This window comes from uncultured Aquimarina sp. (assembly GCF_947492405.1).
Classification (GTDB): Bacteria; Bacteroidota; Bacteroidia; order Flavobacteriales; family Flavobacteriaceae; genus Aquimarina.
On record NZ_CANLMP010000003.1, the window covers coordinates 1 to 461373 of the forward strand.

At 33.6% G+C, this 461373-nt stretch carries 396 protein-coding genes, 4 tRNA genes, 1 other RNA gene and 1 pseudogene (1 of these 402 only partly in view); 196 read left to right on the forward strand and 206 right to left on the reverse strand.

The features are described 5' to 3' along the window. Positions 1-300: 300 nt before the first annotated feature. On the reverse strand, positions 301-1443 hold the full coding sequence (locus tag Q0829_RS11550) for an acyl-CoA dehydrogenase (protein WP_298542848.1): 1143 nt from the start codon (positions 1441-1443) through the stop codon (positions 301-303). A 443-nt stretch (positions 1444-1886) separates the two neighbouring features. Between Q0829_RS11550 and Q0829_RS11555 the strand changes: the two genes are divergently transcribed. From Q0829_RS11555 to Q0829_RS11595, 9 genes are all read left to right on the forward strand, one after another. Next, positions 1887-3113 carry a Glu/Leu/Phe/Val dehydrogenase dimerization domain-containing protein gene (locus tag Q0829_RS11555; protein WP_298542851.1) on the forward strand — a complete coding sequence of 409 codons (1227 nt, stop codon included), beginning with the start codon at positions 1887-1889 and terminating at the stop codon, positions 3111-3113. 26 nt (positions 3114-3139) lie between these two features. After that, entirely contained in the window at positions 3140-4612 is a 1473-nt protein-coding gene (gene nhaB, locus Q0829_RS11560) for a sodium/proton antiporter NhaB (RefSeq protein ID WP_298542853.1), read from the forward strand. Between the two features lie 86 nt (positions 4613-4698). Continuing rightward, positions 4699-5385, forward strand: a complete 687-nt coding sequence (locus Q0829_RS11565) for a MotA/TolQ/ExbB proton channel family protein (protein WP_298544372.1) — start codon at positions 4699-4701, stop codon at positions 5383-5385. Between the two features lies 1 nt (position 5386). Then, the gene (locus tag Q0829_RS11570) at positions 5387-5779 is read left to right on the forward strand and encodes a biopolymer transporter ExbD (protein ID WP_118460732.1); all 393 of its coding nucleotides are present in this window, start codon (positions 5387-5389) and stop codon (positions 5777-5779) included. Between the two features lie 3 nt (positions 5780-5782). Continuing rightward, on the forward strand, positions 5783-6682 hold the full coding sequence (locus tag Q0829_RS11575) for an energy transducer TonB (RefSeq protein ID WP_298542856.1): 900 nt from the start codon (positions 5783-5785) through the stop codon (positions 6680-6682). A 142-nt stretch (positions 6683-6824) separates the two neighbouring features. Further along, positions 6825-8042, forward strand: coding sequence for a folylpolyglutamate synthase/dihydrofolate synthase family protein (locus tag Q0829_RS11580; RefSeq protein ID WP_298544375.1), 1218 nt, complete (start codon positions 6825-6827; stop codon positions 8040-8042). A gap of 86 nt (positions 8043-8128) precedes the next feature. Next, positions 8129-8203: transfer RNA gene (locus Q0829_RS11585), tRNA-Val, on the forward strand. Between the two features lie 175 nt (positions 8204-8378). Beyond that, the gene (locus Q0829_RS11590) at positions 8379-9212 is read left to right on the forward strand and encodes a mechanosensitive ion channel domain-containing protein (RefSeq protein ID WP_298542859.1); all 834 of its coding nucleotides are present in this window, start codon (positions 8379-8381) and stop codon (positions 9210-9212) included. Between the two features lie 135 nt (positions 9213-9347). Then, a complete protein-coding gene (locus Q0829_RS11595) occupies positions 9348-10430 on the forward strand; it encodes a DUF2652 domain-containing protein (RefSeq protein ID WP_298542862.1) in 1083 nt (360 codons plus the stop codon). Between the two features lie 17 nt (positions 10431-10447). Here Q0829_RS11595 and murF read toward each other — a convergent pair whose 3' ends face one another. Beyond that, entirely contained in the window at positions 10448-11725 is a 1278-nt protein-coding gene (gene murF, locus Q0829_RS11600; RefSeq protein ID WP_298542864.1) for a UDP-N-acetylmuramoyl-tripeptide--D-alanyl-D-alanine ligase, read from the reverse strand. A gap of 79 nt (positions 11726-11804) precedes the next feature. Continuing rightward, the gene (gene gldJ, locus Q0829_RS11605) at positions 11805-13478 is read right to left on the reverse strand and encodes a gliding motility lipoprotein GldJ (protein WP_298542865.1); all 1674 of its coding nucleotides are present in this window, start codon (positions 13476-13478) and stop codon (positions 11805-11807) included. Between the two features lie 213 nt (positions 13479-13691). Here gldJ and porU point away from each other — a divergent pair, with 213 nt between their 5' ends. The 8 genes from porU (at position 13692) to Q0829_RS11645 (ending at position 24583) form a co-directional block, all read left to right on the forward strand. Continuing rightward, on the forward strand, positions 13692-17528 hold the full coding sequence (gene porU, locus Q0829_RS11610; protein WP_298542868.1) for a type IX secretion system sortase PorU: 3837 nt from the start codon (positions 13692-13694) through the stop codon (positions 17526-17528). Between the two features lie 40 nt (positions 17529-17568). Next, complete coding sequence (porV, locus tag Q0829_RS11615; RefSeq protein WP_298542870.1) at positions 17569-18726, forward strand: type IX secretion system outer membrane channel protein PorV; 1158 nt, start codon at positions 17569-17571, stop codon at positions 18724-18726. A 199-nt stretch (positions 18727-18925) separates the two neighbouring features. After that, positions 18926-19408, forward strand: coding sequence for a cytidine deaminase (locus tag Q0829_RS11620; protein WP_298542872.1), 483 nt, complete (start codon positions 18926-18928; stop codon positions 19406-19408). A 157-nt stretch (positions 19409-19565) separates the two neighbouring features. Next, the gene (gene pdhA / locus Q0829_RS11625) at positions 19566-20567 is read left to right on the forward strand and encodes a pyruvate dehydrogenase (acetyl-transferring) E1 component subunit alpha (protein ID WP_298542874.1); all 1002 of its coding nucleotides are present in this window, start codon (positions 19566-19568) and stop codon (positions 20565-20567) included. Between the two features lie 3 nt (positions 20568-20570). Beyond that, a complete protein-coding gene (locus tag Q0829_RS11630) occupies positions 20571-22175 on the forward strand; it encodes a pyruvate dehydrogenase complex dihydrolipoamide acetyltransferase (protein ID WP_298542876.1) in 1605 nt (534 codons plus the stop codon). A 70-nt stretch (positions 22176-22245) separates the two neighbouring features. Then, positions 22246-22833, forward strand: coding sequence for an NUDIX domain-containing protein (locus Q0829_RS11635; protein WP_298542879.1), 588 nt, complete (start codon positions 22246-22248; stop codon positions 22831-22833). Between the two features lie 72 nt (positions 22834-22905). Further along, complete coding sequence (locus Q0829_RS11640; protein ID WP_298542881.1) at positions 22906-23850, forward strand: M28 family peptidase; 945 nt, start codon at positions 22906-22908, stop codon at positions 23848-23850. Between the two features lie 52 nt (positions 23851-23902). Continuing rightward, positions 23903-24583 carry an SDR family oxidoreductase gene (locus tag Q0829_RS11645; RefSeq protein ID WP_298542883.1) on the forward strand — a complete coding sequence of 227 codons (681 nt, stop codon included), beginning with the start codon at positions 23903-23905 and terminating at the stop codon, positions 24581-24583. A 13-nt stretch (positions 24584-24596) separates the two neighbouring features. Here the strand turns inward: Q0829_RS11645 and Q0829_RS11650 are convergent, their stop codons facing one another. The 3 genes from Q0829_RS11650 to Q0829_RS11660 form a co-directional block, all read right to left on the reverse strand. Next, positions 24597-24986 carry a hypothetical protein gene (locus tag Q0829_RS11650; protein WP_298542885.1) on the reverse strand — a complete coding sequence of 130 codons (390 nt, stop codon included), beginning with the start codon at positions 24984-24986 and terminating at the stop codon, positions 24597-24599. Positions 24987-25184: 198 nt separating this feature from the next. Continuing rightward, positions 25185-25658 (reverse strand): hypothetical protein, encoded by a 474-nt coding sequence (locus Q0829_RS11655; RefSeq protein WP_298542887.1) that lies wholly within the window; start codon positions 25656-25658, stop codon positions 25185-25187. Further along, entirely contained in the window at positions 25655-26329 is a 675-nt protein-coding gene (locus Q0829_RS11660; protein WP_298542889.1) for a hypothetical protein, read from the reverse strand. The genes Q0829_RS11655 and Q0829_RS11660 overlap by 4 nt, the downstream gene beginning before the upstream one ends. A 365-nt stretch (positions 26330-26694) precedes the next feature. Here Q0829_RS11660 and Q0829_RS11665 point away from each other — a divergent pair, with 365 nt between their 5' ends. The 6 genes from Q0829_RS11665 (at position 26695) to Q0829_RS11690 (ending at position 32757) form a co-directional block, all read left to right on the forward strand. After that, positions 26695-28281, forward strand: a complete 1587-nt coding sequence (locus tag Q0829_RS11665; RefSeq protein WP_298542892.1) for a VWA domain-containing protein — start codon at positions 26695-26697, stop codon at positions 28279-28281. A 67-nt stretch (positions 28282-28348) separates the two neighbouring features. Further along, a complete protein-coding gene (locus tag Q0829_RS11670; RefSeq protein WP_298544377.1) occupies positions 28349-28945 on the forward strand; it encodes a SprT-like domain-containing protein in 597 nt (198 codons plus the stop codon). Between the two features lie 2 nt (positions 28946-28947). After that, positions 28948-30024 (forward strand): mannose-1-phosphate guanylyltransferase, encoded by a 1077-nt coding sequence (locus Q0829_RS11675; protein WP_298542894.1) that lies wholly within the window; start codon positions 28948-28950, stop codon positions 30022-30024. A 5-nt stretch (positions 30025-30029) separates the two neighbouring features. Continuing rightward, on the forward strand, positions 30030-31478 hold the full coding sequence (locus tag Q0829_RS11680; RefSeq protein WP_298542896.1) for a DUF389 domain-containing protein: 1449 nt from the start codon (positions 30030-30032) through the stop codon (positions 31476-31478). Between the two features lie 73 nt (positions 31479-31551). After that, positions 31552-32268, forward strand: a complete 717-nt coding sequence (locus tag Q0829_RS11685) for a hypothetical protein (RefSeq protein WP_298542897.1) — start codon at positions 31552-31554, stop codon at positions 32266-32268. A gap of 132 nt (positions 32269-32400) precedes the next feature. Further along, complete coding sequence (locus Q0829_RS11690) at positions 32401-32757, forward strand: DoxX family protein (protein ID WP_298542899.1); 357 nt, start codon at positions 32401-32403, stop codon at positions 32755-32757. 93 nt (positions 32758-32850) lie between these two features. Here Q0829_RS11690 and Q0829_RS11695 read toward each other — a convergent pair whose 3' ends face one another. From Q0829_RS11695 to Q0829_RS11705, 3 genes are all read right to left on the reverse strand, one after another. Continuing rightward, positions 32851-33048 carry a hypothetical protein gene (locus Q0829_RS11695; protein ID WP_298542901.1) on the reverse strand — a complete coding sequence of 66 codons (198 nt, stop codon included), beginning with the start codon at positions 33046-33048 and terminating at the stop codon, positions 32851-32853. Positions 33049-33268: 220 nt separating this feature from the next. Then, the gene (locus tag Q0829_RS11700) at positions 33269-34033 is read right to left on the reverse strand and encodes an ATP-binding cassette domain-containing protein (RefSeq protein ID WP_298542903.1); all 765 of its coding nucleotides are present in this window, start codon (positions 34031-34033) and stop codon (positions 33269-33271) included. Continuing rightward, positions 34033-34770 (reverse strand): ABC transporter permease, encoded by a 738-nt coding sequence (locus Q0829_RS11705; protein WP_298542905.1) that lies wholly within the window; start codon positions 34768-34770, stop codon positions 34033-34035. The genes Q0829_RS11700 and Q0829_RS11705 overlap by 1 nt, the downstream gene beginning before the upstream one ends. A 115-nt stretch (positions 34771-34885) precedes the next feature. Between Q0829_RS11705 and pafA the strand changes: the two genes are divergently transcribed. After that, positions 34886-36562 (forward strand): alkaline phosphatase PafA, encoded by a 1677-nt coding sequence (gene pafA / locus Q0829_RS11710; protein WP_298542909.1) that lies wholly within the window; start codon positions 34886-34888, stop codon positions 36560-36562. A gap of 6 nt (positions 36563-36568) precedes the next feature. Here the strand turns inward: pafA and Q0829_RS11715 are convergent, their stop codons facing one another. The 12 genes from Q0829_RS11715 to Q0829_RS11770 all read right to left on the reverse strand — a co-directional run bounded on the left by Q0829_RS11715 (position 36569) and on the right by Q0829_RS11770 (position 46507). Further along, complete coding sequence (locus Q0829_RS11715) at positions 36569-37618, reverse strand: NAD(P)/FAD-dependent oxidoreductase (RefSeq protein WP_298542912.1); 1050 nt, start codon at positions 37616-37618, stop codon at positions 36569-36571. 62 nt (positions 37619-37680) lie between these two features. Then, positions 37681-37977, reverse strand: coding sequence for a carboxymuconolactone decarboxylase family protein (locus Q0829_RS11720; RefSeq protein WP_298542914.1), 297 nt, complete (start codon positions 37975-37977; stop codon positions 37681-37683). A 27-nt stretch (positions 37978-38004) separates the two neighbouring features. After that, a complete protein-coding gene (locus tag Q0829_RS11725) occupies positions 38005-38751 on the reverse strand; it encodes an SDR family oxidoreductase (RefSeq protein WP_298542915.1) in 747 nt (248 codons plus the stop codon). Between the two features lie 67 nt (positions 38752-38818). Further along, positions 38819-39382 carry a TetR/AcrR family transcriptional regulator gene (locus Q0829_RS11730; protein WP_298542917.1) on the reverse strand — a complete coding sequence of 188 codons (564 nt, stop codon included), beginning with the start codon at positions 39380-39382 and terminating at the stop codon, positions 38819-38821. A gap of 117 nt (positions 39383-39499) precedes the next feature. Then, entirely contained in the window at positions 39500-41803 is a 2304-nt protein-coding gene (locus Q0829_RS11735; protein WP_298542919.1) for a chondroitinase-B domain-containing protein, read from the reverse strand. A gap of 214 nt (positions 41804-42017) precedes the next feature. Then, on the reverse strand, positions 42018-42191 hold the full coding sequence (locus Q0829_RS11740; protein ID WP_298542921.1) for a hypothetical protein: 174 nt from the start codon (positions 42189-42191) through the stop codon (positions 42018-42020). Between the two features lie 72 nt (positions 42192-42263). Then, positions 42264-43118, reverse strand: a complete 855-nt coding sequence (locus tag Q0829_RS11745) for a glycosyltransferase family 2 protein (RefSeq protein ID WP_298542922.1) — start codon at positions 43116-43118, stop codon at positions 42264-42266. A gap of 22 nt (positions 43119-43140) precedes the next feature. Next, positions 43141-43662: a methyltransferase gene (locus Q0829_RS11750; protein ID WP_298542924.1), complete on the reverse strand. Its 522-nt coding sequence runs from the start codon at positions 43660-43662 to the stop codon at positions 43141-43143. A gap of 97 nt (positions 43663-43759) precedes the next feature. Next, positions 43760-44476, reverse strand: a complete 717-nt coding sequence (locus tag Q0829_RS11755) for a hypothetical protein (protein WP_298542925.1) — start codon at positions 44474-44476, stop codon at positions 43760-43762. 126 nt (positions 44477-44602) lie between these two features. Next, positions 44603-45661: a 3-oxoacyl-ACP synthase III family protein gene (locus Q0829_RS11760; RefSeq protein ID WP_298542926.1), complete on the reverse strand. Its 1059-nt coding sequence runs from the start codon at positions 45659-45661 to the stop codon at positions 44603-44605. A gap of 121 nt (positions 45662-45782) precedes the next feature. Next, positions 45783-46169: a group III truncated hemoglobin gene (locus Q0829_RS11765; protein WP_298542927.1), complete on the reverse strand. Its 387-nt coding sequence runs from the start codon at positions 46167-46169 to the stop codon at positions 45783-45785. Positions 46170-46240: 71 nt separating this feature from the next. Further along, complete coding sequence (locus tag Q0829_RS11770) at positions 46241-46507, reverse strand: hypothetical protein (RefSeq protein ID WP_298542928.1); 267 nt, start codon at positions 46505-46507, stop codon at positions 46241-46243. A 111-nt stretch (positions 46508-46618) separates the two neighbouring features. Here Q0829_RS11770 and Q0829_RS11775 point away from each other — a divergent pair, with 111 nt between their 5' ends. Beyond that, positions 46619-46987, forward strand: coding sequence for a hypothetical protein (locus Q0829_RS11775; RefSeq protein WP_298542930.1), 369 nt, complete (start codon positions 46619-46621; stop codon positions 46985-46987). Between the two features lie 26 nt (positions 46988-47013). On the opposite strand, the gene Q0829_RS11780 is transcribed toward Q0829_RS11775, so the two are convergent. Next, positions 47014-47367, reverse strand: a complete 354-nt coding sequence (locus Q0829_RS11780) for a hypothetical protein (protein WP_298542932.1) — start codon at positions 47365-47367, stop codon at positions 47014-47016. A 148-nt stretch (positions 47368-47515) separates the two neighbouring features. Here Q0829_RS11780 and Q0829_RS11785 point away from each other — a divergent pair, with 148 nt between their 5' ends. From Q0829_RS11785 to Q0829_RS11840, 12 genes and pseudogenes are all read left to right on the forward strand, one after another. Beyond that, positions 47516-48202, forward strand: coding sequence for a TetR/AcrR family transcriptional regulator (locus Q0829_RS11785; RefSeq protein WP_298542933.1), 687 nt, complete (start codon positions 47516-47518; stop codon positions 48200-48202). Beyond that, complete coding sequence (locus Q0829_RS11790) at positions 48195-49862, forward strand: ATP-binding cassette domain-containing protein (protein ID WP_298542935.1); 1668 nt, start codon at positions 48195-48197, stop codon at positions 49860-49862. Before Q0829_RS11785 ends, Q0829_RS11790 begins: the two co-directional genes overlap by 8 nt. 6 nt (positions 49863-49868) lie before the next feature. Continuing rightward, the gene (locus Q0829_RS11795; RefSeq protein WP_298542937.1) at positions 49869-51224 is read left to right on the forward strand and encodes a biotin/lipoyl-binding protein; all 1356 of its coding nucleotides are present in this window, start codon (positions 49869-49871) and stop codon (positions 51222-51224) included. Positions 51225-51227: 3 nt separating this feature from the next. Beyond that, the gene (locus tag Q0829_RS11800) at positions 51228-52631 is read left to right on the forward strand and encodes a TolC family protein (RefSeq protein ID WP_298542939.1); all 1404 of its coding nucleotides are present in this window, start codon (positions 51228-51230) and stop codon (positions 52629-52631) included. Between the two features lie 326 nt (positions 52632-52957). Continuing rightward, positions 52958-53359 (forward strand): hypothetical protein, encoded by a 402-nt coding sequence (locus Q0829_RS11805; protein WP_298542941.1) that lies wholly within the window; start codon positions 52958-52960, stop codon positions 53357-53359. A 371-nt stretch (positions 53360-53730) separates the two neighbouring features. Then, complete coding sequence (locus Q0829_RS11810) at positions 53731-54369, forward strand: hypothetical protein (protein WP_298542943.1); 639 nt, start codon at positions 53731-53733, stop codon at positions 54367-54369. A 137-nt stretch (positions 54370-54506) separates the two neighbouring features. Then, positions 54507-55331, forward strand: coding sequence for a LytTR family DNA-binding domain-containing protein (locus Q0829_RS11815; protein ID WP_298542945.1), 825 nt, complete (start codon positions 54507-54509; stop codon positions 55329-55331). A 123-nt stretch (positions 55332-55454) separates the two neighbouring features. Then, positions 55455-56114, forward strand: a complete 660-nt coding sequence (locus Q0829_RS11820; protein WP_298542946.1) for a CPBP family intramembrane glutamic endopeptidase — start codon at positions 55455-55457, stop codon at positions 56112-56114. A gap of 162 nt (positions 56115-56276) precedes the next feature. Then, positions 56277-56807 (forward strand): SRPBCC family protein, encoded by a 531-nt coding sequence (locus tag Q0829_RS11825; protein WP_298542948.1) that lies wholly within the window; start codon positions 56277-56279, stop codon positions 56805-56807. 25 nt (positions 56808-56832) lie between these two features. Then, a complete protein-coding gene (locus Q0829_RS11830; protein WP_298542949.1) occupies positions 56833-57957 on the forward strand; it encodes an SRPBCC family protein in 1125 nt (374 codons plus the stop codon). A gap of 6 nt (positions 57958-57963) precedes the next feature. Then, entirely contained in the window at positions 57964-58836 is an 873-nt protein-coding gene (locus Q0829_RS11835) for an AraC family transcriptional regulator (protein ID WP_298542951.1), read from the forward strand. 56 nt (positions 58837-58892) lie between these two features. Continuing rightward, positions 58893-59099, forward strand: a pseudogene (locus Q0829_RS11840) (MGMT family protein); the annotation flags it as partial. 38 nt (positions 59100-59137) lie between these two features. Here the strand turns inward: Q0829_RS11840 and Q0829_RS11845 are convergent. Next, positions 59138-62374: a chondroitinase-B domain-containing protein gene (locus Q0829_RS11845; RefSeq protein ID WP_298542954.1), complete on the reverse strand. Its 3237-nt coding sequence runs from the start codon at positions 62372-62374 to the stop codon at positions 59138-59140. Positions 62375-62709: 335 nt separating this feature from the next. Here Q0829_RS11845 and Q0829_RS11850 point away from each other — a divergent pair, with 335 nt between their 5' ends. From Q0829_RS11850 to Q0829_RS11870, 5 genes are all read left to right on the forward strand, one after another. After that, the gene (locus Q0829_RS11850) at positions 62710-63522 is read left to right on the forward strand and encodes a hypothetical protein (protein WP_298542957.1); all 813 of its coding nucleotides are present in this window, start codon (positions 62710-62712) and stop codon (positions 63520-63522) included. A 399-nt stretch (positions 63523-63921) separates the two neighbouring features. After that, a complete protein-coding gene (locus tag Q0829_RS11855) occupies positions 63922-64374 on the forward strand; it encodes an FKBP-type peptidyl-prolyl cis-trans isomerase (protein WP_298542959.1) in 453 nt (150 codons plus the stop codon). 29 nt (positions 64375-64403) lie between these two features. Further along, on the forward strand, positions 64404-64817 hold the full coding sequence (locus Q0829_RS11860) for a DUF3010 family protein (protein WP_298542961.1): 414 nt from the start codon (positions 64404-64406) through the stop codon (positions 64815-64817). 176 nt (positions 64818-64993) lie between these two features. Beyond that, positions 64994-66373: an exonuclease domain-containing protein gene (locus tag Q0829_RS11865; RefSeq protein ID WP_298542964.1), complete on the forward strand. Its 1380-nt coding sequence runs from the start codon at positions 64994-64996 to the stop codon at positions 66371-66373. 109 nt (positions 66374-66482) lie between these two features. Next, positions 66483-67205 carry an alpha/beta fold hydrolase gene (locus tag Q0829_RS11870; RefSeq protein WP_298542967.1) on the forward strand — a complete coding sequence of 241 codons (723 nt, stop codon included), beginning with the start codon at positions 66483-66485 and terminating at the stop codon, positions 67203-67205. 68 nt (positions 67206-67273) lie between these two features. Here the strand turns inward: Q0829_RS11870 and gcvP are convergent, their stop codons facing one another. Beyond that, positions 67274-70126 carry an aminomethyl-transferring glycine dehydrogenase gene (gcvP, locus tag Q0829_RS11875; RefSeq protein ID WP_298542969.1) on the reverse strand — a complete coding sequence of 951 codons (2853 nt, stop codon included), beginning with the start codon at positions 70124-70126 and terminating at the stop codon, positions 67274-67276. Positions 70127-70261: 135 nt separating this feature from the next. On the opposite strand from gcvP, the gene Q0829_RS11880 reads away from it, so the two are divergent. Continuing rightward, positions 70262-71089 (forward strand): hypothetical protein, encoded by an 828-nt coding sequence (locus Q0829_RS11880; RefSeq protein ID WP_298542971.1) that lies wholly within the window; start codon positions 70262-70264, stop codon positions 71087-71089. On the opposite strand, the gene Q0829_RS11885 is transcribed toward Q0829_RS11880, so the two are convergent. The 14 genes from Q0829_RS11885 to Q0829_RS11950 form a co-directional block, all read right to left on the reverse strand. After that, positions 71078-71332 carry a hypothetical protein gene (locus Q0829_RS11885; RefSeq protein WP_298542973.1) on the reverse strand — a complete coding sequence of 85 codons (255 nt, stop codon included), beginning with the start codon at positions 71330-71332 and terminating at the stop codon, positions 71078-71080. The two genes, Q0829_RS11880 and Q0829_RS11885, sit on opposite strands and share 12 nt — an antisense overlap. 40 nt (positions 71333-71372) lie before the next feature. After that, complete coding sequence (locus Q0829_RS11890; RefSeq protein ID WP_298320313.1) at positions 71373-71633, reverse strand: hypothetical protein; 261 nt, start codon at positions 71631-71633, stop codon at positions 71373-71375. A gap of 5 nt (positions 71634-71638) precedes the next feature. Then, positions 71639-72193 (reverse strand): sigma-70 family RNA polymerase sigma factor, encoded by a 555-nt coding sequence (locus Q0829_RS11895; protein ID WP_298542976.1) that lies wholly within the window; start codon positions 72191-72193, stop codon positions 71639-71641. Between the two features lie 194 nt (positions 72194-72387). Further along, positions 72388-72849 carry an SRPBCC family protein gene (locus Q0829_RS11900; protein ID WP_298542978.1) on the reverse strand — a complete coding sequence of 154 codons (462 nt, stop codon included), beginning with the start codon at positions 72847-72849 and terminating at the stop codon, positions 72388-72390. Between the two features lie 2 nt (positions 72850-72851). After that, positions 72852-73763, reverse strand: coding sequence for a TIGR01777 family oxidoreductase (locus Q0829_RS11905; protein WP_298542981.1), 912 nt, complete (start codon positions 73761-73763; stop codon positions 72852-72854). A gap of 11 nt (positions 73764-73774) precedes the next feature. Next, positions 73775-74215, reverse strand: a complete 441-nt coding sequence (locus tag Q0829_RS11910) for a hypothetical protein (RefSeq protein WP_298542984.1) — start codon at positions 74213-74215, stop codon at positions 73775-73777. A gap of 4 nt (positions 74216-74219) precedes the next feature. Then, the gene (locus Q0829_RS11915; protein ID WP_298542986.1) at positions 74220-75101 is read right to left on the reverse strand and encodes a methyltransferase domain-containing protein; all 882 of its coding nucleotides are present in this window, start codon (positions 75099-75101) and stop codon (positions 74220-74222) included. A 39-nt stretch (positions 75102-75140) separates the two neighbouring features. Next, the gene (locus Q0829_RS11920) at positions 75141-75551 is read right to left on the reverse strand and encodes a hypothetical protein (protein ID WP_298542989.1); all 411 of its coding nucleotides are present in this window, start codon (positions 75549-75551) and stop codon (positions 75141-75143) included. 17 nt (positions 75552-75568) lie between these two features. Then, a complete protein-coding gene (locus Q0829_RS11925; RefSeq protein WP_298542991.1) occupies positions 75569-75913 on the reverse strand; it encodes a hypothetical protein in 345 nt (114 codons plus the stop codon). Continuing rightward, a complete protein-coding gene (locus Q0829_RS11930; protein WP_298542993.1) occupies positions 75888-76241 on the reverse strand; it encodes a hypothetical protein in 354 nt (117 codons plus the stop codon). Before Q0829_RS11930 ends, Q0829_RS11925 begins: the two co-directional genes overlap by 26 nt. Before the next feature lie 97 nt (positions 76242-76338). Next, the gene (locus tag Q0829_RS11935) at positions 76339-76842 is read right to left on the reverse strand and encodes a MarR family transcriptional regulator (RefSeq protein WP_298542995.1); all 504 of its coding nucleotides are present in this window, start codon (positions 76840-76842) and stop codon (positions 76339-76341) included. Positions 76843-77254: 412 nt separating this feature from the next. Beyond that, positions 77255-79279 (reverse strand): M3 family metallopeptidase, encoded by a 2025-nt coding sequence (locus Q0829_RS11940; protein ID WP_298542998.1) that lies wholly within the window; start codon positions 79277-79279, stop codon positions 77255-77257. Positions 79280-79869: 590 nt separating this feature from the next. After that, a complete protein-coding gene (purE, locus tag Q0829_RS11945) occupies positions 79870-80355 on the reverse strand; it encodes a 5-(carboxyamino)imidazole ribonucleotide mutase (protein WP_298543000.1) in 486 nt (161 codons plus the stop codon). Between the two features lie 77 nt (positions 80356-80432). After that, entirely contained in the window at positions 80433-81590 is a 1158-nt protein-coding gene (locus tag Q0829_RS11950; RefSeq protein WP_298543003.1) for a 5-(carboxyamino)imidazole ribonucleotide synthase, read from the reverse strand. Between the two features lie 167 nt (positions 81591-81757). Here Q0829_RS11950 and Q0829_RS11955 point away from each other — a divergent pair, with 167 nt between their 5' ends. Beyond that, positions 81758-82864, forward strand: coding sequence for an adenylate kinase (locus Q0829_RS11955; protein WP_298543005.1), 1107 nt, complete (start codon positions 81758-81760; stop codon positions 82862-82864). 93 nt (positions 82865-82957) lie between these two features. Further along, positions 82958-83956 (forward strand): GTPase ObgE, encoded by a 999-nt coding sequence (obgE, locus tag Q0829_RS11960; RefSeq protein WP_298543008.1) that lies wholly within the window; start codon positions 82958-82960, stop codon positions 83954-83956. A gap of 2 nt (positions 83957-83958) precedes the next feature. On the opposite strand, the gene Q0829_RS11965 is transcribed toward obgE, so the two are convergent. The 6 genes from Q0829_RS11965 to Q0829_RS11990 all read right to left on the reverse strand — a co-directional run bounded on the left by Q0829_RS11965 (position 83959) and on the right by Q0829_RS11990 (position 88492). Beyond that, positions 83959-84285, reverse strand: coding sequence for a GNAT family N-acetyltransferase (locus Q0829_RS11965; protein ID WP_298543011.1), 327 nt, complete (start codon positions 84283-84285; stop codon positions 83959-83961). An 82-nt stretch (positions 84286-84367) separates the two neighbouring features. After that, complete coding sequence (locus Q0829_RS11970; protein WP_298543014.1) at positions 84368-84802, reverse strand: DoxX family protein; 435 nt, start codon at positions 84800-84802, stop codon at positions 84368-84370. A gap of 19 nt (positions 84803-84821) precedes the next feature. Continuing rightward, positions 84822-85274 (reverse strand): carboxymuconolactone decarboxylase family protein, encoded by a 453-nt coding sequence (locus Q0829_RS11975; RefSeq protein WP_298543017.1) that lies wholly within the window; start codon positions 85272-85274, stop codon positions 84822-84824. Between the two features lie 77 nt (positions 85275-85351). Beyond that, the gene (locus tag Q0829_RS11980; protein ID WP_298543020.1) at positions 85352-85927 is read right to left on the reverse strand and encodes a Crp/Fnr family transcriptional regulator; all 576 of its coding nucleotides are present in this window, start codon (positions 85925-85927) and stop codon (positions 85352-85354) included. 48 nt (positions 85928-85975) lie between these two features. Continuing rightward, a complete protein-coding gene (locus Q0829_RS11985; protein WP_298543024.1) occupies positions 85976-87028 on the reverse strand; it encodes an SMP-30/gluconolactonase/LRE family protein in 1053 nt (350 codons plus the stop codon). A gap of 12 nt (positions 87029-87040) precedes the next feature. Continuing rightward, entirely contained in the window at positions 87041-88492 is a 1452-nt protein-coding gene (locus Q0829_RS11990) for an amidohydrolase (protein ID WP_298543026.1), read from the reverse strand. Between the two features lie 294 nt (positions 88493-88786). On the opposite strand from Q0829_RS11990, the gene Q0829_RS11995 reads away from it, so the two are divergent. Beyond that, positions 88787-89386, forward strand: coding sequence for a fasciclin domain-containing protein (locus Q0829_RS11995; protein ID WP_298543028.1), 600 nt, complete (start codon positions 88787-88789; stop codon positions 89384-89386). 70 nt (positions 89387-89456) lie between these two features. On the opposite strand, the gene Q0829_RS12000 is transcribed toward Q0829_RS11995, so the two are convergent. The 35 genes from Q0829_RS12000 to Q0829_RS12170 all read right to left on the reverse strand — a co-directional run bounded on the left by Q0829_RS12000 (position 89457) and on the right by Q0829_RS12170 (position 124540). Continuing rightward, complete coding sequence (locus Q0829_RS12000) at positions 89457-90167, reverse strand: phytanoyl-CoA dioxygenase family protein (RefSeq protein WP_298543029.1); 711 nt, start codon at positions 90165-90167, stop codon at positions 89457-89459. Between the two features lie 109 nt (positions 90168-90276). Continuing rightward, complete coding sequence (locus tag Q0829_RS12005; RefSeq protein ID WP_298543030.1) at positions 90277-90693, reverse strand: hypothetical protein; 417 nt, start codon at positions 90691-90693, stop codon at positions 90277-90279. Between the two features lie 60 nt (positions 90694-90753). Beyond that, positions 90754-91374: a DUF2459 domain-containing protein gene (locus Q0829_RS12010; RefSeq protein WP_298543032.1), complete on the reverse strand. Its 621-nt coding sequence runs from the start codon at positions 91372-91374 to the stop codon at positions 90754-90756. Between the two features lie 67 nt (positions 91375-91441). After that, the gene (locus tag Q0829_RS12015; protein WP_298543033.1) at positions 91442-91807 is read right to left on the reverse strand and encodes a DUF2200 domain-containing protein; all 366 of its coding nucleotides are present in this window, start codon (positions 91805-91807) and stop codon (positions 91442-91444) included. A 119-nt stretch (positions 91808-91926) separates the two neighbouring features. Then, positions 91927-92937 (reverse strand): transglutaminase domain-containing protein, encoded by a 1011-nt coding sequence (locus Q0829_RS12020; protein WP_298543034.1) that lies wholly within the window; start codon positions 92935-92937, stop codon positions 91927-91929. Between the two features lie 15 nt (positions 92938-92952). Next, complete coding sequence (locus Q0829_RS12025) at positions 92953-93633, reverse strand: carboxypeptidase-like regulatory domain-containing protein (protein WP_298543035.1); 681 nt, start codon at positions 93631-93633, stop codon at positions 92953-92955. A 203-nt stretch (positions 93634-93836) separates the two neighbouring features. Then, positions 93837-94364 (reverse strand): DUF4269 domain-containing protein, encoded by a 528-nt coding sequence (locus tag Q0829_RS12030; RefSeq protein WP_298543037.1) that lies wholly within the window; start codon positions 94362-94364, stop codon positions 93837-93839. Between the two features lie 120 nt (positions 94365-94484). After that, positions 94485-95711 (reverse strand): carboxypeptidase-like regulatory domain-containing protein, encoded by a 1227-nt coding sequence (locus Q0829_RS12035; protein WP_298543039.1) that lies wholly within the window; start codon positions 95709-95711, stop codon positions 94485-94487. A 153-nt stretch (positions 95712-95864) separates the two neighbouring features. Further along, entirely contained in the window at positions 95865-96392 is a 528-nt protein-coding gene (locus Q0829_RS12040) for a GNAT family N-acetyltransferase (protein ID WP_298543042.1), read from the reverse strand. Between the two features lie 189 nt (positions 96393-96581). Continuing rightward, complete coding sequence (locus Q0829_RS12045) at positions 96582-97268, reverse strand: DUF4253 domain-containing protein (protein ID WP_298543045.1); 687 nt, start codon at positions 97266-97268, stop codon at positions 96582-96584. Next, on the reverse strand, positions 97240-98049 hold the full coding sequence (locus tag Q0829_RS12050; protein ID WP_298543047.1) for a CPBP family intramembrane glutamic endopeptidase: 810 nt from the start codon (positions 98047-98049) through the stop codon (positions 97240-97242). The genes Q0829_RS12045 and Q0829_RS12050 overlap by 29 nt, the downstream gene beginning before the upstream one ends. Positions 98050-98304: 255 nt before the next feature. Further along, positions 98305-100524, reverse strand: coding sequence for a T9SS type A sorting domain-containing protein (locus tag Q0829_RS12055; protein WP_298543050.1), 2220 nt, complete (start codon positions 100522-100524; stop codon positions 98305-98307). 250 nt (positions 100525-100774) lie between these two features. Beyond that, a complete protein-coding gene (locus Q0829_RS12060) occupies positions 100775-101677 on the reverse strand; it encodes a hypothetical protein (RefSeq protein ID WP_298543052.1) in 903 nt (300 codons plus the stop codon). Between the two features lie 136 nt (positions 101678-101813). After that, positions 101814-102587 (reverse strand): GDSL-type esterase/lipase family protein, encoded by a 774-nt coding sequence (locus Q0829_RS12065; RefSeq protein ID WP_298543054.1) that lies wholly within the window; start codon positions 102585-102587, stop codon positions 101814-101816. 109 nt (positions 102588-102696) lie between these two features. After that, positions 102697-103827 (reverse strand): helix-turn-helix domain-containing protein, encoded by a 1131-nt coding sequence (locus Q0829_RS12070; RefSeq protein WP_298543057.1) that lies wholly within the window; start codon positions 103825-103827, stop codon positions 102697-102699. 356 nt (positions 103828-104183) lie between these two features. Further along, entirely contained in the window at positions 104184-105026 is an 843-nt protein-coding gene (locus tag Q0829_RS12075; RefSeq protein WP_298543060.1) for a hypothetical protein, read from the reverse strand. A 197-nt stretch (positions 105027-105223) separates the two neighbouring features. After that, positions 105224-105628, reverse strand: a complete 405-nt coding sequence (locus tag Q0829_RS12080) for a hypothetical protein (RefSeq protein WP_298543062.1) — start codon at positions 105626-105628, stop codon at positions 105224-105226. A 250-nt stretch (positions 105629-105878) separates the two neighbouring features. Then, a complete protein-coding gene (locus tag Q0829_RS12085; RefSeq protein ID WP_298543065.1) occupies positions 105879-106508 on the reverse strand; it encodes a GyrI-like domain-containing protein in 630 nt (209 codons plus the stop codon). Between the two features lie 61 nt (positions 106509-106569). Continuing rightward, positions 106570-107256 (reverse strand): YafY family protein, encoded by a 687-nt coding sequence (locus Q0829_RS12090; protein ID WP_298543068.1) that lies wholly within the window; start codon positions 107254-107256, stop codon positions 106570-106572. 209 nt (positions 107257-107465) lie between these two features. Continuing rightward, positions 107466-107972, reverse strand: coding sequence for an SRPBCC family protein (locus Q0829_RS12095; protein WP_298543071.1), 507 nt, complete (start codon positions 107970-107972; stop codon positions 107466-107468). 28 nt (positions 107973-108000) lie between these two features. After that, a complete protein-coding gene (locus Q0829_RS12100) occupies positions 108001-108429 on the reverse strand; it encodes an ester cyclase (protein ID WP_298543074.1) in 429 nt (142 codons plus the stop codon). A gap of 99 nt (positions 108430-108528) precedes the next feature. Further along, entirely contained in the window at positions 108529-109431 is a 903-nt protein-coding gene (locus Q0829_RS12105) for an AraC family transcriptional regulator (RefSeq protein ID WP_298543077.1), read from the reverse strand. A gap of 448 nt (positions 109432-109879) precedes the next feature. Next, positions 109880-110083 carry a hypothetical protein gene (locus Q0829_RS12110; RefSeq protein ID WP_298543079.1) on the reverse strand — a complete coding sequence of 68 codons (204 nt, stop codon included), beginning with the start codon at positions 110081-110083 and terminating at the stop codon, positions 109880-109882. Between the two features lie 59 nt (positions 110084-110142). Continuing rightward, the gene (locus tag Q0829_RS12115; RefSeq protein WP_298543081.1) at positions 110143-110817 is read right to left on the reverse strand and encodes a ZIP family metal transporter; all 675 of its coding nucleotides are present in this window, start codon (positions 110815-110817) and stop codon (positions 110143-110145) included. Between the two features lie 46 nt (positions 110818-110863). After that, positions 110864-111286 (reverse strand): nuclear transport factor 2 family protein, encoded by a 423-nt coding sequence (locus tag Q0829_RS12120; protein ID WP_298543084.1) that lies wholly within the window; start codon positions 111284-111286, stop codon positions 110864-110866. Positions 111287-111322: 36 nt separating this feature from the next. Further along, on the reverse strand, positions 111323-112402 hold the full coding sequence (locus tag Q0829_RS12125) for an alcohol dehydrogenase catalytic domain-containing protein (protein WP_298543087.1): 1080 nt from the start codon (positions 112400-112402) through the stop codon (positions 111323-111325). 213 nt (positions 112403-112615) lie between these two features. Next, positions 112616-113191, reverse strand: a complete 576-nt coding sequence (locus Q0829_RS12130; RefSeq protein WP_298543090.1) for a Crp/Fnr family transcriptional regulator — start codon at positions 113189-113191, stop codon at positions 112616-112618. A 330-nt stretch (positions 113192-113521) separates the two neighbouring features. After that, positions 113522-114010, reverse strand: a complete 489-nt coding sequence (locus Q0829_RS12135) for an SgcJ/EcaC family oxidoreductase (protein ID WP_298543093.1) — start codon at positions 114008-114010, stop codon at positions 113522-113524. 188 nt (positions 114011-114198) lie between these two features. Next, complete coding sequence (locus tag Q0829_RS12140) at positions 114199-114711, reverse strand: Clp protease N-terminal domain-containing protein (protein WP_298543095.1); 513 nt, start codon at positions 114709-114711, stop codon at positions 114199-114201. Between the two features lie 154 nt (positions 114712-114865). After that, on the reverse strand, positions 114866-115633 hold the full coding sequence (locus Q0829_RS12145) for a class I SAM-dependent methyltransferase (RefSeq protein ID WP_298543098.1): 768 nt from the start codon (positions 115631-115633) through the stop codon (positions 114866-114868). Between the two features lie 107 nt (positions 115634-115740). Beyond that, a complete protein-coding gene (locus Q0829_RS12150) occupies positions 115741-116262 on the reverse strand; it encodes a dihydrofolate reductase family protein (RefSeq protein WP_366893162.1) in 522 nt (173 codons plus the stop codon). Between the two features lie 159 nt (positions 116263-116421). After that, the gene (locus tag Q0829_RS12155; RefSeq protein WP_298543102.1) at positions 116422-117168 is read right to left on the reverse strand and encodes a hypothetical protein; all 747 of its coding nucleotides are present in this window, start codon (positions 117166-117168) and stop codon (positions 116422-116424) included. 89 nt (positions 117169-117257) lie between these two features. Then, positions 117258-117581 (reverse strand): hypothetical protein, encoded by a 324-nt coding sequence (locus Q0829_RS12160; RefSeq protein WP_298543104.1) that lies wholly within the window; start codon positions 117579-117581, stop codon positions 117258-117260. Then, a complete protein-coding gene (locus tag Q0829_RS12165; protein WP_298543106.1) occupies positions 117581-118207 on the reverse strand; it encodes a hypothetical protein in 627 nt (208 codons plus the stop codon). The genes Q0829_RS12160 and Q0829_RS12165 overlap by 1 nt, the downstream gene beginning before the upstream one ends. A gap of 237 nt (positions 118208-118444) precedes the next feature. Further along, positions 118445-124540 carry an MG2 domain-containing protein gene (locus Q0829_RS12170; protein WP_298543108.1) on the reverse strand — a complete coding sequence of 2032 codons (6096 nt, stop codon included), beginning with the start codon at positions 124538-124540 and terminating at the stop codon, positions 118445-118447. Between the two features lie 333 nt (positions 124541-124873). Between Q0829_RS12170 and Q0829_RS12175 the strand changes: the two genes are divergently transcribed. Next, positions 124874-126226 carry a Mur ligase family protein gene (locus Q0829_RS12175; protein WP_298543110.1) on the forward strand — a complete coding sequence of 451 codons (1353 nt, stop codon included), beginning with the start codon at positions 124874-124876 and terminating at the stop codon, positions 126224-126226. A gap of 2 nt (positions 126227-126228) precedes the next feature. On the opposite strand, the gene Q0829_RS12180 is transcribed toward Q0829_RS12175, so the two are convergent. From Q0829_RS12180 to Q0829_RS12190, 3 genes are all read right to left on the reverse strand, one after another. Beyond that, positions 126229-126828: an FMN-binding negative transcriptional regulator gene (locus tag Q0829_RS12180; RefSeq protein WP_298543112.1), complete on the reverse strand. Its 600-nt coding sequence runs from the start codon at positions 126826-126828 to the stop codon at positions 126229-126231. 3 nt (positions 126829-126831) lie between these two features. Further along, complete coding sequence (locus tag Q0829_RS12185; RefSeq protein WP_298543113.1) at positions 126832-127275, reverse strand: DUF1569 domain-containing protein; 444 nt, start codon at positions 127273-127275, stop codon at positions 126832-126834. A gap of 125 nt (positions 127276-127400) precedes the next feature. Next, entirely contained in the window at positions 127401-127853 is a 453-nt protein-coding gene (locus Q0829_RS12190) for a hypothetical protein (RefSeq protein WP_298543118.1), read from the reverse strand. A gap of 228 nt (positions 127854-128081) precedes the next feature. On the opposite strand from Q0829_RS12190, the gene radC reads away from it, so the two are divergent. Genes radC through Q0829_RS12220 form a run of 6 tightly spaced genes read left to right on the forward strand, consistent with a single transcriptional unit; the run spans position 128082 to position 133649 of the window. Continuing rightward, positions 128082-128780: a DNA repair protein RadC gene (gene radC, locus Q0829_RS12195; RefSeq protein ID WP_298543121.1), complete on the forward strand. Its 699-nt coding sequence runs from the start codon at positions 128082-128084 to the stop codon at positions 128778-128780. An 8-nt stretch (positions 128781-128788) separates the two neighbouring features. Then, positions 128789-130099 (forward strand): polysaccharide deacetylase family protein, encoded by a 1311-nt coding sequence (locus tag Q0829_RS12200; protein WP_298543123.1) that lies wholly within the window; start codon positions 128789-128791, stop codon positions 130097-130099. Then, positions 130080-130769 carry a YjjG family noncanonical pyrimidine nucleotidase gene (locus Q0829_RS12205; RefSeq protein ID WP_298543125.1) on the forward strand — a complete coding sequence of 230 codons (690 nt, stop codon included), beginning with the start codon at positions 130080-130082 and terminating at the stop codon, positions 130767-130769. The genes Q0829_RS12200 and Q0829_RS12205 overlap by 20 nt, the downstream gene beginning before the upstream one ends. Before the next feature lie 47 nt (positions 130770-130816). Further along, on the forward strand, positions 130817-131416 hold the full coding sequence (locus Q0829_RS12210) for a hypothetical protein (protein WP_298543126.1): 600 nt from the start codon (positions 130817-130819) through the stop codon (positions 131414-131416). Next, on the forward strand, positions 131413-132801 hold the full coding sequence (locus tag Q0829_RS12215) for a DUF5723 family protein (protein WP_298543129.1): 1389 nt from the start codon (positions 131413-131415) through the stop codon (positions 132799-132801). The genes Q0829_RS12210 and Q0829_RS12215 overlap by 4 nt, the downstream gene beginning before the upstream one ends. Beyond that, a complete protein-coding gene (locus tag Q0829_RS12220; protein WP_298543131.1) occupies positions 132801-133649 on the forward strand; it encodes a hypothetical protein in 849 nt (282 codons plus the stop codon). Before Q0829_RS12215 ends, Q0829_RS12220 begins: the two co-directional genes overlap by 1 nt. A gap of 2 nt (positions 133650-133651) precedes the next feature. Here the strand turns inward: Q0829_RS12220 and Q0829_RS12225 are convergent, their stop codons facing one another. Next, positions 133652-134929: a replication-associated recombination protein A gene (locus Q0829_RS12225; RefSeq protein WP_298543133.1), complete on the reverse strand. Its 1278-nt coding sequence runs from the start codon at positions 134927-134929 to the stop codon at positions 133652-133654. A gap of 164 nt (positions 134930-135093) precedes the next feature. Between Q0829_RS12225 and Q0829_RS12230 the strand changes: the two genes are divergently transcribed. Next, complete coding sequence (locus Q0829_RS12230; RefSeq protein WP_298543135.1) at positions 135094-135834, forward strand: rhomboid family intramembrane serine protease; 741 nt, start codon at positions 135094-135096, stop codon at positions 135832-135834. 13 nt (positions 135835-135847) lie between these two features. Here Q0829_RS12230 and rlmB read toward each other — a convergent pair whose 3' ends face one another. The 9 genes from rlmB to Q0829_RS12275 form a co-directional block, all read right to left on the reverse strand. Further along, positions 135848-136588, reverse strand: coding sequence for a 23S rRNA (guanosine(2251)-2'-O)-methyltransferase RlmB (gene rlmB / locus Q0829_RS12235; protein ID WP_298543137.1), 741 nt, complete (start codon positions 136586-136588; stop codon positions 135848-135850). Between the two features lie 93 nt (positions 136589-136681). Next, entirely contained in the window at positions 136682-137575 is an 894-nt protein-coding gene (locus Q0829_RS12240; protein WP_298543139.1) for a hypothetical protein, read from the reverse strand. A 7-nt stretch (positions 137576-137582) separates the two neighbouring features. Then, a complete protein-coding gene (locus tag Q0829_RS12245; protein ID WP_298543141.1) occupies positions 137583-138515 on the reverse strand; it encodes a hypothetical protein in 933 nt (310 codons plus the stop codon). 17 nt (positions 138516-138532) lie between these two features. Beyond that, positions 138533-140149, reverse strand: a complete 1617-nt coding sequence (locus Q0829_RS12250) for a SusD/RagB family nutrient-binding outer membrane lipoprotein (protein ID WP_298543143.1) — start codon at positions 140147-140149, stop codon at positions 138533-138535. Positions 140150-140167: 18 nt separating this feature from the next. Continuing rightward, positions 140168-143398 (reverse strand): SusC/RagA family TonB-linked outer membrane protein, encoded by a 3231-nt coding sequence (locus Q0829_RS12255; protein WP_298543144.1) that lies wholly within the window; start codon positions 143396-143398, stop codon positions 140168-140170. 279 nt (positions 143399-143677) lie between these two features. Continuing rightward, complete coding sequence (locus Q0829_RS12260; RefSeq protein WP_298543146.1) at positions 143678-146956, reverse strand: VCBS repeat-containing protein; 3279 nt, start codon at positions 146954-146956, stop codon at positions 143678-143680. A gap of 71 nt (positions 146957-147027) precedes the next feature. Then, on the reverse strand, positions 147028-148611 hold the full coding sequence (locus tag Q0829_RS12265) for a RagB/SusD family nutrient uptake outer membrane protein (protein ID WP_298543148.1): 1584 nt from the start codon (positions 148609-148611) through the stop codon (positions 147028-147030). A 12-nt stretch (positions 148612-148623) separates the two neighbouring features. Beyond that, positions 148624-151803, reverse strand: coding sequence for a SusC/RagA family TonB-linked outer membrane protein (locus tag Q0829_RS12270; protein ID WP_298543151.1), 3180 nt, complete (start codon positions 151801-151803; stop codon positions 148624-148626). A gap of 369 nt (positions 151804-152172) precedes the next feature. Next, positions 152173-153867 carry a ShlB/FhaC/HecB family hemolysin secretion/activation protein gene (locus Q0829_RS12275; protein WP_298543153.1) on the reverse strand — a complete coding sequence of 565 codons (1695 nt, stop codon included), beginning with the start codon at positions 153865-153867 and terminating at the stop codon, positions 152173-152175. A 184-nt stretch (positions 153868-154051) separates the two neighbouring features. Here Q0829_RS12275 and rpsL point away from each other — a divergent pair, with 184 nt between their 5' ends. From rpsL to Q0829_RS12465, 38 genes are all read left to right on the forward strand, one after another. Further along, on the forward strand, positions 154052-154426 hold the full coding sequence (gene rpsL / locus Q0829_RS12280; RefSeq protein WP_024770883.1) for a 30S ribosomal protein S12: 375 nt from the start codon (positions 154052-154054) through the stop codon (positions 154424-154426). Between the two features lie 23 nt (positions 154427-154449). Further along, entirely contained in the window at positions 154450-154926 is a 477-nt protein-coding gene (gene rpsG / locus Q0829_RS12285; RefSeq protein WP_027392555.1) for a 30S ribosomal protein S7, read from the forward strand. A gap of 12 nt (positions 154927-154938) precedes the next feature. After that, complete coding sequence (gene fusA, locus Q0829_RS12290; RefSeq protein ID WP_298543156.1) at positions 154939-157065, forward strand: elongation factor G; 2127 nt, start codon at positions 154939-154941, stop codon at positions 157063-157065. A 10-nt stretch (positions 157066-157075) separates the two neighbouring features. Next, entirely contained in the window at positions 157076-157381 is a 306-nt protein-coding gene (gene rpsJ, locus Q0829_RS12295) for a 30S ribosomal protein S10 (protein WP_010181931.1), read from the forward strand. A gap of 149 nt (positions 157382-157530) precedes the next feature. Continuing rightward, positions 157531-158148, forward strand: coding sequence for a 50S ribosomal protein L3 (rplC, locus tag Q0829_RS12300; protein ID WP_298543158.1), 618 nt, complete (start codon positions 157531-157533; stop codon positions 158146-158148). Next, complete coding sequence (rplD, locus tag Q0829_RS12305) at positions 158148-158777, forward strand: 50S ribosomal protein L4 (protein WP_298543160.1); 630 nt, start codon at positions 158148-158150, stop codon at positions 158775-158777. The genes rplC and rplD overlap by 1 nt, the downstream gene beginning before the upstream one ends. Before the next feature lie 5 nt (positions 158778-158782). After that, positions 158783-159073 (forward strand): 50S ribosomal protein L23, encoded by a 291-nt coding sequence (rplW, locus tag Q0829_RS12310; RefSeq protein ID WP_298543163.1) that lies wholly within the window; start codon positions 158783-158785, stop codon positions 159071-159073. Between the two features lie 9 nt (positions 159074-159082). Next, positions 159083-159907: a 50S ribosomal protein L2 gene (gene rplB / locus Q0829_RS12315; protein ID WP_118461077.1), complete on the forward strand. Its 825-nt coding sequence runs from the start codon at positions 159083-159085 to the stop codon at positions 159905-159907. A 6-nt stretch (positions 159908-159913) separates the two neighbouring features. Then, positions 159914-160192 (forward strand): 30S ribosomal protein S19, encoded by a 279-nt coding sequence (gene rpsS, locus Q0829_RS12320; protein ID WP_027392549.1) that lies wholly within the window; start codon positions 159914-159916, stop codon positions 160190-160192. 8 nt (positions 160193-160200) lie between these two features. Beyond that, positions 160201-160608 (forward strand): 50S ribosomal protein L22, encoded by a 408-nt coding sequence (gene rplV, locus Q0829_RS12325; RefSeq protein ID WP_118461079.1) that lies wholly within the window; start codon positions 160201-160203, stop codon positions 160606-160608. A 10-nt stretch (positions 160609-160618) separates the two neighbouring features. Continuing rightward, positions 160619-161347 carry a 30S ribosomal protein S3 gene (gene rpsC / locus Q0829_RS12330; RefSeq protein WP_219009326.1) on the forward strand — a complete coding sequence of 243 codons (729 nt, stop codon included), beginning with the start codon at positions 160619-160621 and terminating at the stop codon, positions 161345-161347. A gap of 20 nt (positions 161348-161367) precedes the next feature. Next, entirely contained in the window at positions 161368-161787 is a 420-nt protein-coding gene (gene rplP / locus Q0829_RS12335; RefSeq protein ID WP_027392546.1) for a 50S ribosomal protein L16, read from the forward strand. 15 nt (positions 161788-161802) lie between these two features. Beyond that, positions 161803-161997: a 50S ribosomal protein L29 gene (gene rpmC, locus Q0829_RS12340; protein WP_027392545.1), complete on the forward strand. Its 195-nt coding sequence runs from the start codon at positions 161803-161805 to the stop codon at positions 161995-161997. Positions 161998-162009: 12 nt separating this feature from the next. Beyond that, positions 162010-162267, forward strand: a complete 258-nt coding sequence (rpsQ, locus tag Q0829_RS12345) for a 30S ribosomal protein S17 (protein ID WP_027392544.1) — start codon at positions 162010-162012, stop codon at positions 162265-162267. Positions 162268-162269: 2 nt separating this feature from the next. After that, positions 162270-162638: a 50S ribosomal protein L14 gene (rplN, locus tag Q0829_RS12350; protein WP_027392543.1), complete on the forward strand. Its 369-nt coding sequence runs from the start codon at positions 162270-162272 to the stop codon at positions 162636-162638. Between the two features lie 13 nt (positions 162639-162651). Continuing rightward, the gene (gene rplX, locus Q0829_RS12355) at positions 162652-162963 is read left to right on the forward strand and encodes a 50S ribosomal protein L24 (protein ID WP_118387124.1); all 312 of its coding nucleotides are present in this window, start codon (positions 162652-162654) and stop codon (positions 162961-162963) included. A gap of 2 nt (positions 162964-162965) precedes the next feature. After that, the gene (gene rplE / locus Q0829_RS12360; protein WP_118461082.1) at positions 162966-163517 is read left to right on the forward strand and encodes a 50S ribosomal protein L5; all 552 of its coding nucleotides are present in this window, start codon (positions 162966-162968) and stop codon (positions 163515-163517) included. A gap of 2 nt (positions 163518-163519) precedes the next feature. After that, a complete protein-coding gene (rpsN, locus tag Q0829_RS12365) occupies positions 163520-163789 on the forward strand; it encodes a 30S ribosomal protein S14 (protein ID WP_010181917.1) in 270 nt (89 codons plus the stop codon). 68 nt (positions 163790-163857) lie between these two features. Beyond that, positions 163858-164256, forward strand: a complete 399-nt coding sequence (rpsH, locus tag Q0829_RS12370; protein ID WP_298543177.1) for a 30S ribosomal protein S8 — start codon at positions 163858-163860, stop codon at positions 164254-164256. 20 nt (positions 164257-164276) lie between these two features. Then, positions 164277-164819, forward strand: a complete 543-nt coding sequence (rplF, locus tag Q0829_RS12375; protein ID WP_298543180.1) for a 50S ribosomal protein L6 — start codon at positions 164277-164279, stop codon at positions 164817-164819. Positions 164820-164829: 10 nt separating this feature from the next. Beyond that, the gene (gene rplR, locus Q0829_RS12380; RefSeq protein WP_298543185.1) at positions 164830-165186 is read left to right on the forward strand and encodes a 50S ribosomal protein L18; all 357 of its coding nucleotides are present in this window, start codon (positions 164830-164832) and stop codon (positions 165184-165186) included. A gap of 6 nt (positions 165187-165192) precedes the next feature. Then, on the forward strand, positions 165193-165717 hold the full coding sequence (gene rpsE, locus Q0829_RS12385; RefSeq protein WP_298543188.1) for a 30S ribosomal protein S5: 525 nt from the start codon (positions 165193-165195) through the stop codon (positions 165715-165717). A gap of 12 nt (positions 165718-165729) precedes the next feature. Next, on the forward strand, positions 165730-165909 hold the full coding sequence (rpmD, locus tag Q0829_RS12390) for a 50S ribosomal protein L30 (RefSeq protein WP_149624746.1): 180 nt from the start codon (positions 165730-165732) through the stop codon (positions 165907-165909). Positions 165910-165918: 9 nt separating this feature from the next. Continuing rightward, positions 165919-166371: a 50S ribosomal protein L15 gene (gene rplO, locus Q0829_RS12395; RefSeq protein WP_118461094.1), complete on the forward strand. Its 453-nt coding sequence runs from the start codon at positions 165919-165921 to the stop codon at positions 166369-166371. 10 nt (positions 166372-166381) lie between these two features. After that, positions 166382-167722, forward strand: a complete 1341-nt coding sequence (gene secY, locus Q0829_RS12400) for a preprotein translocase subunit SecY (RefSeq protein ID WP_027392534.1) — start codon at positions 166382-166384, stop codon at positions 167720-167722. After that, complete coding sequence (gene infA, locus Q0829_RS12405; RefSeq protein WP_010181908.1) at positions 167722-167937, forward strand: translation initiation factor IF-1; 216 nt, start codon at positions 167722-167724, stop codon at positions 167935-167937. Before secY ends, infA begins: the two co-directional genes overlap by 1 nt. 117 nt (positions 167938-168054) lie before the next feature. Next, the gene (gene ykgO, locus Q0829_RS12410; protein ID WP_013621733.1) at positions 168055-168171 is read left to right on the forward strand and encodes a type B 50S ribosomal protein L36; all 117 of its coding nucleotides are present in this window, start codon (positions 168055-168057) and stop codon (positions 168169-168171) included. A 2-nt stretch (positions 168172-168173) separates the two neighbouring features. Next, positions 168174-168548 carry a 30S ribosomal protein S13 gene (gene rpsM / locus Q0829_RS12415; RefSeq protein WP_298543194.1) on the forward strand — a complete coding sequence of 125 codons (375 nt, stop codon included), beginning with the start codon at positions 168174-168176 and terminating at the stop codon, positions 168546-168548. Between the two features lie 112 nt (positions 168549-168660). After that, entirely contained in the window at positions 168661-169044 is a 384-nt protein-coding gene (gene rpsK / locus Q0829_RS12420; protein WP_091411316.1) for a 30S ribosomal protein S11, read from the forward strand. Between the two features lie 140 nt (positions 169045-169184). Beyond that, on the forward strand, positions 169185-169790 hold the full coding sequence (gene rpsD / locus Q0829_RS12425; RefSeq protein ID WP_298543197.1) for a 30S ribosomal protein S4: 606 nt from the start codon (positions 169185-169187) through the stop codon (positions 169788-169790). Positions 169791-169813: 23 nt separating this feature from the next. Next, positions 169814-170806, forward strand: a complete 993-nt coding sequence (locus Q0829_RS12430) for a DNA-directed RNA polymerase subunit alpha (RefSeq protein ID WP_027392530.1) — start codon at positions 169814-169816, stop codon at positions 170804-170806. Between the two features lie 64 nt (positions 170807-170870). Next, positions 170871-171338 (forward strand): 50S ribosomal protein L17, encoded by a 468-nt coding sequence (gene rplQ / locus Q0829_RS12435; RefSeq protein WP_091411313.1) that lies wholly within the window; start codon positions 170871-170873, stop codon positions 171336-171338. Between the two features lie 126 nt (positions 171339-171464). Further along, positions 171465-172580, forward strand: coding sequence for a glutamine-hydrolyzing carbamoyl-phosphate synthase small subunit (gene carA, locus Q0829_RS12440; RefSeq protein WP_298543202.1), 1116 nt, complete (start codon positions 171465-171467; stop codon positions 172578-172580). Between the two features lie 183 nt (positions 172581-172763). Next, positions 172764-174056: a phosphopyruvate hydratase gene (gene eno / locus Q0829_RS12445; protein ID WP_298318619.1), complete on the forward strand. Its 1293-nt coding sequence runs from the start codon at positions 172764-172766 to the stop codon at positions 174054-174056. Between the two features lie 277 nt (positions 174057-174333). Continuing rightward, entirely contained in the window at positions 174334-175620 is a 1287-nt protein-coding gene (locus tag Q0829_RS12450; protein ID WP_298543208.1) for a citrate synthase, read from the forward strand. Between the two features lie 214 nt (positions 175621-175834). Next, positions 175835-176749, forward strand: coding sequence for an amidinotransferase (locus Q0829_RS12455; RefSeq protein WP_298543211.1), 915 nt, complete (start codon positions 175835-175837; stop codon positions 176747-176749). Positions 176750-176752: 3 nt separating this feature from the next. Continuing rightward, positions 176753-177685: a citrulline utilization hydrolase CtlX gene (ctlX, locus tag Q0829_RS12460; protein ID WP_298543213.1), complete on the forward strand. Its 933-nt coding sequence runs from the start codon at positions 176753-176755 to the stop codon at positions 177683-177685. Positions 177686-177768: 83 nt separating this feature from the next. After that, positions 177769-178179, forward strand: a complete 411-nt coding sequence (locus Q0829_RS12465) for an Rrf2 family transcriptional regulator (protein WP_298543216.1) — start codon at positions 177769-177771, stop codon at positions 178177-178179. Between the two features lie 4 nt (positions 178180-178183). Here the strand turns inward: Q0829_RS12465 and Q0829_RS12470 are convergent, their stop codons facing one another. The 4 genes from Q0829_RS12470 to Q0829_RS12485 all read right to left on the reverse strand — a co-directional run bounded on the left by Q0829_RS12470 (position 178184) and on the right by Q0829_RS12485 (position 181894). Next, entirely contained in the window at positions 178184-178810 is a 627-nt protein-coding gene (locus Q0829_RS12470; protein ID WP_298543218.1) for a chromophore lyase CpcT/CpeT, read from the reverse strand. A gap of 75 nt (positions 178811-178885) precedes the next feature. Continuing rightward, positions 178886-180319, reverse strand: a complete 1434-nt coding sequence (locus Q0829_RS12475) for an SDR family oxidoreductase (RefSeq protein ID WP_298543220.1) — start codon at positions 180317-180319, stop codon at positions 178886-178888. A 25-nt stretch (positions 180320-180344) separates the two neighbouring features. Further along, complete coding sequence (locus tag Q0829_RS12480; RefSeq protein WP_298543223.1) at positions 180345-181466, reverse strand: glycosyl hydrolase 53 family protein; 1122 nt, start codon at positions 181464-181466, stop codon at positions 180345-180347. Next, positions 181463-181894 carry a hypothetical protein gene (locus Q0829_RS12485; RefSeq protein WP_298543226.1) on the reverse strand — a complete coding sequence of 144 codons (432 nt, stop codon included), beginning with the start codon at positions 181892-181894 and terminating at the stop codon, positions 181463-181465. Before Q0829_RS12485 ends, Q0829_RS12480 begins: the two co-directional genes overlap by 4 nt. 105 nt (positions 181895-181999) lie before the next feature. On the opposite strand from Q0829_RS12485, the gene argS reads away from it, so the two are divergent. Then, the gene (gene argS, locus Q0829_RS12490) at positions 182000-183778 is read left to right on the forward strand and encodes an arginine--tRNA ligase (RefSeq protein ID WP_298543230.1); all 1779 of its coding nucleotides are present in this window, start codon (positions 182000-182002) and stop codon (positions 183776-183778) included. Positions 183779-183784: 6 nt separating this feature from the next. Here argS and Q0829_RS12495 read toward each other — a convergent pair whose 3' ends face one another. Then, on the reverse strand, positions 183785-185773 hold the full coding sequence (locus tag Q0829_RS12495) for a tetratricopeptide repeat-containing sensor histidine kinase (RefSeq protein ID WP_298543232.1): 1989 nt from the start codon (positions 185771-185773) through the stop codon (positions 183785-183787). A 151-nt stretch (positions 185774-185924) separates the two neighbouring features. Between Q0829_RS12495 and Q0829_RS12500 the strand changes: the two genes are divergently transcribed. Next, the gene (locus tag Q0829_RS12500) at positions 185925-186392 is read left to right on the forward strand and encodes a GNAT family N-acetyltransferase (RefSeq protein ID WP_298543235.1); all 468 of its coding nucleotides are present in this window, start codon (positions 185925-185927) and stop codon (positions 186390-186392) included. On the opposite strand, the gene Q0829_RS12505 is transcribed toward Q0829_RS12500, so the two are convergent. The 3 genes from Q0829_RS12505 to Q0829_RS12515 form a co-directional block, all read right to left on the reverse strand. After that, complete coding sequence (locus Q0829_RS12505; RefSeq protein ID WP_298543238.1) at positions 186389-188884, reverse strand: TonB-dependent receptor; 2496 nt, start codon at positions 188882-188884, stop codon at positions 186389-186391. The two genes, Q0829_RS12500 and Q0829_RS12505, sit on opposite strands and share 4 nt — an antisense overlap. Next, a complete protein-coding gene (locus Q0829_RS12510) occupies positions 188881-189786 on the reverse strand; it encodes a FecR family protein (RefSeq protein ID WP_298543243.1) in 906 nt (301 codons plus the stop codon). Before Q0829_RS12510 ends, Q0829_RS12505 begins: the two co-directional genes overlap by 4 nt. 63 nt (positions 189787-189849) lie before the next feature. Next, positions 189850-190365, reverse strand: coding sequence for a sigma-70 family RNA polymerase sigma factor (locus Q0829_RS12515; protein ID WP_298543246.1), 516 nt, complete (start codon positions 190363-190365; stop codon positions 189850-189852). Between the two features lie 94 nt (positions 190366-190459). On the opposite strand from Q0829_RS12515, the gene Q0829_RS12520 reads away from it, so the two are divergent. The 5 genes from Q0829_RS12520 to Q0829_RS12540 all read left to right on the forward strand — a co-directional run bounded on the left by Q0829_RS12520 (position 190460) and on the right by Q0829_RS12540 (position 197438). Then, complete coding sequence (locus Q0829_RS12520) at positions 190460-191140, forward strand: hypothetical protein (RefSeq protein ID WP_298543249.1); 681 nt, start codon at positions 190460-190462, stop codon at positions 191138-191140. Positions 191141-191270: 130 nt separating this feature from the next. Then, positions 191271-192662, forward strand: coding sequence for a fasciclin domain-containing protein (locus Q0829_RS12525; RefSeq protein ID WP_298543251.1), 1392 nt, complete (start codon positions 191271-191273; stop codon positions 192660-192662). A gap of 117 nt (positions 192663-192779) precedes the next feature. After that, positions 192780-194960: a fasciclin domain-containing protein gene (locus tag Q0829_RS12530; RefSeq protein ID WP_298543254.1), complete on the forward strand. Its 2181-nt coding sequence runs from the start codon at positions 192780-192782 to the stop codon at positions 194958-194960. 216 nt (positions 194961-195176) lie between these two features. Beyond that, complete coding sequence (gene ffh / locus Q0829_RS12535) at positions 195177-196505, forward strand: signal recognition particle protein (protein WP_298543259.1); 1329 nt, start codon at positions 195177-195179, stop codon at positions 196503-196505. A 48-nt stretch (positions 196506-196553) separates the two neighbouring features. Next, positions 196554-197438: a bifunctional 5,10-methylenetetrahydrofolate dehydrogenase/5,10-methenyltetrahydrofolate cyclohydrolase gene (locus tag Q0829_RS12540; RefSeq protein WP_118461141.1), complete on the forward strand. Its 885-nt coding sequence runs from the start codon at positions 196554-196556 to the stop codon at positions 197436-197438. 324 nt (positions 197439-197762) lie between these two features. On the opposite strand, the gene Q0829_RS12545 is transcribed toward Q0829_RS12540, so the two are convergent. The 3 genes from Q0829_RS12545 to rho form a co-directional block, all read right to left on the reverse strand. Then, positions 197763-198929: an SH3 domain-containing protein gene (locus Q0829_RS12545; protein WP_298543261.1), complete on the reverse strand. Its 1167-nt coding sequence runs from the start codon at positions 198927-198929 to the stop codon at positions 197763-197765. 914 nt (positions 198930-199843) lie between these two features. Then, positions 199844-200509: a peptide-methionine (S)-S-oxide reductase MsrA gene (msrA, locus tag Q0829_RS12550; protein ID WP_298543264.1), complete on the reverse strand. Its 666-nt coding sequence runs from the start codon at positions 200507-200509 to the stop codon at positions 199844-199846. Between the two features lie 174 nt (positions 200510-200683). Then, positions 200684-202363 (reverse strand): transcription termination factor Rho, encoded by a 1680-nt coding sequence (gene rho / locus Q0829_RS12555; protein ID WP_298543266.1) that lies wholly within the window; start codon positions 202361-202363, stop codon positions 200684-200686. Positions 202364-202565: 202 nt separating this feature from the next. On the opposite strand from rho, the gene Q0829_RS12560 reads away from it, so the two are divergent. Then, positions 202566-202976 carry a DUF4293 domain-containing protein gene (locus Q0829_RS12560; RefSeq protein WP_298543268.1) on the forward strand — a complete coding sequence of 137 codons (411 nt, stop codon included), beginning with the start codon at positions 202566-202568 and terminating at the stop codon, positions 202974-202976. Positions 202977-203033: 57 nt separating this feature from the next. Here the strand turns inward: Q0829_RS12560 and Q0829_RS12565 are convergent, their stop codons facing one another. Next, complete coding sequence (locus Q0829_RS12565) at positions 203034-203528, reverse strand: metallophosphoesterase family protein (RefSeq protein WP_298543271.1); 495 nt, start codon at positions 203526-203528, stop codon at positions 203034-203036. A gap of 116 nt (positions 203529-203644) precedes the next feature. On the opposite strand from Q0829_RS12565, the gene truA reads away from it, so the two are divergent. Beyond that, positions 203645-204391 (forward strand): tRNA pseudouridine(38-40) synthase TruA, encoded by a 747-nt coding sequence (truA, locus tag Q0829_RS12570; protein ID WP_298543274.1) that lies wholly within the window; start codon positions 203645-203647, stop codon positions 204389-204391. 2 nt (positions 204392-204393) lie between these two features. Continuing rightward, positions 204394-206160, forward strand: a complete 1767-nt coding sequence (locus Q0829_RS12575) for an ABC transporter ATP-binding protein (protein WP_298543280.1) — start codon at positions 204394-204396, stop codon at positions 206158-206160. Here Q0829_RS12575 and Q0829_RS12580 read toward each other — a convergent pair. The 4 genes from Q0829_RS12580 to folP form a co-directional block, all read right to left on the reverse strand. Next, positions 206157-206933: a DUF3667 domain-containing protein gene (locus Q0829_RS12580; protein WP_298543284.1), complete on the reverse strand. Its 777-nt coding sequence runs from the start codon at positions 206931-206933 to the stop codon at positions 206157-206159. The genes Q0829_RS12575 and Q0829_RS12580 overlap by 4 nt on opposite strands. A gap of 62 nt (positions 206934-206995) precedes the next feature. Further along, positions 206996-207790: a DUF3667 domain-containing protein gene (locus tag Q0829_RS12585; protein WP_298543287.1), complete on the reverse strand. Its 795-nt coding sequence runs from the start codon at positions 207788-207790 to the stop codon at positions 206996-206998. Beyond that, entirely contained in the window at positions 207790-208566 is a 777-nt protein-coding gene (locus Q0829_RS12590; protein WP_298543289.1) for a diadenylate cyclase, read from the reverse strand. The genes Q0829_RS12585 and Q0829_RS12590 overlap by 1 nt, the downstream gene beginning before the upstream one ends. Before the next feature lie 81 nt (positions 208567-208647). Beyond that, positions 208648-209481: a dihydropteroate synthase gene (gene folP / locus Q0829_RS12595; RefSeq protein WP_298543291.1), complete on the reverse strand. Its 834-nt coding sequence runs from the start codon at positions 209479-209481 to the stop codon at positions 208648-208650. An 83-nt stretch (positions 209482-209564) separates the two neighbouring features. Between folP and Q0829_RS12600 the strand changes: the two genes are divergently transcribed. The 8 genes from Q0829_RS12600 to Q0829_RS12635 all read left to right on the forward strand — a co-directional run bounded on the left by Q0829_RS12600 (position 209565) and on the right by Q0829_RS12635 (position 217188). After that, on the forward strand, positions 209565-210107 hold the full coding sequence (locus Q0829_RS12600) for a DUF1599 domain-containing protein (RefSeq protein WP_298543293.1): 543 nt from the start codon (positions 209565-209567) through the stop codon (positions 210105-210107). Positions 210108-210200: 93 nt separating this feature from the next. Further along, positions 210201-211397, forward strand: coding sequence for a BT_3928 family protein (locus Q0829_RS12605; RefSeq protein WP_298543296.1), 1197 nt, complete (start codon positions 210201-210203; stop codon positions 211395-211397). Between the two features lie 2 nt (positions 211398-211399). After that, positions 211400-212470: an ABC transporter permease gene (locus tag Q0829_RS12610; protein ID WP_298543298.1), complete on the forward strand. Its 1071-nt coding sequence runs from the start codon at positions 211400-211402 to the stop codon at positions 212468-212470. A gap of 54 nt (positions 212471-212524) precedes the next feature. Beyond that, complete coding sequence (gene tpiA / locus Q0829_RS12615) at positions 212525-213277, forward strand: triose-phosphate isomerase (protein WP_298543300.1); 753 nt, start codon at positions 212525-212527, stop codon at positions 213275-213277. A gap of 99 nt (positions 213278-213376) precedes the next feature. Further along, positions 213377-214216: a 50S ribosomal protein L11 methyltransferase gene (gene prmA, locus Q0829_RS12620; protein ID WP_298544380.1), complete on the forward strand. Its 840-nt coding sequence runs from the start codon at positions 213377-213379 to the stop codon at positions 214214-214216. A 57-nt stretch (positions 214217-214273) separates the two neighbouring features. Then, positions 214274-214549 (forward strand): ATP-dependent Clp protease adaptor ClpS, encoded by a 276-nt coding sequence (locus Q0829_RS12625; RefSeq protein ID WP_027392496.1) that lies wholly within the window; start codon positions 214274-214276, stop codon positions 214547-214549. Between the two features lie 355 nt (positions 214550-214904). Then, the gene (locus tag Q0829_RS12630; protein ID WP_298543306.1) at positions 214905-215753 is read left to right on the forward strand and encodes a M57 family metalloprotease; all 849 of its coding nucleotides are present in this window, start codon (positions 214905-214907) and stop codon (positions 215751-215753) included. 577 nt (positions 215754-216330) lie between these two features. Then, a complete protein-coding gene (locus tag Q0829_RS12635) occupies positions 216331-217188 on the forward strand; it encodes a M57 family metalloprotease (protein ID WP_298543309.1) in 858 nt (285 codons plus the stop codon). Positions 217189-217419: 231 nt separating this feature from the next. On the opposite strand, the gene Q0829_RS12640 is transcribed toward Q0829_RS12635, so the two are convergent. The 3 genes from Q0829_RS12640 to Q0829_RS12650 all read right to left on the reverse strand — a co-directional run bounded on the left by Q0829_RS12640 (position 217420) and on the right by Q0829_RS12650 (position 221506). After that, complete coding sequence (locus Q0829_RS12640; protein WP_298543312.1) at positions 217420-220014, reverse strand: TonB-dependent receptor; 2595 nt, start codon at positions 220012-220014, stop codon at positions 217420-217422. Continuing rightward, complete coding sequence (locus tag Q0829_RS12645) at positions 220015-220923, reverse strand: FecR family protein (protein ID WP_298543320.1); 909 nt, start codon at positions 220921-220923, stop codon at positions 220015-220017. Positions 220924-220996: 73 nt separating this feature from the next. Continuing rightward, complete coding sequence (locus Q0829_RS12650) at positions 220997-221506, reverse strand: RNA polymerase sigma factor (protein WP_298543322.1); 510 nt, start codon at positions 221504-221506, stop codon at positions 220997-220999. 261 nt (positions 221507-221767) lie between these two features. Between Q0829_RS12650 and Q0829_RS12655 the strand changes: the two genes are divergently transcribed. After that, positions 221768-225151: a T9SS type A sorting domain-containing protein gene (locus tag Q0829_RS12655; protein ID WP_298543325.1), complete on the forward strand. Its 3384-nt coding sequence runs from the start codon at positions 221768-221770 to the stop codon at positions 225149-225151. Positions 225152-225426: 275 nt separating this feature from the next. On the opposite strand, the gene Q0829_RS12660 is transcribed toward Q0829_RS12655, so the two are convergent. The 3 genes from Q0829_RS12660 to Q0829_RS12670 form a co-directional block, all read right to left on the reverse strand. Then, complete coding sequence (locus Q0829_RS12660) at positions 225427-228102, reverse strand: carboxypeptidase-like regulatory domain-containing protein (RefSeq protein ID WP_298543328.1); 2676 nt, start codon at positions 228100-228102, stop codon at positions 225427-225429. A 117-nt stretch (positions 228103-228219) separates the two neighbouring features. Beyond that, positions 228220-229125, reverse strand: coding sequence for a FecR family protein (locus Q0829_RS12665; protein ID WP_298543330.1), 906 nt, complete (start codon positions 229123-229125; stop codon positions 228220-228222). A 71-nt stretch (positions 229126-229196) separates the two neighbouring features. Further along, positions 229197-229718 (reverse strand): sigma-70 family RNA polymerase sigma factor, encoded by a 522-nt coding sequence (locus Q0829_RS12670; RefSeq protein ID WP_298543333.1) that lies wholly within the window; start codon positions 229716-229718, stop codon positions 229197-229199. 235 nt (positions 229719-229953) lie between these two features. On the opposite strand from Q0829_RS12670, the gene Q0829_RS12675 reads away from it, so the two are divergent. From Q0829_RS12675 to Q0829_RS12735, 13 genes are all read left to right on the forward strand, one after another. Further along, entirely contained in the window at positions 229954-231585 is a 1632-nt protein-coding gene (locus Q0829_RS12675; RefSeq protein ID WP_298543335.1) for a tetratricopeptide repeat protein, read from the forward strand. 565 nt (positions 231586-232150) lie between these two features. Further along, the gene (locus tag Q0829_RS12680) at positions 232151-236728 is read left to right on the forward strand and encodes an immunoglobulin-like domain-containing protein (protein WP_298543337.1); all 4578 of its coding nucleotides are present in this window, start codon (positions 232151-232153) and stop codon (positions 236726-236728) included. 65 nt (positions 236729-236793) lie between these two features. Continuing rightward, positions 236794-237489: a fibronectin type III domain-containing protein gene (locus Q0829_RS12685; protein ID WP_298543341.1), complete on the forward strand. Its 696-nt coding sequence runs from the start codon at positions 236794-236796 to the stop codon at positions 237487-237489. Positions 237490-238553: 1064 nt separating this feature from the next. After that, positions 238554-242963, forward strand: coding sequence for a LamG domain-containing protein (locus tag Q0829_RS12690; RefSeq protein WP_298543342.1), 4410 nt, complete (start codon positions 238554-238556; stop codon positions 242961-242963). 131 nt (positions 242964-243094) lie between these two features. Then, positions 243095-247486, forward strand: a complete 4392-nt coding sequence (locus Q0829_RS12695; RefSeq protein ID WP_298543344.1) for an immunoglobulin-like domain-containing protein — start codon at positions 243095-243097, stop codon at positions 247484-247486. A gap of 365 nt (positions 247487-247851) precedes the next feature. Further along, positions 247852-250317, forward strand: a complete 2466-nt coding sequence (locus Q0829_RS12700; RefSeq protein WP_298543347.1) for a tail fiber domain-containing protein — start codon at positions 247852-247854, stop codon at positions 250315-250317. 2 nt (positions 250318-250319) lie between these two features. Continuing rightward, positions 250320-251195 carry a hemagglutinin protein gene (locus Q0829_RS12705; RefSeq protein WP_298543351.1) on the forward strand — a complete coding sequence of 292 codons (876 nt, stop codon included), beginning with the start codon at positions 250320-250322 and terminating at the stop codon, positions 251193-251195. A 117-nt stretch (positions 251196-251312) separates the two neighbouring features. Further along, positions 251313-255149, forward strand: coding sequence for a glycosyl hydrolase (locus Q0829_RS12710; RefSeq protein ID WP_298543354.1), 3837 nt, complete (start codon positions 251313-251315; stop codon positions 255147-255149). 46 nt (positions 255150-255195) lie between these two features. Next, positions 255196-257565, forward strand: coding sequence for a hypothetical protein (locus Q0829_RS12715; protein ID WP_298543361.1), 2370 nt, complete (start codon positions 255196-255198; stop codon positions 257563-257565). 102 nt (positions 257566-257667) lie between these two features. Beyond that, on the forward strand, positions 257668-261822 hold the full coding sequence (locus tag Q0829_RS12720; RefSeq protein ID WP_298543369.1) for an immunoglobulin-like domain-containing protein: 4155 nt from the start codon (positions 257668-257670) through the stop codon (positions 261820-261822). 762 nt (positions 261823-262584) lie between these two features. Continuing rightward, positions 262585-265344, forward strand: coding sequence for a VCBS repeat-containing protein (locus Q0829_RS12725; protein WP_298543374.1), 2760 nt, complete (start codon positions 262585-262587; stop codon positions 265342-265344). Positions 265345-265530: 186 nt separating this feature from the next. Next, entirely contained in the window at positions 265531-271239 is a 5709-nt protein-coding gene (locus Q0829_RS12730) for an FG-GAP-like repeat-containing protein (RefSeq protein WP_298543377.1), read from the forward strand. Between the two features lie 228 nt (positions 271240-271467). Then, positions 271468-274734 (forward strand): hypothetical protein, encoded by a 3267-nt coding sequence (locus Q0829_RS12735; protein ID WP_298543380.1) that lies wholly within the window; start codon positions 271468-271470, stop codon positions 274732-274734. A gap of 239 nt (positions 274735-274973) precedes the next feature. Here the strand turns inward: Q0829_RS12735 and Q0829_RS12740 are convergent, their stop codons facing one another. The 12 genes from Q0829_RS12740 to Q0829_RS12795 all read right to left on the reverse strand — a co-directional run bounded on the left by Q0829_RS12740 (position 274974) and on the right by Q0829_RS12795 (position 291844). Continuing rightward, positions 274974-275831, reverse strand: a complete 858-nt coding sequence (locus tag Q0829_RS12740) for a nuclear transport factor 2 family protein (RefSeq protein ID WP_298543382.1) — start codon at positions 275829-275831, stop codon at positions 274974-274976. A gap of 28 nt (positions 275832-275859) precedes the next feature. Then, positions 275860-276735 carry an NmrA family NAD(P)-binding protein gene (locus tag Q0829_RS12745; protein WP_298543384.1) on the reverse strand — a complete coding sequence of 292 codons (876 nt, stop codon included), beginning with the start codon at positions 276733-276735 and terminating at the stop codon, positions 275860-275862. A 311-nt stretch (positions 276736-277046) separates the two neighbouring features. Then, positions 277047-277466, reverse strand: coding sequence for an Ohr family peroxiredoxin (locus Q0829_RS12750; protein ID WP_298543386.1), 420 nt, complete (start codon positions 277464-277466; stop codon positions 277047-277049). A 28-nt stretch (positions 277467-277494) separates the two neighbouring features. Next, positions 277495-277860: a hypothetical protein gene (locus Q0829_RS12755; protein WP_298543388.1), complete on the reverse strand. Its 366-nt coding sequence runs from the start codon at positions 277858-277860 to the stop codon at positions 277495-277497. Positions 277861-277897: 37 nt separating this feature from the next. After that, positions 277898-278839, reverse strand: coding sequence for an alpha/beta hydrolase (locus Q0829_RS12760; protein ID WP_298543391.1), 942 nt, complete (start codon positions 278837-278839; stop codon positions 277898-277900). 422 nt (positions 278840-279261) lie between these two features. Continuing rightward, positions 279262-280068 carry an SDR family oxidoreductase gene (locus tag Q0829_RS12765; protein ID WP_298543394.1) on the reverse strand — a complete coding sequence of 269 codons (807 nt, stop codon included), beginning with the start codon at positions 280066-280068 and terminating at the stop codon, positions 279262-279264. A gap of 24 nt (positions 280069-280092) precedes the next feature. Beyond that, entirely contained in the window at positions 280093-281535 is a 1443-nt protein-coding gene (locus tag Q0829_RS12770; RefSeq protein WP_298543397.1) for an efflux transporter outer membrane subunit, read from the reverse strand. Between the two features lie 43 nt (positions 281536-281578). Continuing rightward, the gene (locus Q0829_RS12775) at positions 281579-284785 is read right to left on the reverse strand and encodes a multidrug efflux RND transporter permease subunit (protein WP_298543400.1); all 3207 of its coding nucleotides are present in this window, start codon (positions 284783-284785) and stop codon (positions 281579-281581) included. Positions 284786-284794: 9 nt separating this feature from the next. Next, a complete protein-coding gene (locus tag Q0829_RS12780) occupies positions 284795-285967 on the reverse strand; it encodes an efflux RND transporter periplasmic adaptor subunit (RefSeq protein WP_298543403.1) in 1173 nt (390 codons plus the stop codon). A gap of 283 nt (positions 285968-286250) precedes the next feature. Beyond that, the gene (locus tag Q0829_RS12785; protein WP_298543405.1) at positions 286251-286856 is read right to left on the reverse strand and encodes an NAD(P)-binding domain-containing protein; all 606 of its coding nucleotides are present in this window, start codon (positions 286854-286856) and stop codon (positions 286251-286253) included. Between the two features lie 40 nt (positions 286857-286896). Further along, positions 286897-287301, reverse strand: a complete 405-nt coding sequence (locus Q0829_RS12790; protein WP_298543406.1) for a hypothetical protein — start codon at positions 287299-287301, stop codon at positions 286897-286899. Positions 287302-287533: 232 nt separating this feature from the next. Beyond that, positions 287534-291844, reverse strand: a complete 4311-nt coding sequence (locus Q0829_RS12795) for a sigma 54-interacting transcriptional regulator (RefSeq protein ID WP_298543409.1) — start codon at positions 291842-291844, stop codon at positions 287534-287536. Between the two features lie 199 nt (positions 291845-292043). On the opposite strand from Q0829_RS12795, the gene Q0829_RS12800 reads away from it, so the two are divergent. Together Q0829_RS12800 and Q0829_RS12805 are read left to right on the forward strand one after the other, a co-directional pair. Continuing rightward, entirely contained in the window at positions 292044-293012 is a 969-nt protein-coding gene (locus Q0829_RS12800; protein WP_298543412.1) for an AraC family transcriptional regulator, read from the forward strand. A gap of 51 nt (positions 293013-293063) precedes the next feature. After that, positions 293064-293204: a hypothetical protein gene (locus tag Q0829_RS12805; protein ID WP_298543415.1), complete on the forward strand. Its 141-nt coding sequence runs from the start codon at positions 293064-293066 to the stop codon at positions 293202-293204. 68 nt (positions 293205-293272) lie between these two features. Here the strand turns inward: Q0829_RS12805 and Q0829_RS12810 are convergent. From Q0829_RS12810 to Q0829_RS12820, 3 genes are all read right to left on the reverse strand, one after another. Next, positions 293273-293346 (reverse strand) — tRNA-Arg (locus Q0829_RS12810). Between the two features lie 44 nt (positions 293347-293390). After that, positions 293391-293618 carry a DUF2007 domain-containing protein gene (locus Q0829_RS12815; RefSeq protein ID WP_298543418.1) on the reverse strand — a complete coding sequence of 76 codons (228 nt, stop codon included), beginning with the start codon at positions 293616-293618 and terminating at the stop codon, positions 293391-293393. 100 nt (positions 293619-293718) lie between these two features. Continuing rightward, positions 293719-295059, reverse strand: a complete 1341-nt coding sequence (locus Q0829_RS12820) for an SPFH domain-containing protein (RefSeq protein ID WP_298543420.1) — start codon at positions 295057-295059, stop codon at positions 293719-293721. Between the two features lie 377 nt (positions 295060-295436). Between Q0829_RS12820 and Q0829_RS12825 the strand changes: the two genes are divergently transcribed. Beyond that, positions 295437-295949 (forward strand): adenine phosphoribosyltransferase, encoded by a 513-nt coding sequence (locus tag Q0829_RS12825; RefSeq protein ID WP_298543423.1) that lies wholly within the window; start codon positions 295437-295439, stop codon positions 295947-295949. A gap of 135 nt (positions 295950-296084) precedes the next feature. On the opposite strand, the gene Q0829_RS12830 is transcribed toward Q0829_RS12825, so the two are convergent. After that, positions 296085-296903 (reverse strand): hypothetical protein, encoded by an 819-nt coding sequence (locus Q0829_RS12830; protein WP_298543426.1) that lies wholly within the window; start codon positions 296901-296903, stop codon positions 296085-296087. 264 nt (positions 296904-297167) lie between these two features. Here Q0829_RS12830 and Q0829_RS12835 point away from each other — a divergent pair, with 264 nt between their 5' ends. Further along, positions 297168-298022 carry a M57 family metalloprotease gene (locus tag Q0829_RS12835; RefSeq protein ID WP_298543428.1) on the forward strand — a complete coding sequence of 285 codons (855 nt, stop codon included), beginning with the start codon at positions 297168-297170 and terminating at the stop codon, positions 298020-298022. Between the two features lie 298 nt (positions 298023-298320). On the opposite strand, the gene Q0829_RS12845 is transcribed toward Q0829_RS12835, so the two are convergent. Together Q0829_RS12845 and Q0829_RS12850 are read right to left on the reverse strand one after the other, a co-directional pair. Beyond that, complete coding sequence (locus Q0829_RS12845; RefSeq protein ID WP_298543433.1) at positions 298321-300387, reverse strand: M56 family metallopeptidase; 2067 nt, start codon at positions 300385-300387, stop codon at positions 298321-298323. 4 nt (positions 300388-300391) lie between these two features. After that, positions 300392-300748, reverse strand: coding sequence for a BlaI/MecI/CopY family transcriptional regulator (locus tag Q0829_RS12850; protein ID WP_298543436.1), 357 nt, complete (start codon positions 300746-300748; stop codon positions 300392-300394). 185 nt (positions 300749-300933) lie between these two features. Between Q0829_RS12850 and Q0829_RS12855 the strand changes: the two genes are divergently transcribed. Continuing rightward, positions 300934-301887, forward strand: coding sequence for a calcium/sodium antiporter (locus Q0829_RS12855; protein WP_298543438.1), 954 nt, complete (start codon positions 300934-300936; stop codon positions 301885-301887). A 425-nt stretch (positions 301888-302312) separates the two neighbouring features. Here Q0829_RS12855 and Q0829_RS12860 read toward each other — a convergent pair whose 3' ends face one another. Then, positions 302313-303335: a glutamine synthetase beta-grasp domain-containing protein gene (locus Q0829_RS12860; RefSeq protein WP_298543440.1), complete on the reverse strand. Its 1023-nt coding sequence runs from the start codon at positions 303333-303335 to the stop codon at positions 302313-302315. A 218-nt stretch (positions 303336-303553) separates the two neighbouring features. On the opposite strand from Q0829_RS12860, the gene Q0829_RS12865 reads away from it, so the two are divergent. The 8 genes from Q0829_RS12865 to Q0829_RS12900 all read left to right on the forward strand — a co-directional run bounded on the left by Q0829_RS12865 (position 303554) and on the right by Q0829_RS12900 (position 313536). Continuing rightward, positions 303554-305740 carry a glutamine synthetase III gene (locus tag Q0829_RS12865; RefSeq protein WP_298543442.1) on the forward strand — a complete coding sequence of 729 codons (2187 nt, stop codon included), beginning with the start codon at positions 303554-303556 and terminating at the stop codon, positions 305738-305740. A gap of 328 nt (positions 305741-306068) precedes the next feature. Next, positions 306069-307511: a hypothetical protein gene (locus Q0829_RS12870; protein WP_298543445.1), complete on the forward strand. Its 1443-nt coding sequence runs from the start codon at positions 306069-306071 to the stop codon at positions 307509-307511. Positions 307512-307593: 82 nt separating this feature from the next. Then, a complete protein-coding gene (locus Q0829_RS12875) occupies positions 307594-308115 on the forward strand; it encodes a hypothetical protein (RefSeq protein WP_298543448.1) in 522 nt (173 codons plus the stop codon). Between the two features lie 21 nt (positions 308116-308136). Next, on the forward strand, positions 308137-308865 hold the full coding sequence (locus Q0829_RS12880) for a CsgE family curli-type amyloid fiber assembly protein (RefSeq protein WP_298543450.1): 729 nt from the start codon (positions 308137-308139) through the stop codon (positions 308863-308865). A gap of 18 nt (positions 308866-308883) precedes the next feature. After that, positions 308884-309291: a curli production assembly/transport component CsgF gene (locus Q0829_RS12885; protein WP_298543453.1), complete on the forward strand. Its 408-nt coding sequence runs from the start codon at positions 308884-308886 to the stop codon at positions 309289-309291. A 6-nt stretch (positions 309292-309297) separates the two neighbouring features. Then, positions 309298-310773 (forward strand): CsgG/HfaB family protein, encoded by a 1476-nt coding sequence (locus tag Q0829_RS12890; RefSeq protein WP_298543455.1) that lies wholly within the window; start codon positions 309298-309300, stop codon positions 310771-310773. A 13-nt stretch (positions 310774-310786) separates the two neighbouring features. Further along, the gene (locus Q0829_RS12895; protein WP_298543458.1) at positions 310787-312277 is read left to right on the forward strand and encodes a carboxypeptidase regulatory-like domain-containing protein; all 1491 of its coding nucleotides are present in this window, start codon (positions 310787-310789) and stop codon (positions 312275-312277) included. 77 nt (positions 312278-312354) lie between these two features. Next, on the forward strand, positions 312355-313536 hold the full coding sequence (locus Q0829_RS12900) for an AIR synthase related protein (RefSeq protein ID WP_298543460.1): 1182 nt from the start codon (positions 312355-312357) through the stop codon (positions 313534-313536). Here Q0829_RS12900 and Q0829_RS12905 read toward each other — a convergent pair. The 4 genes from Q0829_RS12905 to Q0829_RS12920 all read right to left on the reverse strand — a co-directional run bounded on the left by Q0829_RS12905 (position 313533) and on the right by Q0829_RS12920 (position 318181). Beyond that, positions 313533-314021, reverse strand: coding sequence for a peptide-methionine (S)-S-oxide reductase (locus Q0829_RS12905; protein ID WP_298543461.1), 489 nt, complete (start codon positions 314019-314021; stop codon positions 313533-313535). The two genes, Q0829_RS12900 and Q0829_RS12905, sit on opposite strands and share 4 nt — an antisense overlap. Before the next feature lie 297 nt (positions 314022-314318). Continuing rightward, positions 314319-317294: a M16 family metallopeptidase gene (locus Q0829_RS12910; RefSeq protein WP_298543464.1), complete on the reverse strand. Its 2976-nt coding sequence runs from the start codon at positions 317292-317294 to the stop codon at positions 314319-314321. A 233-nt stretch (positions 317295-317527) separates the two neighbouring features. After that, positions 317528-317722: a hypothetical protein gene (locus Q0829_RS12915; protein ID WP_298543466.1), complete on the reverse strand. Its 195-nt coding sequence runs from the start codon at positions 317720-317722 to the stop codon at positions 317528-317530. Between the two features lie 87 nt (positions 317723-317809). Further along, the gene (locus Q0829_RS12920) at positions 317810-318181 is read right to left on the reverse strand and encodes a hypothetical protein (protein ID WP_298543469.1); all 372 of its coding nucleotides are present in this window, start codon (positions 318179-318181) and stop codon (positions 317810-317812) included. 122 nt (positions 318182-318303) lie between these two features. On the opposite strand from Q0829_RS12920, the gene prfA reads away from it, so the two are divergent. Next, complete coding sequence (prfA, locus tag Q0829_RS12925) at positions 318304-319380, forward strand: peptide chain release factor 1 (RefSeq protein WP_298544383.1); 1077 nt, start codon at positions 318304-318306, stop codon at positions 319378-319380. Positions 319381-319435: 55 nt separating this feature from the next. On the opposite strand, the gene Q0829_RS12930 is transcribed toward prfA, so the two are convergent. From Q0829_RS12930 to folE, 5 genes are all read right to left on the reverse strand, one after another. After that, positions 319436-321232 carry a T9SS type A sorting domain-containing protein gene (locus Q0829_RS12930; RefSeq protein ID WP_298543471.1) on the reverse strand — a complete coding sequence of 599 codons (1797 nt, stop codon included), beginning with the start codon at positions 321230-321232 and terminating at the stop codon, positions 319436-319438. 305 nt (positions 321233-321537) lie between these two features. Beyond that, positions 321538-322488 (reverse strand): prolipoprotein diacylglyceryl transferase, encoded by a 951-nt coding sequence (gene lgt, locus Q0829_RS12935; RefSeq protein WP_298543474.1) that lies wholly within the window; start codon positions 322486-322488, stop codon positions 321538-321540. A gap of 81 nt (positions 322489-322569) precedes the next feature. After that, positions 322570-322809: a membrane protein insertion efficiency factor YidD gene (gene yidD, locus Q0829_RS12940; RefSeq protein ID WP_298543475.1), complete on the reverse strand. Its 240-nt coding sequence runs from the start codon at positions 322807-322809 to the stop codon at positions 322570-322572. 45 nt (positions 322810-322854) lie between these two features. Next, entirely contained in the window at positions 322855-324351 is a 1497-nt protein-coding gene (gene cysS / locus Q0829_RS12945) for a cysteine--tRNA ligase (RefSeq protein ID WP_298543476.1), read from the reverse strand. Between the two features lie 40 nt (positions 324352-324391). Then, positions 324392-325069: a GTP cyclohydrolase I FolE gene (gene folE / locus Q0829_RS12950; RefSeq protein WP_298543478.1), complete on the reverse strand. Its 678-nt coding sequence runs from the start codon at positions 325067-325069 to the stop codon at positions 324392-324394. A gap of 366 nt (positions 325070-325435) precedes the next feature. Here folE and Q0829_RS12955 point away from each other — a divergent pair, with 366 nt between their 5' ends. Beyond that, on the forward strand, positions 325436-326968 hold the full coding sequence (locus tag Q0829_RS12955; protein ID WP_298543481.1) for a T9SS type B sorting domain-containing protein: 1533 nt from the start codon (positions 325436-325438) through the stop codon (positions 326966-326968). 249 nt (positions 326969-327217) lie between these two features. After that, positions 327218-330943, forward strand: coding sequence for a T9SS type B sorting domain-containing protein (locus tag Q0829_RS12960; protein WP_298543484.1), 3726 nt, complete (start codon positions 327218-327220; stop codon positions 330941-330943). Between the two features lie 52 nt (positions 330944-330995). Here the strand turns inward: Q0829_RS12960 and Q0829_RS12965 are convergent, their stop codons facing one another. Both Q0829_RS12965 and Q0829_RS12970 read right to left on the reverse strand, forming a co-directional pair. After that, positions 330996-332528, reverse strand: a complete 1533-nt coding sequence (locus tag Q0829_RS12965; RefSeq protein ID WP_298543487.1) for an outer membrane protein transport protein — start codon at positions 332526-332528, stop codon at positions 330996-330998. Positions 332529-332788: 260 nt separating this feature from the next. After that, entirely contained in the window at positions 332789-333841 is a 1053-nt protein-coding gene (locus tag Q0829_RS12970; RefSeq protein ID WP_298543490.1) for a hypothetical protein, read from the reverse strand. A 99-nt stretch (positions 333842-333940) separates the two neighbouring features. Here Q0829_RS12970 and proS point away from each other — a divergent pair, with 99 nt between their 5' ends. The 5 genes from proS to Q0829_RS12995 all read left to right on the forward strand — a co-directional run bounded on the left by proS (position 333941) and on the right by Q0829_RS12995 (position 337044). Continuing rightward, positions 333941-335419: a proline--tRNA ligase gene (gene proS, locus Q0829_RS12975; protein ID WP_298543492.1), complete on the forward strand. Its 1479-nt coding sequence runs from the start codon at positions 333941-333943 to the stop codon at positions 335417-335419. Positions 335420-335499: 80 nt separating this feature from the next. After that, positions 335500-335571: transfer RNA gene (locus tag Q0829_RS12980), tRNA-Glu, on the forward strand. A 69-nt stretch (positions 335572-335640) separates the two neighbouring features. Next, positions 335641-335712: transfer RNA gene (locus Q0829_RS12985), tRNA-Glu, on the forward strand. A 35-nt stretch (positions 335713-335747) separates the two neighbouring features. After that, entirely contained in the window at positions 335748-335996 is a 249-nt protein-coding gene (gene rpsT / locus Q0829_RS12990) for a 30S ribosomal protein S20 (RefSeq protein ID WP_027392409.1), read from the forward strand. Positions 335997-336393: 397 nt separating this feature from the next. Continuing rightward, positions 336394-337044, forward strand: a complete 651-nt coding sequence (locus Q0829_RS12995; RefSeq protein WP_298543498.1) for a hypothetical protein — start codon at positions 336394-336396, stop codon at positions 337042-337044. 192 nt (positions 337045-337236) lie between these two features. Here the strand turns inward: Q0829_RS12995 and Q0829_RS13000 are convergent, their stop codons facing one another. The 3 genes from Q0829_RS13000 to Q0829_RS13010 form a co-directional block, all read right to left on the reverse strand. Continuing rightward, complete coding sequence (locus Q0829_RS13000) at positions 337237-338472, reverse strand: glycosyltransferase (protein WP_298543500.1); 1236 nt, start codon at positions 338470-338472, stop codon at positions 337237-337239. Positions 338473-338543: 71 nt separating this feature from the next. Next, a complete protein-coding gene (locus Q0829_RS13005) occupies positions 338544-339323 on the reverse strand; it encodes a C4-type zinc ribbon domain-containing protein (RefSeq protein ID WP_298543503.1) in 780 nt (259 codons plus the stop codon). Positions 339324-339326: 3 nt separating this feature from the next. Continuing rightward, positions 339327-340421: a Nif3-like dinuclear metal center hexameric protein gene (locus Q0829_RS13010; RefSeq protein WP_298543506.1), complete on the reverse strand. Its 1095-nt coding sequence runs from the start codon at positions 340419-340421 to the stop codon at positions 339327-339329. 109 nt (positions 340422-340530) lie between these two features. Here Q0829_RS13010 and lpxK point away from each other — a divergent pair, with 109 nt between their 5' ends. Further along, on the forward strand, positions 340531-341538 hold the full coding sequence (lpxK, locus tag Q0829_RS13015) for a tetraacyldisaccharide 4'-kinase (RefSeq protein WP_298543509.1): 1008 nt from the start codon (positions 340531-340533) through the stop codon (positions 341536-341538). A 114-nt stretch (positions 341539-341652) separates the two neighbouring features. Here the strand turns inward: lpxK and Q0829_RS13020 are convergent, their stop codons facing one another. From Q0829_RS13020 to lipA, 3 genes are read right to left on the reverse strand one after another with little or no spacing between them, the layout of a single operon-like run. Next, positions 341653-343875, reverse strand: a complete 2223-nt coding sequence (locus Q0829_RS13020) for a response regulator (RefSeq protein ID WP_298543512.1) — start codon at positions 343873-343875, stop codon at positions 341653-341655. A gap of 28 nt (positions 343876-343903) precedes the next feature. Next, on the reverse strand, positions 343904-344908 hold the full coding sequence (gene gap / locus Q0829_RS13025; protein WP_298543514.1) for a type I glyceraldehyde-3-phosphate dehydrogenase: 1005 nt from the start codon (positions 344906-344908) through the stop codon (positions 343904-343906). Between the two features lie 21 nt (positions 344909-344929). Beyond that, complete coding sequence (gene lipA, locus Q0829_RS13030; RefSeq protein WP_298318282.1) at positions 344930-345802, reverse strand: lipoyl synthase; 873 nt, start codon at positions 345800-345802, stop codon at positions 344930-344932. A 527-nt stretch (positions 345803-346329) separates the two neighbouring features. Here lipA and Q0829_RS13035 point away from each other — a divergent pair. After that, positions 346330-346563, forward strand: coding sequence for a hypothetical protein (locus Q0829_RS13035; RefSeq protein ID WP_118461375.1), 234 nt, complete (start codon positions 346330-346332; stop codon positions 346561-346563). Between the two features lie 57 nt (positions 346564-346620). On the opposite strand, the gene Q0829_RS13040 is transcribed toward Q0829_RS13035, so the two are convergent. The 4 genes from Q0829_RS13040 to Q0829_RS13055 all read right to left on the reverse strand — a co-directional run bounded on the left by Q0829_RS13040 (position 346621) and on the right by Q0829_RS13055 (position 349856). Next, positions 346621-347193 (reverse strand): sigma-70 family RNA polymerase sigma factor, encoded by a 573-nt coding sequence (locus tag Q0829_RS13040; protein ID WP_298543516.1) that lies wholly within the window; start codon positions 347191-347193, stop codon positions 346621-346623. A gap of 32 nt (positions 347194-347225) precedes the next feature. Then, positions 347226-347432 (reverse strand): membrane or secreted protein, encoded by a 207-nt coding sequence (locus Q0829_RS13045; protein WP_298543519.1) that lies wholly within the window; start codon positions 347430-347432, stop codon positions 347226-347228. A gap of 108 nt (positions 347433-347540) precedes the next feature. Continuing rightward, complete coding sequence (gene murB, locus Q0829_RS13050) at positions 347541-348554, reverse strand: UDP-N-acetylmuramate dehydrogenase (RefSeq protein ID WP_298543521.1); 1014 nt, start codon at positions 348552-348554, stop codon at positions 347541-347543. A gap of 72 nt (positions 348555-348626) precedes the next feature. Continuing rightward, positions 348627-349856, reverse strand: coding sequence for a pyridoxal phosphate-dependent aminotransferase (locus tag Q0829_RS13055; RefSeq protein ID WP_298543523.1), 1230 nt, complete (start codon positions 349854-349856; stop codon positions 348627-348629). A 105-nt stretch (positions 349857-349961) separates the two neighbouring features. On the opposite strand from Q0829_RS13055, the gene Q0829_RS13060 reads away from it, so the two are divergent. Beyond that, on the forward strand, positions 349962-351344 hold the full coding sequence (locus Q0829_RS13060; RefSeq protein WP_298543525.1) for an aspartyl protease family protein: 1383 nt from the start codon (positions 349962-349964) through the stop codon (positions 351342-351344). A 52-nt stretch (positions 351345-351396) separates the two neighbouring features. Here Q0829_RS13060 and Q0829_RS13065 read toward each other — a convergent pair whose 3' ends face one another. Then, positions 351397-351801 (reverse strand): DUF1573 domain-containing protein, encoded by a 405-nt coding sequence (locus tag Q0829_RS13065; protein ID WP_298543528.1) that lies wholly within the window; start codon positions 351799-351801, stop codon positions 351397-351399. A gap of 126 nt (positions 351802-351927) precedes the next feature. Between Q0829_RS13065 and Q0829_RS13070 the strand changes: the two genes are divergently transcribed. Beyond that, entirely contained in the window at positions 351928-354561 is a 2634-nt protein-coding gene (locus Q0829_RS13070; RefSeq protein ID WP_298543530.1) for a valine--tRNA ligase, read from the forward strand. A gap of 59 nt (positions 354562-354620) precedes the next feature. Here the strand turns inward: Q0829_RS13070 and Q0829_RS13075 are convergent, their stop codons facing one another. From Q0829_RS13075 to rsfS, 6 genes are all read right to left on the reverse strand, one after another. Then, positions 354621-354890 (reverse strand): acyl-CoA-binding protein, encoded by a 270-nt coding sequence (locus tag Q0829_RS13075; RefSeq protein WP_118461391.1) that lies wholly within the window; start codon positions 354888-354890, stop codon positions 354621-354623. Positions 354891-354892: 2 nt separating this feature from the next. Then, positions 354893-355540 carry a phosphatidylserine decarboxylase family protein gene (locus Q0829_RS13080; protein ID WP_298543532.1) on the reverse strand — a complete coding sequence of 216 codons (648 nt, stop codon included), beginning with the start codon at positions 355538-355540 and terminating at the stop codon, positions 354893-354895. After that, on the reverse strand, positions 355530-356339 hold the full coding sequence (locus Q0829_RS13085; protein ID WP_298543535.1) for a phosphatidate cytidylyltransferase: 810 nt from the start codon (positions 356337-356339) through the stop codon (positions 355530-355532). The genes Q0829_RS13080 and Q0829_RS13085 overlap by 11 nt, the downstream gene beginning before the upstream one ends. Before the next feature lies 1 nt (position 356340). Beyond that, positions 356341-356952, reverse strand: coding sequence for an LUD domain-containing protein (locus Q0829_RS13090; RefSeq protein WP_298543538.1), 612 nt, complete (start codon positions 356950-356952; stop codon positions 356341-356343). Positions 356953-357072: 120 nt separating this feature from the next. Beyond that, the gene (ftsH, locus tag Q0829_RS13095) at positions 357073-359019 is read right to left on the reverse strand and encodes an ATP-dependent zinc metalloprotease FtsH (RefSeq protein ID WP_298543541.1); all 1947 of its coding nucleotides are present in this window, start codon (positions 359017-359019) and stop codon (positions 357073-357075) included. Between the two features lie 12 nt (positions 359020-359031). After that, on the reverse strand, positions 359032-359403 hold the full coding sequence (rsfS, locus tag Q0829_RS13100; RefSeq protein ID WP_298543544.1) for a ribosome silencing factor: 372 nt from the start codon (positions 359401-359403) through the stop codon (positions 359032-359034). A 90-nt stretch (positions 359404-359493) separates the two neighbouring features. Here rsfS and Q0829_RS13105 point away from each other — a divergent pair, with 90 nt between their 5' ends. Then, on the forward strand, positions 359494-360225 hold the full coding sequence (locus Q0829_RS13105) for a biotin--[acetyl-CoA-carboxylase] ligase (RefSeq protein ID WP_298543548.1): 732 nt from the start codon (positions 359494-359496) through the stop codon (positions 360223-360225). A 94-nt stretch (positions 360226-360319) separates the two neighbouring features. Here the strand turns inward: Q0829_RS13105 and Q0829_RS13110 are convergent, their stop codons facing one another. Both Q0829_RS13110 and pyrE read right to left on the reverse strand, forming a co-directional pair. Next, positions 360320-360712 carry an SRPBCC family protein gene (locus Q0829_RS13110; protein WP_298543550.1) on the reverse strand — a complete coding sequence of 131 codons (393 nt, stop codon included), beginning with the start codon at positions 360710-360712 and terminating at the stop codon, positions 360320-360322. Positions 360713-360725: 13 nt separating this feature from the next. Then, positions 360726-361367 carry an orotate phosphoribosyltransferase gene (gene pyrE / locus Q0829_RS13115; protein WP_298543553.1) on the reverse strand — a complete coding sequence of 214 codons (642 nt, stop codon included), beginning with the start codon at positions 361365-361367 and terminating at the stop codon, positions 360726-360728. Between the two features lie 8 nt (positions 361368-361375). On the opposite strand from pyrE, the gene Q0829_RS13120 reads away from it, so the two are divergent. From Q0829_RS13120 to Q0829_RS13135, 4 genes are all read left to right on the forward strand, one after another. Then, positions 361376-361984: an NUDIX domain-containing protein gene (locus Q0829_RS13120; protein ID WP_298543555.1), complete on the forward strand. Its 609-nt coding sequence runs from the start codon at positions 361376-361378 to the stop codon at positions 361982-361984. A 21-nt stretch (positions 361985-362005) separates the two neighbouring features. Beyond that, positions 362006-362584 carry a hypothetical protein gene (locus tag Q0829_RS13125; protein WP_298543559.1) on the forward strand — a complete coding sequence of 193 codons (579 nt, stop codon included), beginning with the start codon at positions 362006-362008 and terminating at the stop codon, positions 362582-362584. Positions 362585-362735: 151 nt separating this feature from the next. Next, positions 362736-363653, forward strand: coding sequence for a hypothetical protein (locus Q0829_RS13130; RefSeq protein WP_298543561.1), 918 nt, complete (start codon positions 362736-362738; stop codon positions 363651-363653). After that, complete coding sequence (locus Q0829_RS13135; protein WP_298543564.1) at positions 363650-364330, forward strand: ABC transporter ATP-binding protein; 681 nt, start codon at positions 363650-363652, stop codon at positions 364328-364330. The genes Q0829_RS13130 and Q0829_RS13135 overlap by 4 nt, the downstream gene beginning before the upstream one ends. Positions 364331-364338: 8 nt before the next feature. Here the strand turns inward: Q0829_RS13135 and Q0829_RS13140 are convergent, their stop codons facing one another. Beyond that, a complete protein-coding gene (locus Q0829_RS13140; protein WP_298543567.1) occupies positions 364339-366084 on the reverse strand; it encodes a M14 family metallopeptidase in 1746 nt (581 codons plus the stop codon). A 151-nt stretch (positions 366085-366235) separates the two neighbouring features. Between Q0829_RS13140 and Q0829_RS13145 the strand changes: the two genes are divergently transcribed. Genes Q0829_RS13145 through Q0829_RS13160 form a run of 4 tightly spaced genes read left to right on the forward strand, consistent with a single transcriptional unit; the run spans position 366236 to position 370219 of the window. Next, positions 366236-367834 (forward strand): SulP family inorganic anion transporter, encoded by a 1599-nt coding sequence (locus Q0829_RS13145; protein ID WP_298543569.1) that lies wholly within the window; start codon positions 366236-366238, stop codon positions 367832-367834. 42 nt (positions 367835-367876) lie between these two features. Then, positions 367877-368620: a prolipoprotein diacylglyceryl transferase family protein gene (locus Q0829_RS13150; RefSeq protein WP_298543572.1), complete on the forward strand. Its 744-nt coding sequence runs from the start codon at positions 367877-367879 to the stop codon at positions 368618-368620. Then, on the forward strand, positions 368610-370004 hold the full coding sequence (locus tag Q0829_RS13155; protein ID WP_298543574.1) for a radical SAM protein: 1395 nt from the start codon (positions 368610-368612) through the stop codon (positions 370002-370004). The genes Q0829_RS13150 and Q0829_RS13155 overlap by 11 nt, the downstream gene beginning before the upstream one ends. Next, positions 370001-370219, forward strand: a complete 219-nt coding sequence (locus tag Q0829_RS13160; RefSeq protein ID WP_298543576.1) for a hypothetical protein — start codon at positions 370001-370003, stop codon at positions 370217-370219. The genes Q0829_RS13155 and Q0829_RS13160 overlap by 4 nt, the downstream gene beginning before the upstream one ends. Here Q0829_RS13160 and Q0829_RS13165 read toward each other — a convergent pair. The 8 genes from Q0829_RS13165 to Q0829_RS13200 form a co-directional block, all read right to left on the reverse strand. Further along, positions 370216-370980, reverse strand: coding sequence for a class I SAM-dependent methyltransferase (locus Q0829_RS13165; RefSeq protein WP_298543578.1), 765 nt, complete (start codon positions 370978-370980; stop codon positions 370216-370218). The two genes, Q0829_RS13160 and Q0829_RS13165, sit on opposite strands and share 4 nt — an antisense overlap. A 202-nt stretch (positions 370981-371182) precedes the next feature. Then, positions 371183-371524, reverse strand: a complete 342-nt coding sequence (locus Q0829_RS13170; protein ID WP_298543581.1) for a hypothetical protein — start codon at positions 371522-371524, stop codon at positions 371183-371185. Positions 371525-371865: 341 nt separating this feature from the next. Next, positions 371866-373059: a DUF1501 domain-containing protein gene (locus Q0829_RS13175; RefSeq protein WP_298543583.1), complete on the reverse strand. Its 1194-nt coding sequence runs from the start codon at positions 373057-373059 to the stop codon at positions 371866-371868. 12 nt (positions 373060-373071) lie between these two features. Beyond that, on the reverse strand, positions 373072-374469 hold the full coding sequence (locus tag Q0829_RS13180) for a DUF1800 domain-containing protein (RefSeq protein ID WP_298543585.1): 1398 nt from the start codon (positions 374467-374469) through the stop codon (positions 373072-373074). 54 nt (positions 374470-374523) lie between these two features. Further along, entirely contained in the window at positions 374524-374916 is a 393-nt protein-coding gene (locus tag Q0829_RS13185) for a VOC family protein (protein ID WP_298543587.1), read from the reverse strand. Between the two features lie 2 nt (positions 374917-374918). Further along, on the reverse strand, positions 374919-375656 hold the full coding sequence (locus Q0829_RS13190) for a hypothetical protein (RefSeq protein ID WP_298543590.1): 738 nt from the start codon (positions 375654-375656) through the stop codon (positions 374919-374921). A gap of 32 nt (positions 375657-375688) precedes the next feature. Beyond that, positions 375689-376150: a pantetheine-phosphate adenylyltransferase gene (gene coaD / locus Q0829_RS13195; RefSeq protein WP_298543592.1), complete on the reverse strand. Its 462-nt coding sequence runs from the start codon at positions 376148-376150 to the stop codon at positions 375689-375691. 81 nt (positions 376151-376231) lie between these two features. Continuing rightward, positions 376232-377215, reverse strand: a complete 984-nt coding sequence (locus tag Q0829_RS13200; RefSeq protein WP_298543594.1) for a D-alanine--D-alanine ligase — start codon at positions 377213-377215, stop codon at positions 376232-376234. A gap of 94 nt (positions 377216-377309) precedes the next feature. Between Q0829_RS13200 and Q0829_RS13205 the strand changes: the two genes are divergently transcribed. From Q0829_RS13205 to Q0829_RS13260, 12 genes are all read left to right on the forward strand, one after another. Further along, positions 377310-377888 carry a PASTA domain-containing protein gene (locus Q0829_RS13205; protein ID WP_298543597.1) on the forward strand — a complete coding sequence of 193 codons (579 nt, stop codon included), beginning with the start codon at positions 377310-377312 and terminating at the stop codon, positions 377886-377888. A 24-nt stretch (positions 377889-377912) separates the two neighbouring features. Continuing rightward, the gene (locus Q0829_RS13210) at positions 377913-378959 is read left to right on the forward strand and encodes an RluA family pseudouridine synthase (RefSeq protein WP_298543600.1); all 1047 of its coding nucleotides are present in this window, start codon (positions 377913-377915) and stop codon (positions 378957-378959) included. 23 nt (positions 378960-378982) lie between these two features. Then, entirely contained in the window at positions 378983-380077 is a 1095-nt protein-coding gene (locus Q0829_RS13215; RefSeq protein ID WP_298543602.1) for a helix-turn-helix domain-containing protein, read from the forward strand. A gap of 203 nt (positions 380078-380280) precedes the next feature. Further along, on the forward strand, positions 380281-381492 hold the full coding sequence (locus tag Q0829_RS13220) for an amidohydrolase family protein (RefSeq protein WP_298543604.1): 1212 nt from the start codon (positions 380281-380283) through the stop codon (positions 381490-381492). A 130-nt stretch (positions 381493-381622) separates the two neighbouring features. After that, complete coding sequence (locus Q0829_RS13225; protein WP_027392365.1) at positions 381623-381814, forward strand: cold-shock protein; 192 nt, start codon at positions 381623-381625, stop codon at positions 381812-381814. Positions 381815-381964: 150 nt separating this feature from the next. Beyond that, entirely contained in the window at positions 381965-382960 is a 996-nt protein-coding gene (locus Q0829_RS13230) for an NAD-dependent epimerase/dehydratase family protein (protein ID WP_298543607.1), read from the forward strand. 278 nt (positions 382961-383238) lie between these two features. Then, positions 383239-384000, forward strand: a complete 762-nt coding sequence (gene yaaA / locus Q0829_RS13235) for a peroxide stress protein YaaA (protein ID WP_298543609.1) — start codon at positions 383239-383241, stop codon at positions 383998-384000. A 35-nt stretch (positions 384001-384035) separates the two neighbouring features. After that, on the forward strand, positions 384036-384602 hold the full coding sequence (locus Q0829_RS13240; RefSeq protein WP_298543612.1) for a hypothetical protein: 567 nt from the start codon (positions 384036-384038) through the stop codon (positions 384600-384602). Between the two features lie 163 nt (positions 384603-384765). Beyond that, complete coding sequence (locus Q0829_RS13245; protein WP_298543614.1) at positions 384766-385269, forward strand: TRAP transporter small permease subunit; 504 nt, start codon at positions 384766-384768, stop codon at positions 385267-385269. After that, positions 385269-386615, forward strand: a complete 1347-nt coding sequence (locus Q0829_RS13250; RefSeq protein WP_298543615.1) for a TRAP transporter large permease subunit — start codon at positions 385269-385271, stop codon at positions 386613-386615. The genes Q0829_RS13245 and Q0829_RS13250 overlap by 1 nt, the downstream gene beginning before the upstream one ends. 582 nt (positions 386616-387197) lie before the next feature. Beyond that, positions 387198-388340, forward strand: a complete 1143-nt coding sequence (locus Q0829_RS13255) for a TRAP transporter substrate-binding protein (RefSeq protein WP_298543617.1) — start codon at positions 387198-387200, stop codon at positions 388338-388340. A gap of 184 nt (positions 388341-388524) precedes the next feature. Then, entirely contained in the window at positions 388525-391977 is a 3453-nt protein-coding gene (locus tag Q0829_RS13260) for a pyruvate carboxylase (RefSeq protein ID WP_298543620.1), read from the forward strand. A gap of 64 nt (positions 391978-392041) precedes the next feature. On the opposite strand, the gene Q0829_RS13265 is transcribed toward Q0829_RS13260, so the two are convergent. Continuing rightward, positions 392042-394732 carry a T9SS type A sorting domain-containing protein gene (locus Q0829_RS13265; protein WP_298543622.1) on the reverse strand — a complete coding sequence of 897 codons (2691 nt, stop codon included), beginning with the start codon at positions 394730-394732 and terminating at the stop codon, positions 392042-392044. A gap of 319 nt (positions 394733-395051) precedes the next feature. On the opposite strand from Q0829_RS13265, the gene Q0829_RS13270 reads away from it, so the two are divergent. From Q0829_RS13270 to Q0829_RS13290, 5 genes are all read left to right on the forward strand, one after another. Further along, positions 395052-395774, forward strand: a complete 723-nt coding sequence (locus Q0829_RS13270; protein WP_298543625.1) for a hypothetical protein — start codon at positions 395052-395054, stop codon at positions 395772-395774. A 182-nt stretch (positions 395775-395956) separates the two neighbouring features. Then, positions 395957-396220 (forward strand): hypothetical protein, encoded by a 264-nt coding sequence (locus Q0829_RS13275; protein WP_298543628.1) that lies wholly within the window; start codon positions 395957-395959, stop codon positions 396218-396220. Positions 396221-396412: 192 nt separating this feature from the next. Beyond that, complete coding sequence (locus Q0829_RS13280) at positions 396413-397900, forward strand: lipase (protein WP_298543630.1); 1488 nt, start codon at positions 396413-396415, stop codon at positions 397898-397900. Beyond that, positions 397890-399167: a GDSL-type esterase/lipase family protein gene (locus Q0829_RS13285; protein ID WP_298543632.1), complete on the forward strand. Its 1278-nt coding sequence runs from the start codon at positions 397890-397892 to the stop codon at positions 399165-399167. The genes Q0829_RS13280 and Q0829_RS13285 overlap by 11 nt, the downstream gene beginning before the upstream one ends. Continuing rightward, positions 399160-400818, forward strand: a complete 1659-nt coding sequence (locus tag Q0829_RS13290) for an MBOAT family O-acyltransferase (RefSeq protein WP_298543635.1) — start codon at positions 399160-399162, stop codon at positions 400816-400818. Before Q0829_RS13285 ends, Q0829_RS13290 begins: the two co-directional genes overlap by 8 nt. Before the next feature lie 664 nt (positions 400819-401482). Here Q0829_RS13290 and Q0829_RS13295 read toward each other — a convergent pair. From Q0829_RS13295 to Q0829_RS13315, 5 genes are all read right to left on the reverse strand, one after another. Continuing rightward, complete coding sequence (locus Q0829_RS13295) at positions 401483-401935, reverse strand: hypothetical protein (protein WP_298543637.1); 453 nt, start codon at positions 401933-401935, stop codon at positions 401483-401485. A gap of 187 nt (positions 401936-402122) precedes the next feature. Beyond that, positions 402123-402521: a (deoxy)nucleoside triphosphate pyrophosphohydrolase gene (locus Q0829_RS13300; protein WP_298543638.1), complete on the reverse strand. Its 399-nt coding sequence runs from the start codon at positions 402519-402521 to the stop codon at positions 402123-402125. Then, positions 402514-403398, reverse strand: coding sequence for a YDG/SRA domain-containing protein (locus Q0829_RS13305; RefSeq protein WP_298543640.1), 885 nt, complete (start codon positions 403396-403398; stop codon positions 402514-402516). The genes Q0829_RS13300 and Q0829_RS13305 overlap by 8 nt, the downstream gene beginning before the upstream one ends. Before the next feature lie 9 nt (positions 403399-403407). Then, a complete protein-coding gene (locus tag Q0829_RS13310; RefSeq protein WP_298543642.1) occupies positions 403408-403833 on the reverse strand; it encodes a hypothetical protein in 426 nt (141 codons plus the stop codon). Between the two features lie 186 nt (positions 403834-404019). Beyond that, positions 404020-404784: a DUF4145 domain-containing protein gene (locus tag Q0829_RS13315; RefSeq protein ID WP_298543644.1), complete on the reverse strand. Its 765-nt coding sequence runs from the start codon at positions 404782-404784 to the stop codon at positions 404020-404022. 529 nt (positions 404785-405313) lie between these two features. On the opposite strand from Q0829_RS13315, the gene Q0829_RS13320 reads away from it, so the two are divergent. From Q0829_RS13320 to Q0829_RS13345, 6 genes are all read left to right on the forward strand, one after another. After that, the gene (locus Q0829_RS13320) at positions 405314-406006 is read left to right on the forward strand and encodes a uracil-DNA glycosylase family protein (RefSeq protein WP_298543646.1); all 693 of its coding nucleotides are present in this window, start codon (positions 405314-405316) and stop codon (positions 406004-406006) included. A 135-nt stretch (positions 406007-406141) separates the two neighbouring features. Next, positions 406142-407887, forward strand: a complete 1746-nt coding sequence (locus Q0829_RS13325) for an FAD-dependent oxidoreductase (protein ID WP_298543650.1) — start codon at positions 406142-406144, stop codon at positions 407885-407887. Between the two features lie 12 nt (positions 407888-407899). Next, complete coding sequence (locus Q0829_RS13330; RefSeq protein WP_298543652.1) at positions 407900-409651, forward strand: thiamine pyrophosphate-dependent enzyme; 1752 nt, start codon at positions 407900-407902, stop codon at positions 409649-409651. A gap of 27 nt (positions 409652-409678) precedes the next feature. Continuing rightward, entirely contained in the window at positions 409679-410815 is a 1137-nt protein-coding gene (locus Q0829_RS13335; protein WP_298543654.1) for a nucleoside hydrolase, read from the forward strand. Positions 410816-410872: 57 nt separating this feature from the next. Then, entirely contained in the window at positions 410873-412783 is a 1911-nt protein-coding gene (locus Q0829_RS13340; RefSeq protein ID WP_298543657.1) for a LodA/GoxA family CTQ-dependent oxidase, read from the forward strand. Continuing rightward, entirely contained in the window at positions 412770-413882 is a 1113-nt protein-coding gene (locus Q0829_RS13345) for an NAD(P)/FAD-dependent oxidoreductase (protein ID WP_298543660.1), read from the forward strand. The genes Q0829_RS13340 and Q0829_RS13345 overlap by 14 nt, the downstream gene beginning before the upstream one ends. A gap of 46 nt (positions 413883-413928) precedes the next feature. On the opposite strand, the gene Q0829_RS13350 is transcribed toward Q0829_RS13345, so the two are convergent. Next, a complete protein-coding gene (locus Q0829_RS13350) occupies positions 413929-414510 on the reverse strand; it encodes a DUF1287 domain-containing protein (protein WP_298543664.1) in 582 nt (193 codons plus the stop codon). A 211-nt stretch (positions 414511-414721) separates the two neighbouring features. Between Q0829_RS13350 and Q0829_RS13355 the strand changes: the two genes are divergently transcribed. Then, a complete protein-coding gene (locus Q0829_RS13355; RefSeq protein WP_298543667.1) occupies positions 414722-415984 on the forward strand; it encodes a hypothetical protein in 1263 nt (420 codons plus the stop codon). Positions 415985-416197: 213 nt separating this feature from the next. Here Q0829_RS13355 and Q0829_RS13360 read toward each other — a convergent pair whose 3' ends face one another. The 4 genes from Q0829_RS13360 to Q0829_RS13375 all read right to left on the reverse strand — a co-directional run bounded on the left by Q0829_RS13360 (position 416198) and on the right by Q0829_RS13375 (position 419302). Then, positions 416198-416476: a DUF6576 domain-containing protein gene (locus tag Q0829_RS13360; RefSeq protein WP_298543670.1), complete on the reverse strand. Its 279-nt coding sequence runs from the start codon at positions 416474-416476 to the stop codon at positions 416198-416200. Positions 416477-416567: 91 nt separating this feature from the next. Further along, entirely contained in the window at positions 416568-417221 is a 654-nt protein-coding gene (locus tag Q0829_RS13365) for a response regulator transcription factor (protein ID WP_298543672.1), read from the reverse strand. Next, positions 417211-417963: an ATP-binding protein gene (locus tag Q0829_RS13370; protein WP_298543675.1), complete on the reverse strand. Its 753-nt coding sequence runs from the start codon at positions 417961-417963 to the stop codon at positions 417211-417213. The genes Q0829_RS13365 and Q0829_RS13370 overlap by 11 nt, the downstream gene beginning before the upstream one ends. 670 nt (positions 417964-418633) lie before the next feature. Beyond that, positions 418634-419302, reverse strand: coding sequence for a hypothetical protein (locus Q0829_RS13375; protein ID WP_298543678.1), 669 nt, complete (start codon positions 419300-419302; stop codon positions 418634-418636). 269 nt (positions 419303-419571) lie between these two features. Between Q0829_RS13375 and Q0829_RS13380 the strand changes: the two genes are divergently transcribed. Both Q0829_RS13380 and Q0829_RS13385 read left to right on the forward strand, forming a co-directional pair. Then, a complete protein-coding gene (locus Q0829_RS13380) occupies positions 419572-420342 on the forward strand; it encodes a hypothetical protein (protein WP_298543680.1) in 771 nt (256 codons plus the stop codon). 50 nt (positions 420343-420392) lie between these two features. Then, on the forward strand, positions 420393-421232 hold the full coding sequence (locus Q0829_RS13385) for a hypothetical protein (protein ID WP_298543682.1): 840 nt from the start codon (positions 420393-420395) through the stop codon (positions 421230-421232). Positions 421233-421301: 69 nt separating this feature from the next. On the opposite strand, the gene trpA is transcribed toward Q0829_RS13385, so the two are convergent. The 11 genes from trpA to Q0829_RS13440 all read right to left on the reverse strand — a co-directional run bounded on the left by trpA (position 421302) and on the right by Q0829_RS13440 (position 429958). Beyond that, positions 421302-422063 carry a tryptophan synthase subunit alpha gene (gene trpA / locus Q0829_RS13390; protein WP_298543685.1) on the reverse strand — a complete coding sequence of 254 codons (762 nt, stop codon included), beginning with the start codon at positions 422061-422063 and terminating at the stop codon, positions 421302-421304. Positions 422064-422110: 47 nt separating this feature from the next. Then, positions 422111-422410 carry a GIY-YIG nuclease family protein gene (locus Q0829_RS13395; protein WP_298543688.1) on the reverse strand — a complete coding sequence of 100 codons (300 nt, stop codon included), beginning with the start codon at positions 422408-422410 and terminating at the stop codon, positions 422111-422113. A gap of 56 nt (positions 422411-422466) precedes the next feature. Next, complete coding sequence (gene trpB, locus Q0829_RS13400) at positions 422467-423648, reverse strand: tryptophan synthase subunit beta (RefSeq protein WP_298543691.1); 1182 nt, start codon at positions 423646-423648, stop codon at positions 422467-422469. Between the two features lie 54 nt (positions 423649-423702). After that, a complete protein-coding gene (locus Q0829_RS13405) occupies positions 423703-424377 on the reverse strand; it encodes a phosphoribosylanthranilate isomerase (protein ID WP_298543694.1) in 675 nt (224 codons plus the stop codon). Further along, complete coding sequence (trpC, locus tag Q0829_RS13410; RefSeq protein WP_298543696.1) at positions 424374-425159, reverse strand: indole-3-glycerol phosphate synthase TrpC; 786 nt, start codon at positions 425157-425159, stop codon at positions 424374-424376. Before trpC ends, Q0829_RS13405 begins: the two co-directional genes overlap by 4 nt. Positions 425160-425180: 21 nt before the next feature. Beyond that, a complete protein-coding gene (locus Q0829_RS13415; RefSeq protein WP_298543697.1) occupies positions 425181-425558 on the reverse strand; it encodes a four helix bundle protein in 378 nt (125 codons plus the stop codon). Between the two features lie 29 nt (positions 425559-425587). After that, complete coding sequence (gene trpD, locus Q0829_RS13420) at positions 425588-426583, reverse strand: anthranilate phosphoribosyltransferase (protein ID WP_298543699.1); 996 nt, start codon at positions 426581-426583, stop codon at positions 425588-425590. Between the two features lie 92 nt (positions 426584-426675). Further along, the gene (locus Q0829_RS13425; RefSeq protein ID WP_298543701.1) at positions 426676-427245 is read right to left on the reverse strand and encodes an aminodeoxychorismate/anthranilate synthase component II; all 570 of its coding nucleotides are present in this window, start codon (positions 427243-427245) and stop codon (positions 426676-426678) included. A gap of 27 nt (positions 427246-427272) precedes the next feature. Further along, complete coding sequence (locus tag Q0829_RS13430) at positions 427273-428670, reverse strand: anthranilate synthase component I family protein (protein WP_298543702.1); 1398 nt, start codon at positions 428668-428670, stop codon at positions 427273-427275. Positions 428671-428898: 228 nt separating this feature from the next. Next, positions 428899-429465, reverse strand: a complete 567-nt coding sequence (locus Q0829_RS13435) for a YceI family protein (protein ID WP_298543705.1) — start codon at positions 429463-429465, stop codon at positions 428899-428901. A 40-nt stretch (positions 429466-429505) separates the two neighbouring features. Further along, positions 429506-429958, reverse strand: a complete 453-nt coding sequence (locus Q0829_RS13440) for a MarR family transcriptional regulator (RefSeq protein ID WP_298543707.1) — start codon at positions 429956-429958, stop codon at positions 429506-429508. Positions 429959-430177: 219 nt separating this feature from the next. Here Q0829_RS13440 and Q0829_RS13445 point away from each other — a divergent pair, with 219 nt between their 5' ends. The 4 genes from Q0829_RS13445 to Q0829_RS13460 all read left to right on the forward strand — a co-directional run bounded on the left by Q0829_RS13445 (position 430178) and on the right by Q0829_RS13460 (position 432224). Next, positions 430178-430696 (forward strand): TlpA family protein disulfide reductase, encoded by a 519-nt coding sequence (locus tag Q0829_RS13445; RefSeq protein ID WP_298543708.1) that lies wholly within the window; start codon positions 430178-430180, stop codon positions 430694-430696. Positions 430697-430747: 51 nt separating this feature from the next. Beyond that, the gene (locus Q0829_RS13450; RefSeq protein WP_298543710.1) at positions 430748-431374 is read left to right on the forward strand and encodes a thioredoxin family protein; all 627 of its coding nucleotides are present in this window, start codon (positions 430748-430750) and stop codon (positions 431372-431374) included. 119 nt (positions 431375-431493) lie between these two features. After that, a complete protein-coding gene (locus Q0829_RS13455) occupies positions 431494-431808 on the forward strand; it encodes a rhodanese-like domain-containing protein (protein ID WP_298543712.1) in 315 nt (104 codons plus the stop codon). A 17-nt stretch (positions 431809-431825) separates the two neighbouring features. After that, the gene (locus Q0829_RS13460; protein WP_298543714.1) at positions 431826-432224 is read left to right on the forward strand and encodes a rhodanese-like domain-containing protein; all 399 of its coding nucleotides are present in this window, start codon (positions 431826-431828) and stop codon (positions 432222-432224) included. 86 nt (positions 432225-432310) lie between these two features. On the opposite strand, the gene Q0829_RS13465 is transcribed toward Q0829_RS13460, so the two are convergent. The 4 genes from Q0829_RS13465 to Q0829_RS13480 all read right to left on the reverse strand — a co-directional run bounded on the left by Q0829_RS13465 (position 432311) and on the right by Q0829_RS13480 (position 438355). Beyond that, on the reverse strand, positions 432311-434122 hold the full coding sequence (locus tag Q0829_RS13465) for an N-acetylmuramoyl-L-alanine amidase (protein ID WP_298543717.1): 1812 nt from the start codon (positions 434120-434122) through the stop codon (positions 432311-432313). A 4-nt stretch (positions 434123-434126) separates the two neighbouring features. Then, a complete protein-coding gene (locus tag Q0829_RS13470) occupies positions 434127-435002 on the reverse strand; it encodes a hypothetical protein (protein WP_298543718.1) in 876 nt (291 codons plus the stop codon). A 125-nt stretch (positions 435003-435127) separates the two neighbouring features. After that, positions 435128-437551: a peptidoglycan DD-metalloendopeptidase family protein gene (locus Q0829_RS13475; RefSeq protein WP_298543720.1), complete on the reverse strand. Its 2424-nt coding sequence runs from the start codon at positions 437549-437551 to the stop codon at positions 435128-435130. Between the two features lie 144 nt (positions 437552-437695). Beyond that, the gene (locus Q0829_RS13480; protein ID WP_298543722.1) at positions 437696-438355 is read right to left on the reverse strand and encodes a response regulator transcription factor; all 660 of its coding nucleotides are present in this window, start codon (positions 438353-438355) and stop codon (positions 437696-437698) included. A gap of 752 nt (positions 438356-439107) precedes the next feature. Between Q0829_RS13480 and Q0829_RS13485 the strand changes: the two genes are divergently transcribed. Beyond that, on the forward strand, positions 439108-439464 hold the full coding sequence (locus Q0829_RS13485; protein ID WP_298543724.1) for a T9SS type A sorting domain-containing protein: 357 nt from the start codon (positions 439108-439110) through the stop codon (positions 439462-439464). 120 nt (positions 439465-439584) lie between these two features. On the opposite strand, the gene Q0829_RS13490 is transcribed toward Q0829_RS13485, so the two are convergent. After that, positions 439585-442986, reverse strand: coding sequence for a T9SS type A sorting domain-containing protein (locus tag Q0829_RS13490; protein WP_298543727.1), 3402 nt, complete (start codon positions 442984-442986; stop codon positions 439585-439587). A 381-nt stretch (positions 442987-443367) separates the two neighbouring features. On the opposite strand from Q0829_RS13490, the gene Q0829_RS13495 reads away from it, so the two are divergent. Continuing rightward, positions 443368-443901 (forward strand): OmpH family outer membrane protein, encoded by a 534-nt coding sequence (locus Q0829_RS13495; protein ID WP_298543729.1) that lies wholly within the window; start codon positions 443368-443370, stop codon positions 443899-443901. Positions 443902-444099: 198 nt separating this feature from the next. Here Q0829_RS13495 and ssrA read toward each other — a convergent pair. Continuing rightward, positions 444100-444497, reverse strand: a transfer-messenger RNA (tmRNA) gene (gene ssrA / locus Q0829_RS13500). A 188-nt stretch (positions 444498-444685) separates the two neighbouring features. On the opposite strand from ssrA, the gene Q0829_RS13505 reads away from it, so the two are divergent. The 4 genes from Q0829_RS13505 to Q0829_RS13520 all read left to right on the forward strand — a co-directional run bounded on the left by Q0829_RS13505 (position 444686) and on the right by Q0829_RS13520 (position 448756). Next, positions 444686-445894 carry an NAD(P)-dependent oxidoreductase gene (locus Q0829_RS13505; protein WP_298543731.1) on the forward strand — a complete coding sequence of 403 codons (1209 nt, stop codon included), beginning with the start codon at positions 444686-444688 and terminating at the stop codon, positions 445892-445894. Between the two features lie 28 nt (positions 445895-445922). Continuing rightward, positions 445923-446744: an orotidine-5'-phosphate decarboxylase gene (gene pyrF / locus Q0829_RS13510; RefSeq protein ID WP_298543734.1), complete on the forward strand. Its 822-nt coding sequence runs from the start codon at positions 445923-445925 to the stop codon at positions 446742-446744. Between the two features lie 352 nt (positions 446745-447096). Then, entirely contained in the window at positions 447097-447888 is a 792-nt protein-coding gene (locus tag Q0829_RS13515; protein ID WP_298543736.1) for an ABC transporter substrate-binding protein, read from the forward strand. 82 nt (positions 447889-447970) lie between these two features. After that, positions 447971-448756, forward strand: a complete 786-nt coding sequence (locus tag Q0829_RS13520) for an alpha/beta hydrolase (RefSeq protein WP_298543739.1) — start codon at positions 447971-447973, stop codon at positions 448754-448756. A gap of 6 nt (positions 448757-448762) precedes the next feature. Here the strand turns inward: Q0829_RS13520 and Q0829_RS13525 are convergent, their stop codons facing one another. The 4 genes from Q0829_RS13525 to Q0829_RS13540 form a co-directional block, all read right to left on the reverse strand. Next, positions 448763-448936: a Lacal_2735 family protein gene (locus Q0829_RS13525; protein ID WP_298543741.1), complete on the reverse strand. Its 174-nt coding sequence runs from the start codon at positions 448934-448936 to the stop codon at positions 448763-448765. A 148-nt stretch (positions 448937-449084) separates the two neighbouring features. After that, the gene (locus Q0829_RS13530; protein ID WP_298543744.1) at positions 449085-450449 is read right to left on the reverse strand and encodes a RagB/SusD family nutrient uptake outer membrane protein; all 1365 of its coding nucleotides are present in this window, start codon (positions 450447-450449) and stop codon (positions 449085-449087) included. Between the two features lie 47 nt (positions 450450-450496). Beyond that, complete coding sequence (locus tag Q0829_RS13535) at positions 450497-453511, reverse strand: TonB-dependent receptor (protein WP_298543747.1); 3015 nt, start codon at positions 453509-453511, stop codon at positions 450497-450499. Between the two features lie 275 nt (positions 453512-453786). Continuing rightward, entirely contained in the window at positions 453787-454506 is a 720-nt protein-coding gene (locus tag Q0829_RS13540) for a DUF4197 domain-containing protein (RefSeq protein ID WP_298543749.1), read from the reverse strand. 36 nt (positions 454507-454542) lie between these two features. On the opposite strand from Q0829_RS13540, the gene Q0829_RS13545 reads away from it, so the two are divergent. After that, positions 454543-455499, forward strand: coding sequence for an MBL fold metallo-hydrolase (locus tag Q0829_RS13545; RefSeq protein WP_298543752.1), 957 nt, complete (start codon positions 454543-454545; stop codon positions 455497-455499). On the opposite strand, the gene purU is transcribed toward Q0829_RS13545, so the two are convergent. Both purU and Q0829_RS13555 read right to left on the reverse strand, forming a co-directional pair. Next, positions 455494-456348 (reverse strand): formyltetrahydrofolate deformylase, encoded by an 855-nt coding sequence (gene purU, locus Q0829_RS13550; RefSeq protein WP_298543754.1) that lies wholly within the window; start codon positions 456346-456348, stop codon positions 455494-455496. The genes Q0829_RS13545 and purU overlap by 6 nt on opposite strands. A 207-nt stretch (positions 456349-456555) precedes the next feature. Beyond that, a complete protein-coding gene (locus Q0829_RS13555) occupies positions 456556-459168 on the reverse strand; it encodes a zinc-dependent metalloprotease (RefSeq protein WP_298543756.1) in 2613 nt (870 codons plus the stop codon). Between the two features lie 275 nt (positions 459169-459443). Between Q0829_RS13555 and Q0829_RS13560 the strand changes: the two genes are divergently transcribed. Then, positions 459444-461373: the 5' portion of a methylmalonyl-CoA mutase family protein gene (locus Q0829_RS13560; protein ID WP_298543759.1), read on the forward strand. It continues 1505 nt past the right edge of the window; only the first 1930 of its 3435 coding nucleotides appear in the window; the start codon lies at positions 459444-459446; its stop codon lies beyond the right edge, outside the window.

Below are 461373 nucleotides of genomic sequence, written 5' to 3' on the forward strand. Positions count from 1 at the left end.
TTTAAAATAATTATACAAAAAATTATAGTGATTTAGATAAAGAGATATGTGCTTACGAATATCTAGGATCTTGAATAATTTCAGATGATTTTTATGAATGTATGCCAGCTTAATGGTTTACATATAATTAAATAGATGTTAGATAAAACCAATCAAATAGATAATTATATAGGTTTCTTCAGACAGTGTACGAGATAGGCTTGTTGGCTTATGCATTCTTAAATAAGATATTTAGTAAAAATACAAACCCCCAAATCGTATTAACGATTTGGGGGTTTTAAATAGAGAATATTTAACTAATTAATCTCTAAGAATACTTCTGGAAATTACAATTTTCTGTATTTCACTTGTACCTTCATATATCTGAGTGATTTTGGCATCTCTCATTAATCGTTCTACATGATATTCTTTTACAAAACCGTTTCCACCATGAACTTGTACTGCTTCTACCGTTACATCCATAGCAGCCTGTGACGCAGCTAATTTGGCCATAGCGCCAGATAAATCATAATTTTCGTGATTATCTTTGTCCATTGCTGCTTTATATACTAACATTCTTGCAGATTCAATTTGTACATGCATATCAGCAAGCTTAAATGCAATAGCTTGATGATTCATAATTTCTGTTCCAAAAGCTTTACGTACTTTAGAATATTCTTTTGCTAGTTCATACGCTCCCTGAGCGATACCTAATGCTTGAGCAGCGATACCAATACGACCTCCAGCTAATGTTTTCATTGCAAATTTGAATCCGAAACCATCTTCTCCAATTCGATTTTCTTTTGGAACTTTTACGTCATTAAAAATAAGAGAATGAGTATCACTTCCTCTAATTCCTAATTTATCTTCTTTTGGACCAATCTCAAAACCTTCCCATCCTTTTTCTACAATGAATGCATTGATTCCACGATGTTTCTTTTCTTTGTCTGTTTGCGCAATAACCAAGTAATAATCTGAAGTTCCTCCGTTAGTAATCCAGTTTTTGGTTCCATTAAGGATATAGTGATCACCTTTGTCTATTGCAGTAGTTCTTTGTGAAGTTGCATCACTACCAGCTTCAGGTTCAGATAAGCAAAATGCTCCAATAGATTCTCCAGTAGTTAATTTGGAGAGATATTTTTCTTTTTGTTCAGGAGTTCCATAAGTGTCAAGTCCCCAACATACCAAAGAATTATTAACTGATACAATTACGGAACAAGAAGCATCTATTTTAGATAATTCTTCCATAACCAGTACATATGAAAGAGTATCCATACCTCCACCTCCATACTCTGGCGAAGCCATCATTCCTAAAAATCCCAGTTCACCCATTTTTTTGACCTGTTCTGTAGGAAATTCTTGCTTGTTATCTCTTTCGATTACTCCTGGCAATAATTCAGCTTTTGCAAAATCACGAGCAGCATCGCGTATCATTAATTGTTCTTCGGATAGTTTAAAGTCCATATTTGATCCTAATTTACTGTGCGTGCATAACACGCGAATTCAACTTTTTGATGAAAATAAGTCGAGATAAACTCGATATTTTTATTAATTCTACAAATATAAGTTATAATAGAATAGTTTTGATGTTTTTTTCGTTTTTTGATTTGTTCTTTTATAAGGCCAATTTTTATAGGTTTTAGAATTTTGTATGACCCGGTTTTTGATATTCATTCTTTGTTTAAAAAAAGGAAATAATTTTTGAATTATTATTTTTTTAATTTGAGCTTTCACCCTATTTAGTTTTTTATATTTGTGAAGTCCCTTATTGGACATTATTTTCAATTTATTAAAGAACATTTTTTTATGAGACAGCACTAACTCCGTAATGGAGGTATATTTAATTAGAAATTTAGATAAAATAGTGTCTTACGACAAAAGCGGGTACATAAATTGAAATTTTAAAAATGAAAGAATTATTAAAGAAATACGAAAATAAAACCCCAGAAATAGTTTTTAACTGGAAGGATTCTGAAACTGAAGCAGAAGGTTGGGCGGTTATCAATTCATTAAGAGGAGGAGCTGCTGGTGGTGGTACAAGAATGCGTCTAGGGTTGGATATGAATGAAGTCCTTTCTTTAGCAAAAACCATGGAAGTGAAGTTCACGGTTTCAGGACCTAATATCGGTGGGGCAAAGTCAGGAATTAATTTTGATCCTAATGACCCAAGAAAAAAGGGGGTGCTAGAAAGATGGTACAAAGCAGTTTCACCATTGCTGAAAAGCTATTACGGAACAGGTGGAGATTTAAATGTTGATGAAATTCATGAAGTAATTCCAATAACAGAAAACTGTGGGGTTTGGCATCCTCAAGAAGGTGTTTTTAATGGTCATTTTCAGCCTACAGAAGCAGACAAGATAAACAGAATAGGACAGTTGCGTCAGGGAGTGATAAAAGTTTTAGAAAATACTACATTTTCGCCTGATGTATCAAGAAAGTATACTGTTGCCGATATGATTACCGGATATGGAGTTGCAGAGGCGGTTAGACATTATTATGATATTTATGGTGGAACTGTAAAAGGTAAAAAGGCAATAGTTCAAGGGTTTGGTAATGTTGGATCTGCTGCTGCCTATTATCTTTCCGAAATGGGAGCAAAAGTTGTAGGTATTATAGATCACGCTGGTGGATTGATAAATGAGGATGGGTTTACATTTGAAGAAATTAAAGAGCTTTACCTTAATAAAAAAGGAAATAAGTTATACAGTGAAACTTTGATTCCGTTTGAAGAACTAAATGATAAAATTTGGTCACTTCAGACAGAAATATTTACACCTTGTGCGGCGTCTAGATTAATAACAAAAAATCAGATTACGCAGATGATAAACTCAGGGTTGGAAGTTATCTCTTGCGGAGCTAATGTTCCTTTTGCAGATAAAGAAATATTTTTCGGAACCATTATGGAATATACAGATGAGCAAGTCAGTTTAATTCCTGATTTTATTTCTAATTGTGGAATGGCCAGAGTATTTGCATATTTTATGGAGAGAAGAGTTTTGATGACTGACGAAGCAATTTTTAATGATACCTCACAAACCATTAAAGATGCAATGCAGAGGATTTTTGATACGAATAATTCTAAAACTAATATAAGTAGAACCGCGTTTGAATTAGCATTCAAGCAGTTGGTATAATTGTAACACAAATAATAGCGTATACTATGTTAAAATATTTTCTGGGCAACAGCCCAAAATGGTTTAAAACCATCATGATAGGATTTCTCATTTTTAATGTGTTTTCTTATTTTGTGCTAGGTCCAACAGTCACTGCATGGTTGTTTATCGGAGAGTTTATTTTTACACTTGCCATGGCTTTAAAATGCTATCCCCTGCAATCTGGTGGTTTATTAGCAATAGAAATTTTAGCGTTAAACCTTACTACACCTAAGAATGCCTATCACGAAGTAGATCAAAACCTAGAAGTAGTTCTGCTATTGGTGTTTATGGTGGCTGGTATTTATTTTATGAAACCTTTGTTAATGTACATCTTTAGTAAAGTGTTTACTAAGATTAAATCAAAGATGATATTGTCCATGCTCTTCGTTTTTCTGTCAGCTGTACTTTCTGCTTTTCTGGATGCCTTAACAGTAACAGCGGTTTTAATTAGTGTAGCTGTTGGTTTCTATGGGGTGTATCATAAGATTCATTCTATGCCAGCTTCAGATTTTGATCATGATGGTACATTAGACAGAAAAGAATTAAGTGGTGAAACATTAGAGCAATTTAGAAGTTTTTTAAGAAGCTTAGTGATGCATGGTGTTGTAGGTACCGCGCTAGGAGGAGTTTGTACGTTGGTTGGTGAGCCTCAAAATTTGCTTATTGGAGAGCGAATGGGGTGGGATTTTATAGAATTTTTTATTAAAATGGCTCCAATAACGTTACCTGTTTTAGCAGCAGGATTATTGACAACCGTTGTTTTAGAACTGACTGGTTGGTTTGGTTTTGGAGCAAAACTACCTGAAGTTGCTAGACGAATTATCGAAAATTACACAGATCAAGAAGATGCGAATCGATCTGATAAATCTAAATACGGATTGATAGTGCAGGCCATATCAGCAATATTGTTAATTCTTGGTTTAGCGTTACATATAGCTCCTGTAGGGTTTATAGGCTTGGCATTGATTATTGTGCAAACTGCTTTTATGGGTATAACAGAAGAACACCAATTAGGGAAAGCTTTTGAAGAAGCCTTGCCGTTTACGGCTTTATTAGTTGTTTTCTTTGTAATAGTGGCAATGATTCATGATCAACACCTTTTTACACCAATCATTGATTGGGCACTAACTCTAGATCCAAGCAAACAACCTTCTATGTTTTATGTGGCTAATGGATTGTTATCTATGATCAGTGATAATGTATTTGTTGCAACTGTATATATTGGAGAAGTAAAACAAGCATTTGATAACGGAGCAATAACAAGAGAACAGTTTGAGAAATTGGCAATAGCAATAAATACAGGTACAAATTTACCGAGTGTTGCAACACCTAATGGTCAGGCGGCGTTCTTATTTTTATTAACCTCTTCTTTAGCCCCGTTGATAGGATTATCATACGGAAGAATGGTAAAAATGGCATTACCATATACTATTATACTTGGAGGAGTAGGTCTTTTAGGAATAATTTATGTATTATAACAGTAATTAAGAATATACTTAACCTATAGAAATAACGTTAGTATACTAACACTAAATTAACAAGAGCATATATGACCCATTTATTAATGTTTGGTATGTTGGCCCAAAATACCAAAGAAATTGATCCGGAAGTAGAAGAGAAAACATTGTCAATTATTGACTTATTACTCAGTGGTGGAGCTGCTGGGGTGACTATTATTGCAATACTTTTTGTGTTGTTATTTGTTGCGGTTTATATTTATTTCGAAAGAATTTTTGCCATAAAAGCTGCATCAAAAATTGATAAAAGTTTTATGGACCAAATTAGAGATAATGTAGCAAGTGGTAAAATTGAAGCCGCTAAAATCTTATGTGCACAAACTAATAATCCTGTTTCTAGATTGACTGAGAAAGGAATTTCTAGAATAGGTAATGCTTTGGAAGATATTAATAAAGCTATAGAAAATGCAGGTCGATTAGAAGTATATAAACTAGAAAAAAATGTAAGCATCCTTGCTACAGTAGCTGGTGCTGCACCTATGATTGGTTTTTTAGGTACTGTAATTGGTATGATTTTAGCATTCCATAATCTAGCTTCAAGTTCGGGAAGTGCTGATATGGGAACTTTGGCAGAAGGTATTTATACCGCAATGACTACTACAGTTGCAGGACTTGTTGTGGGTATTATAGCGTATATTGGATATAATCATTTGGTAGTTAGGACAGATAAAGTAATACACCAGATGGAGGCTACGGCAGTAGATTTCCTTGACTTGTTAAACGAACCTGCTTAATATGAATTTAAGAGGAAGAAATAAAGTAAGTCCAGAATTTAGTATGTCTTCTATGACAGACATTGTGTTTCTGTTGCTAGTGTTCTTTTTATTAACATCACCAACAATAACTCCAGAAGCATTAGACTTGATATTGCCTAAAGCAAAAGGAAAAAGTTCTAACGTACAGAACATATCGGTTAGTATTACCAATAAGTTACAGTACTATGTGGATAATGAGAGAATAAGTCAAAGTAGGTTAGAGTCTACCTTGAAATCTAAATTATCAGGTCAAAATGAGCCTACTATTATTCTTAGAGCAGAAGAAGGAGTGCCAATAGAAAAGGCTGTAGGGGTTATGGATATAGCTAATAGAAATAGATTTAAAGTAATCCTGGCAGTAAAACCAGAATAATTAATGCTGAAGTTAGATACTAAACATAAAAAGAAGTCTTTTATAATCACGACAATATTACACGTGGCTATTATTTTTCTATTGTTTTATTTAGGGTTAGGCGCTTTGGATCCTACCCCAGAAGGAGGTATTGCAGTTAATTTTGGAACTACGCTTACTGGATCAGGAGATATACAGCCTAAAGAAGCTATTAAATCATCTCCAAAACAAACTACTCCAGAACCAACTCCGGTTACACCAGAACCTGAGCCAGAAACTCCAGAGATTACCGAAGAGGTGGTTACACAAGACTTAGAAGACGCTCCGGTAGTAGAAGAAAAACCAAAAAAAGAACCTAAAAAAAAGGTCGAAAAACCGAAAGAAAAACCAAAAGATAAACCAGTAGAACAAAAGCCGGTTGAGAAACCTATAGAAAAACCAGTAGAGAAAGTTGAAGAGAAGAAACCAGATCCTAAACCTGATAAATCAACTCTAGATATATTGGATAGTTTTTCTAATGGCCCTAAAAGCGATGGAAAAGCAAAAGGAGGAGAAGGTGATGATGGTAAACCGGGTGATAAAGGAAATCCAAACGGTAACCCGTATGCAACTAGTTACTATGGTCAACCTGGTCCTGGAGGGACAGGAGGAGTTGGTTATGGTCTTAATGGAAGAGGACGTCCTACTAATTCTGCAGTGGAACAGAAATGTAACGAAGCAGGTAGAGTCGTTGTTAAAATTGTAGTGAATAGAGAAGGTAAGGTTATTCAAGCAACCCCAGGTGTTAAGGGGACTACTAATAGTGCAAAATGTCTTCTGGATCCTGCAAGAAAAACAGCACTTACCTTCAGATGGAAAGCAGATCAGAAAGCTCCAGTTAAACAAATAGGATTTGTAGAAGTAACTTTCGGCCTAGGAGAATAATCACGAATAATCAAGACGATAATTACACTGCTAAGAATTTTTCTTAAATAAGAATTAGTACCTTTATTCGATTTTTAAACAGTAGAAAAATAACTCTCTATATTATAGGTTTAGTTGCATTTTTCAAGTTAAATAAACAGTTATCGACTATCAAGAAACTTTAGGTTGGATGTTCGCACAGTTGCCGATGTATCAGCGTCAGGGTGCAAGTGCTTATAAAATTGATTTAACTAATACGGTTAAACTTGCTTCATATCTTGATAATCCTGAATCCAAGTTTAAAAGTATTCATGTTGCAGGAACAAATGGTAAAGGGTCTACTAGCCATATGCTTGCATCAATTTTGCAAGAATCAGGATATAAAGTTGGTTTGTATACATCTCCTCATCTTAAAGATTTTAGGGAGCGAATTCGGATTAATGGCGAGGTAGTTAGTGAAGAGTATGTGGTTAGTTTTATTGCTTCTCATAAACAATATTTTGAAGTAAATCAGCTTTCTTTTTTCGAGATGACTGTGGGATTAGCATTTCAATATTTTGCCGACTCACAAGTAGATGTTGTATTAGTCGAAGTAGGCTTAGGAGGAAGATTAGATTCTACCAATATTATAACACCAGAAATATCTGTTATCACCAATATTGGATTAGATCACACACAGTTTTTAGGAAATACATTGTCAGAAATAGCATCGGAAAAAGCTGGAATTATCAAAAAGAATGTTCCAGTGGTAGTTGGGCGAACTACAATTGAAACGAAGAAAGTTTTCATTAATAAAGCGTTGTCGCTTCAAAGTGATATTTTCTTTGCGTCAGATTATCAAGGAGATATATTTGATACAGATCTAAAGGGGGCTTACCAAAAGGAGAATGTAAAAACGGTATTACAGACGGTTTCTGTTTTACAAGAACAAGGTTGGGGTATCGATCAACAGCATATCTATAAGGGTTTTAGAAACGTAGTGAATAATACAGGTTTACTGGGGAGATGGCAAATCCTACAAGAAAATCCTAAAGTGATATGCGATACAGCTCATAATGAAGATGGTTTGCAATTGGTTATGGAGCAGTTGTCAAATGAAAAATTTGCTAAACTTCATATTGTTATTGGGGTTGTTAATGATAAAGATTTGAAGAGTATATTGCCTCTGTTTCCAAATCATGCAACATACTATTTTGCAAAACCAGAAATAACAAGAGGGTTAGATGAAGAGATATTAAAAAAAGAAGCGTTAAAATTTAATTTAAAAGGAGAAAGCTATACTTCGGTAAAATTAGCTTACAAGACTGCAATACAGATGGCTAGCAAGGATGATTTAGTGTATGTAGGTGGTAGTACATTTGTTGTAGCAGAAATAATTTAATTTTTCTTTAAAAATCTTTTGGTAGACTGTAAAACTGTCTTATATTTGCATCCGCAATCAGGAATAAGGGTTGCACAAAACATAGAGGGCAATTAGCTCAGTTGGTTCAGAGCACCTCGTTTACACCGAGGGGGTCGGGGGTTCGAATCCCTCATTGCCCACTTAAATTTTAAAAACCATTCATTTATTTGAATGGTTTTTTGTTGTTAATGGTCTGTCCTTTTTAAAATAGAATCAATATCTGTTAAAGAGAGGGATAGGAATTTATGAGAGTTGTAAAGTGGACTTTAATTGAGAACAATTATTTTTGAATATTAAAATAAATTTTTGAATAAAATGGATAAGCTAGGATTTACAAAAGAGAACTGGGATCTATTCGTGACTTGGGTTTGGGACTTTTTGCCTGGATTGATTTCGGCGATAATCATATTTTTTGTTGGTATATGGATTATCAATGTTTTCAGTAGAGCACTTCGTAGGTTTTTTCAAAAGAAAGACTATGATGAAACATTAGAGAGATTTTTATATGATCTAATAAATATTGGGCTTAAGATTTTACTTATTGTATTAGTTGTTACTCAATTAGGAGTTCAGACCTCTTCTCTTGTTGCGATCTTAGGTGCGGCAGGATTGGCGATAGGATTGGCGTTACAAGGGTCTCTTTCTAACTTTGCAGGAGGAGTGTTAATTTTATTTTTTAAGCCTTTTAAGATTGGTGATTTTATAGAGGCTCAAGGTGTTTCAGGTACAGTAAAAGAGATTTCTATATTCACTACTAAGTTAAATACTTCGGGAAATCAGTTAGCCGTTATTCCAAACGGTAAAATATCTAATGGTAACATTATTAATTATTCATCAGAGGATAAGAGAAAAGATAAAATCGAAATTGGAATTTCTTATGATAGTAATATCAAAGAAGCTAAGGAAATTATACTGGATTTGATTAACGCTCAGGAAAAAGTTATTAAAGATCCAGCTCCAGAAATATATGTTTCAGAGCTTGGGGATAGTGCAGTAACATTATCATTACGTTTTTGGGCACTTAATGAAGATTTCTGGGCAGTTCATTTTTATACATTAGAAGAGATGAAAAAACGCCTCAAATCTAAAGGTATTTCGATACCTTTTCCACAAAGCGATGTGCATCTTTATGCTAAAGAATCAAAATGATTCATATGATTTTTTGATTTTAAATGAAATAGAGCGTTTTATTAACGCTTTAATTCCTAAATATTATATAAAAGCATCTGGTCTTTAATAGAAATCATTAGATTTATTCTATATCACTATTAATACTTTTGCGTAATGTCTAATTCTTTACTTTTTATTCCTGATATATCGGGGTATACACAGTTTGTTCAAACTACAGAAGTAGCGCATAGTCAACATGTGATAGCAGAATTGCTAGAAATTTTGATTAAAGCGAATACTCAAAAAATGAGATTAGCGGAAGTGGAAGGCGATGCATTGTTTTTTTATAAAGATGGAGAGGTTCCTTCTCAAGAAAAATTGTTAGCACAAATAGAGACGATGTTTACGGCTTTTTATAGTCATCTTAAGTTGTTAGAAAAGAATCGTGTTTGTCCTTGTAATGCTTGTGCAACGGCGCCTAATCTTCAGTTGAAAATTATAGCACATTGTGGGGAGTTACAATTCATAACGGTTCAAAATAAAAGTAAGCCATTTGGACAAGTAGTTATAGAGGCACATAGGTTGCTTAAGAATTCAATTTCTAGTAATAATTATGTGTTGCTAAGTGATAATCTGTCTGATGTTATAGGTATTCCTTCTCATTATAAAAGTCAGTTATTTGATTTTTCTACCAATCAAGATACGTATGATGGTAAGAATATTGGGTATTTATTTTCTGAAATTGATAAAGAAAAGTTGAAGCTTACCTCTTATGAAACTCCTTATGAAGTTCAATTTACGAGTTCGCCAGGGTTGGTGATAGAAAAAGATTATAAGATTCCTGCACAAGAATTGTTAGAGTATATTACTAATTATAGTTACCGTCATCATTGGGTTAATGGAGTTGATGAATTTGAGTATAATCCAGATGAAGTAACTCGCTTAGGAACTGAACATGTTTGTGTTATAGATGGAAAACGATTAAATTTTACCACAGTGACTAAAACTGTTCAGTCGGGGCGTCTTGTATATGGAGAGTATACGACAGATGTTCCCGTTATTGATTCGGTTCATCAGTTTTATATAATTATTCCAACTTCTGAAAATTCGTGTAGTTTAGTAATGGAATTATATCCAAAAGCAAAATCGATTTTTAAAAAAATTATGTTGCATTTAGTTATGAAAAGAGCTTTTAGGAAGTCTATAAATACTTCTCTTAATAATCTGGAAAATTATATAGGTAATAAGAGAGTGTAGGCTTGATTTAGTATTGCTTAAATCAAATCTAAAATACGTTCGAGTTTCATCCCCCTTGATCCTTTAATAAGAATAGCTCCCTGTATTTGTTCCAAGGATTCATGTTCTTTAAGATCTTCAAAGGACCTGTATTTTCTAATACGAGTATCTTCTGTTGAGGTGTCAAAAAAGTTTTTGCCAATCAGGTAAATGGCGTTACAAGATGTTTGGATAAGTAGATCTGCTATTTTTTGATGTTCTTCTAAAGACATATGACCAAGTTCAAACATGTCACCAAGAAAAACTGTTTTGTAGTCGTATGCTAATTCTTGGAAGTTGCTTATCGCAGCACTCATGCTAGATGGATTGGCGTTATAAGCATCTAGTATGATGGTAGATTTGTTTTTTTCTATAATCTGAGAACGGTTGTTAGACGGAATATAAGACTCGATAGCAGTTTTAATCTGTTCAGGGCTAATTTTAAAATAATGACCAATGCTTATAGCTGCCGCGATATTTGTAAAATTATAAGAGCCTATAAGGTTGCTGTTTATAGTGTTGTTTTTATATTGTACACTTACCATTGGATTAACTGCTTGTAGCTTAACGTTTACATTACTGTCCGAAGTTTGGGAAAATGTAAATGTATCAATCCCTTCTGAAGCTCTAGAGAGCTTGAGGTCTTCTGCATTTAGAAAAACAAGATTGTTTTGTTTTTTTAGATATTGATAAAGCTCGGTTTTCCCTTGTAAAACGCCTTCTAGACTTCCAAATCCTTCTATATGAGCTTTTCCTATATTTGTTATATAACCAAAATCTGGATGAGTAATATTACATAAGAATTCTATTTCTTTTATATGATTGGCTCCCATTTCTACAATCCCAATTTCGGTGCTTTTATTCATTGATAAAAGAGTAAGAGGAACCCCTATATGATTGTTTAGGTTACCGGTAGTGGCTGTCGTATTGTACGTTGATGAAAGAACGCAATTGATTAATTCTTTTGTTGTGGTCTTGCCATTACTTCCTGTAAGTGCTATTATGGGGATGTTTAGATGTTTTCTATGATACGTTGCTAGATCTTGTAGCGTTTTTAGAACATCATCGGCAAGAATGTATTTTTCAGAAGCTAAAAATTTTTCATCATCAATTATAGCATAAGAAGCACCACTTTTAATTGCTTGTTCCGCATATCTATTGCCATTAAAATTATCTCCTTTTAAGGCAAAAAAAAGGTTGTTGCTTTTGATTTTTCTAGTGTCAGTGCAAACACCACTGCTTTCTAAGAATAATTTATGTATTCCGGCCGTATCCATTTATTATAATTGTATTAAAAAGCCCTGTACATAAATGTCAGGGCTTTGTATTTATTAACGAACAAATAAAATTTATTTTTTATCTAGGCGCTCTATGCTTAGGTGTTTTTTTGTTTTTAGCTTTTTCACCTACACGAGACATTGCATTTCTAAATCCAATGTAATCAGTAGACATATCCTGAGGGAAGAATCTTCTCTGTGCAGGATCTAACCAATATGCTCTATCTTTCCAAGAACCTCCTTTGTATACTCTTACTTCTTCACTTACAATAGTAGTTCTTTTGCTAGATTCATCATATCTTCTATCTAACTTAGTGCTATCTTCTGCGCTAGGTTCTACACTATGAATAGGAGAGTTGTACATTCTTCTGTTAGGAATGTTCTCATCCTGGAACCCTTCGTAATATCTTGATGAGCTTTTATCACCATCTCTAAAATTACGATTATCACTTTGAGTAAAGTTAGTTCTTAGGTATGTTTCGTTTTCGTCTACAGGAGTTTGTAGGATACCTCCTGGTAATACTCTTGCTACAATCTTACCGTTACTTAAGGTATCATAGATAATAGAATCTGTTGTTACGATCTTTACAGTTCCATCAGGGTTAATTGCATTTTTAGTATATACATTCCCTCTGTAGTAGTTAAAGTCATTATACTCATCATCTACAATTGGTCTGTATACATCTGCTACCCATTCTGCAACATTACCAGCCATATCATAAAGACCATAATCATTAGGGTCATAAGATGCTACTGGAGCCGTAATATCAGCACCATCATCACTCCATCCAGCAATACCACCGTAGTCACCATCACCTTGCTTAAAGTTAGCCAATTGATCTCCACGAGTTCTTCTTTTTCCTGAACGTGTATATTGTCCATCCCAAGGATATTTTTTTCTACCTCTGTAAATATTATAACTTCTTAACTCTACTAATCCTAAAGCAGCATATTCCCATTCAGCTTCAGTTGGTAGTCTGTATTTTGGTAAAAGTAATCCATCCTTACGTTGGATATATAGTCCTGTAGAATCATTTCTTTTTTCGTAATTTTCTGATTCTTTACCTCCTCTGGTTGCTTCGTCATTACCTCCATAAGTTTGAGAAGGAGCATTTAAATAAGTATCAGTATTAAAAGTACTTTCTGCAGACACATCTTCAAAAGGAGCATTTTTTTTGATGACTCTTTCTTCTTCTAGGATTCTTTCATTTACACGGTCTGTTCTCCATTTACTAAATTCTACAGCCTGAATCCAGTTAACACCAACTACTGGGTAGTTAGCATATGCTGGGTGACGTAGGTAATTATTGGTCATCATTTCATTGAAACCTAAACGGTTTCTCCATACCAATGTATCAGGTAATGCACCGTGATATATGTTTTTGTACTTTGGTTCTGTAGGTGGATATACGCCTTTTAACCAATCAAGATATTCCAGATACATTACGTTAGTAACTTCCGTTTCGTCCATATAAAAGGACTGAACGTGCTGCTGAGTAGGGGTGTTGTTCCAGTCATGCATTACATCATCCTGTACTCGTCCCATGGTGAAGGTTCCTCCCTCAACAAAAACTAGACCTGGTCCTGTTTCTTGTTCTTTGTAATTAGTGTTTACTTGGAATCCACCATCTTTGGAGTTGTATTTCCATCCAGTGGCTCTAGAACTGTTGCCGTAATCTGTCTTGTTACAGCTAAACAGTAAGATACTAATGGCAAGAACCATTAGCGACTTAAAAACTAACGCGTTTTTCATAATTTTAAGTTCGTTAAAGTAGAAATTAGGGCTCGCAATATAATAATTAACGTTAAATTTACCCTAATATTTTTAAAATAATATCAAATCGTGGAAAAATTATGTTTTTACGATTGACTTTGGTTTAACGCAATATTTCTATGTTTATTATTATTTTTGAATAAAAACCATAATTTACGGAACACTAAAACTGTGTTAAACCCGTTATACGCTATGATGAAGAAAATTACATTTTTATATGCGCTACTGATTTCTGCTTTCATTTCTGCCCAGCAAACAGTACATATTGATATTGACTGGAAAGATGTAGAAATTAGTACATCCGATAATATTTCGTTTACTGTTCCAGGGTTTAACGAGGAAAACTTTGAATATCGGGATGATATTGGAGTACAATTCACTACAAAATGGAAAGAATCAGGAGAAATTAATGAAGCAACTGCTAGGTTAGATAACATTGTTTATAAGAACATTTCGAAAACAGAATTAAAGGATTTAGATTTAAACTTAATCCCAAAAAAACTTACTTATAAGATACGCTCCATTAATTCCAGAAATAAAAAAGCTGGTTTTGCAAGTTTATCACCTATTATAAGAAATGGGAATACTGTTAAAAAAATAGTATCATTTGATGTTGTTTATCAGAAAGGTGCTCGTAAAGTAAATACTAAGAGATTTCCGATAAGTAATTCGGTCCTGGCTTCTGGAGATTGGTTTCGTTTTTATGTGGATAAGACAGGAGTTTTTAAAATAACACCAGGGTTTTTAAGTAGCTTAGGAATGGATGTATCTTCAATAAATCCAAGTACAATAAAGATTTATGGTAATGGAGGGCAAATGATGCCCTTGACTAATCAAGAAAATACAGAATTTGATTTAAGAGAAAATGCAATTCAGGTTATAGGTGGCGAAGATGGTAATTTTTCGGGAAATGATTATATCCTTTTTTATGGAGAAGACACTACAGGATATAGCGAGGAAAACATAACGAATATTAATTTATATGCTGATAAATCCTATTATTATGTAACTGCAGGAGGCACAAATGGAAGAAGGGTGTCTAATTATACCGAACCAGCAGGAGCAGCCGATACTCAGATTGATTCATTTACAGATTATCAATTTTATGAAGTAGATGAATATAACATTGCTAAAATTGGAAGGCGTTGGTTTGGGGATCGTTTTGATATACAGGCTAGTAGGAGTTATAATTTTGACATTCCTAATTTAATAACATCAGAACCAATTGAATTAAGAGTTCTTGCTGCTGCCACTTCGACTTCTTCATCAAGCTTAAATATTACAGCAAACGGAGTGCAAGCTGGTGTCTTAAATTTTTCTCAAATTTCAGGGTCCTCATTGGTTTCTCCTAGAGAGACTATTCAAAATGTTTCTTCTAGTTCTAACCAGGTTGTGGTTAATTTAAATTACAATAATAATGGAAACCCTTCTGCAATTGGTTATCTTGATTTTATAAGCTTAAAGTCAAAAAGAGCGTTAATCGGAACAAATTCTCAAATGCCATTTTTCTATGAAGAAGCTGCTGCATTAACTGGAATAGGGCAATACAATATATCAAATAGTGGTACTGTATCTCAGGTATGGGATGTGACGAATCCTCAAACTATAACTAGTATTGCTAATAATAATGCGTCGTCTACTTTGAGCTTTAAGGCTACTTTAGGAGAGTCTCGTCAGTATGTAGCTGTAGTATCAACAGATTACTTTGATCCATTGGTAGATCAGACGGCAAGAGTAGATAATCAAGATATTAAAGGAACTATTTTTCTAAATAATCAAGGACAATTCGAAGATATAGATTATTTAATTATTGTTAATAATTCATTAGTGCAATCTGCAAATAGACTTGCAGATCATCATAGAACATTGAATAATTATAATGTAAAAGTAGTAACACTTGATCAAATCTATCACGAATTCGGAAGTGGAAAACAAGATATCGTAGCAATTAGAAACTTAGTTAGATATGTATATGAAAATGCATCAAGCCCTAGTGAGCAACTAAAATATGTATGTCTTTTTGGGGATGGTTCAGTTGATTATAAGCGTTTGTTGTTAAAAGAAAATTGTTCCGATAGTAATATTGTGCCTACTTTTCAGAGTTTAAATAGTTTTTCATTAGTTAGTTCATTCGCAACTGATGATTTCTTTGGTTCTATGGATCCGACAGAAGGACAAATGGGAGCCAGTGATCAATTGGATATTGCTGTAGGGAGAATATTGGCAGATACTCCTCAATTAGCAAATACTATGGTTAGTAAAATTATAGATTATTCTGGAGAACAATCTTTTGGAAGATGGAGAAATTCTGTTTTACTAATAGCAGATGATGTGGATGAAGATTGGGAGGAGCAAATTCAGAGAATTCTGGATGAATTAGGTGATGAATTAGTTGAGAGAAAGCCATATCTTAATTTAACTAAAATATATGCAGATGCTTTTGAGCAGGAATCTTCAGCATCTGGGAGTAGATACCCAAAGGTAAATGAGGCGATTTCTAGTGCTATTGAGACAGGAGCCGTGGTTGTTGATTATTTTGGGCATGGAGGAGAAGATGGTTTAGCAAAAGAATTTATTTATAATAAATCTGATGTTACTGCATTGGCTAATACCAATAGACTTCCGGTTTTTATAACTGTTACTTGTGAGTTTGCAAAATTTGATAATCCCTGTAGAGAAACAGCAGGAGAACTTATGTTTAAAAATCCGCAGGGAGGCGCTATATCTCTTATTAGTACCACTAGAGATGTATTTGTAGGTGATGGGATTCTAATAAATAATAGATTGTCTGAGTTTTTGTTCCCAGATGGTTCTAATTTTCCAACAGTTGCAGAAGCTGTTAGGTTAATGAAGAATTCGCTATCCGGTACTAGAAAAAGAGTAGTTTTCTTCTTTGGAGATCCAGCTATGAAAATGGCTATTCCTAAACCCAATATTCGTTTGACCAGTATCAATGATACACCTATTACACAAGCTGTTGATACACTTAAGGCTTTAAGTAGAATTAAAATTTCGGGAGAAGTAGTTAATGAATCAGGAACTTTGTTATCCGATTATAATGGTGTTTTATCAGCGACCATCTATGATAAAGAAATCGACAGGAAGACCCTTGCTAATGATAATACTTTTGATTCAGGAGAACTTGTAATACTGGATTTTAAAACTTTAGGTGTAATTATTTTTAGAGGAAAAGCATCAGTAACAAATGGTATTTTTAATTTCGAGTTTATTGTGCCAAGGGATATTGGTATTCCGGTTGATACAGGAAGAATAAGTTTTTATTCTGCAAGAAATGGTGTGTTAGAAAATCAAACAGGTGCTGACCAGACAATTTTGGTAGGAGGATTAAATGAAAATGCGCCAGAGGATAATGTGGGGCCGCAAATCCAGTTATTTATGAATGATGAGAGTTTTGTTTCTGGAGGAGTAACTAATGATTCTCCGATACTAATTGCAAAACTTGAAGATGAAAACGGTATCAATACAGCTAGTGGTATAGGTCATGATATTTCTGCGATACTTGATGGAGATGAGTCTAATCCATTTATTCTTAACGACTTTTACGAGACAGAGGTAGATGATTTTACCAAAGGACTTGTTAATTTTAAGTTTAAAGATTTAGAGCCTGGTTTACACACGCTTACGTTTAAGGGGTGGGATGTTTATAATAATTCTTCTACTCAAGAAATTCAATTCGTGGTAGCAGAATCCACTGGTTTTACATTAAATAACGTATTAAACTATCCAAATCCATTCGTGAGTCATACCGAGTTTTGGTTTGAGCATTCTGGTGCGATCAGTGATGTTTTAGAAGTTCAGGTTCAGGTTTTTACTGTTTCGGGAAAAGTAATTTGGACAAATAATCAAACACTGTCGGGAAAAACAAGCTACAGAGAAGATATTCAATGGAATGGACGAGATGATTTTGGGGATAAATTAGGAAAAGGTGTTTATGTATATAAGATATCTGTAAAATCAACGTTAACAAATCAGCGGGTTGAGAAATTTGAAAAACTCGTTATACTATAAATAACTAAATAACTATATATTTGTCAAAATCAATTTTCACATGAAGAAGATCTTTATAATCAGCTTGGCGTTTATTTCGCTTTTGAACTTTCAAACGAATGCACAAGATGAAAGAAGTCAAACGGCAATTACAACAGCCGTTCCATTTTTACTAATTGCAGCAGATGCAAGAGCTGCAGGTTTAGCTGATCAGGGGGTAGCTACAACTCCTGATGCATTTTCACAACAATGGAATCCATCTAAATATGCTTTTATATCCAAGCAACAAGGAGTTGGTGTAAACTATACTCCATATTTAAGTAGTCTAGTAAACGATATAGGATTGGGAAACCTAACGTATTACAATAGATTTAGTGAGCGTAGTGCGGTTGCAGCTAGTTTTAAATACTTTAGTCTTGGTGAAATAGAATTTAGACAAAACGCTAATGACCTTGGATTGATTCAAAAACCAAACGAATTAACCTTTGATGTGTCTTATGTAACGCAGTTAAGTCCAACCTTTTCTATGGGGGTTACAGGACGTTATTTGAGATCTGATCTAAAATTAGACCAAGTGTCTGAAGCAGAAGCAGCAAGTAGTTTTGGAGTAGATGTATCCGCATATTATCAAAGTGAAGAAGTTGCATATAACTCTTTTAATGGTAGATGGAGAGCAGGATTAAATATATCTAATATTGGTCCTAAGTTAAAATATGATGATGCTGGGCAAGAAGATTTTATCCCAACTACTTTCAGATTAGGAGCTGGTTTTGATTTCCTTTTAGATGAGTATAACAGAATTACTCCGTCTATAGAGTTTGCTAAGTTATTGGTGCCAAGTCCTCAGGATTTTGATGGCGATGGTGATATCGATGCTTCGGATAATGCAGAATATCAAGAAATAAGTTCATTTGGCGCTATCTTTTCATCTTGGGGCGATGCAGATGGAGGTTTTAGTGAGGAATTAAAAGAATTTACCTGGTCGCTAGGTGGAGAATATGTTTATCGCGATGTATTCGCTTTTAGAGCAGGTTACTTTAATGAAGCAGAAGAAAAAGGAGCGCGTAAATTTGTGTCTCTTGGAGCAGGATTTAAATATACTATTGTTAATATAGATATTTCCTATTTGTTCTCTACATCTGCGGTAAGAAGTCCATTAGAAGGAACGCTTCGTTTCGGTCTTTCGTTTAATTTTGGAGAGGATTACTACGATAGATAGACAAAACGATCTAAATAATAATAAAAAGTATCAAGCGCTAATGTTTGATACTTTTTTTGTTTATAGTACATTGTGGATTCTTATACCAGGTACACTTTGAATTTAATTTAAAAGCATAAATGGTATTAATTATAAAATGGTACTAGCTACTAATACATAACCTAATTTGTTAGTAATACAATTATAAAAATTTGAATGCGTGAAAGAAATAGAAATCAAATCTACTCTGCAAGTATATGATTCATTAGAGGAGTTGCCACAAGATATTCAGGATTTAATGCAACAATCTTTTGATGTTAGAGATAAAGCCTATGCTCCATATTCTGAATTTTTAGTTGGAGCTGCATTGCTATTAGAGAATCAAGAAATTGTTCTGGGTAATAATCAAGAGAATGCTTGCTACCCTTCTGGCTTATGTGCAGAACGTGTAGCTATATTTGCAGCAGGCGCAAATTTTCCGGGTGTTCCAATCGTAAGAATGGCACTATCTGCAAAATCTTTAAAGCATCAGTTGATAACACCAACTCCACCTTGTGGAGCTTGTAGACAATCAATTGCAGAATATGAGCTAAATCAGGAGAAACCGATCGAGATTTATTTTATGGGAGAAACAGGAAAAGTAGTAAAATCTTATTCTTTAGCTAATTTATTGCCCCTTATTTTTGATAATTCGTATTTATAACGTTTTCGTACATTTTTATCCTTAACTCCTTTCTCCTTAATAACTAATATATTATTTTTGTTTTTCGCTTAATTGAAAAATAAGCATTCAAACCGGTAGTTGTTAGAGGGTGTTGGCAATAAAGCTGACTTAATTTTGAAATATCATTACATTTTAGATGAAAAAAGTAACTAAGGAAGTTTACCTGAAGTGGTACGAGGATATGCTTTTCTGGAGAAAGTTTGAAGACAAGCTTGCTCAAGTATATATCCAACAAAAAGTAAGAGGATTTTTACATTTATATAACGGTCAGGAGGCTATCTTAGCTGGTGCTTTGCACGCAATGGATCTTACCAAAGATAAGATGATTACAGCATACCGTAATCATGTGCAGCCTATCGGAATGGGTGTAGACCCTAAACGAGTAATGGCCGAATTGTATGGAAAAGGTACAGGTACTTCTCAAGGAATGGGAGGATCTATGCATATCTTTTCTAAAGAACATAGATTCTATGGAGGACACGGTATTGTTGGAGGACAGATTCCTTTGGGCGCTGGTTTAGCTTTTGGAGATAAATATCACAAAAGAGATGCTGTAACTTTAACCTTTATGGGTGATGGGGCTACACGTCAAGGATCGCTTCATGAAACTTTTAATTTAGCGATGTTATGGAATTTACCTGTAGTGTTTTGTGTAGAGAATAACGGATATGCTATGGGTACGTCTGTAGAAAGAACTGCTAATCATACTGATATATGGAAACTTGGACTCGGATATGAGATGCCTTGTGGCCCTGTAGATGCTATGAACCCCGTGAAAGTTGCAGAAGCGATGGATGAAGCAATTACCAGAGCTAGAACGGGTGGAGGTCCTACTTTTCTTGAATTGAAAACATATCGTTACAGAGGGCATTCTATGAGTGATGCGCAGAAATATCGTACCAAGGAAGAAGTAGCAGAATACCAGAAAATTGATCCAATTACGCAAGTTTTGGATATAATTAAGGATAAAAAATATGCAACTGATGATGAAATTGCTACTATTGACAAAAGAGTCAAAGATAAGGTTGCAGAATGTCAAAAATTTGCAGAAGAATCTCCATTCCCGGAGAAAAACTTGATGTATGACGTTGTATACGAACAAGAAGATTATCCATTTTTACCACACAAACCACAATAGATTATGGCTACAGTAATTAATATGCCGCGATTGAGCGATACCATGGAAGAAGGAGTTGTCGCGAAGTGGCTTGTTAAGAAAGGTGACACAATTAGTGAAGGAGATATCCTTGCAGAAATTGAAACCGACAAAGCAACAATGGAATTCGAATCTTTTTATGAAGGAGTATTGCTTCATATTGGGATTGAAGAAGGTGAAACAGCGCCAGTTGATCAGCTTTTGGCGATCATAGGTGAAGAAGGAGAAGATATTTCTGGTCTGTTAAATGGAAACGCAGCAGCACAAGTAGAAGCTCCAAAAGAAGAAAAAGTTGAAGAATCAGCTTCAAGTTCAGCAACTACAACAACTATTCCAGAAGGAGTAGAAGTGATTACAATGCCACGCCTTAGTGATACTATGGAAGAAGGTACTGTAGCAACCTGGTTGAAAAAAGTTGGTGATACTGTCGAAGAAGGTGATATTCTTGCTGAGATAGAAACAGATAAAGCTACAATGGAGTTTGAGTCTTTTTATAACGGTACACTATTGTATATCGGTATAGAAGAAGGTCAAACGGCTCCGGTAGATGTATTGTTGGCTATTATTGGTCCAGCAGGAACAGATGTTTCGGGTCTTAAGGATGGTGTGCCTGCTGCTAGCGCTCCAACTGCAAAGGAATCAGCACCGGCTAAAGAAGAGAAAGTAGAAACTGTAGCAGTAAGTTCAGGAAGTAGTTCTTCTGCTGGAGGAAGAATATTTGCTTCTCCGTTGGCGAAAAAAATAGCAGCAGATAAAGGAATAGATTTATCTCAGGTAAAAGGAACAGGAGAAAATGGACGAATTGTAAAGAAGGACGTAGAAACATTTACACCCTCAGCAGCAACTCCGTCATCACCTAAGACAGCAACTGCTACTCCGGCAATTCAGACTTTTACTCCGGCAGGAGAAGAAGGTTTCGAAGAAGTGAAAAACTCGCAGATGCGTAAAGCAATTGCAAGAGGTCTTTCAGCATCTAAATTTACAGCACCTCACTATTATTTGACTATTGAGGTGGATATGGATAATGCTATATCATCTCGTAAGCTTATTAATGAGTTACCGGATACTAAGGTCTCTTTTAATGATATGGTTGTTAAAGCGTGTGCAATGGCGCTTAGAAAACACCCACAGGTAAATACGACTTGGAAAGACGATGTAACGGTTTATAATAAACATATTAGTGTTGGTGTGGCTGTAGCTGTGCCAGATGGATTAGTAGTACCAGTACTGCCATTCACTGATCGTATGAATATTATGGAAATAGATACTGCAGTTCGTGATTTGGCGACCAGAGCGAGAGATAAAAAATTAACTCCACAAGAAATGAGTGGAAGTACTTTTACAGTATCTAATTTAGGTATGTTTGGTATTCAGGAATTTACTTCGATTATTAACCAGCCTAATTCTGCTATTTTATCAGTTGGAGCAATTGTTAAAAAACCAGTTGTTAAAAATGATCAGGTGGTTGTAGGCAATACTATGAAGGTAACGTTGGCTTGTGATCATAGAACCGTTGATGGGGCTACAGGAGCACAATTTTTACAAACGTTAAAACAATATTTAGAGAACCCTGTAACTATGTTAGCATAGTTTTATAAAGGAAATATATAATGTTTAAGATCCCACTTTTTTTGAAGTGGGATTTTTTTATATTTAAAAAATGAAAAAGAGAATTGAAAACCTACAATCAAATATACTATCGGATAAAACATTTTTATTAAAGGAATATACCTTCGAATATACACATACAGCTGTTCATACTTCAGAAAAACATCTTCGGGAAGTGTATGATCACGGTGACGGAGCTTCTGTTTTGTTATATAATCCTACCAAAAAAACTGTTGTATTAACACAACAATTCAGATTGCCTACCTTTTTAAATGGAAATACATCAGGAATGAGTATTGAAGTTTGTGCAGGATCCCTTGATGGAGATACTCCAGAGGTATGTGTAAAAAAAGAAGCATTAGAAGAAACAGGTTATGAGATTAATTCCGTGGAAAAAGCATTTTCTGTGTATGCATCTCCTGCTACAATGACAGAAATAGCACATTTATTTATTGCCGAATATACAGATGAGATGAAGGTTCAGAAAGGAGGAGGGCTTGATCATGAAGAGGAATATATCGATGTTTTAGAAATAGATTTTGAAAGAGCATATGATATGATACAAACAGCGGAAATAAGAGATGCCAGAACTGTGATGTTGCTACAGTTTCTTAAAATAAAAGATATAATGGTATCTTAATTGAATGGCTAAGAGTACACTTTTTAAGTATCTTTATCAAAAATTATTCATCTATATCAGAAAATAAAAACCATGAAGCAAATAGGACTTATTATTATCACACTTTTATTTATAACCTGTAAAGAAGTAACAACTGCACAATCTCCAATGTCTAACATTACGGCCTCTGATGTAGAAACTATCATGAATTTTTTGGCAAGTGATGCATTAGGAGGAAGAGATACCGGAAGTGAAGGACTGGAAAAAGCAGCAAAATTTATAGAACAGGAATTTAAGAAGTCTGGAATAGCGCCTTATTTTGAATCATATCTTAATACTTTTGATGCCAAAGGAACAGAAACCTACAATGTAGTTGGTTATCTTGAAGGTACAGATCCTAACTTGGCTAATGAGTTCATAGTATTAGGAGCACATTTTGATCATATAGGAAATGGAAAAGATGTAAATGGTGATACAATCGCTAATGGTGCTAACGACAATGCAGCAGGAAGTACAGCGGTAATTTCATTAGCAAAACATTTTGCGAAAGTAAAAAGTAATAAACGTAGTGTATTGTTCGTGTTATTTGGAGCAGAAGAAAAAGGACTGCTAGGTTCTGATCATTTGGCAAAAGTTTTAAAAGAGAAAAACCTTGACTTATATGCAATGGTAAATTTCGAAATGATAGGAGTACCACTAAATGATAAAACATATAAAGCCTATATTACGGGATATGAGATTTCAAATATGGCGGAAAAAATCAATGAATATTCAGGGAAAGAATTAATAGGTTTTCTGCCAAAAGCAAAAGAATTTCAGTTGTTTAGAAGAAGTGATAATTATCCTTTTTATTCTGCGTTTAATGTGCCTTGTCAGACGATTTCTACTTTTGATTTCACCAATTATGACTATTATCACCATGTAGATGATGAGGTTTCTGAGATGAATTTTGAGTTTATGGCAGAACTCATCAATGATTGCGTGCCGGTAATTACTAATATGCTAAATACTTCAACAAAAGAAATTAAATTAAATTAAACTTTCATTTCCTTTTAGCTTCTAAAATCTGAAAGGTCTTTTTTATAAAAACATGAAAAATATTATAATTACTGGAGCAAGTAGAGGGATAGGATATGAGATGGCTAAATTGTTTGCCGACGAAGGACATCAAGTCTTAGCTTTATCAAGAAATGATAAACCGATCGCAGCTCTTAATAATAAAAATATTCATACATTTTCTTGTGATCTATGTAATCCTTCTGATATGGTAAAAGCGACTGATTATATAGCCAAAACATGGAAGAGAGTAGATATTTTAATTAATAATGCGGGCAAATTATTAAATAAACCTTTTGCAGAAATTTCTACACAAGAGTTTGAAGAAGTATATAAAGTGAATGTTTTTGGTGTAGCAGAAATTACACGCCTGGTTTTACCTTTTATGAAGAATGGCAGCCATGTAGTTACTGTAAGCAGTATGGGAGGTATTCAGGGAAGTATGAAGTTTCCTGGATTAGCAGCTTATAGTTCTAGTAAAGGAGCCGTTATAACATTAAGTGAGCTCTTAGCAGAAGAATATAAAGAAAGTGGTATTGCTTTTAATGTATTAGCACTAGGCGCGGTACAAACAGAAATGTTAGAAGAAGCATTTCCGGGATATCAAGCTCCGTTAACCGCCATAGAAATGGCTACATATATTAAAGATTTCTCGTTAACTGCTAATAAGTTTTATAATGGTAAAGTACTTCAGGTATCTAGTAGTACCCCCTAATAATTATCTCTTTTTAAATGTTTTTTAGTTTAAGATACTTGTAGAATTGATGTACTGTAAGTACTTTTTTAAGCTCTTCGTTCTGAAAATAAACAATATTGCTTAAGTCTTTTGTTTTTTCGTTAGCAGAGGCATTAGACTGAATTATTTTATTTGCCTTTATGGAATATTTTATAATTACCTTTTTAATACGATCACTAGCATAATTACTAAGATTTAATTCTTGCTGTAATAGAATTGCTCTTTGCTCTGCAAGATTTGCGAATCGTTTTTTTTCTTCCTCCAGTTGCTCTTCAGTTAACTCTGTAATCACTTCTTGATCCTGATTTTGATCTTCGATTTGCTCTTGCGCAATACTGGTTGTACAAACAAAAAATAATAGTAAAATTATAAAAGCTCTCATGACGTCTCACCTTTAAGTTTTTCTTTACGAAATGTTAAAAATAGGAAGTCAAAAATATTAATAATTGATTAACAACAAGTTAAAAACGCAAAATACTCGACAAATGCCAATTTTTTTTCGTCGAAAAACCTAAAATACAATGGTTTTAGAATCATTGTAAGACGGAAAAACCGTAAAAATTGTGTTAAAAAATATAATTTAATCGATTTTTGTTGGTGATTTCATCCTTTCAAAAGTAGCTTTTGATGTTTTAAATTTAACTCCATCGATCAAGGTGGTAGAGGTTTTTATATAAGAAACAATTGTGTCCGTTTCGGTATTACCAAAATGAACTTGAGTGATTATTTTAGTAATCGAGTCAGAGAGTACTTTAGCTTGTCCAATAAATTTAATTTGCTGTATTTCTTTTACATCTTTTGAACTGAATAATTTTATATCCTCTTCTTTGTCTTTAAATTCCGGGTGCTGTTTTACAAGTATTTGTTTGTCTAGATGATCTTGTAACTTTTCAGTAATCAAAACAGAGTAAGCATCTTCTAGCGAAGCAAAGGGTATCTCTTCTTCCGTAGAAATATCCTCGACAGCTACGCTTTCGACTTCCATCATTTTATATGAGTTGTTTGCACAACCTATAATCAGTAATACTACGATGAGATACGCAAATTGTTTCATGATTTCACTCTGAATTTTAGTTTAACAATTTGTCCCTTGAATCTTTTGGATTCTATAATTTCAATATTTTTTAAACTCTTAATAGGCGTAGTGAGCTTATTGATGAACTCACTTTTAGAATATATTTCGATACCTAATCCCGATGGTAGTACCTGAAAAATAGTTGCATCATCTGCAATCATTCTAGATAATTCATTTTTTCTGTTTTTCCAATCTTCAAGTTTACCATTTGCATAATAATGTAACATTAAAGCATAATCATCTGTACTAACCTGGATGTTTTCATTAGCAATGGATGAAACAGTTCTAAAAATAGTATCGGTTTTATGATATGGAGATTTGATTACAAAATGAATATAGTCATCTTTTGTCCTCCATTTAAAACATCCTAAACTATCACTTTTTACATAAAAGGGAGATTGCTTATCATTTAGGACTATAACATCAATGGGAGTTTTAGTAATAGGTAGATTTCTGTCCTGATCAATAAAACAAAAGCTAAAGGTATGCGCTTTTGGAATTAAAAAATATGCAGAGGTGAGAAATACAATTCCAATTAATAAAAAAGCAATTAATTTAGAAAATACACGATTTTTCTTCTGAATTTTCTTTTGAGAATTCACTGCTTTAAAATCTGCCCAATTTTTAGCACCGCTGTATTCTGATAACATATTAAGAATGTCTACGCGAGGTAGTTTTTCACTACTATTTTTAAAATAGCTGTAGAAAGATTTTTCACTAATACTGCCTTTTACTTGTTTTCGTAAATCTTCTTGAAACAATATAATATCCTGACCCTTCCACTGAGTTATGTCATTGCTCGAGGCAGTATTCTCCTTTAAAAACTGTTTAGTAACGGCTTTTTTAAGAAGAGAAAATGCTATGTGTTCTTCAGGATTTATGATTGTATTGATTTGATTATTAGGTGAATATATTTTGTAAAATGGTTTACAATAGTTTTACAAAGGCTATACAAGAGTACAGGTTTTTATGATACTATGTTTGTTTTCAGTTTAACAAGGTAAAAACAATAAATATGAAAACAAAGACTATTAAAAAAATCGGATTTATACTGCTTGGATTATTCTTTTTAGGAATAAGCTCTTGCAATCAATATGCTAACAGAAAGTACACCGTTCACGAAAGTATTGTTTTAGATGATAGAACGGATTTTAAACAAGATTTTGAAATTCCCAACGACATTGATGAAAATGATGAAGCATATAAAGAAATTATAGAGAACGCTTTTAAAAGAGTGAGTTTGGCACCGTTGTCTACTTTTTCTATAGATGTAGATAAAGCTTCGTATAGTAATATTCGTAGAATGATTAATAACGGTCAAGAGATTCCAGAAGATGCGGTTAAGATAGAAGAAATGATCAACTATTTTAAATATGATTATAAGCAACCATTAGATAAGCATCCCTTTGCAATTCATACAGAATCTGGATCTACTCCTTGGAATGAGGAAACACAATTGGTTAAAATAGGTATAAAAGGTAAAGAAATACCTGCAGAAAGTTTTCCAGCATCCAATCTGGTATTTTTAATAGATGTTTCAGGATCTATGAATGACACCAACAAATTGCCACTACTAAAAAAGGCTTTCAAACTGTTGGTGGCGCAGTTAAGGACAGAAGACAAGGTGTCTATTGTGGTGTATGCAGGTGCCGCTGGAGTGGTACTCAAACCAACAAGTGGGAAAAACAAAGAAAAGATACTAGAAGCATTGGATAATCTACAAGCTGGAGGATCCACGGCCGGAGGAGAAGGTATTGAGCTAGCGTATAAAATTGCTGAAGAACATTTCATCAAAAACGGAAATAACAGAGTGATTCTGGCGACTGATGGTGATTTTAATGTAGGAGTTAGTAGTGATACCGGTATGAAAAAATTAATTGAAGAAAAAAGAGCTTCAGGAGTATTCTTAACCTGTTTAGGTTTTGGAATGGGTAATTATAAAGATAGCAAACTAGAAACGTTAGCAGATACTGGTAATGGTAATCATGCTTATATCGACAATATGCAAGAAGCGCAGAGAGTATTAGGAACAGAGTTTGGAGGAACATTATATACCATTGCAAAAGATGTAAAAATCCAGGTAGAATTTAATCCAGCCAAAGTACAGGCATATCGTTTGATTGGTTATGAAAACCGACTGCTTAATGATGAAGATTTTATAGACGATACTAAAGATGCAGGAGAACTTGGCAGTGGACATACAGTTACTGCATTGTATGAAGTGATACCAACCGGAGTGAAGAGTAAATACCTTAAGGAGGTTTCAGATTTAAAATACGCTAAAAAAAATAAAAAAGTTGAGAGAGCTGAATATGGAAACGAGTTGCTTACGGTAAAATTCAGGTATAAAAAGCCAAAAGAAGACCAAAGTATTGAGATGGTTTATATACATAAAATGGATGCCGAAAAACAAGTCTCAACAGACTTTCGATTCGCTGCTTCTGTAGCTTGGTATGGGATGAAGTTACGAAACTCAAAATATATACAAAATCACGACATCGAAGATATTATCACGTTGGCAAAAAATAACAAAGGGATTGATGAACAAGGGTATCGAGCAGAGTTTATACGATTAATGAATAGTAATGAAGGAACACACTAATTATTTCCGATAATAAATCTTTTATAAGCGCATCGAACCGATGCGCTTATTTTTGTATTTTGCGGTAATGAAGGAAATCCTGGCAAGATACATCCCGGAGCGTGCTTTAGAACCAGCATTTGATTTGATAGTGAAATGTAATGTTCATCTAAAAATTGTTAATGAGCGTGTTACTCGCCATGGGGATTATCGTAAAATGCCGGATGGTAGACACCAGATCACAGTTAATGCATCTTTGAATACCTATCGTTTTTTGATAACATTAATTCATGAAATTGCTCATCTTGTAGCTTTCGAAAAATATGGACGCTATATCAAACCCCACGGAATAGAGTGGAAAAGAACGTTTCAGCAATTGATGTTACCGTACATCAATCCAGATGTTTTTCCGTCTAGATTATTACCTGTGATTGCCAATCATTTTAAGAATCCAAGAGCAAGTAGCGATACAGATACGAAGCTATCATTAGCGCTAAAACAATATGACCCGGAGAATGATAAAAATTATATCTTTGAGGTGCCTTTGGGAAGCAAGTTTAGGTTGTATAACGGAAAGATTTTCCAAAAAGGAAACAAGCGCGTAAAGCGTTATGAATGTGTCGAAATTAGCACAGGCAGAGTGTATCTGTTTAACCCCAATGCTGAAGTCGAATTACTAAATTAATTATGAACAAAAATTATTACGCCATTTTGATGGCTGGAGGAGTAGGATCCCGATTTTGGCCTGTAAGTACAACTGAGTTTCCGAAACAGTTCCACGATATGTTAGGAACCGGAGAAACATTGATACAACGTACCTTTAATAGGTTGGCAAAAATTATCCCAACCGAGAATATATTTATTCTGACCAATGAGCGATATAACGATTTGGTGTTAGAACAACTGCCAGAGGCAGAACAGCGACAAGTGGTTACAGAACCAGCGATGCGGAATACAGCTCCTTGCATCTTGTATGCTGCACTGAAAATTCAAAAAGAAAATTCTGATGCAGTTATGGTTGTGGCACCAAGTGATCATTGGATTGAAGATGAAGAAGCATTTGTAGGGAATTTAAAACAAAGCTTTGATGCTTGTTCAGAAAAAGATATCTTAATGACTTTGGGTATCCAACCTGCGTTTCCAAATACAGGTTATGGATATATACAATACAATAAAGAAACTAATGCTATAAAAAAAGTAGCTCAGTTCACAGAAAAACCAGATTATGAAACTGCAAAGGAGTTTCTAAATCAAGGGAACTATCTCTGGAATGCGGGAATCTTCATTTGGAGTGTAAAAAGTATTGTTGAAGCCTTCGCTAAGTTCCAAAAAGAGATGACTGCCCTATTCGAAAAAGGGTCACTTATCTATAATACAGAGCAGGAGAACGATTTTATTGCTAAAAATTATCCGCTAGCAGAAAATATATCTATAGATTATGCTATTTTAGAGAAAGCAGAAAATGTTTATGTACTTCCAGCTACTTTTGATTGGAATGATCTTGGTACTTGGGGGTCATTATATGATAAACTTGATAAAACTGATGCTAATAATGCGGTGGTGAATGCCAGAGTTTTAGCAGAAGATGCATCAGGTAATATGATTAGAACCGCTACAGATAAAATTGTTGTTGTAGATGGTCTAGAAGATTATATTATTGTGGATAAAGAAGAAGTCTTGTTAATTTACCCCAAAAAGAAAGAACAGGATATAAAACAAGTACTTAAAAAAGTAAAAGACGCCTACGGAGAAAAATACGGATAATACGAATGGAAGAAAATACAAAACAGCCTGTTAATTCAGAACATGAAGAAATTAAGGAATCTGTAAAAAGAGATGCTAAAGGCCTTTTTGAAAGTGTTAAACTGTTTCTTTCCGGCTTGTTAGATATACGATCAGATACGGATAGAGATCAGACGATAGAAGATGTCAAAAATGATATTCCATTTAAAGGCCATACTGCTTGGATTCTTATATTTTCTGTATTTGTAGCGTCTATTGGACTAAATGTCAGCTCTACAGCAGTTGTGATCGGTGCGATGTTAATTTCTCCATTAATGGGACCGATTGTAGGTGTCGGCCTATCTATTGCAATTAATGATATTGATACACTTAAGCGGTCTTTGGTTAATTTAGGAGTGATGGTTGGTCTCAGTGTTTTAACTGCCACGTTATATTTTGCAGTTTCACCTTTAACAGAGCTTACACCAGAATTAGAATCCAGAACGGCTCCGACGATTCTGGATGTTTTTGTGGCAATTTCGGGTGGTTTAGCCCTGATTATTGCGAAATCAAAAAAAGGAACGATGCCCAATGCTATAGCAGGAGTTGCAATTGCTACAGCTTTAATGCCTCCTTTATGTACGGTTGGATATGGTATAGCAGAATTAAACCCGGAATATGCAATAGGTGCGATATACCTTTTTAGTATCAATGCTATTTTTATAGCGTTATCTACTTTTATTGTAGCCAAGTTACTACGTTTTCCAATGCTTCGTTATGCAAATTCCGCTAAGAGAAAGCGTGTTGCGAGATTAGCTTCTGCCTTGGCAATTATAGCAGTTATTCCAGCAATTTGGACCTTTTATAATACTTTAAGTATGAGTAACGCAGATAGGGATTATAAAAGTTTTTTGGCTAATGAAATTGACGCAAACCCTAATTTATATCTGCGTAAACAATTTTATGAGTATGATGATAAGTCTATCAAATTGTATTTTGATGGTGAAATCGCTGAAGCAACTGTGAGCGATTTACAAAATGAGCTTAAGAATTACGAAAGCATTAGGGATTTTACATTAAAAATTAGCGGTAATAAGGCAAGAGGGATCGAGCAAATTTCAAAAGCGAACGATAGATATATTGTAGAGCTGAATCGTTTAGAAACTGAGAATGAGGCATTATTGGATAAAGTAGAGGATCTAAAGATACGATTGGCTTTAATGGAAACTCAATTAGCCGAAGCGCAGAAAGTAATTCCTGTAGAAGTATTGCCCTATAATAATATTGCCAAAGACGCAAAAATCCGGTTCCCGGATTTATCTGAGCTTGGATACGGAGAAGTACTACAATCTAATTTTCTAAAAGTAGATACCGTAAAAGTTATCTTCCCACAATGGAAATTCCAAGTATCAGATAGCTTAAACGATGTTAGAAATAAAGATCTCCGAGAGTGGATTACTGGTGAGCTGAAGGCTGATACGTTATTGGTGAAATAATTTTTTTTGATTTTTAGGATAACATTTTTAGTTATTACTGCACATACATATAGTAACTAAACAGAATGGAATAATGAAAAATTCGAAATTTATAGTATTATTAGTTTTTATAGGTTTATTGTTTTTTATAGACCCTATATATGCTGGACCAGGTGGGGTGATAGCAAAAGGTTTATTTAAGACTTGGTGGGGTAAAATCTTGATGCTATTACTATTTGTTATTTTGCTACCGTTTATTATTTATATAAAATCTGTAGAGTTTTTTAAAGTGAAAAAAACAAAAAAGCAGTTAGGACAGATAGGTTTAAAGAATAAGGATTTTTCTTGGTTAAATCTTGAAAAGAACTTTTCAAATATTATTACACGTGTCTACTCAGCTTGGAACGACGAAGATATGAGCGAAGTTAAAGAATATGTAAACCATTGGTATTGGCAAAATCAACAATCAGTGCACCTTGATAAATGGAAGTCTAATAACTTAAAAAATATCTGCAATCTTCAGAAGATAAATAAAATCAGACCATTATATCTGGAATTAACAAATAATGAGAATTACGATGGGTCAAAAATCGTGATTAGCATCTCTGGTAGTATTGAAGATTATTTGATAGATAAAGAAACTCGAAGAATTGTAGAAGGGAGAATGGGTTTTCAGGATGAAAGTCATATATGGGTAATGGAATATGTCGAAGGTAAATGGTTGTTAGATGATATAAAAAATGATGATTTAAGTTTAGCTTTTGCTAAGATGAAAAATGTAATTCCGGAAAATATTTTAATAGTAAAATAGAAGATTATTACTCTGGCTATAATCTGAAATTTATAGTTAATAAAGAAAAATGTACTATAAGGTTTGGGTGTATCTTTGATCTGATAATAATTTATATTAAGAATACGGAACCAATAAAATAGAAACTAGTTTATGAAAATAATCTACTGGACATCAACCGCCTTGATTTCCCTGATGTTATTATGGAGCTCCTATAGCTATTTTTTTAGCAAAGCAGCTATTGAAGGTGTAAAGTCTTTAGGGTTTCCTGATTTTTTTAGGATTCAATTGGGAGTTCTAAAGATAGTTGCCATCTTTATTTTGTTGATACCTCAAGTACCAATTCAGGTAAAAGAGTGGGGGTATGCAGGAGTTGGATTGTTTTTTGTAACCGCTATTATAGCGCATATTGCACATAAAGATTCAATTTTTATATCCTTGATCAATGTTTTCTTTATAGGATTACTTATCATTTCAAATATCTATATGTATAAGCTAAAAAATATATAGATAGTAGAGCATTCAGAAATAAACGGATCATTACTTAAAAAGAAAACTGCTGATCTATTTTAATTTATCAGCAGTTTCAAATAAGTTTACATATTAGATGCAAAAAGGAACCGGAAAAGAGTTTGGATTCCCTGGAAGGAATTGACAATTAGAACCATTGTAATTTGGATTAGGTACACAACAAGAAAGTGCTGGATTACAACATCTGGATGGACGTAATCCTCCTCCATTGATTTCTTTTTGCTGATTTTTACTTAGTTTAATTCCGAATTTTGAAACATTCTTTAACATGGTGTAATAAGGTTTTAAGATTTATGAAGTTAAAGGTAAATAAACTCGGGAAAATCTATTTACGGCAATGCCATAATTGTTGTTAAAGTTTTAATAATCAAAATCTTAACTAATTCTTAAAAATGTTGGATAGATTTTACAAAAGTTAGCTAGCAAGAAGTCTAACTCTTCTATTAAAAATAAATTACTAAGGAATTAAGAGTTTTAAAGTCAAAATTGTCTAGAGTCCTTTTAACTGAGCATCTCTTACTTTTTTAAATAAGTTAGAAGAGTATACGAATTCTGTAACTGCTTCATTGTCGGTTTTAAAAATTTGAGATTTATCACCTTCCCACTCTAGATTACCATATTTTAAGAAAACAATCTTTTCTCCAATTTCCATTACAGAGTTCATATCATGGGTATTGATAATGGTAGTGATATCGTTCTCTTCGGTAATCTCTTTGATAAGATTATCAATAACAATTGCGGTTCTTGGATCTAATCCAGAGTTAGGTTCATCACAAAATAGATATTTGGGTCTAGTTACAATTGCCCTGGCAATCGCTACTCGTTTTTGCATACCACCACTTATTTCTGATGGAAGTTTATTGTTTGCGTTTTCTAGATTTACACGAGCTAATACTTCATTTACTCGTTCGCGCATTTCTTCTTTTTTTTGTTTGGTAAACATCATCAACGGAAACATTACATTTTCTTCTACTGTCATAGAGTCAAATAATGCGCTTCCTTGGAATACCATCCCCATTTGCTCTCTAAGATTTCTTTGTTCTTCTGTAGAAAGATCAGAATAAGTTGCTCCATCATAACAAATAGAACCTTCTTCTGGTGTAAACAAGCCAAGCATGCACTTTAGGAAAACAGTTTTACCACTACCACTGGTTCCAATAATTAGATTGGTTTTACCACGTTCGAAAGTTGTAGTAATTCCTTTAAGAATCTGTTCCCCATTAAAACTTTTATGAATATCCTTTACTTCTATCATTAGCTTAACAATAATTGAGTTAGTATATAATTAGAAGTTACAATAACCACTGTTGTCCAAACAAACGCAGAAGTACTCGCTTTACCAACTCCCAATGCTCCACCTGTCATATAATATCCGTGAAAAGACGGAATAGTTGCTAACAGAAAGGCGAAAATAAAAGTCTTAATAAATGCATAGACTAAGTGATATGGGATGAACTCCTCACGCAGCCCGGTTAAAAACTCAGAACCAGAAACAAACCCTCCATAAACACCTGCTATATAAGCTCCAAATACACCGACAAACATTGCAATTGCAATGATAAAAGGATACATAAGCATAGCAATGATTTTTGGAAAAACTAAATAGTTTAGTGAGTTAATTCCCATTACTTCTAGTGCATCTATTTGCTCTGTAACTCTCATGGTTCCGATACTAGATGTTATAAAAGAACCTACTTTACCAGCCATAATTACCGAAAGAAATGTAGGTGCAAATTCTAAAATCATCGACTGTCTGGATGCAAAACCAATTAATTGTTTTGGAATTAGTGGATTGGTAAGGTTTAAGGCAGTTTGTATTGCAATTACAGCACCAATAAAAAAAGCAAGAAATACAGTAATTCCTAATGAACCAATGATAAGATCTTCTATTTCTTTGAAAATCAAGTTTCTAAGCACTGAGCCCTTAGTCATACGACTGAAAACTTTTTTTAACATTAAAAAATAACGACCAATATCGTCCAGATAAAACATATGCGCTACATTAGAAGGGCTAAAATAGAAAAAAAATTAGGTACAGCATGTAACCTTCTATTAAAGTTTTACATTTGCATAAGAGGTATTTTGACCATCTAAATTTTGAAAAGTAATGATAAAGAAAGTATTCCTAATTATTGGAGCAGTACTGTTTTCTATACAATGTAAGTCGCAACAAGTACAACCAGATCCAAATTCTAATGAATTTTCTACAGAAAAAACTATAAATGTTACACCAAAACTAGTAGTTGGGATGGTGGTAGATCAAATGCGATATGATTATCTAACACGCTTTTATAATCGTTTTGGAGAAGGTGGTTTTAAGAGAATGATTAGAGAAGGATTTAATTGTAAAAACAATCATTTTAACTATGTTCCGACCTATACTGGTCCGGGACATGCATCAATATTTACAGGTACAACTCCACAAAATCACGGGATTATCTCGAATTATTGGTATGATAAGTTTAGTAAAAAAGGAGTGTATTGTGCTAGTGATCCATCCGTTAGAGCAGTTGGTTTGGATAGTGAGTTGGAGAGAATGTCTCCGCATCGTATGAAAACTACGACCGTTGCCGACCAGAATCGATTGCATACACAATTAAAAGGGAAAACTATTGGGATTGCAATAAAAGACCGAGGAGCAATTTTACCAGCAGGACATACAGCCAATGGGGCGTATTGGTTTAGAGGAAAAGATGAAGGAAAATGGATTACCAGTACGTATTATAGAAACGATTTACCAAATTGGGTGCAACAGTTTAATGACTCTGATAAGGCCGAATCCTATTTAAAAGTATGGAATACCTTATATGATATTGATTCGTATGTAGAAAGTGGATCAGACCAAAATAATTTTGAGGCAGGATTTAAAGGAAAAGAAACTTCCACATTTCCCTATGACTTAGCTGATCTAAAGGATCAAAATGAAGGTTATGATATTATTAAGGGATCTGCTTACGGTAATAGTTTAACCGCAGATTTTGCCATTGCAGCTATAGATGGTGAGGCTTTAGGTAAAGATGAGGTAACTGATTTTCTAACAGTGAGTTTTTCTAGTACGGATTATGTAGGGCATAATTTTGGAGTAAACTCTAAAGAAATTGAAGATACATATTTGAGATTGGATAAAGATTTGGAACGTTTCTTTAATGCATTAGACACGAAAGTTGGAAAAGGAAATTATACGGTTTTTTTAACGGCGGATCATGGAGCTGTTCATGTGCCCTCATATTTGAAGACAGTAAAGATACCATCTGGTTATTTTAAAATGGATACTTTGCGGACCAAGGTTACTGATTTTGTAAAAGAAAGATTTAAAGTGGATGGGTTGATAGAGAAAGTAGATAATGATCAAGTCTTTTTTGCATATGATGTTCTACATGAAAATAATATAAATGCTCAGGATTTACAGAAAACTATTGCGCATTATATCTTACAATATGATCAAATTGATAAAGTATTTACCAGAGAACAATTATTAACGGGTACATATACTGAAGGAATTGCTGCTTTAGTCCAAAAAGGATATAATCAGAAAAGAAGTGGAGATGTTGTTTTTGTATTAAACCCTGCGACAATTATGTATTCTCGTACAGGATCTACACACGGAAGTGGTTTAAATTATGATACACACGCTCCTTTATTGTTTATGGGTAAAGGTATTAAGCAAGGAAGCACTGTAGATAAAACAACCATTCCTGATATTGCTGCAACTATTTCTGCGTTATTAGGAATAACATTTCCTAATGGTGCAACAGGCGATGTATTACCTTTTGTATTAAAATAAGAGTGTTTAAATAAGTTTTTGATATATGAATTGTGCGCTCTGTATTGCACCTTCCATATATCCTGCATGTTTTGTAGCGGTTTCTGATCCACCAATAAAAAAGCTGTTATCATAAAAACTGTTTTGATAACAATCATGCCCATTATTCTGATGTGGAAATATAAATTTTTCTGAACTAATAGAAGTATTTGGTTCTAGTTTCCAAACCATTTCTTCGTATGCCAGATATTCCAAAGCTTGGTCTCCAAATAATTTCTGAAGTTGATTTAATACCTTAAATCTCCTTTCATCTTTGGTGTGCATATATATGCCATTCTGCAGAAAACCTTTTAATGCGAAACGGGTGTTTTCTACATTAGCGTGGTCGTATAGTTCTGTTATTGGTCCTACATTACTAAAAACTGTTCCAGAATAGTTGTTTTCTTTCCAAAAAGCTTGTTTATAAGAGATGCCAAATTTAATAGAATCACCCATCCAGGTATGAGTTTTATTGGCAATATCAATAACGTTTTTAGGTAATAATGGATTGAATTGTATAGAATTTACTAAAAGCATAGGAGGAATGGTAGAAACTACTTTATCTGCATAATGTGTTGTAGATTTCGAATGAACTTCAAAACGATTCTTCAGATAATTAATATGTGTTACTTTTTCATTTAGGATTAATTCTTCCTTATCAAGGGATTCGGCAAGTTTAGTAATTAGAGAAATCGTTCCGTTTTGTATTCTATAACTAGGTTGTTGATTAATTGGTAATTGTATTTGTTGTGGTGGAGCAGTGGATAATGGTTCAAAAAGTGCAATTCCTTCCATGAATTGTTCAAAAACAGGAATCTCTAATTCTTCTAATAGCGCAAATAGTTTATGATGCTGGGTACTCAACCAAGTCGCTCCCATTTCGATTAGAGTTTCGTTTTTGGACCGTAGCGTGTATATTCTTCCTCCGATTCTATTTCTAGCATCAATAACCTTTACAGTTATTCCATTTTTTTTTAATCTGTAAGCGAGTAATAAACCGGTTAATCCAGCGCCGATAATGAGTACTTCTGATTTCATATAGTATATAAATATATAAAGTAAAACTCCTAAATGAAGGAGTCTTACTTTATAATATAAATTTATTCATTCATAAGATGTGTTCCGTGCACAACAGCTGCTCCAGCACGAAGCGCGGCAGATACAAATGTTACTTCTGCTAGTTCTTCTTTAGTAGCGCCTGCTTTTATTGCGTTTTTCTTATGAATTTCTATACAATAAGGACACTGTGTCGTTAATGCTACAGCAACGGCCATTAGTTCTTTATATTTTACAGGAATAACTCCTTCTTGTAATGCGATGCTATCAAAAGCTTGAAAAGCTTTCATGGCTTCAGGCGCATTTTTACTAAGCGTACCTAATTTTTTTAGGTGACTCATATCATACATAGTCCGATGTTTTTTTAATTAATTTCTTCCTGCAATTACACCACCATCAGTATCCCAAATAGCACCAGTTACCCATGAAGCTTGATCTGATAATAAAAATGTAATACTATTGGCTACATCTTGTGCAGTTCCATTTCTTCCTATTGGGTGAAAATTATTAAAACCAACCAACGCTTTTTTAGCCTCTTCGGCTCCTCCGAAAACGCCATCATACACAGGTGTTTCTACCACTGCTGGAGATACTGCATTTACTCTAATCCCATGATCTGCTAACTCCATCGCTAAATGCTGTGTTAACGAATGCAATCCAGCTTTTTGCATAGAATAGGCAGAAGAAGGAGTAGCTTTTACAGCTTGTTTTGCCCACATAGAACCTACATTGACAATAGATCCACTATTACTTTCTTTCATTTTTTTGGCGGCTGCTTGTGTAATGAAAAAGAACCCTCTATTTAGATCTTGATAAGAATCGTAGTCTTCTATAGTGTGATCTAAAAATGCTTTTGGACCAAAAATTCCGGATGCATTTACCAGGTAATCTAAGCTATCTAGGTTCGCAATAGTTTTGTTAAGTTGATCAACACTATTTTTGTTGGTAATATCTACCTGATGTTTAATGATATTATCTCCATCAGGAATTTTAGATATATTTCTACCTACTACGTGTACGATTGCTCCTCCTTCTATTAAGGAATCCACGGTAGCTTTACCGATTCCGCTGGTTCCACCAATTACTAGAGCTGTTTTGTTTTTAAATTGTGTCATAATATATATATATTTAAAATAATTAAAAAATGAACAGACAAGTCTGTCTTTGTAAGTGTAAATTTTTTTATTCAATGATTTTCTTGCATAAAGATAATGAAGCTTCTATTGGCCAAGTATTTTGATGTAATTTGCTTTCTGAAATTGCTCCTTCATATAATAAATAAATTTTTTTAGCAAGCATTTCATTAGCTTGATCAGAGTTTTGATTACGATTTTCGACAACTAAACTTTTGATAAAACCAATAAAATCATTCTTCTGTTGTTGAATTTCAATACGCACCGTTTCATTTTCTTTTGGCATTTCGGAGTACGTATTTAAACACCAACATCCATTAAAATCTTTTTGATCAAAGAAAAGTGTAAGAAAATCAAATAACGCATATATTCTACCCTTCCCTGAAGGAGCTTTATATACAAACTCTCTTATGTCCTTAGTAAAAGTATTGTTCTTAAATTGAAGGTACGCAATACATATGTCTTCTTTAGAAGGAAAATGATTGTATAAAGTTGCTTTAGCAATTCCAGCTTCTTTAATAATTTCATTAATTCCAGTTAGGTTATAACCTTTTTTGTAAAATAAAGTAGAAGCAGTTGCTACAATATGATCTCTTACCTTGGAATGTTTCATATGGCAAATATATATAAAAAACCAAAACCAGACAAGTCTGTCTGGTTTTGAATGGTTTTTAACAGAAATAGAACTGTTATTTGACGATTGATTAGGTTATTGGGATAGGGTTTTGTTTTAATTTACGCTTTTATACCCTTTATGTTTTGCAAGATATTTTAATGGTTTTTCAGTTTTTATAATTTCTATATTAGTGCCCGTACGTTTTCCAAAGGATTCTATTCGACCAGAATTAATTAGGCTGATATGGTCAATTGTACTAATGGCCCATCCTGGATCTTCATATTTTATGGCTCTTCCTCCTTTTCCGGAGTTAACGAATAATAAATTATCTATATCTAATTTCTGAACTCCCCAAAGTAGAACGACACTCCCTAAATCTTTATTATTGACATCTATGAACGTAGAGTTTTTTAATTCTAAGTATGGTCCCGTAGTACTTTCATCATTCCCCATTCTTAATAGCGAGATCGCATTACCCATTACTTTACTAAAATGGCAGTTATCAATTTTCACATATTCTGCATTGTAACGTCCTCTATTTTCGTTTTCTCCGTCTAAACTGATAGCATTTCCAGAAATATTATGGAAAGTAGAATTCTTGAAAATCAATGTATCTGCATAGGTGTTTTTATAAGCTCTAAAAGCAGTTTTACGACTCGCATTAAAATTCTTAAACTCACAAGAAATTACTTTTAATTTATAGTGTTCTATCATCGGTTTTGATGAGGTTGCAATAGCAGATTGCGCAATGCCATTTTCAGAAGCACCGTCAAAGATGACTCCTTTAATAGAGAGACTTCCTCCATTTTCTATAATAACTAATGGTTTTTGCGATTCGTTTTGATCATATGTAAAAATCGTGGGGCTATCACTTTCATCGGTTCTGATTGTTAGAGTTTTGTCTATGATCAAAGGTTTTGTAAAAGTATAGGTTCCTGATTTTAATTGAATGGTGTCTCCCGATGATGCACTTTTTACCATGTCGAATAATGTGTCATTTTCATTACCAGATACTTGTGCCGCATTCGAGTTTTTGTTAGTAATCTCAAAATATTTCTGTTGCGGTGTATACCAATTTGGCCCTACTTCGTTTTTAGTAAAAGGAAGTTTAGGTTGATAGGTTTGGTTTTTTAGTAAACCATCCTCTGGATCTTTTGAGAATGTAATTTCTACTTGTTTAAATCCTTTGTGATCGAATTTTGAATCTGCAGATATTACTTCATTTCCTGAAAAAGAAAAAGTGCTATAATCAGAAATCGCTTCAAAGACTTGTTTTCTTTCTGGATGGTAGAAAATATTGTTGGTAAACCTAATATCTTGTGGAGGATCAGTTCTTTCGTTATCAGCACCAACGCCAAACTGAATATGATCACATTTCAAAAATTTATTTCCAGTTATATCTGTGTTTTCTGCTCTGTGATATCTGTTAATTAATGAATTAGGAACTCCATTCATTACTGGTAGTGCTCCAAAGAAACGTTTTCCTTTAAGTTCCTGAAAATGATTATTTCTAATTGTATGGCCTTCGTTAATAACTCGGACTCCTCCTGTGCCTGGTTTGTTATTTCCAATAAAGAAGTTATTTTCTATTAAGTTTCGATTTCCGTGTCTTAATGCTAATACACCTGCGGATTCATAGAAAATATTATTACGTACAATATTGTCACTCGATTTAAGAGAAACGATTTCTACTTCGCCATCACATTGTTCAAAATAATTGTTCTCAATCAATGTTCTAGATGGACTTAATGAATATGTAGAAACTCCAACTCGTAGTGTCTCCCCTCCATTAGATCCTAAGTTGGGTCGGTATCCAAAATGATTATGATCAATCCTATGGTGATTCTCTAAACTATTTTTGTTATTTAATCTAACAACCAAGGTGACACCAGCATTTAGTTTTCCTCCAAAATAATTGTGATCTACTCGATTGTTTTTTCCGTGAAGATGAATCCATTCGGATTTATCAAATCTATTAGTCGGATTAAAATGATCAATCGCTATTTCGGTAAGTCTGCAATTTTCCGCTAACTTTCCATCATCGGTTTTAAAGATAATCAGAGCATCTTCTTCTGTATAACCATTCTTAAAAACCAACTCTTTTATGATCAAATGTTTTCCTCCAATTTTTAGAGAAGTATTGCCAGATAGAATAACTTTTCCTTTTTCCTGCGCTTTAATTACAATCGGTTTTTCTACTGTACCGTTTGCAGTAATAACAAATTGAGCATCATTCCAGATGCCGTTGCTTAGGGTAATTTCGTCTCCGGGTTGAGCTTTGGATATAGTTTTATTAAATTCTTGGACGGTAGTAACAAGGTTGGTTCCATCTGTTTGTTTTGTAGTACTAGTTTGGGTGCAAGAACTTACAGTTAATAAAATAGCTAGTAGATAGCTATAGAGCCTACTTTTTTTCATTTGTTTATTTTGAAATATTTGTATTAAACATTCCCATTAAACTTCAAAAACAGTTTAATGCTTCGTTAAAAGTAGATACTTGTAAGTTGTGTGTGGAGCAATTTAGGTCTATTTTTTATAATAACCAAAAGAATAGAAACATAGGAGTAATTCTAAAAAAAAGTTTCGATAGATCTAGATCTATCGAAACTTTTAATGTGTCATAGAATTTAAATTATGTATCACAATTACAGTTAGGTTTGAAAATTAGAGTATCCCAAATTGCACAGATAGACAAACTACATTGACCTCCACCTCTGGGATCTATATAAGATCCACCTTTTACCTTTTGTTGAGCTTCCTTTTTAATAATTTTAGCTCCTTCTAAATTTAAAATTTTGTGTAACATATTCAGGTTTTTTAATTAATAATACCTGAATCTATGAAAAGGAATAAGTAGAACGTAGAAAAGAAGTGTTTTTTAGGATTTAAATAACTTTTGGAGGATTTTTCCCCAACGTAATTTTCTAACAAATTCACCCTCAGACTTTGTGATCAGAAATGATTGTCGTTCTTTTTTAGCCTTAAAAAAACCAGCGATGTAATCATTTATTAGTCGAGGTCGCTTTTTTAATAAAGCTAGTTTTATGGATGCAATTAGTGTAATACTAAAACCATATCGCATTTTATAAAAAGCCTCACCTTGCTTGTATTTTGCTTTTGGATTATAAGTATTACCTGTTGGTTTAAGGTGTTTTACTTTTAGAGATTCATCCGTTTTAATTTCCCAATTGTGGTATTGTGATAATAGTTCATCTACTGTATCCCAACCCATTGCAGGTTTGAGCCCTCCAATATCCTGAAAACAAGATTTTCTATACGCTTTTAATGCTCCTCGAATATGATCTTTGTTTGTTAAGTTTTCCAGAATCCAATCATCATCCTTTTGGATATAGCAGAAACCACCGACCATTCCAGTTTTTTGATTTTTTTCAAAATGTTTTATTAATGTCTCCAGATAATTTTCCGGAAAAATAAGATCTGCATCAAACTTACAGATCACATCATATGCATTATCTAGTGTTTTATATCCTTGATAGAAGGCGTTGATAACTTTGCTACCCGGCATATGATCTTCAGAAGAACTCGTATTTACCAAAGAAATATAATTGTATCTACCAATATATTCTTTGACTCTAGCTTCGGTATCATCTGTAGAGTTATCATTAACTACTACTATTTTTTTAGGGAGTATCGTCTGAGTAACTAATGAGTCTAAAGTTTTGGCAATTAATAGTTCTTCATTATGTGCGGGTATGACAATGTAAATGTTCAAGACAGTAGTATTTTGATCTAAACTATTTTTTTTCTGCGTATATGATATAATATCTTGGAGTAAAATACCTTAGCAAAGGTCTGAAACCAATTTTTTTGATTGGGTGTGTCCACTTTTTTCTAGCTTTTATTTCCCAACCAGCTTTTTCTAATAACCAATCAAACTGCCAATCTTCGAACTCATGATAATGGCGATCCCAAGGATCTGTTTTACTTCTATACGCTGGAGAAAACCATAGTTTTAAAGGAATAGAAGCGACTATTTTGTTTGCTTTAATATCACGTAAGACATTAAAAGGAGCAATCAGATGTTCAAAAATTTCGAAAGCCGTTACAATTTCTGCTTCGCTTGTTTTTACAGCTTTGGTTTCTAAATCAAGATCTTCTCCAGAAGTATTACTTACAGTGTATCCTTCTTTTTCCATAAACTCCACAAAAGGATTGGGGACACCAAGATCGAGTATAGTTGCAGGAGCCGAAACATGCGCTCTTAAGAATTCTAGTGTTTCTTTATATCGTTTGTGAGGAAACGTTCCTTCGTACATATTAATTTTAACTTTTCTTAATTGAAGACAAAATTACTCTAAACAAAAAAGGATACCATAAATATAGTATCCTTTTTACTTATTTTTTTAAAGAAGATTAATTGCATTCATTTGTATATTCATAAATATGCTTAGCAAATTCTGACCATTTGATTTCATCTCCGTACTTTTCAATCATAGCAGGACAATCTCCAAAGAATTCTTTAAATTCTTCTTCATAATTTTTTTTCTTAAGACGAATAGCAACTGCTTCTCCATCCTTTTTTACATAATAAGATTTAGCAATACCACCAGCTTTTAGAGGGCCAATACCAATACTGGCTGTTTCTCCTGCAAATGGATCTTGATAAACTTTTATTTTATTACTAAAATCAGGATTAACCAGCTGTACCATTAAGGTCTGTGTCTTTTTCTTAATTTGTACTTCAGATTTTTCGAAAAAAGTATATCCTTCTTTAAATAAATTCTGATCTAGATTTTTGTTTTTCCACTGTTGGGCATCGGTAATAAATTTACCAAAATTACCTAGTTTGGCAAGGTTACTTGGTGGTAAATACATATATACAATATCTTTTGGTTCAATTTTCACCTTGTTCTCACTTGCATCTTTAATATAAATAGCTTTTATAAGACCTTTTTTATAGTTAAATCCTTTTAGGTTTCCTTCGGTTGTTGTTCCATCTTCTAGATGAACATAAGTGGTTTTCTTTCTAGAAAACCCATTGAATCCAGGAAGGAAGTTCTGAGCCTGTATTGATTCGGTTACTCCTAAAAAAAGGATCATAGTTAAGACTAAGTAATTTTTAGTATTCATAGATTTTAGATTTTGAGGTTTTTTTAATCCGCCCAAATATAGAACTTCTTTTTTAAATACTAAATAAATGTTAATTTTAAAAGATAAATATTTTGTTTTCAGAAGTTTAGTTTTTTTGTAGCTTGTTTAATATTGATATAGAAAAGCATTAATATTCATACCCGCACCAACACTGGCAAATAATAATATGTCTCCTCGATGAATAGATTGATTTGCTATTTTTCCTTTTAGAATTAAATCAAAAAGCGTTGGAATGGTAGCTACACTGCTGTTTCCTAGTTTTTGTATACTCATAGGCATAATACCATCAGGAACTTCTTGCTCATACAGTTCATAGAATCGTTTTACGATGGCTTCGTCCATTTTTTCATTGGCTTGATGGATAAGAATTTTTTTAACCTGAGAAATATCTACATTAGCTTGATCAAGACATCTTTTCATTGCCTTGGGAACATTGGTTAAAGCGAATTCATATATTTTACGACCATACATTTTAATATATTTTGTAGTATCGTTAGATGTGGTGTCATAGGTGTTTCCGAAGTATAAAAAATTAGCTTCTTCATAAGTATGAGATGCACTTGCAGAGGATATAATTCCTCCAGTGTTTTCTGTGATTTCTATGATAGAAGCTCCTGATCCATCCGAATAAATCATAGAATCTCGATCATGCTTATCAATTACACGTGACAAGGTTTCTGCGCCAATTATAAGGCACTTTTTTGCCATACCACTTTTTATAAAAGATACCGCCTGTATAATCCCCTCTATCCATCCGGGACAACCAAACAGTACGTCATACGCCACACAATATGGATTCTTTATTTTTAAAAGATGCTTCACTCTGGCAGCAAGACTAGGTACGGTATCGGCTTGTGACGAATTTTTTGTAACATCTCCGAAGTTATGAGCCACAATAATATAATCTATGGTTTCTGCGTCAATACCTGAATCAGCAATAGCTTTTTGGGCAGAAAGAAAAGCAATGTCCGAAGTATTTAATGCTGAAGAGGCATATCTACGCTCTTCAATACCTGTAATTTTTTGAAATTTATCTATAACAACAGGAGAAGGATGTCTGATTAGACTACCATCAGTGTTAAGGAATTGATGATTTTCAAAATCTTCGTTTTGAATAATTTCTGTAGGAATATAGCTCCCTGTACCGGTTATTTTGATATTCATTTCCCTTTTCTTTTTTTGTATAAGAGAAGGTAGTTATTAAAATTCATTTTATTATGCTTGCATAATAAATTTTACGATGGCTAAGCTTTTATAATTACTTATATGAAGAAGTAAGAGTAGATTAATTTTCTCTGGTTTTTAATTGTATTACTGTAGCGATGGACAATGCTCGTGTTTTCATTAATTCTGCCTTAGTCCCCTTAAAGTTATTGTCTATTGTTGTGGTAAATAATGCCAACCAGGTATCAAAATGATTTTTTTCCATTACTTTTTTATGATGCAGATTCTGGTGAATCTGTAATACATTTTTTTTGTAGTTGCCTGTATAAAATAGTTGTTGCTCCCAAAAATCGGTAATATGTGGAATATGATCCTTCAGATTGATTTGAGCTATTTCGGTAAAGAATAAACCAATGACGGGATTTTTCAATGCCTTTTTATAGAATGCCCACATCAAATATTCAATATCCTTGCGGCTGGTGATGTCTTTTAAATTATCCTTGTCCAAAAATACCTTGGTTTACGTTAGTATATATATACAAAATTACAAGGTATTCGGACAAGTACTTTGGTTTTGGGCTATAATTTTTGCTTAGAAACAATAAGATCTCTTAGTTCTTGCTGTTTCTCTTTTTCAATCATTTTTTGGTGGGCATAGGCAAAAATGGCATTCTCTACGACCTCATTTTCTCTTTCTCCTGATAGAATATAGGATATACTTGTTTTGGAATATGGTTTTTTGTTTGTACTAAAAATCTTGTTCTGGTTTAAGTAAGCTTGTATTTTTTTTACGTGCTTACTTCCGATGACCTTTAAAATCGCAGAACGTTCTTCAGGTGTGATCATAAATTAGTTGGCTAATGTTATTGGTATAAGTATCTTTGTGAATGTAATGTTATAGTTTTGTTATACAATATTATATAAAATATTGCATATACACAAATAATAGTCAATATTTTGGATAAAAAAGATAAAATTTTAGATAGAGTTATTGTTTTTGCTGCTCATTTAGGGATTAGTCTAAGGAGTTTCAGCCTTTCTATAGGGGCAAGTGCTGGATATTTACATAGATTACAATCCGCAAATAGTAATATTGGAGGTGACTTTATAGAAAAGATTATACAATTGTATACAGAGATTAATCCTACCTGGTTGGTTACAGGAGAAGGAAATATGCTTAAAAAAGGCCATCGCGTAGAAGAATCTGAGGTAACATATGGCAAAAATGACCACTTTAAACAAGCATTACTTAGATATTTGGATGATCAGGACATCCGAGATAAACTTGAAGAAATAAAAAAGAAAGATGAGCTTGATGTAGATTAACTATATCCCGCTCATCCTTGTAGAATTTATTGTATTTCTTTAGCGGCCACGGCTGCTTCCACATGTACCTTTACCAAAGGAATACTATTCAGAAATTGTTTTCCGTCTTTTCTTTGAATAGTAATATTGGTTTTTCCATTTTTCACTTCTTTATCGGTGACAACTACTTTTGTCCCCTGTAATTTTTGGAAATTAGTAGTTCCTCCTTTTTTAATAATAAAATTAGTACGAGGAAATAAGATGTGCTGGTATGTTTGACCAGAAGGTGCTCCTATAGTAACAATATCTCCAATTGCTATGGTACTAGAAGATAAATTTTTGGGTTCCTGAGCATTCATCGATACGATCGATAAAAATGCGATAAAAAATAAATTTTTCATGCGAGTGTGTATTGTGTTTATATATTGATGTGTCCTATAAAGTTACTATTATTTGATTAAGAGTAAAACATAAATTTTGGTTAAATAATAGTTAATATGTTAAGTATTAATAGTAATACTATTATTTTTGAGCTAAATAGTTTTAATTATGAAATACATACTTCAAGACTTAAAGGTTAATATCAACAATAATATATATCTTAAGGATCCGGAATCTTCAACTTTAGGGAAAAAAATTGTAGAGTTTAGTATTCTACTAATCGATGAGATTGGCTTTGATAGTTTTACTTTTAAAAAGCTAGGAGTGAAAATAGGGTCAAATGAGAGTTCCATTTACAGATATTTTGAGAATAAACATAAACTACTCCTATATCTTACTTCTTGGTATTGGGGATGGCTAGAATATCAATTGGTCTTTACAACTAATAGTATTTCTGATGCAAAAGAAAAACTAACGAAGGCTATTGAAATTATCACTCGGACGACAAAGGAAGATTCTTCGTTTTCTCATATTAATGAAATTCTATTGAACAAGATTGTCATTAATGAATATTCTAAATCATATTTAACTAAAGAAGTTGATAGTGAAAATAAAGATGGATATTTTTCTATATATAAAAGATTGGTAAACCGAATCAAGGATATGATTAAAGAAGTAGATGGTGATTATAAGTATCCTACCAGTTTGGCCAGTACCGTGACCGAAGGAGCTTTGCATCAGCATTTCCTAAAGGATCATTTTTCTTCATTAACCGATTGTGATGAGAAAATCACGCCCACAACATACTTTATTAACCTAGTATTTAATTCTTTAAATAACCAAAAGAATGACTAAAAACATATTGACTGCTTGGCAGCGTCTGATAGGACTCTTAAGGCTTGATAAAAGAGATATCCTCCAAATATTTTATTATGCAATTTTTGCGGGATTAGTAAGTTTGTCACTTCCCTTGGGGATACAAGCTATTATCAATTTACTTCAAGGAGCTCAAGTGAGTACTTCTTGGATAATTCTGGTGATTTTAGTTACCGCAGGTGTACTATTTGTTGGGATACTTCAGTTTATGCAAATCAGAATTATTGAAAATGTACAACAGAAGATTTTTACCAGAGCTTCTTTTGAGTTTACTTATCGATTTCCAAAAATTAAAATGAGCGAATTGCGTAATTATTATCCGCCTGAGCTTGCTAATCGTTTTTTTGACACATTAACTATCCAAAAGGGATTGTCTAAGATATTAGTTGATTTTCCAACTGCTTTAGTTCAAATCATTTTTGGACTCTTACTATTATCTTTTTATCATCCATTTTTTATCATTTATGGTTTATTGTTGTTGGTTTTAATCTATATCGTATTTAAATACACCGCAACCAAAGGATTAGAAACAAGCTTGAGTGAATCAAAAAGTAAATACAAAGTAGCTCATTGGATTCAGGAAGTTGCACGATCTATTGTAAGTTTTAAACTATCAGGTAGAACTAGTCTGTCACTAACTAAGAATGATGCACTGGTAGCCGATTATCTGGATTCTAGAGAGAGTCATTTTAGAATATTGGTAATACAATTTATTCAGATGATTGGTTTTAAGGTATTGGTCACAGCAGGACTTTTACTAATAGGTGGAGTACTAGTTTTGAATCAGCAAATGAATATCGGTCAGTTTGTAGCGGCAGAAATCATCATCTTATTAGTGATCAGTTCTGTAGAAAAACTAATCGTGGGATTAGAGTCTTTTTATGATGTACTAACTTCTTTAGAAAAAATAGGACAGGTTGTCGATAAAGAACTAGAACCACAAGAAGGAGAAAAACCCTTTAAGGAAGATGAAGGATTTGTGATAGAACTAGATCAAGTTTCTTATGCCGTTCCGGATCGAGACAAAAAAATCATAGACAATATATCTCTTAATATCTCAGAGACTTGTACTATATTAATACAAGGATCTAATGGTTCTGGTAAGACAACACTTTTACGATTGATTGCAGGTTTGATAGAGCCCGATAGCGGCAGTATTTATATTAATGATATTTCGTTAAAAGGAGTCAACCTCAATTACTACAGAGGGTATTTAGGACAATCGCTTACAGAAGAATCTCCTTTTGAAGGGACTATTTTAGAGAATATTACCTTCGGAGATCAAAGTATTACCAGTGAGCAGGTGTATTGGGCACTAGAGAAAGTAGGATTACTTCAATTTGTTAAGGAACAACCAAAAGGATTACTAACAATGTTATATCCAGAAGGAAGGCAAATCCCATATACAATTTCTAAAAAGATCGTATTAGCTCGTGGAATTGTCAGAAAACCAAAATTACTGATTCTTAAAGACCCATTAGATCAATTTAATGGAGCAGAAGCTACCAGGATTATGGATTTTCTAGCCGATCCCGAAACCCCTTGGGCATTAGTTGTAGTTAGTGAGAATAATAAATGGTCATCACGCTGTGGTAGAGTGATTACAGTGGATAATGGAAAAATAGTAAGTGAAAAATAAAAAGATATGCTAAATATTTCAAATAACAAACTAAATAAAACTGTGGATATTTTAGGGTATAAAGCATCACAGAAGGTATTTGGTAAAGAGCATTATAAATATTTTAATCGTTTTTTATTGGCATTTACCATCATCGTTTTCATCATTTTGTTTTTTCCCTGGACACAGAACATTTCGGGTAATGGTTTTGTAACTACATTAACTCCGGATCAGCGACCTCAGACGATTCAATCCCCAATACCTGGTAGAATAGAGCAGTGGTATGTACGCGAAGGAGATTATGTAAAAAAAGGAGATACGATTCTACGAATTTCTGAAGTTAAAAATGAATATTTTGATCCTAATTTAGTAGAAAGAACAGGACAGCAGATTAAAGCTAAATCTATGGCTGTAACATCCTATGAAGAAAAGGTGAAAGCGCTGGGTAATCAGGCAAATGCACTTATACAAGAACGAGCTTTAAAATTAAAACAAGCGAATAATAAGCTATTGCAATCTGGGTTTAAAGTAAAAAGTGATAGTATTGATCTCGAGGCGGCAAAGACGAATATCGCTATTGCAGAGCGCCAATACAATCGTATTGTACAGTTAGAAAAAGAAGGACTCAAATCACTAACGGATGTAGAAACAAAACGATTAAAATTACAGGAAACGCAAGCAAAATTAATTTCGCAAGAAAATAAATTATTGGCCAGTAAGAATGAGGTGATTAATGCACAGATAGAATTGGGTCGTATCCAAGCAGCATATGCAGAAAAAATATCCAAATCCCAGAGTGACCGGTTTACCGCACAATCCAGTCAATTTGATGCAGAAGCCCAAGTGACTAAATTAGAGAATCAGTATACCAACTATGAGATACGAAATGATTTGTATTACATCAAGGCACCACAAAACGGATATATCAATAAAGCAATCCAATCCGGTTTAGGAGAAACTTTTAAAGAAGGAGATCAACTAGTAGGAATTATGCCATCAGAGTATGACATGGCGGTAGAAACCTTTGTGAAACCGATAGATTTACCTTTGGTACATATTGGAGAAGAAGTAAGAGTACAATTTGATGGATGGCCGGCTATTATTTTTAGTGGTTGGCCTAATGCTTCTTATGGAACTTATGGAGGAAAAGTAGTTGCAATAGAAACATTTATTAGTGCTAACGGAAAGTATAGAGTATTGATATCTCCAGATCCTAATGACCACGACTGGCCCGATGGAGTACGTGTAGGATCAGGAGCTAATACAATTGCCTTGTTGGAAGATGTACCAATTTGGTTCGAATTATGGAGGCAGTTAAACGGTTTTCCGCCTAATTATTATCAACCAGAAGATAAAGTGGCAACAACCAAAAAGAAAAAATAATCTATGAACAAATTTTTGTTATACAGTTTTCTTTTTTTGACAACCGTGTTGTATGCACAAGAAGAAGATACCATTACACTTAACTTTAAAGAGTATTTGGGTTTTGTAAAGAAACATCACCCGGTAGCCAAACAAGCAGAGTTAAATATAAGTGTTGGAGAGGCAAATCTATTAAAATCCAGAGGAGGTTTTGATCCTAAAATTGAAGTAGATTATGATCGAAAAAAGTTTAAAGGAGACGAGTATTATGATTTGCTGAATGCCACTTTTAAGGTGCCCACCTGGTATGGAATAGAGTTAAAAGCTAATTTTGAGCAGAATGAAGGGATTTTTCTCAATGAAGAAAGAACAGTTCCAGACGAAGGATTATATAGTGCCGGAGTATCAATACCTATTGCACAGGGGTTATTGATCAATGATCGTATGGCATCGCTTAAAAAAGCAAGATTATTTAGAGAGCAAACCAAGGCAGATCGCGATCTATTAGTTAATGAAATTCTATATGATGCATCCTTAGCCTATTTTGATTGGTTAGAAGCATTTAATGAGAAGGAAATCTATCAGAATTTTTTAACCAATGCGAGAGTACGTTTCGAAGGAGTAAAAAAGAGCGCTTTAGCCGGAGATAAAGCAATCATTGATACCGTAGAGGCTAAAATCACAGTACAGAATCGTCAGTTAAGTTTAGAGCAGGCAAAAGTTAAATTGATGAAATCTGCTTTAGATCTTTCTAATTATCTATGGATCGGAAATAACATTCCAGTAGAGTTACAGCCTAATGTAATTCCGGATAATGAAGTAGATGAGGTTATTGATCAGACATTACAGATACAGCAGGCGCTATTTACAGATGTAGACTTGGTAAACCATCCTAAACTAAGATCATTAAATTATAAAATTGAAGGATTAGAAATAGATCGCAGACTCAAAGCGAATAAGTTACTACCTAAAATTAATCTGGAATACAATTTCCTGACACCTTCACCAGAAGTGGCTAGTTCCTTTAATACCGCAGACTATAAAGGAGGCGTCACCTTTCAGTTCCCATTATTTTTGCGGAAAGAGCGCGGAGCTGTAAAACTAGCTAAATATAAAATCCAGGATAGTCAATATGAATTAGCAAGCGTACAACTACAGATAGAAAATAAGGTAAATGCTATTTATAACGAGTTAGAATCCTTTAAAACTCAGAATAGTTTAATCGCCAATATTGTAAATGATTATACCACCTTATTAAAAGCAGAAGAACGTAAATTTAGTTTTGGAGAGAGTTCCTTGTTTTTGATCAATTCTCGAGAAAGCAAATTGATTGATGCAGAACTAAAAAACAATAAATTACAGAACAAATATTTTGGTACCAAAGCCAAGCTATTTAAGAATCTGGCTGTCAATCCAGAGAACTTATAGCGGTTTGGGACGAGAGACTTCGAGAACCTCAGTCTCGTGATATTAGAAACTTCGAGCCGTGAGCGTAGTCGAAGGGCTCACCACATGCCTGTCCTGAGCTTCCTCAATAGGCCAGATATGTGTAAGTACGGCCTAAGTAATTCTGAACTATTATAATACTCTGTTAATCAATAAAATAGCAAATCTCTTCTTAAATCCATGTAAATAATAAGGGAAAATTCCCTATTATTGTGTACTGTAAAAACAGGTAGAATCCCCCATTTTTTATAAAAGTGGACATCTATACTTTTAGCACAGTAAATTAAAGCAATATAGTAATTCCCGATATGTCAACCACGTTTTCTGTGATGATACAACAAATTGTAAGTGAAAGCAGTACGGATGCAATTCCTGATCCTGCTCGATCTGGATATTTATGTAAACCTACTGATTTTTTATCAGAATTGATCCGATTTGTATCTATGATGCAAGTGATAAAGATCGGTGTTGGTAGCGAAATCGCAACCATAAAAAACGATTTAGAAATAGCCAATCAATCGCCATTTATTAGACAATCAGATGATCGGTTGTATAAACTAATGGTAGGAGCTATCGGACATATAATTAGCATCTGTACTACAGAAGGAGAACATGCAGAAACAGCAGGAGAGCAAAAGTTAACAGAAACCTATGCCTGGTGCATCGCAGGATGTCGATTATTTTTAGAGTATTCTGAGTCTATAGAGTAACTATCACTAAAAAAAGCGTCAATTCGAGTGTTTTGTTTTCTGTCCTCTCGACTCCGCTCGAGGTGACAGAAAACAAAATAGCCTGCTCGCCTCTGGAGAGTATCGAGAATAGCTTTTTTGATTTGAAAATTTTGTAACATTGAGTGCACTGAACCCTTCAACTTCGCTCAGCAGAGCTATCGAGAATAGGATTTTAAACAACGCAATCATGAAATAAACAACAACAGTTAATTTATTTTATATATTTAAAAACCCCAGCTCCCACTAGTCTATGACTAGTGGCGTTACAGATGTGTCGTCCTAAAAAAAGCTTACATATTTTATGATTTCACGAGATATATTTATAGACTTGGTGATTATATCAAAAAACAATGAATAAAACATTATTTTTCTTTGCTCTATTAATTTCAGCAATTACATATTCACAAGTTCAAAAAGTATTCTATGTTGAAGATGTAAAACTAATCGATTATGTTACAGTAAATTTTTGCGTAAATGATGAAGCTTGGATTAGTGAGGTAACGGTTCTTCCTGAGAAGACTACATATCAAAACAAAGAAGTTATTGAAAAACTAATTCAATATCTTAAGGGCATTCAGTATTATTCTGATAGTACATTAAGAAATAACTGTTATGATTCTACTTTTGAGTTTGTAAATAAAAAATACGAAGAAGGGAAACTTGATGAGTGGGAGTACTCTAAATGTCAAGAATTCAGAAAAGGAGAATTTAGATACACGGATGTAAGATACCTTGAAACTCGTATTAAAAGAGGTAAGAAAAAACAAAGAGAGAGAGGTAAAGATTTTAAGGAAAAGTATAGGATTACTTGGACATCTGATTATCAATATGAACTGAAGTACATAACAGTGAATGATAAAAAGAATAAACACCTTATTGGAGAATTGATTAAAACCGAGATTATAGGAATAACAGAAAATGGTTATGTGTATAGGTCTAAATTATTGAATCAAAAAGAAGTAATAAGAGTTATTGAAAAGATGAAATAGTGAGTTCGATTAACCCCGCTCTGCGAAGTTTGCAACTTCGTAACATCAAAGATTAGATAACAGCATAATCATGATAGCGCATTCTATAGAGAAATTATTCTTTACTTTTGGATCTGACAAAAAAGGGTTTCTAATTGATGAGTACTACACAACCAACCAAAAATATACTAAAAACAGTATGGCATACTGCTACCTGGCGTTGGTTTCAGAAAGCAATTGTCTTAATAATTTTCTCTTTGGTAGTAAATCATTTAGCTGCGAGTGATAATTTTCTGGATAGTGGATCGTATAGATTCCCTATAGAAGGTTTTCTGTCGACTATTGTTTTATCTATTCTCGTTGGAATTATAGCGGATCTTAATTTTAAATTTTACAAGAAAAAATATTTCTCTAAAAAGGTAGAAATCGTCACTATCGTAAGGTTTATGCTTTCTACGCTGGGATATATTACCATCATGTATATTCCTGTAAATATTATAGTAGATAAAGTAGCAGGTGGACAGACAATATTCTATTATTTATTAATTGGTTTACTAATTACCTTGTTATTGTGTTTTATTCTCATAGGTTTATTGTATGCTCAAGACCTTTACAATTTATATAAGTTATCTATAAAAGATGCTGAAATTACTATTGACAGCGGTACGAAAATGAAGAAGCTTACCTATGAAAATATTGCGTGCTTTTACAGCGAAAACAAAATTGTGTATACTGTTCAAAATGATGGCACCACAATGAACACCGATTTTACATTAAATGAGCTCGAAGAAAAGATAAATGATCAATTATTTTTTAGAGCCAATCGACAAATTATCATTCACAAAGATACTGTAGACCTAATTGAAAAGATTGAAAATGGCAAGTTGCGTATTCAGTTAAAAGCTTTCATTGAGAACGATAGTATTGCCGAAATCAATATCAGCCGTTACAAACGAAAAGAGTTTATAGATTGGTATCAATAAAAGATGCCAAAGACTATCGACTATTCAGTTATAAATTACGACCATTCAGTAAAAATATAAGTATTTAAAGGGGTTTTCAGAGATTTTGTTCATTATTTCGTTTAGAATTTAAAATCAAAAAACATGAACAAAATCACCTTACGACAAGTATTAATTCCATTAATAACCATTGCAATCATCTGCTTTTTATGGTTTGGACCATTCCGTATAACCATAGAAAATATTATTATTTCTATAGTAATCATTATAGCCAATTATATAGAATATAAAGGAAAACCATTTTCGGCACTTGGATTTCAACGTGAAAAATTCACATTCAAAAACATTTTCGTACTTGCTCCATTGGTGGCAGTAGGACTCTTTGTTTTTTATGCCTTTGTATTGGTTCCCGGGATTACAAAACTCACAGGAGTTCCCATAGATTATTCAGGTTTTGATCAAATAAAGGGAAATTTCCCTTATTTTTTAATTTTTTTACTATTATTGTGGGCTACTGCGGGATTTGGAGAAGAAATAATCTTTCGCGGTTATTTTATGCGACAATTTGTAAAATTCTTTGGAGAAAGTAAAGTCAGTATTGTGCTTAATATTGTTTTAATTACTGGTTTTTTTGGCTTTATGCATAGTTCTCAGGGAATTACTGGGCAACTTGTTACTTGGATTGTCGGAGCGCTCATAGCTTTGATATTCTACTTGCGTAAATACGACTTGTGGTTTGTCATTGCCGTACACGGTTTTTTTAACACCATAGCTTTATCTTGTATATACTTTGATTTGGTGTAACGATACTAAGTAGTAACATATAGTTACTAATAAAATTAATCCACTTTACTAAAATTTCGTGGTTTGGTCTTTTTTTCCAATGGATTGACCCAATAATCATATCTGTCCGATATTCATACAATTACTTTTGGAATATCTAATTAAAAGATAAATCCATTAGATATGAATGATAAAAAACCAAATGTAAATGCATCTTCAGGCATCATTATCAAGGTTCCTATCGAAAAGATCTGGCAGATCTTAGCAGTAGAATTTGGAGACATTGATCACTGGGCTTCTGGAGTGAATGCCTCTGAAGGTTCTGGCGCTCCGATTAACGGAAGTAACTGTTCTGAACGTGCATGTAAAATTAGTGCAACTGGATTTAGCGATACCAAAGAAAGAATCACGGTATATGATAAAGAAGGCTATATCCTTAAATACACATTATTCCACGGATTACCTGGCTTTGTAAAAGATGCTTATAATACCTGGCAATTACTTCCTAAAGATAAATCTCTAACACTAGTCAAAGCAACTACCGAAATGAGAGCTACAGGTATTATGGGGGCTATGATGAAAGGCTTTATGACTAGAAGTACTCAAAAAGTGCTTAAAACAATGTGTAAAGAATTAAAATATTACGCAGAGAATGACGAACCCCATCCAACAAAGAAAAAAGCGATGGAAAAGTATACTCGAAAAAAGAAATAAATCTACAATCCCCTAAAAAAAGACGATGAAAAATACAGTAAAAAACGGAGTTATTCTACTTCTTATAGTAGTGCACTCCACTTTCGCTAGAGCCGAAGTGATTAAAGAAAAAGAACCAAATGTTATCGCAACAGCAGAGACCATTATTAATGCTCCAATTAAAGATGTATGGTCTATTTTGGCAGAAGATTGGGCTGGAATAGGAAAATGGTCATCAGGTGTATCACATTCTCAAGGTTTTGGTCAACCTATCGGTGGTTCGGACTATACGATTCGCGCCTGCGAAATTACAGCTGCTGGTTTTGATGATACGAAAGAACAAATTTTAGAATATGATGATCAAAATTATTTGCTTAAATACGAGCTTGCAGATGGTCTTCCAGGTTTCGTAAAAGATGCTATAAATATTTGGACTTTAGAAGAAACTGCCAATGGTACACTCATTAAAGGTAAAACTACTATGAGAGCAACTGGTATTATGGGTGTTATGATGAAAGGTATAATGAAAGGCGCAACAAGAAAAGCCCTGGAAAGTATGACTAGAGAATTAAAACATTATGTAGAAACTGGAGAGCTACACCCTGACAAACTTGCTTCCAATAAAAAAGTGGCTAAGAAAGAAGCGAAGATGCGCAAGAAAGTTGCTTTTGTAGACGTACAACAAGAGATAGATGCACCTGCTGAACGTGTTTGGGAAATCATAGGAACCAATTTTGCAAACATTGCAGATAGCAATCCTGATTGTCCATACTCAGAATGGGCAGACGGATATCATAAAGCAGAGGTAGGGGCTAAGCGTATTATGTATATGACCGATAGTCGTGATAAGAAGTATTTTGTTGATGAAATCGCAAAATATGATCCGGCAAATTATCATATAACTATAGAGATTACCAATAAAAAAGGATTTGGAACATTAAACATTAATTACACTTGGGTCAATATGGATGTCGAGAAAATTTCAGAGAATAAGACCCTTTTGAAAATACGTTTTCATTATCTTACTAAACCAAAGTTTCTCAAAGGGTTAGCAAAAGGAAGTATGCGTAAGGGTTTCCAGAAGTATGCATATGGTATAGATTATCACGCTGAAACTGGAGAGTTGGTTACAGAGAAAAAATGGAAGGCAATCAAACATTTATATAAGTAAAAAGCTGTGATTTTAACACAACGACATTTAGAATTAGGTGGAAAAGCTGTTATCAGTCATTTCACTTTTTCTCCGCCGCTTATAGCTGCAGCCGATTTGGATAATACTGCTTGTTTCATATTTCCTATTCATACAAAAGGTAATATATATCGGGCTGATGGAAAAACAGAGATTTCAAATACACAGGGCGTTTTAATGAAATGCGGCACCTATGTAAATAAATGGTACAATACAGATGAAGGAACAATATCTGAAGTTGTTATTCTTAGACTTCATCCTGAAGTAATGCAAAAAGTGTTATCAACGACCGAAGTAAGCTCATTCGAAAAAAAAGAGACAAGCAGTCCTTTAAATGCTGTTCTAGAATTGGATGAACTATTGACCAAATTTCTGGATAGTCTATTTTTCTATTTTGATAATAAAGAACTTGCAACAGAAGAGTTGGTTGCACTCAAGATAAAGGAACTGACTTTACTTTTAATAAACAGTCGAAATCCTAATCCAATAATCGAATTACTATCATCTCTTTTTCGCAGAGATAAATATACCTTAGTAGAAATCGTCGATGCAAATATATTCGAGGATATTTCGCTTAATGAAATGGCCGCTATTGCTAATATGAGTCCTTCTACTTTTAAAAGAAAATTCAAGGCAGAATTTCAAACAACGTACTCTCGTTATGTAATGACCAAGCGACTCGAAAGAGCAAGCAACTTACTGATTAAAAAATCTAAATCTACTATCTCAGAAATAGCATATGATTGTGGTTTTAATGACCCCGCCTACTTTACAAAGTCTTTTAAAAAACAGTATCAAATGTCGCCTACTGCGTATAGGGAAGAGAAATTAAAGCAAACTATTTTAAGTTGGAAAAGTTGAAGATTGCATTGAGGTTTTATTCGAATTAACTGCTTTAATCACATTAAAATAATGTACTTAGAACGGTAGCTTCTGCAAATGGTTGTAATAGGATTTCGATTATAATTCCATGTCACAGAGTCATAGGAAAAAATGGAAGTATGACCGGTTACAGTGGTGGTGTCGAACGAAAACAATGGTTGTTAACGCACGAAGGTGAGAATCTCTTATTCTTAAAATCATTTGATACAAAATCAAGGTTGAATTTTTCAGTTTCATCTTAGAATTCAACCTCAATTTATAAAATGTATAAAATCACGATTTAGTAGGAACCGCTAATTACTTTTTCTGTTTTAATTACTTTATTGGTTGAGCTCAATAACCTTAGGAAATAAACACCTTTTGGTAAGTTTGTAGAAAAACGAATACTGTTAGAGGAGTTACTTATAGGCTCGTTAGAAACTTCTCTACCGAATATGTCTATAAGTTGTACTCTGGTGATTTCGATATTGTTTTTTGATAATTGAACTGTTAGACTTGTTGTAAAAGGGTTTGGATAGATCGAAATATTAGAACCCTCTTGATATCCAATTCTATTAGATAAACTTTGACTACTACCAGCACAAATTATTTTAAATTCATTTATAGATGACCAACTACCTGAATACCCTGATGCTCCTGTAATGGTTAGTTTTACATACCTAACAGCTTGTGTAGAAAAACTTCTGTTAATGACAGAGCCACCAGATGTATTATTAGACCCATCGGTTAATACAGAGAATCCGGAAGTTGCAGAAACACTAGAACCTTCTACAATAAACTGATATGCTCTATTATTGTATGGATATAATTCTATCTCGTTGATAGTATATGCTTCTCCTAGATCTATTATTGCGTTTTGAGGAAATCCTTGTGCCGACCATCTGGTATTGGTATTGTCATCGATGATATTGATTGCTGGATTTTCAGTTTGTTGATCACTATAAGAAGTAAGATTTGCATTTAATGATAGATTACTTCCTGCATTACAATTAGGAATATCAATGGTGTTGCCAAAAACTCTAAATTCAAGGACGCTAATCCAAGGTCCGGAATAACCAGATGCACCAGATACGGTTACTCTAACATAACGAGCAGTTATAGAAGAGAAAGAATCCGTAACCGGAGTCGAAACTGTTCCCGGTGTCGAATTATTGCTTCTATCAACTATTTCGGTATAGACTCCATTAAGATTAGTAGCAGTTTCGATACTATATTGATACGCTCTATCTTGGTAAAAAACCATTTCTGTTTTGTTAATACTGAAACTATCTCCAAGGTCTACAGTAAATGACTGAGGGAAACCATTGACAGACCAGCGAGAATTAGTAGATCCATCGACCAGATTAGAAGCAACATTGTTACCATCAGGAGTTCCTGTAGCTGTTACTGATTTGTTTAGCGCAAGATTGTCACCGGTAGTAGTAGAAATTACAGTTATGGTTGAGGTGTCAGTGAATCCTCCATCTTCTGTAGTTACGGTAATAACAGCTTCACCAGTACTTATAGCGTTAAGTAATCCATTAGAATCGATAGTTACTACAGAAGTGTTACTACTGTTGTATGTAACGTTTTGATTGGTTGCATCGTCGGGCGTTATAGCTGTTGTTAGTTGTTGCGTGTTTCCGATTTCTATAATAGAACTACTCGGAGAAATAACTACCCCGGTTACAGATACTGTTCCTGCAACACCTAACTGAGTTATGGTAATTGTTCTGGTTAAATTTCCACCGCTAACCGTTACAGTACCCGTTCTGGTACTATTTTCTGAATTGGTAGTGACTGATATAGTAGCATTACCATTATTCACTCCGGATGTAGGACTTACAGTGATCCAAGAACTATCATCGGATATTGTCCAATTTACATTGGATGTTATCGTAAGTGCTTGACTTCCGGCAGTAGCTACAAAATCATTGATTGCAGATAGTGTTAGTACATCTGTTGGAGGAGTATTACTACAAGAATTCAAAGAATTTCCAGTAGAGTTAACAAAACAAGCGCCAACGCTTACCGCTACATCGCTATCGGAATAAGGAGATTGAGATATATTTGATCCTCCATTAGTACCAGAAATATTGAAAATTTCGCCATTACTACTAGCCGATAAATTTGCTGAAGAAAATCCGCTTACTGATGCTCCTAGATTTGTACTACTATATACATTTCCTGAATATGATAATGAAGAGCCAATATCTGAAAAATCTCCAGGGTCATCTTCTGTAATAACATCCGTAGTATTCGATGAATTACTTGAAAAGTAAATCACATTATTAGAAATAGTACCGGTATTGCCACTAGTACCTTTGTCTCCATTAAAAAATAAAGGAGCATTGGTATTTACTATAGTGTTGTTAGAAACAGTAATATCTTCCGATTTTTGATACCCATTAGATACGCTTGTAGCATTACAATTATCCTGAGAGTTGGTGGAACCTCCCATAAATGTAATTCCATTATTCCATTTTGCTTGATCAATCACAGTGATACAATCTTGAATATAATTGTTAGTAATTATATGGTCACTATCTACGATTCTAATACCACCTGTGCCATCCACATTTTCTCCTAAAAAGTAATTATCACTTACTACAGCTCCAGAACCGTGGCGTAGGGTTAATGATCCTCTACATCTTCTAAAAGTATTATTCTGGTATATGTTATTATCACTTTTATTGGTAATGATTTCATTTTCACCATCAGCCTCCACAAAATAGTTATTGCTTACTGTTGTTCTGCAATCTACATTCTGGAATTCACTAGTTCCTACACGAATGGTTTCACTATCACCAGCGTTTGATAAGGAGGGATCCATTTTTTCGTATTTATAAAAATAATTATTGCTTATTGTATGACCAACAATGTCACAGCGATTCACTTCTGCATTGTATTCTAACTCTACTAATACCAGGGCTCCTGCAGTAGATTTATTCAAAAAAGAACAATTTAATACATTGTTATTGTTTCCGTATAATACAATCCATCGATGCTTAACAATTGCTCCATCTTGTTCAGCTTCTGCCGCATCACCAGGTTCTACACCTAAACCATCAATTACACAATTTCGAATTGTAGAATTTTGTGCATATGTAGTTCCATTTCTGAATTGGATAAAATTACTAGCTCCATACCCTCCTTTCCAATGAAATCCTTCGACGATAAGATAGTTTCCGGCAATATTCATTTGTAGTCCATTATTAAAAATAACGCCACCAGGTGTTTCGGCTTTTAAGGTAATAGGGTTGGATGCGGTTCCATTAGCACTAAATACAAGTCTTTCATCACTACTATACGTTCCATTTTCCCAGATGACCACATCTCCTGGTGATAAGTTCAAATTGTTAAATTCATTTATCGAATTAACCGTGTATTCAGTAGCAAAAAGGTGAGTGGAAAAGAGAAAAATAATCATAAATAACTCTTTTAAGCCTCTTTTTTTTGGTAGTTTTTTTAATAATAAATCATCGGGATCGTATTGTTTTTGTTTTTTTAAAGACCAAAATGTGTGAAGATTTTTCATATGAAATGTGTTAAATAGTTTAGTTACAAAATGAGCTAGCCTTCGCGTTTTGGTTTGATTCTTATATGTAGGTTTTAAAAGCTAGTATTAGTCTTATTGAATTAGTAATATGTTAGTTCTTAATCATGATAAATCAAATTGGTCAACCAATTTAATGTTTTTTGTTGATATATAAATATTTTGCGCTTATAAATATTATAGTTACATCAATTTTGTTAATTAATTAAGGAAGTATCAATTGCGTGATTGTTGATATATCGGATTGAAGTATTCCAAGATTTTATATAATTCTCTATAGATCTTAATAATCTGTATTTTAGCGTAAATTTTAGTCAATGACACATTTGAAACATCTTACCTTATTAATTACTTTACTTGTAATTCAATCAATTGTGGGACAAGCCTATGATGAACGATACACGTTTTCGGTAGGTGATGAGGTACATATGTTTGGGGATAATGTAAAACTTAGAGATGCTCCAAATACAGATTCACAAACCTTGGCATTACTTCCTATAGACTCTAAAGCGATCGTTCTTGCAGTTGAAGATAGCCTGCATGAATATAAAGGAATTAGTATGCCTTGGTATAAAGTGGAATGTGGGGATAAAATAGGATATGTTGTAGGCGGTTTGTTTTCTTTTACTAGGTATAATAGTAAAACTGGTAATGATACTTATTTTATTTATGGGTTAGAAAAAGATGCAGAGGGATCGACATATGCTACTATCAGAGCAGTGAGGGATCAGAAAATGCAAAGCGAGCAGAAAGTAAGAATCTTTGGGAATGGAGCTTTCGAGGTTAAACATTATGACAATAAAGGAGTAGAACAAATGGATGATATTATTGTTATTGATAATTATAGTGAAGCTTGTGGTATTGATGGAGGAAAATCCTATGTTGTTTATAGCGGAGGTCAACTTATTCATATGGCTAATACTTCAGAAATAGGAGATGGAGGATTATATCATTATCATTCGGATTTTATATTCCCTTCAGATCCTCAAGGAATGCCTAATATAATTATCTACAAGCAGGAAAATGGGGAAATGAAAGATGAAGAAACTGATTGGTATGTTACTACTTCTCAACAACGAAATCTTACTTGGGATGGAGAAAAGCTACAACCTGAGGATTATAAAAATTGATCTTTAAAAACATATTCATGAAAATAATCGGAATCGAGATAGATAAAAAAAGAGCCATCTCTGTAGTGTTGTCTAAGGATGAAAATGGGAACTATATAAAACTTACTGGTAAGACGAAGTATATCTAAATTAAAGATGATTAGAGTAATCAAGATGTTCAAACTTTTCTAAAAGAGATTCATGCTTTTTTGATTTTATAGAGCCACTGCATGTTGTTATTATTGGTAGACAAACCAAAAGAAAGTTTGCAGCAGTAGCTGTTTCCTTTAAATTAAATTTTTTTTTAAAAAAAAGGTATCACTAATTCTATGATAATGTTACATAAAATAATATCATTAACTATTGAATTAGAAAGTGTATAACATTAGATTTGTAGCTAATAAAAAAATAATAGTATAGATGAAATATGCCATATTCACTTTTATAATCGTTCTTTTTGTTTCTTGTAATGCAGGTCAAATAAAAGCGGATCTTAAGGCAGAGAACGAGGAAGAGATCATAAAATATATAGAGGATAATGGTCTGATAGCAGGAAAAAGTGATACAGGTTTGTATTTTGTTGTTCATGCGCCAGGAACCGGCATCAGGCCCAGAAGATCAGATATGGTTACTGTGGCGTATAAAGGATATTTTACAAACGGTGCGGTGTTCGATAAAAGTGATGCAAACGGTATTTCTTTTGGTTTACAAGAGGTAATAAAAGGCTGGAGAGAAGGGATTAGATATTTGAAAGAAGGTGGTAGCTGTACACTATTGATACCTTCACATTTGGGATATGGTCGTAGGTCGGTAGGGCCAATTCCGGCAGGTTCTGTATTACTATTTGATATTACATTGATTTCGGTGAATTAAGAATCTTTAAATAGAACTAATATTAAATAATGAAAGTAATCGGAATAGAAATAGATAAAAAAAGAGCAATCTGCATGGTATTATCCAAAGATCTGCAAGGTGAATATACCAACCTTACTGGTAAGACCAAGTATATCGAAATTAAAGATGATCAGAGTAATCAGGATATACAGAACTTTCAGAAAGAGATTCATGAGTTTTTTGATACTATACAGCCAGATCATATCGCTATTATTAGTAGACAAACCAAAGGAAAATTTGCTGCAGCATCTGTTTCTTTTAAATTAGAAGCATTGATACAATGTTATTCAAATGCAGAAATGAGTTTTGTTTCTAAACAAACCTTGACTGCTTATTATAAAAAGAATCCACTTCCGGTAGCGTTTGATAACGCTTATCAAGAAAATGCTACAAGATTGGCGGCTTATTTATTAAGAGAATAGGTTGTTTTCATTTTATAAAAAAACTATTCTCGATATAGTTTTCTATCAAAAACCACTCGAATTGACGCTTTATTAAAAAACTCAAAAAATAAACTTCAATAGGAAAAATTCCATTATAAAAGGAAAAATTCCAAATATCAATTATTTCTTTTAAATTTGTACCTCAAAAAAAAGTAATGTCAGAAAAATTATATGCCGTTATTGATGTAGAAACCACAGGTAAGGGTATTAATGGTAATCGCATTACAGAAATTTGCATTGTATTGTTACAAGGCAATACGATTATAGATAAATTCACTTCTTTAGTAAATCCCGAATGCCATATTCCTCCTTTTATTACTGGTCTTACAGGTATAGATAATGATATGGTTCGGAATGCACCCAGATTTCACGAAATAGCAGAACGTATTGTGCAGATGACCACTGGGGCCATCTTTGTGGCGCATAATGTGACTTTTGATTATAATGTGATTAGAGGGGAATTTAAAAACCTTGGATATTCATTTGTACGAAAGAAACTATGTACCGTTCGTTTATCCAGAAAACTAATTCCGGGTATGTTTTCTTACAGCTTAGGTAAGCTATGCTCTTCTCTTAATATTCCTTTAGAGGATCGACATAGAGCAGAAGGCGATACTGATGCTACTGTGATTCTTTTTCAACGAATTTTGAGCCTTGATCCTGAATTTTTAGTCATTAATAAATTTTTAAATGCACGTTCTAAGGAAGCTACATTGCCGCCACACCTAAAAGCGGAGAACATAGATGCCCTTCCAGAAGAAACAGGAATTTATTTATTTAAAGATCAAAAAGGAAAAGTAATATATGCAGGTAAAGCCAAAAATATTAAACAACGGGTAATCAGTCATTTTTATGATAAAAAGAATAAAGAATATGAACTGTGTCAAGCGACATATACTATAGATTATGAAGTAACGGGTAATGAATTGGTTGCTTTACTATTAGAATCAGAAAAAATCCAAAAACACTATCCAAAATTTAATAGAGCACAAAAAAGACCAGTAGCTCCTTACTGTATTATGTATTATACAAATAGAAAAGGAGTGGTTCAATTAGCAATAGATAGATCGCATTCTATAGATCATTCGGTAGAAATATTTTATAGTAGAGCAGAGGCAGTAGAAAAACTAGAACAGCTTTGTGAAGACTATCAGTTATGTCCTCGATATTGTAGTTTACAAAGTACAACAGAAAGATGTTCTCATTATAAAATTAAGAATTGCAAAGGTATTTGTATAGGAGAAGAATCTGTTGCATTGTATAATATGAGAGTCCAAAAAGCTTTATCCTCTTTGCGAAGAGATCAAAAGAGTTATTTTATTAAAGAAAAAGGCAGAACATTTAAGGAGCAAAGTTTTGTAATGATTCAGGATGGTGTTTATAAAGGGTTTGGATATATACAGGAAGATGAACAAATTGCTAAGATAGAAGACTTCGATAATTTCTTAAATCTTCAGAAACATACATATCATACTACCAAAATAATTAAAAGCTACTTACGCAAAAATGGAGATAGGAATATCGTTCCGATATAACTACTCTTTATACCTTTTTGGAAATTATAACAAAATAATAATATATAGCTATTATGTAAATTAGTACTTTGAGGGACTTAATCTTATTTGTATTAATCATTTGTTATCTATGAAAAACGTAATTACCTCAGTAATTGTATTCCTGACCGTTTCCATCTATGGTCAAAAAACTATTAATTTTCCTTCTAAAGATGGATTGATGATGACGGCAGATGTGTATGAAACTAATGACAGTAATCAGTTTGTCCTTCTTTTTCATCAAGCAGGATGGAGCCGTGGAGAATATCTGGAGATTGCACCAAAATTGAATAGTTTGGGGTATAGTTGCATTGCTATGGATCAACGTTCTGGAGGAACTGTAAATGGGGTGGAAAATCAAACGAAAGCTTTAGCCGAAAAAGAAGGAAAGCAAACGGAATTTACCGACGCTTTTCAGGATATAGAAGCTGCAGTGGGATATGTAAAAAAAACATATAATCCTGAGAAGATTATTATTTGGGGGAGTTCTTATTCTTCAGCACTTGTATTAAAATATGCAGGAGACAACCCTGATGCTGTAAATGCAGTTTTATCTTTTGCTCCAGGTGAGTATTTTGGTAAAAAGAACTTTATTACTTCTAGTGCTTCTAATATTAAAGTTCCTGTGTTTATTACTTCTGCTAAAAATGAAAAGAAGAATTGGTCAGGAATTTATGATGCTATTCCGTCTGGTAAAAAGCAATTTTTTCTTCCAGAAACAAAAGGAAATCACGGGTCAAGAGCACTTTGGGATAAGTTTTCTGATAGCCAAGACTATTGGAAAGCGGTAAAAGAGTTTTTGAAAACTATATAGTGATATAACTAAATTGCCTGATACTCAACAATAAAGTATCAGACAATTTTTATTTATAATATAGAGATTTATACCTCCTCCATATACTCTTCTATAGGAGCACAGGTGCAAATAAGATTTCTATCACCATAAGCATCATCTACACGTCTTACTGTTGGCCAGAATTTATTATCGGCTACATATGATAATGGATATGCTGCTTGCTCTCTGCTATAAGGGAATTCCCAAGAGTCTGCTGTTAACATAGCCAGTGTATGAGGTGCATTTTTCATTACGTTATTAGGGTTGTCGGCACTTGCTTCTTCAATTTCCTGACGGATACTGATCATAGCATCACAAAAACGATCTAATTCTGCTTTACTTTCACTTTCTGTTGGTTCAATCATAATTGTTCCTGCAACAGGGAAAGAAACCGTAGGTGCGTGGAATCCATAGTCCATTAATCGTTTAGCAATATCTGTTACTTCGATTCCGTGTGCCTTAAATGGGCGACAATCTATAATCATTTCGTGAGCAGCGCGACCACGTTCTCCAGAATATAATGTACTATAATGTCCATCTAATCGCTCCTTGATATAATTAGCATTCAGAATAGCATATATTGTAGATTCTTTAAGACCTTCTTCTCCTAACATGGTGATATATCCATAAGAAATCAAACAGGCTAGAGCTGATCCCCAAGGTGCTGCAGAAATAGCAGTAATTGCCTGATCTCCTCCTGTAGTAATAACAGGATTACCAGGTAAAAATGGTACCAATTGTTTTGCTACACAGATTGGTCCAACTCCTGGTCCTCCACCTCCATGAGGAATAGCAAATGTTTTGTGCAGGTTTAGGTGACATACATCTGCGCCAATGGCTCCTGGATGTGTTAATCCTACTTGGGCATTCATATTAGCGCCATCCATATATACCTGTCCACCATTATCGTGGATAATTTTAGTAATCTCTTTAATTGCAGATTCGTATACTCCGTGAGTAGAAGGATACGTTACCATCAATGCAGAAAGATTGTCTTTATATTTTTCAGCTTTTTCTTTTAAATCTTCTACATCTATATTTCCTTCTTCGGTTGCTTTGGTTACTACTACTTTCATTCCAGCCATCACTGCAGATGCAGGATTGGTACCATGAGCAGAAGAAGGAATCAAACAGATATTTCTGTGATGATCTCCTCTGGATTCATGATATGCACGAATGACCATTAAACCAGCAAACTCTCCTTGCGCTCCTGAATTAGGTTGCAAAGAAGTTCCAGCAAAGCCTGTGATTTCTGTAAGCTGATCTTCTAGTTTTTTTAGTACTTCCTGATATCCTTGTGCTTGTTCTATTGGAACTAATGGATGAATGTTACCCCATTGTGGATTACTTAATGGTAGCATCTCGGACGCAGCATTTAGCTTCATAGTACAAGAACCTAACGGAATCATAGAATGATTTAAAGAAAGGTCTTTACGCTCTAGCTTTTTGATATAACGCATCAATTCCGTTTCAGAATGATAGGTGTTAAATACTTCATTTGTTAAGAATTCGGTATTTCGTTTTATACTGGAATCAATAATATTTGTTCTACCTATTTCTTTAATTTCAATGGATTGTTTAGCAGCAACTTTCGCAAAAATCGATACAATAGTATTTAAGTCTTTAATTGTTGTAGCTTCGTTTAAAGAAATAGATACTGTTTCAGCATCTGGATAGTAGAAATTTACCTGTTGCGCTTCAGCTATTTCTTTAATTTTGCTTGCATCAGCTTTAATTCGAATCGTGTCAAAGAATACCGTATTCAATTGCTGGTATCCTAATGATTCGATAGTATTGGCAAGTTCAGTAGCTGAAGTGTTTACTTTATTAGCAATATATTGCAACCCATCTTTACCATGATATACGGCATACATTCCTGCCATTACGGCAAGCAATACCTGAGCTGTACAGATATTAGATGTAGCTTTATCACGTTTGATATGTTGTTCGCGGGTTTGTAATGCCATTCGTAAGGCACGATTCCCATTCAAATCTTGTGTAACTCCAATAATTCTACCAGGAATGTTTCTTTTATATTCCTCTCTGGTTGCAAAATATGCCGCGTGAGGTCCTCCATATCCTAATGGAATTCCGAATCGCTGTGTAGTACCTACTACTACATCTGCATCAAAACTACCTGGAGATTTAAGCGTTACAAGACTAAGAATATCGGCAGCTACTGCTACTTTAATTTCAGACTGATGGGCATTTTCTACAAAAGCTGCATAGTCAAATACTTGACCTGATACACCTGGATATTGTAAAATAGCACCATAAAAGTCCGTTGAATAATCAAATTTTGTATGATCTCCTATTACCAATTCAATACCTAAAGGAATTGCTCTTGTTTTTAATAAAGAAAGTGTTTGTGGTAGTATTTCTTCCGAAACAAAAAACTTATGAATGTTTTCTTTTTTCTGCGCTCTTGATCTCACTGCAAACAGCATAGTCATTGCTTCTGCAGCCGCAGTACTTTCATCAAGTAAAGATGCATTTGCTAATTCCATTCCGGTAAGATCACAAACCATAGTTTGATAATTTAGCAATGCTTCTAATCTACCTTGAGCAATTTCTGCCTGATATGGTGTATACGCAGTATACCATCCTGGATTTTCTAAGATGTTGCGTTGTATTACTGCTGGCAAACTTGCTTCGTGGTATCCTAAACCTATATAGGTTTTAAATACTTTGTTTTTAGCGGCTAATCGCTGTATATGAGCAGAATATTCTTGTTCGCTCATAGCCTCGTCAAGTTTTAGCGGGGCTTTTAGTAAAATGTCATCAGGGACAGTTTCATGGATGAGTTGATCTATAGAATCAGCCTTGATTGTGTTCAGCATATTATCAATATCCTTTTCTGAAGGACCGATATGACGCAGTTTAAATGAGTCAGTTTTCATAGCAAAAAAACAGTTGAGATTGAAAGCGCAAAAGTACATATTTAATCCCTAAAAATTTCACAATAAATTAACCTAACCCTAGCAAGTTTTTAACCAATTTACACTGTTATTAACAGATTCCCCTAAATTCGCAGTGTGAAAACCCTAAAAAGTATATTTAGTTTTTATGTAAACAGTAGTATTCACGTAGCATTAGCTGTGGCAGCCTTGGTTAAACTTACTTTTTTAAAGTTCGAAATTTTAGGTGGAGACGCGTACATATATTTCAGTTTTTTAGGCTCTATTGTAGCGTATAATTTTGTAAAGTATGCTAATATCTCGGAATTGTATCACAGAAGATTGACAAAATCAATGACTGGCATCAAGATATTAACAACTGTTTGTGCTATAATTTTCGTGTATTTTGGATATCAGTTGTCAATAGACACGTTGCTTTGGATGTTGCCTTTTGTGCTATTAACAATACTTTATGCTGTTCCTATTTTTCCAAATAAAAAAAACTTGAGAAGTGTAGCGGGGATTAAGATTTTTATTATTGGTGTTACTTGGACTGGAATTACGGTATTGATACCTGTTATTTATGCAGAAGGGGCATTAGAGTTTAATATGATCATAGAAATCATACAACGGTTTTTGTTTGTGGTAGTGATCATGCTACCTTTTGAAATTAGAGACTTGCAATATGATGGAAAAGAATTAGAAACAATCCCTCAGAAAATAGGCATTACAAGGACTAAGGTGTTTGGGAGTATTTTATTGGTAATTTTTTTGTTAGCTACTGTATTTAAAGCCGAACTTTTTTCTACAGAAATTCTAAGTACAGTATCTATTACGATTATCAGCTTGTTGTTTTTGTGGGGAACGGATAAAAAACAATCGGAATACTTTTGTTCCTTTTGGGTCGAAAGTATTCCGATTATGTGGTTGTTTATATGGGTTTTAATGCAAAATTTATTTGGATAATTCTTGCCGTAATTGTTCCTTCATCTGTTCTTTTTTAGAAGGTTCAATAATTTGTAAATTAGACTTTTTAATTGCTTTAGTAAGCTTATTATTTCTTTTAGAATAAGCTCTTGTTACTGTACAATACATTAATCTGATATTCAATTTGATGATTTCCATAATGGATGCTTCACCATATTGATTTTTATCACAGATAAACTTTGCTTCCTCGCAGGAAACTAATAAACTATTACTTGTTTTCATTACAATTTTAAAATACTATTATTTGGGGTTACTAACTTATTTATTCTTGTTCAGCCATTTTTTTCTTTAATTGTTCTTTCATTGCATCCTTAGCCGATTGGTTGATACTTATGACTTTAGGATCTTTGACTAAATTAGTTAGTTTCGTATTCTTAGACGAATATTTTCTACAAGCCTTACAATAAATTAAATGAATATTTAATTTTACCTTTTCCCAAAAAGAGGCTTCCTTATATTGATTTTTATCGCAAATGTGATTGGCATTATCACAGCTTACAAATATTTTGTTTTCTTTACTCATGTGTATTAAAACCAGTTTTTTTCCAAGCATCCTGCCATCGCTGTACGTGCTCGATGGATGATTACCCAAAGGTTAGACGCAGTAATATCGAATTCATTACAGATTGCTTCTGTATCAAATCCTTGAATCGTTTTCATAGAGAAAATACGAGCTTGCTTCTCAGGTAATTTATCAAGGCAATCATGAATGGCGATTCCTAATTCTTTATTCTCAATTTTACCTTCGGCATTTTGGTCAAAGGGATCTGCTACTCTTTCTTCTAGCCAATCTCCTTCAGTTTCACCATCATTAGTGTAATTGATACGTACTTCTGCTTTACCTTTATTACTATTTATTTTTCTATAGTGATCAATGATTTTTCTTTTAAGAATCGAAATAAGCCAAGTACGTTCACTTGCTTCTCCTTTAAAGTTTTTCATTGATTTAAGACCTGCAAAAAAGGTCTCTTGCACTAAATCTTGTGCAATTTCCCTGTCATCAACCCGCACTATGGTATAGTTAAACAGGTAGTCACTGTATTTATCTATCCACGAATTGGGGTCTATTGTGTTTGTCGACATAGTGTATTAGCTCTTTTCCTCAAAAATAGGATAAAAAGTTGAATCTTAAATAAGTTTAATCCATTGAATTGTAGAAGAATTTGTAAAAGAAACCTCGTAGTAGATCAGGAACAATGTTTTTTTTGAATATGCTTGTGACTTATGATTACTGTTGTGATTCAATAAAAACAGCCTGAGACAATAGTTAAAGATAATTATATTATTGTTGATCGTTCTGTTTCAGTTTTTATAAATTGGTTTCTTGTAGAAAGAAATTTGGTTAAATGTTTCTTTAAAAATAATTGGTCAAAAAACCTTCCTAAAAAACCATAAGGAGTTCTATATTCTAAGAAATCAATCATTTCAGTTCCGGTTACTGTTTCTTTGAAAATATGTTGATGTTTAAAACTTTTAAAATGACCGCGAACCATTTCATCTATAAAATAGGTTGGATATCTTAAAGATGTTATTTTACTTTTGTGAGTTAGATACAGGCCAAAATGTTTTCCTCTCCAGGTAACTGTTTCATATAATGCTATCAATCCAGAAGTTCTTCCGCCAATAGCTTTCTCATTTGTTTTCTTTGCAGAATTCATATGAAGATCAATATTTCTGGCGGCATCGAAAACAATTTCAATAGATGCATCAATATTGGTACTCAATTGAATTTTGGTCATAATTATGATGTTAAATCTATTAATGCATTAGTAAGATCAGGATGCTTGAATTTAAAACCTGCATCTTGCAGTTTTTCTGGAATAACATTTCTGCTTTTTAGAATTAATTCAGTTTCTGTTTTAATAATCCGAGCTCCGATCTCTAAAAGAGGTTTGGGTAATGGAATTCCGAAAGGAATTTTGGTAACATTTCGTAGTGTTTTCATTAATCCGGTATTATCTGTTGGTTTAGGAGCAACAATATTCACAGGACCTTGAATTGTAGAATTTTTAATAATAAACTCCAGACTTCTTGCAAAATCGATTTCATGAATCCAACTAAATTTTTGGTTTCCTTTACCTTGTTTTCCACCAAAACCGATTTTCACTAAGTTAAGAATAGGTTGCAAAGCTCCTCCGTTTTTTCCTAAAACTATAGAAGTTCTTAATGCTACTTTTCTGGTTTTCGGAGTCTGATGAGAGAAGAACATACTTTCCCAATTGGTGGCTACATTTACAGAAAAACCGGTTCCGATCTCTCCATCGGTTTCATCCATTTCTTTATCCAAAGAATGTCTGTAAATGGTAGCGGTAGAAGAGTTTAACCAGACTTTAGGTGGAGTTTCACAAGCTAGAATAGCTTTGCCTAATATAGCAGTAGAGTCAACTCTAGAAGAAAGGATAAGATCCTTATTTTTCTGATGATATCGGCAATCAACGGATTTTCCTGTCATATTGATAAGAACATCTGTATCCTCTAGTTCTTGTTTCCATGCTCCTAGAGTTTTAGCATCCCAATGCACATAATTGATATTCGCTATGGATTTGTTTTCACCACGAGTAAGAATTACAATAGTTTCTGCTTTGTTTTTAAAGTATTCAACTAAAACGTTTCCTAAGAAACCTGTTCCTGCAGCTATAATTAGTTTTTTCATATTCTTTAAAATTAAAATAATAATATGGGTAACCACAGGATTCTGTAAGTTATCCAGGTTAAGGTTAAATAAGATGGTAATGCAAGTTTTTTTACTCTTCTTGCGTGTTCAATAATCATTAGTAAAACAACCAGTAAGAATAAAAGAATTCTGATTTCTATTGATATTGACTCTTTTTGAAATAAAAATATCATTGGAATTAAGGCTAGTGATCCTAATAAAGATACTGTAATCATATTATATAAATAGATGTGAAGTTTTCTCTTTATAAAAATCAAAATAATACTTCCCTGCCATAAAAGTTGACCAGAACACATAATCATTTCCTTGGTTAAATTATCATTAGGAATCAACTCCGGAAGTTCTTTTGTGTAATAAAACAATACGACTGTCGATATTGTGGTAGCGATGATGATATACATCCATTGATATGTTCTTAAACCAATATTCATTAGGTTATTTTTCTGCTGTTATGATATAATATCCAAAACTGTTCATATGCAACCCTGATAGTAATGCAAAGAGAGATCCTTTAAGGTTTTTCCAACTTTGGAGTTTCAGTGTTTCTTTCTTGAATAGTTTTTTTAAAATAAAACCGGTGATTGCAAAAGGCACATGCAATACAGAAGGAGCTACTCTAAAAGAAACATCTTCTACCATTACATTTTTGAAACCAATTTCTTCTAAAGATTTCTTAACCCGTTGTATACTACCTAACCCTTCCAGGCTCCATCCCTTACATAGTTGATCATAACAGTAATGACTTCCTTGACATAATTGATCTTCATCTTTTTTTAGAAAAGCATCTGCTATCACCAGTTTTCCACCAGGTTTAACTATTCTATAAGCTTCTTTTAGTGCCAGTTCACTATGACCAGAATGACAGAAACTTTCGATAGCATACGCACTGCCTACACTGTTAGAAGTAAAAGATGTGTTACAATAATTCTCTTCCAGAATCAATCCATTCATATTTCGAAGTCTTTTATTACCTTCCTGAACCTGAAAACGAGAGAGTGTAACTCCAATAATACTAAGACGTGGATATTTACGTAAACCATATCTCATAGTGCCGCCAATTCCACAACCCAAATCTGCAATCAGTCCATTCTTTTTGTTGAAATGTAGTCGATTAAATACCTGATTATTCATTTCGTTAAGCATGGTGTCTCTTTTAAAAAGTGTTGTTTTAAAAGGGATATAGTACCCAAAATGCATATTAAAATCTTTACTCCAGAATTCATAATCTTCTGTAGCTTCATTATAGAGTTCTATAAGGTTTTCTTTATTAGATTTTTGAAATCTGATTTTACGTAGGAGTGGGAGTGTAGTATTCATAACTAGAAATTTTATTTATGATTAAAAAACACAATAGATTTATTGAATTTGTGGTCCTTTTGGTTTTATTATTTGAGTAACAACTGGCGGTCTTTGTTTAGATTTTTTTCTTCCTCTAAAAAATAAATACATGTTAAGGAATAACATCAATCCTAAATACATTGAAAACCCTCCGATTTTAAAGCTTAATATTTCTACTAAATTTTGATAAGTATTATTAAAATTATAGTTATCAATTTTTAGAATCAATAATGCCCAGCCAATATTGAGTAAGTAAAAACCAACCTCAAAAAGGCGATTCGTTGCGATTGCAATATCATCTTTGCCTTTAAAAATATCGATCATAAAGGTTTTTCCATTTTTAAAAAGTGTTTTAGAGACAAAATAGGTAAGAGCAATTGCTATGGGTAAATAGATAATGTAGCCTATAAAAATTTTAGAAGTTTCCATAAAGTTCGTATTTATAATTATTTAATGTTTTTAATAAATTTTGTAATCCAGAACAGATTGAAATAATGTAAAATTGCTAGTATACAGATTATGATTGCTGTATGTTTAGACAAGCTTTCGACCATTTGAGAAATAGAATAGATCGTAGTCCATTCGGATAATGTTATTACTGTGTATCCAATATTGATAAGATAATATCCTATCAAAAGCATATTGTTTATTCGTAAACAGAAATCTTTGTCATCAGGAACAAGATGGGCCACAAATATGTTTCCGTTTTTATAACAAATCAATCCCACTTTGATAATAATGAATACAGTGATTAGTATATAGATACTATATGTAATCAAGTTTAAATTCATGGGTGCTTTTTTTAATTTGATACGTGATATACACAAAATAGGATGCGATGCTCATCGGAATTATCGAATAAAAAATAAACCACAGATCATTCAGACTATTTCCCATAATAGCAAAGGCCAACCAATAGGAAATAAAAAGCGACCAGTATGTTAAAATCAATTTTTTAGATAATGAATTCAGTTGTTTCCAATGACCTAAAATCGATAGAGCAAGAACAAACTGAATGAATCCTAGCGGAATCTGAGCTAACAATCCAAGATATATTGTTAAGTAAAGTAGTAAAGTGATAATAAGACTCCATTTGTTAATGTTATGTATTGTTTTCATAATTCTAATAATTTTAAAGTTTCAATAATTTTTGAAACATAATATTAAAAAGAAAAGGAATTTCTTCCTTATATCTTATTGATTATGTTTTAAGTTATTATTTAATAAGTTTCATTAGCGTTTTTGTAATCCAATTAGATTCTTGATTTACGATTTTATTCATCATTGTATCCGCATTATCCGCTAATTCATACAAAGCTTTAGTTTGCTTAATCAATTCTTCTGTCTTTTTTGTTCCGTCACCTTCGATTCCGGATACTTCTCTTAATACTTTTATAACAGGCTTGATTTCTCTTCTACTTCTTTCTTTGGCTACTTGTCTTGCTAACTCTTGTACATCTTTTTCGGAAGCAAAATACTCTTTACGCTCTCCTGGTTTACTTTCTTTAAAAACAATCCCCCAATCCATTAATTGACGAAGATTCATACTCGTATTCCCTCTGGAAATATGTAATTCCTCCATAATGTCTTCCATAGAAAGTGGTTCTGGTGAGATCCATAACAATGCGTGGATTTGTGCCATTGCCTTATTAATGCCCCACAAAGTACCTAAGGCCCCCCAAGTGGATATAAACTTTTCTTTTGCTTCTGTATAATTCATAGGACAAATATACAATAAATTTTAAACTTTCAGTAATTTTTGAAACTTTAATTTATTTAATTATGTTAAGACCATATACTAACAGGTGTTAATACAGTTGTTTTTTTGCGGATTATCCACTTTGGTAATAGTTTGATTTTGTGTAAGTTATTAGTCTAATACAAACTCATTTTTAACATGAGAAAATTCGACCAAAATTCAATTAAATTCTGAAGCTAATACTATTTCTGTTAGAAATCTTTCTTTAAGATTATGAATATATCTGATACGAATAGAAAGTGAAGGAGAAAAATTAGTAGTACGTAAATTAATAATTCAATAATCCCAAAATAAATCGAAACAATAACTTAAAACCGTAATCTAAAAAGGTGCTTCAAAACTGAAGCACCTTTTTTATTTATTTCAAAGGAAATTACTCCTTTATCAATCCAGCACGTTTTAATAGTGCTTCTGGTTTTGGTTCTTGGCCTCTGAATCGTTTATACAATGTCATAGGGTTTTCTGTTCCTCCTTTAGATAGTACATAGTCTTTAAATTTAGTGGCTACCTCTTTATTAAAGATTCCATTTTCTTTAAAATACTCAAAAGCGTCTGCATCTAACACTTCTGCCCATTTATAGGAGTAATATCCGGCAGAATAACCTCCTTGAAAAATATGAGAAAAAGCAGTGCTCATACAATTCTCAGCAACGTCAGGATATAAAGAAGTACCAGCAAATGCGTTCTTTTCGTGCGTTTTTACATCCTTAATATCAATAGGGTTTTGCGAATGCCAAGACATATCCAGTAATCCAAAACTTAATTGACGCATGGTGGACATTCCTTCCATAAAGGTAGATGATTCTTTTATCTTTTGTACCAATTCCATAGGAATCACTTCGCCAGTTTCGTAGTGTTTAGCGAATAACTCTAGCGCCTCTTTCTCATAACACCAGTTCTCTAAGACTTGACTAGGTAGTTCTACAAAATCCCAATATACACTAGTTCCTGATAATCCTGGATACGTAGTATTAGCTAACATACCATGCAAGGCATGACCAAACTCATGAAACAATGTCGTTACCTCATTAAAAGTAAGTAACGAAGGTTTGCTTGGTGTAGGTTTGGTGAAATTACAGACTATAGAGATGTGCGGTCTTATATTTTTATCATCCTTTCTCATTTGAGGTTTATAAGATGTCATCCAAGCACCATTTCGTTTTCCTGGTCTTGGATGAAAATCAGCATAAAAGACTGAAATAAAGTTACCTTGAGAATCTGTAACATTAAACGTTTTTACTTCTTCATGATATGTATCTACCTGATCCGTTTCTTCAAACTGTAATCCAAATAAATTAGTAGCTACCTGAAAAACGCCATCAATAACATTCTCTAACTTAAAATAGGGTTTCAATTTCTCATCATCGAGATCAAAAAGCTTTTGCTTTAATTTTTCTGAATAATATGCTCCATCCCATTTTTGGAGTTGATCGATTCCGTCTAATTCTTTAGCGAAATTTTCTAATTGTTTAAACTCTCTTTCTGCAGCAGGTTTTGCTTTTTCCAGTATTTCATTTAGAAATGAAAATACTTTTTCCGGAGTTTCTGCCATACGTTCCTCTAGTACATAATCGGCGTGTGATTTGTATCCTAATACTTTAGCGCGTTCATATCGTAAATTAGCTATTTTAAGTACAATATCCTGATTGTCTAGCTCATCCTTATGAAAACCCTTTGATCCAAAAGCGAGGGCTAATTTTTTACGTAATTCTCTATTATTGGCATAGGTCATAAAAGGAATATAACTAGGGTAATCTAAAGTAATTAACCAGCCTTTTTTTTCTTTAGATTCTGCAAGTGCTTTTGCTGCTTCTTTAGCTCCGTCAGGCAAGCCAGCAAGATCAGTTTCATCAGTTAATAACATTTCGAACTTATTGGTCTCGGCTAGTACGTTTTCGCCAAACTTAAGACTCAATTGAGAAAGTTCCTTATCAATTTCTCTAAGTTGTTCTTTTTTATCTGCTGGAAGATTCGCTCCATTTCTGGAAAATGATTTGTATCTCTTTTCTAATAAAGTAGACTGTTCTGGAGAAAGATCTAGCGAATTCTTATGTGTATAAACAGTTTCTATTTTTTTGAATAGATCCGAGTTTAAAGCAATATCGTTACTAAATTCTGATAGTAATGGAGAAGCTTCCTGTGCAATCTTTTGGATTTCTTCGTTGGTTTCGGCGCTGTTAAGATTAAAAAATACACTAGTAACTCTATCGAGCAATTCTCCGCTATATTCTAGTTTTTCTATAGTATTCGAAAAAGAAGGGTTTTCTGTATTCGTTACAATAGCATCTACTTCTTGTTTCGCAATAGTAATTGCGTTTTTGATAGCTGGTAAAAAATGCTCCGATTGTATTTTAGAAAAGGGAGCGAGGTCAAATAATTCTAATAATGGGTTTTTCATTATTTAATGATGTTTTCTTTATGTTTTATATGTTCACTTGTCGAAAAAGTGTGTTTTTTATCGATGATTGCTCTTTTTGTGATATTATATTTTGATTAAACCACAGGCGATACACATACATTTGTCTAGGTTTATTAGTAATGATCTAAACAAAGAACCTAATTACATTATTGCTGTAGGGGTATGGCAACAATAAGTAATCTTTGCAAAGATCAAATATATTGAAAGAGCTACAATTATTGTAGCTCTTTTCTTTTCTATTTTGATTATTAATCTAGAGTTTTGATATAGAAATATGTAAAATGGATGTTTTTCTATGGGAAAAAATTGAAATAAAAGCAGTTTTATGTGGTTTTATCGAAGAAAATCGCATTTTATCGAAAATGTTAATAAGTTTTGACAGATAATTATTGCGTAATTAAAGTAAGGGATTACCTTTGTACCAGGTTTTAAGAGTATGGTCTTACGATGAATTTTTTGTGTAATATATTTAAGTTGGTTAATAAATATTGTTATATTCTATTGTAAGACCTGATATTGGAAAGAGTCGCTGAGGAGCGACTCTTTTTTTTTACAATGATTTTTCGGGCTTATTTTTTTATCTGTTTAGCACCTTCGATCACCTTTTGTTTTAACCCTTCTTTGTATACAAGGATTTTGTCTAATACGCATTTGTCTGATGCGCCAATGATTTGTGCAGCAAGAATTCCAGCGTTCATTGCACCATCTAGTGCTACAGTTGCTACAGGAACACCGCCAGGCATTTGTAATATAGAAAGAACTGAATCCCAACCATCAATTGAGTTTCTTGATTTGACAGGTACTCCTATAACCGGCAAAGGGGATAAAGAAGCTACCATCCCTGGAAGGTGAGCAGCTCCACCAGCTCCGGCAATAACTACCGATATTCCTCTAGTATGAGCGTTCTTTCCGTAATCGAATAATTTTTCTGGTGTACGATGTGCGGATACGATATCCACTTCAACTTCTATGTCAAAGCCTTTTAGTATTTCAATTGCTTTCTCCATAACGGGCATATCGCTTGTACTACCCATGATAATTCCTACTTTACTCATTTGTGCGCTATTTCTTATTGTTAAAGCTAGTTGTATATTTTGATCTGAGATACCATAATACTAGATTTCATTAATTGCTACCCAGTGATCACTTGGATAGTTTTCTTTACTTCTTCAGCAATTTTTCTTGCTTCAGCAATATCTTCATGAACAATAGTTACGTGTCCCATTTTTCTGAAAGGTCGAGTTTGCTTCTTTCCATAGATATGCGGAGTAACTCCTTTCAGTTTCATGATGGTTTCGATGTTTTCATAAACAACATTTCCTGTATGTCCTTCGGCTCCTACAAGATTCACCATAATTCCTGCAACTTTACTTTCAGTAGCACCAAGTGGTAAATCTAGTATAGCTCTTATGTGCTGTTCGAATTGATTGGTGTAACTAGCTTCAATACTATAATGACCACTATTATGGGGTCTTGGAGCTACTTCATTTACCAGAATATTATCATCTTTGGTTTGGAACATCTCTACAGCCAATATACCTACATGTGAGAAAGCTTTTGATACTTTTTCGGCAATCTTTCTTGCCTTTTCTGCGATTTTATCATCAATTCTAGCCGGACAAATCACATACTCTACTTGATTAGCTTCTGGATGAAATTCCATTTCTACAACAGGATAGGTTTTTATTTCATTCGAAGGATTACGAACAACGATTACCGCAAGTTCATTTTTGAAATCAACTAAGGTTTCCGCTATACATTCTGTATCAGGAAGTTTCGCGATATCCGCTCCGGTTCGTATAATAGAAACTCCTTTACCATCATATCCACCTTGTGTGCTTTTCCAAACAAAAGGAAGTTTTACCTTACCACTAGTGATACCTTCTGCCAGATGTGCTTTATTAGAAAACTGCATAAAATCAGCTGTCGGTATTTCTTGTTCTTTGTAGAAAAGTTTCTGTCTTCCTTTATTTTGAATTTTTTCCAAAGTTTTAGAATCAGGATATACTTTTTTCCCCTCACGTTCTAATCGTGCAAGAGCTTTTATGTTAACAGTCTCAATTTCGAAAGTGAGTATGTCTACTTTTTTTCCGAAGTTGTAGACAGTTTCGTAATCCATAAGATCACCTTGTTGAAAGTGATCACAGGCTATTCTGCAAGGGGCATCGGGGTTGGGGTCCAGAACATAGGTTTGGATATCATATTTTCGGGTTTCGTAGAGCATCATTTTACCTAATTGACCACCACCCAGGATACCTAACTTAAAGTCTGACGAAAAATAGTTTGTCATTTTTTGGAGTATCTAATTTGCCTTAGGCAACAAAAATAAATTTTTAATAAGTAAAAACCGCAATATTAGACAGTAAATGCAGTAGAGATCTGTTATAAGTCTTGTTTGTAATCACTATCTTTGCCGCTTTAAAAACAAAACGGATACTGTGATAATCTCATAATACAATGATTACACTACACGACTTACAATTTGCACCCTTTATTGCTGAAGAAAAAATATCCAAAGCAATAGATAAATTGACTGATAAACTTAATGAGGATTTATCAAGTAAAAAACCTCTTTTTATTGGAGTATTAAACGGTGCTTTTATGTTTGCATCCGAGGTGTTAAAACGATTTGATCACGATTGCGAGGTGAGTTTTGTGAAACTAGCTTCTTACCAAGGAACAGAAACAACTGATAATGTCCAAGAACTTATAGGGTTAAAAGAAGATATATCGGGTAGAACTGTGGTTGTTCTTGAAGACATCGTGGATACCGGTAATACAATTGTAGAGTTGACAAAAAAGCTTCAGGATAAAGGATGTAAGGAAGTAAGAATTGCAACCTTGTTTTTTAAACCAGAAGCGTATACTAAAGAAATTACTATAGATTATATCGGGATTGAGATCCCAAATCGATTTATTGTAGGATATGGACTGGACTATGATGGTTTAGGACGTAATCTTACAGAAGTTTACCAATTAAAACAAAACAACATGACAAATTTAGTGTTATTCGGACCTCCAGGAGCAGGAAAAGGAACACAAGCAGAAGTTTTAAAGCAAAAATATGATCTTGTACATATTTCTACAGGAGATGTATTTAGATATAACATAAAAAATGCTACTGAATTAGGGACATTAGCTAAATCATATATTGACAAAGGGCAGTTAGTGCCTGATGAGGTAACTATTAATATGCTAAATGCTGAGGTAGATAAAAATGCGGATGCTAAAGGTTTTATTTTTGATGGTTTCCCAAGAACTGAAGCGCAAGCGGCATCATTAGCAGAACTGTTGTCTTCTAAGGGATCAGAAGTAAGCGCTATGGTGGCTCTAGAGGTAGATGATGAGGTATTAGTAGGACGCTTATTAGAGAGAGGAAAAACCTCAGGACGTCCTGATGATGCAGATGAAGGTGTAATCCGTAACCGCATTAAAGTGTATTATGATGAAACAGCAATCCTAAAAAACTATTATCAAAAACAAGATAAGTATTTTGGAGTTGATGGAGTAGGTGATATCGCTGAGATTACAGAACGTTTAAGTGATGTAATAGATAAATTATAAGTGCTATTAGGGTGATACAAAACTTCACTTGATAGCGTAAAAGGATTAAATTGAAAAGATTCTGACCTAGGCCAGAATAAGATGTAAAGTATTATGACAGAAGGGAATTTTGTAGATTATGTGAAGTTACACGTTACCTCAGGAAATGGAGGTAAAGGATCTGTACATTTACATAGGGAAAAATATATTACCAAAGGAGGTCCTGATGGAGGTGATGGAGGACGTGGAGGTCATGTTATTATTAAGGCCAATCCTAATATGTGGACATTGTATCATCTTAAATTTAAGCGTCATTTTAGAGCAGAACATGGAGGCCACGGAAGCAAAAATAGGAGTAGTGGTGCTGATGGAGGAGATGTATATGTAGATGTTCCTCTTGGAACTGTGATACGTGATACTGAGACTCAAGATATTCTTATTGAGATTACCGAAGAAGGGCAGGAGTTTATCATTGCAGAAGGAGGAATGGGTGGTCGAGGAAACTGGCATTTTAAAAATTCAGTGAATCAAACTCCTCGATACGCACAGCCAGGTGTTGAAGGCCAGCAATATGACATTACACTGGAGTTAAAAATATTGGCAGATGTAGGTTTGGTAGGTTTTCCTAATGCAGGAAAGTCTACTTTACTGTCTGTAATTACTTCTGCAAAACCAAAAATTGCAGATTATGAGTTTACAACCCTTAAGCCTAATTTGGGGATTGTGGAGTATAGAGATTTTCAGACGTTTGTAATGGCAGACATTCCCGGGATTATTGAGGGTGCTGCAGAAGGCAAAGGTATTGGTCATCGTTTCCTGAGACATATAGAACGTAATTCTACATTACTCTTTTTAGTTCCAGCAGATGCTCCAGATATTAAGGAACAATATGAAATATTACTGGACGAATTAAGAAGATATAATCCTGATTTATTGGATAAAGAGCGCTTGATAGCTATTTCTAAATGTGATATGCTAGATGATGAATTAAAATCAGAATTAAAGTCAGAGTTGGATACACAACTAAATGCACCTTATTTATTCATCTCATCTGTCGCACAACAAGGGTTACAAGAGCTTAAAGATAAGCTCTGGCAGATGCTTAATGATTAGAGCTATCCTTTTACAGAATACCCTTCTTTTAGTATTCCATCTGCTGCTTCGGGATGTCTTTTTAGATAGACAGCTACAAAAGGACAAAGCGGTACCATTTTATATCCTTTTTCCTGGATATATTTTAATACTTTTTTGACAATAGTACTACCTAATCCTTTTCCTTCCATAGATTTTGGAACCTCTGTATGCGTTAGATATATGGAACTATCCTTAGTAAGAATGTATTCAATGAAAATGATTTCATTTTCCAAGTGAAGTTCAAATCTCTTTTTAGGGCGATCAGTATTATTTATCAATTCCAGTTGTGACCAATCATTCTTTTGCATGGGAAGGTTTTTATGGTTAAATTCAAAATTATGATATAAATAATAATCAATGACTTAACGAATGGTTAAAAGTAGGATCATTTTATGTCGCATCACTTTTACTTAACAATTGGTCAATCTCCAGATATTGTTCTCCGATTAAGCTTAAACCAAATGCAGCAGCAGAGGTAGCGAATACAGAATAATCCAAAGGAGCTTTAATACCTAAGACAGTTACCATTGCAATTCCAAAAATCAATAATAGAATTCCACTTGCTTGTGCGGATAATGAGGTTTTAAAACCAAGGAGTAAAAAAACGGCTAGCAGTATTTCTAGTAATGTAGCTGCTATTCCAAGACTATTGATCATAAACTCTGGTGCCCAAGGATTCAGTAACTCTGTATATTCTAAAAAACTATCCCACGTACCCCAGGCTGCTTTTTCTTTTGGCCAAAAGCCAAGTCTGTCTGCAACTGCTGATATAAATCCGACAGCGATACTAACTCTTAAGAAGAGTTTGATATAGATGATTTTCATAATAAAATAGCTTCTAAATTTATTCTTGTGAAGGTGTAGGTACAAGTAAAGTTGCTATTCCAATTCTGTTCCAGGAATTGATTCCACAAATAGCCATAATAATATCTGCTACTTTTCTTTCTCCGAATGTTTCAATAGCTTTTTGATATACATTCTCTGATAAACCATAATCCGAAATATTAGTGATTTCTTCTGTCATTGCTAAAATGATCTGTTCTTCTATCGTAAAAAAAGGAGAATCTTTCCATACAGGCAGTGCATGGATTCGGTATTGTTTTTCGCCTTTTTCAATAGCATCTTTGATATGCATCTGTATACAATATGCGCAACCATTGATTTGCGAAGCTCTAATTTCTATCAGTAAAAATTCTAGGTCGGTTAGTGTGCTTTTTTTGCAATTATTGTATAAATCAAATAATGGTTGATAAGCATTTGGATTTACTTTATTAATGTTTATTCTCTCGGTTTTCATATATTATTAGATTATTTGTTCAAGACAAAATTCAGCATATGAAATGAAGAAAAACTTAATCTAGATTAAGAAATAAATTACAAGTGTTTTTTTGCTCTTATTTTACTGAGAAATTCAGGTGTGAAACCAAGATAAGATGCTAACATATATTGTGGGATTCGTTGTACAAATTCTGGGTTATATTCGTAAAAGGTGTTATAAAGTTCTTCTCCCGAAAGATTGAACATATACTGGATTCTTCTTTGGTCGGCTATCCTTACGCGCTCTAAAATAATCCTGAAGTATTTATTGATCTCCAGAGAGTTTTGTAAAATAGTGTCTAGTTTTGTTTTACTAACTTTTAGTACGATAGCATCCTCGGTAGCTTGTATATTAAGTTGTGTTTGTGTTCGATTCATGAAACTATCAAAATCCGTAAGCCACCAATCTTCAATACCGAAATTGATAGTTTTTTCAATACCTTTTTTATTGATAAAAAATGATCTGAAACAACCTTTTACAATGAAATGATTGTAATTACAGTAGTGTCCTTCTTTTAATATATAATGTTTGGCAGGAATATTTTCTAACTCAATAATGTTCAGGAAATCTTCTATCTCTTTTTTAGAAGGATTTACGAATCTTAGGATATGATTTTTTAAGGACTCTATCATTGTTAGGTAACCATCAAAATTATTTAGTTATTCAGATCATCTGATCTATCAATTTTTTGTTTTCAGAATTAAAAAATGATCATCCATTACGTTCCCAGTTATGATGAGATCTTCAAAAGGAGTTGCAACGGTTGATCCTGACATGATTGTTCCATCATTGGTATATATTTGTTCAATATCGTAATCATTTTTTTCTCGATAAGTCACTTTAATAATTTCTGAAGGAGAAGTTTCTTTCTTGCCTTTGGCATAAGATCCAAATCGTAATAAATTAGGATGCGCACCAATCCAGAGGTTTCCCTTAGTGTCGATTTCAATATTATCCACGCCTGTACCACAAGGTATATCTTCTACAAATTCTAAAGAACCATCCAGATTTTTTGAATACACTTTAACCAAAAAACCTCTTGGAGATGCTACATAAACTAAATTTCGTTTTGCATCAAGATTAATTCCATTAGCATAAGCAATTCCATCTGCAACTTCAGTATAGTTTTCACCATCATAATACAAGACATTAGATATTGAAAGTCCAAGGTATTCTTCTAGTATTTTACCGAACCCCTCTGTATACTTATGGTCATTGGTTACATAAAAACGATTTTCATCAATTAGCACAAGATCATTAGGACTAATTAAGGAAGGATGTTTTAGTGTTTTTTCGTGAACCAGATTTTTATTTTGTAATGTAAAAACCTCTATAGCGTGTTGTCCATCTGGAGTGTGGTTAATTGCCATTACTCTGTAGGTACTATCTTTTTTAATCATCGAAATTCCGTGAGGAGCAAATGGTTTATCAAAACTAGTGGTAAGATGGGTAAGACTAAAACCACCGTCTTCTAGATCCATAAAATATAATCCACCTTTTTCTTCCTTTACAGGAGGATAGATTTCTCTGTCTGTAGATGAGATTAGCGCAAAACCATCTAGTGGGCTTACAGTAATATCCTCTGCACCAGGAATGAATATTTTTTTTATAATTTCTCCTTCAAATTTATTTTCAACAGTTCTGAAAAAACCTGTAGATATTAAAACATGAGCCACAAAAGCAATAATTGCTAACGAAAGAACAAGAGCAATTCTCAGTATAATACGTTTCATAAATGATCGTTCTTATTGTTTTTTAGAATTATCAGGAATTGGTGGTGGTCCTTCCGGTACGATTGCCTCGTATACTTCATCTCCTTTACGTTCTTTATACTCAGCTTTTACTTTTTGTAAAGCTTCTGGATTTTCATAAAGGTCTGTCATTGTCATTGCCATTGCTTTGGATGCATATAACATTCCTTTATGACCAATACTCATTCCACCGCAAGCTACTACAGCCCACGAATGCCAAGGAGTATCTTTTGGTGCAGTGGTGACACCTAAATTAATGTTCGGAACGTTCCAGCTTACATCTCCCACATCTGTGGAACCGCCACCAGGATGTTCTTTGGTTTCTTCGAGCGGATTAATAGCACTATCCATGCCTACTTGTTCTTTTTTAGTGACTTCTTGAATTTTCTTACCAAAAGCAATTTCTTCATCAGTATATGTAATAGGGCCTAGAAGTTCCAGATTATTCTGCATAAGTTTCCCTCCTTCACGGTTTACGAGTACTTCATAAATTCCAGAGATTAATGAAATTTTGTAATCTACATTGGCCATAATAGCAGCTCCTTCTGCCATTTTCTGTACACGTTCATATACTGGCATCATACCTGATCTTTTTGTGTCCCGCACTCGCATCCATAATCTAGCATAGTCCGGAACTACATTGACTACTTGTCCACCATCCTGAATGTGATAATGCATGCGAACAGTAGGTTTTACGTGTTCTCGATAATAATTAATTCCGGTTGTGTATAATTCTAATGCGTCAGAGGCACTTCTGCCATTCCACGGGTCTGCAGATGCATGCGCTGCTTGTCCAAAAAACTCAACTTTAAAATCTACCAGTGCTAGAGAACTTTGTACATCTGCTTTTGTAGATGCTGATGGATGCCAGCTGATATTAGCATCTACATCATTCCATAAACCTTCTCTAACCATCCATATTTTACCAAAATATTTTTCTTCACTTGGTGTACCAAAAAACTTAACAGTTCCTTTGATTTTACCACTTTGGATAAGTTCTTTTACGGCAATAGCAGCACCTAAACTTCCAGCTCCAAAAAGATTATGTCCACAGCCGTGCCCACCAGCACCTTCGTTAAGCGGAGATTTTGTTGGTTGTGCTTTTTGTGAGATTCCTGGTAGTGCATCAAACTCTCCTAAGATACTGATCACGGGTTTCCCTGATCCATAGGTAGCTACAAAAGCTGTTGGCATACCAGCAACGCCTCTTTCTACAGTAAACCCTTGTTTCTCTGCGTAATCCGCTAATAATTTTGAAGATTGATTTTCTTCGAAAGCGGTTTCAGCTAGTGCCCAAATTTTATCACTGATATTAATCAGTTCTTGTTGATGCTTTTCTATTGATTTTATGATTGCTTTTTTACTTTCAGATGGTTCTTTTTGACCATAGATCGGAACAATCAACACGGAGCACAGGAGTAAGTATACAAAGTTATTTGATTTCATAATAGCCCGGTTTTTAATGAGTTTAATTAAGATGATTACGTTAAAAATAATGTTTTTTGCGGATAATGACATTTTAAAACAATCTTATGTACGCTTACTTTTTAGTTTTTATTTGTCTTTTACGGCACAACCACATGGGTTAGAAAACGTTTACTAATTGAATTCTTACGAATACTCATTTGTTAACATTTGTTAACGTTAATTACAATAGTTTTAACCCGTATTCAAGTAATACATTGATTATATAACTGTTATAAATAACATAAGAATTACTCCATAAAAATCAATTTTAAAATGAAGATGAATAGTTTATTTAACGTTTTTGCATTTATTCTGATTATTACATTTGTTTCTTGCCAGGATCTTGTTGTTAAGAAAGAAGATCGAACTTTAGAAAATGATAAGTTGATAGCGCAAGCTAATGTTACTTCTAAAGAAACGAATGTTTCTACAATTAATGAGTTGATATCTTACGATATTGCATTTACGGAGTTGAATAAAATTGTTCAATCTTCAGAATATGCCGAAAAATTTAGTGGTCAAAAATCATATACTGTATTTGCTCCGTTAAATGGCGCATTTAAGAAATTACCTAAAGAAACTATTGATAAATTGATGTCCTCAGAAAACAAAGATGATATGACTTCTATTATGAATTATCATATTATTCCGGGAACTATCAATGAACAAGATATTATTAAAGCTATTAATGAAGGAGGAGGAAGTGTAAAGCTAAGAACCTTGGGCGGCACTAAATTAATAGCTAGTAGGAAAAGAGGTAAGATTTATTTAATCGATAAGAATGGTAATTCTGGTCGTTTGATGAAAACAGATATCGAAGCTACTAATGGAATGATTCATACACTAGAAACAGTAATGATGCCTAGAAAATAGTAAGACATAATTTAATGTGTTTGTTTAAAACCGGAGAACCTCACAATTAGATAGAGTTGTGAGGTTTTTTTTATGAGGTAAAATCAATTTTTTCTGCCCAATCTAGATTTTTAGCTAGGTTTTTATTGCTGAATTCTAAATGGACAACCCTTCTTCTTTGATGGTTTATGGTACGACTAGAACTATGTAGTAATAAAGGTTTCATAAGCATAATTCCTCCTTTTGGCACGTGGCAAATCACTTCTTTTTCAATAGTCCAATCGATATTTTCAGGTCTATAGATTCCTTTGGTATGAGATTTTGGGATTACTTTTAAGGCACCGTTATTTTCGTCAGTATCATCGAGGTGAATTCTAATAGTAAATATGTTTTCTAAGATTTCTAAAGTAGGTTGTACTCCAAATTGATCTTTCTTTATTGTCCAATTCGTATATCCTGATACCATTTCTTTTTTGTTTACCGAAATCGACAAATCTTGATGATAGGATACAAACCAATTAGAAGCGGGTGGTTTATCGAAGTATATTGACTTTACCAGGAAGTAATCTTTTCCAAAATGTTCTTCAACTAATTGCTTGAGTCTATCGTTAAAAATCAAACCTTTAATCTCAGGAACTTCCTTTAAGAATTGTCTGATAGCAAATAAATCTTTAGTTTTTCTAAAATTAGAATTTTCAGTGTCTAAAGATTCTAAAACCCTGATCAATTCATTGATTTCCTGATTCGAATAGATATTCGAAATGATCTCAAAACCTTGTTTATGGAACTTTGTTTTGTTCATAATAACATATGATAAATCAACACAAAGTTATCTTAAATACGTTCAATAAATTCTTTAATTAACTGTTTTCTTTTTTCTTGATTGTTTAGTAATATCCGTATATAGTTTATCATTTATTTTTTGGAGCGCTTGCAATCATAAATTCTATAGTCACTATTAAGAATATGATAAGGATTTCTATACAAAAGTAGAGTAATCCTAAATTGGTCAAGCTTTCATAGAAGTAATACATATATGCAGCTGTTAATAGGCAATAAATTAGATTGGCAAAGGCTATAATCTTAAGGAATATTTTCCAATTGGTCGGATTAAGGAGATAACAAGAGAGGGAATAAATCGCGAATACTAGAACTATAAGAGATAAAAAGTAAAGGATTTTTTTTGGCATCCCTATATACTCTTGAAAAGTAGTTAGTACTACAGCTAGAAAAAAAATAGTAAGCAATGCGCCTAATCCATCGACAAGAAAAAGTAGTCTTGGTTTTTTTCTGAAAGTATCAATTAATGGCTGAATTTTATGATCCATACTTCAAAAAGCTTTTATTTAATCTCTATAAATATATAATAATCCAAAATCAAAAGGAGTTCAGAGACATGCTTTTAGATCACTTCGTTTAAAACCTGTGTTTACCCAAGTATTGCAGGTGTTTAGACAATTATAATTTCCATTAGCTTCATAAAAACTATCCATATTACCATAACTTGTATCGGGTATAATGGATTTATTGTTTTCGGTATTGGTTTTGAATGATCCATTAATATAGGTCTGTAGTTTTATAAACTGAGAAGTTGTTAATTTGATTTCTATCCAATGATTTTGTGTGGTTTCATATCTTGTCACATGTATCAAAGAAGCAGAATTTAGAAGTGCTGCTTGAAATCTATTGATATTGGTAAAATCCATTGATTTTGCAGCCTTCGTGTAATATGTTTTGTCTCCCCATCCAAAGGATAAGAATTGTGTTTGCTCGCTAAGTGATAATCCGTTAAGAAGTACAGAATCTATTTCAGTTTTTGGGAGGATGATTTCTAAATGAATTCCGTTAGTGGTTAAATAAATGCTGTTGTTTTGTTCCACACTACTTGTTTCTGGAACGACTGGAATATAAGAACAAAGCAAAGCAACGATGAAATATGTACCTGGAATTAGAAGTACTACTCCCAGGTATTTTAGTGTCTTTTTTATCAATTGCATATTGCTAGTCATAAAAATCAATGCACCTTTTTAAGAATAAGTCTGCCGCCTTCTAGCCAAGAAATTTATATTACAAGGTTTATGTGGTTCTCAGAATTTTCTCCATCTTACGTCCTTTTGCGAGCTCATCCACCAATTTGTCTAAATACCTAACTTGTTGTGTCAATGGGTTTTCAATTTCTTCTACCCGATACCCACAGATAACACCTGTAATAAGTTGTGCATTAGGATTTAACGACGCATTTTTGAAAAAGGTTTCAAAAGTTACTTTTTCTTCAATAAAAGCTTGCAATTTCTTTTCATTATAACCAGTTAACCAACATATTACTTGATGTAGTTCTGCTATGGTTCTACCTTTCTTCTCGACCTTAGTTACATAATGAGGATATACGGATGTAAATGTCATGTTTGCAATTCGCTCATCCTGGTTGTATGCCTTTTTCATGTGTATCTATTTTTTAAATACCTTGTCGCCCCGAATTTTTAGAGGGTCAGACTATGATTAAGTTTTATATTATAAAAGATACTAAATTTTGGTGTAATATAATGTAGCGTTTTTATATGTTAACTTTTAGTAACCTTGATTGTATAGGTAGCTACGATATCACCGTTGATTTTTAGATGCGTGTCATAGAAACCTTTTCTAGTAAAAGTGTGAGTAAAGGATATGATATCATCAACATTTTCGGTATTGTAAATCTTTAAATTTTTTTCTTTAGAACCAACGTAATATACTAAAGCAATATTTTTATCCAAAACAGTGTTAGCCGATCTAAAACTAAATGTAATCTCATCATTCTTATTGACTGAAATATCCATGTTTTGGGGATACATAGGAGTGATGTTGTTTTCAAAAGTTTCCGCATATACTAACGGAGCCCTAACAAAATCTACAGATGTTATATTGTCATTAAGCAACCATTTTTGTTCTAAAGGGAAGTGGTTTTTTCCGAATAAAACAGGATCTGTTAAAAAATACCCGTCATTATAGGCTGTTACAAAAGTATTATATTCATTTAAATATCCACTTGCCCAAGTAGCATCGCATAAGTACCATTTACCGTTTAATTGTACAGCATTCCAGGAATGATTAGCCATTTCTAGTTCTTTGATGTTGGATTCTACGGATCTTCCGTATCCATCTATGATCTCACACGGGATGTTTGCTAGAAAACATAATTCCTTAATTAGATAAGCATAACCAGTACACATTGTTTTTTTATGTTTTAATAACTTTTTAAAAACAACTTTCTTGTATTCATGATTCCATTTCATAAACGAAATGGAATCATGTCGAAGTTTTTCTCGTTTCTTGTTTACTGTAGTAAATTGTTTATTGTCTCCTTTAATGTTTTGACAAACCCAGCTGTAGATAGCTCTAAACTTTTCTACATCGTTAGGTAATTTGCTCGTTAGTTGATGTGCCAAAACAGGAAGGTTTTCTAAAGAAACTCCTTTATTCAATTGGGCAATGTTATCAGCTCTTGTGAAATCTATGGATGCAAAATCAGAGATTTGAGCATATAGACAATTGGTGAAAACGACAAGAAAAAAAATATAAAGACTAGTTCTCATAACGATGCTTATTGATTAGTTCTTTTTTGAGCTATATACTTTTTTTACAGCTACTTTTCCCATTAATACGCAACCAGATGTTTTTAGGTTTACATTTAAGGCGATAGCATTGACAGAATTTCTGTCTTTTATCACTATTTTTTTAGAAGTGAAACCTATATAACTGAATATTAAAACGTCACCTTCTTTAAGCTGTACTGGAAATTCAAAATTACCATCAAAATCCGTAGATGTTCCTACTGTCGTACCTTCTAAAATTATATTAGCACCCGGCAACGGAATACCATTTTCAGAAACCATACCTTTTACAGTGATGTCATTTTCATTAACAATGTTCTGAAATTTTGAAGGGTTCTTATCCGTAGTTCTTATTTGACTTTTTATGTTTTGTGCCTGTGTTTTGGTAAAAGAAAATAAGGTTATAAATGCAAAGGCAATTCCACTAATAAAACTAATGCTCTTTCTTTTTGGCGCAGTATGTGTATAGGTTGTTAATTGATTACTGCTAAATCTTCCGCAGGTATTTTTAATAGTATTTGTTTCGAAATAATGTACAATCTCTTGCGAATTCATTGTAGAGAAATCGATCACTTCTTTTGTACAAGAATTACAAAAACCGCCTTTTTCTGTTGGCGAAAAGTTTTTGAAATTCTCATTGCAAGGACTTTTGATGTTTAAGCTAAATTGATTATTCATAGTATTATTCTTTATAGTTAATACTTCAAACCTACACTTACCATAGGTTCTATGAAATGTAGAATTAGTGAACACCTCTTTTTGATACGTAAAGTGTTCTTTTTGGTGAGTAAGAAAACATCAGAACAATAAAATAGTGACTTATACTGAGATAATGAAAAGTCTTTATCTGCTTCTTAAAGTAACAAGATTAAACTTGTTTATTATATTTTATATTTTAAAAGTTCTTCATATGGATCCCCAATTAAACCTAATAGCTTAGCAAAAGCAGGTTCTGTTTTTAGTCCTTGTTTTTTTAGTTTTAGTATTTCTTCTTTGAATTTTGATCCTTTTGCATTTAGAATTTCATACTCTTTGATCATATGTCTATATGCATACTGTTTTTGAGTCGGCCGATCTTGCCCAAAAATTTCTATCATATACTTTTCTGATTGAAATTTAGCAATAACAGATATGAGACCGTTCCAAAAACCGGTTCTAATCTCAAAATTATTTTGGTCAGAATATAACTTGATTAAAGTAGTATAGAATTCTTGATGATTAGGACAATGACAGATAATATCCAAATCACTTTTTGGTATATCAATCTCAATTGGTATCGTTCCGGTAAGTATAGGTGTATATGTTTTTAGCGTATCAAAAATTTCGAGTTCAGACAATTGTATATAGGCTAGTCGCTGTCTTTTGTTTCCAGTTTTCAGGTATTCGATATTAGTGAAATCCTTGATCAATGGTTATTAATTTTTGATGATATTGCTCACAGTTAATATTCAAAATGTTATATGTAAAAAAGCTTATTTTATTTATTAAATATGAGAGTTTTTTTGCCAGCTATGTGTTTATTAGTTTAGTCAATCAACATTTTCTTTTAAGTATTGTTCTATTTTACTCATCACTTTCGTTTTTTCAGGTGCATTGTAATTTGACCAAAATAAAGAATTATAAGGTTTTGCTTGATTTTCAATACTTACTCCAATTTGCATATTTTCTTCAAAAGGATAATGTTCAATGTCCTCAGATACTATTTTGTTAATGAAAAGTTCTTTTTTGGGATTCTTAGTAAATAAAAGCTTAGAAGGTTTTTTAGTATCATATATTTCCCAAGTATCTTCTTCTTTTTGATACTTCAAATACATTTTTCCATTAAATTCTTGATATTCAAAAACAACATTATAATATACTATCTGCTGTCCGTTTGATAATCGTCTTTTCCAAGATTTTCCTTTATTTGTTGATCTAGTAAGCTCCATTTTTACGAAAGCAAAAGATGCTGTATCTATAAATAATATCGCCCTTTGAAAAGGTGGATCAGTTGCGATAATTTTATAAACGTATTTGTTATTGTAAAGTAATACATCTTCTAATTCATATTTCCATCCTTTTTTACTTTTAATAGGTCCATAATCAAATCTAATAAAGTCATCTTCTATTAAATCAATAATTGAGTTTTTTCTATCCCATTTTTCATTCCAGGGATTTTTTTTAGCAATGTAATTACTCTTTACTTCAATTAGTTCTACTTTAGGTTCTTTATCAATGTTGTATGCTTCATTATAAAACCTTGCTGCACACTCTAGATATTCTACATATTTGTCATCTTCATTTTGTATATCTCGAATAAAGCCTTCGGATATATATGGTTTTGTAGGGTAGTTATTTTCAATCTCTAGATATGCTTTTTTGACAATTTCCTTTGCTGTTAGTTTCTTTTTTTTGGTTGCTATGATTGTAACTTCACTTAATTCATCAATTTTAGAACTAAGAAATATTTTCTGGTTAGGAGCAAAATTATCAACATCGATTTGGACTGATTCATACCCTATACTCGATATTACTAGGGTGTTTGTGCCTTCAATTGATGTGAAGTGAAAGGTGAAATTTCCTTCTTCATTTGAGGTTGTTCCGATTGTTTGCCCTTTAAGATAGATTGAGGCGAATACTATAGGCGCTTTGGTTTCTTTATCTAGTAATTGACCCGAAATTCGTTTATTATTGTTTTGCGCAGTGATTGCTAGAGAAAAAAACAATAAGATAAAAGTATATATATAGGTTCTGTGCATATCTTCTAGACGAATCAATTATAATTTTGATACAATTTTAAAAATAATTCTAATATTGCGTTGAATAATAAGGTTTTCTTATCGTTTGAATTTCTATAATGTTAGCTAGTGGTTTGTGTATGAAACATTGCTTGTAAAAAGACACAATTTTTTTGGTCAATATATATAGTTTTATTTTTTGCTATAATTTTTTCTTTCTAATTTATACCAAATTGCCTCTTGTATCACTTCGTCATAAGGAGCTTGCTTATCATATATCATTCCTACTTTTTCCATTACTCTAATTGAGGCTTTGTTTTCTGGCAATGCAATCGCTATTATTAAATCAAGATTAAGTACGCTAAATCCGTGATCAATAATCGCTTTAGAAGCCTCGGTTGCAAAGCCCATACTCCAGTATTTTTTTTTGAACCTATACCCAAGATCCACTTTATCAAACTCTGGTAAATATGTTAGTCCTGCCCAGCCTACGAACTCATTTGTTGTTTTTTGGATTACTGCTAACCTTCCAAATCCATACTTTTTATAGTCATTAAGTCTTACCTCTATCGCTTGTTCTATTGTTTTCATTGATTCAACAATGGGTTCTCCTGTCCATTTTTGCACGATTGGATCCGAGTGTAATTGAAACAATTCTTCTTTATCATCAAGAGTAATTTCTCTTAATACTAATCTTTTGGTTTCGATTAAGGTTTTCATTTTAATGTATAGTTATGCGAAGTACTAGAATAAAAAATCACTAGTTTTCTGATTACCACTCAGCCAAAGTTTATATTTTATTTTTACATAGTAAACTTAATACTTTGACGATAAACCAAATATATAATACTCTTTAGGTTAAACCTAAAACTCGTATTATGTAATAAGTATTTTTTTTGTGTTTGTTTTTTAATCCCACCACAAAAATAATCGTTTTTCTTCTTTAAGTATTCTCTCAAGTTCACTTATTTCTCCAACCCCTTGGTCCACAGCATCTGGGCAAAAATCATAGACTTCTTTAGCGAATAAAGAAATATCCTTAATGTCTTTATTAAAAGTTAGGTCAACCCAATCGTAGTCTGCGCCTAATATTTCAATTCCATAAATTTTATCCCAATCTTTAAGTTTTTTTATAACATCTTCATTTTCTATATCAAAATTGATTCCGTCCGTTTTCTGAATTTTAAGAATGTCAAATTTATCAGTTGATTTAATAATCGAAATTGTTGAAGGAGTTTTATAACCACTTTCTGATAAAAAAATTAGATATCCTTTTTCTTTTAATTTATTCTTGTTTTTTAATATTATTCCATTCGATTCGTTTTCCATCACTTTAAATGAAATTCCATTTACCTTTTCTATTCCAGTTTTTTGTTGTTCTCCATTTTTGTCAATGATGTAGCCCGGCTCGGATACTTCTAATTGAGTAATCTCCTCATTTATTGTTTTTTTTATGTCTGATAAAACTTCTTTGTCAAACCCAATACTTTTAAATAGTAGCAATTCGGATTCTGAGAAATTTGGGGTGCTCTGTCTACAACTAACTAAAAATAGTAATAATAGGATGCTATTTATTTGTTGATTCATCTTTTTCATTGCCAGATTTTTGAGGTAAAAGTGTCTGCTTGTTTACCTTCAGTTTTATTCCTTTTCTTTTTTTATAGAGTATTGTTAGTATAATTACCAATGCTACAGTTAAAAACCGAAATATATTTGAATAAATTCCGCCAAGTGCATTGTCACTAACGGAAAACAATTCCCAAGCTAAGTTCATCAACATATGCAGGAATACAGGTACCCAAATATTGAAATTCCATTCTGCATATACCCAAGCAAATAGGATACCACCCAGAAAGGTAATCAAGAATATTCCCAGTAATTCATTGAGTTCAGTACTTTGATATAAATGTAACGAACCAAAGTAAAGTGCTCCTATTAAAACGGAAAGTATAAACCCGAGTTGTGTCTTTTTAAATGGTAATCCGAATAAAAACCCTCTGAAATATAGTTCTTCAAAAAAACCAGCAGAAATTACTCCAATCAAAATTGTATTTGTAGAAATGTCTACGTTAAAATCGAAGACTATACTAAAACCAATGTACATTGGTAAGGTGCAAATTATAGCAAACAAAAGCCCTTTGAAGATTGACTTGTCAAGTCCTAGATTTTGAAAAAAAGCAGATTTACTCCCTATTAATAAAGCCCCTATAAATAAAGGAGTTCCAGTAATCGAATATGCTATTATATGACTAATTCCAAGTTGACTAGTCTGTTCGAGGAACCAATTTCTAATAGCTTTGAAAAACAGATCATCGAGAACAAAATATAGCCCGAATGATATTGCGATAATTAGGATGGCTTTGGTTGATTTACTCATTAATAAAATAAAATTGCGTTACTATATTAATAGACGCATTTTTTTAAGACATGGTTGCCTAAGGACTTGCTCGATGTTTTTTTACATTACACACGAGGTTAAGTGTATGGTGTTGTAGCTGCGTAAAATGATACCTTGCTATCTAAGTTTTCTGCGCAGATTTCATAACTTTTTTATTATAAAATCTTAGCGTCATAATAAATTTACAAGAACCTTTGGGTTATCTCTTAACCGCTATGACATTGTTAGATACAGTTATTTCTTTATAATCTTTTTTGTTATCCTCTTTTCATCCAAAAGAATACTTAGGAAGTATATTCCATTAGTGAAATTATCGAATTCTATTATTGGTTCAAAGCTTTTAAATTGTTTTATGGTTTGGCCTACTACATTCATTATCGACATAGTAACATTTTCTTTATTTATTGAACCTATATCAATGTGTAAAGTATTATCTATTGGATTTGGATATACATTTAAATTTTGATTTAAAGTATGTTCTTCTATGGATAATATTGGTTGCGTAAAATTTAAATCACTTGTATTTACCAATAAAACAAAACCATCAAATGAACCAAAGCTATTACCTGTCATATATCCCTCGGTCATTCCTCCTAAAAACAAATAATCTCCTAGTATTGATGTAAAAGCTCTGTCTTCATGTGGTGTCCCAAACTGTATTCCTGTTAATGGATTAAGATCAGTGTCAAATTTTTGAACAAAAATGTCCCCGCTTTCTTGATTAGTATCTGCATTTGTTCCTATATAATTACCATAGGTATAACCAACAGCGTATAAAACGTCATCTTTGATTTCTAATTTTCTAATGAGGTCTGATTTTGGAGTTCCAAATTGTTTATAAATTGGGTTTGTTAATTGTGGTGAAAATTTTATAAGATATGCGTCCCCCTCGCCATTTGGTGCTGAACCCAAATTACCAGTCGTGAAACCTGCTACATAAATATTACCGTTATTATCAACTACATTATCTAAAACCCAATCCGCTCTCGCACCTTGTGAAGATATTGTTACAGAGTGTGGACGGCTTGGGTTACTTGTATTTAAATTTTCATAAACGGAAACAAATGCATCTGCACCCATGTTAGAAAAATACCAACCACCAGCGATCAGTCTTCCATTGCCAGGTGTTGTTCCAGGAACATAAGTCAATCCACCCCAAGCTTCTGCCGATGAAATAAAATTTGTGGTATTGGGCGGGTTAAGTTCTCTCCAAATATTAGATAAATTTGCCTTACTATGCTTTGCTACTAAATACACATCGTCAAAACCTGCTGGTCCATCCGGTGAACCTTGTGCTGAAACAAAAATATTTCCATCGTCGTCCTGTGTTATATTTCCATAACCATCAATTCCCGCATTACCCCATTGGTCCATTGCTACAATTTGTCCAGAATTTAAATCCAACTTTAACAATATTCCGTCCCATCTACCAGCATTCGTGAACCCTGGTAAATTGCCAAGTGTTCTACCACAAACGTATAGAAATTGACCATCTGTAATTCCATCTTTTAACATAGATCCTTCGGATAAGGGCAATTCTGTAACCCATTGTTGCACTCCATTACTATTTATTTTTACAATGAATATTTCATTTTCTACATCTGTATCTTCGTCTAAATTCCCATCAGTTGAACCAAACAAATATGAATTGCTAAGTTCATCGACCGTAAATCCGCCAATAACTTCTTTACCATCAGAACCGAACTGTGCAATGCCATTTGGTACAGCAAATGTAGTTTCTATAGGTTGGGCATAGGCAAATTGTATTGGATCTGTTAAACTTAAAATATTGTTCGAATTACAGAGTGGATTGAGATTGTTTGGTGGATTTCCGCTCAAAGGAGATTCAATGGCATCACAAGGAAAAATAAATGCTATAAGATCAATATTATTATCTTTTGTATAAAATAAATACCAACCTTCTGTTTGGCAACCTTCAGCTACGGTACAATAGATTAAGTTGTAGTCTGTAGCTACTCCTTTTAGTTGAATTGCACCAGCCTCAAAATCAAGATGCTGAATTACCAAATAATCATTATCAATTCCATCACTTCCTTTCATGAAAAAAGGAACTTCTATTTCGTGAGTTCCAAGAATAATTCTATCTCTGTTTGCGCTATTGTAAACTTCATTTAGATCAGTATTTGTTACACATCTTATATATTTTACTTTATTAGAACCAGGAAAAGTGTCTGATGGATCCACGGGCATAAAAACATCACCACCACTATTTTCTCCATCCATATAGTCAGTATCTAAAATTGTGAAATCAAGGTCATTGAAAGGTGCTCCAGATGCAAATGTTGGTTGACCTTGAACGAATGGTATTAAATCTTCCGTAGCTCTAGGCATTGGCGGAAACAGTTTGGCAGTATCTTTTAATTCTTGTGTAGTTTGGCTATAACTAAATGTAGTGATGCTAATTGTAAACAGAAATAAGATTAGTTTTTTCATAATTGAAGAGTTTAAAAAACTCTTGGACTAAACTTTACGAAAAAGGTTTAATCTATCGTATTTATATTACGTATTAGTAACAAAACTTAGGAAGATTAATAATGATAGGGTATAGTATTGATTTTTTATAGTCGTTAGTTTACTCCGAAGTACTTAAGTTAATATAATTATCCCATAAGGAATGAATGAACTAAGGGATTTAGGTTAGGGGAGGGGAATTAATGAAAATTGATGATTTCTTTTATGAATTTTATAACCAAGCTGCATCAATACCTATATCTTTTAGTTCGGCTACGATATTTTTTTTAGCATAACACAGTGTTGCTTTTTTAAGGTTCGGGAAGTTTTTAACATCTTCAATACTTTCTATATCCCAATATTCTTCCCAACCTTCTGCAAAACGTAGTAAATTTAAGTATATCTCATTTCCACCATCCTGATATATTTCAGTTATTTCTGGAGCAAGTCTTTTAGGGATAGGTAAATCTCTAAAATATTGTGTTACTTCTTCTATGGGTTCGTAACCTTCTTCTTCAAGATCAATTTCTCTTTTGGAATACCAAATAACGAACTCAAACAAATCAAATTTTGGGGTGATCAACTTTTTATTATACATTAATTCCTGAATGATTGATAGCTTGAATCCGAAATCTGTAAATATGATTTCCTCTTCATTCAATTCTTTAATGATATAGGTGTCTTTTGGAATTTCTTTTATTGTAGAACCTTGATAAGCTTTTATTTCTATTGCATCAATTTCATTTTTATTAGCATCAAACCAAACACTAATATCATTTAATATTAAAGCTCCAGAAGCGTCTCCATCATAGAGTTGTACTCTTTTGTCTCTATTTGTTTTGTAATAAGTGGTAATCTCTTCATTATTGAAATAGAATGTTCCATTAAAAGCTTGTTTAGAGCTAAAATCAAAATTTTCTAGTTTCAATTCTAAGCATATACTTTCTATCACCTTACCATCTTTTGAATACCCCAATATTCCTAACTCATCCCAGGTATAAATGGTGTTATACTTTTTCTTATGAACCCTGTTGGGAACTATTAGTATGTTCTTTAAACTTTCTATAGTAATAGGAAAACTTAATGATACATTGTTAATTCGAAAGTCATTCTGGGATAAATGTATTGTGATCATTTTTCTTTAGCTCAATGAATTATAGGTTATGCTTTATTTTTAGCGGGATGTTATTTTGAAGGTCTTTTCAATAAACCTATTTCTTATCATTTTTAATTGTTTTGTTGTTTTTATAATTGATTACAACGTATTATTCTTATCGCTCCAGTATGCTCTCAAGTAAATTATAATATCTGTTTGCTATGAATATGGCTCCTGCTTCATTATAGTGTACATCATCTGCTAAATGAATATCAGAAAATCCACTAAACATGTCTATTGCAATAACCTGTGATGTAACTGTTGATTGTTCATTTGCAATCGTCAAAACATCTTGTTGAATTTGATTAAAAGCATTTGTGAATTCCGTAGTCATAAAGTTCGAATTACCAGGAGCTGGTTGCTCAATAACAATTGTTACATTTGGATTGTTTGCCTGTAATGTATTAATTATTTCCACAATATTTAATATCATTTGATTATAATCTAAACTTTCTAAGATATCATTTCCACCTGGTGAACTAAACAGAACTATATCGGGTGAACCAGTTTGACTAAGCCAATTATTTAATCCACTTAAAATTTGCCCCGAAGTCCAACCACCTCTACCTTCATGGTCAATATCAAAACCTTCATTATTGAATGTAGGGTAAGATGCTTGATCAGATTGAGTACCTATAAAATCAAAAGTCCAACTATTCTCCTTTAAGTCTTTCCAGAGTTCGTACCTAAAGCTTTCGAATTCTGGTCGCGCTCCCTCAACTCTTGATGCTCCCAAAGGCATTATTTTATTTATAGATAAGCTTGGTGGTTTGGTTTCAGAATCATCATCACTACTACAACTTATTAAAAGAAAGGTTATGAATGTAATTCGTGCTAGCGTACGAATGATATTTAGAACTATTAATTTTTGGGATTTAATTACTGTCATTTTAACGTATTTATTATTTGTTTTTATCGATACAAATAACGTTTTATTATGATTCTAAATTCTATTTCCTAACCATCTATAGGTATAGAATTGTCAGCATTATGACATTTCAGGACGTTTTTAATAGTTTTCGGTAGATGCCTGGTGATTTTTTAGTCACTTTCCTAAATGATTTATAAAACACACTTTTAGATTTAAATCCAGCTTCATAACCTATAGCTTCCAGTGTAAAAATGTCAAAACTTTTATCGTGAAACATTTTAATTATTTGATTCACTCTGTATCCATTAACAAAATCATTGAAATTTGTGTTTAAGTCGGCTTTTAGAATTTCACTTAAGTACCCATCGCTTATTCCTAATTCTTTTGCTACTATACTACGTGTAATGTTAGAGTCCAAGTAATACTTTTCTTTCTCCATAAGCGAAATAAGAGTATCTGTCTTTTTGTTTATTTTGTGAAAAAGACTAGTGTCTTCTTGTTGAGGTTTTAGTTGGGTAGTATTTATTGTGTTATTTTCAGTATCGTTAGATATCGTCAATTTTGAAATTTGCTGTCTTTGTTCGGAAACATTAAGATGATGAACGCCGAAGTAAGTAATTAGAATTAAAAAAATACCAAGAATGGCAAGTAGGTATTCCCAAATTGGGAAATCAAATACGCTGTCAATTACTTCACTAAAAACCCAAACTAGAAGAAAAGATAAGAGAAATAAACTATTTAGCTTTAGCCATTTTTTTTCTTTTCTATATAAAGTATTTGTATTCCTGATTTTAAAATAAGAAAAGCCGATAAGTACAATTGAAAAACATAAGAAAAACATGACTTTAACTTCAATGAGGTACAATAAACTATCTTGATTGTATCCTGATAACCAATCATACATATCAAAATTGAAAAAAAAGTCTATAATTTGAAATGAGCTAAATAAAATAAAAGGTAATCCCAGAAACCATATTTTCTTATTCGAACTTAAAGGGTGTCTTATAGCTTTTAAAGAAAACATTAAAAAAGCAAAAGGAAATAAAAACTCCCAACTTATTAATTCTAAAATTCCATTAGCAGGTACTACGTCTTCAAATTGAGTAATAATTAAAAAAAAGTTAAGTGCTATAATTGCTATTGCAAAATAGTTGTTGACATCTCTTCTAAAAGATTTTGAAATGAATATTAAAACTACCAAGAAGAAGCTTAATGCTAATCCAAGTGCGATTAAAATATCCAAAAATGTCAAATCCATTGTTTTATTTTTGAAATTAAAAAGAAGATTTAATAAGCCTGTGGTAGTTTGATTTGCATATTGATCTGGAGTAGCTATGACCTATATTCATTTTTATAAGTTTTTTAGTTATTCATCCATGTATAATTGCTGAGTTTTTTAAACTAGAATTCTTTTGGAATAAAGAGACGATCACTAATTTTTTCCAATTTCGGCTAGAATATATGATATTATTATAACAAACCAAGATAGCAAGTGTTTTTTTAAGCTTTATTTCTGTTCACAAGTCTTTCGGTTTTGCACTTACCTTTGTTCTATGTTTATATTTTGTTTTATTAGTTAAACCACTATTAATTATAAACTGTGTTGTGTGTTTTTTATTCAAAAATTTCTTTATATCGCTCATAATTAACCCCATTTTTTCCCTTCCAACCACCAAAAGGTAAAACAATATCAGAACGATGAGAGGTTGTTAAATTTTCACTTGCTTTCCAGATTTCTTTCCTTGTTGAGAATTTGTCATACGTTGGTAATATAAAGTCATTCGGTAAAATTCCACATTCTGATAATGTTAATAAAATCCCATATCTTTTGTATTTGTCTGTTTTTGGTAACACCTTGTTTTTTGCTATTCTTTTCTCAAGTTTACCTGGCGTCTCGTTTGGATCAGATTGAGAAATTAAAGCTAATAATTCAATGAGTTTGTCTTTATCTTCTGCCGTAACCTTTGGTTCTTCATACTTCAAAATTTCCTCAAGCTCAATTAAATTATGTATTGGAATTTCATTCCAAGAATGTCCTAAATAATAAGTATAAAGTTGATGAGTTTTGTCTATAGTTCTGTTTTTAGGAAGCCCAGAGATTTCGCAGTTTTCCTTTCCTTCAAATTTATGTTCATATAAATTCTTAATATAAATGAAGCTCATCAACGTTTGCCTTCCTCTTGGAAATTCTCCTGTTAACCCCTTTAAAAACATTGCTTTTGCAAAATCCAATGTCAATTTGGGATTTTCTTTTAGTTTTAGAAGTCTTTGTAAGGAGCTACTATGCTCAAATGTCTCAAAATTATTAGGTGTAAGACCGTTTTCAACTAGTAGTTTTAAATCTTCTTTGGTAACAGAATCAGGAATTTTATGTTCATGTCTGTCTAATTCTGAGTTATAAAATCCATTTTCGTGGTAATAAACCTTTTTTAAGATTCCGATTATTTTCTTATTCATGTCGCTCTAATTAATTGCACATAACGTTTGATACATTTGTCTTAGTAGTACAAAGTGCTATCTTGCTTTTCGATTTTTACGAACATTGATTGCTAACTTTTACTTTTTTTGCAAGTATTATGTACTTATAAATATACAAATACCATTTGATTAAGATGAAACGACTATGGTCACAAAGGATATACTGTTGTGTGTAGTTATTTTTTAATAAGTAATAATACTTTTTTCTTTCCAAATGTAGAATAATAGAGGCTAACTAATAAAAATGGAATTAATAAGTATATAAAGAGAGGTTCATCAATTTTTAGTATAAACTTTGTGATAATATTTATTAATACAAATAATCCCATCCCGTAAGTTGCAATCAAAAAATAGATGTTGAATTTAATTTCAAATTTTTCCAGAATGTCAGATTCTATTAACTGAATCGTTACTTCATATTTTTTGATTTTGGCAATCATTTCTTTTGATTTTTGAGGGGCTTTTAATTCTTTTGTTTTGCCGTTATCAATTTTATAAACTAATTTTTTATCAATAATAAGGTCAAGTTTTTTGGCTCCTAGTAAAAGATTCCATTGTCTACTAATTAATATTTTTTTCATAATTGTTTTAAAACCCTAAAACTAATTAGGTATAAATTTTCTGAATTACAGATAATGTTTATGCACATGGAAAGTAGCTGATTTGGATGAACTAACTTTTTATTTTTTAAATGAGTATAAATTTATAAATTTCATTTCGAGAAAGTCCTAAAGCCGCCATTTTTTATATGAGTTGTTGTGCGTTCGTACTTTTTGTGTTGACCTAAAATTAGGAAGGGTTTAATACTTATCTTTTTTTGTCTTTGTTTATTTAATGTTCTAATTGAAAGCGTAAAACCGTCTTTAATTTGTTCTCAGGTACTTTTCTGAAATCAGTTAAATAAATTTCTCGATGAATTTTAGATTGACGGATCAAATTTTGATTTTTTGCATAACCTTCCATTATTCCGAAAGTTTCAGGTTCATTATCATAACTTCCAATGTGCATCATCTGAATACACTTCCCTTCTGTTATTTTCTCAAATCTCATATTTTCTAGAAGTCTATGTGGTTTTTTCTTTTTGGTAAATTCAAGCATTTCATAGAAAAAGGTGTCGTTTATAAAATTCGGTTGTCTAATCATTAAATCAAAAACTAAATCGTCCTTATTAACTTTTCCATTAAAATTTTCTTTGGCTTTTTCTGTAATGTCCCAAACACCTTCCAATGGATAAACTGTCCAATCATTATAATTTATAGGTTTATCTTTTAGTGTTTTGATGTTCATTTTTATAGCATAGGCTACACTATATAATACACCTATACATTCGGCAAAAAAATCGCTATTTGGGTTTCCTTCCCCGCTCAATGTTATAAAATGATATTCAGGAATATCTATTAGTTCAGGTTTCTCTTTTGGTAGATAAGTTGTTTTTTCTTTTTTTCTCCATTCATGTTTCATAATGTTCAATGTTTAAATTATTAAACAAATTTAAATTGGAAGACTGACAGCCCTATGTCAACTATGATTGATATTTTTTTTGGAAATATTGAGTTAAGTCAAAATCTGTTTGATTTGAAACCAAATCCTCTATTAATTTTTTGGTTATAATTCTATCTAATCTAAACTCTCTTACATCATTTCTTAATGAACAAAATGCAATAACTACCCAAGCATTACTTGTAAAATATGTTGCTAAAGGTTTTATTTTCCGAGTAGTTATATTCTCTTGATTTACTGCACGATAAGAAATTTCTAATGTTTGATTATTTAAAATAGCTTTTTGAATTATTGAAAGAGAATTACTTTTTAAAGGTTCTTTTAAATAAGATGGTGATATTCTTTTTTCTAATAATTCAATATTATCTTTTTGCGATGTTCGAAGTATTGCTTTAATTTTAAAAAGTAAAGAAGAAAAATCTTTTTTTAGGGAAGAATCTCCTTGGTTTTCTATAAATTTTTCTGAAATGATTAACGCATTCGCTTCTTCTTCAGTAATCATAATTGGTGGTAAAGAAAACCCTTCTACCAAAAAATATCCTTTTCCATTTTCTGAACCAATTGGTATTCCGGCATCTTGAAGTGTTTTAATATCTCTGTAAACCGTTCGTACACTTATTTCAAATCGTTCGGCAATATCTTTAGCAATAATTACTTTTTTTGATTGTAATTGAATTAAAATTGATGTTATTCTGGTTAATCTATTCACTGTTTTTAATTGAATGACGTTGTTTCTGGGTATGACGCACAATGTCTAATATATGAAAAGTAGCGGATTTTGAAACGTTTAGTATTTGGATTCACACAGAATTTAAATATTGAATAGCGATTTCAATTTAGCACTGAAACCGCTATTATTTTTATACACTGTTAGCTGCTGTTCTTCATTTTGAAATTCCATCAAAGATATTTCTTCAGCTATCTTGCAAAAACATCCTTATCCAGAGCCTCTTTGGTGTCATTCAAATAAGACTTCATCCAAGCAACCCAAACGTTTTCCACAAAATCTTGCAATTGAGGCAATACTCCTTCAGATTTAGCTCTGAAATTATAATACCACTTTATTTCAGTTCTAGGTCCAACAGGTCTGAACAAAAATTGAGCTACAGCCAAGTCTACCATATCTTTTAATTCAGCGGTAAAATCTGTAAGCTGATAGTCAAAAAGATATGGACGTTGAATAAAATTAATTTCTTCTCTCGCTTTGTCCTCGCCAAAATGCACCCAGCGATACGCTCCTTTTTGACCCCAAGGCCCTTGCTGAATTTCATAACCTGTTACTTCTGGTACTCCTTTCAAGAACTTAGTGATTACATCTTCTGCTACTGTGAAATCAAATACGGTTTCTACATTATTTTCAACTGTTGCACTTACTGCTGCGGTTACCAACAAGTTTGTTCCTTTTTCTACTAATAAATGGCTCATAAGATTCTTTTTATAATTGTTTTTTCTTCTATTCTTTGATAACTCCTAATTGTTTCATTAATCCTAAATCATCAGTTAAACCCCAACGCTCAATCAGCTTTCCATCTTTGATTCTATAAAGGTGGAACACCTCAAAGGCAACTTCTTTTCCGGTAGGTGGATTTCCCATTATCTCGCCATTATTTGTTCCTGAAATGGTATCTCTTGCCATAACATAATCTGCCTCAGCAATAACGTGATGATAGTCTGCTCTTACGTTAGGGAAAATCTCGAAAAATTTTCCGTATAATTCTCTGAATACATCTGGTCCTTTTCTCGCTTCAAGCGGAAATACCTCTTGATGGTTTACAAAATCTGGATGCAGCACTTCCTCAAGAATATCTAGATTTCTTTTGTTGAAAGCTTCATCAATTAATCGCTTTAAAATTTGCTTGTTGTTTTCTACTGTAGTTTCCATCTGTACTTGTTTTTAATTATTGTTAAATGATTACAGTACAAATGTAAAATGGAAGCTTGCCCAATTTTTGGGCGGTATCTAAGGATGATTGTGCAATTTCTAAGTATTTCTGAATTGCGAGGGGGAAACGCCTGTTTCGTTCTTAAAAAAACGGCTAAAACTATTAATATCAGAGAACCCTAAACTATATGCTATTTCTGTTATAGATGCATTGGACTTGAGTAGATTTGCTTTAGCTTCAGTAATAATTTTAGTATTTATCCATTGTTTAACAGTCTTGCCGGTTTCGTTTTTGATGATACTGCTAAAGTAATTGGGATGAATATGAAGTCTATCTGCAAATTCCTGAACGTTCCAGATATGGATTTCCTTTTTGTTGAGGATATCTAGAAAATGAGTATTAAGCAAACTGGTAAACTCTTGAACGATTTCTGCTGGTCGATTTTTAAGTTCTACTCTTGCCTTATGGGTTCTAAGCAGTGATTTGGTTTTATAAAGAATTGTTATTAATTGACTCGCTAAAATTTCTTTTTTGAGAGCGTTCGTTCTCTTGTAATCTAAAAGTAAAATTTCAAAAATGTTTTTTAACTCTTTAAAGAAGTCTTTAGGAAGGTACATTACAGGTATACTTTCCTTTAGCAAAAATAAAAACTCTTCTGCCACCGGTTTGGAAACATAAGGTTTTAGAAAATCCAATGTAAATGTTGTAATGTACCCTTGCCACTTTTTGTCTATTGCGAACGACTTTAAGTGTCCCGGATTTGTGAAATAAAAGGAATTCTCTCTGATAGGAAACCAGTTGTCATCGATGGTATAATAACCAGCACCTTCTTCAATGAGTAAAAATGCAAAGTAATTGGTTCTGAAGAGCGGTGACTTTTGTAAAATTTCGTTTTGTAAAATTTCCAGAGAATGAACTGTAAAATCTATTTCTTGAGATATGTTTATCCCAAAATGCTCAAAGTATTCAGAAATGGAATTATATGTGACAATTTCGTTCAATAGATTTTTTTTTCAGAATTGCAGCTAACATCTAATATATGAAAAGTAGGAGATTTTGGAGCACAAAACTTTCGGTTAAACACAAAGTTTGATACGAACCCGAACGCTTGAACATAGTATTTTTTCGCCTATTTTTTATATACATTGTTGTGCATTCGTTTTTTTATACTGGAGGTTAACGTTTTTTTATTTCTGCCTTAACTTTAGTATATCTTTTTATTAGCGATTCATATTTTGCTTTTTTAGCTTTGTTAATTAGTATGTCCAATTCCTTGAGCTGAGCTACTTTTAACGTTTCATCACTTTTCGCTTTAATATGTGGTTTTACACCAACTCCTTCCCAGTCAGTCTTAGTTATAGGGTTAAAACATCTTATAGTTGGAAGCGGAATAAGATAATTATCATTAACTTCTATGAAATCAATTGCGTGAGCCGCTCCAGCAGAAACTTATCCAACTATTTTTGCCTTATTGAAATGCTTCATAGCATATGAAAATTGTTCAGCAAGGAAGAAAGTGTTCTCACTTTTTAAGATGAATACGGGCTTATTTGGATAACGCTCTCCTCCAATTTCTTTAAAAGTAAACTTCGATTCTGTCTCATCAGTTGGTCTATTATAGCTTGATTTCCACAATGTAGATTTAGCATCCATTTCCTTGGAATTGATTTTCAATACTAATTACAAAACTATAAATCTTATTTTGATAATTTTTAGATCAAATTAGCAATGAAAACACCGAAACATATCACTACCAACTTGGATAAATTAAACTTATGATCTTCACCAGTTTCAAACAAAATAGTTGTAGCAATATGTAAAAAAATACCGATCACTATAGCATTAACAAAATCTATATATTCTGTTGCCAAGACCATATTATTAGATATATAGGTACCTAAAGGCGTCATTGTCATAAATATGACCAAGAAACTAATAATTTGTACTTTATTATAACTGGATTGTAATAAAAAGGTAGTTATTAGTGTTGCTATTGGAATTTTATGAATTAATACACCGTATACCATATCATTGTGATGGTGAATGGGAAATCCTTCTAAAAAACTATGAATACAAAGACTTATAAATAGTACCCAGGGAAATTTTTTATCTTCTTTATGTGTTTGTGCATGGCCATGCTCTATACCTTTAGATAAAAATTCTAAAATAATTTGCAATAAGATACCGCACATTATAAAAAGTCCGGTTTGTTTGGCACCTAAATCATGATACACTTCGGGTAATAAATCAAAAAGTGTTAATGCTAATAGAAATGCGCCACTAAATGATAATAAGAGTTTAGTGCCTATTGATTTTTGGTTTTTAGTTACAAAAGCAATAATAACACCAATAACAATGGCAAAAACTGGAAGTAAATACGTATTCATAATTATATTTGTAAAAATTACACCTGGGTCTATTCTTATTTTTCTATTACTTAGTACTCTTCGTTCTTGTAGAATACGTCTTACTAACAATTTTCCACTTCCCATCAATTTTTAGCAGATGCATAAAATCAATATAAGAAAAGGTATCATACTCCAGTTCTAACTGAGCATTGGCTGCATCTCCTGCTATACTTATAGCCATAATACTGGTTTTCGTTTTTACGGGATCATTTGCGTTTACATATTCGCTTAGCGCTTCAATAGCATTCACATCCTCATATTTTTTCTCTATCCATTTCATGGTGGCATTTGGATGGAATGCTTTTTCAAAAGACGTTGAATTGTGCGTAGTCATTCCATCGAGGTAATAATTGATCGTTTTTTCAATCAATTGTAGATCGTTATCTTGAGCTTGTACTTGTGTCATAAAAACTGTGATTAAGATGAATCCGAAAAATATTTTTTTCATGATAAATTATTTATTTTAAATTTCCGATTGGAAATGTTAAGGGCGTAATGCTACTTTAAGCGTTCCTGAAGTACGATCACGCATCAAATCATATCCTTTTTCTGCCTCCGATAGTGGTAAAATATCAGTAAAAATTTTACTAGGATCGATAACACCTCTTTCTACTATAGGAAGTAATTTTTCCATATATGCGGCTACATTTACTACACCGGTATGAATTGTAATATTTCTAAACAAAGCCGATGAATAAGGTTGCTCAACGGGTTCATAAAGATGCCCAAATCCTAGAACACTTATCGATGCTCCAGCCTGAGTCATTTCCATACCTTGTGCAATGGCTGTTTTATTCCCCACAGAATCGATCACAGAATTTGCTCCTCTTCCGTCTGTAAATGATTTCACAAATTCAACAGGATCTATATTTTTAGAATTTACGACATGTGTTGCCCCAATGGTTTTTGCTAGTTCTAGTCGACTATCATGACGTCCTACAAGAATAATTGTAGAAGGACCAAATAATGTAGCAGCCATTACTGCACTAAGACCAACTGCACCATCTCCGATAACCACTACAGTTTCTCCTGTTTTGATATTCGCATTTAGCGCACCGTGATAACCGGTAGCAAAATTATCTCCTAATGGAAGAACTTTTGTGTCGTGCTCATCTCCGGTTAACCCTTCTGGAAGTTTGAATAGTGAAGAATTACCATAGGGAACGCGAATAAATTCGGCTTGACCTCCCTGAATATCATCACCTCCGTGTTGAGCAAATAGGGGAGTCCCGAATAAACCTCCATGGTCACATGCAGAAGGTAAATCTCGTTTACAATAGTAACAATCTCCGTCTACAAACATGGCTGAAGCTATTACGCGATCTCCAACCTTTAAAGAATGTATACCTTTTCCAACTTGGTCTACTATGCCCACAAATTCATGACCTATTCGCATACCTTCATATAAACCCATTTCAGGTCCGTTTTGGGTAAACTCTAAATCTGCACCGCAAACACCTGCAAGTGTAATGCGTACAATAACATCATCATCTTTTAATAATTGTGGTTTTGGTATATCTACGACCTCAATTTTTGCTCGTTCCTTATATACTACTGCTTTCATAATAAATCTTTTAACTTGTTCTTTACTTTGTCTTATTTTAAAAAAAGATTGGGGTTTAGTTTTACAGAATTTATGGTCTCATAAAACTTAAACCAAATCTGTCAATTATTGACATGACAAAGTTGCGTCGTATGTTAAAAAATTAATATGACGTTTGGTAAGAAAAATGCTTGACTTTTATCAAGGAATAAAATTGATATAAATCAATTTTATTTATGAGCGTGAACGAATTCTACTTAATGACTCTGGTGAAATCCCTAAATATGAAGCTAAAACATACTGAGGTACTCTGTTAGCAATTTGGGGATATTTATTAACGTATTCCCAATATCGCTCTTCAGAGGTTTTACTAATATTAGAAATGGTTCTTTTGTAAGAATAGGCCATGGACCTTTCCGTAAATAATCTAAAATATTGGCATAATGGATGTATTCTATTACAAAGTTCTTCAACATCCTCATATTTCATTTGTAAGATAAGAGAGTCTTCAAGAGCTTCAGCATAATATTCCGCAGGAGTTCTATGTATATAACTGTAAAAATCTGTGAAAAACCAATCTTCGATTGCAATAATTACAGTATGTTCTTTTCCTAAGTCATCTAAATAAAAAACTCTAACGGCACCTTCTACAATATAGTTTCGATATTCAGATACAAACCCTGGTTGGACAATAAATTGTCTTTTCTTTACCCTAGTGGTTTTCAATATAGAAGTAAACTCTTCTATTTCACTGTCTGATAATTCAACATATCTGGCTATATGATCCAATATCCCCTTATATTTACTCATTGATTTAGGTTTATTTTGACTCTTGTCAATACTATGTTTTTGTTAAATTTGTTGCGTGTTACAGCAACTAATTTAGCAAATACAAACTTAATATAAAGTCCTTGAAGATTTTCATTTGTAGTTAGAACTAAGAATTGATTTTATAAGTTGGTTCAACTAAATTTTTATAACAAAAGAATAATATCCATAAAATTAAAATCAGGCCAAGTTTTTTATTTCAGTTCTGATTGTTTTTAAATATCCTACAACGGTCTCGGCTATGATTTATAAATTAAACATTGATTTAGTCTTTTGCTATAATGAATTATAGCCATTTTTGGTGAGTCGTTTTTATTTTTTTTCCTGTGATTGACTAATCATATGGTCAGTTATTTTCCATTCATTATTTATTTTTTGATAAACTCGTAAGTGGTGAATGTATCGATCATTCATAAGAGTACCATCACTCCATTTCTGGCCTGTTCTTATATTTGTTGAGCGCAATAAAGCAATGTCATCGGTTAGAAATTGTACATCGTCATTTTGATAATTGTCAGTGCCCTCCATAACGAAGTCCATTGCAAAAATTTCTTTAAGTAATTCTCTTAACTCGGACTTCGATTTCATTCTATCGCCAAAGGCATTGGTCCAATCTGTATCTTCAGAGTAGTCCGAAATCGCTAGTTCAACATCTTTTTTATCCCATCCTTCATTCCAGTTATCAATCGTACGAATTATTCTTTCTGATTCTATACCTTTATCTATTTTCACTTCTTCTTTGTTCGAATTACATCCTAGTGCAAATCCGATTAATAAGACTATCAAAATTTGTTTTTTCATATCAAAGGGTTTAAATGCTCGCGAACGCCAAATATATGAATCGGAGCAAGGCAAGGAAGCCTATACCAATTGATCTATCTGCCTGCGCATTTTTATTTCTTGTTAATTTATAAAAATCTAGCGCCATTGCAAAAAGGAAATGACCTTTCGTGCTAGCACTAAACTTTGCTCTGATTTTATATATGATTTTAGGCAACGTTCTTTATAAAGCTATTAATCAATTTTGGGATTCCAATTTTCACAGTCAGTGATTTTTTTCCAAAATACTCAAATATTTTTTTCGCCTTCAGTTTTTTGATTTTTTCACATTCGAATTTAAATTCAGAGTAATCCATTCCAACTGAAATTAAATATTTGCCGGCATCACTATTTTTATCAGGTAACATAGCAAAAATTATATGTTCAGGTTTAACTTCTGATTCTCCATATGTCCAAGAATAATATTTAGCATTTTTAAGAGTAGTTTCCAATTCTTTGGTCAAATAATATTTTTCTGCTACTTCATCATTTTTCTCTTTAATAATAGAGCCCGAAAGATGTTTAAATTTCCATTCTTTATTTTTGAAAATGCTATGAGGTAAATTCTCCGATTTCAGCATTGCTAGTAGAAAGTGATATGAAGAAATATAATTCCATCCAGATTCAATAGCTATTTTTCTGCTATTCTTTACTATTTCATCTAATTCCTTATTGAATTTCATTATTTTCACAATGTTGCTAAAGGTTTTGTATATAGCTCGTCACTGGGAGATCGGCTATGATTTTCCGCCGTAACCGAAAGATAGCAAATTGCAATGAATTCCGATTAAAGAATTTATTATCAATGAGCTATAAACGGTGTTGTTGGGAGTTACTTTATTTCTTACAGACAAATATTTGTTTTTCCGAACTATTATTGAATTCCTCTTCTTTAAAATCACCGAACTTATGAATAATTGTAAAACCATTCCGTTCCAAATATGAGTCTAATTCTTGAGGAAAATACAATCTCATATCTAACTTTTGAATTGAATCAAACTTGTCATTTATATAGTAATGCCATTCAATACGATTAATTTGGCTTTTGTTTTCATAGCGCATTTTCTGCTTTATTGAAACTTTTCTTCCATCTTTGGTTACATATTCAGCAATTTCTTTTTGTTCTTTTTCTCCATCTACGATGTATTGAATACTTGGATTATAGCAATCCAATAAAAACAATCCATTTTCTTTAAGATGATTCTTTACAACATTAAAAGCTCGGAATATATCTTCGTTTTTATATAAATGATGAATTGAGTTGAACGGAATAAAAATCAAATCATATTTTTCAGGTAAATCTAAAGTTCTAATATCCGCTTGAATAAAATCAATTTCTAAACCAGTTTCTAAGGCTTTTGCTTTTGCTTGTTTCAGCATTGAAGATGTGATATCAACTCCGCTAATGTTATATCCTTCCTTTGCAATTGGAATTGTAAGTCTGCCAGTTCCGCAACAAAGTTCAAGTATGCGAGCATCTTTGTTTTTTGGTAACCACTTCAGGTAAAACTCCAAATCGGTTAGGTCAGTATTCATCCCGTCGTAAACATTCGCGTCATAAATCAAATCGCCTACTTTATATTCACTTTGTATTTTGTTCTTCAATTTCAATGAGATTTATCTTGCTCTAATTACCTGCAATGTTCCTTGTATGTTACGTTTGTCTCCCGAAGGGAGCAAATGAACTATACACCTTTGTTGGGTACAGTTTTTTATTCTTTATTTATTTCGTAAACCATTTCCACCATTCCGTCCTTAAAGGCTGTTACATTTTTTAAATGCAACGGAATTTCCTTTCCAATGTAGTCAAAGAAGAGCGTTCCATTGCCCAAAAGTGTCGGGATTATTGTTATATTTATTTCATCCGCTAATCCAAAACGTAGAAATTCTTTTGTGAGCATAGTCCCACCAACCATCCAGATGTTTCTGAATTGGTTTTTTAGTTTGTCATTTACTATTTTGCTTAAGTCACCTGAAATGAACTGTACACTTTTTTTGTCAGATTCAAGTTCTCTTTCGGTCAGGACAAAAACAGGAATTTCTCCATAAGGCCAACCCAATTCAACAGCATGTTCATAAGTCCGAGAACCCATAACGTAACAGTCAATCGATTTAAGGAATTCCGAAATATATTCCTTGGTCAGTTCAACTCCTTTTTCGTAATTATCTTTTGAGTGCATCCACGAAATGCTTCCATCTTTTTTGGCTATAAAACCATCAAGACTTGAAACCATATGAATTGTAATTTTTGAATTTTTAGTGTGCATTTCTCAAATTGTGGCTAACGTTCTGTGTATGGCTTGTTGCGGAATTTTCCGAAGGAAAGATTCCGATGAATCACTAAGGTAGCAAAATTGCAATGAATTCCGTTTAAGGAATTCAGCCGCAATGAGCTATACACCTTGTTGTACACAGTTGTTTAATTTATTTTCAATTATTTCTATTTGATATTCCAAATTGTCAAATTCTTCAGCATAGGTTTTAATTATTTTCAATTCAGCTTTTGTTTTTCCGCACTCACCTTTACCAGCTAAACAAAATGATTTATGTATTCTGGCACCAACTTCTTGATATTTGTTTTTAGTATTTTTTAGCACGAAATTAGCTATTTCAATACCCTTTTGATATTCTCCAATATTATAATATTCCAAGCTTAAATTTGTGCCAGCAGATAAATAAGTTGAATCTGATACTGATAGAGATTGTTGAAAATAAGAAATAGATTTCTTGGGATTTTTCAAGTGACCATTAACTAATCCTAAGTTATTTAATATTGTAGGATTATCAGGCTCAATTTTAAGTGCTTCTAATAGCAATTCATTAGCTTTTTTGCTGTAGCCTTTTTTTCCATAATCTACTCCTTTTTCATTTAAGGCACTTGCTTTTTCTGATTTAAATTCATCATCAACAATAACAATTTGTTGAGTGTCATTCAGGTTAGTTCTTTCTTTACAAGACAAAATTAGAATTAATGTAAAAAAGTAAAATAGATTGCGATTCATAGCGGAAATCTTTAAGAGTAGAGAATTGTGGCTAACGTTTAATATATGCGTAGTAGCAGGGCAAAATGTTACCTTGCTTTTCGGTTTTTCTGCGAATTGATTGCTAACTTTTCCTTTCTGCAAGCATTGCGCCATCATAAATATACGACAACCATTCGATTGATCACCTAACTGCTATGATCATATATATAGTGTTGTAGGTAGTTCTATTTTTTTATTCATTCAATTTAGTGATCGACTTCACCTTCTTCTATTTCACCAACTTTAAATCCAAGAATTTCCGTTGCGATTTTTTTGAATTCAGTTTTCCATTCCGTCCACTCATTTAATTCCATATTAGCCGAAAATTGAAGCCCACTAGGTTCAACAGAGGCTAAAATAGATTTTTCTTCTTCGTTATAGCTAAACCAATATGGGATTCCGTTTTCTCCATTTCCATCTTTTCCAAATCCAATCCAGCCATTCATTTTTTCATAGATCAAGGGTATCTTATCCCAAATCTCTTTAGGTAAGTCATATCTTATATTCAAATTACATTCTTGATATTCCATTATTTTTTACCTTTTAAATTCCTAGATGATTTTTTTAAAGAGTCCTTTAAGAAATTCAATTCATTTGTAGTTTTATCTAAAATACTATCTAATCTCTTGGTAGATAAGTTTGAAATACTATCAGATATAATTAATACTTGTTCTTTTGTGATTAATTCAAGTTGATCGTTATGTTTTTCATCATCTTTAAAATAAGGGATTATTGCAAGAATAAAAGAAATAATCGCGATTAAAGTAGGAATCCAGAAGGATGGATTTTTAAGTTTATTATCCTTTTTAGTTAATTCTCGAGTATTTTGTTTATGTTCTTGCTCAGCTTGAATTTCTTTTTTTAGTGATTTGAAGTGTTCTTTGAAGGCTCCCTTAGATATAAACTTTTCGCACGCCACTTTTTCAAAGTTTACGATAGTCTTAATACCTGTTTTATATTCTTTAACTTTAATTAGTTGAAGTTTACTGCCATATTCACATAAAAAGTTATATAAATATTCAAAGTTAACTTCATCAATATTATATTCTTTTAGGTACCAGGAATCTTGATATTTAGTACCTTGATTCTCATATTTATGATGAAATATTTTATCAATTATTTTAATTTCATCTTCAGTCAAATCTTCTATCTCCATTGTCAAAATATTATTGAATATGCATTACCTACAGCATGTTTGTATAGTTATAAAAGGTAACCATAGATCTATTATATCTTTATTTTTAACCGTAGAATTAAACGTTTAATTCTACGACTAATTTTTATTTTATATTATGAAAGAACTATAAAATTCTTAACAAAACTACTAATCCACTCTTATGCTCAACATCTGCCTGTTTATATTGGTTAACCGACAGGCATTGAATACTGTTTGTTATTCCACCTTTACTCTAACTCCTTCAGAATGGCTGCTAAATTCTGGAGCATACATGCTTTGAATCGTAGTGATGCCGTTAGAGAAATCTCCTTTGTTGTTGACACGTAAGTCGTATTCAAAAACATATACTCCTTTTGGTAAATAATCAAAGAAGAAATTAGTAGAAGCATCTTTAGTACTTTCATAATATCCTAAACCATCTTGATACTTATATTGAGAGATCACATTGATAGGTTCTAATCCAGATGCTCGCATATCCTTCATATGCACAAATTCCATTGTTCGATCTGATCTTAATTCTATGCGAACTCTAACCAAATCCCCTAATTGTAATTTTGTTTTATTAGTTATTTCAGTAATCTCCTCACCAGTATCTGTATTCTTTTTTAGGAATAATTTTTTCTTTAGCTTTAATGGAGTTTCTGCAGATGTTATCTTATCCAAGTTTTCGAAATATTGCCAATACAATGCGCCCCAGGCAATCCCTTTTCCTTTTTTGGTGATTTTGGCTGTAGCCATATCTTCTTTTATTTCATTACCGTTCCAGGAAGTTTTAAAATATCCTGTTCCGGCTTCTACTTTTACATCACCCATCTGGTTTGGATCAATTTTTTTATCACCCAATACAATCTCCACCATGTCGGTTACAGATAACCAATCACTGCCTTGTAATAGTAAGGCATATACAGCTTCTGTAGTAGCTTTTGTGGTTTTCCAACGATTGGTCTGTTTATTTTTTAACAACCAAACCTTAAGATTATCTACAATCTCTGTTTTTTTAGGTTCTTGTTCAATTTCTGTAAAAACTTCAATCATCAACGCCTGGGTTTCTATCGGTGCTTGATACCAGTACCAACTTGCAGTATTCGATTTCCAATACATGCCTAGTTCTTCACTAGTGATACTTTTTTCATCTAATGATCTAATGATTTTGGTAGCTGTAGTAGTATCATTATTTCTATGTAATATTAGAGCGAGCATCCCTTGTGAGTATAAGCTTCTGTTTAGCCAATACTTTTTGGACTGTCCCATATAATACTCCCAAGCCTCGTTAGTATTTTTAGCTCTTTTGATATCAGAAAAGAAACTACGCATATACAAATAGTGAGTCTGTGTATAACTAAGATGGTCTTTATTGATGTCAATTTTATTTCGTTCACAATATTTCTTAAGTTCTTTATATTCTTTTACAAATTCCTGATCCAGATAGCGCACCGCTTTTTGAACCATATGCTGAGTCTTGCTTTCGAATTTAGTAACTTCTAGTTTTTTTAAGTGTCCAAAACCAGCCGCGATATGTTGTGTGATATAACGATTCTCTCGTCCTCCCTTAAACCAGGGAAATGCTCCTGAATTAAACTGTACTTGCTGTAATTTATTTAATGCACTCTGCAATTCGTTATTCATCTTATTAAGATCAAAAAGCAGTGCGATTCGTTTCTTTTGTTCGGTTTCGCTCTGCGCATCTCGTAACCAAGGAGTTTCTTGAATAATCAAAGACTTTAATTCCTGATTTTTTTCCAGATTACTTAAAAGAGCATCGGTGTTTTTCCATTGATTAAATACTTCCTGGATTCTTGGATTAGAATTGGCGATATGACTGGCCAACGAATTGGCATAATACCTAGAGAATGTTTGTTCTGCACATTCATACGGATATTCCATTAAGTAGGGTAGTGCTTGTACAGCATACCACGCAGGATTAGAAGTCATTTCTAATGTAAGCTTGTGGTTTTTTAGTGTCGTAGAGCTATTATCCTTTAACTTATCTAGCGTAAATGTTTTAGTTTGATTAGAACGTATCCACATCGGTAAGGTCTCTGTCACCATCATTCTGTTAGATAATACAGGTAATACATTCTGCTCGCCATCAGAGAAATCTCCCGCTTTAGCTATAATTTTATATTGAACCGTTTGTACATTGTCTGGAATCTGCAGTTCCCAAGATACATTGGTGTTTCCTGCGGCTTTTACAGAAAAATCTTGACGAATATTCGTGTTCTGTAAATCCGAATCAATAGACTTTCCTGTTAAGGCATCAATCAGTTGCAGTTCTATAATACCTATAAGGTCTTTGGTAGAAATATTAGAAACCTTGGAGCTAAGCGTAATCTTATCTCCTTCTCTTAAAAATCTTGGAGGATTTGGTAAGATCATTAATTCTTTCTGGGTAACTGTTTCTAATACTTGTGTGCCAGCATTCAATTCCTTGGTGTGAGCAAGTAGTTGTAATTTCCATTTAGTCAAAGCTTCTGGAGCTGTGAAATTGAAGCTTACATTACCTTCTGCATCAGTGGTCAACTTCGGAAAGAAAAAAGCCGTTTCCTGCAGGTTCTTGCGTATTTTGACACCTTCTAGTGATGGTTCTTCCTTTTTATCTTTTGTATTACTCTTATTTTCGGCACGATCTAATGAATCTGCTTTATTTTCTTCTTTCATAGCGCTTCCAGCTATAGCAACTTCTTCCATTTCTGCATCCTCTGCAACCATTTCCATAGAAGCCATTGGAGCAGGAGCTGATTTGCTCATTCTCATTCTCTTTTGAGATCCAAAACTATTGTAACGATAGCTTTGTCCGAAATACAATCCAAACCAGTTTAATTGATCATATCCTTGATAATAGAAGCCAGTATTGCGGGTATACCCGTTATGAATATTGAAATTTCCTTGCGTAAAACTTCTGGCAGCTTTTCGCTGCGAATATGAATAATAAATAGGTCTATTGATCGGATTGAAATACCATTGATGTGGTCTAAACTGATCTAAAGAAACATCATACATACTTGCTAACAATTCTGCAGTTACTTTGTCTCCTTTTGGACCTTTGACCGTAAAACTCCATGTTTCTTTTTGTCCTGGCTGTAGTTTATCTCTAAATGTTTTTGTTTCTATGGTAAGTTCTGTAGGTTCATAAGGAACTGCAATAGGCAATGTACCGCTTTGATATGCATTATAATTTGCAAAACTATAAGTAACCGCAAACCCACCTAAGTCTTCCTTGTTTACAGGAATTTTTATAGTTTTACTATTGTTCGATAGCTTAATAAGTTTAGTTTCGATAACCTTTTGATTCTTTTCTATATCAACTGTTATTGTGATATCTTCTGAACCAGAACTTAGTTTTAGTATCACTTCATCTCCTATACTATACGTACTCTTGTTTGTTGTAATTTCAAACAATTTGTTATCCGAAATCGTATTGTCAGATTGATCAAATACAGTAATATATTTGATGTCTTTCACTTTTTGCCCGAATTTGTCTTTAGTATCGAGCTCTACAATATAACTACCTGTTTCCCACTTTTTAATGTTCTCTAGTGATAGCTCTTGTGTGCCTTTTTCAGTGCCGTTAGAAGCAGTGGTATTGTAGTTCTTGTTAAAAACAATATTTCCCTTTTCCCAGCTTCTGAAATCATCTTCATTGCTATATGCATCATGAGGGAATAACTTCTTAAATTCTTCCTTTGTAAAGCTGTTATAATCCGGTGCTTTCCATGGGCGAGTACGCAATGGACAATCTGGAGCCTGTAACTTATGTATTTTTATAGTTCCACTATTTGCTATGAATTCATTGTTTAAATTTTGGGTAATGATGCTTAACGTATTATCCTTTTTATTTTTATCAATTTTGGGAATGATATTTATGGACGCGGTTAAGGCATGATATCCAACATTAACATAGGTAGTAGTGCTTCTTGTTTCTCCATTAATATCTGTTACATCTGCAGTTACTTTATAGGTAAAAATCGGTTGATTATCTTTTGAAACGCTTTTATCTGGTAGCGCAGCGAATGTGATATTATATTCACCAGTATCATTAGTCTTGGTTTCTCCGTGTGTGATTTCTTGTTCTTCAGTTCTGTTTCTTGGAAACCAATAACACCAGCGTGGATATTGCACTTGTCTATATACGCGATATACTACTTTAGCATCAGTAATATTACTTCCTGCATAAGCGGTGGCGGTTCCTGTTACTTTTATACTGTCATTAATTTTATATGTTTCAGTAACCGGGTTAAATTTTGTTTCGAATTTAGGACGTTTATACTCTTCTACAGAGAATGAAATACTGTTATAATTATTTGTTTGGATGCTATAGTTACCAGTTAAGCCTGAGGATGGTAAAATAAATTCACCCGTAAAGGAACCGTATTCATTGGTAGTAAAATTCAATAACTTCACTTCCTGTCCGTTTACATCAATCAGTTTTGCATATGTTGGACTGTTAGCTACTACTTTGGGATCTTCTTTTCCTACAGATTCCATCATGATTCCTTTAAAATAGACCGTTTGTCCTGGTCTATATATACTTCGGTCTGTAAAGAGAAAAGACGTTTGTCTGATACTGATATCAGGTCGATTGCTACCGGTATACTGATTAAGATATAATCCACTAAAATAAGCTTTGTCAGTTTCTTTACTTACTGTTGCTAAAACATTATAATAATAACCTTCTTTAGAAAAAGAAGCTTCTCCTTTTTCGTCAGTAGTCAAGGTTTGATTTAAACTATTTCTTCCGTTTTTAGAAACCAATTTTATAATGGCTTTAGGAATCGGATCACCATTATTTCTATCAATTATCTGAAATTTTGTTTCGCTTGCTGTTTTATTTTCGACTAGGGTGATGTTGGTGACCTGAAGATTTCCAAAAGAAAAAGTATGTTCTTCACTTAGGTCTTTTTTGGTTGAACCAACGATAATATAACTTCCTTGTTCTAATTCGGGAACTGCTATTTCAGTAGTATGGTTTTGATAATCTTTTTCGTCACGAATTGTGGAACTCCAAGAATTGACTACAGATAGTTTATTCAAAAAAGCAATTTTCTCCTTATCCTTATAAATTTCCTGAAATGATTTTAATTGACTTTGTTTTACTTTTAAAACTTTAAAATATAATAACTCTAGATTTCTATAATTTACCAGAATTTTTGATGGTTTGTTAATTGGGATATAGTTTTCCAGTTTTATAGAATTTAACTGTTTCTGAAGAATTTGATCTTTTAAATAGGCACAATTGTTAGCTCCTCTGGATTTTGGATACTTCGCAATTGCCTTTTCACAAACCTTCAGGGCTTTCTGGAGCGTCCATCGATGTGTCTCATTTTCGGTTGGGATATATGTTGCAGCTTGTGTTTGATAAAGCGCAGCAATTTCATAATCATAAAGGGTAGAAGAAGCATTATTTTGATGCTTTTCTTTTTCTGAAATAAAAGCAGCTAGTAATAGATCTTGTTTGTCATTGAATACAGCATTGTCATGGATAAACTTTAGACGTTCTATATTTACTTCAATTAAGGCATCAGGTTGCTTATCTCTTTTATGAAAGTTAATGAGGTTTTGATATATTTTTAATGCGTGAAATTGTAATGATAATGAATCTTTAGTTGTGATATTCAGTCTAGAAAATTCCTCGTAACTCTTTAAATAATCAGGAGAATTTATCTCAAATGCATATGCCGGTTTAGTAATATTGGTTTCTGAAGTTTTATAAAACGCTAGCCCATTGTGTGATAAAAAATCAAAAAGCGTAGGTCTATAGATTTTTGAATCATTTGATAGAGAAAGGATATCATTGAATTCTGCAAGATCTGTTTGTTGAGCTAGTAGACCATTGTCCAATGATTTCTGATAATAGAGATGGATTTCTTCAAATAAAGTTTCTAAATCCCAAGTCCTAAAATCTTCGGCATCTACTTTTTCAGAAGTTTTAGTCCTGTTATAGAATTGCCATCGATGTTCCTGAAAATATTGCCAATATAGATTAGCTAAAATGCTTTCTAAAATATTTCTTCTAGGAAATTCGCTATTCTCGATTTCACTTTTAAATTCCTTGATGATATTTAATTGTGCATTTTCTTCTAGTACCAAATTATATTTAGCCTTGTAGAGTAATGCTTTAGTAATTTGATTCGTATTATTAGCTTTTTTAGCATTTGTGTGAATCATTTCTACAACTTCTAAAGAAGATTTAGGAAGCCCTTGTTGGTCAAAATCTTTTACTTTTTTCCAATCGTTTTGATAGTTGTCTTGAGCCATCATATAATTTAGGTTTGTAATAAAGAGTATGAAAACAAGAATGATATATTTTTTCATCTGTTTGATTTTTTGTGTTTGTTAAAACAATAATACAAGTCCTATACCAATATTTATTGAATAAAAAACTTGAATAAAGTAAATAACTATATAAAGCTACATAATTGCAACGATAAATTAGGGAAAACCTTATTTTGTTTAGTGAAATAGGTTAGTTTTTGAGTGTGAGAATTCTTGGTTGGACAAGACGATATTAGTGAGAGATGGCTTTACAAGATTGGTTGATTGAAAAAAATAAATTTCGAAAATTAATAAGCTTTTGTTTTATCGTAAATCATAATTCTTACTTCACAATTAATTTTATCTTTACTCTTTCTAATCAAGAATATAATTATGCGTGTACATTTTATTGCTATAGGAGGTAGTGCTATGCACAATCTTGCTATGGCGTTGCATCAAAAGGGAGATCAGGTAACCGGAAGTGATGATGTGATTTTCGAACCTTCAAAATCAAGATTAGATCGATATGGATTATTACCCGAAGTATTTGGTTGGGATCCCAAAAAGATTACAGAAGATATTGATGCTATTATTCTTGGAATGCATGCCAAGGAGGATAATCCAGAATTAAATAAAGCACAGGAATTAGGGTTGAAAATATACTCGTATCCAGAATTTTTGTATGAACAATCTAAGAATAAAACGCGAGTAGTAATTGGTGGTTCTCATGGTAAAACTACCATAACTTCTATGATCTTACATGTATTGCATTATCACGAAAAGGAAGTGGATTATATGGTGGGTGCTCAATTGGAAGGTTTTGATACTATGGTACACCTAACAGAAGATAATGATTTTATGGTTCTAGAAGGTGATGAATATCTTTCTTCTCCTATAGACAGAAGACCTAAATTTCACCTATATCAACCCAATATTGCATTGATAAGTGGTATCGCCTGGGATCATATTAATGTATTTCCAACATTTGATAATTATGTAGAACAGTTTCAGGTTTTTGTGGACAGTATTGTTCGTGGAGGAAGTATAAACTATAATGCAGAAGATCCTGAAGTAGTTAAAGTGGTTGAAAACTCAGAAAATCAGATCCGTAAAATACCATATACTACACCAGAATATAGAGTAGATAATGGAGAAACTTTATTGCATACTCCAGAAGGGGAGATGCCTATTGAGGTTTTTGGAGCGCATAATTTAAGTAATTTGGCTGGTGCTAAATGGATTTGCCAGCATATGGGAATTGATGAAGATGAGTTTTATGAGGCTATTGCATCTTTTACTGGAGCTTCTAAAAGGTTGGAGAAAATTGCAGAGAGTTCTAATGCTGTTGCTTATAAGGATTTTGCACATAGTCCGTCAAAAGTAAGTGCAACAACCAATGCGGTTAAGGAGCAATATAAAGATAGACAAGTAGTTGCTTGTCTTGAGTTACATACATATAGTAGCCTTAATGCGGAGTTTTTAAAGGAATATGAGGGGGCACTAAATGCTGCTGATGAGGCTGTAGTGTTTTACTCACCACATGCTGTGAAAATTAAACAGTTAGAAGAGGTTTCTGTAGATCAGATAGAACAAGCTTTTAAGAGAGATGATCTTATCATTTATACCAATCCAGATGAATTTAAATCGTATTTAAAACAAAAGGATTTTACCGATTCTGCCTTGTTACTTATGAGTAGTGGTAATTATGGAGGATTAGATTTTGATGAGGTGAAAGAAATGATTTAGATTTAAAAATGCTTCTCAAACAATTCATTCACAAAATTAGCAATGTCCTTCTGATTGTTTTTAATTAGTTCTTGTTTAGCATTTTCAATATCTGCGGGTATTTTATCTTGACTAAGTTTAAATTTTCCTTCCCATTGCTGTACGTTAATCTCAAAACAATGTATATAAGGAACTAAACGATCCATACGTGGGTCTTCTATTGATAATTTAAAATTTTGATCAGGAGTCTCTAGAAACTCCGTCATTGTGACCATAGATTTTTTTATAGATTCAGGATCTGTAATTTCTTTTACAATCCCCGTTGCATGTGCGATGATATAATTCCAGGTGGGTAATTGTTTTGTGGTATAAATAGATGGTGAAATATAAGTTTGAGGTCCTTGAAAAACGGTAGTGATCGGGTAGTCTTCTTTTAATAATTTTACGTGCGGATTATTAGCATCAATATGCCCCACAAGTTTATCTTCATGAAATATAAGAGGAGCATGAGTGATAAAAGGTTTTGTTCCTTGTGCAGAAATTATGGTAGCAAATGGATATGCAACTGCTACACTTTTAATATTCTCTACATCATAATCTTGGTGATATTTTGGTGGATACACAAACTATATATTAAACTGTTGTAAATGATGATCCAGATGCTTGTATTGCATTTTACCCCATTGATCTTTTGTGAATTTTCCGAACATAGGATGTGGATCCCACTCAGAAACAGTTCTTTTTTCTGAGAATTCGTTTACCAGTTTTAATAAAGCCTGTTTTTCTTCTTCAAAAACCTTTGGATCTACTACTTTAAGTTTTGGATGTGTTGGTAGACTTTTTTTCCAAGGTTTGTCATTGTACATTGCTTTTTTAAAGAACAATTTAGCTAATAAACTAGGTTTCATTGGTGGATGCTCTTTTTTCAAAGCGATTTTAAGCGGAAATTGACAGTGATAGAACATCTGAGAAATATCCATCTTACCCCATGTTGGAGCACTGTTGTTAGACAACTTATGAATACGATCTTCTATTTCGTTTTTTACAGCTTTATCAAAGAGGGATTTCATATCTAAATATTGTTTAATATCCAATACCCAAAAATAACGGAATTATTTTAAAAATTGGATATAGAAACCCTAAGCTATTATTAAATAACTTTCTAACGAAACTAAAAAAGCAAATGGATTTTGCTCTAACCTACTTTTTCAAAGACAAGTTTTAGAATACCCTCCAAATCGCCATTAGCCGAAATGTCTGCAGGTGTTCCTAAATTAATCATAAGGGACTGATCTTTGATTTTTCCCTGCAAAAAGTATTGAAAAGTACTTCCAAATTTAAACTTAAATCCTTTTAACTCACTACCAAATGAGGTGAAAGTAACTTCGCTTTGCTCATCATTACTTTTTCCTTCAGCAAAAGCACTAATAGTAGCGTAAAAAACATCTTTAAGCATATCATCACTGTAATAATCCCACTTAATTGATGTTCCATTACAAGCTTGTAACTCGAACTCTGATTGGGCTTGACATCCTCTTGGTACTTGTATGTGATTTCCTACTAGGTTTAAAAAGCTAATACGTTTCTTGTCTTGTCCATAGAAACTAATAGTCGCGAATAATAATACGAAAGTAAAAATGTTCTTCATAAATAGGTTAATTTGAAGTTGTTAAATTCAATGTTTTTAGATTATGGGTGGTCAAATATAGTAAAACTTTCATTTTCAAACAAATATATGTTTGGTCAATGTGTAAATATAAACATGCTAAACAATATTTGTTGGTATATTTTGGACAATAATATCTTGTATTTGAGATAAATAGTTTATACTTATGTCATAAAGTGTTTAGGGAATAAAACTGTGTTAAAAAAAATTATGAGTGAGTATAATTCTTCATTTTCTATCAGGGAATGGAATGAAAATGATCGTCCAAGAGAGAAATTAATGGTTAAAGGGAAGAATGCACTTAGTGATTCTGAATTGATTGCTATTTTAATAGGTTCGGGAAATCGCGATGAGAGCGCCGTAGCATTAAGTAAGAGGATTTTAGCTAGTGTAGATCATCAAATTAATTCATTAGGAAAACTATCGGTAAAGCAGTTGATGAGTTTTAAAGGTATAGGAGAAGCAAAAGCAATTACTATTGTAGCAGGACTGGAATTGGGTAGAAGGAGGAAGGAAGAAGGCGATCCTGTGATGTCTAAAATCACAAGTAGTAAAGACGCGTATAGTATTCTCAATCCTTTTATAGGAGATTTAGATCATGAGGAGTTTTGGGTACTTTATTTGAATAACTCAAATAAAGTATTGCGAAAAAAGCAGATCAGTATTGGGGGTAAGACAGGGACATTAGTAGACCCAAGAATTGTATACAGATATGCCTTAGAGTTTGGTGCAACTTCTATAATCTTAGCTCATAATCATCCTAGTGGATCGTTAATTCCCAGTGCATCAGATAAAACATTAACTCAAAAGTTGAAGCAAGCTGGAGTAAGTTTGGATATAAAATTATTAGATCACTTGATAATAACAGAAAAGGAGTATTTTAGCTTTGCAGATGAAGTAATACTATAATCACAAGTATGCTATTAGTTTATGTTCAAAAAATAACTCCCAGAGTATCTTATACGTTTCGGCATATCTGTAAACGAATTTTAGGCTTGGAGGTAGATTTTACCTCTAAAATAGAGTCATTCATTGCACATGATGGACCTAAACTGTCATATGGTAAACAGCCGTTGGGAAAAGAGCTTTATTTTCAGAGTGTTGATTTGCTGTTTGAACATGGATTTAATGAGGTGGATGTTCAAGTTTTTCCTTGGGAAGATACTCAGTGTTTTTTTCAGGTAAAACATGCCAATGCGGTATTACCATTCGATATTTTTGCAGCTACATTTTATCTTTTAACCAGATATGAGGAATATCTTCCGCATGTAAAAGATGAACTTGGGAGGTTTACTGCTACAGAAAGTATAGCTTACGCGAACGGGTTTTTGGAAGAACCGGTTGTCGATATATGGGCATATAGATTCAAAAATGTTTTAAAAGAGAAATATCCGAATATAGGATTTAAAGAAAAGCAATTTAGTGTTCTTCCTATTTTATATGTAAACCAAACCTTTGCTTATTGGCAAAAAGGAATTTTAAGATCAATAGGTGGAGGAATAAGGGATCTTTGGCAATTAAAAATCAATGAAGTAACTGATAGAATCAAGGTGATGTTAGGATTGAAAAAAGATCCTTACAATACTTTTGATTTTATTATTGATTTACAAAAAAAGAACGTCAGGAAGTGCATTATGTTTTTCGGTCTGGGTGATTATACAAATTATGAGAAAAATATCAATCATAATAATCCTGAACATAGAGGGATCATTAAACATGTTTCAGATTATATAGATATTGGTCTTAAGGTGTCTTATGAAGCTATTTCTGATTTAGGAGTACTAAAAAAAGAGAAAATGAGAATTGAGAATATTGTAAATAGACAGTTGCAATATTCATTATGTGCTTTTTATAAAATAAAATTACCTGAAGCTTACAGAAACTTTATTGAATTAGAAGTCAAAGAAGACTATTCTATGGGGTATCCGGGATACTCTGGTTTTAGAGCAGGCACTTGTACCCCTTTTATGTTTTACGATCTTGATTATGAGGTGCAAACACCTCTAGTGATACATTCTTTTTGTTGTACACCCAAAAGTTTTGAAAATGCCGAAAATGAATACGCTGTAAAGCAAGAGCTAAATGCTTACATAGAAAAAATTAAAAAGGTAAACGGATTGTTCATTCCGGTTTTTAGTAATGGTTTGTTTAGTGAGCTCAATGAACAAACCTATTGGAAATCAATATTGGAATTTATTTGGAATAAAGATGAAAATAGAAAAACTTGATCACATATTTTTTGATTTGGATCATACACTTTGGGATTTTGATAAAAATTCGGCTTTGGCATTTCAACTAATGTTCGATAAATTCGAAATTAAGATTCCTATCGATGAATTTTTATTGATATACCAGCCAATAAATTTACGGTACTGGAAATTATATAGGGAGGAACAAGTAACCAAAACAGAACTTCGTAGAGGACGCCTTATAGAGTCATTTGCTGGTTTAGGCAAACAATTGTCATTAGAGGTTATAGATGCTTTATCTGATGATTATATTAATTTTTTACCGCTTAACAATTATTTGATTGATGGCGCAAAAGAATTGTTAGAATATTTAATGCCAAAATATCAATTGCATATCATTACTAATGGTTTTAAAGAGGTGCAGCACACAAAACTTTCTAATGCTAAAATCAGCCATTATTTTAAGACCATAACCAATAGTGAAGAGGTTGGTGTTAAAAAACCTAATCCGATTATTTTTGAACATGCTCTAAAGGTTTCCGGTGCTGATATTGATAAGAGTTTGATGATTGGAGACAATTATGAAGCAGACATTGTAGGTGCAGAAACTATGGGAATCAGAACAATATGTTTTAACTATCATCAAGAACAATTACCAGCAAAAGCTATACAAGTTTCATCATTAAATCAGATAAAAACTTACATTTAGTAATAAATATTTGTATATTTTCGTTATTACTAAACAACTCCCCCCAGATGAAAACAAAAAAAACCTATGCATTGCTGCTATTTATTGGCGCAATTTTGATAACAACTTCTTGTGTTAAGGAGTTAGATTTTGAGCAACTTGATGAAGTTGTTCTTACTCCTGTGTTTGAAGCAGATTTTATTTATTCAGAATTTGATGTAGAAGATTATATTCCTCAAGGGACTCCTTCAAATACTGAATTTACAATTCCTCCAGAAGTTTTACGGGATACTATAAACTACGATTTAGTAGGTACGGATTTTGCCATAGATAATTTAGATAGGGTAGAGTTAACCATGGAGGTTCGTAATACGATACAAAGAGCATTTACGCTTCAGTTTCAGTTTTTAACGCAAACAGGTCAGCCGATTGGACAACTATATAGTATTGAAGTACGAGCAGGATTAGGAGAAGGAACAGAACCGGTTGTTTCTCCTCAGCCAGGTGATCCTAATAATCCAATAGTTTTAGATAATGCTACCTTAAATCAATTAGCTTCTGCTCAAAAAATAGCAACGGAGATTATTGTTCCAACTTTAAATTCTGATCTAAGGGGAGCTTTGCAGATAAGATCAAAGGCTAGTTACTATGTAAATTATCAATTATGAGAATCCTACTATGCCTTTATATAGGTTTATTGGGATGCTCATTATATTCTCAGAATAAAGAAACCTTATACGATTTTACAGATTTGCCCCAATCATTAATGCTTAATCCGGGTGCAGATATAAACTTCAAGTATCACGCTGGAGTGCCTTTTCTGTCTCAGATACATGTTAATGTTGGGTTTAAAGGAGCTTCGATTTACGATGTTTTTGCTGATGATGGTAGAGATATAAATGATAAGATAGAAAATACAATAAACACGTTGGGGAGTAATGATTTTTTTACACTAACACAGCAATTGGAGATCATTAATTTTGGTTGGAGAAGTAAAAAAGATACTAATTTATACTATTCTGGAGGGATATATCAGGAGCTTGATCTGATTGTTTATTTTCCAAAAGATTTTGCGGTATTAGCTTATCAGGGAAATCAGGATTTTATTAATGTTCCGTTTCGATTTTCGAATATTAGCGCTACAGGAGAATTCTTGACAGTTTACCATTTTGGCTATAATAAAAAAGTAAATAAGAAGCTTACATTTGGAGCCAGAGCAAAGCTCTATTCTAGTATTTTTAATTTTAGAAGCACAAAAAACAGAGGAACCTTTACTACTATAGAAACTCCTCAGGGAAATAACATATATCAACATATCATTAGTAATGCGGATGCTAGTTTACAAACAGCTGGATATGCTTCTTTACGGGATATTGAATCTGAAGATAATGCTGATGGGGCAAAACAAGTGCTTAATAAGTTTTTGGGTAGAGCATTTCTAGGAGGAAATTTAGGTGTTGGTGTGGATATTGGATTTAGTTATAAATTAGAAGATCAATGGACTATTACGGGTAGTATGACTGATTTAGGTATGATTTTTTATACAAAAGATGTTGAAACTTATAGAGCAAGAGGAAGTTTTGTTTTTGAAGGATTAGAGACTCCAATTACAGATGATAATGGTCAGGATATTTTAGACGAATTAGAAGAGGCAATACCTATTGATACTTTAAATACCAGTTATACGGCCTTACGTCCTCTTAAACTAAACGGTTCTATTAAGTATTCTTTTAATAGGTATGTAGGTGATGGTTGTGATTGTCAAGATTCACCGTATCAAGATGCCTTTGGATTTCAGTTGTTTACCCAGTTTAGACCTAAAAGGCCTCAGTACGCGGCATCATTATTTTATTATAAGAGATTATCTAATTTTCTGAAAGGAAAAGTTACATACACCGTTGATGATTATTCCTATAAGAACATTGGTTTGCTACTATCTACCCATATTAACAAAATTAATTTCTATATTTCGGCAAATAATCTTTTAGAATATTCTAATCTTGCAGACGCCAGGGGAGCATCTGTTCAATTAGGATTTAATGTAATAATGTAATGAATATAACACGTATTTTATTTTTTGGGCTTGCATTTTTCTTTACTATCAACTTTTCTGCTCAGCAGAGTGTGAATGATTATAAATATATCATTGTCCCAGAAGGGTATGTGTTTTTAAAGGAAAATGATGGATATCAGTTAAACTCATTGACAAAATTTTTATTTAAAAAATATGGCTTTACTGCTTTCATGCGAGGAGATGAATTGCCTGATGATCTAAAAAGAAATGGATGTAAGAGTTTAAGAGCTAACGTTAAAAAGAAACCAGGATTATTAAAGACAAAACTTATTGTTGATTTGATTGATTGTAATGGTGAAATCATTTTTAGTTCTAAAGAGGGGATCAGTAGAGAAAAAGATTTTAAGAAATCCTATCATGAGGCTCTTAGAGATGCGTTTAAAGATGTAGAGTACTTAAATTACAAGTATAATGGCAAACAGGAGAATTCTTTGGAGAATGAAAATAATTCAGTTCAGCAGCCAAAGGTTTCGGCTCAACCAGCCGTGCAAGAAGAAGCTCCGATAAGTAAAAGTGATAAGGTAGAGAAAATAAATGAAGATATATCATCAAAAAAAATACCAGTAACAAAAGCAGTTTCTTTCACATATAATGAAGAAACATTTTTCTTTGAAAGTGAAGTGTACGGCTTTGAGTTAATGCAAAAGAAAGATTCGAAATCTACTTCTATTGGAAAAGTGTTTAAGTCAAGTAGGAAGAATAATTATATTATACAAGCAGGTGATCTAAGTGGAATCGGATATTTTGATGCATATGGGAATTTTGTCCTGGAACGAATTAACCCAGTAACTAATAAGTTGATTACTGATATTTTTGCTCGTCAGTAATTCTAGTAATTGTATTTATCACCCCATCTTGATTTTAGAAAAGCTCTTAGTGCATTTTCACGCTGATTATTGCCAGGTTCATAAAGTTTTGTATTTTCTATAGATTCAGGAAGAAATTCTTGATGAATAAAATTATTGTTATGATCGTGGGCGTATTTGTAATCCTCACCATAACCTAATTCTTTCATTAATTTAGTTGGCGCGTTTCTTATGTGTAAAGGAACAGACAAATCCCCGGTTTGTCTCACCAACTGTTGAGCTTTATTAATAGCCATATATGACGCATTGCTTTTTGGCGAAGTTGCCAGATACACAGCACATTGACTTAATACGATTCTGGCTTCGGGATAACCGATAGTAGTAACTGCCTGAAAAGTATTATTAGCCATGATCAATGCTGTAGGGTTGGCATTGCCAATATCTTCGGATGCTAATATAAGCATTCTGCGAGCTAAGAACTTTAGATCTTCTCCTCCTTCTATCATGCGAGCTAACCAGTAGATCGCTGCATTTGGATCACTTCCTCTAACAGATTTTATAAATGCTGAAATGATGTCATAATGTTGCTCTCCTGTTTTGTCGTACCTAACCGTGTTCTGTTGTACAAGTTTTAAAACAAGATCGTTAGTAATTATAATCTCATCCTGATCTTGACTGGAGACTATTAATTCGAAAATATTTAATAATTTTCTGGCGTCTCCACCACTTAATCTAAGTAATGCTTCGGTTTCCTTAAGTTTTATCTTCTTTGATAGTAAATATTCATCTTGTTGCATTGCCCTATTAAGCAAAGCCTCCAATTCTTTTTTCCCAAAAGGATTAAGAACATATACCTGACAACGGGATAGTAAAGCAGGAATTACTTCGAAGCTTGGATTCTCTGTAGTGGCTCCTATTAATGTGATCCAACCTTTTTCTACAGCTCCTAATAAAGAATCTTGTTGAGACTTACTAAAACGATGAATCTCATCAATAAATAAGATTGGGTTTTTGGAGGTAAATAAACCACCACTTTGCTTTGCTTTATCAATTACTTCACGTACTTCTTTTACGCCACTGTTAATAGCGCTTAGAGTGTAGAAGGGCCTATCCGACTCGTTCGCAATGATATTAGCTAGGGTAGTCTTACCTACACCAGGAGGCCCCCAAAGAATTAAAGAAGGAATAATTCCTTTTTTAATCTGTTTAGTTAGCGAACCATCATCACCAATTAAATGTTCTTGGCTTAGATATTCTTCTAAAGATTTAGGACGTATTCTTTCTGCTAGTGGTTTATTCATAATCACAAAGGTACTAAAGTGAGTTAAGCAGATATGTGATAATTAGTAACTTTATTATTTGTATGATTAGGTTATGACAACTTTATACGATTTTAATATTCGAATTACTGACAAATTAGCGGAGTTTGGTTTTTGGATGGTTTTTTGATTTGTATCCAATACTTATGGAAAGAAGTAATCATTTTAAATTTAGTACAGGAGTTATTGGATATCCATTATTATTTGTATTGGTCATCTGGATTACTTTTTGGTTCGAAATTCGTTTTGGCTTTGATTTTAATCATTTTGGAGTATATCCTAGAACTCTAATTGGGTTGCGCGGGGTGCTTTTTTCTCCTTTTATTCATGGAGATTTATCACATCTATGGCATAATACTTTACCATTATTAATTTTATCGATGGCGCTTTTTTTCTTCTATCCAAAAAATTCTTGGAAGGTGTTATTCTTAGGGTTTTTGTTTACCGGTATTATGACTTGGTTTTTAGGGCGACCAGCAAATCATATCGGAGCCAGTGGAGTTATTTATATGCTTTTTGGTTTTCTGTTTTTTAAAGGAATAATAGCAAAACATTTTAGATTAATAGCATTGTCGTTTATAGTAGTCTTTATTTATGGAAGCATGATTTGGTATACACTACCTGTTGATCCAAAAATCTCCTGGGAAGGGCATTTATCGGGTTTAATAATTGGTGTTTTATTAGCTTTTTTGATAAAAAAAGGAATCGCTACGCCAAAAACTTACTATTGGGAATCTTCAGATTATAACCCAGATGATGATGAGTTTTTAAAACATTTTGATGAAGATGGTAATTTTATAGAAAAATTACCTGAAGATGAAGTAGAAGATAACATGGAGATCATATATGAATATAAGCCTAAAGATGATTCCTCTAAAGAGAATTAATAGTGTTGATTAGTTAGTTCTTCATTCTTTGTCTAATAGATTCGTATAAGAAGACACCACAGGCAACAGAAACGTTTAAAGAGGCTATTTCTCCATACATAGGTAATTTAGCCATGTGATCGGCGATCTTTAATACAGAATTAGATATTCCTTTTCCTTCACTACCCATTACTATTGCAGTAGGAGTGGTTAAATCCACATCATAAATAGGGGAAGACGCTTTTTCTGTTGCAGCAACTATTTGAATGCCTGATGCTTGTAAATAAAACATAGCATCTTTTATGTGATCGACTTTACAAATAGGGATTTTGAATATGGCACCTGCGGAAGTCTTTACAGTATCTGCGCTTACAGGAGCTCCACCTTTTTTCTGAATAATTATTCCGTGTACTCCAGTACATTCGGCAGTTCTAATGATTGCTCCAAAATTACGAACATCAGATAATTGATCAAGAATCAAAAATAGAGGAGCTTTACCAGATTCGAAAACCTTTAGTACTAAGCTTTCTAAATCTTGAAATTCAATGGGTGCTATATGCGCGACAACTCCTTGATGATTTTTACGAGTTAGTCGATTAAGCTTTTCTATAGGTACAGAAGAAAAGCTAAGATTTTCTTTTTTAAGCAGACTCATCAACTCTTTGGCCAGTTCTCCTTGTAAACCTTTCTGAATAAAAAGTTTATCAATGGTTTTACCAGAGTTGATTGCTTCGATAACCGCTCTTATTCCAAAGATTTGTGATTCGTTTTTCATGAATATGAATAAGATATTATTTTTAAATAGTAAAGGTTGTCTATAATTAGACAACCTTTACTGTTTTGGTAATGTTACTTCTTTTTTGGTATATTAAAGAGAAGTAACGGTATAAGTAGTTCCATCTTTTATAACACTTGCTATAGCTATTGATGCAGATGCAAAATCTCCATCTGAACCATCCCAAGTTTCAGATCCAGCGGGTAAAGTGCCAGTCAAGAAAGCTACAGTTCCGTCAGGTAGCGAATAGAATAGAGTATATTCTATAGCCTCCGTCGTTTGCGTGTCTACTGTGTTAAAAACCTGTACTGAAAAAACAAATTCTCCATCTGGAAAATTCGATGCTATTGCTAGTCTTTCATATCTACTTCCTGTTTGAGAAGGTGTTAGTGAACCAAGTCCAATAAGTTCTCCACTAAAATCAAGATCATTAGAAGGTGCTCCACTCCAGTCTACTAATAAATTCATATTACCATCTGCTGATACTGGAGGTAATTCATTATAAATAGTAATGTTTATTGGTTCAGAACTTAAAGCTGTATTATCGTTAGCTATAGGAGTAATTATGTCATCGTCCTCATCGTCCACATCTTCACCTTCATCTATAGTTACTAACCTCACTCCAGAAGCAGCAAGTGTAACTGTTTGAGGGATATATCCAACTCCACCATTTACATCTAGAGCAGTAATTGAACCTGAACCTGTTGTCGCGTTATCTTCTAGTCGTACTTGAGTAGTAGTAATAACAGCAGGAGATTTTGAATCAACCTGAATGATGGCATCACTAGAAAAGGATTGAGGAACGGTGATGTCAAAATTTAAATCACTCCCTACAGTAGTAATAGTACTTGCTGGAGTAAGAGTAGCTGTTACATTAACAGATGGTGCGTCTGGTAAAACGACATTATTTAGTTCATTATCCTCATCGCAAGAAGTAAATCCAGCTAAAATGATAGACAATGATAATATATATTTATAGTTTTTCATGATCATATTATTGTTTAGTTAAAACTAGAGTCCATACTCCTCCACAACAAGTTAATGTAACTGGCATAGTTAAGGTAGTGTCAGCAGTACAGTTAAGTGCTAAACCAGCTGGTGATGCAGCAAAAGCCCCATAGTCAGAATCAAAACCAATACCTCCTGCTCCAACAGGAAATGCAAGTCCTTCAGCTCCTAAGGACAATGCACCAGTTGAAGTGTCAACATTAACAACTAGGTCATCACCTCCTACAAATCCAAGAGAACCACCTACTACTGTAATTTGATTAGCACCTGGCCCTAAAACAACTTCTCTAGTTGGATCTGGATCACTTAATCCAAGTCCACCAACTAGTAAGTTAGTAGTTACATCATAATTACCAACTAATTCAGATATTTCAAACTGAGGGCATGCAAAGGTGAAATTAAATGCCATTGCATTTCTGTATACTCCAGTTAATAGATTGGCAGAAGTGTTACCTCCAGAAAGGATACCAGTATCGCCATCAAAAACAGGAATTTGTCCAGTAAATGCAACACCGTCATTTCTAACTGCTTCAGCTTGGAAAGCAAAGTTGTCACCAAAGCCTAATGAATTTAAAGGTACTCCTAAGGCATCAGCAATCATTTGAGCGCTAATGGTTAATGTAGCAGGAAAACTGTCAATTGTAATAAAATCTTCTACAGTGGCAATATTACCACCAACAGTAGCAATTAGGTCCAATGTATAGCTAGAAGTGTTTCCATTGACATCTTCTATTGGTAAGGAAAAGCTAGCTTCTGCAGGAACTGCGAAACTCACAGTAGGAGGAGCTACTTCATCCACAAAGCGTATAAACGCACCTTGCGAAGCTTCAAAATCTGGTAAAGGATTTTTACTATCATCGGTACATGAAATAATCATGGCAAATGACAATAAGACTAATATTTTATGTAAGTTTTTCATGTCTTTTGAAAATTAAATTAATCGATGAAGCCTGCAGGATTGTTATCCCAGAAAACTTGATCAGTAAGTAGATTAAAATTAAAATTAGGATTCACATTTACCTCATCTCCTGGTACTATAAATGATCTTGGAAATGGAGAAACATCAATTGGATCCTCAAGTTCAGGAAGTCCTGTTCTTCTGTAGAAGTTATACGCTTCTATACCATTACCATAGGTAGTAATGTAATACTGCTCTATAATAATAGTCTGTCTTTCTGCATCGGTAGTAGCAGCATCGTAGTCACTTAATACACCATTAACAAAACTATCTACATCAGTTGCACTTGGTGTAAATGCAGCTTCAGCATCTGCAGCTCCAAAAGCCATTACTTTAGCGATGTGATTTCTTACTCCTTGCTCTAAAAGAGTTCTAGGATCACCTGTAGTTCCTAAAGTTATAGCTGCTTCTGCCTGGATGAATTTTGCATAACTAGATAAAAGCATTGGATTGATTCCAGCTCCATTTAATCCTTGATTTAAAGTTCCTGGTGTATTATTATCATTGTCAAATGCTCCACCACCTGGATACACTCCGTAAATAGTTCTAGCTAAGTTGTCAGCTGGAATTCCTTGTGCATTAGCATGTTCTCTTCCCCAATAAAAGCCACCAATGTAACATTGAGCTAAAGTAGTTGTACACGGCAAATCATCACCAGTTGGATCAGTTAAAGATTGTCTATAGAAATAGTATCGTAACCTAGGGTCATCACTATTTCTCATTGTTCTCATTAAGTCATTACTCATATAGATGGCTGCACCTCCAGGAAGATAATTTTCCGTAAAATATGGGTGTCTACTTTCTGCAGGAGCACTGTCAGTTGTGTAATTAAATTGGAAATCATCACTTGCAGTTTCCATTAAATTACCACCTGCAATTAAGCTATTAATTCCAGTTGTTGCTCTAGTGGCATCTATATTACTAATTTGATTATACATTTTTAATTTTAATGTATTTCCGAATTTAATCCAATTCGTCAAATCTCCATTAGGAAAATACAAGTCGTTAGATATTACTCTACTAGTTTCTCCTTGCAATCCACTAATACTTTCATCAATCAATAAAAACATCTCATCATAAATCGCAACCTGATCATCAGGTGAAGGATTAAGAATTAATGGATCGTTTGCTTCGCTAAATGGAATATCTCCAAAAATATCTACAAACATAGTAAATGTATAGGCTGTTAGCAATCCTCCTATTGCTCTTTGTTGTACTAAATCTGGATTAGATTCAGCCAAAGATTCTAATAGCAATCTGTTTCCATTTATACGATAAGCTCTTGTCCAAACATTATCATCGGCAGGAGGAGCAAAAGCATTAAATGTAGTGTTTTCTATATTACTCTGATATGCGCCAAACATGTTAGCCAATCTCATAACAGTCGTGGCTTCATCTCTAACTCCCTCAAACAATCGATTTAAATCAATTTGCATTTGGTTTAAGATGAAGTTTGGATCGGCACTTTCAGGAGAAAGCGTATTTGGCGAAACTGTAAGGTCTAACTCTGTTGTATCACAAGATCCTAATAGAATGGCAACAGATGTAGCAAGCCCTACAAAGTATCTACTTATATTATTTTTAATTTTTTTCATTTTCAATTTAATTTGTTATTAAAAAGTAGCTTTTATGCTAAAAGAAAATCTTTTAGATGTAGGAGCAGTTTGGAAGTCTAATCCTTGACCATTACCAACACCTGTACTTAATACTTCTGGATCAAAATTAAGATATTCCGGGAAGTTGTAAGCTTTAAACCATATGTTTTGACCTGATAATGCGAATGAAATACTTCCGAAAGGAGTTTTTGCTAGCATTTCTTCTGATAATTTATATGCTAAGGTTACATCTCTTAATCTTAGTGTTGAACCATCAAAAACTTGACCTTCATTAGCTCTGAATACATTCTGGAAATAGATGTCATTTGCTCCAATTTGAACGGTGTTCTGTATTGGTTGTCCATTGGCATCTAAAACAGGAAGTCCTGTTGAAGGATCTCCGACAACACCTGGTAATATTGTTGTAGATTCTCTGTCTTCTGTATCTCTAGTAACTCCTCTTGTTAACAGGTTAGAGGCAGTGTTCGAAAGAATGTCACCACCGTGAGTATACTCTAACTGTGCAGATAGAGAAAGTCCTTTATAGCTAAACGTGTTAATAGTAGTCATTTTCCAGTCTGGATTTGGATCTCCAATAACAGCTAAATTGTCCTCAACAGGAACATCGTTACTCGTTAAATATCTTCCTTCTGTTGTTGAATTAGCTGCGTCTACTAGAATATTTCCATTTTCATCTCTTATATAATAAGTTCCTACAATCACACCTAGTGGTAAACCTTCTATAGCATAGTTACCTAATCCTCCGAATCCTGAAGTTAAAATTCTTTCTTCAGGAATCTCTACAACTTCTGTTTCAAAAGCAGTGAAGTTATTTTGTATGTTCCAAGAAAAAGAATCTGTTTTTATAGGTGTTAAACCTAAGGCAATTTCTATACCTTCTCCATCAATTTGACCAGCATTAAAAAACTGTGCTGAAAATCCTGTAGATGGAGCTAAATTTCGTTGTAAGATTTGATCTTTTGATACTCTGGAATAAACACTAGCATCTAATGTTATTCTGCTGTTAAAGAAGTTTGCTTCAATACCCAATTCTATTTCTCTATGTAATTCCGGCTTTAAGTCCGGATTAGCTAAAAATCCAGAATTTGTATTGGTAGTTGTTGGATTATTAGCACTACCAAAAGCATTAGCTGTAGAATTTAATTGTTGAGCTGTTCTAAAGAGTGTTGGGAAACCTGCTGATGTTGCATAACCTCCACGTAATTTTAGAAAATTAAGAACATCACCTCTTAAACCTTCAAATGCTGAAGTCGGTATGAAAGATAAAGATGCACTTGGATAGAATATTGATCTATTTTCTGGTTGAACATTTGATACCCAGTCATTTCTTCCTGATACCGTAGCATATAAGAAATCGTTGTAATCTACCTTAACTTCTCCAAAGAAACCTACTACGTTTCTCTCGTCATTAAATTGTAAATCTACACCAGTTACAGGGTCAAGACTATTATGATTAATATAGTTATCATGATTTTGTCGTCCAAAAACTACTTGATTTGTACTCGCGATTCCGTCTCTTGAAAATTCATCTCTTCTACTTTCAAATCCAACAAGTGCTCCAAATCTAAAACCACCTGAACGATAGTCATCAAAATTTAAGATTGCTCTATGATTTAAAATCTCGTTCGTAGATGTAGTAGTTCTTAAATAACCTACTTGATATTCTGCTCTTGCAACTGCTCCTTTGTTTACAGAAAAACGTTGTAAGTCTGAATATGTATCAATACCAAAAGTATATTGTAAGTTGATATGGTCATTAAAAGTATACCCAGCATTAAAAGAACCAAATGTTCTTCTAGTATCTGATGAAGTACCTGCATTATCAAGTAACCAATATGGATTCTCAATATCTGGTCTGTAGTAAACACTAGAACCATCAACTGGATTTTGGAATGGTAAATTTGTTAAATCTATATTTCTAGGAATAAATAATAATCTTTGAAAAATAGTAAGTGCTCCAATACCATTACTTGCACTAATAGGAGGAGTACTAAGTGTTGTGTTAACATAGTTAAGAGTACCACCTACATTAAAATTGTTTGATAATTTTAGGTTACCACCAATACTAAAGCTGTTTTTTCTTAGATTATTGCTTTCAATATATCCATCCTCGTCAGTATTGTTATAATTGATACTCAAGTTTCCTTTTTCATTAGCACTTGTTACACCAACCGAAGTAGATCTACCAATACCAGTTCTAAAGAAATCTTTAACATTGTTTTCAGCAGCTTGGTAAGGAATTTCTATTCCAAAAAACTGAGGGAATAATTGGTCAAACCCTGGGTTTCTTCCATTAGCATATGGATGAATTACAGTATCTATGTCAGAAAATGCAGCACCCCAGTTACCTACGAATCCTGGATTAAAAGCTTGATCAGCTCCTTGTCCATAAGTGTTTTGAAATTCAGGTAAATTAGATATTTGAGTTATATAAGTTGTGTTAGAAAAATTAACCTCAAATTTTTTGTTACTTTTCTGAGTAGAACCTGCTTTTGTAGTAATTAAGATAACTCCGTTTCTACCACGAGATCCATATAAATTGGCTGCACTTAAACCTTTAAGAACACTGATGTTTTCAATGTTATCCGGGTTTAAGTCAAGAGTACGGTTACTTGTATTTGTAGTACCAGATGTAAAACCACCTGTTGTATTAGGAGCAGATTCAAAAGGTACACCATCTACTATATATAGTGGTTGGTTACTACCAGTAATGGATACACTAGTTCTAATGAATACATTTGTTGCACTACCTGTAGCACCACCAGCTCCTGTAATTTGCACACCAGGTATTTTACCGTTTAATGCTCTATTAATATCAGATTCAGGTTTTTGCTCAATTTCATCACTTTGTACTACAGTAACGGCATATCCTAAAGATTTTTTCTCTCTTCGGATACCTTGTGCAGTAACTACTACTTCTTCTAAGGTAGCAGCATCTTCAGAAAGTTGAACGTTGATGGTTTCTCCATCTCCAACGACAACTTCTTTTGTTGTAAAACCTAGATAACTAAATGCAAGAACAGCTCCTCTGTTTACTTCAATAGTATAATTACCATCAAAATCAGATTGCGTACCCTTACTAGTACCTTTTACAACGATATTTACCCCTGGTAATGGTAGACCACTATTGTCGGTCACATTACCTGAGATCGTTTTTTCTTGTGCAAACGTTAGTTGCACTACAAACGCCAGCAATAGCGTTAGAATTCCTCTAAACTTTGTTCTCATTTTATAATTTATTTGAATTAGCCAATGCCAAAAATCACAATAAAATCTTTATAAAACAACTTTTTAATCCTAAATTTTAAAATATTGTTAAAGAGATGTGTTAAAATAGGAAACCCTCCTATAACGTTGTAGTAGAAGGGTTTTGATGATTTTGTTCATATGTTTGATGAACTTTTTTATATGTTTTAGTATTTTTTGAATGGTTTTTTATTTAATCTCTTTCTTTCGGAAAACCTTAGTTTTAAAATGGTTATGTTTCTTTGTGACGTAATTTAAGTGTTATTTGGTTTTAAGGTTGATTTTATACATTAATAAGCTGTCATCATTAGCAAGAGAGATTAGGTATTCTTTATCCTTATGTTTAATTAATCTTAATTTTTCAATCTGTTTTTTTAATGAATTTATACTCATTTCCGGTAAAGGTTGGTATTTTATACTGGAAACTTCTTTGTTTTGGTGGATTAAAAAGTTAGTATCAGCGTTAAGAACTCCATGGTATGTATTGAGGCCATTAAAATTACCAGCAGTTAATAATTGATTGCTACCTGTTTTATAGAAATCATATTTTAGAAAACAATTTATTGGCGATAATTGGAGTGTAGGATGGAATTCTTTGAAGTCATTAAAGTTATTTCCGTTGTTTATGATATAGCCGCTAGCCAATGTGTTTATTTTGTATATGATTATAGGAGAAGAAATATTAAGCTTTTTTATGATGTCTTCAATTGTTTCGTTAGCATAGCTTTTGTAATCTCTGTATAATTTATTGATAATAGGTAATTGTGATGCTAATTCATCTTTAGAGTTTATTGGGTAATATTTCTGGTTAATTGGATAGGCTAGAATTGTTTCTTTTTTACCGTTTTGATCAAAATCGGCATAGTACATTCTAATAGGAGCTTCAGGTGTTGCTTTAAATTTAGTGTTCAAACCCCAGTTGCCCAGCATAATGTCTTGGTCCCCATCATTATCGATGTCATAAGATGTTATAGATTGCCATAATCCTTTTAGGGTTTTTAATTCTTTGATTTCTCTTAATTTTCCTAATTGATTTATGTATACTCTTGGGTAATCCCATTCCGAGGCTATTAATAAATCTTTTATGCTGTCATTATTGATGTCTCTCCAAGTGGCATCTGTAATCATAGTTTTGACAATGAAATCAGTGTCTTTTTCAAATATACCGTTACCTTTATTTTTAAGTATGTAAGATGTTGTCTTTGCGCCAAAACTTTTTGGATTTGATTTGTTTCCTATAAAAATGTCGATATCTCCATCTTGGTCATAATCATAAGGTTTTAAAGTAGCTGTGTTTGATAAGTTTATAGGTAGGTTGTTGCCTTTTTTGAAAACACCACTTCCATTATTAATGTATATTCTATCATTTTGATATATAGAATCTTTTTTCGCAATAATACCTGATGCTATTAACAAGTCTTTGTCATTATCATTGTCGATGTCTATAAAGATTGCATCAACATCTTCGCTTATAGAGTCTTTTTCGATCTCTGGGATGGCTGTTTCTTTGTAACCTCTAGAAGAGCTGATAAACAACTTAGATTTTTTATAAGAAGCACTTCCAATAAAAATATCATCTATTCCATCGTTGTTGATGTCGCTTATTGCGATAGCCGGACCTTGAGTGGAAACTTTATAAGGAATCAGTTTGTCAATGTCAAAATCGTTATACTGATCTTCTTGATGTTTATATGTAATTAAATTTTCTTTTGTAAATAAAGAAGGTTTGTTTTTTGTTTTGCCAGATAAGGGTTTAGCACTATTATTATAATTAATAACGATATTATTGGAAGAAGTTTCGGGAATAAGTTTTTGTTTTGTTCGGTTAGGCCATACAATCACAATGGAGTCTGTTTTATCATTATTAACTAAACCAAAATGAAGTTTTGGTTCCACGGAAGAAATAAATCCTCTTGAAGAAAAGAGTTGCTTGTATTGATTGGTTTTTTTGGTGTATAAGTATGCTTTAGAACCAATGCCTAATTTGTTAAGTTTTGTGTAGTTAAGTTTTATAGATAGGCCAGAGTTGTTATTTGTGAAATTGGAATTGTTTTCATAGACGCTAACGTTATTATTGAGGTTATTAGTGATAATGTCTAGATCTCCGTCCAGATCTAGGTCAGCATATACGGCACCATTTGATAGAGAAGGAGTGTTTGTAATCCAATTTCCTGTTCTGTTTACAAAGATTTTAGAATTTCCTTCAAATATTTGATTTGGAGCTTCTCCAGTTGGCATAACAGCTAATGATTTAATCAGCCAATCATTATTACTCTTATTCTTAGATTTTGTTTTAAATGAATTAGAGAGATATCGCATAAAGTCTAGATTGTTTGGTCTTTTGGAGACTCCATTTGTTACGAATAAATCTTGATGGCCATCATTGTTGAAGTCGGCAAAAAGTGGAGACCAACTCCAATCGGTAGCGGCTACGTTATTATATAGTCCTGTCTCGGTGAAATGAGTTCCATTATTGTTTAATTGGAGCATATTTCTTGCATACTGCTTTTGGTACCCTTGTTTAGTAAGGAAATCCTGGGTGTTGTATGAAATGTCTCCTTCTGATTCCTTTAATACTTTTTCATCATTTGGAAGCATGTCCAATGTAATCAGGTCTTGATATCCATCGTTATTTATATCTGCTACATCGCTACCCATAGAAAATCTGCTGGTATAGGCGAAATTTTTAGATAGCTCATTCCTAAAAGTTCCATCTCCATTGTTTATGTAATAATAGTCATCTTCATGAAAATCATTACAAACATATATATCATCCCACCCGTCATTATTAAAATCTGCAATTGCCGCACTTAGTCCATATCCATTTGCTCCTCCGTAAATCTTAGCTTCGAGACTTACGTCTTTAAAAAAGGAATTGTCATTTCTTAATAATCGATCTCCTATAAAGTCAACTCTTTTTTTTCTGATATAGGAAGGGCCATGGGAGGTTTTGGTGTGTAATGCGTGGTTTACTATATACACATCTAGATCATCGTCTTTATCGTAATCAAAAAAATATGCTTGTGTTGCGTATCCTTTAAGGTTTAATCCATATTTTTCTGATTCTTCGGTAAAGGTTCCATCTCCATTGTTAATGAATAATTCATTATTGCCATTAAATCCTAGTATTTTGGTAACTGCACAAACATAGATGTCAAGCAAGCCATCTCCGTTAATATCGACCATTGTAGAGCCAGTATTCCAATCAGAGTTTCCGCCGGCACCTGATTTTTCAGTAATATCTTTAAATTTTAAATCACCTTGATTTAGATAAAGTCTGTTTTTACCTCTATTGGAAGTAAAGTAAAGGTCAGGTAACCCATCGTTATTAATGTCTCCAACAGATACTCCGCCTCCATTATAATAATATAGGTAATTCACGATGTTGTATCTGCTGTCTTCTAAGATGTTGTTCTGAAAGTTTATTCCTGTAGATTCGTGATCCAGTTTTGAAAATAACAAGGAAGGTTGTAAAGTTTCTTTTTCAGTGCACGAAGCTAAGAAAAGGATCCATATCAGAATTTTAAAGATATTTTTCATTACTTAAAAGTAAAAAAGAGGCTGTTTATAAACAACCTCTTTTATTGTGTAAAAAAGTTTAACTTATTTTATTATTCCAAAGATGAAGGAATATTATTAAAATCTGATTCGAATGCAGGTACAGGCCAATATTCCAGATATCCATAATTAATGGTAGCATTTGTGTTTAATACAGCATTTTGATCCAGTACACGTGCTCCTGTTCTGGAACCGGATGCTATACCATAACGACGGGCGTCATAAAAGGAAACAGCTCTAAAAATTAGTGCTAAACGACGTTCTTTCCTAATTTCCTCTAAAGCTAGATCCTGAGTTAAACCTGTTCCAACTGTTGCAGCTAATCCTGATTCTTGAAGGGTTCTTACAGCATCTAAATGAACAAGACCGCCTTCGATATCATTGGTTCTTACTTTGGCTTCTGCTAAAAATAATTGATTTTCTTCAAAACTACCTGCATAATACATTGCTATTTCTTCATCTTCATTCGATTGAATTGGCGATTCTTCCTGCCAAAAATAAGAGGCTCCATATTGTATTCCTCTACCCCTTTGGTTAGGGAAAGGAAATCCATCATCTGGGTCTTGAATAAAGTACTCGTCGAACCTCTCATCTCCAGGATTTATATCTTGTATTAAACGGTCACTCGGAAAGTACCAAAAACCTAACACCGCAGAAGGTAACCAACCATTCGCAATAAACGAGGATTCTGATCTCATGACAAAAGCATTGTCATTTAAGGAAACACCATTGCTAGCTAAGGTAATCACTTCATTCCAATCAGCAGCACTCATATCAGCAACCTTTGTGTTGTATACTAGATTTCGAACTCTTAAGGTGTTTATGTTCTCGAGTAAACCAGCTTTACCTAAGCTTCCTATATGACTAAGGAAGAAGGATGTAAAAGTGCTATTAAAATCGCTATCGTTTGTAACACTGTTTAAAAGAGATTCTAATTCGTCTAATAAAGAGTTTGATTTTGTAATTATTGCAGTATTTGTAACAAATGCTGTACTTGGGATAGAAGTGGGGTTTGTTATTAATCCACTATCATTGATTACACCAAGTTCGTATAGTGATCCTAACCTGCTGTAAGCATATGCTCTCCACCATAAAGACCAGGCAAGAAAAGCGTCTTTGGTAACATCGTCAGCGGGAAGTTCTGGTAATGCTTCCGCAATAGTATTACTTTGTACTATAACGCTATACATGTCTCTCCATTCATATTGTAAGGCATTATCACTACCAGCATCTCGGGTGTTTCTGATTGCGATCTCGCCAGGTTGAGGCCCTCCTGCAGGAGGAGTAACAACAGTTCCATCGTCTAAAACAACAGATTCTGTTTGATTTATCCATCTTCCACCAAAATTACCCCAAGGCATGGTAAGTACATCTCCCATGGTTTCATGATATCCATAGGTAAACCATAGCATAGGACTTTCTTTTTCTGGTCCTACACTCTCGAAAACATCTTCAGAAGAAATAAAATCATAAATTCCTTTAGAAAAAGTAGTTAATCCATCAACATTTCTTAATGAAGCGACAGTCGGTAGATTGTTATCTACTGGGTCAATGTCCGTGTCAAGGATATTATCCTGACATCCTGTTAAACAGGTTAGTATTAATATAAATACTATTGAGTTAAATAAACTTTTCATAGTTTTTATTTTTTAGAATGTAAGATTTAATCCAAAATTATAGCTCTTTACGTTTGGGTGCGTAAATTCATCAAATCCTCTTTGGAAGGTGTTTCCAAAGCCTCTTGCTGCTTCAGGATCTAAACCTTTGTAATCTGTTATAGTTATAAGATTTCTTCCTGAAACAGTCAAGTTTATTTGATCGAAGGTGTCTGTCTTAAGTAACTTGTTAATTTTAAATCTAAGGCTAATATCTCTGAACCGTATAAATGATCCATCTTCTACGAATTCTGAAGTAGGTACATTTGTGTTATAAAGAGATGTGTAATAACTTACGAAAGCACCTGTTTGAACCGCCCCGGTAGGATCTTCAATAGAAACAGGTACAGCGGTGTCAGCATGCAATCCATTGTTGTATAACCATTGTCTTGCTCTATTGTATACATCTAAACCTTCGAACCAGTCAATTTGGAATGATAACCCTACAATATCGTTAAATAAGGAAATGTCATTTAAGAAAGTTAAAACAAAATCTGGTTGTGTACTACCTCTTACTTCTTTGTCTGGGCCAATAACTACGTTACCAGTATTCTTATTTACAACGTAACCTGAGCTTGCTATGGTAAAATCATCTACATCAGCTGCTGGGATAATTCTATTTCCGCTATTATCTACGGCATCAAGGCTGGTAATAACAGGGAAAACCGAAAATGTACCAATCTCTTCACCTTCTTGTAAAACAAAGTTATCATTAACCACTACAGGAAGTCCATTTTCTATTCTGTCTAATGTGGCTGTAGATTTTGTGAAACGTACCCCGAAATCCCATTTGGTTTTTTGAGAATTATACATGCTAACATCAATAGAGGCTTCAATACCATCACTACTAATGTCATAAGAGTTATCGAAAACTGCAGATCCACCAGTACTTGTAGGGATTCCTAAATCAAAAATAGCTCCTTCCGTTTTACGGTCAAAATAATTAATAGAACCATCAACTCTATTAAACCAAGTGCCTTCACTAGGGATAAAGGTATAGTCAAAACCAACTTCAGTTTCCTGAGATGTTTCAACTTCAAGATCTGGATTAGCAACTGTAGAAGGAATACTAGATAAAGCTTCACTACCTACTGTTGTTAAAGCAAACGTAAAGATGTTTTGGCTAAATAGCGGTTGTATACCTGCTTCACCATAAGCAGCTCGTAACTTTAATGAGTTCACAACGCTAGAATCAAAAAGTTCTGCAATATTGAAATACGCATCAGCACGTGGGAATGTAAAGTCTAAGCCATTCCCGAATCTATTCGAGAAATCTCTTCTAAAACCACCTGAGAACCCAAATAATGATTGGTAATCAAATTTTTGGTTGATTAAAAATCCATAGGTTCTAAAAGGAGATTCAAGAAAACCATTGAAGGTTTTCACAACAGCTTGGTTTATATTAAAAGAGCCAAAAGGTCCTGCAGGAAGGTTTGTACCCGTTACAAGAGTTTGTCTCAATTCTTGATCTCTCCAGTCAAAATTAAAAGTCGTAGTAGATGTGATTGGCACATTCAGTTTTAAGTCTTCCTCGAAATCTAGTGTTAGATTTGCTGATAACAATAAGTTTTGAAAATACTCTTGAGTATCTACCTGGTTTATGATTCCTGTAATGTTTGTAGGGATCGAACCTGATTGTAAATGGCTACTTTGGTTTTCTTGAAAGAAAGTAAAGTTCTGTGTGTAGGTATCATATCCATATTTCATGTTTAATGAAAGCACCTTCAAAGGTTTGTATATCAAGTCAAAATTAGCAAGATAACGGGTGATGTTATCTTGTCTTGTTTGAGTTTCTCTAAAGAAAAAAGGATTAATAGAATTTGGATCAGTTGCATCAGGAGAAACCGTTAAGTCACCGTCAGAATTTCTATTAAAGAAATTTACGTGAGGTAAATTCTGAAATACATTATTGATTAGGTTACTTGCATTTGCATTGTCTGTATTAGTTCCTGTGTCATTGGTGCTATTAATAACATCAAATCGGGTGTTTATTTTTATTTTTTTGCCCAAATCAAACCCTAAGTTTAATCGCGCATCATATTTTATGTATTTGCCTTCAACGAGAACACTTTCCTGCTCTGATCGATTACCTGAAACTAAGTATGTGATATTTTCGGATCCTCCAGAAACTGTTATTCCTGTAGTAGTATTAAATGCGTCGTTAAATAAAATATCGGATGCCAAAAAGATTGGTTCTGCGAATGGTGTGTCATTAATACCTTGTGCTCCAAGCATGGTTCCATTTACATCTCTTTCGTTTGGATCAACTGCCAGATATTGAGCGTTCCCATTGAGATTCGTAACAGGAGTTCCGTTTAGGTCGATTAAGAAACCATCTGAATTGGTCGAATAATGATGTAAAGTTGCTCTATTTGCGTCGTCATTTGTAATTGCAGAGGCGATACTAACGTTAGATCTAATGGATACTTTTGGAGCTCCAGCTTTACCTTTTTTAGTAATAATATTAATAACACCATTAGCACCCTGAGCACCATAGATGGTACCAGCCGCAGCACCTGAGATTGTTTCTACTCTTTCTACGTTAGTGAAGTCAATATCTGCCAAACGAGAACTCTGATTGGAGGCACCACCGACACTAGTTTGAGAGGTGGAAACTTGAATTCCATCAATTAATATCATTGGTTGAGAAGAGTTCAAGCTATTGATTGACCGGAGTATTATATTTTGTTGTTGTCCGGGTTGACCTGTTGTAGACTGGATAATGGTACCAGCAATTTTACCTTGTAAGGCCTGATCAACTGATTGGGCGCCTTGAACCTGTAAATCTTCAGCCTTAACTGAATTTACTGAAACACCTAATTTGCGTTTGCTTGTTCCCGAGGCAACACCAGTTACTACTACTTCTTCAAGAGCTGCCGCATCTTCCGAAAGTTGAACATTAATTTCATTGTTACTTCCAACGGTAACTTCTTTAGTAGCAAAACCAAGATAACTAAAAGTTAAGACTGCTCCAGAGCTAACATTTATAGTGTATTGACCGTCAAAATCTGACTGAGTTCCACTATTTGTTCCTTTTACCACTATGTTTACTCCGGGTAGAGGTATGCCAGTGTCGTCTGTAACTTTACCCGTTATAGTGCTTTCTTGCGCAAACGAGATTTGTGTGACCAATGCTAGAAAAAGCATCAGAATTCGATTTGTTTGTGATTTCATTATTGTTTTAATTATTAGAATTAGCCTGTTCCAAAATTCTTAATAATATCTTAATAAAACAACTTTTATTTGGTTTGAAATCAAATTATTACCCTTATTGGGTTAAAATAATGCGAAATCTTGATTAAGTTTTAGTGTTCGGTGTTTTTGTGCTAATTTTTTAACCTTTGTTTCTGGAGTGTTGTCGGTATTGGATTTTCTTGTTGTTTTCGTTGTTGTGTCTTAATGGGAATCAGTTTGTTTTTTATGTATTTAGATGGGTTAAGTGTTGATAGGTAGTCTTGTTATTTTATTGAATTTCAGATTTAGTGTTTATTTGTAATGTTGTTGTTGATTTTTTAATTCTAATGAGGTTGCTAATTGTTTTTTTTAGAAGGTTGCGTTAAGGCTAATATGAACTTTTGTGTTGGAGAATTTGAAGTTTGAATCACTGTTTTTTCCATTTGCAAATATTATTCTAAATAACCCTGTTTGGGTATTTAGTCCCAGACCAAATCCAAAGCTTGTGAGGTTGTCAGATATTTTGGAACTTTCATCTTCGAAATAGGAATAGTCTATAATAGAATGAATGTATAAGTTTGGTGATAGTATGTATTGATATTCTGTGTTTAATACATTAAATAAAGATGCATTGATACTATTTTCTTCAAAACCCCGTATCGAATTGATCCCTCCAAATCTGAATAGTTCATTTGTAAAAAGGTTGTCCGAAAAAATTGCAGAAGCAGTGTTTTTTAATAAAATAGAGTTTCTTTGGTTTAGCTCAAAAGTATAGCTAATATCAATGCTTCCTTTTATTTGATCGAGACTTTCTGTGTTCGTTTTTCTGTTGCCAAACTCTCCTGTAATAGCGTATTTGTTTTTGATAGGGAATAAGCTGTTGTTTTGCCTTCTGGTGTGGTTAAAACCAGCTGTGAAGAATGACGATGAATAGTCTGTAATGTTTAAAGATGGTTGAGGGATGTCGAGAAGATTGTTTGAGGAGATAGCCTTGTATCCTATAAAAACACTCTTCTTGTCATTAACAAGGTAGTTAAGGTTTGCTTTCTGTTCTGTAATTAAAAAACTAGAATCTTTTTTAAATATATCTAGACCAGCTTCAATTCCAATAGGTGTTTTTAAAATGTAAGGTAATGAAATGTTAGCCTGAAACCTTTGCTGTTCATTCCCATCACTTTTGTAGATAAGGTTAAGTCGTTCTCCAAAGTTTAGATTGTTGATTAAGTCTAAATTTAAATATCCATTTAATTCCAGATTGCCGGATTCAGTATCAGAGGAAAACCCAAGAAAGCCATCAAAAGTATTGGCGGATTTTTTTTCAAGATATAGGTATACTTTGGTGGAGTCCTTTTCAAATAAAACTTCAGGGGGTTTAATGTTTTTTGCAAAACCTAAATTGTCAATTTTCTTAGATTTTTCGATTACGCTGTTTTTTTTGAAAACAGTTCCTTTTCGTATCCTGCTGTTATATTTTAAATACGAATATGGGAATTTACTGTATCCTTTGATGATAATATCGTCAATTGTTCTGGTATTGCTTTTTGAGCTTATGAGTTGTGCGAATATCTCGTTGTTGGTTTTTTTGATCTTTGAAAGAGATAGGTTGCTAAAGGTATTTCCTTGGTTAACAAGATAGTTTGTTAAAAACTGAAGTGTTTCTTCTGTTTTTTCAAATGGAATAGAGAATTGATTCTCTGTTAAAGTAGGTGATATTTCGTTTAGAATTTCTTTTGGGATTAATTCTTTATCATAATAAATAGTTAGTTTACTGTATTTTTTATTCAATTCGAAACGAGCAGTAAAGGAAGAGTCTGATGTTTTTTTTAGGTCGAGGAATTTAGCGTCAAGATGTCCTGATTTTAATATTTTTTTTTGAGTAACCTCGACCTCGTTTTTTAAATCTATAAAATTCTTAAAGTGTTTTGTGTATTGAGTGCTATCTATTTTTAATGTTTCTATAGAATCTTTTCCTTTGATAGAAAGATGTAAAGTAGGGTTTTGTGCACTACAAAATGAATGTATACATATATTAAGGAGAAGAAGATAGAATAAAGATGTTTTCAATTTGCTTTTTAATAGTGCTAAAATAACGGAAAATAGAGGGATTTGTTACGGTTTAATAATATCATTTTAAATCTATTTGAAAATTAATGCATTAGGATTTGAATTGCTCAAAAATATTTCTACCTTTGCAGCCCTCATAAAAGAGGTATTTTAAAAATATTTTAATAATAGTGTAAAGCAAATTATGCCAACAATTTCACAATTAGTAAGAAAAGGTAGAGCCAAAATAACTAAGAAGAGTAAATCGGCTGCTTTGGATTCGTGCCCGCAACGCCGCGGTGTTTGTACGCGTGTTTATACTACTACACCAAAAAAACCAAATTCAGCTATGCGTAAAGTAGCGCGTGTTAGGTTAACAAATGGTAAAGAAGTAAACGCATACATCGGAGGAGAAGGTCACAATCTACAAGAGCACTCGATAGTATTAGTTAGAGGTGGAAGGGTAAAAGATTTACCAGGAGTTAGGTATCACATTGTTCGTGGAGCTTTAGACACCGCAGGTGTTGAAGGAAGAACGCAACGTAGATCTAAGTATGGTGCAAAACGCCCTAAGAAGTAATTAAAAAACTTTAAGAAGAAGACATGAGAAAAAGAAAGGCTAAAAAAAGACCTATTTTGCCGGATCCACGTTTTAACGATCAATTAGTGACTCGTTTTGTAAACATGATGATGTGGGACGGAAAAAAATCGGTTGCTTTCAAAATTTTCTATGATGCTATTGATATCGTAGAAGAGAAAAAACAAAACGAAGAAAAAACTGCTTTGGAAATGTGGAAAGATGCGTTGTCTAACGTAATGCCACACGTAGAAGTAAGAAGCCGTCGTGTTGGAGGGGCTACCTTCCAGATTCCTAACCCAATTAGACCTGATAGAAAGATATCTACCGCTATGAAGTGGTTGATTCAGTTTTCTCGTAAGAGAAATGAAAAGTCTATGGCTCAAAAACTTGCTGCAGAGATTATTGCTGCAGAAAAAGAAGAAGGAGCTGCGGTTAAGAAAAGAGTAGATACTCATAAGATGGCTGAAGCAAATAAAGCATTCTCACACTTTAGATTTTAATCACGAACAGAAATGGCTAGAGATTTAAAATATACAAGAAATATAGGTATTGCTGCGCATATTGACGCAGGAAAAACTACGACAACTGAGCGTATTTTATACTATACGGGAGTTAGTCACAAGATTGGTGAGGTGCACGATGGTGCTGCTACAATGGACTGGATGGAGCAAGAGCAGGAAAGAGGTATTACTATTACTTCTGCTGCAACAACTTGTGAGTGGAAATTCCCAACAGAGAATGGTCAGGCAATAGCAGATACTAAAGGATATCATTTTAATATTATTGATACTCCGGGTCACGTTGATTTTACGGTAGAAGTAAACCGTTCTTTACGTGTACTTGATGGGTTGGTATTCTTGTTTAGTGCTGTTGATGGTGTTGAGCCACAATCAGAAACTAACTGGAGACTTGCTGATAATTATAAAGTGCCACGAATTGGATTTGTAAACAAAATGGACCGTCAAGGATCTAACTTTATGGCTGTATGTCAGCAGGTTAAGGATATGCTAGGTTCTAATGCAGTTCCAATCGTAATGAATATTGGTGACGAAGCAGATTTTAAAGGAATTGTAGATTTAGTGAAAAACCGTGCAATTGTTTGGCACGATGAAACACAAGGTTCTACATTTGATATTATTGATATTCCTGAAGAATTAAAAGAAGAAGCAGCTGAATTAAGAGGTAAGCTTATTGAAGAAGTTGCTGCTTATGATGAGAATCTTCTTGAGAAATTTATGGAAGATGAAGATTCTATTACAGAAGACGAAGTGCATGCTGCATTAAGAGCTGCTGTAATGGATATGTCTATCATTCCTATGATTTGTGGATCTGCATTTAAAAATAAGGGAGTACAATTCCTTTTAGATGCAGTATGTCGTTACTTGCCTTCTCCAACGGATAAAGAAGGTATTGTAGGGATTAATCCTAATACAGATCAAGAAGAAATGCGTAAACCTGATGTAAAGGAGCCATTTGCTGCTTTGGCATTTAAGATTGCTACGGATCCTTTTGTAGGGCGTTTAGCATTCTTCCGTGCGTATTCGGGTCGTTTAGATGCAGGTTCTTATATATTGAATAACCGTTCTGGGAAGAAGGAGCGTATTTCACGTATTTATCAAATGCACTCTAATAAGCAAAATGCGATTGAGTATATAGAAGCTGGAGATATTGGAGCAGCAGTAGGTTTTAAGGATATCAAGACTGGTGATACTATGTCTGATGAGAAAAATCCTATTGTACTGGAATCAATGGATTTCCCGGATCCGGTAATTGGTATAGCTGTAGAGCCTAAAACGAAGGCAGATGTTGATAAGTTAGGTATGTCTTTAGCAAAATTAGCTGAAGAAGATCCAACTTTTACAGTGAGAACAGATGAAGCTTCAGGACAGACTATTATTTCTGGAATGGGAGAACTTCACTTGGATATCATTGTGGATCGTTTGAAGCGTGAGTTTAAAGTAGAGGTTAACCAAGGTCAGCCACAAGTAGAGTACAAAGAAGCTATTACTCAGGCCGCGGATCACAGAGAGGTATATAAAAAGCAATCTGGTGGTCGTGGTAAATTTGCTGATATTGTATTTACTATCGAGCCTGCAGAAGAAGGTCAAGTAGGTCTGCAATTTGAGTCTACAATTAAAGGTGGTAATGTTCCTAAAGAATTTATACCTTCAATTGAAAAAGGATTCAAAATGGCAATGGTTAATGGTCCTTTAGCAGGTTATGAAGTGGATGCTATGAAAGTGACGTTAAAAGATGGTTCTTATCACGATGTGGATTCTGATCAGTTATCATTCGAATTGGCTGCTAAGTTAGGGTTTAAGAACTCTGCAAAAGCTGCGAAAGCGGTTATTATGGAGCCTATTATGAAATTAGAAGTTATTACTCCAGAAGAAAATATGGGTGATATCGTGGGTGATCTTAATAGACGTAGAGGACAAGTAAGTGATATGGGTGATAGAGCTGGTGCAAAAACTGTAAAAGCTACTGTGCCACTTTCAGAGATGTTCGGATATGTTACGACATTAAGAACATTGTCATCTGGTAGAGCAACATCTACTATGGAATTTTCTCACTATGCTGAAACTCCTTCTAATATTTCAGAAGAAGTAATTGCAGCAGCAAAAGGAGTTAACGCTTAATTTTACAGAAATGAGTCAAAAAATTAGAATAAAACTAAAATCTTACGATCACAACTTAGTAGATAAATCTGCAGAGAAGATTGTTAAGACCGTTAAGAGTACTGGAGCTGTGGTTACAGGCCCAATTCCATTGCCAACACATAAAAAGATTTTCACAGTATTACGTTCTCCGCACGTTAATAAAAAATCTAGAGAGCAGTTTCAATTAAGTTCTTATAAAAGACTTTTGGATATTTATAGCTCTTCTTCAAAAACAATTGATGCGTTGATGAAGCTGGAATTACCAAGTGGAGTAGAAGTTGAAATCAAGGTTTGATAAAACTTTCTAAGTAAGAAAATCTTACGATAAATGTCCCAAGCTGCGTGCAAGGGAAAAACGGCAAAAAAATACATTCAGGGTTGAAGTATTTTGACCCTGTTTTTTTGCAAAATAATAAGTAGAATACTAATTAATAATTAATAAATATGTCTGGGTTAATAGGAAAAAAGATCGGCATGACTAGCATCTTCGACGAAAATGGAAAGAATATTCCATGTACGGTAATAGAAGCTGGACCATGTGTGGTTACCCAAGTCAGAACTGAGGAAGTTGATGGTTATGAAGCTATTCAGCTAGGTTTCGATGACAAAGCAGACAAAAATGCTACTAAAGCGGCTTTAGGTCACTTTAAGAAAGCAGGAACTGTTGCTAAACGTAAAGTTGTCGAATTTCAAGGTTTTGATGAGGAGTACAAGTTAGGAGATACAGTAACTGTTGAGCATTTTGCTGAAGGAGAGTTTGTTGATGTTTCAGCAACTTCTAAAGGAAAAGGTTTTCAGGGAGTTGTTAAAAGACACGGCTTTGGTGGTGTTGGACAAGCGACTCACGGTCAGCACAACCGTTTAAGAGCTCCAGGTTCGATAGGTGCAGCATCATATCCTGCTAGAGTGTTCAAAGGAATGCGAATGGCTGGAAGAATGGGTGGAGATCAAGTAAAAATTCAAAACTTAAGAGTGTTAAAAGTAGTTGCTGAAAAGAACTTACTTGTTGTGAAAGGATGTGTTCCTGGTCATAAAAACGCTTATGTAACTATTCAGAAGTAATGAAGGTAGCAGTAATTGATATTAACGGAAAAGAAACAGGAAGAAAGGTAGACCTTTCTGACGCTGTTTTCGGTATAGAACCAAACGATCATGCTGTCTACTTAGATGTGAAGCAGTATTTGGCAAATCAACGTCAAGGAACTCACAAAGCTAAGGAGCGTGCTGAGATTGTAGGAAGTACAAGAAAGATAAAGAAACAAAAAGGAACTGGTACAGCCAGAGCAGGTAGTATAAAATCTCCTATCTTCAAAGGTGGAGGTAGAATTTTTGGTCCAAGACCGCGTAATTATTCTTTTAAATTGAATAAAAATTTAAAAAGATTAGCACGTAAATCTGCGCTAAGTATTAAAGCAAATGACAAGGCAATTACAGTTGTAGAAGACTTCGCTTTTGACACAATTAAAACTAAGAATTTTACTGCTGTTTTAAAGTCTTTAGGGCTTGAAGGTAAAAAATCTTTATTTGTGTTGGGGGAGTCAAATAAAAATGTATATTTGTCGTCACGCAATTTAAAAAGCTCTGAAGTTATAACTTCCTCAGAATTAAGTACTTACAAAATACTTAATGCTAAGAATGTTGTGCTTTTAGAAGGTTCTTTGAAAGGAATTGAAACGAATTTAAGTAAATAGAAGCCATGAGTATCTTAATAAAACCTATTATTACGGAAAAGGCTACTGCTGATAGTGAGGTGTTTAACCGCTACGGTTTTGTAGTTGATAAAAAAGCGAATAAGGTAGAGATCAAGAAAGCAGTAGAGTCTGCTTATGGAGTATCTGTTACTAAGGTTCGTACGATTAATGTCCGTCCAGACCGTAAAACTCGTTATACAAAAACGGGAATGGTCACTGGTAAAACAAAAGCTGTTAAAAAAGCTATTGTACAGGTGGCGGAAGGTGATGTAATTGATTTATATAGTAATCTTTAAGACTAAAAAATGTCAGTAAGAAAATTGAAACCAATTACCCCAGGTCAGCGTTTTAGAGTAGTTAATGGGTATGATGCCCTTACTACTGATAAGCCGGAGAAGAGTTTATTAGCTCCGAAAAAAAGATCTGGAGGTAGAAACAATCAAGGAAAAATGACCATGCGCTACAAAGGTGGTGGTCATAAAAAAAGGTATCGTATTATTGATTTTAAACGTGATAAGCAAGGGATTCCTGCTACCGTTGCGACAATAGAATACGATCCAAACAGAACTGCTTTTATAGCACTTTTAAACTATCAAGATGGTGAAAAGCGTTATGTTATAGCTCAAAATGGTCTACAAGTTGGTCAGAACATTGTTTCTGGAAGTAATGTTGCTCCGGAAATAGGAAATGCGATGCCACTTAGTGATATCCCTTTAGGTACAATCATTTCATGTATAGAATTACGTCCTGGTCAAGGTGCTGTTATGGCTCGTAGTGCAGGATCGTTTGCTCAGCTTATGGCACGTGATGGTAAATTTGCTACGGTAAAATTACCTTCAGGAGAAGTAAGATTGGTGTTAATGAGTTGTATGGCGACTATAGGTGCGGTTTCTAATAGTGATCACCAATTATTAGTTGGTGGTAAAGCAGGTAGAAGTCGTTGGTTAGGTCGTCGTCCACGTACACGTCCAGTGGTTATGAACCCAGTCGATCACCCAATGGGTGGTGGTGAAGGTAAATCTTCAGGTGGTCATCCACGTTCTAGAAAAGGTCTTCCTGCAAAAGGATATAGAACCCGTTCTAAGACGAAAGCGAGTAATAAGTATATTGTAGAACGTAGAAAGAAATAATAAGATATGGCACGTTCATTAAAAAAAGGACCTTACATTCACTATAAATTAGAGAAGAAAGTAGCTGCGAATGTAGAGGCTAATAAAAAGACTGTGATAAAAACTTGGTCAAGAGCATCAATGATATCACCTGATTTTGTTGGTCAGACAATTGCAGTGCATAATGGTCGCCAATTTGTTCCTGTATATATTACGGAGAACATGGTAGGTCATAAATTAGGAGAGTTTTCGCCAACACGTTCTTTTAGAGGGCACGCTGGTGCTAAAAATAAAGGTAAAAAATAATTTAAGCTATGGGAGTTCGTAAAAGAGAAATGGCAGAAAGAATTAAGGAAGAGAAAAAGCAAATCGCTTTTGCTAAGCTTAATAACTGTCCTACTTCACCTCGCAAGATGCGCTTAGTAGCGGATTTGGTTCGTGGTGAAAAAGTTGAAAGAGCACTTCATATTCTTAGATTTAACCCTAAAGAAGCATCACGTCGTTTAGAAAAGTTATTGCTTTCTGCAATAGCAAACTGGCAGGCGAAAAATGAAGACGCTAGCATCGAAGATGCAGATCTTTTTGTAAAAGAGATCCGTGTAGATGGAGGTAGTATGTTGAAAAGACTACGTCCAGCTCCACAAGGTCGTGCACACAGAATAAGAAAACGCTCTAATCACGTAACAATCGTGGTTGCAGCAAAAAATAATACACAAAGCTAATATAAATAGTATGGGACAGAAGACAAATCCAATCGGAAATCGCCTTGGTATCATTAGAGGATGGGAATCCAACTGGTACGGAGGTAATGACTACGGTGATAAACTTGCCGAAGACGATAAGATTAGAAAGTACGTACACGCACGTTTATCTAAAGCTAGTGTATCTAGAGTAATTATTGAGCGTACGCTTAAGCTTGTAACCGTTACTATCACTACTGCTAGACCTGGTATTATTATCGGAAAAGGTGGTCAAGAGGTAGACAAGCTAAAAGAAGAGCTTAAGAAAATTACTGATAAAGAAGTTCAGATCAATATTTTTGAAATCAAAAGACCAGAACTTGATGCATTTTTAGTTGGATCTAGTGTTGCAAGACAAATAGAGAGTCGTATCTCTTATCGTCGTGCAATCAAGATGGCTATTGCGGCTGCAATGAGAATGAATGCGGAAGGTATCAAAATCCAGATTTCAGGACGTTTGAATGGTGCTGAGATGGCACGTTCAGAGTCATATAAAGATGGTCGTATTCCTTTATCAACATTTAGAGCTGACATAGATTATGCTTTGGTTGAGGCACATACTACTTATGGTAGATTAGGTGTTAAAGTATGGATTATGAAAGGCGAAGTATATGGTAAGAGAGAGCTTTCTCCTTTAGTTGGTCTTTCTAAGAAGCAAGGAAAAGGGGGCGATAGAGGATCCGGACGAGGTGGAAATAATAAATCACGTCGTAGAAAGTAATTTTTTAAAGTAAATTAACAATGTTACAGCCTAAAAGAACAAAATTCCGTAAACAACAAAAAGGACGTATGAAAGGTCTTTCTCAAAGAGGACATACACTTTCTAACGGAACCTTCGGAATTAAATCATTAGATTCAAGTTTTGTTACTGCTAGACAAATAGAAGCAGCACGTATTTCTGCTACACGTTATATGAAAAGAGAAGGTTCTCTGTGGATTAAAATTTTCCCGGACAAGCCAATAACTAAGAAACCTCTTGAAGTACGTATGGGTAAAGGAAAAGGAGCTGTGGAATATTGGGCGGCAGTTGTAAAACCAGGAAGAATCTTATTTGAGATCAGTGGTGTGCCATATGATGTAGCAAAAGAAGCATTGCGCTTAGCTGCTCAGAAGCTACCAGTAAAAACTAAGTTTATTGTGTCAAGAACCTATCAAGGTTAAAATTCAAAAGAGACTATGAAACAATCACAAGTAAAAGAATCGTCTACAGCTGAATTGCAAGAAGAACTTGGTAAATCTCGTAAAGAGTATTCAGATTTAAAAATGGCTCACGCTATGTCTCCATTAGAGAATCCTTTACAATTACGTAAAGTGAGAAGATCTATTGCAAGAATGGCTACTGAGTTAACTAAAAGAGAATTAAACGGTTAATTCTGCTGAAAGATGGAAAAAAGAAACTTAAGAAAAGAGCGTATAGGTGTAGTTACTAGTAACAAGATGCAAAAATCAATCGTTGTTGCCGAAGTAAAAAAAGTAAAACACCCGATGTACGGAAAGTTCGTGTTAAAAACGAAAAAATACGTTGCACACGACGAGAAAAATGACTGCAATATTGGTGATACTGTAAAGATCATGGAAACAAGGCCTATGAGTAGAACCAAATGCTGGAGATTAGTAGAAGTAATTGAAAGAGCGAAGTAATTATGGTACAACAAGAGTCTAGATTAAAAGTAGCAGATAACACAGGTGGTAAAGAAGTTTTAGTTATCCGTGTTTTAGGTGGTACAAAAAGAAGATACGCCTCTGTAGGAGACAAGATCGTTGTCAGCGTAAAAGAAGCAACTCCTAATGGAAACATTAAAAAAGGAGCCGTTTCTACTGCAGTTGTAGTTCGTACCAAAAAAGAAGTGCGCAGACCGGATGGTTCTTATATTCGTTTCGACGATAATGCTTGTGTTCTTTTGAACCCAGCTGGAGAAATGAGAGGAACTCGTGTTTTTGGTCCTGTTGCAAGAGAACTTCGTGATAAACAGTTCATGAAGATTGTTTCACTAGCGCCAGAAGTGCTTTAATAGTATAGCAAAGATGACAAAGCTAAAAATTAAATCGGGAGATACAGTAAAAGTTATCGCTGGAGACAATAAAGGTCAACAGGGAACTGTACAGAAAGTATTGAAAGATAAGAACAAGGCAATTGTAGAAGGTGTGAACTTAGTTTCGAAACACCAAAAGCCTAGTGCTGCTAATCCACAAGGTGGTATAGTGAAGCAAGAAGCAGCTATTCATATTTCTAATTTAACGTTGTTAACATCTAATGGTGATGCAACCAGAGTTGGATATAGAGTAGAAGGAGATAAGAAAGTAAGATTTTCTAAGAAATCTAATGAAGTAATATAGTTATGGCTTATATCCCAAGACTAAAACAAGAGTATAACGACAGAGTAATGTCGGCTCTTACAGAAGAATTCAGCTATGGTAACGTAATGGAAGTGCCAAAACTTAAAAAGATTGTTTTAAGTAGAGGTGTTGGTGCCGCTGTAGCAGATAAGAAGTTGATCGACTACGCAGTAGATGAATTAACAATGATTACAGGTCAAAAAGCTGTAGCTACAATTTCTAAAAAAGATGTTGCGACTTTCAAATTACGTAAAGGAATGCCAATTGGTGCAAAAGTTACGTTAAGAGGAGAAAGAATGTATGAATTTTTAGATCGCTTGATTACTTCGGCTTTACCTCGTGTAAGAGATTTTAATGGAATTAATGCTACCGGTTTTGATGGTAGAGGAAATTATTCATTAGGAATTACTGAGCAGATCATTTTCCCGGAGATTGATATTGATAAAGTGAATAAAATTTCAGGAATGAATATCACTTTTGAAACTTCGGCAAATACAGACAAAGAAGCAAAATCATTGTTAACAGAACTAGGGTTACCTTTTAAAAAGAATTAATTATGGCTAAAGAATCAATGAAAGCCCGTGAGGTGAAGAGAGCAAAAACAGTTGCTAAATATGCTGAAAAACGTAAAGCTTTAAAAGAAGCTGGAGATTATGAAGCATTACAGAAACTGCCTAAAAATGCATCTCCAATCCGTATGCACAATCGTTGTAAATTAACAGGAAGACCAAAAGGATATATGCGTCAGTTTGGGATATCTCGTGTTACATTTAGAGAGATGGCTAATCAAGGATTAATTCCAGGAGTAACTAAAGCTAGTTGGTAATAACAAAAAATTAATTGGTCTAAGGTTCTGCTGAACTAGTAGAAAACCAAGATCATAAATTATATACAATGAATACAGATCCTATAGCAGATTATTTAACCAGAATACGTAATGCAAATAGTGCTCAACATAGAGTTGTTGAGATTCCTGCATCAAAGGTTAAGAAAGAGATCACTAAAATATTATTCGATCAAGGATATATTTTAAGTTATAAATTTGAAGAAAATACAACACAAGGTAGTATTAAGATAGCTCTTAAATACAACAAATTGACCAAAGAACCTGTAATAAAAGAATTACAAAGAATCAGTAAGCCTGGTTTACGTAAGTATGCAGGGTCAAGCGAAATACCGAGAATTCTTAACGGATTAGGTATAGCGATTGTTTCTACTTCTCACGGTGTGATGACTGGTAAACAGGCTAAGCAGGAGAATGTAGGTGGAGAAGTACTTTGTTACGTATATTAACAGTATAAAAGACAAAAGAAATGTCAAGAATAGGAAAAAATCCAGTAACTATTCCGTCTGGTGTCACTGTAGAAGTGACAGGTAATGTTGTTACTGTTAAAGGAAAATTAGGAGAGCTTACACAAGAGATAGATGCTATCAATGTGAAAGTAGAAGAAGGTAAGGTTGTTCTAGAAAGACCTACTGAGACTAAAGATCATAAAGCAAAGCACGGTTTATATAGAGCTTTGATTAATAATATGGTTCAAGGTGTTTCTGAAGGTTTTACTAAAGAATTAGAATTGGTTGGAGTAGGTTATAGAGCTTCTAATCAAGGACAAAAATTAGATTTGGCTTTAGGTTTCTCTCACAACATCGTTTTAGATGTTGCTCCAGAGGTGAAAATAGAAACTATATCTGAAAAAGGTAAAAACCCGATCGTAAAATTAACTTCTCACGATAAACAATTAGTGGGACAGGTAGCAGCTAAAATTAGAGGTTTCCGTAAGCCAGAACCATATAAAGGTAAAGGAGTTAAATTTGTAGGAGAACAATTAAGAAGAAAAGCAGGTAAATCTGCATAATAACGAAGTTATGGCATTCTCAAAAGATTTAAGAAGATTAAAAATCAGAAAGCGAATCCGCGGTAAAGTAAGCGGAACAGAACAACGTCCTAGATTATCTGTTTTTAGAAGTAATAAAGAGATCTATGCACAAATCATAGATGATGTAACCGGTAAAACTATTGGTTCAGCTTCTTCAAGAGATAAAGACATTGCTGCTGCATCAGGAAATAAAGCAGAAAAAGCAAGCTTAGTAGGTAAGGCTCTTGCTGAAAAAGCTAAAAAGGCAGGTGTGGATACTGTGTCCTTCGATAGAGGAGGGTATTTATATCATGGTAGAGTAAAATCATTAGCTGAAGGAGCTAGAGAAGCAGGACTTAAATTCTAAGAAATTATGTATCAAAAATATAAAAACGCAGAATTAGTAAAACCAAGTGGACTTGAATTAAAAGACCGTTTAGTTGGAGTACAACGTGTTACTAAAGTAACTAAAGGTGGTAGAGCATTCGGATTTTCTGCTATCGTAGTTGTAGGAGATGAAAATGGTGTTGTAGGTCACGGTTTAGGTAAGTCTAAAGAAGTTGCCGAAGCTATTGCAAAGGCAGTAGAAGATGCTAAGAAAAATTTAGTTCGTATACCATTAACTAAAGGAACTTTACCTCACGAACAAAAAGGTAAGTATGGTGGAGCAAGGGTATTATTAATGCCTGCTGCAACTGGTACAGGAGTTATTGCTGGTGGAGCAATCCGTGCAGTATTAGAATCTGTTGGTGTACACGATGTACTATCTAAAAATCAAGGATCGTCTAACCCACACAATGTGGTGAAAGCAACTTTTGATGCTTTATTGCAGATGCGAAGTGCAGCGCAAGTAGCAAAACAAAGAGGTGTTTCACTAGAGAAAGTGTTTAAAGGATAAATATTAGGAACGATGGCAAAGATTAGAGTTAAGAAAGTAAAAAGCGCTATTAACCGAACACAAAGACAAAAAAGAACTTTAGAGGCTTTAGGGCTTAAAAAGATCGGTCAGGTTGTAGAGCATGATGACACTCCTAATATCCTTGGGATGGTAAATAAAGTTAAACATTTAGTTTCCGTAGAAACAAAATAATATAAGCACATGGATTTAAGTAACTTAAAACCTGCTGCAGGTTCAGTAAAAAATAACAGTAAGCGATTAGGTCGTGGTCAAGGTTCTGGAAAAGGTGGAACTGCTGCTCGTGGTCATAAAGGAGCAAAATCACGTTCTGGATATTCTAGGAAAATTGGTTTTGAAGGTGGTCAAATGCCTCTTCAAAGACGTGTGCCTAAGTTTGGTTTCACAAATATCAATAGAAAAGAATATCAAGGGATTAATTTAGATACCTTACAGAAATTAGTTGATGCTGGTAAAATAACTGATACCGTTGATTTTGACGTGTTATTAGATACACGTCTCGCAGGAAAAAATGATTTAGTTAAGATACTGGGTAGAGGTGAATTGAAGGCTAAATTAAAAGTCTCAGCTCATAAATTTACAGCCACTGCTAAGGCTGCTATTGAAGCGGCAGGTGGTGAAGCAGTAACCTTATAAAAGACATTTCATGAAATTTATTGATACAATAAAAAACATTTGGAAAATCGAAGAACTAAAGAATAGAATCTTAGTTACACTAGGGTTGCTTTTAGTATATCGATTTGGAGCACAAGTTGTACTACCAGGAGTAGATGCGGCAGAGTTAGCTAATTTGGGTACTCAAACTCAGGATGGTTTACTAGGATTACTTAATGCGTTTACAGGAGGAGCATTTGCGAATGCTTCAGTTTTCGCGTTAGGTATTATGCCTTACATATCTGCTTCCATTGTGGTGCAATTAATGGGAATAGCTATTCCATATCTTCAAAAATTACAAAAAGAAGGGGAAAGCGGAAGAAAGAAAATTAATCAGATTACCAGATGGTTGACTATCGCAATTACGTTAGTACAAGGACCAGGGTATATTTATAATTTATTTGCAACCCTTCCTCCTGCTGCTTTTAGTACAGAGATCAGTCAAACTGTTTTCGTTGTATCATCGGTAATTATCTTAACTACAGGGTGTATTTTTGCTATGTGGTTAGGTGAGAAAATTACTGATAAAGGTATTGGTAATGGTATTTCATTATTAATTATGGTTGGTATCATTGCAACACTACCTCAATCATTTGTTCAGAATTTTATTTCTAGGACTTCTGGAGAAGGTGGAGATATTATTATGGTATTGATTGAATTAGTAATATGGTTTGTAATCATTTTAGCATCCGTACTGTTGGTAATGGCTGTGCGTCAGATTCCTGTGCAATATGCTAGAAGAACTGCTAGTGGCGGATATGAAAAGAATGTTTTCGGATCACGTCAATACATACCATTAAAGCTTAATGCTTCTGGTGTAATGCCAATTATCTTTGCTCAAGCGATTATGTTTATTCCGGCTGCGGTAGCAGGTCTTTCAGAATCTGAAACTTCTCAAGGAATAGCAGCTGCTTTTAGTGATATTTTTGGGCTGTGGTATAATTTATTATTTGGATTATTGATTATAATATTCACTTATTTTTATACTGCTATAACGGTTCCTACAAATAAAATGGCAGATGATTTAAAGCGAAGCGGTGGCTTTATTCCTGGAATTAGACCAGGTAGTGAAACAGCTGAGTATCTAGATAAGATAATGTCGCAAATAACATTACCAGGGTCTATATTCTTAGCATTAATAGCTGTTTTTCCTGCGATCGCTGTAAAGCTTTTAGGTGTTCAGCAAGGTTGGGCATTGTTTTTTGGTGGAACTTCATTACTTATTATGGTAGGTGTAGCTATAGATACAATGCAACAAGTCAATTCATATTTATTGAATAGACATTACGATGGGTTAATGAAAACTGGTAAAAACCGTAAAGCAGTAGCATAATGGCAAAACAACCAGCAATAGAACAAGATGGAAGTATAATCGAAGCATTGTCTAATGCAATGTTCCGAGTAGAGCTAGAAAATGGTCACGTGGTGACGGCTCACATTTCAGGTAAAATGCGTATGCATTATATAAAATTATTACCTGGAGATAAGGTTAAGTTAGAAATGAGTCCTTATGATTTATCAAAGGCTCGAATTACATACAGATACTAATAATTTTAAGAATATTAGTTAATTAAGATTTTTTACGTACTTTTGCGGGCTGAAAATCTTGTTAACGAGACCTTCTGAAATGCTTAATACGTATTTTCAGAATTTAAACACAAAGAGATGAAAGTTAGAGCATCAATAAAAAAGAGAAGTGCCGAGTGCAAGATTGTACGTAGAAAAGGCCGTCTTTACGTAATTAATAAAAAGAATCCTAGATTTAAACAAAGACAAGGGTAATTATGGCAAGAATTGCAGGGGTAGATATACCTAAACAAAAGCGAGGAGTTATAGCATTAACCTATATCTTCGGAATTGGTAGAAGTAGAGCTAAAGAAATTTTAGCTACTGCCAAAGTAGATGAGAGTATTAAAGTTTCTGACTGGGATGATGATCAAATAGGTCGTATACGTGAAGCTGTAGGAACCTTTACTATAGAAGGAGAATTGCGTTCTGAAGTACAATTGAATATTAAGCGTCTTATGGATATAGGATGTTACAGAGGTATTCGTCATAGAGCTGGTTTACCGCTTAGAGGACAGCGTACTAAGAATAATTCTAGAACACGTAAAGGAAGAAGAAAAACGGTTGCTAACAAGAAAAAAGCAACTAAATAATAATTAAAAATTAGACATTAGTCATTAGTAAATAGAAGTTAGATGAATCTGTTTGAAATAGCAATGTTTAGGATTCTAACAACTAAAAGCTAACAACTAAAAACTAGAAAATATGGCAAAGTCAACTTCAAAAAAACGTAAAGTAATCGTTGAGTCAGTAGGAGAAGCACATGTAACAGCTTCTTTTAACAACATTATTGTATCGTTAACAAATAAAAAAGGAGATGTTATTTCTTGGTCTTCAGCTGGAAAAATGGGATTCAGAGGTTCTAAAAAGAACACCCCATATGCTGCACAGTTAGCTGCAGAAGACGCTTCTAAAGTAGCAATTGAGGCTGGATTGAAGAAAGTAAAGGTTTATGTTAAAGGACCTGGAAATGGTAGAGAATCTGCAATAAGATCTCTTCATAATTCAGGAATTGAAGTTTCAGAAATTATTGATGTAACTCCAATGCCACATAACGGATGTCGTCCTCCAAAAAGACGTAGAGTGTAATAATTGTGTCCCGAAATTTTTCGGGATCTTTTATACTTCATATATAATAATTAAAAGTAAGTCTAAAAGAGGAATAAAGGATTATCGAAGGAAAGAGACCTTAATTCATAACCTCCTCTAAAAATTAAATTAATAATATAATGGCAAGATATACTGGTCCAAAAACAAAAATCGCTCGTAAGTTTGGTGAAGCGATATTCGGAGACGATAAGTCTTTCGATAAAAGAAATTACCCTCCAGGTCAACATGGTAATAATAGACGTAGAGGTAAAAAAAGTGAATATGCTATCCAATTAATGGAAAAGCAAAAAGCTAAATATACATACGGTGTATTAGAGCGTCAATTCCGTAACATGTTTGAGAAAGCAACAAGATCAACTGGTATTACAGGTGAAGTTTTACTTCAATTATGTGAATCTCGTTTAGATAATGTAGCTTTTAGAATGGGATTGGCAAATTCTCGTAGAGGTGCTAGACAGTTAGTCTCTCACAGACATATTACCGTAAATGGAGAATTAGTAAATATTCCATCTTACCAGTTGAAGCCTGGCGATGTTGTAGGGGTAAGAGAGAAATCAAAGTCATTAGAAGTTATCCAGAATTCTCTTGCTAATAATAGCAAAGTATACGAGTGGATTACTTTCAATAATGACACAAAACAAGGTACTTTCGTATCTGTTCCGGCAAGAATTCAAATTCCGGAAAACATCAACGAACAATTCATCGTCGAATTATATTCGAAGTAATAACTCTTAGAAGAAACAATAATATGGCAATATTAAATTTTCAGAAGCCCGATAAAGTTATCATGATCGACTCTAGTGAGTTTGATGGTAAATTCGAATTTAGACCATTAGAACCAGGGTACGGATTGACAGTTGGTAACGCTTTGCGAAGAGTTTTGCTATCTTCTTTAGAGGGATTCGCTATAACTTCATTAAGGATTGAAGGAGTAGATCACGAGTTTTCTACTATTTCCGGGGTTGTAGAAGATGTAACAGAAATTATATTGAATCTTAAACAAGTACGTTTTAAGCGTCAGATTGAGGATATCGATAACGAATCTGTTACAATTTCAATTTCTGGTCAAGAACAATTGACTGCTGGAGATTTTCAAAAATTTATTTCAGGTTTCCAAGTTCTTAATCCGGATTTAGTTATCTGTAATATGGATAAGAAAGTAGCACTTAACCTTGAGATTACTATCGAAAAGGGAAGAGGTTATGTTCCTGCAGAAGAAAACAAGAAAGCTAATGCTCCGATAGGTACAATTTTTACAGATTCAATATATACTCCGATTAAGAACGTTAAGTATAGTATTGAGAATTACCGTGTAGAGCAAAAGACAGATTACGAAAAATTAGTTTTCGAAATTGTGACTGATGGATCAATACATCCAAAAGATGCGTTGACTGAAGCAGCAAAAATATTGATTCACCACTTCATGTTATTCTCTGATGAGCGTATCACATTAGAAGCTGATGAGATTGCTCAGACGGAAACATATGATGAAGAATCATTACATATGAGACAGCTGTTAAAAACTAAGCTGATTGATATGGATCTTTCTGTAAGAGCTCTTAACTGTTTGAAAGCTGCAGAAGTTGATACATTAGGTGACTTAGTATCTTATAATAAAAACGACTTGATGAAGTTCCGTAACTTTGGTAAGAAATCTTTAACGGAGCTTGAAGAGCTTGTTAATGTTAAAGGTCTTAATTTTGGTATGGATCTTTCTAAATATAAATTAGATAAAGACTAACACATCATATTTTGCTCTCTGCACGAGGTAGATTGAGCAAGATGATGCTTAAATTTTTAATGTCATGAGACACGGAAAAAAAGTAAACCATTTAGGTAGAAAAACAGCGCATCGTAAAGCTATGCTAGCTAATATGGCTTGTTCTCTTATAGAGCATAAGAGAATAAACACTACAGTTGCAAAAGCAAAAGCGCTTAAGCAGTTTGTAGAGCCATTAGTAACTAAGTCTAAAGAAGATACTACGCATAATCGTCGTATTGTGTTTAGTAAATTACGTAACAAGTATGCAGTAGCAGAATTGTTTAGAGACGTAGCAGCTAAAGTTGGTGATAGACCTGGAGGATATACCAGAATTATTAAACTTGGTAATCGTCTTGGAGATAATGCTGATATGGCAATGATAGAGTTAGTTGATTACAATGAGCTTTATAATGCAGGTAAGCCGGCTAAAAAGAAATCTACTCGAAGAGGTAGAACTAAGAAAACTGAAACTGCACCAGTAGTTGAAACTCCTAGTTCTGAAGAAGAATAAATGAGAAATGTGATTTACACATAACTATAAAGGATAAACGTTCGTCGTTTATCCTTTTTTTTTGAATATTTTTAAAAAAAAGGTTATACCCTTTAGTAAGAAATTAAATAGTAAAAAGTATATAAGATGAAATATCAATCTCGAAAAAAAGCAATTGTCTTATTAGCAGACGGAACTATTTTTTATGGAAAAGCTGTTGGAAAAGAAGGTACGGCATTCGGTGAAGTATGTTTTAATACTGGAATGACCGGATATCAGGAGATTTTTACTGACCCTTCTTATTTCGGGCAGTTAATGGTGGCTACGAATGCTCATATTGGGAATTATGGAACTAATGACGAAGAAGTAGAGTCAGATTCGATTAAAATTTCAGGTTTGATTGTTAAAAATTTTAGTTATGAATTCTCTCGTGACCTTGCTGATAGTTCATTGCAAGATTTTTTAGAAAAGAATAACTTATTAGCGGTATCAGATGTAGATACGCGTGCTTTGGTGAGTTATATAAGAGATAACGGAGCAATGAATGCTTTAATCTCTACAGAAATAGAAGATATTGATTCGTTGAAGAAACAATTGGCAGCAGTACCTGATATGAAAGGGTTGGAATTAGCATCCAAGGTTTCTACTAAAGAGCCTTATTTTTTTGGAGATCCTAATGCAACTTATAAGATTTCTGCATTAGATATTGGGATTAAAAAGAATATACTTCGTAATCTGGCAGAAAGAGATGCGTATGTTAAAGTGTTTCCTTATGATACTACTTTTGAGAAAATGAGTGAATGGGGACCTGATGGTTATTTTCTTTCTAATGGACCTGGAGATCCGGAGCCATTATCACAAGCTATTGAAACGGCTAAAGAAATTATCAAAAGGGATTTGCCATTATTTGGTATTTGTTTAGGTCATCAGGTAATTGCTTTAGCTAATGGGATAAGTACCTATAAAATGCATCACGGTCATAGAGGTATCAATCACCCAGTAAAAAACCTAATTACAGGAAAAGGAGAAATAACATCTCAGAATCATGGTTTTGCTATTAATAGAGAAGAAACGGAAAGTAATTCTGACGTAGAGATAACTCATGTCCATCTAAATGATCATACGGTAGCTGGAATCAAAATGAAGAACAAAAATTGTTTTTCAGTACAATATCATCCGGAGGCTAGTCCTGGACCGAATGATTCAATCTATTTATTCGATCAGTTTATTAGTAATATTAAAAAAGCAAAGGTAGAAGCTTAAAGCTTTTATGTTTGTTACAATTACCGTGTATTAATAAGAAGTTGATCTATAACGTTATAGTTGATAACTTGTTGTGTTTACTGCGGTTTAAGCAATAAATTAAGAGGTTTTCTAAGGTATTTAAGTTTACCTGTTTTGTATATTGCGAAGAATTAAAATTATCCAACAAAAACAAATCAAGAAATGAGTGTAATTATAAATATTCACGCCAGACAAATTTTAGATTCACGTGGTAACCCTACAGTAGAAGTAGACGTGATTACCGAAAATGGTGTTTTAGGAAGAGCTGCAGTTCCTTCCGGAGCTTCAACGGGAGAACACGAAGCTGTAGAACTAAGAGATGGTGGAAGTGATTATATGGGTAAAGGGGTTAAAAAGGCAGTAGAAAATGTAAATACCATAATCGCTGAAGAATTATTAGGATATTCTGTATTTGACCAAAATTTATTAGATCAGACCATGATCGAATTAGATGGTACTCCTAATAAATCAAAATTAGGAGCAAATGCAATTTTAGGTGTTTCTTTAGCCGCAGCGAAAGCCGCAGCTAACGAACTTAATATGCCATTATATCGTTATGTAGGTGGAGTAAGTGCAAACACTTTACCTGTTCCGATGATGAATATTATAAATGGAGGATCTCATAGTGATGCGCCAATTGCATTTCAGGAATTTATGGTAATGCCGGTAAAGGCAAAAGATTTTACCCACGCAATGCAAATGGGAACTGAAATATTCCATAATTTAAAGAAAGTGCTTCATGATAGAGGGTTAAGTACTGCTGTTGGTGATGAAGGTGGTTTTGCACCTACGTTAGATGGAACAGAAGATGCTTTAGACTCAATTGCATTAGCTGTAGAAAAAGCTGGATATAAGTTTGGAGATGAAGTAATGGTTGCTTTAGACTGTGCTGCTGCAGAGTTTTTCGTTGATGGTAAGTATGATTATACTAAGTTTGAAGGAAAAACAGGTGTCATAAGAACAAGCGAAGAACAAGCTGATTATCTTGCTGAATTGGCTTCTAAGTATCCTATTGTTTCAATAGAAGATGGTATGGACGAAAATGACTGGGATGGTTGGAAATATTTAACTGATAAAGTTGGAGATAAAGTACAGCTAGTTGGAGATGATTTATTTGTGACAAATGTAGAAAGATTATCAAGAGGAATTGAAAACGGTATAGCTAATTCAATTTTAATTAAGGTAAACCAAATAGGGACGCTTACAGAGACAATAGCAGCTGTAAATATGGCACATAATGCTGGATATACTTCCGTAATGTCTCATCGATCTGGTGAAACTGAAGATAACACTATCGCTGATTTAGCAGTGGCTCTAAATACAGGTCAGATTAAAACAGGTTCTGCATCACGTAGTGATAGAATGGCGAAGTATAATCAATTACTTCGTATAGAGGAAGAACTAGGTGTTGTAGCTTATTATCCAAAAGAAAAAGCATTCAAAGTTAAAAAGTAAATAGATTTAGGAGTAGGGATAACTATTATTAGAACTGTTCTTATTGACAGAATTTAATGTTTTTAAAATAATGAATCAATTTTTGTAATTTATAAGTTGATTTTTTATGAAAAAAATAGATTTTAAAAAGAGGATTCGTAATGAATCTTCTTTTTTTTGTTATAACATCAAAGAGAGATTTCTATTCTAAAATAGATGCAATGATTAATAATATATTAACACTATATTTTGTAATTTAGCAACCCTTATTATAACAGCAAAATTCTAAATAATCACAATGTCAAAAAAAGCTACTTTAGAAATAGACGGTAACAAATATGAGTTCCCAATAATAGAAGGAACTGAAAAAGAATTAGGAATTGATATCAAAACTCTTAGAGGTGCCACAGGAGGTATAACTACAATTGATCCGGGGTATAAAAACACAGGAAGCTGTGAGAGTGCGATTACTTTTCTGGATGGAGAAAAAGGAATTCTAAGATACCGCGGATATTCTATAGAAGAGCTAGCCGAAAAAGCAGATTTTTTAGAAGTAGCTTACTTATTGATTTTTGGAGAGTTACCTACATCAGAACAACTTGAGAAATTTGATAAAGATATCAAAGAAGAATCTCATGTAGACGAAGACATGAAGAAAATTCTTGACGGGTTTCCGAAAAGTGCTCACCCTATGGGGGTTCTTTCATCTTTAACAAGTGCATTAATCGCTTTTAATCCTGGATCTGTAGATGTTGATTCCGAGGAGGAAATGTATAATGCCATTGTCAAAATATTAGCCAAGTTTCCCGTGTTAGCGGCTTGGACAATGAGAAAAAGAAAAAGTCTGCCATTAGATTATGGAGATAATGCTTTAGGGTATGTTGAGAATTTGCATAAAATGATGTTCTCTAGACCAAATAAAACATATGAAGCTAATAAGATTGTTAACGATGCTTTAGATAAACTATTAATTCTACACGCAGATCACGAGCAAAATTGTTCTACTTCTACTGTTAGAATAGTAGGATCATCTCACGCAGGATTGTTTGCTTCTTTATCTGCAGGAATTTCGGCACTGTGGGGCCCTTTGCATGGAGGAGCGAATCAAGCAGTTATAGAAATGCTAGAAGCAATCAAAGAAGATGGCGGTGATACAGCAAAATATATAGCCAAAGCAAAAGATAAAGAAGATTCTTTCCGCTTAATGGGGTTTGGGCATAGAGTATACAAAAACTTTGATCCAAGAGCAAAAATTATTAAAGTTGCAGCAGAAGAGGTGCTTGCTGATCTAGGAATGGAAGATCCTGTTCTGGATATAGCTAAAGGTCTTGCAAAAGTAGCTTTAGAAGATGAATATTTTGTAAAAAGAAAATTATATCCTAATGTGGATTTCTATTCTGGAATTATATACAGAGCCTTAGGAATTCCTACTGAAATGTTTACGGTTATGTTTGCATTGGGAAGATTACCTGGTTGGATTGCGCAATGGAGAGAAATGCGCCTTCGTAAAGAACCAATAGGAAGACCAAGACAGATATATACAGGCGAAACTTATAGGTCTTTTAAGTCAGTTTCTGAAAGATAATAAAGCTTATAAAAGTAAAAAGGGTGTTGAAATTTTTCAACACCCTTTTTTTATGAAATCGTCAATATGTGGTTTTAAAAGAAGCTTACTTTGGGAATATGATAAAAAGTTGATATTTTTTTTGAATAAAATTAGCATCTACATCGCCCCTCTTCCTATATTTGTTGGATCATAAATGATATAATAATTATAGTTTTACCTTAAAATTAAACGATTGAAATTAAATATCCAAAATGAAACTTCAAGACTTAGAGCAGTTGTTTTAGGTACAGCCATAAGTAATGGTCCTGTGCCAAAAATTGAAGAAGCTTACGATCCTAAATCGATAGAGCATATTAAAGCTGGGACTTACCCCAAAGAGTCTGATATGATTTCAGAAATGGAAGCTGTAGCCAAGGTTTTTGAAAAATACGATGTAAAAGTATTTAGGCCCGAGATAATAGAGAATTATAATCAAATTTTTGCAAGGGATATTGGGTTAGTAATAGAGGATACATTTATAAAATCAAATATACTTCCAGATAGAGAAAAAGAGATTAAGGCGATTCAATATGTAATTGATCAAATCAATCCAAATAAAGTCTATAAGGCTCCATCAGAAGATATTCATTTTGAAGGAGGTGATATCATGATCCATAATGATCATATTTTTATAGGAACTTATAAAGCAGAAGATTATAGCGATTGTATTGTAGCTAGAACGAACATGAAAGGGGTAGCGTATATTAGATCACTTTTTCCAAAGAAAATAGTGAAGGAGTTTGATCTAAATAAATCAATGGATGACCCAAGAGATAACGCTTTACATTTAGACTGTTGTTTTCAACCTGTGGGTAAGAATAAAGCTATAATTCATAAAGAAGGATTCAGAAATTTAGATGATTATAAATATTTAGTCGACTTTTTTGGAAATGAAAATTTATTCCACATTACTAGAGACGAAATGTACTATATGAACTCTAATATATTTTCTATATCAGAAGATATAGTAATTTCTGAGAAAGGTTTTACTAGATTAAATACTTGGTTACGTAGCTTAGGTATAACTGTAGAAGAAGTTCCTTATTCAGAAATAGCTAAACAAGAAGGCCTTTTACGTTGTTCTACTATGCCATTGATAAGAGATTAAATAATGAAACAAATCACAAACACTATAGTAATGATTCGTCCGGTTAAGTTTAGGATGAATGAGGAAACAGCAGTTAATAATTATTATCAGGATGCCAGTGATAATAGTACAGAAGATGTTAATATAAAAGCACAGAAAGAATTTGATAGTTTTGTCGAAAAACTCAAATCAGTAGGTGTAAACGTTATTGTAATAGATGATAAGCTAGAAAATGATACGCCAGATTCTATTTTTCCAAATAACTGGATTTCTTTTCATGAAAATGGTGATGTAGGTTTATATCCTATGTTTGCTGTTAACAGAAGGAGAGAACGTCGCCCAGAGGTTCTAGATACAATTGAAGATGCTGGATTCGAAATAAAGAATATAATAGACTATACGGAGGCCGAGGAAGATGATGTTTTTCTTGAAGGGACAGGAAGCCTTGTTCTGGATAGATTTCATAGAAAAGCGTACTGTGCACTTTCGCCAAGAGCAGATGAACAATTACTCATTGAGTTCTGCGAGGATTTTGAATATACTCCGGTGATTTTTACGGCATATCAAACAGTGAAAGGTGAGCGATTGGCAATTTATCATACTAATGTTATGATGGGAGTCGGAGAAACTTTTGCAGTAGTATGTTTAGATTGTGTAGATGATAAAAAAGAACGAAAAAGCTTAGTAAATCACTTAAAGAACGATAGCAAAGAAATAATTTCAATTACTGAAGATCAGGTGAATAACTTTGCAGGAAATATGTTACAAGTAGTTGGAGCGGATGAAAAACAATATTTGGTAATGTCCTCTGCAGCATACAATAGTTTGTCAAAAGATCAAGTATCTAAAATAGAAAAACATTGTGCAATACTACACAGTAATCTTGAAACAATTGAAAGATTAGGAGGAGGAAGCGCCCGTTGTATGATGGCGGAAGTTTTTCTTCCAAAAAGATAATTATCATCTGAAAAACGGTTAAAAGATATCATAAAAATGTGAAGTGATATCTTTTAACTATTTTTGATATTATAAATAAACAAATGCTTTCGAAGAAAACAAAATACGGATTAAAAGCACTAACCTATATTGCAAGAAAACGGTGTGAAAATCCTGTTTTGATATCTGAGATTGCTAAAAGTGAAAATATTTCTCAAAAATTTTTAGAAAGTATATTGCTCACGCTTCGTAAGAATGGTTTTTTAGGTTCTAAAAAAGGAAAAGGCGGTGGATATTATCTAATTAAAGAGCCTAAAGAGATTTCAATGGCATCGGTAATAAGGGTGTTAGAAGGACCAATAGCAATGTTACCTTGTGTAAGTTTGAACTTTTATGAAAAATGTGATGATTGTCCTGATGAAGATGCTTGTACAGTACATAAACTTATGATTGAGGTAAGAGATAATACCTTAAAAGTCTTAGAAAATAAAACGCTAGGAGATTTTATGAATTAATTTCTTAATCTTCTCGGACTCGAATGAATTTATAGGGACCTTGAATTTTGCCCCATATTTGTTTTCCTTGTGTATTATAACCTCGATCCCAAGAAGTGATTTTGTTTTTACTGATAACTATATTACTTGTAGTGTAAGATATTTTACTACTGAAACTACTGGAACAAGTTCCTTTCTTTGTCTTTCCATGGTAAATAGTAGATGTCTTCTTTTTGAAATACACATCACATCCATCCCTGATTTTAAGGCTATCAATGGTTAAATGGTCAAAAATAGAAATGTCTTTCCAGCCATTTGCATATCTTTTTTGATCAGGAATACTATAGTTAACACTGCTAATGGTTAAGCTATCTAACTTCTTAAAATTTATTATTCTTTGGTTATAAATTGAGGTACTATTTTTTTCATCATATAATTCTTGATAAAACCAATACCCTGGTCTATCATCCCAGATCGGGATATTGATCAAACATACTGCAGAATAACCAGATTCTTCCTTTGCTTGTTTTTTTGATGAAAATTTCCCTGATAATATACCTGTAAGATCATCAATTTGAGAGCCTTGTTCTATCTTATTGCTACAACTAATTGTAGTAATTAATAAGCCTAGAAGAAGTAATGATCTCTGCATTTGATTTTTATACAAAAATACTAATATTTTAATAAAAAGTGTTATTTATCGATAAAAATAAGCTTTTTGTCTATATTATTTTTTGTTTTTCGATACAATATTGCGTATCATTCCGCCAAATATGAAGTAATGAAAAGGAACCATAAGATACCAGTATAGTCTGCCCCAAATTCCTCTTGGTCTAAATGTAGCGGTTTGATGGAGTATGTTGTTTTTGTCAATATCAAATTCTAACCAAGCTTCTCCGGGTACCTTCATTTCTGCAAAAAGTAATAAGCGCTTTTCATTTTTATCAGCTACTAAAACTCGCCAAAAATCCAAAGCGTCTCCAGAGTAAATTTTATCTGGGTTCGTCCTTCCTCTTCTTAATCCAACTCCACCAAAAAACTTGTCTATATATCCTCTTATTTTCCACATCCAATCCCCATAGTACCAACCAGTTTCTCCACCGATTGCCCATATTCTTTCAACTACTCTATTGGGATCACTAATTTTAATTTTCTTTTTATCTCTAAGGCACCCTTTTTTTGGAACTGTAACGTATTTCTGGATATCTTTATCAAAACGTCCGCTGATCATAGAATCCTTCCAGCTGGATACTACTTGATTTTGCTCTATTTTTATAAATGCTAGTTCCAGTGCTCTTGTATATGTCATGGGCTCAATATCTAGTATTTTTTGTAACCGATTGTCGTTAGCGACAACAGGTATACTCATACTGTCAACTAGATTTAATGCTAGCTTATAAGAAGTCGAGGTTACAAAATACAACCAATAAGAAGAAAGTTTTGGAGTCATAACAGGTAGCGTAAAAATAAAAAGTTTTATACTTCTTACTTTTGCGTAAAGCAATAACATTTGTTTATAGGTAATTACATTAGGTCCACTGATATCAAATGACTGGTTGTAGCATTCAGAGTTACCTAATACTCCTGTCATAAAGCTTAGAACATCTCTAACAGCAATAGGGTGAGTTTTGGTGTTTACCCATTTTGGCGTTATCATTACAGGTAATTTTTCACATAGATCTCTTATGATTTCAAAAGAAGAACTTCCGGATCCAACGATAATTCCGGATCGTAAAACAGTAAGATTAAATTTTCCCTGATATAAAGTTTCCTCAACGTTTTTTCTAGACCAAAGGTGCTTAGATAAATTCTTTTCGTTTACAATACCGCTTAGATAGATTACTTGTTTGATATTTGTTTGAGCAACATAGGTGTTAAAATTTTGAGCGGAAATCTCTTCTTTTTTATCAAAGTCAGAAGTTGATGAACTCATAGAATGGATAAGGTAATAGGCTACATCAATGTTCTTTGGTAAAATACTAGGGTCAGGATCTTCTAAGAAGTCGATCTCTACAATTGAAACTTTTTTAGCCATTTCTTGATCAATAGAAAATCGATCTTTATCACGTACAGCACAAGTAACTTCATGATTAGAATCTAGTAATAGTGGTAGTAATCTCATACCAATATAACCATTGGCACCAGTGAGTAGTATTCGCATCTTTTTAGGTATAAGTTACAAAGAATTAATCACTCGAAAAAACTTCAATTACCTTTAAAACTTTATGTTCAAAATCAAAAATACATTGATTCTCCCATGAAGATCCATTTGAATAGGTATTTTCATTACCCTCAAAAGCTACCCAATCAGGCGCCCAGTAACAAAAACCTAACCCTTTATTATTCGGAATCTCTTTTAAGATTTTGATAATCCATTCTAAATAATCTTTCTGTCCATCTGGAGTTGCCGGGAATTCATTCAAGATTTGGCTTTGATCACCAATAAAATTGTTGAGATTATCATTCCAATTAAAGGTAAAAGGATATGATATTTCGGTCAAAAGGATATTTTTATTAAATGTAACCGCAAGAAAACTGAGATCATTTTTAATTTGGTTAAGATTTTTGGAATGAAACTGGGGATAATAGGAAAGACCAATGATATCATAATTTCCACCGGATTCTTCAAATTTTTTAAAAAAGAATCTGGCGAAGTTAATTCCAGCAACGTGAATCATCGTTTTTATATTAGGATCAATTTCCTTGACAGCTTTCTCAGCTGTGTTAGAAAGTGCTATATATTGGAGCCAATTGTTATCAAACTCATTCCATATTTTACCATAATCCCATAGAAAACCTGAATTTGTTTCATTTCCGATCTGAACGATAGTAGGAGTTGTTCCTTGGTCCTTTAATTCTGAAATTACTTTTTTGGTGTACTCGTAAATAGCATTTTTGATTTCAGAATTTGTTAAAGTGCTCCAAAATAATGGAGGTTCTTGATTGGCAGGGTCTGCCCAAGTATCAGAATAATGAATGTCAAGTAAAAAATCAGCGCCTGTACTTTTGATTTTTAGAGCATACTGTTTTACTTTTTCCAAAGAATTAAACCCTCCTTCTGGGGTATGCCATAATCTTAGCCGAATAAGATTACTGCCTTTGGATGTCACATAATCTAATAAATCAATAGCATTATTATTCTGATCTTTATATTGAATATTATAAGAATCTAATTCTGATTGAAAAGATAGATCCATGCCTTTGTAAAATTTCTGAGCTTCTTCAGTTACATGTTGATTACTATGATCATCTCCAGAACAAGAAATAATTATAACTATACTTAGTAAAAATAATATTCTTTTTATCATAAATCTTCAACGTTAGTAGGACCGTTATCTGCTTTGTAACGGATTATTTTTTTTATATATTTATGGATGGAGGTATCCGTACTCTTCGCATAAAATTTAATAAAATAATTGTCTTTATAAATACTATATTCTTCTGCTTTCCCTTTGTAAATCGTTAATTTGTAAAAAGGAATAACTAGTAAGTATGTTTCTAAACGAACTCCAAAACCTACTAAAATACCTTTAGGTCTAAGCTCAATATTACAGCTGTTTAAATTGTTATCGAGTATTAGTAAATTATTGATTTCTATACTGGCTTCTGTTATGTTAAGTTTAGGAGAACCGATCCCACCTAATTTTATTCGTTCCCTTATACTAAAAGGTTTCCCTACTTGTTCATCAAGAATTTTTTTTAGTTCAGGATCTCGGTATGTGTTATTAACCAGCATTTTTTCTTTTGTTACAAGATACGAATTGATGGGTATTGAAGTGGTATAAGATTATATTTCTATTATCTTTGCAGCCTGATTTTTGTATCAAATACAATTTATAAAATGACATTACAGCAAACCATTTCAGGGCAAGTAAAAGCAGCGATAAAAGAACTGTATAGTACAAACTTAGAATCTGTAGAACTACAAGGAACTCGTAAGGAGTTCGAAGGTGATATTACAGTCGTAGTTTTTCCTATGTTACGCGTCGTAAAAGGTAATCCCGTTCAGATAGGTGAAGCTGTAGGGGCGTATTTGGTAGAGCAGGTAGAAGAGATTACATCATTTAATGTAGTAAAAGGGTTTCTAAACCTTGTAGTTGCTGATCAATATTATCTAAACTTTTTTACAGAAATAAAAGATGTCGAACATTATGGTTTTGTAACTCCAAAAGAAGGAGATAAAGCTGTAATGGTAGAATATTCTTCTCCAAATACCAATAAACCATTACATCTAGGTCACATAAGAAATAATTTATTGGGTTATGCGGTATCAGAAATCATTAAAGCTAGCGGTAAAAAAGTATATAAAACCCAGATTATTAATGATAGAGGGATCCATATTTGCAAAAGTATGGTGGCCTGGCAAAAATTTGGTAACGGAGCAACTCCAGAATCTACAGGATTAAAAGGTGATAAACTGGTAGGTAATTATTATGTGAAGTTTGATCAGGAATATAAAAGCGAAATATCAGAGTTGATTGCTTCGGGTAAAACCGAAGACGAAGCGAAAAAAGAAGCTCCTATTTTAGTGGAAGCTCAAGAAATGCTTAGAAAATGGGAAGCTGGTGATGAAGATGTTGTAAAGCTTTGGAAAATCATGAACAGTTGGGTATATGCTGGCTTTGATCAAACATATAAAACTTTGGGTGTTGATTTTGATAGTTATTATTATGAAAGTAATACCTATCTTTTAGGTAAAGATAATATAGAAGAAGGTCTTGCTAGTGGGGTATTCTTTAAGAAAGAAGACGGATCTGTTTGGTGTGATCTTACGGATGAAGGATTGGATGAAAAGCTAGTGTTACGTAGTGATGGTACGGCAGTATATATGACTCAAGACATTGGTACAGCGATACAGCGTGTAAAAGATAATCCAGATATCGGAGGTATGATTTATACCGTAGGTAACGAGCAGGATTATCATTTTAAGGTGCTTTTTCTGATTCTTAAAAAACTTGGGTACGATTGGTCCAAGAATTTACATCATCTAAGTTATGGGATGGTTGATTTACCTAGCGGTAAGATGAAGAGTAGAGAAGGTACTGTAGTTGATGCAGATGATCTAATTATAGAAATGGCGGAGACTGCTGGAGAAATTTCTAAAGAATTAGGAAAATTAGAAGGGTATTCCGAAGAAGAAAAAAATAATGTATACAAAACTATTGGTTTGGGGGCATTAAAGTATTTCATTCTAAAGGTAGATCCTAAAAAAAGAATACTCTTTGATCCATCAGAGTCTGTGGACTTTCAGGGAAATACGGGACCTTTTATCCAATACACATACGCAAGAATTCAAGCTATAATACGTAAAGCCGATTTTGATTTGAATGATTCCTTGGAAAATATAAAATTGGATGGAAGAGAGAAAGAACTAATAAAGTTATTAGAAATATATCCTGAAATTATACAGAATGCAGCAAAGGATTTAAGTCCGGCAATTATTGCTAATTATACGTATGATTTAGTAAAGGGATATAATTCGTTTTTTCAAAATGTATCGATATTTGGGGCGGATTCTGAAGCCGAAAAGATTTTTAGAGTTCAGCTTTCAGGAGTAGTAGGTGCTACTATTAAATCTGCATTTGGACTATTAGGAGTTCAGGTTCCAGAGCGTATGTAATAAAATTTAGGAGGCTGAAGTTTTAGGAAGTGTTATACAAAAAGTGCTTCCTTCTCCTTGATGACTTTTTACCTTTAAAGTTCCTTGATTCAGAGTAATTAATTCGTTACATATTTTTAATCCTAACCCAGTACCTGTTTCATTATTTGTCCCTTTAGTAGTTAAATTTTCTTCAGAAAATAGTTTTGTTATGTTTTCTTCAGAAATTCCTATTCCTGTATCTTCAAAATATATTTTGGTACTTTTTTCTTCCTCTTTTTTATAAATTGTAATTGTATCTCCAGAGCTACAAAACTTTATGGCATTAGCTATTAAGTTTTGTGCTACAATGTTACTCATATCTTTATCAGCGTAAACTAGAGTAGCGTTAGTAAGGTTGTTGATAAGTTTTATTTGTTTATGAGATGCTTTGGATGCAAAAAAAGTGAATTTATCTTGTATTATTTCTGAAAAATTAAAAAGTCTAGGATTTGCTTTTAATTCATTCATTTGAGATTTTGACCAATTTAAAAGGTTGGTTAATAGTAAAGAAGTCTGATGAGTGCTATTAGAAAGTATCGGAATAATCTCTTTGAATTCATTTTCAGAAATCACATCATCTCTTAATAGATTAAAGGTGTTGTCCAGCCCGTGAATTTCATTTTTCAAGTCATGAGAGACTATTGAAAACAATTTATTTTTTACTTGATTAGATTCGTTTAGCTCTTTAATATATTTAGCTCTTTGCAATCTGCTTTTTACAATTCCGACGATAAAAATAATCGCTATAACAAAAGCAGCAATCGCAATGTAAGTGTAGATTTTTTGTTTAAATAGTTCTTCCTTAACTTCTTGTTCTGCTATTTTTTGTTTATCCAAAATTGCTTGTTGTCTTTTTTCGTTTTCGAGTCTTTTTTTAACCAACTCTATCTTCTGGCTGGTTTCTTTAAGTATATGTTCATTAAATAAATTTTTATATTCTTTTTGCCACTTGTAGGCACCTACATAATTACCTCTTGCAGAATCTAAAACCGAAGATAAATCATAGCTATTAAGCAATAATGGAGTAGAGTTAAGGTTTTTTGCATCTTTTCTGGCAGCAGATATATATGTATCAGCTTCCTGGTATTTGTTGGTTTTGATAGCAATTTCACCCAATGATAATTTTGTTCGAGTAAGTCGTTCTTTGTAAGCTATTTTTCCACCAAGAAAAAGCGCAGATTCATAATATTTTTTAGCCTGTTGATACTCTTTTTTAATAAAAGAGATTTTGCCTAGTGCACTATATGCTTCAGATATACCTTTGCTATCATTATCTTTTTTATTTACTCTTAATGATTGATTTAGTAAAACTAATGCGCTGTCTAACTTATGTTCTTTTGTATAAATTATAGCTAAGTTATTTAGTGTAGAACCTATGGTTTTAGAATTAGTTTTCCTTTTTAACTGTAATGACTGGTAGTAATATTTCTTAGCAGCATCAAATTCATTAAGGTCTCCGTACACGTTGCCAATATTATTGATAGTTGTCGATAAACTAACACTGTCTTTTAGTTTTTCATAGTATATGTTTGCTTCTAAGAGATGGGTAATACTCTTTTCAGGGTTGCCTAATCGTTGTTCTATAACAGCTTTGTTATTTTGGATCATCGCCAGTCCTCGTGTATAATTGATTCTTCCGTAATATAGAGCCGCCTGGTCAAAACATTTTAATGATTCGTAGAGTTCATCAGTTTGGTTATATATAGATGCTTTCTCATTGTGTAATTGACCAACTCCTTTATCATATTTTATGTTTTTAGAAATTCTTATAAAAGTATCGCAATACTTTAAACCTTTTGCGAATTGTTCATTCAAGCTCAATTCATAAATTAGGTCAGCAGCTAAGTTGATATGTAATGAATCCGATGTAGAATTTGTAACTAAAATAAGGCTGTCCAATTGTTTTTGTTGACAAAGAGAAATATTACTAAAAAGTAGTAATGCCAATGTCAAATAAAGATAGCGGTGTTTCATACATATTATTTAGGGCAGGTATAAATTACAATATTTTCATCTAATTTTATGTTTTTTTTAACAAAAATTTTTATTTATAAGTGTTTTTTGTTTATTTTAGGAAAAAGTTGTTTTACCCCATAACAAAAGAAGTTTTCTTCTGCCATACTAAATGAATTATCAAATTTCTAGAGCTACTGATAGTGATTTACCATTAATGCAGCGTTTGTTTTATCAGACAGTTACTATTTATGGTTCCAAAATTTTTACGAAAGAAGAAGTGAAAATATTTTCTAGATTAGCTTTGGATAAAAAACATTGGATTCAAAAGTTTACTGAAGATTTTGTGTACAATGCAAAACTAAATGGAGAGGTAGTTGGTTCATTTGCTCTAAGTAAAGATGGAGTAATAGAATATATTTTTGTGCATCAGAATTACCAAGGTAGAGGTATTGCGAAAGAGTTGTATAAAACCTTAGAGAGTGTAGCCGAAGATGCTAATATGGGAATCTTAACTACTCGAATTAATATGAGTACAAAAGACTTTTTTAAGAAAAATGGTTTTGAAATCATTAAAAATATTGAAAAAGTAGCCGGTGGAGAAGATGTAGTTACGTATAATGGTGTAAAGAATCTTTAGAAATTTAGACGAAAAACAGCATTTGGGGTAATGCCAAGACCAAATTCTTCTACTTCTTTCAATTCATTTTGATCTCTTATAGTGTAATAAGTATTAAAAGTATTTTCCTGATCGGTAATATTCCAAATAGAAATTCCTGCAAGACCGTTTATTTTTTCGGTAATTTTAAAAGTATAGGTAGAAGAAAGGTCTAATCTGATGTAACTATCCAACCGTTCACTATTAGGATTCAAGTAATCTATAGTCTCATTTTCGATCACATTATTAAGGTTTGGTAAAGTAGTTGGTTTTCCACTATGCCAGTTAATACCTCCAGAGATTTTTAGATTATTCTTATGATATGCAACAGCAAAATTTACATTATGACGTATATCAATATTATTAGGAAAATTAGTAGGGCTTAAATTATTAAATGTATATTCATTGTCCGCATAGGAGTAGCTAAGCCAAGTACTAACGTTTTTGAATCTTTTATTGACCAAAAAATCAATTCCCAAAACAGAATAGCTACCATGATCGTTTATGAATTCGAATTGATTCTGAAAACCTTGACTTCGGGTAATAATACCTTCGACATCTTTGTAATAGAAATCTGTGGTGACTAACCAATTATTATGGTTATAGCTAAGTCCAATAGAAGCTTGCTTGCTTTTTAGGATAGGAATATCCTCATTATTGGATAATACCCATCTTCGACTTTCTATCCCTAAAAAATCATTTTGAAGATCAATAATCTGAGAGCTTGACTGGCTTTTTATTTCACCGAGAAACTCTAGTGTGAAATGATTTGTAAATCGTTTGTAAAGATTTACACGTGGTTCAAAAATATATGTATCAAACTTCTCTAAATAATTAAGGCGAACTCCCAAATTGGCATATAGAGAGTTGTTTTCGGATTTATAAGACATCTCCGAGAATAAACTGTGTGTTCGAACTACTTCCTTTGTTAGGTCTCTAAAAGTTGGATTGTTTAAATCTCGTAGATATGATATTCCAGTTTCATTAAATTGATATCCATTTTTTAAAATAATATTCGAATTAGCTTTAAGTAATGTGTTTAGTTTTATGCCATTTTCCAAAACATCATTTTCTTGTAAAAGCCTTTGATTGTTTGGTATATCCGAATTAACCGTTTCTAGCGTATAATTAGTTCCATATATTAGTAATTCACTCTGAAAAATTTCGCTCCAATTGCGCTGATATAAAATACCACCTATAATATTCTTTTGTTTAGCACTACTTTCTCTAGAAATATCAATCTGACTATCCGTAGCATTTTCTTGAAAAACAAGTTTATTGCGCATTACCAAAGCGTTTATTTTAATAAGATCTTTTGATGATAATTTGTACAACCATCTCATGCTTGCATCATAAAAAGAAAACCGCTCATCAGAATTATCATTACTAATAACTTCGGAATTCTGAAATGCTTTATCAAAGAATCTGTTATAGGTAGGAGTTTTTAGGATTTCATTGATTGAGTGTCGTACCGCTAATTGAATGGAAGATTTTTTGTTAATAGGAGTGTCAATATGACTATCTACACTTATTAAGTTTAAACCAATACTAGCATCTAATTCATCATTAATGTTGTTGGTGGTATTCATAGCGATCACACTCGAAACTCCATCGCCATAGCTTGCACTAGAGCCATTTTTGAATACTTGTACATTTTTGGTTAGATATGGATTAAATGCAGATATGAGTCCAAAAAAATGACTGGATTGATACATTTTTATTCCATCCCATAATATAAGGTTTTGATCATTAGTTCCACCGCGTACATTAATGTCAGAAACAGATTCATTGACACTTAGAATACCAGGAAGAGCTTGTATAGTTTGTAATAAATCAGGTTCGGTAAGACCTGGTAGAATACCAAAGTTATTATAATCTATACGAACAGAACCATCTAATTGTTTATCTATCCCCTTAATTAAATAATCATTAAGGATAATTTCATTTATATATTCAACTTTCTGAGTTAAAATAATTTTTTTACAAGGTTCTTTAATAAAATCTAGTGCAGAAAGTATTATAGGTATATATCCTAGGTAATTAATTTTGATTTTCTCATTCGGAGATTCAATTTTAAGTATAAATTTACCCTCTACATCACTAATTGTAGCGTTGTTTGAACTCTGAATAGTAGCATCAGTTATGATGATGTCATCAGAACCTTTTAGAATTCCACAAATTTCTACTGGCCTAAAACTTAACGCTACTGTTTTATCTTTTAAAACAGTATAGTTAAAAGGTGTATTGTTTTTAAGATGTCTTATGGTTTCCTCAAAATTTATCGAATCAAGGGGTTTGGAAATATAAATACCTTCCAATTCTTGATTAATATATGAAAAATCGTATCCGAATTTCTTCTGAATAGTTTTTAAAACAGAAATAAGAGAATGCGTGCCTTTTTCGGTTTGCGATGTAGCCGTAAAAAGAACAAAAAATATAAGTATACTGGAAACGAGGATTTTGGGTTTAATCACTCTTTATATAAGGTTACGGTTTTGTTATTAATCACATATTTCAAACGCATCGGAATCGTAATTGACTTTAATGCAGTTTGAATATCTGAATGTACAAAATTACCCGTAAAAAGTACAGAAGGATTAATATTTTTTGTTTTAACAGTGACTCCATACTGCCATTCTAGTTCTTTTAATACCCTTATGAACGGAGTTTCCTGAAAATAACTTTTGTTAGAATACCAAGTTGGTTCCTTAGTTGTAATTTTCCTCTCTTTTATCTGGTCTTTAACTAGTTCCAGAGCATCACCTGCTTTTAAATATTTTGTTTGATCAGCAATAGTAACACTAACTACTCCTTCATAACAAGTTACCTCAAAAATTTCATCTCTTTGCTTAATATTAAATTGAGTTCCGATAACGCTTACGATACCGGATGGAGTATAAACATCAAACTTCTTACCTTTAGCTACATTAAAATATGCTTCTCCTTCTAAAGATAGTTTACGTTTATTATCCCAATTTTTTTTATCATAAGTTACAGAAGAAAGAGCATTAAGCCTAACAGTTGATTTGTCAGGTAATTCGTGAGTAGTTTTTTGGCTAGCAATAGTATCTATAATAGTGTTATACTCTTTAAAGAAAGAAAAATATAAACCAAGTCCAAGAACAAAGATAGCGGCGATTCGTAAAAATATTTTTTGATAAGAAATTTTCGAAGGAATTCTTTTTCGTTCTAATAACCTATTTTTAAGTATTTCTTGGTTATTTGCTAAGTCGTAATCTGGAGCACTGAACTTTTTAGCCGTCTCGGATATTTTCATGTAAGAATCATAGGCGTCCAATTTCTCAAACGCCTCTGATTCCTGCTTAGTGAGTTGTTCGTTGTTCAACCACTTTTTAATAAGATCCTTCTTTTTCATAACAAGATTCTTAATACTATAACAATCGACAAGCTTTAATTCCTACCCTTTGCTTTATTTTTTTTAAATTCCTTCGATATCTTTTCTTAATTTTTCTAGTGCGCCATAAATTCTTTTTTCTACAGCTTTTCTTGAAATCCCTAATAATTCGGCAATTTCTTTATGCTTTTTTCCTTCAATTCTATTCATTAAGAAAGCTACTCGCTGTGCTTCTGTTAATTTTGTAAGTGCTGTTTGATATTTTAGGAGATATTCTTTTTCTTCTAATACAAAATGAGGGCTTTCGTTGGTTGTACCTTTTGTTTCTGTTTGCTGATATCTTAATTTTACCTTATCGTGTTTTATTTGATTTAGTGATAGATTATTAGCAACTGTGAACAAAAAACTTTTTACTTTTTCTAAAGAAACTTTATTACAATTATCCCAAAGTTTAATAAATGCTTCCTGAACCTGATCTTTTGGATTGATATGTTCTCCATATTTGTAATAGATAAAGTCATGAAGGTTTTTAGAATGTTTTACGAAAAGTTCTGAAAACAATCTTTCTTCACAAACATTTTCAAATAGATCTTTAGGCATTTTTAGTTTTCTTCAAAATTAAAAAAAAACTTAAGCTAGTGGGAATTTGAACACTTAAATTGTTATTATAGTAAATCGAATAAAGAATAGTGATATGGAAAAGTTAAGGTATTGTATTGTAGGTGTGTTGATTAGTTGTGCTTTTTTCATGAATTCTTGTCAAGAAGAAGAGCGAGAACTGATTGATTCGACACTGGATAATACAATCCCGAAAGATTCTCAACTGGCAAAATTAATGAGAAATATTGTTACACATGATGGATCATATGATGATTTAGTGGATGGAGGAAACTGTTACAGTATTAATTTACCGTATTCAATAATAAGAAATATAACAGAAGAAATTGTAATTGATCAAATAGAGGACTATAATCAATTAAGCCAATCGGATGATATTAAAATTCAATTTCCTATTATAATAACTAAAGATAATCATGAAGAAGAAATTATCGAAAATGATTTAGAATTGCAATCATTAGCCAATAGTTGCGAAGTGGATGATGATGATATTGAATGTGTAGATTTTGTATATCCTTTTCGATTTGCAACTTATAATTCCAATAGCAATAGAATTGGTACTATAGAGGTTTTGCATGATGCTCAAGTATTTGGATTTATGGAAAATCTTAATGAAAGCACCTTAGTGGCAATAAATTACCCTATTAGATTATTGCTTAGTAATGGAGAGCATTTAGATGCAACACATAATGATGAGCTACTATCTAGAATTCTTGCCTTCGAAACATCCTGCGAAGAAAATGATGGATTGAACTAATGTTTAGTTTTTTAACTAAAAGGTTAAACAAAAAGTTAAAAAAGTATTAAAATCAATTTTCAGGGTAGCACTTTTGTTTTATCAGTTGTTTCATCATCGAACAATTAATTATAAAATTAAAACCAATAACATGAAAAATTTCTTCAAAAAAGCTTTTTTAGCATTATGTATAATTTCAATCGCTTCGTGTAGTGATGATGATGATACTATATTTATTCCAGATTCTATGACTATAGCAGATTTCGTATCTGATAATGCAGATTATAGTTCGTTATTAGCTGCTTTACAGAGAACTGGTTTGGATGTAGCCTTAAATGGGAACGGTACTTTCACCGTGTTTGCACCTAATAATGCTGCATTTACTGAGTTCCTGGATGGGGCTTCGCTAGATGATGTTCCTGATGCAACCCTAGAACAAATTTTAAGAAATCACGTATTAGGTACAACTGAAACTGCAGCTGATTTAACAACAGGTTATGTGAAAAATATAGCTACTGAGACTAATTCTGGGGCAAATATTAGTATGTATATTAATACTACTAATGGTGTAGTTATTAATGGAGAGTCTACAGTTACTACACCGGATATAATGACGGACAATGGTGTGATACATGCTGTAGATAAAGTAATTCCATTACCGACAATGCTTACATTTGTAGGTTTAGATAGTAATTTTTCTACACTAGCAACGGTTGCTACAACAACAACTGGGTTTAATACAGATTTTGAAACTGTTTTAAGTGCAGAAGATAGTAATTTAACTTTATTAGCTCCAGATAATGATGCTTTTGCGGATTTGGGTGATATTTCAGGAGTTTCGGCTGCTGCTTTAGAACAGATATTATTAAACCATGTATTAGCAGGAACAAATGTTTCTACAGCGCTTACTACAACGTACTCTAATACATTAGCTACTTACGGAGATACTATGAATAACTTAAGTATTTACATTAATACGGATAGTGGTGTTTCATTCAATGGTATTTCTGATGTTAGTGAAGCGGATATCGTAGCATCTAATGGAGTAATTCATAAGGTAGATGCTGTTATTACACTTCCTACGGTTGTTACCTTTGCTACAGCAGATGCTAATTTTTCCACTTTGGTATCCGCATTAACGGATTTAACTCCTATGACTGATTTTGCTGCGATCTTATCAAGAACTGAAGGAGGTAATTTAGATCTTATAAATCCTGCATTTACCGTATTCGCACCTACAAATGCAGCATTTGATGCATTAACATCTATTCCTGACGAAAGTGGTTTAACGCCAATTTTACTTCACCATGTGATTGGAGCAGCTAATGTGCGTTCTGGTGATTTAAGTGATGGTTTAGTAACACCAGGTACTCTTGAAGGAGATGCGCTTACAGTTAGTATTCCTGGAACTAATGGAGCGATAGCTAATTTAACTGATGGAGCAGGAAATGATGATATTGAAATTGTTGCTGTTGATGTGCAGGCGAGTAATGGAGTTATTCACGTGATCAATAAAGTAATGGTTCCCAATCCATTGGACTAAATAAATTAATTTTCCCCCCGAAAGGGCATTTAGAAATTGAAACCCCCGATTTTTTCGAGACTAAATGCCCTTTTTTTCACACTCATTTTAAGTATTAACTAATTTAAATTAAAACCAATGAAAACGCTAATCCAAAGATTAACGGTACCATTCTTGTGCCTTTTTGTAACTTCCCTTTTGGTCTCTTGTCAGACGGATAATAACGAGCTAGACCCGTCAAACCCTGAACAGATCGAATTTGAGGAGTCAAAGATTATTAGCTTTGATGAAATCGAAGAAATGACCCAAAACATTATTGATGGAGAATTGGCCGAGCCAGAAAATGAAGAAGAAGCGTTTGTCGTTTCTAAAAGTACTAGATTTGATATTAGTAGAGAGAGACGAGTATATGATTTTTCAGCTACTATAAATAGTGGATCTGGAGCTGGAACAGACATCTCAGGAGAACTTAGATTGAATTTTACCTTGTACCATGCAAGCTTTACCATAGTTCGTGGAAATCTAGTGTTACCAGATGGAACTAAAGCTAGAACTAGAGGAGCTATTGTAAGTGATGGAATCGTATATTTAATAATTAACCCTCCAGGAAGAAGTCTTATTTTTGGGATTGGAAGAGTGGATGCAGAAGGTAATTTACAAGGAGGTTTTAGAATCTTTGGTAACGGTATAGGAAGAGGAGACTGGAATGCAGAATTAATAGGAACGATTTTTCCGGATAAGAGCATAGTAGATTTAATTGTTGAGGATGGTAGATTTACTTCTCTAGTAGGAGCTTTGCAAGCTACGGATTTAGTAGCGCCATTATCAGGAGAAGGCCCTTTTACAGTTTTTGCACCAACGGATGAAGCTTTTGCAGCCTTAGATGAAGTTCCAGAATTAGAGGTTTTAAGACAGGTCCTTTTATATCATGTAGCTAGTGGAAGATTCAATACTCCAGAGTTGTTAATGGATGAAATGATAACAACATTACAAGGCGAAGATATAAAGGTAAGTCTAAACGATAATAATGAGATTGTTATCAATGATACTGTAAAACTTCTTTCTGCTAATATTGGTGGATCTAATGGAGTAATCCAAATTATCGATGCTGTACTAATACCACCATCTTTTCAACCATTACCATCAATTGTAGAAATTGCAGTGGCAACACCAGAACTCTCTACCTTAGTGGGAGCTCTGCAAGCAGCGGAATTAGTAGATACTTTAAATGGAGAAGGACCGTTTACAGTTTTTGCACCAACTAATGATGCATTCGCTGCCTTAGATACGATTCCAGATGGAGATGCGTTAACAGAAGTGCTTTTATATCATGTGGCAGCCGGTAAATTTACAGCAGAAGATCTGCTTGCTGGTCAGACGGTTACTACAGTACAAGGAGAAGAGGTTACTATTGATATGATTGATGGAGAAGTCTTTTTAAATGGTTCGATCAAAGTGAGTATTGCAGATATTGAAGCTTCTAACGGTATTATACATGTAATAGATGGAGTACTGCTCCCTCCAGCGGATCTACAGTCAATTGTAGAGATTGCTGTTGCTACACCAGAACTTTCTACACTAGTAGGAGTGTTACAAGCAGCAGAATTAGTAGATACTTTAAATGGAGATGGACCTTTTACAGTATTTGCTCCTACTAACGATGCATTTAATGCATTAGATGCAGTTCCAGAAGGAGATGCATTAACAGAGGTGCTTCTATATCACGTTGCTGCTGGTAAGTTTACTGCGGAAGACCTACTTGCCGGTCAGACAGTTACTACTGTTCAAGGAGATGAGGTTACTATTGAAATGATTAATGGTGAAGTATTTTTGAATCGTAATATAAAGGTTAGTATTGCAGATATTGAGGCATCTAATGGTATTATACATGTAATTGAAGGAGTATTACTGCCACCAGCGGATCTACAGTCTATCGTAGAGATAGCAGTTGCTACACCACAACTCTCTACCTTAGTAGGAGCATTGCAGATAGCGGATTTAGTAGATACCCTAAATGGAGAAGGTCCTTTTACAGTATTTGCTCCTACTAATGATGCATTTAATGCACTAGATACTATCCCGCAAGGAGAAGCATTAACTGAAGTGCTTTTATATCATGTGGCGTCTGGTAAGCTTACTGCGGAAGACCTACTTGCCGGTCAGACGGTTACTACAGTGCAGGGTGATGAGGTTACTATCGAGATGATTAATGGTGAAGTATTTTTAAATGAAATCATCAGAGTTGATATCGCTAATATTGAAGCATCTAATGGTATCGTACATGTAATTAATGGTGTGTTAATTCCGCCTTCTTTATAACCAAAGGACATGATTTGAATTAGCCAAAATTATGATGTCCAAGAAGCTATTAGAAAGAGAATTCTTAATCTTTCTAATAGCTTTTTTATTTTAAGCTAATTTCTTCTCAGGATATTTCGAATTCTGTCTTAACCATTCTTTATTAATACACTTCAAATCATTAAATTTGCACCTGTCTGCTAAAAAAGTGGATTTAGAAAAACCTGAACAAAGCATATGTTTGATAATTTAAGTGATAAGTTAGATAAGGCGTTACATATTCTAAAAGGCCATGGTCAAATTACAGAAGTAAATGTTGCTGAGACACTTAAGGAAGTTCGTAGAGCATTAGTCGATGCGGATGTAAATTATAAAATTGCGAAAGATTTTACAGCTACTGTAAAGGAAAAAGCATTAGGTCAGAACGTACTGAAAAGCCTTAAGCCTGGACAATTAATGGTGAAACTTGTGAAAGATGAGTTAACCGAATTGATGGGTGGAGAAGTTGCAGGAGTTAATTTATCTGGAAACCCATCTGTAGTTTTAATGTCAGGATTACAAGGTTCTGGTAAGACCACATTTTCTGGAAAACTAGCTAACTTTCTGAAGAATAAGAAAACTAAAAAACCTCTTTTGGTTGCCTGTGATGTATACAGGCCCGCTGCAATAGATCAATTGCATGTAGTAGGAGAGCAAATAAATGTCGAAGTTTTTAGTGACAGAGGTAATAACGATCCAGTTGCAATAGCTAAAGCAGGTCTTGCTCATGCCAAAGCAAATGGCTTTAATGTAGTGATTATTGATACAGCAGGTCGTTTGGCTGTTGATGAAGTAATGATGACCGAGATTGCAAATATTCATAAAGCAGTTAACCCCGATGAAACATTATTTGTTGTGGATTCTATGACAGGTCAGGATGCGGTAAATACGGCTAAGGCATTTAATGATGTATTAAATTTTGATGGAGTAATACTTACCAAACTTGATGGTGATACCAGAGGTGGTGCAGCTATCTCAATTAAATCGGTTGTTAATAAGCCAATTAAATTTATTGGTACTGGAGAGAAGATGGAAGCTATTGATGTGTTCTATCCTTCTCGTATGGCTGATCGTATTTTGGGAATGGGGGATGTGGTTTCCCTTGTAGAAAGAGCTCAAGAACAATTTGATGAAGAAGAAGCTAGGAAATTACAGAAAAAGATTGCTAAAAATCAGTTCGGTTTTGATGACTTTTTGAAACAAATTCAGCAAGTTAAAAAAATGGGAAACATGAAAGATCTTGTTGGAATGATTCCTGGAGCTGGTAAGATGATGAAAAATGTGGATATAGATGATGATGCTTTTAAACATATAGAAGCAATTATTCATTCTATGACTCCAGATGAAAGGACAAAACCTCAAATTATAAACGCTAGCAGAAAAAAGCGTATAGGTAAAGGCTCAGGGACTTCTGTTCAGCAAGTCAATCAATTACTTAAGCAGTTTGATCAGATGAGTAAAATGATGAAGATGATGCAAGGCGGAGGAGGAAAACGCATGATGCAGATGATGGGTAAAATGAAATAACTTGTACACTAAACAATATATAATTTAAAAATAGAGTAGGGGCTTAATATGGAAGTTTTAGACGGAAAAAAAGTAAGTAATGATATAAAAAATGAAATCGCTGTCGAGGTTCAGAAAATGAAAGATCGAGGCGAAAAAGTTCCGCACCTTGCAGCTGTATTAGTAGGGAACGATGGAGCAAGTCTAACTTACGTTGGGAGTAAAGTAAAGGCATGTGAAAGGATAGGTTTTGAGTCTACTTTGGTTAAAATGCCTAGTACTACAAGCGAGATTGAACTGTTAGCTAAAATAAAAGAGCTGAATGAAAATTCGGATATTGATGGTTTTATTGTCCAGCTTCCTTTACCACCACAAATTGATACGCAAAAAGTATTACTAGCAGTAGACCCTGATAAGGATGTCGACGGATTCCATCCAATGAATTTTGGTAAAATGGCGCTGGATATGTCAACTTTTATACCTGCGACACCGTTTGGTATTTTAGAACTATTAGAACGTTATAATGTAGATACCAAAGGTAAACATACAGTGGTGATCGGAAGAAGTCATATTGTCGGTAGACCTATGAGTATACTAATGGGAAGAAAAGGGTGGCCAGGTAATTCTACAGTAACGTTAACCCATAGTCATACTAAAAATATAACTCAGATTATTTCTCAAGCTGATATCGTAATTTCCGCCTTGGGGGTTCCTAATTTTTTGAAAGCGGAAATGGTAAAAGATGATGCTGTTATTATTGATGTAGGTATAACAAGAGTTGCAGATGATACCAGAGAGAGAGGATACAGAATCGTAGGTGATGTTGATTATGAAAACGTGAGTAAAAAAGCTTCTTTTATTACACCCGTTCCAGGAGGAGTTGGTCCAATGACTATAGCAATGCTTCTTAAAAATACATTATTAGCTAGAGAGAGACACCGTAATAATGGATAGTAGTTTATTATTTGGGTCTAGTGTTACTCACTGTGTCCAATAGTAAATTTAAAATATAAATAGTATAAAGCCTTAGAAAGTTTAAGATAAACACTAAGGCTTTTTTGTTTGATTACGATTGAAATATAGAGCTGATGATCACTTTTGATGTGTAATTAGGATTTTTAAAAAATTGATTAGATTGTTTTTTATTGGTTTTTCTGGAACAGAATGAATTATAAAAAAGATACTTGGTAACAAAAAAAAGGCACCGTTCAACGGTGCCTTTTACTTTACATTTATTATTGGTGATAATAAAATATATATTGTATTTAGATTATTTTCTTAGAATGCATTAAACTTACTTGCATCAATATTATCTTGATCTTCTACATCATTGTTGTATAATGTTCCATTAGGCATAAGATCTAAAGATAAGCTATAAGATGGTACATTAATACCTTCCTCAGTTTTGATTGTGTTGTAGTCTAAGATATCCTGTCCTTTTTCATACAAAGGATTTTTTGTAAAAGTTCCTTGACGTTTTCCGTTCTTACTAGGAGATTCTTTCCACTCTTTTCCATAAGCAATTACACAGTAGTACTCACCTTGAGGAATATTTCTGATGAACTGAGTTGATCCACTATTAATGTATACAATTCTTACAGTTTCGTCATCTTTTTCAGTTTTACCCATTTTCACAAGTTTAACAACTACATCTGTATTGTTACCAACATCTACTTTAAGGTAGTTGTCTAGCTTGTATTCGAATTTACCTTTGAAATTGAATGATTTTGGAGTAGCACCAGATTTATATGTTTTTTTCTCCCAACTAGCGAACTTATTCTCTCTAGTAACTCTAGATGGAGCAGCGGTAGCTCTTGATGAACCAGCATTACTGCCATTCGAAGCTGTTTTTGATTCTATAGGATTGTAAGCTGTATCAGTGTTACCTAAAGTTCTTCTGTTAGCAGCTTCTAAAGCTTTTTGTGTTTCTGCAAGTTCTGCTAATCTTCTACGTTCTGCAGCACTTTTATTTTGATTTGCAGCAGCGGCAGCAGCGGCAGCGGCAGCGGCATCAGCTTCAGCTTGTCTTTGCAATCTTTCTGCTTCAGCGATAGCTCTTCTTGCAGCTTCTGCAGCAGCAATTTTTGCAGCTTCTGCTTTTCTTATCGCTTCTTCAGCGGCAAGTTTTGCAGCATTTTTTCTAGCTTCAGCAGCTTTTGCAGCTCTTTCTGCATCTGCAATACTACTATCTTCAGCTAGTAATTTTGTTTGCACAAAACCATTACCGTTTTTGTGCTGTACTGTACTCCAGTCTCCATATCCAGAACTAATAACATATACCTGAGTTCCTTGAGGAATCTCTGCAATAATGTCAAAGTTTGCACCTGGTCCAGTTCGTAATTCTAATTTGGATGTAGCCATTAAATAGCGATCCAGCGACTTTATCTGAGCAAAAGTCGAGGATGTCATCACCAATAGGAAAATAAATGTAAAAATTGATTTCATAATCTTTCTGTGTTTACATAATTAAAATTCAAAAAATAAAGCAGATTAGGGTTCTTATATAAAAGGTATTAATCTTTTTTGCTTTAATATCTTCTTTTTTTTATCAGTTTTATAAGTTTTAATTCAAATTATTGTTCAAAAATCTCATTCTCAAAAAATATGCCAAACATTTTTTTTGACATTTATAAATTATTAACAAATTTTGACATTGTGTTAAAATTTACAATCTTTTAAAGAACTTTTGTTAGTTTAATAGTTTGTTTTTCAGTTACTTATACATGTTTTTCTTTAGTATAAGTTTAAACTTGTTAATTAATTAACTGAGTTGAAAACTCTTAAACTATAAACAAAAGTAAGTTATTAATATGAAAAACACAACTTGTTTCCATTTTATTTGTATAAAAATCTACTTTTTTTTTCAACAATTTGTGTTTTTCAACGATTATTTTGTGTATTACGTCTGATTTATGCTGTATTTACAAGGGCTGAAGTCGGTTAAGGATAATTTACTTACAAACTGGATTTTTTCTTTTTTTTTGCGAGAAAATATTTTCAATAAAAACTGACTTTTTTTGCAATACTTTAACATTTATTGTTATGCTTGCATAGTATTTTGTTGGATTTTGTAATATGATACTTTTTGAAATAGAGGTGTATGATTTTGATATTAAGGAGCTTAGGGTATTGTGTGGTTTTGTTTTCTATACAGTAGAAAAGATTGTTTTAATGTTGAATATGCTATGAAATTTAACAAAATCAAATGCTTCTTTCGTCTTAAAAATACAAATTTCGGTCTGCTTTTTTTTGATAAATTATGGTGTCGTCAGAAATAGCTGACCTTTTTTATCTGTACGATTTTATTGAGAATACGATTCTTTTGATAAAGAATCTGTAAATGTGTAATGAGAAATCGATTAATGAATGTCTTTTATTAATTCGGGGAATTTTTTCTGAAAACGTTTCAGTCTAGGAATAGAAACATTCTGAATATATCCATTATATGGATTTCTTTTTTCGTAATCTTGATGATAGCCTTCTGCTATCCAAAATTTTTGAAAAGCAGTAACTTCTGCTGCAATCTTTCTATTGAGGGTCTTGCTTAGGAAGTCTTTCTTTTTTTGAATTATATTTTTCTGATCATCGTTTTGATAAAATATAATAGATCTGTATTGAGAACCTCTATCCGGTCCTTGTCCATTTATTTGAGTTGGGTTTTGTGATCCAAAATAAACATCTACTAAGGAAGAGAAGGATATGATTTTTGGATCATATAAAACCTCTACAGCTTCTGCATGACCTGTTCGTCCTGTATTGCTGGATTCATATGTAGGGTTTTTAGTATGTCCTCCAGAGTATCCTGATACAACTTCTTTTACTCCTTTTACACTTTCGTAGATTGCTTCTACACACCAAAAGCATCCACTTGCAAAATATGCTCGCTCCAGTCCGTCAATTGGTTTGGTTTGAACAGGGGTTATATTCTGATTTTGTAATGTATTGTCTTTTTTAGCTTGAGTTTGACTGTTGCCTTGACAGCTAATTAGCAAAATAATAAATGCACTATATAATAAGGTCTTCATAATATATGTCTTTTTAGGAACCTTTAGTCTTGTTTTGTGTTTAAACCTTTCGGTTAATAGTTTTAAAATGTAAAATTAACTAGATAAAAGGGAGTTGAGTCTTAAAGAAATTTTAAATAAAAACGGCTATCAAATTTTTGATAGCCGTTACCTATATATTATATGGTTTATAATTTATCCATTCATGGAAATCAGGAATTCGTCATTATTACGAGTTTGCTTAAAGCGATCGTTTATAAATTCCATTGCTTCTACAGGATTCATGTCTGCAAGATATTTACGCATTACCCACATTCTTTGAATAGTGTTTTCATCGAGTAAAATATCATCACGACGTGTGCTGGAAGATGTAAGGTCAATAGCAGGGAAAATTCTACGATTAGATATTTTACGATCTAACTGTAATTCCATGTTGCCGGTTCCTTTAAATTCTTCGAAAATAACCTCGTCCATTTTAGAACCGGTTTCTGTTAAAGCAGTTGCTATAATAGTAAGTGATCCTCCATTTTCTATATTACGAGCTGCTCCAAAGAAACGTTTTGGTTTGTGTAATGCATTGGCGTCTACACCACCACTAAGGATTTTACCTGAAGCAGGTTGCACTGTGTTATATGCTCTTGCTAAACGTGTTATAGAATCTAGAAGTATTACGACATCATGACCACATTCTACTAATCGTTTCGCTTTCTCTAGTACAATGTTTGCGATTTTAACATGTTCATGAGCTTCTTTGTCAAATGTAGAAGCGATAACTTCTCCACGTACATTACGTTGCATATCTGTTACTTCTTCAGGACGTTCATCGATTAGTAGTATCATTTGGTATACTTCTGGATGATTTGCAGCAATTGCATTTGCTACATCCTTTAATAACATTGTTTTACCTGTTTTTGGTTGAGAGACAATCATTCCACGTTGTCCTTTACCGATAGGAGAAAACAGATCCATTATCCTTGTGGAAATAGTGCTTTGTCTTTCTGCTAATTTGAATTTTTCCTGTGGAAAAAGCGGTGTTAGATGTTCAAAAGATACTCTGTCTCTTACTACTTGTGGGTCCAGGCCATTAATCTTATTTACCTTAATTAATGGAAAATATTTTTCACCTTCTTTAGGAGGTCTTACTTGTCCAAGAACGGTATCACCAGTCTTAAGTCCAAAAAGTCTAATTTGTGATTGAGATACATATATATCATCTGGAGAGGAGAGATAGTTGTAATCACTAGATCTTAAAAAACCATATCCATCCTGCATAATGTCCAATACTCCTTCACTTTGGATGATTGCATCAAATTCATAATCAGGTTCCTTGTAGCGATTTCGGTTATCTCTATTTCCGCTATCCCTATTTCCGTTATTTTCCTTTTTATTGGTGTTTCGGTTTTTGTTTTGGGACTTATCGTTATTTCTATTGCGATTATCTTTTCTATCGTCCTTTCTGTCGTCCTTTTTGTCTTCCCTTTTTTGTTGAGGTTTTTTATTTTCTGGAGCTTCTGTAGATTTAGGTGTGTTAGTTTCTTTATGCTCCGTTTTTGGAGTTGAACTTTTTTCTACAGCAGTATTAGTTTCCTTTTTGTTAGGAGGATTCTGGTTTTTACTAGAAGGATTCTGAGTGTTCGGGGCCTTACGAGGTCTTCTCTGACGAGGAGTTTGTTTTGGCTTTTCGTTTTCAGTCTTACCAGAAGATTCTTCAGTAATAACTTCTTTTACTTTGCTGGGGTTAGCAGCTTGATAGTCCAAGATTTGGTATACCAAATCTAATTTTTTCATGGTGCGAAATTTAGGTACTTTTAAATTTTTCGCAATTTCCTGTAGCTCAGGAAGCTTTTTCGCTTTTAATTCAGAAATCTCTAACATTTAAATTTGTTATATAATTTAAGGTTCTGGTATTAAATTTTCTAAAGAAGAATTCTAGGAAAATTTTATTTTGAAGGTAAGTAACCTAAATAGAATGGGTTACACAATTTGTGTTGCAAGTATACGACTTTATTTTTGATTTTTTACACATATTTATAAAAAGAAACTCTTATTTTTGCATTTCCAAAAGAAGTAAGGGGCAATGATACAAAGAATCCAATCTATTTATTTGTTTTTAGTAGTGGTGTTATCTGGAGGGATATCAGCAATACTGCCATATGGATTAGATCAAAATGGAGAAGATTTATTGTCTCAGGATAATTTTTTGGTTTTAGGAATGTTTACTGGATCAGCTTTATTAGCTTTGGTAAGTATTTTTTTATTTAAAAATAGACAGCTTCAATTTGTATTGGGGCGTATCAATATCTTATTAAACTTTATTTTACTAGGAGTATTTGTTTATTGGTCACTAACTTTATCTGGAGAAACAATGGTTTCGGAGAAAGGTATTGGGATGTTGATTCCTATTATTTCTATCGTTTTATTAGTAGTAGCCAACAAGGCTATCAGAAAGGATGAGAATCTCGTAAAATCTGTTGATCGATTACGATAAACCTAAAATCTTAGTAGTATTAGTGCGTTAAGACCCGGAGTATGCCAACTTCGGGTCTTATTTTTTACCTAATTCTATAACTTCCAGGTTCTCGATTTTACCGCGATCTAATATGAATCTTAACATGGTTCTTACTTTATGAAATCCATGTTTCCCTGCGGCTCCCGGATTCATATGTAGTACATCGTTAATTTTATCAGGAATTACTTTAAGAATGTGAGAATGACCGCAGATAAATAATTTAGGAGGATTGGTTTTGATTTCTTCTCTAGTATTTGCATTGTATTTTGGGGGGTATCCTCCGATATGAGTTATCCAAACAGAAACACCTTCACAAGAGAATCGCTGGTTTAGGGGGAAAGTAGCTCTTGCTTTATCGTTGTCAATATTTCCATAAACAGCACGAAGCGGTTTAAGAGCTTCTATAGCATCAGTAACTTTTAGATCTCCAATATCTCCTGCGTGCCATACTTCATCTGCTTCTTTTACATAATGTAATATACGTTCATCAATATAACTATGTGTGTCGCTAAGTAAGAGTATTTTTTTCAAATTGCTAATAAAAATGATTTATGATGTTATAAATAAACTGAACGATCGTATACAATTCATCTCTATAATATGAAGTATATTTGCCATCAGATTTTGGACAAAAATAGCATAATGCTTTGAGATATTTTTTAGAACTTTCATATAATGGTACACCTTATCATGGATGGCAACGCCAGCCTAATGCAATTTCTGTTCAAGAGGTTTTAGAAGATTCTCTATCATTATTATTGAGAAGAAAAATTGAAGTGATGGGTGCAGGTAGAACAGATACAGGAGTTCATGCACGACAAATAATGGTACATTTTGATAGTGAAGTAGTATTGGATACGGTTCATTTCAAATACAAGCTTAATTCACTTCTTCCGAAGGAAATTGCCGTGCAGATGGTGAGTTTGGTAAAAGAGGATGCGCACGCTAGATTTGATGCTGTAAGTAGGTCGTATGAGTATATTATAGCGCTATCTAAAGATCCTTTTAGAATAAATAGTGCGTATTATCTAAAGAAAGAATTAGATATAGATTTGATGAATGAAGCTGCTAAATTACTGTTAAACTATACTAATTTTAAATGTTTTAGTAAGTCTAAAACCGATGTAAAAACGTATAATTGTAACATAACCGATGCTGTCTGGGAGAAGACCGGTGATGTATTGGTTTTTAAGATTTCGGCAAATCGCTTTCTTAGAAATATGGTTAGAGCTATCGTTGGCACCTTAATTGAAATAGGAGAACATAAACTCGATCTTAATGATTTAAAGCGTATTATTAAAAGCGAAAACCGAAGTGAAGCAGGTTATTCAGTACCGGCACACGGTTTATATTTAACCGAAGTACAATACCCAAAAACTATATACCTTATATAATAATGGCTGAAAAGAACGGTAAAGCATTTGACTTTAAATTGTTTCGAAGATTGATTGGTTTTACTAATCCATATCGAATTACCTTTTATTTCGTAGCCTTATCTGCTATATTGTTGGCTTTTTTGTCAATAGCTGGCCCTTATTTTTTAAGACAGATAATTGATAAAACTATTATTCCTTGTAATAGTGAGTTACTAGTTTATTTTATTAGCCTGATGATCGGAGCGTTGCTAATCGATGTTATTTTCCAATTCCTGTTCATCTATTTTGCGAATTGGTTAGGACAAGAAGTAATTAGAGATTTAAGGGTAAAACTTTTTGATCATATGTTAGGTTTTAAGAAACAATACTATGATCAGTCAGCTGTTGGAAGGTTGGTGACTAGAGCGGTAAGTGATATCGAAACGATTGCTAGTATTTTTAGTCAGGGACTATTTATGATCATTAGTGATCTGCTAAAAATGGTAGCAATTATTTGTTATATGCTGTATCAAAGTTGGCAACTTACCTTGTTAGTTTTTGTTGTTTTACCTTTTATTGTATATGCTACCAGAGTTTTTCAAAGAAAAATGAAAACTGCTTTTGAAGAAGTAAGAACTCAGGTTTCGAATTTGAATTCTTTTGTTCAAGAACGAATTACAGGAATGAAAATCGTTCAGCTATTTACCAGAGAAGAAATAGAATATGCTAATTTTAAAGAAATTAACGATAAACATAAAAAGGGGTGGATAAAAACAGTCTGGTATAACTCTATATTTTTCCCTATTGCAGAAATGTCTAGCTCTATAACTATTGGATTGATTGTTTGGTATGGAGGATTAGAAGCGGCTCTAGGATCGGAAATAACATTAGGAAATGTGGTAGAATTTATTCAGTTATCTCAAATTTTGTTTAGACCTTTACGTCAGATTGCAGATAAATTTAATACACTGCAAATGGGGATGGTGGCAGCTAATAGAGTATTTGCGATTCTGGATACTGAATCAAAAATTAATGACTTTGGCCAATTAGAATTGCCATCGATTAACGGGGATATCGATTTTGATAACGTAAGATTCAGTTATTTAGAAGGAGAAGAAGTGTTGAAAGGAATAACCCTATCTGTAAAATCTGGAGAGACCGTTGCTATAGTTGGAGCTACTGGAGCTGGTAAGTCTACTATTATTAATTTGTTAAGTAGATTTTATGAAATAGATAGTGGAACAATCTCAATTGACAAAAAGCCAATTAATACTATTGATCTAAAATCTTTGAGAAGTCATATCGCCGTAGTATTGCAAGATGTATTTCTCTTTGCTGATACGATCCTGAACAATATAACGCTTAATAATCTTGATATTACAGAAGAACAAGTTAAGAAAGCGGCTAAGGAAATTGGAATTCATGATTTTATAACGAGTCTTCCTAATGGGTATCATTATAATGTAAAAGAAAGAGGAATAATGCTTTCTTCTGGTCAGAGGCAATTGATTTCCTTTCTTAGAGCGTATGTTACGAATCCTGAGATTTTAGTTTTGGATGAAGCAACATCTTCTATTGATTCACATAGTGAACAACTTATTCAGGATGCTACCGATAAAATAACCGAAGGCAGAACTTCTATAGTAATTGCCCATAGATTGGCTACTATTAAAAATGCGGATAAGATTATCGTTATGGATAATGGTAAGATAGTAGAAGAGGGTAATCATAATGAACTGCTAGAAGTAGAAAATGGATATTATAAGAATCTTTATGATGTTCAGTTTGCAGAAGTAAGAGAGGTTTAGTTTATCAATCCATATTCTTTTAGGAATTTGGTAGCAAGCGCCATAATTACTCCTATACCTATTGAGATTAGTATGACTAAGAACCACCCAATAAAGCCTTTAATTATTACCTTTTTGTAACTGATCAAGTATAGGTTTTTGAATAAAAAAGTAGCATATATTAACTGAATCAATAAGAAGATAAAACTACTTTCTTCTATATAATCTCCGAAAATAAAAGCTATGATATAAGGAATGAAAGTTAATATGGTAAGGTGAGAGGTGAGATAGGAGTTAATAACAACATGTTCTGTGAAATTATATTTTTTATACTTTCTAAATATAAATCTTGATATAATAGCGTAGAAAGGAATTAAAACAAAAAATCCTAACGTTGGAAATTTCTCAGTTACTTCAGTAAAAATCTGAATTATTTTGGGAGACTCCTCAAATTTTTCTAAATCTGAAGGTATATCAAATACTCTTTCTTTTATGAATGTAAGTATGGCTGCCAGTGTAACAGATAGCAAGAAATATGACGCAACATTTAGATGTTTTTTTCTTACTCCCTTAATATAGCCATCAATTACGATATGGGGTTTTGTGGTTAAGTCTTTTATTGTATTAATAAATGTATTGTCAACATTAAGATATACTTCACTAATTTCTGTGATTAGGTTTTTAAAAGTAATCCGTTTTGTGATTTTTTTGGCTCCACAATTGGAGCAAAAATTAACATCTTCTATATTGTTTCCACAATTTTTACAATTGTTAATCGTAATAGTCTTAGCCATTATATTTCGGTATTGATCTCCTTTTTTTGATCTTAAACAATGTTTTTCTAACAATTTAGAATCTACATGGTAGAAGGTTCTCCATTAGGTATTAAACCCATTTTGATCATAATAATACCAGAAATTATTGAAAAAATTATAAATAAGACGGACATAATTAGTGAAAATAATAAGGTTTTTATTACTATTTTTTTAAAATTAAGATTATAAAGGCTTTTAAGAACATATGCAATATAAATTATGGAGACAGGAAATTGAATCCAGAGAATCAAGAATATATTTTTTAAGGTAAGAAGCAATGGTAAAGTAATAAAACTTATGACCATAGTAATATGCGAATACGCATATAAATGGATGACAAAATGTTCCGTTAAATTATATTTTTTATAATTTAAGAATACTAGTCTTGATATGAAGGCTAAAAATGGAATTGTTAAAAATGAGATCATAGATTGATACTCAAAAGATAAGTCTGAAGCTACTTTTGAGACTTTAACCTGATTAACATCAGTAAAAACATTTGAGAAAATTGTGTCTTTATATTTTCCTAAGACGAAAGTATACAAACTAGCAATCGTTAGAGAAATGGCGAAGTAGCTAAAAACGTTTACATATCTTTTTCTAACGCCATGAATATAGCCATCAATCACGTCTTTGGGTTTAATAAATAGATGAATAAACGTTCGTACAAATGAATTATCAAGATTTAAAAAACGATCACTAAATTCTTGAGTCAAATTTTTAAAAGTAATTCGTTTCGTAATCTTTTTAGCCCCACAATCCGGACAAAAAGAATAATTATCAATTTGGAAACCACAATTTTTACAATGATTTATATTGGTAAGATTAGTGCTCATTATTGAAGATCTCTCTTTATTTTTTCTATTAACTCTTCAGGCGTTTTAAAAATTACAAACTCACCATTTTTGATATATGACATTTGACCGGTTTCTTCACTGACAATAAGAGCTAGTGCATCAGTTTTTTCTGTAATACCTATGGCGGCACGGTGTCTTAATCCAAAACGCAAAGGGATATCTCTATCATTAGTTACAGGTAGAATGACTCGAGTAGCAACAATTCTATTATCTTCTACTATCATAGCACCATCGTGTAATGGACTATTTTTATAAAAAATACTTTCTATAATTGGAGTTTTTACCAAAATATCCAATTCATCACCAGAGGTTTTTACAAAATCCAGAGAAGTATTTCTTTTAATTACAATTAGTGCTCCTGTAAAAGTGGTTCCCATTTTTTGACAGGCCTTCACAATTGCGGTTACATCAGTAAGGCTATCTTCTGGAGTATCTCTTATAAATTTTAGTTGACGTAGAAATTTGCGCCTTCTTCCAAAATTCGTGGAGCCAATCATTAATAAGAATTTTCGGATTTCCTGTTGGAAAACGACAATTAATGCAAACATTCCAACACCAATAAATTCTCCAAGTACACTACTAAGCATCTCCATAGCTAGAAACTGCGTAAGTTTCCAAACCAGGTAGATCATCACGATACCGATAAAAATATTGATAGCTGCAGTTCCTTTAACCAACTTGTAGATATAGTACAGTAGGAGTGCTACGAGCACGATATCTAGGATATCTAATATTCTAAGGTTGATTAAATCCAAATACTGGGAGTTTTTGTAAAAATAGGAAAATTAGTGAAACTCTAATTAGAAAATTCGCTTTAGACAGAGCATTCGAATTAGTTAGTTAATATTGTCGTGATATCTATTAGTAAGAGTAATACATTCCATAGCTTCTTTTACGTCATGTACTCTTAAGATTGAAGCTCCTTTAAGAAGTGCTATTGTATTTAACGAGGTTGTTCCGTTTAATGATGCCGATGGAGTAATGTTTAAAGACTTATAAATCATGGATTTTCTCGATATTCCTATTAAAACTGGTAACCCTTGAAATTTTAATAAGTCCAGTTTTCTAAGAAGTTCAAAATTCTGGTCAATGTTTTTTGCAAAACCAAAACCAGGATCAACGATAATGTCATTAATACCTTCTTTTCTTGCTTCAGCTACTTTTTGCGAAAAATAAACCTGAATATCTTTTAGTAAATTTTCATATTGATCTAACGATTTCATGGTTTTTGGAGTACCTTTCATATGCATCATGATATATGGTACTTTAAGTTGCCCAACAGTCTGAATCATTTTTTTATCCAGATTTCCGGCAGAAATATCATTAATTATTGCAGCTCCTGTATCAACACATTGTTTTGCAATTTCGCTTCTAAAGGTGTCTATGGATAAGATAGCATCTGGAAACTTAGATAGGATTAATGTGACTACAGGCAAAATCCTCTTTTTTTCTTCTTCAAGAGAAATGTGATCTGCTCCAGGTCTCGAAGAATAAGCACCAATATCTATAAAAGTAGCTCCTTCCTGAAGCATTTTTTCTACCTGATGTAAGATTTGTAATTCGTCTTTGTATTTTCCTCCATCATAGAATGAATCTGGTGTTAGATTTAAAATTCCCATTACTTTTGGGGAGGAGAGATCAATTAGGGAGCCTTTGCAATTAATGGTCATATAAGAGTTTATACTATATTTTTAATGTTTATTTGGTATAATTGCCATATTAAAGCGAAATTTACGCAAAATTAAATAGTTATATGCAAGATACGTCAACACAATATGACGCGGTAATCACGAAATGTCGTGATTTATTTATTAAGAAAATGAAAGATTATGGGAGTGCTTGGAGAATCCTTAGATTACCTTCGCTCACAGATCAGATTTTTATAAAAGCACAACGAATTCGAGGACTACAAGAAAACGAGGTTAGAAAAGTAGATGAAGGAGAGGTTTCTGAATTTATTGGAATTATTAACTATAGTCTGATGGCCTTGATACAGTTAGAGAAAGGGGTTGCAGAACAACCAGATTTGTCTACAGATGAAGCGACAGAACTATACGATACCCATATTGATATCACAAAAACATTGATGATGAATAAAAATCATGATTATGGTGAAGCATGGCGTGATATGAGAGTTAGTTCACTCACAGATCTGATTATTCAGAAATTACTTAGAGTTAAACAGATTGAAGATAATAAAGGTAAAACATTAGTAAGTGAAGGAATTGATGCTAATTATCAAGATATAATTAATTATGCGGTTTTTGCTATGATTCATTTAGGTGAAGCTAAATAACTTTCACGATTTTATAAAATACTGTTAAACTAAAAGCAACAAGATATAAAGCTATTATCTTGTTCGAAATAAATTATAATTACCATTTTAAAGATGAAAATACTTGTTGGTTTTTCCAGAATATTTGTAGCTGCTCTTTTTTTATTTTCAGGATTTATTAAACTTAATGATCCATTAGGATTTTCTTATAAATTACAAGAATATTTCAGTGAAGGGGTATTAAATATGGAGTTTTTAATTCCATTTGCGCTATTAATGGCAGTATTCCTATGTGTTTTTGAAATAATAGTAGGGGTTACATTATTGTTAGGGTATCTACGTAAATTTACCTTATGGTCGTTATTAGGTATGATTGTATTTTTTACATTTCTTACCTTTTATTCGGCTTATTTTAATAAGGTAACAGATTGTGGATGTTTTGGAGATGCTCTACCATTGACTCCTTGGGAGTCCTTTACAAAAGATGTAATTCTGCTTGTGTTTATTTTGATTTTGTTCTTCGGAAGAAAATATATAACACCAATCCTACAGGAGTCTTCTCATAAATGGATTGTCTTTGCCTGTTTTACTGCTTGTTTAGGATTTGCATATCACGTACTAATGCATTTGCCAACTTTTGATTTTAGAGCCTATAAAATAGGAACTAATATAGAAGAAGGGATGTCAGTACCTGAAGGAGCTCCGGAAGCGGAATTTGAATATTTTTGGAAGTTCAATATAGACGGTACAGAAGAGATTATAAAAACCAGTGGTGAATATCCACAAGTAAAGGGCAAATATATAGGAGTAGAGACTAAAATGATTAATGAAGGATATATACCACCTATTCATGATTTTGCAATAGAAAAAGATGGGCAAGATTATACTGCAGAATTTCTAGAAAAAGAAAATGTTGTCCTTATTATAATGTATAATCTTTCTAAAAGTGAAGGCGAAGGAATGAATGCCATAAAAGGACTTACTGATAAAGCTTTAGCTCAAGGGTATGATGTAATAGGGCTTACAGCATCTTCTCCTCAGGAAGTTTCTCAGAAAAAAGGACAGTATGATTTGAGTTTTGATTTTTATAGCACAGATGAAACAGCGCTAAAAACAATATTACGTTCTAATCCAGGAATAGTAAAATTAAATAATGGTACAATTATAGAAAAATTACACTGGAATGACGCGGATAAATTAATTTTAGATAAAGTAGAACGATCAAAGCCGATTATTAAGGAAACGGTAGAAGAAGAAATAGATACCTTATCTGTTGATACTTTATCTATAGATGCAGAAAAACCTAATTAACTATGATTAAATACTTCTATAAATTTGGGTATGCGTTACTTACTTTATTAGGAGTAATTACTGTGATTTTTTTATTGTTTACAATTCTTCCAGGTGATCCAGCACAAATGATGATGGGGCAGAATGAAAATAAAGAACAGTTAGATATCATAAATAGAAAATATGGTTTCGATCTTCCTATTCGTACTCAATATCGCTATTATCTAAATGACCTTTCACCAATTTCATTCCATAGTACAAAAGAAGATGATTTTTCATATTTCGATTCTAAAAAATATTCTGGAGTTTCATTATTTACTTTAGGAACTACAAAAACAGTTTTTAAATATCCTTACCTGAGAGAGTCTTTTCAAAAAAACGGAAAAAAAGTAAGTCAGGTAATTAAAGAAACATTACCTAATACAGCAGTATTGGCAGTATCTGCAATTTTGATAGCTATATTTTTGGGTGTTTCTATGGGAATTGTTAGTGCACTAACTAAAGATCAATGGCCCGATCGTTTAATTCAATTAGTAAGCACCATAGGCATGAGTGTTCCTTCTTTCTTTAGTGCCATTATTTTTGCATGGTTATTTGGGTATGTATTACACCAATATACCAATCTCAATATGACAGGAAGTCTATATGAAGTAGATGATTTTGGAGAAGGGACATATATCCAGTGGAAAAACTTAATACTACCCGCAATAGTTTTAGGAGTTCGACCATTAGCAGTAGTTACTCAATTAATGAGAAACTCTTTGTTAGAAGTAATGAGTCAGGACTATATAAGAACAGCTAAGGCAAAAGGTTTATCATTGATCCAAGTAATTAGAAAACATGCGCTAAAAAATGCTTTAAATCCGGTTGTAACAGCAATTTCTGGATGGTTTGCATCTATGTTAGCAGGAGCGGTATTTGTAGAGTATATTTTTGGATGGAATGGGCTTGGGAAAGAGATAGTAGATGCATTGAATACATCGGATCTTCCTATTATTATGGGAGCGGTAATTGTGATCTCTTCAGTGTTCATTCTAATCAATATATTTGTAGATATTATCTATAGATGGTTGGACCCTAGAATTCGGGTCTAATTATCGGACTTTAAATTGTAACCAAATAGTAACCACACACATAAATTAAAATTAATGAGAGCAAAAATTGTAGCAGGAAACTGGAAAATGAATAAAAACCTGGCAGAGACCGGAGTTTTACTTTCAGAGCTAAAAACAAAACTCAAGGAGGCACCAGATGCAAAAGTCATTGTAGCGCCAACGTTTACCAATTTATATTATGCTTTTGAGGAGCTTAAAGATTTTGATATCGAAGTAGCAGCACAAAATATGCATCAATCTGAAAATGGAGCATTTACCGGAGAAATTTCTGCGGATATGCTAAAAAGTACTGGTGTAGAAACCGTTATATTAGGTCATAGTGAACGCAGAGCATATTTTGGAGAAACAGATGCATTGTTAGAGGAAAAAGTGAATACAGCATTAAAACACGATATGACGGTTATCTTCTGTTTCGGAGAAGAATTAGAAGATCGCAAGTCTGGTAATCATTTTGATTTGGTAGAGAGTCAGTTAAAAAATGCTTTGTTTAAACTTGATGCTACTGCTTGGAAGAATATTATTTTGGCTTATGAACCGGTTTGGGCAATAGGAACAGGAGAAACGGCAAGTCCTGAACAGGCACAAGAAATGCATGCATTTATTCGAAAAACAATAGCCGATGCATTTAATACGGAAATTGCAGAAGGAGTTTCTATACTATATGGAGGGAGTGTAAAACCTGCCAATGCAAAAGAGATTTTTGCTAAGCCAGATGTTGATGGAGGATTAATAGGTGGAGCTGCTTTAGATCCAGAGAGTTTTGCTGCTATAGCAAATTCTTTCTAAATTAAAATTTTAGACAATAAATAATTAGGTATTCGCACAAGCGAATACCTTTTTTGTTACCCAAAATAGTAACTTTGCAACCTAATTTTTAAAAGGATGATGACAACTCCCATATATATAGGCTACTATTTTACTATTGAGCCTTTACAGCCAGCAACGGAAATTTTGATTGCAGAATTAGGTTATGCCGGTTTTGAAAGCTTTGTAGAAACTGAAAAAGGAGTAGAAGCCTTTATTCAAAAAGAAGAATGGAATGAAAATATATTGAATGATATTCATGTATTGAATTCGGCTGAGTTCGAAATAACATATATTTCGGAGGAAATAGAACAAGTAAACTGGAATAAGGAATGGGAGAAAAATTTCACTCCTATTATGGTGGATGATATCTGTAGCGTGCGAGCCCCATTTCACGAAAAACCAGAGGTGGTATATGATATTGTGATAGAACCTAAAATGTCTTTCGGGACAGGTCATCACGAAACGACTCATATGATGATTCAACATCTTCTAAAGAACAATTTAGAAGGTAAAAAGGTGTTGGATATGGGTTGCGGAACGGGAGTTTTGGCAATATTGGCAGAGATGAAGGGAGCAAAACCTATTGATGCTATAGATATTGATAATTGGTGTTATCTGAATACTATCGAAAATGTGGAACGCAATAATTGTAAATACATAACTGCTTATGAAGGTGATTCGTCATTATTGGTAGGCAAGCAATATGACGTCGTTATTGCTAATATCAATAGAAATATATTGTTAAAAGATATCTCCATATATGCCGGGACATTAACTTCAGGTGGGAGTCTTTTTCTAAGTGGTTTCTATAAAGAAGATTTGGAGATGATTACTAAGGAGTGTGCTGCCAATAATTTGGAACTTCAGGAGAGTTTTGATAGAAATAATTGGATAGCAGCTAATTACAGGTTAAAATAATCTAATAGACGATTAATTTTTCTTTTCGAAATAGTATATTTGTATAAAATTAAAGTGATGAGCACTCAAGAAAAAGTTTTAGAGGAGGTTTTAGAAAAAACGGTTGAACAAAATAATAATGAGATTGTTTTATATAACGATGATGTCAATACATTTGATCACGTAATTGAAACTTTGATCTATACGTGTGAACATACACCGGTACAGGCTGAGCAATGTGCTATGCTGGTTCATTATAAAGGCAAATGTACGGTAAAAACGGGCGTTTATGAAGAATTAGTTCCTAGGTGTTCCAAGTTGTTACAGGCAGGCTTAAGTGCAGAAATCGTTTAGATAAAACAACATTTGTAGGAATAATCGTTCAATAAAATTATTTGTTGAACGATTTTTTTTGTCTAAAAATTTAAATTACGGTTATAACATAATGATAATAAGGTTTTGAGATGTTTTTTTGGATTATGTCATTCATCGAAAAAACAGCATTATATTGATATATTTTTAATGATTTTTTGATTTTACTTATAATAATTCAACGTATTAACTTTTTTTAGTAAAAAATTATCATATCTTTGAATCGGAAAAAATTGTACGCCCCAAAACTTTCTTATTGATTTTTAAGCTAGCGCAATTCGTTGGTTTTGAAGGTACTTTCCCAAAATAATTTATACAAACTCAACACATTTTTACAATGAAAAGAATTAAATTCTTAGCACTATGTGCTATCGCAGCAGGTCTTGTTACATCTTGTCAAAAAGATGACATTTCTACAGAAATCGATACAGTAAACAAAGAAGTTTCTAAAGAAGTAAAATTACAATTAGAAGCAATTGGAGTGAATTCTGATAATGCTACTGTACAAACTAGAACATTTTTAGATGGTTCTGAAGTTTCTGGAGTTAGATCTGGAGATTATTTTTCTACTCTTGAAAACCTTATGAGTACTCCTGCTTTAGGAACTGGTGAAGCTAACACTAAACAATATAGAACTAATAATTTAGTGACAGGTTCAAGCAGAACTATAGATATTATTGGTTATACTGGAAATAATAGTAATGGTTTAAATAGTAAAGAACAAACGGGGTTGCAGTGGGCAGTTAATAATTATAATAGATTGAATTTATCGGTTAGTTTTAGATTGACATTTGGTACGGATTATCAATCTAAGGATATGGTTGTCTATCACGATCCAAATGAAGAAGCAGCTGGAGAACAAGGTGGAGTTGCAGGATTTCCTGACTCGCAAGGAAGACCAAATAAATGGATTGCAATTTATGGTTTAGGAGGATATTCTAATAATGTAAATGAGCACGTAATTACACATGAGATTGGTCATTCTATTGGTTTCCGTCATACAGATTGGTTTAGCCGTCAAAGTTGTGGTCAGTCTGGAGAAAGTGCAGGGTCTGATGGAGCAATCCATATTCCAGGAACACCAACAGGATATGATTCTACTTCTATTATGTTAGCGTGTTTCAGTACTAGCGCCTCTGGTGAATTTAACGGGAATGATGTAACCGCACTAAATTACCTTTATTAATATAGTTTACTCTATAATTTTGATTAGATAGATAAAAACCCAACTTCAGTTGGGTTTTTTTATGCTCTTTTTGTTTTACAACTCTGATTGTTATGATATAATTTTCAAGTACTTGTTTCGATACTTTTTTAAAAATAAAGTACGGTAAAACATCCTTTAATATTTTTTTAACATTTTTTAGTTAAAAATTTATGATATATAAGAAATTACCTACAATTATTTGTGAAATAAGAATCACTTTAAATTTGTTAGATATCAATGATACTACTATGATTTTTTGCTAGATAAGGAATATATATCGTAATAATCTTGATGCATTTAATCGGTTTTATTGTGTAACTTAAGGATGTGCATTTGTTAAACAAAAGTCTTGTTTATTGAATTTAATGTATGGATTTTACGGATAATCAAAGAATAGTTTAAAGAATTAACTGATATTTAAAAAAAATTATCATATCTTCAGCCCGCTTAAATTTTAAAAAGGTTCAAAGCATTACTAAAATTTATTTCAACAAAATAGATACTGTAGTAGATTTATTTTGTTTAATAGTAACTACACAAACTCAACTTTTTAAAAATGAAAAAAATCAAATTTTTAGCGCTTTGCGCTATCGCTGCTGGTGTTATGACATCTTGCCAAAAAGACGAAATCGCCAACGATTCTCAACCAGTTTCATTAGAACTTAGTAAAGATTTACAAGATAAATTATTCGCTGCAGGAGTAAATCCTGGAGATGCAGAAATTGTGACAATGGAGCGTCTCGATGGTGTTTCAGTGCAATATGTAAAATCTGGAGACATTACATTAGAGTTAGCTTTATTAGAAAACGATACGTATAAGTTAGGTATTGCTGATGATGGTGAAAATAAACAATACAGAACATCTAATCTTGTTACCGGTTCTAATAGAACTATTGATATTTTAGGATTTACTGGTTCTTGTTGTGCGCTTTCTAGCAATATGCAAACTGGATTACAGTGGGCTGTTAATAATTACAACAGGTTAAATAATAGTTTAACATTTAGATTGACTTTTGGTACTAATTTTCAAGCTGCTGATATGGTAGTGTATGATAATGGTCAGTCTGGTCAAGGAGGATCTGCTGGTTTCCCAAGTGGAGGAGCACCTTTTAAATTTGTTCAGATTTTAAGCGGATTAAGAAACGCTAGTAATAACCTGAATGAGCACGTAATTGGTCACGAAATAGGACACTCTATAGGTTTCAGACACACAGACTACGCACGTAGAAGATGTGGTGGAGGAAACGAAGGTGGTGGAGGTGTTGGAGCAATCAACATTCCAGGAACTCCAACTGCTAATCAGTGGGGTCAGAATGGTTTAGATTCTGATTCAATAATGATTTCTTGCTTCGATGGAAGTGAAGATGGAGAGTTTAGTAATTTCGATATTACTGCTTTAAACTTTTTATACTAAAACTAAGTATATAATATAATAAACTTTGAATCTTTTTATGAGACCATCCCCATTGTGCGGATGGTTTTTTTTATGAAGAATAGTTGAGGCTTATCAAATTATGAAAACGATTTTTTGAGGTTATAGAATAGATAGATAAAGAATAAGGATAGTGGTATCTCTTTATATTAGATAACACAGTGAAAATTAAAAAGAGCACTACATAGGGTAATAAATAGATGCTTAATGATATTAAAAATCGATTCTGAAAGATACATTGGGAGTAATACCAGAAGAAAATGTATTTACTTCTTGCAATAAATAATTGTCATTATCAAATTTGATATTGTATGTTCGGTTTAAGATATTTTCTTTATCATATAGGTTAAATAAGGAAAATCCTATTTTACTTCGCCACGTATCTTTTTTTGACAAATTAAACTTATAGGAGGCAGAAAAATCCAATCTATGATAAGTGTCTAATCGTTTGCTATTAATCTCTCCATAATCTATAAAAAGAAATTCATCAGTTTCAGTAATGCTTTCTGCAGGAGTAAAAGGCCTTCCAGTTCTAATTGTCCATCCTAATGAGAATTCGAAATTATTCCATTGATAGCTATGAATCCATGATAGATAATGGCCGATATCAAAATTACCCGGAAAAGATTCTCCCTCATTAACATTCTCAAATTTAAAATCCTGATCAGTTAAGGAATAAGAAATCCATGTTCTGTAATCTCTGATTCTTTTTTTGATTAATACGTCTAAACCAAGAATTTCGCTTTCTCCTGTCTCTAAAGCAAGAACTCCATTAAAACCATTAGCAAACGATGTAAGTCCATCTATGGATTTATAGTAGCCCTCTATATCGATATACCAATCATTCTTATTGATAGTAAAACCACTAGAGATCTGATTACTGGCAAGCATTGAAACAAATTCAGAGTCGGCTAATAGCCATATTTGATTATCCAGACTAAAATCATTTGGTAGATAATTAGAAACCTGACTAATCACTTGATTTCTTCTTTCTGCTGATAATTTGGTTATGATGTTTTTAGATAAATTTACTTCTAGGTTAATTCTTGGTTCCCAATATGTTTTTTCAAGTACGGAGAAATAATTACCTCGTATACCAGCACTTATCTTAAGTTTTTCGTTAGAATTAAATTTATATTCTCCGAATATTGCGTGTGTCATATTGTTATCACTTTCATCGAAAGAAATGTCCTCAGCGGAGTAATCAGAATTATAAGCGACATCATTGTTAGAAAAGTCGTAACCCGAAGTAAAACTATGCTTAGGATTTATAAACCAATTTCCATGAATAGATCCACCAGCATCTCTGATTCTGTTATTCTCCACAATATCATTTTCGAAAAATAAGAATCCATCACTACTCGCTCTGGATTCTCTTAATCCAATATAGTTGAATTCATAGTTAGAAAAATAAATATTAGTTGAATGCGAGAAATGAGGATTCCATTTTTTCTCCCATTTCATGTTAACTCCTTGGTTTACATACTCTAATTCGTCTTTTTGGTTTTCATCAAAAGGTTCACTAAATCCCAGAATATTTTTGATGTTTAAAGTATAATTCAGATTGTTATTTGTAAATATGGAACTTATAGTAAATTTTTCATTATTAGATATTTTAAAAATTCCTTTAACTGTAAGATCTGTAAAGTAAAACACGTTTTCATTTTCTACAGTTTCTTGATCTAACTTTTGATTATCTATGAAAAAACGAATGCTTTGAAAAGCACGATCAGAATAACTTCGAAAAGTAGATGTTTCAAGGAGATCCGTGAATGATCTTCTTGCAGATATAACTACTCCAAAACCCTCATCAATGGGTGCTTCGATATAAGCATCTACCGTGGTCATATTAAAACCAACACCAAAGCCAAAATCTTTTGGAATTTCATTTTTTGATTCTATATCAACAACTCCCGAAATCCTATTTCCATATTTAGCTTCGGTACTACTTCTAAAAAGCTTTATATTTTCGGTAATATATGGATTGAAAATAGACAATAGATCAAAAAAATGCCCTGTACTATACATTTTTATACCATCCCATAAAATTAAATTATGATCAGGAGTTCCTCCTCTAATATGTAAAGACGAAGCAGTCTCAGTAGGGCTTTGTACACCAGGTAAAAACTGCAGGGTTTGTAGCACATCTGGCTCTACTAATCGCGGTAAAATACCTAATTTGCCTGGATCAATATTTATAGCGCTACTAGCTCCTTGTCTTGATATCCCTGATGTCACATATTCTGTTATAAGAACTTCGTCTAACTGAAAATCATCTTCAGATAGTAATATTTTAATACAGTCCTTCTTTTCAAGATCTTTGGCAATAAATTGTCGATTTTTATAGCCTAAAAGCCTAATGTTAATCGTGTCATTAGGTTCTGATAAGAATAATTGAAAATAACCGTTAGCGTCTGAAATCACTGATTTAGATTGATTTCTGTTGTTTATAAAAACTTCCTCTAAAGGTTTTTCGGTAGAACTATCAAGTAAGTATCCGCAGATCGAAATTCTTCCTTCTTTATTTTTTCTTCGAATAACATAGTATCTGTCATTAATCTTTTGAAAAAAGACAGAAGTTTGAAATTGTATTTTTTCGAGGATTGTTTCCAGAGAATCTTTTGCAGAAACACTTATCCTTTCAGTTTTGATAATTTCTGGATTGAAAGAAAATTTAATGTTATATGTTTTTTCTAAAACTTTCAGAACATTGTTCAAAGGAGTATTATCATATTCTAAACTAGCTGCTTTTTGAGAAAAAGAGCTAAAGTGGATGAATATAAAAAAATAGAAAAAAAATGATTTCATTTATTCTTTAACGAGAACTATGTTGTTTTCGTTGTTAAAAGTATACGAAATTTCCATAGGAACAAAGATTGTTTTTAAAGCTAGTTCAATATTCTCGTGATTATAACTACCTGTAAAACGCTGATTTTGATCAATTTTTTCTTTGTTAAAAGTAATATTAAACTGATGTTCTAGAGAAAGTATTACTTGCTTTAATGGAGTGTTGGTAAATGTAGTTTCTCCGGATATCCAACTTGGTTTTGTTGTTTCAGTTTCCCAGTTTTCGACGATATTATTTGCTACTCTAAAGGCTTTCCCTTTAACAAGAGTAGCTTCATTAGAGTTGTACCCCATAGCTTTTACTTTGCCTTCGTGACAAATAACTTCAAAAAAATCTTTTTGGGTATTTACATTAAATTGCGTTCCAATTACTTCGACATTTCCTGATGATGTTTCTACTAAGAAATCAGAACCTTTTTTTACCTTAAAAAAAGCTTCTCCCATTAGCGTAACCTTTCGATTATTCTTCCAATCCGACTCTTTAAATGATAATTCCGATTTAGAGTTAAGGATTACTTCAGATCCATCCAGAAGTTCTATTGTGATTTGTTCACCATAATCTGTTGTATGTGTGGTAGCATTATCAAAGAAAAAGAACAATCCTATTAATGCTACTAAGGTAGCGGCAATACCATAGCTCCAGTTTGGAATTAAAGATATGGTTTTTTTATTTTTAACAATATCATTTTTAATTGCTTTAAATATCTTCTCTTTATTGTACTCAGGAGAATCCAGTGAATCTATTTTATTTATAATAGTCACGTATTTCTGATAATCTTCCGATTTTTCAAATTCTATTTTTTCTTTAGCATCTAGAGTTCCATTAAGCCATCTTGCTAAAAATGTTTCATCAGAATATGGATTTTCCATTAGTCGTGTTTTACTTTCTTTATTTATGTCTTCTTATTAATAACAGCCTTATACTATATTACCCTACATATGATTATAAAATATCACCTAATTTTTGCCGTAAACTTAGTAATGCGTAGTGTATTCTTTTTTCGATAGCTTTTACAGAAACTCCTGTGATTTCGGCAATTTCTTTGTAAGACTTCTTGTCGATTCTAGATAATAAAAATGTTTCTCTTTGTTTTTCAGAAAGTGAATCTATTGCATTTTTAAGTTTAGACATAAACTCTTTTTCTTCAATAATGAATTGCGGGTCTTGATTATTAAGATCTGAATGTGGCTTTTGTTCATACTTAAGTACTACTTTTTTATGAGCTATATGATTTAATAAGGTGTTGTTAGCTACAGTAAATACATACGATTTCGCCTTGTAGTAGATAACTTTTTTGCAGTTTTGCCACAATTTTATGAAAGCATCTTGAATTATATCTTCTGCCAGAGCAATATCACCACATTTATAGTAGATAACATTCCGTAATGATTCTGAGCAATCATCAAAGATTGATTCAAAATTTTTTTCATCACAAACAGATTTCTTTTCCATATATTTTTCGAAGATATTTATTTTATTGAGATTTTAAAATTTAATGGTTTATAGTTTTTGTTTGAATCAGTTTTACTGATGGATTTTTTTTGGCTCATTCTTGAGACTGAATTAAAGACAAGCTGGTTTACGTGCTGTTTTAGTTGATGATTTAAATAAATAAAATATGTTTATGAACTTTTGAAAAAAAAACGGTTATTTAATTAGGGTTTCCTTGTATTTAGTTGTTTAATATAGAAGTAACTCAACAAAATTTTTAAAATGAAAAAAAATATTCTTTTAATTGTCGTATTATGTATTTGTTTTTCAGGTAGTTCGCAGTTTAATTCAAATGCTCCTTGGATGAAAGAGCTAACTGCACAAAAAAGATCTGCTGGAATAGAAGAACCGGTAAAATTTCATGAGATTGTAGATGCATTTAATGAGTACTGGAAAGATAAGGATCATACCAAAAAGGGATCAGGATATAAGCCTTTTAAAAGATGGGAGAATTTCTGGAAAGACTGTTTAAATGATGATGGTACATTAATGACCGCAAAGCAAATATGGGATGCAGGGTTACAGAAAAAAGCTTCTTTTAATAAAATGGCGGATCAGAGTAATTGGATCGCTTTAGGACCAGATGATTTTATTGATAGATCTTTTTCTAGTGCCAATATAGGTCGCGTAAATACTATTATTGTAGATCCAGTAGATCCCAATAAATATTATGCAGGTACTCCTGCAGGAGGTATATGGAAATCAGAAGATGCTGGTGCAAGCTGGGTTCCATTATCAGACGAGCTTCCGCAAATTGGAGTTTCAGCAATTGCGATAGATCCTGTAGATACTAATATAGTCTATATCGGTACAGGTGATGATGATGCCAATGATACAGTTAGTGTAGGATTGTTAAAATCTACAGATGGAGGGCAGACTTGGAATACTACAGGTTTAAGTTTTACTATTTCAAATGGAAGTAAAATAGGTGAAATATATTTAGATCCATTAGATAGAAACAAAGTTTTTGTTGGAACAAGTAGTGGTTTTTATAAATCTACCGATGCTGGTGTAAATTTTACTAGAACATTAAGTGCGGATGTAAATGATATGAAATTGAAACCAGGAGATTCAAATATTATATATGCAGTTTCTGATAATACGATATATAAATCTACTGATAATGGAGATTCTTTTTCTATCATAACAAACGGTTTACCAAGTTCGTCAACTAGATTAGCTATTGATGTGACTGCGGCTGACCCTAATTACGTATATATTTTAAGTGCAGGATCAGGAAGTTCTTTTCAAGGGATATATAAATCCACAGATAGCGGAAGTTCTTTTACGAGAACATTAACTACTCAAAATGTTTTTGGGGCAGGTCAGGCTTGGTATGACATGGCACTTGCTGTTTCTGACACCAATCCGGAAGAGTTATACACTGGAGAGTTAGATGTATGGAAATCTACTAATGGAGGAGATAATTTTACTCAAGTAAACAACTGGTCATCTAGGACCGCTTCATATACTCATGCTGACATTCACTTCCTACGATTTTTTAATGGAGAATTATTTTGCGGAAGTGATGGAGGTATTTTTAAGTCAAATAACGGAGGTAATACTTTTTCTGATTTGACAGAAAAAATGCAGATAGGACAGTTTTATAAAATTGCTGTTTCTAAGTCTAATGGAAAGTCTAAGAAAATGGCTGGTGGATTACAAGATAATGGAAGTTTTGGATTAACCAGTTCTGGTGAATGGAATGTTTATGGAGGAGGAGATGGAATGGATGCGGCGATTGATCCTAATAATGATAATAATTATTATGGGTTTATGCAGTTTGGACAGAACCTTTGGATCTCAAATAATGGAGGGGTAAGTCAGGCTGCAAGTGTATCCCAACCAACTGGTAGTTCTGGAAATTGGATAACTCCTCTTGTTATGAATAAAGAAAGTGAGTTATATGCTGGATATAACGCGGTTTATAGGCTTAATGGTTCTAGTTTTGTCAGAGTTTCTCCTGATTTTTTTGGAGGTAGTATTGATAGGTTAGAAATAGATCCGTCTAATTCAAATAATATGTTTGTGGCTATTAATGGAGTATTGTATAAAAGTATAGATAGAGGAGCTACATTTGATCTAGTTGAAAACTTCGGAAGATCAATTACATCCATTAATGTTCATAATAGTGATAGTAGTATATTATATGTTACTACTTCTGGTACTTCTGGAAAAATATATAAATCTGAAAATGGTGGGCTTGATTTTACTGATATTACTGGAGATTTTCCAAGTGTTCCGAAACTTGTTATAAAGCATCAAGGAGCACATTCTGATGATCCATTGTTTGTAGGTACATCTACAGGCGTATATAGAACTGACGATACTACTCCGGGAGTTTGGGAGGTTTTTGATAATAACTTACCAAATGTTCCTGTTAGAGATATAGAAATTAACGTAAATGATGCTAATATCACTGCGGCAACGTATGGTAGAGGAGTTTGGCAATCAGAAATACCTGTTCAATTGGCTCAAAATGATGTACGTTTACTTACTATAAATGCGCCAGGTATTGAAATCAACTGTGGTGATGTAACTCCTTCTATCGAAGTTAGGAATAATGGAGTTAATGCAATTACGTCTCTAGATATAGAATATGTTGTCGATGGTAACTCCAATACAACTACTTGGACTGGAAATATTAATCCTAGTGAAACACAATCTATTGATTTACCTCAATTAATTGTAGACCTTGGGGAACATACTTTGAACATAATAACTACAACTTCTGGTGATACTAATCCAGGTAATAATGAACTATCTGGTACTTTTATTACTAATGCAAGTGCAGTTGGTACAGATATTAATGATTTTGAAGATTCAGGTGATGATGTTTTGGTTGTAGGAGGTGTTTGGGAACGTGGAATTCCTACAGGAACTGATCTTAATACAGCTACATCAGGACAGAATGTGTATGGAACTAACCTGGATGGAAATTATGCAGATTCTAATACTAGTTTTTTAGTTTCTAATTGTTATGATCTTACAACTATAGGGAGTCCTGTTTTAAAGTTTAATATGGCTTTTGAAATTGAGTTAGATTGGGATTTTGTAAACATAGAATACTCTACTGATGGCGGTTTAAATTGGAATGTTTTAGGAACAGCAAATGATCCAAATTGGTATAATAGTAATACTTTACCAAATAATTCTAATTGCTTTAACTGCCCTGGAGCTCAATGGACTGGAACAGATACTGCAATGAAAGAATATAGTTATGATCTTGTTGCTTTTGCTAGTGAAGAGAGCTTTATGTTTAGATTTAATTTTGTTACGGACCAGAATACTAATGAAGAAGGAGTAATAGTTGATGATCTACAGATAGAAGGTAATACGCTAAGTGTAGATGATTTTGAGAACAGACCAGTATTGAGCGTATTTCCTAATCCATCTAGTGATGTATTTAACATCCAATGGAGAAATGCTACAGAAGTTTCATATCGAGTTACTGATCTAGCAGGGAAATTAATTTCTACAAGAAGTGGATTGAATTCTTCGGAGAATACCGCACAAATTGATTTAACTAATTACTCAAAAGGAATGTATTTTCTTAGTGTATCTCTTGATGGGGTAAATAAAACCATGAAGTTAGTGATAAACTAAACAGAAATAGATTTTACAAAGTAAATTTATCTTAAATATCTAAAACCCTTGTACAAGTTATACAAGGGTTTTTTAGTTTAGTATGAAAACGGAAGTTGATTTAAATTTCTTATGATCAAAACAAGATTAGAATTGACAATAAGGTATATCGAATAGTTTTGTTGTTCAAAACTATATTCTTGATGATCCACTGAGTTTACCGAAGTATATTTTTAATTTTATTTAAATAAATGTAAATCAATAATTTATGACTTAAGGTCAAAACATATAAAGTACTAAAAATAGATTCTAAAAACTGCATTAGGAGTGAAACCCAAAGAAAAACGTTGAATTACCTGTTCCAGGATTACTTCTAATTCTTCAGGCGAAGATCCATCGGTACCTGGTATGGCGATTCCACCATCATCCAGAGGTTTTCGTTCTGCTTTATATATTAGGTCTAACGGCTTAACTCTATTGTAAATGTTTAAGAAGGATAATCCAATTTGTGATTTGAGTTTTTTGTTTCCAGATTTAATGTTAAAGTCATATAATATAGAAGCATCTAGTCTATGGAAATCAGGTAATCGATCACTATTTACAGATCCAAAATTTACCACACCAGCGTTCTCACCATCCGCATCAATCATAATTTCATAACTATTTACAGGTGTTACAGGCTTTCCTGTTCTAAATTGCCATCCAAGAGAAAATTGCCATTTTTCCAATTGCAAGGTGTTAGAAATTCTAAATGAATGGGTGATATCATTATTCCCAGAAAACTTAAACGGAGTATCTTGCAAATTTGGAAATTGAAATGTAATATCATTAAAGGTGTATCCTGCCCATATCTTGTAGTTATTCCATCTATATTTTAATAAAACATCGATCCCTTTTATAGTACTTTCCCCTTCTTCGAGGTTTTCCAGAGGATTACTAAAACCGTTGGTAAACGTTGTCAGTCCTTCCAATTCTTTATAATAAGCATCTATATCAATATTTAAATTTTTAAAATGATATAATATTCCTCCAGAAATTTGATTACTGGTTAACAATGGAAATTGATTATCATCTGATAAACGCCATAATTCATTTTCTAATCGCAGTTCTGTATGATTAAATTCTACTAACTGAGAAATCGGTTGATTTCTTCTTTCAATGGCTGTTTTAAATCTAAAACGATCTCCTATGGGATATTCGAAATTAAGACGAGGTTCTATCAAAAATTGATCAAGAGAGCTATAATGTACGAAACGAAGCCCTCCATTGATGAGTCCACTGTTTTTAAAACTATAAGTGTATTCCCCAAAAACCGCATTTTTAAGATTGTTATCGTCTTGTACAGATCCTTCTAACTCAGCATCCACCGGATTTTCTTTACTAATAAGTATGTCTAGATTCGTATATGACAGCTCATATCCTAGATTTAGACTTTGCCTTTCTTTTATAGTCGAAGTGGAAACAAATTTCGCTCCTACATCGGTAATATCATTTTTCCGGATATTAATTTCCGCTAGGTCCAATATACCATCGTCCGTCTCATCTTTGATTTCATCATTTTGGTAAAAAGAATTATACTCTGAAAAATAAAAAATAGCTTTTATATGTTGTTTTTCACTTGCTGTATGCTTCCAGGAAAGACTTAACCCCTTATTTTGGGTAATTAGTGAATCCACAACAAATTCTTCACCATCTCCAGTGAAATCAAAATCTAAACGATTTCGAGTGTATAACCCACTCACTGAAATACGATTTTTTGCATTTGGTTTTATAATAAGTTTGGTTCCAAAATCAGCAAAAGAAAAATCAGTATTACTTGATTCAGGACTAAAATCATCATCTGTTTCTAGGGTTAGTACATTTCCATTAATATCACGAGCTACCCCAAAATTCGTAAAAATCTTATCTTCATAACTATTGTATGTTGGGGTCTCTAATACGTCTGCATACGATCTTCTGGCAAAGGCATATACTGCGGTTTTTTCTGATAATGGAACTTTGGCATATCCGTTTAAGGACAATCCATCAACTTCGAATCCTCCTTCTATTTTTTTAGGAATAGCATCACCGCTGGAAATATCGATAATTCCAGAAATACGATCTCCATAGGAAGCACTTGTACCTGATCTGAAAATAGTTGCTTTTTTGGTTGCAAAAGGATTAAAGAGTGAGAACATTCCATAAAAATATCCAGTATTATACAATTTGATGTCGTCATAGAGTATCAAATTTTGGTCTGGTGATCCTCCACGAATTTGAATCCCAGTAGCAGACTCATCTAAAGTAGAAATACCAGGAATTAATTGAATACTTTGCGCAATATCAGGGGATACTAGTCCTGGTAAAATTCCTAATTTATCACTGTCTAAAGAGATTGAGCCATCTTTGTTTCTGTCGATACCAGATGTAACATAACCTAATACTATGACTTCATCAAGAGTATCACCAAGCGGACTAAGGTATATTTCCTGACAAGGATCTCCGACCCTCAGAGAAAGTGTTTTATCATCATACCCGATAAAAGTAACCCTCAGATTGTTTACATCTGTATTAACATTTTTAAAACTGAAATATCCTTTTTCATCAGTTTCCGTACTTTGCTCATTGTTGATGCTTATCAAAGAAAATGGTATAGGTTCTTTGCTCTCGTTATCGAAGACATATCCGCAAATAATTCTTGGAACAGAAATAATCACCTGTTGTGAGGAAACTTTTTCAAAAACTAATCCAGTCTGCGATGTTAATTGAGGTAGTAATCCATCGATTGTTGTTTCTTGTTGCTCTAATGTTATTATTTTAGAAGCTATAATTTCGGGAGCATAAGAAAACAGTATAGAAGTTTTGGATTCGATATCTGTTATTACTTCTTTTAAAGGAGTTTGAGAATAAGTAACGGTTATTTTTTGTTGGGCATAGCCAAAAATAGAACACAGCAGTAATGCTGCAAATAGTAAGGGGTTTTTTACCTGCATTTTTCATTGTATTTAGTAAGAATTCAATGATAAAAAAAAGGGGACTTTACCATTAATAATAATCTTTGCGTATGTTATAATGAAGACGCCAAAGATTTTATAAAATTTAAAGCAAATTTAAGGTAAATATATGATAGTTTTATCCTCTGATAAGGTATAATTAATCCCTAAAGGAGTTAAAGTAGATTTTAACGCTGTTTCCAGATCATTATGTAAAAAACTCCCCGTAAATAATCTGGTTAAATCCACTTTATTTGATTGAAAAGTAACATTATATTGACGTTCTATTTCGTTAATAACTTCCTGTAACGGTTGTTCTTTAAAAACGCTAAGTCCTTTCATCCAATTAGGTTGGTCTTCAGTTGATTTTTGACTAACTATAGTAGCATCGGATATAATAACACGATCATTTTTGCGTAAAATTTGATGTACCGTGGCATTTGTTTGATCAAATCGAACTACTCCTTCATAACAGTCTAATTCAAAAGTGTTTGTTCGAGTTTTAATATTAAATTCCGTTCCTAAAACAGCAACCTTACCATAGGAAGTTTCAACGGCAAAACCATCACTTTTTTGTACTTTAAAATATCCTTCTCCTTTAAGATGAACGGTTTTGTTATTCATCCAGAAAAATCGCTTGTGTGTTAATTCAGAATCTGCATTCAATTGAATTTTAGAACCATCAGGTAAAACCACTGCGAGTTGTTCGCCATAAGCCGTTTGGTATGTTTTAGAAGAATTGAATACACCAAATATACCAATCACTATGGCAATGGAAGCAGCAATAGCATACCAGATCGTATTAGAAGATTTTCGAGACTTACCAAAAGTAATCTGCTCTTTAGTTTTGATAAGTGCTTGTCTTTTATCAACTGGCGGAGCTTTAAATTTTTGCGACTCTTCATTGATACGGTCAAACATCTTGTAGGCGTCTGATTTCTTAAACTCAGATAATTCTTCTTCGCTTAATTCACCAGCTACCCAACGCGCTATTAATGTTTCATCTGATTCGTACTTTTCCATAATTATTAAAGTTTAGGTAAACCCCTGCTCTTATATCTAATACAGGTTGTTATGGGATTACCCTACTTTTTTTAAATTTTTATTTCGCTTCCTAGTAATTCCCTTAGTGTAACAAAGGCTTTACTCATTCTTCTTTCTACCGCTTTTACCGATATATTGGTCATTTCAGCAATTTCTTTATACGTTTTTTTATCAATTCGACTTAATAAAAATACTTCTCGCTCCTTGGGAGAAAGTTTTGAAATACAGAATTCCAGTTTTTCTCTAAATTCTTCAGTTTCCATAATAAAGTCAGGGCTTTCATGATTTCTATCATCTCGAGGTGTACTTTCATACCGCAAAACCACTTTCTTATGTGCAAATTCATTTAGAAGTGCATTATTACACATTTTGAAAATCAAAGATTTCGCAGTATTATAAATAATATCAGCACATTGCTTCCATAATTTCACAAATGCATCCTGTACGATATCTTCTGCTTGTTGAAGATCACCGCACTTATAATACAGATGATTTCTCACTGATTCGTAGTGAGTATTGAAAAGACTATCAAAATTCTTTTCTTCGCAAACAGATTTATTTCCTTCAGCCATGTGATGTTAACCTTATTGGAATTTCAAAGCTATTAAAAAAAATCAGAAAAAAGATAGGGTATTTCCGTATTCGCCTGTATTATGTTTTAAACCAAATAGTAAGAAGTTTGATAAAAGAAATATTAGTGAAATTCATACTATTTAGTCAAAAAGTAAATATGCGCTGTTTGTTTTAGTATCTTTAAATAGGTTGTAATCAGACAAGACTTTAATACTCTTAATCATACCCCTTATAATGAAAAAATCTGTCATAATTGTTTTTATATGTTCTTTACTTTTTACAAGCTTAGTGTTTTCTGCTCAGGAGCAAGATACTACCGCCGTTAGACTTACTACTGAAGTTAAGTTGGCACAATCTGATACCGCAAAAATAAAGGCACTTATTGACCTTGGAGACTATCAAATAATCAGAGATTTCAGAAAGGCAGAAAAACATTTTTTACATGCTTTAGAACTCATTAAAAAAGGGCCAGAAACAGAAAAGCAAGAAACACTAGCAGTTGTTTATGGAGCATTGGGCATTGTAAGCAAACGAAAAGGAGATTACCCCGAAGCAGTAGATTACTATTTAAAATCTCTCAATCTATATAAGGAATTAAAAGATGACTCTAATATAGCTGATATATATCATAATATGGCGATGGTATTTAGGGATCAAAAAGATTATAAAAAGTCAATTGAATACTTCAAAAAAACAATAGTTCTTAAAGATAGTTTACACGAAGAAAAAGGAGTAGCCATTGTGTATAATATGATGGGAGTTGCGTATCGTCAATCTAAGCAAATGGATTCAGCTTATAATAGTTATCAGAAAGCAAAAGCGACATTTTTACGATTACAAGATCAAGAAAACATTTATAGAGTAAACTCCAATCTAGCCGCCTGGTATCATACCCAAAAACAATATCAAAAGGCAATAGCAATCTATAAAGAAAATCTGGAGTATGATGATAAAACCAATCGCCGCTTATCCCTGCAAAGAGTGTATTATAACATTGCAGGTGGTTATATGCAACTTAAAGAATATAGAAGTGCATTGAATTATATTGATCAAGCATTAACTATTGCAAAAGAACAACAAGCCAAGACACGTATATCCAAGTCATATTTAAGACGGAGTTTTATTTTACGAAAATTGGAAAATTATAAAGAAGCATTAGAAAATTATAGATTACATAAAAAGTATTCAGACTCTGTGTTTAATATTGAAAACGCTAAAAAGGTACAAGCATTAGAACTTAAGTATCAATTTAATCAGGAAAAGTTGGCGGACAGCTTACAGTTTGCAAAAGAAAAAAGCGAGCTAACTTTGATTACCGAAGCTGAAACTGCTCAAAAAAGATTGTATTTCATACTATTTTTGGTAACAGTAATTGCTGGAATTGTAATTACCTATCTTATAAGAAGGATATATAGAAGTAGAGTGAGGTTAGCAGCAGAAGCATTAGAAAAAAATAAGCAAGAATTAACAAGTTTCATTAAACAGCTAGTGGCGAAAAGTAAAGAACAAGAAGAACTAACAAAAGAACTTGATAAACTAAAAGCTGAGGTTGTACAAAAAAGTTCTTTAAAAAAGTTACAAGAAGTAGCAGCTGAAAAGATTTTAACTAAAGATGATTGGTATAATTTCAAAGAAAAGTTTGTAAGAGCATACCCTTCTTTTTTTGAAAATATCAAACAAAAAGGGTACGAGCTTACACAATCAGAAGAAAGATTGGTTGCAATGGAAAAATTAGGACTAGATACTCGACAAATTGCTAATATGTTGGCTATATCAGAAGATAGTGTAATGATGAACCGTTACCGTTTACGTAAAAAAATCAATTCTCCAAAAGGAGCCCCAATCCTGGAATATCTTGAAAACTAATACTAATTATGATCATTTTATAATATCAATTTTTGAATAATGATCTGTTATCAAACCTGAATTACTATTAAAAATTTGAAATTTAGAATATAAGTTGATGATTTTAAAAGGAAATTGAAACCCTTCACTTAATAAATACATTCTTTTTTTAATAACCGAAAATCACAAATAGTAAGAAGTTGTCAACACTCATAAAAGTATAAACAAGAAGAATTCGTACTACATTATACTTAATTGGAATTCGTGGCGCAAGATTTTATTTTACAGTGCTTTAAAAGATTATTGAATGATTTTGTAGGGGCGTTTGTAGGGGTGAATTTTTCGTATTAGAGTTAGTCTATAACCTACTTTTGCCATACCTAAATCTAAAATCTCAAAATCCATGAAAGCTTATTTTTACCATCTATCCTTTTCTGCACATTCAGTTAAAACCAATACTCAGTAAACTACCCATTTTAAAAGAATTAAAAATAAAAATAGGGTATCTCAAAACTTGCCTGTACTAACTACAACGCAGAGATACTGTGTAATAATTAAAAACAAATAACTTTTAAACCCCTTTTCTATGAAAAAAATACTACTATTTCTAGTGTGTTTTGTATGTACTTACCATATTCAAGCGCAATGTGGTCCAGGACAAGATACAACCCCTCCTGTATTTGGTGATGCCGGAGACGGTTCTATGGCAAGACCTTTTCGAAGCTTAGCATCATCTGTAGTAGGTGGTGTGCCGAGTGGTCAATATTACTTTAGTTTTGATGGTAATACATTCCAGGGAGAACTGGATAATGACACCGATGGCGGTGGATGGTTAATGATCTTAAATTATGTACATGTAGCAGGAGATAATTCAAATCTAACGATTCGTAATACAGATTTACCTTTACTAGGTTCCTCTACATTAGGTGATGATGAAGCTGGAACAGCCAATTGGGGACACTTTGGTAACCAATTAGCCGCAGCTATTGATTTTGAGGAAATGAGATTTTATGGAGTAACAACTGGGCACTCTAGAGTAATTAATTTTAAAACGAGTTACCAACGAGTACTGGATTATGTAAAAACAGGAACGGGCTCTTTTGATAGAATTAATGAAAGTGTAAATCATACAGTTTTTGCTGATCACACTGCTTTTATCCCAGCACAGGGATTTAATGAATTTAATAACCAAGGAGATTTAGCCTTAACCAATTTTCCATTTTGGGCAGCAGGAGCTTATCACTGGGGGATTCGTGGTGGTGGAAGTCGTTGGGAAGTAGATGACTTTGCAAACAATACACAAAGTACTATTCATAGAGTTTGGGTGCGTGGTGATTTGTCACCCGCTGGTGAAAATGAGATTACCGTGCAATTAGACAATAGAGGTAACATTTCTATTACTCCTACTGATTTTGATCCCATTGCTACAGATAATTGTGGTACGGTAAACTTTAGTTTAAGTCAAACAGATTTCGATTGTACGATGTTGGGAGCAAATGTGATTCAATTGATTGCTACAGATGACCAAAACAATTCGGTTTCAATGGATGTTACGGTGAATGTAGAAGATGCAACGGGACCAGAAATTAATATTACAGCGGATTTATCGATTCCATTTGATCTGGATCCGATGACCAATACCTTTACCTTAACTCCCGCAGATTTAGGATTGACTACTCCTGATAATTGTGGATTGCAAAGTATGACAATCAGTGAAACTGATTTTGATTGTAGCTCGGTTGGATCTAGAGGTATTAGCATTACTGCAATTGATATTAATAATAACGAAACTGTACAAAATATAATAGTTAGAATTAGAGATACTATTGACCCTGTGATAAATTGTGTAGCTCCTTTTACAGTGTTTTTAGATGAGCAAGGTGAAGTAAGATTAACACCAGAAGATTTAGGTACTTTTTCTGATAATTGTTCAACGAATGCCTTTTTAAGTAGGAGTTTCTTTAATTGTTCGAATATTGGAGACAATACAGTTACCCTATTTGTTCAGGATAATTATGGTAATCAAGTGAGTTGCGATGTCGTAGTAACTATTGATGTTGCTTGCCCTACTAATATGATTGTAGATAATAACCCTAACGAATGTGGGGCTACAATAAACTATAATAATTCAAGCTGTTATACATTGATCTCAGGATTAGATAGTGGAGAATTCTATCCATTAGGAACGACAACCAATGTTATTGAAATTACAGATGCAAGTGGTACTACTTCTCAATGTACATTTGATGTGACTGTAAGAGACACACAAGCTCCTTTATATATAGCACAAGATCAAGTAGTAATATTGGATGCTTCAGGCACTACAATATTAACTCAGGAAGATGTAATAAGAGTTCATCCATCTGCACCTCAGTATCAAGTAGAGATTTCAGGTACTTTTGCACCAGTGGATATTAGTACCATTGGTACAGAAATCACATTAGGAGATGATGAGTTATCGGATCCATTACCGTTCGATTTTATTTTCAATTTCTATGGAAATCAATATGCAGAATATTATATCTCATCTAATGGATTTATCTCATTTTCTGGAGATGATGATGGATGTTGTAGTGGAGATCGACTTCCAGATACTGACGAACCTAATAATTTGATTGCCTTTGATTGGAATGATGTAGATCCTGGAAATGGTGGAACGATACGTTACGCTACCATTGGTACGGCACCAAACCGAATTGCTATTGTCGATTTTGATGCTGTAGAACATAATAACAGTAGTATAGACCCAACAACGGTACAGGTTAAAATGTTTGAATCTAATAATAGAATCGAGATCCATGCCACTAGCATTCCATCCACAGCTGTTAGTGGTCAAAGAAAAACTCAAGGTGTTGAAAACTCTGATGGAACAAGAGCAGTACCTGTACCAGGACGTAACTCTACTGTATGGTCTGCTACTAATGATTATGTGGCATTTGTACCAAGTACAGGAGCTTATGATAATTGTGGGATTGACACTATACAAATGACAAACACAACATTTGATTGTACAAGTCTTGGTATGAATCAGGTAGATATTACTATTACCGATGTCAATGGAAATGTATCTCAACAGACTGCTACGATTAATGTAACCACTATTGATAATACACCTCCTGCGATAATGTTGAATGGAGATAATCCACAAATGATTGAATTAGGTGATGGATATGCTGAGTTGGGAGCAACCACAGATGATGGTTCTCCTGTGATGATTGATGCTAGTGCTTTTCAGGATGTAGTAGGAAGTTATCAGATAGTATACAGTGCAGCAGATGCTTTGTGTAATGACGCTGAAGTAATACGTATCGTGATTGTACAGGATACTACCGCACCAATCATTACACTAAATGGAGATAATCCACAAATTATAGAGTTAGGCGACGGATATACAGAATTGGGAGCAACTACAGATGATGGATCTCCTATAACCATAGATAATTCAGATTTTCAAGATGCCGTAGGAAGCTATGTGATACAGTATAATGCAACAGATGCTAATGGAAATGACGCCATAGAAGTTACGCGAATGGTGGAGGTTGTAGACACAACAGCACCAGTAATTACGTTGAATGGAGATAATCCACAAATTATTGAACTAGGATCTGGATATATAGAATTAGGAGCAACAACGGATGATGGTTCTTCGGTAATTATTGATAGTTCAGATTTCGCAGATATAGTAGGAAGTTATGTAATACGTTACAATGCTGCAGATGCAAACGGAAACAGTGCTATAGAGGTTACTAGAACTGTAAATGTAGTAGATACCACTGCACCAATGATTACCTTAATCGGAGATAATCCACAAGTAATCGAATTCGGAACAGGATATGTAGAATTAGGAGCATCGACGGATGATGGTTCTTCTGTAATGATAGATAGTTCTGATTTTCAAGATGCAGTTGGTAGTTATGTAATACGTTACAATGCTACAGATGCTAATGGAAACGACGCCATCGAAGTTACTCGAACAGTGGAGGTGTTAGATACGACACTTCCTGTAATTACTTTGAATGGCGATAATCCACAGATTATTGAATTCGGAACTGGATATGTAGAATTAGGAGCAACTACTGATGATGGCTCTCCTATAATGATAGATAGTTCTGATTTTCAAGATACCGTTGGAAGCTATGTAATACGTTACAACGCCACAGATGCGAATGGCAATAATGCTATAGAAGTTACTCGATCTGTTGAAGTAGTAGATACTACAGCTCCTGTAATTACTTTAACAGGAGATAATCTACAAGTAATCGAATTGGGCGAAGGATATGCAGAATTAGGTGCTACTACAGATGATGGATCGAATATTAGAATCGATGCTTCTGGTTTTGTCGATGCGGTAGGCAGTTATGCCATTACCTATAATGCTACTGATGCTTTTGGTAATATAGCTGTGCAAGTTACCAGAACAGTAATCGTAATACCTTGTGCAATAGATGCGCTACCAGAAAACAATTTCAATATTCAGACGTCCAGTGAAACCTGTCCAGGTAAAAACAATGGAATTATTACAATCAACACTCTAGAGGAACAAGATTATATTGCAACTATCAATAACGAAACATACGCTTTTAGGTCAAATCTAGTAGTAACAGATCTAACTCCAGGAGTATATCCGGTATGTATTACTATTGCAGGAGCACCTAATTGCGAACTCTGTTTTGAATTGGTGATTCAAGAAGGTACTATCATGACCGGAGAAACATTTATTGCCAATGAAAACGGTTTCAATAAACAAATGCAGGTTGAAATTGAAAAAGGGACTGCTCCCTTTACGGTCAGTATTAATAATGAAATTATGGGTGAGTATGCTACCAATAGTTTCTTTGTAGAGATTAAGAATGGAGACCTTGTAGAAATAACTTCTAGTCTGGTATGCGAAGGGAAATTAACAACTAAAGTAGAAGATTTATTTGAAAACATTAGCTTATATCCTAACCCTACACGTTCAAATACAACTTTAAGACTTCCTCAGATTGGAAAAAATACAATTATGATCAATATTCATAACGCTTTAGGAATGATTGTTTCCTCTAGAGAATATCATATCAACAATAGCCAGGTGATCCTACCAATGGAAAATTTATCATCAGGAGTATACTTCATTCGAATTAACGAAGGAACTATAAAAACATTTAAGGTCATAAAAGAGTAAATCAATGAGATTTCTGCCTATTGTGGTAGGCAGAAATTCTATTCTACTAATAAAAATATAAACAAATGAAAAACATATATATCCTTATTTTAAGTGTATTTGCACTTTCCTCTTGTAGTGATGAAGAATTTGACGTCATAGAAGTAGACAGTCTTAATATAGAAGTTATTCCTTCGATACCTCGTTTGATCTATCCTACCAATAATTTGGTGTGTACAAATTTTGATCTGGATTTTGAATGGACACCATCTACATCTGATATTTCCAATGCATTCATATATATAATTGAAATTGCAACAGATGATACTTTTTCTAACATAGTATTTAAAACAAATACCTCTCAAAGTACAAGATCCTTTAATCTTGAGAAAGGTACTACCTACTTCTGGAGAGTAAAAGCCTTTGATACTAGAGGTTATGAAAGTAGATATACCGGTACGCAAACTTTTTTTACGGAGCCTGAAGCTGGAATAAATAATATTCCTTATCCTCCTCAAGTTGTATTCCCTATATCAGGAGCATCTTTATCAGGAACAGCAACAACTTTGGATTGGAATACCGCAGACAGTGATGGCGACCCATTACTATTTGATGTATACTTTGGCGAGTCCAACCCTCCTCAATTAGTTGCAGAAAATATTGATGCTTCAACATTTGATGTAGCTATTTTAGCAAATAAAACATACTATTGGAGGGTTGTTGCCAAAGACAATAATCAAGGTGTTGCCATTGGCCGAGTTTGGAATTTTAAAACAAACTAGAAACCTGTAAACTTAGAGCTACTCTTTTTGATATATGTTTTAGAAGGAAAGATAGTTTTTGTGAGTTTACTATTTTGAAGTATGATTATACTGGTGTATAGCTTATAAGCTGAAAATGCTTTAAGACAGAAGTAAGAAACTACGATATTTAATTTACAATTATATGAAACCATTCCAATACATTGATTGGGGTGGTTTTTCTTTTGTAACCAAAGCATTTCTCAATTTTGATTACAGCAATTTTATATAAAAAATGGTATTAGAATATACCGGAGACGAATTTGAGTCATACTATCGAAACAGAAATGTTAGCTATTTTTTTAGTCACTGTGATACCTATATACCTTTTTGGAATCGGTCTAGAATTGCTAACAGTTTTGAAATATTGAAAGCGTAAAGAAAACATTTAGGTTAATAAAAAACTAAGAGCTTAGGGTTAATTACGAGTCTACTTTATTGAGGCACCGTAGATATGGTGTGAAATTACCTGTTTAGATGTAATAACGACTTTAAGAGTTTTTGATTAGATGTCGATTTTTAAAGATTTTGTAATTATTAGGTTTTCATATAAGTTGTTGTTTTTCAGGTTTTTGTGTTTTTTGTAGGGGTGTTTGTAGGGGTGCTTTTTTCTTTGAAAAGTAATACATAATATACTTTTGGGTCACCTGAATTATTAAACACTTAAAACCTATGAAACTTTTATGCATTTCTACACGATCAGATATGAGTTTAAAATTTTTAAACCTTTTGTCGAAAAAATAAATAAAAAAATAGGGTATTTCAAAATCTACCTGTAATAGGATTAATTCAGGCGATCAAAATCGCTTAGTCATTACATAATAAACCTATAAAAGCCCCTTTAAGATGAAAAAAATTACTCCTTTAGTATTAGCAACCTACTTTAATCAATTCTTCTGTAAGTTTTTGCCTTCGCGAAGTAGTATTTATTTCCAGACCACCAATACAGATTAATTTTCATCAGGTGGACATACTTGTCAAAAAAACTACTCTCTAAGAGTCACAAGAACATTTAAAAAAATCAATTCTTTTAACCCCTCTTTACTATGAAACAATGCTATAAACCTACAGTGCTTTTTAGAAAATTTTATACTACAATGCTACTTTTTTTAGTGACAGCCTTTAGTACTTTTTCCCAAATCTCCCCCGAAGCAGAGCCCAATAATACGGTTGCTGAAGCTCTTGCTTCCTCTCAGAATCGAATTTTCGAACCTACAACCCTTACAGGAACCGTTTCTTCAGGGGATGATGATTATTTCCTGATCGGCTATGACTTCTCCATGAGTTTTCCTCAGGAGTTCAGGTGGTGGGTCTATTTTGATGGTAATATACCAAATGGAATAACCGTGGAAAGAGGAGTAATTGATAGCCCTACAGGGCTTTATGCCGGAACAGAATCTTCTTTGCAGACACCTTTTACACACTGTGGTACGTTTGAATATACTTCTTCATTTACAAATCGGTATACTTTCTTAAGAATTCGATCTACTGATGGTTCAAGCCAGAGTTATTCTATCTCTATTAAAGAGAAAGACGCAGCAGTGACTGCATGTTTTGGTGCTGCAGCGCCTAATCAGGACGTGATTGTGCCTTGTGTAGCTCCTTCGGCAACTACACTCTCCGGAACTACGCGGACAAGTACAACCAGTCTACAACTCAATAGTTTTCCTGCTGTAAGTGGTGCAGATGGCTATATAGTACAAATTTCTGATAACGGTACGTTTTCTAATTTATCTAATCAATATGATGAAGCCTACACTGGTACACCAAATACAGTCTTTGGAGGTTCTGGAAATCAGGTAGCAGCAAATCTTATTTCTCCTAGTGCGGTTGATGTATCCGGTTTGAGTCAAGGTACAAATTATACCTTCAAGGTGACACCTTACTCAAACTGTTTGAGTTTCTATAAAATGGGTGCTGGTATAACAACTACTCCCTCTCAGACTTGTGGTGTAGTTCCTTCAGCACCAACAAGTCTTACAGCTATTTCATCTTCACCAACATCGATTACCTTACAGTCTATTGGTGCGGCTTCTGGTGGAGCTACAGGGTATATCACTTATCTTAATGATAACAATACGTTTATAGCACCTACTTCTATTCCTTCTGCCAACACTATCTATAATGGAACTGGGCAGCAAGCTATTAATGTAGGAAGTTCTACCTCTCCTAATACAACCATTAGCGGTACGGGAATTATTTCAGAAAATACTTATTACATGAGAAGTTATGCATACGAAACATGTGATGGCATCAATTATATAGAAACAACAGGAGTAAGTAGTTCAATAACAATTTGCGCAGGTGCTCCTACTGGTTCTCCAACCACACTTTCATTAAATAATGTAAGTCATAGTTCGATAGATCTCGCTTCCATTTCCACTGTGGCGGATGCGGATGGATATGTTGTATTAATAAATACAACCAATAGTTTTACAAATCCTACTGATGGAGTATTGCCAAGTGCAAATACTGTGTATGTAGGAAGTGGTGAACAAGTGGTATATGTAGGGACTTCTTCGACAATCAATACCTCAATTACGAATCTGGATAATAGTAACGGAGGAGTAACATATTATTTCAAAGCATTTGCATACAGAAATTGTGAAAGCAATGGCTTTTTTGAATCTACCGGTGTAGAAGCTAATGCTGCCACATTAGGTGCCGTGCAGACTGTCGCTAGTGATGCTGTCTTTTTTGAAGTAGGAGATACATTTATGGATTTCAAATCTTTTACGGGAGCTGCAGGAGCGACGGGACATGTAGTCAAAATGAACACAACAAATTCTTTCACTGCTCCAGCAGATGGAAGTGCTTCGCTACCTGGTGCAAGTACTACGTACTCAGGTGGTGAGCAAGTGGTATATGCTGGTGCATCCGTAGATCCAGATATTCGAATATCTGGACTCTCTGCAGCTACCACGTATTACTTTACGATATATACATATTCTGAAATAGATGGTGTAATCTTTTATAATTCCACAGGTTATTCGTTTTCACAAGAAAATGTAAAACCTAGTCCAACACTAACTCTTGATGACATTACAAAAACGTACGGAGATGCTACTTTTAATGCAGTTGCTTCTTCAAATTCTGGCGGTGATCTTACGTATTCCTTAGTAAGTCAAACCAATGGAGGAAGTGCCGTGGCTACAAATGGTACAGTTACCGTAGGTAATGCAGGAACTGTAACTATCCAAGTAGATCAAGCTGCTACTGCAAATTATAATTCTGGTGCGGTACAAGCTACAATGACAATTAATAAAGCGGATCCAATCATTCAATTTGACCCTGTTACGGTTCTCTCTGGTTCTCCTAATCAAGTACTTTCGGCAACTGCTCAAGTTGTAGGTTCAGGAGCAAGTGCTTCTACAGGTACTATTAGTTATACTATAGAAGGTGGTGCGCCAAATGGGAATACATTATCTGGAGCTAACAATTCTGTATGGACAGTTGGCGATGGAGGTGTTTTTACCATCAGAGCTACAATTGCCGAGGATGCTAATTACAATATGGGTGTCCAGGATGCATTATTTACAGTTACAGTACCATCACCAGCACTACACTTTGAGCAAGTGGTAAACTTTACAGATTATGATTATCTATCAGTGCCAGATGATAATTCATTAGATTTCACAGACCATTTTACTTATGAGGCATGGGTGAATTTTGAACAATTAAACGTGTCTAATGCAGGGTTTGGTTGGAGAGCACTATTTGCAAAATCCAGATATGTAGATAGCTATGGCTTAATGGTCTATGCTCCATCAAAATTAATGCGTTTTTATCATACTGGTTTTGGAAATGGTTTTACTGATTATACTTGGTCAGATTTAACTGCTGGTAGTTGGCATCATGTTGCGGTAAAGTTGGATGGTACTAATAATAAAGCGTCTATTTTAATTGATGGTATAGAAGTAGCTTCTAGTACAGATGCTGGTACAGGTGAATTACCAACTAATGCTGAACCACTTTTAATTGGAGCAAGTAGAAATGTAATTAATGATCCTTATCCATTTGATGGAGCCATGGATGAAATTAGGTTTTGGAACGTTGCTAGAACGAATGCTGAAATTGACGATTATAAAAATGTAGAGCTTCAAGGCTCAGAATCGGGACTTGTATTGTATTATAATTTTAGCGAAGGAACCATCAATGGTGACAACACAGGAATAACACAGGTGCTAGATCAAAGTACTGCCGGGAATCATGCAACTTTTAACAGGTTTGCCTTAACAGGAACACAAAGTAACTATGTGGATGGTTCTGGAATTGGATTTACACCTCGTCTATCTCAAGTCATTACATTCAATGCATTAAGCGATAAAACTTTCGGTGACCCAACATTTGATTTAGCAGCAATCTCAAGTTCTGGTTTGCCTATAACTTATGAGAGTTCAGATACTTCAGTGGCAACCATTTCAGGAAATACGGTGACAATTGTAGGAGGAGGAAACGTTAATATCACAGCTTTACAAATTGGAACTTCTAATTACTTGCCAGCACCAAATGTAGTGCAGAGTTTAACGGTAAATAGAGCATCGCAAACAATCACTTTTGATGCATTAGCTGATGTAGCCTTTGGAGATGCGGATTTTGACCTTACTGTATCTGGAGGAGCTTCGGGTAATGCAGTTACATTTATGAGCTCTGATACCGGTGTGGTAACAATCTCAGGAAATACAGTAAGTGTTGTTGGTGTTGGAACTATTGATATCACTGCTTCTCAGGATGGTAATGATGATTACGATGTAGCTCCGAACGTTGTACAATCCTTAACTGTAAATGCAGGAATGATCCTAGTATCTCCCAAAATATACTTGCAAGGAGCAGCAACCAATCCTAATACTGGAGAAGAAACATTAATGAGAGATGATCTTAGAACCGGTGGAATGATTCCTACTACAAGCCCTTATGCTGATGCACTTGTGTTAGATTCAGCTTTATTAGCCGTAACAGGAGCTGATGCCATTGTAGATTGGATATGGATTGAATTAAGAGAAGCCAATGATAATACAGTATTTGTAGAAGGTAAATCAGCTTTATTACAGCGTGATGGTGATATTGTGAACGTTGATGGAGTATCATCAGTGTCTTTCGTTCTATCAGCTGATGATTACTATATAGCAATTAAACACCGTAATCACTTAGGCGTACTTTCAATAAATACCCATTATTTATCATCAAGCAACCCTATTGTTGATCTTTCTTCAAACAATACTTCATTACAAGGATCAGCTAACGCTGTAATTGATATGGGTGATGGGGTCTTTGCTATCCCTGTAGGAGATCAGGACGAGAATGGTCAGATCCAAAATGCTGATGTCAATGCAGTCATACAAGTATTAGGAGGATCAGGATATAGCAAAGCTGATATGGATATGAACGGTCAAATCCAGAATACAGACATCAATACATTAATGAACCCTAACCTTGGTAAAGGAGAACAGTTTTAAACCTTTTATCGAAAAAAATAAAATAAAAATAGGGTGTCTCAAAACTTGACTGTATTAACTGAAATCACCCATAAGAAATTATTGAAATTTATAAAACTAATAATCCTTAAAACCCCTTAAACAAATACAATATGAAACACAATTATTACAGATTTATTAAGAACTTAACCTTGACACTAGCCCTGGTGTCAGGATTGATCAGTGTGCAGGCACAGGATATCCTTTTTACCTTTGCCAATGCACAAAACACCAATGACGGAGTCGATGATTTCTACGAAGTAGATGTCTTTATAGAAAGTACTGTAGATTTCAAACTAGGATCAGGTCAGTTGTATTTTAACTATAATTCCGAGGCTTTCGGAATTAACATTGATGGAGATCCTTCAGCAGTCCCTCCGATACCCGATGTTTCAGAATATATACAACCTTCCAGTTCTATTACCGGAGCTGCTTTATTTGGAGGTGTTTTAAACGTTTATAATGGTTTTGTAGATAACAACAATACAGATACCAGATATTCTGTTTCCTTTCAACAAGGTGTTAATGTAAGTCTAATGGACACTCAAAGTGATGTGACCAGTACACCAAAGCTTTTATTTCATCTAAAGATAAAGTATCAGGATATTACAAAAGATCCAATGTTTACTTTTGAAGAAGCAGCTCTTTTTGGAGGTCAATTTGTAATTGCCTGTGAAGGTATTCCTTGTTCTGGGACTGTTATATCTGCTGCGAACGATACCTTTGATTCTTCAGGAGCAGAAATTGATACAACGCCTCCTGTAATTACCCTGTTAGGAAATGCTACTGAGACTGTTGAGGCCGGAAGTACCTATGCTGATGCAGGAGCTACCGCTCTGGATAATGTGGATGGGGATATTACAGCAAATATTGTTATAGCAAATCCGGTGGACACTGCGGTGCCTGGAGTGTATACAGTAACATATAATGTAAGTGATGCTGTCGGAAATGCTGCAGTAGAAGTGACCCGTGAAGTAACAGTAGTGGACACAACTGCACCAATCATTGTATTAAATGGTTCCGCTACTATAACTGTAGAAGCAGGAAGCACCTATACTGATGCTGGCGCTACAGCTAGTGATATTGTTGATGGAGATCTTACAGCAAATATTGTGATGGTGAATCCTGTGGATACTTCAATACCTGGAGTATATACAGTAACATATAATGTAAGTGATGCGGCAACGAATGCTGCTTTAGAGGTTACCAGAGAAGTAACTGTTTCGGATACAACAGCTCCAGTGATTGCCTTAGACGGTTTAGCTAATGTAGCTGTAGAAGCAGGAAGTACCTATACGGATGCTGGCGCTACAGCCAGTGATTCTTTCGACGGAGACCTAACCGCAAGTATTGCAGTAGTAAACCCGGTGAATACTTCAGTACCTGGAGTATACACAGTAACCTATAATGTAAGTGATGCAGCAATGAACGCTGCTGTTGAGGTTACCAGAGAAGTAACCGTTTCGGATACTACAATTCCTGTAGTAGCATTAAATGGTTCCGCTACTATAACTATAGAAGCAGGAAGTACTTATGCTGATGCTGGTGCTACGGCAAGTGATTCTTTCGATGGAGATTTAACAGCAAGTATTGTAGTAGTAAATCCAGTGAATACTTCAGTACCTGGAGTATACACAGTAACCTATAACGTAAGTGATGCAGCAATGAATGCTGCTGTAGAGGTTACTAGAGAAGTAACTGTTTCGGATACCACAATTCCGGTAATCGCTTTAAATAGTTCAGCTACTGTGACTGTAGAAGCAGGTAGCGCTTATACGGATGCTGGTGCTACCGCAAATGATTCATTTGATGGAAATATTACAGCAAATATTGTAACGGTAAATCCAGTGAACACTTCTGTGGCTGGAGTATATACAGTAACCTATAATGTTAGTGACGCAGCAGGAAATAATGCAGTAGAGGTTACCAGAGAAGTTACGGTGACGGATACTACGGTACCTGTAATTACAGTATTGGGTAGTCCTATTGAATTTGTTGAAGCAGGAAGCACATATACCGATGCTGGTGCTACCGCAAGTGATTCCTTTGATGGAAATATTACAGCAAATATTGTAACGGTAAATCCTGTGAACACTTCTATTCCTGGATCTTATACAGTAACCTATAATGTTAGTGATGCCGCTGGAAATGCAGCTGCCCAACAAACTCGTTTAGTGTTTGTACAAGATGATACCCCTCCTGTAATTGCTTTAAATGGTGCTGCAACTATAACTGTAGAAGCAGGAAGTACTTATATGGATGCGGGAGCTACCGCTAGTGATTCATTTGACGGGGATATTACAGCAGATATCGTAACTGTAAATCCAGTGAACACTGCGGTGCCCGGAGTTTATACAATTACCTATAATGTAAGTGATGCAGCAATGAATGCTGCTGTAGAGGTTACTAGAGAAGTAACTGTTTCGGATACTACTATTCCAGTAATTGCATTAAATGGTTCAGCAACTGTAACTGTAGAAGCTGGAAGTACCTATGCTGATACTGGCGCTACCGCTAGTGATTCTTTTGATGGAGATATCACTGTAGACATTGTAACCGTAAATCCAGTAAACACTTCTGTTCCTGGCATGTATACAGTAACTTATAATGTAGAAGATAATGGAGGAAATATGGCTGTAGAGGTTACTAGAGAAGTAAACGTGATAGATACCACTGCACCGGTAATTATACCTAATGGAGTACCAGTTGTAACTGTGGAGGCCGGAAATGCATATGTAGATGCCGGAGCCACCGCAAGTGATATAGTAGATGGTGATCTTACTGCTAGCATTGTAGTGATAAACTCTGTAAATACATTAATCCCTGGATCATATTCAGTTACATACGATGTGGCTGATGCCGCTGGTAATGATGCCATACAAATAGTTCGTATCGTAAACGTAGTAGATACTACAGCCCCAGTGATTAGCTTAACAGGAGCGAATCCACAAACTATTGAATTAGGAACTGGATACTCAGAATTAGGAGCTACCACAGATGATGGATCAGCAGTAGTAATCGATGCATCTGCTTTTATGGATGCAGTAGGAAGCTATAATGTTACCTATAATGCAACGGATGCTTCAGGAAATAATGCTATAGAAATAGTACGTGTAGTAAATGTAATAGATACGACTGCACCAATAATTACCTTAACCGGAGCGAATCCACAAACAATTCAATTAGGAACTGGGTATTCTGAATTAGGTGCTACTACCGATGATGGATCAGCCGTAGTAATCGATGCTTCTGCTTTTGTAGATGCAGTAGGAAGCTATAATGTAACCTATAATGCAACGGATGCTTCGGGAAATAATGCAGTAGAAGTAGTAAGAATTGTAAACGTAGTTGATACTGCAGCACCGATAATCTCTTTAACTGGAGCCAACCCGCAAATGATTGAAAGAGGTAATAGTTATTCTGAATTAGGAGCTACAACTAATGATGGCTCTGCAGTTGTAATCGATGCTTCAGCAGTAAATACAAATATAACAGGAAGCTACAATGTTACTTATAACGCAACAGATGCTTTTGGTAATAATGCAATAGAAGTAATTCGTATAGTAAATGTAGTAGACACTACTGCACCAATAATTACCCTAACCGGAGCGAATCCACAAACAATTCAGCTAGGAGCTGGGTATTCCGAATTAGGTGCTACTACCGATGATGGATCTGCCATAGTAATCGATGCATCTGCTTTTATGGATGCAGTAGGAAGCTATAATGTAACCTACAATGCTACGGATGCTTCAGGAAACAATGCAGTAGAAGTAGTAAGAACTGTAAATATTGTAGACGTCACCGGACCTATAATAACTTTAATAGGAGCGAATCCACAGACAATTGAATTAGGAGCTGGATATTCTGAATTAGGAGCAACTACAAATGACGGATCTGCTGTAGTAATCGATGCTTCTGCTTTTATGGATGCAGTAGGAAGTTACAATGTAACCTATAATGCAGTGGATGCCTCAGGAAACAATGCTGTAGAAGTTGTAAGAACTGTAAATGTGGTAGATACCACTGCGCCGATAATATCCCTAATAGGAGCCAATCCACAGGAAATTGAATTAGGAGCCGCATACTCAGAATTAGGTGCTACTACCGATGATGGATCAGCAGTTGTAATTGATGCATCCGCAGTAGACATAAACATTGTTGGAAGTTATAGTGTAACCTATAACGCTACAGACGCATCAGGTAATAATGCAGTAGAAGTGATTAGAACTGTAAATGTAGTACCATTATTAAGTGTAGAAGATAATGAGCTGGCATTAATTAAACTATATCCTAATCCGGTGTCAGACAGATTTGTAATTTCCGGAATTTCCCAACAAGTCGATGCTGTAGCCATATATTCAATGGAAGGTAGATTAGTAAAAAGTATTGACAACTATAGTTCAGAAACTATAAATGTTGCTCAACTTCAAGGAGGAGTATATCTAGTAAGGATTACTCTAGGAAGCGCCGTAAAAACAATACAGTTCTTAAAGAAAAATTAATTTGATTGGAATGCGCCAATAATTGTTAGTTAGAGAAAATCACCGACCTGCTCAATTAAGGTCGGTGAATTTTCAAAAAAACCTACAAAACATTATTAACTATGAAGAAAATATTAGAAAAATATAGGCTGGTTATAACATTACTAGCCCTCTACACCCTACTACTTATAGGGGTTTTAGAAATGATAAAAGGATAATGTTATTTCTTGTCTTTATGCCTCTTTACAGATAATTTAAATAAGAAATAGTTACAATACATCACGGAAAAAGGGGCCGTGATATGCATTGAATTTGCAGGATATATTGGGGTTGTTCATAGCGACCCCATATGTTTAAACTACAAAACAATATAAACCTATTATAGAATGAAAAAAATTATATGCTTTTTAATAGCTGCCTTATGTTATGGGATTGGATTTTCTCAAACTTTTAATTACCAGGCAGTAGTGAGAGATGCAACCGGAGACCCTGTTACTAATCAGTCAATAGGAGTTTTGGTTCGAATTATAGAAGGAAGCGCCGCAGGAAGCGTTGTTTATAACGAAGCACATACAGTGACCTCTAGTGACCAAGGAGTGATTACCTTCCTTGTAGGAGGAGGAACATCAGGAGCTAATTTTTTAGCAATCGATTGGAGTAAACAAAATCAGTGGATTGATGTTCAGGTTGATATTACTGGTGGAACTAGCTATGTCTCCATTGGAACCTCAAAACTACAATTTGTACCATACGCGATGTATGCGTTAAATAGTAATAATGCTACCAATGCCGGTCCTTTTGATTATACTGGTGGAGTCATAAGTAATAACAATGGTAATATTTTCACAGATGATTTTGTCTTTGGATCATCACAATTAGATGCCAATGGTTCTTTTAACGCAAGTTTTAATAATCGAATGTTCTTTGATAAAAGTAAAGCAGCTTTTCGTGCAGGATATACCCAGCAGGCTCAATGGGATGAAGCTAATGTAGGAGATTATTCGGTTGGTTTTGGAGAAGGTGGGACTGCAAGTGGTCGTAATTCATTCTCTATGGGACGTAATGCCAATGCAACCGGTAATGAAGCCTTTGCTTTTGGTACGAATGCAGGTGGTTTTGGAGATTTTTCAAGAGGATTTGGAGTAACTGCACGAGCTTTTGGAGACTATGCCACTGCGATTGGGAGACAGATAATTGCCAACTCAATGGCTGAAATTCAGTTGGGCCAATATAGTACCTTTGTTTCAGGTTCTGCAGATACCTGGGTACCTACTGATCGTTTATTCGTTATTGGTAATGGGCAAGAAGATATTAATCTGGCTTTAAATAGTGATGCGTTGGTAATGCTTAAAAATGGTAATACTACCCTAAACGGAATGTTAACTATTGATGGTGACAATCAGGGAGCAGGAACTTCATTTACGTTACCTGCACAAGATGGTACGGCATTACAGATTATGCAAACAGACGGAGCAGGAAATGTTTCATGGGTAACACCTGCAGCAGATGCGATCCCAAATGGTGGAAATAACGGAGAAGTTCTTTCTACAAATGGTTCAGGAGTTTTATCATGGATAAGCAATGACATACTTCCTGCAGGTGGTACTAATGGATTTGTATTAAGTACAGATGGATCCGGAAATTATTCTTGGATTACCTCTGATGATGCAGATGCCGACGCTACCAATGAGATCGAATTACCAACCGGTGGAAATAACGGACAAGTATTAGCTACAGACGGTAGTGGTGTATACAGTTGGATAGATCAACCTGCATTACCTGTAACCGTATTTTCTACTGTAAATAATGTAACTAGTAATGCACCGGGAACTATTGCTACAGATGATTTTGTTTTTGGAAGCACACAATTAGATAACCTTACTGGAGCTGATGATAACTCCAGAATGTTTTATGATAAAAGTAGAGGAGCATTCAGAGCAGGAAATATGGTAGATGGTGTTGGTGGTTTTGATGAAGCCAATTTAGGACCATTCTCGGTTGGTTTCGGACAAGTAAACACAGCAACAGGATGGTATGCAGCAACGATGGGTATCAATAATACATCATCCGGATTTGGTAGTTTAACAGCAGGAAATACTAATGTTGCTTCTGGAAATCAATCAGTTGCACTAGGTAGTAATAATACAGCTTCAGGAACACAATCGTTCACTCTTGGTTATGCACTTAAGGCAGAGAGTGTGGGACAGGTTAGTTTGGGATATTTTAATACAGAAGATGCAGGAAACCCTAATGCCTATATAGATACAGATCGTTTGTTTGTGATTGGTAATGGAGTCTCAGACATTAATGGTATTACTAGATCTGATGCCTTTTTGATGCTTAAAAATGGAAATACAGCTTTTTCAGGTAATGTTGGCGTAGGTACTACTACACCAGAAACCACCTATGCATTGAATGTAAATGGAGATTTAAATTATACCGGAAACTTAACTAATATTTCGGACCGTCGTTACAAAAAGAATATTGAAACCTTATCGAACAGCTTAGATAAAATTCTAAAAACTGAAGGAGTTCAGTATGAAATGAGAAAAGATGAATTCTCGGATATGAAATTTGCGGATGGTCCGCAATATGGTGTGATTGCACAGGAAATCGAAAAGATTTTTCCGAACCTTGTAACTACTAATGATAATGGATATAAAAGTGTAAACTATACAGGATTGATTCCAGTGTTAGTGGAAGCACTTAAAGAACAACAACAATTGATTCAACAACAGCAATCCGAAATCACAGAATTAAAAGCTGAAGTTTCTACGGCTTCTAATTTAGAAAAACGCCTTCAGGCTTTAGAAGCAGTTGTAAAAAATCAGGTAACGTATAAAAAGAACTAGTTATGAAGAAGATATTTTTTACAATACTAAGCCTATGTACATTCTTTGGTTCACAAGCACAAAGCATAGAAAGACAAGTAATCAGTTCAGGAGGTAACACCATCAGTAATGGTGGTGTAACTCTTGACTATACTATAGGAGAACTGGCTGTAACTACCATTACTGATGGTACGATTACATTAACCCAAGGATTCCAACAGGCTACACTACAATTAGCGATTAAGATTAATCCGGTAGTGTTTTTACAAGGAGCAGCGATCAATCCCAGCGTAGGAGAAGAAACCCTGATGCGTGATGATTTAAGAGTTGCTACAGTGATTCCAATCACATCACCATACGCGGATGCTACAACTACTTTGGCTACTGTTTTTGATGCCACGGGAGCTAATGCCATTGTAGATTGGGTATGGATTGAGATACGAGATAAAAATGATGCTAATACAGTACTTGCCTCGACTTCGGCCCTACTACAACGTGATGGAGATATTGTGACTACAGATGGCACATCGGATCTCGAATTCGAATTACCAGAAGATAACTACTATGTGATGGTTTCTCATCGTAATCATTTAGCCATCCTATCAGCAAATACTGTTCCTCTATCCTCTACAGTTGCTAGCTTGGATTTTAGCGCTGTTAATACAGTTGCTCAAGGCGGAGCAAATGCTGTGGCTGATTTAGGTAATGGAAAATTTGCGATGCTTGGTGGTGATTTTGACGAGAATGGACAAGTTCAAAACTCAGATATTAACGCCGTAGTAGTATTGCTGGGAGGATCCGGATATTCTCTAGCAGATATGGATATGAATGGTCAGATTCAAAATACTGACATTAATAATGTCATGAACTCTAATCTAGGAAAAGGAGAGCAATTTTAGATAAACACACCTAAAAGCTTTCTCCCTATGGATATATAAAATAGTCTATAAATGTCTTTTTATTAGATAAGCAATACCCTTTTAAAGCGCTACTAAAAAGCCCCAAATAATAAACCTATGAGAAACGTTACTTTGTGGATAATGCTACTATGCAGTAGTCTAGCTATAGCTCAACTAAATTCTACTGCTCCATGGATGAAGGAACTTAGTTTAAAAAAGAGCAATAAAAAACCAACTTTTTCAGAAGTTCAACAAGCATTTGATATGTACTGGAAAACCCATGATAAGGATGCTAAAGGAAGTGGTTATAAACCGTTTAAAAGATGGGAGCAATTATGGGGAAAACAGGTAAAACCAGATGGAAGTCTTCCGACAGGAAAAGATGTATGGGAAGCCTGGGAAGCAAAAAAACGTTTTGGTAGCAATGCCAAAAGTGCAAAGATGGCAGACTTAAGTAATTGGCAACCTATAGGGCCTTACAATCACGTACAAGCTAATGCACAACCTTCTGGTCAAGGTCGCTTGAACGCTGTAACTATTGATCCTAACAACAGTAATGTCTGGTACGTAGGTTCTCCTAATGGTGGCCTTTGGAAATCAACAAATGGAGGTGGTAATTGGAGTCCAATGACCGATGAGTTGCCAAGAGTTGGCGTATCGGCTATTGCAGTAGATTATAACAATTCAAATATCATCTATATAGCTACGGGAGATGATGATGCTGATCAAACACCAACCATTGGAGTGATGAAATCAACAGATGGTGGTGTTACCTGGAATCCAACAGGACTAAATATAAATACCTTAGGAAGCATTACCCAACTAAGCGAATTGTTTATAGATCCTAATAACTCGAATAAATTAGTATGTGCTTCTAATAGTGGAGTTTTCATTTCTTCAGATGCAGGAGCTAGCTGGTCACAAACACTCACAGGAAACAACATTAAAGATTTACGGTTAAAACCAGGAGATGCAAGTATTATTTATGGAGTAACCACAACCGCTTTTTATCGTTCTACGGATGGAGGAGCCAGTTTTACACAGATAATTAGTGGAGTTCCTACAAATACCGGAAGAATGGTGATTGATGTAACTCCGGCGAACCCGAATTATGTCTATATCTTTAGTTCTGACGCTACTGATCAAAGAGTACACGGGATTTATCGTTCTACCAATAGCGGACAAAGTTTTACAACCAGAAACGAAGATAGCTATACCATCATTGGGAACTACCAGGTTTGGTATAATATGGCAATGGGCGTTTCAGATACTAATGCCAACGAAATCTATGTGGGAACATTAGATGTGTGGAAATCCACGAATGGAGGTCAAACATGGGATAAGTTGAACCGTTGGGATCGATTAACAGAAGCGTATACCCACGCAGATATTCATAGTATTCGGGTAGTGAACGGAAAAGTATTGGTAGCCTCAGATGGAGGGATTTATTCGAGTGATAACAATGGGACAAATTTTCAACCACACTATCAAGATCTACAAATAGGAGAATTCTTCAATGTAGCAGTAGCACAGGGTAATCCGGGAAATATTTCTGGTGGATTGCAGGATAATGGAGGTTTTGGAGTTGGTGTCAACGGAGAATACAGAGCCTATCACCCAGGAGACGGAGTAAATACATTAATCACACCTACCGATGATAATATGTATTACGGCCTTATACAAAACGGAGATATACTATATGTGTCTCATCGTGGAGACGGTCAGTTAGCACGAGTATATCGACCTTCCAATGCAGGAGCTGGTGTTTGGGTACCACCCTTATCCGCTGATGCTAATGGAGATGTATTTGCCGCCTGGAGTAATTTATTTAAACTAAACCGAACTAATTATTCGTGGGAATTAGTAGGTGATCTTGGTGGATATACCGATGTATTGGAAATTGCACCTTCAGACCCTAATCGAATCGTTTCCTCCAGTCACCAAAATATAAGAGTAAGTAAAGATGGAGGTCAGACCATTGATTTTAATATCAATGCTGTAGGAAACTCTATAGCTGGAATTGCAATCCATCCTACCAATCCGGATATTATGTGGATCACAACCGATGGAAATGGCGCTAACAAAGGAATTCATAAAACTATTGATGGAGGACTTACCTGGTCAAACATCACCTATAATTTCCCGGTAGCAACAGAATATCCTGAGGATATAGTACACCAATCAGAACATTCCTTGAATCCTATCTACGTGTCTACGGATTTAGGTATATATCGATTAGATGATAGTAGTAATACTTGGGAACCTTTTATGAAAGGGTTACCCAATACTAAGATTGAAGATTTAGAAATCAATATCGAAGACCAAACCTTAACAGCAGGAACTTATGGACGTGGAATATGGCGAACCTCGATTCCTATAGAACTGCTTCAGGAAGATGTTCGTTTGGCTAAAATCGTAAGTCCACAAAGTTCGGATAGTAACTGTGGAAGTATTAATCCTCAAATTAATGTTCGAAATAATGGAATCAATACCATAAACGCTATAGATATCACCTATACTATTGATGGAGGAACACCAGATGGAATGATCTGGACCGGAACGTTGATTTCTAATCAGGAAATAGCAATCAATCTTCCAGAGTTGAAACTTCTAGCCGGAACCTATCAATTAACAATCAATATCAATTCTGCTAACGATGAAAACGCTTTAAATAATCAACGTTCTGAAATATTTACCATTAATGATATAGGAGCATTAAATATTACAAACACCTTTGAATCCGTATCAGACAATTTAATCGTTCAGGGCGGTGTGTGGCAACGAGGAGTTCCAATAGGAAATCGATTAAATACCGCCAGTAGCGGTACACGAGTTTATGGTACCAATTTATCAGGAAATTATCCATCCGGTACAAATGCATTTTTAATAACCAATTGTTTTGATTTTACCACAATTCAAAATCCTGTACTGAAATTTCAAATGGCTTTTGACTTAGAAACTAATTGGGATTGGGCCAATGTAGAATATACTACTAATGGTGGACAAACTTGGAGTACTCTTGGTCGAAAAACCAGTCAACCCAATTGGTACAACAGTGATTTAGATGGAAGTAATTTTAATGGAGATTGTTATGGATGTCCAGGAGCCCAATGGACAGGAAGAGATACCACAATGAAACAATATGCATACGACTTTGCTGCCAATGCCGCTAATGGAGAAACAGATTTAACAGGAGCTGATCATATTTCGTTTAGAATTAGGTTGTATTCAGATAATGTAACCAACAGGGAAGGAATGATAATCGACGATCTCGTGATCGAAGGAGTCGATGTCACCACAAGAATACACCCAATTGCTTTCTTAGAAGGAGCAGGAATGAATCCGGTAAACGGGGAAGAAAATCTAATGAGAGATGATCTCAGAGTTGCAGGAATTGTACCGAATACTTCGCCTTATACTGATAGCTTAATTGTGCCATCATCTATGTTGAATATTACAGGACCTGATGCGATTGTAGATTGGGTATGGTTAGAGTTTAGAGAGGCAACCAATAGAGATAATGTAGTTGCAAGCCGTTCAGCATTACTGCAACGTGACGGAGATATTGTAGATGTAAACGGAAATCAGGATTTAAAACTCGATTTAGTTGCAGGAAACTACTTTTTGGCGATTAAACATAGAAATCATTTGGGCATTGTTTCGGCATCAACCTATTCGCTAACTGCGACTACCACAACCGTAAATTTAAGTATAGATACCGCATCCATTACAGGAGGAGCGAATGCAGTAGTATTACTTAATAATGGTCGTTATGCGATGATTGCCGGGGATTATAACGAAAATGGCCAGGTCCAAAATTCAGATGTCAATCTGATGATACAACTATTAGGAAATAGTGGTTATCACAAGGCCGATATGGATATGAATGGTCAAATACAAAATACTGATATCAATAATGTTATAAATAAAAACCTTGGAAAAGGAGAACAATAAATCAAATTGCAAAACGGATAGAAGTAAATAAAAAAGTTATTTAGAAATGAAAAAAAATACCCCTTTCATCATCTTATTATTGTTAAGTGCTTTAGGATTTTCACAATCTTTTAATTACCAGTCAGTTGTTAGAAATGCAACAGGAGATTTGGTAATAAACCAATCCATAGGAGTTCAGGTCCAGATTTTAGAAGGAGCCGCGCCGGACTTAGTTGTATATACAGAAACGCATACAGTAACATCTTCAGTTCAAGGTATAATCTCACTACCTATTGGAAGCGGAACGACTTCAGATACGTTTGATACTATTAACTGGAGCCAGCAAAATCAATGGATCGGCATTGCTGTTGATATTACAGGCGGAACCACCTATACTAGTATAGGAACTAATAAATTACAACAAGTGCCTTATGCACTCTATGCTGCTAATTCTGGAGATAAAGCATTTACTACAATAGCCAATGTGACCAGTAATAGTCCAGGCGATATTACTACTGATGATTTTGTGTTTGGGAGTACACAATTAGCAGATGATGCGACAACTTTTGATGATAATATAAGACTATTCTTTGATAAAAGTAAAGGAGCTTTTAGAGCTGGATATGCTCAAGATGATCAATGGGACGATGTCAACGTTGGCCCAAGGTCAATTGCCTTTGGAAATCAAAATGTGGCAAGTGGTTTTCAATCTTTTATTATGGGAGCTCATAATACGGTTTCTGGACCAACTTCTACTAGTTTTGGTGTAAATAACAACATCACGGGTGTCGGTACTTTTAGTACAGGTGAATCTTTAACAGCAGAAGCTAGAAGTCAAGTTACTATAGGGTATTTCAATACGGCTGAAGCTGGAAATCCATTTATAAAAGTTCCCACGGATCGTTTATTTGTAATAGGAAATGGACTTGATGAAATGAGCAGAAGCGATGCATTAGTAATGCTAAAAAACGGAAATACAACCTTAAATGGTTCATTAACCATTGATGGAGATAACCAAGGCGCAGGAACTTCTTATACCTTACCTGCGCAAGATGGAGCAGCTAATCAAATAATGAGTACCGATGGTTCTGGAAATGTGTCTTGGACAGCAGCGAGTGAAGCATTTTCTACAACTTCAAATGTTACAAGCAATGCAAACGGAACAATTGCAACAGATGATTTTGTGTTTGGTAGTACACAGTTGAATAACGATCCTATGACCACTGATGACAATGCTAAAATGTTTTTTGATAAAAGCAAAGCAGCTTTTCGTGTGGGTAGATTGAGAGATCTTGATCCAGATGATCCAGAGGATAATGAACATGGAGATCAATGGGATGATGTGAATGTTGGAGAAGAATCTATCGTATTGGGGAACTCGACCGCAGCTGGTTCTAATGCTATTGCCATTGGAAATCTTAATAATCTAAGCGTTACAGCTAGAGAATCTATCGCTATCGGAAGTGGGAATACAATTACACAAGGAAATGGTTATGCTTTTGGACAAGGTCATACAATAGATTATTCTGGTTCTACAGCGATTGGTTTATCAAACACCTCTTCTGGATTTGGGGCTACAGCGATCGGTTTTGTTACACATGCAGGGAGCTATTCAGAAATAGCCATAGGACTAAATAATACTGTTGTCAATGGCGCAAAGGATTTTTACCAAAGTACAGATCGTCTTTTTGTAATTGGTAATGGAATTTCTTCAATCCAAAGAAGAGATGCTCTAGTCATGTTAAAAAATGGAAATACCACCTTAAATGGTCAATTAACCATTGATGGAGACAATCAAGGAGCTGGAACTTCTTATACATTACCCGCTCAAGATGGTACAGCTAATCAAATTATGACTACAGATGGTTCAGGAAATGTGTCTTGGATAGCTAATAATGGATTACCGTCAGGAGGTACTAATGGACAATTACTTGGAGTTTCAGGTATAGGAATACAATGGTTAGACGCTGATGAAGTTATTTTAGATGATAGTCCTACGAATGAGATTGAATTACCATCTGGAGGTACGAGTGGACAAGTTTTACAAACAGATGGTGCTGGTAATTACAGCTGGACAAACAATACAGAAGCTCCCGGAGCTTTCACAGCTTTGACCCTGAATGCTGCCGAAGGCTGGGAATATTATAATGCTGCTTTTAGCGTAACCAATTTTCAGAATCCTCGATATCGAAAAGTAAGTAACATCGTCTATCTAGAAGGAATGTGTAGAAAGAACGCAGCCATTAACAATGCAGATACGGTGATGACCTTACCGGTTGGATTTCGTCCTACAAAAACACGCATCTTTTCTGTCGAGACGGAGAACGGATCTATTCGTGTTGATGTCAATGCTAACGGAACAGTGTTGGTCGCTACCGGATTTAATGTCAATCAAAATTGGATATCTCTGGATGGAATCACCTTTAGCGTAGATTAAAAAAATAGGGTAACCTAAAACTTAGTTGTACTAGATATAACACAGAATTATTTTTTACTGAATTATTATAAACTAAATAGAAACTTTTAAACCCCTTTCATTATGAAAAAACTATTATTTTCTTTAGCAACCATCCTAATTACCGTATACGGTTCGTATGCTCAATGCGGCCCAGGAGAAGATACCACAGCACCAGTATTTGGAAACGCAGGAGATGGAACCATGGCAAATCCATTTAAAAACTTACTATTATCTACAGTAGGCGGTGTGCCTAGTGGTACCTACTATTTTAATTTTAATGGTAGTACTTTTCAAGGAGCACTAGACAATGACACTGATGGCGGTGGTTGGTTAATGGTACTAAACTATGTACACTTAGCAGGAGACAACTCTGCACTTCAAGTGCGTAACACAGATTTACCATTATTAGGTTCTTCTACTGTTGGTGATAATGAAGCAGGAACTGCCAATTGGGGACATTTAGGAAATGACTTAGCAGCAGCCATTGATTTTGAAGAAATGCGGTTTTATGGTGAAACTACGGGTCATACCCGTATTATTAATTTTAAAACGTCTTATACTAATGCCTTAAACTACCTTAAAACGGGAGTTGGCAATTTTATTGGAATTAATAGTGTTGCTAATTTTACTGCGCTCTCAGGGCATACTGCGAATCTCCCTGGTCAAACTGCAAATTATTTTACAAATCAAGGAGATAATGCCTTAACAGAGTTCCCATTTTTCCGCAGTGCACAATTTCACTGGGGAATTCGTGGAGGAGGTGCAACAGGAAACCGCTGGGAAGTTGACGATAGTGCGATAAATACACAAAGCACGATTCATCGTGTTTGGGTTCGTGGTGATCTCTCACCATCAGCAACGCCAACACTAAGTGCCACTTTAGATAACACAGGAAATATAAGCATAAGTCCAACAGACTTTGGGTTCACTCTTACTGATAATTGTAGTACTGAAGCCAACATCAATTTAAGTCTAAGTCAAACAGATTTTAGCTGTGCAGATGTTGGTGATAATACCATACAATTTACGGCTACAGATGAGCAAAATAACAATGTAACCATAGATGTAACGGTAACCATTGTAGAATCTCCACCAGTAATAAATACAGCTCCTCCAGCACCTTTTCTTATTGTAGCATTGGATAGCAATGGAGAGCTAATATTAGACTTAGCAACATTAAATACAACAGTTACAGATGACTGTGGTATTATGAGTACGACCATTAGTCGAACAGATTTTAATTGTGATGATATAGGATTTAATTCGGTAACAATTACTACTACAGATGTGAATGGAAATGTAACAAATGCCAGTATGCCTTTTATTATTACAGATCCAGTACCACCAGTAATTCAATGTGTTGCTTCATTCTCGGTAGAATTAGATGGAACAGGAAGTGTAACACTGAATCCAAATAGTCTATTAGAGAGTTTTATAGATAACTGTAACGGATTAGGAAATGTTACTTTAGATAAATCTGTATTTACCTGTGCAGATATTGGAGATAATTTGGTTACACTTACGGTAAGTGATCAAGGAGGTAATGAAACTACCTGTACTACTACAGTTACGGTAACCATACCCTCATGTCCAGGAAATTTAACCTTGCAAGCAGAAACAGACGCCTGTGGTATTACCTATAACTATCCTTGCGCAAGTAATGTTACTTCTGGCCCTCCAAGTGGTACCTTTTTAGCAGTAGGGACAACCAATACATTTACCTATGACACCTTAGACAATATGGGTGCAACTGTACCTTGTAGTTATGATGTGACTGTGGTAGATACAGAAGGCCCTGCTTTTATCACTCGAGATCAGACCTTAGTTTTGGATGTTACAGGAACAGTGTCATTAACAGCTAATGATTTATTAGGTTCAAATCCCTTAGCTCCCGATTATACAGTAGACCAAACAGGAACTTTTAATAGAGAAGATATTTCAACTACAGGTACGGAAATCCTACTTGAAGATGATCAGGTTTCAACTGCATTACCTATTGGTTTTGAGTTTGCATTTTATGGAAACTTATATAATGATTTTTACATTTCATCTAATGGATTTATAACCTTTACAGCCAATAGCGATGATGGATGTTGTGATGGACAAGTACTTCCAGATACTACTGAACCAAACAACTTAATTGCTTTCGATTGGGAAGATTATGACCCTGAATCTGGAGGAAACATTCGTTATGAAACTATTGGTACGGCACCAAACCGTATTTTGATTATGGATTTTGATAATGTAGCACACATTGATGATGCTATGCAAGGAACCACAACCCAAGTAAAACTTTTTGAAACCACCAATACTATTGAAATCCATGCAACTAGCATTTCAGACTTAGGATATGATAAAACTCAAGGCCTTGAAAATATAAATGGTACAGCAGCGATTATTGTACCAGGTCGCAATGCGGCACAATGGAGTACTACTAATGATGTAGTTACTTTTATACCAATTGCAGGAATCATAGATGGATGTGGTGTAGATACGCTGGTAGCTTCACAAACAGATTTTGATTGTACAAATTTAGGAACAAACATTGTAACCCTAACTGCTACAGATCTTAATGGTAATGTTTCTATGCAAAATGCAATAGTAACTGTAACAACTACAGATACTACAGCCCCAGTTATCACCCTAACAGGAGATGATCCGCAAGAAATAGTTCAGGGAACTGCCTATTCAGAATTAGGAGCTACTGCAGACGATGGATCTATGGTAGTGATCAATGCTTCATTGGTGGATATAAATACTGTAGGAAGTTATAGTGTAACCTACAATGCTAAAGATTTGTCTTGTAATGACGCTATAGAAGTTGTTAGAACAATAAACGTTGTAGATACAACTGCACCAGTTATTAGTTTAACCGGAGTAAATCCACAAATCATAGAATTAGGTGCTGGTTATACAGAATTAGGAGCTACTACCGATGATGGATCTATGATTGTGATTGATGACTCATTAGTCGACACCAATACTGTAGGAAGTTATAGCGTTAGGTATAATGCTACAGATACCTCAGGAAACAATGCTATAGAAGTAATCAGAACTGTAAATGTAGTAGATACCACTGCCCCAGTAATTAGTTTGATAGGAGCAAATCCGCAAGAGATAGAGTTAGGTGCTGGTTATACAGAATTAGGTGCTACCACCGATGATGGATCTACAGTAGTGATTGATGATTCATTGGTGGATACAAATACGGTAGGGAGTTATAGCGTTAGGTATAATGCCGCTGATGCTTCAGGAAACAATACCGTAGAAGTTATTAGAACTGTAACCGTAGTAGACACAACTGCACCAGTGATTAGTTTAAACGGAGCAAATCCGCAAGTGATAGAATTAGGTACTGGTTATACCGAATTAGGAGCTACTACTGATGATGGATCTACAGTAGTGATTGATGATTCATTGGTGGACACCAATACGGTAGGAAGTTACAGTGCTAGGTATAATGCTTCTGATGTTTCAGGAAACAATGCCGTAGAAGTGATTAGGACTGTAAACGTAGTAGATACAACTGCACCAGTGATTAGCTTAACCGGATTAAATCCACAAGTGATAGAATTAGGTACTGGTTATACCGAATTAGGAGCTACTACCGATGACGGATCTACAGTAGTGATTGATGATTCATTAGTGGATACAAATACGGTAGGAATTTATAGCGTTAGGTATAATGCCACTGATGCCTCAGGAAACAATGCTATAGAAGTGATCAGAACTGTAAATGTAGTAGATACCACTGCCCCAGTAATTAGTTTGATAGGTGCAAATCCACAAGAGATAGAGTTAGGCGCTGGCTATACAGAATGGGGCGCTACTACTGATGACGGATCTATGGTTGTAATTGATGATTCATCGGTCGATACCAATACGGTAGGAAGTTATAGCGTTAGGTACAATGCCACTGATGCCTCAGGAAACAATGCTATAGAAGTGATCAGAACTGTAAACGTGATACCATTACTAACTATAGAAGACAATTTATTTTCTAAAGCTGTTATTGTATATCCTAATCCAACTAGTAGTATCCTTTATATTGAATCCTCAGAAAATCTTATGGATACCATCGAAGTGATGGACATGAGTGGACGTATTATTAAACGTATAGAGCAAGATGCTGTTAGCCGATATCAAATGAATACGTCTCATCTTGCTGGCGGTATTTACTTTGTAAAAATTACTTCTGGAAACAAAGAAGCAATTAAACGAATTACTAAGAATTAATGAGTAAGCTCTAATAACTAGTTTGGTTTTATTGGGTTTGTTGAAGGTGTTTTAAAAATCGAAACACCTTCAACAAATCCTTTTTTTAAATTTCGTGATTCCAGTAAAATTATGATGTTAACATAAGATACACCTATATTTTTACAAAATTTAAACTGTTTACATTCGGTCTTAAAAATTTAGAAGTAAGATACAATCGATATGATCGAAGCGATGGATTACAAGCTAATAGTATCAGTACTGGATTTAAGTTTGTATTGGATTAAATTCTAATTTAATAAATCAGTTATCAATCTATGCATATCTCGAGTTTTGAAAGTGTCGTTTATCGTAAATACCAAAGCTTCTAGAAATGACAAAACCATTGTGGAAAATTCTAGTTAAAGTAATTAAATTGTTGTTCAACAATGAATATTGGTCTAGATAATTTATAAATTTTTATCTAAGGTTGATTAATATGTAAGACGCTTATTATTAAATGCATATTAGTGAGAAAAAATAATTTTGTAGGGGTGTTTGTAGGGGTCGATTCTCTATATGTTAATTGCGTTAAGGTTTATTTTTGAACCACCTAAATCTAAAAACCTCAAACCCCATGAAAATTTATTTATTATCTACTTCTTTTCTTCTTCAAAGCACCCAAATAAATCCGTAAAAATTAAAGGATGTAAAAAAGTAAAAATAAAAATAGGGTAAATAGATACTTGGCTGTATTACCTATGAATAGATAAAAAAGAATCCCAAAATAATGCCCCTTTTACTATGAAAAAACTACTACTATGCCTATGCTTGTTAATTAGTTATTTAATCAACTCACAGACATTTACCGAACTAGCCACCGCGAACTTAACAGACGTAACTCAAAGTGCTGTAGCTTGGGGAGATTATGATAATGATGGCGATTTGGATATCCTCTTAACAGGACATACGGGAAGTGCTAGAGTGTCAAAAATATATACGAATACTGCAGGAACATTTAGTGAGCTAGCTGCGGCAAACTTAACAGACGTAAACAACAGTGCTGTAGCCTGGGGTGACTATGATAACGATGGTGATTTAGATATCTTACTAACAGGAGATACAGGAAGTGCTGTAGTTTCAAAAATATATACCAATACGGGAGGGACTTTTACAGAACTTGCCACAGCAAATTTAACGGATGTAGGCTACGGTGACGCAGCCTGGGGCGATTATGATAATGATGGTGATTTAGATATCTTACTAACAGGGTTTACAGGAAGTGCTACAGTTTCAAAAATATATACTAATACCGCAGGGACTTTCACAGAGCTTGTTACAGCAAACTTAACAGCTGTAACTAATAGTGCTGTTGCCTGGGGCGATTATGATAACGATGGTGATTTAGATATATTACTAGCTGGGAATGAAGTAAGTGGTGAAATTTCAAAAATATATACCAATGATGCAGGAACTTTCACAGAGCTTGCCACAGCAAATTTAGCGCAACTAGCTTCTGGGGATGCGGCTTGGGGGGATTATGACAATGATGGTGATTTAGATATATTGTTAACAGGTCTTGAAGGAGGGAGTACGCCACGTACCAAAATATATACGAATACAGCAGGGATTTTTACAGAACTCCCTACAACCAATTTGGCTAATGTTAGTGTTGGTGCTGCACTTTGGGGAGATTATGATAATGACGGCGATTTAGATATTCTGTTGTCTGGATATACAGGAAGTGCTAGAATAACAAAAATATATACCAATACTGCAGGCATTTTTACTGAATTTGCTACAGCGAATTTATCAGAAGCAGTCTTTGGTGATTCAGCTTGGGGTGATTATGATAATGATGGGGATTTAGATATCCTATTAACGGGAGAATTTCCTGTAAGCTCAAAAATATTTACCAACAATACGAGTACCCCCAATACATCTCCTGCTGCACCTACTACGCCAACAGCAGTAGTAAATAATGATGAGGTTGCCTTAAGTTGGACAGCCAGTACCGATGCAGAAACTCCTAGCAGTGGATTAAGTTATAATGTATATATAAAAGATGCTTCTACAAGCTCAGCATACGCAGTTAGTCCAATGGCACAAGAAAATAACGGTTGGCGTAAACTTCCTGCCTTGGGGAATGCACAACAAAACACTTCATATACGTGGAAACTACCGCAGCAATATCATGGTGCAAATACTAACTTTACTTTTAAAGTACAAGCTATTGATCATAGTTTTGCGGGTTCCGCATTTTCTACCGAGAGTACTTTTACTGTTGACTTAAGACCTTTTACTGAACTTAGTACTGCAAACTTAATGGATTTGCTTAATAGTTCAGCAGCCTGGGGAGATTATGACAATGACGGAGATTTGGATGTACTTTTAATAGGGCAGGATTCACCAGTAACACTTAATGCATACTCTAAAATATATACCAATAATAACGGGATTTTTACAGAGCTTACTTCGGCTAATTTACAAGGTTTGAATTACAGTAAGGGAGCCTGGGGCGATTATGATAATGATGGGGATTTGGATGTGTTAATAACGGGTTCTATAGGGGGGTTTTCAGGAGTTACAAAAATATATACCAACACTAATGGGGTTTTTACCGAAGATACTGGTACCAATTTACCAAACTTTGTTGGTGGTTCAGTAGTCTGGGGCGATTATGATAATGATGGCGATTTAGATGTTTTAATAACAAGAGCATCTAAATCAGAAATTTATACAAATGATAATGGAGTCTTTTCAGAACTTGCTACCGCAAATTTAATAGGAGTTAGTGATAGCTTTGCCACTTGGGGCGATTATGATAATGATGGTGATTTAGATATTCTTTTAACAGGGTATACTGGGAGTGCAGATATATCAAAAATATATACGAATACTAATGGAGTTTTTACAGAACTTACTTCTGCAAATTTAACAGGGGTATCTTATAGTCATGCAGCTTGGGGCGATTATGATGACGATGGCGATTTAGATATTTTATTGACGGGGTATACTGGAAGTACTACCGTTTCAAAAATATATAACAACAATGCAGGTACTTTTACAGAATTGGTTACTGCGAATTTACCAAGACTTCAATACAGCTCAGTTGCTTGGGGCGATTATGATAATGATGGCGATTTAGATGTATTACTCTTTGGATTAAATAGTGGTGCTTCTATTACTAAGATATATACCAATACTTCAGGTGTTTTTTCCGAATTAGTTTCTGCAAGTTTAACTGGTGGATTTAATGGTAATGCTACTTGGGGTGATTATGATAATGATGGCGATTTAGATATTTTAGTATCTGGACAAGAGTCTATTGGAGTAAACTTTTCGAAAATATACACCAATAATTCGTTTACGCCTAATACGCCGCCTACAGCACCTACGAATCCTACAGCTGTAGTAAGTGAAAATGAAGTAACCCTAAGCTGGACAGCCAGTACAGATGCAGAAACGCCTAGTAATGGATTAAGTTACAATGTATATATAAAAGATGCTTCGACAAGCTCAGCATACGTAATTAGTCCAATGGCACAAGAAAATGATGGTTAGCGTAAATTACCAGCTATAGGTAATACGGGACAAAACACTTCATATGTATGGAAATTACCTGAAGAATATCTTAATACGAACAAAGATTTTACGTTTAAAATTCAGGCTATTGATCACAGTTTTGCTGGCTCAGAATTTTCTGCAGAAGGTACTTTTAGTATTGTAGATTTAAGAAACTTTATAGAATTGGATACTGCCAATTTAACTAATGTTTTTCAAAGTGCTGTTGCCTGGGGTGATTATGATAATGATGGCGATTTAGACTTATTAGTAATCGGTAAAAAATCTATAACTACAGCAACTGATCCCATTTCAACAATTTATACCAATGATGCAGGAACATTTACTGCATTAGCTTCTGCAAATTTGATAGGAGTACAATCTGGAGCTGTGGAATGGGGTGATTATGATAACGATGGGGATTTAGATCTACTTATAACAGGTTTGGAAATTGGGAATACTCTTATATCAAAAATCTATACCAATACTGGAGGTTCATTTACAGAGTTAACAACCGCTAATTTGCCAGGAATCGCTTTTGGAGATGTTGCTTGGGGCGATTATGATAATGATGGTGATTTGGATATATTCTTAACGGGAGGTATTTCTAAAATATATACCAATGATGCAGGAACGTTTACAGAGCTCGCTAGTGCTAGTTTCCCAAGATTAAGTAGCGGTTCTGTAGATTGGGGCGATTATGATAATGATGGCGATTTAGATGTATTACTAACAGGATACACTGGAAGTTTAGATATATCGAAAATCTATACCAATGATGGGGGAACTTTTACAGAATTGACCTCTGCTAATTTAACCGGTGTCTCGTATAGTTCAACAGCTTGGGGTGATTATGATAATGATGGCGATTTAGATGTTTTGTTGTCTGGATACACAGGAAGTGCTAGAGTAACAAAAGTATACACCAATACAGCCGGAAGTTTCACCGAACTTGCAACAGCCAATTTATTAGGCGTACAAGAAGGTTCGGTAGCTTGGGGTGATTACGATAATGATGGGGATTTAGATATATTATTAACGGGTTCTGGAAGTGGCGCTACAACTAGAATATATACGAATACCGCAGGTGTTTTTACACAACTTATTACAGACGATTTACCTGGATTAGTAGTTAGTGATGCTGTTTGGGGTGATTATGATAATGATGGCGATTTAGACATCGCATTGGCAGGGGTTACAAACAATTCTTTCATTTCTAAAATATTCACTAACAATATTGCAATTGTGAATACACCACCTACAGCCCCAACGAATCCAACAGCCGTGGTCAATGGAGATGCCATAACTTTAAGCTGGACAGCCAGTACCGATGCAGAAACTCCAAGTAGTGGTTTAAGCTATAATGTATATATAAAAGACGCTTCGACAAGCTCAGGATACAAAGTTAGTCCTATGGCGCAGGAAAATGATGGATGGCGTAAACTACCTGCTATTGGTAACTCCCAGGGTAATGCCAGCTATAAATATATTTTTTCCGCAGCATGTACCGATAATTATACCTTTAAAGTACAAGCTATAGATCATAATTTTGCCGGATCAGCTTTTTCTTCAGAAGGGAGCTTTAGTATAGTAGATACTACTAACCCAACAATAGTAACACAAGATATCATCGTACAGTTAGATGCTTCAGGAAATGTAAGTATAACTCCTGCTCAGATTGATAATGGTTCTTCAGATAATTGCGGAATTCAATCTATGAGTTTAGATGTAACCTCATTTGATTGTACGAATGTTGGAGCGAATACGGTAACATTAACCGTAACTGATGTCAATGGAAATTCAGATACCAATACGGCTATAGTAACTGTGGAAGATAAGATTGTACCAAGTGTAATCACCCAAGCTATCACCGTACAATTGGATGCTTCAGGAAGTGCAAGTATCACTCCAGCTCAGATTGATAATGGTTCCTCAGATGCTTGTGGTATTCAATCGGTTAGTTTAGATACTACCTCATTTAATTGTACCAATATTGGAGCAAATACAGTGACCTTAACGGTAACCGATGTCAATGGAAACTCGGATACCAGTACTGCTATAGTAACTGTGGAAGATATCGTAACACCAATTATAATTACTCAAGATATCATCGTACAATTGGATGCATCAGGAAGTGCAAGTATCACTCCTGCACAAATTGATAATGGTTCTTCTGATAATTGCGGAATCCAATCGATGAGCTTAGATATTACCTCATTTGACTGTACGAATGTTAGAACAAACACAGTGACCTTAACGGTAACTGATGTGAATGGAAACTCAGATACTAATACTGCTATTGTAACTGTAGAAGATACCGTTACACCAAGTGTAATTACTCAAAATATCACTGTACAGTTGGATGCTTCAGGAAATGTAAGTATCACACCAGCTCAGATTCATAATGATTCCTCAGATAATTGTGGCATTCAATCGATGAGTTTAGATGTAACATCATTCGATTGTATGAACATTGGAACAAATACAGTGACCTTAACAGTAACTGATGTGAACGGTAATTCAGATACCAATACCGCTATAGTAACTGTTGAAGATACCGTTTTACCTAGTGTAGTTACACAAGATATCACCGTACAATTAGATGCTTCAGGAAATGGAAGTATCACTCCAATACAAATTGATAATGGTTCTTCTGATAACTGTGGAATTCAATCGATGAGTTTAAATATCACATCATTTGATTGTACGAATGTTGGAACAAACATGGTGACCTTAACCGTAACCGATGTGAATGGAAACTCAGATACCAATACTGCTATAGTAACTGTTGAAGATACTGTTTTACCAAGTGTAGTTACACAAGATATCATTGTACAGTTGGATGCTTCAGGAAATGTAAGTATCACACCTGATCAGATTGATAATGGTTCTTCTGATAACTGTGGAATTCAATCGATGAGTTTGGATACTACCTCATTTGATTGTACGAATGTTGGAGCAAATACAGTGGCCTTAACCGTAACTGATGTTAATGGAAATTCGGATACCAATACCGCTATAGTAACTGTTGAAGATACCGTTGCACCAAGTGTAATCACTCAAGATATCACCGTACAATTAGATGCTTCAGGAAATGCAAGTATCATACCTGCACAAATTGATAATGGTTCTTCTGATAACTGTGGAATTCAATCGATGAGTTTAGATATTACCTCATTTGATTGTACCAATGTTGGAACAAACACAGTGACATTAACCGTAACTGATGTCAATAGTAATTCTAATACTAATACCGCTATCGTAACATTAGAAGATAGCGTTGTACCAATTGTAATCACTCAAGATATCACTCTACAATTAGATGCTTCAGGAAATGCAACTATCGTACCTGTACAAATTGATAATGGTTCTTCTGATAACTGTGGCATTCAATCGATGAGTTTAGATATAACCTCTTTTGATTGTACAAATATTGGAACAAATACAGTGACCTTAACAGTAACTGATGTCAATGGAAATTCTGATACCAATACGGCTATAGTAACTGTGGAAGATACCGTTTTACCAAGTGTAGTTACACAAGATATCACTGTACAATTAGACGCATCAGGAAATGTAAGTATAACTCCAGCTCAGATTGATAATGGTTCTTCAGATGCTTGTGGAATCCAATCGATGAGTTTAGATACTACTTCATTTGACTGTACGAATGTTGGAACAAATACGGTGACTTTAACCGTAACTGATGTGAATGGAAACTCGGATACCAATACGGCTATCGTAACTGTGGAAGATACCGTTTTACCTAGTATAGTCACACAAGACATCACTGTACAATTAGATGCTTCAGGAAGTGTGAATGTCAAACCAGCTCAGATTGATAATGGTTCTTCAGATAATTGTGGAATCCAATCCATGAGTTTGGATGTTACCAATTTTGACTGTACGAATGTAGGAACAAATACGGTAGCATTAACCGTAACTGATGTGAACGGAAATTCGGATACCAATACGGCTATAGTAACTGTGGTAGATACCGTTACACCAAGTGTAGTTACACAAGATATCACTGTACAATTATACGCATCAGGAAATGCAAGCATCACTCCGGCTCAGATTGATAATGGTTCTTCTGATAATTGCGGAATTCAATCCATGAGCTTAGATAGTATTTCATTTGACTGTACCAATGTTGGAACAAACATGGTTACCTTAACCGTAACGGATGTGAATGGAAACTCAGCTACCAATACTGCTATTGTAACTGTGCAAGATACCTTTACACCAAGTATAATTACTCAAGATGCCACAGTGCAGTTAGATGCTTCAGGAAATGTAAGTATAACTCCAGCTCAGATCGATAATGGATCTTCTGATGCTTGTGGGATTCAATCCATGAGTTTGGATGTAACTTCATTTGATTGTGCGAATGTCGGAACAAACACGATAACCTTAACGGTAACCGATGTCAATGGGAACTCGGATATCAATACTGCTATCGTAACAGTAGAAGATACTATTGCGCCAAGTGTAATTACTCAAGATATCACGGTACAATTGGATGCTTCAGGAAATGTAAGTATAACTCCAGCTCAGATTGATAATGGTTCATCAGATAACTGTAGCATTCAATCGATGAGTTTAGATACTACTTCATTTGATTGTAGTAATGTTGGAACAAACACAGTGACCTTAACGGTAACTGATGTGAATGGTAATTCGGATACCAATACGGCTATAGTAACTGTGGAAGATACTATTACACCAAGTGTAATCATTCAAAATATCACTGTACAGTTGGATGCTTCAGGAAATGTAAGTATCACACCAGCACAGATTGATAATGGTTCCTCAGATAATTGTGGAATCCAATCGATGAGTTTGGATGTTACCAATTTTGATTGTACGAATGTAGGAACAAATACGGTGACTTTAACGGTAACTGATGTGAATGGTAATTCAGATACTAATACTGCTATCGTAATAGTAGAAGATACTATTACACCAAGTGTAATCACTCAAAACATTACTCTACAGTTAGATGCTTCAGGAAATGTAAGTATCACACCAGCACAGATTGATAATGGTTCCTCAGATAATTGTGGCATCCAATCGATGAGTTTAGATGCTACCAATTTTAATTGTACGAATGTTGGAACCAATACAGTGACTTTAACGGTAACTGATGTGAATGGAAACTCGAATACGAATACTGCTATTGTAACTGTGGAAGATAGAATACAACCTGTAGTGGTATGCCAGGACATAACGATTCAATTAGATGCTACTGGAAATGCTAACATCACTCCTGCGGATATTGACAATGGTTCTAATGACGCCTGCGGAGTTGTTTTAACACTCAACAAAACACAGTTTTCGTTAGCTGATGTAGGAGTCCATACAATTACACTTACAGCAACTGATTCTTCAGGTAATATGAGTAGTTGTGACGCTTTGATCACAGTAGAAGATAATATACCTCCCGTAATTACTTTATTAGGAGATGATCCTCAAATAATTACCAAAGGTTCCGGTTATATGGAGTTAGGAGCCACTACAAATGATGGATCTGAAGTAGTTATTGATAGTTCTGATTTTATGGATGCTACCGGTACTTATTATATTTCATACAATGCAATGGATAGCAACGGAAATATGGCAGAAGAGGTTATTAGAACCGTAATTGTAAATAATCCTGATCCGATTTTGGAAGTATTTCCTAATCCTGCTTCAGATTATATAAGAATTTTAAACGTTGAAAATCTTAAAGGTTTGGAAATTTATGATATGACAGGAAAGAAAATTCACCAATTTAATCAGCAACAGTTACAAGAATATATAAAAGTTGACCATTTATCTGCAGGAATATACTGGTTAAAGGGATATTTTCCTCCTAAAGGATCTGTATCCAAAAAAATAATGATTAAACGCTAGTAGGTACTGCCATTTATCAAATGAAATTACCTGCTGAAATCATTTCTTTTTTAATTCAGACTAAAAATAATTTGGTTCTGTTTATGGTTATTTCATCAAAACGCTGGTATAAGGCAAATAGATATTAAAATAAAACTTCTCAACTCACAAAAAAATAAATAGGGTATATACATACTTAACTGTAATCCTTATGACGGAGAATAAAATTTCGAATAAAAAATTTTAAACATGAAAAAAAATACCCCGATATTAATCTTATTATTCTTTAGCCTTTTTGGATTTTCGCAATCCTTCAATTATCAAGCTGTGGTAAGAGATGTCACAGGTGATCCGATTTTGAATCAATCGATTGGCGTACAAGTACAAATTTTAGAAGGTGTAGCACCCGATAATCTCGTATATACCGAAACACATACGGTTACCTCAACAGCTCAGGGAATCATATCATTGGCTATTGGAACCGGAGCGACTACGGATACTTTCAGTACGATTAACTGGAGTCAGCAAAATCAATGGATTGGTATTGCCGTAGATATTACCGGTGGAACTACCTATACCAGTATAGGAACTACCAAATTACAACAAGTACCATATGCGTTATATGCAGCCAATTCTGGTGATAAAACATTTAACACAACTAATAATGTAACTAGTAATGCTTCTGGAGATATCGCTACCGATGATTTTGTGTTTGGAAGTACACAGTTAGCAGATGACACCAATACTACAGATGATAACAGAAGAATGTTCTTTGATAAAAGCAAAGGAGCGTTTAGAGCTGGTATTGATGCGAATAACAAGTGGGATGATGCTAGCGTGGGTATTAATTCTACTGCATTCGGAATTGATAATGTAGCAAGTACTTTTCAAAGTTTTGCAGCTGGTGCTCATAATAATGTTTCTGGTTCTGAGTCGACAGCTTTTGGTTGGACCAATACGGTTTCAGGAAGAAGTGCTTTGGCTTCTGGAGAAAACCTAGCAGTTGAGTCTCGCTCACAAGTGGCATTAGGTTCCTATAATACCATTGTTTCTGGAAATGCTGGTTTATTGATACCTACAGATAGACTTTTTGTAATTGGTAATGGTACTGATACAAATAGAAGTGATGCGTTAACGATCCTTAAGAATGGAAATACCACTCTAAATGGTCAATTAACTATTGATGGCGATAATACAGGAGCAGGAACGGCTTATACATTACCCGCTCAAGATGGAACCACGAATCAGGTAATGACAACAGATGGTTCTGGAAATGTATCCTGGACAGCACCTTCAGGTACTTTTTCTACAGCATCAAATATTACAAGTAATAGCAATGGAACCATAGCAACAGATGATTTTGTATTTGGTAGCACACAATTAGATAATATTACTAATAATACAGATGATAATGCCCGTATGTTTTTTGATAAAGATAAAGCAGCATTTAGAGCAGGTATTGTGAATGATTTCGAAGAAGGTACCCCAATTGCTGGTGATTTATGGAATGATGTAAATATTGGGTACGGATCTGTTGCCCTGGGAGTAGATAATGCTGCCAAAGCAGGTAGTTCTGTAGTATTGGGAAGTAATAATAGTATTGAATTTGGTTCCTCCAGTTCTGTTGCCTTAGGATTATCGAATACGATTAATGGAAATGGTTTATCGGCATTTGCCATTGGTGATGGTAATACAGCATCTGGGATTTTTGCTGGAGCAATAGGTGCTAACAATAACGCTGGTGGAAATGGTAATATTGCTATAGGAAGAGGATTAACGACCAATAATAAAGATGCAATTGCCCTAGGGTATTTTAACACCGAAATAGTCGGAAGCCCTGGAGTCCCGAATCCAAATCAACCATTGTTAATTTTAGGAAACGGAACGGATGCAATGAATACTTCGAACGCTTTGGTTATGTTGCATAACGGAAAAACTACCTTAAATGGTGAACTGACCATTGACGGCGATAATACAGGAGCTGGAACTTCTTATACATTTCCAGCGCAAGATGGTACTGCTAACCAAGTGATGAGTACAGATGGAGCAGGAAATGTTTCCTGGATCAATCAACCGACAACACCCAATGTATCATTTTCTACAGTAGGTAATGTAACCAGCAATGCTCCAGGAACTATTGCTACCGATGATTTTGTATTTGGAAGTACGCAGTTAGATGATATAGAAAATAACGCAAGCGATGATGTTAGAATGTATTTTGATAAAAGTAAAGGAGCTTTTAGAGCAGGTAGTGCATTAGCTTCAGATGGGTTTACAGGTGACTGGAATACATTAAACACAGGATCTTTTTCTGTGGCAATGGGACGAGGGAACCTTGTACAAGGTACAGCTGCAACATCCTTTGGTAGTTATAATAATGCAGGAGGAGAAAATGCATTCGCTGCGGGATCTCAAAATTTAGCCTCTCGTCCATCAACAGTTGCATTGGGAGCTAACAATAGTGTTTCTGGATTTTATGCAGTAGGAATAGGTCGCGGAACTCAATCTACTACGTATGGACAACATACGATAGGATTATTTAGTGAGTTTGTAAACGGAAGTGATGGAGCGTATATAGCTACAGATCCATTATTTGTTATCGGAAACGGAGTGGATGATAGTAATAGAACGAATGCCTTAGTAATGCGTAAAAATGGTAATACACAACTAAACGGATCATTGACCATTGATGGAGACAATGCAGGAGTAGGAGCAGCCTATACATTGCCAGCACAAGATGGATCTGCAAATCAAGTGATGACTACGGATGGTTCTGGTAATGTTTCCTGGACAGCAGTAACTGCAAATGATGCTGATGCCGATCCTACAAATGAAATTGAATTACCAGCAGGAGGTACCAATGGACAAATTTTACAAACTAATGGAAGTGGAGGATATACCTGGGTTAATGACGCTGTAAACGATGCGGATAATGATCCTACCAATGAAATCGAATTACCTGCAGGAGGAACTAGTGGACAAGTATTAATCAGTGACGGTTCTGGTGGCTCACAATGGGCTTCTAATGTATCTGCAGCTACTGTAGAAACTCCAGCTTTAACAATCACAGGTTTGCCTAGTTTTTGTGCCGATCTGAGTGGAACATTAGTGCTATTTGGAGCGGGTAATTTCTTTAAAGTTCCTACATGGAGAACAAGTGATGCTACAGTAACTAATTTACATGATAATGGTAATCATTTTAATGAAACTACAGGAGGATTTACAGCACCCGTGAACGGATTTTATTTCTTCTCTGCACAGGTGCGTTTTGATGGAGTTAATTCAGGGTTCTTTAGATTATTAGTTGGAGTAGAAGGAGCATTAGCTTTAGATAACGGATTACATGCTATTTCACAAGGAGATGCAACTACAGATTTCCATACCTTAAGTGTAAGTGGGGTATTAAGATTATCCGCAGGAGAAAAAGTACATGTCAATGTAACTTCAAGTACTGATAATTCCTGGAGTTTACAGACAGAAAGCGGATTTAGCGGATATCTGATCAGTAGATTTTAATAATTTGCATCACATATCTTAGAGCTAGATATAAGTAAGAGGAAAACATTAAAAGTCCAATTTTTAAATTGGACTTTTAATGTTTTAAACAAATGTAAGTTTTTGCAAACTGGTTTTAAGTTTGAAACTTCGAAAATGTATTTATATATGGTAAAGTCAATCAATTTATACCATGTTTTTTATTTCATAATCTCTGCAGGATTGGCTTACATCTTTACTGACAAAACTCTACTTTTTATTCATTCGTGACCTCGGAAAGGCTTGGTCATTTTGTCCATTTCTTCATTTGCCTCTTGACCTAAAGCATTAGCATAGGAAGCAGAATCTGCATGCTGATGTAAACTCGTTATTTTCCCATTTTCCATTTCAATTATATGAGTAAATTCTGCGGTAAAATCTTGTTGTTTGATTTTGGTTTTACCTTCATAAACTCCTCGTACAATAAATTGATTGTTCGCGACAATAAACTCTTTAGGGTATCCTTGCAGATATTCAAAAGCTGAGAAAAATTTAGGAAATACATTATTGAGTAAGTTGTCCTTCCCTTTATAATCTCCTCCAGCTCCTATACCTAAGGCAAAATGCCAATTAATATCATCAGATAAAGTTGCAGCGACTTTTTCACCATCTCCATTTAACGCTGCATTGTACCATTGTTTTAGTACATATAAATTCCCATTAGGAGTATTAAAAATTTCAGGTAAATTCATTTGTAGATGATGGGTGTCTGTATATGCCATTACCTTATAAATCTGTTCATTCTTAATGTACCATATATGAAGAAAAGGTACTTTGAAATCATTTTCAGTATCTTTTGTTCTTCCTACATAATTCCCTTTTCCAATAACTGCTCCATCTATCTCAAAAAGCTCTTCAGGCTCCGTAGCCCATGATTCAAAATTAGACATTAAAGCGGGTAAGTATTGTTCCATTACACTTACACGTCCTTTGTAAATACCTCCTCCAGGATAATTTTTTAAGACTTCAAAATGAACATCCTCTGTTAGTATTTTTGGATTCCAAGTAGTATACCAGCTATATGTTGTTTTTAAATTAAGTGATAATTCTTGCGGATTTTTAATTTCTGAAAATTTCATGATTTTAAATTTTTGTTGATTTTATTTTTTAAACGAAAATATTACGATGCCCTTCTATAAACTGTTTAAACGTACGTGGCCTTTTTCCTGTTACTTTTTCATAATCATCAGTTTTATGAGCCATTGCGTCCTGTTGTTGTACATATTGATTTAGTTCTGATAACGCATTAATAGTCCAGTTGTCTAACCCGAACCGTTGTAAGGAGTTTTCAAATTGTTCATGAGTAATAGGCACGTATTTTATGGTCCTTCCTAAGACTTCTGAAAGGATATTTGCCATGTCATGAAAGCTAATTATTTCTGGGCCAGTTATATTGAATTCTTTGTTCTCAAAATCTCTCTCATTCAGTAATACTGTTTTGAAAAAAGTGGCAATATCTCTAATGTCGATGGTTGCAACTTTTGTGTCAGCCATCGGCAAATAAAAAGCATTGTCACGTTTGATGTTTTCAGCCTGCATTAAAATGTTTTGCATAAAGAAATTAGGTCGAACAATAGTATAAGGGGTTCTTTCCTTTTTTAGATAGTTTTCTGATTTACCGTGAACAGCTAATATTTCTGATGGAGAACTGTCATCAGCGCTAAATGCAGAAAATTTGACTAAATGTTTTAAGCTACTATTTTTCGAGACATCGATGTAAGCTTTTTCAAGTTCCAACTGTTTTGAAGAATTTCCTACATTAAGCAATGCTACATCTGTTTTTGATAGTTGACTTTGGTAACTTTTGGGATTTATTACATCACCTTTGATTACATTTAGACCTTTTTTTCTAAGTCCATTTATAGTATTTTCTGGTGATGATTCTTTAACTAATGCAGTTAATTTTGAATTCGTTTGTTCTAATTCCTTTACAATGTGAGATCCTGTATTTCCAGTAACTCCAGTTAAAAATATATTTTTCATACCCTTGTTTTTAAACTTTAATTTTTAGATATCACAAATGTATAGCTACAACTAGGCTACCATATAACCAAAAATCAAGGTTATGCAACCATTTTCCAGTATGATAGATTATCAGAAGAGAAGGAGGGGCTTGATAGCGCTAAGAATCTACCTGCTATACCCAACTTTATTAGAGCAAAATATCAGATGACCAAATTATTTTAATGTTCCTATAGCAAAAAACCTAAACTACTTACTCTTTCAGTTTAAGCATCAATTTTTCCCATGGATAATTTATTTTTAGTTAAATCATATCTTAATCTTAATTGATTTCAACTAATTTCTTTCACTAGTTTAATATTTACATTAATATTGTTTCTAGTAGCTTTTGAATAAGGACAGTTTTTATGCGCTTCTTGAATTAATAAATTAGCCGATTCATTGTCCAATCCTAAGAGAGATACCTCTAAGTTTACTCCGATTTCATAACCACCATCATTATCTTGGCCAAAATCTACTAAGGCATTAACTCCTGTTCCTTTTAAGGTTATCTTATACTGTCGAGCCATTACATGAATTGTACTTTCAAAACAGGCTGCATAACCAGCTGCAAACAATTGCTCGGGGTTTGTGGCCGTTCCTTTATTGTCCATTTTTAGTTTCAAAGAAATTACTCCGTCATCTGAAGTAATTTTCCCCTCTCGACCTCCAACGGCATAAGCTTGAGCAGTATAAATTTTTTTCGTTATCATATCTTTGAAAATTTTAATTGAGCATTAATTACAGTCCAAGTGTATGTTTGAAGTCATCCCAAAAGGAATGAAAATGCGAATCATACTTGCTTAGTTCCTCCTTGTATGCTTCGATGTCTTTTTTGGAAAGCAGTATCTCGGCATCCAATCGTATGGCTTCAATAATATCTTTAGAATATTCTACACCAAAACTTTGGAGTTCTTTGGACATATTATCGATAGCTTTATGAAGGTTGGTGCTCCTATCATTATTGATATTCTTTACCTTTATATGGTGTTCTTCTATGAACTTTTGGAATATTTCATTGTAATAGTTCCCAATACTTCCATATCTCCTGATAATCCGATTGTGTACATACTTAGATTGTCTTTCTATCATTCTTTTGCCTGTCATCTTTCCTGTTTTTAATTTTTCATCCTTTTTTTTTGAATTAATAAAGAAACATCCTCAAAATCGAAGCGGTTTCTTCAATCGCAGTTTTCCCTTGTGGAATAATGTCTCCAAACTGAAAAAAACCATGAATCATTCCGGAATATCGAATATTGAATGCATCGGTGCCTGCCTCGCGTAACTTGAGGGCATATGTTTCACCTTCATCTCTAAGAGGGTCAAACTGGGCGGTCAAAATAAATGCAGGTGGCAATCTGGAAAGATCTTTGGACCAGAATGGGGATATATCCTCATGTTTTCTATCATCACTTTCAGTCAAGTAATAATCATAACCTGAGAGCAATCCTTTAGAGGTCATAAAATAGCCCTCATCATAATCTTGAAATGACTTGCTGCTCCCTAATGCATCCAGCATAGGATAAATTAACACTTGCAATTTGATGTTAGGGCCCTTTTTATCCCGAGACCATCTACTCAGAACTGTTGCAATATTTCCTCCTGCACTATCTCCGCCAACTCCTATTCTTGTAGTGTCACCTCCTAACGAAGATCCATTTTCTGCACTCCAGTTAAGCACTTCCCAGGCATCTTCTAATGGAGCGGGGAATTTAAATTCGGGAGCTCTTCTATAATCTACAGCGAGAATAATACAATTGGAAGCATTTGCTAAAGATCTTAATGGAATATCATGTGTTTCTAAATCTCCCAACGCAAAAATTCCTCCATGAAAATAAATCAATATAGGGACGGTCTCCTTTGTTGGGATGTAAGCTCTAACTTTTATGTTTCGACCGTTCGTCTGAATTAAAACATCCTCTATTTTATAGACCGACTCGCTCTCACCAGCCCAAGACCTTATATACAAATATCCTTCACGCCTTTCATTTACACTAAGAGTCTCCTGAGGAGGTTGTGGATTTTTATTCAGTTCGGTTAAAAAACTTTCTATTTCCGGCGGTATTTGATCATTAAATTTTTTCATAACACTAAAAGGTTTTATTTAATTTTTCAGGATTTGAACATAGGAGCGTAGACCTCGCTTATAGAAATTAGTAGAATAACATTGATAGTAGCAACGGATAATGTTTCCAAAATCTCCAGTGGTAACATGAAAAAGAATAAGATTTACACTAATTGGAGCCAGCAATACAATTGCTAGAGCTTTATATTTTTCCGAATACAAGTAAAATACCAACAACAATTTCTGTTATACCAACCATAGGGAATATATATCCTATGGAAAATAGAGAATGCATTACCTAAAGAGATTTTCCTTCTAATTGAAATGTCCCGATTATATTTACGAATTTATTAATGCCAAATACGATAAGCACTGTCCTTAATAAGATTCTCAAACCTATTAAGATGTAGTTTTTCATGCTATATGAGTTTTAGTATCGCTAATCAACTTACCGCTACAGATGCTCCGCCATCAATTCTAAAATTTGTACCATTTATAAAGTCTGTTCTAGGGCTAGATAGAAAGGCTACCAAATCTGCAATATCCTCTTCTTTTCCCACTCTTCCAGTAGGATTATACAATAGATGCTTCACCACATTTTTTTCTAGTTGCTCCCTATTATCAGTGTCGGCATCGAACATCTTTAAAGCATCATGAAAGAATGGTGTTGCTCCGTCAGATGCCGTCGTTCCGGGGCTTACAGAATTGATAGTAATACCAGTTTCAGCCAATTCCTTTGCCAGGCTCACCGTAAGGTTAGATATAGCTGCTTTGCTTGCACCGTAATCAGGCCAAAGAGGGAAGGGCTGATGAGCGGTTATACTAGACATTTGAATAATACGACCCCATCCTTGTTCCTTCATGGATGGAATAACCATTCTAATCAACCTAATCATGGAAACTACATTTGTATTGTACATTTTGTTCCAATCGTCCGGCGTGGTTTCCATCCAATTTCTAGCATGAAACTCGCCTGCGTTATTCACAAGGATATCAAGTTGTCCAAATTCCCTAATTGCCGTATCGTATACTTTTTGGGCTCCTTCGTCCGTCGATAGGTCGCCTAAGGCCATAAATGCACTTCCTCCGTTATCTATTATTTCGTCCATAATGTTTTTAGCTCTTTGTTCATTCCTTCCATGAACTATAACCTGTGCGCCCTCATCTGCCAGAATTTTCGCAATGGCCTTTCCTATGCCACTACTACTGCCGGTTACCAGTACTTTCTTATTTTTTAAATGTAAATCCATTTTTGTCGTTTTAAGTTTATTTTTTTAATTGCTTTTATTAGTTTTTGATATATCTTGAATTTTTAATTGTTGAAATTTATTGTCAACTTCTTCCTTATTAATTATTTGCCATCCGCCGCCTAATGCTTTATATACTGCGATTAAATTGGTCGCGGATAGTGTTTGACTAACGGCCAATTCGTTTTGAGCCAACAAAAGGGTGCGTTCTGCGTTTAAGTAATCTAAGAAATCATCGAGGCCAGCTTCAAAACGCTGTTTAGCGTAAGTTGCAGCTTCAGCACTGGCTTTGGCAGCTTCCTTTAACATGATCTGTCGTTCAAGTTCAAGAGCATAATTGTTCATTGTCGTTTTTATTTCTTCTAGAGCTGATAATACTGTTTTTTCATATTGATTCACTAGGGCTAGTGTAAATGCATCCTGTTGATCGATATTTTTTTTGACGCGACCAAGGTTAAAAGCGGCCCAATTAATAGTAGGTGTCAGGTTCCAATTAAAAGAGGGTTTGCTGCCAAAATTATCAATGTCGATCGCAGAATACCCGATGCCTCCTCCAAATGCTATTTTAGGATAGAGATCGGCAACACTAATATTGTACCTAGCTATTTGCTGTGCCAAAACAGCTTCTGCCTTAAAAATGTCAGGACGCCTACGCAAAAAATTCGATGCATTACCTGCCAATATCGTCCCTGGTAATGATGGAATTGGCTGCTCAATTTCAAGTTCATTAGTAAGAGTTCCCGGAGTTTTCCCAACAAGGACACTTATTCTGTTAATTATCGCAGTTATTGAAGCATTTAATGGAGGGATAGTGGCCCTAGTCGATTCTAGTTGAGCCTTGGCCCTGGAAACATCCAAGCTGTTGCTGGTTCCCGCATTTGTCAATCGTGTAGTAAGTTCAAAAGTCTCTTGCTGACTGGCAAGATTTTCTTTAGCTATCTTCAGTTGGTTTTGAGTTCCCCGTAATTCAATGTAATTGCGAGCAACTTCTGCAAAAATAGATAGGTAAATGGATCGCATGTCCGCCAGAGAAGCTTGTTCCTTCGCTTTTGCTCCTCGAATACGATTAGTGACTCTTCCAAAAAGATCTAATTCCCAAAAGGCATCAAAACCGCCATTATATTGATTATATGTTGGATTAGTACCAGGAACAAATACATTTTCGCCTAGTCTTTGTCTAATAAAACTACCGTTTGCATCCACGGTAGGAAATCGATCAAACTTTGTGCTTTTTAGCCCTGCTCTCGAGGCATAGAAATTGGCTATAGCCGCATTGATATCTATGTTATTTGAACGTGCTTTCAAAATTAGGCTATCTAATATTGGATCTTTAAATCCCTGCCACCATGCAATAACAGGTTCAGTATTTTTGAATAAGGAGTCTTCCTTTCCTGTTAGGTAGTCTTCATTAAGTTCCAATCCCAGTTCTGGAGTATCAAAACTTCTTTTTTGAATTCCACATGAAGTCAAGAAAAGGAATACAAATGCTACAAGTTGTATATTCTTCATCTGTCTATGTATTTTGTTTTGATAATTTGACTTCTAATTCGCTGATAATTTTTGTTGAATCATTTTCCTTTTTACTGAATTTTATGAGTCCCAACTTTCTGGAAACTACATAGAAAATGGGAGTAAAAAGTAATCCAAAGCAGGTAACTCCCAACATACCTATGAATACAGCCAGCCCGAGGGAGTTTCTCATTTCTGAACCCGCTCCGGATGCAAGCAATAGGGGGACTACCCCAAGTATGAAAGCAAAAGAAGTCATCAGAATAGGACGTAATCTAAGTTTAGCCGCATCTCTTGCTGCGGCATATAGTTCTTTCCCTTCATCTTCCTGCTGTTTGGCAAATTCTACAATGAGAATAGCGTTCTTACTGGCAAGACCTATCAGTACGACCATACCTATTTGTGTTAAAATATCATTAGCAAACCCAAAAAGATCCAAACCGACAATGGCAGAGAACAACCCCATTGGAACAATAAGAATAATAGAAAAAGGCAGCAACCAACTTTCAAACTGAGCAGCCAATAGCAGAAAGATGAATAGTACCGCCAAGCCAAAAGCAATACCTGCTGTACCGGATGCTTTTTTCTGTTGTAATGCTAACTCGGTCCACTCAAAATCAAAACCTTCAGGAAGTACTTCTTGTGCTAATTCTTCCATAGCTTCCAAAGCTTCACCCGAACTGATTCCTGGAGCAGGAGCTCCATTTAATGCAGCAGCAGGGTATAAATTATAGCGTTGAACCCGAGCCGGTCCGGCTACGTCGGAGAATTTAACAACCGTTCCAAGGGGAATCATATCTCCAGAGGTGTTCCGTACGCGAATACGTTCTACATCATCTGGTGTTAATCGGTACGGGGCATCAGCTTGAGCGGTTACTCTAAAAGTCTTGCCTAAATAATTAAAATCATTGACATAAGCCGATCCGATAAAAATCTCCAGGGCCCGAAATACTTCAGTTACGGGCACACCTAATTTTTCGGCTTTTTCCCTATCAATATCTAAATATAGCTGTGGAGTATTAGCATTAAATACGGTAAATACATTACTAAGTTTTGGATGTTGATTGGCGGCCATCATTAGTTGGAAGGTAACATCAGCCAAAGCTTTTGAGCCTCTATTTTGCCTGTCCTGCACCATCAGTTTAAAACCTCCACCATTTCCAATCCCGCTTACGGGAGGAGGTGTTATGGTAAAAATATTCGCATTGGGATTATTACCGGTTTTCATTCGAACCTCATTCAATAAGTTCTCATAATCAATCCCTTTTTCTTTACGTTCTTCAAAAGGTTTTAAGGTTGAAAAAATGGCTGCAGAATTGGACGCTATGGTAAAGGTTGCTCCATCAAAACCTGAAAAGGCAATCGCTCTGTCTATACCTTCTATTTCCAATAATCTATTAGAGGTCTCTTTTACCACCTCTTCGGTTCTCGATAACGAAGCTCCTCCTGGTAATTGTATTACAGTAATATAATAACCTTGATCTAAATCAGGAATGAACCCAGTAGGAACTCTATTGAACTCAATACCAGTAAACCCCATTAAACCTAGATACACCAATAATACCATCGCCGAACGGCGTAATAGACTTGCTACAGTGTCGCCATATTTTTCCGATAATTTATCCATACCACGGTTAAATGACTTTGAAAAAGCAGAAAATGGATTTTTGTACCAGGGAGCTTCCTTTTTATGAACTGACGAGGTATGTGGTTTTAGCAATAGACGTGATAATGCTGGACTGAGTGTCAACGAAACAAATACTGAGATGACAGTCGCTACAGAGATTGTCAATCCAAACTGTTTGTAAAATTGTCCAGAGACACCATCAAGAAACATCGTCGGAAGGAATACCGCTACCAACACCAATCCGATAGCCACAAGGGCTCCTCCAACTTCTTCCATGGTCTTTCTAGCTGCTTCACGAGGTGTAAGCCCTTCTGCTAAACGCCTTTCCATATTTTCTACTACCACGATGGCATCATCTACGACAATACCAATGGCAAGTACCAAACCAAATAAAGATAGATTGTTTAGAGAGAAACCGAATGCTTGCATCACCCCAAAAGTTCCGATCAGCGATACCGGGATGGCAATAATAGGAATTATCGCTGCCCTCCAGGACTGAAGGAATATTAAGATGACAAAAATCACTAAAATCACTGCTTCAAAAATAGTGTGTCCTACTTCGCTTAAAGACTCTTCTACGAATTCAGTGGGATTGTACGCTATTCTGTACTCCAATCCCTGAGGAAAATCTTTGGAGACTTCTTTCATTAATTCAACAATATTTTCTGCCGTTTCTAATGCATTTGAACCTGGGCGCTGGGAAATAGGCATGGCAACGGCTTTATCACCATCAAGTAGACCTCTAGTGACATAGTTTTCCGCACCTATTTCTACCCTTCCAATATCCTTTAAACGGACTATACTACCATCCGTACCTCTTTTAATGATGATATCTTCGAATTCTTCTACCGTCTGAAGTCTCCCTTGTGTCTGAATGCTTAATTCAAAGGCATTCTGATTAGAGGTTGGGGATTGGTTCAGTATTCCACTGGCAATTTGTTCATTTTGTCCTCGCAAACGATCTAAAATCTCCCCAGCGGTTATATCTAGCGAAGCAATTCGATCTGGATTTAACCAAATACGCATGGAATAAGCACTAGCACCAAAAAGCCTTATGTCCCCAACACCCTGCAAGCGGGCTATACGATCCCGTAGTTGGAGTACTGCATAATTAGCAATATAGGTTTGATCAAAGGTTTCGTCAGGAGAGAATAGGTTAATGACCATTAGAAGGTCGGGAGAAACTTTTTTAGTTGTAATACCTAATTGTCTTACCTGAGCTGGTAAACGTGCCTCTGCTTGTGCTACTCTGTTCTGTACCAAAACTTGAGCCTTATCAATATCTGTACCTAAATCAAAAGTAACGTTAAGGGTCATTACCCCGTCACTCGTCGACTGCGAGGTCATATAAAGCATTCCCTCCACACCATTAATTTCCTGTTCAATAGGTGCAGCAACCGTATTGGCAACAACTTCTGCATTAGCACCCGGATATATTGCATTAATACTGATCGTTGGAGGAGCAACTTCTGGATATTGGGCAGATGGAAGGTTAAAATAGGCCAACCCTCCTATTAATACAATAAATATGGATAAGACCCCTGCTAAAATCGGGCGGTCGATAAATATATAGCTGAACTTCATCTTCTTCTTTTAATTTTTGGTTACGTTCGTTTCCTGATTTATTAGTGGCTCGCTTTCTGAGAAAGCTACCTTCATGCCAGGAAATAGTTTTTGTATATCTGAAACCACTATTTTGTCTTCTGGAGATAATCCGTCCTTTATTATGCGATAATTACTCTGATATAGATTGCCTAGTTCTATGGGAGTAGTTTTGACTATGGAATCTGTTCCAACTGTATAAAGAAACTTTACAGTTTGATTGGTTCCTATTAAAGCGTCAGGTACCATAAGAACTTCATATTCCGAACGTCCTTGCAAGCGGGCGCGTCCAAACATCCCAGGTTCTAAGAGGTGATCTTTGTTCTCAAAAATTGCTCTTGCTTCTATAGCTCCAGTACTCCGACTTATTTCATTGTTTACAAAATCCATAACTCCTTTATGATCGAATTCAGTTTCATCTGCCAATCGAACTTCTACGGGATTAGCATTATCCCGTGAGGACCCCCTTTTACCAGTCCTGGCCAGACGAGAATACTTTAGAAAATCTGACTCACTTCCTGTGAAATAAAAATGGATGGGGTCTGTAGCCACAATAGTAGTTAGTAATGTGGAAGAGATGGTTCCTCCATTAATAAGATTCCCCTCGTTTATCAAATCTCTCCCAATACGACCAGAAATTGGAGCAGTTACTCTGGAAAATTCCAAATTGAGTTTAGCATTATCAATAGCAGCTTGTGCTACTTGAAGCTGAGCCAAGTTACCCGCAACGGCTTGTTCGCGACTATCATATTCTTCTAATGAGACAGCTCCGGATTCCCTGAGAGATTTGACCCTGTTAAAGTTATCTGTAGCTTGTTTATAATTCGCCTGAGCCCTTGCATAGGAAGCCCTGGCTTCTTGGAGTGCAATTCGATAAGGGCGTTGATCTATAATGAAAAGTACATCCCCTTTTTTTACCATTTGGCCATCCCTAAAGTTGACTTTATTTATATATCCACTCACCCTCGCACGCACTTCCACACGATTAGTGGCTTCAAAGCGACCTGTGAATTCATCCCATTCGGTAATAGTTTTTTTAATGGCAGGAGATACTTTTACCGTCAATAATGAATTAACTTGTTGCTGTTTATTTCCGCATCCAATCATAAATAAGGTTAACAATCCTAAAAGGAATTGTATGACGACTTGTTTTTTTGATTTCATCTTGTATGGTGTTATAATATTATTTGTCATGTGATTAGTCTTTGTAATTATTTCTAATTGAATATGTTACAAACATACCTAGCCATAGCAATGTAGCGTTAACCGAAATACCAGATTGTGCGACCAAAATCAAATATGGTCTTTAGTGCTAGTATAAAGCATTATGTCAAGTATGGAATTTCTACATTATGGGGATATGAAATTAGTAAGAATCAATAGCCCCGACGTTGCATTTTTTACAGCTATTATGTCACTTTATGTAAGACCAGAAAAAGAGTGTGGATTATATAGTTCGCCCTTTGGGTGAAAGTTTTAATACATCTTTCACCAATCTTATGGAATATGGTTGATCACTAAAGACTGGTAGAAAACCTAAATGGGTAATCAAATTTTCTAATATTTGTTTAACTTCTGGATTTCGACAAGTAAAAGGGATGGTTAATTTTCTTTCTTCAATAACACGGAAAGATTTGCTTTCAAACAATTCATAGGGGCAAGAATAAAATGCTTTAGCTATATAAGAATTGGGAAACAAAGATTGAATGTATTCATTACTCTGATTAATGGTATACCCTTCTTGTTTCAATAAGTCCTCGCCTTTAGAACATGGTACGGTAGGATCTATAAGTACTTTTCCATGAGCATAGTTCTTTATTTGTTTTGCAAGGTCTGGAATTTCTAGGAAAGGAACAGCCAATAAATGTACATCAGCATAATTAATAGTTTCTTCCAATGTACCATATAGTTGGGTTCTTGTTTTATCAACATTTATAAATGATTGCGAACTATCATGATCTTGACATGTGAACATAACCTTATGCATGCACCTTGTAAATAATCTTCCCAGAGTATCTCCAATATCTCCTGAACCTATGATTCCGATTTTCATATTTCATTTGTTTTACATTTTACTTTTGAACATCCCCGATTCATCCAAAACCTATATTTTCATTAATGGGAAATTTTTTTATGAACATTTCCAACATCTCTTCTTCTTCAACCATTAAAATATAAGCGTTGGAGGTGGCCTGAAGATGAATCATATCTTCTGGTTCTGAAAGTGTATTTCGTTGGAACCATTTTCCAATTTGATGTACTCCCAATGTTATTATCTTCCCTTTTTTCATTAGTTTCATTTCCCAAGAGCCATATAACAATATCCAATATGTTGACTTCATGGCTCCCGAGGTAGGTATTTCTTCTTTGGCCGTAAAAGCATATTCCGTAGTATTGGCGTCTACCCATTTCAGCTGTTCCATAGTAAATTCCTTAAAAAATGGAATTTGGGCCAATAAGGTCAGGTTTTTGGTAGATGGTGTCATATATGTGCTCATTTATGATATAATATTGTTTTGAGAACCCTGAAATTAAGTTGAATTAGAAGATCATACGTATCACTTTTTACAGCTATGATAGCACTTAGAAGAAAAGTAACAAACCTAGAGTAGAGATGTTAGGCGCAATATCAGTGCAAATTGCAAAGGACACAAACAGATGATGTTTTTTTAAATTCCAATTCGAAAATACTTCACATTTATATTCAGCGTAGGGGAAGTAAGTTTATATTTAACGAGAAATACCTAGTTTTTTCATTCTGTAGTCTAGTGTGGTATTTTTTAACCCAAGCAAATTGGCAGCGCCTTTTGGCCCACTAACACGCCAATTGGTCTTTTCTAATACAGAAAGCAATAGTGCTCTTTCTATATCATCTTTACTTTTCTCAATAAAAGACATTGTAATTTCTTCTACAGAGACATTAATAAAAGGGAAAGGAGTTTTTTTAGTGCCAGAAGATTTTGTGTTTCTTAAGTCTATAATTATATTATCAGAATCGGCAACAACCAATGCCTGCTCTATTCGATTTTTGAGTTCTCTAATGTTTCCGGGCCAGTCATAATTTTGAATGTTTAACAGGCTCTCTTTTGATAAACTCTTATAGGGTTTTCCAATTTTGTGTGAAAAGTTTTCCGCAAAATAATGTGCTAAAAGTGGTGCGTCTTCAAGTCGCTCTCGAAGTGGAGTAAGATAGACTTGAAATCCATTAAGCCTATAGAATAAATCACTTCTAAAGTTCCCGTCTCTAACCTCTTGAGCCAGGTCTCTGTTTGTGGCCGCGACCACTCTAAAATTTGAGTTTATCGTAATATTACCACCTACGCGTTCAAACTCTTTTTCTTGCAACACGCGTAAAAGCTTTGCTTGAGCTTCCATGGTAAGCTCGCCGATCTCATCTAAAAAAACGGTACTATTATGAGCTAATTCAAACTTACCAACACGCATCTTGGTGGCTCCCGTAAAAGCTCCTTTTTCATGGCCGAATAATTCACTTTCAATCAGTTCTGTAGGTAAGGTGGCGCAGTTTACCTTAATTAATACCTTTTCTTTTCTGGGCGATTGTTCGTGTATCGCTCTAGCAATTAATTCCTTTCCTGTACCTGTTTCACCGGTTACCAGCACATTAATATCCATTGGGGCAAGTTGCCTCACCTGTTCAAAGGCATTTTTTAAACTAATGTGATTTCCAATAATATTTTCAAAATTGTAATCGGACTTTATTTCTTCTCGCAGATATTTCTTTTCTTCACTTAAAAGCTTATTGAGGCGGTCTACATTCTCGAAGGCGAAAAGTTTTTCAAGGGCAAGTTCAATAGATGGCTTTATGGTTTTAATAAGCGCTTCGTCTTCGGTGCCATAGGCATTGGCCTGTTTACTTCTGAATAAAATCACGTAATCTCCTGGTATGGCCAAATCGAACCAAACTGACATGCCGCTTTTGGCTTTAAATTTATTAGCAATTTTGGAAGCAGACTTGCTCGTTTTTTGAACTAATTCTATCCCTTTGCTATCCTTACCCTTTTTCATAATGGCACTTCTTCGCTCTTCCTCATATTCCCTTTCAGAAAGACCAACATACTCCGAAAGACCTTTTGAATCCCAATAGCGATATTCATTACTGGCCACACGTTCAAAAGTGTAATAGTATGGCTTAGTTTTAGAGGGTCCTAAGATAAAATGGACAATGCTACAATCAATAAATTTATTTAACAAAAAAATAATATCTTCACATTTCTTCACCCAAGGTTGGTCAATGTTCAAAACATTTACAATATTTACTTCCAACGATTTTTTCCGTTCACTCCTTAGTATGGAATCTTGTGCCAGAATATTGGATATGGCCACAGAAAGCTGCTCGGTAACATTTTGAAACAATTTAAACTGTTCTTCTTTATAAAAGTTTTTTTCTAAAGCATTTATACAAAACATGCCAAAAGTGGTTTCCCCTACCTTAAGATTGGCTACTAAACAATCGCGATATCCGGTTTCTTTAAAATACTCTAGTTGGAACTGATAGTAATCCGGAAAATGCTTAACCAAATCCTCAAAATCAAAAAGGTATGGGCCGTCCGTATCTTCGCATATATTCATTACCCACTCAATAGCAGACTGGGAATGCTCCACAAGTTTTATATCTGTATTACTAAATGCCTCTTTCCATTCTTGGGTACTAATGTTTGGATATACACCTGCTATATCATAATGCTTTTTGCCATCATCCGTCAGTAGAAAAACGCCAACATCATGAAAATTAAAAACCTGTTTTAGGTCGCTCATTACAAAATTCAAAAATTCTGGAAGGTTTTGAATGCGTGCAACACTCTCAGTGATTTTTAACAATGTAGTCTTTTCGATCTCTCGTTTTAGAATTTCTTCGTTACCTAATACATTACTTACAGCTACTGCAATTAGGTCTGCTATGGCCTTGATAATAGGAAATTGACTTTCGGAATAGGCACCTTCTTTATACGAATCTAGAACTATTGAGCCAATCGTATTGTTTCCAACACGTAAGGGTGTAATTATAAATTCTTTCAATCCATGCTCTTTCATCAACGGTGGAAAGTTGTTCTCGGGATAATTATCAACCATTTCTTCTATTGACATTATCGCAGTATTGGATAGGCAAAACTCAACTAACGGATCTCTATCAAAATATCCTGCCAATCCATGCTCAGCAAGTCTTTTATTACCTTCATTTGCGTAATAATTATCCGATACAGCTAAATCCTTCCATCGGGTTCTGTCGGGGCTTAAAACAAGTAGTCCGACATCATCCACCGGAATAACTGTATTGACTTTTTCAAAGATGACACTAAAGAGTTCCTTTCTTCCTTGAATACTAGCTACTGCTTCACTTATGTTTAGCAGGGTTTCCTTGAATTGCTTTTCCTTTTGTAATTGTTCATTACCTAACACATTACTTACTGCTACTGCAATTTGGTCGGATATAGCCCGAAAAAGTGGGAATTGTGCTTTTGAATAGCTCCCGTAACTTTTAGAATCAAGTGATATAAAGCCAATGATTTTGTTTGATACCTTTAATGGTGACATCATAAATTCAACCAAGCCAGCTTCTGCCATAATTTGATTAAAAGAATGGTCTTTGAATTCACTCTTTAACCTTTCAATCGTATAGATTTCTGTTTCTTTGAGCGCATGTTTGACCAAGGAATCCATCTCATTATAGTGTTCTCCTTGTAAATATGCTAACTTCTTATTGGTCAATGTTTCATGATAGTTATCTGAAAGCGCTAAGTCTTTCCATTTTGTACCATCTTGGTTAAGGACCACCAAACCAACATCATCAACACGAATAATATTATTTACCTTTCCAAAAATTACCTTAAATAACTCTTTTCTATCCTGAATAGTGGCTACCGCTTCACTAATACTTAATAAAGTCTCTTTAAACTGTTTTTCTTCCAGCAATTGTTCATTGGCCAGTACATTGCTTACCGCTACGGCTAATTGGTCGGCTATAGCTTGGAAAAGTGGGAATTGAACTTTGGAATATGTTCCTTTCTTTTTGGAATCTAAGACAAGGAAACCTATTGTTTTATTACCCACAACCATCGGTGTACTCATAAATTCTTTTAATTGATCTTTCGACAAAACCTCTAAAAACTCCTTAGGAAAATCTACATGAGTTTTAAAGTCATCAATTGTTAAGATTTCTGTCTTTTCAAGTTGTCGCTTGGTTAATGAATTAAAATGTAACCAAGTATCGAATCCTCTTTCTCGTAAAGATGCACTTGTTCCAGTTTGAGGGAAACCATGAAAAATGGTCAGATCTTTCCAGTATGTTCCTTGCTCATTAATAATTATAACAGCATAATCATCAATTGTAAAAATCGGATTGAGGTTATTAAAGATCACCTCAAACAATTCTTTTCTATTGTGAATATTCGCTACCGTTTCGCTAACTCCAAGTAATACTTCTTTAAACTGTTTTTCTTGATTTAATCGGGTATTGAAAATTATGTTGGATATAGCAACAGAAAGTATTTCAACGACCCTCTGAAACAATAAAACTTGGGCTTTAGTAAAAAATCCTTTCTCCAAAGTATTCATGCAAAAGAGCCCTAAAATCTGATCACCAATACTCAGATTTGCTGCAAGGCCTTCTTTAAAGCCAACTTCTTTTAAAGGTGGCATTTGAGGATAATCCGGAAACTTATCAATTATTATGTCAAAATCAAGTATAGCCACTCCCTTGGCTTTAATGACTTCATCCATCATATACTCTAAAGGGGAGTCCGCTTGAAGTTCCCAATTAATGTTATTGGAATAATGTGCAAAGTTAGCTTCTGAAGGGCTTATCTCAGGGTGCAGAGTTGCAAGGTCACAATGCCGTGTTCCTGATTCATCTAAAAGAAAAACTCCTACATCGTAGAATCCAAAAATGGGCTTCAGTTCTTGTATAGAAAATTTTAGAAAACTAGGAAGATCCCTCACTTTTGATACTTGCTGTGAAATACCCAAAAGCAAGTTTAGTGTATCCTTATCAAAATCTTGACCTCCAAGTTCTTTATCGGACATATCTCTTTCTATTTAAAAACTTACGCAAAAACTAAATTTACAGATATTTTGGAAAAAATTCTAAATAAAATCCCAAATATTTTGGAATTAATATATAAAAGATAAATAGTTTTAATTTTAATAAACTGATATTCAGTTACTTGAATTTTTCTTTGCTTTTGGGGTGATTCTTGGAACATGATACATAAAATTATATATCATGACTATACCAACAACATATAAAATTCTGACTTTGGATAACTTTAATTCCTTTTTTCTGGCAGATCAAAAAAAGGTAAGACACCATCGCTATTTAAACATACGTCCTATAGATGAGGTTTATATGGCGCATTTGGAGGATATTTGTCCTTCACTGATTTCATCTTCTAAGACATACATTCAAGATATGTATATTCTATACATAGTTAGAGAAGGTATGATTGAAAAAGTAAATCAAACTCACATGGTTACTTTGAGGAAAAATGAAATTTTCTATACACGACCAGGTGAGATGAACTCATGGAAAATAATTAAAGATGTTAGTGGTTTTGTAATTGCTTTTACAAAAGACTTTATTGTCAGTTATCTCGAAAATAAAGATTTTATAAAGCGATTAAGCTTCTTAGGTCAGGAGGTTGCTCCCAAATTTGATTTAAACTTGATGCAGATACCTTTTAATTATAAGAAACTCAGTAATTATTATAATTATCTAAAGGTAAACCCTAGTGAATCTAAAGATTTGATTCGTCTATGGATTTGTGAACTGCTGATTCAAACCGAAATGTTCTATGTTACATTGACTGGTAATATATTCAAAAGTAAAACTAAAAAGGGGACATACTCAACTATAATAGTATATAATTATAAGGAACTTATAGAATCACATTTTTTAGAAGGCTGTCGTAACAAATTCATCCCTTCGAAACGTGTTAAGGAGTATGCTTCTGATCTTCATTTAAATGCAAATTATTTGAACGATGTCGTAAGAGAAGTCACAGGAAAAAAAGCATCCGAACTAATTTTTGACCGTACTTTGCTAACGGCAAAATCAAAACTATTGCATACTTCGTTAACAATATCAGAAATTTCCTATTTTTTGGACTTTAATTCATCGTCTTATTTTGTGCGCTTTTTTAAGTCCAGGATGGGAATGACTCCTAATCAATATCGAATGCGAATGAAATCCTGATGATTTATTTTGGAATTCTTAAAAGCATTGCATTTGTAATACAGTAATTCGATGGATACAAGAGAGGTTTGTTTACTATGGATTTACAATATTATAGGAAAGCGGGAATATCATCGTATAGATCATAGAGGATATGAAATTAAAGATTATAGACAGAAGAGTGATGTTAAGGATACTGCTGTAGATTTATAAATAACCTCCTAATTATATCAATAAAAACAAAAAAGTCTGCATTTTCATACAGACTTTCCATTCATTCGTGACCTCGGCAGGATTCAAACCTGCAACCTCTTGAGCCGTAATCAAGTGCACTATTCAGTTATGCTACGAGGCCTTTTTTGCGGGTGCAAATATATGAGTATTTTATAAATTATAAAACTATTTCAAAATTTCTTTTTCAAATTTTTTAATGATTTCGCTTGCCTTTTTCTCATTCACATCCAAAATGAATAGTTCAGTTGAGCCTTCAATGGCTCCAAAACCTGCTAACCTTCCTGACTCGGTATGATCCTTAATCATTGAAGGAATGTTTATTTCATTTAATAAGAAAGCTAATCGATTAATTAGTATTGAAGTTCCAGTATATATTTTTATGAGATTTTTCATAAGGCAGATTTTTTTTATTCTAATGAATAATTAATGTTATGTAATACTATATCTATTAAATTTTAGCGGAATGAAGCATGTTCATTCCGCTTTTTTAACTTTACTCTTTAGAAGTTTTTTGAGACATCATTTTTTTAGCAAGATCCGCTCCGATTAATGATTGCAATAAATTACCATCAGACCCTTGTTTATTTCCATCCTGAATATAAATCTCAGGTAGTTTAAGATCTTTAAGTTGTTTAGCAACATTTACAGAGGTTTTAAATTCCCATTCTGCGCGTTCCTGAGGTGTAAGTCCAGCGTTTACTAGTTTTGCATTCTCATACGATTGAGCATCTGCCATTGTTTTCTGAGTTTTTGCTTTAAACTGAGCAACTTCATAGTTCTTGCGCTCCTCAATAAGATTAAACTCTGCTACTTTAGCTCTTGTCTCTGCTTCAATAGTCTTCTGAATTTGTTCTTTTTCTAAACGAGCACGTTCCGTAGCTTTCTCAGCTTCTCCCTTTGCCGTTTCTTTCTGCGCACGGTAAAATTGACGTTCTGCTTGCTGTTTTTCTAATTGAGTTTGCGCTACTTCTTCTTTTTGTAATTGTAAACGTTTATCAAAAGTAGTCTCCCAGTCAATTTCTGTTACAACTGCCTGAACTACCGTAAGACCATATCCTGATAAAGAGTTTCCTTTTTCTCTAACAGGTTCTCCATTCTTATATTGAATGCGAAAACGCTTTTGTTTTGATTCTTTGTTAGTAACCGTTCTAACTGTAGAACTATCGCCAATAATCTCACGACTTTCGCTAGCAAAATACTCTTCCAATACGTACATACCGTTTTCTAACTGATCTTTAAAATATCTATCAAAATCAGAAGCTTGTCCCGAGATATAATCCTGAGCATCCATCAGTTTACAAGTATTTTTTATTGACTGATCAATATTGGGAATGATCCTAGAGCGGATTAAGTTTCTTTCAGTTTTATTACGATCCGCTACAGATAAAAATTGATCCTCATTCGCTGTGTTGATACTGATAACTACAGAAGTTGCAATTCTTGCTTTTACTGCATCACTAAATGCCCAATATTTTGCAATATCTACATTAGCGTATTTGCTTTGCTCACCTAACTCATTCTTTTTATTTGGGATTACGTATTTGATTGGTAGTTCAAACTGAATTGGTATTAATCTACCCCACATTTTAGTATTGATTCCTTGATGTACAACTGCCTTTTGACTTCCCCAAGGATATTGAACTGCATAAGCTGTTCCAGGTTCAGCATAAAAGAACATTCCAGAGATAATACTCATAAATAGTCCAATGATGATCATTGAAAGATTTCTCTGTCGGGTAAACTTATGTAGTGTTTTTGATTCCTTAAAAAATGGTTTAATTATAAAAATGGTGATGCCTATAATCACCATTGTAATTCCTAGATATGTTAGCATAGTAATGATGTATTAAAAATTATGAATAAATTATTTAGTAAATGAATGAATACAATTGATTACATGATTTCTATGCTTTTTTTAAGTAATTATTAGTTTAATTATTTTGTTTCCATTCAATATATACGGAGAAGTATAATTAGAAAAATATTTATAAAGAAATTTATGAAATCAAATATTTTCTGTTAGCTTAAAGATGATTTATGTTTTAATATATAATATGATCTTCTTAATTTATGTTTTAAAATGTAATTCAATAGTTTTTATTTACTTAAAAAATGTAATAATTCAAGGCTGTTTTTGAGACTAGATTTAAAATCCAAGGCAATTTTTATAATTTTTTAGGGCTCTTTTTCGATTTTGATTATTTTGCAAGCATGAACATACAAGAATTAATAAGAGATATTGCTGACTTTCCGAAACCGGGAATTGTTTTTAAAGATATAACTCCGCTTTTAGCTGATGCTGATGCATTAGTGTATTGTGCTGATCAATTGGCTGGATTATGTCCAACCGATATAAAGATTGATAAAGTAATTGGTATTGAGGCAAGAGGTTTTATTTTAGGAGGTATGATTGCTCAACGATTGGATGCAGGTTTTATACCGGTTAGAAAGAAAGGAAAACTACCGTCAAAAGTAAATTCTAAAAGTTATGGATTAGAGTATGGAGAAGATGTCTTAGAGATTCATAAAGATGCAATAAAAGCTGGAGAACATATATTAATTCATGATGATGTGTTGGCTACAGGAGGAACGGCACAAGCTGTATGCGAACTTGTGGAAGAATTAGGGGGTACTGTGGTGCAATGCAATTTTATTATGGAGTTGGATTTCCTTAATGGTAGAAAAAAACTTCAGACTACAGTGGCTTCATTGTTAAGTTATTGATATAAGGAATAGAGAATCTAAAAATAAGAGAACTTCTCTACAGTCACATGGAGCGTAGTCGAGAAGTATGAAAAATCAAGACTTCATACTTCTCGACTACGCTCGAAATGACAGTGTATAAACATATAGGTAATCTTACTTTTTCGTAGTTGCTATAATGGCTCCATCTTTTGCTTTATCTCCATAAATGCTAATAGCTGTAGTAGCTTTCAGGAAATCAACTTCATCTAACTTATCTGATTTAGCTAATTCATCTAATGTTTTAAAATCAGACACTGCGCCATCAATAATGATCAATTTTTCGATATCAGGATCATCTACAAAACTAAATTTCTTTGATTTACTAAAATGTGATGGAAATTGTTGGCCATTAAAAATAAAATTTCCATTTTCATCCTCATCAAATTCAAAAGAATTTGTTATTTGATCTTTTAACTTGCTTATGTCGAAATGCTGTCCATTAAAAAATATGGAATCTCCTTCTTGATCAAAATCAAAATTAAATCTGAAATCTTGATTTTTTAAGATACTATCGAGATCAAAGTTCTGATTGTTAAAACCGATTTGATTTTTCCAGGAAGTAATATCAAACATCCCGGAATTAGTGATGTATAGATTACCATTTTTATAACCAAGTTCGACATCAGATATGGGTTCTGAAGAAGACGAAGAGTACTTGCTTTTAGCATTCCCTTTTTTAAGAATAATACTTAAACTAGTAATCTCATTTTGTTCGTTAAACTGTATTTTTTCTATGATGAATTCAATACCATTTTCAGAAAAAAAAGTTTTAAGATCCTCAAGCTCTTTTTCTGTAGTGTTTTTATTAATAGTGGCAATGATCTCATTAGGTTGAGATTCGTTCTGTATTCGATTAATATATGAACCAGAAGTAAATGCTGTTAGGGATAGTATACCTAGTATACTCATTCCTAAAATGATCCATTTTTTCATACTAAATATTGTTTTTCGGTTTTCGATTTTAATTGAAATGTATTCTCTTTTAAATACGAAAAATTGAAATCAATGTTGCAAAGTATATCCTTATGGTTTTATGTTTTTTACTTCATTTAGATGGTATAAGAGTTTTTAAAACATTGTAATTAGTTATTTAGGGTAATTTAATGTGTAGAATAGAAGATTTAGTATCAATAATGTGAAATTGATTTTTCTAGCTTTGGAGGAACTAATTTTAATGTATACACAAACTTTAATTTTATGAAAAATTCAAAAATTTTAACCGGAACGCTTTTAATGCTATTCGTTTTTTCGTTTTTCTCATGCGAAAAAGAACCAGTAAACACGATCGACGAATCTTCTCAGGATATTCCTAAAGAAATATTAGAGAAAATTTCAGAATTAAACTTTAATCATAATCAAGTCACTAAAAAAATATTGACAGATATTGATGGTAGTCAAAGTGAGATGTATCTTATAGAAGATGATATTGCATTTACTTATGATCAAATTATGCAAATGGATAATGGCGATGGTGTACATAGTAAACAATATCATACTACTAATCTTGTAAGCACGCCAAGAAACGTTCGCGTTGTAGGTTATAACGGAAATAATCGCTTTGGTCTAAGTGATGTTGCTCAAACAGGTTTGAGGTATGCTGTAAATAACTACAACGCTATTAATGTGGATTTTCAACTTGAGTTAGTGTTTACTACTAATTTTAATAATAATGATATTGTAGCGTATGCACAAACTAGTGCATCAGAGATAGCCCAAGACGGAGTGAGAGGTAGAGCAGGGTTTCCAAGTGGTGGAGAACCTTTTAAAAGAGTAATTATTAATGGAGGAGCAAATGCGAATAATAATGATCAATTACTAGAGGGATTGTTTACGCATGAATTAGGACATTGTTTTGGACTAAGGCATACTGATTGGGATACTCGTCAATCTTGTGGACAAACCGGAGAGTCTGCGAATCCGGATGGAGCAATATATATTCCAGGTACTCCGGGAGCTAGTCAAGATCCTGGTTCAATTATGAATTCTTGTTTCCCATTTAATGAAGGCGAGTTCGGTGAATTTGATATAGTAGCCTTAGAATTTCTTTATTAATTACTTAAAATATTTTAAAATGAAACCTGAAAAGTAATATCCGAAAATATACTTTTCAGGTTTTTTAATAGCATCTTTAAAGTGCTCTTTTGGTTACATATAACTTCCATCCAAAAATAAGTAGTTGTATTTTAGAGGCTTTACTAAGATCAAGTCTTTGTTTTGTGAAACTAGGTAGCAGTAGTTTGTTTAGTTTTGCGATAAAGATAAAAAGCTGTTTTTCCATGTATCTAAAATAAAAAAACTCATCGGATTGGGATGAGTTTTTGGTTACTTCTTTATGTATAATACAGTACGTTTATTTTTTTAAAATAACTTCAACAACTCCATTTTTTGCTCCATTACCATATTTTTGAACGGCTTTTTCTGCCTTATAAACATTTACAGATTCAATCTGTTTATGTTTGATTTTTTCGAATTCATTATGACTAACCTTTTTTCCATCAACAAATATTAATGGTCTTATGTTGGCTTCTCCGATGCTCACGTTGTTTTTGTCAATATTTATCTTAAAACCTGTCTCTTTTTTTGTATTCTTTTTTGTAGTAATATTGATGACACCATCTTTTGCCTTTTTTCCGTATTTCTTAACACTACCTTTACCTTTAGAGATGTCAATACTTTGAATCTCATCTGATTTTAGCTTTTTCACCTCTTTTTCACTAGCTTCTTTTCCATCTATAAAAAATAAAGGGTCTTTTCCTGAATTACCATCAAAATCAAAAATTGTTTTGTGATCATCTGAATTAATGAATATATGATCTTCATCATCATTGTGATCACTTTTTATAATAAACTTGTTTTTATTACCTTTTTTTCTGATTACTTTTCTTTTATGCTTTTTATCACCTTCTACAATAAAAAGACTCTCTCCTTCATCACCTGAATTGATTTCTATTACATGACTATTGCTATGTTTATTGTGTTTGTTTTTACTAATCCAAATATTTTTATGACCACTGCTAGATTGTCCAATATTAATCTTATCATTTTTACTGTCATAAGACAAAACAAACGGAGTTATTGGAGTGTCGTTTGATACTGAAAAATTAGCATTACTCTTTTTAGATGATACCTTAACACTAATGCTAGTGATTTCATCGTTACTATCTCTATTGATATCACTAAATGTTACGATTACATCATATTCATTTTTAAAAACTCTTTTAACTTTTTCTAAATGATCTTTCGTAGCGTTTTTGTTTATAATGAATTCAATCACATTTTTTTTGACTTTGGTATTCTTTGATTTGATTAGAGGTTTTTCTTCTGTTGGAGTTGTAATTTTTACTGGGAGCTCAGTAGTAACAGGTACATGAGCGATTATATTTTGATGTTCAATTGTATTCGGATGCTCTTTTTTAGAGGGAAATGAATGCGCACTTGTTTTTATGTTATTTTCCTCCTTAATAGAAGGTTTAATTTCTTCTAAAATAACATCAGCTTCATTATGCAGATCTTCTATTGCAGAGGTAGTTTGATCTTTAGTTTTACTCTGAATATAATGTATTTCTGTTTTTGTATTAAAACTCCATAAGAATAAACATAATAAGGGGAGTATAATTGTAGTTTTCCATAGATTTTGCTGCTTTGATTCTTTTTTGTTTAACATAACGATTCGTTTTTTGATTAATGATTGATAAAAATTATTGGTGATTGATGAATAATTACTTGATGATACTTTAACTAAAGTTAATTGATATTCTTTTTTTGAAGGGAGATCACGGGTTGCTTCCTGATCTGCTATAAATTCTAGGTTTTGTTGTAAGCTTTTTTTGTAGAACCATATAAATGGGTTGATCCATTGAAAAATCGCAAAAATGTTGGTTATTAATAGGTCTACTGTATGGTATTGTTTTGCATGTATTTTTTCATGTTTTAAAATCATTTCTAATTCTTTAGTGTCGTGCAGTAATGGGTTGAATATGATGTATTTAAAGAAAGAGAATGGCGCGATATCTTCTGATGTTTTAAAAAAGGAAAACCCTTCATTTAGTCTGTTTTGACTTCTTTTAAAGATTCTTAATAGGGATATAAGTTGAAGAATAAAACGTCCTAATAGGAGCAGAGCTATAGCAACATATAGATTGAATACAACTAACCACCAATTTGTTGGTTCCGGTTGATTTTTTAGAATATCAAAGTCTGAAGAGTTGTATGCTATTGTTTGGAAAATAGGTTTTTCTATAAATTCTATTGTAGTAAACTCTAAAAAAGGTAAGAGTAATGAGCTTATTATACCTGTAAGTAAGAAATGTCTATTTACTTTAAAAAATGTGTCTTTTCTTAAAAGAAAGAAGTAAACAAGATAGAATAAAGACAATATGACACTTGACTTAAGTAAATAGATTAAAAAAGCTTCCATAGTGTTATTTTTTTTGTTCGATTACCTCTAAAATTTCTCGCAATTCTGTTGCTGTGATTTTTTCTTCTTTAGCAAAAAATGAAACCATGTTTTTATAAGAATTATTGAAATATTGCGTCATGGCTTTGCTGACAAAATTATTTCGATAAGCTTCTTTAGTGATGATAGGGAAGTATTGATGTGTTTTTCCGTATGCTTTGTGATCTATGTATCCTTTGTCTTCTAGGTTTCTGATGATAGTGGATACTGTATTATAATGTACGGTGTTATTTAGTTCGGCTTGAACTTCTTTTGCAAACGCTTTTTCCAGTTTCCATAAAGCTTGCATGATTTCCTCTTCCTTATTAGTTAATTTTTCCATTTATGGGTTTTTAAGTGGGTTCAAATATAAAACTATAAAAATAGTTATACAACTGTTTTTATAGTTATTTAACTATTTTTATAGTTTTTTGATAGCAAAACCATGTAATACTATATCAAAAAATGCTCGTTACATCTATTACATATGGTATACTTATTTTATATTCGCAAACAAATAAATAGCATATGATTCAGAGCATAGTTTTTGTAATAATCGGGTTTGTACTCTTGGTAGTTGGAGGCGAATATTTAGTACGTTCTTCGGTGGCATTATCTTTTAGATTGAAGCTGTCAAAAATGGTTATTGGTCTTACTGTTGTATCATTTGCTACATCTGCTCCTGAATTATTAGTTAGTTTACAGGCGGCTCTAGGTGGGTCTGCAGATCTTTCTCTTAGTAATATTATAGGTTCCAATGTGGCAAATATTGGATTGGTTTTAGGGATAACAGCGCTTATAGGTCCACTAGCAATAGATAAAGATTTTTATAAGTTTAATTGGCCAGTAATGATGCTGCTATCATTGGCTTTGTATTTCTTTTTGGATAATGATGGTGTGTTAACTAGAACTGAAGGTGGTGCATTATTGATTTCTTTAGTTATATATATGTTCTTATTAATAAAAAGGGCAAGAAAGCATGCGGATAAAATGATCGAAGAGGTGGACGATGCATTAGAAAAAGTTTCTAATTTTAAGATGATTTTTTGGTTGTTGATAGGAGGATTAGCGCTATATTTTGGTTCAGAGTTGTTAGTAGAAGGAGCAAAAGATATCGCAACTAGAATGGGGGTAAGTGAAGCTGTGATCGGGCTTACGATGGTTGCGATAGGAACTAGTGTTCCGGAATTGGCAGCTTCTGTAATCGCTGCATTAAAGCAGGAAAAAGCAATCTCATTAGGTAATCTTATCGGCTCTAATATTTTTAATATAGCGTCTGTTCTAGGTGTTACTTCGCTGATTCAGCCAATAGCAGTTACCGATCCTCGATTAATGAATATTGATATCTTTTGGATGCTTGGATTTGCATTGATTCTATTGCCCCTAGCTTTTATTCCGAAAAAAATGATTTTAGGAAGACCAAAAGGGTTTTTGATTTTTGCCGGATATTGTGTTTTTATAGCGTTGGTTTTTATAAAGTAAGTCTTCCAGTACTGCTAAAAATAAGAAAAGTTTTTCGTTGATATTTTGTTTTTCTGTAATCCTGTATTTTGATTAAACACCTTCTATACAAGTTTGATATATGTTTTAAGAGTTTGTGAAGTGGAGTTGTTTTCTAATGTTGAATAAGAAATATTTTGAGTATTAGTTAATACAAATCTGATAGAAGTAAAATTATAGTTGAATAATTGAATGGTTAGATCGTTTGTTCTTGGAAATATAAAGTAATCTGAATAGAAATATTGAATAGGTTTTCTAATGTTCAATGTAAAACTAGTGATATATCAATATTCAAACAATTTTGCTGCTGTTTGGTGATAGTAAAAGCATCGAAATAAAAAAGTCTCCTGAAAATATCAGGAGACTTTTTTTGCGTTTAACAAGTTTTAGTTACTTGCTTCAAATCATTATGCTGTAACCGCTGAAACGTCTGCAGTTTTAACAGTTTTTACAATTCTAGCTGCAATTTTATAAGGATCACCATTAGATGCAGGACGACGATCTTCTAACCATCCTTTCCATCCATTTTCTACAGTGATGATTGGAATTCTTATAGAAGCTCCTCTATCTGATATTCCATAAGAGAATTCGTTGATAGATTGTGTTTCGTGTTCTCCAGTTAATCTTTGGTCATTAAATTCACCATAAACAGCGATGTGTTCTTTAGTTACTGGTCTAAATGCTTCGCAAATAGTTTCATAAACTTCTTTAGATCCGCAAGTTCTTAATATCTCATTAGAGAAGTTCGCGTGCATACCAGAACCATTCCAGTCACCTTTTACTGGTTTAGGGTGGTACTCAATGTAGTATCCGTACTTTTCTGTAAGTCTGTCTAATAAGTATCTAGCAACCCATATTTCGTCACCAGCTTTTTTAGCACCTTTAGAAAATAATTGAAATTCCCATTGTCCACTTGCCACTTCCTGATTGATTCCTTCAAAATTAAGTCCAGCATCAATACATAGATCAGCATGCTCTTCTACAAAATCTCTACCATGAGTGTTTCTACCACCAACAGAACAGTAATACATTCCTTGTGGTCCAGGATATCCTCCCACAGGGAAACCTAAAGGTAACTGTGTATTTCTATCCATAATAAAGTATTCTTGCTCGAAACCAAACCAGAAATCACCATCATCATCTATTGTAGCTCTTGCGTTAGATTCATGAGGAGTTCCATCAGCATTCAGAACTTCTGTCATTACTAAGTATCCATTTCTTCTTGTTGGATCTGGATAGATAGCTACAGGTTTTAATAAACAATCAGAAGAACCTCCTTCTGCTTGTTTTGTAGAACTACCATCAAAAGACCATACAGGACAATCTTCAAGCTTTCCACTAAAATCATCTTCAACTTTTGTTTTACTCCTTAGATTAGCAGTTGGCTTATAACCATCTAACCAAATGTATTCTAATTTAGCTTTACTCATAATTAATACTTTATAAATTGAACTCTTAAAGGTTTCAAAATTAGTTTTATTTTATGATAACGGAAAAAAAATAGGGGGTCAAATGTGTTTTTTTTATCAATTTTTATCAACACCCTACTTTTTTATAGGGTATTTTGATTTTATTCTAATTTTTAAAGAGCATTTTTTTAATATTAACAATAAAAACTTCTTTTATATTTGCAAAAAACTACTCAATTATGTCAACACTTAGATTCCAAGCATTAAAAGAAACCTTAAATCGTAGTTCTGTGATAGTTACAGAGACAGAACGTCGATCTGTATTGTTTGGCGAAAATGTATTTAATCAAGCTACCATGCTTCAGTATTTAACTAAAGATGCATACAATAGTGTAATGGACGCGATAGATCATGGAACTAAGATTGATAGAAGGATTGCGGATCAAATTGCATCATCAATGAAGGATTGGTCCTTGGCTAAAGGAGTAACACACTATACACATTGGTTTCAGCCACTTACAGGTGCTACTGCAGAAAAGCACGATGCTTTTTTTGAAACAATTGGTAATGGTCAAGGTATAGAAAAGTTCGGTGGAGGGCAATTAGTACAGCAGGAACCAGATGCTTCTTCCTTCCCTCACGGAGGTATTCGAAATACATTCGAAGCCAGAGGCTATACCGCTTGGGATCCTACATCTCCTGCATTTATTTATGGAACAACTTTGTGCATACCTACAGTTTTTGTAGCGTATACTGGTGAAGCGCTGGACTATAAAACTCCGTTACTAAGAGCGTTACACGCTGTGGATACTGCTGCAACAGCAATTGCCAAGTACTTTGATAAAAACGTAAAAAAAGTAAATGCTTCGCTTGGTTGGGAACAAGAGTATTTTTTGATAGATAGAGCCCTTGTAGAATCTCGACCAGATCTTGTAATGACAGGTAGGACCTTATTAGGTCATTCTTCGGCAAAAGGTCAACAGCTCGATGATCATTATTTTGGGAGTATTCCTAATAGAGCTTTGGCTTTTATGAGAGACTTAGAAGTAGAATGTATGCTGTTGGGGATTCCTGTGAAAACTCGTCATAATGAGGTGGCTCCAAATCAGTTTGAGTTGGCACCTATTTACGAAGAAACAAACTTAGCAGTGGATCACAATTCTTTATTAATGGATATTATGGAAAAAGTAGCATCCAGGCATAATCTAAAAGTATTGCTACATGAAAAACCATTTGCAGGTGTAAATGGATCCGGTAAGCATAATAATTGGTCACTAAGCACTAATACAGGTGTAAATTTATTGGGTCCTGGAAAAACACCTATGAGTAATCTTCAGTTTTTAACTTTTTTTATTAATACAATTAAAGCAATTAATGAACACGAAGAGTTAATGAGAGCTGGAATTGCTTCAGCCAGTAATGATCATCGTCTTGGTGCTAATGAAGCGCCACCTGCTATTATGTCTGTATTTATTGGAGAACAACTTACATCAGTGCTTAAAGAACTAGAAGGAGTTACGGATGGAAAATTATCTCCAAAAGAAAAAACAGATCTAAAACTTAATGTGGTAGGTAAAATCCCTGAGATTTTGTTAGATAACACAGATCGAAATAGAACATCGCCTTTTGCTTTTACAGGAAATAAGTTCGAGTTTAGAGCTGTTGGTTCTAAGGCAAATTGTGCGAATCCTATGACAATCCTAAATACTATAGTGGCAAAACAGCTTGTAGAGTTTAAGAAAGAAGTTGATAAGTTAATCGATAAGAAAAACTTAAAGAAAGATGAGGCGATTTTTAATGTGCTAAGAGAATATATTAAAAAATCTAAAAACATTTTGTTTGAAGGTAATGGATATGGAGAACAATGGGAGAAGGAAGCAAAAAAACGTGGCTTAAGTAATAACAAGACAACACCAGAGGCTTTAAAAGCAAAGATTTCCAAAAAGACCTTGGATCTTTTTGAAGAAATGGGTGTAATGAATAAGGTAGAAGCCGAAGCTCGTTATGAAATAGAAGTTGAAGAGTATGTAATGCGTATTCAGATAGAAGGTCGAGTATTAGGAGATATTGCTAGGAATCATATTATACCAACTGCTATTAAATACCAGAATATGCTGATTAGTAATGTTTCTGGATTAAAAAATCTTTATGAAAAGGATTTTAAGAAATATGCGAAAGAGCAAATGGAAATTATTGAAGAGATTTCTGAGCATATAGGTAAAATAAATACTAAAGTGAACGAAATGACGGCAGAACGGAGAAAAGCTAATAAGTTAGAAGTTGCTGAAAAAAAAGCTGCTGATTATTGTAATAAAGTAAAACCATTATTTGATCAAATTAGATATAGTTGTGATAAATTAGAACTATTAGTCGATGATGAATTATGGCCTTTAACTAAATATAGAGAGCTTCTTTTTACTAGATAGGTAAGAATTAACTGACTAATGTTGTTTTTTGTTTTATTTTTAACAAAAAATTAATATCTGTTAAACCCTTGACAAAACAATAGAAAGTTACTGATTTTATGGGTTTTCCGTAATGTATTTTGTCGAATTCTTACGGAATTTCCAAAAATACCCTTAATGTTTTCATAAATTTGCAGTGTTAGCAAAGATCAATGGATTTTTGTTTAATAACTCCCCCAGATTTTTTTAGAAAAAGAGCGTTAGGTTTTATTATCTATCACTCCTTTGTACACCCCAAAATGTTTAATGCTTAAGTTGAATTATTAATCAAATTTAATATATTTTACGTATGAAAAAAGTAATTTTTAGTCTAGCAACTTTGTTAAGTGTGTCAGTGATGGTTGCACAATCGAATACAAGCAATGTTAGCCAAGCAGGTGATGATAACAGTACAGATGTTACTCAGATCGGGGATTCTAATGCTTCAGTTACAATTCAGGAAGGTAATGCTAATACTGCAACTGCCATTCAGGGAAGTGATCTGTTTAACTCCAGAAATGGAATTGTGGAGCAAACTCAGATTGGTGATAAGAATACTGCTTTTGTGCAGCATGAAGAAGATTCTAATGAAGTGTATCAAGATCAGGTAGGTGATGGGAACTCTGCCAGCGCAACACAGAATCTTGCATTTTTTGGAGGTTTTAATTTTACAAGCCAATCTCAGGAAGGTGACGGAAATTCTGCAACAGTTTCTCAAGAAGGAAACGCAAATACGGCTTTCCAAATTCAGACAGGAGAAGCTAATTCGGCTACAACGTCTCAAGAAGGAGACTTTAACTTTAGCGGTATTTTGCAGGAAGGAGCTTTTAATACAGCAACAATGGCTCAGGTTGGTGATTTTAACTCAGCAGAACAGTTTCAAGTAGGAGAAGCCAATTTAGCTACAGGTGAGCAGTGGGGTCAAGGAAACTCTACCCTTCAAGATCAACAAGGTGGTGGTAACTCTGCAACTTCTTTACAAGGAAGTAGTTTTTTCGATTCAAGAGGAGGTAATGTACAACAAATCCAGATAGGAGATGAGAATACAGCTTTTGCTAACCACGAAGAAGATAATAATGTTATTCTTCAAGGACAAGTAGGTGATGCTAACAATGCTTCTGCTGATCAAAATTTAGGATCATTTGGAGGAGAAAACTTTGTGATCCAGACTCAGTTTGGAAGTGGTAACACTGCAGGAGCTTCTCAGAACGGAAGCAATAATATTGGTGATCAAAATCAGGTAGGAGATGAGAATTTAGCAAGTATTTCTCAGGATGGTGATGATAATATTGCTGTTCAGTCTCAGAGTGGTAACGGTAACTCAGCAGAGGCAATCCAAGGAAGTTTCTTTTTTGCATCCAGAGGAGGTAATATCCAACAAACTCAATCCGGAGAAGTTAATAGCGCTTTTGCACAGCACGAAGAAGATAATAATACGGTAGATCAAGATCAGATAGGAAATGGTAATATCGCTTCTGCAACACAAAATTTACTAAGTTTTGGAGGAGAGAACTTAACGCTACAATTCCAATTTGGAGATGAAAATATTGCTACCTCTTCTCAAGAAGGAACTAGTAATATTAGTGATATCTTTCAATTTGGTGATTCAAACTTTGCGGAGGACACTCAGTTAGGAGTTGGTAATACTACTTTCGTTACGCAAGTGGGAGAGTCTCATAGTAGTATCATTTTACAAAACGGAACTGGTAACGCTGCTGTGGTAACACAGACTGGTTCTGGAGGAGAGCTTTAAGAAATAATTTGAATTTATTTGAGAGAGTTACACTATCTTTAAGGTAGTGTAACTCTTTTACTACTTTTAAAACCTTTTGTCAATGAAAAAATTTATCAAACTTTGTGTTATTACTTCTATCTTATTGTTTTTTGGAAACACATATGCTCAAAACACTGAAAATCAGGAAGAATCATTGGTGGAAAGTGAAAGTCAGGAGCGATTTATTACATTAAATCAATTGCAAAATAACGCTGCAGTACAAGTTGCCAGAGAGACTATGACCGGTAATAATACCGTGTTTATTCAACAGATCGGAACAGGTAATAAAGTACTTTCTAATATTACAGCACAATCGTCGGATATTCGTTTAAGTCAGAATGGAGAACAAAATTTGATCGATATAAACGAAACATCTAAAGAAATAGAGAAGTTTATTACTCAGAATGGTAATAATAATACCGTTACTGATTTTTCTTTTAATTCTGATATTTCAACTAGTTTAGAGCTCCTTCAGGAAGGAGATAACCTTTCTTTCGAGAAATTTGGGAGTAATGAGTTGTCTAAGAACTTAAAGTTTAAGATGACTGGAAACGCTCGAACAATTATTGTTAGAAGTTTTTAATTAAGTTTATTCCGTTGCTTTATGAATTTTAAGCTGATCATATTATTTCTTTTAATAGTTCAATTTTCAAATGGTCAGTTTACAAATACAGATGTAATTGCTAAAATTAAAACAGAAAGCATTGATGATATCATTTCTGTAAGTGCTGAAGCTACAAATTCTACAGAAGTTTATAAAAGTCTAAAATATACATTTTCAATTTTCAGAACTGACTTGGATAATAATGTTACGAAAAACAATCAAGAAGGTAGATTTACATTAGAGGCTAACGAGCAAAAGAATTTAGCCACTGTATCCGTAGGAGTTGATGAGACTGATAAAATTGTAATCCTTTTGTTGATTTATGAAGAAGAAACGATTGTAGGTAAAGATCGGATCGCTTTTAATGAAGAAGCTAAAGCTAAGAAAAAGAAAAAAGAAGAAGAATATACTGAAGATGATGGTATAGAATTAAAAGGTATTGTTATCGAAGAAACAAAGACAAAACCAGGGAAAGATTTTTACGAGTTCTTTTATAATTCATATACTCTTAACAGAATAAATGGTTCTAAAATAGTTGGGGTTTATGAAAAGCTTAGTTTTGGTAGAAGTACTATTATTCAGGTCAAAATAGAAGATAAAGTCATTCACGAATTTCTGGGGAAACCGGATATAGAATACCTGGAGCGAATGTCTAAATTTTCAATACGCAGAGTGTATAAATATTTTAAAGATCTAAAAAAACAAAAGAGAGATATTTTTCAGTATTAATTACTTATTCTAAAAATAATGAAGTCAATCCTAATAACTATTATACTTATTTTCTCGGCGTATCAATATAGCTTCGGGCAAGATTTAGTGTATAGACCCAAGAATCCTGCTTTTGGAGGTGATACATTTAATTATCAATGGTTGTTAAGTTCTGCAGAAGCTCAGAACACATTTACAGATGATAATGATCCAAATTCAGATGATAGATCGGAACTGGAACGATTTACAGAAAGTCTTAATAATCAATTATTAAGTCAAATATCAAGAACTTTATTTAATGAACAATTCGGACAAGAAGGCCTTACAGAGGGAACCTTTAGTTTCGGAACATTGTTTATAGAGATTTTTCCGTCTGGAGAAGGTTTGGTGATTAATATTTTAGACACCAGTACAGGAGATCAATCTCAAGTAATAATTCCTAATTAATTTTTAATGCGTCATAAGTTTTATCAAGTAATTCTAGTAATTTCTTGTTCGATATTGCTATCTGGATGTGGTACTTATTTTAATCAACCCATCACGATAGAGCAAGCACGAATCGGTGAAGATACCCGATTTACTAAAGCTCTAAGAGATTTTCCTCTTCCAATAGAACCTGTTGTAGTTGGTGTTTATAAATTCAGAGACCAAACCGGTCAGTATAAACCTACAGAGGCTGGTAGTACCTTTAGCACCGCTGTTACACAAGGGGCAACCACTATTTTAGTTAAAGCTTTAGAAGATTCTAAATGGTTTGTGCCTATTGAAAGAGAAAATCTAAGTAATCTTTTGAATGAGCGAAATATTATACGTTCGACTAGAAAAGAATATAGAAAAAATAAAAACTCAAATGAGCCTCAATTACCGCCGTTATTATATGCAGGTATCATTCTAGAAGGAGGAATCGTGTCATACGATTCTAATATTATAACAGGTGGGCTTGGCGCAAGATATTTTGGTATTGGTGGTTCTACTCAGTATAGACAAGATAGGATAACTGTTTATTTAAGAGCTGTATCTACATCAAGTGGTAAGATCTTGAAAACTGTATATGTGTCTAAAACTATATTATCACAAGCATTGGATGCAAGTTTCTTTAGATATGTGAAATTTAGTAGGTTGCTAGAAGCTGAAACTGGTTTTACTAAAAACGAACCAGGACAAATTGCGGTTTCCGAAGCTATTGAAAAAGCAGTAGAAGCTTTAATAATAGAAGGGATAGAAGATAAACTATGGAATTCTAAAGCTGAACCCGAAAAAATAAATGCATTAATAACGGATTATAATGCAGAGAAAAATGAGGCACAAAACACAGGGCTTTACGAACGTTATTTTAAAGAAAGACGAGGAGAAAAGGCAGCTTTCGCTAATGGAGGATTGGCACTGATAAGTGGAGATTATAACAATGCAGATTTATCGTATTCAGCCAGGATAGGAGGGAAATGGTATTTTAATCCATATCTAAACGCTAATGCTAGTCTTAGTAAATTTCAGTTGAGAAATGAAGGTGCTTTTTCTGAAGGATTTAATGCTATAGATGTAAATGCAGAATTAACGCTTTTACCATTCGAAAAATTGAGTCCTTTCTTTTTTGGAGGGATGGGAACCGTAAATAGTGATGATTTTGATAGAACTTTCTTTAAGTTCCAATATGGAGGAGGTATTGAATACTTAGTTTCTGAGCATGTTGGTATTTCCTTAAATGCAACACATAATTTGGTTCTTGGAGATAAGCTAGACAATGTTACACAAGGTAAAAGAGATGATCAGTATTTTAATTTTTCTCTAGGGCTAAACTGGTATTTTAAAAACCCATTAAAAATGGATAAAGAACTACGTAAACAAAAACGTAGAGAACAAAAAGAACTCAGAAAGCTTAAAAAAAGAAATCAAAAAGTAATAGAAAATGGTGAAGTTCCAAAAGGATAAAAACCTGATGAAAATGATAAAATATATTACAAAAATAATAACGGTATTAACCGTGTTAACTATGACTTCCTGTAGTGAAGATACCATAGATTTAGAAGGTTTAGGTGCTGTGAGAGGAAGTGTAGTGGCTATCGGGACAAATGAGCCTTTAGAAAATGTAAAGATATCTACAAACCCTTCTTCAAGTACAGTTTTTACAGATGCAAATGGAGAATACCTAATTGAAAATATTCCTTCCGGAGATTATTCGCTTTCTGCTCAGAGAGATGGGTTATTAGCTCAATTTGAAGCAATATCTGTCATCGCAGATAGAGAATTAGAAATAGTTTTCGAAATGGATATTGAAACTGCTGGCAACAGGCCTCCAGATGCAGCTGTTTTAGATACTCCTGCAGATAATTCGGTTGACGAGCCATTAGAGGTTGTGCTAGTATGGACAGGTAGTGATCCTGATGATGATTCACTTACATATACAGTTACTTTACGTAATGATGAAAATTCTGATGTGCTAGTTTTTGAGAATATTGCAGATACTACTTATACTTTAACGAACCTTTCTTATAAAGTTAAATATTTCTGGCAAGTAAGTAGTAGTGATGGAATAAATGACCCTGTTAATAGTAGTGCTTTTGCTTTTGAGACTATGAATCCTCCAAATAATCGAATTGTATATACAAGATCTGTTAATGGTAATAGTGTTATCTATTCTGCAAATGAACAAGGAGGAACTGAAATTCAACTTACTTCAGAAACTAAAAATAGTTTCAGACCAAGACGTCATGTGGGAACTGGCAAAATTGCTTTTTTACAATCAGTTGGTTCGCAGACACATTTATTCACAATGAATGAAGATGGTTCCCAAATAACACAAGTCACCTCTCAAATTTCTGTTGCTGGGTTTAACTTAGGAGAGGTTAATTTTTCTTGGTCTGATAATGGTTCTAAATTATTATTTCCTAATCAAGATAAACTGTATAGTATCAATGTAGGAGGAAGTGGTTTGAATCTGATATATCAAACAACTAATGGAAACCTTATTTCAGAAGTAGATAAAAATGATAATAATGATATCCTAGTGCTTAAAACAAATAATCTAGATGGATATGAGGTAGAAATTTTTACTATTAATATGTCAGGTACGATGTTAGAAACAGTATTATCAGGAACGACAGGAGCAGCAGGAAGTGTAAATCTTTCTGTAGATGGTACTAAGCTTTTATATTGTAGGGATGTTTCTGGTTTCGAAAGTAGTGATTACAGACAGTTAGATTCTCATTTGTTTGTGTATGATTTTAGTGATAGTTCTATATTAGATATTTCTTTAGAAAAACCAGCGGGGACAAATGATTTAGACGCACGTTTTTCTCCAAATGAAGCTACTTTGATTTTTGTTAATACTTCTAATGATGGCATATCGCAAAAGAACATACAAATCATGTCAATTCTAGAGATTGGTGATCGAGCTAATTTGATTACAGATGCTTCTATGGTAGATTGGGAATAATATAATTCTGAATTCAGAATTCTGAATTCAGAATTTCAACTATCTTTGCGCCTTATTATCCGTATAATTCAATAATAATGAGTCAAGAAGTAAGTAAACGTTACGCTCAGCGTGGGGTTTCGGCATCCAAGGAAGATGTTCATAGTGCTATTAAGAATATAGATAAAGGTCTTTTTCCAAAAGCATTTTGTAAAATAGTTCCAGATCACCTTACAGGTGATGAAGATTATTGTTTGATTATGCATGCAGATGGTGCTGGTACTAAATCTTCTCTGGCTTATATGTATTGGAAAGAAACAGGAGATATTTCTGTGTGGAAAGGTATCGCCCAGGATGCATTAATCATGAATATTGATGATTTATTATGTATTGGAGCTACTGATAATATTATGCTTTCATCAACTATAGGTAGAAACAAAAATCTAATTCCTGGAGAAGTAATTTCTGCTATTATTAATGGAACTGAAGAATTACTAGAAGAACTAAAAAGTTTTGGAGTTACAATTCATTCTACAGGAGGAGAGACTGCCGATGTAGGGGATTTAGTTAGAACTATTATCGTAGATTCTACAGTAACGGCTCGTATGAAACGTAGCGATGTTATTGATAATGCTAATATTAAAGCAGGAGATGTTATTGTCGGTTTAGCTTCTTTTGGACAGGCTACGTATGAAAAAGGATATAATGGCGGTATGGGAAGTAATGGTCTTACGTCTGCTCGTCACGATGTGTTTCATAAAATTCTGGCAGAGAAATACCCAGAAAGTTTTGATGCAGCAGTACCTTCTGATCTTGTTTATTCTGGAAAAACCAATCTTACAGATGAGGTAAAGAACGCTCCAATTGATGCGGGGAAATTAGTGTTATCACCAACAAGAACCTACGCGCCGATAATAAAAAAGATTTTATCTAAGTTTGATAGTAAAACTATTCACGGAATGGTCCATTGCAGTGGAGGAGCGCAAACTAAAATTCTACATTTTGTAGATAGCTTACATATCATTAAAGATAATCTATTCGAGGTTCCTCCTTTATTTCAACTGATACAAGAAAACTCGGGTACGGATTGGAAAGAAATGTATCAGGTTTTTAATATGGGGCATAGAATGGAATTATATGTGTCTCCGGAGATAGCGGAGGATATTATTGCAATTTCTAAAAGTTTTGATGTGGACGCAAAAATAGTTGGTCGCGTAGAAAACGCGGATGAAAAGAAACTCACTATCAATAGTGAATTTGGTACTTACACTTATAATTAGAGATTTGTTTTTTTAATATATTTTTTTCTAAGCAAATCAAGTTTAGGGTTTATGTATCGTTTACAAAATGGTTTTTCAGGATTTTTTTTATAGTAATCTAAAAGCTCATTTCTTGATGACTTGAATTTGTTTAATTTTATAACCTTTGTGATTAATTCGTTATCAAAATCTTCATTTAATTCTCTTATGTAAGTTGCGATAATAGCTTTTTGCTTCTCATCCAAATAGTAGACAGCGCTACGATATTTTTTTCTAAAACTATGATTAGAGGTGCTTTTGTGAGTATGTAAATGAACCTCGATTAAGTCTTTCAACTCAATTACTTCAGGATTATAAGAGACAATTACAGCTTCAGAAAAAGAGTTGTTTTTTCCAATACTGGAAATATATCCTTGTTTTACCAAAGTCACACCTTTTAAAGACTGAAAAATAGCCTCCGTGCACCAGTGACAACCTCCGCCCAAACCAATTTGTGAATTATTCATTATATATAAAAGTCGTAAATTTTTATGAATCCTTATGTTTCTATATTCACAATGATTCGAATTTTATACCATTTTCCATTTGAAATAACCATAATAAAAGGTCCTTTTTTACCTTCTGTTTCAATATAAAAAGTAGTTTATGTTTTATTTTTCAATTTTGTATAAGGCAAAAAACAATCATTTTCTTTAATCGTAATTTCAAATAGGAAATGGTTTTGTTTTCTAATAGAATCAAATCATAAAGAGTAGGTTTAATTAGAAAGAAATACATAAAATATCTATGAGAACTTTTATTAACTATAATTTAATATCCTTTTTATTTTTTTCATGATTAAACAGGTAGTCAATATCCATTTCTTCAAAATTTCCCAGTTTAGATAATGCCTCTATATCCATTTCTTTTTTATTACCTATAACCAATATGTTATAATCTTCTCCTTTTATATTTTCATTGAAGAAATTTTTAAGATCTGTCAAGGTCATATTTTTTATCCTATCATACATTTCTTTACGATTATCCTTGTCAATCCCTTTTTTCTTAAGGCTCTCATAGGTCCAGAAAATATTTGATTTGGTAATACGTTCTGCAGCTATTTGTTTTAATGCAGCTTCTTTTGCTTGATTAAATTGCTCTTCAGCTTCAGGCATATCTTCCATTAATTTACCCATTGCATCAATTGCTTGAGACATTTTATTTGCTTGAGTGCCTAAGTATGCATACACTAAGTTAGACTTCTTTTTTTCGTTTGATTCGTATACACCTGCTTCAACGGAATAAGCAAGAGCTTTAGATTCCCTTATTTCTTGAAAAACTATTGAAGATACTCCAGAGCCAAAATAAGCATTAAATAATCTAATAGCTGCCGTTTTTTTTGGGTCAAATTCTTTTCCTTTTGCTAGAAAAACAATCTCACTTTGTACCATATCATAGTCTACAAAGTATACTTTTCCTCCCTCTTCTCGTTCTTTAAATTCTATTTTATCTGGATAATTTTGTAGTTCATTAGTTGTTTTGTGATGTTTATCAATAGAAGTGATTGCAGCTTTATAATTCTTCCCATAATAGAAAATACGTTGTTTAAAATTGCGTAGTTCTTTCACTTTATCTATTAATTTTTGAGGTTTTATTTTTTGTAATTCGGATAATGAATAAATGTTTCGAAAGGATGATTTTTCTCCATAATGTGCATAATTCCATAAGCCTCCAAAAAGGATATTACTTTTTTCTGTTTTACTATTTTGACGATCTTTCTGTATCTGATGTATATAGTTCTCATAGGTTTCAGAATTAGGAGACATATTATTCCAAAAATGCTCAAATAGTTCTAATCCAGCATCAAAATTTTCAATTAACCCTTGGATATTAGCATATGTTTTATCGCTATCAACATAGAGATTATAGGTGATGCCCAATTTGTAAAATTCTTGTTTTAATTGCTCTGGAGTGTACTTATCTGTACCGAGGTATTTTATGTAATCTGATGCTAGAGATAATTGTTGATCATTATCTTTTCCCATATCAAAAATGATATCTAAATTAAATATATCATTAACAGGGTTATTTATATGTTCAAATTTTAACCCTTTATTAGTTTTTGTTCTTTGTATGGCTGTTTTATAATCTAAATATTCAGGAAGTAAAGGAGTGTTACTTATTTTAGAAAAGTTTTTAATAAAATTAGATTCTTTTTCTCTATTGAGTTCTATAGGAGTAATTTTAGGGCTTTCTACTTTTACAATGTTTTTATCATTCCCTTTAATCTTGTATACTTCGACATAGTTATTTTTATAAAGTGTATTCGCAAAATTTATGACTTCTTGTTTGGTAATACTGCTCATGATTTCCAGTATTTTTAAACGGTCTTCCCAATTCTGAGACGCAATATACGCTTGCAGATAATCGTTTGCTGTGGATGTTGTATTTTCATATTTGCGGAGCTGTGCCAATTTTAGATCATTTACAACAGCTTTCAATAACCAATCATTAAATTCACCCTTTTTGATTTTTTCTATTTGAGACAACAGTAAATTCCTAACTTCCTCTAATGTTTGATTTTCTTTGGGGAGCCCTACCAATAAATGATAGCCATAATCATTAGCAAAATTGGTAGTAGAAAACGCGTTTTGGACTAATTGTTTCTGATTTAAATTTAAATCTAAAATTCCAGCCTGCGAATTTGTTAGCATGTAATCAATTAGAGTAACTAGCACTTCCTGTTTAGAACCAATTCCTTCGGTTCTAAACCCGACATAAATAGATTCAGCAGAAGGGCCAAATACTTTTTTCTTTACAGGTGAGCTAATGGAATCTATTTCTTTAAATTTAGGAAAAACTACTTCTTTTTTCTCAAAATTTCCAAATGCATTATCTACTTTTTTAATCGTAGCATCATAATCAATATCTCCCACTAATATAATAGCCATGTTGTTTGGAACATAATACTTGTCAAAATAGGAATGAACTGCATGCATCGATGGATTTTTAAGATGTTCTGGTTTTCCTATGCCAAATTGATATCCATAAGGATGGGAAGGGTATAGGCCTTCTAAAAGTGCATCATATTGCTTCCATTGATCATTGTCTTGTCCCCTGTTAAACTCTTCGTAGACAGCTTCTAACTCTGTGTGAAAACCTCGAAGTACTAATTTGTTAAAACGCTCACTTTGTAATAATAACCATTTGTCCAATTCATTAGCAGGTATTTTATTTTGGTATACGGTCTGTTCTTTTTCTGTGAAAGCATTATTTTCTTCTGCACCTAATAAAGCGATCATTTTATCGTATTCATTGGCTACCGCATATTTCGAAGCTTCTAGGGATTTTTTATCAATGATTTTATAAATCTCTTTTTTCTTAAATGTGTCTTTTTCAACTTTGTGTTTTTCGAATAAATCGGCAATTTCATTTAAAAGAATATTTTCTTTTTCAAAATTTAATGAACCAATTTTATCCGTTCCTTTAAAAAGCATATGCTCTAAGTAATGGGCTAAACCTGTATTGTCAATAGGATCATATTTATATCCAGCTTTAATGGCTATAAGTGTCTGTATTTTTGGTTCTTCTTGATTTTTACCTAGATATATTTTCAATCCGTTATCTAAAGTATACAATCTTAATCCAGTTGGGTCATTAGATACTGTTTCATAGGTGTATCCTGAACTATTGGTATGTTGGATTGTAATAATACTATCGTGATCGATATTCGAAGTTTTCTTACAATTGCATAATAAAATCAATAGCAAAGAAAATAGGGAGTTCTTAATTTTTTTCATAAAAATGATCTATATTTTGATTGAAGCAGTCAAATATAAACAAAAACATCATTCAACTAACAATTTAGTTGAATGATGTTTGATTGGATTATTTTTAGTTTGGTAATTTTAAGTTGGAAATGATATTTTTCCTTAGTCTTAATTAGCGATGCTTCATTATAAAACCTGAAAAATCATTTTAGATTCTTCAGGTTCTCAATTTATATAATCATCAATTAAGGTGTGCGTTTATATTATCCCAACTCATCATTAAATTGAACAGTTTTACTTTCTGTATCTTCTTCTTTTGTTTCTGTAAGTTCTATAGCGTTATCATCATTAAATTTTCCTTCTTTTTTCTGAAAGAAAATTGGTACAGGAATCATAGTAACCATGATGATAAATATAAGTAAAACAACACGTCTTACTATTTTTTTAAATTTTTTCATTTTTGGAAATAGTATAAACTACTATCGTTCATGAAAGTAGTGTTAAAATGTTTTTTGAAATTGGCTATAAAGCCTAATTGGAAGGTGTTATCCTAAATGAAAAGAATCATCTTCAGCGGAGTAGTTGGTGCTTCTGATGTGAAATACTTTATGAATTATATCTAGGGGAATCGCATTGTCAAAATCTCTTGTTCTAATTAAGGAAATTGTTGTGTGGTGTTCAGATATTTGCTTTAAGTAGCTGTTATAAGAGCCAAAATGTTGTTTAATAGATAAAGCAGCCCTGTATAATAATGTCTTGCTGTAATCTTCTTCATTAGAAACTACTAATTCAATCTTGGTTTGACCTGCAGTAGGAGGAGTATAATTAGCATACCCTGCAATGCCAAAGAAAAGTAGAAGTGTAAAGAACCAGCTCGAAATCAGGTTGTTGTTATATGTGCGCTTATGTTTTAACATTTCAGTTGTAAAAATACATTTTTTTGGGTTATATAATACCATTACAGAATATTAAAAGGCAATATGACCTTTGGACAAAAAAGCGTACTTTTGTGAATTACACGTACAGGATAGATAGAACTATGATTGATAAATTAAATATCGTAAAGCAACGATTTGATGAGGTGAATGATTTGATTATTCAGCCAGATATTATTGCTGATCAAAAAAGATATATAAAACTTAATAAAGAATATAAGGATCTCAAGGCATTGATGGATGAAAGAGATCTCTATATTGAGCTGACTGATAACAAGAAAGAAGCAGAAGAAATTATTGCTGATGGTAGCGATACGGAGATGGTCGAGATGGCTAAAATGCAGTTAGATGAAGCTAAAGAACAACTTCCTGCTTTAGAAGAGAAGATACGATACATGTTAGTTCCTAAAGATCCCGAAGATGCTAAAAATTGCGTAGTTGAAATCAGAGCTGGAACGGGTGGAGATGAGGCTAGTATTTTTGCGGGAGATTTATTTAGAATGTATACTAAATATTGTGAAGGTAAAGGATGGAGTACCAGTGTGGTAGATCTTAGCGAAGGAACAAGTGGAGGATATAAAGAAATTATTTTTGAAGTAAACGGTGAAGATGCTTACGGAACTATGAAGTTTGAAGCGGGAGTACATCGTGTACAGCGTGTTCCTCAAACCGAAACACAAGGACGGGTTCATACAAGTGCTGCTACCGTAATGGTATTACCGGAAGCTGAGGAGTTTGATGTAGAACTTGACATGACAGAAGTACGAATCGAAAGAACTACCTCTACGGGTCCTGGAGGACAATCTGTAAATACTACCTATTCTGCGATTAAATTACATCACGAACCTACTGGAATGATTGTGAGTTGTCAGGATCAGAAATCATCTCATAAAAACTTAGAAAAAGCATTAAAAGTATTGCGCTCTCGTTTATATGATATAGAATTAGCTAAAAAACAAGCTGCCGATTCAGAGAAACGAAAGAGTATGGTTTCATCAGGTGATAGATCCGCAAAAATTAGAACCTATAATTACCCACAAGGACGTGTAACTGATCATCGTATTGGGTTAACCTTATATGATCTAAGTAATATTATTAATGGAGATATCCAAAAAATAATAGATGAATTACAGTTGGCAGAAAATACGGAGAAATTAAAAGAATCTAACGAAGTTTTTTAGGTATAATAACCTGCTAAAAAAGAGACCAGTAGCACTATCCTACTGGTCTCTTTTTTTATTGTTTAATAAATTTTATAGAATCAAAAGTTTTTTCATTTCTATAAATTTTTAAAAAATAAATCCCTTTTGATAGCTGTTGAGTATCGATTTCTACTATGTTATTAATCATCGTATAATTATTCTTCATTGGAAACGATTTCCCTGAAATATCTACAACTTCAATTTTTTCGAATTCTAATATTGATGTCAGGCCATTAATTCTAAGATAGTTTTCTGTAGGAATCGGGTATACAACTAAATCATTCTTATATAAAATCGGGATGGATAGTGTGTTTTCATTAGAGCAGTTATTAATAAATGCTAAGCTTAATTCATCACTGTTGTCTAAAAAAGCATCGTTCGCCTTACAAATACATCTACCATCACTTTCCTTAAATGTAATATAAGTAGCGTCAGTTTCATTAGCCTTTACTGCACATTGCTCAAAACTTAGTGGTTCAGTAACCGTTTGAGTATTATGGTTCCAGTTGGAAAATAAGGTTGTCCCTCCACTCCAAAAATTAAATCCGGGTTCTTGAGAGAACTCACAAGGTTTTAGAAATAGAATGTATAATGTTCCAGTTCCTCCTGCACCACCTCCAATATTTATAGCAAGACTCCCATCGCCTCTAAGGTCTCCAATAAAAGAAATTGATCTAGAGAAACGTTCTTCAGGTTCTAGAGAAAGATTAAAACCGCCTTCAGTATTGTTTATTTTAGTAAAAGTTTTTACAGTTTTATCTGCATTGAGATATAAGATATAAGCGTGTCCTTCATCTTGCTGGTTGGCACCAGTTATTAAATCTGGAATTCCATCTGAGTTAAGATCTCCTGGGCTTGTCATCGCATGTCCAAATTGTGCTCCACTTGTTCCATTAGGATTCGTTTCATTATCTAAGTTGTCCGTAAAACCTCCAATTCCTTCCGTGATTTTTTGCTTAGAAATAACATTATAATTATTACTACTTAAAGAAAGAATCCAGATAGCTCCTTTACCACCTTCGGATTGAAATGCTCCAACGGCAAGTTCTTTATTACCGTCATTGTCAATATCACCTAACATGGAAACCTCACGACCTCCAAATGAATCTCCATCTTCTAATCCTGACCCAAATCCTCCGTCTGTAGAACTTATTGTCACTATATCCGAAGTCTCAATTTCTGATTGTTCGTTTAAAAATAAAATGTTAATAGCCCCTCTATCTGTTCCGCCATCATCAGAGCCTGGATTACAAGCTACTAGGTCGATTCTTCCATCTTCGTTAAGGTCACCAATTGCAGAAAGTCCCTGAGCGATAATATTAGAATTTTTCACAAAACTTTTGACAGTACCATCACGATTTAAGTGAATAATATATAAGGCTCTGTTAGATTGTGTTGGAGCAGAAACAGCAATGTCAGGAATTGAATCACCATTATAATCTCCAATACCAGCAACACCATATCCAAAGAAGTTACCTTCGGTTAGTATTTCATTAAAATTACCCTCTAACATAGATATCTTTTGATGTGTAGACACAGTTCCATCAGGATTCATAAATAATATATACACTGCACCGGCATCTGTTTCTCCATCATCATCTGATCGTGCTCCTACTACTAAATCTAATACACCGTCGTTGTTAATGTCTCCAGCAACATCGTGATCTCTGCTAAAACGATCCCCTCCTTCAAGAGTGCCATTAAATCCTCCTTCTCCATCAGAAATGGTTACAAAACTTTCGGGTCCATACAAGTTGATATTTTGGCCAAATAATCTGGAATTATTTAGGAAAAGGGATATTCCTAAAAACATTAATACTGTTGTTCTCATGATTTGTGTTTTTTTAAGTTGTAAAACTTTGACTTTTAAAAAGTGAAAAGGTTTAGAATTAAAAAAATATATTTAAAAAACGCTATTAGTGATAAAAATCAATAAACTCCATTTTTTTGTAGAGAATCATTGGTAATTTGAAGAAGTATGTTTTAGGATTTTCTATGTTGTTAGGAATTATAAATATAATTGGATTAAAAAGGGGGTGTTGACGTTTTTAGGAGTAAATAATAGATTTAATAAAACTAAAAAAATAGGATAAACTTTAAAATTCATCCTCTTTTTTTAAACTTCCATTTAGCTTATTATTTTAGTGTATATGATTTAGGGTCTTCTTTTACTTTTTTGGCTCTAATTACAAAATATAAACCAATAAGGATGAATGGAATGCTCAGCCATTGCCCTGTAGATAGGGCATCTCCTAAAGCATCTTCAAAACCTCCTTGGCTCTTTTTGACATTTTCTACAATGAAGCGAACGATAAAAATGAGCATCATATACATTCCAAAAAGAAAACCTCTATTATTTCTTTTATCTGTTTTCCAATAAAACAACCAAAGTATTAGTGATACAAATATATAGCCAAATGCTTCATATAGTTGTGTAGGATGACGATAAGGTATTGCTTCCAATAGATTAGAGAATTGTGGGTTGTTTACTACGGCAGAATAAGCTTCGTTAACGTTCTTAATACCAGTTTCTCTAATTACTTCGCCTTTACTTAAACCATCTCGTACAAACTTCACTCCAAAAGCAGAATCACCAGAAGGTTCACCAATGATTTCTGAATTAAAAAAGTTCCCTAATCGGACAAAAATTCCTCCGAATGCAGCAGGGATAGTAACTCTATCCATAATCCATAAAGGATGTTTCTTCAGAACGTTTTTAGAATAATAATACATAGCAATTATAAAGGCAATTGCTGCTCCATGACTCGCTAATCCTCTGAAACCGATAAATTCAAAGGTTGGATTGAATTTAAAAGGCAAAATGATTTCCAATAAATTATTTCTGTAATAATCCCAATCATAAAAAAAGACATGTCCAAATCTTGCACCTAATAGAGTTCCTATCACAGCATATATGAATACAGAATCTAGTTTCTCCATGGAGATTTTTTCTCGGATATATATTTTCTTCATTAAATACCAACCTAGTGAGAATGCAACTACAAACATTAGGCTATAAAAACGAATGACAAAAAAGCCAAGATCGAATCCTTCTATGGGATTCCATACTATTTTAGAGAACATCATGTGGAAATCTATTTTTCAAGAGTAAATATAGGTATTTAATTAAATTAGAAATTACAAATGGAATAATAATGAGTTAAAGTGCTATTCCGATTCGTTGACTTTCTTTTTTTCAATGGTATCCGGAACTGGATCATAGCCACTACCTCCCCAAGGATGGCAACTAAAAATACGTTTTATGGCGAACTTTCCACCTCTGAACAATCCATGTTTTTTTAATGCTTCTACGGTGTAGTGAGAACAGGTAGGTTGGTATCGACACGTAGCTGGAGTTAAAGGTGAAATTAAATTTTGATACAATTTCACCAATCCGATAAACGGCATAATCAAAATCCTTTTCGTTGTTAATTTTGAAGCCAAAATATACTACTAATTAAGAGTAAAGCTAGTGCCTTCACGTCCGTCTTTTAGTTGGATACCCATAGCCTGTAGCTCATCTCTGATCTTATCGCTAGTTGCAAAATCTTTATTAGCTCTTGCTTCTGCTCTTAAATGAATTAATAATTCAACAGTACCAGAAAGCTTATCGCTAATGTCCGAAGAAGCCTCGTTTATATTTACTAATCCTAAAACATCAAAAACGAATTCATTCATAGTTTTTTGGAGTAGTTTATAATCTCCTTCTGCAATTGTAGCTTTATCTTCTTTAACAGAATTGATGAATTTTACGGCTTCGAATAATTTTGCAATTAATATTGGGCTATTAAAATCATCATTCATTGCTGCATAACATTCATTCATCCAATTTTGAATATTGAATCCTTCTGTCGTTTTTCCAGTTTTAAGATTTTCTAAAGTAGCAATGGATTCCATTAATCTATAGAAGCCTTTTTCTGAAGCTTCTAGTGCATCATTAGAAAAATCAAGGATACTTCTGTAATGTGCTTGTAGCATAAAGAATCTTGCAACTGTTGGAGCAAAAGCCTTACTTAGTTTGTCACTTTCGCCGCTAAATATTTCAGCAGGAGAAAGAATGTTTCCTGTGGATTTAGACATTTTTTTACCATCTAAAGTAAGCATGTTGGCATGCATCCAATAGTTTACCGGGGTCACACCACAAGCCGCTTCTCCTTGTGCAATCTCACATTCGTGATGCGGAAATTTTAAATCCATTCCACCTCCATGAATATCAAATTTTTCACCTAGATATTTTGTACTCATTACGGTACATTCTAAATGCCAGCCAGGGAAACCATCACTCCAGGGAGATGGCCAGCGCATAATATGTTCTGGTTCTGCTTTTTTCCATAAAGCAAAATCCTGTGGGTTTTTTTTATCACTTTGGGCAGTTAGTTCCCTAGTGTTGGCAATCATATCTTCGAGATTACGACCACTTAACTTTCCGTAATTATTAGTTTCGTTAAACTTTTTTACATCAAAATACACCGAACCATTAGCCACATAAGCAAAACCATTGTCAATAATGGTTTTAATAATTTCGATTTGTTCTACGATATGACCAGTTGCGGTTGGCTCTATGCTAGGAGGTATATTATTAAACTTAGCTAGGATGTTATGAAAATCTAGTGTGTAACGCTGCACGATTTCCATAGGTTCTAGTTGCTCTAATCGTGCTTTTTTAGAAACCTTGTCTTCTCCTTCATCAGCATCATTTTCTAGATGACCAGCATCGGTTATATTACGCACATAGCGAACTTTATATCCTAAATGTTTAAGATACCTATAAATTAAATCAAAAGAAATAAACGTACGACAATTTCCTAAATGTACATTACTATAAACGGTTGGGCCACAAACATACATTCCTATATTACCTTCCGTAATAGGAGTGAATACTTCTTTTTGACTCGAAATAGAATTGTAGATCTTTAGTTCCTGAGTTTTATACAACGGAGCTACTGCCATAATTTTGGTAAATGCTTATGATTATTTATTAAAGATAAAATTAAAAAGTAGTATCTAGTTTGATATAGTCTAAAAATTCTCTTCGAACAGCTTCATCTTTGAATTTCCCGCCAAACTCACTAGTTACTGTACTACTTTCTATATCTCGTATTCCTCTGGAATTTACACATAAATGTTTTGCATCTATAACACAAGCAACATCTTTTGTGTTTAGAACTACCTGAAGATCTTGTACGATTTGCATAGTTAAACGCTCTTGTACCTGAGGCCGTTTTGCATAATAATCTACAATACGGTTCATTTTAGATAATCCTACAACAGTTCCATTAGAGATATAGGCCACGTGAGCACGACCAACTATTGGTAAAAGATGGTGTTCGCAAGTGGAATAAACAGTAATGTTTTTTTCCACTAACATTTCACCATATTTATAGTGATTGTCAAAAGTAGAAGCATCTGGCTTTCTTTCTGGATGTAGCCCTGAGAAAATTTCGTTTACAAACATTTTTGCAACTCTTTGAGGAGTACCTTTAAGACTATCGTCATTAAGATCTAATCCTAAAGTTTCCATAATATGTTTAACATCATCTTTAATTAAAGCGATCTTTTCGTTATCACTTAATTTAAATGCATCTTCTCTCAGAGGAGTGGTTGCGCTAGTAGCTACATGATTATCACCTAACGCTTCAATAGCTTCAAGGGCCTTGTCTATCTTCAAAAGTTCAAAATTTTGTTATTATAAAATATAAAAGAATTATAAACACATATAAATACTTCTTACTATATCAATGTGTTTTTATTTAAAATTGAAAAAATATCTCACTAGGATATACAATTTCAACTCGTTCTTTTTTCAAATTCCCTGCAATGTATACGTTGAAAATTAATAATAAATCCATTTTATATTCTGATTTTACGTAAAATCAACTGTAAACGGGCTGCAAAGATACGATTTTGTCTTTTTACTTAGTGAAAGCTATGTTAACAATTATAAATAATATGATTGTGATTGAAGCACTATATTTTAAAATTTGTAAATTTAATTCCTACATAAGAAAATGAACTAACCTACGTTATTGTATATATGACAAAATTACTACCTCAAATCTTATTATTATTTGTGCTGTTTTTTTTAAATAGTACAATGTCTTACGCTCAGGACTTCGACACTGCCTGTCAAAATTCCCAACCCTTTTGTTCTGACGCTTCTTTAGAGCTTACTTTTCCAAACACAACTGGTGATTTAGATGGTTTGGGAGAAGTTGGGTGCTTAAATACAACTCCAAATCCCTCATGGTATTTTCTGCTTATTGATGAAGCTGGTGATTTGGTTTTCGATATTCGTCAATGGATGGATGCAGATGGTGATAATCGCTTAGATCGTAATGAACGACAGTTGGATGTTGATTTCATTGCATGGGGTCCGTTTCAGACTTCTTTCATAATTAATTGTGAGGATGAATTACCAAGAGGTTGTGATCTCAATGGAGACGGAGAAAATATTCGTCCAGCAGAATGCGTTAATAATGCGGATGAACCTGATTTTTATATTAATGATGAAGATAATACCAATATCATAGATTGTAGCTATGCGAGAACATCAGATGATAATTTTATAGAAACTTTTACAATTCCTAATGCTCAAACAGGAGAATTTTATATTGTATTAATTACTAACTTCTCTGATGAAGCTGGAGTTATACAGCTGGAACAAACAAATCTGGGTGAAGATGGCGCGGGAACAACAGATTGTAGTGTTTTGGAACCAGGTATTCCTCAGGATAGAATAGCTACTTGTGGAGAATTTCCAATAACTGTAGAAGGTAGATTCCCCGCAAGAACAGGGCCACCAGCAGTTCCTGCTGCGGTTACATTTCAATGGTTTAGAGCTGATTTAGGAGATACTAATTTTGTGCCTATCCCAGGAGCAATTTTTCCTTTTTATGATCAGGTGAATTCTAATGGTATATATATGCTTAGAGGTTTTGATGCTAATAATGTAGAAGTTCCTGATTCTCCTGATCAAGTTTCAGTTTTAGATGTTTCTCAAATAACTTTCGATATTGATTATATAATCACAGAAGGATCTTTTTCGGATAGTTATACACTTACTGCAGAAGTGTCGACTGATCCAATTGTTGAAGCAGAAGGATTTACCGATTTTGAATATCGATTAGATCGCGATGTTAATATGGATGGAAATTTTGTAGAATATAGAGCTTTTCAGTCTTCGCCGGTTTTTGAAGGGGTTCCTGCAGGTGACTATAGGATTATAGCCAGATATGCTAATTGTCCAGATAGTGAAAGAACCTCTGTAGATATAATGATTCTAGGATATCCTAGGTACTTTACTCCGAATGGTGATAGTTTTCATGACACCTGGAATTTGATTAATCCTGAGGATCAGCCTATCCCTGCATTGGTTTATATATTTGATAGGCATGGAAAATTATTAAAGCAATTAAATCCAACTGGTGCTGGATGGGATGGAACTTATAATGGAAATTTAATGCCTTCCTCTCAATATTGGTTTAGGGTAGAATTTAATGAACAAGCGGATCGTGACCCTAATAGAAGTAGAAAAGTTTTTGCAGGTAGTTTTTCTTTAATCCGATGATTTTTTAAAATAGAATTTGTTTTTTTGCCAACTGTTATAATTTGATAATAGGGCGTTTTGAGATTTTACTATATAGTAATTCTCTCATTCTTGAATGGCTATAGTCTCCAATTGAAAGAATCGAAAACTTAATTATTTTCAATTTTATAATAGTATTTCTTAGGGTTTCTCTTTGTAAGATTGTTTTATATAAGAATGCTTTGAGTTTAAGAAATAATAACAGTTTTATCATTGATTTAAAAGTTGGGAATGATTAAGAGAACATCTACGTTAATATTGTTTTTTTGCCTTTTTATGTACACAAGTCTAAGTGTAGCACAAGGTTCGGTTTGTGCAGATGCAATTGGAGATGATGGTGCTGATCCATTTTGTAGTACTACTGGTATTGTTTTTCCAAATTGTAATAGTGCTAATGCTGATTGTGTAAGTAGTTCCGAGATTGGTCCTAATTACGGATGTTTGGATACTCAGCCCTTTCCTGCATGGTATTATTTGCAAATAGATGCTACGGGAGCCTTAACTTTTCGTATTTCTCAATCTTCTAATGAAGATGGGACCGGTAATCAGTTAGATGTAGATTTTATATGTTATGGACCTTTTCCAGATCCTGTTTCTCCTTGTGCGGCTCAATTAACTGCCGGAAACACGGTAGATTGTAGTTATTTGCCAGACGCTGTCGAAACAATGAATATTCCTGGTGCTACCGCAGGAGAGTTTTATTTAGTATTGATTACTAATTTTTCTCAATCACCAGGTTTTATCAATTTCGAGCAAACTGGTGGAACCGGTTCTACAGATTGTTCCATATTAGATGCTGCGCTTGGACCAAATCAAGATATCTGTGGATCTGATCCGGTAATTTTGGACGGAGAGTCAGATGGAGCTGTGCGTTACGAATGGTCCGTTTTCAATGAAACAACAATGGTGTTTGATATTATTTCTGGAGAGACAAGTCCAACATATACGGTAACTACTTCAGGAAGGTATCAGTTGTTAATCGAAGATATAGATGGAAATACAGAAACTGATGAGATAGTAATTACTTTTTATCCTGAACCAGTGATTGCTAGTGCTCCAATGGATTTAACGGCATGTGATGATGATGGAAATGGTTTTGATACTTTTGATCTTACTCAGAATTCATTTCTTATTATAGGAACTCAGGATCCTACCGAGTTTACAGTGACATATCATTTGACTCAAACGGATGCAGAGAATTATAGAGGTACTGCAACCGATAATATTATTGCTGATCCGGATACCTTTGTCAATACTGTTGCGGACCAAACAATATGGGCTAGAATTGGTGGGACGAATCAGATATGCTTCGAGGTAACATCTTTTGTGTTAAGAGTATATCAGAACCCAATAGCAAATGTACCAATGGATATAGAGTTATGTGATAATGATCTCGATGGTAGTGATACTAATGGAGTGGTGGAGTTTGATCTTTCTAATGCTATAGCAGAAGTGTTTGGGACACAAAACACTACTGATTTTGCTGTTTCTCTTTATGAGTCTCAAGTCGATGCTGATGCAGGGGTTTTGGGAACAGAATTACCTAATAATTATACCAACACATCTAATCCACAAGTCATATATGCAAGGATAGAAAATGTATCGGAACGAAGTTGTTATGAGACTACAAGTTTTCAGTTAATTGTTAATCCTCTTCCTGTGGTTTCTCCGGTAGTTTCTTTGTTACAGTGTGATGATGATACAGATGGTATTTCCTTATTTAATTTGTCTGAAGCGAATATTTTAATTTCTACAAACTCTGCAAACGAAACTTTTACATATTACTTAACGGAAATTGCCGCAATTAATGAAGACGTAACGAATCAAATTGTAGATTTTACAGTGTATCCTAATCCTATACCTATAAATAGTACAGTTTTCTCTAGGGTAGAAACTAACGACGGTTGTTTTCGAACTGCTCAAATTGATTTGGTAGTTTCTGCTACTCAAATTCCTGCTAGTTTTAATCTTATATATAACGAATGTGATACTGTTGATATAGATAATGATGACGCTAATGGAATTGCAACTTTTGATTTTAGTAACGCTACAAATCAAGTGGAAGCATTGTATCCGCCTGGTCAAAATTTAGTTGTTACCTATTATGAAAATTTAGCAGATGCATTAGCAGAAGAAAATGAGATTGTTGATCCTTCGAACCACAGAAATGATGCATCTCCTTTTATTCAGGATTTATATATAAGAGTAGATGATGGAACTGATAATGAATGTTTAGGTCTTGGGCAGCATATACGATTAGAAGTAGATCCATTACCTTTAAATAACCCAGTATCTGATTTTGTTCTATGTAGTGATGATCCTAATAGAGCAACATTTGATTTAACAGAGAAAGATTCTGAAGTAATTGGAACACAAACTGAAGAGTTGTTGATAAGTTATCATAGAACAGAAGCCGAAGCAAATAGTAATTCTGGAGCTATTGTAGGAGTATTTACAAACCAAACGAATCCTCAAACGATATGGGTTCGTGTTCAATTCGATGAAAATAGTAATGGCGTTGGAGATGCCGGTGAGTGTTTTAGATCTACGATTTCTTTTGATTTACAAGTGCTTCATAATCCAGAATTAACCAATCCAGATCCTATTACGCTATGTAGCGATCAGGTAAATACAGTATATGATTTAACGGTAAGAGAAGGTCAGATTGCAGGTAGCGCTACAAATATTACATTTACTTATTACGAATCTCAGGCTGATGTAGATATAGATAATGCTATTGCTAATCCAGTTGCTTATACTAATACTATATTAGTAAGAGATGTTATAGTTGTCGGTAGGGATAATGACAATGGTTGTGTTTCCAATGTTACGCTCCAATTGCAGACTATTTTGTATGATGATTTTAATCTAACTCCAAATGCATTAGAAACCTGTGAGTTGGATGAAGCTGGTATCGGAATTTTTGATCTTACAGAGGCAACACAAGATATTCTTAATTTAAATGATGCTGACGCTTCAAATGATTTAAATGCTGCTGATTATAATATTCAATACTACGAGAATGCAGAGGATGCTCAATCAGGTAATACAATCACGATAGCATCTCCTTTGTCATTTCAGAATACACAAGAGTTTAATCAAACAGTTTATGTTCGTCTTGATCCTCTGGCAAATGGTAATGATTGTTTTAGGGTAATTTCAGTTCAATTGATAGTTAATGAATTACCAGATTTTATGCTAGCAGAGGAGTATGTTATTTGTCTTGAAAATGATGGGACTATTATTAATTTAATGCCAACGGATGTAATTGATACAGGCTTGGATGATACTATTTATAGTTTTCAATGGTATGTAGGGATTGCTACAACAGCGGGAAATGAAATTCCTGGTGAAACAGGATCAATATATAACCCTAATGCATCAGGTCAATATTCTGTTTTAGTGACAAATATCCAAACTACTTGCGTTTCATCAGCATCAACAGTAGTTATAGAATCATATCCTCCACAACAAGAAGATTTTACTGCAGAGTTGGTCTCTGGTGCTTTTTCTGACAATGCTACTGTCGAGGTGATGGTCGGAGTCGATGCAATTGGAGAGTATGAATATAGATTGGATAATGGTGATTGGCAAACTTCTCCAATATTTACAAGAGTTTCAAGAGGAGAACATATTATATATGTTAGAGATGTCCATATGTGTTCTGAAATAGAACTTCCCGTAGAGTTTGTAGTTGATTACCCAAGGTATTTTACGCCTAATGGAGATGGTTTTCATGAAACCTGGGGGATAGTAGGTAATGATAATGTTCAGATTAATGGTATCCAGATTTTCAATCGATTCGGAAAATTACTAAAAGATCTTGGAGCTCTTGGTGAATGGGATGGGACCTATAACGGAAATCTACTCCCTTCTAATGAATATTGGTTTAAAGTTAAGTATACGGAAAGCGGAGTTATGAAACAATTTAATGCTAGTTTTTCATTAATTAGATAAAAAAAGGAGTTGAATACTACTATTCAACTCCTTTTTTTATTGCGACTTTGTTTTATAAATTTAAACCTAATGTAAAGGTAAGGTTGTCTCGGTAACTATCTATTGAGGTGAAATTGGTAAAAGAAGAATTAGTATAAAATTCCTGATTACGCTCTTGTTCAGAATAGTCGTAGGCGATATCAAATTTTAATTTTCCAAAATTATAACCTATTCCTAATGATAATCCTGTTCTTTCTCCAAGTATAGATTCGTTTTTGTAGGGACTTTCTTCATAGCTATAACCCCCTCTAAAGCTCCAATTTCCATTTCTTAATTCTCCACCGATTCTAAGTGTGGAGGCACCTTGTAGAGTGTTATCTATTTGTCTGTTTAAATCTGAAAAATTATCAAATCCATCAGAATCAAATTCCGTAGATGAATAATCTTTATAAGAGTAGTCTAAACTAATTAATCCTCGTTTTCCAAACAATACAGCAATACTTCCAGTTGCTCTTGCTGGAGTGCGTAGTTGGTACTCTGGGAAAACGTTAATGACATTAGGATTTACTAATTCTCTGCCGTTAGCATTGCTAAAAGTTTCTACACGTTGTGTTGTTTCTTCTTCGATATAATACCAGGTTGGTGATTCGAAAGAAGCACCAAGTCTAAGTATATTGGATACCTTTACAATACCTCCGATTTGTGCAGAGAAACCAGCTCCAATTGTAGATAAACGATTTGTAAATAATATTTCATTAATAGAACTCGCTGAAATATTATTTCCTTCAAAGAATTCTGTCACTCTATCATAATTAATAAAATGAGAATTTAGATTAACTCCAATATAGAATCGATCATGTATTTGTGCTCCACCATTTATAGTAAACTTTCCATTGAGTCCCGTGCTTTCATAATAATAGTCCTGAGCATATGGAAAAGCGTCAGAACTTAGATCAACTGATGCTACATTTGAGAGATATGTAATGCTATTTGGATCTGAGGGATCAGTAGCTTCAATTATAAGTGATTCACGTCCTAAAAAGGCCTGCTGAACGCCATATCCTTCTGTTTCTCCCAGAAAATTATAAAGTTCATCAACACTTTCTCCTGATCTTCTGGTTAATAAATCTAAAGGGATACCTTGAGCTTCTGATAGGAAATAGGAATCTATGGAATTATTACTTCTTCCGAATGCAAAAAACTCATCAGCATAGTCCGTAGTTTGGTCATACGCTATACTTAATGATAGTTTATTGAATTTAGAAGATTCACTCTGGTTGTTATACACAAAAACAGCTCCAATTTGATTAAAGTTAAAGTTAGAAGATGAAGTTTCGCTAAAACCATTGAAATAACTAGCGTCGTTCTGAATATTTGAGGTCGAAAGTGTAATTGAGCCAGAAGAATTTAGAAATACTGCAGAACCTGCAGGGTTTATCTGTAGTGCAGACATGTCTCCTCCTAAAGCTCCAAATGCTCCACTCATACCTCTAAAACGTGCAGTTCCTAAAATATCCTGTTGAGAATATCTTACAGCGTCTGTAATGTCCTGAGCGTGTAAAAAAGACATAAATGACAGACCAATTAATAAAAATATCTTCTTCATATATTTATTTTCGATATTATAGTATCTATTTACTAATTACAAAAGAGTTTACCAATTTAGATAGTTATTTAATCCTGTTTGGGTTTAATAACTATCTAAATCGAATAAGTTGTATCAATTATTGTTTTTTGTGAAATACTAATCACCTTAAAAATAGTAAGACATTTGACAATGGTATATGATAATAGTCAGTCCTAATTGTCCAAATTATATTTTTTAGGTTTAAGTAGTAACGATCTTAGTAGGTGTTACTTAGTATTTTAACCTCTTCCTCCGCGACTTCTTCCGCGGCTACCTCCTGATCTAGATCCACTACTACGACTGGAACCACGACTTCTAATAGAGCTGCCTGAACTTCTACTTCTGCTTGATCGAGAATAACTTCGAGTTCCAGAACTGCTTCTTGATCTACTTCCGTTATTGATTCTTGTGCCACTTCTGCTAGAAGAACCGGATCTTGAACGAGAATATATGTTATTGTTACGTGATCTTGTTCCATTCGAGTAAGAGGAAGATCTTGTTCTTCTGTTGTTATCAGCAGATATTCTTCTTCTGTTATTGTAAGAACTTCGGTTGTTATAGGAACGGCTACGAGATCTGTTATTGTAGGAGCTGCGATTTCTGTAATTACTCGCATATGCATTTCTATAACCTCTATTTCTATATCCTCTGTTATATGCAATTCTGTTCCTTCCATAGAACCCAAAGCCATTGTTGTAATAAGGAGGACACCAAAATCCACCACCATACCAATAAGGATTTCCCCATCCGAAGCCAGCGTTCCAGCCCCATCCGGCATTCCAACCCCATCCAGCATTCCAGCCTAGACCAAATCCAGGACCCCAACCAGCGTTCCAGCCCCAGTTATTCCATCCCCAGCCAATTCCAGGTCCCCAAGCATTCCATCCCCAGTTGTTCCAACCATTATCAATAATTGTTATAGAAACTTCATCGCTATTGCTACCCCAAGCAGGTCGCCCACCTTCATAATTTTGAGCAACTTTTGTGGTGTCAGATGGATCGTAATTTTCACTAGAATAAGAATCCACATCCGTAAAAATAGCATCCTGCTCAATTGCGTTATCAATCTGAGCTGATTTTTCTGAGAAATAATTAGAGTAATAATTAGAAGTCGTCCCAGTTTCTGTTCTGGTAGGTTGAGGTTCGTAATTTCTTTGGCTTCTTGCTTCACCGTAAATGCCATCATCATAAGATACATAGTCATATGAACCACAAGATGTCAACATAAGTAGAGAGGCTGCTAGAAAAATCCCAACAGTACCTTTTTTTTGAAAATAAATTTTAAGTCGCATATCTCCTTATTTTATTGTTGAACAATACAAATTTAGTTAGTTTTGCGCTAACTATTTTTTATTTAACAAAGTCACAACATTTGTGCCAAATAGCAGGTTATGAGCAAAAATCTAACGAAACGTAGTGAGGATTATTCTAAATGGTATAACGAATTGGTCGTAAAGGCTGATTTAGCTGAGAATTCGGCGGTAAGAGGGTGTATGGTAATTAAGCCCTATGGATATGCAATTTGGGAGAAAATGCAGGCCGAATTAGATCGAAAATTTAAGGAAACAGGTCATCAAAATGCATATTTTCCTCTATTTGTTCCTAAAAGTCTGTTTGAAGCTGAGGAAAAAAATGCAGAAGGCTTTGCAAAAGAATGTGCAGTAGTGACTCATTATAGATTAAAAACTGATCCGGAGGATGCTTCAAAATTAGTGGTGGATCCAAAAGCTAAGTTGGAGGAAGAACTAATTGTGCGTCCTACTTCCGAGGCAATTATTTGGAATACTTACAAAGGTTGGGTTCAATCATATAGAGATCTGCCTATTTTGATAAACCAATGGGCGAATGTAGTGAGATGGGAGATGAGAACACGCTTGTTTTTAAGAACTGCTGAGTTTTTATGGCAAGAAGGTCATACAGCTCACGAAACAAGACAAGAAGCAATAGCAGAAACCGAACAAATGAATAATGTATACGCTGACTTTGTAGAAAATTTCATGGCTATTCCTGTTGTTAAAGGTAGAAAAACAGAAAGTGAACGTTTTGCAGGAGCAGAAGATACATATTGTATAGAGGCATTGATGCAAGATGGTAAAGCATTACAAGCAGGGACGTCACATTTTTTAGGACAGAATTTTGCAAAAGCATTTGATGTGAAATTTACTTCTAAAGAAGGAAAACTTGATTATGTTTGGGCTACATCTTGGGGGGTTTCAACCAGATTGATGGGAGCTTTGATTATGACACATAGTGATGATAAAGGATTGGTTTTACCTCCTAATCTTGCTCCAATACAAGTTGTTATTGTGCCTATATATAAAGGAGAAGAGCAATTGAGTCAAATTTCTGAAGTTGCTAATGAGTTGGTTAGTGATTTAAGAGTAAAAGGAATCTCTGTGAAATTTGATAACAGAGATACTTATAGACCAGGAGCAAAGTTTGCGCAATATGAATTACAAGGAGTTCCTTTGCGAATAGCAATTGGTCCTAAGGATTTAGAAAAAGGAACTGTAGAATTAGCACGTCGTGATACTTTGTCGAAACAATTTGTAAATAAAGATGAGGTTGTAAGTACTATCGAGTCTTTACTTGTTGAAATACAAAATAGTTTACATAAGAAAGCTACGGAATATAGAGATGATCATATTACAGAAGTAGCTACTTTTGACGAATTTAAAGACGTTTTAGAGAATAAAGGAGGATTTATATCAGCTCATTGGGATGGTACTATAGAAACTGAGCAAAAGATAAAAGAGTTGACTAAAGCGACTATACGCTGCATTCCTTTTGATGCTAAAGAAGAAAATGGGAGCTGTGTATACAGTGGTAAACCCTCTAAAGTGAGGGTGTTATTTGCTAAAGCATATTAAGTTTTAGAAAAAAATAAAATAACTCTTGCGCCATTAAAAAATAGTTGTATTTTTGCATCCGCAATTAGACAAACAACTATGGCCCGTTCGTCTATCGGCTAGGACGCCAGGTTTTCATCCTGGTAAGAGGGGTTCGATTCCCCTACGGGCTACGAATTAAAAAATTAATTGCAAGTTTAGAGTGAAAGCTATAAATTTGCAATCCTTGTAAAAGGAAAAAAGGCCCGTTCGTCTATCGGCTAGGACGCCAGGTTTTCATCCTGGTAAGAGGGGTTCGATTCCCCTACGGGCTACGAATTTTATAGTAAAGAAATTTAACAAAGAAAAGATGGCAAATCATAAGTCAGCATTAAAGAGAATTAGAAATAGTGAGACAAAGCGTCTTAGAAACAAATATCAGCATAAAACTACACGTAATGCTATCAAGAAATTACGTGAAGCTGATAAGAAAGAGGCTGAGACTTTGTTTCCTTCTGTAGTTTCTATGATTGATAGATTAGCAAAGCGTAATATTATACATGATAATAAAGCTGCTAACCTAAAATCTAAGCTAGCTAAGCACGTAGCGGCTCTTTAAATAAAAGAGTTTTATAATATATTGAAAAGCTTCTTCACTTTAGTGAAGAGGCTTTTTTTGTTTTAGTGTTTTAAAGTTGATTTGCTTTCCTGTCTATTGTATTCTATAGACGGTTAGTTAATACGATACTTTAAAAGCAAATCTTTTTGTTATAAAATTTTAGTCAATTTTCCTAAATCGATGAGACTTTTAATAAAGCCTCTCTGAATTGCAATCTTTAATTTTGGTTTAGTTATTTAGAACTAGAATTTTTAAAAAAAAGTTATAAGGATAATTTTAGATCATATGACTTAGTTACTAATCCAGTTCTATTTAAAGCTAAAAATTCTGATCAGAATTTATCACTAATTCATTTATAAACTCCTTGAGAGGAGTTTTAATTCTTAAAACCTATATTATGAAATCAAAAATTTTTAAAAAAATCACGACTAATTCGGTAGCGTTATTTTTCATTGTTTCGTTCCTTTTATCTTGTGAAAAAAACTCTCAAACTGATGATCTTACAGAGGACTCTCAGCAAATAGATGTAACTGATGAAGAGCTTGCAGAGGATAAAGATTATATTGCTATGGAGAGCTTATCTGAAGAAATTTTTACAGAATATAGAGCTGTATTGAAATCAAGTGGTGTTTCTATAGATGATTACAAGAAAATACTTTTAAACAAAGATGAAGAAGCGGCTGAAGAAATTTTTAGAGGGAAAGAAGAATTTTTCTCAAATAAGATTAGCTTAATGAAAATGCACATAGCTGTATTAAGTGAAAAATATCCATCATTGCAAGATGGCGTGCCTGTAGACGAAACTTATGATGATTATATTTTGCGTTCGGAAAAATCTATAAATGGTTTAGAAACGGGTTTTTTGAATGATGCGGATTCTAAAAATTTATATAGATGTCCTCCTAGTTATTTTAGATGTATGGCAATTGCTTTTGGAACTGGAGGTATCTGTGTTGTAAGTACTGCTGGGTTGGTGAGTTGGGCTTGTATTCTTCTTTATGGGTTTCAGGCAATTGATTGTGTGTTGTCTCATTGTCAAAGGGTATAGATAGAAAGAAATGAAACCCTTGTTTATACGTATGATAAATACGTTGTTTTTGTAAAATAAAGGAAACCGTTCAGGGTTGTTTAATTTCTGAACGGTTTTATATTTGTTTGTCTTTTGTTGAGATGATTTATATTTAGTTTGGATATTGTATTGCTATTAATGAAATAGAGTTCTCTGTATTTTAAAATACTTTTACCTATTCTTTTCCTCTATCCAACGAGACATGAATTCTGTACTTCTCAGCGTGTGGTATTGTAACATGGATCCTATAAAGTTTTTAGAACGATGATTTTCTAGGTTGTTCTGTAGTTCAACTATTTTTTGAATAAATTGATTGCTATACTTTTCTTTTGAAAATAAGGTGTTAATAATTTCTATTCCATTTTGCTGTGCTTGGCTCCAAATGTTTTGATTGTTGTGTAATTTTACAGCAGCATTTGCAAATTCCTCCGGTTTGTCTTTGATAAATCCATTCCAGTCGGAATCTTCTCCAAGCATACCTTCTGCTCCGATTGAAGAAGTGATACTAGGAGTGCCGTATAACATTGCTTCAGCTAATTTGCCTTTGATTCCTGCTCCAAAGCGCAAAGGTGCAAGGCATACACGTGCTTGTTTCATAACCTCCTGAGCATTTTTTGCCCAACCTTTGATGTGGAAGCCTTGCTGTGCATTGTGTAATTGTGTTGCTTTTGGTGGGGGGTATGCGCCATATATGTGTAATTCTACTTCGGGTAATTGTTTTTTTATTAAGGGCCAGATAGTTTCTTTAAGGTATAGAATACTATTCCAGTTTGGTTCATGGCGAAAATTTCCAATGGTTATAAAATGATTTCTTTTGCTAAACGTGGGCCACTTTTGTTTTGTTTCTTCTGTAATTGAATCTAAGAGAAAAGGAAGGTGGTGTGTTAATTCTTTATCAATGTTAAATTCCTTTTTTAATAGGTTTGTTTCGAAATCAGAAATAATTAAGGAAAGGTCACAGCGATAAATGCTGGCAATTTCTCTTTTTGTAATGTCACTTTTTTTTAAATCTGAATAATTAAATGTGGTTCCAGCTTTAAATGCTTCTTGTCTTGTTTTGCGAAGACAGTGTAGATCCTCGGTATTTAAAATTTTAAGAGTATCTGGAAGGTGTTTTGTAACTCTCCATCCGAATTGCTCTTCTGTCATGAATCTATCAAACACTACGATATTTGGGTGTAATTTATTAAGGAAATTATCAAAACTATCATTGTTGATTTCGATATTGGCCTTACTAACACCAAGTGTTTCGATGTTATGCATATGATTATTTTCTGCAGCTGTACTTGCAAAAGTAATTTTCCACCCCTCAGATAAGAATAGTTGTATTAGTTGTAGCATTCGGGCTCCCGCTGCTGATGAATTAGGTTCTGGCCATACATTGCCTATGATTAGAATGCTATTCATTTGTTGTTTTTGTAAAAAATAAAAAAGCCTCAGAAATATCTGAGGCTATAATATTATATAAAAAAATAAATTTAAGACAGTTTAGAAAACATTGTCTCCATTTTTTCCTTTTCTTCTTGTGCTAATGCTTGATCTACTAATATACGACCACTATGCTCGTCTGTAATAATTTTTTTACGAGAAGCAATCTCCATCTGAACTTGAGGGGGGATTGTGAAGAAAGAACCTCCAGAAGCTCCACGCTCAATAGGTACAACTGCTAATCCGTTCTTAACATTGTTTCTGATTCTGTTATAAGCAGCTACCAATCTCTCTTCTATTTGTTTTTGGAAATCTTCTGACTTAGCTATTAGAGCTTGTTCTTCTTTTTCAGTTTCAGCAAGAATAGCATCAAGTTCTCCTTTTTTATGACTAAGGTGTTTGTTTCTTTCAGAAAGACGTTCCTTAGTTTGATCGATAATTTCATTTTTCTGAACGATCTGTGCTTTAAATTCTTTAATATGCTTATCAGATAGCTCGATTTCTAGTTCCTGAAACTCTATTTCTTTACTAAGAGAGTTGTATTCACGATTGTTTCGTACATTTTTTTGTTGCTCTCCGTATTTTTTGATTAAAGATTTAGCTTCTTCGATTAGATTCTTCTTCGTCTTGATGCTTTCGTCAATAGTCTCAAGATCTACATTTAATTTTTCTAATCTTTTATTTAATCCGGCTACTTCATCTTCGAGATCTTCAACTTCTAATGGAAGCTCTCCACGCACGTTTCTAATCTCATCAACTCTAGAGTCAATTAATTGCAAATCGTATAATGCTCTTAATTTTTGCTCAACAGTAACTTCTTTCTTTGCCATATTTTATATGTATTGAATGGGATTGGTGTTTTTATCCGATAAAATGATTGCAAAATTACTAATTTTTTTTCTAAGATAGCTAACAATTAAGTTTTTTGTGTACTGCTCACTTTCATAATGACCAATATCTGCGAGAATAAGTTTATTTTCCGCTTCATAAAACTGGTGATATTTTAGATCAGCTGTTATAAATATGTCTGCTCCAGCATTTTGGGCGTTTTTAATGGCGAAACTACCGCTACCACCTAACACAGCAACTTTTTTAATTGGCTTGTTCAATAGTGCAGAATGTCTAACGCAGCCTGTTTGAAAAATTTCTTTGATATGTTTTAAAAATAGAATCTCATCCATTTCTTCTGGTAATTCACCAATCATTCCCATACCGATATGCTGGTTTCTGTTTTCTAAAGTTGTAATTTCATAAGCAACTTCTTCATAAGAGTGATTATCTAGTAATGCTTTTAAAATTTTATTTTCATTGTGTTTAGCATATGTAATCTGTATTTGAGTTTCGTTTTCGTAATGTGTTTTGCCAATTTCTCCAATGGATGGATTTGTGTTTTCCGAAGCTCTAAAAGTCCCAGTTCCATCTGATGAAAAACTGCAATTATCATAATTACCAATAGTGCCAGCTCCTGCATCGAATAGTTTAGATCGTAACGAATCAGCTTCTTTATTAGGAGCAAAAGTGATCAATTTTTTTATGTTTCCACTTTGTGGGATCAGAATTTTTCGATTCAATAATCCTAGTTGTTCGCAGATCATATCATTCACTCCATGAAAGGCATTGTCAAGTGCTGTATGGATTGCAAAAATAGCAATATCATGTTTTATCGCTTTCATAACCACACGTTCTACGTAATTGTTACCGTTAAATTTTTTAATGCCTTTGAAAACTATGGGATGGAAGCTAACAATAAGATTGCAGTTTTTTTCTATGGCTTCGTCTATTATAATTTCTAAAGCATCTAGTGTAACAAGAATCCCTGTAATAGTTGTGTTTTTATTTCCAACTAATAACCCTACGTTGTCAAAATCTTCAGCATAGTTCATTGGAGCTAAAGTTTCAAGGTGTTGTATAACCTCTTTAATCTGCATTTGTGAATGTTTTTAAATATAAATTGAATGTAAAAAAACTTTTGCCAATAATCAAAGTTTCGTTTTATACATTTGTCGTTATAAAATTATAAATAGTAAGTATAAGCGTTTGGATTTATTACGAAAAATACTTTTACCGATTGTTCCTGTGTACTATTTCGTGACTTGGTTACGTAATAAATTGTATGATTTAGAGATAAAAAAATCAGTTTCATATGATTTTCCAGTGATTGCAGTGGGTAATTTAAGTGTCGGCGGAACTGGCAAATCACCTATGGTGGAATACCTTATTCGATTGCTAAAAGATAAAGTAACGTTAGCAACGCTTAGTAGAGGGTACAAAAGAGAAACAAAAGGGTTTCTTGAGGTTAAACCAAGTGCTACTGCGAAAGAAGTAGGGGATGAGCCATTACAGTTTAAAACTAAATTTACAAATGTAACAGTGGCTGTTGATGGAGATAGGCGTAATGGTATAACAAACTTAAAAACTCGGAATTCTAATCTTGAAGTCATTTTGTTAGATGATGCTTATCAACATCGTAAAGTAAAAGCAGGATTTTATATTTTACTTACTCCATATTATGATTTATATTGTAACGATATCGTATTACCTACAGGGAATTTAAGAGAACCTAGAAGTGGTGCAGATCGCGCAGATATTATTGTGGTTACCAAATGTCCAAATGGTTTAGGAAATGAAATCATGGGAGAGATTGAAAAGAAATTAAAAGTAAAGCCTTTTCAAACCTTATTTTTTTCTACAATTGATTATGGAAATAATATTATTAATGCATCTGGCAATCGATCATTAAGTACTCTTAAAAAGACTTCATTCGCTTTGGTTACAGGAATTGCTAACCCTAAACCGTTAGTAGATTATTATCATTCGTTAGGTCTTAATTTTAGTCATATTAATTTTCCTGATCATCATAACTTTACGGATGCTGAGCTTGATCTGTTAAAAAAGCATAAATTGATAGTTACTACAGAAAAAGATTATGTGAGGTTAGCTCCTAATTTTTCTGAAGATATATTGTGGTACCAACCCATTGAGATGAAATTTATCAAAAACCAAGATACTTTTGACAAAAGTATATTATCTTATATAAAAAAATGAGATCCTATATGTGATCTCATTTTTAATGTTTTGGCTAACTCAAATCAAACAGAGAAATAATTGTATCTCTTCTTATGTTTGAGTTATATATTAATCAATAGATATGCCAAACCTTTAAGAAGTGGTTTGTTTTTTTGACAATGCTTTATGCAGTTTAGTAAAAAACTCTTCTGTTTTATAGGGTTTAGGAATGATGTCATTAAAACCATTGTTATAGAATTCATCTAAATTATCGTCCAGAGTTACAGCAGTTAAAGCTACAATAGGAATTTCGGTATTGAATTCTCTAATTTGTTTTGTTGCTTCGATTCCACTTATTCCTGGCATATGAATATCCATAAGAACTAAATCAAATTCGCTATTTTTTACTTTATTGACAGCAATGTCGCCATTATCGGCCACGTCACAGATCATTTTGTTTTTCTCTAATATTTTCCTGGTTATAAGTTGATTGATTTTATTGTCTTCCACAACCAGAACTCTTTTGTCTATCATTACGCTATAGTCGATCTTTTTGGCTTCTTCTTGATAATTAGAGACAACATCTTCAAACACTTCAAATTTAAGATCGAAATGGAATCTGGATCCCTGTCCTAATTCACTTTCTAATTTGATTTCACTATCCATTAGAGAGAGTAGGTTTTTAACGATGGATAATCCTAAGCCGGTCCCTCCGAATTTTCTATTAATCTGAACTGATCCTTGTGTGAAATTTTCAAAAATACTCTGTTGCTTTTTATCAGATATACCAACTCCATTATCCTTAATTTCAAAATTAAGAAAAACCTTGTTTTCAATATGGTTGATCATCTTCACTTTAATCCAGATGTCTCCATTTTGAGTAAACTTAATAGAGTTTCCTATAAGATTGATGAGAATTTGCGATATTTTCAGCGGATCACCTTTAAGTTTAGTAGGGATTGATTTGTCAAATTCGTAATGAAGATTATTATTACGATCTTTTGCTGACTTTCCTAAAGCTATTAAAACATCATTAATTCTTTTTTGTAGATTAAAAGAAGTATTTTCTATTTCTACTTTGTTTGCTTCTAATTTGTTTAAGTCTAGGATATTATTAATTAAAGAAAGTAGATATTCTCCAGAAAATTTAAGAGAATTTAGATGTTCTTTTTGATTAGGAGTAGGGCTTTCTTCTAACAATAAATGTGTTAACCCTGTAACTGCATATAAAGGTGTTCTTAATTCGTGTGTTATAGTGGATAAGAATTGAACTTTTGCTTCACTTGCTCGTTCTGCATTTTCTTTTGCTAAAATTAGTTCAGTATTTTTATTTTGTAATAATTCGTTGGCTCTTGCTCTCAGGTTGTTGTTTTTATATAAAGAAAGAGTAAGAAGTGATAAAATTGTTATTAGTGCAATACTTAAAATAGTGGTAAGTCTTCCCAGTTTAAGTGATTTTTGTTGTTGCTTGTTTTCTTCAGTAAGCTCTTCTATTTTAACTTTATCATCACCTAACCCCAATTTTGCTCTTGCATCCTGAGCGATTATTTCTTTGTTGATATTGAATAAAGAATCTTTAAATTGTTGATGAGATCTTAGATTAACAAGTGATGTTTCAAATTCTTCTTTCTTTTCATAGATCTGGCTATACAATTGAAAACTTTCTGATTGTATTTCGAAATATCCCATTTCAGAACCTATCTGCATTGCTAAATCATTAGTAGCTATGGCATCATCTAATGAATCTAATGCCATTTGGGCTCTTGCTTTATTTGTATAAAGTTTTGCTTTATAATACGATTGTTCAAGAAAATCAACTTTCGGAAGTCCGCTATTAAAATGTTTGATTGCCATTTCTGGTTGATTCATTTCCAGAGCTAAAAGACCTGCATTAATTTTTGCAGGACCTTCTAATCTTTCTAGATTGTTTTTCTCAATTAATGAGTACGCAAGTTCCAGGTGTTTTTTTGCTTTTTCGAAATTTTTAAGTTTTGTATGTATCGATCCGCAAACATTATAAGAATTAGCTAATGCAATTTCATCTTCTTGCTTAGTTTGGATTTTTATAGCATTTGTTATTTGTTCTTTTGCACTTTTTAGATCACCTAGTTCCAAATATAATTCTGCTAAAACTCGATTTGTTTTAGCCCTATATGTTTTATTTTGATTTTCTACTGCAAGTTCTTTTGCTAGTGTAATATTTTCTAAAGCAGTTGCTAATTGAGCTGTGTTTATAGCGTAAGAAGCTTTGGTTAGATAGTTCTCAATAGAATCCTTAACTCCTCTGTTTTCTTGGATTTCTCCAGTTTGCGAAGAAGCTATGAAGCTACAGCTAAATAAAAATATAAATATAAAATTTTTGATTTGGGTTGGCATTTTCCTTGAAATAACTCAACTAATATAGTTATTTCTTACAAATGTTGATAATTAAATCTATTATTCTGTTACTATATCCTATTTCATTATCATACCAGCCTATAATTTTAACCATTTTTCCAATAACTGAAGTCATTAGAGAGTCGAAAACACAAGAATGTGGATTTCCTATGATATCTACAGATACAATTGGGTCTTCTGTGTAGGCTAAAATATCTTTTAGATGAGATTCGGAAGCATTCTTAAATGCATTGTTTATTTCTTCTATTGAGGTCTCTTTTTTTACATTAAATGTTATATCAGTTAACGATCCATCTGGAACAGGGACTCTAATTCCACATCCTCCTATAACATTACTCAATTTTGGAAAAATCTTTGTTAATGCTTTTGCAGCTCCTGTGGTTGTAGGAACGATAGATTGACTTGCTGCTCGGGCTCTTCTCAAATCTCTATGAGGTTGATCGTGTAAACTTTGATCAGTTGTGTAACTATGAACTGTGGTTATGTACGCTTGCTCAATACCACAAAGTTCATCTATTACTTTGATCATTGGAGCGGCATTATTGGTTGTACAAGAAGCATTAGATATGATGGTTTCCTTACCATTAAGGATATGTTCATTGACACCTAATACTATAGTTTTTATGGAATCTTCTAGAGGAGGAGCTGAAAGAATTACTTTTTTGGCTCCTGAGGTAATATGTTTTTGAGCAGCTTCTTTAGTTTTAAACTTTCCGGTAGCTTCTATTACGACATCAATATTGTGTTTTTTCCAATTACAATCACCAGGATGTTTTTCGTTTAGTAAAGGAATTGATTTATTGTTAACTATAATGATATTGTTTTTATGAGAAACATCATGAGTTAAAACCCCGTGAATACTGTCGTATTTAAGAAGGTGGCTTAGTGTTTTGGCATCGGCAAGATCATTTATCGCTACGACTTCGATATCTGGATGATTGATTAATAACCTAAAAAGATTACGACCGATTCTTCCAAATCCGTTAATAGCTACTCTTATGGGTGTATTCATTACTTGTTACTTGTGAAAAGATTAAGTCAGGTGCTTTTGAGCTTTATAAGAAGAGCGAACCAATGCTCCACTTTCGACATGTCTGAAGCCCATTTCCAACCCGATCTCTTCATATTTTTTAAACTGATCTGGCGTAATGAATTGTTTTACTGGTAAATGTTTTTTGCTTGGTTGTAAATATTGTCCAATAGTTACGATATCAAGATTTACAGCCCTTAAGTCCTTAAGCACCTGTATAACTTCTTCTTCAGTTTCACCAAGTCCTAGCATGATTCCACTTTTCGTGCGATTGATACCATTATCTTTTAGATATTTAAGAACCTGAAGACTTTGTTCGTATTTAGCTTGGATACGAACTTCTCTTGTTAGTCTTTTTACTGTTTCCATATTATGTGAAACAACTTCCGGTTTTACAGCAATGATTCTATCGATGTTTTTAGTCTTGCCTTGGAAATCAGGTATTAAAGTTTCTAAGGTGGTTTCAGGATTCATTCGACGAATTGCCTGAATCGTTTCTGCCCAGATAATTGATCCTCCATCTGCTAAGTCATCTCTATCCACAGAGGTTACAACAGCATGTTTAATATTCATAATTTTAATAGAACGAGCAACTTTTTCTGGTTCTTCCCAGTCTACTGTTTCTGGTCTTCCTGTTTTTACACCACAAAAACCACAAGATCTGGTACAGATATTACCTAATATCATAAAAGTAGCAGTACCCTCACTCCAACATTCTCCCATATTAGGACAACTTCCTGAAGTGCATATTGTATGTAAATTATATTTATCGACTAAACCACGAAGTTCGGTGTATTTTTTTCCGGTTGGTAATTTTACCCGTAACCATTTTGGTTTTCCTTTTGGAGGAGCAACAGTAGTAACGTCATTATTCATACTCGGCAATATTTTGTACAAAAATACAAAGAAAGCTTAGATTAAAATATAGTTTTAGGGATTCTTCTAGGTTTTGGTTTGATTCATATTAAACAAATCATGATGATTAGAATCTTGACGTTTATAATGAGTTGTTTAGAAAATTTAATTTTTCAAAAACCATATTTCAGTAGTATAATACTTACAAAATACGGTTTGAAGGGAATTTTTAAGTTAAAAAAAATGATAATTATAAAATTAGCAATTGTTGAATTTTTTTAGTGTACTGAAGATTCTTTTGGATTGATTTTCAATACTTTGTGCTTTTTTGCAATAAACATTTACGATGTTTCTGGGGATATTTTCTTTAGTATTTTAAATATTTTTTATGGTTAAACCGTAATTTTATTGCGGTTTTTGTGCATAATATAATTTCTTTTTATATTTTTGGCATACATAATTTTGAGTAGAAATACTTTAAATCATGGTTAAAATTAGCTTAACCCCATTTTTTATTCATTAAAAAAAAGTTAAAAAACCAAACACAAATGTCAAAAGAAGATTTAGAACAACAGAAACAATTGCAAAAAAACAGGAAACGAGTAGAAAAATGGTTAATTAATAATCAAAATTTTATTAATATAACCGGTATTGAAAAAGAAATATCTGCTCCTAAAGGACTCGTTCAAAAATTTATTAAATATGATAAAAAAATAAACGACAAATGGATTAATCCATTACACGAGGTCTTAAAAAGAATAGCTACTTTTAGTCTTAGATAGCTTAATTGATTTATTGAGAATAACAAAAAGAGAGTTAAATAGATTTTAAAAATTTAATTAACTCTCTTTCTTATTAGTAATAATTTCTGCAAGAAGTTTTCTGGCTCTTAGTAATTTTACCTTTACATTATTCATAGGTTCATCTAATACTTCAGAAATTTCTTTATAACTTAATTCTTGAAAATATCTTAGGTTTATAACCTCTTGATAATGCGGTTTAAGTTGTTTAATATACCTAAGTAATTGAGCAAGGTTTTGCTCTGTAATCAATTTATCTTCTGGTGTTGGAGTGTCATCTATTATTTTGTAAACAACATCATCAACCTCTGTAGTTGTTTTAGAGCGGATTGAAGCATTTTTTTTTCTTAATAGATCGATATGAATATTTTTAGAAATCTGGATTAACCAAGTTTTAAAATTATATTCTTCTTTAAATGTATCTATTTTATCGAATGCTTTAGAAAAACTTTGAATAGATATGTCTTCTGCTTCATATTCGTTTTGAGTTCTCTTAAGTTGAAAATTAAAAACATCATTCCAAAAAGTATCCAAAAGATAATTAAAAGACGCTTGTTTGCCTTCTTTGGCTTTTTTTATATGTTCTGAAAGTGTTAAGAGTTCTTTTTCCAATGAAGTGTTTTTGAATGGAAATCGTTGATCAATTATTTAGAGTGCTCTGTTTCATTACAATTAGCGTATTGATCTGGAGTCTTGCCACACATAGAACAAGATTCACCTTCTTTGTTAAGGAAAGGACTTTGGCTTGCGCAGGTACCTGCAAATTTTCCATCCTTTTTGGCCCATATTTTAATAGCGATTCCTGCAAAAGCTATTAATAAAAGACCTACCGTAAGTAATACCAGTTTCATAATTTAATGTGATCTAAATTAGTGTGCAAAGATACGAAGAAAAATAGCTGAAATTATGATTTATAGAAAATTAGATTTATTACAGATCTAAAAAAAATACGAGTGTATTTAAATTATATTTACTTCAGTTTCTAATACAATGTCAAATTTTTCTTTAATGGTTTTCTGAATTTTTTTAGAGAGTTCTAATATTTCCTGACCGCTGGCATTGTTATAGTTTACTAGTACTAGTGCTTGTTTTGCATGAACGCCTGCATCACCCCAACGTTTTCCTTTAAATCCGCTTTGTTCGATAAGCCATCCTGCAGGAATTTTGGTGTTGTCTTTATCTATTTGATAAAATGGAATACCTGGGTGTAATTCCTGTAACTTGTCAAATTTTTCCGAAGAGATTACAGGGTTTTTAAAGAAACTTCCGCTATTACCAATTTCTTTAGGATCGGGTAATTTACTTTTACGGATAGCTATAACCGCTTCCGAAATATCCTTAATTGTTGGAGAAATGATGTTTTTCTCTTTTAATGCGTTTTCAATAGCTCCGTAGCTTGTATTCAAGGTGTGATCTTTTATGGTTAGCCTAAAAGTCACTTTTGTAATTATATATTTTCCTTTTAATTCATTTTTAAAAATGGAATTCCTGTATCCGAAATTACACTCTTCCTTTGTGAAATGCTTTTTTATACCGCTAGTAAGTTGAATAGCTTCGCAACTGACAAAGCTATCTTTTAATTCTACACCATATGCGCCAATGTTTTGAATCGGAGCACTGCCAACATATCCAGGTATTAGTGAAAGGTTTTCTAAGCCTCCAAAATTATTATTGATACAGTATTGAACAAAATCATGCCAGTTTTCTCCCGCATTAGCAGAAACTAACACAGAACTATCGGATTGAATATTCGTTGTAATTCCTTTAATTGCAATATGCAAAACCAGAGCTTCCAGATTTTGAGTAAGTAACATATTACTTCCACCACTAAGAATGAAAATATTTCTATTCTTATGCGTAAAAAGTGTCTCTGTAAGCTCTTGTTCAGAATTAATTTTTATAAACTCTGTTGCTTGTACATCTATACCAAAGGTATTATGTTTTTTAAGAGATTTGTTACGTTCTATTTTCAAAAAAGATGGAATTTAAATTAACTACTGTTTTCTTTTTACTTTAAGTTCCGAAATATATGATTATTTATAGTTTTATAATGTAATATTTTCTTCAGCAACTGAAATTACATTCTGATTAGTGTATTTTTCTAATGCAAGCTTTAGAATATTAACAGCTTTTTTTAGATCTCTTCTGTTTAGAACATAAGCTATTCTTACTTGATTCAATCCTACATTGGGACTAGAATAAAATCCTGAAGCCGGAGCTAACATTAGTGTTTCGTTATCTACATGAAACTCATCTAATAGCCATTTTGCAAAATGATCTGCGTCTTTTATTGGTAATTCTGCGATACAATAAAAAGCTCCACTTGGCATAGCTACTTTAACACCAGGTATTTGTCTTAATCCTTCAACTAGTGTATCTCTTCTTGTCTTATACTTTGCTACGGTTTCCATATAATAAGATTCTGGAGCTTCTAGCGCTGCTTCACTTGCAATTTGTGCAAATGTAGGAGGGCTCAATCTAGCTTGTGCAAACTTCATAGCCGTTTCCATAACACTTTTGTTTTTACTTACCATACAGCCTATTCTAGCGCCACACATGCTATATCTCTTGGAAACCGAATCTACCACTATAGCATGGTCGTTAAGAGCCCTTTCTTGTAGAATTGAGTAATGTTCTGACTCTCCGTACACAAACTCTCTGTATACTTCGTCTGAGATTAAGAATAAATCATATTTAATGGCTAGTTTTGCTAGCTGTTGTATTTCTTCTTTACTGTATAAATAGCCTGTAGGATTGCCAGGATTACAAATTAGAATAGCTTTTGTTTTAGGCGTAATAAGCTTTTCGAATTCTTTTACCGGAGGTAGTGCAAATCCATTCTCAATTTTAGAAATTACAGGCACTACAGTTACTGTTGATTGAGTAGAAAAACTGTAATAGTTGGCATAAAAAGGTTCGGGAACGATAATTTCATCACCTGGATCCGTAATACTTCCCATTGTGAAAATTAATGCTTCGCTTCCTCCTGTAGTGATCAAAATATCGTCAGAGGATATCGTAATATCATGTTTTGCGTAATATCCGGCTAATTTTTTTCTAAAGCTTTCAAAACCTGCAGAATGACTATAGGCAAGAACATCTAATTTGTGATTTCTTACAGCATTCATGGCTTCTATGGGTGTTTTGATATCGGGTTGACCGATATTAAGATGAAAAATATGTTTTCCTTCTTTTACCGCTTTTTCTGCAAAAGGAGCTAATTTACGAATCGGTGATTCGGGCATTGCTTTACCTTTACTTGATATTACAGGCATTCTTTTTAAATTTTAAAAATAAAATAGCAGTAAATTTCTTAAATTATTTAGGATTTAAGTGAATTATTATCAGGAATTTTCAAGTATTTTTCTATATTTAGTGTAATGGAGATTTTGTACCTAGATTTTTATCATTTTCTTAAAGAAAAAGCCTTAATTCTATTTTTAATTGTTTCTTTTGCTTGTAATGGTCAAGATGGTTTTAAACTATCAGATGGTCTTCGTAGTGACAAGATTAAGTTCGAATTGTCTAATAATCTTATAATAATACCAGTAGAGCTTAATGGAGTTAAGTTGTCCTTTATTTTAGATACCGGAGTAGGTTCTACTATTCTTTTTAGTATCGACAAAAGAGCATCCTTAGAATTAAAAAATGCTTCAAAAATTCTTCTTAGAGGATTAGGAAACGATGCGCCTGCAGAAGCAATAAAATCTACAGGTAATTTATTAAAAATAGGAAATACTTATAGTAATAATCATACTGTATATATGATTTTTGATGAGACGATGAACTTTTCTCCTATGATGGGATTTCCGGTTCACGGGATTATAGGGTATGATTTTTTTAAAGAATTCATTCTAAATATTAGTTATTCGAAAGAATTCATTAAAATATTTGATCCTGAATCCTACAAATATAAAAAATGTAAAAAGTGCTATCAGACGGATTTAGATTTAAGTAATGGTAGAAAGAGACCTTTGGTTAAAGCTAAATACAAAACAGATAAAGGCCTGATAGATGTAAATCTTTTATTAGATTCTGGGTCTAGTTCGGCGCTATGGTTGTTTGAAAACCCTGAGATTAATCTCAATGTTCCCGAAGATTCTTTTGAGGATTTTTTAGGAACAGGTTTCAATGGGGAGATATATGGACAAAAAACAAAAGTCGAAAGTCTACACATAGGTGATTTTAAAATTAATGAAGTCACAGCATCTTTTCCAGATTCTCTTTTTATACAAGGAATTTCATTAAAAAACCGTCAAGGTTCTATCGGAGGTAGTGTGCTAAGAAGGTTTAATATGATTATGGATTATCCCAATCAAAAGATAACATTTAAAAAGAATAATTTTTTCTATAAACCTTTCCATTACAATATGAGTGGTCTTACTATTCAGCATAGTGGGGTAAGAGTATCGAAAGACTACAATTTACGTAAAGCCCCTTCTAAACCATCATTAGGTTTTGTAACCAATGATAGTAATGGTAAAATTTTGGTTGATGTTCTTAAAGCTGATGCCAGTACTTTTATATATTCGTTGCAACCGGAATATAAAATCACAGAGGTTAGGCCTGATTCACCTGCAGCAATAGCTGGATTGCTAAAGGGGGACAAAGTTCTGGAAGTAAATGGTAGAAAGTCTTACTTATATAAACTTTCGGATTTAAATGACTTGTTTTATTCAGAAGAAGGAAAGAAAATTACGATTAAAGTAGAACGTCTTGGTGTAGAAATAAAATTTATGTTTTTTCTTAAAAAAGTCATTTAAAAAAGGCTCTAGGAATTAACTTAGAGCCTTTTTTGGTATATGTTAGTGTGTTTTAATTCTTTTTTTCTAAAACACTTTTCGTGTCGTCAAGTACAGTACCTTTTATCTTAATAGCTTTGGTAGATTCCTCAGCATTAGAATACACAGTAATAGTTTTACGGATTGGTCCAACTCTTTTGGTGTCATACTTTACTTCTATAATTCCTGTTGCTCCAGGTCCAATTGGATCTTCAGGTTTTTTAGGAATAGTACATCCACAACTAGAATATACTCTGGAAATAATCAATGGAGCATTTCCTGTATTTGTGAACTCAAACTGGCGAATACCGTCACTACCCTTGGTAATTTCCCCATAATCGATCACTTCTGATTTAAACTCGATTTTTGCTTTAGCTTCCTGAGCGTTTAGGGTAATCCCCAGAAAACCAATAAATAAAATCATCATTACATTTCTCATAACGTAGGTTTTTATAATGTGTAAAAGTAGTTACTTTTTATCCAACTTCAAAATTGCGAAAGACTTTCACGTTGTCGTATATAATAATTACTTTTGCACTCTAAATTCCAAAAATCGGACCAAACTATGGCTTTAGCGGGAAAGTATGATGCAAAATCAATAGAAGATAAGTGGTATAACTACTGGATGGAGAACAATTATTTCCATTCTGAAGTTGATGAAAGAGAGGCGTATACAATTGTCATTCCTCCACCAAATGTTACAGGTGTATTACATATGGGGCATATGCTTAATAATACAATACAAGATGTATTGATCAGAAGAGCTCGTCTTAAAGGATATAATGCTTGTTGGGTTCCTGGTACTGATCACGCTTCTATTGCGACAGAGGCCAAAGTAGTGGCAAAGCTAAAAGAAGAAGGAATTGATAAAAATGACCTTACAAGAGAGGAGTTTTTAGAACATGCTTGGGAATGGACTCATAAACATGGAGGGATTATCCTGGAACAGCTTAAAAAGCTAGGTGCTTCTTGTGATTGGGAGCGTACTGCGTTTACAATGGATGACAATTTGTCTGAGTCTGTGATAAAAGTTTTTGTTGATTTATATAATAAGGGTCTTATTTATAGAGGATATAGAATGGTTAATTGGGATCCAGAAGCAAAGACTACCTTGTCCGATGAAGAAGTTATTTATGAAGAAAAACAAGGGAATCTTTACTATCTAAAGTATAAAATAGAAGGAAGTGATGATACATTAACAATTGCTACAACACGTCCGGAAACAATCATGGGCGATACTGCAATCTGTATTAACCCTAATGATACACGTTTTACACATCTAAAAGGTAAAAAAGCAATAGTTCCTGTTTCTAACAGAACTATTCCAATAATTGAAGATGAATATGTTGATATGGAGTTTGGTACAGGATGTCTTAAAGTGACTCCTGCACATGATCAAAACGATAAGGTTTTAGGAGATAAGCATAAATTAGAAGTAATAGATATCTTTAATGATGATGCTACACTTAATTCTTTTGGATTGCATTATGAAGGAAAGGATCGATTTGTGGTAAGAAAAGAGATCCTAAAAGAACTGGAAAACCTAGGTGTTCTGGAAAAAACAGAGACGCACCTTAATAAAGTTGGAACAAGTGAGCGTACTAAAGCTGTTATAGAGCCAAAGTTGAGTGATCAGTGGTTTTTAAAAATGGAAGGTTTGGCTAAACCTGCTTTAGATGCGGTTTTGGATAAAGATGTAAACCTAGTTCCAGAGAAGTTTATCAATACATATCGTCATTGGATGGAGAATGTACGAGATTGGAATATCTCTCGTCAATTATGGTGGGGGCATCAAATTCCAGCATATTTTTATGGTGATGGTAAAGAAGATTTTGTAGTTGCAGAAAGTAGGGAAGAAGCACTTGCTTTAGCAAAAGAAAAAACAGGAAATGGTTCATTAACAGATACTGATCTAACTCAGGATCCTGATGCTTTAGATACTTGGTTTTCATCTTGGCTATGGCCAATGAGTGTATTCAATGGTATTTTAGAGCCGGATAATAAAGAAATCAATTATTATTACCCTACAAATGATCTAGTAACAGCACCAGAAATTTTGTTCTTTTGGGTAGCAAGAATGATCATAGCTGGCTATGAATATAGAAAAGAAAAACCTTTTACTAATGTGTATCTTACTGGTATTGTAAGGGATAAACAAAGACGAAAAATGTCTAAGTCTTTAGGTAATTCTCCTGACCCTTTAGATTTGATATCTAAATATGGAGCTGATGCCATAAGAGTAGGTATGTTATTAAGTTCTCCAGCTGGAAACGATCTCATGTTTGATGAAGATTTATGCGATCAAGGGAGAAAATCTTTCGTAAATAAAATTTATAACTCTTATAACTTAATTAGTGGTTGGGATATAGATTCATCTATAGAGCAGCCAGAATCATCTAAAATAGCTATAACCTGGTATCGATCCAAGTTCCAAAAAGCTTTAGTAGAATTAGAGGATGCTTACTCTAAATATCGAATTAGCGATGCATTGATGATTACTTATAAGTTAGTTAGAGATGATTTTAGTGGTTGGTTATTAGAAATGATCAAACCTGCCTATCAAAGTCCCATTGATGGAAAAACGTATAAAGAAGTAATTGAGATATTAGAAGATACTCTGAAAATTGTACATCCTTTTGTTCCTTTTATTTCTGAAGAGATTTGGCAAGATATTACTAAAAGGACTCCTGAAGAAGCTTTGATTATATCCAGTTGGCCTAAGATGACCTCTGTTGATGAAAGTTTAATAAAAGAGTTCGAGATTGCAGCAGATGTGATTTCTGGAATTAGAACAATTCGTAAAGAAAAGAATATATCGTTTAAAGAAACAATTGAATTATCAGTAGTGAACAATGAAAATACTCCTGTTACTTTTGATTCAGTAATGTCTAAGCTTGGGAATGTTTCTTCTTTAAGTTATGTAGAAGATACGGTTGATGGAGCGCTTTCGTTTAGAGTAAAATCCAATGAATATTTTATTCCTATTTCCGGAGCTATAAATATTGAAGATGAGATTAAAAAACTTACGGATGAATTAGCATATACTGAAGGATTTTTAAAATCAGTTCAGAAAAAACTGCAAAATGAACGTTTTGTAAACAATGCACCTGAACAGGTTATTGCTAATGAAAGAAAGAAAGAAGCAGATGCTGAAGCTAAAATAGCTACTCTAAAATCTAGTCTTTCTAGTTTAGGATAGTTTGTTATTAAATTGAATAGATAAAAGCACTTTGATCTTAATGATTTAAAGTGCTTTTTTTATATGTCAGTAATATGTTTGTTAACCAGTTCTATGTATTTTAATTTAGCTTCTTCTGGAGTAAGATTCTTTACTTGAAACAGTGCATTTAGTTTAAATGCATTTCTAAGCTCGCTATTTCCGGATGGAGTATAAAAACCTTCTGTATATGTTGCTTGTTTATAATATGCATAGAAATGTAGCATGACGTCAGGTGGCAATTCTATTTTGGTATTGCAAGCTTTTTCAAAAGCCTTTTGGAAAGTGATATTTAATTCCTCATTAGTCATAACTATACGCTAGCAATAATACTTTCTCCTCCTTTAACTTTTTGGTTTAGTGAAACATTAACCTCTGTTCCTACAGGTAAATATACATCTACTCTGGAGCCAAATTTAATAAATCCACTATCCGAACCTTGGATTACTTTTTCGCCTTCTTTAGCATAATTTACAATTCTTTTTGCTAATGCCCCAGCAATTTGTCGATAAAGAATCTCAACAAAGCTATTTTTTACTACGACTGTTGTTCTTTCATTTTCTTCAGATGCTTTGGGATGCCAAGCAACAAGATATTTCCCAGGATGGTATTTACTGAACTTTACCTCTCCATTAATTGGATGTCTGGTGACGTGAACATTAATTGGAGACATAAAAATAGAAACTTGTAATCTTTTTTCTTTGAAATACTCTTTTTCAAATACTTCTTCTATTACTACTACTTTGCCATCTACCGGGGCTACGACTGTATTGTCATTTACATCCGTATGTCTTTTCGGATTTCTGAAAAATTGTAATATTAATATCAAAAAGACTAATGTGACCAAAAATATGGCAATGATCCATTCGTCTAACTGAATCGATACATAAGATGCCGCATTAATACCAAGAAAAAGTACTATTGCTACTGAAATAATTTTATAACCTTCTTTATGAAACATGCTTCAATATTTGTAAAAATGCATATAAAAATGGACTAGCAAATATGATGCTATCCAGACGATCAAAAATACCACCGTGTCCTGGCATTATCGATCCACTATCCTTTACTCCGGCTTGCCTTTTGAATTTAGATTGTATAAGGTCGCCTAGAGTACCAAAAATACTCATAATTATACTTATAATCAACCAGATTGTGATTGATAAGGTGTCAGAAAATATAGCTATTAAGTACCCTGCTAATAAAGTAAAAAGAAAACCTCCTATAAATCCTTCAATTGTTTTTTTGGGAGATATACGTTCCAATAACTTATGCTTTCCAAAATTTTTACCAACTAAATAAGCAAACGTATCGTTTGTCCAAATCATTAAAAGTGGTCCCGCTACCATAATAGGGTTGTATTCGTTGTCATAAGATGGTATGAGTGTTAAGAACACTATGGAGGTAATAAGGTAAAATATACTGGTAAAGTATTTTCTTTTTTCGAACATAGGAATTATCCGAATTGTAATAAGATCTCTAACTAAAAATAATTGCGTAATGATAGTAAGTCCTAAAACAATCAGAGTGATCGTATACGGTGTTTGAAAATTAGGGGTATGAAATAAGAGAAAAAATCCAATAAATATGAGGTAGAGCCAGGCTTTTTTTAAATGAATTAATTTCTGAAATTCATAAATACAGATAATACCAAATATAAGGAATACTCCGATGAAGGTGTATTTATGAATAAATATAGAAATTAATAATATCGAGATATATAAAAACCCCGATAAAGACCTTGTAAGCAGTTCCTTCATATTATAAATCTTCCAGCAGCAGCAAATATAGATTTTTTGAGCTACTTCCGTAGCTTAAGAAGTCTTTTTCTTTTTGCGGTTCGAAGTTTTTAATAGTGGTAATGTTCGAAGGAATTGAGTTTTTGTTTTTTTCTTTAATTCCTTTTAAACCTTCTCCTATACTGTTAACTAATTGACTGGTAGATGCTAGTATAACAAAGTTGTCAGGTAGTTCAGTTAGTTTTTTTTCTCTTAATTGATTAGACGAAATAAGGATTGCTCCGCTATCTGCAATAAGATACTCGCAAGTAGCAAAAAAGAATGATGAAGGTAATTTTTTTACATAGTTAAGATTGAATCCAGAAAATTTATGTTCCAGTCCCATATCGAAACAGCATACATCTTGTTCATACCAATCATTTTCTAAAAGGATCTTGTCAAAAGAATCAAGTACTTCATCCTCACTATCGCAATACAGAAATTTGCCTCCATTTCTTTTGAAATTAATCATAAAGCTTTCATCAACCGGAAGATTGATTTCGGGCATATATTTACTGCGATCTTCAGCGTGACGTTCCTTACTCTTTTGGTCTGATTTAGATTTTGAGGAAAATATTCTTCTAAATAGACTCATTTTTTAAATTCGATCGGGGATTACGGGTTAACAATACTTTCAAAGATAAAAAAATCTTAATCCAATATTCTTATTAGATTAAGATTTTTTTATTTTACTAGTAAAAATTACTATAATATATTATGAAGGTTCTATTATTGTCTCTTCTTTTTTATCAAAAGGACGCTCTCCAAAAATTTTCTCTAAATTATCTTTAAAGATAACTTCCTTTTCCAATAATACTTCTGCAAGCTCTGTTAGTTTATCCTTATTGTTTTCTAATAATTTGATAGCTCGCTGATATTGTTCTTCAATAATATTTGAAATTTCCTTATCGATAAGCTCACTTGTCTGTTCACTATAAGGTTTGGTAAAACCATATTCACTTTGACCAGAAGAATCATAATATGTTAAATTTCCAATCTTATCATTAAGACCATAGATAGTTACCATGGCACGTGCTTGTTTAGTTACTTTTTCTAAGTCACTTAAAGCTCCCGTAGAAATTTCATCAAAGATTACTTTTTCTGCTGCACGACCTCCAAGGGTTGCACACATTTCATCTAACATTTGATTAGGGCGTACTATAAGTCTTTCTTCAGGAAGATACCAGGCAGCACCCAGAGATTGTCCTCTAGGAACAATAGTTACTTTTACTAAAGGAGCAGCATGTTCTAACATCCAACTAACTGTGGCGTGACCTGCTTCGTGGAATGCAATTGCACGTTTTTCTCCAGGTGTAACTATTTTATTTTTCTTTTCTAGTCCACCAACAATTCTATCTACGGCATCAAGAAAATCTTGTTTGCCAACTGCTTTGTTTCCTTTACGAGCAGCGATAAGTGCAGCTTCATTACAAACATTCGCAATATCTGCACCAGAGAATCCAGGTGTTTGTTTGGATAAGAAGTCTGTATCTAATCCTTCTTCCTTTTTTAGAGGCTTAAGATGTACTTCAAATATTTCTTTACGTTCTCTGACATCAGGTAGGTCTACATAGATCTGTCTGTCAAAACGACCTGCTCTCATCAAGGCCTTGTCTAATACATCGGCGCGGTTAGTAGCAGCAATAACAATTACGTTAGTGTTTGTGCCGAAACCATCCATTTCCGTTAGAAGTTGGTTTAAGGTATTTTCTCTTTCATCATTAGATCCTGAGAAATTACTTTTTCCTCTTGCTCTACCAATAGCGTCAATCTCATCAATAAAAATAATAGCAGGAGATTTTTCTTTTGCCTGTTTAAAAAGATCACGAACTCTAGAAGCACCGACTCCTACAAACATTTCTACAAAATCAGATCCTGATAAAGAGAAGAAAGGTACTTTGGCTTCGCCTGCTACTGCTTTTGCTAATAAGGTCTTTCCTGTACCAGGAGGTCCTACTAATAATGCTCCTTTAGGTATTTTTCCTCCTAATGAAGTATACTTTTCAGGGTTTTTTAGGAAATCAACAATTTCTTGAACTTCCTCTTTTGCACCTTCAAGACCAGCTACATTTTCGAAAGAAACTTTTACATCTGTATTCTGATCAAAAAGTTTTGCTTTGGATTTTCCGATATTAAAGATCTGTCCTCCAGCACCTCCACCGGCGCCACCACTCATTCTTCGCATTATGAATATCCATACACCTATAATTAGTGCAAAAGGAAGTAAAGTAATAAAAAGATCACCCCACATGTTGCTTTCAGTGTCATAACCTACTTCTGTAGATACTCCATTGTCACTCTTTATTCTGGCAATATCATTCTCAAAGTTTTGCAGATCTCCAAATTCGAATTCATAATCTGGGTCATTAGGACTATGAGGTAAGATAGAATTCTTTTTGTTTTTAGAATGCTTTTCCTGGCTTTTCGCTTCTTGAGTCAGAAAAACCTTTGCTTTTCTTCTATTAATGATCAATACGCGTTCTACTTCGCCGTTACTTAAGAAATTATTAAAATCTGAAGGGGTGGTTTCGGGAGCTGATCCCATATTACTACCACCTAAAAAATTTAATGCTAAAAATCCAACAATTATAATTGCATAAATCCAATATGCACTGAATTTTGGTTTTTTATTAGGTTCTATTTTTTTATTTTCTTTAGCCATTTACGCTTTTTTTTAATAGTTTGTTTCGATAGTTGTTGTTTTCGCATCTCCCCATAATCCTTCGATATCATAAAATTCTCTGATATGTTTTTGGAAAACATGTACAACTACATTTACGTAATCAATTAATACCCATTCTGCATTTTCGCTTCCTTCAATATGCCAAGGTTTGTCTTTAAGTGATTTGCTTACTGTTTTTTGGATGGAATTAACAATGGCATTTACTTGGGTATTAGAGGTTCCGTTACAAATAACAAAATAATTACAAACGGTATTTTCGATTTCTCTTAAATCTAATATACTAATGTCATTACCCTTTACTTCTTCAATACCTTTAATAATTTGAGTTATTAATTGATCAGTACCGATTTCTTTTTTAGTCATGCATTTTTTTAATTTGTGTAAAGTTATTACTTTTTATGGTTTTAATGTTCGTATTTATGGACATTTGTAAAAACTTTCACATCGTTATTTATGGATATAATCAAAGTTGATGCCATTGACTCTACAAATACTTTTCTTCGGGATATGAATCGCGAGAAAAATTTAACCAAACCTGTTTGTGTTGTAGCAAAAGAACAACTGAAAGGTAAAGGGCAAATAGGAACAACTTGGCAAAGTAACCCAGGAGAAAACCTTACGTGTAGTGTGTTTATGCCTGTTGGTGAACTAGATGTGATAGATCAGTTTTATATTTCTATGTCAGTTTCTTTAGCAGTATATGATGTTTTGGAAACGTTAATGCTCCCTAAATTATCTATAAAATGGCCAAACGACATTCTGTCAGACAGGTTTAAGATTTGTGGGATATTAATAGAAAATGTTGTTAATAATGGCAGATTAAGAGGAGCTATTGTGGGTGTCGGAATTAATGTAAATCAACAAAACTTTGATAATCTTCCGCGTGCAGGGTCAATTAAGAAACTTTTAGGAAAGAGTTTTAGTTTAGACGAAATACTATCCGTACTGTTAGCAAAGTTAGAATATCGATTTTCAATACTTAATACTGCTGTCTTTACAAGCCTTAAGAAAGAATATGAATCACTGCTTTTTAGAAAAAACAAGCCCTCTACATTTTTAGATGCAAAGGGCAATTCTTTTGTTGGTATCATACAAGACGTTACTACATTCGGGAAACTTCAAATACTTTTAGAGGATGAAATCATACAAAGTTTTGATCTTAAAGAAGTAAGTCTGCTTTATTAGTTAATGAGTAAGTACGTTTTTTTATGACTCAGAAAAAGGTAAAGAATTAAATTTTTAAGCTTCAAAAAATTAATATTTTACTCATAAACTACTTTTATAATTTACCTATATTTTCACTTAATGTATTAATGAAGTTTTGGATTGGGTTCTTAATCATCATACCCATCATTGCATTAAACTGACCTTCAAAAATAAGTTGAGTTGTACTTTTTCCTCCTTCTGTGTCTGCAATATTTGCAGTAAGTGTAAAAGGTAGTTTTTCGCTAGCTGCACCAAGAATGACAGTCGAATGTTCCGTACTTCCTTTTTGTTCTAATACAATTTCTGGCATTCCTTTTAATTGAAAAAGAAATCTTGAGTCGCTTAGTTTTTCAAACTTTTGTTTGCTTTCTGGCATTAGTTGTTCGAAGTTTTCAACTTTTGTTAAAAATTCAAATACTTCTTGTTGAGTTTTTTCTACAGTAACTGTAGGGCTTTCTAAATTCATTGAGATTAAAAATTTATTGATTCCACGCTGCTGGATTAATTCTCCAGTTTTGTAGTGTTTTTTGTTGTTCTTCTGTAATGTAATTAGTATCTAATGCTTGTTCCAGAAGGTTTTCATAATTACTTAAAGTGTGCAAAGATAATGCCGCTTCTTCAAAGTTTTTTGATGCAATGTCGAAACCATAATTAAAAATGGCTACCATTCCTTTTACATTCGCGTTTACTTCATTTAGAGCTTTTACTGCATTAAGACTACTTTTTCCTGTACTTATGAGATCTTCTACTACCACTACATTCTTTCCTGAAGGTACAATTCCTTCTATTTGATTTTTTCTTCCGTGTTTTTTTGCTTCTGGTCGGACATAAATAAATGGCAGATTTAATTGCTCTGCCACAAGCATTCCGATACCAATAGCACCAGTGGCGACACCGGCTATTACATCAGGCTTTCCATACTTCTCTTCAATAAATTTTGCAAGGTTTTCTCTTAAGAAATTGCGAATAACTGGATATGAGAGTGTAACACGATTGTCACAATAGATCGGAGATTTCCATCCTGAAGCCCAAGTAAAAGGTTCTTGCGGTTGTAATTTAATTGCATTAATTTGCAATAATAGCTCAGCAGTTTTTTTTGCTGTATTTTTATCAAAAATCATAGTTGCAAATGTATAAAGTTTTTGTGAATAATACGCCTATTATTCTATCTACAAAAAAGGTAATTGAAGATTATGAAACAATTCATATCAAAGAAGTAGAATTTCCTAAAATTATTAGAAATATTTTACGAAAAGAAGATGAAGGTGTAGAAGCAAAATATCATTTCTATCATAAAGTTGAAGATAAACTTTTAGAGCATCTGTATGCTAAATTACCTGTCGTTGTAGCAGGAGGTGGGAAAGTATATAATGCTGATAAGGAGATTTTATTTATTAAACGTAATGGTAAATGGGATTTGCCAAAAGGAAAAGTAGAGAAAAAAGAACATTTAGAAACTGCTGCAATTCGCGAGGTAGAAGAGGAAACAGGAGTTACAGGATTAGAAATCACGAAGTTTTTATACAAAACATTTCATGTGTTTAAAAGAAATGGAGAGTTTCGGCTTAAGGTAACGTATTGGTTTGAGATGAAAACAGAGTTTGACGGTGTTTTAATACCTCAGAAAAGCGAAGGAATCACCAAAGTGAAATGGAAAAACAGAAAAAAAGCGAAAAAAGCATTAACGAACTCATATGCGAATATAAAAAAGCTTTTTTCGCACGATTATTTATCTTAAGTAATTTCTAATACTGTTTAAATGAAGTTAGTTTTAAAAATAATATTCTTTCTTTTTGTTGTCTTCGCTACTCAAGATATATTAGCTCAGAGAGCAAATCAAAAAATTATTTTTAATTATGAAGATTCGGGTTATTTTTCAGGACCAGGATATAGTAGCATAGAGATTGTAATGGAAAGAACAGGACGCTATTGTGAAATTAGTGTCTTTACGGATGGCAGAGGGCAGTATTATCGTGCTGAAACCGAAAAATGGAGAAGAACCCTTGCAGCAACACAAACGAAAGAAGATTCCTTAAAGTTAATGAAAAACGCTCCAAAGGACTTGATTACTAGGAATACTTACGAATTGACAGTTGAAGAGTTTGAAAATATAGAAAAAACAATTGCTAGTATTGATTCTTCGAAGATTTATGAGCATATAGGAATGGCTTTTAGCGATGGTTATAGCTGCGAGATTGAGTATGGTAATTCTTTTAATAGCATAAAATATAAAGTACACTCTCCTGGATTTAAAGGTAAAAATAGAAGTCCAAATTTTTCTAAAGCCTGTAGACTGATTTTAGAAGCTGCATATATTAAACCTAGAAAGATATTGTAGGTTACAATATTATTGAATTGTTGGTTTTTATGATGGCGTAATTTGGTGAAAGATTTACGCTATTTAGCTCAAGAAATAAAAAAGATTGTAACTTTTATATTCATTAGATGACATATGATATGCATTCTTTTTGTTTAAAAAATAACAATCTTTGAGGTATTATTATCAATTACAATATAAACGTATTCATAGAAGTTTTAAGGATTTCGGAACAGAGCCTTTTATAGGGTATCCAATCATTGTAATGTTATTTTATTGGTTGTCTTCTGTTTTTTTTGATCGGGTAGTATACGCTAACTATGTATACGTTCTTATCGGTGCAATTTTTGCTTATAGTTTTAGTAATCCAGAACATAGCAAATTTGTTAAACAGCATTTTTCGACTTCCGGTCACCTTAAAATTACGGTGTTAAATAACCTTATAAAAGTGACACCATTTGCAATGTTTTTAGTGTGTAAAATGTATTATTTAGAAACGTTACTAATCTGTTTATTAGCATTTTTTATTTCGTTTATGAAGAAAAGAAGTAGCACTTCTATAATAATACCTACACCTTTTGGGAAAAAACCTGCTGAGTTTATTATAGGGTTTCGTAAAACGTTTTGGCTATTCTTTTTGATCTATAGTTTGACTTTTATAGCAGTTTTTAAAGGTAATTTTAACTTGGGTGTATTTTCCTTAGTCTCAGTTTTTTTAGTATGCTCAAGTTATTATATGAAACCAGATCCCGAATTTTATATTTGGATACACGCTATGAATGCCAAGGAATTTCTAAAATATAAAATGCTAATAGCATTTAAGTATAGTTTACTATTAACGCTTCCTATTCTTGTTGTGTTATCAATTTTTTATCTCGATCAGATGCATATAACCTTAATTTTCCTGGGTATGGGTTGGTTGTATTTGATTATGTATATATTAATACGGTACGCTTTTCAGAATCAAGGACTAGAAATGTTGCAAGGAATCATAGGAGTGTTATGTCTTTTGTTTCCTCCTGTTATGATCATTGCGATACCTTATTTCTATACGAAAGCTATTCATAATTTAGAGCTCTTATTGAAATGATAAATATTAAATCATTACACAAATATTACGGTAATAAGCAAGTGCTTCAGGATATTAATTTAACCTTTAATTCAGGAGAAATTCACGGTATTGTAGGAGAGAATGGAGCCGGAAAAACTACCTTGTTTAACTCTATGTCTGGTATGGAAAGTTTCGATGGAACGGTAGAATATTCAAAAGGAGAAATAAAGAATTCAATGGGTTTTTTGCCAACCAACCCATATTTTTTGTCTAAAATCACAGGAAAAGAATATTTACGATTATTGTGTAATGCAAGAAATATTGAAGAGGTTAATTTTAAAGAAAAAAATATTTTTGATTTACCCTTAGATCAATATGCAGAAACCTATTCTACTGGAATGAAAAAGAAATTAGCATTAACAGGTGTTTTATTGCAGAATAATGACATTTTTATTCTTGATGAACCATTTAATGGAGTCGATATATATAGCAATACAATTATTAACCAGGTGTTAACCAAGCTAAAGGAGCTTAATAAAATAGTGGTTTTGTCATCGCATATTTTTTCTACGCTATATGAAACATGTGATTATCTACATTATTTAAAAAATGGTAAAATCATAAAAAGTGTAGGTAAAACCCAATTTGAAAGTATTGAAAAAGAGATGCAAGCTTCTGGTATAGGAGTAAAAATAGATAAGTTGAATTTAAAATAAAATAGCAACTACTTTAAAATTCTGTAAACAGGATATCTCATATGTGCTTTTTCATAAGCGTCAGATTGTTTATGAATCCAATCTAGTTGGGCATACCAATTCTTGGCAAAAGTCGTGTCTTTTTTCTTTTCTTCGAATTGCTGTTTTAGCTTTTCATCATTTTTCAAGAGTTCTAATGCTTTGTCTTCCCAAACATATGGAGAGAAACCTTCTTTCTGTTGTAAAATTGTGTCAAAGAAATTCCAGTTAAAAAATGAATCAGGAGCTTCTGGTTCCAGAGTTTCTGTTAAATACCTAAACCCTTTTTGGTTAGTAGGGATGATAAGGTCTCCTTTGTTAAAAGTGATAGTTTCTTTGCTTTTACTAATTGTAGTTGAATAATGCAAATAATGACCTTCATAAGGTGTTTTTCGACTTTTATACTCGACGATATGATATACTTCTACTGATATGGTCGAATCTTTTTCTAAAGCTTTGTATGATATTTGATTAAGGTCTAATTTTTCAATCACATTCCACCATCCTTTTGGGATTACATATGCATTGGGTATTTTGATTTCCGAAGTAGGTGTAAAATAATTTTGGTATCGTACTTCTTTAGTATATGGTTTATTCTGATCGTATTTTAATCGTTTCGCTCCAGTAATCTCACTGTCAATATAGGTTCCATCATATCCCTTAAAATTAAACTTGGTAGCTTTAGTTGTATCTACTTTCCAGTTTACTGGATACGTTTTTTGTTTTGGTAAATCCGTGAAAGCTTGCTCACGAAGTGATCTGATTTTTTCCCCATCTTTTTCGGTAATATCGATCATTGATTTCATTAATTCATAAGTACCTTCTACTCTTGGTTTGTATGGCTTCAGCATGTGTGTTTCTACCATCATACCCAAAGTATTCCATAAAGTTGTATATCCGGTAGAATACCTGGGAGAATCCATAAACTGGGTCCAACCTTTGTCTGGAGTTGTTCCCCACACATTTACATAAGGCGTTATATCCCAGTTTTTGGTCGTTAAGGAAGCTTCTAACTTTGGATGCATTTCATTGTGTAAATAGTTTCCGAGTGCTCCATTCAGTTTGTTGTGTTGGGTGAATAAGTGAGTTAGTGTATATTGATAATCAGCGCCGTTACTTACATGATTATCAATAAAAACATCAGGCTGTACTACATGGAAAATCTTGGCAAAAGTTTGTGCATTTTTTGTGTCGTTCTTGATAAAATCACGATTCAGATCATAATTACGGGCATTTCCTCTAAAACCATATGCTTTTGGGCCATTTTGATTAGTACGAGTTCCAGTATTACGATTTAATGCACCACCAATATTGTAAATAGGGATTGCTACTAAAACGGTGTTTTTTGGAGCTTCTATAGTTCCTTTAGCAATATCTCTAAAAAGAAGCATAGTAGCATCAATACCATCACTTTCTCCAGGATGGATTCCGTTATTAATTAGTAAAATGCGTTTCGTTTGTCGAATCTTTTCGAAATTAAATTCTTTATCAGGATTCAGAGTAATAATGTGTAATGGGTTACCGCTATCTGTCATACCTATTTCCTGAATATTGATTTCGGGATAAGTTTCAGAAAGATTTTTATAATAGGTAATAACTTCTGGATAGGTGGGTGTTTCGGTACCATCACTTTTTTCGAAAATTGTTGTGAAATCTATATTTTCAACGTATTTCTTTTCAGAAGTGTTACAAGAGAAAATTATTAATATACTGATAGTGAGAACTGTAAATCGCATAAGGTATGTGTGTGAGGGATAAATATACTAAGTTTTAGCATTTATGAATCTTCTATAACGTTTTAGTTAAGTTTTGGAAATAGATAGAAGGTGATTTTACTTGTCAAGACATAAAATAACTGTATTTTTGCACCCTCAAAATAGACTGATTATGACTGAGTTTGTAAGAAAAAGAGTGGCAAATGCCAAAAATGATATTCTATCCGGATTGACTGTGGCTTTAGCTTTAGTTCCAGAAGCAGTGGCTTTTGCTTTTGTTGCAGGAGTGGATCCTTTGGTGGGATTATACGCAGCTTTTATGATTGGGTTGATCACTTCTATTTTTGGAGGACGTCCTGGTATGATTTCGGGAGCGACCGGAGCACTAGCTGTAGTAATGGTAAGTCTTGTGGCAGAAGGGAATGCAATGGGTGCTGAAGGAGAACAATTAGGGTTGTATTATCTTTTTGCTACCGTGATATTGATGGGATTTATTCAAATGTTAGCTGGTGTTTTTAAGCTGGGTAAATTTGTACGTTTAATACCACATCCAGTAATGATGGGGTTTGTGAATGGTTTGGCGATCGTTATTTTTCTTTCTCAGTTAGGTATGTTTAAGGAGTATGTGGGCGGAGAAAAAGCTTGGATGCAAGGATCAAATTTGCTCTTAATGCTTGGTTTTGTCATCTTAACTATGGCAATAATGTGGGGATTACCTAAAATAAAAGCAACCGCTAAGTTACCAGAAGCGTTAATAGCAATATTAGTAGTTTCTGCAATTGTAATCCTTGGTAAATTAGATGTAGCCACCGTAGGTAGTTTTATTAGAGATGGAGGAGGAGAAGGATTAAAAGGAGGATTACCTCAGTTTCAGTTTGATATTTTTAATAAAGTGCCTATGACCTGGGAAACATTTAAGTTTATAGGTCCGTATGCTTTGATTCTGGCAGCTATTGGTTTGATAGAGTCCTTGATGACATTAAACTTAATTGATGAATTAACTGAGACACGCGGAAATTCTAATAGAGAATGTCTTGCTCAAGGTGGCGCTAATATTGTTACCGGTCTTTTTGGCGGAATGGGAGGTTGCGCTATGATTGGACAATCAATTATCAATATTAAAGGTGGTGGACGAACTCGTTTGTCCGGAATTGTCGCGGCTGTTACTTTATTGATGTTTATATTGTTTGCTTCCGGATTAATCGAGCAAGTTCCTATAGCAGCATTGGTAGGAGTTATGTTTATGGTAGTAATTGGTACATTCGCTTGGTCTAGTTTTAGAATATTGAATAAAATTCCATTAACGGATGCTATTGTTCTGATTTCTGTATCATTACTAACCGTGTTTTTTGATTTAGCGGTGGCTGTGATTGCAGGAGTAATTATGTCTGCATTGGCGTTTGCATGGGAAAATGCTAAGAAAATTCGTGCAAGAAAACATATTAAAGAAGATGGTACCAAGGTTTACGAAATTTGGGGCCCTTTATTCTTTGGGAGTATTCAGGCATTTAATTCTAAATTTGATGTAGCTAATGATCCGGAAAACGTAGAAATTGATTTTATAGAATCACGTGTAAGTGATCACTCGGCATTAGAAGCTATTTTTAATTTGGTTGGCAAATATGAAGAAGCTGGCAAAAAAGTTCGTGTAAAACACTTAAGCGAAGAGTGCCAGGCATTGATGATTAAAGCCTCACCTAGACTAGCTAGTGTTATAGAACATGATATTGATGATCCAAGATATCATGTGATGGCTAAGGCGATGAAATAAATAAAACGTATATTTCGATTTCTGAATCGAAGAAAATATTAAATGGATATTCCTTTTGAACCTGTAGTTTTTGGTATTAAAGTGAATATCCATTTGGTTTTAGAATATGTAGCTTTCTTTGTAGGGTTTCGTTACTATGTGTTTTTAAAAAAGAATGCAATAGACCCAATATCTTCTTCTAATAGGTTGTCAATTATTATAGGTGCAGTTTTTGGAGCATTTTTAGGATCAAGAGTCATTGGTTTTTTAGAAACCCCTTCTTTTTTATCATTTAATCTAGAGTATTTAGTTCAGTTGTTAAGCGCTAAAACTATTATGGGTGGTCTTTTTGGAGGCTTGCTAGGAGTAGAAATAGCCAAGAAAATTATCGGAGAAAAAAAATCCTCGGGTGATTTATTCACGTTTCCTATTATATTAGGAATAATAGTAGGAAGAATAGGATGCTTTCTGGCTGGTATCAATGAGTTTACTTACGGAAAAGAGACATCTACTTTTTTAGGAATGGATTTAGGCGATGGTTTATTTAGATATCCAATTGCACTTTTCGAAGTAGTTTTTCTAATAGTGTTATGGATTGTTTTAAAACGACTTCAAAATAAATTCAATTCAGAATCTGGAAAGCTTTTTAAGTGTTTTATGATTTCTTATTTTCTATTTCGTTTTTTGATAGAGTTTTTAAAACCAAATACTTTTTTAATTTTAGGGCTTAGTAGTATTCAGTATTTATGTATCTTATGCTTGATTTACTACCAAAAAACTATCCGAAAATTCTTTTATGCCAACTAGAAATTATACGTATTACGATTTTACATTAAGTTTATGTCCTACCTGTCTTAAGAGAATTGATGCCAAAATTGTTTTTGAAGATGATAAGGTTTTTATGCTAAAACGATGTCCGGAACACGGCAGGTCTAAAGTGTTGATAGCAGATGATATCGAATATTATAAGAATATCAGAAATTATAACAAACCTTCAGAGTTTCCTTATAAATTTAATACAACAACTGATTACGGATGTCCATATGATTGTGGGTTATGCCCTGATCATGAGCAGCATTCTTGTTTATCTATTATCGAGGTTACAGATAGATGTAATTTGACCTGCCCTACTTGTTATGCATCTTCATCACCTCATTACGGCAGACACCGAACATTAGATGAAATAAAGAAAATGTTGGATACCATTGTCGAGAATGAGAAAGAACCCGATGTTGTTCAGATTAGTGGTGGTGAACCAACGATACATCCTCAGTTTTTTGAGATACTTGATTATGCAAAACAATTACCTATTCGGCATCTGATGGTGAATACAAATGGTGTTAGAATTGCTAAAGATATTGGATTTACTGAGCGATTAGCGAGTTATATGCCTGATTTCGAAATTTATTTGCAGTTTGATTCTTTAAAAGCTGAGGTTTTGGAAAAGCTAAGAGGTGAAGATCTTACTAAGATTAGAAAGCAAGCAATTGAAAACTTAAATCAATTTAATCTTTCTACCACGCTAGTGGTTACCTTAGAAAAGGGATTAAATGATTCGGAAATAGGAGAAATCATCACCTTTGCTACTAAGCAGAAATCTGTAAGAGGAGTGACATTACAGCCTACACAAATTGCTGGTAGATTAGAGGGTTTTGATGATCAGGAGAGTCGAATAACTTTGACAGAAGTACGTAGAAAAATATTAGAACAGTTTCCTGTTTTTGAATCTGATGATTTAATTCCAGTTCCATGTAATCCGGATGCTTTGGTAATGGGATATGCATTGAAGAATGAGGAAGGGATCATTCCTTTAACTCGCTACATTAATCCTACTGATTTGTTAGATAATGGTAAGAATACTATTGTTTATGAGCAGGATACCGAATTGCATGGTAAAATGCTGGAATTGTTTAGTACAGGTAATTCTGTAGATGTAGCTTCAGAGAATCTTAAATCTATTATGTGTTGTTTGCCAGAGATTGATGCACCGGATTTAGGATATGACAATCTATTTAGGGTTATTATCATGCAATTTATTGATGCGTATAATTTTGATGTAAGAGCTATTAAAAAATCGTGTGTCCATATAGTGAATAAGGATTATAAAATTATCCCTTTTGAGACGATGAATCTTTTTTATAGAGATGATAAAAGAGAATATCTTGAACAATTAAGAAAAGAAACAATATGATAACAAATTCAATTTTATTAGAAGTGGGGAATCTTGATGGGTTGATTTATTTGATATTATTAATATTACTAGGTCCTCCGATATTTTTAGCACTTATAGGATTAATTCTCTTTAGAACTAAAAACCGCATAGCGGGAAAAGTCTTTTTCATTCTTGCAGGAGTCTATCTTGTAGTTGGATTAGGGATTTGCGGAGCATTGATAAGTCAAAATTAATCTTTTTCTAAGAGATACATATGTTCATTCAAAATTTGGTTCTTGTCTTTGATACCAAATTCTGAAGCATAAGTTTTTGCTAAACTATATTCATCAACGTGTTCTTTTAAGATATATCCATCGATGTTTTCATAATATGAATTGGATATGGTTTGATGTGAAAAAGAGTCGTTAGTGTCGTTGTGACTATCAAAATAATGAAGTAGTCTCTTGTAAACTTCGGTGGTTTCTATTTCTGGAAGATAGGATACACTTCCTACGATATCACCTGGTTGTTGTAAATTTTGGAAAACCTTGAATAATTTTTTTGTTGTTTGTTGGTCTAAAAAGAATAGTACTCCTTCTAATAGTATAAAAACAGGCTCTTTTTTTATAAGCGGTTTTAGAGATTGTATGATTTCTTCTTCCGAAAGCGTGTTAAAATCTATTGATACGTATAGTATGTCACGATTAGGTAACTTTTCTTCTTGAATCCATTGATCTATTTTTTTCTTTTTGTAGTCAATAATATCTTTTTTATCAATCTCAATAGTCGAAACGTTATCATTCATTAAGAATTGATACATGCTAAAACCAGATCCAAAATTTATGAGAGTTCCACCTTTATTATTTTCAAAAAAATATTTCATGCTTTCGTAAAAAAATCTATTCCTAAGGCTGTGTAGAATTGCTTCATATGCAGAAACGCTTTCAAGAATTTCAGGAATCAAACTATCGGTAGCAGCGTTGTTCCAAAGTTTAGCATATATGTCTTTACTCACATTTTCATGTTGTGATCTATATGTAGATACTACGAAGGCGGTTTCATGGATTTGCATACTATTAGAATATATTGATTTCTAAAATTATCAAAAATATTCTATTAAGTATTGATGCTTTTGATTTTTTTAAATTTGGGCATAAAAAAAACACCGCAATTCCAAGCAAGAAAAGAGCGGTGTTTGAAATATTTATGTTAAAAAATTATGGCAATAATCCAGTAATTTGTGTGGTATCAGTAATTATACTGTCTTTTTCTTTTTTATCATTGTTTGCTAATCTTGTACTTTCTTTACTGTCTACAGTAAATCCATTCTTGATCATCAATTCTTTATAAAAGTCAGTTTTGGTTGCGGTAGTAGCTGTTTTAGTTTTTTTGATTTTGATGTCAAAATTATTAACAGCGATCAATGTTTCATAAAAATCAATCTTAGTATTCTTAACATTATTAGATTCCTCTTTAGTAGGTTCTATAGAAGTTGCTTCTTGAGCATTTACATTAGAGAAAGAAAATAAGATTATAATCGTAAGAATAATAGTTTTCATAATTTTTGGGGCTTAATGAAGTTATTACTTGATCTGTAGCAAATTTACAATCAAACAGTTATGAAAAAAAATGATTTAAGATGTTTTAGATAAAGCGATCTTTTATATCGATAAACAACACAGATTTTACGGTTTAACCGTATTTTTCAGTATTGTTTTTTGTCCGTTTTTGTGCTTTTTGTTGACTTATAATCCTTTAAGCTTAACGATTTATGTCAGAAATTGATTTATTTTTAAAGAAACCGGTATTGTATATAATAATAGGTAATGCATATCTTGTAATCGGTTTACTACATCTGGTAGTAAGGTTTTTGTTTCTTCAGACTATTTGGAGTATGTCATTATATAAATGTTAGTTGACTAAAATCTTTATTTAAAATGTTTTTATCATCTACTTCCAGCCAATTTCCTAGTATGGTTGCATATATACTTCTAAAGTCTACACTGTATCTAATATCTCCGTTGGTATCCAGATTGGATAGGTTTGGTAATTCATTATAAACACCTGCCTTTTTTAGAGAACCACCAATAGCAAGTACATTATTTGCTGCACCGTGATCTGTCCCACGACTTCCATTTTGTTGTACTCTACGACCAAACTCAGAAAAAGTTAATATTAGAGTGTCTTTAAACCTATTGTTCTTTTTTAAATCTTTTACAAGAGCGCCAACTGCTTCAGAATATATTCCTAATAATCTATCTTGACTATTTAATTGGTTAACATGACTGTCAAAACCACCTAGGGAGCTATAGAAAACTCTAGTTTTTAATCCGGAAACGATAAAATCTGCAATGGTTTTTAAGTTTTTGGCGAATAATGACTGAGGATATTCGGTATTGGTTTTATATGTTTTAGAAGTTTCATAGATATATGATGCAGATGAATATGTTTCTAGCATTGTCTTATATAGATAACCCTGATTATCTTCGTCTAACATGTCTTTATGAGTACTATCTACAAGCTTATTAAAAAAAGGTTCTCTCGTAGTACGGTATAACTGATTAGGATCAGAAACAGCCATGCCATTCATTTGATTTCCCTTCATAGTAAGAGATAGTGAATTATCTACTTCTATTGCTTGATACGGATGCTGGCAATTGGCGTCGAGATATCTGCCTACCCAACCTGTAGATAAATACTGGTTAGTATCACTAGCCGTTTGCCAGATATCCGTACTTCTGAAATGTGATCTGTTTGGGTTGGGATATCCTACATTGTTAATAATAGATACTTCTCCTTGATCATATAATTCTTTTATTGCTCTTAAGTTATCATTAAAAGCGAGGTCGTTTGTTATTTTTAAGGTTTGTGTTGCTTTTTTAGAAATTGTTGGTCTTAAACTGTGATATATGTCATTACTAATTGGAATAATACTGTTTAAACCATCGTTTCCACCAGAAAGTTGTATAATAATTATATTTTTATATCCCGATAATTGATCAGGCGTTAGAAATTCCATCCCTTTTAGAAATGAAGGAACTAATGCCATTCCTGATGCAAAAACGGATTGTTTTAAAAAATCTCTTCTGTCCATAATCTTATAGTTTTAACAAAGTTGATATTCGGGTAAACTCATTAATTCAATAATGAAGTTTTTAGTGTTTGATGGATCAAGCTTTGTTATAATAGTGCTTGCTCCATTGGATAGTTTTGGCTGAATTATAAAGTTTACCAATTCTTCTTTATCTCTTTGTTGAAGAGAAGTAAGGAAACTTTTCCAATTTGGTGTAGCTTTTACTTTTTTCTCAACTCGAGTTTTCATTTTTTTATAGAGTTTCTGACGCATTATGGAGGTTTCTTCCATATCGTTCTGATCATGCCATTCGATTACTCCGCTATTTAGAGTAACAGAAGCTAGTTTTAAGCGAAGCATCAGTGTAGAGTTGTCTATCCAGGATTTTCCACCAGGCCAACCAGCAACGTTAGGAGGGCGGAATAATGTTTGATTTAGCTTGCGTTGTAAGTAAATGAGAACTTTTGGATCTTTATATACTACATGAAATGGTTTACTTATCCCTACGATCAATTCTATAGGTGATTTGATTTTGATTCCTATGTTTTGAGATTCATAAAACCAATTGCTCATGAATATCTTTCGCATTAAAATATCCAGACTATAATTAGATTCATAAAAAGTAGCAGCTAATTCTTCAATATGATTTGGATTTATTTTTTCGTTTACAAAATATTGATAGATCTTTTCTGTAATGTATCTGGCAGTTTGTTTTTGATCCAGAAGGATTTTAATGATATCTTCTCCAGTAAAATTTCCGGTTTTTCCTAAAAATGTTTTAGATTCATAATCATGTTGGTTTTTTCTAAAAACGAAAGAACCATTTTTATTAAAGTTCCAACCTGTAAACGCTCTTGCTGCTTCTTTGATGTCTTTTTCTGTATAACCATTATCGATACCAAGTGTGAAAAGCTCCATAACCTCACGAGCGAAGTTTTCGTTCGGACTGTTCTTTCGATTTTGTCTATTGTTAAGAAACAATAACATCGCTGGAGATTTTGAAACTTCCATGAGCATATCTCCAAAGTTTCCTAATGCATGTTTCCTGATAACATTATTGAGGTGAAGACTGGCTCTGGGAGTTTTTAATCGAACAGCAAAATGATCGTGAAAAAACAATGTCATTTTTTCTCTTAAAACCTGTTTCGTTTCAGTTAGCTGTTTTATCCAAAGTACATTAAGTTCTAACATCTTTTGATTCCGAAGCTTTCGAAATTCTTTGCGTTCTTCGCGAGAAAGGCCTCTTTGGTTTTTCAGTAAATCACCAAAATCGAGTGTTAATGGAGTCTCTTGTTTACTTTTTGAAAACAAATGATCAATAATCTGTTGTTTAGAAAATTCTCTAATATATTTTAATTCTAACGAAGAAATTCCGAAACCAGTTCTCCAGTAAAGATGTTGTATTTGTTTATCCGATAAAGAAGCACTCATAATCACAGGTTTTTATATAGGACTGTGATTTAGGTCGAAGGTTTAACAGGGATTTTATTTTTTATGTTCTATAAGATCCCATTTATTACCATAAAGATCTTCAAAAACCACAACAGTTCCATAAACTTCATCTCTAGGTTCTTCAAGAAAAGATACTCCTTTGGATTTCATGTTTTTATAATCTCTCCAAAAATCATCTGTATGTAGGAATAGGAAAACTCTACCACCGGTTTGATTTCCAATCGCTTTTTTCTGTTCGGTAGTAGCAGCTTCTGCTAGTAGAATTGAGGTTTCAGAACTATTGTTAGGAGCGATGATAACCCAGCGTTTTTTATCACTTAGTTTGGTGTCTTCTATAAGTTTAAAGTCAAGTTTAGCTAAATAATAGTGAATAGCTTCATCATAATTTTTAACGACTATAGTGATTGCTCCAAGACTTCTTTTCATTATTAATTACATGTTATTTCACTTAAAACAGCAGTATCAGCTATAGCATCATTTTGGGTTATATTTTCGGAGAAAAGAACAAACCTATCAAGCGCATGAAAATTAGATCTAGCTGAAACCTCCATAGTATAGATTCCTGATGTATCAAATTCTACAAAAATATCATGTGCATCATTATCACTTGTAGACGATTGCCACTTCCATTGATCAGCAGCACCGCTTTTATAAATTTTAAACCAACCATCTTTACTGGAACCATTTGGAGTAGGGGATTGATCTGTATCTGCCGGATACACTATGCTTTCTCCTCTTTTGCCATAAAAACCAGAAGCATCAGCAAATCGCAACCATGAGTCATTATGTTCTGATCCCGAAGTCCCATTGGTTATTCTGGATCTCCAAATAAATCTATAAGTACCTGGATTAGTAATTTTTAATTTGTAGATAAGAAGACCATTGCCAGGAGTATTTGTAAATTGATTTCCAGTCCAGACCAGATAATCTGTTCCAAAGAACCCTGGAATTGTGTTTTCTTTCATCCAATCATTATGATCTTTAATACTTTCAAACTCCACTGCGATCAACCCATCTTTTTCTTCATAAATAGCGCTATCAGGATTTTGACAAGTAATGGGGTCAATAGTATTGTCATCAGATTCATTATCACTGCTACAAGAGTGAAATACTGTAATAACAAAAAAGATCAGTATTAATTTAGAAATCTTGCGTGTAGGTTGCATACGTATTATAGGTTTTTGGGGTTGAACGAATTCTATATTTTTTTTACTCTCACTGTATCTGGAACTAATCCTGTGTAATCACCATTATTTCTAATTACATCACGAACAATAGATGACGAAATATAACTTTTTCCAGATGAGGTAAGTAGAAAAACTGTTTCTATTTCTGTTAGTTTTCTGTTTGTATGAGCAATAGCTTTTTCAAATTCAAAATCTGCAGGATTTCTAAGTCCTCGTAGAATGAAATTAGCATCCTGTTGTTTACAGAAATCTACTGTAAGTCCTTTATAAGTCATTACCTTAATCTTCGATTCACCTTTAAAAGCTTCTTCAAGAAAATGCTTTCGTTCTTCCAAAGAGAACATATATTTCTTTTCGGCATTTACACCGATAGCTAATATAACTTCATCAAAAAGAGTCAATCCTCTTTCGATAATGTCATAGTGTCCAAGAGTAATAGGATCAAATGAACCTGGAAAAACAGCTCTTCTCATAAGTGATTTGTGATTGTTTGTATAAAGATAGGTAAAGTTACGAAGTAAAAAATTAGTTTTATATCTAATTTCGGATGTTAATTATTTATCTGCTTTTATTGCTTCTTCAATAGTATTGGTTAATAATTCAGGCAGACTAATACCCGCAGCAATTGCTTGTTGAGGTAAAATACTCGCTTCACTAAATCCTGGGTTGGTATTCATTTCTACAAAATGAGGTTCTCCGTTATGAAAAATATATTCACTTCTAGAGAAACCTTTCATTTTAAGTATTTGATATATTTTTAAAGCTAGATTTTTAACCTTTTTCTCATCTGCCTCACTAAGTCTGGCAGGTGTTATCTCTTGTGATTTTCCCAAATATTTTGCTTCGTAATCAAAGAATTCATTTTCAGAAACAATTTCAGTAATAGGTAATACTGTATCTTCACCTTTATAAGTAATCACGCCCACAGAAACTTCTGTACCACTTAAAAAAGATTCTATAATAATCTCATCATCTTCTTTGTAAGCTAAATCTATAGCAGGAAGCAGTTCGTCTGTAGTTTTAACCTTAGAAACTCCATAACTACTACCAGCTTTGTTAGCTTTTACAAAACAAGGCAAACCTACAGTATTGATTATAGATTCGGTGTGTATTACATCCCCTTTATTTAAGAAATAATTTTTGGCAGTTGGAATGCCATAAGGTTTTAAGGCGCTAATACAATCTCTTTTATTAAAAGTAAGAGCAGCTTGATAAAAATCACAAGCTGTTTGTGGTATTCCAATTAATTTAAAATAAGCTTGTAATAGACCATCTTCTCCAGGAGTGCCATGAACAATATTAAAGGCGGCATCAAAAGTAATTTTAGAACCATCGAGATATAATGAAAAATCATTTTTATCTATGTTGGTTTTTTGGCCATTGTCATCAACATAAAACCAGGAATCTTTAGTAATATGAATACGATAAGGCTGGTATAAATTTTTATCCAGATGCTTATATACTACGTTTCCACTTTGGATAGAAATATCAAATTCACTAGAGTAACCTCCCATAAGGATGGCAATATTCTTCTTCATTGAGTACTGTTTACAAACAAAAATATCATTTATCTCACAACAAAAGCTAAAAAGTTTCCGTTTTTATATCTTTGCCGAAACTATCAACCGATACATGGATTTTATAAAAGGCCTTTTGAGATTTATTTGGAGTAAAACATTTCTTATTCAACTTGTAATTGCTATAGCAATGACTGCAATTTTATGCTATGTAGCATTAAAGTGGTTGGATAGTTCTACGAACCATGATCAGCGTATTGTAGTACCGAGCTTGAGTAAGAAGACATTAGATGAAGTAAAAACGGTTTTAGAGTCAAAGGATTTGAGATATGAGGTTCAGGATTCTGCCAATTTTAATCCTGATTTTCCTAGATACTCTGTTATAGAACAAAATCCTGCGGCTGGTAATATGGTAAAAGAGAATAGAAAGATCTATGTTACACTAAATCCATCAGGTTATCGCAAGATTGAGGTTCCCGATGTGATTCGTAAGACGAGAAGACAGGTAGAGCCCAGGCTTGTTGCTTTAGGGTTTAAGATAGGTTCGATTACCTATAAACCGGATCCATCGGATCAAGTGCTTGAGCTTAGATATAAGGGTAAAAGACTAAAGCCTGGAGATAAAATAATGAAAACATCGACGATAGATCTTGTAGTTGGTGATGAGAGCGGGAACCTAAGACTTTCCCAATAAATTAATATCATAAACAAAATACTTTTGGAAGAGCATCCTGATATTGAACATTTAGGCCCTAATGAAGATGATTTATATGAACATCATCGGTTCGTGGCTGGAGCAGGACAAGTTCCTCTTCGTGTAGATAAGTTTTTAATGAATTTTGTTGAAAACGCTACACGAAATAAAATACAACAAGCTGCTAAAGATGGAAGTGTTTTTGTTAACGATGTGGCCGTAAAGTCAAATCATAAGGTAAAACCAAATGATGTTGTTCGCGTTTTGTTTTCGCATCCTCCGTATGAGAATTTATTAACTCCAGAGGATATTCCATTAGATATTGTATATGAAGATGATGTGCTGTTGGTAGTTAATAAACCTGCAGGAATGGTAGTACATCCAGGTCACGGAAATTATTCAGGTACTTTGATTAATGCCTTAATCTATCATTTTGATAACCTACCGAACAATAGTAGTGATCGTCCAGGGTTAGTACATCGTATCGATAAGGATACAAGTGGATTATTGGTAATAGCCAAGACTGAAGAAGCTATGACTCACTTAGCAAAGCAGTTTTTTGATAAAACCTCAGAACGAGAATATGTGGCGATTGCCTGGGGTAATATGAACGAAGATGAAGGTACTATTGAAGGTAATATAGGACGTCATCCTAAGAATAGATTACAGAATACTGTTTTTGAAGGAGATGAGGCTGATAAAGGTAAGCCCGCAGTTACACATTATAAAGTCATAGAGCGCTTAGGGTATGTAACTTTAGTTTCTTGTAAATTAGAAACAGGAAGAACACATCAGATTCGTGTACATATGAAGCATATAGGTCATACGTTATTTAATGATGAGCGATATGGAGGAGAAAAGATTCTTAAAGGGACCACTTTTACTAAATATAAGCAGTTTGTAGAGAATTGTTTTAAGGTTTTGCCAAGACAGGCATTACACGCTAGGACTTTAGGATTTGTACATCCCGTAACTGGTGAGAAAATGCATTTTGAAACTTGGATACCTGATGATATGAAACAGTGCGTAGAGCGTTGGAGAAAGTATGCTAAGAATCAACTGGATGCTTAGTATGTTAGAGTTCAAATAAAGAAATGGAAATATCCTTTATAGAAATTTTTACCTTAATAGGAATTGTTCACGGATTCATTTTAGGAGGTATCATTCTGTTTTCCAGGTTTTTTAAAAATAAGGATAATTCTTATCTGGGATATACACTTCTAGTATTATCCATTATTGGAATAAATAACTGGTTTTGGGATTTAGGAAGAAACCCTATAATTATTTCTATTTCGGATCTTTTTTTATGGCAGTTTTTATATCCAGTAACGCTATTGGTATTTTTTCTAAAAAAAGTAAAACATTCTTTTACAGAAACAAAGAAAAGTAAACTCCTTTATATTCCATTTGTTGTACTAAGTATTATCAATATCCTAATCTCATTGGATACAATATTTGGTGTTTATGAGATGGTCTTCGTGTATAAGCAAGAAGCCGTGTTTTATTTCTATAAGGTCGTCAGTATCTTTTCGATTGTTTTTCCGTTTAGTTTAATGCTTTTTTCTGCTAGATATATTTTTTATACCAAAACAGAGGTTGCTATTAAGTGGATTAAATGGATCTGGATATTTATTTCTTTTTTAGAACTTTATGGAATCATTTTAGAAGGATATCGTTTTTTATATGGATCTAAGATGCCTTTGACATTTTTATGGATTGCAGTTTCAATTTTTATGTACTGGTTAATCTATAAAGGATTATATCAATTTAAATTGTCTAATGAGCAATATGAAGTAAGACAACTTCTTAATCGTTCTAAGAAAGACATAAAGTCTGCAATAAATAAAGAAACCAATCCGTATATAGATCAGTTAATAATACTTGTAGAACAAGAGCGCATTCATCATAATCCAGATCTAAGTAGAGATTTAGTGGCTAAGCGACTAGGGATAAGCAGTGGTTATCTCTCTCAGCAGATAAATACTAATTGTGACATGAATTTTTCTGAGTTTATTAATCATTATAGAGTAAATGATATAAAACAGATGATTCTTGACCCAGAGTTCGATAAGTATAGTTTATTAGCAATTGGTATGGAAGCTGGGTTTAAATCCAAAACAACTTTTTATACTGCTTTCAAAAAAGAAACTGGTATGTCCCCAAATACATTTAAGAAGGAACAAAAATAGGTTCGGATTTGTCAGAGTCTTACAATCCCGAACATTACAGATAATTGCTTTTACTAGGTTTGACACTGTTAACAATAAAATTATACCAGATGTTTAAATTTAGTAAACCCTTTATTTCTTTCTGCATTTTAGCAATAGTCAGTTTAACTTCATTATGTAGTCAACATAAAAGCGTTGCCTTTGAAAATGTAAATGTTATTCCAATGGATAGCGATGTAATATTATATAATCAACGAGTGATTGTTATAGATGGGAAAATATCCAAAATAGAACCAGTTTCAGTAAAAAGAACCAAAGCTATTGATAACATAATCAATGCTAAGGATAAGTATTTAATTCCTGGCTTATCAGAAATGCATTACCATTTAGAAAATGATGTAGAAAATGAATTTAAGTTACTTATTGCCAATGGTGTCACAACAGCTAGAAATATGGCAGAATATGAAGGGCAAGATCAAATAAAAATTAGACAGCAAGCCAATAGTAACAAAATACTGGCTCCGTATTATGTGACTTCGGGACCTTATCTTAAAGCAGAAGATCTACAAACAATTGATGATGTTCTAAATGTTGTTAAGATGCATCATGATCGAGGGTATGATTTTCTGAAAATAGCTGATAATCTGCCAAAAGAAATATATCTGAAACTTATAGAAGAGACAACAAAACATAATATTCCTGTTATTGGACATGGGCAAAGAAAGTTACCATTAGAATATTCGTTAAAAATGAAGTCAATAGCTCATGTAGAAGAGTTTATGAATATTTTTAGTTCCGAACAAAAAGAAGATACCGTTTATCTTAAGCAAGCCGCGATCAAAATAAAGAAAAGTGGTATTTACGTTTCACCTACTCTAGGTATTTTTGAGATGATTAGTCGATATGCTGATGATGAGAAGTTTGAGGTTTTGAAAAGAAACGATGAAATTAAATACCTTCCAGAGAAGTATGCCGCTTACTGTATGTCCGATAGTACTCATTATAGAACAAATTCTTGGTTTACTGCTCCAGAATCTCTGATTAGGTTACGAAATGAGTTAGAATGGCAACAAATGTTTACTAAGATATTAAGTAATGAAAATGTACCGCTATTAGCAGGAAGTGATACTTATGGATTGTTTTTACCAGGTTTTTCGTTACATAGAGAATTGGAGTTAATATGTAATGCAGGAATATCACCATATGAAACTTTAAGAACTGTAACGGTAAATCCAGCTAAATATCTAAATAGGGTATTAAGTGGTACTATTGCTGAAGGTAAATTAGCAGATTTGGTGTTATTAAATAAAAATCCATTAGAAAACATACAAAACACGAAGACTATTCAGGGGGTAATGCTTAAAGGAAAATGGATGGATAGAAAAACACTTGACTTAATGTTGAAAGATGTGGAGCATAGAGTGAAAAAGGAATAAATAATTAGTAAAGTTTGTGTAAGTTTCACAAAGTATTCAGTATTAAATATAATGTTACTAAAAACTTTATTTTTAAATAAATAGGGATAGCTCAGGAAATAATATTATCTTCGCGCTTTAATTATTTACAATGAACAAAGGAACAGTAAAATTTTTTAATGACTCCAAAGGATTTGGATTCATCACAGAAGAAGGATCAAACAAAGATCATTTTGTACACATTTCAGGCTTAATCGACGAAGTTCGTGAAGGTGACGAAGTAGAGTTTGAACTTAAAGAAGGTAAAAAAGGAATGAACGCGGTAAACGTGAAAGTATTATAATATACATATTGACTTTTTTAAAACATAAGCCTGTCCGTTTGGATAGGCTTTTTTTGTTTTTACTGATAATGAGCAATTGTTGAAAAAACCTTAGTTTTATTATAACAATAAATTAAGAGAATGTTTTTTTTCGCATAAACATTTATATAGATGAATAAGATAGGAGTGATAGGAGCTACAGGTATGATTGGTCATCATGTTGCGAAAGCTGTTCTGGATAATCCGGAAAATGAACTAGTTGTATTACAAAGAAAAACCTCAAACCTTTCTACTATAAAGGATTTAAAATTTGAAAGCAGTATCACAGATTTAAATGATAGTGATAGTTTAACAAAAGCCTGCGCTGGATTAGACTATGTTTTAAATTGTGGAGCATATTACCCTACCAATCCGAAACCACTAAAAGAAGAAATTAAAATTGCAGAACATCAAATGAATAATTTCGTTACAGCGATTAACGAAAGCAGTGTGAAAAAAGGATTGTATTTAGGAGGAGCAATTGCCATTCCTAAATCGAAAAGTGGAATTGGTAGTGAGGAAATAATATATAAGAATAGTCCAGAAAATAAATCAGCCTATGTGCAAGTTAAATGGGTAATGGATAAAATAGCCAGAGAAGCAGCAAAATCTGGAACACCCATCGTAATCGGAATTCCCGCAATGACTTTTGGAGAGTTTGATTACGGTCCTTCAACTGGACGACTGATAACTAATATCGTAAACCAGACATTACCAGGGTATGTTGATGGAAATAGAAATGTAGTGTATGCCGGTGATGCTGCAAGAGGATTGTTATTAGCCTGCTTGAATGGAAGAATAGGAGAACGGTATTTAATTACTGGCGAGAATATATCCATGGAAGATTTAGTTAAGAAGATAGTTCAAGTTGCTAAACTTCCACAAATGCCCAAAAAAGTTTCAATTCGCCTTGCAAAAATGGTGTCTAAGATTAAAATGACAAAATATAAAATGTTCGGAGGAGAACTTCCTTTACTTAATGATACTGCCATTGCAGTGATGTCTGCAGGACAATTTCTTAATGGAGAAAAAGCTAAAAGAGATCTCGGTTATGAACCAATAGTGTCTGTAGATGAATCGATTCAAAAAACCATTGATTGGTTTAGATCAGAAGGATATATAAAATAGGATACTGTAATCTTAGTTAGATGTAAAAAAAAACACTGTTATTCAATGTTTTACAATACAAAAGGGTTCCTTCTCCCAGAGGGAGAAGAAACATAAAACGATTGATTATATCTTATTAGACTTTATCTGTGCCTTTTCTTATATAATCAAGTTTTGTGACGCTACTTATAATGTTGTATCACATAGAGCATTTCAATACTCGAATAGATAAGAATTACGCTAGTTGATTTTATTTATCAATACACTATCGTATTTTTGAGAAAACAAAAGTTACCTGAATGAAAATTGTAATATCACCAGCCAAGTCTTTAGATTTTGAGACCTCTTTACCAACAAAAAAATATACAGAGCCATCTTTTCTAGAGGAGGCAAAAAAGTTAAATACCGTTCTTCAGAAGAAGACACCTAAGAAACTTTCTGATTTGATGAGTATTAGTGATAATCTCGCGCAATTAAATTGGCAGCGGAATCAAGATTGGCAGCTTCCATTCACGTCAGATAATGCTAGACCAGCAGTATATGCATTCAAAGGAGATGTTTATATTGGACTGGATAGCTACACAATTACAGAAGATAAATTGGGGGTGCTACAAGATAAGTTGAGGATACTTTCGGGTTTATATGGAATTTTAAAACCATTGGATTTAATGCAGCCCTATCGATTAGAAATGGGGACCAAGCTTAAAGTGGGACGTAAGAATAATTTATATGAGTTTTGGAAAAAACAGCTAACAGAGCAGTTAAATGCAGAACTCCAAGATGATGAATTATTTGTAAACCTTGCCAGTAATGAATACTTTAGTGTCATTGATAAAAAAGTATTAAAAGTTCCGATTATTACTCCACAATTTAAGGATTGGAAAGGTGATAAATTAAAGATGATTAGTTTCTTTGCTAAAAAAGCTCGTGGCATGATGGTGCGTTATATTATTGATACTGGAGCGGAAACTATAGAAGATCTTAAAGGATTCAATTATGAAGGGTATAGTTTTAGTGAAGAACATACTATTAAACCAAACGAATTGGTATTTGTAAGATAGGAATGAAAAATACTTTTTAAATCTTATCTTCCGATATGACTAAAACTCTTTTTGTTTTTTTAGTGTTGATAACGAGCTCTTGTGGTAGTCAAAATGTTATAGACCTTATTATTTACGATGAATATGCATTGCCCTTACCTCATTTTTGTCCAAAACTGAAAGAAGATTTAGAAGCATCTAAACTCTTAGATAGTATCAAATTTTACGGAACTCCAATTCCTATTTCGGTCTTTTCAATGGAGATGGATACATCTGTTGTGAAAAGACTTGATATTCCGCTTGAAAAATTTAGTAGAAGATTAAAAGAAGTTGAAGATTCTTTGAATAGTGGTTCTAAAAATTTTCAAAATATAACGAATTTAGATTATCTAAATCCTAAAGATGGTAAGAGAATACCTTTTTCTTCTTTGGTTGAAATAAAAGCTCATGCTGGCTATTTACAATCAGAAGTATTTATTCCAGAGCCAAAAGAGTTTTATTATAAAGACGAAAGAGCAGTTAATGTTAAGCTATATGTGAAGAATGGAAAAATGAAAGAGACTCTTTTATTTGTAAAGCAGTTAATTAACGTTGACCATAAAAAATCTTTTATCAATTACTAAATCACGACTAAAAAAGAATTAAATAGAAGTTAACATGATTTCTTGTATAGCTCTTGTAAGGAGCTATGTTTTCTGAAAGATATTTAATAGGTTCGTATTTCGATTTTCAGATGTGTCTAATTTTAGTATCTTCATCCCTTACATATATCTCACAAACCGTTAGATGCAAAAAATTATAAACTTTCTCGATTGGATTGGCGAAAAAATAGGAACGCTTGTAAGTTGGGTTGCAGTTCTTTTGGCAATTGTTATTGGATTAGATGTCATCATTCGATATGTGTTTCAGTTTACATTCATTTGGATGATCGAGACAGAGATTTATCTATTTGGGATTTTGTTTCTGATAGGATCAGGATATACATTTAAATATGGAAAGCATGTGAGAGTAGATGTTTTTTATACCAAGATGTCAGAAAAAAGGAAAGCATGGATCGACCTGTTAGGAGGTGCTTGTTTACTGATTCCTTGGTGTTATGTGGTGATTGTATCTTCTTGGTATTATGGTTTGTCTTCTTTTATGATTAATGAAGGATCTCCGCAAGCTGGAGGATTACCCGCTTTATATGTGCTTAAGTTTTGCATTACTGTTGGTTTTGTCTTTTTGCTTTTACAAGGTATTTCTCAGATGCTAAAATCAATTCAGATCATTTTTAATAGAGATAATTAATGGAGTTTTTAGCAATTATTTTATTTGTAATTATCTTTATCTTAATACTGAAAGGTTATCCTGTTGCTTTTACATTAGGAGGTATTTCTGTAGCCTTTGCTTTTGGAGTATCGATTTTCGCACCAGAATATTTTACCATGTCCACTTTCTATTTATTGCCTTCTCGGATTATGGGAGTGGTAAATAACTACGTTTTGATGGCAGTTCCTTTATTTATTTTTATGGGGATAATGCTTGAGAAATCAGGTCTTGCGCAAAGTTTATTAGAAACTATGGCAATGATGTTTGGACGTGTACGTGGAGGTTTAGCGATTTCTGTAGTAATTGTTGGAGCGTTATTGGCAGCTTCTACTGGTATTGTAGGAGCAACTGTAGTAACTATGGGATTGATTAGTTTACCTACAATGCTAAAACGAGGGTATAAAACTGAACTCGCAGTAGGAGTAATTGCATCTTCAGGAACCTTAGGTCAGATTATTCCGCCTTCTATTGTTTTAGTATTATTGGCAGATACTATCAATAGCTCATCAAGAGGAGCTGCATCCGTGGATGTAGGAACACTGTTTTCTGCAGCTTTACTTCCAGGATTGATTTTAGTTGGATTGTATATAATATACATATTAATAAAATCATATATTCATAAAGAGGATGCGCCTAGTATTCCGGCTGAAGAAATTGTAGCATTTAGAGAAGATAATTTCATCCCTAAGGTACTTAAGGTGCTCTTGTTACCTGTCTTATTAATAGTTATCGTTTTAGGTTCTATTTTTACAGGAGTAGCTTCTCCAACAGAAGCTTCTGCAATTGGGGCGTTGGGAGCAACTATTCTAACAATTATTCAGAGGAATTTTTCTTTTAAAATTCTAAAAGAAGTTGCTCAAGAAACCACAAAGTTAACCTCTATGGTGTTTTTTATTTTGTTAGGTGCAACTACTTTTACATTAGTATTTAGAACATTAGGAGGGGATCAATATCTTCAGGAATTGATTATGTCTTCTCAATTAACTCCTTTGATGTTTTTGCTGTTAGTAATGTTAGTAATTTTTATTGCAGGATTCTTTATTGATTTTATTGAGATCATATTTATAATAGTTCCTGTAGTGACTCCGGTTTTTAATGCTTTTGATATGAATATGCTCTGGGTAGGAATTTTAATGGCATTGAATTTACAAACATCATTTCTCACTCCACCATTTGGATTTGCATTGTTTTATTTAAAAGGAGTTGCACCTGCAACGGTCAAAACCAGTCAGATATATCGAGGAATTATTCCTTTTATTGTAATTCAGTTAATTATCGTCAGTTTAGTGATGTTTTTTCCTGAGATTATTTTTAGTTCGAAATAAATTAAAAAATCAGCAGGTGTTTTTAGAATTATAACTAAAGTTTTTTTAAGCTATTTAATTCGGTTTTGGCGGCTTTTAGTTGTTTTTTAAATTTTCTCTTTTGTATCCTGCATTTTGATTTCAATAAATCGAATTGAATTCTACAAATTAAAGATTCACAATAATCTATGCGGTTTTGAATAGGGAGTTTGGAAATAATTGTTTTATACAATTCATCTCTTTTTGTAAGCAAGGGGGTACGATTTTTTTTGAATAAAGACATTTTGAATGGGGAGTTAGATGAGTATGTTTTAGCATATATTCTATAATTATTAATCTTAAGTGTAATAATGATCATTGTTTAATGATCAAACTTCATTCCCTATCGAGTTTTTAAATATTAAAATTAATATAAAACTATAGCCTGTTTTTTCGTCTGATTATTAATAAGTGTTGTTAGGTTTTCAAAATGGTTTAATTATAAATAAAACCAAAGAAGTACATTTTCGTTTTGAATATTTGATAGGAAAAAGAATTCTTAGAACAAGAAATAGTATTTAATTAGGAATAATTATAAATTGAGAACTTAATAAAAATCAAGAAATGAATTCTATTTTGATACAACTATTACGAACATATAATATGAATAAGTTATTCGTATTCTTATTAGCCGGTTCATTTTTTTCTTCCTGTTTGGGAGAGCCTCCGGCAAGTATGAACAATCCTGTATCCTACGATATAACAAAACCTAATAAAGTATTTCATTGGAAAATGACAACCACCTGGCCGCCTAACTTTCCGGTTGTTGGAGAAGTAGCTGAGAAGTATGCGGAATGGGTGGATGAGCTCTCTAATGGTCAGATAAAAATCAAAGTGTACGGTGGTGGAGAGTTAGTGCCACCACTAGAAGCTTTTGATGCAGTATCACAAGGAACAATTGAGATGGGATGCGGGGCCGCATATTATTGGGCAGGTAAGACACCTGCGGCACAATTCTTTGCTGCCGTACCTTTTGGGATGAATAGTCAGCAAATCACTTCTTGGTTAGAAGTAGGTGGTGGTTACGAGCTTTGGAAAAAGACCTACGCTAAATTTAATTTAGTACCTTATATGGGCGGAAATACCGGAGTGCAGATGGGCGGATGGTTTAACCGAGAAATTAATTCAATAGAAGATTTTAAAGGACTAAAAATGCGTTTGCCTGGAATCGGAGGGAAAGTCTTGGAAAAGGCAGGAGGAGCTGCGGTTCTCGTTGCTGGAAGTGAAATTTATACAAGTTTAGAACGTGGCGTTATTGATGCTACAGAATGGATTGGTCCATATCACGACTATAAAATGGGGTTTCATAAGATTTCGAAATATTATTATACACCTGGTTGGCACGAAACAGGTTCCCAATTAGAATTTTTTATTAATAAAAATCTTCACGATGGTTTGCCTCTACATTTACAAGCAGTTTTACAAGCAGCAGCTAAACGAGCGCAAGTTTGGGTGTTATCAGAATTTGATAAACAAAATGGTATTTATCTCGATAAATTAGTGAATGAAGAAGGAGTGGAGATCAGAGAATTTTCTAAAGAAACGCTGGATGCGTTAAGAGGATTTACAGATGAAGCTATACAGGAAATGATAGGAGATGATCCTTTATCCAAAGAAGTATATGAGAGCTATTCCAATTTTCAAAATAGAATCTCAAAATGGTCGGAAGTAACAGAGAAAGCTTACTACAATAAAATTCAGAAATAAATTATTAGATCGTAACTTTTATTTTTAAGTGCTAAGGATAACATCTTAGTAGAATTAGTTAATTTTTAGTATAAAAATTAATTATTTAATTTATTCTGATTAAAATGTATTGGAAGTATTCGTTCTAATCAATATCTTCGCAGCGAATGTTCGCTAAATATTATTTAAACACAAAATTATTATCATGCAAATCAAAAAGGTTTTAGTTGCCAATCGAGGGGAAATAGCTATTCGAATTTTTAGAGCTTGTACGGAGATTGGTTTACAAACCGTAGGAGTTTACACCTATGAAGATAGATATTCTTTACATCGATATAAAGCTGATGAAGCGTACCAAATAGGAGCAGATAATGAACCATTAAAACCGTATTTAAATATTGAAGCAATCATTAAGGTTGCAAAAAAGAACAACGTAGATGCAATACATCCAGGATATGGATTCCTTTCAGAAAATGCTGATTTTGCACAAAGATGCCAGGAAAACGATATTATTTTTATAGGGCCTAAAGTATCAGTACTTCGTTCATTAGGTGATAAGATTATGGCAAAGGAAGTAGCAATTGCCAATGATATTCCAATTATCCAAAGTAATAAGGAGGATCTTACAGATGTTAAGATAGCAATCAAAGAAGCTAAGCGTATTGGATTTCCAGTAATGCTAAAAGCCGCTTCTGGAGGTGGAGGACGAGGAATGCGTGTAATTCGTAGTGTAGAAGAATTAGAAAAAGCATATCCTGAATCCCAAAGAGAAGCCCTTAATGCATTTGGAGATGATACTGTTTTTCTGGAGAAATTTGTAGAAAACCCAAAACATATAGAAATACAAATCGTTGCCGATCATCATGGTAATATGGTACATCTTTTTGAACGTGATTGTTCTGTACAGCGACGTTATCAAAAAGTGATTGAATATGCTCCTTCCTTTGGCGTAGAGCAGGATATTTTAGATAACCTGTATCAATATGCTTTAACAATATGTAAAGCAGTTGATTATAATAATATTGGTACCGTAGAATTTTTGGTAGATGATGATGGTAGTATTTATTTTATCGAAGTAAATCCTAGAGTACAGGTAGAGCATACGGTTACAGAGATTGTAACAGGAATTGATTTAATTAAAGCCCAGATATTTATCGCAGGAGGTTATCAATTATCTGATACCCAGATCAAGATAGAAAGTCAGGATAGCCTCAAGATAAATGGATATGCAGTACAATGTAGAATTACAACGGAAGATCCTGAAAATAATTTCAAACCTGATTATGGTACTATTACTACATATAGAAGTGCTTCAGGATTTGGTATTCGATTAGATGCAGGTAGTGTGTATCAAGGAGTGACGATTTCACCATTTTTTGATTCTATGCTTGTTAAGGTTTCTGCGAATAGTAGAACTTTAGATGGAGCCTGTAGAAAAATGCGTAGAGCTCTTTCAGAATTTAGGATTCGTGGTGTAAAAACAAATATGCCATTTTTAGACAATATTCTGAAACATGACACTTTTAGAAAAGGAGCGGTTACAGTTAATTTTATAAGAGATACAAAAACGTTATTCGCGATTAAAGAATCTCGAAATAGAGCTACCAAACTAGCTAATTTTTTAGGAGATGTTATTGTAAATGGTAATCCCGACGTAAAAACTATTGATCCGACAAAGACTTTTGTAGTTCCTAAAATTCCAGAATTCGATCAAGCGAATGGATATAAAAAAGGTACGAAAGACTTACTAACAGAATTAGGACCTGAGAAATTTGCGAACTGGTTAAAAAATGAAAATAAAGTTCATTTTACGGATACTACCATGCGAGATGCGCATCAGAGTTTATTGGCTACCAGAATGCGTACCTATGATATGCAAAAAGTTGCAGAAGGATTTGCTAAAAACCATCCAGAAATATTTAGTATGGAAGTTTGGGGTGGAGCAACGTTTGATGTTTGCCTTAGGTTTTTAAGAGAAAATCCTTGGGAACGCCTTAGAGCTTTGAGAAAAGCGATGCCTAATTTGTTATTACAGATGCTAATCCGTGGATCAAACGGAGTTGGATATACAGCTTATCCCGATAACTTGATCGGAAAGTTTGTGGAGCAATCTTGGGAAAATGGAGTGGATGTTTTTAGAATCTTTGATTCTTTAAATTGGATGAAATCAATCGCTCCTTGTATTGAACATGTGAGAACTCGTACACAAGGTTTGGCCGAAGGTTCTTTATGCTATACAGGAGATATTTTAGACCCGAAACGAACTAAATATACTTTAGAGTATTATGTGCAATTGGCAAAAGATATTGAGAATGCAGGAGCACATATCTTAGGAATTAAAGATATGGCCGGTTTGTTAAAACCATATGCAGCTTATGAGCTAGTTTCAGCATTAAAGTCTGAAATTAATATTCCTATTCATTTACATACTCATGATACTTCTTCTGTACAGTCGGCTACGTATCTAAAAGCTATTGAAGCGGGAGTAGATGTTGTAGATGTTGCTTTAGGAGGGCTTTCCGGATTGACAGCACAGCCGAATTTTAATGCGATTATGGAAATGCTGAAGTTTCATGAAAGAGAAAATCCAATGGATATGACAAAGCTGAATGAATATTCTAATTATTGGGAAGCAGTACGTGAATATTATTATGTTTTCGAATCTGGTCTAAAGGCAGGAACGGGAGAAGTATATCAGCACGAAATTCCGGGTGGGCAGTATTCTAATTTGAAACCGCAAGCACAAGGATTGGGATTAGCAGATCGTTTCCATGAGATTACTAAGATGTACGGTGAGGTGAATACATTATTTGGTGATATTGTAAAGGTAACACCAAGTTCTAAAGTAGTGGGGGATATGGCACAATATCTGGTCAGTAATAATCTTACTATAGAAGACGTAAAAGAGCAAGGAGAAACCATTTCTTTTCCGCAATCTGTAGTTAATCTGTTCAAAGGAGAATTAGGACAACCAGAAGGAGGGTTTCCAAAAGATCTTCAGAAATCAGTACTTAAGGATCAGAAACCATTCACTAATAGACCTAACGCACATCTAGAACCAGTAGATTTCGAAACAGAGTTCAAAGATTTCGTGAAAATCTTCAAGAAAGGAATGGGTAGAGAACTGGATATTACAGATTTTCTTTCATATAAGTTATACCCAAAGGTGTTCACCGGCGCATATAATCACCATCTTAAGTATGGTAATGTGATGAATATTCCTACTAAAAACTTCTTTTATGGAATGACACCTGGAGAGGAGATTATCATAGAATTAGATAAAGGTAAAATTTTATTGATTGAGTTAATCTCAATTGGAGAACCTCATGATGATGGTATGGTGACTGTATTTTTTAAAGTAAATGGTCAGACTCGAAATGTAGAAATTAAAGATAACTCCATTAAGGTTGACAAAGTAGTACATGCAAAAGTAGACAAAGCAGATACTAAGCAGATAGGAGCACCTTTACAAGGTTCCCTATCATCAGTATTGGTAAAGACGGGTCAAGAAGTCAAAAAGAACGATCCATTATTTATTATAGAAGCTATGAAAATGGAAACAACTATTACCGCTAATGAAGATGCAACGATTAAAAAAATAGTGCTTAAATCAGGTACTATGGTAGAAGCAGATGATTTGGTGATAACCTTGAAATAATATTTTTTACCTATAAAAACAAAAGCCTCTTAGTTTTCTAAGAGGCTTTGCTATTTTAAATAAACTATTCTTTGATAATTCGTTTTATAATATTTCCTTTTTCACCTTCGATATTAATAAAATATACTCCAGAACTTAATTCAGAAATATCAAAAGGATTATTAAGTGTTTCGAATACTTTCTTACCCACTATATTATAAACAGTTACCTTTTTTATCGGAATTGAAATGTTAATTAAACCTATAGTCGGAATAGGATATACACGTAACTGATCAATCGTAAGTTCTTCCTCTTCTGTACTAAGAGTTGCAACAACAAAACAAGCAGATCTTTGCGTGCACCCGTTTATTGTTATTTCTACCCCGTAATTACCATTTTCAGTAGCAGTAAAGGATTGGTTGTTTTCTCCAATAATAGGTGTATCTGTATCACAGTTAATCCATTGATAGAATCCTCCACTTGTATTAGCGGTAAAAGTAGGCGCAGAAGAATCGTCTACTGAAGCATTTGGTACATCAAATACTTCTATGGTATCAGATGCTGAATTGGAACATCCATTAGCATCCGTAAAGCTATATGTTATCGTATGAATACCTACACCAGCAGTTACAGGATTAAAAGAGAAAGTCATTCCATTGCTATTGTCAGTCACTCCAGTTCCAGAATATACACCACCAGTTGCAGTTCCACCAGTTAATCCAGTTTGTACACCTGCATCAACACACAGATCAGCAGGAGCTGTAAACGTTACTGTTGGTACATCAAATACTTCTATAGTATCAGATGCTGAATTGGAACATCCATTAGCATCCGTAAAGCTATATGTTATGGTATGAATACCTACACCAGCAGTTGCAGGATTAAAAGAGAATGTCATTCCATTGCTATTGTCAATCACTCCAGTTCCAGAATATACACCACCAGTTGCAGTTCCACCGCTTAATCCAGTTTGTATACCTGCATCAACACACAGATCAGCAGGAGCTGTAAACGTTACCGTTGGTACATCAAATACTTCTATAGTATCAGATGCTGAATTAGAACATCCATTAGTATCCGTAAAGCTGTATGTTATGGTATGAATACCTACACCCGCAGTTGCAGGATCAAAAGAGAAAGTCATTCCATTATTATTGTCAGTCACTCCAGTTCCAGAATATACACCACCAGTTGCAGTTCCGCCGCTTAATACAGTTTGTATACCTGCATCAATACACAGATCGGCAGGAGCTGTAAACGTTACTGTTGGTACATCAAATACTTCTATGGTATCAGATGCTGAATTGGAACATCCATTGGCATCCGTAAAGCTATATGTTATCGTATGAATACCCACACCCGCAGTTGCAGGATCAAAAGAGAAAGTCATTCCATTACTATTGTCAGTCACTCCAGTTCCAGAATATACACCACCAGTTGCAGTTCCACCGCTTAATCCAGTTTGTATACCTGCATCAATACACAGATCAGCAGGAGCTGTAAACGTTACTGTTGGTACATCAAATACTTCTATGGTATCAGATGCTGAATTAGAACACCCATTAGCATCCGTAAAGCTATATGTTATGGTGTGAACACCCACACCCGCAGTTGCAGGATCAAAAGAGAATGTCATTCCATTACTATTATCAGTGACTCCAGTTCCAGAATATACACCACCAGTTGCAGTTCCACCGCTTAATCCAGTTTGTATACCTGCATTAACACACAGATCGGCAGGAGCTGTAAACGTTACTGTTGGTACATCAAATACTTCTATGGTATCAGATGCATCAGAGTTACAAATACCAGCACTAGTGTAGGTAATCGTATGTGTTCCTATACCAGCTACTGTTGGGTCAAAAGAATAGGTTGTTCCATCTCCATTATCCGTTACACCTGGACCTGCATAAACACCTCCGGTTGGACTTCCTCCGCCTAAACCAGATTGTAATCCTATGTTAATACACAGATCTGCTGGAGCAGCATATGTAACCATATCATTTGCAGTAACATTTACGTTAACCATTCCGCATAAACCAGGTATTACACATAAACCACCTTCACCTCTTACAAAATAAGTGGTGTTTGGTGTTGAGGGTGTTACTACGAAAGATGTCGAGGTAGTAGTTCCTATTTCGCTACCACCGCAACCCCCTGTATATATATGCCATGCTGTGGCATCGTTTAGATTTCCAGAAATAGTTAGTGTAGCATTATTACCATCACAAATTGTTGATGGAGCAAAAGTTACGATTGGAACCTCTGGATCTGTGCAAGGAATTTCATTAAGATCTAAAGAGAACAATAAATCAGTTCCGGGTTGAGCCGTTCCCCCCGAATAACGTTGACCATTTAAATAATCAGGATCAGACTCATTATCGAACGGGATAAGTGCAGTGCTAGATATATCAAATGTATATGACTGTCCGGCTATTAGGGTTATGTTTAATGAAGAAAAATCAAATACGGAATAGTCGTTTGCAAAATCTGTTGAAGGAAAGGTAGTTTGATTTAGTAATGTTCCTAAAACAGATCCGCCATAACCTTCACCACTGCGTATAGTAACTGTTGCATTTACGGTATTGTTTAGTGCTGGAACGCCAATAGTGTTTAAAATTCCATTACAGGAAGGTGTGAAACTTTGGCCAGTTGAACCATCAGTTGCACCATTAGTTACACCAATAAGAGTTTGATCCGTATTTTGCGTGGAACACTGACTATTAGCGTAATGTACAGTAATAAATATTGCAATTACAAGTATAATTCTTTTCACTTTACAAGTATTTTAAATACACCTTTTGGAGTTGTTAACACTCTGTTTAAAAGTTATTAACAATGTAGATAGGGGGCTTATTTAAATAAGGATGTCTACTATTATGACTCTAAGGTTATTAAATGTTTACGGCGTAAAGATAGATAATTATTTTTTGTTAATAACTTTAACAGTTGAATAGACTCGTTTTGGTAGTTAATTTTGCCAATAATTATATCCTGATCAGTTTAAATAAGCGATTCCATTTTTTATATATTTTAATATCAAGGCTTTTGGATAATACCAGCATGAAATAACGGAGTTTTATTATTTTTGCGGAATGCCATATTTTTTGATTATCGCTTTACAAGCGTTTTGTATTTATCACGCTATCAAGAACAGAAATGAGTACTATTGGTACTTTTTGATTTTATTTTTGCCAGTTATCGGTAGTATCATCTATTTGGTAACTCAGGTTTTTAATAAAAAAGATTTGGATGTAGTTCAGAATGAGATCGTGAGTGTGATTAATCCTACTAAGAAAGTAAATGATCTTAGAAAGCAAGTTGAATTTGCAGATACATTCCAGAATCGAATATATCTTGGCGATGCTTTTTATGAGATGGGTGATTATAATTCAGGTATTGGAGAGTATGAAATTGCTTTAAAAGGTAATTATAATCAGGACGCAGGTGTTGTTAAAAAATTACTTGAAGGATATCACCAAACAAATCAATTCGACAAAGTTATTTTTTGTGCAGAGCAAATAAATTCCAGATCTGATTTTAGAGGTTCCAGAAGTCAGTTTCTTTACGGTTTAGCTTTAGAGGAAAAAGGAAGGTCTAAAGAAGCAGAAGAAAACCTAAAACCAATCGATCAGCGATATTCTAATTATAAAGAACGTTATACTTTAGCTCAATTCCTTGATAAGAAAGGAAAAACTGCAGAAGCTAAAAATATTTTAGAAGAGATCATATTAGAATCCCAGCATATGTCTAAACCCAATCGGAATAAGTATCGGGGAGTAGTTAACGATGTAAAGAAATTAGCATCTTCCTTATAATAATAAAATGTTATGCTTCCGATGGAAGGTTGATTTTTCCCCAAATTGTACTATCTTTAAGAATGAGGAATTTCATTTTGACTAATCGTTAGATTGTCTATTAAAACTATTCCTTATAGAGGCAAAACCTTGATTGCCTTTATAATGGTTCAAGGAATACTAATATTAACTCATTTTTTATTATGTTTAAAAATCTCTTAAAACTAAACGGGGCTCAAGCAATTACTAAAAAAGAACAACAAACAATTAACGGTGGCTCGTCACGAGGTAATTGTTACCCATTCTTTCATTTAGGACCTTGTAGATTAAACTGCAATTGTCCGGGAACTACTGCCAGACAACCATCAGGAGCAAGTCAGTATTGTCTTCTAAATTATCCGGCAATTATTTATAATGCCAGACAGTGTGGAGGTGGTTCTGGAGGTGGAGGCGGAATATTTGCCTAAATAAAACACTAAAATTTAATAATATGCTGTAATGGAAACATTGCAGCTTTTTTATATAAACTGAAACGTAGTGTATCTTTTCTCTACTATAGGCTAATAATTTCTTTGCATTTCGCAAAAACTTTCTATTTTTACAAAAATCAATAGTCCCCGATAGTCTTGAAAATCAAACCTATTCAAATATCCCTGTTTTTGATACTCGTATTGGGAGGATTATTTGGGTTAATGTTTTTAAGCGAAAAAGGAGGAATCCAAAAAGAACAAATACAAGAAGATGGTTTCTCTTACGAAGGAGTTTCTCTTAAATACCCTACCTATAAAACGTTTTTGGCCTTAGAAAAGGACTCATCTCTTATCAAGAAACAAGATATCCTTAAAGTTACTGAAACAGTTGTGCCCGTAGCGGATGAATCGGATATAGAACCAGAAACCCTAACGGCTGATGCAGTAGCTAAAAAAGATAGCCTTCAGAGACCTGATTTTTCCAAAATAGATACCACAAGAATAGAAAGAATTAGATACCCTGCCGATAATCCCAATTTTGCTGATGAATTAAAAGCTAAATTATCTTCTAGATCTTGTAGAATTATTCATTATGGTGATTCTCAGATTGAAGGAGATAGAATTACAGGGTACGTTAGAAATAGATTACAAGGAATGTACGGAGGTAGTGGTCCTGGATTTATTCCTGTGAAACCAGTATATAAGCAAATTGCAGCAATAGTAAAACCTAGTGAGAACTGGTTCAGATACGCCAGATTTGATCCTACACAAGAAAAATTTAAGCATAGAAAGTACGGAGCATATATGTCTGTATCTAGATTTACAGAACATAAAAAGACGCTTCCGGATAGTATTACATTAGATTCTTTACCATTAGTGAAGGCTTCTGTAACTATTGGTAAATCTAAAAAAGCATATGCCAAATTCAGGAGATTTACGAATATAGGACTGCATTATGGTAATTGTAATTTTCCGATAAAAATTTCGGTGTATAATGACGGAAAGTTAATTCAACAAGATAGTTTGATTTCGGATGGGAAATATCATAAATACAGAATAAAAACGAATACCACTCCAAGTAATCTAAAAATTGAATTAGAGGGAAAAGTAAGTGCTGATTTTTATGGAGTAACCTTAGATGGAGGATCAAGAGTACAGATGGATAATGTGGCGATGCGTGGTTCTTCAGGAACGATTTTTTCTAGTACAAATGCTACTATATATGGGCAGATGACAAGGAATTTAAAACCCAAGATCATCATTATGCAGTATGGAGGTAATACAATGCCCTATCTTAAGGATTCTACAAAAGTGGATAATTATGCTAAATCTATTACCAATCAAATAAACTGGTTGAGACGAAGAACTAAAAATGTAAGCTTTATATTTATCGGGCCTACAGATATGTGTCTTCCTGTAAATGGTAAGATGGAAACATATCCTTTACTACCTTATCTTAATGCTAAACTAATGGAAACTTGTTCTCAGAATAATGTAGCGTATTGGAGCATGTATGACGCGATGGGAGGAAAAGGATCTATGCCTTTTTGGGTAGAGGAAAAACTGACAGCAAACGATTATATGCATTTTACCTGGAAAGGAACCAAAATTATTTCAGAATTATTTTTTACAGCCCTATACCTTGACCTAAAAGAAGAACCAAATGATGAGACATAACATATTATTTTTTTGTTTACTCGCAGTGAGTTCTTCCATAATGGCTCAGGATTATGTTTTGGATACGATTCAAAACAAATATCCTTTTGTAAATTGGAAAGCTAATCAAATCAAGTTTGCAGAAGATGCGCCTTCATTTGCTAAGTTATTTCGCAAGTTAGATACTATCGCTAATGGAAGTGAAGAAGATGTTCATGTTTTTCATATCGGCGGATCTCATATTCAGGCGGATATTTATTCCAATAGGTTGAGAACATATTTACAGCATATGAGTCCGACCGCAAAAGGACAACGAGGATTTATTTATCCATATAAAATAGCAGGAACCAATAATCCTAGTAATTATAATGTAGAGTTCGATGGGGATTGGACCGGATATCGATGTTCCATAAAAAAAGATAGTGTAGCTTGGGGAATGGCAGGAGTAAGTGCTGTTTTTAAAGATTCTATTGCTAATATTAAGATCAAAGCAAATCATAGAGGCTATGATGCGCAACAATATGATTTTAATAGGATTAGAGTATTTTATGATAATTGGAGTGATGATTATGAAATTAATTTTAAAGAATCAGGATTAATTGCGGATACCAAAGTAAATAAAGAAGCTCATTTTATTGAATTTGTACTCACCCAAACATTAGAAGAATTAGAGTTTTGTGTACAAAGAATAGGAAATCCCGAAAACCCAGAGTTTTTAATGATGGGAATGGAATTAATGAATGACAATAAAGGAGTAGAGTATACGACGATAGGAGTAAATGGAGCTAGTTTTAACTATTATAATAGATGTAAGTATTTTAATAAACAATTGATGCTCTATAAACCGGATCTGTTTATAGTTTCTGTTGGAACTAATGATGGATATCATCCTGATTTTAAGCCAGAGGAATATAGGAAGTATTATGAAACTCTTATTTTAACTGCTCAAAAAGCTAACCCTGATTGTGCAGTGTTACTTACAGTACCTAATGATTCTTATTATAAGCGAAAATTCCCAAATCCTAGAACAAGAGTGATGCAGAAGATTATCTATGATTTGGCAAAAAAGCATAAGATGGCAGTTTGGGATTTTTATGAAATAATGGGAGGTTTTAATTCTTCCAAAGATTGGTATCAGAATAAATTGATGCCTAGAGATAGAATACATTTTACACAATTGGGATATAGAATTAAAGCAGATTTACTATTACAGGCATTGACTAGTTCGTGGGAAAAAGAATTACAGTTAGAGCCAAATTCTGTTTTGAATCAAATTATTAATGAATAGATTAAAAGATATTTTTTCTTTTTCAGAGGATTTTCCTTTGATATTTACGCAAGCAGATTTCTGGATATTTTTCGCAGCAATCTACTTTTTGTATGCGATAATATATCGTAAAAAAAGTCTCCGTAGCGCATACCTTTTTGCCATTAGTTTACTGTTTTATTATAAGACAAGTGGTTTTTTTATTGGGATTTTGCTTTTTAGTACGGTAAATGACTTCTTTTTAGGTAAAGCTATTTATCACAGTAAATCCATATTGGTAAAGAAAGCATTGGTTGCGATCAGTGTCATTATTAACCTCGGAACACTTTGTTATTTTAAATACGCCTATTTCTTTACAGAATCCTATAACAATCTTTTTAATACGGATTATGAGGTAATCAATTATCTGGCTCAGTTTGCTAATACTTGGGCAAGTGCAGATTACTTTACCGTTGATACCATTATATTACCTGTCGGGATTTCTTTTTATACTTTCCAGACGATCAGTTATAGTGTGGATATTTATAGAAAACAAATCAAACCATTGAATTCCATTATTGATTTTGGTTTTTTCGTCAGTTTCTTTCCTCAGTTAGTGGCTGGTCCTATTGTTAGAGCTGCGGATTTTGTACCACAGATCAGAAAAGAAATTAATATAACCAAAGAAGATTTTGGTAATGCAACTTTTATGATTCTTAAAGGGCTTATTAAAAAGATGCTTTTTGCAGATTTCATTGCCATGAATTTTATGGATCGTGTATTCGATGTTCCGGAAATGTTTTCTGGATTTACCAATATTATGGCAATGTTCGGATATTCATTGCAGATTTATGGTGATTTCTCAGGATACACAGATATAGCGATTGGATTGGCATTGCTCATGGGATATAAATTACCGGTTAACTTTAATTCACCCTATAAGGCGATACATTGTGGAGATTTCTGGAAACGATGGCACATATCACTATCCAGTTGGTTAAAAGACTATTTATATATCCCAATAGGAGGAAACCGTAACGGAAGTATCTTTTCATACGTATTCATTATTGTTTTTACTTTTTTAGGAGCATTTGCCTATGCAGACTTTGGTATTGCCATTATTTCTACAGCCGGAATAGGGCTGTTGCTTATAGTAACGTTATTTTCTGCTAAACTGGCTTGGCATTTTAATAGAAATGTGAATATTATGATCACGATGTTGGTAGGGGGCTTGTGGCACGGAGCATCTTGGAAATTTGTGATCTGGGGCGGACTTAATGGTCTAGGAGTTGTTGCTTATAAATATTGGCGCCAAATAAGCCCTTATGAAAACTCCAATGCATGGTTGGCGACTATCTGGAAGATTACCTTTACTTTTATTTTCATCACCTTTACCCGAATTTACTTTAGAGGGAATAGTATGGATCATATCGATCGTTTCTATCAATCCATAATGACCAATATGGATTGGGCGAATGCATTGGTCGTACTTTGGGAATATAGAGTAGTTTTTATTGTAATGCTGATCGGATATATTACACATTGGTTACCTTACAAAACCAAAGATTGGTTGCTAGATCAGTTTATTAAAAGTAATGTGGTGATTAAAGGATTAATAGCGACGATTGTGGCTATAATCTGTTATCAAACCTATGCTGCCGATTTCCAACCGTTTATTTATTTTCAGTTTTAGGAAACGTATTGTTATTAGGTTTCTTGGTCTTCGACAAGCTCAGACTGACAGTTTCGAGACCTGTCCGCCTCAGGAGGAGCCTCAGTCCTCAACTTTTTTTAACTCCTTTACTTCTTCACTCCTGCCTCCTCATTCCTCACAAACTCACCACTCATTAACTCCTTAATACTCACTACTCATAAATAACATCCCCCTAACCCCCTTCGAAGGGGGAATTTTGAGCTTCGTGTTGAACCTCAATCTTCTTATCTCATTACCTTCTTTACTCCTTGATTTTTGGATGATTCGATAATTAGATTACTGGATTATTTGCTTATCCGTCACATCTAGTGTCCGCCTCTGGCGGATGTATCGAGATGTCACTTGAGTACAAGAGTTGATAATTAGTTGATGGTTTGCCAAAATAAGGTCGTGTCTTTTTTACTCAAATTCGAGTCATGAATACTCAACGTTGAGTGTTTTTTACTCAATTTTGAATGTTTTTTACTCAAATTCGAGTCATTTATATTCAAATTTGAATGTTTTATACTCAAGTTTGAGTCTTTTATACTCAACGACGAGTGTTTTTTACTCAACTTTAAGTATCGGATATTCATAAAAAAACCAGAAAGATTCAAGGACGAATCTTTCTGGTAATGTTACCGGATTTTCTTGATCGAAAAAATTATTTTTTAGAAAACCGCTTTTTTAAATCCTCATAAATCGGTTTGGCGCTAGGCACTCCTTTTTTGTTGGCTTCATTTACCTGTCCGTAGTACAATAATGCAGCTTGTAGGGCTTCACTGCCGGCTAATAGTCGCGTGTCATCTACATCAGAAAACAATTGTTCCAGCACATTGGCAATAGGTGTTAATTGGGATACTACGGTTTCATCTTTTAAGAACTCGTCTTTATCCATATAGCCTGGCATAAACTCCGGATTGGTTTCTGTATATCCTTTTACCTTTTGTACCGTAGGTAAGGATTTATCACCCATTTTAAAAAGCCCTGATCGTTCGCTTGCTGTTAATGCCTGTAAAAAAGGGGCTAAAGCGGTTTTACATTCTTGTAGTTTAGTGGCTACTTCATCAATAGTTTCTTGTGGAATGACTACACTAATTTGGTTCTCTTGTGCCATACGTTCAATTTTTTTATAATTAGTATTCTTATTATACCCGCTTTAGTAGCGAGTCACTATACCATTGTGTATGGAACCATAGAATTGTTACCAGTGTTTTTGGAGTTTTTTTGGAAAGTTGGATGTTTTGATGGTAGATGGTTTGATTTTGACTGAACGTTTTGGCTAAACTGCGTTTTAATGCAGTTTAGGTTTTGTTGTGCGCTTTTTTGTTTTTAATACTTTGTGCCAATGGAATATCAGCTGGTGCTAATTTCCATTTTAATATTTCATCTGGTGTTACCCAATCATATTGATCATGGTCTGTTAGACATAAATTCCAATTTCTGAGATTACAAGTGTATGCGATTAAATCAATAGAGAAATTTTCGTAATCATATTGGGATGAACCAAAATATTCAACGACATCAACCTCCATTTGTAATTCTTCCAAGAGTTCTCTCTTCAGGGAATCTTCATTACTCTCTCCAGTTTCTATTTTTCCTCCTGGAAACTCCCAATAACCGCCAAGAGATTTACTAGGCTTTCGTCTACATATAAAAACCTTATCGTCTTGGTAGATAATGCCGCAAACAACCCTAATCATATCCATGACTTTTACGATGATAGTTCAAATTATCTTTGTCAATCTGGTGTTTTTCATTAACGTGTAATACTCCTTTTTCGACTCCTCCTATTAAACTTAAATCATCCGAGATTGAAAAAGTTCCTTTGTCAAACATAACATGATGATTGGGGCATAGGCATAAAAGGTTTTTTAAACTATCATCTCCATTGTGTTGTTTGCCCAAAGGTTTTATGTGTGCTCCTTCAGCGTAAAAGCCGCTCTTGGTTTTAATTTTGATTCCACAAACTTGGCATCCAAAGTTATATAATTCCTTTACCGTAAGAGCTATTTGAGTATCTCTAACGATTCTCATAACAGTACCTTTTCTTCGTTTTTTATCACGAACACTATGGTCTAATTCTATTTCCTCTGGCGTTGGTCGACTTGTGTTTTTTCCAGTGTATACAAGTTTAAACTTGCACATCTTGAATTGCTTATCACCAAAACTCTCAATTTCATCCCAGTAACTGTCGATATAATACAAACCGGCATATATATATCCTGATTTAGGTGATAATGGTGATTTATGTTTATGACCTATTATGACACGCACAGGTAGTCCACGATCACAACTAATAATTAAACCGTAGTTATCATTGTGTGACCATTTTTGGTCCTCAATTTGTTTTCCATTTTTATCCCTTCCGCCAGCTCCGGTATAAATGATTACATCATCATTATCCTTGTCTTTATACCCGCCTGATAAAACAACTGCTGCAGCTCCTTTTTTCTTGTCACTATCAATTCCACGACCCCATACACGGTGAAAACTTGTAGGCATCATTTCTTTCCTACCATCAAATAAATGGCCCTCTTCAATTCCTTGTATTTCTCCAAATATTATAGGTCTTGCCATAGTTTCATTTTAATTGTTCACAACTTGATATAAAAGTATAAATCGATGGTTTTCTTCGTCCAAGCTGGCAGAATCATTTTGCTCAGTTAATCGGAGCCAAACACTATAAGATGGACCGACCAAGTAATCACCTTCTTGTGCAATAGTTGGACTGGAAATAATATTGCGCTCAAGTTTTTCAGCTGCTTTTTCAATAATTCTCTCAGGTATTCCTTTTTTAGCAAATTCTGCGCATGAATTAGTCGTCATCATTTCACCTTTCGCAGTCTGATCATCAATAATGTTTAAACGATAAGAAAACCATCTCATCGGGTCTTGTGGGATTGAAAATACTTTAAATGTAACTTCATGTGGATTTAATACATCTCCATATTCTATCACATATTGAAAACGACATTCGTTCCCTTCTATATCAATTGTGTTTAATTCTTCCATTTTTTAATTGCGTACAACGTTATAAGTATGTGTCGTAGCAGAGCAAAATGTTACCAAGCCATCGACACTTCGGCGTTGATTTTATATCTTTTTTATTCTAAAATCTTTACGCCACAGCAAATATACAAGAACCTCTGGATTATCACTTAACTGCTATGACCACATACTTGGTGTTACCACACGTATTTATTTTTTCATTCTGGGTTTATTTCGATCAACAATTTCGTTAGCCAAATCTGCTATTCTTTTAGCTTTCTTTACGTACGCAAATTCGATCAACTGTTCTAATATTTCGTAAGCATCTAAGATATCCTCAGGTTGTACCTCTCCTATATGACTCCCTTCGTTTCCAATTATTTTTAGCGCAAGTAAATGATTTGCAATATTTTTATTTTTTAATCCATAATGCTCAATTCTCTGATGAAGTGTTTTGAATTTGTGTATTTTTCCTGCTTTTGTTCTCCTCCATTTAGCAGCTTTTAAATCATCCAAGATTAACTCTATTGAATTTCGTAATCTATTTGCGCAGGATGATAAATCATCAAAATAGTTCGAAAAAGAAAGATTTATTTGTTGAGAAACATTTGAAGTAATCTCTTTTGGTAGTTCAAATAATTTTAAATTTGGGTAAAAATATTTCGGATAATAGGTTGAAAATCTATCTTCTAACATTTGCCCATCAGGCAGTTCTTTCCCATAGACAATGTCTTTCAAGCATTGTCCACTAATAGTAACTAATTCATTGCAATCAGCATTTTTACATTTAAGAATACCACTGAATACGTGTTCAATTCCGTTTGGATAATTATAGTATTCCATTTCATCACCTCTTGGGGTGATTTTTGTTAAAATTCCATTTAAATTTAGAACTCCAACTTTACAAGTAGGGCAGGGATAACTTTTAGGGTTATCGTGATTAAAACTTCTATCGTTCCAAATTTCTCTATTCACTTTTATTATGTGTGGTAACAATGTTATATACGTACTAGTACGCATATTTCTTTTATATATTCAATTATAAACGATTACAAACGTATAATAAACGTTTAATTCTACGGTTAATTTTTATATAGATTCTAAAAATACCGTAAAATTCCCCATATAACAAAATTGTGTAGCGATTCTATGGAGTAACTACTTAATACTTAATAGTTGGATTGTTAGATTATTTAGAGCTGGATGGATCTCGATATATCCGCCCAAGGCGGACACTCGACCTGACGAGTTTTAGGTTTCGGGTTTCGACACCTGTCCGCCTCAGGAGGACCGCTCAACCCTCAACCCTCAGACTTCTGTACTTACTATTCATTATTCATAAATAACATCCCCCTAACCCCCTTCGAAGGGGGAATTTCGAACTTCGTGGTGAATCTCAATTTTATTAACTCCTTACTACTTAATACCAACTACTATCTTAAAAATCTTACTACCTTCGTAAATCGTAAATCGTAAATCGTAACTCATAATTCCTAATTCCGTATTGTTCCAACACACCCATCCATACGAACCTTTTTTTCCAGAAGGAGCTACTAAACTCATAGTAGGAACCTTGCCACCACCACGATTTACTTCGGGAGCATTAAAAGAAGGAGACGTTGATTTTTGTTATGGCAGTATCAGCGGATTGCTATGGCCTGTTTTGGATCGTATTTTTGATTTAAAACTAAAATTCGAAACCACCCAGGAAGCTGTAGCGCAACGTAAGAATTTCTTAGCCTCTCGCGGGATAGGAGTTTGTGATATCGTCCATAGTTGTAAACGAGATAAAATTGATGCATCAGATCTAGGGATGCAACATATACAATTAAGAGATGTGGTATCATATTTACAGCAATACCTTAAAATCGATACACTTCTATTTACAGGAGGTAATAGTAAAAATGGACCAGAATATTTCTTTAGAAAACATCTTAAAGAATACCAATTACAATTATCGTTAGTATCTAACAACATTCCCAGAATACATCAATTCACACTTCCCTCAAAATTATTATCTCAAGCGGAATCGAGAGACCATTCAAACAGAATCATACAAACAGTTTCTTTAACCGCTCCATCTGGAGCAGCAAATAGATCTATAGGAAGTTTACAATCCTATAAGGACCAGAAAAATCAAAACCCAGCATTTAATACTATAGATTTTAGGGTGATGCAGTACCGAGAATTCTTTTAACTGTATTTTTCCCCTAATTTCCCGTATAAATACCTATTTCATTTCGTCCTGATATGAAGTAAATTGTAGTATGCTTAAGCATAACATACATCATATTAATTCCCTGTGGTTTATCACCGCACTAAAACACTTTTCATGAAAACATACTTACATAGTTTATTAGATGAGGACAATGATCCAATCGTTCAGAAATATTTAGAATATATTAAAACAGGATTTCCCAAAGCTAAAGGGAAGAAAAAAGATGTACTGGTTGTAGGAGCGGGAATGGCAGGAATGGTTGCCGCCTCTGCCTTAAGACAGTCTGGTCATAATGTTACCATCGTAGAAGCAAATACTCGAATTGGCGGAAGGGTAAAAACTTTTAGAAATACCGAAGGTAAAAAGTACTGGGAAGATAGTTCTTTATATGCCGAGGCAGGAGCTATGCGCTTGCCCAACTTTCATTATATGGTTTTGGAGTATTGTAAGCAACTTAAGGTTCCATTAGAACCATTTTATTATGTTTCTGTAGACAAAGAAGAGGCACTAAAAAACAAAGAAGAAAATTATGTGAATTATGAAAAAGATAGTGCTACTTTTCCAGAGAAAACATTCAATTCATTTTTATATGTGAACTATGAACAAGTAGCTCAAAATGAATATTATAAAGAAGGTGCTGATATTAATAAATTGTTGGATTATCATGTGCAAACAAATAAGGATCCAAATGTTCCGGACGAAAACCAGACTGCCAATGTATTACTAAACAATGCATTACAACCACTTAAAGATTTTATCGCTATTGATCCGGTAGCAAACTGGCCCAAACTGATCGAGAAATTAGGAGAATACTCCATGCGTCGCTTTCTGAAAGAATTTACCAATTATTCGGAGAATGCTATAGAAATGATTGCAGTCATTCAGAATCTAGAATCACGCATGTCCTATGATTTCTTACAGAGTTTTATAGAATCTAATATTATCAAAAATGACACGGTATTTTGGCAGGTAGTTGGAGGAACGGATGTTATTACGGAGTCGTTTTATGAAAAACATGAGTTAAAGGATATCACTCATCTTGATACGAGAATGACTGATCTTTATCTAAGAGATGGAAAAGTAAGAATCTCTACAGAAATAGAAATCAAACGAGATCCATCCTATTATGAAAAGATAGGGTATAAAAAACAGGAAGTACCCGTAAGTGAAATGGAATTTGATGAGGTTATAGTTACGATACCCTTCTCAGCATTCAGAATGGTGCATGTGTGGCCTAAATTTTCTCAGGACAAAAGAAAAGCAATTAGAGAACTGCATTATGATGCAGCCACCAAAGTGTTGATAGAATTTAAAGAACGATGGTGGGAAAAAGCTCCATATAATATTGTGGGAGGAGGAACCATTACTGATTTATCCAATCGTTTTATCTATTATCCAAGTCAGCATATTAATAAAGAAGGAAATGGATTAATGTTAGCGTGCTATTGCTGGGCAGACGATGCCAGAAAGTGGGATTCTATGAGTCACAAAGACCGTTATATATATGCATTAGATAATATAGCCGTAGCGCATGCACCAGATAATTTAGAAGAACAAAGAAGAATTAAATCGCTATCTGTGTTTAATCCTGATGCACCAGAAGATCCAGCGTATGTAGATGGAATAAAAGGAGCTGCTACTGTAGCTTGGATGCAAAATCCGTATGCCTTTGGCGAGGCAGCCATTTTTACACCTGGACAATTAAATTTATTACAGGGAGCTATAGAAAAACCTGAATGGGAAGGAAAAGCACATTTTGCAGGAGAACACACATCCTTAAAGCATGCGTGGATAGAAGGAGCCATCGAATCTGGTATTCGAGCAGCATTAGAAGTAAATGAAACTCCTGTAGAATTTTAAAAATCTAGTGTCATGAGCAAAATAACAGTAGCAAAATATCTACAACTTCGACTTGAAGAACTTGGATTAGATACAGTTTTTGGTGTTGCAGGAAACTATTCAGCACCTTTTCTAAATACAATTATTGAGGATCCAAAAGCTAAAATTAAGATTATAGGAAATACCAATGAAATAAATGCAGGACATTGTGTAGATGCGTATGCAAGACTAAAAGGTATCGGAGCAGTTGGTGTTACGTACGGTGTTGGCGCCTTTAGTGTTTTAAATCCAGTAGCAGGATCCTACGTAGAACACAATCCTGTTTTAGTTATTAATGGTGCTCCCACAAATGCCGAACAATCAAAAAACCTTGGAGAAGGATTGATGGCTTCGCATATGACTGGAGATATGTATAGTAATATTAATGTGTTTCGGAATGTAACTGTCGCAGCAGAACAAGTTACAGGAGGAGGAGAAGCGCCTTATAAAATAGATGCTGTCTTAAATGCTATGATTAGTTATGGTAGACCTGTGTACTTAGAAGTTTTTGAAGATGTTTGGAGATCAGAATGTGATATGCCTGATCGGCCTATTACCCGAAAACATAGTGAACTATGTATCTCTACTGCAAAAAGTGCTGCCGTTGCTACAGCTGATTTAATCGAAGCAAAAGACAAACCAATTTTTTGGGCAGGTGTAGAAATTCAGCGTAAAGGGCTTCAAAAGAAATTCTTACGACTTGTAGAAGATACGGGTATTGAGTTTACGACTTCTATTATGGGGAAGTCAATAGTTTCTGAAGATCATCCATTATTTAAAGGTGTTTTTAATGGGAACGCTTCTCCGAATGATGTCTATGAACGATTTACGAAAGCAGGATCTAAAATAGGAATAGGAGCGTGGACAACAGGTAAAAATCTGGGTGGATTTAATATTTGGGATGATAATACCGTCTTAGCGAATCATTCTGGAATTAGAGTAGGTGCAAAATTCTATGCAAACATGTCGTTAGAAGCATTTATAGATGCACTTAGAGAAGAATTGATGCAGCGTAAAGAGAAATTCAAAGGATTTTCTATGGATGCAGCGATCAGTAATGGACTAAAAAAGTCAGCACAAGTTCAGACTTCGGATGAGTTGACATATGATCGGTTCTTTACAAAAATGAATAGTTATATCACTGCTGCTAATACGGTGGTAGTTGATGCAGGATTCCCTTTGCTGGGAGCTCAGGGATTACATAGAGGTGAACCAAATACATTTATTGCACAGGCAAACTGGCTGTCTATTGGATATTCTGTGCCTGCAGCAATAGGAGTTAAATGTGCTGCACCCGATCAGAGAGTGATGGTGTTTGTAGGAGATGGCGCTTTTCAGGAAACCTGTCAGGCAGTTTCGACCCAACATCATCTAAAGCATAATACTGTTGTATTTGTACTAGACAATAAAATATATGGTATAGAGCAAATGTTAGTGAACCCAAATCCATTTAGAGGAAAAGACAAAATAGACTATCCTCAGGAAGATCTGAATAAAGTGTATCCTTATAATGATTTGAATAATTGGAAATATGCAAAACTTACGGATGCTTTCGGAGGGATTGGACTAGAAGTCAAGACACAGCAGGATCTGGATATAGCATTGCAGCAGATTGATAAATATCCTAATGATAATTTTATCGTACACGTTCATATTCCTAAAACCGATATCCCGGATTCAATTGAATATAGAACTAAAAAAGCAGGAGAAGACGAAACTTTAAACCCAGATTGGTCATTATGCTAATTAATCAAAACTAAACGAACTTTATACATGAGTGAATACCCAAAATTAACAGAAGAGCAGATGAAAAATCTGTTGCAATTACCTAACAAAAGAAATAAACCATTAAGAGTAGTTGTAGATACTGATTTTGACAATGAAATAGACGATTTTTTTGCATTAACCTGGTTATTATTACCTCATGAAAATATTAAGGTCGAAGGGATTTATGCAGCACCTTTTTCATTTTTAGAGCGATTAAAAGCTTTACTAAGAGCAAATGATCTTATCAAAGCGGCACCAGATAATCTGACAGAAGAGGAACAGGCGTTGGTAGATAAATACAAAGGACAAATAGATGCTATAGAAAAACTAGGGATTACTCCAGAAAGCCTTTTGGATAAAGGAAGTCATGTGGCGATGACGCCTGAAGAAGGAATGGAAAGTAGTTATGATAAGTTACTCGAATTTATGAAGCTTTTTGACAGACCAGAGATTCCTATTTTAAAGGGCGCTACACATTATTTAAAAGATGGTTGTCCCGTGAGGAGCGAAGCGGTTGATCATTTTATAGCATTGGCGCGTAGCGCTTCTATCGATGATCCAATTTATGTGATGGGTATTGCCTGTGCTACCAATCTGGCTTCAGCTATAATGATAGCGCCGGATATTATAGATAAAGTAGTATATACCTGGACAGCAGGTTATCCAACCAATGTAACGGATTTACAAAATACTTCTTTCAATTTATCACAAGACATAGAAGCTTCTCAAATATTATTTAGCAGTGGTGTTCCTCTAGTTTATATTCCTGGATTTTATGTCGGTCAACAATTAACCTTATCTCAGGCAGATATGGAAGCTTGGTTCAAAGACTCAGGTCCGATAGGAAAAGCACTTTATAATCGATACATGAACAACCCTTTATTTACCTGGTATGGAAAAGATAAAAACAATCTTTTTGGACAAATCTGGAATATTTGGGATTTGATCAATATCGCTTGGTTCATAAACCCAGGTTCAGTTCCATCTCATGTAGTGCCTTCTCCAATATTAACAGAAGAAGGGTATTGGAAACCAGAAGAGCCTAGTCATCTGATTAGAGAATGTTATTATACAAATTACAACAGTATTTTTCCTGCATTTGCAGAACAGTTGAAGGCTTATGAAACTAGTAAGAAAATATAAACGAATTGAAATTAGAGATTCACAAGAATAAAAAATAAAAACTCAAAACCTATCCAAATGATTAAAAATGAAATTAGTAGTGTAGCTATTTATCCTCCAATCGGCATTGCACGTATAGGCAACTCATCAGAATATTTTATGGCGTCAGAAGTTCCGGGAGTAGCACCAGATCCCGAAGGAGGCTATAAAGATGCGGACGGTCGTGTTAAAAAACAAGTGGTACGTTACAGAGTGTATGCCTTTAATGAATCCGGAGAGGTTCTTGGTGAAATCACAGCAAAAGAAGCTACTATTCAATGGCATATAGAGGTCGCGAATATAAAAGCTGCTTGGTATCAGTTTAATAATGCATTGGATTTACCACAAGCAGGTATCCCTTCTGCATATAGAAACGAAAAAGTCACTGATGATGATCGAAAACAATTAGCAATTACTCCATCTCCAGTACAAATATCAGGTACGAGCATACAGGATGAAAAAAACAGCTTTGCTGATGGAAAGTTTTATGGAACACCAGTGAATCTTGGACATGTAGAAACTGATGAAGCTGGACGATTATTGTTTTTTCCAGGTAATGGAGATGCACAATCTAAGGATAATAAACCTGCTATTACCTTTGCTAACAATGATGGATGGCATGATGATACTTGTGATGGAGTAATCAGAGCAACTGTACATATTGGAGATACTGTTTTAGAAGCTACACCTGCAATGGTCGCTGTTACACCTCCTAATTTTGGACCAGGATTGTTTGGAGTTATTACGATGAATGATGTAGTACAAGACCTGTTTATTAGAGAAATGGGATATCCAAACCCATCTGAAGATGGTGTTGTGTTTTGGGATCATATTTATCCAATATTAGGACGTATGACCGAAACTCAGTGGGTAAATCAAGGGTTCTTTATGTTGTTCGGAAAAAATTCTCCCTCCGATTTTACGAATACGACATTGCTAAAAACTCTGCAAGATCCTTCTGACCAATCTGCCAGCGAAAGGGAGCGTGTGTTTAATTGGTTTAGAGATCCGGATTCTACAGAATATACACCTACCAAAGTTCCTCCGTTTTATGGAGATGGTTTTGGAGAATATGAAAAGATTGCACTCGTAGATTTGCCGATTACAAGAACGCAATACCAACGTTTAAAAAAATGGGCACAAGGAGATTTTACAACAGGGAAACCAGTAGTTCCAACACCTTTTTCTGAGCAAACGTTGGATGAACAGCTACATTCTTTAAATCAAGCTCCATTAGAAGAATGTTTAGGAGGTCCTTTTCATCCAGGAATAGAACTTACTTGGCCTATGAGAATAAAACGAATGTGGGAAAAACCATATCGTCTAAATGTAGTCGATAAAGGAGAAGCTACAAGATTAGATTTTGGACCATTACTATCTCCAGCAATTGCATTAGGAGCCGATGGCCCTTTGTCAAAAAGTGGTCCGGGATCTTTAACCAGATGGTTAGGTGTGCCTTGGCAAACCGATGAAGCTAGCTGTTTGTCAGGTTATGATACTTCTACATATTTACCATTGCCTTCTTTTTGGGCAGCTCGTGTTCCTAATCAAGTATTAAGCGAGCAGAGTTATTTAAGGATGCAAGATGGAGACGTAAATATTGCGCAACGATTAAAACATTTTGATTATAGACAAGATTGGCTTCGTGATTTTGGATCTAATTATCAGAAAAAAATCAATCTTATGATTAGTGAATGGCATGAACTTGGAATTATAGCTAAAGCTGAAGATGAGATACCAAATAATAAAGAAGGATATCTTCCTGATGTTTCCTGGAAAGAATCAGATCGACATTTTACAGGTGGAGATCCTACCTTTGAACAAGTAATTTATGCAGAAAAAGAAGATATTCCGGCATTAGAGAGTGTAAAAGAAAGTGGGTTATTAAGAAAAGGAATAGCTCCAGAAAGAACTAGAGCCAGAAGAACATTTAGACGTGACGAAAGATAATTCTTATTATAAAGTTGTTATTGTAGGGGGCGGTCCAGCAGGGATCGCTACCTCTCTAACATTGTCCTCAATCGGAATATCAAATTGTATTATAGAAGCAACGATCGAACCAACAAAAAAATGCGGAGAAGCAATACCTCCTAATGCAAAACCAATTCTAAAACAATTAGGGATTCAACATTTGATAGAACATCCAAGGCATATAAAATATTATGGTAACAAAGTTTGTTGGGGGTCTGAAAATTTAGAACAAAAAGAATTTATTCGAGGAATACATGGATACGGATATTTGTTAGATCGTTTGTATTTTGAGAAGCAATTAAGAAAACAAGTTAAGAAGAATGGAACCGCTTTTTATGAAGGATATAAATTAAATACAGTTTCCAGAAGTAAGTCTGCGATTGAGGCAGTCATAAGTAATACTCAAAATGAAATAACCATCAATGGATCTTACATTGTAGATGGAACAGGACGTAAGGCATCAGTTTGTCGTAAATTGGGAATTTATAAAACAGCTATCGATTCGCAATTTGCAATTACATTTAGTGTAAAAACTTTATCGATCATTGCGAACGAAATTATGGTGGAGACTACAGAAAATGGATGGTGGTATGTAGCGCCAGAGGGTAATGATCAGTATACATTAATGTTTTTTACGACCAAAGATTTGATTCCGAAGAAAGAAGAATTAGAAATGTTTCTAGAAAAGGAATTATTGCATTTGAAGCATATATCCAAAATTTTGAACCCGATGACTTGTAATTTCGAAAAGATAAGGATTATGCCTGCGGGGACTAGTTGCCTTGATATACCATATGGAGATCGATGGATTGCCGTTGGGGATGCAGCTTATGCGTATGATCCTGTTTCTTCTTATGGAATTACATCTGCACTCGCTTCAGGTTTTTATGCTGGAAAAGCATTAGCAAGTTATTTTTTAGGTAAAGAAGACGCCATGTTAGTGTATCGATATATTTTAGAAAATGCATTCCAATCTTATATGGAGAAATTAACAAAATACTATTCAACAGAGACAAAATGGAAAGAAAGTACGTATTGGAAATACAGGTTTTTCGATCTTTACGATAAAACGATTTAAAGTATATCAATAGTACGATGTTTGTTTTAAAAATTATAGGAGGTCTTTATTTCTTGTAGCGATAATGTCCAATAATTTTATAGTCAAATAAACAATCAGCTAACACTTGTCCACCTCCGATATTATGAACTATTAAATATCGTTGTTGATCTTCAGATTTTTTATCAACTACTAATCCAATATGAGTAAGTCCTCCTCCTAGACTCCAGCATACAACATCTCCTGGAAGATAGTGTTGTGCTTTCTTAGAAATAGGTTTCACTTCGCCAAATCGGGAAAAGAACGTCATAAGATTTGGAACTCGTCTATGATCAATATTTTTATCAGTTTTTGATAATCCCCAGTTTTTTGGATATAAGCTAAAATTAGCTTTCATATCTTCATGTACTTCTTTTTGGAGATCAATACCTAATTTTCGATATGCTCTGATCACTACATCTGTACACACTCCTTTATCACTTGGTACATCTCCATTAGGATACTTGATAGAAAAATAAGCAGGATCGTACGTTACGTCTTGTGTAGTTAAGGATATGGAAGCATCAGATAGGCGACTATAAAAATCTTCCTGAGCAAAAAAAGTAGAATAAATTAGAACGAAAAGTAAAAAGGTGATCTGCTTGTTCATATAGTTATATTTTGAGTACGTTAACAAAATTAATTTTTTATTATTAAGAAAAATCTTGCATTATAGTATATTAATTCTTTTTTTTGATGCTGATTAAAAATAAGCTAATTACGTGATAAATCGTATAGGTTTATTTTGTCCCCCTAATCTTCTTTTCTGGATATACCTCTTTTGCGAAGGTGACTAAGTAAAGTTACTACGATATTTCGTTATGAGAATTTACCATTTATTTATTTTTTTCTATTGTCTGTTAACAAGTTGTTATGCCCAACAGATAGATATTGACTTTTCTAGAAATGGATTACTGCTATTCAAAGAATTAGGAATGGTTTCTTCTCATATTATTGATTTTGATGTTATTGAAGATGATAAAATCAACGTCCTTTACGAAGCTGATGCTAAGAAAAACCTGGTACGACTTTATAAGAACGGAACAAAAGATATTGAGTTTAATATAACTTCTAGTAATTTAGATAATCAAAATACGATACCCGTAGCTATGAGTGCTAAATCGGATGGGAGCATTTTAGTATTATCTAATTTTTGGAGTGGGCATAGTTGGATGATTTCTATTAATGGATTTTATGAAGATGGAAATATTAATAATGAATTTGGAAGTAGCGGAGTATATAAAAAGAATATACTGGATAATTTAGATGATAATTATGGTCAGTATATTTATGCATCATCCAGTGATGAAATAATTGTTGTTGCTAAAGTTAGAGGGTTTAGCCCTTCGAAAAAGGAAGAAAAAATTGCTATCCTAAAGCTTTCTGATATAGGAGAAACGCTATCGTCTAGTCTATATGATGATCATCATTTTACATTAAACTGTTCAGCGATGGAGGATGACTATTTGTTATTGGGATATTCTGAGTCTGTAGATAATGGAGAAGAGCAATCAACTTATTTAGCAGGGTTTGATAGTCGTCAAATGGCATCTAACAACCTCTATTGTCTTACTATAGAAGAAGATTATCAATCTTTTGATCATATTGTTTTATCAAATTCAAAACTATATACATCTCAAATAGAAAATGAGACAGAAGGTGTATATCGCATTCGTAAATATGGAGAAAAAGGAAATCTGGACACTTCATTTTTTGATGCTGGAACAATGGGGTACAGTACAGATATTTATAATACTGATTTTGTAGTGAATCAGGAAGGAGAAGTATTTGTTATTTCTAAGAGTTTAGACAGTGAATTCGAAATATTGATCAAAAAACTATTAAGCAATGGAGATATAGATACTGACTACGGTGCTGATGGAGTTGCTTCTATTTCTCTGAGATATCCAATTCTTGATCTTCATAAAATACGATTAGATAAAAAAAACGAATTATATATTTCTGGAGCTCTTGGTATTGATGGTGATTCTTATGGTTTCATCACAAAACTTAAACTTAATGTACAGCAATTAAAAAGAGAAAAATTAGAAAAATTCTTGGATAATTTATTTACAAAAGAATAACGATATTATTTAGACGATTTTACTTAAAATTTATTGATAATCAGTTTTTATAAGTTTAATTAGATCCTTCTCCTTCTGAAAGAAGGCTAGGATGAGGGTTTTTAATAGTGAACACCATCACCTTAATCCTCTCCCTCAAGGGAGAGGAAACTCAATATTTTAATTATAAGAAATTTAGTGTGAATTTTAACCGTAAGCTATATCGAACTCAAGTTATTTAGAGAGTTCTTTTAACCTTTCTTTTTCTGATTTACTAAGTTTATCAATTCCCTGATTGTTTATTTTATCCAATAATCGGTTTAATTCTTTTTCTTTTTCGATTTTATTCACGTTGTAACGATCATCAATATCCAGTAATCCTTCTGGTTTTTGTTGGATAGTTTTTTTGAATTGTAAAAAATCAGGCTTTAACCATTTGATAAAAACAAAAATGATAATAATGGCTATTATTAAAGGAATAGATATAAAGCTTATTAATAAAGTAGGCGACATAATATATAATTGTAAAACAGTGTCGAAGAACAAATCTTATAAAGATCTAAAGATTAAAAATAATAATTATTTATTCGAAATATATTTAATTTCATCCGTTTTTTTCTGCTAGAAACCCATTTTTTATCGCGTAAACTGCTAAACCAACTCTAGTTTTAAGTCTTAATTTGGAAAATAAACTATCTCTATAATTTTCCACAGTACGGGGACTACAGAACATTTTCTCAGCTATTTCTTTATAACTCATTTCTGTGGTTGAGTATTTAAGAAATTGCATCTCTCTATCGGATAATTTAATGTTGTTAGTGTCATCGGTTTGATCAGTATTTAGAGAGTCAAAAACTTTAATAGAGGCCCATTCAGGAAAGTATCTCCCTTTTTTGACAATCATTTCTAGAGATTGTTCCAATTCAGAAGGTTGAACATTTTTTAACATATACCCTTTTACTCCATTTTTGATCATCTTTATCAAACTGGCATCATCATTCTGCATACTAAGTGCCATGACTAAAATATCAGGGTAATTGCTCTGCAACCACAAAGAGGTTTCAAAACCATCCATCTCCGGCATGCTGACATCCAATAGAATAATATCTGGTTTGATAGAAGAAGGTAGCTTTTGTTGTAAATCAACTCCATTTTCGCAAGTGTATATTACATTAAAATTTTTGAATTTTGAGATGATTTCTGCCAAAGCGTCAGCAATAAGGATATGATCATCTACAATAACAATATTATGCTTCATAATTGGTCAGTTCTAATGTTAGTTGTGTTCCTTGTTCAATTTCACTAGTATATTCAAGTTTTGCCCCTATCAATTCCGCTCTTTTTCTAAAATTTTTTAAACCGATCCCTTTTTCTACAGAGGTGTTTATGTTAAAACCAATTCCATTATCCTTTAATGATAATACAATAGTACCTTCATTTTTATCCAGATTGATTGTAATTAAGTCACATTTAGAATGTTTGATACTGTTTTGTACAAACTCCTGAATGATTCTAAAAACAACAGTTTTAATAGCATTAGTGTTTAGATAGAGTTTCGTATCATACTCAAAATTAATATTACATTTATTAAGGTTGTTTATTCTAGTGCATAATTGTTCAATTAAAGAAACAATATCATTATTCTGAATATCATTATTAGTCAAAGATTTAGAAATTTGCCTTAGTTCTTCTAGAGAATCATCAATAATTTCATTTATAGATTGAATCGAATTTCCTTGAAGCTGATCAAAATCTGCAATGGGTAATTGTTTTAGATACAAACTAGCTAAAGTCAGCTTTTGCCCAACACTATCATGTATTTCTTGACCAATATGGCTCATAGTATTGGTTTGAATTTCCATTTGGGTTTTAAGAAGTTCCTTCTTATGGGTTTCATCCTTATATTGAAGTTGTTTGTTATGCTCCTTTTTCTTTATTCGATATTGGTATATAAATAATACAATCCCTGCAACAAAAGCCACAAAGATGATATTAAACAAAATGAGCATTATTTTAAACGATGTTTCCCCCATATAAATGAAATTGCAAATAGTGAGTACATAATTATATTAGCTATCAAAAAGTATGCATAGTAAATTGTCCAAATTTCTCTATACTGGTTCCGTAATAGTTGATAAAAACAAAACAAAGGAAAAGTACCAATGTATAAAAGAATTACGCCAAGATTTATATAAAACATTTTATTATGTCTAAAATACAGTATGCTGTCATTCTTAATTTGTTTCAAAAACTCTAGCAGAACTAAAAAAATTAAAAATATAGTTCCAATGCTAGGATTAAGAGAGTAAACCACATACAATTTTTTAAAAAATAGCTGTATTGGAAGGTAAGTAAGCAAATACAATACAGTACAAACAATAAAGGTTTTTTTGCGATTTAAAGATTTAGCTCCATATAACCAAAAGAAGAAAATGTACTGTAAAGGTATACCAAAGTAGGCATAGTAATATTGTTTTATTTTAGGATCAAAATTTGTAAAAAAATGCCAAAAGATTTCTTGTATAGCTATCACAATCAAATAATATATGAAAAATCTCCAGTAACTCTTTTTTAATCTGGGGAGATAAATCAATCCTACTATTGCAGCAATAATTTCCGCTAATAATAGGACTGGTTTTAAAATATAATAATAGTCGGGCATGATTTATATTAAAAAGATTCTCCACTGCCATCAGCTGGAGGGATTAGACTTCCATGATTTTGAGCTGATGTGTTATAATCAGGATCTGATCTTTTAGTAAGTGTTAGAGCAGGAATTGAATTTGTAGTATTGGTGGATTGGTATTCAGAGAATAAACTCATTTTTTCAGTATAAGTTTCTTTGTGTAAAGGGTTGAAATCCATATGCACTCCTTTTTTAAGTAATGTTGGTATCATAACTAAGGTATGACGTTGTTCAAATTTTTCTGTTACTGAGTCATTCAAAAAATCTTTAAGATCATCATATTGATTACTCCATGTTTCTATTTCTGGATAACGAGAATAATACATACGTAAACCTAAACTTTCTTTGGAAACGCCATTTCTTTTAGCATTGATCTCCACATGATAAATAAATCTTTTTAGGGTTTCTAATTCAAATGATATAGAGTGTGCGTCATCTTTCATTGCAGCTTCAATATGCTTAAGCTGATTTTGTTTATAGCCGTTAGTCATGTTATGAAGAAGATTGACCTTTAGTTTGCTAAAAGTTTCATTCGCATAATTCATACAAATAGTGTCCTTTTTAGTGGAGGACAGAAAATTTTTAGGAGGATGAAAATAAGCATAAGTGATAAAACCAATGGCTACGGTAACTAAGAGTATTGTTGAAATCATTTGTTTGGTGGTTTAAAGATTGAAAATAATTATGTACTACAAATAACGAAAATCTATTGTTGTATTGGTAATAAAAAAGAACCTGATTTAATAGGGTTAAACAACCTAAATAATAAAGGTTGATAAATTAAGAAGTTAAGGTTTTATAGGGGCAATCGGGGTCCTTAAAAAACTTGAATTTTGTTCCTGTTAACAAAAAGTAATCACAGTGCACGGTGATCGAGGAAACCGAAAATCGCAAGAGTAGGGAAATCTTAAAACTATTTATTATGAAAAATCTTAAAACCATTACACTATTAATTATTACAAGTCTTTTGTTCTTTACAAGTTGTGAAAAAGAAGAAGACGGATTCGTAGAAGAAGTTAAAGGGGAACAAAAGACCGAAAATACAGTAATAGAGGTAACTCATAACTATACTTACAAAAATGAAAAATTCTCTGTAGTCTATACATTTGATACCAAGGGAGAAGAAGTACTAAAGGTTGAAGGTAATATTGAAATGGCAGAAGAAGTCTTTGGAAAAGAAAATCCAGAACAGGCATTGTATTTCCCTATAAAGGAGGCTGAATCAAAAGATGTCATTGATATTGTTGTATTTGACTCATTTGAAGAGCTAAAAAGATACCAAAACGAAGAAGAGAATGCTTTTGTCAATTTCCAAAGTCAAAAAAACAAGTCTTTTTGTTATGATCATACTGTGAATGGTGAAGCTACTGTAAGATTCTATCATGATATTTTTTTACAGAATGAAATGACTTTTATTCGTCAGAATAATATCTCTTTTAGACAAGATTTTGACTTAGGTGGATTGAATGATAGATTATCATCTTTTGAAGTAAGGAAGCAATTTGGGAGTACTACTTCAGTATATCTATTTGAACATGGCTGCTTTAGAGGGCGTAGCTATACCTTTAATTTTATGCCTAGTGTGGCTCATGCTGCGGTATTTGACTTAAGAACAGCTACTTTATCAGGTTGGTGGTTTTGGAGAAAATCATGGAACGATCAAGCTTCTTCTTTTAGAGTATGGGATAGATAGTCACAAAAAAATGAAATTTCTAACAAGAATAACTTTTAAAAATACAAATCATGAAAACTAAATTAATAACCGTTATATGTGCAATTTTTACAATAATTGCTTGCACAAATGATAACGAAATGCACGAAGAAGTTCAACAAAAAGAGTCTATCGTGGATCAGATGACTAAATTATCCGAAAGATTTTTTATAAATGATTTTGGAAAAAAAGATACGGATTGGAAAAAAGTCGCAATAGCGGATGTTGCAGCAGGAGCAGGAGAATCTGCAGATCCTAGTTCTACAGTTCTTTCGGTTACACTAGTAGCAGCCGCAGCATCTGTTAAGGAATACAATAGCCAGCAAGGTACTTTAACTAATATTGATCCAAATGGTTCTACAACTGGACAAATTGATCCTAACCAAACAAATCCATATGATTCCTATGGGTATTGGCATTATGCTGCTATAGATAATGTGTTAATAGATTCAGAGCTATATCTAAAAGGAGAAGACTTTGATAATGAACAGTTTTATGAAGCGACCAAAGAGTTTCTTTTAGATAATAATGTGGGAGATTATTCTGATTATGAAAATTTCTCTCTAGACGAAGCTAACGAAAAACTAATGTTTAGCAGTGATTTATTAGAAACTTATGGGCTGTTAGGAGGATTAGAATATAAATTTGAAAAGGGCTTTATTACGGAATTGGTTTACGAGATCCTTAAGCCGTATTATAAGATTCTCGAAAACTCAAATAATATTCAAGAGTTCGTAGATTATTCATTGCAGGCAGAAGAATTAATTGTTAATAGCATTTTGGAAAGGAAAGACAAACAAGTAGTGCTTTCTACCATGGCTACTGCTCGCTACGGAATGCAGTATTGGTCAAAAGAGTTTGGAGAGTATTAATTATATTTTAAGGTAATTAATTGATAAACCGGAAGAATCTACTTCCGGTTTTTTACTAATAAATTTATCCTATCTAATTCCTTTTATAAAATTATCAATACTTTCGACTCCATTGTTAGTTAAGTTGTTGATAAAGGCTGATCCGATAATTGCACCTTTAGCAGTTTTTGTGGCTTGCGTAAACGTTTCATTATCACTGATACCAAATCCTACAATCTGTGAAGCTTTTAAGTTCATGTTTGCAATACGTTCAAAATAAGCTTCTTGGGTGTTTCCGAAGCCAGATGTAGATCCTGTGACACTTGCAGAACTAACCATGTATATGAATCCATTAGATACACTGTCTATGAATCTAATTCGTTCTTCGGATGTTTGTGGAGTGATTAAAAATACGTTGATCAATCCATATTTTTCAAAAGTTTCCTGATACTGTTCGTGATATTCTGCAACTGGTAGATCTGGTATTATCAATCCATCAATGCCAATTTCCTGGCATTTAGCACAGAAAGCTTCTACACCATATTGCATCATTGGGTTAAAGTATCCCATAATAATTAGAGGAATCTTTACCGATTGACGAATATCCGCAAGTTGTTCAAATAATAGTTTAGTAGTCATCCCATTCTTTAGAGCTACTGTAGAGCTTTCTTGGATTGTAGGTCCATCGGCTAGTGGATCACTAAATGGTAATCCGATTTCTATCATATCTACACCACTTTTCTCAAGATCTTGAATGATTTTTTTGGTGTCATTAAGTGATGGATATCCAGCCGTAAAATAAATGGATAATAGTTTTTTATCTTGCTCAAGAGCTGTATTAATTCTGTTCATTGAAAAATTTATTTTTTCATTTCCGCGAAGGCGGAAATCTTTTAACTTTAATAAAATCGACTAGAAAGATCATTCCAATCAGGATTTAGATCATTGATGAGGTTAATTTTCCACTCGCGATTCCATTTCTTTATTTGTTTTTCTCTTTTGATTGCGTTATTAATATAAATAGTTGTTTCAAAATATACCAACTTATTAATATTATATCTTTTGGTGAAACTTCCAGAGATTCGACCCTTGTGCTGTTTTAATCTCTTCGTTAGGTTATTCGTCATTCCAACATATAGCACGGTATGATTTTTATTAGTTAAAATGTAAACATAAAATATAGTTTCATTATTGGACATTCGAATATACTTTAGAGATTTCCGTCTACACGGAAATTGACAAAGCAAGCTTGTTTCTATAACTTAAAATAATCAATATAAGTATTAAGATCTTTGTCTCCTCGTCCAGAAAGACTGATTACTACAATGTCATCTGGTTTAAATTGTTTGTCATTAAATATTGCCAAAGCATGCGAGGTTTCTATAGCAGGAATAATACCTTCTAGTTGAGACAATTCTAATCCTGCGGTCATGGCATCATCATCCGTTACCGAATAGAATTCACCGCGACCTGTTTTATATAAATGCGAATGTAATGGACCTACACCAGGATAATCTAATCCTGCAGAAATAGAATACGGTTCTGTAATTTGTCCATCAGGTGTTTGCATCAATAGGGTTTTACATCCATGGATAATGCCTTCCTTACCTAATTGGGATGTAGCAGCACTTTCTCCACTATTAACTCCTTTTCCTGCTGCTTCTACTGCTATGATTCCTACACTTGGTTCGTCTAAGAAATGGTAATACGTTCCTGCAGCATTACTCCCTCCACCAATACAGGCTACTACATAATCAGGGTTTTCTCGTCCTTCTTTTTCTTTTAATTGCCATTTAATTTCTTCAGAAATAATGGATTGAAATCTTGTCACCATATCAGGATAAGGATGCGGTCCAATAGCAGAACCAATAATATAATGTGTGTCAACAGGATTGTTGATCCAGTCTCTAATCGCCTCGTTAGTGGCATCTTTTAGCGTTTTGCTTCCTGATTTTGCCGGTCTTACTTCTGCACCAAGCATCTTCATACGAGCTACATTAGGAGCTTGACGTTTGATATCAATCTCGCCCATATATACGATACATTCAATTCCCATTAGTGCACAAACTGTTGCAGTAGCAACTCCATGTTGTCCCGCTCCCGTTTCTGCAATGATTCTGTTTTTCCCAAGTTTCTTAGCAACTAGAATTTGTCCAATCGTATTGTTTACCTTGTGAGCTCCTGTGTGATTAAGATCTTCTCGTTTCAAATAAACTTTTGTGTTATGTTTTTCTGAAAGACGTTTTGCGTAATATAAAGGTGATGGACGTCCTACATAATCTCTTAGTAATTGATCAAATTCTTCTTTAAAAGAAGGTTCGTTCATAATGTTGAGGTACGTAGATCGTAATTCTTCTACATTAGGATATAACATTTCAGGAATATAGGCTCCGCCAAAATCTCCATAATATCCTTTTTCGTTTACTTGATAACTCATATTAGTTTACAGTTTTTAGTTGATGGTTGGTAATTTTTAGGTGTCAAAAAACCATTATTGATCAACAGACAACAATTTTTTAAATTTTTCTAAATCTTGTATATTTTTTAATCCTGGTTTAATTTCAAACTTACTATTTACATCAATGCCATATATCGGTAAATCTGTTTTTAGAATTGCTTTTATTTCGTCAACTTCTTGTAATCCAATACCACCGCTTAAAATAAACGGAGTAGAGGAATTGTAATTGTTTAAAACACTCCAATCAAATGTATACCCATTGCCACCTTTTTCTTTTCCTTTGGTGTCAAAAAGAAAGTAGTCTACAATGCCTTCGTAAGGCTCTAATATTTCAAAATCGAATTGATCTTTAATAGAAAAGACTTTGAATATCTCGACTTCGCTCGATGTGACAGTCAAGGCTGTCTGGTCGAGCGGAGTCGAGACCTCTTTTAATTTTTGTGATAATGCTTTACAATATTCTACAGATTCATTTCCATGTAATTGTATTGCCTTAAAATTGTGGATTTTTACTTTTTCTAAAACAAAATCAATGGAGGCGTCCACAAAAACTCCAGTTTTTTTAATAGTTTCTGGTAGTACAGGAATATCTTGATCGAAGTTTCTTGGAGATTTTTCGTAAAAAATGAAGCCAAGATAGTCTGGTTGCATTGCTGCTACAGCTTCAATGTTTTCTTCATATTTCATTCCACACACTTTCAGTTTCATTTTTGTAAAGCTTTTATAAATTCCACAGCACTAGCACCTGGATTTTCAGTTTTCATGAAGTTTTCTCCAATTAAAAAACCTTTATAATCATATTGTTGTAAGTCTTTTATAGCTTCAATACTGCTAATGCCACTTTCTGAAACTTTTACAAAATCATTAGGAATATGTGTACTTAATTCTTTGCTTACGTCTGTACTTACTTCAAAAGTTTTTAGGTTACGATTATTAACTCCTAACATATCTAATGAAGGCATCACAGATTTTTCCAGTTCTTCCAGATTATGGACTTCTAACAATACATCCAGAGACAAACTCTTCGCAAATTTTGATAATAATTTTATCTCATCCCTAGATAATACTGCTGCTATCAATAGTATAACATCAGCACCATATGCTTTGGCTTCTAATAATTGGTATTCATCAATAATAAATTCTTTGCGCAGTAAAGGCATAGTTGCAGAAGCTCGAGCTAATAATAAATCATCTAATGATCCTCCAAAATATTTTCCATCTGTTAGTACAGACATTCCACAAACTCCGGCTTCCTGATACCCCAAAGCTACGTCTTGTACGCTAACTTTTTGGTTAATTACTGATTTAGAAGGAGATCTACGTTTATGTTCAGCAATGATGCCTGTTTTGCTATCTCGTAAAGCCGATGCTAAGGAATTAGTTTGCCGGTCAAATAACACTGAATTTTCTAATTGACTTACTGGAATTAGGCTTTTTTTAAGTGCTACTTCTTTATGTTTATCAGCTACTATTTTATCTAGTATGTTCATTATATGGTTAATCGTTTATTGTTAATGGTTGATGGTTTGTTTAGTTTTTAATGTTTTGTAATAGTTTATAAAACCATTTAATAATTTTTTACAACCAATAATCTGATCCAATAATACTTTATGTTCTTTCTCTTGAATATAATTTTGATCTAATGCAAGATATAATTGAGTTTCTAATTCATATAATGATCCTCTGGAAATATAAAAAAAATGAATACTATCTTTTGGAGTTCTTCTTCCGCAACCCTCTGCAGTATTAGAAGGTATAGAAACTACACATTTTCTTATTTGACTGGTTAAACCATAGGTTTCATCTTTTGGAAATGCTTTTGATATGTCATAAACATTATTCACTAACAATCTAGTTTCCTTCCAAACTTTTAATTCGGTATATTCCATACTATCAACTATCAACAGGTAACTATCAACTAATTCTTACTCAGCTCTTGCACTTTTTTTAATGCCTCTAATCCTTTACCAGAGAGTAATGATTCTTTAGCTTTTTCAAATCCTTGTATTGGTTCTAATTCTTCTACAGTTGCGATTGCCATACCAGCATTAGCGCAGACTACATTATTTTGTGCTTCGGTTCCATCTCCATTTAGTATCTTCATAAAAATAGCTGCAGATGCTGAGATGGAATCTCCACCTACAATTTCTTCCATTTTTAAAGTGTTTACTCCAAAATCTTGAGGAGTTAACATTCCTTCAGTATTGTTAGATATTGTTTTAGTACTTCCGGTTAGGGATATTTCATCATATCCATCAAGGGCATGAATAATCATAAAGTTCTTATCGGTGTTTTGATACAAATATCCATACATTCTTGCTAGTTCCAGATTGAAAACCCCAACGATTTGATTTTTTGGAAATGCAGGATTTACCATTGGGCCAAGCATATTGAAAAATGTTTTTACACCTAGCTCTCTTCGTATTGGAGCTACATTTTTCATAGCAGGATGGAATAGGGGAGCATGTAGAACACAAATTCCTGCCTCGTCAATACTTCGTTTTAGGAAATCTTTATCATTACTAAATTTAATACCCAAATGTTCCATTACATTAGAACTACCACATTTTGAAGAAACACCATAATTACCGTGCTTGGTTACTTTAATACCGGCTCCTGCCGAGACAAAAGATGAAAGTGTAGAAATATTAAAAGTATCTTTTCCATCTCCTCCAGTACCACAAAGATCGATAGGATTATATTCGCTAAGATCTACGGCAACACACAGCTCTAATAATGCGTCTCTAAAACCTTCTAACTCATCTACTGTAATGCTACGCATCATGTAGACGGTTAAAAAAGAGGCAATCTGACTTTGGTTATAATCTCCTTTTGATATATTAACCAAAACTTGTTTGGCTTCTTCTTTGGAAATGGTTTCGTGATTGATTAATCGATTTAATAAATTTTTCATAAGCCCCTCACCCCAGCCCTCTCCCCAAAGGGTAGAGGGAGCATTACAGGGTTGTTATTTAAATTAATATTCATTTTTATTTGTTTCTAATGTTAGTTATTGACCCAGTTTTCTAACATTTTTTTTCCATCAGGAGTAAGTACAGATTCTGGATGAAATTGCACACCTCTAACATCAAGTTCTTTATGTCTTAGAGACATAATCTGTCCGTTTTCATCAAAAGAGGTTGCTTCTAGACAAGCAGGTAAATCAGTATCTGCTACTACCCAAGAATGGTATCTACCCACATCAAAAGTTTTATCAAGTCCTTGAAAAAGAAGCTCGTCTGATACGGTGAGTTTTACTTCGGTTGCTACCCCGTGATAGACTTCATCCAGATTAATAAGGCTTCCGCCAAATACTTCACCAATAGCTTGTTGACCAAGGCAAACGCCAAATATACTTTTGGTATCCGCATAGGTTTTGATAATATCTTTTAGCAGCCCAGCTTCATCAGGAATTCCAGGTCCCGGTGAAAGTAATATTTTTTCGAAAGAAGCTACTTCCTCTAATCTTAGTTGGTCATTTCGTTTTACGATTACTTCACAACCCAGGTCTTCTAAATAATGAACTAAATTGTAAACAAATGAATCGTAGTTGTCAATTACTAATACTTTTTTCATCTCATTGTTCAGGAGTTTATCAGCTCCTTATATTTCTTCAGCTAGTTTTAATGCTTTTGTTAATGCTCCTAGTTTATTATATACTTCTTGTAATTCGTTTTCTTCATTTGATTCATTAACTAATCCAGCTCCTGCTTGCCAATGTAGTTGATGATTTTTGCTTAAAAATGTTCTGATCATAATGGCGTGATTAAAATTTCCGGAGAAATCCATAAAACCAATGGCACCACCATAGAAATCACGATTTACAGTTTCGTATTTTTCTATAAGTTGCATTGCCATATGTTTTGGAGCTCCACTTAGTGTTCCTGCCGGAAATGTGTCTGCAACTACTTGCATTGTTGTAGTATCCTTATGTTTTTTACCAGTTACTTTGCTTACCAGATGAATTACATGTGAGTAAAACTGGACTTCTCTATATGTGTCTACAGTAACTTCGCTTCCGTTACGGCTTAAATCATTACGCGCGAGATCTACCAACATAACGTGTTCTGCATTCTCTTTTTCGTCTGCAGATAATTTTTTAGCTAGTTCAGCATCTTGTTCATCATTTCCGGTTCGTTTAAAAGTTCCTGCGATTGGATGGATTTCGGCTATTTCATCCTTGACTACTAGCTGCGCCTCTGGCGAACTACCGAATATTTTAAAATCTCCATAATCAAAATAGAATAGATAAGGAGATGGGTTAATACTTCTTAATGCTCTATATACATTAAATTCGTCACCCTTAAACTTCTGAGAAAAACGTTTAGATAGAACTAGTTGAAAAACATCTCCACGCTGACAATGTTTTTTAGCTAAGGCAACATGTTCTTTATATTGTTCATCATTTAAGTTAGAGGTAGTTTCTTCTACAGTAGTGAAATTATATGAAGCAAAGTTCTTAACCTTTAGTAAAGATTCTATTTGATCAATATTACTATCGGAGTCATAACAGTGTGCAAAAATACAAGCTTCGTTTGTGAAGTTACTAATTGCAATGATATTTTGATAAACAGTGTATTGCATGTCAGGTATATCTAAACCTCCCTCTTTTTTAGTAATATCAATATCTTCAAAATATCGTACCGCATCATAAGAGATATAGCCAAATAAACCATTGTTTATAAACTTGAAGTCACTTTTCGACGTTTTAAATTGTTGTCCAAATTGCTCTATAATGTAAGGAATGTTAGTGTCTTTCGTTATCGGAGTTTCTTTGATTGATTTGTCGGGAAAAGATTGGTAAATAGTTTCATTTTCAATTTTAATTGTAGCAATAGGGTTACAACAGATATAAGAAAAGCTGTTCTCACTACCTCGGTAATCGTTGTTTTCTAATAACAAACTATTAGGAAAACGATCTCTAATTTTTAGATACACACTTACCGGAGTGATAGTATCTGCTAGAATTTGTTTGAAATGTGTAGTTAATGTATAACTCATGTTACATTTTGATATTAATAATTTATAAACCCCTTATTTATACGAACAAAAAAAAGGCTTGTCGTGATTTGACAAGCCTTTGATATGTTTACTTAACTATATGACAGGATCTATCTCACGACGTTTTCGTTATAAGATGACCACCACCAGGTATTTGTTAAGATTAAATTCATTTTCTAATTTCTTGAGTCAAATATATAAATTTATTGTAATTCAAAAAACAAAAAATTACATTTTTAAATTTACTGCTAGTTCAAACTCATCAGAAATGGTTTTATCTCCTAAATTGTCAAAGAAACTTCCAGATCCGTATTTGATGTCATATTTAGTTCTGTCTACGTTTAGTGTAGTTGAAGCAGAAGCTCCGTTTACAGCAAGATCAAAAGTAATTGGGTGTGTTTTTCCTTTGATGGTAAGGTCTCCTTTGATTTTATAACCTCCATCCATTTTTGATGCTTCTTTTATTACTAGCTTAGCACTTTTGTGGTTTTTAACACCAAAGAAGTCATCTGAAGTAAGATGTCCTTCAAGCTTTTCTTTTCCTTTTCCCGCTTCGAGATCGGTAACTACAAGAGAAGTCATATCAACTACAAATTCTCCTCCACTTAAGTTGTTGTCTTTAAAGGTTAGGAATCCACTAGAGAAATTAAGCGTTCCCGTATGCTGACCTGTAACTTTTTTACCTGTCCAGTTAATAGAGCTTTCTGTAGCGTTGATTTGCTTTTGTTGTGCATAAATAGATACAGTAGCTATTAAAGTAAATGCTAATAATAATGATTTAAGTTTAGTTTTCATGATTTTTAAAATTTAATGATTATATAAATGTGTTACTTAATTAATTTCTAAGTTTATTCAATAGGTTATTTAGTGTAATTAACTCTTCTTGCGAAAGATTAGATGTTATCCTTTCTTCGAAATTATTCATAGCAGGACTTACTTCTTCTAAAAATTTATAGCCGTGTGTAGTGATCGTAATTTCTACTTTTCTTCGGTTGGATTCGCAGGTTACTCTTTTTACTAGATCTTTTTTGATAAGTTTATCAACCAGTCTTGTGGTGTTACTCATTTTACTTACCATTCTCTCTTGTATGGTAGATAAATTAGCAGGTTTACCTTCTTGACCTTTAAGAATTCTAAGTACATTAAATTGTTGAATAGAGATGTCATAAATCTTCAATTCAGAATTTATCTGATCACTTATCCAGTTTTCGGTATACAATAGGTTTACAATCGCTTTTCTGGAAAGAGGAAGTTCTTTTTTAGTTTTTATGATGTCTTCAATATTCATTTGTCTATACAATATTTGTATATACAAATGTATGTGATTAAATGTTTAAGAAACGATAAATAGATACTAATTCTTTGTTAAAGTTCTCACGATTACTATTGTTAAATATTATCATTGTTTAATTGAAAAAAATGCCGAAATCCTAAAATTCTCTTTATGAACTACATAAACCTTGTTAATTTCCTTTTGGGTAATGACGTGTTTTAATACATTAGTATAATGCAGAAGTGGATATACATAGGATTAGCCATATTGTTGGTGAATTGCAAAGGAGAGCAGAAAGTAGCTATAGAGGCTTCTAATGTATTTTCTGGTAAAGGTGTGGAGATACCGGTCTATGATTTTAAAAATTTTGAGTATTTACTAAGCATCAATGATGGAAAAACTCGGATTATTAATTTCTGGGCTACATGGTGTAAACCTTGTGTTGCAGAATTACCTTATTTCGAGTTGATTAATAGCAGGTATCCAGATAATGAGGTTGAGGTGATTTTGGTTAGTTTAGATCTTCCTAATCAAGTAGAATCTAAATTGATCCCTTTTGTTAGAAAACAACGTATACAAAGTAAAATTGTACTACTAGATGATCCAGATGCGAATAGCTGGATCCCCAAAGTAAATGAAAATTGGTCAGGCTCTATTCCTGCAACGATTATATATAAAGGAAATACGTCAAATTTTTATGAAAGATCTTTTACATATGATGAGTTGGAAAGAGAACTGAAAAAGATATTATAATATTAGAACAAGTTTCTAATCCTAATACGTAAAACTTAATAGAACAAACAAATGAAAACTTTAAAGATTTTAGTAGCCGTTGTTTTAGTACTTGCCGTAAGTGCATTTGCGATTGATAGAGTTAATGTATCTAAGACCGATGCAGGATATGTTATAGGAGATACTGCAACAGATTTTAAACTTAAGAATATTGATGATACTATGGTGTCTTTAGCAGATTATAAAGATGCTAAAGGTTTTATTGTCATTTTTACCTGTAATCATTGTCCATATTCTGTAGCTTATGAAGATAGAATTATTGAATTAGATAAAGCTTTTAAATCAAAAGGTTATCCTGTGATTGCAATTAATCCCAATAATCCTAAGGCGTATCCTACAGATAGTTTCGATAATATGAAGGTTAGAGCTAAGGAGAAAGGATTTACATTTCCTTATTTATTTGATGATGGACAAAAGATTTATCCACAATATGGAGCTACAAAGACTCCACACGTATATATTCTAGAAAAGACTACAAATGGTAATATGGTTCGATACATTGGTGCGATCGATAATAACTACAAAGATGCATCATCAGCTGATCAAAAATATGTAGAAGATGCAGTTAACGCTTTGCTAAAAGGAGAAAAAATTCCTGTTGAAACTACAAAAGCTATTGGTTGTAGTATAAAAGCATAAGCGTTATAACACTATATTTTTGGATAAATGAATGTATGGCTTCGTACAATTCGTTTAGGACTCTTATATTTGTAAGGAATTGCATCGATAAAAGTTCAATTAAAAAAAGGAAATATAAAATGGCCGAAGATATAACACAAGATCAATGGGAAGATCTTATCTCTAAAGATAATAATGCAATAATTCTTGATGTACGAACAGAAGAAGAAGTAGAAGATGGTTTTATACCAAATATGCTTAATCTTGATATACGTATGGGACAAGGTTTTCTCGATGAAGTAGAAAAACTAGATAAGTCCAAAAATTATTACGTGTATTGCCGTTCTGGAGCTCGAAGTGCACAAGCCTGTACGTTAATGAATCAAATGGGTTTCGAAACTACTTATAATTTAATCGGTGGCTTTATGAATTGGGATGGCGAAGTTGCCGAATAATATTTCTAATAATACTTATGAAGATTAAAACAATATTAACCGTAGTTATTCTTTCAATTTTATTATTTAATTGTAAAGATAATAATACTAAGGATACTGCTGTAGAGCTTATTACAGTAGAAGAAATGGATTCTCTACTGGAAATGGAAAAAGTACAATTAGTAGATGTTCGCACACCACAAGAATATGCGGAGGGGCATATCGAAGGTGCCATTAATATAGACTTTAGTGATGAGAACTTCGAGACTTTGATCTCTGAAGTGGATAAATCAAAACCTGTGGCCGTATATTGTGGTCGTGGAGGAAGAAGCGGTAAATGCTCTGCATATATGAAAAAAGCTGGATTTACCAAGATTTATGACTTAGATGGCGGAATTACTGAATGGAAATATAAGGGGAAGACTTTGGTTAAATAATTTAAGAGAAGCCTTTATACATACTATAAATTAATAAAACCGACCATAATATGGTCGGTTTTGTTATATATAATTCTATTTAACATCTATTGTTTCAATATTCTGGAATAGAATACGTTTTTACCACTTTTCAATTTTATGATGTAATTTCCAGAGGTTACATTTTTAAGCAATGTACTAATATCAATATTTCTTTGATTGTTGTCTGAAGGTTTATCATTCATTTTATTTATTAATTTACCGGTAATATCCCAGATCGAAATTTCCGTTGACTGATTAGAAATTCCATTATAAGTAAGTGTTAAATATTTACCAGTTGTTGGATTTGGGTAAATGATCGGAGTATCATTTTTAAGTTTAGTATCATCAACAAGGTTAGGGTTCTGTCTAGAAAGAGAGCTGATGATTACATCCAGATTTCCTGGTGTAGACCAATTCCCTGCAGCATCTCTGACTAAGCTTTTGATTTTTCCATTTTGTCTTCTAATGTCTTTGGTAACCGCAGACCCCGCAGTAATAGTTTGGGATTGATTTGCTCTGAATTTATAAACTTTAAGGTCGTCAAATTCTACACTGGTTTTATTAGTTCTTAAAGAAATGGAACTTCCGTTTTTAATCGGAGATGTATCCGTCCATCGCAATAAAGAATTATTATTTCTAAAAATTTCCAATACTCCAAAGGCTGGACTATATGTAATTTTGTAATTAGCCCAATTATTATCCAGAGTAACATCCTCAATAGCCCTAAGATTTAATTGATTATTTACTGTTTCATAAATTCTGACTTTGTTGTCTTCTCCGCTAAACCATATTAGATAAGAATTGCCTCTTTGACTTTGTGTTACATCATCCGACATAATATGAATACCGAACTTTTGTGGACCGCTAGTTGATATTGTTTTGGCTGAAAATTCATATAAGTACGGTAACCCTGAGTTTTGAGATAAAAAGGTATTTAACTTGGTGTTATCAGATGAGGTGTTAGCTTGAAGTAGATGTCCATTATTAATTGACCAATTACCAGCTCCTTGGGTGTACCCGGAATAAAAAACGTTAAAGTTGTCATTAAAGAATCCATTACCTCGATTGGCATACCAGTTATTACCATATTTTTCTAAAGCTTGATAGAACCTACGTGTGACTCCTACATTATCATTGTCATTAAAATTGGCAGTAAAATCAGCTGATTGTGTGTTCCCACCTGTTGCAGAAATAGTCGTGGTTGGAGCTACAGTATCTCCCGAGGGTGGTGTAGTACAATTTCTACCTAAATCATTCTGAAGAGCAGTTAAATATGCATCTGCAAATCTATCTCTCCAAGTGTTATTTAATAGTTTTGTGGCATCTCCAGAATCAACAAACCCAATTTCACTAAGCACTCCAACAGCGTTATTTCCGGTTAGCACTCCAAGGTGAAAAATATAAGAACCATCCTCTACAGATCTACGATCTCTCCATTGTCCTTTTTCTACCATTCTATCCTGAATTTGTCTTGAAAACCTGCTATTCGAAGATTGAGGAGAATTACTTCGGTTACACCAAAATGTTTCGGTTCCTGTTCCTCCTCCCGCATTACAATGAATACTGATAAATCGATCTGCTCTCCAGTTATTAGAAATTGCTCTACGTTGGCTTAAGGTTAACCAACCATTTCGTGTGCTCCGAGTTAATCTTACAGACCATCCATCACAACCATTTTCAATTAAGTCTTTTAACTTAATTCCTACGGATAATGCGGTTGCGTGTTCGGTGTCCGTTCTTCCGTCTGGGTTGCTGCCGTCAGAAGCATATCCATGTCCTGGATCTATAACAACGACTTGAGCCTGAGATGCTAAAGAAAACAAAAAGATAATGACAAGTAGCGGTTTTATAGTAAAGATTTTAATTATGTTTTTCATGGGATTAGTTTTTAAGAGTGAGATCAGCTACAAAAATTCTTCCTGTTTTTTCATCAGAAAAAGCAATTCTTTTACCATCAGGAGATATATCTCCCCAAGTTTCGATTTTATCATCAGAATTTGTTAATCGAGTTTTTTTTGCGGAATCTGTTGCAATGTGAAATAAATCAGAAGCAGAAATAGTATGTCCGTCATCACTTTGATCTTCAAAAGTAATTATCCCACTGCTATCTGGTAACCACGAACTTGCTAGTCCCATTCCTAAGGATTTTCGATCTTGTTTTCCATAAATCGAATATAAGTATATGTTTGGCCCTTCATGAACAATTACCATCATTTGATCAGGAGAAATAATAGGATGGTAGAATTGACCTTTTTCTTGTGTGATTACCCAAGGTTTTCCATTCATTCCTTCTTTAGCTTCTAGCTTAAGCGTTTCTAAATTGATATATACGATTAAGTTTTTATTTGATTTTGCCCTAAGAGATAGATTGGTGTTATCAGGATGGATGTCATTTAATATTTTTTCTTTGCCTGTTTGTAGATGTAAGCTTTTTACTATTAAGTTTCCAAATAATTCGCCTTCCGGTTTTTCTCTAAAAATAATACTCTGACTATCTGCCGACCAATTAGCTAAGTATCCAATACCTAAACCATTTTTTATTTTTTTTATTTGATTGGAATTGGTGAGATCTACAATGAATAAAGCATCGTTATGATGATCTGTAAAGAGTATTTTTTGTCCGTTAGGAGCCCAGATAGGAGTGCTATATTCTCCGTCATCGGTTATAGGAATACTGTTAGATATAATTTGGGATCGTGTGATTTGATTAAGTAGCAAGCATATGATGATGCATACTATTTGTTTTGTAGTTTTCATAGGATGTTTGTGTTTTAATTTATCTTCTAGTAGTATGTATGAAAAGGAAAAGGGTTCCGATAAGCTATCTTATCATAGTTGTTAACCAAAAAACATGGAACCCTTTTACACACACATTTACAAACTTAATTCTTGATAACCGGAATCGTTTTAGAACCCATATCACCACTTACTTTAATAAAATACTGACCATTTTGAATTGAAGTAAAGTGGTTGCTAAGATCTATAGTATGATTTTGAGATTCTTTAGTATGTTCTCGAAAAGATTTTAATATGCGACCCGTTATATCAATAATCGATATAAACGTAGATGAACCTGCTAGTGATTGATAACTAAGCATGATGTCTTTTCCATTTGTAGGATTAGGATATACTTCTACAGGATGATTAACAAAAGTGTCATCTTGTATATTTGTATTTTGGCGTGTAAGTGAATTAATAGTGACATCTAGATTACCAGGAGAAGACCAATTACCGGCGGCATCTCTTACCAAACTTTTGATTTTTCCGTTTCTTCTTCTAATATCTTTAGTAACAGCCGATCCAGCAGATATTGTTGTTGTATTATCAGCTCTGAATTTATATACTTTTAGGTCATCAAATTCTATACTTGTTTTGTTTGTTCTAAGAGAAATAGTACTACCGTTTTTAATGGGTGATGGGTCCGTCCACTTAAGAATAGAATTATTATTCCTAAATATTTCTATAACACCAAATCCAGGACTATAAGTAATCTTGTAATTTGCCCACTTATTATCTAAAGGTACATCATCAATAGCTCTGAAATTTAGCTGATTATTTACAGTTTCGTAGACTCTTACCTTATTATCTTCCCCGCTAAACCATATTAGATAGGAGTTTCCTCTTTGACTTTGGTCAGGATTGTCTGCCATGATATGAATCCCAAATTTTCGAGGACCACTAGTTGATATTATTTTTGCAGAGAATTCATATAAATACGGAAGTCCTGAATTTTGAGATAAAAAGGTGTTTAGTTTTGTATTGTCAGAAGAAATATCGGATTGTCGCAGATGCCCGTTGTTAACCGTCCAATTACCAGAACCTTTTACATATCCTGAATAAAAAACATTAAAATTATCATTAAAGAATCCATTACCTCGATTGGCATACCAATTACTACCATATTTTTCTAATGCTTGATAGAACCTACGTGTGACTCCCACATTGTCGGTATCATTATAATTGGTCGTAAAATTTCCAGATTGAGTATTTCCACCAACAGCACTTATGGAGGTTGTCGGAGCTTGTGTATCTGCCTGTGATCCAAAAGTATTCTGAGAGCGATAAATATAGTTTTGTCTCGGTTGTCCGGCATCTACAAAAGATCCAGGAGTAGGAGAGTTTCCTCCTGCGGCTCTCCACTCAAAATGAATATGATCTCCGGTAGATCCACCAGTGGTGCCTTCTAGAGCAATTACTTGTCCTTTCTGTACAGATTGCCCTTGACTAACTAACAATGTTTTGTTATGTGCATAATAGGTACGTGTACCATCGCTATGTCTTATAATAACTAATCTACCATAGCCACTAGATAAACTTCCGCTTATACCCGAAAAAGATACAGTTCCTGCAGCTGATGCGCGAACATTATCATCTCTTGACTGAGTAGTGGCAAAATCAATGGCGTGATACCCATGATGACCACCAGGAGTAAAAAAACCACATTGACCAACAGGAGTATGTGATCCGGTAGGACCAGGAGTACCATGTCTGGAAACACAATTTTCTCTTCCAAAATCCCATGGTAAATAATAAGATAATGCAGATTTTTGGTTACTTGATATATTTTTTTTGTGTTTTGAAAGGTTGTTCCAACCTAAGACTTCAATTGGTTTTTCTATTGATTTACTAATAGTTTTACTTTGTTTCGTTTCGATTTCATATTCATAAATAATATCAGAAATACCATGCAAATGGTCTATTTTTTTCTTAGTTGATCCAGAGAATATAAAACGATCACGTTGAGGTGAGAGTAGTGGGGTTTTAGTATATTGAAATGGAATTACAAGCTCCTCAATATTATTCGTTTGTAAGTCATAGATAAAAATTCCTTCGTGTTCTTCTGCCATATCCAGATATAAGGCTTCCACAAAAAATTGATTAGGATTTTTTGTCCAGGCAATGGGTTTTAGAACAATTTCTTTTCGATCTTTATTTGTTTTACTTTGTAAAGTAGTTTGCTTATTATTTTTTAGATTAACTTTCTTTAAGTTAAAAGCACCTCCTATTTGTTCCCTTTCTAGATAAACCCATATATCCGGATCATAGGGACTCTGCATACCTTGAAAAAAATCAAAATCTGGAGTTATACTTATTTTATCAGAGATATTTTGAATTTGTTGCACGATATTATCAATGGTGGTTGTAATATGTAATGAAGCCTTTTTCTGTTCTAATATGCTAGTTTTTTGATTTTTTAAATTCTGAGTGTGTAATTTGTTATCTTTTTTTAAAATAAGCTCTTGAGCACTGGATATTGATGCAAATAGTAAAAAAGTAAATAAAACTTTTAGTGTAGTGTTTTTCATAATGATGAGTTTGTGTGTAGTTCGTTTTATAATCCTAATGCATTTGATTGATTATTAGAATTATTCCTTTCAAACTCGAAAATTAGAAACTCTATTTATGAAAAACATGGGCACATGTACTCATTTTTAATTGTACTCCGCGGATCAATGATATACATCTTTTAGTTTCATAGTGTATTTAAAGAGTGCATTACTGCCAGTGATTTGTAGCTTTTTGCAAATGTTTTGTCGGTGGTTTTTTATGGTCTTTTCACTTTTAAAAAGATCAAAGGCTATTTCTTTATTAGTTTTTCCTAAAGCCACTTCATTTAGTATTTTTACCTCTGTTTTTGATAATTGGTCATATGACTTATCTGAAACTCCAAGTATTGGATTGGCCTTTTCTTTCCACCAAGATTCTCTGAATACTCTGCTGATATACGGTTTGTTTTCGAATGCTCTTCCTGCGCATTTCATGATGTTTTCTACGGTGTCGGCTTTATAAAGAATCCATTTGATTTCTAAATCTTTAAGCTCCTTAATTAGCCACTCTTCTAAGGTAAAAGCCATAATAACAATCTTAGTTCGGGTAGCATGTAATTTGGTGTATTTTGCTAATTCGATTCCAGAATCATTAGAATTCAAAGTAGCATCAATTACGATAAAATCCGGTTGATTATTTACAATTACTTTTCGTATATTTTGTAAATCACTGATATCGTCATATAAGGTGAATTTTAGGTCTTTAGGAGCTTCTAACATCGCTTTGATTCCCAATCTCTTTAAGGGGTCATCATAAGCGACAACAACACTATATTCTTTCATAGCTTTTAGGGATTTATTATGAAATATCAACAATTATCCTGGTTCGGTTTGTGGAGTGTATTGCTGAGTTGATTTAATTATGCGCTGTGATTATAAAGCTACTGAAACGGATGTTTTTGCAAATAAGAAATAGGCATAGAAACGATGTGGAAAAAAACTTGGGTGTGGTTTGATATTTTCATTAGTGTTAAGTTTGTGTATGAACCTTATAAAGTTATATTTTATTTCTCTTTGTTTGCGCAAGGTGTTAGAGTTTTCGACATAAAGGTGTTTTTTTTAGCCAAAGATAAGTGCATCAAAATACTGTTAAATAATGTATTAAGTGTATTTGATTCGTAGTGAAAAGCAAATAATCTAGTGTTTTAGTAGGTTTTTTAATAATGGTAATTTAGAATCATTATCACAGATAAAGTAAGTTAAAACTTACTTTGCTTCTTTGTGTTTTGTATAGATTAAAGGGATTATAGGATTGTTTTAATGTATTTGTACTTGTATTTTTTGTTTTAGGATTCTTAAAATCAAACTTTTTTAAGTAAAATAGTTTTGTTTAATGTTCAGTTAACTTGAGTAAGTAAACTTTTTAAAAAGAATAATATAATTAGTACTTTATAAAACTCAACATCTAAAAATGTTATTGTAATGCCCTAAACAACACATAAATTTTTCTAAAAACAAATGCTTTTAAATCTTTTTGGGGAATCTTTAACACCGTAAGATCTTGTTTGTTAGTATCTTAAGGCAAAATAGAAATTATGAAAAAAATACTACTTATTATATTGTTTTTTGTTGGTTTAACTTCTTTGCATTCCAACTTAGATTATACTGAAACTAATGGGCTAGCTTTTGCAAATGATAAAACATTTTCTTTTGAGCTTGATGCTACATCTACCCAGCAATCGATTACTATCTTATCTGATGTAAAAGAACCTATGTTAATTAAGATTATAGACAAATCTGGTTTTATAAGAATTCAAAAAAAATTACATCTCGATAGGGAGATCGATCTTGCTATACTAGATGAAGGGCTATACTTAATCAAAGTGTATGTAGGTAACCATATGGAGATAAAAAGGTTCTACAAAGGCAACGATAGTGTCGATATTAGATGATTTTACTCCACTTGAGTAGGCAGATTATCATTTTAAAAACAGATAAAACATCCCCATATCCGGATTTTTTTGGATATGGGAGATGTTTTGTTATTAATAACTACTATATAAAATAGCGCACTAAGAGCTTTTGATTATTTTTTTTATCAATTTCGAAGTTCCGTATTCCAGAATCAAAACATAAACGCCATTTCTATATCCAGATAAATCAATTATTTCCGTAGTTCGATTTAACGAATTTGGAGATATAGTTTGTATCAGCTTTCCATTAATATCTAAAACTGAAATACGAGTTTTTGAATTACTCGGAATTCCATTGATATAGACAAGATTAAGTAATAGGTTTTGATAAATGTTAATGTTGCTTTTATCCAATTCTGATATACTTAACGTTGATTCTTCGATATTGATAGTAAATTGTATGGTTTGAGATGCTCCATTACAATCATTTGAAAAATCGACTTGTACCAACCAATTACCTTCTACTTCAGTGTCATTATCCGAAACTGAAGTAAACGAAATCTCTTCTGATGAATATGTTGTATTATTTGGTCCTGTCCAGGTTAGTATACCATCGTATAGATTAGATGGTAGTCGTAAGCTGAAATTACTGCCTGTATTGATATTCATTTCGGTAGCATTTTCTAAGTTCGTGTACCCATTATTATCTATATTTATTTGTACCGCATTAGATAAGTCTTGATTAGGTGGGTATACTGTCAGGTTTAGATTTTGAGTGCTATCTTCATCACATGCATTTTGATTTTTATACCTCACTATATAGGTCCCAGAATCGGATGGTGATACATTGGTTAATTGCCATGCGGTTGATAAATCAGGAGTTGTATCTATGGTTCCGTCGGGGTATTCTAATTCGAAATTAGATGTGCCTGCATTTTGAACTCCAAGATAGATACTTGCTCCTTCGCAAATTTCCAGATTATCTTGTTGAAACCAACTGGTTCCATCATTTACAAATGGAGTGAGTGCAAGAGGTTCCTGTACATTCAATACGATTGTTGTTTGTGCAATACAAGATCCATTGTTATAAGAAATCAGGTATGAACCAGAATCTGAGACCTGAACATCATTAAAGATCCATGCTGTAGATACATCCGGAGTATTATCAATAGTTCCATCCGGGTATTGTATTTGTACATTTTCTGACCCTATATTTTGCATTCCTAAATAAATATTTGCGCCAAGACAAATATCAAGAGTACTTTGCTGTAACCATTCGGTTCCGTTATTTACATATGGAGTAACTACTTCATTACACTGTAAAGGTGATAGCGAAGCTTCAAAAATTCCTCTTCCATGCGTTCCTATAAATATTTTGTCTTCATTTAAATACTGAATTTCAATATCATTAACTGATGTATTCGGCAAGCATCCATATTTTTTCCACTCCTGAGTTCCGTCTTCTAGAAAGAATACACCATTATATGTTCCAATAAAAATAGAACCTTCTAAAGTGTCATAAGTCTCCAATGATAAGACAGGGATATTTGGTAAATTATAGGATATATTTTGCCAACTATTTCCTCCATCAGTCGATTTATAAACTTTGCCATTATTAGTATATCCACCATACGAAATGAAAACGGTATTCTCGTCTGTAGGATGCACTTCTAAATCAGAAATATATTGATTTACAGGAGTAGAACTGGATGTCCAATTCAAACTAGCTGCATCCTTAGCATAAACAACATTACTTCGAGAAGCATATATTTTATCAGAATTTGTTTTTGCAATAGCAATTTGTTCTAAATCCTGAGAGGGACTTATATTATTGCCAATAACAGTCCAATTGGCTCCTTGATCATCTGATGCATATACACTATTGTATCCAATAATAATACGATTAGAATTATTAGGATCAAGTTTAAAAGGAGTTTCCCAGGCACCTTGTTGATCTTCTCCTGGAGGAGAAATAAAAGTTCGGGTTCCGTTTACCCATTTTCTTAGAGCTCCATTTTGAATAGCATAATATCTAATACTAGGATTATTAAAATCTATTTCTTGACCCATTCCGTCGGCAGTGGGTTCATAACTTTGCCAAGTACCATTAGAGTTTCTGGTTACATTTCCGTTATCCTGAGATCCTGCTCCTAGTATATTAGGATCGGTTTGCGAAACTGCAATGTCGTAGTATTGAGTGATAAATAAGTCAGAAGAAAGGTTGCTAAAAGATTTATTAGATACAGAATACCTAAAAATACCTCCGTCATTACAATAATAGATAAAATCTGATTGTAATGGGTTCCTGTAAATGTTTCGTTGATCCACGTGTATAAAAGGTAGACCGTTTTGTCCTAACCATTGTGTAGTAGCCTGAAAAGTGTCTCCTTCATTACTAGAGGCATAACATTCAAAGTTTCCAACTACAATATCGGCATCAGAATTATTGGCAAAGGAAACAACACAATTAGATTCGGGTAATGTTTTTTGATTAAAATTTTGGCCAAAATCTGATGAAACATTTAATATAGAACCGTTTGTAATAGCTACATATCCAGAATTGGATTTGGTTGAAATTGAAATTCTAACCTGACCACTTCCAAAATCGTTTTTTAAGTTAAAACTCTGTCCGTTGTCGGTACTTAAATAGAACTGACCACTAGAACCACCTGCATAGACATCGTTAGAGTTTAAGCTATATTTTACCGCTCTAATATTTGCATTAATTATTTTAGTAGTAGTAGTAAAATAATCTGTTGTTCTATATAATCCGTCTGAGGTTGCAACTAAAACTTCTGAAGGATTATTTGGGTTTACATCTATTTCATAAATTCTAATATTTTGTGGTAAGGTAAATGTTAAGTTAGTTGGCGCAAAGCTTACGCCTCCATCATTTGATTCATATATACCAATACCAGAAGGACCATACCAAACGATATCACTTAATGCAATAAAAATTCTATCTGGATTAGCGGCGTTAATAATAATGTCTGAGACAGCTGTGTGCGGCAAATTGTCATTTAGATTGATGTAGGATTGACCGCCATCTGTAGTTTTCCAAATTCCACCAAAAGCAGCACCTACCCAGAAGATATTTGCATCTGTAGGGTGAAAACCAATACTACTAACTCTACCCATATCAATTTGATACCCAAAATTACCGTTGTAGTTTACGGCACTCCATTCTGCATTATAATCAGAATCTTGACAATTGGCATTGGAAGAACGTTTTTTGGATATCTTAGATTGAGTGAAATCTCCTAGCGTACCATCTTCATTTAGATGGTGTTTCCAAAAACTTTTCCACCTTTGGTATTTTACGAAATCACCATCTCTAAAATCCCCCTGAGATAGTTCTGCAAAAGTCAGTCCGGGACAACTTATTTTAAAATAAGTATCAGCTTCTTTTACGATATCATCAAAAGTCGCTTTTTTACCACTTTTTTTGATTAGAAATTGATTAGAAATTATTTCTTTAATGTTTCTAATTGGTTCTTTTTTTTGTGAGGTAACTGTCATGCATAGGAGTGAGATGAGCAGTACAATGAATGTTCTCTTCATTTTGTTGAGTTTTGTGTGTACGATAGTTGATTAAACATTGCAACTTATCCATTTTTTTTGGAGTAGTATACTATGATTTTACCTCAAGTATGTGGTTTCTTACCAAATATGAGTGATTTTGTGCATTATACTAAAACTACCATTCATTTTTAAAAAATCTATCTACTTTGATATTATTACTATTAATACATTGATTAGATCAATGATTATAGATACTAAGGAGAAGATCAAGTCATGAAACGTTAAATATTGGTGTTTTATTTGTTGTTTACTCTAGATATCAAAAATAGATATGAGTGATGTGCTTTTTGTGCAACAATTAATATTAGAATACGTCTATACGGTGAAAGCTTCATAAATCAAAAAACTAAAATCAACATTATGATCAAAATCATCAAATCTCTTAAAGATTTAAAAATCAGTTTACTTCTTGTTTTTATTCTCATTTTTGCAACATCTGCTATGGTAGATACCCAAACAAAAGTTGCACATATAGCTTCTCAAGAACTTGTAGAAGCAATGCCAGAATTTATAGCGGCAAAACGTGAAATTGAAAAACTAAATAAAACCTATGAAACAGAAATTAAGGCAATGGTTTTGGAGTATCAAAATACAATAAAAAAATTCACACAGGAAGCTGAACAAAAAACTAAAGAAGAAAATATAAAAAGACAATCTGAGCTTCAAGCTACAGAACAAAGTATTAATTCATATAGAGAAAATGCAGCTAGAGATTTACAAACTAAACAAACAGATTTGCTAAAACCTATAACAGAAAAAGCAAGGGTAGCTATTCAAAAAGTAGCAAGATCAAAAGGGTTTAATTATGTTTTTGATAGCACTCTGGGAACAGGAATGATTATGGCTGATGGAATGGATCTTATGAGTGATGTAAAAAAAGAATTAGGGATATAAAGGCAGATTATATTGTCTATATTTTATATTATAATTCTAAAACTCCCATAATCATTAGTGATATGGGAGTTTTTTGTGGAGTCGGAGACGATCGAGCGTTAAAAAATCATCCAGTGGATGACTTTAGTGAAGAGGCGGGCTTGCCGCGCGGAGGAATCCCGCGACTGCACAAAAAAACCACCCGAAGGTGGTTTTTGAAGGTGGAGTCGGAGGGATTCGAACCCTCGTCCAAACAAGTAATACAATAGCTTTCTACACGCTTAGTTTTTGTTTAGATTTTCGTGGGATTGCCGGCCAAAAACCGCCAACGCACCCCTTATTCTCAATTAATTTCAAAACTATATCAAGATCCTATAGTTTCTAGGTCTACTTTTACGATACTCAAAACCAAACGCCATAAACCAAGGCTTTTGAAGAGTATCCTGCTTGCTCACCTAGTGAGCCGAGGCATTATCCTACTATAATTCGGATTATGCAGCTAGGGCGTAGTTATTCTCGCCGTTTAAAAAAGGTGAAACATGATATTTACGAGCTATATCCCAGCGCTCGACGTGCTTACCACTCTATTAATCTCGCTGTCAAAACCAGTCGACCCCTTTAATGAGATAGTAAATCTTCGATTTTCGTAATCGAATTAAATCCCGAACTTGTTTCGGGAACTTTTTAATACTATATCTAGTTACTTATTCATAATTCTGAATTCAGAATTATGGTGGGCAAAGATAATCATATTTGTCATATCTTAGCCGCGCTTTTACATAAACAAAATATATACCAAAACTATATGACTACATTCGGAATTATCAAAGAGCGTAAAAACCCGCCAGATCGTCGGGTAGTCTTTTCCCCAAAGGGACTTAGTAACACCGTGACTAAATTTCCTGAGGCTTCTTTTAAAGTAGAAAGTTCTGATATTAGAATTTTTAAAGATGAAGATTATACAACTGCAGGTTTTGAAGTTGCTAATGATCTTTCTGATTGTGAGGTATTGCTTGGTGTAAAAGAAGTCCCAATAGATGCATTAATTCCGAATAAAAAATATTTTTTCTTTTCGCATACCATCAAAAAACAACCCTATAATAGAAAATTACTTAATGCAATCCTTGATAAAAACATCGAGTTGTATGATCACGAAGTGATTGTTAACCAAAAAGGGTTTAGATTAATCGGTTTTGGGCGATATGCTGGCATTGTTGGTGCCTATAATGGTTTTAGAGCTTTGGGTATGAAGAATGATAGTTTTCAGCTTCCTAAAGCAGAAACCTTACTAGATCAAAAAGCATTAGAATCAGAGTTATCTAAGATTAATTTACCAAATATAAAGATTGTGCTTACCGGAAAAGGTAAAGTAGGTTGTGGAGCCAAAGAAATTTTGGATGCAATGAAAATTAAAGAAGTTTCTGTCGATGATTACCTAACCATTACTTTTAATGAGCCAGTCTATACACAGATTGATGTGTTGGATTATAACAAGCGTAAGGATGGTCAGGTGATTGACAAAAGTGATTTTTATAACAATCCACAAGAATATATTAGTGATTTTATGAGATTTGCTAAAGTTAGTGATATGTATATCGCTGGTCATTTTTTTGGAGATGGAGCTCCTTTTATTTATACCAGAGAAGACGCGAAATCATCAGACTTTAATATTAAGGTAGTGGCGGATGTTTCTTGTGATATTGACGGCCCTGTAGCTACTACAATCAGACCGTCTACTATTGCGGACCCTATTTACGGATACCACCCGGATAGAGAGGAAGAAGTGGATTTTAAAGATCCAGAAGCTGTAGTCGTGATGGCAGTAGATAATTTACCTTGTGAGTTACCTAAGGATGCTAGTGAAGGTTTTGGAGATATGTTTTTGGAACACGTGATTCCTGCATTTTTTAATAACGATGTAGATGGAGTTTTAGAACGTGCAAGAATGACACAATATGGTAAATTGACAGCTGGATATGCCTATCTACAGGACTATGTAGATGGAAAAGAATAGTTTTATACAACACAAATTATAGTAGAAAATGACAACTCAGGAACTTGTAGATCAAATATGGAAAAAGAAATCCTTTTTATGCGTAGGGCTGGATGTAGACCTCACTAAAATTCCGAAGCATTTATTAGAAGAAGAAGATCCAATTTTTGAGTTCAATAAAAAAATTATTGATGCTACACACCATCTGGCTGTAGCATATAAGCCGAATACTGCTTTTTATGAAGCATATGGATTGAAGGGGTGGGAATCTTTAGAAAAGACCATTAAGTACCTAAATACAAACTATCCAGAGATATTTACTATCGCCGATGCAAAACGAGGAGATATTGGTAATACAAGTGCCATGTATGCTAAAGCTTTTTTTGAGGATTTAGAATTTGATTCTATCACTGTAGCTCCTTATATGGGTAAGGATTCTATAGAACCATTTTTAGCATTTAAGGGAAAGCATACGATTATGTTAGCGCTTACTTCTAATCAAGGTGCTTTTGATTTTCAAACTAAAAATGTTGATGGAAGAGAATTGTACAAGCAAGTATTAGAAACCTCTAAAGGTTGGCAAAATTCAAAGAACTTAATGTATGTAGTAGGAGCAACAAAAGCAGAATATCTGGCAGATATCAGAAAGATTATTCCAGATAGCTTTTTATTAGTTCCAGGAGTTGGTGCCCAAGGTGGAAACCTGCAAGATGTATGCAAATATGGAATTAATGATCAAATTGGATTGTTAATCAATTCATCACGAGGAATCATATATGCTTCAAACGGACTGGATTTTGATATAGTTGCAAGAGAAAAAGCAAAGGAACTTCAGCAACAAATGGAAGAAATTTTAAAAGTTAAAAAATAAAAAAAGGAAGCTGAACGTATACTCAGTTTCCTTTTTTCTTTTTAATCAATAACTTAGAGAAAACAATCTCTCTACGAATGATTAAAAAAATTAACGTCTATTAGCTTTAAACACTTGTTTCGCATATCCCACAAGTCCATATGTGATAAAAAATACAACCAGTGATAAAAAACCATAGAAAATAATGTTAAGTAATACTGAATCCATAGCCCCAAAATTTTTAAATTAATATTCTTTCCTACAATATAAGAGGTATTTGTAGGAATTCCTAATTTTAAAACACTAATTATTAGGAGTTTATGATTTTTTTATGATTACAGAATAACTTCAGGAATACACTTAAGAAAAAAGTATGATATATACAGATCAATTAGGTAGAGATATTAGGATAACTTCGACTCCTATGCGTATTATCTCCTTAGTTCCATCTCAAACGGAACTTCTGGTTGCAATGGGTTTATCAAATTGTATAGTAGGTGTTACTAAGTTTTGTGTACATCCGAAAACTATAAGAAAAGAAAAGAGTGTGATTGGTGGAACTAAGAATATTCATCTAGATAAAATCCGTGAATTAGATCCTGATATTATTTTATGTAATAAAGAAGAGAATACAAAAGAGATTGTTGAAACATTGCAAGAAGAGTATACAGTTCATGTGTCAGATATAAGTACTGTAGAAGAATCTTTAGAGTTGATTGATCAGTATGGTAAGATTTTTAATAAGACTAGTCAAGCTGCAACACTAGTTTCTAAAATTAGGTTAGAGTTACGAGATTTTTTAGAATTTGTAAAGGATAAACCCAAAAAAAAAATAGCTTATTTTATTTGGCGTAAACCTTGGATGGTGGCAGGTAAAGGAACATTTATTCATCATTTGTTAGGGATTAATGGATTTATAAATATGTTTGGTCATCAGGATCGATATCCAGAAATTTCTGAAGAACAATTGCCAAAATTAAAAGGTCTTGATCTTATTCTATTATCATCAGAACCATTTCCCTTTTCTGAAACACATAAGAATGAAGTAATAAAAATGCTTCCAGATGCTAAAGTGATTTTAGTAGATGGAGAGTATTTTTCTTGGTATGGTTCCAGATTAGCAGAAGCATTTGTCTACTTCAGAACACTTCACCAGTCCAGTTGAAAGAGTTGAACAATACATTAAATACTGTTAATCCTACTTATAGTGAATTATAAGTCATTATCTTTACTCAGTTAATTATTATATGCTTAACTATTCTATATATCATCATCCTGAAAATACTTATTGGGTAACTTTTGTTCACGGGGCAGGAGGGAGTTCTTCTATTTGGTTTAAACAAGTTAGAGAGTTTAGAAAACACTATAATGTGCTGCTACTCGATTTAAGAGGACACGGTAATTCTAAACCTGCTATTAAAGATGCTTTTAGTTCTAAATATACCTTTGATTCAATTACAGAAGATATAGTGGAGGTTATTAATAAAGAACAAATAGCTTCATCACATTTTATAGGGATCTCTTTGGGTACTATATTGATTCGAAACCTTGCAGAAAAGTATCCTGATCGTGTGGATAGTATGATTATGGGTGGTGCTATTATGAAACTAAATCTTAGGTCTCAGGTATTGATGAGATTGGGCGTCGTATTTAAATCGGTAATTCCTTATATGTTTTTGTATAAGTTTTTTGCTTTTATTATTATGCCCAAAAAAAATCATAAGCAATCCAGGTTACTTTTTGCTAATGAGGCAAAGAAATTATATCAAAAGGAATTTGTACGATGGTTTAGGTTAACTTCTGAGATTAATCCTTTACTTCGTTTTTTTAGGGATAAGGATATTAAAATACCTACACTTTATGTGATGGGTGAAGAAGACTATTTATTTTTACCATCTATAAAAAAAGTAGTGTCTATCCACGAGTTTTCTAATCTTTTCGTAGTTAAGAATTCGGGACATGTTGTTAATGTGGAACAACCAGAAATTTTTAATGAAGAATCACTTTCGTTTTTAAATCAACTTTCCGTTTAATAGCGGTTAAGAACGATGTTCTATTTTTTTAATTTCGGTTAAAATTTTGTTTGCTTCCTCGTGTAAGAGATCACTTTTTTCTTTATCCTTAATAGCAATATTGTATGCATTTTTCATTAATCTGCAGTATCGCTTTCGTAGTTTTTGAAGATCAGTTTTGTCTTTAAACCAATAAAACATTTCCTTTTCTTTTTTGTACAAAAGTATTAGATGTGATTCAATTAGGTTCTTAAGAGGTCGTTAAGGTTATCTAATAGTATATTAAAAAGGGTAGTATAATTTTCACTCATACTACCCTTTTATAACTTTTATTAAATGAGATTATATTTTAGTATCCATCGTTTTGTGGCAAAAGGTTTGGATTTACGTTTATTTCTCTTTGTGGAATTGGCAGCACCAATCGACTATCATCAAAAGGTAATGATGCTATAGGGATTTCTAATCTTTTAAAATCGTGTAGTTTATGCCCTTCAAATGCTAATTCTTTCAATCTTTCCAGAATGATATCTACATATGTTAAATCAGTTAATAGAAAAGCATTAGATCTAAATCGCACTGTGTTAACATCGTTTATAGGGTCTGTTCCTACTGCTGTACCTAGAATAAAATTAGACTCGGCCCTTATAAGGTGCATTTCTGGTAATCGAATAAAAGGAATGTTTGCATTACCAAAAATCCATTTGAATGATGCAATACCAGATCCAGTTTCGTTATCAATGTAAAAATAACCAGCTCTCGAATCATTAAAATCATCAAAAATCCCAAAAAAAGCGTCTTCGATCGATATATCAGGATTTCCTGGTCTTCCTCCGAATCTGTCGGTAGCCCAAAATGTATTCATACTGTTAGCTCCGTCTGAATCTGTTACTTGCCAAGCAAAAATATCTTCTGTGGAGTTATCATCATTGTTGTATGCATCATCAAGTGTTGCTGTTATTAAGAATCTTCCTGATTGAATTACTTCATTAGATAAATCTCTGGCAGCTTCATAATTACCTATTTGTAATTGTATTCTTGCTAATAAGGCTTTAGCTGCATTTGCAGAAGCAAAAACACCATTTGTTTCAGGTAATAGTGCAATCGCATCTTCTAAGTCATTGATAATAAAATCATATACTTCGCCAATTGTATTTCTTGATGGATACGTAATATCATCAAATGTAATTACCGGAGTTCTCATAATAGGAACCCCTGGTTCTCCATCATTAATTCTATCATTATTATGTTTAGAGAAAAAACGCAATAAATCAAAATAGGTGACAGCTCTTAAAAATTTGGCTTGACCTTCTACAGAGTTTTTAGTATCAAGATTTTCAAAAACATCTAGGTTGTCCAAAACAATGTTAGCCTGATTGCTTATGTCATATCCATTTAACCATAAACTAGCTACAAAAGTATTATTGGTATTAATTACTTTAGTGTTAAATTCTCCAGGATCAGAAAATGTTCCGTTCCATTTCAGTTCTTCATCATTAGCTAATAGTTCGGCTATTGTATATATCTGACCACCATAACTTGCAGCTTGCCCTGCTTGAGCATAGGCTCCAACAAGAATATTAGTCACTTTTGTTGGTGTATCAAATGCATCTTCAGTAGTTAATGCTTGATTTGGGTCAATGTCTAACTGATTTTCACAACTTACAGAGACTATAGAAAGAGTGAATACTAGTACTATTTTTATATATGTTTTCATTTTTTTTTACTTTAAGGTTTTAGTATTAAATTTTAAAAATCGAATTTTTAGAATTCAATATTTATTCCCAGTGTATATGTTTTTGCAGGAGGAGCCGAGTAAAAGGAAGTACCAGTTCTTACACCAGAATTACCATTAAAATCTGCTGTAGATTCCGGGTCATATCCTTCATAATCAGTAATCGTTAATAAGTTAAGACCGCTAAAATAGAACCTTACTTTTTCCATATAAAACTTTTTAGAGTACGTAGGATTAATGGTGTATCCTAGTGTGATATTTCTTAGTCTTATAAAATCTGCTTCTTCTAGGTAACGAGTAGAATCTGCTTGACCATTCTCTTGATTTAACCTTGCCTGAGGCACATCAGTTATATCTCCAGGATTTTGCCATCTTTCTAATTGATCTACTGTCTGATTGTCTAAGAATTTACCATTTCCGGAAGTGAACTTACCTGCTTGATCAAAAATTGAAGCTCCAAACTCTCCTTGAAAAACAAATTGAAAATCTAAGCCTTTTATTTTTAAAGTATTTGTAAATCCAATTTGATAATCAGGAAATGGATCTCCTGTAACGATTTTATTAGCTTTAGCTACGCTGTTAGTCAACGTTTTGTCTAATGAACCGTCTTCATTTACCGTATTAGCGTAGAATAATGCATCTCCATTAGCCGGATCAACACCTGCATATTCGTAAAGATAAAAAGAAGAAACAGCTTCACCTTTTCTGATGATATTCACACCGTCTATAATATCTCCACTTGGCAGGTCAGTAACTTCATTGTCATTTTTAGTAAATAATGCACCAACATTCCAGGTTAAAGATGGTTTAGAGATAATTCGAGCATTAATATTAACTTCGAATCCTTTGTTCACTATTTCACCAATGTTTCTAACGATCGATGTAAAACCAGATGTACCAGGTAGTGGTTGGTTGAATAATAAATCATTAGTGGTTTTGTTATAATAATCAAATTCTCCTGAAATAGTATTGTTGAATAATCCAAAATCTACTCCTAAGTCATATTGAGTAGTTTTTTCCCAACGTAATTCATTATCTCCTAATTGAATTGGTGATACTCCAAGTCTTTCGTTATAAGTTGTTACTCCGTAAAGATCTTTACTAGCAAAGTTTCCTATTTCTGCATTTCCCGTAATACCCCAACTACCTCTTAGTTTGAATTTATTTAAGAAGTTAGAATTAACTAAAAATCGTTCATTACTAACTACCCAAGCTGCCGATGCTGCTGGGAACCAACCAAATTGTGAATCCTCTCCGAATCTGGAAGAACCATCACGACGAATACTTAGATTGAAAAGGTATTTTTCTGCTATAGAAAAACGTGACCTAGCAAAGTATGATAAAAAGTTGTATTTGGTTTTATTAGATCCTCCATTCGTGATTAAAACTGCATTGTCTAATGTTTGTAGATCATCTGACGGAAATCCTTGCCCTATTGTAAATTGACTTTTACGATTAGTTTCTTCAAAACTTCCTCCCAGAGTAGCAGAAAAGTCTACAGAATCTCCAAAAGTTCTCTTATAACTTAGATAATTGGTTAAAATATAACGTTCTGTAATAGCATTACTAACAGTACCAACTCCTCCTGCAGATGCGAATTCGGTCAGACTTCCTGAGAATCTTTCTGCATTTTGGTTATTAGCATCATATCCAATTTCAGATTTATAACGTAAATAATCATTTATATAAAAATCACCATAAATGTTTGCCGTGGTTCTCCAGATATCTGTAACAAACCTTCCTGTTTGTTCTTGTCCAAGAAAGTTTTGAAACAATGTGGAGTTACCATCCACATTCGCCGTTCCATCTTCTAACAAAGCAGGTGTTAGTGGAGATTGAGCTATAGATTGAAGTGGAGAGATAAAAGCATTATCATTAGATAATCTATCGATGGTTACTTTAGATAGATTAATGTTTACTCCTACAGTGGATTTTTCGGTAATGTCAGCGTCTATTTTACCTCTTAAAGTATAACGATCTAACTCATTTCCTAAGATGATACCTTCCGTTTTGTTATAAGAAGTAGAAAGAAAGTATTTAATTTTTTCACCACCTCCAGATGCTGATAAGTCTATATCTTGAGTAATACCTTCTACCAATGCTAAATCTTGCCAATTAGTATCTACTTCATTGTTTCTCCAATCACGACCTAATGATAATTGATCAAATTGTGTCTCGATCTCACTTAAAGAAAGGCCACTGTTTAGTGCAGCTTCTGTATAAAACTCCACATACTCTTCCGAATCTAAAAATTCTCTTTTATTGGTAGCAAAGTTCCATCCCGATGCTGTATTTAGGGTAACTTTAGTTTTTCCTGCTTTTCCTTTTTTTGTAGTGATGATAATAACACCATTTGTTCCTCTGGCACCATATATAGCTGCTGAAGAAGCATCTTTTAGAAAATCAATAGAATCAATATCATTAGGATTAAGACCTATCAAAGGGTTAATAGGAGAGTTGTTTATAGATTCATCATCGTTAATCAATGGCACTCCATCTAATACATATAAAGGTTCCTGAGAAGCACCAATAGTAGAAATACCTCTAATCCTAACTTTAATTCCAGACTCTACTCTTCCGGAAAGTTGAGTAATTTGAACTCCGGTAACTTTACTTGTCATTAATGATTGAATACCAGGTGTGTTAACATCTGCAATATCATTAGCGCGGATACTAGATATACTAGCCGTTATTTCTTTTCTAGAAGAACTACCATATCCAATAAGGACTACCTGGTCTAAACCTTCAACATTATCTTTTAGAGTAATGTTTATTACTGTTGATCCCGAAATAACAATTTCTTTTGTTTCAAAACCAACATACGAAAATATTAAGGTGTCTCCAGAGTTAGCTTCGATAGAATAGTTTCCATCAAAATCTGTTTGAACTCCGTTACTGGTATTTTTTACTAGAATGTTTGTTCCCGGAAGTGGGATTCCTGATTGATCAATAACTGTTCCTGTTATTGTTTTCTCTTGAGCTTCAATAAGTCCAGAGCATAGAAGCATAAGCATAGCTATGCTAAGTTTGATTAAGTTTTTCATTGAGGGCGTTTTTAAATCGGCGCCAAAATTACGTTAATCCCGTAACAAAAACACCCCTACATCGCAATAACCCCCTATTAATTATGGGTTTGTATTGAGAATGTCAAAACACAATCAAGAGGTAAATTCCCTTATTCTTAGTAAATGATGAGATTGTTTGCTATTCTAGTAGCAAAACAGATAAAAGTGTGAATTTCTGTGAAAAATTAAAAAATCGTTAAAATTAATGTTTGATTCGATAAAAAGTAGGTGTTGTACGTTTATTCTGTCGTATATTATCTTCCATCCTGAAGCGCAAAAACCTTGCGTAATAAATCAGTAGTTCTAGAACTAAGTTTGGTTCTAATTTCTCCTTCTTCTACGGCAATCATAGTATACACACCACTTAAAGCTTCACTAGTTACATAGTCTGTGAGATCTGGATTTACGTTACTAGTAAAAGGAATAGCGTTGTATTTGTTTATGATATTTGACCAAACACGATCAGCTCCTACTTTGGATAGAGAGCTTTTAATAACTGGGTTAAATTTTGAATAAAGAGCTGTTTTAGTAGTACCTTTTAGATATTCTGTAGCAGCATTATTATTACCTAGTAAGATTTGTTTAACATCATTAAATGTAATCTGTTTTACTGCATTAACAAAAATAGGTGTAGCTTCTTTTACAGCATCTTCAGCCGCTCTATTAAGAACTTTAAGACCTTCATCCGCTAGATTATCAAGACCAATATCTCTTAATGATTTATCCACTTTTCGTAATTCATCCGGTAATACAATTTTTACCAACTCGTTTCTAAAAAATCCATCTTTTTGAGTAAGCTTAGTTACTTGCTTGTCAATACCTTTATCTAATGCTTGTCTAAGACCATTACCTATATCAACATTACTAAGTCCTATTGCTCCAGTGGTTTCTTGGGGAAGACTCTCTATTACTTGTTGAAGTTCGGCACAACTTGATAGTTGAAATATAACCAGTACTAAAAAAATTCTTTTCATAATTTCTTATTAGATTTGAGATGATAATGATTTAATATGAATCCAAAGTTAATTTTTTTCATACTATCTGTCTTAGTCTTTTCCTGCAAAAATAGAGAAGATCTAACAGAAATAGAGGCAAAGGTGTCTGATAATTTTGATCAATACATAACTATTTTGGGAATTGTTCAGGATGGAGGTTATCCTCATATTAATGCTACAAAGGAGTTTGAAGGTGTCAAAGAAGATAAATTCGAGAAGGAACTTGTTGTTTCTTTAGGGGTAATAGATCGACAGAAAAAAAAGAAATTTTTAATAGAAGCTACTCCAGATTTGCCTGAACAATTAGCTATGCTAGATGCAAAATATTTACATCATGATAAAATTATTGACGGAATATTCTTGACCCATGCACATATGGGACATTATACAGGTCTTATGTATTTTGGTAGAGAAGCCATGGGATCAAAAGATATTGATGTATTTGCAATGCCGAAAATGAAGTCATTTTTAGAGAATAATGGACCTTGGTCTCAATTGGTAGATTTGCAGAACATTAAAATCAATTTACTAGAAAACGAAATACCTGTTAAGATTACAGAAAATATAAAAATAACACCATTTCTTGTTCCTCATCGAGATGAGTTTTCTGAAACTGTTGGTTATAAAATTAAAGGCAACAGGAAATCAGCATTATTTATTCCTGATATTAATAAGTGGTCCTTATGGAATAAAAATATTGTTGACGAAATTAAAAAAGTAGATTATGCCTTTATTGATGCTACTTTTTTTAAAGATGGTGAGATTCCAAGACCTATGTCAGAAGTCCCTCATCCGTTTATTGAGGAAACTATTGAATTGTTTAAAAATGAACTAAAAGTGATAAAATCTAAGATTGTCTTTATTCATTTTAATCATTCAAATCCTTTAATTCATAAGGATAGCAAAAAGAGAATACAATTAGAAAAAGAAGGATATCAATTCGCAAATACTGGTGATATATTTGAACTATGAAAAAATCACCGTTTTATTATTATAAACCAATACTTTTCTCTCTAAGTGATGTTTTATAGCCCTAGATAATACTATTTTTTCCAGATCTCGTCCTTTTAGAATAAAATCGTGTACATTATGAATATGAGAAACACGTACAATTTCCTGTTCTATGATTGGCCCTTCATCAAGGTCAGAAGTAACATAATGACTGGTTGCACCAATTATTTTTACACCTCGCTCGTATGCAGAATGATATGGTCTTGCACCTGGAAAAGCTGGTAAAAACGAATGATGAATATTGATGATTTTATTAGGAAACTGATCCACAAAATTTTCAGAAAGAATTTGCATATACCTGGCTAAAACAATGAAATCTATGTTGTGTTCTTTTAGTAATGCTATTTGTTCTGCTTCAGCCTTTTCTTTATTGGATTTATTGACAGGAATGTGTTTAAATGGAATATTAAAGCTATCTGCAATCGGTTTTAGATCCAGATGATTACTAATAATTATTGGAATTTTTACCTGAAGTTCTCCGGAAGCATGTCTTCCCAGGATGTCGTATAAACAATGATCATACTTAGAAACAAAAAGCGCCATTTTAGCTTTCTTTTCAGCGTTATACATTTCCCAATGCATATTATAATTATCGGCAACTACTTTGTTGAAAGATTCTTTAAACAATGCAAGTTTTTCTTCATCTTGATCAAACTCACATTCTAATCTCATGAAAAATTCACCTAATTCTCTGTCCACGTGTTGTTCTATATACACTGTGTTTCCTTTTTTGGCTAAAATAAAATTGGTTACCGTAGCTATGATTCCTTTTTTATCCAAACAGTTAATGAGTAAGGTTGTTTTTTTCATAGATTAATTAGATTGTGGGTTCCGTTTTGAAGACATAAACTTACTATATAAGAAGGTAAATATTGTAATAATTTCTTACAAAGATGGAATGAATTCTTCGTTTTTAAATAATCTAAAGTATAAGCTTGATTTTTCTAAATTATTTACAAAAAATAAAGGCTGATTTTATTAATAATCAGCCTTTACGAATTCAATATTCCGTAGAAATTATTTGATATCCTCAATCACATTGCTTATCAATGTTTTTAAATGATCCTTGTGCGCTTTAGATAATTTGTTTCCTGTACCATTAGAAACCATGGATCTTATTCTTTTTAGGTTATACAGGGCCATAGATTTAGAAGCATAGGTATATTTTGGCCCTTTAGGACTAGACATAGTAACTACATTAATTAATCTATTTGTGTATTCTAATTGCAGGTTTTGTCTAAATGTATTTATTGAGCCAGCAACATCCGCTTGAAAAACAGCATTGTTTAGATCTGTCATGAATTCGGATAGTTCGTACTTATTACCATATAACTCTGAATCAGTAATACGTTGCAACGTATTTGGATGTAGAATATGATCCAGCACTCTTTTCTGATAATCAAGAACACGATCATGAATCTTAGGATCTTCTGGTTCTCCAAAGAAATTATAACCTCTTCGCTGCATTGCGATATAATTATATAGATCATTCGGAGCTTTATATGCATCTGGTGCGAATACATACTTTTTTAAAGCATTCATAGCTCTTTTTTGATCATCATAACTAACAGGAGTGTATGGTTTAGCATTTGGATCTTGTCCTACCATACTTCTATCTACATAAACCCCACCTATAAACCTGGAAATCACATTTCCTGCCTGAGCATACTGACCTCTTAAGATGTAATATGCTTGTCTTAACTCTTGATAAGATGCCCCTTTTTTACTGAATTTCAGTTTAATCTCTCCCATCATATCATTCACTAATTCCATTCTATTGATAGAATATGTTATTTGATCATTAGACATGTCTCCAATCATTACTCGTGGATCAATAGCCTTTCCGGGAGCGCGCATATCATCCGCATCATTACCAAAAATTAATTCAGGCTTAGTAGATTGACTTGCGATTTTTTCTAAATCTTTTTCAGAGTTTACGGGAGTATATCCATATTGAATAGCCCACTTATCATAAGGTCCTACAGTTGTAGAATAGTACGGTCCTTGTTTAGATTTATCATTAGATACGTTAATAGCAGTATAATCCATTACAGATCCAGTTAAGCATTTATCTTTAATAAATTCTGGATTATTTAACTCTTCTGGCGAGAACAACTGACTAGCTTTCATATTGTGGTTTAATCCCAATGTATGACCAACTTCGTGCATGATAAGCTCTTTCATAGCTTCCATTTTCATTCCTTTCATTTCATTGTCATTTGCACCATAAGCAGTAAGAACTGCCTGTCCAAATAGAGAGTTTTCCTGCATCATATGACCATAAGAACAATATAAGTGTTCATCTTTGATCATCGTTGGATAGTTACTCTCTTCCGCCTGACCATTAGCGGTTAGGTTAAATAACCTGTCATATTTTACGCGATTCGTATGGAATACATACTCTAACATAATATCAGCACCTAAAATTTCACCTGTTCGAGGGTTCACAAAACTTGGACCATATCCGCCAAAAGGAGGTCTTGGAGAAGACGTCCATCTAAGTACATTATATCTAATATCTCCAGCATCCCAAGTAGCATCATCTGGTTGTAATTTTACAACCATTGCATTTTTAAAACCAGCTTTTTCAAATGCTTTATTCCATTCTAATACTGCTTCTTTTATGGTTTCTCTAAATTCTACTGGAGTTGTGTTTTCCATCCACCATACGATTGGTTGTACAGGCTCAGAAATTGCCTGACTAGGATCTTTCTTTACCAGATTCCAACGATGTACTAAATCTCTATAAGGAGTTGGACTTGTAGAAGTCATATCAGTTACCTGTGTAAAGAAATAACCAATTCTTGGGTCATCAAATCTTGGTTGGTAGTCATTCTCAGGCATTGCGATTAAACTATGTTCTACTTTAATAGTAACATTTCTCCCATCAGTTACTGCTGCAGAACCTCCATTAAGTATATTGGATTTGGAATATACATAATGGCTGTTTATGTTCAGATTTTCTGGATAATTTTTAATCGTTTTAATTTTAGTTTTTTCTTTGCTTAAAGAACCTATTTTAAATGCAAATGGTGATTGTCCAGGAAAGTTAGGAGCTTTAATTTGTTCGAAGGTTTCTTTAAGAAAAAGGTCATCAGATTTTATAAGATATAATCCTTTTTCTTTATCTAAAGCTTCGATTTTTAAACTAGCCATGATTCCTTCACTAATATTGGCATTAGAAGCTTTGGATAAAGCATTGTTTTTATCAAAATAATAAGAAACGTTTTGGGTTACAAACTCGATTTTATTGTAATGTTTTTCGATTTTAAAAACTTTATTATTCATATACGCTCCTCTAAACGCACCAGCTTCTAATACTCCATCTGCAATCTGACTGAAGTAGATAAATTCTTTTCCGATATGATCTTTACTGATCAACATTTGGGTAGTACCGTCAATTGTATCTCGATACATGGTAAATAGCCCTTCAATTTTCTCGCTCTTTTTAGTAAGGTCTTCAATGGATTTTTCTTTGGAGTCTTTTTTAGGTGCATCCACTTGTTCAGTTTCTCCTTTTTTCGATTTTTTCTTTTTCTTACGTTGTGCTTCTGTGTTCTGGATTCCAAACCCTAAAACAAAAACAAGTGATAAGAGAAATAATTTGTTTTTTGATGATGTAATTTTCATTTTTTAAAATGTATTTGTTTTCAATAATCTTGGAAGATATCATTTTCCCCATATAGTAAAAAAGTGTTTAACAAATGCATTAACATATTATTAGTAGCTATTTACAAGGTGTAATTATGTTTTGTTACAAGATTTAGAAAAGAATAAGTAGTAACTTTGAACTATAGATAATGAAATAACTAATCAGGTTAAATAAATTATATAATTCTAAAAAAATAATCGTTTTTGGTGCGTATTTCGTAAATTAGCACCTCTAAAAACACTTTTTATTGTCAATGGAACAAATAGCACCTTATAAGCCAAAAAATAAAGTTAGAATTGTGACGGCAGCATCATTATTCGATGGGCACGATGCAGCTATTAATATTATGCGTCGTATTATTCAATCTACAGGGGTAGAAGTGATTCATTTAGGTCATGATAGAAGTGTAGAAGAAGTGGTTAATTGTGCCATTCAGGAAGATGCTAATGCTATTGCGATGACTTCGTATCAAGGAGGTCATAATGAATATTTTAAATATATGTATGATCTGCTCAAAGAAAAAGGAGCAACACATATTAAAATATTTGGCGGTGGTGGTGGAGTTATTCTACCAGAAGAGATTAAGGATTTAATGGAATATGGAATTACTCGTATCTATTCTCCTGATGATGGAAGATCTTTGGGGTTACAGGGTATGATTAATGATTTGGTTAAACAATCGGATTTTCCAATTGGCGACAATCTTAATGGAGAGGTAGATCATCTAGCTGATAAAGAAATAGGATCTATCGCTCGTGTAATTTCTGCTGCAGAGAATTTTCCTGATATTGCTAAAGATACGCTGGATCAAATCCACGAAAAAAATAAGACATCAAAAACACCGGTTTTAGGTATTACCGGAACCGGTGGAGCAGGAAAATCTTCGTTAGTAGATGAATTAGTTCGACGATTTTTAATTGACTTTCCTGATAAAACAATGGGATTAATTTCTGTTGATCCATCTAAACGTAAAACAGGCGGTGCTTTGTTAGGAGATCGTATCCGTATGAATGCGATCAACTCACCTAGAGTATATATGCGTTCTTTGGCTACCAGACAATCTAATTTAGCATTGTCTAAATATGTTGCAGAAGCTATCGAAGTTTTGAAAGCTGCAGAATTTGATCTTATTATTTTAGAAACCTCCGGTATTGGACAATCAGATACCGAGATTTTAGAGCATAGTGATACCTCTTTATATGTAATGACTCCAGAATTTGGAGCAGCTACTCAATTAGAGAAGATTGATATGCTTGATTTTGCGGATTTAGTAGCAATTAATAAATTCGATAAAAGAGGTTCTCTGGATGCTTTAAGAGATGTGAAAAAACAATATATGCGTAACCATCAGTTGTGGGATATTCCACAAGATGATTTACCAGTCTATGGAACTATAGCCTCACAGTTTAACGATCCTGGAATGAATACGCTTTATAAAGCGATAATGGATAAAGTAGTGGAGAAAACCGGTGCAGATCTGCAATCTGATTTCCATATCTCTAAAGAAATGTCTGAAAAGATATTTGTTATCCCACCAAGTAGAACAAGATATTTATCCGAGATTTCTGAAAATAATAGAGCTTATGATAAGACTGCAGATGCACAGGTAGAAGTAGCGCAAAAATTATATGGAATCTATAAAACAATATGCAGTGTTGCTAATTTAGATTTTATAGACTTATCCAAAAATGGTATTGATGAAGAAGGACTTAGAAAAGCGAAAAACAATGAAAATGAAGATTTTCTAAAATTATTATTGGCTGAATTCGATCGGGTAAAACTAAACCTTGATCCTCATAATTGGGAAACTATAACAGGTTGGGCGGCAAAAGTACAGAAATATAAAGACCCTATTTATTCTTTTAAAGTTAGAGATAAAGAAATCAAAATAGAAACACATACGGAATCTTTATCACATAGTCAGATTCCTAAAGTGGCATTACCAAAATATCAAGCTTGGGGAGATATCTTAAAATGGTGTTTACAGGAAAATGTTCCTGGTGAATTTCCTTTTGCATCCGGTTTATATCCTTTTAAACGTACTGGAGAAGATCCAACACGTATGTTTGCCGGAGAAGGAGGTCCTGAGAGGACTAACAGACGTTTTCACTATGTAAGTTTAGGAATGCCCGCAAAACGTTTATCAACGGCTTTTGATTCGGTTACTCTTTATGGAAATGATC

Coding starts and splice junctions, on each gene's coding strand:
- Q0829_RS11550 (WP_298542848.1), bottom strand. CDS start 1,443: ATGGACTTTAAACTATCCGAAGAACAATTAATGATACGCGATGCTGCT.
- Q0829_RS11555 (WP_298542851.1), top strand. CDS start 1,887: ATGAAAGAATTATTAAAGAAATACGAAAATAAAACCCCAGAAATAGTT.
- nhaB (WP_298542853.1), top strand. CDS start 3,140: ATGTTAAAATATTTTCTGGGCAACAGCCCAAAATGGTTTAAAACCATC.
- Q0829_RS11565 (WP_298544372.1), top strand. CDS start 4,699: ATGTTTGGTATGTTGGCCCAAAATACCAAAGAAATTGATCCGGAAGTA.
- Q0829_RS11570 (WP_118460732.1), top strand. CDS start 5,387: ATGAATTTAAGAGGAAGAAATAAAGTAAGTCCAGAATTTAGTATGTCT.
- Q0829_RS11575 (WP_298542856.1), top strand. CDS start 5,783: ATGCTGAAGTTAGATACTAAACATAAAAAGAAGTCTTTTATAATCACG.
- Q0829_RS11590 (WP_298542859.1), top strand. CDS start 8,379: ATGGATAAGCTAGGATTTACAAAAGAGAACTGGGATCTATTCGTGACT.
- Q0829_RS11595 (WP_298542862.1), top strand. CDS start 9,348: ATGTCTAATTCTTTACTTTTTATTCCTGATATATCGGGGTATACACAG.
- murF (WP_298542864.1), bottom strand. CDS start 11,725: ATGGATACGGCCGGAATACATAAATTATTCTTAGAAAGCAGTGGTGTT.
- gldJ (WP_298542865.1), bottom strand. CDS start 13,478: ATGAAAAACGCGTTAGTTTTTAAGTCGCTAATGGTTCTTGCCATTAGT.
- porU (WP_298542868.1), top strand. CDS start 13,692: ATGATGAAGAAAATTACATTTTTATATGCGCTACTGATTTCTGCTTTC.
- porV (WP_298542870.1), top strand. CDS start 17,569: ATGAAGAAGATCTTTATAATCAGCTTGGCGTTTATTTCGCTTTTGAAC.
- pdhA (WP_298542874.1), top strand. CDS start 19,566: ATGAAAAAAGTAACTAAGGAAGTTTACCTGAAGTGGTACGAGGATATG.
- Q0829_RS11630 (WP_298542876.1), top strand. CDS start 20,571: ATGGCTACAGTAATTAATATGCCGCGATTGAGCGATACCATGGAAGAA.
- Q0829_RS11635 (WP_298542879.1), top strand. CDS start 22,246: ATGAAAAAGAGAATTGAAAACCTACAATCAAATATACTATCGGATAAA.
- Q0829_RS11640 (WP_298542881.1), top strand. CDS start 22,906: ATGAAGCAAATAGGACTTATTATTATCACACTTTTATTTATAACCTGT.
- Q0829_RS11645 (WP_298542883.1), top strand. CDS start 23,903: ATGAAAAATATTATAATTACTGGAGCAAGTAGAGGGATAGGATATGAG.
- Q0829_RS11650 (WP_298542885.1), bottom strand. CDS start 24,986: ATGAGAGCTTTTATAATTTTACTATTATTTTTTGTTTGTACAACCAGT.
- Q0829_RS11655 (WP_298542887.1), bottom strand. CDS start 25,658: ATGAAACAATTTGCGTATCTCATCGTAGTATTACTGATTATAGGTTGT.
- Q0829_RS11660 (WP_298542889.1), bottom strand. CDS start 26,329: ATGTTATCAGAATACAGCGGTGCTAAAAATTGGGCAGATTTTAAAGCA.
- Q0829_RS11665 (WP_298542892.1), top strand. CDS start 26,695: ATGAAAACAAAGACTATTAAAAAAATCGGATTTATACTGCTTGGATTA.
- Q0829_RS11670 (WP_298544377.1), top strand. CDS start 28,349: ATGAAGGAAATCCTGGCAAGATACATCCCGGAGCGTGCTTTAGAACCA.
- Q0829_RS11675 (WP_298542894.1), top strand. CDS start 28,948: ATGAACAAAAATTATTACGCCATTTTGATGGCTGGAGGAGTAGGATCC.
- Q0829_RS11680 (WP_298542896.1), top strand. CDS start 30,030: ATGGAAGAAAATACAAAACAGCCTGTTAATTCAGAACATGAAGAAATT.
- Q0829_RS11685 (WP_298542897.1), top strand. CDS start 31,552: ATGAAAAATTCGAAATTTATAGTATTATTAGTTTTTATAGGTTTATTG.
- Q0829_RS11690 (WP_298542899.1), top strand. CDS start 32,401: ATGAAAATAATCTACTGGACATCAACCGCCTTGATTTCCCTGATGTTA.
- Q0829_RS11695 (WP_298542901.1), bottom strand. CDS start 33,048: ATGTTAAAGAATGTTTCAAAATTCGGAATTAAACTAAGTAAAAATCAG.
- Q0829_RS11700 (WP_298542903.1), bottom strand. CDS start 34,033: ATGATAGAAGTAAAGGATATTCATAAAAGTTTTAATGGGGAACAGATT.
- Q0829_RS11705 (WP_298542905.1), bottom strand. CDS start 34,770: ATGTTTTATCTGGACGATATTGGTCGTTATTTTTTAATGTTAAAAAAA.
- pafA (WP_298542909.1), top strand. CDS start 34,886: ATGATAAAGAAAGTATTCCTAATTATTGGAGCAGTACTGTTTTCTATA.
- Q0829_RS11715 (WP_298542912.1), bottom strand. CDS start 37,618: ATGAAATCAGAAGTACTCATTATCGGCGCTGGATTAACCGGTTTATTA.
- Q0829_RS11720 (WP_298542914.1), bottom strand. CDS start 37,977: ATGAGTCACCTAAAAAAATTAGGTACGCTTAGTAAAAATGCGCCTGAA.
- Q0829_RS11725 (WP_298542915.1), bottom strand. CDS start 38,751: ATGACACAATTTAAAAACAAAACAGCTCTAGTAATTGGTGGAACCAGC.
- Q0829_RS11730 (WP_298542917.1), bottom strand. CDS start 39,382: ATGAAACATTCCAAGGTAAGAGATCATATTGTAGCAACTGCTTCTACT.
- Q0829_RS11735 (WP_298542919.1), bottom strand. CDS start 41,803: ATGAAAAAAAGTAGGCTCTATAGCTATCTACTAGCTATTTTATTAACT.
- Q0829_RS11740 (WP_298542921.1), bottom strand. CDS start 42,191: ATGTTACACAAAATTTTAAATTTAGAAGGAGCTAAAATTATTAAAAAG.
- Q0829_RS11750 (WP_298542924.1), bottom strand. CDS start 43,662: ATGTACGAAGGAACGTTTCCTCACAAACGATATAAAGAAACACTAGAA.
- Q0829_RS11755 (WP_298542925.1), bottom strand. CDS start 44,476: ATGAATACTAAAAATTACTTAGTCTTAACTATGATCCTTTTTTTAGGA.
- Q0829_RS11760 (WP_298542926.1), bottom strand. CDS start 45,661: ATGAATATCAAAATAACCGGTACAGGGAGCTATATTCCTACAGAAATT.
- Q0829_RS11770 (WP_298542928.1), bottom strand. CDS start 46,507: ATGATCACACCTGAAGAACGTTCTGCGATTTTAAAGGTCATCGGAAGT.
- Q0829_RS11780 (WP_298542932.1), bottom strand. CDS start 47,367: ATGAAAAATTTATTTTTTATCGCATTTTTATCGATCGTATCGATGAAT.
- Q0829_RS11785 (WP_298542933.1), top strand. CDS start 47,516: ATGAAATACATACTTCAAGACTTAAAGGTTAATATCAACAATAATATA.
- Q0829_RS11790 (WP_298542935.1), top strand. CDS start 48,195: ATGACTAAAAACATATTGACTGCTTGGCAGCGTCTGATAGGACTCTTA.
- Q0829_RS11795 (WP_298542937.1), top strand. CDS start 49,869: ATGCTAAATATTTCAAATAACAAACTAAATAAAACTGTGGATATTTTA.
- Q0829_RS11800 (WP_298542939.1), top strand. CDS start 51,228: ATGAACAAATTTTTGTTATACAGTTTTCTTTTTTTGACAACCGTGTTG.
- Q0829_RS11805 (WP_298542941.1), top strand. CDS start 52,958: ATGTCAACCACGTTTTCTGTGATGATACAACAAATTGTAAGTGAAAGC.
- Q0829_RS11810 (WP_298542943.1), top strand. CDS start 53,731: ATGAATAAAACATTATTTTTCTTTGCTCTATTAATTTCAGCAATTACA.
- Q0829_RS11815 (WP_298542945.1), top strand. CDS start 54,507: ATGAGTACTACACAACCAACCAAAAATATACTAAAAACAGTATGGCAT.
- Q0829_RS11820 (WP_298542946.1), top strand. CDS start 55,455: ATGAACAAAATCACCTTACGACAAGTATTAATTCCATTAATAACCATT.
- Q0829_RS11825 (WP_298542948.1), top strand. CDS start 56,277: ATGAATGATAAAAAACCAAATGTAAATGCATCTTCAGGCATCATTATC.
- Q0829_RS11830 (WP_298542949.1), top strand. CDS start 56,833: ATGAAAAATACAGTAAAAAACGGAGTTATTCTACTTCTTATAGTAGTG.
- Q0829_RS11845 (WP_298542954.1), bottom strand. CDS start 62,374: ATGAAAAATCTTCACACATTTTGGTCTTTAAAAAAACAAAAACAATAC.
- Q0829_RS11850 (WP_298542957.1), top strand. CDS start 62,710: ATGACACATTTGAAACATCTTACCTTATTAATTACTTTACTTGTAATT.
- Q0829_RS11855 (WP_298542959.1), top strand. CDS start 63,922: ATGAAATATGCCATATTCACTTTTATAATCGTTCTTTTTGTTTCTTGT.
- Q0829_RS11860 (WP_298542961.1), top strand. CDS start 64,404: ATGAAAGTAATCGGAATAGAAATAGATAAAAAAAGAGCAATCTGCATG.
- Q0829_RS11865 (WP_298542964.1), top strand. CDS start 64,994: ATGTCAGAAAAATTATATGCCGTTATTGATGTAGAAACCACAGGTAAG.
- Q0829_RS11870 (WP_298542967.1), top strand. CDS start 66,483: ATGAAAAACGTAATTACCTCAGTAATTGTATTCCTGACCGTTTCCATC.
- gcvP (WP_298542969.1), bottom strand. CDS start 70,126: ATGAAAACTGACTCATTTAAACTGCGTCATATCGGTCCTTCAGAAAAG.
- Q0829_RS11885 (WP_298542973.1), bottom strand. CDS start 71,332: ATGAAAACAAGTAATAGTTTATTAGTTTCCTGCGAGGAAGCAAAGTTT.
- Q0829_RS11890 (WP_298320313.1), bottom strand. CDS start 71,633: ATGAGTAAAGAAAACAAAATATTTGTAAGCTGTGATAATGCCAATCAC.
- Q0829_RS11895 (WP_298542976.1), bottom strand. CDS start 72,193: ATGTCGACAAACACAATAGACCCCAATTCGTGGATAGATAAATACAGT.
- Q0829_RS11900 (WP_298542978.1), bottom strand. CDS start 72,849: ATGACCAAAATTCAATTGAGTACCAATATTGATGCATCTATTGAAATT.
- Q0829_RS11905 (WP_298542981.1), bottom strand. CDS start 73,763: ATGAAAAAACTAATTATAGCTGCAGGAACAGGTTTCTTAGGAAACGTT.
- Q0829_RS11910 (WP_298542984.1), bottom strand. CDS start 74,215: ATGAATATTGGTTTAAGAACATATCAATGGATGTATATCATCATCGCT.
- Q0829_RS11915 (WP_298542986.1), bottom strand. CDS start 75,101: ATGAATACTACACTCCCACTCCTACGTAAAATCAGATTTCAAAAATCT.
- Q0829_RS11920 (WP_298542989.1), bottom strand. CDS start 75,551: ATGGAAACTTCTAAAATTTTTATAGGCTACATTATCTATTTACCCATA.
- Q0829_RS11925 (WP_298542991.1), bottom strand. CDS start 75,913: ATGAATTTAAACTTGATTACATATAGTATCTATATACTAATCACTGTA.
- Q0829_RS11930 (WP_298542993.1), bottom strand. CDS start 76,241: ATGAAAACAATACATAACATTAACAAATGGAGTCTTATTATCACTTTA.
- Q0829_RS11935 (WP_298542995.1), bottom strand. CDS start 76,842: ATGAATTATACAGAAGCAAAAGAAAAGTTTATATCCACTTGGGGGGCC.
- Q0829_RS11940 (WP_298542998.1), bottom strand. CDS start 79,279: ATGAAAAACCCATTATTAGAATTATTTGACCTCGCTCCCTTTTCTAAA.
- purE (WP_298543000.1), bottom strand. CDS start 80,355: ATGAGTAAAGTAGGAATTATCATGGGTAGTACAAGCGATATGCCCGTT.
- Q0829_RS11950 (WP_298543003.1), bottom strand. CDS start 81,590: ATGACAAACTATTTTTCGTCAGACTTTAAGTTAGGTATCCTGGGTGGT.
- Q0829_RS11955 (WP_298543005.1), top strand. CDS start 81,758: ATGATTACACTACACGACTTACAATTTGCACCCTTTATTGCTGAAGAA.
- obgE (WP_298543008.1), top strand. CDS start 82,958: ATGACAGAAGGGAATTTTGTAGATTATGTGAAGTTACACGTTACCTCA.
- Q0829_RS11965 (WP_298543011.1), bottom strand. CDS start 84,285: ATGCAAAAGAATGATTGGTCACAACTGGAATTGATAAATAATACTGAT.
- Q0829_RS11970 (WP_298543014.1), bottom strand. CDS start 84,802: ATGAAAATCATCTATATCAAACTCTTCTTAAGAGTTAGTATCGCTGTC.
- Q0829_RS11975 (WP_298543017.1), bottom strand. CDS start 85,274: ATGAAAACCGAGAGAATAAACATTAATAAAGTAAATCCAAATGCTTAT.
- Q0829_RS11980 (WP_298543020.1), bottom strand. CDS start 85,927: ATGATAGAGTCCTTAAAAAATCATATCCTAAGATTCGTAAATCCTTCT.
- Q0829_RS11985 (WP_298543024.1), bottom strand. CDS start 87,028: ATGAAACGTATTATACTGAGAATTGCTCTTGTTCTTTCGTTAGCAATT.
- Q0829_RS11990 (WP_298543026.1), bottom strand. CDS start 88,492: ATGAAATCAAATAACTTTGTATACTTACTCCTGTGCTCCGTGTTGATT.
- Q0829_RS11995 (WP_298543028.1), top strand. CDS start 88,787: ATGAAGATGAATAGTTTATTTAACGTTTTTGCATTTATTCTGATTATT.
- Q0829_RS12000 (WP_298543029.1), bottom strand. CDS start 90,167: ATGAACAAAACAAAGTTCCATAAACAAGGTTTTGAGATCATTTCGAAT.
- Q0829_RS12005 (WP_298543030.1), bottom strand. CDS start 90,693: ATGGATCATAAAATTCAGCCATTAATTGATACTTTCAGAAAAAAACCA.
- Q0829_RS12010 (WP_298543032.1), bottom strand. CDS start 91,374: ATGACTAGCAATATGCAATTGATAAAAAAGACACTAAAATACCTGGGA.
- Q0829_RS12015 (WP_298543033.1), bottom strand. CDS start 91,807: ATGAAAAAGGCATACAACCAGGATGAGCGAATTGCAAACATGACATTT.
- Q0829_RS12020 (WP_298543034.1), bottom strand. CDS start 92,937: ATGAGAACTAGTCTTTATATTTTTTTTCTTGTCGTTTTCACCAATTGT.
- Q0829_RS12025 (WP_298543035.1), bottom strand. CDS start 93,633: ATGAATAATCAATTTAGCTTAAACATCAAAAGTCCTTGCAATGAGAAT.
- Q0829_RS12040 (WP_298543042.1), bottom strand. CDS start 96,392: ATGAAAACCTTAATCGAAACCAAAAGATTAGTATTAAGAGAAATTACT.
- Q0829_RS12045 (WP_298543045.1), bottom strand. CDS start 97,268: ATGAAAAAGATGAATCAACAAATAAATAGCATCCTATTATTACTATTT.
- Q0829_RS12050 (WP_298543047.1), bottom strand. CDS start 98,049: ATGAGTAAATCAACCAAAGCCATCCTAATTATCGCAATATCATTCGGG.
- Q0829_RS12055 (WP_298543050.1), bottom strand. CDS start 100,524: ATGAAAAAACTAATCTTATTTCTGTTTACAATTAGCATCACTACATTT.
- Q0829_RS12060 (WP_298543052.1), bottom strand. CDS start 101,677: ATGATCACAATACATTTATCCCAGAATGACTTTCGAATTAACAATGTA.
- Q0829_RS12065 (WP_298543054.1), bottom strand. CDS start 102,587: ATGACAGTAATTAAATCCCAAAAATTAATAGTTCTAAATATCATTCGT.
- Q0829_RS12070 (WP_298543057.1), bottom strand. CDS start 103,827: ATGGATTTGACATTTTTGGATATTTTAATCGCACTTGGATTAGCATTA.
- Q0829_RS12075 (WP_298543060.1), bottom strand. CDS start 105,026: ATGAATAAGAAAATAATCGGAATCTTAAAAAAGGTTTATTACCACGAA.
- Q0829_RS12080 (WP_298543062.1), bottom strand. CDS start 105,628: ATGAAAAAAATATTAATTAGTAGACAATGGAATCTTTTACTAGGAGCC.
- Q0829_RS12085 (WP_298543065.1), bottom strand. CDS start 106,508: ATGAAACATGAATGGAGAAAAAAAGAAAAAACAACTTATCTACCAAAA.
- Q0829_RS12095 (WP_298543071.1), bottom strand. CDS start 107,972: ATGAGCCATTTATTAGTAGAAAAAGGAACAAACTTGTTGGTAACCGCA.
- Q0829_RS12100 (WP_298543074.1), bottom strand. CDS start 108,429: ATGGAAACTACAGTAGAAAACAACAAGCAAATTTTAAAGCGATTAATT.
- Q0829_RS12110 (WP_298543079.1), bottom strand. CDS start 110,083: ATGGATGCTAAATCTACATTGTGGAAATCAAGCTATAATAGACCAACT.
- Q0829_RS12115 (WP_298543081.1), bottom strand. CDS start 110,817: ATGAATACGTATTTACTTCCAGTTTTTGCCATTGTTATTGGTGTTATT.
- Q0829_RS12120 (WP_298543084.1), bottom strand. CDS start 111,286: ATGAAAAAAATATTTTTCGGATTCATCTTAATCACAGTTTTTATGACA.
- Q0829_RS12125 (WP_298543087.1), bottom strand. CDS start 112,402: ATGAAAGCAGTAGTATATAAGGAACGAGCAAAAATTGAGGTCGTAGAT.
- Q0829_RS12130 (WP_298543090.1), bottom strand. CDS start 113,191: ATGAGTAAATATAAGGGGATATTGGATCATATAGCCAGATATGTTGAA.
- Q0829_RS12135 (WP_298543093.1), bottom strand. CDS start 114,010: ATGAAAAAACAAATTTTGATAGTCTTATTAATCGGATTTGCACTAGGA.
- Q0829_RS12140 (WP_298543095.1), bottom strand. CDS start 114,711: ATGAAATTCAATAAGGAATTAGATGAAATAGTAAAGAATAGCAGAAAA.
- Q0829_RS12150 (WP_366893162.1), bottom strand. CDS start 116,262: ATGGTTTCAAGTCTTGATGGTTTTATAGCCAAAAAAGATGGAAGCATT.
- Q0829_RS12155 (WP_298543102.1), bottom strand. CDS start 117,168: ATGATGGCGCAATGCTTGCAGAAAGGAAAAGTTAGCAATCAATTCGCA.
- Q0829_RS12160 (WP_298543104.1), bottom strand. CDS start 117,581: ATGGAATATCAAGAATGTAATTTGAATATAAGATATGACTTACCTAAA.
- Q0829_RS12165 (WP_298543106.1), bottom strand. CDS start 118,207: ATGGAGATAGAAGATTTGACTGAAGATGAAATTAAAATAATTGATAAA.
- Q0829_RS12170 (WP_298543108.1), bottom strand. CDS start 124,540: ATGAAAAAATATATCATTCTTGTTTTCATACTCTTTATTACAAACCTA.
- Q0829_RS12175 (WP_298543110.1), top strand. CDS start 124,874: ATGCGTGTACATTTTATTGCTATAGGAGGTAGTGCTATGCACAATCTT.
- Q0829_RS12185 (WP_298543113.1), bottom strand. CDS start 127,275: ATGAAATCCCTCTTTGATAAAGCTGTAAAAAACGAAATAGAAGATCGT.
- Q0829_RS12190 (WP_298543118.1), bottom strand. CDS start 127,853: ATGAAGAACATTTTTACTTTCGTATTATTATTCGCGACTATTAGTTTC.
- radC (WP_298543121.1), top strand. CDS start 128,082: ATGAGTGAGTATAATTCTTCATTTTCTATCAGGGAATGGAATGAAAAT.
- Q0829_RS12200 (WP_298543123.1), top strand. CDS start 128,789: ATGCTATTAGTTTATGTTCAAAAAATAACTCCCAGAGTATCTTATACG.
- Q0829_RS12205 (WP_298543125.1), top strand. CDS start 130,080: ATGAAAATAGAAAAACTTGATCACATATTTTTTGATTTGGATCATACA.
- Q0829_RS12210 (WP_298543126.1), top strand. CDS start 130,817: ATGAAAACAAAAAAAACCTATGCATTGCTGCTATTTATTGGCGCAATT.
- Q0829_RS12215 (WP_298543129.1), top strand. CDS start 131,413: ATGAGAATCCTACTATGCCTTTATATAGGTTTATTGGGATGCTCATTA.
- Q0829_RS12220 (WP_298543131.1), top strand. CDS start 132,801: ATGAATATAACACGTATTTTATTTTTTGGGCTTGCATTTTTCTTTACT.
- Q0829_RS12225 (WP_298543133.1), bottom strand. CDS start 134,929: ATGAATAAACCACTAGCAGAAAGAATACGTCCTAAATCTTTAGAAGAA.
- Q0829_RS12230 (WP_298543135.1), top strand. CDS start 135,094: ATGGAAAGAAGTAATCATTTTAAATTTAGTACAGGAGTTATTGGATAT.
- rlmB (WP_298543137.1), bottom strand. CDS start 136,588: ATGAAAAACGAATCACAAATCTTTGGAATAAGAGCGGTTATCGAAGCA.
- Q0829_RS12240 (WP_298543139.1), bottom strand. CDS start 137,575: ATGAAAAACTATAAATATATATTATCATTGTCTATCATTTTAGCTGGA.
- Q0829_RS12245 (WP_298543141.1), bottom strand. CDS start 138,515: ATGAAAAACTTACATAAAATATTAGTCTTATTGTCATTTGCCATGATT.
- Q0829_RS12250 (WP_298543143.1), bottom strand. CDS start 140,149: ATGAAAAAAATTAAAAATAATATAAGTAGATACTTTGTAGGGCTTGCT.
- Q0829_RS12255 (WP_298543144.1), bottom strand. CDS start 143,398: ATGAGAACAAAGTTTAGAGGAATTCTAACGCTATTGCTGGCGTTTGTA.
- Q0829_RS12260 (WP_298543146.1), bottom strand. CDS start 146,956: ATGAAAAATATCTTTAAAATTCTGATATGGATCCTTTTCTTAGCTTCG.
- Q0829_RS12265 (WP_298543148.1), bottom strand. CDS start 148,611: ATGAAAAGTTTATTTAACTCAATAGTATTTATATTAATACTAACCTGT.
- Q0829_RS12270 (WP_298543151.1), bottom strand. CDS start 151,803: ATGAAATCACAAACAAATCGAATTCTGATGCTTTTTCTAGCATTGGTC.
- rpsL (WP_024770883.1), top strand. CDS start 154,052: ATGCCAACAATTTCACAATTAGTAAGAAAAGGTAGAGCCAAAATAACT.
- rpsG (WP_027392555.1), top strand. CDS start 154,450: ATGAGAAAAAGAAAGGCTAAAAAAAGACCTATTTTGCCGGATCCACGT.
- fusA (WP_298543156.1), top strand. CDS start 154,939: ATGGCTAGAGATTTAAAATATACAAGAAATATAGGTATTGCTGCGCAT.
- rpsJ (WP_010181931.1), top strand. CDS start 157,076: ATGAGTCAAAAAATTAGAATAAAACTAAAATCTTACGATCACAACTTA.
- rplC (WP_298543158.1), top strand. CDS start 157,531: ATGTCTGGGTTAATAGGAAAAAAGATCGGCATGACTAGCATCTTCGAC.
- rplD (WP_298543160.1), top strand. CDS start 158,148: ATGAAGGTAGCAGTAATTGATATTAACGGAAAAGAAACAGGAAGAAAG.
- rplW (WP_298543163.1), top strand. CDS start 158,783: ATGAGTATCTTAATAAAACCTATTATTACGGAAAAGGCTACTGCTGAT.
- rplB (WP_118461077.1), top strand. CDS start 159,083: ATGTCAGTAAGAAAATTGAAACCAATTACCCCAGGTCAGCGTTTTAGA.
- rpsS (WP_027392549.1), top strand. CDS start 159,914: ATGGCACGTTCATTAAAAAAAGGACCTTACATTCACTATAAATTAGAG.
- rplV (WP_118461079.1), top strand. CDS start 160,201: ATGGGAGTTCGTAAAAGAGAAATGGCAGAAAGAATTAAGGAAGAGAAA.
- rpsC (WP_219009326.1), top strand. CDS start 160,619: ATGGGACAGAAGACAAATCCAATCGGAAATCGCCTTGGTATCATTAGA.
- rplP (WP_027392546.1), top strand. CDS start 161,368: ATGTTACAGCCTAAAAGAACAAAATTCCGTAAACAACAAAAAGGACGT.
- rpmC (WP_027392545.1), top strand. CDS start 161,803: ATGAAACAATCACAAGTAAAAGAATCGTCTACAGCTGAATTGCAAGAA.
- rpsQ (WP_027392544.1), top strand. CDS start 162,010: ATGGAAAAAAGAAACTTAAGAAAAGAGCGTATAGGTGTAGTTACTAGT.
- rplN (WP_027392543.1), top strand. CDS start 162,270: ATGGTACAACAAGAGTCTAGATTAAAAGTAGCAGATAACACAGGTGGT.
- rplX (WP_118387124.1), top strand. CDS start 162,652: ATGACAAAGCTAAAAATTAAATCGGGAGATACAGTAAAAGTTATCGCT.
- rplE (WP_118461082.1), top strand. CDS start 162,966: ATGGCTTATATCCCAAGACTAAAACAAGAGTATAACGACAGAGTAATG.
- rpsN (WP_010181917.1), top strand. CDS start 163,520: ATGGCTAAAGAATCAATGAAAGCCCGTGAGGTGAAGAGAGCAAAAACA.
- rpsH (WP_298543177.1), top strand. CDS start 163,858: ATGAATACAGATCCTATAGCAGATTATTTAACCAGAATACGTAATGCA.
- rplF (WP_298543180.1), top strand. CDS start 164,277: ATGTCAAGAATAGGAAAAAATCCAGTAACTATTCCGTCTGGTGTCACT.
- rplR (WP_298543185.1), top strand. CDS start 164,830: ATGGCATTCTCAAAAGATTTAAGAAGATTAAAAATCAGAAAGCGAATC.
- rpsE (WP_298543188.1), top strand. CDS start 165,193: ATGTATCAAAAATATAAAAACGCAGAATTAGTAAAACCAAGTGGACTT.
- rpmD (WP_149624746.1), top strand. CDS start 165,730: ATGGCAAAGATTAGAGTTAAGAAAGTAAAAAGCGCTATTAACCGAACA.
- rplO (WP_118461094.1), top strand. CDS start 165,919: ATGGATTTAAGTAACTTAAAACCTGCTGCAGGTTCAGTAAAAAATAAC.
- secY (WP_027392534.1), top strand. CDS start 166,382: ATGAAATTTATTGATACAATAAAAAACATTTGGAAAATCGAAGAACTA.
- infA (WP_010181908.1), top strand. CDS start 167,722: ATGGCAAAACAACCAGCAATAGAACAAGATGGAAGTATAATCGAAGCA.
- ykgO (WP_013621733.1), top strand. CDS start 168,055: ATGAAAGTTAGAGCATCAATAAAAAAGAGAAGTGCCGAGTGCAAGATT.
- rpsM (WP_298543194.1), top strand. CDS start 168,174: ATGGCAAGAATTGCAGGGGTAGATATACCTAAACAAAAGCGAGGAGTT.
- rpsK (WP_091411316.1), top strand. CDS start 168,661: ATGGCAAAGTCAACTTCAAAAAAACGTAAAGTAATCGTTGAGTCAGTA.
- rpsD (WP_298543197.1), top strand. CDS start 169,185: ATGGCAAGATATACTGGTCCAAAAACAAAAATCGCTCGTAAGTTTGGT.
- Q0829_RS12430 (WP_027392530.1), top strand. CDS start 169,814: ATGGCAATATTAAATTTTCAGAAGCCCGATAAAGTTATCATGATCGAC.
- rplQ (WP_091411313.1), top strand. CDS start 170,871: ATGAGACACGGAAAAAAAGTAAACCATTTAGGTAGAAAAACAGCGCAT.
- carA (WP_298543202.1), top strand. CDS start 171,465: ATGAAATATCAATCTCGAAAAAAAGCAATTGTCTTATTAGCAGACGGA.
- eno (WP_298318619.1), top strand. CDS start 172,764: ATGAGTGTAATTATAAATATTCACGCCAGACAAATTTTAGATTCACGT.
- Q0829_RS12450 (WP_298543208.1), top strand. CDS start 174,334: ATGTCAAAAAAAGCTACTTTAGAAATAGACGGTAACAAATATGAGTTC.
- ctlX (WP_298543213.1), top strand. CDS start 176,753: ATGAAACAAATCACAAACACTATAGTAATGATTCGTCCGGTTAAGTTT.
- Q0829_RS12465 (WP_298543216.1), top strand. CDS start 177,769: ATGCTTTCGAAGAAAACAAAATACGGATTAAAAGCACTAACCTATATT.
- Q0829_RS12470 (WP_298543218.1), bottom strand. CDS start 178,810: ATGCAGAGATCATTACTTCTTCTAGGCTTATTAATTACTACAATTAGT.
- Q0829_RS12475 (WP_298543220.1), bottom strand. CDS start 180,319: ATGCGAATACTACTCACTGGTGCCAATGGTTATATTGGTATGAGATTA.
- Q0829_RS12480 (WP_298543223.1), bottom strand. CDS start 181,466: ATGATAAAAAGAATATTATTTTTACTAAGTATAGTTATAATTATTTCT.
- Q0829_RS12485 (WP_298543226.1), bottom strand. CDS start 181,894: ATGCTGGTTAATAACACATACCGAGATCCTGAACTAAAAAAAATTCTT.
- argS (WP_298543230.1), top strand. CDS start 182,000: ATGACATTACAGCAAACCATTTCAGGGCAAGTAAAAGCAGCGATAAAA.
- Q0829_RS12495 (WP_298543232.1), bottom strand. CDS start 185,773: ATGAAACACCGCTATCTTTATTTGACATTGGCATTACTACTTTTTAGT.
- Q0829_RS12500 (WP_298543235.1), top strand. CDS start 185,925: ATGAATTATCAAATTTCTAGAGCTACTGATAGTGATTTACCATTAATG.
- Q0829_RS12510 (WP_298543243.1), bottom strand. CDS start 189,786: ATGAAAAAGAAGGATCTTATTAAAAAGTGGTTGAACAACGAACAACTC.
- Q0829_RS12515 (WP_298543246.1), bottom strand. CDS start 190,365: ATGCCTAAAGATCTATTTGAAAATGTTTGTGAAGAAAGATTGTTTTCA.
- Q0829_RS12520 (WP_298543249.1), top strand. CDS start 190,460: ATGGAAAAGTTAAGGTATTGTATTGTAGGTGTGTTGATTAGTTGTGCT.
- Q0829_RS12525 (WP_298543251.1), top strand. CDS start 191,271: ATGAAAAATTTCTTCAAAAAAGCTTTTTTAGCATTATGTATAATTTCA.
- Q0829_RS12530 (WP_298543254.1), top strand. CDS start 192,780: ATGAAAACGCTAATCCAAAGATTAACGGTACCATTCTTGTGCCTTTTT.
- ffh (WP_298543259.1), top strand. CDS start 195,177: ATGTTTGATAATTTAAGTGATAAGTTAGATAAGGCGTTACATATTCTA.
- Q0829_RS12540 (WP_118461141.1), top strand. CDS start 196,554: ATGGAAGTTTTAGACGGAAAAAAAGTAAGTAATGATATAAAAAATGAA.
- Q0829_RS12545 (WP_298543261.1), bottom strand. CDS start 198,929: ATGAAATCAATTTTTACATTTATTTTCCTATTGGTGATGACATCCTCG.
- msrA (WP_298543264.1), bottom strand. CDS start 200,509: ATGAAGACCTTATTATATAGTGCATTTATTATTTTGCTAATTAGCTGT.
- rho (WP_298543266.1), bottom strand. CDS start 202,363: ATGTTAGAGATTTCTGAATTAAAAGCGAAAAAGCTTCCTGAGCTACAG.
- Q0829_RS12560 (WP_298543268.1), top strand. CDS start 202,566: ATGATACAAAGAATCCAATCTATTTATTTGTTTTTAGTAGTGGTGTTA.
- Q0829_RS12575 (WP_298543280.1), top strand. CDS start 204,394: ATGGCTGAAAAGAACGGTAAAGCATTTGACTTTAAATTGTTTCGAAGA.
- Q0829_RS12580 (WP_298543284.1), bottom strand. CDS start 206,933: ATGGCTAAGACTATTACGATTAACAATTGTAAAAATTGTGGAAACAAT.
- Q0829_RS12585 (WP_298543287.1), bottom strand. CDS start 207,790: ATGAGCACTAATCTTACCAATATAAATCATTGTAAAAATTGTGGTTTC.
- folP (WP_298543291.1), bottom strand. CDS start 209,481: ATGACCATTAATTGCAAAGGCTCCCTAATTGATCTCTCCTCCCCAAAA.
- Q0829_RS12600 (WP_298543293.1), top strand. CDS start 209,565: ATGCAAGATACGTCAACACAATATGACGCGGTAATCACGAAATGTCGT.
- Q0829_RS12605 (WP_298543296.1), top strand. CDS start 210,201: ATGAAAATACTTGTTGGTTTTTCCAGAATATTTGTAGCTGCTCTTTTT.
- Q0829_RS12610 (WP_298543298.1), top strand. CDS start 211,400: ATGATTAAATACTTCTATAAATTTGGGTATGCGTTACTTACTTTATTA.
- tpiA (WP_298543300.1), top strand. CDS start 212,525: ATGAGAGCAAAAATTGTAGCAGGAAACTGGAAAATGAATAAAAACCTG.
- prmA (WP_298544380.1), top strand. CDS start 213,377: ATGACAACTCCCATATATATAGGCTACTATTTTACTATTGAGCCTTTA.
- Q0829_RS12625 (WP_027392496.1), top strand. CDS start 214,274: ATGAGCACTCAAGAAAAAGTTTTAGAGGAGGTTTTAGAAAAAACGGTT.
- Q0829_RS12630 (WP_298543306.1), top strand. CDS start 214,905: ATGAAAAGAATTAAATTCTTAGCACTATGTGCTATCGCAGCAGGTCTT.
- Q0829_RS12635 (WP_298543309.1), top strand. CDS start 216,331: ATGAAAAAAATCAAATTTTTAGCGCTTTGCGCTATCGCTGCTGGTGTT.
- Q0829_RS12640 (WP_298543312.1), bottom strand. CDS start 220,014: ATGAAATCATTTTTTTTCTATTTTTTTATATTCATCCACTTTAGCTCT.
- Q0829_RS12645 (WP_298543320.1), bottom strand. CDS start 220,923: ATGGAAAATCCATATTCTGATGAAACATTTTTAGCAAGATGGCTTAAT.
- Q0829_RS12650 (WP_298543322.1), bottom strand. CDS start 221,506: ATGGAAAAGAAATCTGTTTGTGATGAAAAAAATTTTGAATCAATCTTT.
- Q0829_RS12655 (WP_298543325.1), top strand. CDS start 221,768: ATGAAAAAAAATATTCTTTTAATTGTCGTATTATGTATTTGTTTTTCA.
- Q0829_RS12660 (WP_298543328.1), bottom strand. CDS start 228,102: ATGCAGGTAAAAAACCCCTTACTATTTGCAGCATTACTGCTGTGTTCT.
- Q0829_RS12665 (WP_298543330.1), bottom strand. CDS start 229,125: ATGGAAAAGTACGAATCAGATGAAACATTAATAGCGCGTTGGGTAGCT.
- Q0829_RS12670 (WP_298543333.1), bottom strand. CDS start 229,718: ATGGCTGAAGGAAATAAATCTGTTTGCGAAGAAAAGAATTTTGATAGT.
- Q0829_RS12675 (WP_298543335.1), top strand. CDS start 229,954: ATGAAAAAATCTGTCATAATTGTTTTTATATGTTCTTTACTTTTTACA.
- Q0829_RS12680 (WP_298543337.1), top strand. CDS start 232,151: ATGAAAAAAATACTACTATTTCTAGTGTGTTTTGTATGTACTTACCAT.
- Q0829_RS12685 (WP_298543341.1), top strand. CDS start 236,794: ATGAAAAACATATATATCCTTATTTTAAGTGTATTTGCACTTTCCTCT.
- Q0829_RS12690 (WP_298543342.1), top strand. CDS start 238,554: ATGAAACAATGCTATAAACCTACAGTGCTTTTTAGAAAATTTTATACT.
- Q0829_RS12695 (WP_298543344.1), top strand. CDS start 243,095: ATGAAACACAATTATTACAGATTTATTAAGAACTTAACCTTGACACTA.
- Q0829_RS12700 (WP_298543347.1), top strand. CDS start 247,852: ATGAAAAAAATTATATGCTTTTTAATAGCTGCCTTATGTTATGGGATT.
- Q0829_RS12705 (WP_298543351.1), top strand. CDS start 250,320: ATGAAGAAGATATTTTTTACAATACTAAGCCTATGTACATTCTTTGGT.
- Q0829_RS12710 (WP_298543354.1), top strand. CDS start 251,313: ATGAGAAACGTTACTTTGTGGATAATGCTACTATGCAGTAGTCTAGCT.
- Q0829_RS12715 (WP_298543361.1), top strand. CDS start 255,196: ATGAAAAAAAATACCCCTTTCATCATCTTATTATTGTTAAGTGCTTTA.
- Q0829_RS12720 (WP_298543369.1), top strand. CDS start 257,668: ATGAAAAAACTATTATTTTCTTTAGCAACCATCCTAATTACCGTATAC.
- Q0829_RS12725 (WP_298543374.1), top strand. CDS start 262,585: ATGAAAAAACTACTACTATGCCTATGCTTGTTAATTAGTTATTTAATC.
- Q0829_RS12735 (WP_298543380.1), top strand. CDS start 271,468: ATGAAAAAAAATACCCCGATATTAATCTTATTATTCTTTAGCCTTTTT.
- Q0829_RS12740 (WP_298543382.1), bottom strand. CDS start 275,831: ATGAAATTTTCAGAAATTAAAAATCCGCAAGAATTATCACTTAATTTA.
- Q0829_RS12745 (WP_298543384.1), bottom strand. CDS start 276,735: ATGAAAAATATATTTTTAACTGGAGTTACTGGAAATACAGGATCTCAC.
- Q0829_RS12750 (WP_298543386.1), bottom strand. CDS start 277,466: ATGATAACGAAAAAAATTTATACTGCTCAAGCTTATGCCGTTGGAGGT.
- Q0829_RS12755 (WP_298543388.1), bottom strand. CDS start 277,860: ATGACAGGCAAAAGAATGATAGAAAGACAATCTAAGTATGTACACAAT.
- Q0829_RS12760 (WP_298543391.1), bottom strand. CDS start 278,839: ATGAAAAAATTTAATGATCAAATACCGCCGGAAATAGAAAGTTTTTTA.
- Q0829_RS12765 (WP_298543394.1), bottom strand. CDS start 280,068: ATGGATTTACATTTAAAAAATAAGAAAGTACTGGTAACCGGCAGTAGT.
- Q0829_RS12775 (WP_298543400.1), bottom strand. CDS start 284,785: ATGAAGTTCAGCTATATATTTATCGACCGCCCGATTTTAGCAGGGGTC.
- Q0829_RS12780 (WP_298543403.1), bottom strand. CDS start 285,967: ATGAAATCAAAAAAACAAGTCGTCATACAATTCCTTTTAGGATTGTTA.
- Q0829_RS12785 (WP_298543405.1), bottom strand. CDS start 286,856: ATGAAAATCGGAATCATAGGTTCAGGAGATATTGGAGATACTCTGGGA.
- Q0829_RS12790 (WP_298543406.1), bottom strand. CDS start 287,301: ATGAGCACATATATGACACCATCTACCAAAAACCTGACCTTATTGGCC.
- Q0829_RS12795 (WP_298543409.1), bottom strand. CDS start 291,844: ATGTCCGATAAAGAACTTGGAGGTCAAGATTTTGATAAGGATACACTA.
- Q0829_RS12800 (WP_298543412.1), top strand. CDS start 292,044: ATGACTATACCAACAACATATAAAATTCTGACTTTGGATAACTTTAAT.
- Q0829_RS12805 (WP_298543415.1), top strand. CDS start 293,064: ATGGATACAAGAGAGGTTTGTTTACTATGGATTTACAATATTATAGGA.
- Q0829_RS12815 (WP_298543418.1), bottom strand. CDS start 293,618: ATGAAAAATCTCATAAAAATATATACTGGAACTTCAATACTAATTAAT.
- Q0829_RS12820 (WP_298543420.1), bottom strand. CDS start 295,059: ATGCTAACATATCTAGGAATTACAATGGTGATTATAGGCATCACCATT.
- Q0829_RS12825 (WP_298543423.1), top strand. CDS start 295,437: ATGAACATACAAGAATTAATAAGAGATATTGCTGACTTTCCGAAACCG.
- Q0829_RS12830 (WP_298543426.1), bottom strand. CDS start 296,903: ATGAAAAAATGGATCATTTTAGGAATGAGTATACTAGGTATACTATCC.
- Q0829_RS12835 (WP_298543428.1), top strand. CDS start 297,168: ATGAAAAATTCAAAAATTTTAACCGGAACGCTTTTAATGCTATTCGTT.
- Q0829_RS12845 (WP_298543433.1), bottom strand. CDS start 300,387: ATGGAAGCTTTTTTAATCTATTTACTTAAGTCAAGTGTCATATTGTCT.
- Q0829_RS12850 (WP_298543436.1), bottom strand. CDS start 300,748: ATGGAAAAATTAACTAATAAGGAAGAGGAAATCATGCAAGCTTTATGG.
- Q0829_RS12855 (WP_298543438.1), top strand. CDS start 300,934: ATGATTCAGAGCATAGTTTTTGTAATAATCGGGTTTGTACTCTTGGTA.
- Q0829_RS12860 (WP_298543440.1), bottom strand. CDS start 303,335: ATGAGTAAAGCTAAATTAGAATACATTTGGTTAGATGGTTATAAGCCA.
- Q0829_RS12865 (WP_298543442.1), top strand. CDS start 303,554: ATGTCAACACTTAGATTCCAAGCATTAAAAGAAACCTTAAATCGTAGT.
- Q0829_RS12870 (WP_298543445.1), top strand. CDS start 306,069: ATGAAAAAAGTAATTTTTAGTCTAGCAACTTTGTTAAGTGTGTCAGTG.
- Q0829_RS12875 (WP_298543448.1), top strand. CDS start 307,594: ATGAAAAAATTTATCAAACTTTGTGTTATTACTTCTATCTTATTGTTT.
- Q0829_RS12880 (WP_298543450.1), top strand. CDS start 308,137: ATGAATTTTAAGCTGATCATATTATTTCTTTTAATAGTTCAATTTTCA.
- Q0829_RS12885 (WP_298543453.1), top strand. CDS start 308,884: ATGAAGTCAATCCTAATAACTATTATACTTATTTTCTCGGCGTATCAA.
- Q0829_RS12890 (WP_298543455.1), top strand. CDS start 309,298: ATGCGTCATAAGTTTTATCAAGTAATTCTAGTAATTTCTTGTTCGATA.
- Q0829_RS12895 (WP_298543458.1), top strand. CDS start 310,787: ATGATAAAATATATTACAAAAATAATAACGGTATTAACCGTGTTAACT.
- Q0829_RS12900 (WP_298543460.1), top strand. CDS start 312,355: ATGAGTCAAGAAGTAAGTAAACGTTACGCTCAGCGTGGGGTTTCGGCA.
- Q0829_RS12905 (WP_298543461.1), bottom strand. CDS start 314,021: ATGAATAATTCACAAATTGGTTTGGGCGGAGGTTGTCACTGGTGCACG.
- Q0829_RS12910 (WP_298543464.1), bottom strand. CDS start 317,294: ATGAAAAAAATTAAGAACTCCCTATTTTCTTTGCTATTGATTTTATTA.
- Q0829_RS12915 (WP_298543466.1), bottom strand. CDS start 317,722: ATGAAAAAATTTAAAAAAATAGTAAGACGTGTTGTTTTACTTATATTT.
- Q0829_RS12920 (WP_298543469.1), bottom strand. CDS start 318,181: ATGTTAAAACATAAGCGCACATATAACAACAACCTGATTTCGAGCTGG.
- prfA (WP_298544383.1), top strand. CDS start 318,304: ATGATTGATAAATTAAATATCGTAAAGCAACGATTTGATGAGGTGAAT.
- Q0829_RS12930 (WP_298543471.1), bottom strand. CDS start 321,232: ATGAGAACAACAGTATTAATGTTTTTAGGAATATCCCTTTTCCTAAAT.
- lgt (WP_298543474.1), bottom strand. CDS start 322,488: ATGATGTTCTCTAAAATAGTATGGAATCCCATAGAAGGATTCGATCTT.
- yidD (WP_298543475.1), bottom strand. CDS start 322,809: ATGCCGTTTATCGGATTGGTGAAATTGTATCAAAATTTAATTTCACCT.
- cysS (WP_298543476.1), bottom strand. CDS start 324,351: ATGGCAGTAGCTCCGTTGTATAAAACTCAGGAACTAAAGATCTACAAT.
- Q0829_RS12955 (WP_298543481.1), top strand. CDS start 325,436: ATGACAAAATTACTACCTCAAATCTTATTATTATTTGTGCTGTTTTTT.
- Q0829_RS12960 (WP_298543484.1), top strand. CDS start 327,218: ATGATTAAGAGAACATCTACGTTAATATTGTTTTTTTGCCTTTTTATG.
- Q0829_RS12965 (WP_298543487.1), bottom strand. CDS start 332,528: ATGAAGAAGATATTTTTATTAATTGGTCTGTCATTTATGTCTTTTTTA.
- Q0829_RS12970 (WP_298543490.1), bottom strand. CDS start 333,841: ATGCGACTTAAAATTTATTTTCAAAAAAAAGGTACTGTTGGGATTTTT.
- proS (WP_298543492.1), top strand. CDS start 333,941: ATGAGCAAAAATCTAACGAAACGTAGTGAGGATTATTCTAAATGGTAT.
- rpsT (WP_027392409.1), top strand. CDS start 335,748: ATGGCAAATCATAAGTCAGCATTAAAGAGAATTAGAAATAGTGAGACA.
- Q0829_RS12995 (WP_298543498.1), top strand. CDS start 336,394: ATGAAATCAAAAATTTTTAAAAAAATCACGACTAATTCGGTAGCGTTA.
- Q0829_RS13000 (WP_298543500.1), bottom strand. CDS start 338,472: ATGAATAGCATTCTAATCATAGGCAATGTATGGCCAGAACCTAATTCA.
- Q0829_RS13005 (WP_298543503.1), bottom strand. CDS start 339,323: ATGGCAAAGAAAGAAGTTACTGTTGAGCAAAAATTAAGAGCATTATAC.
- Q0829_RS13010 (WP_298543506.1), bottom strand. CDS start 340,421: ATGCAGATTAAAGAGGTTATACAACACCTTGAAACTTTAGCTCCAATG.
- Q0829_RS13020 (WP_298543512.1), bottom strand. CDS start 343,875: ATGCCAACCCAAATCAAAAATTTTATATTTATATTTTTATTTAGCTGT.
- gap (WP_298543514.1), bottom strand. CDS start 344,908: ATGAATACACCCATAAGAGTAGCTATTAACGGATTTGGAAGAATCGGT.
- lipA (WP_298318282.1), bottom strand. CDS start 345,802: ATGAATAATGACGTTACTACTGTTGCTCCTCCAAAAGGAAAACCAAAA.
- Q0829_RS13035 (WP_118461375.1), top strand. CDS start 346,330: ATGTCAAAAGAAGATTTAGAACAACAGAAACAATTGCAAAAAAACAGG.
- Q0829_RS13045 (WP_298543519.1), bottom strand. CDS start 347,432: ATGAAACTGGTATTACTTACGGTAGGTCTTTTATTAATAGCTTTTGCA.
- Q0829_RS13055 (WP_298543523.1), bottom strand. CDS start 349,856: ATGCCTGTAATATCAAGTAAAGGTAAAGCAATGCCCGAATCACCGATT.
- Q0829_RS13060 (WP_298543525.1), top strand. CDS start 349,962: ATGGAGATTTTGTACCTAGATTTTTATCATTTTCTTAAAGAAAAAGCC.
- Q0829_RS13065 (WP_298543528.1), bottom strand. CDS start 351,801: ATGAGAAATGTAATGATGATTTTATTTATTGGTTTTCTGGGGATTACC.
- Q0829_RS13070 (WP_298543530.1), top strand. CDS start 351,928: ATGGCTTTAGCGGGAAAGTATGATGCAAAATCAATAGAAGATAAGTGG.
- Q0829_RS13075 (WP_118461391.1), bottom strand. CDS start 354,890: ATGACTAATGAGGAATTAAATATCACTTTCCAAAAGGCTTTTGAAAAA.
- Q0829_RS13080 (WP_298543532.1), bottom strand. CDS start 355,540: ATGTTTCATAAAGAAGGTTATAAAATTATTTCAGTAGCAATAGTACTT.
- Q0829_RS13085 (WP_298543535.1), bottom strand. CDS start 356,339: ATGAAGGAACTGCTTACAAGGTCTTTATCGGGGTTTTTATATATCTCG.
- Q0829_RS13090 (WP_298543538.1), bottom strand. CDS start 356,952: ATGAGTCTATTTAGAAGAATATTTTCCTCAAAATCTAAATCAGACCAA.
- ftsH (WP_298543541.1), bottom strand. CDS start 359,019: ATGGCTAAAGAAAATAAAAAAATAGAACCTAATAAAAAACCAAAATTC.
- rsfS (WP_298543544.1), bottom strand. CDS start 359,403: ATGACTAAAAAAGAAATCGGTACTGATCAATTAATAACTCAAATTATT.
- Q0829_RS13105 (WP_298543548.1), top strand. CDS start 359,494: ATGGATATAATCAAAGTTGATGCCATTGACTCTACAAATACTTTTCTT.
- Q0829_RS13110 (WP_298543550.1), bottom strand. CDS start 360,712: ATGAATTTAGAAAGCCCTACAGTTACTGTAGAAAAAACTCAACAAGAA.
- pyrE (WP_298543553.1), bottom strand. CDS start 361,367: ATGATTTTTGATAAAAATACAGCAAAAAAAACTGCTGAGCTATTATTG.
- Q0829_RS13120 (WP_298543555.1), top strand. CDS start 361,376: ATGTATAAAGTTTTTGTGAATAATACGCCTATTATTCTATCTACAAAA.
- Q0829_RS13125 (WP_298543559.1), top strand. CDS start 362,006: ATGAAGTTAGTTTTAAAAATAATATTCTTTCTTTTTGTTGTCTTCGCT.
- Q0829_RS13135 (WP_298543564.1), top strand. CDS start 363,650: ATGATAAATATTAAATCATTACACAAATATTACGGTAATAAGCAAGTG.
- Q0829_RS13140 (WP_298543567.1), bottom strand. CDS start 366,084: ATGCGATTTACAGTTCTCACTATCAGTATATTAATAATTTTCTCTTGT.
- Q0829_RS13145 (WP_298543569.1), top strand. CDS start 366,236: ATGACTGAGTTTGTAAGAAAAAGAGTGGCAAATGCCAAAAATGATATT.
- Q0829_RS13150 (WP_298543572.1), top strand. CDS start 367,877: ATGGATATTCCTTTTGAACCTGTAGTTTTTGGTATTAAAGTGAATATC.
- Q0829_RS13155 (WP_298543574.1), top strand. CDS start 368,610: ATGCCAACTAGAAATTATACGTATTACGATTTTACATTAAGTTTATGT.
- Q0829_RS13160 (WP_298543576.1), top strand. CDS start 370,001: ATGATAACAAATTCAATTTTATTAGAAGTGGGGAATCTTGATGGGTTG.
- Q0829_RS13170 (WP_298543581.1), bottom strand. CDS start 371,524: ATGAAAACTATTATTCTTACGATTATAATCTTATTTTCTTTCTCTAAT.
- Q0829_RS13175 (WP_298543583.1), bottom strand. CDS start 373,059: ATGGACAGAAGAGATTTTTTAAAACAATCCGTTTTTGCATCAGGAATG.
- Q0829_RS13180 (WP_298543585.1), bottom strand. CDS start 374,469: ATGAGTGCTTCTTTATCGGATAAACAAATACAACATCTTTACTGGAGA.
- Q0829_RS13185 (WP_298543587.1), bottom strand. CDS start 374,916: ATGAAAAGAAGTCTTGGAGCAATCACTATAGTCGTTAAAAATTATGAT.
- Q0829_RS13190 (WP_298543590.1), bottom strand. CDS start 375,656: ATGCAACCTACACGCAAGATTTCTAAATTAATACTGATCTTTTTTGTT.
- coaD (WP_298543592.1), bottom strand. CDS start 376,150: ATGAGAAGAGCTGTTTTTCCAGGTTCATTTGATCCTATTACTCTTGGA.
- Q0829_RS13200 (WP_298543594.1), bottom strand. CDS start 377,215: ATGAAGAAGAATATTGCCATCCTTATGGGAGGTTACTCTAGTGAATTT.
- Q0829_RS13205 (WP_298543597.1), top strand. CDS start 377,310: ATGGATTTTATAAAAGGCCTTTTGAGATTTATTTGGAGTAAAACATTT.
- Q0829_RS13215 (WP_298543602.1), top strand. CDS start 378,983: ATGGAAATATCCTTTATAGAAATTTTTACCTTAATAGGAATTGTTCAC.
- Q0829_RS13220 (WP_298543604.1), top strand. CDS start 380,281: ATGGATAGCGATGTAATATTATATAATCAACGAGTGATTGTTATAGAT.
- Q0829_RS13225 (WP_027392365.1), top strand. CDS start 381,623: ATGAACAAAGGAACAGTAAAATTTTTTAATGACTCCAAAGGATTTGGA.
- Q0829_RS13230 (WP_298543607.1), top strand. CDS start 381,965: ATGAATAAGATAGGAGTGATAGGAGCTACAGGTATGATTGGTCATCAT.
- yaaA (WP_298543609.1), top strand. CDS start 383,239: ATGAAAATTGTAATATCACCAGCCAAGTCTTTAGATTTTGAGACCTCT.
- Q0829_RS13240 (WP_298543612.1), top strand. CDS start 384,036: ATGACTAAAACTCTTTTTGTTTTTTTAGTGTTGATAACGAGCTCTTGT.
- Q0829_RS13245 (WP_298543614.1), top strand. CDS start 384,766: ATGCAAAAAATTATAAACTTTCTCGATTGGATTGGCGAAAAAATAGGA.
- Q0829_RS13250 (WP_298543615.1), top strand. CDS start 385,269: ATGGAGTTTTTAGCAATTATTTTATTTGTAATTATCTTTATCTTAATA.
- Q0829_RS13255 (WP_298543617.1), top strand. CDS start 387,198: ATGAATTCTATTTTGATACAACTATTACGAACATATAATATGAATAAG.
- Q0829_RS13260 (WP_298543620.1), top strand. CDS start 388,525: ATGCAAATCAAAAAGGTTTTAGTTGCCAATCGAGGGGAAATAGCTATT.
- Q0829_RS13270 (WP_298543625.1), top strand. CDS start 395,052: ATGCCATATTTTTTGATTATCGCTTTACAAGCGTTTTGTATTTATCAC.
- Q0829_RS13275 (WP_298543628.1), top strand. CDS start 395,957: ATGTTTAAAAATCTCTTAAAACTAAACGGGGCTCAAGCAATTACTAAA.
- Q0829_RS13285 (WP_298543632.1), top strand. CDS start 397,890: ATGAGACATAACATATTATTTTTTTGTTTACTCGCAGTGAGTTCTTCC.
- Q0829_RS13290 (WP_298543635.1), top strand. CDS start 399,160: ATGAATAGATTAAAAGATATTTTTTCTTTTTCAGAGGATTTTCCTTTG.
- Q0829_RS13295 (WP_298543637.1), bottom strand. CDS start 401,935: ATGGCACAAGAGAACCAAATTAGTGTAGTCATTCCACAAGAAACTATT.
- Q0829_RS13300 (WP_298543638.1), bottom strand. CDS start 402,521: ATGATTAGGGTTGTTTGCGGCATTATCTACCAAGACGATAAGGTTTTT.
- Q0829_RS13305 (WP_298543640.1), bottom strand. CDS start 403,398: ATGGCAAGACCTATAATATTTGGAGAAATACAAGGAATTGAAGAGGGC.
- Q0829_RS13310 (WP_298543642.1), bottom strand. CDS start 403,833: ATGGAAGAATTAAACACAATTGATATAGAAGGGAACGAATGTCGTTTT.
- Q0829_RS13325 (WP_298543650.1), top strand. CDS start 406,142: ATGAAAACATACTTACATAGTTTATTAGATGAGGACAATGATCCAATC.
- Q0829_RS13330 (WP_298543652.1), top strand. CDS start 407,900: ATGAGCAAAATAACAGTAGCAAAATATCTACAACTTCGACTTGAAGAA.
- Q0829_RS13335 (WP_298543654.1), top strand. CDS start 409,679: ATGAGTGAATACCCAAAATTAACAGAAGAGCAGATGAAAAATCTGTTG.
- Q0829_RS13340 (WP_298543657.1), top strand. CDS start 410,873: ATGATTAAAAATGAAATTAGTAGTGTAGCTATTTATCCTCCAATCGGC.
- Q0829_RS13350 (WP_298543664.1), bottom strand. CDS start 414,510: ATGAACAAGCAGATCACCTTTTTACTTTTCGTTCTAATTTATTCTACT.
- Q0829_RS13355 (WP_298543667.1), top strand. CDS start 414,722: ATGAGAATTTACCATTTATTTATTTTTTTCTATTGTCTGTTAACAAGT.
- Q0829_RS13360 (WP_298543670.1), bottom strand. CDS start 416,476: ATGTCGCCTACTTTATTAATAAGCTTTATATCTATTCCTTTAATAATA.
- Q0829_RS13365 (WP_298543672.1), bottom strand. CDS start 417,221: ATGAAGCATAATATTGTTATTGTAGATGATCATATCCTTATTGCTGAC.
- Q0829_RS13375 (WP_298543678.1), bottom strand. CDS start 419,302: ATGATTTCAACAATACTCTTAGTTACCGTAGCCATTGGTTTTATCACT.
- Q0829_RS13380 (WP_298543680.1), top strand. CDS start 419,572: ATGAAAAATCTTAAAACCATTACACTATTAATTATTACAAGTCTTTTG.
- Q0829_RS13385 (WP_298543682.1), top strand. CDS start 420,393: ATGAAAACTAAATTAATAACCGTTATATGTGCAATTTTTACAATAATT.
- trpA (WP_298543685.1), bottom strand. CDS start 422,063: ATGAACAGAATTAATACAGCTCTTGAGCAAGATAAAAAACTATTATCC.
- Q0829_RS13395 (WP_298543688.1), bottom strand. CDS start 422,410: ATGTCCAATAATGAAACTATATTTTATGTTTACATTTTAACTAATAAA.
- trpB (WP_298543691.1), bottom strand. CDS start 423,648: ATGAGTTATCAAGTAAACGAAAAAGGATATTATGGAGATTTTGGCGGA.
- Q0829_RS13405 (WP_298543694.1), bottom strand. CDS start 424,377: ATGAAACTGAAAGTGTGTGGAATGAAATATGAAGAAAACATTGAAGCT.
- trpC (WP_298543696.1), bottom strand. CDS start 425,159: ATGAACATACTAGATAAAATAGTAGCTGATAAACATAAAGAAGTAGCA.
- Q0829_RS13415 (WP_298543697.1), bottom strand. CDS start 425,558: ATGGAATATACCGAATTAAAAGTTTGGAAGGAAACTAGATTGTTAGTG.
- trpD (WP_298543699.1), bottom strand. CDS start 426,583: ATGAAAAATTTATTAAATCGATTAATCAATCACGAAACCATTTCCAAA.
- Q0829_RS13425 (WP_298543701.1), bottom strand. CDS start 427,245: ATGAAAAAAGTATTAGTAATTGACAACTACGATTCATTTGTTTACAAT.
- Q0829_RS13430 (WP_298543702.1), bottom strand. CDS start 428,670: ATGAGTTATACATTAACTACACATTTCAAACAAATTCTAGCAGATACT.
- Q0829_RS13435 (WP_298543705.1), bottom strand. CDS start 429,465: ATGAAAACTAAACTTAAATCATTATTATTAGCATTTACTTTAATAGCT.
- Q0829_RS13440 (WP_298543707.1), bottom strand. CDS start 429,958: ATGAATATTGAAGACATCATAAAAACTAAAAAAGAACTTCCTCTTTCC.
- Q0829_RS13445 (WP_298543708.1), top strand. CDS start 430,178: ATGCAGAAGTGGATATACATAGGATTAGCCATATTGTTGGTGAATTGC.
- Q0829_RS13450 (WP_298543710.1), top strand. CDS start 430,748: ATGAAAACTTTAAAGATTTTAGTAGCCGTTGTTTTAGTACTTGCCGTA.
- Q0829_RS13455 (WP_298543712.1), top strand. CDS start 431,494: ATGGCCGAAGATATAACACAAGATCAATGGGAAGATCTTATCTCTAAA.
- Q0829_RS13460 (WP_298543714.1), top strand. CDS start 431,826: ATGAAGATTAAAACAATATTAACCGTAGTTATTCTTTCAATTTTATTA.
- Q0829_RS13465 (WP_298543717.1), bottom strand. CDS start 434,122: ATGAAAAACATAATTAAAATCTTTACTATAAAACCGCTACTTGTCATT.
- Q0829_RS13470 (WP_298543718.1), bottom strand. CDS start 435,002: ATGAAAACTACAAAACAAATAGTATGCATCATCATATGCTTGCTACTT.
- Q0829_RS13475 (WP_298543720.1), bottom strand. CDS start 437,551: ATGAAAAACACTACACTAAAAGTTTTATTTACTTTTTTACTATTTGCA.
- Q0829_RS13480 (WP_298543722.1), bottom strand. CDS start 438,355: ATGAAAGAATATAGTGTTGTTGTCGCTTATGATGACCCCTTAAAGAGA.
- Q0829_RS13485 (WP_298543724.1), top strand. CDS start 439,108: ATGAAAAAAATACTACTTATTATATTGTTTTTTGTTGGTTTAACTTCT.
- Q0829_RS13490 (WP_298543727.1), bottom strand. CDS start 442,986: ATGAAGAGAACATTCATTGTACTGCTCATCTCACTCCTATGCATGACA.
- Q0829_RS13495 (WP_298543729.1), top strand. CDS start 443,368: ATGATCAAAATCATCAAATCTCTTAAAGATTTAAAAATCAGTTTACTT.
- Q0829_RS13505 (WP_298543731.1), top strand. CDS start 444,686: ATGACTACATTCGGAATTATCAAAGAGCGTAAAAACCCGCCAGATCGT.
- pyrF (WP_298543734.1), top strand. CDS start 445,923: ATGACAACTCAGGAACTTGTAGATCAAATATGGAAAAAGAAATCCTTT.
- Q0829_RS13515 (WP_298543736.1), top strand. CDS start 447,097: ATGATATATACAGATCAATTAGGTAGAGATATTAGGATAACTTCGACT.
- Q0829_RS13520 (WP_298543739.1), top strand. CDS start 447,971: ATGCTTAACTATTCTATATATCATCATCCTGAAAATACTTATTGGGTA.
- Q0829_RS13525 (WP_298543741.1), bottom strand. CDS start 448,936: ATGTTTTATTGGTTTAAAGACAAAACTGATCTTCAAAAACTACGAAAG.
- Q0829_RS13530 (WP_298543744.1), bottom strand. CDS start 450,449: ATGAAAACATATATAAAAATAGTACTAGTATTCACTCTTTCTATAGTC.
- Q0829_RS13535 (WP_298543747.1), bottom strand. CDS start 453,511: ATGAAAAACTTAATCAAACTTAGCATAGCTATGCTTATGCTTCTATGC.
- Q0829_RS13540 (WP_298543749.1), bottom strand. CDS start 454,506: ATGAAAAGAATTTTTTTAGTACTGGTTATATTTCAACTATCAAGTTGT.
- Q0829_RS13545 (WP_298543752.1), top strand. CDS start 454,543: ATGAATCCAAAGTTAATTTTTTTCATACTATCTGTCTTAGTCTTTTCC.
- purU (WP_298543754.1), bottom strand. CDS start 456,348: ATGAAAAAAACAACCTTACTCATTAACTGTTTGGATAAAAAAGGAATC.
- Q0829_RS13555 (WP_298543756.1), bottom strand. CDS start 459,168: ATGAAAATTACATCATCAAAAAACAAATTATTTCTCTTATCACTTGTT.